The sequence below is a fragment of the Cellulosimicrobium funkei genome (genome assembly GCF_004519295.1).
Taxonomy (GTDB): Bacteria; Actinomycetota; Actinomycetes; order Actinomycetales; family Cellulomonadaceae; genus Cellulosimicrobium; species Cellulosimicrobium funkei.
The window spans coordinates 168,208-602,402 of sequence record NZ_SOZH01000004.1; the positions used below are offsets into that span (position 1 = coordinate 168,208).

A 434,195-nucleotide genomic window follows, 5' to 3' on the forward strand; every position below is an offset into this window, starting at 1 on the left:
GCCTCATGCTCAAGCTCGTCTTCTCGGTGTGGCTCGGCTGGCTGCCCGTGTCCGGGCGCGCGTCCACCGACGCGGAGATCGAGCTGCAGTTCCTCGACGACCCGACCGGCTTCTACCTGATCGACGCGATCCGGACGGGGGACCCGGCGATCGTCGGCGACGTCCTCCAGCACGCCGTCCTCCCGGCGCTCGCGCTCGGGCTGCTCACGGCGGGCGTGTTCCTGCGGCTCGTGCGCACCAACGTCATCGGGACGCTCTCGACCGACTACGTGGTCGCGGCGCGGTCGCGCGGCGTGCGCGAGTCCCGGCTCGTGCGCGCGCACGCGTGGCGCCCCGCGCTCATCCCCATCATCACCGTCATCGGGCTCCAGGTCGCGATGCTCCTCGCGGGCGCCGTGCTCACCGAGACGACGTTCGAGTGGAAGGGGCTCGGCTTCCAGCTCGCCGAGTACCTCCAGGCGCGCGACTTCGTCGCCGTGCAGGGGATCGTCGTGCTCATGGCCGTGATCGTCGCGGTCACGAACTTCCTCGTCGACATCATCGCGGCGCTCATCGACCCGAGGGTGAGGTACTGACATGGTCGCGGAGACCGTCGTCCCGGCCGGTCCGGGCACCGGGGGCCCCGTCCCCGTCGTCGTCCCCGAGCGCGGGCGCGTCGCGTGGTGGAAGCGTCTGCCCGTCGTCCACCAGCTCCGGCAGAGCGTCGGGCTGCAGCGCGGCATGCTCGTCACGGGCCTCGTCATCACGGGCCTCTTCCTGCTCACCGCCGCCCTCGCGCCCGTGCTCGCCCCCTACGGGTACAGCCAGCTCCGCACGGCGGACGGGCCGTTCGGCGCGCAGCAGCCGCCGTCGGCCGAGCACCTGCTCGGCACGACCGTCGGCGGTTACGACGTCCTGTCGCGCGTCATCTGGGGCGCGCAGACGGCGCTCCTCGTCATCGTCGTGGCGATCCTCGCCTCGATCGTCGTCGGGGTGCTGCTCGGGCTCGTCTCCGGGTACTTCGGCGGCTGGGCCGACCGCCTGCTCGTCGTGGTCTGCGACGCGATCTACGCGTTCCCGTCCCTGCTCCTCGCGATCCTCATGGCGATCGTCATCTCCGGCGGCCAGTCGAGCATGTGGGGCGGCATCCTCGCCGCGGCCTTCTCGATCACCGTGGTGTTCGTGCCGCAGTACTTCCGCGTCACGCGCGCGGAGGTCGTGCGGATCAAGGGCGAGGCGTTCGTCGACTCGGCGCGCGTGCTCGGCACGCCGCACCGGCGCATCATGGTGCGCCACGTCCTGCGGAACTCGACCCGCACGCTGCCGCTCATCGTCACGCTCAACGCGTCCGAGGCGATCCTCACGCTCGCCGGGCTCGGGTTCCTCGGGTTCGGCATCGAGCCGACGGCGGCCGCCGAGTGGGGCTACGACCTCAACAAGGCCGTGTCCGACGTGACGAGCGGCATCTGGTGGACCGCGCTCTTCCCGGGGCTCGCGATCGTGCTCGTGGTGCTCGGCATCACGCTTGTCGGCGAGAGCCTCAACGACCTCGCCGACCCGCGGCTGCGCTCCCGCCGCGCGTCCGCCGAGGTGTCGGGCGACGTCGCGGAGACGTCGGTCGTGCCGGGCGGGACGCTCACCGCCGGCCCCGGCGGCCTCGACGCGATCGAGGGCGCGGGCTCGCGCTCCGACGAGCTCGCGGCCACCCCCGGGCAGCGCGACCCCGACGCCGTCGGGCTCGACGGGCGGGCCGGCAGCACCCCGGACGACGGCGGCCCTGCGACAGGTCCGGCGACGGGCCCCGCGGCCGGTCCTGCGGCTGCTCCGGCGGACGCACCCCACGACGAGACGGAGGACCGGCGATGAGCGCCGTGACCGAGACGACCCGCCGCGAGAGCGGTGACGCCGCACGCCCCGTCGTGACGATCCGCGACCTCGCGGTGTCGTTCGCGACCGACGCCGGGGCCGTGCGCGCCGTCGACGGCGTCGACCTGGAGGTCGCGCCCGGAGAGGTGCTGGCCGTCGTCGGCGAGTCCGGGTCCGGCAAGACGGTGACCGCGAAGACGATCCTCGGCCTGCTGCCGTCGACCGCGACGGCGCGCGGCGCCGTCGTGCTGACGAACAAGGCCGGGACGGCCGACCACGACGTCGTCACGCTCGGCGGGGAGCGGCTGCGTCAGGTCCGCGGGACCGACGTCGCGATGGTCTTCCAGGAGCCGTCCGCCGCGCTCAACCCGGTGTACACGGTGGGCTGGCAGATCGTCGAGGGCATCCGCGCGCACACGAAGGTGTCGCGGCGCGAGGCGCGCCGGCGCGCGGTCGACGTGCTGCGGCGCGTCGGCATCCCCGACCCGGAGACGCGCGTCGACCACTACCCGCACCAGTTCTCCGGCGGGCAGAAGCAGCGCATCGTCATCGCCATGGCCCTCGTGCTCGACCCGGGGCTCATCGTCGCCGACGAGCCCACGACCGCGCTCGACGTGACCGTCCAGGCCGAGATCCTCGACCTCCTGCGCCGGTGCCGCGACGAGTTCGGCACGGCCATCGTGCTCATCACGCACAACATGGGCGTCGTCGCGGACCTCGCCGACCGGGTCGCGGTCATGTACCAGGGGAAGGTCGTCGAGCAGGCGCCCGCGCGCGAGCTCTTCGCCGCCCCGCAGGCCGCGTACACGCGCGCGCTGCTCGACTCCGTGCCGCGCGTCGGCGAGGGGACCGCGCGGGCCGAGGCCCGCGCGTCGGCCCGCGACGTCGGATGGGCGGACGCGGAGCCCGTGGTGGCGGCGCAGGGACTGACCGTCACCTACCCGGGCCGCCTGCGCCGCCCCGGCTTCACCGCGGTCGACGACGTCTCGCTCACCATCCGGCCCGGCGAGGTGCTCGGCCTCGTGGGCGAGTCCGGCTCCGGCAAGACGACGTTCGCGCGCGCCGTCGCCGGTCTCACCCGGGTGACGGGCGGGTCGCTGCGCGTGCTCGGCGTCGAGATGAACGGCGTGAGGGAACGCGAGCTGCGCCCCGTGCGGCCGCGCATCGGGTTCGTGTTCCAGGACCCCGCGACGAGCTTCAACCCGCTGCTCACGATCGCGGACTGCGTCGCGGAGCCGCTCGTCGTGCACGGGCGCGCGGAGTCGCCCCAGGCGGCGCGCGGGCGCGTCGACGAGCTCCTGGAGGCCGTGCAGCTCCCGCGGTCGTACGGCGACCGGTTCCCGCACGAGCTCTCCGGCGGGCAGCGCCAGCGCGCGTCGCTCGCCCGGGCCCTCGCGCTCGACCCGGAGCTGCTCGTGGCCGACGAGCCGACGTCGGCGCTCGACGTCTCCGTGCAGGCGCGCGTGCTGGAGCTGTTCGCCGAGCTCCAGCGCGAGCTGGGCTTCGCGAGCCTGTTCGTGTCGCACGACCTCGCCGTCGTGGACCTGCTGTCCGACCGCATCGCGGTGCTCTACCGCGGGCGGCTGGTCGAGGAGGGCACGGGCGCCGAGGTGCTGGGCAGCCCGCGCGAGGAGTACACGCAGCGACTCCTCGCGTCCCTGCCCGTCCCGGACCCGGTCCTCCAGGCGGAGCGCCGCGAGCAGCTCCGCGCCCTCCGCGGGGCTTGACCCTCCGGCCCGCCGAGGGAGAGCCCTGGTCCGCCGAGGCAGAGCCCTGGTCCCCTGAGGTAGACCCCTGGTCCGCCGAGGTAGAGCCGTGGTCCCGTGAGGTAGAGCCGTGGTGGTGCGGGACAGGCCGGGGCTCTGCTCCGGACGACCACGGCTCTCCCTCGGCGGGCGTCAGGCGAGGCCGAGGGACTGCTTCCACTCCAGGGGGAGGAGCGCGTACCCGACGAACGCGACGACGTCGAGCAGGGTGTGCGCGATCACGAGCGGCATGACGCGGTGCCGTCCCCAGCGGGACGTGTAGAACCACGAGAACACGACGCCCATGACGACGTTCCCGAGGAACGGCCCGAAGCCCTGGTACAGGTGGTACGACCCGCGCAGGAGCGAGCTCCACACGACGAACTTCACGCGTCCCCAGCCGAGGTCGCGCGTGCGCTCGAACAGGTACCCGACCGCGATGACCTCCTCGAGCAGACCGTTCTGCAGCGCGGCGAGGATGAGCACGGGCACCGTCCACCACGCGGCGTTGAGCGCCGACGCCTGCACCTCGACCGTGATGCCGAGGACGCGGCCGAGCGCGTAGAACCCGAGGCCGGGGATGCCGATGGCCGCAGCGAGGGCGAAGCCCCAGCCGACGTCGCGCAGGGGCCGGGCGCCGTCGAGCCCGATGGCGCGGACGGCCGACCGGCCGCGCGCGCTCAGCAGGTAGAGCGCGAGCGCGACGGGCAGCACGGCGAAGAAGATCCCGACGAGCTGGTAGGTGAGGTCGAGGTACGGCCGGGCCGACCGGCTCACGTTGAGGCTCGCGGACTGCTCGCCGAGCGGGGTCCCGGCGGTGAGCCGCGCGACGATGTTGATGACCGCGTAGACCGCGGACTTGCCGAGGCTGAGCCCGAGCACGATCCAGATCTCCGCGCCGATGCGACGGCGCGTGGCACGGTCCGGGCGCGCGGGAGCGCCGTCGGCGGTCCCGGGGACGACGGCGGCCGTCGGGCCCGGCACGGGCGCGGCGGGGGAGCCGGGAGCGGTCAGGTCGGACACCGTCCGGTTATAGCACCGCTCACCGGAACCCACCTCGGTGCCCCCTGGACGGAACCTGCTCGCCGACCACGGGCGGAGCGCCCCGCGAGCACGCGATCCGCGACCGGATCGGGACGAGAGCGGTCGCGGACCCCGTGCTCGGCGGGTGGGGGGCTATTGGCGGGGTGGGCGGCCCGGGCGGCGGGGTGGGCGGACGTCGCGGGGGAGGCGGCCCGCGTCGTCGAGCGCGCGGCGCAGGAGCATCTCGATCTGCGCGTTGACGCTGCGCAGGTCGTCGCCGGCCCAGCGGGCGAGGGCGTCGTGCACGGCGGGGTCGAGGCGCAGGAGGACCGACTTGCGCTGCGGGCGCTGCGCTCGGCCCGTGCCCGCGCTCGTGCCCGGATCACCCGCGGGCACGCCGCGGCCCGACGACGGCTGGTCGCCGTCGTCGGGCGCGTCGCGCTTCTCGGGCGGCGTGGGCCCGACGGACGTCACTGGTACAGGGACCCCGTGTTGACGACGGGCGTCACGCGGCTGTCGCCGCAGAGCACCACGAGGAGGTTGGAGACCATCGTCGCGCGGCGCTCGTCGTCGAGCGTGACGATGTCCTCGGCCTCGAGGCGGGACAGGGCGTCCTCGACCATGGACACCGCGCCCTCGACGATGCGCGAGCGTGCCGCGATGATCGCCCCGGCCTGCTGGCGCTGGAGCATCGCCTGCGCGATCTCGGGCGCATAGGCGAGGTTGGAGATGCGGGCCTCGATGACCTCGACTCCCGCCACGACGACGCGCTCCGCGACCTCCGCCGCGATCTCGGCCGAGACGACCTCCGTCGCGCCGCGCAGCGACTCCTCGCCGGCCTCGGCGTCGTCGTAGGGGTGGGACATCGCGACGTGGCGCAGCGCGGACTCGGCCTGGACCACGACGAAGTCGTCGTAGTCCTCGACCGCGAACGACGCCTTGGCGGTGTCGGCGACCTGCCAGACGACGATCGCGGCGATGTTGATGGGGTTGCCGTCGGCGTCGTTGACCTTGAGCTCGCTCGTCTCGAAGTTCCGGACGCGCACGGACACGCGGCGGCGGGTGCTGAGCGGCACCGTCGCGACGAGGCCCGTGGTGCGGACGGTGCCGAGGTAGCGGCCGAAGAACTGGACGACGACCGTCTCGCCGGGGTTGATGACGGCGACGCCGGTCGGGACGAGCACGCCCGCGAGGAACGCCAGGACGCCGAGCGTGATGAGCACGGCGGGGTTGCCGGCCTCCGCCGCGGCGGCCACGACGAGCCCTGTGCCGCCGAGGAGCAGGACGATGCTCAGCGCGATGACGGCGGCCGCGCCGCCCGCTCCGAGGGACCAGGCGGGCCGCTCGGTGACGTCGACGCGCGTGCCGTCGTGACCGACGGGGCGGCCGGTCGGTTCGCCGCCGACGGACTCCTGCGGGGGTGCTGCGCTCTCGGTCACGGTGGTCGTCCTCTCCTGCGGCGGGGCCGCGTCGTGTATAGCAAAGTGATATCACATTTCTGAGCTGTGCCGCCATCCGTCCCGCGGGGCCTTGCGCGAGGGCGTTCGCGTGTGGGAATCTACAAACAGGTTTGCAGTGCAAAGTAGTTTCCGGAACGACCCGCACCACCGAGAGGCCACCATGACGACCGACCACGGCGACGCCGTCCACGACGGAGCCGTCGGCGAGCCCGACGAGCCGTCCCTCGGCGCCGCCGAGACGCTCCGCCTCATCCGCGAGCAGCAGGAGCGCGCGCGCCAGGCGACCGAGCCCGACTCCCGGCTGCTGTTCCTCGCGTGGGGCGTCGCGTGGCTCGTCGGCTACCTGTGCCTGTGGACGAGCGCGGTCCGGGTCGCGGACGGGACCGCGACGGTCCGCGTCACGAGCGGCGCCGGCCAGGTCATGGGCGCCCAGCCCGAGCCGTGGGCCTTCTGGGTCTTCTTCAGCCTCATCGCGGCCGCCGTCGCGTTCACGATCGTCCACAGCGTCACGCGCACCGCCGGGACGCGCGGCGTGAGCGCCCGCACCGGGGCGATGTACGGGTGGTCGTGGATGCTCGGGTTCCTGTGCTTCGGCCTCGTCCTCGGCGGGCTGGCCCGCGCCGGGGCGTCCGAGGAGGTCATGGCGCTCGCGAGCAACGCCTTCGCGTGCGTCGTCGTGGGCCTCCTCTACCTCGGCGGCGCGGCCGCGTTCGGCGACCGCGGGCTGTTCGTCCTCGGCGTGTGGATCCTCCTCACCGCGGCCGTCGCGACGTTCGCCGGGCTGCCGCTCACCTACCTCGTCATGGCGCTCGCGGGCGGCGGCGGCTTCCTCGTCATGGCCGCGATCGAGCAGGTCGTGCGCGTCCGACGACGGCGTCGCGCGTCCCGCCCCGTGCCCGCCCGGCCGGCGGAGGGTGCGGCCGATGCCTGAGACCGAGCTCGACCCCGTCATCCACGCGCCCGCGCGGCTGCGCGTGGTCGCGACGCTCGCCACCCTCCCGACGGGCGACGAGCTGTCCTTCCCCAAGCTCCAGAAGCTCCTCGACATGACCGCGGGCAACCTCTCGACGCACCTGCGCAAGCTCGAGGACGCCGGCTACGTGACCGTCACCAAGACGCACGAGGGCCGTACGCCCGCCACCTACCTGTCCCTCACCGCCCGCGGTCGTGTCGCCTTCGAGGACTACACGACCGCCCTCGACGCCCTCCTGAAGGGAGCCCGACCATGAGCGACGAGCGCACCGAGCGCGCCCCGCGCACCGGCCCGGTCCGGACCGCCCGAGCCGAGCCCGCGCCGTCGGGCACGGGCCGCACCCCGTCCGTGGTCGCCGTCGACCGCGTGACGCGTCGCTTCGGCGCGGTCGTCGCGCTCGACGACGTCTCCCTCACCGTCGGGGGCGGCGAGCTCGTCGGGCTGCTCGGCCCGAACGGCGCCGGGAAGTCGACCCTGCTGTCCCTGGTCAGCGGGCAGCGACGGCCCGACTCCGGGACGGTGCGGCTCCTCGGGGGCGACCCGCGCGACGCGCGCAGCCGCGTCGGCCTCGGCCTCACGCCGCAGGAGACGGGCCTGCCCGCGACGCTCAAGGTGCGGGAGGTCGTGGACTTCGTCGGCGGCCACTACCCCGACCCGGTCCCGACGGCGGAGCTGCTCGAGCAGTTCGGCCTCACCGAGCTCGCGGGCCGCCAGACGGGCGCGATGTCCGGCGGGCAGAAGCGCCGCCTCGCCGTCGCGCTCTCGCTCGTGGGCCGCCCGCGCGTCGTGCTGCTCGACGAGCCGACGACGGGCCTCGACGTCGGCGCGCGGCAGGCGCTGTGGGACGCGATCCGCGCGTACCACGCGGGCGGCGGGACGGTGCTGCTCACGAGCCACTACCTCGAGGAGGTGCAGGCGCTCGCGCAGCGCGTCGTCGTCATCGACCAGGGCGTCGTGAAGGCCGACGACTCGCTCGACGCGATCCTGCGGCGCGTGTCCCTGCGGCGCGTCGTCGTCGGGTCTGCCGTCGACCTGCGCGACCGTCCGGGCGTCGTGCGGGCCGATCGCCTCGGCGACGGCCGCCAGGAGCTGTACACGCCCGACGCCGACGCGCTCGTGCGCGAGCTCGTCACCTCGGGCGTCGACTTCCACGACCTCGAGATCCGGGGGGCGAGCCTCGAGGAGGCGTTCGAGCAGATGGTCGCGCGCGGCGCGGCCCCGACGACGGAGGCACGGGCCCGATGACCACCACGACCACCACCCCGCGGACGGCGACGCTGCCCGGGCCGCTGCGCCTCACGTGGCTGCACCTCAAGTACCAGTTCCTCGAGACCGTGCGCGTGCCCGTCGCGGTGCTCGGCAACCTGCTGTTCCCGGCGCTCGCGATGTTCTTCTTCGTCGTGCCGCAGAAGGCCGTGGCGCAGGACCCGGTGGCGGCGACCATGGCCGTCGCCTCGCTCGGGCTGTTCGCGATCTGCTCGGCGAGCCTGTTCACGTACGGGCTCGGCGTGGCGGAGGACCGGCAGCTGCCGTTCGACCCGTTCGTCCGCACGCTGCCCGCGGGGCCCGCGCCGCGCATGGCGGCGCGCGTGCTCAACGGCGGGATCTTCTCGCTGTTCGGCCTCGTGCCGCTCATCCTCATCGGCTGGCTGTTCACCGACGCGAGCGTCACCGCGACCCAGCTGCTCGCGGGCGTCGGGACGGTGCTGCTCGTGTCCGTGCCGTTCGTGCTGCTCGGCATGGCCATCGGCTACTCGCTGTCGGCGAAGGCGGCGCTCCCGGTGGTCCAGGTGATCCTCTTCCCGCTCGCGTTCGCGGGCGGCCTGTTCCTGCCGCCGTTCCTCTTCCCCGACTGGCTCGACGCGATCTCGAAGGCCACCCCGACCCGCGCGGGCCGCGACCTGCTCGTCCAGGCCCTCACGGGCGAGCCGGCGTACGGCGCGGCGTGGTTCGTGCTCCTCGGCTGGACGGTGCTGTTCGCCGTCCTCGCGGTCGGCGCCTACCGCCGCGACGAGGGCCGCCGCTTCCGCTGACCCTGGGACTCCGTCCACCCCTCCCACCGAGCACGGGATCGGCGACCAGATCTGAGCGATTCCGGTCGCGGATCCCGTGCTCGCCGGGCGATCCCGTCGACGAGTGTCAGGCAGCGCGGCGGAGGCGGAGGGAGTTGCCGACGACGAGCACCGAGCTCGCGGCCATCGCCGCGCCCGCGATCATCGGGTTGAGCAGGCCGGCCGCGGCGAGCGGGATCGCCGCCACGTTGTAGGCGAAGGCCCAGAAGAGGTTCTGCTGGATGACGCGCAGCGTGCGGCGCGACAGCCGGATCGCGGTCGCCGCGCTGCGCAGGTCGCCGCGGACGAGCGTGAGGTCGCTCGCCTCGATCGCGACGTCCGTGCCGGTCCCCATCGCGAGCCCGAGGTCAGCCGTCGCGAGCGCGGCGGCGTCGTTCACGCCGTCCCCGACCATCGCGACGACGCGGCCCTCGCGCTGGAGCCGGGCCACGACGCCGACCTTCTCGTCGGGGAGGACGCGCGCGACGACGTCCGTCTCCGCGATGCCGACGGCGCGCGCCGCCTCGAGGGCCGCGCCCTCGCCGTCGCCCGTGAGCAGGTACGGCCGCAGGCCGAGCTCCCGAAGCTCGCGCACGGCCTCGGCCGACGTGGCCTTCACCGGGTCGCGCAGCACGAGCACCGCGCGCGCCCGGCCGTCCCACGCGACGACGACGGCGCTCGCCCCCGACGCCTCGGCCGCCGCGAACGCGTCGTCGAGGGCCGGCTCCGGGGTCACGCCCTCGCGCGCGAGCCACGCGGGCTGCCCGACGAGCACCCGGCGCGCGGTGAGCCCCGCGGCCCCGGCGCCCCGCGAGAGGCCCGAGTGCGCGGTCCGGACGACGGCCTCGACCCCGCCGCCCGGGGCGCTGCGGAAGTCGAACGCCTGCAGCGATCCCACCGCGACGCCGTCGGCCCCGACCCGGGGGCCGTCGTCCGACGCCGGGGCGCCCGCGGGCAGGTCGCGCGCGGCCGCGGTGATCGCGCGGGCGATCGGGTGCTCGCTCAGGGCCTCGACCGCGCCCGCGTGGCGCAGGGCGTCGCGCGCGTCCGCAGCCGCGGGGCCGTCGGCCACGAGCCGGTCGAGCGGCGCGCGGCCCGACGGCGTGACGACCGCCTCGAGCGCCATCGCGCCCTGGGTGACCGTGCCCGTCTTGTCGAGCACCACCGTGTCGACGCGGCGCGTCGACTCGAGGATCTCCGGGCCCTTGATGAGGACGCCGAGCTGCGCGCCCCGGCCCGTGCCGACGAGCAGGGCCGTCGGCGTCGCGAGCCCCAGCGCGCACGGGCACGCGATGATGAGGACCGCGACCGCGGCGGTGAACGCGAGCTGCGTCCCGGCGCCCGCGAGGAGCCACGCGGCCAGGGTCCCCACCGCGAGCACGAGCACGACCGGCACGAACACCGCGGAGATACGGTCCGCGAGCCGCTGCACCGGCGCCTTGCCCGCCTGGGCCTGCGTGACGAGGCGGCCGATCTGCGCGAGCGTCGTCTCCTCGCCCACGCGCGTCGCCCGCACCAGCAGCGCGCCCGCCGCGTTCACCGTCGCGCCGGTCACGGCGTCGCCGGGTCCGACGTCGACCGGCACCGGCTCGCCCGTGAGCAGCGACGTGTCGACGGCGCTCGACCCCTCGAGCACGACGCCGTCCGTCGCGACCTTGTCGCCCGGCCGCACGAGGAACACGTCGCCCACCGCGAGGTCGGCGACGGGCACGCGCTCGGTGACGCGCGCGCCGTCGGGCCCGGTGCGCGGGGTGCCGTCGGGGGCGAGCAGCACGCGCTCCGCGTCCTTCGCGCCCAGCGCGAGCAGCGACCGCAGCGCGTCGCCCGCGCGCCGCTTCGAGCGGTGCTCGGCGTACCGGCCCGCGAGCAGGAACGTCGTGACGACGGCCGCGACCTCGAAGTAGAGCTCGGGCGCGGCGCCCGCGTGGCCGCGCGACGGGACGAGCGTCGGCTCCATGCGCATCCCGAGCGCGCCTGCGCCGCCCAGCAGCAGCGCCCACAGCGACCAGAGCGTCGCGGCGACCACGCCGAGCGACACGAGCGTGTCCATCGTCGACGCGCCGTGCCGGGCCGCGCGGAACGCCGCCGCGTGGAACGGCCACGCGGCCCACGTGACGACGGGCAGCGAGAGCGCCGCGACGACCCACTGCCAGCCGGTGAACTGCAGCGCCGGGACCATCGACAGCGCGACGACCGGCACGGTGAGCACCGCCGCGACGCGCAGGCGCTGCGCCAGCACGGCGCCGCGGTCGGTCGGGACGGCGCCGTCGTCGGGTGCGGCGGTGGCGCGGTCAGGCCCGGCGGCGCGGTCGGGCCCGATGGCGGGGCCCGGCTCGGTGGCGGGGTCGGCGGGGGTGCGCGGGCCCGGCTCCGGGGCCTCCGGCCGCGCCGCCTCCTCGGCGGTCGTCTCGCCCTGGTCCGCCGGGGGAGTGCCCCGGTCGGCCGCGGCGGCTGCGCGGCGGGTCGTGACGCGGGCCGTGTAGCCGGCCTTCTCGACGGCCTCGACGAGGTCGGCGTCGGTGACGTCGGCCGCGAGGACGACGTGCGCGGTCTCCAGCGGGAGGTTGACCGTCGCGGTGACGCCCTCGACGCGGTTGAGGCGCTTCTCGACGCGCGCGACGCACGACGCGCACGTCATGCCGCCGATCGCGAGGTCGACCTCGGCGACGGGCCGGGCCTCCGCGGCTCCGCCGGGTGCGGCGGTCGGCGTGGGCGCGGGCTGTGCGGTCATCGGTGGGGCTCCTCGACGGGGTGCGGGGCGAGGTCGCCGCGGTGGTCCGGCGTGGTGGCCGTCGCGGCGTGCGCGGCGCTGCTCGTGCGCGCGGGGGGTCGGGGGTCGCGGTGGCGACCGGGACCCGGGGTGCCCGACGACGGTCGCGGCCTCGTGCGGTCGAGGCGCGTCCCGCCGTCGGGCACCGGGGAGGTGCGGACCGGGGACGGTCAGGCGCGGGGCGGGACCTGGAGGTCGTACGTCTTCGTCGCGGGGGCGGCGTCGGCGGCGGGCTCGGTGCCGCAGCCGCACGCGCAGTCGTGCGCCTCCTGCTTGTCGGCCGCCTGCTCGGCGTACTGGGCGGCGAGCGCGTCCTGCTGGACCTCGACCGACGCGACCTCGTACCCGGCCTCGTCGACGGCCTCGCGCAGCGCGGCCTCGTCGAGCGGGTCGTCGGAGAAGACCGTGACCTCGGACGTGCTGCCGACGCGGAGCTCGACGCTCACGTTCTCGACGCCGGCGACGGCCTCGAGGTCCTTCGTGACGTGGGCGACGCAGTTGCCGCAGGTCATGCCGGTGACGCCCAGGGTCGTGACGGTGCTCATGGTGCTCCTCGGGTGGTGGGGTGGTCAGCTGCGGACGAGGCGGGCGATGGCGTCGGCGGCCTCCTTGACCTTGGCCGCGCCCTCCGCCTCCGACTGGCGGGCCGCGTCCACGACGCAGTGGCCCAGGTGGTCCTCGACGAGGCCGATGCTCACGGCCTGGAGCGCCTTGGTGACGGCGGAGACCTGCGTGAGGATGTCGATGCAGTAGACGTCCTCGTCGATCATGCGGGCGATGCCGCGCACCTGGCCCTCGATGCGGCGCATGCGCTTGAGGTACGCCTCCTTGTCGGACGCGTAGCCGTGCGGACCGGTGTGGACCGCCTGCTCCTGCTCGACGGCCGTCGCCTCGGTCGTGTCGCTCATGCTCTCCTCCTCGTCCAGGACGCGGTAGCGCGCCCGCCGCGCGGGTGGTGCGGCGGTGATACCCCGTCAGGGTACGCCCCATCATACCCCCGTGAGGTATCCGTCGGGAGGTTCGACGATCCCCTCCGAGCGCATGACACGTGTCATGCCCGTCGGGTGAGGACTCCACCCCGTCCGGTGACGGGCCGCACTGCCGCAGACGCCGTGCCGCCGCGAGGCTGGAGGCACCACCAACGAGAGGCGCACCATGACCGACATCGTCACCGGGCTCCAGGACCTCACGCAGGGCCTGCCGCCCTTCCTGCGCTGGGTCGGGGTCCTGCTCGCCGGCGCGATCCCCTACGTCGAGGCCGAGGGCGCGGCGGTCCTCGGGGTCGTCGCGGGCGTCAACCCGTTCGTCGCCATCCCGGTCGCGATCGTCGGCAACGCGATCGCGCTCGCCCTGGTCGTCTGGGTCATCGGCGCCGCACGCACCGGGATCACGCGCGGACGGACCGTCGAGACCACGCCCAAGCGCCAGCGGATGCGGCAGGTGTTCGACCGCTACGGCGTGCCCGGCGTCAGCCTCCTCGGGCCGCTGCTCCTGCCGAGCCACGTCACCGCCGCGGCGATGGTCGGGTTCGGGGCTCCGCGTGCCCGCGTCTTCGCGTGGGGAGTCGTGGCGGTCGCCGCCTGGGCGCTCGTGCTGGGCGTCGTCGTGCACCTCGGGGTGAGCGCCGCCGTCGGCTGACGGCCGATCACGACGCCGTCACGACGGGATCACGATTCGTCGCCCGCCGCGCGGTGCCCCGGGTGCGCACCTACCCTCCCAAGCATGGGCACGGGAGCCGGAGCACGACGCGCGTTGCGCGTGACGGTGGTGTCGGTCGCGCTCGCGGGAACCGGCGTGGTCGCGGCGCCGCCGGCGGGCGCGTGCGCGTGCGGCGGCCTCGTCGACGGGCCCGCGTACGACACGGCGGTCTCCCACGAGACCGCGGTCCTCCAGTGGGACGGGACCACCGAGACGATGCTCGTCGAGCTCTCCACGCTGTCGAACGCGCCCGAGGTCGGTCTCCTGCTGCCCACACCCGCACCCGCGGAGGTCGCGCTCGCCGACCCGCAGGTGTTCCGCGAGCTCGACGAGCTCACCCGGCCGCGCGCCGTCGTCTCCGACACCCGGTGGTGGCCCGAGCTCGGGTTCGGGAGCGGGGCCGACGCTGCGGCGGGCGCGGGCGTCACGGTGCTCGACGAGGTCCGGCTCGGGTCGCTCGACGTCACGACGCTCGGCGCGAGCGACGCGGGCGCGCTCGACGCCTGGCTCACCGAGCGCGGGTTCCAGCTCCCCGAGACGATCCGGACGGCCCTCGCCCCCTACGTCGGCGAGGGCTGGTCGTTCGTCGCGGCCCGGCTCGCGCCCGAGGAGGCGGCCGCGTTCGACGGCACGCTCCAGCCGCTCCGGGTCACGTTCCCGAGCGGCTCGCTCGTCTACCCCATGCGCATGTCCGCCGTCGCGGAGGACACCCAGAGCACGCGCACATACGTCCTGGCCGACCACCGCGTCGACCGCGTCGACGCGACCGCCGAGGCGCAGGAGCCGACCGTGCGCTTCGCCGGGCGCCTCGACCCGGCGCACGTCGTGTCGCAGGAGCTCGCCGCGCTGCTCGCCGGCGGCGGCTTCGTCACGGCCCACGAGCAGGTGTTCACCGCGCCGGCGACGCAGATCGTCTCCGACTTCTCCTTCGCCCCCGCCGCCGCGGACGTCGCCTTCACCCCGACGTACGCCGTGGTCGCCGAGAAGCGGATCGGGCCGTTCTTCGCCGGGCCAGTCCTCGCGTTCGCCGGCGTGCTCGCGCTCGCGGCGCTCGTCGTCTGGAGAGGCCGACGACGCCGCGCGCCCTCGCCGGCCCTCGCCCCGCACCCCGCGCGCGCCTGAGCGGCACGACCCGGCCCGCTGCCCGGGTCACCCCGGACGGGCGAGACGCGCGGTTCGCCGCGACACGCGGCACCGCCGGGTGTTCCATGGAGGCGAAGCGGGAGGCGCCCGGGCCCAGGCCGTCGGGAGCCGGCCCGTCACCTCGGCAGGGGAGTGACCATGACGATCCAGGACCCGATCCTCACCGCCTTCTCGCGCACCGCGAAGCAGGTCTGGTACTGGCCGGTGATCCGCGGCGTGCTCGCCATCCTCTTCGGCATCATCGCGCTCGCGTGGCCGGACAAGACGGCGGCCGTCGTCATCTGGGTGATCGGCATCTTCGCCGTCGTCGACGGCATCGTCGAGATCGTCGAGGGCGTCCGGCGCCGCGGCACGGGCAGCGGCACCGCGTTGCTCGTGACGATGGGCGTCCTGAGCCTCGCGGTCGGCGTCGTGCTGCTCGTGTGGCCGGGCAAGACCGCGATCGTGCTCACCTGGATCGTCGGGTTCTGGGCCGTGGTCTACGGCCTGTTCCAGACGGTCGCGAGCCTCGACCTGCGCAAGGTGCCCGGGAGCGGGTGGGGCTGGGGCGTCGTCGCCGGCCTGCTCGGCATCGTCTTCGGTCTGCTCGTGCTGTTCAACGTCAACGCCGGCCTGGTGTCCATCGTGTGGCTGCTCGCGCTCTTCGCGATCGTCTGGGGCGTCATGCTCATCGCGTTCGGCATCCAGATCCGCTCGCTCGGCCGACAGGCCGGACGCGCGGCCACACCCGGCACGTACTGACCCGACCGGCTCGCGACGAGGCAGGCGCGCTCCGGTCGAGCGGGCGTCGTGGCGGCAAGAGCGACCGCGTGTCTCACGACCGCTGCGCCGGTCGTCGCGATCGGGCGGCTTCCCGCGGGTGAGCGCGCCGGGTGGCTCGCCGTCGGCAGGCCTGCTGACGCGCTCGCGTCGACCGGATCAGGCGCGATCGCAGAGACTCTCGTCCTGCGGAGGCGGGGTGGAGGGCCGTATCGCGAGCGACTGTCCGTGCCGGGAGACAACAAGGCCCCGGGGGGTCTCTCACCGAAGTGAGTCGCCATGATTCCCGGGGCTCTCTGTTGGCTACAGTCTAGCGACTCGCACGCACGTCGCTCAACAGGGGGCCCACGGATGTCGATGTACCCGCCCGTCCAACGCACGATGGTCGGGCTGCTGTCACGACCACGGATGTCCACGTACGAGCAGGCGTCGGGGGGCGACGTGCCGGCCGCGGTCGACCTGTACAGGTGGAATCTGGACATCTCGATGGCGCTGTTCGAGGCGATCCACTACCTGGAGGTCGCGGTCCGCAACCGGATCGACGACGCGCTGACGCAGCGTGCAGGAGCCGGGGTGGACTGGCTCGACTCACCGCCCACCGTGCCGCTCAACGGGGGGACGAGGGCGAGGATCGCCAGGGCGCGGGAGTTCGCGTCCCGGAACGGCAGGGTGCCCACGCACGGTCACGTCATCGCGGAGATCACGTTCGGCTTCTGGCCGTACCTGTTCGCCGACAACTACAACCGCACGCTGTGGCAGCCCGCGCTGAAGAGAGCATTTCCGACGGCGCAGCGGACCGCGCTCCACGCGCAGCTCACGGCCGTGAGCGACCTGCGCAACCGGATCGCGCACCACGAGCCGCTGCTCGGCCTGGACATCCCTCGCGAGTACCAGGGGATCATCTCGCTCGCGGAGCTCGTCGAGCCGCGGCTGGGGTGGTGGATCGACACGACGTCGCGCGTCGACGCGGTGCGTCGCGCCGATCCCCGCCTCTGACGCGGCGACAGGCGGTCTCAGACGTCGCCACCGCCCCGCCGACCACGGGGTTGCTGTCGTTCTGAGCGTCAGAACGACGGCAACCCCGTGGTCGGCGGTGGGACGCTCCGGCCGGGCGCCGTCAGGCGGGGCGGGCCTCGGCGGCCGCGCGGGCGGCGGCGGGGAACGCGTCGAGGATGCGTGCGACGGCGGTGTCGTCGTGGGCGGCCGAGACGAACCACGCCTCGAACACCGACGGCGGCAGGCTGACCCCGGCGTCGAGCATCGCGTGGAAGAACGCGCGGTACCGGAACGACTCCTGCGCCTGGGCCTGCGCGTAGTCGCGCACGCCCGCGGTCGCGGCGAGCTCGCCGAACATCACGGAGAAGAGCGAGCCCGCGCGCTGCACGCGGTGCGGCACGCCCGCGGCGTCGAGCGCGGAGCTCACCGCCGCCGACAGCACGCCCGCGACCTCGTCCACGCGCGCGTACACCGTCTCGTCGGCCAGCCGCAGCGTCGCCAGGCCCGCGGCGACCGCGACGGGGTTCCCCGAGAGCGTGCCCGCCTGGTAGACGGGTCCGAGGGGCGCGAGCTGGTCCATGACGCTCGCCGGTCCGCCGACCGCGGCGACGGGCATCCCGCCGCCCACGACCTTGCCGAAGGTGAACAGGTCGGGCGTGTAGCCGTCCGCGCCCTGGCCGCGCAGCACCGCGTTCTCGAGACCCCACCAGCCGCTCGGCCCGACGCGGAAGCCCGTGAGCACCTCGTCGAGGATCAGCAGCGCGCCGTGCGCCGCCGTGATGCGGCGCAGGCCCTCGTTGAAGCCCTCCGCGGGCGGGACGACGCCCATGTTCGCGGGCGACGCCTCGGTGATGACGGCCGCGATCTCGGAGCCGCGCTCCGCGAACGCCGCCTCGACGGCCGCGAGGTCGTTGTACGGGAGCACGAGCGTCTCGGCCGCCGTCGCCTCGGTGACCCCGGCCGAGCCGGGCAGGGCGAGCGTCGCGACGCCGGACCCCGCCTCGGCGAGCAGCGCGTCCACGTGCCCGTGGTAGCAGCCGGCGAACTTCACGACGACGTCGCGCCCGGTCACGCCGCGCGCGAGCCGGATCGCGGTCATCGTGGCCTCCGTGCCCGTGGACACGAGGCGCACGCGCTCCGCGGCGGGCACCCGGCGGCGGATCTCCTCCCCGAGCTCGACCTCGCCGAGCGTCGGCGCGCCGAACGACAGCCCGCGGGCCGCCGCCTCCTGGACCGCGGCGACGACGTCGGGGTGCGCGTGCCCGAGCAGGGCCGGGCCCCACGAGCACACGAGGTCGACGTACTCGCGGCCCGCGACGTCGGTCACGTACGGGCCGCGCGCCGAGGCGAGGAACCGCGGGTCGCCGCCCACGGACCCGTAGGCGCGCACGGGCGAGCTGACGCCGCCCGGGAGCACGCCCTGCGCGCGCACGAACGCGGCGTGGTTGTCCGCCCCGCCCGCGCCCGGCGCGCCGAACAGCGCCGCGTCCTGCGCCTGCACGGCCTCCGCCGTCCCGAAACCGCCCGTGTCCGTCATGCCCGCGTCCTTCCGTCGTTCTCGTCCAGCCAGCCCGCGAGCTCCGTCGCCCAGTAGGTGAGGATCACGTCCGCGCCGGCGCGCTTGATGCCGAGCACCGACTCCGTGACGGCGGCGCGCCGGTCGATCCAGCCGTTCGCCGCGGCCGCCTCGATCATCGCGTACTCGCCCGACACCTGGTACGCCGCGACGGGCACCGCCGACATCTCCGCGACCGCCGCGAGCACGTCGAGGTACGACCCGGCGGGCTTCACCATGACCATGTCCGCACCCTCGGCGAGGTCGAGGTTGGCCTCGCGCAGGCCCTCGCGGGCGTTGCCCGCGTCCATCTGGTAGGTGCGGCGGTCGCCTTGGAGCGCCGAGTCCACGGCCTCCCGGAACGGCCCGTAGAACGCGCTCGCGTACTTCGCGGAGTACGCGAGGATGCCGACGTCGTCGAACCCGGCGGCGTCGAGCGCCTCGCGGATCACGGCGACCTGGCCGTCCATCATGCCCGACGGCGCGACGACGTCCGCGCCCGCCCGCGCCTGCGCGACGGCCATCGAGGCGTAGCGGTCGAGCGTCGCGTCGTTGTCGACGACGACGCCCCCGTCCCGGCCCTCGGCCAGCACGCCGCAGTGCCCGTGGTCGGTGAACTCGTCGAGGCACGTGTCCGCCATGACGACCGGCCCGCCGTTCGTGTGCTCGCGCGCCGCCTCGACCGCGACCCGGATGCCGCGCTGCAGGATGCCGTCCTCGGCGTCCGCCTGGGTGCCGGTCGCGTCGCGCTCGGCCGGGATGCCGAAGAGCATGACGCCGCCGACCCCGGCGCGCGCGGCGTCGCGCACGGCGTCCGCGAGCGTCGCCTCGGTGTGCTGCACGACGCCCGGCATCGACGAGATGGGGCGCGGCGCGTCGAGGCCCTCCTTGACGAACAGGGGGAGCACGAGGTCGGACGCGTGCACGCGCGTCTCGCTGACGAGCCGTCGCACGCGCGGGCTCGTGCGCAGGCGGCGCGGCCGGTGGTGCCCGACGGGGAGCTGGTGGGTCACGAGGGGTCTCCTTCGGGAGTCGGGTCGACGCCGGTCGTGCCGGCGGCCGGGGGAGCGGCCGGGTCGTCGGGCAGGGCGGCGGAGCCGGCGGTGGTGCGGGTGGCGGCGAGCGCGCCGACGAGCGCGGCGGCCAGCGCGGCGTCGGTCGGGCGCTCCGCGACGGCATCGAGCCGCAGCCCGACGTCGCGCGCGGCCCGGGCGGTCGGGTCGCCGATCGCGACGCCCACGACGTCGTCGCGCGGGCCGAGCTGCCGCGCGACCTCGCGCGCGACGCTCCCCGAGGTGAGCACGACGGCGTCCACCGCGCCCGCGCGCCACGCCGCGACGACGTCCGGCGCGAGCGTGTGCGTGACGGTGCGGTAGACGGTGACGACGTGCGGGACGTACCCGAGGTCGTGCAGGCCGTCGTGCATCGTCGGCGCGGCGAGGTCCCCCTGCGGCAGCAGGACCACACCTCTACCTCGCGAGGTAGAGCCCTGGTCCCCCGAGGTAGAGGCCTGGTCCGACGGAGGGAGGGCGGCGAACGCGGCGACGAGGCCGCGGGCGGAGTTCTCGTCGGGCTCGAGCTCGACGGTGACGCCGACCGCCTCCAGGGCGCGGCGCGTCGCGGGCCCGACGGCGGCCCAGCGGGCCCGGCGCGCGGCGTCGCCGAGGTCGACGCCCTGGCGGGCGGCGCTCGCGAGGAGCTCGTCGATCGCGTTGACGCTCGTCACGACGACCCACGCGAAGTCGCCGTGGACCAGGCGGGCGAGGGCACCGTCGACGGGCGCGGTGTCCTCGACGGGCGCGCGCTCGATCGCCGGGCTGACGAGGACGTGGGCGCCCGCGTCGCGGAGCGTCGCCGCGAGGCCCGCGGCGCGCTCGGGCGCACGCGGGACCAGGACGGTCCGACCGGCGAGCGCGTCGGCCCGGCGGGCCGCGTCCAGGTCGTCCACCGGCCCCACGGCGTCCACGGGGTACCCAGCGTCCACCGGGGCACCAGGGTCCACCGCGCCCGCCGTGCCACGCGCCGGGAGCGGGGGCACCACGGGCGCGGGCCCCCGCGACGGGTCGCGCAGCGGTCCGGGGCTCATTCCGCCGCGCCGCGGTAGCCGCCGTCGCGGAGCTGCTCGCGGGCAGCCTCCACGGCGCGGTCGGTCGCCGGGGCCTCCGCGGCCGGGGCGTCGAGGACAGGGGTGCCCGCCCCGGTCTCGCGCAGCGGCGCGAGGCGCGCGGCGCCGTCGGCGAGGAGCGCGTCGGCGACGCGGGCACCCAGCCCGCGCGCGACGTCGTCCCGGGCGGTCGCGGCCGCGGCGAGCGATCCGGCGCTCGGGGGGAGCGCGGCGCGCGCGGAGTGCGTGAGCTGCTCGGCGCCGTCGACCCGCGCGACGACGGCCGTCAGCGCCACGTCGCCGTCCTCCACGACGGCGTGCGCGCCGACGGGGGCCGCGCACCCGGCCTCGAGCCGGCCGAGGAGCGCGCGCTCGGCGAGCACGGCGAGGCGCGTGGGCTCGTGGTCGAGGTCGTGCAGGGCGCGGGCGAGGACCGGGTCGTCGAGCGACGACGTGCGCACCTCGACGGCGAGCGCGCCCTGCCCGGCGGCGGGCGCCATGATCGCGGTGTCGATCACCTCGGACACGGCCTCGAGCCGGCCGAGGCGGGCGAGCCCTGCGTACGCGAGCACGACGGCGTCGAGGTCCGCCTCCTCACCGAGCGCCCGAGCGAGGCGCGTGTCGACGTTGCCGCGGATGTCGACGACGTCGAGGTCGGGCCGGACGGACCGGAGCTGCGCGGCGCGCCGCGGCGACCCGGTGCCGACGCGCGCGCCGCGCCGGAGCGTCGTGATGGTCAGGCCGCCGCGCGCGCACAGGACGTCGCGCGGGTTCTCGCGCTCGGGCGTGATGACGGTGAGCCCCGGTGCGGGCTCGGTCGGGAGGTCCTTGAGGGAGTGCACCGCGACGTCGCACCGGCCGTCGAGCAGCGCCTCGCGGAGCGCGGTCACGAAGACGCCCGTGCCGCCCATCTGGGCGAGCGAGCCGGTGAGCACGTCGCCGTCGGTGCGGATGCGCACGATCTCGACGTCGCGGCCGGTCAGCTCTTCGAGGCGGCGGGCGACGTGGCCGGTCTGGGTCGTCGCGAGGGCGCTGCCGCGCGTGCCCACGCGGAGGGGCGTCGTACCTGCAGGACTCACGGAACCAGTCTCTCCCCACTTCGGCATTCCACGAAAATGTGCACGTCACGGCGCGGGAATGATGCGGGGAGTGACGTGGTCCTGACGCCCGGTCAGGAACTTGCGGACAATGTGTCAGGTCATTTCGCGCGGAATTCTCGGGACTATTCCGGCGCGCAATCCGGTGAGGATTCCCTCAACCCGCGGCCGCGAGGCCGCGGGCACATTCCTGCGCGTGGCCGACGATCGACGCGAGCCCCGTCCCGGCGATCCAGCCGCCGGTCACGGCCAGCCCGGGCACGGCGTCCACGCGCGCGACGAACGCCGCGACCTCGCGCCGGAACGCGGGCGTGGGCGGGGGCAGCGCGCCGTTCCACCGCGTGACGACGTGGCCGAGGACGCGCCCGTGCAGGTCGACGCCGAAGAGGCGCGACGCGTCCAGGACGACGCGGTCGAGGTCCGGCTCCGTCGTCGCGCCGATGCGCCCGTAGCTGAGGCGCACCACGTGGTGCCCCGGCCCGGCGGCGGCGCGGACGCGGTCGCGCAGCCAGGGCCACTTGGCGGTCGAGTGCGTGAGCGCCTTGGCCTCGACGTCCGACGGCGGCGCCGCGCGCCCGGCGTCGCGGTGCGGCGGGGCGACGAGCAGGCCGGTCCCGCGCGGGGCGTCGTCGAGCTCGGGCGCGCGCAGCAGGAGCGTCACGAGCCGCACGTCCGCGCCGGGCTCCGGGTCCGGCAGGAGGTCGGCCGCCGTCCCGACGAGCGGGCCGAGCGCGTCGACGAGCGCCGGGGTCGTCACGACGAGGCGCGGCGCGGCGAGGTCGACCGAGCCGCTCGGGGTCTCGGCGCGCACGAGCCAGGTCCCGGGGCCGCCGTCCGGGGCCGCGGCGCGCGAGATCCCCGTGACCTCGTGGCGCAGCCGGAGGTCGGCACCCGCGGCGAGCCCCTCGACGAGCCGGTGCATGCCGCCGTCGATGCCGCGCACGGCCGACCCGGCCGGGGCGAGGGCGCGCATCGACGCGACGGCGCGCGCGAGCGACCCCTCGCGCTCGAACGCCTCGCGGAGCCCGGGCGCGACCGCCGCGACGTCCAGCCGGTCGAGGGGGGCGGAGTGCACGCCGGAGGCGACCGGCGCGACGAGCCGCTCGGTCACGCGCGCCCCCATGCGGGACCGCGCGAACGTCTCGAGCGTCCGCAGGTCGGTGAACCGGCGGGGCAGCACCCGGTCGAGGCTCGCGCGCAGCGACCCGCCGAGGCCGACGGCGCGGCGCACGTCGCGCGACCACGGGTCCGCGGGGATGCCGAGGACGCCCGCGCGCGGCAGGGGGTACGCGTGCCCGGCGGCGTAGCCCCACGCGCCCGCGCCCGACGGCTCGACGACGTCGAGCCCCAGCTCGCGCACGAGGTCGCCGACGGCGGTGCCCCGGGCTGCGAACGACTCGGCCCCGAGGTCGACGCGCACGCCGTCGAGGCCGGGGAGGTCCCCGCCGCGGACGGGCCCGCCGGGCACCTCGGCGGCATCCAGCACGACGACGCGCAGCCCCTGCGCGCGCAGCGTCCGCGCGGCGGTGAGCCCGGCGACGCCCGCGCCGACGACGATCGCGTCCGCGGTCTCGACCCCCTCCGGTGCGGCGGGTCCGGACGGACGGGGCGTCGTCGGCTCGGTGCTCACCGTCGGGTCGCCTCCTCGGTGGCGGTGTCGGCGGCGCTGCCGGGAGCGTCGTCCGCGAGCGCGTGGACGAGCGCGACGACGCGCGTCAGCACGTCGGGGTCGGTGTCCGGCGGGACGCCGTGGCCGAGGTTGACCACGTGCCCCGGGGCCGTGCGCCCGCGGCGCACGACGTCCCGGACGTGCGCCTCGAGCACGTCCCACGGCGCGGCGAGCAGCGCGGGGTCGATGTTGCCCTGCACCGGCACGGGGGCGTGGCCCTCGCCGAGGAGCCGGGCGGCGTCGTCGAGCGGCGTGCGGTAGTCGACGCCCACGGCGACGTCCTGCACCCCGGCTGCGGTCACGGCGTCGCGCATCGCGGGGAGCAGGTGGCCCGTGCCCGTGCCGAAGTGGACGACGGGCACGCCGAGGTCCGCGACGTGGGTGAGCGCGCGCGTGCTCGCGGGGGCGGCGCCGGCCGCGTAGTCCGCGAGCGAGAGCGAGCCGGCCCACGAGTCGAAGAGCTGCGCCGCGCTCGCGCCCGCCTCGACCTGCGTCCGCAGGAACGTGCCGGTGAGGTCGGCCGCCCAGTCGACGAGGCGCTGCCACGTCTCCGGGTCGCCGCGCAGCAGGGCGCGCGCCGCGAGGTGGTCGCGCGACGGCCGGCCCTCCACGAGGTAGGCGGCGAGGGTGAACGGCGCCCCGGCGAACCCGATGAGGGGCGTCGTGCCCAGCGCGTCGACGGTCAGCGCGACGGCCTCGCGGATCGGGGCGAGCGCGTCCTCGGTGAGCTCGCTCTCCACGAGCCGGGCGACGTCGTCGGGCGTGCGGTACGCCTGGCCCATGACGGGGCCGACCCCCGGCGCGATCTCCACCTCGACGCCCGCGAGCCGCAGCGGGACCACGATGTCCGAGAAGAAGATGCCCGCGTCCACGCGGTGCCGGCGCACCGGCTGGAGCGTGATCTCGGACGCGAGGTCGGGGCGCAGGCAGGAGTCGAGCATGCTCACGCCCTCGCGCGCGGCGCGGTACTCCGGCAGCGAGCGGCCGGCCTGGCGCATGAACCACACGGGTGTGATTTCCGGGCGCTTTCCGGTCGTGCCCGCGCGCAGGGCCTGCACGAGCGGGGAACGGTCCGTGCGGCCGTCGGTCAGGGGATGGCCCGGGGAAAGGGCGACAGGAATCACAGCTACCGATTCTGCCTCTCTCCCGGGGGAATGATTAAATCGGAGGCACTGTGGCTCTTCTCTCCCTCACGGCCAGCCACCACGAGCTGGACCTCGACGCCCTGGAACGACTCTCCACCGGGGCCCACTCGATCGGCGGCTCCGCGGTCGCGGCGTGCGACGTGATCACCGGTGCGGTCGTCCTCGCGACGTGCAACCGGTTCGAGCTGTACCTCGACGTGGACGCCCCCCTCGACGGCACCGGCGTGCAGCACGCGACCGAGCACGTCGCGCGCATGGTCGCCGAGGCGTCGGGCGTGGAGGTGGCCGAGGCGCTCGCGTCGTTCCGCACGCGCGCCGGGACCGAGGTCGCCGAGCACCTGTTCGCCGTCGCGTCGGGCCTGGACTCGATGGTCGTGGGGGAGCGCGAGATCGCCGGCCAGGTGAAGCGGGCGCTGGAGACCGCGCACGCCGACGGTGTCACGTCCTCGACGCTCGAGCTCCTCTTCCAGACGGCGTCGCGCACCTCCAAGAAGGTCAGCACGCAGACGACGCTCGGCGGGGCCGGTCGCTCCGTCGTCGCGCTCGGGCTCGACCTCGCCGCCGCCGAGCTGCCGCCGTGGCCGCAGGTCCGCGCCGTCCTCATCGGCACCGGGTCGTACGCGGGCGCGAGCCTCGCCGCGCTGCGGGCGCTCGGGTGCGACGACGTGCGGGTCTACTCGCAGTCCGGCCGCGCCGAGGAGTTCGCCGCCGCGCGCGGCGTGGAGGCCGTGGCTGACCTCGTCGCGGCGCTCGAGGACGCGGACCTCGTGGTGTCGTGCAGCGGCGCGCGCGGGCGGGCGCTCGCGGCGGACGCCGCGCGCCCGGGCGCGGAGCGGCGCGAGCAGGCGATCGAGCACGTGCTCGACGCCGCCGCGGTGGTGCGCGCGCGCGAGCGGGCCGCGGTGCGGGCGGGCGAGGAGCCCGTCGCGCGCCCCACGGTCGTGCTCGACCTCGCGCTGCACCGCGACGTCGACCCGCGCGTGGCCGACGTCGAGGGCGTGCTCCTGTACGACCTCGCGACGCTCGCGGCGCACTCGCCGTCGATCGCGTCCGAGCTCGTGACCCAGGCCCGCGCGATCGTCGACGAGGCCACGCGGGCGTTCGAGGAGACGCGCCTCGGCCGGGCGGCGGACACCGCGGTCGTCGCCCTGCTGGCCGACGCCGAGCGGCGCGTCGCGCTCGAGGTGGCCGACGTCGTCGCGCTGCGCGAGGCGGACGGCGACCCGGTGGAGCCGGACGAGGCCGACGAGATCGCGCGCGGCGTGCGGCGCCGCGTGCACGCCGACCTGCACCGCGCGATCGTCGCGGCCCGTGCGGAGGCCGTCGCGGCGGCGCAGGCCGAGGAGCGCGCGGTCGTCGCGGACGCCCAGGCGCTCGTCCACGAGGCCGCCGGCGTGCGCTGACCCCCGTCCGCTCGACGGACCCGCTGCCTCGGGCATCCGATTGACAGCGCAGTCATAGCCGGGAGAGGGTGGCCGACGGACGCCCGTCGTCGACCAGGAGCACCGTCGCCCCGCCACGAGCGGCCCGGGCGGCACCTGACCGACGGCCCCGGGGCGCCCCGGGCGACGACGCCCGGTCGCACGTCGAAGAGGACATGGCATGAGACGACCACGACTCGCCCTGCTCGCCGCGGGGCTCGCGCTCGCCGTCGCGCCGGGCACGCTGCTGCCCGCCGCCGCGGGCGCCGCCCCCGCCGACGAGGGCACCGTCACCGCCGCCGCGAGCGACGACCTCACGCTCGAGGTCAACCCGTTCGTCGGCACCGAGAGCGAGGGCAACGCCTACCCGGGCGCGACCGTCCCGTTCGGCATGGTCCAGCTCAGCCCGGACAACACCAACTCCTACGCCTCGACGTCGTACAGCACGAACGCCGGGCGCGTGTGGGGCTTCAGCCACCGGCACGTGAACAGCGCGGGCTGCCCCGCAGCGGGCGAGCTGCTCGTCACGCCGGACACGAGCACCACCCCGCGCACGTCGCGCTCCTTCATCGCGATCAAGGACCAGAAGAGCACCGAGCGCGCGTCGGCCGGGTTCTACGAGGTGACGCTCGCGAACGACGTGCACGCCGAGCTCACCGCGACCACGCGCGTCGGCGCGCACCGCTACACGTTCCCCGCGTCGACGACGTCGCACCTGTCGTTCAACGTGGGCCAGACCCTGCGCGACGCGGGCGCGAGCTCGGTGACGTGGGTCGACGACCGCACGCTCCAAGGCTGGGTCGACAACGGCGGCTTCTGCGGCGGCACGCCCGACAAGCAGCGGTACTTCTTCAGCGCGACGTTCGACCGCCCGGTCGCGTCGAGCGGCACGTGGGGCACCGACGCGCGCTACGTCGCGGGCTCCACGACGAGCGAGGTCGCGGGCGGGAACAACGGCGCCGTCGCGGTGTTCGACACCACGACCGACCGCGACGTCGAGGTGAGCGTGGGCGTGTCGTTCGTGAGCGTCGACGGCGCGCGCGCCAACCGCGAGGCCGAGGCCACCGACGAGGGCGGGCAGGTCGCGTTCGACACCGTGCGCGAGGAGGCCCGCGACGCGTGGAACGCCGAGCTGGGCCGTGCCGCGATCGACGCGTCGCCCGACCAGCGCCGGATCTTCTACACCCAGCTCTACAAGACCCTGCTGTCCCCGACGATCGGCAGCGACGTCGACGGCCGGTACCGGGGCATGGACCTCGAGGTCCACCAGGCCGACGGCTGGGACTACTACCAGAACTTCTCGCTCTGGGACACGTACCGCACGCAGGCGACGCTGCACGCCCTCCTGCTGCCCGAGCGCGCGCAGGACATCGTGCGTTCGATGTACCAGCACCGCGTCGAGGGCGGCTGGCTGCCGCGCTGGTCTCTCGGCGCGCTGGAGACCAACATCATGGCGGGCGACCCGGTCACGCCGTGGCTCGCGGAGAACTTCGCGCTCGGCACCGTCCCCGACGACATCACCGACGAGCTGTGGGACTACCTCGTGGAGAACGCCACGACGACCCCGCCGGACGACGTCGCGTCCGTCGGGCGGCGCAGCACCGAGTTCTACGCCGAGCACGGCCACGTGCCGTTCTACCCCGAGAACGAGGGCGGCCTCGGCGGCCAGTTCGAGGAGTACCGCCACGGCGGCTCGGCGACGCTCGAGCTCGCGCTCGCCGACGCGAGCCTCGGCGCCGCGGCCGAGCGCACGGGCCGCGAGGGCGGCCAGGCGTTCCTCGACAAGGGTCGCAACTGGCGCAACCTCTGGAACCCGGACGTCCAGCTCTCCGGCGGCTTCCAGGGCATGGTCAACGCGAAGCGCCCGACGGGCGAGTTCGTCACCCTGCCCGAGCTGACGGACGTCACGCGCTCCGGCTTCCACGAGGGCGTGCCGTGGCAGTACCAGTGGATGGTGCCGCAGGACGTCACGGGCCTCCAGGAGGTCATGGGCGGCGAGGACGGCTTCGTCGAGCGTCTCGACTACTACTTCGACCAGCCGGCGCTCGCCGCGAACCCCGGCGTCTCGCCGAGCACGTGGGCCAAGGGCGGCAGCTCGTACTACACGACCATCCGCTACAACCCGGGCAACGAGCCGACGATCATGAACGCGTGGCTCTACGGCTACGTGGGCCAGCCGTGGAAGACGAACGACGTCCTCGCCGCGAACCTCAACCGCTTCCCGGACACCCCGGGCGGCGGCGTCGGGAACGACGACCTCGGCACGCTCGCCGCCTGGTACGTCATGGCGTCGCTCGGGTTCGAGCCCGTCATGCCGGGCTCCGGGATCCTCGCGCTCAACGCGCCCAAGGTGCAGGCCGCGACGGTCACGACCGACGCCGGGGCGACGCTGCGCATCGACGCGGCGGGCGCGAACGAGAAGCTCCCGAGCTACGTCGCCGGGCTGGAGGTCGACGGCGTCGCGCACACCGCCGCGTGGCTGGACGTCGCGGCGCTCCAGGACGGCGGCACGCTCGACTTCGACCTCTCCGACACGAGCGCGGGCCTCACGTGGGGCACGGGGGCGGCCGACCGCATCCCGTCGGTCTCCGCCGTCGTGCCGCCCGCGCCGGTCGAGGTCGAGGCGAGCGCGCGCTGCCTCGGCGGCCGGGCGTTCGTCGCGGTCCGCGCGACCAGCACGGCCGACGCGCCGGTGGACGTGACCCTCACGACGCCGTTCGGCGAGCGGACGGTCCGGCACGTGCAGCCGGGCAGGAGCGCCTACCAGTCGTTCACGACGCGCGCGACGTCCGTCGAGGCCGGGACGGCGACCGTCACGGTCGTCGCCGCGGACGGCACGACCACGACGGTCGACGCGGCGTACGACGCGCTGGCCTGCGGCTGACCGCCGCGTCACCGCGGGTGCGCGCCGCGCACCGGACGAGGGCCGTCGTCGGGCAGGACGCCCGACGGCGGCCCTCGCCGCGCCGCTAGGCTCGCCGCGTGAGCACCACTACGCGCCTCGGCGTCCTCGACATCGGCTCGAACACCGTGCACCTCGCCGTCGTCGACGCCGCGTACGCGGCGCGTCCCGTGCAGGCCGCGGGGGCGCGCACGGTCGTGCGCATCATGCGCTACCTCCGGCCCGACGGGTCGCTGTCCCCGGAAGGGGTCGCGGCGATGCTGGCCGCCGTCGACGACGCGATGGCTCTCGCGCGCGAGTCGGCCGTCGACGAGATGCTGCCCATGGCGACGTCGGCGCTGCGGGACGCGACCAACGGGCCCGAGGTGCTCGCCGCGATCGGCGAGCGCGTCGGGCAGCCGGTGAAGGTGCTCTCCGGCGAGGACGAGTCGCGCCTGACGTTCCTCGCCGCGCGCCGCTGGCACGGCTGGGCCGCGGGCCGGCTGCTGGTCCTCGACATCGGGGGCGGGTCGCTCGAGATCGCGTCGGGCGTCGACGAGGAGCCCGACCTCGCCGTGTCCCTCCCGCTCGGCGCGGGGCGCATGACCATGGCCTTCCTGCCCGACGACCCGCCCGCACCCGAGCACGTCGAGGCGCTGCGGGAGCACGTGCGCACGACGCTCGCGCCCGCCGTCGCGCGGTTCGCCCGGCTCCCGCGCCCGGACCACGTCGTCGCGACGTCCAAGACCTTTCGCTCGCTCGCGCGGCTCGCGGGCATGCAGACCGAGGCGGTCGGCCCCGACGACCGGTGGCGGATGCGGCGCGCGCAGCTCGCGGACTGGGTGCCGCGGCTCGCGCGCATCACGGCCGAGGGCCGCACCGCGCTGCCGGGGATCACGCCGGAGCGCACGTTCCAGATCGTCGCGGGCGGGGTGGTCGCGGTCGAGACGATGCGCGCGCTCGGCGTGGACGAGGTCGAGATCTGCCCGTGGGCGCTGCGCGAGGGCGCGATCCTGCGCCGCCTCGACCACGCCTGACGCCCGGAGAGCAGCTCAGCCGTCGGCTCCGCGCGCGCCGGGCGGGGTCGCCCACCGCGGCGCGTCCGCACCCCACGGCCGGGCCGGCGCGGGGTAGTCGTCGACGGGCTCGCCCGCGAGGCGGTCGAGCGCGGGCCGCGTCGTCGTCGCCTCGACGTCCCGGCCGTCGAGGCGCACCCGGTGCCCGACGACGCACCGCGCCCCCGGCGTCCGCGGCGGCCCGTGCGCGGGGTCGCGCCCGGGCGCGGCGAGCAGCGCGTTCGCGGTGCGGGCGAGCGCGCCGTCCACGTCGCGCCCGCGGCCGTCGGCCGCGCGGTCGGCGAGGGCGTCCACGACGGCCGCGGCCAGGAGGTAGCCCGTCGCGTGGTCGAGCGCCTGGGCGGGCAGGGCGCCGGGCGCGGACGTCGAGGCGTCGCCCACGGTCCCGTCCCGGGTGCCCTCCACGAGCGCGATCCCGCTGGCCGCCTGCACGATCGAGTCGAAGCCGCGGCGGCGGGCCCACGGACCGTCGTCGCCCCACGCGCTGACGCGGGCGCGCACCGCGCCGCCCGGCAGGCGCAGGCCGAACGCCTCGACCGCGCCCGGACGGTAGCCCGTCACGAGCACGTCGGCGGCGTCGAGCAGCTCCTGGGCCCGGGCCCGGCCGTCGGGGGTCGCGAGGTCGAGCAGCGCGGACCGCTTGCCCTGCCCCGTGTCGAGGTGCTGGACCTCGATCTCGGGCAGGCCCGGCGGGTCGACGCGCAGGACGTCCGCGCCGAGCAGCGCGAGCGTCCGCGTCGCGACGGGCCCGGCGATGACGCGGGTCAGGTCCAGGACCCGGAGGCCGGCGAGCGGCCGGGGGCCGGGGGCGAGCGGGCGCGGGGGAGCGGCGTCGTCGCGCACCGCGGTCCGCACGCCAGGGCCCGACGCCGCGGCCCGGCCCGGCGCGGACGCGCGCCACTCGTCCGCAGAGCGCACGCGCACGGCGATCGCGCCGACCGAGGCCGCGAGGTCCTCGACCTCCTGGGCGGACCGCGCGGCGAGCGCCGTCGCGACGTCGTCCCGGGACGGGTGGTCCGCGACCGTGGCGGGCAGGTCGAGGAGCGCGAGCAGCCGCGCGCGGTGGTGCGGGTAGTTCGCGTGCGTGCGGACCCAGCCGTCCGCCGCGCGGAAGAAGCCGGACAGCGGCGCGAACCCGTCCACCGGAGCGCCGTCGACCCGCAGCAGCCGGTCGCTCGCGAACGCCGCCGCGACGCGCTCGGGGTCCGGGGCCGGTCCGGGGTCGAACCCGCCCGCCCGCGCCGCGGCGTCGCGCACCGCGGCGACCGACGCGATCGCCAGGCCCCGGACGGGCAGCGTCGCGGCGAGGAAGTCGTGGCCCACGCCTCCCGTCCCGGCGGTCATGACACGACGGTACGCCCTGGTGCGTCGGGGCCCTGGGTCATGTTGGACGGTCGTCCATCTGGCGGTCCGCGCGGACGGGACTTAGCGTTCCTGAGGCGTGTCAACCCGACACGCCGGGCATGTCGGATCTCTTCAGGGGGCAGCAGATGGTTCGGAACGCGAGGCGCTGGTCGGGCGTGGCGGGCGTGGCGATGGCGACGGCGCTCGCCACGGGGCTCGGCGGTCTGCTCGTCGCTCCGAGCGCGAGCGCGGCGGGCGCCGTCGTGGCGCCGCTGGGCGCGCGCACCTACTCGGTCTCCTCCTACTACGGCCCGCGCTGCATGCCCGTCGCCGGTGCGTCGGCGTGGCACCTCGGGCAGGACCTCGGCGCGGCCTCCGGCACCCGGATCAACGCCATCGCCGACGGCACCGTCCTGCGCGCGGGCAGCGTCACCGGGTTCGGGCAGTGGGTCGTCCTGCGGCACACCATCGGCGGGAGGACGGTCTCGAGCGTGTACGGGCACGTCATCGACGGCGACAAGTACGTCAAGGCCGGGCAGACGGTCAAGGCCGGGCAGCGCATCGCCGACGTCGGGTCCAGCGGCTTGTCCACGTCCCCCCACCTGCACCTCGAGGTCTGGAACGGCACCTACGGATCGGGCGCGTCGCACACCGACCCGCTCGCCTACCTGACGGGCCAGGGCGTCGACCTCGGGCGCGACGCGACACGGGTGGCCGCCAGGTCGACCGCGACGTCGTGCACCTACTACACGAACGCCGTCGTCGACCTCCGGGCCGGGGCGGCCACCGGCTCCGCCGTCGTCGCCCGGATCCCGCACGGGGCGACCGTCGTCGGCGCCCCCGGGGACGAGAGCGGTTCGTGGCGCCGGGTCACGTCGGGGCAGGCGACGGGCTGGGTCCCTGCGGCGAGCATCGGGCCGACCAGGCCCGCGCCGATCGGCACACCCCCGGCACCCCAGCCGCCCGCATCCCAGCCCCCGGCGCCCCAGCCGTCGGCACTTCAGCAGGCGACCCGGTACGTCACGGCCGCGTCGCTCAACCTCCGGGCGTCGGCGACGAGGGCCTCGGCCGTGGTCGCACGGCTCCCGAAGGGCACGACGCTCTCCGTCGTGACCACGTCGGGCGGCTGGCTCAAGGTCACCGCGAACGGCCGGACCGGCTGGGTGTCCGCCCAGTACACCTCGACGGGCGCCCCGTCGGCGCCCGCGACGCCGACCCCTGCCCCGGTGACGCCCCAGGCCGGGACGTCGTACGTCACCGCCTCGAGCCTCAATCTGCGGGCGTCGGCGTCGACCTCGTCCAAGGTCGTCGCGCGGCTCGGGCGCGGCACCGTGGTGACGCACGTGGGCACCGCCTCGAAGGGGTGGCTCAAGGTGACCGCCGGGGGCAGGACGGGCTTCGTCTCCACCGCGTACCTCTCGGCGCAGAAGCCCCGCTGAGCCGATCTCCGCGCCGCGCCCCTCCGGAGGCGCGGCGTCAGTTCCCCAGCGTCACCGTGCCGGGGAACCGGGCGGCGGACCGGTCGGTGACCGAGCCGTCGCCCGCGGCGTTGATCTCGCTGATCATCATGACGAGGTCCAGGTCGGAGTCGGCCGCCCGGGCGAGGCTCGTGGCGAGCTGGTACGGGTCCGAGAGCGGCTTCATGTCGTAGTCGGTGACGATCGCCCGCGTCTGCATGCCGAGGGCGTCGTTCTCGACGGCGGTCCGCACGCTGTCGGCCAGGCGGTTCATCTGCGACTCGGTGAGCGTCATCGTCACCTGCTGGCCGGGTGACACCTCGCCGGACGGCGAGAAGCCGGAGAAGTCGCGCGTGTTGAAGTACTGCGACGACATGTCGTCGGCCGTGACGTCGAACGAGTACGTGCGCGCCGACAGGTCCTCCGTGCCGGACGCGTCGAACGACTGCGACAGGCGGAAGTCGCCCCGGTCGCCGTACGTCGCGGTCATGAGCTGCTCGGTGCTGCCGTCGGGGTAGGTCGTCGCGACGAGCGAGCCCGTGTTCTGGCCGAGCTGCCACTCGGCCCCGCCGACGGGCGTGTCGAAGCCGACGGTCGACGTCGAGTCGTAGTTGACGCGCTCGATGGTCGTCGTGCCGGAGATCCCGGTCGACGGGTCGCCGGGGATCTCGCCGGTGACGAGGTAGGTGTCGTAGGCGGCCTGGCCCTCGGGCGTGGACAGATCGAACTCGGCGCTGCGCAGGGACGCGCCGTCGAGCGACGTCGTGTTGCCGAGCATGACCTTGACCGCGTCGAAGTCGAGGCCGAGGCCCGCATGGTTCGCGATCGCCTCCGTCGGGCCCGCGGTGACGCGGACCGTGTCGTCGCCCGTGCGCTCGATGAGGCTGCTCACGCCCTCGGAGTCCTTGACGGACGACTCCAGCGCGATGTGCCGGAACGCGGCGTCGAGCTCGGTCTTGGAGTAGCTCCCGCCGTCCATCGTCACGGACGAGCCGACCGGCATGCTCCGCGGGTCGAACGGGTTGACGGACCCGGGGTCGACGTCGGTGCCGTCGGGCATCTTCAGGGTGTACTCGGACGTGACGCCGGTCGTGTACCCGCCGCTGACGCCCGTGCCGCCCTTCGAGACGCCGCCCTCGACGCCGATCGAGACGTCCGACTTCGACGTGTAGGTGGTGAAGCCGTCCTCCGACTTCTCCCCGACCGTGTACTCGGCGCCGCCGTTGACGCCGAACGAGACCTTGGAGCCGTCGGTCGTCTTGAACCAGTCGGCGAGCGACCCGCTGCCGGAGTACGTCGTCTCGCCGCTGTCCGGGTCGTGGGAGACGCCGAAGCCGACCTTCGACTCCGTGCCCTCCGTCGCGGGGCTCCCGAGGCCGCCGTTGTCGGAGCCGCCGCTCTGGCTGCCCTTCACCGAGACCGTCGGGCCGCCGGGGCCGTCGCCGCTCTCGCCCGAGCCGCCGTCGCCCGACCCTCCGGAGCCCGAGCCGCCGGACCCCGACCCGGACCCGCCCGACCCGCCGGCATCCCCGCCGGCGCCACCGCCCGTGCCGTCGGAGCTGGCGCTCTCCTGCTGGTCGGCGTTCGTGCGCACCTTGTCGGCCGCGTCGCGCAGCGTCGCCGCGGCCGCGGCGAGCGCGGGGCCGAGCTCGGAGGTCCAGCGGCCGCGCAGCTCGTCGCCGTCGGGCCCGGCCCAGCGGGCCCCGCTGACGGTGGACTGGAGGCCGCCGCGCGTCGTCTCGAGCGACTCCGACGCCGTCGTCAGGCTCTGCGCGAGCCTGCGCAGCTCGCCGATGTCGGCACCGTAGAACCCCATGGTCGTCCCTCTGTCGCGGCGGATCGTGCTTCCGGAGCGTACGTGGACGGGCGCCCCCGCGTCTCGGGGTGCCCATGGGGCGAGGTCCCCATACCACGTCCGAGCGGCCTGCCTGCGGGCGCGCGGTCAGGCCGAGAGCACGTCCGCGAGGCGTTCGAGGACGATGCGGCCGGCGGGCGGGACGCGGTCCGCGTCCGCCGGCGTGAGCCACGCGAGCTCGGCGATCTCGGCGTTCGGTGCCGGCTCGGGGGACCCGGGCAGCGGCTCGGCGTACAGGCAGTGCATCCGCACGACGCGCCCGCCCAGCCCGTGCCCCGGGGCCTCGGCGACGAACGCGGGCCGGACCGTCTCCGGGTCCAGGCGCACGCCGAGCTCCTCGTGGATCTCGCGCACCAGCGCCTCGGTGTCCGTCTCGCCGGGCTCGACCTTGCCGCCCGGCATGAAGAAGCGGTCCTTCCCGGTCGTCCGCACCGCGAGCAGGCGTCCGTCACGGACGTTCACCCAGCCGACGGTGCGCAGGGGCGGGAGGTCGGACGGCGGGGCCGACGCTCCGGCGGTCGAGGGGCCGGCGGGGCGCAGGTCGGGCGTGCTCACGCGTCCCACTGTGCCACCCGGCACCCACGTCGGGGCGGACGGAAAACCCCGACGGCGCGTGGCGCACCCAGCGAACCACGCGCCGTCGGGCCTGCCCCTCGCGCGGCCCCAGTTCCGGCGAAGGGCGATCGTGCCGGGCCGAGGCCCGGCACGACGATCGTCACACCGACCAGCGGACCCTGCTCGGTGCGGACTCGTTCCAGACGCGGTCGAGCGCGGTCACGGCGTACGTGTACCGGCGCCCGCGGACGGCGGTCGGGTCGAGGAAGTCCTGGACCACCCGGCCCTCGGCCCGCTGCGTCGCGACGAGGTTCGCCGGGTTCTCGGTGTCCACGTGCTGCACCCACCCGTCGGCACGGTAGATCGCGAACGACGTCGCCGCGAACCGGCGGCCGCCGGCGTCGGTCCAGTGCACGCGGACGCCGTCGTCGCGCCAGCCGGCCCACGCGAGCACGGGCGTGCGGACCTTCGTGCCCGGGAGGTGCGGCATGGCCGGGACGAGCGCCGGGTTCCGGTAGTGGTCGTCGCGCACGCGCGTCATCGAGCCCTGCGGGTCGGCCGGGACGTGCTTGGCCGAGAAGTAGACGTTGCCGTGCACCGGGTGCTCCTGCTCCTGGCAGAACGTCAGGTGGTTCGACAGCTCGGCCGGGTCGGTGAAGACGCCCGACGTCACCTTGTACAGCGCCTCCCCGATGTACAGGTGCGTGCCGGACTGTGCGGCGACGTCGGCCCACCACGGGACGAGCTTCGCGTAGTCCGCGACGGCGAGCCCCAGCTGCCAGTAGATCTGCGGGTTGATGTAGTCGAGCCAGCCCTCGAGGACCCACTTGCGCGTGTCGGCGAACTGCATGTCGTACGACTGCGAGCCGCCCGTCTGCGAGCCGCGCGGGTCCGTGGAGGCGTTGCGCCAGATGCCGAACGGGCTGATGCCGAACTTGACCCACGGCTTCGCCTGCTTGATGCGCTGCGAGATGGACTGCACGAACGTGTCGACGTTGTGGCGCCGCCAGTCCTCGACCCGGTCGAAGCCGGCGCCGTGGGTCGCGAAGGTCGCGGCGTCCGGGATCGTCTCGCCCGCGACGGCGTAGGGGTAGAAGTAGTCGTCGAAGTGCACGCCGTCGATGTCGTAGTTCTCGACGCTGTGCAGGATCGCGTTCTTGATGTGCTCCTGCGCCGCGGGCAGGCCGGGGTCGAAGTAGAGCTTTCCCCCGTAGGCCCACACCCACTCCGGGTGCTGCCGCGCGGGGTGCTCGGGGACGAGCCGCGCCGGGTCGGCCTGCATCGACACGCGGTACGGGTTGTACCAGGCGTGGATCTCCAGGTTGCGCCGGTGGCACTCCTCGACGACGAACGCGAGGGGGTCGTAGCCGGGGTCCCGGCCCTGCACACCCGTGAGGTACTGCGACCACGGCTCGTAGGGGCTGGGCCAGAACGCGTCGGCCGTCGGGCGGACCTGGACGAACACGGCGTTGAGACGGAAGTCGCGCGCGACGTCGAGCCAGCCGAGGAGCTCGGCCTGCTGCTGCTCCGCCGAGAGCCCGGACGCCGACGGCCAGTCGATGTTCACGACGCTCGAGATCCACATCGCGCGCAGCTCGCGCTTGCGGGGCGCCGGGGCCGCGGTCGGTGCGGCGTGGGTCGCGCCGGGCGCGGTGAGCGCGGCGGCCGGGGTGAGCGAGCCGACCGTCACGGTGAGCGTGCTCGCCGCGACGCCCGCCGTGGCGAGGGTGAGGAACTGTCGTCGTCCGACGCCGGCCGGAGCCGGGGCGGGAGACGTGGGGGAGCCGTCGAGCGTCATTGCTGATCCTCCGGGTCGTCGAGTATGTGGCAGATAGTTTCACAGAACATCGTGTCTGTGAAGGTTTGCGCCACGCGTTCCTGGCGGAGGGGCCGAGAGTGGGGTCGTCGGCGTTCCGGGACTCGACGAGCTCGCCGAGGTGCGCGCGTCGCACCGTGCCCAGCTCGCGGCCACGGGTGGGATGCCGGGCCGGGGCGGCCCCCACCCGGGCGAGCCGACCGCCGTCTGACCCGGGCGCCGTCGAGCACGACGCGGGGTGCGGACGAGAACGGGGTCGGCGACCGAGATCCCGAGGATTCGGTCGCCGACCCCGTGCTCGGCACCGGCCGGTCAGTCCAGGTAGGTCTCGACCAGGCGGGAGGCGAGGCCCGTGTACGTCGCGGGGGTGAGGTCCGCGAGGCGCTGCGCGACGTCGTCGGGCAGGCCGAGGCCCGCGACGAACTCGCGGAGCCGCGCCGCGTCGACGCGCTGGCCGCGCGTGAGGTCCTTGAGGCGCTCGTACGGGTTCTCCATGCCGGGGACGCCCGCGACCGACGCCGCGCGCATCGCCGACTGGATGGGCTCGCCGAGCACCTCCCAGTTCTCGTCGAGGTCCGCCGCCATGAGGTCGGCGTTCGCGGCGAGGGCCTTCAGGCCGCGGCGCACGTTGTCGATCGCGAGGAGCGAGTGGCCGAACGCGGGGCCGACGTTGCGCTGCGTCGTCGAGTCCGTGAGGTCGCGCTGGAGGCGCGACGTCACGAGCGTCGCGCCGAGCGTGTCGAGCAGCGCGGACGAGATCTCGAGGTTCGCCTCGGCGTTCTCGAACCGGATCGGGTTGACCTTGTGCGGCATGGTCGACGACCCGGTCGCGCCCGGCACGGGGATCTGCGTGAAGAACCCGAGCGAGATGTACGTCCACACGTCGGTCGCGAGGTTGTGGAGGATCCGGTTGAACCGCGCGACGTCCGCGTACAGCTCGGCCTGCCAGTCGTGCGACTCGATCTGCGTCGTCAGCGGGTTCCACGTGAGACCGAGACCCTCGACGAAGTGCTTCGAGACCGACGGCCAGTTCACGCCCGGGACGGCGACGGAGTGCGCGCCGTACGTGCCCGTCGCACCGTTGAGCTTGCCCAGGTACTCGGCCGCACCGACGCGGCGGAGCTGCCGGCGCAGCCGGTGCGCGAGGACGGCGAGCTCCTTGCCGAGCGTCGTCGGCGTCGCGGGCTGGCCGTGCGTGCGGGAGAGCATCGGCACGTCGGCGTGCTCGCGCGCCATCTCCGCGAGCTGGTCGGCGAGCGCCGTCGCGGCGGGCAGCCACACGTGCTCGACGGCGCCGCGCACCATGAGCGCGTAGGACAGGTTGTTGACGTCCTCGCTCGTGCACGCGAAGTGCACGAGCTCGCCGACGCCGGGCAGCACCGTGTCGGGGCCCAGCGTGTCGGGCGCTGCGGCGAGGCGCCGCTTGACGAAGTACTCGACCGCCTTGACGTCGTGCACCGTCTCGCGCTCGATCGCGGCGAGCTCGGCGATCTCGTCGCCACCGAACGTCGCGGGGATGCGGCGCAGGTAGGCGACCTCGGCGTCGGAGAGCTGGGGCGCGCCGGGCACGACCGGGCGGACCGCGTTCTCGTCGACCGCCTGGACGCCGTTGCACAGCGTGATGAGCCACTCGACCTCGACGTGGATGCGCTCGCGGTTGAGCGCGGCCTCGCTGAGGTGGTCGACGAGCGGGGCGACCGCGGCGCGGTAGCGGCCGTCGAGCGGGCCGAGCGCGATCGGCGGGGTCACCTCGGCGAGGCTCACGCGGGCAGGGGCGGCTGCGGCAGGGTTCTCGGGCACGCCCCTGATTCTCCCACGCGTGCCCGACGGCGGTCGGTGCCGCCCGCAGTCCGGGCAACGGAGCCGTCGCGCGGCCCGTGGCCGTCCCCAGCGTCCGGGCGCGAGGGTTCGGTCCACAGCCTGGCGACCTGCCGCGCCGTCGGCCGGCGGGGCTCCGTACGGTCGCCGCCATGCCGACCCCGCCACCACCGCCGTGCCTCGCCGCACCCTTCGGGATCACCCGTGCCCGCGACAAGGTCCGCACGGCGACCGACGACGCCGCGCGCGCCGGCGCCGCCCTGGAGACCCCCGACCTCCCGTGGGCCGGGCAGGCGCGGCACGCGTACGACGACGCGACGGCGGAGGGTCGGGCAGCCCTGCTCCGACTCGACGAGACGCTCGGCACGTGCCTCGTGCGGCTGGACGCGCTCACCGTGCTCGCGGAGGCCGACGTCACGAGCCTGCGGGCGGGGCTGGCCGCGGGGCTCGCCGCGGGAGGTGGCTGATGAGCGGGTCGCCGCCCGGTCCGTCCGTCGTGATCCGTGGCGGGACGGAGCCGACGGTCGTCGAGACGGCGGGGGTCGTCGCGCAGGCCGCGGTGCTCGCGGCCCGGGCGGACCTCCTTGCGGGAGCGGCAGGGGCGCTGCGGGACGCGCGGCACGCGGTGGAGGTCACGACGGCCACGCCGACGGCGTACGCCGGGCGGCTCGTCCCGGCCGAGCCGCTCGGGTCGGCCGCAGGCGCGAACCTGACGACGACGCCGTTCTGGTCGGCGGAGGTCCGGGCCGCGCGCGCGGCTCTCCTCGACGACCTCGACGCGGCGGCCCTGCTCACCGGGCAGGAGGAGCAGCGGTTGCGCGGGCTCGCCGGGCGGCTGCACCAGGCGGTCCGGGTGTACGACGACGCGGACGCCGCGGCCGCCGCCGGGTGGTCCGACACCGCGCTGGTCGTGGCGGGACGGCACTACGGGCTGGCGGGGGCGGGCGCCGCCGGGCTCGGGATGATCGTCACGCAGGGCCTCGCCGGGCTCGCGCAGTCCCTGCTGCACGGAGGACCCGCTCTCGGCCGGCTCGTCACGACGGGCGAGGCGCTGCACCCCGCGACCGTCCGCGCGCTGGGTCGCACGATCGGCATGCTCGACCCGGACCGCGCCTGGTACGCCGTGCCGACGGTCGGGAACGCGGCGGCGGTGCTGCGGGCGTCCGTCCAGCCGCTGCGCGACCGGTTCCTGCCCGACCCGGAGGTGCGGCGGGTCGACGCTGCGCCCTACGACCTGCCGACCCCCACGGACACGCGGTCCGCACTCGGCGCCGTGGCGGCGCTCGGGAGCACGGACTCGGTGCTGAGCGTCCAGCGCATCGTCAAGGACGGCGGGACGCCGACGTGGGTCGTCGCGATCCCGGGCACCCAGCCCGGCAACCTCCGGACGGTGTGGAACATGACGTCCAACTACGACCTGATGTCCGACGACGAGTCCCAGCGCGCGCGGGCGGACAGCGCGCGGGCGGTGCTCGACGCGATGGGCCAGTCGGGCATCGAGCCCGAGGACGACGTCGTGCTCGTCGGGCACAGCCAGGGCGGCATGGTCGCCGCCACGATCGCGGCGGCGACGGTCGGGACCTACCAGGTGCGCCACGTCGTCACCGCCGGGTCACCGGTCGGGGGGCACGGCCTCCCGCCCGGCGTGCGCGCCACGCACCTCGAGACGAGCGGGGAGGGGGTCTCCGGCCTCGACGGGAAGCCGAACCCGGCGACGCCTGAACGCGTGACGGTGACCGGTACCGTCTTCGCGCCCGGCGGCGGGCCGCCGCTCGACGTGCCGCACTCCGTCGGCTACCACCAGGACGTGCTCGACGCCGCGGTCGAGGTGGGCGACCGCGGCCTCGAGGAGCACCTCGCCGACGTGGAGCACTGGCTCGACGGGGAGGCGGAGGACCCGCTCGTCTACGAGGCACGTCTCGTCCCGGACCCCGAGACGACGTTCTGCGTCGGCGAGCTCGCGGTGCCGAGGCCGCCGTGGCCCCCGTGGCAGGCACCGGACGGCGTCGTGACGGCGCCGGGCCCGTCCCTCGGCACGCCGGGGACGTCCGGGACGGCCGGCGGCTCCGGCGCGACGGCCGGGTCCGGGACGACGGGCGGCTCCGGCACGCTCGGCGGCACGGGGACGTTCGGGGGCGCCGGGACGGGTGGTGGCGAGGACGATGCGCGGTGACGGCCCGGCGCCGTCCCCCGGTGGGCCGGTCGGGAGCACGGGCGGCGGCGCGCGCGGCGGAGCGCTCGGGTCAGCGGTCCTGGGCCTTCGGCACGACGGCCGAGACGAGGAAGTTGATCACGGCGATGATGAGGGCCGCGAGCAGCGCCCACCAGAACCCGCCGATGATGCGGATGCCCCAGTCCGTCTGCTCGGTGATCCACGCGGTGAGCATGAGCATGAGCGCGTTGACGACGAGCGAGAACAGCCCCAGCGTGAGGATGTAGAGCGGGATCGAGAGGACCTGCACGATCGGCTTGATCACCGCGTTCACGAGCGAGTAGAGCAGCGCCACGACGAGGACGATCACGACCTTGCCGCCGGCCGTGTCGGAGCCGACGATCTGGAAGTGCTCGTCCATGAACAGGCTCGTGAGCCAGATCGCGAGACCGGTGATGAGGACGCGGACGACGAAGCTCATACCCGGCATCCTGCCATCCGGGCGGTCGTGCGGCACGGGCGCCGCGCGTGGCGCGCCGTCGTCCGCCACGGACCGCGGTGCACGGGTGGCATGATCGAGGACCGTGGCCCACGAACCCCGCGTCCCCCTGCGTCCTGCCGTCGCCGCCCTGCCGGCCTACGTCCCGGGGGCGCGCGTCGCCCCGGGTGCGGCGGCGTTCAAGCTCTCCTCGAACGAGAACCCGTACCCGCCCCTGCCCTCGGTCGTGGCGGCGATCGCCGACGCCGCGGCGGACGCGAACCGCTACCCGGACATGTACGCGACCGAGCTCACCGAGGCGCTCGCGGCGGACCTCGGGGTGGGGGCCGACGAGGTCGTCGTGGGCAACGGCTCGGTCGCGGTGCTCGCGCACGTCCTCCAGGCGGTCGTCGAGCCGGGCGACGAGGTCGTCTACCCGTGGCGCTCGTTCGAGGCGTACCCCATCGCGGTCGCGGTCGCGGGCGGCACGTCGGTGCGGGTCCCGCTCCTGACGGGGGAGCACCGTGGGCGCCTCGACCTGCCCGCGATGGCTGCGGCGGTCACCGAGCGCACGCGCGTCGTCATGGTGTGCACGCCCAACAACCCGACCGGTCCGGCCGTGCACCGCGACGAGCTCGAGACGTTCCTCGCGGCGGTGCCGTCGGACGTGCTCGTGGTGCTCGACGAGGCGTACCTCGAGTTCGTGCGCGACCCGGAGGCCCCCGACGGCCTCGCGGTGTACGCGCAGCACCCGAACGTCGTGCTGCTGCGCACGTTCTCCAAGGCGTACGGCCTCGCCGGCCTGCGCGTCGGGTACGCCGTCGGGCGTCCGCGCCTCGCGGCGGGCATCCGTGCCGTCTCCACGCCGTTCGGGGTCTCGCACGTCGCGCAGCGGGCCGCGATCGCGTCGCTCGGGGCGCGGGACGAGCTCCTGCAGCGGGTCGAGCAACTCGTGGCGGACCGCACCCGCCTCGTCGAAGGGCTGCGCGACCAGGGCTGGTCCCTGCCGGAGTCGCAGGCGAACTTCGTGTGGTTCGACCTGGGGGACCGCACGGCGCAGCGCGCCGAGGAGGCGCGTGCCGCCGGCGCGATCGTGCGCCCGTTCGCGGGCGAGGGCCTGCGCGTGAGCGTGGGCGAGCCCGAGGCGACCGACCTCTTCCTGCGCGTCAGCGCGACCTGGCTGTAGCCCCTCCTCGACGCTCCCCGGCGTTCCGGCAACAGAACTTCCCCAGATCGTCCCAGCCCCTGGTGCTCGCGTCTCCGGATTGCTACTTTTACGTAGCAATCACTTCCGAAGGGGGAGATATGAAGTTTGGTCGAGTACTGACGACGGCGATGGTCGCCGGTGTCCTGGCTCTGACGCCCGCAGCGGCGTTCGCCGGCTCGCAGCTCGTGGGCGGCGGGATCTGGAACTACGGGACCAGCTCCGGGGCGATCTACTCGCACTACCTGCACAACACCCAGTGCCACGGGGCGTCGGTGCACAACGGGAAGCTCTACCGGGTGACCAACATCAAGCCCGGGGTCTGGGCGAAGGTGCACGCCAAGGACTGGCCCATGCGCGTGGACCACGCCTACTGGCACACGTGCGCGTAGCACGGACGCAGGGCAGGGGCGGCGCCGTGCCGCCCCTGCTCGGTCCGGCGCGGAGCCTCCATGCCGAACAGAAGCCTCAGCCTGGCCTACGCCCTTGCGGTGGTCGTCAGCCTCTTCCTCGCCTTCTTCACGGTGCAGGCGTACAGCGAGTTCGCGGTCCGCGGGTTCGACGCCCAGCTCCGCGTCGACTCCCTCGGCACGACCGCGTCGAGCGCCGAGGTGTACGGCACGATCGCGACCTTCGCGACCTCCCGCGACTGCACCGTCGCCAAGGTGACCTTCGACCTCACCGACGTCTCGACGCGGCACCTCTCGGTCCTCGGTGACGGCTCGGCCGACCCAGGCGGGCGGTGGCTCGACCACGGCGTCGCCGACTTCAGCCGCGGCGTCACCACGCAGGTGCACCCCGGTGCCGAGCTCGGGGCCACGAGCCCGGTGGGCTCCTACGGGCTCTCGTGCGGCACGGCGGAGGCCGAGGCGCTGGCCGCCGCGCTGCGGGAGGCCGGGGTGACGGCGTCGGCCGACTCCTACCCGACGATCCTCTCGTGGCACCGCTACCTCGCGGGCACGCCGATCCCGGCGGGCTACGCCATCGCGGCGGTCGCCGTCGTGCTCCTCGCGGGGTGCGGCGCGCTCCTCAACGCCCGGGCGTACGCGGTCCAGCGCCTCCAGGGCGCGCCGTTCTCCAGCATCCTGCGGCGCGACCTCGCCCCGATCGGCCGACGCCTCGCCCTCCACCTGGGTGGTGCTGCCGTCGTGTGCGCGATCGTGCTCGGCGCCTACAACGGGTTCGCGCAGGCGACGACGTTCCTCGGCCTGGCCGGCGCCGTCCTCGCCGGGCTGCTGCTCGTCACCGTGACCGCCCACGCCGTCTCGACGGCCGCCGCGCAGCGCATCCCGCTCGCGGCCGCGATCAAGGGCGAGTCCGTCGGGGCCTGGGTCGTCCCCGCCGCGTTCGGCGTGCGGTTCTGCGCCCTCGTCATCCTCGTCGCGTCGATCTTCTCCGCCGTGCACGCGGGCCAGCTCATCGCGGGCCAGCAGGCCGCCCGCTCCGCCTGGCAGAGCGCGGGCGGCGCGAGCTCCGTGGGCGTGGGCGGCGACGACCAGGCCCGGGCGGGCGAGTTCGCGCAGCGCCTCGGCGAGGTCGTCGTGCGGGCCCTCGACGACCGCGAGGCGGTGCTCGCCGCGCGGCAGCCCGTCTCGGCGTTCGGCACGGTGACCGTCGCCCCCGAGGACCAGCCGGTCCTCCTCGTCAGCCCCTCGTACCTGAAGGAGCAGGACGTCCGCGACGCGGCCGGGTCGCGGCTCGCCTCGGCGCCGGGGTCGTGCCTCACGATCCATCTGCCCGCCACGCTGCGGGCGGACCAGCAGGACGACGTCGTGGCCGCCGTCGGCTCGTGGGCGGACTACTTCGGTGCGACGTGCGCCGTCGAGCGCGGTGCGCCGCTCGCCGAGGGCAGCACGCTGTTCGACTACGGCAACGCGGCGGACCCGAGCGCGTCGCCGCTCGTGGACGAGCCGGTCGTGCTCGTCGTGGACCCGGCCTCGGAGGTCGTGAGCGCCGACGGGTACGGCGCGTACACCTCGACGGGGGACGTCGTCTTCCTCGACCCGGCGTACGTGCTGGAGGAGAGCCGCGCGGCGGGCATCCGCGACTACGTCCTGTCGGTCACGCCGATCGCCGACGCCGCGGCCGAGGAGTACCAGAAGCTCGTCCGGAGCTTCCGGCTCGGGCTCGCGAACATCGCGGCGGCGGCCGGCGTCGTGCTCCTCACCGCGGTCGTGGTGTCGAGCGCGTACACGCGGCGGTACGCGCAGAGCGTGTTCGTCCGCTACATCGCGGGGTGGTCGTTCGCCGCGCGGTACCGCGCGGCGTTCCTCGCCGAGGCCGCCTCGGCGGTGCTGCTCGTCGCGTACGTGGCGGCGAACCCGCCGCGCACGCCGCCGGCCCTCGGCGCCGTCGTCGCGGCCGCCGCACCGCGGCTGCTCGGGGGAGCGGAGCCGCTCGTCGCGGTGGCGGTGTGCCTCGTGTCGTCCGCCCTGCTGGTGACCGCGCTCGCGGTGGCCCAGCGCCGGCTCCTGCGGACGCGATCCAGTGACAGCTGAACGAAGGGGGATGGCGATGATCGAGGTCGTGGGTGCGGCCAAGTTCTACGGGGCGCGGACGGTCTGGACGGGCCTCACGCTGAGCGTGGAGGCGGGCTCGATGGCGGGCCTCGTGGGGTCGAGCGGCTCGGGGAAGACGACGCTGCTCAACTGCGTGGGCCTGCTCGACCGGCTGGACGCGGGGACGCTGTTCGTGGACGGCCGCGACGTCACCGCGCTGAGCCCGCACGGGCGACGCCTGTTCCGACGGGACGAGCTCGGGTACCTGTTCCAGAACTACGCGCTCATCGACAACGCGACGGTCGCGGCGAACCTCGACGTCGCGTTCGTGAGCCGGGGCGTCCGGCGGGCGGACCGCGCGCGCCGGCGCGAGGAGGTGCTCGAGCGCGTGGGGCTCGGCGGCTACGAGCGCGCGGCCGTCTACGAGCTGTCGGGCGGCGAGCAGCAGCGCGTCGCCGTGGCGCGGCTGCTCCTCAAGCGGCCGCGCGTCGTGCTCGCCGACGAGCCCACGGGGGCGCTCGACGAGGGGAACGCCGACGCGATCGTCGGCCTCCTGCGCGAGCTCGCGGACGAGGGGCGTGCCGTGGTCGTCGCGACGCACAACCCGCGCGTCGAGCAGGCCTGCGACACCGTCCTCGAACTCGGCGTCTCGACCCAGCACGTGGCCCGCGCGCTCGTCGGCGCGGACGACGACGGCACGCCGTAGCGGGCGGGCGACGGCGGCGCGGTTGCCGGGCCCTGGTCACGCGAGAAGACTCGCGGCATGGACAACCAGGAGTACGACCAGTTCGTCGACGACTACGGCTGGCTCTTCGGGGGCGCGGCCCTGGTCGTCTACATCGCGGTGGCGGTGATCTTCTTCATCGCCTACGTCCGGATCATCCAGAAGGCCGGCTACTCCGGCTGGTGGGTGCTCGTGGGCCTCGTGCCGATCCTCAACGTCGTCATGTTCCTCGTGTTCGCGTTCTCGCGCTGGCCGGTCCTGCGCGAGCGCGACGCGCTGCGCTCGGGCGGCGTCTACCCGCGGTAGGGGCAGCCCTCCTGGTACCGGGGGTGCGCCGGTGGAGATTGGAGGTTCTCTACAGCCGGTCGTGACGGACGTTGGGCGACACGTCGGAGGCGCTACCTACGGGGTCGTAGCCTACGCTTGCGTAGGCTACGGAGACGTAGGTTCCGACGGCGCCCTCTATCGGGCGCCTCCTGCCCCCGAGCGGGCCGGCCGCACGGTCGGGCCGCACCGAAGGAGAGTCGCGTGACCGAGAACGACGCGAGAACCGGCGTGCGGGACGCTGCGAGCACGCACCCCGACCTCCCCGACGTCGCGGGCGGTCCCGACGACGCACCCCTGCTCCAGCTCGTGACACCTGCGGGCGCCCGCGTCACGACCCCGGAGACCGACGGCTACCGCGAGCGCGTCGCCCACCTCGACGCCGCGGCGCTGCGCGGGCTCTACCGCGACATGGTGCTCACGCGCCGCTTCGACGACGAGGCGACGTCGCTCCAGCGCCAGGGCGAGCTCGGCCTGTTCGCGCAGGCGAAGGGCCAGGAGGCCGCGCAGATCGGCTCGGGCCGCGCGCTCGCCCCCCAGGACTACGTCTTCCCGTCGTACCGCGAGCACGGCGTCTCGCACGTGCGCGGCATCGACCCGACGGCGCGCCTGCGCCTCTTCCGCGGCGTGGACCACGGCGGGTGGGACCCGACGGCGCACAACGTCCACCTGTACACGCTCGTCATCGGGTCGCACGCGCTGCACGCGACGGGGTACGCCATGGGCGTCCAGCGTGACGGCCTCGTCGGGTCGGGCGACCCGGAGCGCGACGCGGCCGTCGTCACGTACTTCGGCGACGGCGCGACGTCGCAGGGCGACGTGAACGAGGCGCTCGTCTTCGCGGCCGTGAACAACGCGCCGGTCGTCTTCTTCTGCCAGAACAACCAGTGGGCGATCTCGGAGCCGACGACCCGGCAGACCCGCGTGCCGCTCTACCGCCGCGGCGGCGGGTTCGGCATCCCCAGCGTGCGGGTCGACGGCAACGACGTGCTCGCGTGCTACGCCGTGACCGCGGAGGCGCTCGAGCGCGCCCGCTCCGGCGGCGGCCCGACGTTCGTCGAGGCGTTCACCTACCGCATGGGCGCGCACACGACGTCCGACGACCCGACGAAGTACCGGTCGCGCGCCCAGGAGGACTACTGGCGCCGCCGGGACCCGATCGACCGGCTCGAGAACCTGCTCCGCGCCGAGGACGCGTGGGACGACGCGTTCGCCGCCGACCTGGCCGCCGAGGCCGACGCGCTGGGCGAGCGGCTGCGCGAGGAGGTCCGCGCGCTCGCCGCACCGGACCCGGCGAGCATGTTCGACCACGTCTACGCGACCCCGAACGCCGTGGTCGAGCGCGAGAAGGCGTGGTTCGCCGACTACCAGCAGTCCTTCGAGGAGCCGACCGCGGAGGTGGCGCGATGAGCGACAGCAAGACCCTGACCCTGGCCCGCGCCATCAACGAGGGGCTGCGCCGGTCGCTGGAGAGCGACCCCAAGGTCCTGCTCATGGGCGAGGACATCGGCGCGCTCGGCGGCGTCTTCCGCGTGACGGACGGCCTGCAGAAGGACTTCGGCGAGGACCGCGTCGTCGACACGCCGCTCGCGGAGTCCGGCATCCTCGGCACCGCGATCGGTCTCGCGCTGCGCGGCTACCGGCCGGTGTGCGAGATCCAGTTCGACGGGTTCATCTTCCCCGCGTACGACCAGATCACGACGCAGCTCGCGAAGATGGGCTACCGCTCGGGCGGGAAGCTCCAGGTGCCCGTCGTGATCCGCGTGCCGTACGGCGGCGGGATCGGGGCGGTCGAGCACCACAGCGAGAGCCCCGAGGCGCTGTTCGCGCACACGGCCGGCCTGCGCGTCGTGTCGCCGTCCACGCCGCAGGACGCGTACACGATGATCCAGGAGGCCGTCGCCTCGCCGGACCCGGTGCTCTTCTTCGAGCCCAAGGGCCGCTACTGGGAGAAGGGGCCGGTCGACGTCGCGGGCCGCGGCGAGGGCGCGACCGTGCTCGACCGGGCGCGCGTCGTCCGCCCCGGCACGGACCTCACGCTCGTCGCCTACGGGCCGACCGTAGCGACCGCGCTCCGCGTCGCCGCGGCGGCCGAGCAGGAGGGCCGCAGCATCGAGGTCGTGGACCTGCGCAGCATCTCGCCGCTCGACACCGCGACCGTCGTCGAGTCCGTCCGCCGGACGGGACGCTGCGTCGTCGTGCACGAGGCCCCGACCTACCTCGGCTCGGGCGCCGAGGTCGCGGCCCGCGTGACCGAGGAGTGCTTCTACTCGCTCGAGGCGCCCGTGCTGCGCGTCGGCGGCTTCCACACGCCGTACCCCGTCGCGAAGATCGAGCACGACTACCTGCCGAGCCTCGACCGCGTGCTCGACGCCGTCGACCGCGCGTTCGCGTTCTGACGCGCGTCCGCCGCGACCTCGACAGCGCCGACCGGGACCACCAGGAGGACCACGCAGTGCCCACTTTCGAGAAGTTCAACCTCCCCGACGCGGGCGAGGGCCTCACCGAGGCCGAGATCGTGCACTGGCACGTCGCCGTCGGCGACGCCGTCACGGTCAACCAGACGATCGTCGAGATCGAGACGGCGAAGTCGCTCGTCGAGCTGCCGTCGCCGTACACGGGCGTCGTCACGGAGATCCTCACGCCCGAGGGCACGACGGTCGAGGTCGGCGTGCCGATCATCGTCGTGGACACGGACCCGGGCGGCACCGCCCCGGCGCCGACCGCACCGGCCGGCGTCGTGCCCGACGGCGCGGACGCGCCCGCAGCGGCCGCGTCGCCGCAGGCCGGCACCGGTGACGCGACGCCCGCTGCGAGCGAGGGCTCCGGCTCGGTGCTCGTCGGGTACGGCACCGTCGAGCCGGGTACGGCCCGACGGCGCCGCCGCGCGGCCGAGCCCGCCGCCGCAGCGCCCGCGGCCGAGCCCACCGCCGCAGCACCCGCGACCGACCGCCCCGGCCCGGCGGCCCCGGACCGGACGGCCCCGGCGGCGAGCATCGCGGCGTCGGCCCCGGCGCCCACCCCCGCCCCGCGGGCGAGCGCGCCGGCCGCCGTCGGGCACGCGACCCTGCCGGTGCTGGCCAAGCCGCCGGTGCGCAAGCTCGCGAAGGACCTGGGCGTCGACCTGGCGAGCGTCGCGGGCACCGGCCCAGGCGGGATCGTCACGCGCGAGGACGTGCAGGCCTACCACGAGCAGGCGAAGGCGCAGCCGCTCGCGACGTACGCCGACGACGACCAGCCGTGGCTCGCGACGGGCGCCGTCACGGCCGACGGCCGCCAGACGCGCGTGCCCGTGAAGTCGGTGCGCAAGCGCACGGCCGAGGCGATGGTCACGAGCGCGTTCACCGCCCCCCACGTGACGGTCTTCCACACGGTCGACGTCACGCGCACCATGAAGCTCGTCCGCACCCTGCGGGAGGACCGCGAGTTCGCGGACGTGCGCGTCACGCCCCTGCTCGTCACCGCCAAGGCGCTGCTCCTCGCGGTGCGCCGCCACCCGGAGATCAACGCGAGCTGGGACGACGCCGCGCAGGAGATCGTCTACAAGCACTACGTGAACCTGGGGATCGCGGCGGCGACGCCGCGCGGGCTCGTCGTGCCGAACATCAAGGACGCGCACCGCCTCGACCTGCACGGCCTCGCCGGCGGGATCGCGGACCTCACCGCGACCGCGCGGGCCGGGCGCACGTCGCCCACCGACATGTCCGACGGCACGATCACGATCACCAACGTCGGGGTGTTCGGCATCGACACGGGCACGCCCATCCTCAACCCCGGCGAGGCCGCGATCCTCGCGTTCGGCGCGATCCGCGAGCAGCCCTGGGTCCACAAGGGGAAGATCCGCAAGCGCTGGGTCACGCAGCTCGCGCTGAGCTTCGACCACCGCCTCGTCGACGGCGAGCTCGGCGCGCGCGTGCTGGCCGACGTCGCGCGGATCCTCGAGGACCCGGCGCGCGGTCTCGTCTGGGGCTGAGCCCACCCGTCGGCGCGCGGGACGCGCGTCGGCACTCGTTGCGCCGCTCGGCACCTCGAGGTGCCGAGCGGGCGCGCCCCGTGCCGAACCGTGCCTGGGCCACTGCTTGCGAGCGCACCCAGAACCGCGAGCATGAGGCTCAGCGCCGGCGACACGGTCGGCGTGGCGTCGCCACGGGAGGGTCGTGTGCTCGGGAGTGCTGGTCGGCGGTCACGGACGGGTCCGGGCGTCGGGCTCGCGGCCCTCGCGCTCGTGACCGCCACGCTCGCGGGGTGCGCGGGACCCGGCGCGGCGGAGGCGCGGGACGTCGTCGAGGACCTCGCGGGCGCGCTCGCCACGGGGGACGGTGACGCGGCGTGCGCCCTGATCCTGCCCGACGCCGCCGACGCGCTCGCCGCCGACGAGGGCGAGCCGTGCGCGGACGTCGTCACCGCGCCGGACGGCCCGCTCGCCGGGCTGGCCGCGGCCGGACCCGCCGTCGTCGTCGAGGACGTCCACGTCGCGGGACGTCAGGCGCAGGTCGTGACGGCGACCGACACCGTCTTCCTCGCGCTCTCCGGTGACGCGTGGGTGGTCACCGCGGCGGGCTGCACGCCCCGCGACGACCGCCCCTACGACTGCGAGGTGGAGGCATGAGGGTCCCACGGCTGATGTTCTGGGCCACGCTCGTGCTCGTCGTCGCGGGCCTCGCGGTCACGTTCGTGCTGGCGGCGGTGCACCGATGAGCGCCGGCAGCGGGACGGGCGGCGTCCTCGGTGGCCTGCGCGCGAGCTCGCTGAGCCTCTTCTTCGCGCTCGCGTTCCTCGCGTCGCTCGTCGCGCAGGCCGTGAGCGGCGTCGCCGTCTTCAACACCGACCAGCGGGCGGCGGGCCTCGACCCGGTGACGTTCGGCCAGTACGTGCTGTCGTCGGCGTTCTGGGTCGACGTCACGGAGAACTGGCAGTCCGAGTACCTGCAGTTCCTCCTCTTCATCACCGCGACGGTGTGGTTCGTGCAGCGGGGCTCGCCCGAGTCGAAGAGGCTCGACCAGGCGGGCCGCGAGTCCGACGAGGACCAGAAGGTCGGCGAGCACGCGACCGCCGACTCCCCGGCGTGGGCCCGCGCCCGGGGCTGGCGGCTCGCCGTCTACTCGCGCTCCCTGTCGCTCGTCATGGGCGCGATCTTCCTCGGGTCGTGGGCCGCGCAGTCGGCGGCGGGTGCGGTCGCGTTCAGCGAGGAGCAGCTGCGCGACCTCCAGGACCCCGTGCCGTGGACGGAGTACCTGTCCATGCCGGACTTCTGGAGCCGCACGTTCCAGAACTGGCAGTCCGAGATGCTGGCCGTCCTCAGCATGGTCGTGCTCGCGATCTACCTGCGCGAGCGCGGGTCGCCCGAGTCCAAGCCGGTGGGCTCGTCCCACGAGGCGACCGGCGTCGAGGGCTGACGGCGACCGCACGGACGGCCGCTCACAGCGCCCGCCGAGCGGGTGTGCGGAAGACCTCACACGGCCTTAACGGGGGTCGCGCGCGGGGGAAACACGGCGTTCCTAGCGTCCTGGTCACTGACCGGGACCTGCTGAAGGAGCCGCCATGTCCGCGCCCACGAGCCCCACCACCCACGAGGGTGAGCAGTCCGCAGCCCGCCCGTCCGGCGTCGTGCCCGCGACGCCGCCCGCCCCGGGACTCGCCCCGGCACCACCGAGGGCGCCGCACCGCCGCTCCGGGCGGTGGATCGACCGCTGGGACCCGGAGGACCCGACGTTCTGGCGCGACGGCGGCCGCCGGGTCGCTTCCCGCAACCTGGGGATCTCGGTGTTCGCGGAGTTTCTCGGCTTCGCGGTCTGGGCGCTGTGGTCGATCGTCGTGCCGCAGCTCCCCGCCGCCGGGTTCACCTTCACCGTGGACCAGCAGTTCTGGCTCATCGCCGTGCCGAGCCTCGTCGGCGCGACGCTGCGCATCCCCTACACGTTCGCCGTGCCCCTGTTCGGCGGGCGCAACTGGACGGTCGTGTCCGCCCTCCTCCTGCTGCTCCCGACGGCGGCGCTCGCGGTCGTCGTGCAGGACCCCGGCACGTCGTTCGGCGTGATGCTGGCCGTCGCGGCGCTCGCCGGCTTCGGCGGCGGCAACTTCGCGTCCTCGATGGCGAACATCTCGTTCTTCTACCCGGAGCGGGAGAAGGGCAAGGCGCTGGGCCTCAACGCCGCGGGCGGCAACCTGGGGACGGCGGTCGTGCAGCTCGCGGTGCCGCTCGTCATCGTCGCCGGGGCGGGTGTCGCGCTCGAGCGTGCGGGCCTCATGATGATCCCGTTCATCCTGCTCGCGGCGTTCCTCGCGTGGCGGTTCATGGACAACCTCGCCACGGCGAAGGCGGACCCGCGGTCGTTCGCCGTCGCGACGCGGAACCGGCACACGTGGATCATCTCGTTCCTCTACATCGGGACGTTCGGGTCGTTCATCGGCTACGCCGGTGCGTTCCCGACGCTCCTCGCGGGCCAGTTCCCCGAGGTCACGCTCTCGATCGCGTTCCTCGGCGCGCTGGTCGGCTCGGTGTCCCGGCCGCTGGGCGGCATCGTCGCGGACCGCCTGGGCGGCGCGCGCGTGACGATCGCGTCGTACGGGGTCATGGCGCTCGGCGCGGTCGGAGCGATCCGGGCGCTGGAGACGCACAGCTTCGGCCTCTTCTTCGCGTCGTTCCTCGTCCTGTTCGTCGCGACGGGCGTCGGGAACGGGTCGACCTACCGGATGATCCCGGCCGTCTTCCAGGCGAGCGCGGCCCACGACCTCGACGGCCCGACGGCGAGCGACCCCGCGGCTCTGGCCGCAGCCCCGGTCCGCGCCCGCCAGGCCGCGGCCGGGTGCATCGGGATCGCGGGCGCCGTCGGCGCGTTCGGCGGGTTCCTCATCCCGCGCGGGTTCGCCGCGTCGACGAGCCTCTCGGGCTCGCTCGTCCCCGCCCTGTGGACGTTCGTGGGGATGTACGCGGTGATGGCGGTCGTCGCGTGGGCGGTCTACCTGCGCAAGGGCTCGGCCCTCGCGGCGGCCGGGATCTGAGCGTGGACACCCACTGCCCCTACTGCGCGCTCCAGTGCGGCATGACGCTCACCCCCGCGCGCGGCCCGCTGCCGGTCGCGGTCGCCCCGCGCGACTTCCCGACCAACCGGGGTGGGCTGTGCCAGAAGGGCTGGACGAGCGCCACGGTCCTGCGCGCACCCGACCGGTTGACGAGCCCGCTCCTGCGCGGGCCCGACGGCGAGCTCCGCCCCGCCCCGTGGGACGAGGCCCTCGACGTGGTCGCGGCCGGGATCGAGCGGGTCCAGGCCGCGCACGGCCGCGACGCCGTCGCGGTGTTCGGGGGCGGCGGCCTGACGAACGAGAAGGCGTACGCGCTCGGGAAGTTCGCGCGCACGGTGCTGCGGACCGCGAACATCGACTACAACGGGCGGTTCTGCATGGCGTCCGCCGCGGCGGGGGCGAACCGCGCGTTCGGCGCCGACCGCGGGCTCCCGTTCCCGCTCGCCGACCTCGGCGGCGCGGACGCCGTGCTGCTGCTCGGGTCGAACGTCGCCGAGACGATGCCGCCGTCCGTCCAGCACCTCGCCGGCGTGCGGGCACGGGGCGGGCTCGTCGTCGTGGACCCGCGCCGCAGCGCGACGGCGGCGCTCACGGGGGAGGCGGGGGACGCCGTCGGGCAGGGGGTGCACCTGCAGCCGGTCCCGGGCACCGACCTCGTGGTGCTGCTCGCGCTGCTGCACGTCGTGGTCGCGGAGGGGCTCGCGGACACGGCCTACCTCGACGCGCGCACGACCGGGTTCGACGACGTCCGCCGGTCCGTCGCCGGGTGGTGGCCCGAGCGCGCGGAGACGGTGTGCGGGGTGCCGGCGGGACGGCTGCGGCACGTCGCCCGGCTGCTCGCGGCGGCGTCGCCCGTCCACGGGGGTGCGGGTGCGTACGTGCTCACGGGCCGCGGCGTCGAGCAGTCCGCGCAGGGTACGGCGACCGTGACCGCGGCGATCGACCTCGCGCTCGCCCTCGGCCTGCCCGGCCGGGTGGGGTCGGGGTACGGCGCGATCACCGGCCAGGGGAACGGGCAGGGCGGACGCGAGCACGGGCAGAAGGCGGACCAGCTCCCCGGGTACCGCAGGATCGACGACCCAGGGGCCCGCGCGCACGTCGCCGCGGTGTGGGGCGTCGACCCGGCGACGCTCCCCGGTCCTGGGATGCCCGCCGTCGAGCTCCTGCGGTCTCTCGGCGCGCGGCCCGGACCGGGCGGTGCGACCACGACCTACGCCGAGGACGGGCGCCCGCGCGCCTTGCTCGTGCACGGGTCGAACGTCGTGGTCAGCGCCCCGGACGCGGACCGGGTCGCGGCGAACCTGCGCGCGCTCGACCTGCTCGTCGTGTGCGACCTCGTGCCGTCGGAGACGGCGCTGCTCGCGGACGTCGTGCTGCCCGTGACGCAGTGGGCCGAGGAGGAGGGCACCATGACGTCGCTCGAGGGACGCGTGATCCGACGGCGCCGCGCGGTCGACGCGCCGGGCGACGCACGGTCGGAGCTGTGGATCCTGGCGGAGCTCGCGCGTCGGCTGGGATCGCCGGTCTCCTTCCCGACCGACCCGGCCGTCGTCTTCGACGAGCTCGCGCGCGCGTCCGCGGGCGGCGTCGCGGACTACGCCGGGCTCAGCCACGCGCGCCTCGACGCGGACGAGGCGGACGGCGGCCCGGGCCTGCACTGGCCGGTGCCGTCCCCCGACCACCCGGGCACCCCGCGGATGTTCCTCGACCGGTTCCCGACGCCGGACGGTCGTGCCCGCCTGGTCGCGGTCGACCACACGGGCCCGAGCGACGACGTGCGGCCCGACGCGCCGCTCTACCTCGTCACGGGCCGCGTGCTCCAGCACTACCAGTCGGGCGCGCAGACCCGGCGCGTGCCGGAGCTCGACCGACTCGTCCCGGAGCCGTTCGTCGAGGTCCACCCGGTCCTGGGCACGCGCCTCGGCATCGACGACGGAGACCGGGCGCGCCTCACGACCGCGCGCGGCGCGATCGAGGCGGTCGTGCGGTGGACGGACCGCGTCCGGCCGGACACGGTCTTCATGCCCTTCCACTGGGGCGGCGAGGGCAGCGTCAACCGCGTGACGACCGACGCGACCGACCCCGTCTCCGGGATGCCGGAGTTCAAGGTCTGCGCCGTGGACGTGCGACGCGCCCCCGCGCTCCAGGAGGTCGGGGGATGACGCGCGTCGTCGTGGTCGGTCACGGCATGGTCGGGTCGCGGTTCGCGGGCGACCTCGCGGCACGGTGCGGGGGGTCCGCCGACGTCGAGGTCACCGTGCTCGGCGCGGAGGAGCACGAGCCGTACAACCGCGTGCTGCTCAGCGAGGTCGTCGCGGGCCGGGCCGACGTCGCGACGATCGCCCTGCCCGCCACGGACGACCCTCGCGTGACGGTCCGGCGCGGTACCGAGGCCCTCGCGGTCGACCGGGCGGCGCGCCGAGTCGTCACGGGCGAGGGCACCTACCCGTACGACGTCGTCGTGCTCGCGACGGGCGCCGCCGCGCGCGTCCCCGAGGTGCCCGGCCTCACCGGCCTGCCCGGCGGCCTGCCGCGCGGCGCACACGTCCTGCGGACGCTCGACGACGCACGCGCGATCGTCGCGAGGTCGCTCGACGCGCGGCACGCCGTCGTCGTGGGGGCGGGCGTCCTCGGCCTCGAGGTCGCGTGCGGGCTCGCGCGTCGCGGCGTCGCCGTGAGCCTCGTGCACGGCGGCGCGAGCGTGATGGACCGCCAGCTCGACCGTGCGGCGGGCGGCGTCGTCGCGCGCGGTCTCGCCGGCCTCGGGGTGCGCGCCTGGACCTCAGCCCGGACCGAGCGCGTGGTCGTGGCCGGCGGCAGCGTGCGGGGCGTGACGCTCCGCGTGCCCGACGGCGGCCCGCACGACCCCGCGGCGGGCGGCCCGGGCGCGGCCCGGGGAGCGCCGGACGGCGTGCGTCGCGTCGACCTCGACGCCGACCTCGTCGTGCTCGCGTGCGGCACCGTGCCCGAGGCCGGGCTCGCGCGGGCGGCGGGGCTCACGGTCGACCGGGGGGTCGTCGTCGGGCCCGACCTCGCCAGCCCGGACGACGCGCGCGTGTTCGCGATCGGCGACTGCGCCCAGCCGCCCGAGGGTGGTACCGGGCTGATCGCCCAGGGGTGGGACCAGGCGCGCCGGCTCGCGCAGCACCTCGCGGAGCGGCTCGCCGCCGGGGCCGACGGCGCAGGGAGGCCGGGCGCCGCGCAGTGGGCCGCGCCCGACCGGCGGCGTGCGCGCCGAGGACCGGCCGCCGGCCGGCCGAGCGTGGCGCTGCGGCTCGCCACGGACGTCGTCGCGCGACCGCTCGAGCCGACGGGCGACCCCCGGGTCGGCACGCGCGCGACCGCCGGGACCGACGTCGTGCGGGTCAAGGCGGCGGGGCTCGAGATCGTGACGATGGGCGTGTGCGGCGAGCGTCGCGCGCCCGACGCGGCGCACCGCTCCGTGACGCTGAGCGACCCGGCGGCGGGGCGGCACGTCGAGGTCGTCGTCGCGGACGGGCTGCTCGTCGGCGCGACGTGCGTCGGCGCGCCCGAGGTGGGCGCCGACCTCGCCGCCGCGTACACGCGCCGCGTCCCCGTGCCCGCCGACCCGGCCCACCTGCTGCTGCGCCCGGTCGCGCAGGCGCCCGCCCCGGCGTCGTCCCCGACGCTCATGCCCGACCGCACGACCGTGTGCACGTGCAACGGCGTGACCAAGGGCGACGTCGTGGGCTGCTGGCACGACGGCGCCCGGAGCGTCGACGACGTCGCACGGGCGACGCGCGCGACGACGGGCTGCGGCGGGTGCAAGGACGTCGTGTGCGGCCTGGTCGACTGGCTCGCGCAGACCGACCCGGAGCAGCCGCAGGCCGACGGCGCACGGGCGAGCGTCGGCCTCGGCGCGTGAGGTCGGCAAGCCCTGCCGAGATCGGCAGTCACGATCGCCGATCTGGACACGACCTGCCGGTCTCGCACCGCTCCGCCGACCTCACACGGCGGCGTCCGGCCGGGTGAGAACACCGTTACGGACGGGCAACGGGCGGGGCACGGTCGCGAAACCGCCCGTCCGTAGCGTCGTCAGCACCATCCCCGGGGGCCTCTCCTCGCTCTCGTCGGACCCCGCGGACGGTGACCGATCCGCCCCGACGCCCCCAGGAGCCCGCCGTGACCGGACCTGAGACCGATCCCGCCCCCGCCCCGGCCCCCGGTGCGCCCCGGCACCTCGTCGTCGTCGGCGGCGGCATGGTGGCGCAGCGGCTCGTCGAGGCGTTGCGCGCGCGCGACGCCGACGGCACGTGGCGCGTCTCGCTCTTCGCCGAGGAGCCGCGCAAGCCGTACGACCGCGTCGCCCTGACGAGCTACTTCTCGGCGCGCGACGCCGAGGAGCTCACGCTCGGCGACCCTGCCCTGTGGGACGACCCGCTGGTCACGCTGCACCGTGACTGCGCGGTGACGTCGATCGACCGCGAGGCGCAGACCGTCACCGACCGGCTCGGGCGCGTGCACGCCTACGACGAGCTCGTCCTCGCGACCGGTTCGAACGCCGCGCGCCCCCCGATCCCCGGCAACGAGCTGCCCGGCGTGTTCGTCTACCGCACGATCGACGACGTCGCGGCCCTGCGCGGCTGGGTCGAGGAGAAGCGGCGCAGCGCCACGACCGAGGGTGGCTGGGAACGCCCGGTGCGCGGTGCCGTCATCGGCGGCGGACTCCTGGGCCTCGAGGCCGCGGGCGCGCTCAAGGCCCTCGGCGCGCAGGCCACGGTCGTCCAGTTCGGCACGCACCTGATGGACGCGCAGATCGACCTGGGCGGCGGCGAGGCCCTCAAGCGCCTCATCAACGGCATGGGCATCGCGGTCCGGTGCGACACCGGGACCAAGGAGCTGAGGGTCTCCCGCAAGACCGGGCACGTGGGCCGGCTCGACTTCGCCGACGGCGGCCGGCTCGACGTCGACGTCGTGGTCCTCGCGACGGGCGTGCGGCCGCGCGACGAGCTCGCGCGCGCGGCGGGGCTCGCGGTCGGGGAGCGCGGTGGCGCCGTCGTGGACCTCGCGTGCCGCACCGAGGACGAGCACGTGTGGGCGGTCGGCGAGGTCGCGTGCCTCGAGGGCCGGTGCCTCGGCCTGGTCGCGCCGGGCTACGCGATGGCGGAGGTCGTCGTGGACCGCCTGCTCGGCGGCGAGGCGACGTTCCCCGGCGCGGACACGGCGACCAAGCTCAAGCTCCAGGGGGTCGACGTCGCGAGCTTCGGCGACGCGCACGGCCGCACCGAGGGCGCGATGGAGCTCGTCTGGGCCGACCCGGTCGCGGGCGTCTACAAGAAGCTCGTCCTGTCCGACGACGCGCGCACCCTCCTGGGCGGGGTGTTCGTGGGCGACGCCGCGCCGTACGCGTCGCTGCGGCCGATGCTCGGCACGGAGCTTCCGGGCGACCCGGGGCTGTTCCTCCTTCCCGAGGGGTCCGGCGGCGGGGTGCCGAGCCTCGAGCTCCCCGACGACGCCACGGTCTGCTCGTGCAACAACGTCAGCGCGGGCACGATCCGGAGCGCGGTCACCGAGCACGCCTGCACCGACCTCGCGGGCGTCAAGGCGTGCACGCGCGCGGGGACGAGCTGCGGATCGTGCCTGCCGCTCGTCAAGAAGATCACGACGACCGAGCTCGCCCGGGCCGGCGTCGAGGTCTCGAACGCGCTGTGCGAGCACTTCGACCTCTCGCGCGCGCAGCTCTTCGACGCGGTGCGCGTCGCGGACCTGCACACGTTCAGCGAGATCGTCCGGCGGTTCGGCCGGGGTGTCACTGCGCCGGTGGACGAGAGCGCAGCCACGCAGGGTGCCGTGCTGGTGCGCGACGCCGGGCGCGGCTGCGACATCTGCAAGCCCACGATCGCGTCGATCCTCGCGTCGCTCGGCAACGGTCACGTCCTCGACGGCGAGCAGGCGACGCTGCAGGACACGAACGACCACGTCCTGGCGAACATGCAGAAGGACGGCACGTACTCCGTCGTCCCGCGCATCCCCGGGGGCGAGATCACGCCCGACGGGCTGCTCGTCATCGGGCAGGTCGCCAAGGACTTCGGGCTCTACACGAAGATCACGGGCGGCCAGCGCATCGACATGTTCGGGGCGCGCATCGAGCAGCTCCCGCACATCTGGCGCCGGCTCGTGGAGCACGGGTTCGAGTCCGGCCACGCGTACGGCAAGTCGCTGCGCACGGTGAAGTCGTGCGTCGGGTCCACGTGGTGCCGGTTCGGCGTACAGGACTCGGTGGGCATGGCCGTCGAGCTCGAGCTCCGGTACCGCGGCCTGCGCTCGCCGCACAAGATCAAGCTCGGCGTCTCGGGGTGCGCGCGCGAGTGCGCCGAGGCGCGCGGCAAGGACGTCGGCGTCATCGCGACGGACAAGGGCTGGAACGTGTACGTCGGCGGCAACGGCGGGTTCACGCCCCGGCACGCGCAGCTCCTCGCCGAGGACCTGGACGACGAGGCGCTCGTCCGCACCGTCGACCGCTTCCTCATGTACTACGTGCGGACGGCCGACCGCCTGCAGCGCACGGCCGCGTGGGTCGAGGACCACGAAGGCGGTCTCGACGCGATCCGCGAGGTGGTCGTCGAGGACTCGCTCGGCATCGGTGCCGACCTCGACGCCGCGATGGCCCGCCACGTCGGCGACTACGAGGACGAGTGGCGCGCGGTCCTCGAGGACCCGGAGAAGCTGCGCCGCTTCGGCTCGTTCGTCAACGCGCCCGCCGAGCCCGACCCCGACCTCGCGTACGTCACCGAGCGCGGCCAGATCCGGCCCGCCAGGGCGGACGAGCGGGCCGCCCTCGAGGAGGCCCGCGCCGCGGGTCTCGCCACCGTCCCCGCCGGCCCCGTGGTGATCGCCGGCACGACCCTGGAGGTCCGTCGATGAGCGTCGTGCCAGCAGAGCAGGCCGCGTACCCCGTGGAGACGCCGACGTCGGACGCGGCGGGGTGGGAGCGCGTGTGCCTCCTGCGCGACCTCCTCGTCGAACGCGGCGCCGCCGCCCTCGTCGGCGGGGTGCAGGTCGCGCTGTTCCGCCTCCCCGACGACACGGTCCGCGTCGTGCAGCAGCGCGACCCGTTCTCCGGTGCGAACGTCCTGTCGCGCGGCATCGTCGGCACGCGCGGGGGCGTGCCGACGGTCGCCGGCCCCATGTACAAGCAGGTCTTCGACCTCACGACCGGCCGGTGCCTCGAGGCCGCCGGGTACGTGCCCGTCCAAGGCCTCGCGCCGGACCTGGCGACGTGGCCCGCCGAGGTGCGCGACGGCGTCGTGCACGTGGGCCTGCGCCCCCACGCCGCCGGGCCCGCGGACGGTGCGTCGTGACGACGCTCCTCGGGATCGACCTCGCCGGGCGCACGGTGCTCGTCGCGGGCGGCGGCCCCGTCGCGGCCCGCCGCGCGCGGGCCATGGCCGACGACGGCGCGCACGTCCGCGTCGTCGCGCCCCACGTCTGCGAGGACCTGCGCGATCTCGTCGCCGCCTCGCTGCGCGCCCCGCTCCGGGCACCCTCACCCGCCGGGCTGCGGGCCGACGGCGAGGTCGCGCCGGGTGGTCGTGTCACCTGGGCGCCGCGCGACGTCCGCGAGTCCGACCTCGAGGACGTGTGGCTCGTGCTCGCGGCGACGGACGACTCGGGAACCAACCGGGACGTCGCTGCATGGGCCGCCGCGCGCCGCACCTGGTGCGTCCACGCCGGGGCCGCGCACGAGGGCACCGCGCGCACGCCCGCGACGACCCGCAGCGGCGACGTCCTCGTCGGGGTCGTCACGGACGCCCCCGCGGTCGGCGTGCCGGCGGACGTCCGGGAACGACGAGCGGCTGACGCCGCGGCCGAGCGGCGCGGTCCGGACCCGCGGCGGGCCCGCGCGGTGCGCGACGCGATCGCCGAGCACCTGCGCTCCGGCGGGGCCGACCAGCGGCGCCACCGCCCGGCGTCCGGCGGTCTCGGGAGCGTGACGCTCGTGGGCGGAGGGCCCGGCGCGGTCGACCTGCTCACGGTCCGGGGCCGCCGGGCGCTCGCGGAGGCGGACGTCGTCGTCGCGGACCGGCTCGGACCGGTCGACGTGCTCGACGAGCTCGCGCCCGGCGTCGAGGTGATCGACGTCGGCAAGACGCCCGGCCACCACCCCGTGCCGCAGCACGAGATCAACGCCCTCCTCGTGGAGCACGCGCAGCGCGGGCGGCGCGTCGTGCGGCTCAAGGGCGGCGACCCGTTCGTCTACGGGCGCGGCGGCGAGGAGGTGCTCGCGTGCCGCGCGGCGGGCGTGCCGGTCGACGTCGTGCCGGGCGTGTCGAGCGCGCTGAGCGTCCCGGCGCTCGCGGGCATCCCGCTCACGCACCGGGGCACGGTCGCCGCGTTCCACGTGGTCAGCGGTCACGACGGGCTCGACGCCGCCGCGCTCACCGGCGTGCGCGACCGCACGGCTACGCTGGTGGTCCTCATGGGTGTCTCGCAGCTCGCGCACATCACGGCCCAGGCCCTCGACGCCGGGGCCGACCCTGCGCTGCCCGTCGCGATCGTGGAGAACGGGTCGACGCCCCGCCAGCGCGTGACGCGCGCCCCGCTCGGCGAGGTCGTGGAGCGCGCCGCCCAGGTCGGGGTCCGGGCCCCCGCGATCATCGTGGTGGGGGACGTCGCCGCCGCGGGACGGCTCGACCCGGACCCGGCGACGGTCGCGTGAGCGACTCCGGCCCCGACGGGGAGCGCCCCGCCCTCGGCCAGGTCATGGCGGGCTGCACCGTGCTCGTCACGGCCGACCGCCGCAAGAGCGAGCTCGCCGCCGCCCTCCAGCGCCGGGGCGCCGAGGTCCGTCACGCACCCGCGCTGAGCATGATCCCGCACGCCGACGACGAGCAGCTCCTCGCCGGGACGCGTGACCTCGTCGAGCGGCCGCCGGACGTCGTCGTCGTGACGACCGGCATCGGCTTCCGGTCCTGGGTCGAGGCCGCGGACGCGCACGGCCTCGCCGACCGCCTGCTCGAGGTGCTCGCCGACGCGCGGATCGTCGCGCGCGGACCCAAGGCGCGCGGCGCGATCCAGGCCGCCGGGCTCACCGCCGACTGGGTCGCCGAGTCCGAGACGTCGGCCGAGATCGCCGACGTGCTGCTCGGCGAGGGCGTCGCCGGGCTGCGGATCGCCGTCCAGCACCACGGCGCCGGGGCCGACGGCCTCGACGTCGTGTTCGCCGAGGCGGGCGCCGAGGTCGCGAGCCTCGTCGTCTACCGCTGGGGGCCGCCGCCCGACCCCGAGGCGCTGCGCGCGTCGGTCGAGGCCGCGGCCGTCGGGGAGATCGACGCCGTCGTGTTCACCTCCGCCCCCGGCGCCGAGGCGTGGCTGAGCGCCGCCGAGGAGCACGGCGTGGGGCGGCTCGTCGTGTCCCGGTTCCAGGACCGGTCGATGGTCGCGGCTGCCGTCGGTCCCGTCACCGCGCGGCCGCTCGAGCACCGCGGCGTCACGCCGCTGCAGCCCGAGCGCGGACGCCTCGGCGCGCTCGTGCGGACGCTCGTCGCGCACTACGAGCAGGCCGAGACCGTGGCCCTCGCGACCGTCGCCGGGACGCTCCAGATCCGCTCGCGCGTCGCCGTGCTCGACGGCGAGGTGCTGCCCCTGTCGCCCAGCAGCCTCGAGGTGCTGCGCCTCCTCGCCGCGCGCCGCGGCGAGGTCGTCACGCGCGACGACGTGCTCGACGTCCTGCCCGGCGACTCGCGCGACCCGCACGCGGCCGAGGTCGCGGTCGCGCGCCTGCGCGAGGCCACCGGCCGCCGGGACCTCGTCAAGACCGTCGTCAAGCGCGGATACCGATTGGAGCTCGCATGAGCCCGGACAGCCCCACCTCCCTCGACGCCGTTGCCGATGCTCCGGCCGGCCCGCGCGCCGCGGCGCCGGTGCTCGTCGGCTGCTCCCACGGCACGGACGACCTCGCGGGCCGCGCGGTGGTCCGCGCCCTCCTGGACGACGTGCGCGCCGCCCGCCCCGACCTCGACGTGCGCGAGGCGTTCGTGGACGTGCAGCAGCCCGAGGTGGCGGACGTCGTGACGGCCGTCGTCGCGCCGTCCGACGGCGGGGCGCCCGGCGACGCCGTGGTGGTGCCCCTCTTGCTCTCCGCCGGGTTCCACGTGAGCGTGGACGTCGCCGCGGCCGTCGAGGACCGCGGCCCCGGCACCGGGGCCGCTGCCGCGTCGGGGCCGCTCGGTCCCGACCCGCGCCTCGTGGACCTGCTCGCCGAGCGGCTCGCGGAGGCCGGGCTGCGCGACGGCGACGCCGTCGTGATCGCCGCCGCGGGGTCGAGCCGCCCGGGTGCCGCGCGCGACGTCGAGACGCTCGCCGCCGGGCTCCGCGAGCGCGTCCCCGGCCCGGTCTCCGTCGGCTACGGCGCCATGGCGACGCCCACGGTGCCCGACGCCGTCGCCGCCGCCCGCGCGGGCCTCGCCCCGGGCGGGCGGGTCGTCGTCGCGGCCTACCTCCTCGCGCCCGGCTTCTTCTACGACCGGGTGCTGGAGGCGGGCGCCGACGTCGTGACCGGCCCGCTCGCGCCCGACCCGCGGCTCACCGCGATCGTGCTCGACCGGTACGCCGACGCCGCCGCCGGGCTGCGCGCTACGCCCTGAGGACCGGGCGCGTGCGCGGTGCGAGGAGGGCGACGCCCGCCGCGAGCAGCACCGTGACCCCGAAGCACACGACGTACGACGCCAGGCCGAGCGTGGGGTGCAGGGCCCACAGGAGCGACCCGGTGACGGCGAGCGCGGTCGCGGCGGCGACGGCGTCGGACACCTGGAGCGCGGACGAGTTCGCGCCCTGCTCGGCGACGGGCGAGAGCTCGAGCGTGAGCACGGACAGCGTCGGGTGCGTCATGCCCATGCCGAGCCCGGCAAGGGTCCACGCGACCATCCCGACCACGGGCGGCACGGCCGTCCAGGCGAGCAGCGCGGCGCCGCCGATCCCGAGCGCGACGAGCGTCCCGCCGAGGCGCACGTAGCCCGCGTGCTGGAGCCCCCAGGTCGCCCGGCCGCGGAGCCACGACCCCGTCGACCAGCCGACGGCGCCGAACGTGAGCACGGCGCCCGCGAGCGACGGCGAGAGGCCGCGCTCGTGCGACAGCAGGAGCGGGAGCAGCACCTCGGCGCCGGTGAACGCGGCCGCGACGAGGCCGCGGATCGCGATGACGCTCGGCAGGCCGCGGGCCGCGCGGGTCGTGCCGCGGGGGAGCAGTCGGGGGACGGCGAGCGCGACGGCGGCGAGCGACGCGACGAGCAGGGCCGCGAGCCCGACCCCGCGCAGCTGGCCCGCGTAGTTGAGCGCCCCGATGCCGACGGCGGCGACGACGGCCCAGGTGAGCGACGCCTGGCGCGCGGTCCGGTCGAGCGGCGGCTCGGCGTCGTCGGGCCGGTCCCCGGACAGCGGGGTGGACGCCGGGGCGGGCTCGGGGGCCGAGCCGCGGGCGGCACGCATCCCCGGGCGCATGAGCAACAGCGCGGGCACCGCGAGGACCGGGACGGCGAGGAACACCCAGCGCCACCCGACGTGCTCGACCACGAGCCCCGCGATGGCGGGCCCGACGATCGACGGGATCACCCAGGCCGCCGCGAACGCCGCGAAGACCTTCGGGCGCCGGTCGGTGGGGAAGACGCGCGCGACGAGCACGTACAGCGCGACGATGTACAGCCCCGTCCCGACGCCCTGGAGCACGCGGCCCGCGACGAGCACGAGCATGTCCTGCGCGAGCCCGGCGACGAGCAGCCCGGCGAGGAAGAGCCCGATGCCGGTCCACAGCGGGGTGGTCGGGCCGGCGCGGTCGCTCCAGCGGCCGGACGCCACCATGCCGACGACGCTCGACGCGAGCGACGCGGCGAACGCCAGCGTGTACAGCGTGAGCCCGTCGAGCTCGACGGCGACCGTCGGCATGGCGGTCGCGACGGCGAGCGCCTCGAACGCGCCGAGGAACACGAACGCGACCATGCCGAACAGCACCGTGCGCTGCGTCCCGGGCGAGAGCGTGCCCGCCTCGGTCGGGCCGGTCGCGGGGGCGGTCGTGGGTACGCCGACGTCTCCCGTGCCGGCCTCGCCCGCGCCGGGCGCGGGGGAGCCGTACGCCGGTGCGTCGGCGTCGGTGCGGGGGTCCGCCGTCATACGAGAACGACCTTTCCGGTGGTGGCGCGCGCTTCGAGCTCGCGGTGGGCGCGCGCGGCCTCCGCGAGGGGGATCTGGTGCGTGACGACCCGCCACGTCCCGTCCGCCGCGAGCGCGAGCGCGCGCTCCTGCAGCGCGGACAGGTCTCCCCAGGGTCGGGCCCGGGGTCCCACCGCCCACCGTACGTCCGGCGTGCCGCCGTCGGCCCCCGTTTTCCCGTCCGGGTGGTCGACGTCACCGGCCCGGTTCGGCGCCCCCGACGCCCAGCCGTAGAGCACGAGGCGACCGGTCGGCGCGACGAGGCTCGCGGCGTTGGTGCCCGCGTCGCCGCCGACGCCGTCGAGGAGCACGGTCGCGCCCTCCGGGGCGTGCTGCCCGACGGCGGTCCGCGCCTCGTCGAGCCAGCCGTCGGCCCGGTAGTCGACGGCGGCGAGGCGGTCCTTTTGCGCCGCTCCGGCGAGCGACCGCACGAGGGCGATCTTCTCCGGGCTGCCGGCGAGCGCGACGACGCGCGTTCCCACCGCGAGCGCGCTCTGCACGAGCAGCGTGCCGAGCCCGCCGGCCGCGGCGGTGACGACGACGGTGTCCGTCGCGGCGAGCCCCGCGAGGTCGAGGATGCCGACGGCGGTCCGCCCGGTGCCGATCATGGCCAGCGCGTCGGGCGCGGTGACGTGGTCGGGGATCCGGTGCAGCGCCTCGACGGGCACGAGCGCCAGGCGCGCGTACCCGCCGCCGTCGGGCGTGGCGCCGAGGTGGGCCGCGACGCGTCGCCCGCGCCACGCGGCGTCGACGCCCGGCCCGACGACGTCCACCACCCCGGCGACCTCGCGCCCGGGGACCGTGGGCAGGGCGGGAAGGGGGAGCGGTCCCGCGACCTCGCCCCGGCGCAGCGTCGTGTCGAGCAGGTGGACGCCGTGCGCGCGCACGGCGACGCGTACCTGGCCGGGGCCGGGGACCGGGTCGGGGAGCTGGTCCAGCACGAGGTTCTCGGGTGGTCCGAACGCGTGCAGGCGGATGGCGTCCACGGGTGCTCCTCGGGGTCGGGATCGGGGTCGTGCGGCCTCGCGGTCGCGCCGCCCTGCTAGTCTCGAACCTCAACAATTGTTCAGGTCAAGTACCCGTGCCGACGGGCGGCCGGCCGTGCCCGCCGCGTCGCCGCTGCACCCGTCCGCGTGGAGGAACCGCCATGCCCGACGCCGCCCCGTCCCCGAGCGACGAGCTCACCGTCGGCCAGCTCGCGGCGCGCAGCGGCGTCGCCGTGTCCGCGCTGCACTTCTACGAGCGCGAGGGGCTCATCACGAGCCGTCGGACGCCCGGCAACCAGCGGCGCTTCACGCGCGAGACGCTGCGCCGCGTCGCGTTCGTGCGCGCGTCGCAGCGCGTCGGCATCCCGCTCGCCCGCATCCGCGCCGCACTCGCGACGCTCCCCGGCGACCGCACGCCCACGGCCAAGGACTGGCACCGGCTCTCGGCCGGGTGGCACGCCGACCTCGACGCGCGCATCGAGCAGCTCACGCGCCTGCGCGACCACCTCACGGACTGCATCGGCTGCGGGTGCCTCTCGCTGCGCCGGTGCGTCCTCGTCAACCCCGACGACGCGCTCGCCGACGAGGGCCCCGGCCCCCGCACGCTGCTCGTCGAGGGGATCGAGGACTGAGCCACACGGCGCCGAGCGTCCGATCGGCCGCGGGGCCGCGTGGCAGGAGCGTGGGGCGGGTCCGGCGACGAGGCCGTCAGCCCGGCGCGCGCAGCGAGCCGAACGTCGGACGGTGGCGCAGGGCGAACCCGAGCCGCTCGTAGACGCCGATCGCGCCGACGTTCTGCGCCGCGGCGTGCAGGAACGCGCGGTCGCCCCGCTCCTGGACGTGGAACGCGACGTGGCGCACCAGACGCGAGGCGAGGCCGCGCCCGCGGTGGTCGGGGTCGGTCGTCACGGCGCTGATCTCGGTCCACCCCGCGGGCCGCAGGCGCTCGCCCGCCATGGCGACGAGGCGGCCGTCGTCGTCGCGGAACCCGACGTACCGGCCGAGGAGGTAGGTCCGGGCCTCGAAAGGACCCGGTCGGCTGCGCTCGACGAGCGCGAGCATCTCCGGGACGTCGTCCGCGCCGAGCACGACCGCCTCCGGGTCGGGTCGGGTGACGAGGTGCTCGGTCTCGACGAGCTGGACGCCCTCGACGCGGGCCTCGACCGTCCAGCCGTGCGGCGGCTCGACCCCGACCGGCGGCGCCGAGAAGTGCCCGCCCGGGCCGACGAGCGCGGCGATCGCGTCCCACACGCCCGGGTCGGTCCACGAGCGCACGCCCGTGATCGGGGAGACGTCGGCCGGGTAGCGTCGCGCCAGGTCGCCGCCCTCGGCGAGGTGCGCGTGCGCGCCGGTGAGCGCGCTCCACGACGGGTTGTCCAGGGCCGGGTCGTCGACGCCGGTGGCGCCGGGCCCCGTGCTCGTCGCGGTCATGCTGCTCCTCCTCGCCCGGTCGCCCGGGTGCCGTGCCGTCGTCGCGGCCGTCCGGCCGTGCGTCTCCTCCGTGGCGAACGCGTCCGGGCGGTCGCCTCTTCCCGGCGCGCTCAGCCGTGCCACCGGTCCCGGTGCACGACCTCCGCGAGCGGGCGCCGCCGCGGCTCGGACCAGCGGCTCCGGGTCGGGTACCCGAGGGGGAGCAGGCCCATCGTCAGCGCGTCGTCGGGCAGGCCGAGCAGCGCGGCGACGTCGCCCTCGCGGACGGTGCGGAAGGTCGTGAGCGTCGTCCCGATCCCGTAGGCCCGGGCCGCGAGGACGAGGTTCTGCACCGCGCCGTAGATCGAGGCCCCGAGCCGGGGGTCGGTCGAGCGCGCCGCGTCCCGCAGCACTGGCACGACCCACACCGGAGCCTCCTCCAGGTGCAGCGCCAGGTGCTCGACGGCGCGGAAGCCCGCCTCGCTCACGCCGGCGTGCGTGGTCGCGGCACCGAGGACGGCGTCCCGGCGGTCCCCGTACGCCGCGCGCCACCCCTCGCGGTACCAGGCGGCGATCTGCGCCTTCGTCGCGGGGTCCCGCACGACGACCCACGCCCACCGCTGCCGGTTGCCCCCGCTCGGTCCGCGGACCGCGGCGTCGAGGATCGCGTCGAGCACGTCGTCGGGCACCGGGTCGGGCGAGAGGTAGCGGCGCGACGGCGTCGAGTGGAGCGCGCGCAGGACGGGCAGGTCCTCGGGTGTGGTCACGGTCGCCGAGGGTACGGGCGAGCCGCTGGCGCGTCCTCGGGTCGTGCCCGTCGTCTCGCAGGCTGGGCAACCCTGCGACGGGTCCCGCTCCACCGGCCGACCAGGAGAGCAGGCGGTCGCCGGAGCGGCCGGCGGACGACGGCGGATCGGCCGCGGCGCAGCCGGCGCTCACCAGTTCTTGGTGCCGCCCCCGCTGCTGTCGCCCGGGTCGCTGCCGGTGCCCGGCTGGTCCCCGTAGAGGTCGCGGTACTCCTGCTCGAGGCGCTCCTGCTCGTCGCGCGCCTCGGAGCCCTGCTGCTCGAGCTGCTCCTGGCGCTGCTGCTCCTCGCGCTCGGCCTGGCTCTGCTGGTCCTCGCCCTGCGCGCCGTCCCCGCCCGAGGCGTCCGACTGCTCGTCGCCCTCGGAGCCGTCGCCCTCGCCCTCCGAGGTGTCGCCACCGTCCTGGTTCTCCGGCTGCGCGTCCTGCGCCTCCTGCTGCTTGTCCTGGAGGCGCTGCTGCGCGGCCGCGTCCTGCTCCTGCTGCTCGGGGGTCTGCTCGGACTCCCCGCAGTCGGGCCAGCCGCGGATCTGCTCGGCCGTCGCGTACTCCTGCTCGGCGTACTCGTACCAGTCCTGGACGTCCTGGCGCAGCTCCGCCGGGTCGGGCTCGGTACCGTCGCCGTACGGGTCGAGGACCCCCTCGTCGTACGGCAGGCCCGCGTCGCGGGCGGCGATCGCCTCCTCGACGAGGGCGAGCTCCGCCGCCTTGCGGTCGGCGTAGGCCATGTCGCCGTCGCCCTGGATCTCGTACGTCAGCGAGAGGTTCGTCTGGATCATGCACCGTTCCTCGGGAGACGCGTTCTCCGCGAGGTCGTAGGCGCGGTCGAGGGACCGGATCGCGTCGTACAGCGACCACGAGTCCTCGGTCCGCGCGAGCGCCGTCCCGTGGTTGTAGTGGGCCTTCCACGGCTCGACGAGGTTGAGCGTCCGCTGGAGGCCGTACGTGCTCGCCGCGCCCTCGGTGTCGCCGGCGTCGTAGCGGTCCTTCGCGAGCGAGGCGACCGGGGCGCGCAGGGCGAGCGTGACCCCCAGCACGAGGAGCACGAGCACGACGGGCAGGGTCCCGAGGAGCCACCACCGGCGCCGGCGCAGCCGCGCCGCACGCAGGGCGGCGGCGCCCGTGGGCCGGGGCGCGCGGGCGCCGGGCGGGGGTGCCGGGGGAGGGGTCCAGGTCATCGGCGCACCTCCGCCCGGTCGGGCGCCGTCGGGCGGACGAGCGAGCGGCTCGCCGAGCGCGCCCAGAACCACGCCTCGACGCCGAGCAGCGTCACGAGCGCGAGGGCGAACGGCCACACGACCGGCCGGTACGCCGTGACGTCGCGGCGTCCGTCCGCTGCCACCTGCTGCGGGTCGACGCCCGCGACGAGCGACGCCGTCTCCGACGGCTCCTGCCGGTGCACGTACGGCACGCCGAGCTGGTCGGCGAGCGCGGTGAGCGTCGCCTCGTCCAGCACGGACAGCGCCTCGACGGGCTCGCCGCCGTCGCTCGGCTTCGACCAGTCGACGAGGTACTCCGCGTCCTCGGGGTCCACGTCCGGGTCGTACTCCTTCATGCGGCCTCCCTCGGCGGTCCCGTAGCCCAGCACCGCGCCGCCGTCGACGAGCGGCGCGAGGTCGGCGAACGACCGCGGCTCGCCCTCCGCCGTCTGCTCGCCGTCGGTGAGGAAGAAGACGAGCCGCACGTTGGCCGGGTGCTGCTCCGCCGAGCCCTCGAGCGCCGACCGCAGCTCGTCGAGCGGCCGGTCCGTGAGGGAGCCCTGCGAGTACCGCGTGATCTCGCGGTGGAACGTGTCGGCCCAGGAGGTGATCGCGCGCGCGTCCGTCGTCAGCGGGAGCTGGCGCGACGCCTGCGAGTCGAACGAGATGATCGAGTACCGCGCCCCGGGGATCGCCTCGGTGAGGCTCGTGATGTCGTGCCGCACGCCGTCGAGGCGCTCCTGGCCACCCTCGGGCCCGTAGTCCTCGGCCGCCATCGACCCCGTGCGGTCGACGACGAAGAACATGTCGACGTTCGCGACCGACGTGTCGCGGTCCGTCGATGCGACCGACGGCGCGATCCCGATGATCCCGAGCAGCGCGACCGCCCCGGCCCGTCGCACCCAGGCCGCTCGCGGGGCGCCGGGGCGGGGGGCGCCGTCGGGCCCCGGGCGCCCGGCCACGACCGCCTGCCACCCGGCGAGGCCGAGCAGCGGCAGCACGAGCAGCGCCAGCGCCCACAGGGGCACGAGCGGCTGGAACGTGAGTCCGGCGAGGTTCATCGGCGCGTCACTCCTTCACCCGCCACGCGACGACGAGCAGCAGCGCGACGCCGAGGACCGCGACGAGGAACCAGCCCGCGGGCCGGTCCGTGACGACCACCTCGGGGGACGCGTCGAGCTCGACGGCCTGCTGCGCGACGACGTCGTCGACCATGCCCTGCACCGCGGCCGGGTCGTCCGCGAGGAAGTACAGGCCGCCGCCCGACTCGACGGTCTCGCGGTACTCGGTCTCCTCGGGCGTGCCCTCGTAGCGCTGGGACCCGCCGAAGATGCCGTGCAGCGTGATGTCGCGCGACGCGACGAGGTCAGCCGCCTGCGGGAGCGTGTAGATCGGCTCGCCGGAGACGTAGTTGTCCGTGGCCAGGATGATCGAGCGCGAGCGCTCGGTGTCCTCCGCGTCGAACTGGAGCGCGCAGCTCGCGAGCCCGTCGCCGATGAGGCTCGCGCCCGAGAGGTTCGCGGTCGTGCCCGCCGTGAACTGCGCGTACTCGAGGATCTCCGCGTCGTCGGTGCCGCCCGTGTAGTCGAACGTCGCCGGGTCCTGGTCGAGCGCGGCGATCCCGGCCTGGAGCTCCTCCTGGACGAGCGTGTAGTCGTCCGTGAGCGGGAAGACCGTGCGCGACGACGAGTTGAAGATCGACAGCGCGATCCGCTCGCCCTCGAAGTTGTCGACGAGCTCCTGGAACACCTTGAGCACCGCGCCGTCGTACTCGATCATCGAGCCCGACACGTCGAGGCACAGCACGATGTCGCGCGTGCCGAGGCGGTCGACGACGACGTCCGTCTCCACCGGGCGGGCCGCTACCGCGCCCGCCCCGACGACCGCCACGAGCAGCCCCGCCGCGGTGAGGCCCTGCAGCACGCGGTAGCGGCGCACCCACGCGGCGAACGCCGGGACGCGCGCGAGGTAGTCGGAGTTCGCGACCCAGAGCACGCCCGCGTCAGCGTCGCGCGCCCGGCGCCGCCGCGCGAGCCACCACGCCACCGCCGCCGCCGCGAGCACCGCGACGACGAGGACGACCCACAGCCACGGCCACAGGATCGACGGGCCCTGCGGCCCCGGGACGACGGCGGTGCTCGCCGCGACGGAGCGATTCACCATCCGCGCACCACCGCCCGGGCACGGTCGATCGAGTCCTCGCCGTCCGTCGAGCGCGCCGCCGGGTCGTTGTCGTGGTCCGCGAACGACGGCCGGTAGTAGCGCGCGATGAGCTGCGTGAGGCGGCCCGCCTCGGCGAGCTGCTGGATCTCCGAGAGCGTCATGGACGACGCGTCCTGGCCGAGCCGTCCGGTCGCGAAGCCGCGCATCTCCGCCGAGAGGGCGAGGTGCAGGGTGCGCTCGTCGAGCTCGCCCGCGCGGAACCGCTCGGCGACGGCGTCGAGGCGCCGCTCGTACTCCGCCCGCAGCGACGCGTACGGGTCGTGCGGGCCCGTGGGGAGCAGCGGGGCGGGGCGCGGGGCGTTCTTCTCCTCCGCGCTCGCACGCGTCAGCCAGATCACGAGGAACACGACCGCGGCGGCCGCGAGGACCAGGACGATTCCCAGGGCCGTCCACCACCCCGAGTAGCCGACGGGGTCGACGAGCTCATCGACGGGCACGCTTCTGCCTCCCCAGGAGCTCGACGAACCGCTGCAGCACGTCGTCGGACCCCTCGACGAGCACGGCCTCGACCTGCAGGGCGCGCAGCCTGTCGGCCACCTCGGCACGCCGCGCGGCCAGCGCCTCGGCGGCAGGCGCCGCGAGCGCGGCCCGGCCCTGCAGGAACGGCGGCAGGCGCAGCGTGCCGTCGACGTCGGCCACCTCCCCGACCCCGGCGCCCACCGGCGAGAGGTCCGCGACCTGCACGACCATCACCTCGTGGCGCACGCGCAGCGAGCGCAGGAGCTGCTCGTGCTCGGCGGCGGGGCGGGCCTCGTCGGTCACGACGACCACGAGCGAGCGACGCCGGAAGGCCGTCTGCGCGCGGTCGAGCGGCCGGGACAGGTCGCTCCCGGGGGCGTCTGGGCGCCACAGCCCCTCCACGGTGCGCAGCAGCACCTCGAGGTCGCGCGTGCTCGCGCGCGGCGGGAGCTGCACGAGGCGCTCGGCGTCTCCCGCGACGAGCGCGACGCGGTCGCCCCGGTCGCGGGCGAGGTAGGCGACGAGCGCGCAGCAGAAGCTCGCGATCTCCGCCTTCGTCTCCCCGCTCGGCGCCGTCGCGCCCATGGTGCGCCCCGTGTCCACGACGAGCACGAGGTTGAGGTTCGACTCGCGCACGAACCGGCGGATGATCGGCAGCCCGGCGCGCGCCGAGGACTTCCAGTCGATGTCGCCGACGTCCTCGCCCGGCGCGTACAGGTGCAGGTCGTCGAAGTCCTGCCCGTGCCCCTTGAACACCGAGCGGTGCCGGCCCTCGAGCAGGCCGGACGCCCGGCGCGCGACCGGCAGGTCGAGCCGGGCCCGGACCTGGGCGAGACGGGAGACGTCGGGCACGTGGTGCTCTCTCGGGACGGTGGGCGGACCGGTCAGGGCGTGGGGACGGCGTCGAACACCGCGTCCACGAGCTGCTCCGGCGGCACGTTGTTGGCGAGCGCGTCGAACGTGCGCACGAGGCGGTGGCGCAGCACCGAGTACCGCACCGCCTTGATGTCGTCCGGGATGACGTACGCCCGGCCCGCGAGGATCGCGAGCGCCTGGCCCACGCGCATGAGCGCGATGCCGCCGCGCGGCGACGCACCCACGCGCACGTGGCGGTCCAGGCCCGGCACCGGGCGCGGGCCCGAGAACCGCGTCGTGTTGATGAGGTCGACGACGTAGCGCTTGATCGAGTCGTCCACGTACACGTCGTCGACGAGGCCGCGCAGGAAGCGCACGTCGTCGAGCGAGATCGGCTGCGCCGTGAGGGGGCGCGTCATCTGCCCGGTCGCGATGCGCTGGAGGATCTCGAGCTCCTGCGGCGGCGTCGGGTACGTGAGCACCTCCTTCATGAGGAAGCGGTCCATCTGGGCCTCGGGGAGCACGTACGTGCCCTCCTCCTCGATGGGGTTCTGCGTCGCGAGCACCATGAACGGGTCGGGGAGCGCGTAGTTCTCGCCACCGATCGACGTCTGCTTCTCCTGCATCGCCTCGAGCATCGCCGACTGCGTCTTGGCCGACGAGCGGTTGATCTCGTCGAGCAGGACGACGTTCGCGTGCACCGGGCCGAGCTGGGTCGTGAACTGGCCGGTCGCGTAGTTGAAGATCTGCGTGCCGACGATGTCGTTCGGCATGAGGTCCGGCGTGCACTGGATGCGGTGGAACGAGCCGTCGACCGCCGCGGCGAGCGTCTGCGCCGCGGTCGTCTTGGCGAGGCCCGGGACCGACTCGAGCAGGATGTGCCCGCCCGCGAGCAGCGTGCTCACGAGCGCGGTGCGCAGGGCCTCCTGCCCGACGACGCGCTGGTCGAAGACCTGGCCGACGCGCTTGAGCAGGTGGCTCGCGCGGTCGAGGTCCTGCGTCGAGATGCTGCCGTGCCCTGCGGCCATCGGTCGTCCTCCGGGTGGTGCGGGTGGTGTGGTCCCGTGCGCGGCCGGAGGGCGGACGGAGCCTCGCGAGCCCCCGGCGAACCCGGCCCAGTATGCCAGCGCGGACCCCGCCGGACCGGGCGTCGTCCACAGGTCCGGGTGGGGAGAGGTCCCCACCGTGCGGTGCGCCGGGAATGCCCCGGAGGGCCACGACGGTTGGCCCGGCATGAGCACCGACGCCCTCGACGCCTCTCGTGACACCGACCGCGACGTCCCCGACCGCGCGCCCCGCGCCGCGCTCGGCGAGCCCGCGCTCCTCGACCTGGTCGCCGCACGCCGCCAGGGCGTCCTCGCGACCGTGAAGAAGGACGGGCGGCCCCAGCTCTCCAACGTGCTCTACGTCTGGGATCCGGAGGACGGGCTCGCGCGCGTCTCCGTCACCGCCGACCGCGCGAAGACCCGCAACGCGGCGCGCGACCCGCGCGTCTCGCTCCATGTGAGCGCGGAGGACTTCGCGGGCTACGCCGTCGTCGAGGGCGACGCCGAGCTGAGCGCCGTCGCGCTCGACCCCCACGACGATGCCGCCGACGAGCTCGTCGCGACCTACCGCGCGGCCACCGGGGGCGAGCACCCGGACTGGGAGGAGTTCCGGCGCGCCATGGTCGCGGACCGCCGCCAGGTGCTGCGCGTGCGCGCGACGAAGGTCTACGGGATGGCCCGCCTGTCCCGGCCCTGAGCCGTGACCGGAGGGGCCCGCGCGGTCGATACCCTGGTGGGGTGACCACCACTGCCCTGCGCCGCGCGCCCTCGGACGCCCGACCCGCGAACCCGTGGTGGCTCGTCGTCGCCGGGCCGTTCGCCGTCGTCGTCGCGGTCGTCGCCGTGCTCGCCGCCGGCGCGTTCTCGGCCGCGTTCACCGTCCCCGCCGGCTTCCCGGACCCGGGCGCCCTGGCGCGCCTCGGCACCCCGGTCGTCACGGTGCTCACCGAGCTCGCCGTCGCGCTGACGCTCGGCTCGCTCGTCCTCGCGGCGTGCGTGCTGCCCGCCGGGACGCCCGTGCGCAAGGCGCTCGGCGTCGCGGGGGCGGCGTCGGCCACGTGGGCGGTGCTCACCGTCCTGCAGGTCGTGCTGCGCTACTCCTCCATCTCGAGCACGCCGGTCACCAACCCGACGTTCGGCGACCAGCTCGGCCTCTTCGTCTCGCAGGTCAGCCTCGGCCGGAACTACCTCGCGATCGTCGTCGTCGCGGCCCTGACGTCCGCCGTCGCGCTCGCCGTGCGCAGCGCGACCGGGGCGATGTGGACCGCGGCCCTCGCCCTCGTCGCCCTCGCGATGCAGGCCAACACCGGCCACGCGGCCGGCGCGGTGAGCCACGAGCTCGCCGTCTCCTCGATGTTCCTGCACCTGGCCGGCGCCGCGCTGTGGGTCGGCGGGCTCGGGACGCTCGCCGTCGTGCGCGTGCGCGGCGGCCTGGGCCGCGCGGACTTCGCGTCGTCCGTCGCGCGGTACTCCGCGATCGCGCTGTGGTGCTACGTCGCCGTCGCCGTCTCGGGCGTCGCGAACGCGAGCATCCGGGTCGACTCCCTCGCCGGCCTGACCACCGACTACGGCATCCTCCTGCTCACCAAGCTCGCGCTCCTGCTCGTCCTCGGCGCGGTCGGCTTCGCGCACCGCGAGCTCGTCGTGCGTCGCCTCGCCGGCCCGACGGCGGCCCCTCGCCCGGCCGGGGACGGCGCCCCGGCGAGCGGTGCCGGGACGGGCGGGACGTCGTCGTCCACGAGCGCACGGGCCGCGGCAGCCGAGGGGACGCGCTGGCTGTTCTGGCGCCTCGTCGCGGTCGAGCTCGCGATCATGGGCGCCGTGTCCGGCGTCGCGGTCGCGCTCGGGTCCACCGCCCCGCCCGTACCGCAGGAGGAGCCGCTCGACACCTCCGCCGCGTACCAGGTGACGGGGCACGCGCTCCCGCCCGAGCCGACGCTCGCCCGCTGGTTCACCGAGTGGCGCTGGGACCTGCTGCCCGCGTTCGCGTGCGTCGCGGCGATCGTCGTGTACCTGCGCTGGGTGCGCCGCCTCGCGCGGCGCGGGGACTCGTGGTCGGTGGGGCGCACCGTCTCCTGGTGCCTGGGGATCCTCGTCCTGTTCTGGGTCACGTCCGGCGGCCCGGCGATGTACGGCCACGTGCTGTTCAGCGCGCACATGGTCCAGCACATGATCCTCGCGATGGTCGTGCCGATCTTCCTCGTGCTCGCCGCCCCCGTCACGCTCCTGGTGCGCGCGGTGCCGCCGCGCAAGGACGGGTCGCGGGGACCGCGCGAGTGGGTGCTCGCCCTCGTCACGTCGCGCGTGGGCCAGTTCTTCGCGAACCCGGTCGTCGCGGCGGTGAACTTCGCCGGCTCGATGATCGTCTTCTACTACACGCCCGCCTTCGAGTACGCGCTCACGACGTACGCCGGCCACCTCGTCATGCTGGTGCACTTCACGCTCGCGGGGTACCTGTTCGCGAACGCGCTCGTCGGGATCGACCCCGGCCCGCACCGCCCGCCCTACCCGCAGCGTCTGCTCCTGCTGTTCGCGACCATGGCGTTCCATGCGTTCTTCGGCGTCGCGCTCACGTCGGGCGAGGAGCTGCTCGTGCCCGAGTGGTTCGGCCTCCTCGGCCGCGAGTGGGGCCCGAGCGCCATCGCCGACCAGCAGCGCGGCGGCGCCGTCGCGTGGGGCATCGGCGAGCTGCCGACGCTCATCCTCGCGATCGTCGTCGCCGTGATGTGGACGCGCTCCGACGAGCGCGAGGCCAAGCGCCGCGACCGCCAGGCCGACCGCGACGGCGACGCCGAGCTCCAGGAGTACAACGACATGCTCGCGGAAATGTCGAAGCGGAACGACTGACCGAGCCCCCCGTTCCGCCGCCCCCTCCCGCCCCCGCCCCCCGTCTCCGCCGAACACGGGGTTGGAGACCGAGAATCCGGGATTTCGGTCGCTGATCGCGTGCTCGCGGGTGGTGATGGTGGTCAGGGCCGACTCTTTGTGGTTTTGCACAGGGTCGGGTTTGGGCGGGGTGTTCACAGGGGCGGAGCCTGCGTGCCGCAGTGGACTGGGCGTCGTGCTGCCATGCCGACCATGGCGTTCTCACCGGAGCTGGACCGGCTCGTCGCTGCGCAGGCCGGGCTCGTGTCGATCGACCAGCTGCTCGCCGCAGGGGTCTCCTCGCGCGTCGCTCGTCGTCGCGTCGACTCGGGTGCCTGGGCGCGCGTCACGCGTGGTGTCTACGACCTCTGGCCGCCGGCCGGTCAGCGCTGGGACTGGGACCATCGACGGCGGAGATCGGCGTGGGCGGGCCTGCTCGCGTTCGGCCCGGAGGCCATCGCCGTCGGGACGACGGCGCTCGTGCTGCACGGCGTCCAGGGGATCCCCGTCGGGGTCGCCCCGGAGGTCGCCCTGCCCCGTGCGAGCGACCGCACCACGCGTGACGGCATCCGCCTGCGGCAGTTCGACGACGGGATGACGACCGTCCAGATCGGTGGGCGAGCCGTCGCGACCGTCGAACGCGCCCTCGCCCAGGCGGTGCCCGAGCTGCCTCGCGCGCACGCGCTGGCCGACCTGGACTCCGCGCTGCACCGGCGGTCGACCGACCCCGACGGGCTCGCGAGGGCGCACGACCTGGCACGAGGGCGTCGTGGCGTCGCCGCCACGCACGCGCTCTGGGGAATGGCGGACGGCCGCGCAGAGTCGCCGTTGGAGTCCTTCGGGCGGCTCGACTGCGTGGATGCGGGCGTGCCGCCCGACGTCCTCCAGCTGCCGGTGCTCGACGCGGACGGTCGCGTCGTCGCGCGGGGAGACATGGGTTGGCGCCTCGGTGGCGGGCGGTGGCTGGTGGCGGAGATGGACGGAGCGGACGTGCACTCCGACCCCCAGGCCGTGTACGCCGACCGCACGCGCCAGAACCGTCTCGCCGCCTGGGGCACGATCGAGCTCCTCCGGTTCACGGGTCGTGACGTGCCGGGCGGCGTCGGCCCCGCGGTACGAACGTTCCTCGGGCACCGCGGCGCCCTCCCCGCGGCCAGACCGCCCGAACACGGGAGAGGCGACCGTCGAGCACGGGGTTGAAGACCCGAATCGGCGGATTCCGGTCTCTGACCCCGTGTTCGGCGGGAGCCGGTTTCCGGGGAGGGGCGTGATAGGACGTACGGGTGAGCAATCTGGCTGGCACGCCCGGTACACCCGACCCGACCGTGGGACCGTTCCACGATCTCGACCGATATCTCGCGATCCCGCGCGTCGGGGGCCTCGCGCTCTCGCCCGACGGGACGCGCCTCGTCACGACCGTCCAGACGCTCGACCCGCAGCGCACCGGGTACCGGGCGGCGCTGTGGGAGGTCGACCCGGCGGGGGAGGCGCCCGCGCGTCGGCTGACGCGTAGCACGAAGGGCGAGTCGAGCGCGACGTTCACGGGCGCGGGCGACGTGCTGTTCACGTCGGCGCGGCCCGACCCGGACGGCGGCTCCGACGACGACGCGACGTCGGCGCTGTGGCTGCTGCCGGCGTCGGGCGGGGAGGCACGCGTGGTCGCCACGGCGCCCGCGGGCGTGAGCGGGCCGCTCGCGGCGACGGACGCGCCGGTCGTGTCGGTCGCGGCGTCGGTGCTGCCGAGCGCGCGCGACCTCGCGCATGACGCCGAGCTCCGGTCGGCGCGCAAGGACGCGAAGGTCGCGGCGATCCTGCACAGCGCCTACCCCGTGCGGCAGTGGGACCACGACCGCGGCCCCGACGAGGCGCACCGGTTCGTCGGCGACCTCACGACGCTGGTCGACGCGCCCGCGCAGCCCCTCCCCGCCCCGGCCGCCCCGACCGACGCGCCCGCGCCCTCGGGCAGCGCCGCGCCGCTCGCCGCCGCGCCGCTCGCCGCGGGAGCGCAGGGCACCGCCGCGGAGCACGCCGCCGAGCACGCCGCAGCCGAGCACGACGCGCGGCTGCTCGACCTGCGCGACGTGAGCCGCGGCGTCGGGCACGACGGCACGGCGCCCGGGCGCGCGCTGCACGAGCACTCGGCGGACCTGTCCGCCGACGGCACGACGCTCGTCACGACGTGGCAGGTGCCGGGTCCCGGCCCGCAGGTGCGCAGCACGCTCGTCGCGATCGACACGGCGACGGGCGCGCGCCGCACGCTCGTCGACGAGCCGCGCGCCGAGGCGCACTCGCCCCGCATCTCGCCCGACGGCGCGTGGGTCGCGTTCGTGCGCGAGACGATCTCGACGCCGCACCAGGCGCCGGAGGAGAGCCTCGCCGTCGTGCCGCTGCACGGGCCGGACGGGCCCGCCGGGACCGCGGAGGGCCACGACGACTCGGCGACGACGCGCGCCGAGAACCACGCGTCGCCGCGCACGCTCGTGCCGCACTGGGACCGCTGGCCGACGTCGCTGCGCTGGCTGCCCGACGGCTCGGGCCTGCTCGTCACCGCGGACGACGACGGCCGCGGCCCGGTCTTCCTCGTCCCCTTCGACCCCGCGGGCAACGGCGCGGCCGAGCACGGCACGGCGGAGCGCGTGACGAGCGACGACGCGACGTTCACGGACGTGCAGGTCGCGCCCGACGGCCGGACGCTCTACGCGCTGCGGACGAGCTACCTGGAGCCCGCGCACCCGGTGCGCGTCGACCTCGGCGCGTTCCTCGACTCCGGCATGGCGGGTGGCCGCACGCCGGTGCCCGCGACGCCGCTGCGCGGCCCGGTCGCGACGCCCGACCTGCCGGGCACGCTCGTCGACGTCGAGACGGCGGCGGGGGACGACGTGCGCGTGCGGGGCTGGCTCGCGCTGCCGCACGGCGCGTCCGCGGAGGACCCGGCACCGCTGCTGCTGTGGATCCACGGCGGCCCGCTCGGGTCGTGGAACGCGTGGAGCTGGCGCTGGAACCCGTGGCTGATGGTCGCGCAGGGGTACGCGGTGCTGCTGCCGGACCCGGCGCTGTCGACCGGGTACGGGCAGGACTTCGTGCAGCGCGGGTGGGGCGCGTGGGGCAAGGCCCCGTACACGGACCTGCTCGCGATCACGGACGCCGTGGAGGCGCGCCCGGAGATCGACGCGACCCGGACGGCCGCGATGGGCGGGTCCTTCGGCGGGTACATGGCGAACTGGGTCGCGGGCCACACGGACCGCTTCCGCGCGATCGTCACGCACGCGAGCCTGTGGGCGCTGGACCAGTTCGGCCCGACGACCGACCACGCGTACTACTGGGCGCGCGAGATGACGGACGAGATGGCGCTGGAGAACAGCCCGCACCGGTTCGTCCAGGACATCGTGACGCCGATGCTCGTCATCCACGGCGACAAGGACTATCGCGTGCCGATCGGCGAGGGCCTGCGGCTCTGGTACGAGCTGCTCGCGTCGTCCGGGCTGCCCGCCGGCCCGGACGGCGACACGGTGCACCGGTTCCTCTTCTACCCGGACGAGAACCACTGGATCCTCCAGCCGCAGCACGCGAAGGTCTGGTACCAGGTGGTGCTGGCCTTCCTCGCGGAGCACGTGCTGGGGGCCGCCCCGGGCGAGGGCGACGCCGCGTTGCCGACGACGCTCGGCTGACCTGTGGGCCGCCGCCCGCGGGCGGCGGCCCGCAGGGCTCCCCCCCGACGGCCAGCGTCAGGCGACCGCCGTCAGGCGACGGTCGACGGGAGCCCCGCGGCCGCCGCGCGCCAGCGCCGCACGAGGCGCCGGTCGGCGGCGCCGCGCGCGGCCGCCCACAGGCAGTGCTGGGTCGTCTCGCGGTGCTCGAGGAGCGCGTCGCGGTCGTTCTCGAGCGCCCAGAGCAGGGCGGTGCGCACCTCGGTGCGCGAGGGGGCGGAGGGCAGGGTGTCGTGCATGGTCCGTCTCGTCGTCCGTCGTTCTGCGGCGGCCGGTCGGCCGTCCACACGAGGAGAAGGCAGAAGTCTCCGTCTGTGACGCGACTTCGGGGACTTTTTTTCCGGAACGCGCACGATGTCTCACCCGGAGGTCAGGAGACGGCGTCGACGATCACGGCCGCGAGGTCCCGCGGGCGGGAGAACATCGGCCAGTGGCCGGTCGGGAGGTCGACGTAGGTGACGTCCTCGACCTCGCCCAGCTCGGTGTGCAGGGGCGGCCCCGGGTGCGCCATCTCGGCGAGGACGGCGGACGGGATCGACGAGCAGACGGCGGTCGCGGGCACCTTCAGGCGGCCCGGGTCCGACACCCGCACCGCCCCCCGCGCGACGGGCCCGGGGGTGGGCACCGCCCGCTCGCGGAACCGCGCCAGCGCGGCCTCGTCCAGCCCGTCGAGGCTCGACCCGGCCTCGGCGAGCTCCTCCCACGTCGGGAGCGGGACCTCCGCGGCGTCGGCCGGGAGGCCCGGCGACAGCGCCGCGCCGTCGACGAGCGGGCCCGTGTCGACGTAGACGACGCGCTCGATGCGCGCGGGGCCCCGGTCGAGGGCCTCCTGCACGACCGGCCCGCCGCCGCTGTGCCCCACGAGCACGACGCGGCCGTCGAGCCCGTCCACGAGTTCCGTGACCGCGGCGACGTGGTCCGCGCGCGTGACGTGCGCGCGGTCGGCGGCGGTCGCGCCGGGCTCCAGGCCCGGCAGGGTCACCGGGTGCGGGACGAGGCCGGCGGCCTCGAGGTGGGGGACGACGTCGTCCCAGGCCCACGCGCCGAGCCAGAAGCCGGGGACGAGGACGACGTGGACGGGCTGCTCGGGTGTTCCGTGGGTGCTCATGCAGCCACCCTCGCAGGGTGTCGGTGACACCTGTCTGTCACCATTCTGGGGTGAACAGGACGGAGCGCCTCTACGCGCTCGCGGAGGAGCTGCGCCGCGCGGGCCGGACGGGCACGACGGGGCCGCGTCTCGCCGCGGCGCTCGAGGTGAGCGAACGGACGATCAAGCGCGACGTCGCCGCGCTCCAGCAGGCCGGGCTCACGATCTGGGCCCAGGCGGGGCCCGGGGGCGGGTACGTGCTCGACCCGAGCGCGTCGCTGCCACCCGTGAACTTCACGCCCGGCCAGGCCGTCGCCGTGGCCGTCGCGCTCGCGACGCTCCCGCCCGGCAGCCCGTTCGCGGTCGACGCCCTCGCCGCCCGCGGCAAGGTGTGGGACGCGCTCGGCGCGGGCGACCGCGCACGGGCCGAGGCGCTCGCCGCGCGCGTGTGGGTCCGCCACGCCGTGCCGGACCCGGACCGGCCCGACGCCGTCCCGCCCGCGAGCCCGCCCGACGCCGTCCCGCCCGCAGCAGGCCCGCCCGCCGCCCCGGCCGACGCCGTCCCGTCCGACGCCGTCCCTTCCGACGCCGTCCCGCCCGCCGCCGTCCACCCGGGAGAGCCGTACGGCGACACGACCGCGCCGGGCCGGGGCGACGTCGTCGGGCGTGCGCGGACCCACCTCGGGGTGCTGCGCGCGGTCGAGCAGTCGATCGCGGGCGGGCGCGTGCTGGCGATCCGCTACCGGGACGGGCGCGGGTCGACGTCGGCGCGTCGCGTCGAGCCCGTGCTGCTCGCGCACACCGACGGCCGCTGGTACCTCGTCGCGTGGTGCCGCACGCGCGAGGCGATCCGCTGGTTCCGGCTCTCGCGCGTCGAGCGCGCGGACCTCACCGCGGAGGCGTACGACCCGCGCCCCGTCGCGGACGTGGGGGAGCCGCCCCCGGGCTCGGCCGCGGTGTACCGCCCCGGCCCCGCCTGACGCGGAGGGGTCAGTCGGCGCGCAGGACGCAGAACTCGTTGCCCTCGACGTCCGCCAGGACGACGAACGTCTCGTGCTCGCCCTGCCCGACGTCGACGCGTCGCGCGCCGAGCCCTTCGAGCCGTGCGACGTCGGCGGCCTGCGTCGACGACGAGAAGTCGAGGTGGAGGCGGTTCTTCACCGTCTTGCCCTCGGGGACGCGCTGGAAGACGAGGCTCGGCGGCCCGAGGATCGTCTCGCCGTCGCGCGGGAAGAGCACGGCCTCGCTGTGCGGCCCGGTCTCGCGCCCCGTCCACCCGAGCGCGGCCTGCCAGAAGTCCGCCACGGCGGCGGGGTCGGCGCAGTCGACCACGGCGCCGCTGAAGGTGAGTGTCATGGCGCCAGTGTGACGTGCGCCACCCACACCGGGGGCGGTTCTCAGTCCGCGGCGGGCAGCGGCTCGACGAGCCGGCCGACGAGCGCCGGGAGCCAGTCCGCGCTCCGGGCGCGCTGCACGGCGTCGTCGCCCGCGGGGCTGAGGAACGCGTCGCGCGCCGCGCACGTGTACGCGCTGATGAGCACGCGCGTCGCGGCCGCCGGGTCGATCGCGAACCGCATGCCGACCTCGGTGAGCACGCGGGTGAGGATGCCCGCGAGCTCGGCGCGGAACGACTCCTCCTGGTCCGCGAACCGCGCCGCGACCTGCGGGTCGCGCAGCGCGAGCAGCTCGAGCTCCGCGCTCATGAGGCACCAGCGGCGCTCGTCGCGCGGGTCGGCCATGACGGCCGCGACGATCGCGGCGATCGTGTCGGGCGCGATGACGCCGTCGCGGACCGGGTCGTCGGGCAGGTGCTCGACGGCGGCCTCGAGGTTGCGCATGCGCGTCCGGATCTCGCGCTCCGTGAGGGCGAGGAACAGCGACTCCTTCGACTCGAAGTTCGAGTAGAACGCGCCGCGGGTGAAGCCCGCGGCCTCGCACACCGCCTCGATCGAGGTGCCGTTGATGCCGTGCTCGGCGAAGAGGCCGTAGGCGGCGTCGAGCAGGCGCTCGCGCGTGCGCTCGCGGCGCCGCGAGAGCGGCGCGTCGTTCTCCGCGCGGTCGACTCGGGTCGGGTCGAGGTCCGTCGTCACGCCGGACATGCTCCCACTGTCGGACGGCGCCGCCCGAACCGGGCGGCCTTGCGATGCACGAGTGTATCCGATACGTTCGCGCATCGGATACAGCGGCGTATCCTCAAATCCGTCTGCACTCTCCCCGGGAGGCCGCCCGTGTCCTCAGCGCTGTACTCGCTCGGCCGGTGGGCGGTCGGGGCGCGCCGGCTCGTCCTCGTGGCCTGGATCGGCATCCTCGTGCTGGCCGGAGGGCTCGCCGGGCTCGTCGGCCAGGGCCTCGACGACGAGGTGACCATCCCCGGCACCGAGTCGCAGGCCGCGCTCGACCGTCTCGCCGCCACGTTCCCGCAGGTCAGCGGGGCGTCCGCGCAGGTCGTCGTCGTCGCTCCCGACGGCTCGACCATCGAGGACGACGCGGTCCGCGGCCCCGTGGAGGACGCCGTCACCGCGCTCGGCGACGTCGACGGCGTCGCCGCCGTCACCTCCCCCTACGACGACACCATGCCCGCGTCGGTCAGCGACGACGACGTCGCGACCCTCATGACCGTCCAGCTCGACGAGGGCCAGAGCGAGGTCACCGACGCCACGAAGGACGCGCTCGGCGACGTCGTCGACGACCTCGCCGCGGCCCTGCCCGACGGCGCGCAGGCCGCCCTCGGCGGCCAGCTCTTCAGCACCGAGTTCCCGACCCTCACCGTCACCGAGGCGCTCGGCCTCCTCGTCGCGCTCGTCGTGCTCGTGCTCACGTTCGGCTCGTTCGTCGCGGCCGGGCTGCCGCTCCTCAACGCCGTCGTCGGGGTCGGCGTGAGCATGGGGCTCCTGTTCGCCGCGACCGCCGTCGCGCAGATCAACTCCACGACCCCGATGCTCGCCGTCATGCTCGGCCTCGCCGTCGGCATCGACTACGCGCTGTTCATCGTGTCCCGGCAGCGCGACGAGCTCGCGACCGGCCTCAGCGTCGAGGAGGCCACGGCGCGGGCCGTCGCGACCGCCGGCTCGGCCGTCATCTTCGCGGGCCTCACCGTCATGATCGCGCTCGTCGGCCTCGGCGTCGCCGGCATCCCGTTCCTCACCGTCATGGGCGTCGCCGCCGCCGTCGGGGTCGGGCTCGCCGTCCTCGTCTCGATCACGCTGCTGCCTGCCATGCTGGGCTTCGCGGGCGAGCGCCTCCGCCCGAAGGCACCGCGCCGTCGTGGGCGCGGGCGACGGCGTGCGGCCGCGGGAGCGGACGGCGGAGGGCCGGCCGGGGCGACCGGGTCGCCCGGGCGACGGACCGGACGAGCGGTGGGGGCGGCCTCGGATGCGAGAGGGCGTCAAGCCGCGCTCGTGAACCCCCGCCCGGACGACCCGGGTGACGGCGCGGCAGCCCCGAGCACCGAGGGCGCCCCCACCGCGGACCCGACCAGGGACCTCTCCGACCCGACCAGGGACCTCTCCGACCCGACCAGGGACCTCTCCGACCCGACCACGACCGAGCACCGCAACCGGTTCTTCGCGGGGTGGGTGCGTGCCGTCACGCGGATCCCGCTGCTGACCATCGGGCTCGTCGTCGCCGCGATCGTGCTGCTCACGCTGCCGGCGCGCGACCTGCAGCTCGCGCTTCCCGACGCGGGGACGCTGCCCGAGGACAACCAGGCGCGCGTCACGTACGACCTCGTGTCGGAGCACTTCGGCCCGGGCTTCAACGGGCCTCTCATCGTCACGGGCACGATCGTCACGTCCACGGACCCCGTCGGTCTCATGAACGACCTGGGCGACGAGATCGCGGACCTCCCGGGCGTGGCGGACGTGCCCCTCGCGACGCCGAACCTCACGGCGGACACGGGCATCGTGCAGGTCGTCCCGACCGGCGCGCCGGACTCGGAGGAGACGAAGGACCTCGTCACGGAGATCCGCGCGCAGCACGACCACTTCCTCGACGAGTACGGCGTCGACCTCGCGGTCACGGGGTTCACGGCGGTCGGGATCGACGTCTCGGCGAAGCTCGGGGCGGCGCTGCTGCCGTTCGCGTTCGTCGTCGTCGGCCTGTCGCTCGTGCTGCTGACGATGGTGTTCCGGTCGGTCGCGGTGCCGATCAAGGCGACGCTCGGCTACCTGTTCTCGGTCGGCGCGGCGTTCGGCGTCGTGACGCTCGTGTTCGAGCACGGGTTCCTCGCGGACGCGCTGCACGTGACACGGCTCGGGCCGGTCATCTCGTTCATGCCGATCGTCCTCATGGGCGTGCTGTTCGGCCTCGCGATGGACTACGAGGTGTTCCTCGTGGCGCGCATCCGCGAGGACTACGTGCACTCGGGCCAGGCCCGGCGGTCGATCTTCACGGGGTTCCAGGCGTCGGCGAAGGTCGTCACCGCGGCCGCGGTCATCATGTTCGCCGTGTTCGTGGCGTTCGTGCCCGAGGGCGACATGAGCCTCAAACCCATCGCGCTCGGCCTCGCGGTCGGCGTGCTCGTCGACGCGTTCGTCGTGCGCATGACGCTCGTCCCGGCCGTGCTCGCCCTGCTCGGCGACAAGGCGTGGTGGATGCCGCGCTGGCTCGACCGGGTGCTGCCGTCGTTCGACGTCGAGGGCGAGGGGCTGTCGAAGGAGCTCGCGCTCGCGGACTGGCCGGAGCCGGGCAGCACGGACGCGGTCGTCGCACACGACCTCGTCGTCGCCGGCGCGCGCGGCCCGCTGGCCGAGCCGGTCACGGTCCGGGTGCCCGACGGCGGGTCGCTCGTCGTGCACGGGGAGTCGCCCGCGGCGGTGTCCGGGGTCGTGCTCGCGCTCGCGGGGCGCCTGCGCCCGACGAGCGGGGCGCTCAAGGTCACGGGCCTGGTGCTGCCGGAGCGTGCGCTGACCGTGCGGCGCCGCGTCGCGCTCGTGGACCTCGCGGCGGACGTCGCCGCGCTCCCCGGCGACGCCCCGGCGCCCGCGGCGCACCGCGTGCCGGCGGCGGCGAGCGTCGCCGAGGTCCTGCGCGAGCGGCCCCGGCTCCTGGCGGTCGTCGGGACCGACGCCGTCACGTCGCCCGCCGAGCGGGCCGCGCTGGCCGAGGTGCTCGCCGACGCGGCGGGGCGCGGCACGGCGGTGGTGCTCGGCGCCGTCGGCCCGGCACCGACGGACCTCGCCCCGCCCGGGACGCCCGTCCTCGACCTGCACGACCCGCACCACCCCGACCGCACCGTCCCCGCCGCGCCCGTCGTCGGCCCGCGCACCGAGGAGGTGCCCGCATGAGCGTCTTCCCGCCCGAGCCGGTCCCGACCGACCCGACCGCCGACCCGACGTCCCCAGGGGCGCCGACCGGCGGGGCGCGCCCCCGCCGCGTCGACGCCCGGCGCGCGTGGACCGTGGCCGCCGCCGTCGCGCTGCCCCTCGCCGTCCTCGGCCTGCTCCTGTGGGCGCTGTGGAACCCGCAGGAGCGGCTGGACACGGTCAAGGCCGCGGTCGTGAACCTCGACGAGCCGGTCGAGGTGGACGGCCAGACCGTCCCGCTCGGCCGTCAGCTCACCGCCGGGCTCGTCAGCGGGGGCGCAGCCTCGTCCGACACCGGCGCGGTCGCCGTGCAGCCCGACCCGGGGACGACGAACTACGACTGGGTCATCACCGACGCGGACGACGCCGCGGCCGGTCTCGCCGACGGCACGTACGCGGCCGTCGTGACGATCCCGGAGAACTTCTCCGCGGCGGCCACGTCGTTCGGCGGCGACCCGTCGGCCGCGACGCAGGCCACGCTGTCCGTCGAGACGACGCCCGGCGGGCGGGTCGTCGACGAGGCGCTCGCGCGCATCGTCACCACGACCGCGACGTCGGTGCTCGGCACGACGCTCACCGAGAACTACGTGGACGGCGTCCTCACCGGCTTCACGACGCTCCACGACCAGCTCGGCGAGGCGGCCGACGGCGCGGACCAGCTCGCCGACGGCGCCGCCCAGGCGAGCGACGGGGCGACGCAGCTCGCGTCGGGCGCGGGCGAGGTCGCCACCGGGGCGGGCGCGCTCGCGTCCGGCGTCGGCGAGCTCGGCACGGGCGCCGACGGCCTGGCCGCCGGGGTCGGGGAGCTCGGCAGCGGCGCGGACCAGCTCGCGTCGGGCGCGCAGGGCGTCGCGAGCGGCGCCCAGGGTCTCGCCGCGGGGTCGCGGCAGGTGGCCGACGGCGTCGACCAGAGCGCCGCGGGCGCGGGGCAGCTGGCCTCCGGGGCGCAGAGCCTCGCGGGCGGCGTGGGTGCGCTGTCCACCGGGGCGTCGGACCTCGCGAGCGGGCTCGGCGCGCTCGACGCCTCGATCGCGGACGTGCGGCTGCCCGACGGCACGTCGACCGGCCGGTCGCTCCCGGAGACCGCGACCGCGCTCGCGACGGGCTCGCGCGACGTGGCGGGCGGCCTCGTCCAGGTCGTGGCCGGTCTCGAGCAGCAGCGGGTCGCGGCGGGGTGCGTCGACGGGTCGACGGACCCCACGTGCGGGGTGCTCGACCAGCAGCTCGAGGTACTGAGCCCGCTCGCCGCCGACGCGGCGGGCGTCGCCGCGGGGAACGCGGCCCTGGCGGGCTCGCCGTCGGGCCAGGGTGGTGCCCCGACCGGTCTGTACGCGCTCGCGGCGGGCGTCGACCGGCTCGCCACGGGCGCCGACGACCTGTCCGCAGGCGCGGCGCAGGCGTCGACCGGGGCCGCCGGCGTGGCCCAGGGCGCGGCCGCGCTCTCCGCCGGGCTCGGGCAGCTCGCGCCCGGGGCGGACCAGGTCGCGGACGGCGCGGCGCAGCTCTCCGGCGGCGCGGGCCAGCTGTCCACCGGGGCCGACGGCCTGGCCGCCGGGGTCGGGGCGCTCGGCAGCGGCGCGGACCGGCTCGCCGACGGCGTCGGCGCCCTCGGGACCGGCGCGGACCAGCTCGCGACCGGCACCCAGGAGCTGGCGACGGGCGCGGGCGACCTCGCGGGCGGCGTCGGACAGCTCGCGGGCGGCACGTCCGACCTCGCCGACGGTCTGGACGAGGCGACCGGGCAGATCCCCTCGTACACCGACGCGGAGCGCGAGAACCTCGCGAGCGTCGTGGCCGACCCCGTGGCCGCGCCCGGCGTCGACGACCTCGGGACCGGCTCGACCGGCCCGCTGTTCGCGGTGCTCGCGCTGTGGCTGGGCGCGCTCGCGATCTTCGTCGCGTTCCCGCCGGTCCCGGCGCGGCTCCTGGGGTCGACGCGCGGCCCCGGCCGGCTCGCGCTCGCGGCCCTCGCGCTCCCGGCCGGGATCGCCGCGGCGACCGGTCTCGTGGTCGGCGGCGTCCTCGCCGCGGTCGAGGGGGCGAGCGTGGGCGGCTGGATCGGTCTGCTCGCGTCCGGGGCGCTCGCGTCGGTCGTGTTCGTCGCGCTCAACCAGGCGCTCGCCGCGCTCCTCGGGAACGTGGGGCGCGCGATCGGCCTGCTCGTCGCGGTGCTGCTCGTCGCGACCGGCATCGTCGCGACCGTCCCGGCCGCGCTCACGAGCCTGCGCGACGTCCTGCCGGTGGGCTCGGCGCTCCGCCTGCTCACGTCGATCGTCGACCCCGGCGCGGCCGGGGGAGCGGGCGACGCCGTGGCGCTGGTCCTGTGGGGCCTCGTGTCCGTCGCGGTGACGACGCTCGTCGTCGCGCGCCGCCGGTCCGTCCGGGTGGAGCAGCTCCTGCGCGCCTGACGCGGGTGCGGCGCGCCGCGGTGCGCGTGTGGGCGGCTGCCGCCAGACTCGCTCGGCAGGACGCGGGCGGCGGGAGCCGTCCGCCGGGCGAGGGGACGGTGCACCGATGGACCAGCAGAAGGCACGGGAGATCAAGTCGCAGCTCGCGGACTACGCGCGCGAGCTCGCCGAGCGGTCGGGCCTGGCGGGCCGGTCGGACACGGCGATCGAGGCTCGCGACGTGCCCGACGCCGCGGAGGTCGTGCGCGCCCCCACGCTCGCGATCGGGCTCGCCCCGCACGACGACGGCGGGTACGCGATCGCGGTCCGGTACCGCCTCGGGGTGCCCACCGCGCGCAGCATCGCGCGCAAGGTCGCCTCGGAGGCGGGCGACACGGTGGACGTGCGGCGCACGGGACGCATCCGTCCGCTCGCCGCCGCGCCGGGCGCCGGGCGTGCCCGCGGCGACGGCCCGGGCGTGCGCCCGCCCGTCGTCACCGCGTACGCGACCGGCGAGACCGGCCGCGTCCGGCCGCTGCGGCCCGGGGTCTCCGTCGCGCACGTCGACGTCACCGCGGGGACGCTCGGGGCGTTCGTGCGCGTCGCGCCGCCAGCGGTCGACGGCGCCGACGAGGCCTCGGTCTACGCGCTGTCCAACTGGCACGTGCTCGTCGGCTCGCCGGCCGCCCGGGTGGGGGACGTCGTCGTGCAGCCCGGCCCGGCCGACGGCGGTCGCGCGCCCGACGACCGCGTGGGCACCCTCGCCGGGCTGGTCCCGCTCGAGGCCGGGATCACGCAGACCGTGGACGCCGCGGTCGCGCTGCTCGACGACCCGGACGTCGACCCGGAGTACCCGGTCGGCAGGATCACGACGACGGCGGTCGCGCTGGGCGGCGAGGTCGTGGGCAAGTCGGGCCGAACCACGGGGGTGACCGCGGGGCGGGTCACGGCGATCGAGCTCGACGACGTCGTCGTCGGGTACGGCGACGGGCTCGGCGCGCTGCGCTTCGACGACCAGATCGAGGTCGAGTCCACGGGAGACGGGCCCTTCTCGCGCGGCGGCGACTCCGGGTCGCTCGTGTACCGCGAGGACGGCGTGGCGCTGGGGCTGCTGTTCGCGGGGTCGGAGACCGGGGGTGCGAACGGCACCGGGCTCACGTACTGCAACCCCATCGGGACCGTGCTCGATCGGCTGGGTGCGACGCTGCTCGGCTGAGCCTGGCGAGACGTCGATCTGGCCGTCCGGAGGGACCCGCTCGCCCGCCCCCCTGGAGGGAGGGACGGTCGGCCCTGCCTTCCGGCCGCCGTCGGGCGCACAATGGGTGCGGGAGGTGGTTGCCGTGGCGACCCTCGAACGAGCCCGGGAGGCCAAGGCCGCGCTGCGCGACGAGCTCGCGGGCCTCGACGGCGTGACCGGCGTCGGCATCGCGCGCGCCGACCTGACCGGCGCCCCGGTGCGCGGGGCCGGGACGTCCGGCCTCGGCGACGACTGGCTGCTGCGCGTGAACGTGACGTCCGACGACGTCGCGGTCCCCGAGACCGTGGACGGCGTGGACGTGGAGGTGCGCGTCGTCGGCGACGTGACGGCGTCGCGCGCCTGAGCCTCTGCCGCACGACCCGTCCGTCGCACGACGCGTGCCCGGCACCGCACCGGGAGGGTGCGGCACCGGGCACGAGGGCGCCGGGACGACGCGGCCGGTGATCCGTGCGGTCAGGCGGCGCGCGCGTACCGGGCCGGGTCGGCGTCGAACAGCGGCCCGCACGACGAGCAGCACAGCCAGTAGCGCACGCCCTCGTGGTCGCGCACGAGCCCGGCCGCCTCGGCGTGGGCCTTCGCGACCATGCTCCCGTGCATCACGGGGCACTCGGCGAGGTCGTCGTCCGCCGCCTCACTCGTCGCTGGCGCGATCCCCGCGGCGGTCGCGGGCGCGTGGTGGTGCGCCGCGTCGTGCGCACCGTGGTGCCCGCCGTCGTGCGGGTGGTCGTCGTGGCCGGGGTGCGTGTCGTCGTGGTGCTGGCACATGCGGGGTCCTCCTGGAGGGTCGTCAGTCGGGGTCGGGGTCGGGGTCAGACGCCGGCGAGCCGGGCCTTCGGCGCGGTCGCGGCGGGCGTGCCGGGGTGCGCGCCGGTCGCGCGGCTGGAGAACGAGCGCAGCCGCAGGCTGTTGCCCACCACGAAGACGCTCGAGAACGCCATCGCGGCACCGGCGAGCATGGGGTTGAGCAGGCCGAGCGCGGCGAGCGGGATCGCGGCGACGTTGTAGGCGAAGGCCCAGAAGAGGTTCACCTTGATCGTCCCGAGCGTCCGACGCGCGAGCCGGATCGCGTCGGCCGCGGAGCGGAGGTCGCCCCGCACGAGCGTGATGTCGGCGGCCTCGATCGCGACGTCCGTGCCCGTCCCCATGGCGAGGCCCAGGTCCGCCTGGGCGAGCGCGGCGGCGTCGTTCACGCCGTCGCCGACCATCGCGACGACCTTGCCCTCGCCCTGGAGCCGGCTGACGACGTCGACCTTGTCGCGCGGCATGACCTCCGCGATGACCTCGTCGATGCCGACCTCGGCCGCGATCCGTCGGGCGACGGTCGCGTTGTCCCCGGTGAGGAGCACCGGGGTGAGGCCGAGCGCGCGGAGCTGGCGGATCGCCTCGGCGCTCGTGGGCTTGACCGCGTCGGCCACCACGAGGATGCCGCGGGCCTGCCCGTCCCAGCCGACGACGACGGCCGTGCCGCCCTGCTCCTCGGCGCGCGCCTTGGCGTCGGCGAGCTCGCGCGGGAGGTGCTGCGCCCACTCGGCGAGGAGCGACTCGCGGCCGACGAGCACGGCGTGCCCGTCCACGACGCCCTGCACGCCCTTGCCCTCGACGTTGGTGAACTCCGTGGGCACGGGCAGCGGGCCGACCTCCTGGACCGCGCCGCGGGCGATCGCCCGGGCGACGGGGTGCTCGGAGGCGTCCTCGAGCGCGCCCGCGAGGCGCAGGAGCTCCGCGCGGTCGGTGCCCGTCCCGGTGACGACCTCGGTGAGCGTCATGACGCCCGTCGTCACGGTGCCCGTCTTGTCGAGCACGACGGTGTCCACGGAGCGCGTCGACTCCAGGACCTCCGGCCCCTTGATGAGGACGCCCATCTGCGCGCCGCGTCCCGTCCCGACGAGCAGCGCCGTCGGGGTCGCGAGGCCCAGGGCGCACGGGCACGCGATGATGAGGACCGCGACGGCGGCGGTGAACGCCGCCGAGGCCGGGGCGCCCGCCCCGAGCCACGCGCCCAGCGCGCCGACGGCGATCGCGATGGCGATGGGGACGAAGATCGCGGAGACCCGGTCGGCGAGGCGCTGGACCTGCGCCTTGCCGGACTGCGCGTCCTCGACGAGGCGCGCCATCTGCGCGAGCTGGGTGTCGCCGCCGACGCGCGTCGCACGCACGACGAGCCGCCCGCCGGCGTTGACGGTCGCCCCGGTGACGGCGTCGCCCTCCCCGACCTCGACGGGCACGGACTCGCCCGTGAGCATCGAGGCGTCGACGGCGGACGTGCCGGCCACGACCGTCCCGTCCGTCGCGATCTTCTCGCCCGGGCGCACGACGAACTCGTCGCCCACGGCGAGGTCGGTGATCGGGATGCGGGTCTCCGCGCCGTCGCGCAGCACCGCGACGTCCTTCGCGCCGAGCTCGAGCAGGGCGCGCAGCGCGGCGCCCGCCTGCCGCTTGGACCGCTTCTCGAAGTAGCGGCCCGCGAGGATGAACGTCGTGACGCCCGCGGCGACCTCGAGGTAGATGTTCGCCGCGCCGTCGGCCCGGGCGACCGAGAGCGTGAACGGGTGCGTCATGCCCGGCTCCCCGGCCGTGCCGAGGAAGAGCGCGTACAGCGACCAGAGGAACGCGGCGCTGGTCCCGACGGAGATCAGGGTGTCCATGGTGGCCGCGCCGTGCCGCAGGTTCGTCCACGCGGCGCGGTGGAACGGCCACGCCGCCCACACCACGACGGGCGCGGTGAGCACGAGGCTCGCCCACTGCCAGTACGTGAACTGGAGCGCGGGGACCATCGCCATGGCGATGACCGGGACCGACAGCACGACGGCGCCGATCAGCCGGTGCCGCAGCGCGGTGAGCTCGGGGTCGTCCGCGTCCGTGCCCGCGTCCTCGTCGGCGGTGGGGGCCTCGGCGCGCGGGACCTGCGCCGTGTAACCCGTCTTCTCGACCTCCGCGATGAGCGTGGCCGCGTCGACGCCGTCCGGGACGGTGACCCTCGCCTTCTCGGTCGCGTAGTTCACGGTCGCGGTGACGCCGTCGAGCCGGTTGAGCTTCTTCTCGATCCGCATGGCGCACGAGGCGCAGGTCATCCCCCCGATCTCGAGCTCGACGAACGTCCCCGGCGACGGGGCGGCCGATGCCGTCATGAGGTTCTCCTTCCGGCCGGGCAGCGGGCTGCCCGGTGCAGGGTGGTCAGTGGTCGTCGTGCGCGGCGGGGTCGTCGTCGGCCGGGGCGTCGGCCGGGGCCTCGTCCGGGGTCACCGTGGCGCCGGTGGCCTCGACGGTGAAGGCCGCGGTGCGCACCTGGCCCTCGACCTGGAAGTCGAGGTACAGGAGGTACCGGCCCGCGGTGGGTGCCTCGACGGCGAACGCCACGGTCGGGCCCGAGACCTCGCCGGGCGCGGCCTCCGCGCCCTCGGGGTGGGCGTGCAGGTAGGCGAGGTCGCCGTCGCGGAGCGCGACGAGGTGGCCGAACGCGCCGAGATACGGCTCGAGCGTCGTGACCGGCTTGCCGTCCCGCGTGACCTCGAGCGTCAGCCTCCAGGCCGTGCCGACCTGGAGGCTCCCGTCGAGCGTGACGTCGTACCCGTCGACGGACGCCGTGGTCGTGGGGGCTCCCGCCCGGACGGGCACGACGTCGCCCGCGACCTCGACGGTGCGGCTCAGGGTGATCGGGTCGCCGCCGGTGGGGACGGCGTCGGCGTACACGCGGTAGGTGCCCGCGGCGTCCCACGTCCAGGGCACCGACCAGCGGCCGACGTCGTCCAGCTCGGGGTGGGCGTGGCGGTAGTGCGCCCCGTCGGAGCGCACGACGACGAGGTGCAGGCGCTGCTCGTGCGCGACGGCGAAGTCGGTCACCGGCGCGCCCGTCGGATCGGTCAGGGTGAAGGCGAGCTCGCCGGGCGTGCCGGGCGACTGCGGCGCCTCGATCTCGCCGAGCGTGTAGCCGCCCTGCTCCAGGGACAGTCCGCCGACCATCTCCGCTCCTCTCGTGGTCTCCTGCGGGGGGTCGTCGCTCGTGGCGGCGTGCTGCTCCGGCGCGTGCGCGGCGGGCGGCTCCGCCAGCGCGCCCTCGGGGACGACGGCGCCCGCGACGGCGGCCGAGGCCACGAACACGACCCCGAGCCCGGCGACGTAGAGCGCGATCCGGGCGGGGGCTCTCATCGCGTCCGCTCCGCCGTGTAGCCGGCCTCGTCGACGGCGGCGAGGACCGCGGCGTCGTCGAGGGGCTGGTCGGCCGTGACGACCAGCCGACCGGTGGTCGCGCTCACGTCGATCGCGGTGACGCCGGGCACCTGCCCGACCTCCTCGCGCACCGACATCTCGCAGTGGCCGCACGTCATCCCGGTCACCTGGTACTCGATCTCGACGATGCTCACGACGTTCCTCCTCCGTGCTGATACCCCCATGGGGTATGGCTGGGATGGCGAATATACCCACAGGGGGTATCTAGGTCAAGGAGGAGAGATGGGCGACGTGGACAGGCCGGACGTGGTGGTGGTCGGCGGCGGAGCCGCCGGGCGCGCCGCCGTGACGACGCTGCGCGGCGAGGGGTTCGACGGTCGCGTCGTCCTCGTGCACGGCGAGGAGGGGGAGCCCTACCTGCGCACCCTCGTCGACAAGGCGATCCTCCAAGGCCTGCTCACCGCGGAGCAGGCCGCCCTGCCGGTGCCGCTCGACGTCGAGCTCGTGCGGGCGCGCGCGACCGGGCTGGACCCCGCGCGGCGGGCCGTCGTCCTCGCGGACGGGCGCGAGCTCACCGCCGCCGCCGTCGTCCTCGCGACCGGCGCGGTGCCTCGCCCCGGGCCGGCCGTGGACCGCGTCCCGGCGCTCGCGGGCGCCGACGGCGGGGAGCCCCGCGTGGTGCACCTGCACACCGCGCGGGACGCCGAGCGGCTGCGTGCCCTGCTCGGCCCCGATCCCGCGCGGCGCACGGTCACCGTGCTCGGCGCCGGGTTCGTCGGTTCCGAGACCGCCGCCTGGCTCGCCGAGGTCGGCGCGACCGTCCACCTCGTCGCCCGCTCGCGGCTCCCGCTCGCGGGGGCGCTCGGGACCGCGGTCGCACGCGCCGTCGCCCTGCGTCACGAGGAGCACCTCGACGCCCACCTCGGCCGCCGGGTCGAGGCGGTGACCGAGCACCCGGGCGGCGTCACCGTGCGCCTCGCGGGCGGACGGTCCTGGAGTCCGACCTCGCCGTCGTCGCGCACGGCACCGCGCCCGCCGCACCCGGCACCGGCGGCGGCGTCGACGTCGACGACCGCCTCGCCGTCCCCGCCGCGCCCGGCCTGTTCGCCGCCGGGGCGGTCGCCGTCCACCGGGACCGGCACGGACGACGGTTCCGGACCGACCACTGGGACGCCGCCGTCGCGCAGGGCGCCCACGCGGCGCGCGCCGCCCTGCGCCGTCTCGTCGGCGGCCCGGACCCCGGCCCGTACGTGCCCGACGCCGGTTTCTCCCTCGTGCTGCACGGCGCCCAGGTCGCCGGGTTCGGCGTCGCCGTGCCCGGCGCGACCCCGGAGCACCGCACGCTCGACGGCGGCGGGCTGCTCACCGAGCTGCGTGTCGGGGGCGACCTGGTCGCCGTGGTCGGCCTCGGCGCGACGCGGGAGCTCCACGCGCTGCGCCGAGACCTGCGCCGCCCCTGAGGCGTCGTCGGTCCACAGCGCGCCGGCGCGCGAGAATGGCCGCGTGACCACCGAGCGACTTCCCCGTGTCCGCGCGTCCGAGCTCGTCGGGCGCGGCTGGCTCAACACCGGCGGCCGCGACCTGACCCTCGCCGACCTGCGCGGCAAGATCGTCCTGGTCGACTTCTGGACCTTCTGCTGCGTCAACTGCCTGCACGTCCTCGACGAGCTGCGCGAGCTCGAGGAGCGGCACCGAGACGTGCTGGTCGTCGTCGGCGTGCACTCGCCGAAGTTCGAGCACGAGGCGGACCCGGCGGCGCTCGCGGCCGCGGTCGAGCGGTACGAGGTCCACCATCCCGTGCTCGACGACCCGGAGCTCGTCACCTGGTCCGCGTACGCGGCGCGCGCCTGGCCGACGCTCGTGGTCGTCGACCCCGAGGGCTACGTCGTCGCGCAGATGGCGGGGGAGGGGCACGCGTCCGCGATCGCCGCGCTCGTCGAGGAGCTCGTCTCGGAGCACGACGCGAAGGGCACGCTGCACCGGGGCGACGGCCCGTACGTGGCGCCCGAGCCGTCGTCGGGCACGCTGCGCTTCCCCGCGAAGGCGATCGAGCTGCCCGGTGGCAACATCCTCGTCGCGGACGCCGGGCACCACGCGCTCGCCGAGCTCCTGCCCGACGGCGAGACCCTCGTCCGGCGCATCGGGTCCGGCGAGCGCGGGCTCGCCGACGGCGGCCCCGAGGACGCGCGGTTCGCCGAGCCGAACGGGCTGTGCCTGGTCCCGGTCGAGCTCCGGCCGTGGCTCGGGTACGACGTCGTCGTCGCGGACACGGCCAACCACGTCCTGCGCGGGGTCCGCCTCGAGGACGGCCACGTGACCACCGTCGCGGGGACGGGCGAGCAGTTCATGGTCGGCGGGGTCGAGAACGTCGTGCTGCGGGAGGGACGGGGCGCCGACGTCACGGGCCACGGTCCTGCCGAGGCGGGCGGGCAGTACGCGCCGCTCGACGTGCGCCTCTCGTCGCCGTGGGACGTGGCCTGGTCGCAGGACCTCGCGGCGTTCGTCGTCGCGATGGCCGGGAACCACACGCTGTGGGCGTTCGACGGCGAGCAGGGCTCGATGACGCACCTCGCCGGGACCATGAACGAGGGTCTGGAGGACGGGCCGGGAGCGTCGGCCTGGTTCGCCCAGCCGTCCGGGCTGGCCGTCGCACCCGACGGCGCCGTCTGGGTCGCCGACGCCGAGACCTCGGCGCTGCGCCGCGTGACCGCGGTCACCGGCGAAGGTGTGGAGGTGCGGACCGCCGTCGGGCAAGGGCTGTTCGACTTCGGCCACCGCGACGGCCCGGCCGAGCAGGCGCTGATGCAGCACCCGCTCGGGGTCGCGACGCTGCCCGACGGGAGCGTCGTCGTCGCCGACACCTACGACGGCGCGCTGCGCCGGTTCGCGCCCGCGGCCGGTGACGCCGGGAGCGTCGGGGACGACACCTCCGGAACCCGCCTCGCCGGCGAGGTCACGACCCTGGCGACGGGCCTCGCGGAGCCGAGCGGCGTCGTCGTGCAGGTGGGCGAGGGGCCGGACGGCGAGCCGCAGGTCCACCTGCTCGTCGTGGAGTCCGCGGCGCACCGCCTGACGCGCGTCGCGCTCCCGGCGTCGCTCGCGGGCGAGGTGCTCGACGGCGGCGCGCACCGCACGCAGCGCCCCGTCACCGACATCGGGGCCGGGCCGCTGTGGCTCGACGTGCCGTTCGTCCCGGCGCCGGGGCAGAAGCTCGACGACCGGTTCGGCCCGTCGACGGAGCTGCGCGTGAGCGCGACGCCGCCCGAGCTCCTGCTGTCCGGGGAGGGCGTCGGCGTCGAGCTCGGCCGCGACCTGGTCATCAACCCCGCGGTCGGGGAGGGCGTGCTGCACGTGACGGCCCGGGCAGCGTCGTGCGACGTCGTCCCGCTCGGCCCGGACGGCGAGCCCGACCCGGACGTGTTCCCCGCGTGCCACCTCGCGCAGCAGGACTGGGGCGTGCCGGTCCGCGTGGTCGACCGCGGCGAGCCGGGGGACGTCCCGTCCCTCACGCTCCCGCTGCGCGGCTGACGAGGTCGTCCGGCTCGCCGTCGTCGAGCTCGTCGTCGAACCGGCGCTGGGCCGCCTCGACCTCGCGGCGGTGCGCGTCGACCCAGGCGAGCAGCGCGTCGACGGGCTCGCGGAGCGTCTTGCCGAGCGGGGTGATGCGGTACTCGACCGCGACAGGCCGGGTGCGGACCACGCGACGGTCGACGATGCCGTGGCGCTCGAGGCGCCGCAGCGTCGTCACGAGCGACTTCTGCGTCACGGCAGGGATCGCGCGCCGGAGCTCGTTGAACCGTGCGGGGCCGTCGCAGAGGGCCTCGAGGACGTGGACGGACCACGTGTCGAGCACCTGGTTCAGCAGGCGCCGGTGGTCGTCGCCGATCTTCAGGCGGTGCGACTCGGGTGGTGGGGCGGTATCGGGCACGACACCTCGTCTCGTTGAAGTGCGTTCGGGCGATCAAGTATCCATGGGATACCCCATCGAGAGGAAGGTCCCCATGGCCGTCCAGCGCCTCACCCCCGAGGGCATGCTCCAGCCCGCCCCCTACCACCACGTCGCGGTCGCGACGGGGAGCCGCCAGGTGCACGTCGCCGGCCAGGTCGGCGGAGACCCCGACCGCGACGACCTCACGCGTCAGGTCGCTGCGGCCCTCCGCAGCACCGCCCGGGGGCTCGCGGCCGCGGGTGCCACGTTCGACGACGTCGTGCGCCTCACGTTCTTCGTCGTCGGGTGGGAGCCGACCGCGATGGCGGACTTCCTGGCCGGCATCGAGAGCGTCTCGGACGAGCTCGCGATGCCGCGGCCGCTCCCGCCTGCCTCGCTGATCGGTGTCCAGGCGCTCTTCGCGCCGGGGGTGCTCGTCGAGGTCGAGGCGACCGCCGTGCTCGACTGACACGCGGCGCCCCGCCCGGCCCCGCCGGGTCGCGCCGGCAGGGCGGGCCGGGCGTCAGCCCCAGGTGAGCAGCTCCTCGCCGTGGGCGGCCCACGCACCGACCTCGGCGAGCGAGGTCACGTCGTCGGGCGCCGCCTCGAGCGCGACCACGGGGCACACGGCCGAGCGGCCGCCGGCGCGCACGGCCTTCGGGTCCCACGTGACGAGCACCGTGCCGCGCTGGACGTGGTCGCCCTGCGCGACGTGCGTCGTGAAGCCCTCGCCGCCGAGCTGGACGGTGTTGATGCCGAGGTGCACGAGGACCGCGCGGCCGTCGTCGTGCTGGACGACGAACGCGTGCGGGTGCAGCTTGACGACCGTGCCCGTGATGGGCGCGACGGCCTCGCCGCCCTGCGCGTCGTCGGGCTCGACCGCGAGCCCGGGGCCGACGAGCCCGGCGGAGAAGACGGGGTCGTCGACGTCGCCGACGTCCACGACCGTGCCCGTGACGGGGACGAGCACCGTGAGCGGCGCCGCCATCAGCGGAGGTCCTCGATGTCGGAGGCGATGTTGTCGGCCTCGGGGCCGACGATGACCTGGATCGCGGCGCCCGACCGCACGACGGCGATCGCCCCGGCCGCGGTCAGCGTGGCGTCGTCGACGAGCGCCGGGTCCTCGACCTCGACGCGCAGGCGCGTGATGCACGCCTCCAGGTCGAGGACGTTCGCGTCGCCGCCGAGGCCTCGGAGGATCTGCTCTGCCTTGCTCACGGGTGCTCCTCGTGGTCGGGGTCCGGCCGGGGCCGGGTCGGGGGCCCGGCCGGCAGCCGTGCCGGTCGGGGTGCGCGGGGTGCGCTGGAGAAGGGCGGTGGCCCGGGTCGCGCGCGGGCCGGGTTCCTCACATGAGGTCGGCGAGGTCGGACGCGATGGTGTCGACCTGCGGGCCGACCACCACCTGCACGACCCGCCCGTTCACCATGACGCCGAACGCGCCGGCGCGGCGCAGGAGCGCGGCGTCGACGAGCGCGGGGTCCTTGACGAGCGACCGGAGCCGCGTGGTGCACGGGTCGATCTCCTCGATGTTCCCCACCCCGCCGAGGCCGGCGAGGATCGTCGCGGCGCGTTCCGCGTCGGACTGTGTCATCGGTCGTTCCCTTCGGTCGCCCGTGCCGGCACCGGCACGGGGGCGAGCTGGTCGGTCGGCGCGTCGTCGGTGACGGCGCCCCCGTCCGCGGCGGCGGCGTCGTCGGCGGTGGTGCTGCGCGGCACGAGCGTCGGGCGCGCCTCGCGCAGCGGGACGAAGACGCTGTACCGGTCGCCGCGGTAGCTGGACCGGGAGTACATGAGGGGCGAGTCGCCCGCGAACGTGCGTCGCACGGTGCGCATGACGGCTCGCGAGGCGCGGAGCCCGAGCAGCTTCTGCTCCTGGACGGTGGCGTCGGACGCGGTGATCGTGTCCTCGCCCCACGTCGGCGCGAGGCCGCGCTCGCGCAGGGCGCCGTACAGGCTCTCGGGCACGCCGTCGTCGAGCAGGTCGGGGGCGAGGTCCACGGGGATCCAGGCCTCCTCGACGCTCATGGGCGACCCGTCCGCGCTGCGCAGGCGCACGACGTGGTGCATCGGGTCGCCGGTCGCGCGGCCGAGCGACTCGGCGACGGACGCGGGCGCGGGGGCGGTCCCCACCTCCAGCACCTCGGTGCCCGGCTCCATGCCGCGCCGTCGTGCCTCCTCGCCGAACGTCGTGAGGCGCATCTCGAAGTCGGCGCGCGGCGGAGCGACGAAGGTGCCCCGCCCCTGCGCGCGCTCCAGCACGCCCTCCGTGACGAGCGCGTCGACGGCCTGGCGCACGGTCATGCGCGAGACGCCGAACTTCTCGGTGAGGCTGCGCTCGGACGGCACCGCGTCGCCGACGGAGAGCTCGCTCGCCACGAGGTCGGCGAGGTAGGCGCGCACCGTGAGGTACTTGTGCTCGCTCGCCTGCGATCGTGACCTGCTCATCGTCGTGCCGCGTCCTCGTCCTCGTGCCGTCCCTGGTCCCGGTCGTCGCCGACCGTCCTGCTCCGGTGCCGCGTTCTCCACGGCTGCATTCTCGTTGCCCGGCCGTGGTGCGACCTGCGGCGACGCGCCCCGCGGGGCCTGCCGTGTGTCCCGGGTCACCCTCGGGGGTTGACACATCATGAGGTCTAGACCACTCTTCCTGCAAGTGGTCCAGACAACCTGGACCGACAGCCCGGGCACGACGACCCCAGGTCTTCTCGTCGCGCCCCGGAACCGGCAACGACGCCGCTCGACGTCGCGCCACAGCCGCCGCACGACGCACCTCGCCTGCGCCCCAGGCCTGCCCAGGAGGAGAAGGACATGACGACCGTCGCCGAACCGACGAGGACCAAGAGGGGGGTGCCCGGCTTCGCGCAGCTCCAGCGCGTCGGGCGCTCGCTCATGCTGCCCATCGCGTCGCTGCCCGCCGCCGCGCTGCTGCTGCGCCTCGGCCAGCCGGACATGCTCGGGGCCGACGGCGTCGCCGGCACCTTCGCGTGGATGCAGCCCGTCGCCGACGTCCTCGGCGCCGCCGGGAACGCGCTGTTCAGCAACCTCCCGATCATCTTCGCCCTCGGCGTCGCGGTCGGGTACGCGAAGAAGTCGGACGGCACGACGGGGCTCGCCGCCCTCATCGGCTACCTCGTCTTCAAGGGCGTCAGCGACTCGCTCTCGCCCTACGTGCTCGGCGAGGCGGCGGAGGGCGAGACGCAGGCGCTCATCAACTACGGCGTGCTCGGCGGCATCGTCATCGGCCTGACGGCCGCGCTCCTGTACCAGAAGTACTACCGGATCAAGCTGCCGCAGTACCTCGCGTTCTTCGGCGGTCGGCGGTTCGTGCCGATCGTCACGGCGGGCGTCTCGGTGCTCATCGCCGTGGTGGGCGCGCTGATCTACCCCGCGTTCGACTGGCTCATCAACGAGCAGATCGGCGGGTTCGTCACGGGCTCGACCATCCTCGGCGCGTTCGTCTTCGGCACGCTCAACCGCCTCCTCGTGCCCATCGGCCTGCACCACCTGCTCAACTCGCTGCCGTGGTTCCAGTTCGGCGAGTACACCGCCGCCGACGGCACGGTCGCGCAGGGCGACATCTTCCGGTTCCTCGCGGGCGACCCCACCGCGGGCACCTTCCTCACCGGGTTCTTCCCCATCATGATGTTCGCGCTCCCGGCCGCCGCGCTCGCGATCGTCCACACCGCCAAGCCGGCGCAGCGCAAGGTCGTCGCGGGCATCATGGGCTCGGCCGCGCTCGTCTCGTTCGTCACGGGCGTCACCGAGCCGCTCGAGTTCGCGTTCGTGTTCGTCGCCTACCCGCTGTACGTCATCCACGCGGTGCTCACCGGCACGTCGATGGCGCTCGTCAACGCGCTCGGCATCCGCGACGGGTTCGGCTTCTCCGCGGGCGCGATCGACTACCTGCTGAACTTCCGGATCGCCGAGATGCCGCTGCTTCTCATCCCCATCGGGCTCGGGTACGCGGTGCTCTACTACGTCCTCTTCCGCTTCGTCATCACCCGCTGGAACCTGCGGACGCCGGGTCGTGAGGACGACGACGCGGAGGGCGCCGTCCAGGCGACGGGCGCCGTGGACACCACCGACGACGCCCGGCCGGACGCCTCGGCGGCCGAGGCCGCGTCGGTGCGGCGCGCGGCCGCTGACACCGCGGAGGCAGGCACCCCGAGCCGGACGGGCGCGTCCGGCGGCGGGGGCACGGCGTGACGCTCGCCGACGACGTGACGCGCGCCCCGGCGCGGGCCGCCGACCCGGGGCTGACCGGCGTGCCGGTCAGCCCCGGGCGGGGGGCGGGGCCGGTGGCCCGGATGCCCGGCTCGGTCGCGGAGCCGGACCCGGCTCCGCTGTCCGCCGCCGCGTCGGGCGCCGACGTCGACCTCGCGGTGACGCAGGTCCTCGCGGCGGTGACGACGGTCCAGGAAGACCTCACGGCCCGCGCAGCGCGGGCCGAGGGCACCGCGGCGGAGGTCCTGGGCGTGACCGCCGCGATGGCGGCCGACCCCGCCCTGGCGCGCGACGCCGTCGGGCGGGTGCGCGAGCAGCGGGCCACCCCGGCCCGGGCCGTGTGGGACGCGGCGGGGGTCGTCGTCGGGCGGCTCGAGGCGCTGGGCGGCCTCCTCGCCGAGCGGGCGCGCGACGTGCGGGACGTGCGCGACCGGATCGTCGCGACCCTGCTCGGCCTCCCCGTACCCGGCGTGCCCGATCCGGGCCACCCGTTCGTGCTCGTGGCCGACGACCTCGCGCCCGCGGACACGGCACAGCTCGATCCCGAGCGCGTGCTCGCGGTCGTCACGCGCGGTGGTGGGCCGACGTCGCACACCGCGATCCTCGCGCGCGCCCTGGGCATCCCGGCCGTCGTCGCGGTCGAGGGCGCGCTCGCGCTGCGCGACGGCGAGACCGTGCTCGTGGACGGCGGCCTCGGCACGGTGGAGCGCGACCCGTCGGAGCACGACGTGGCGGCGGTCGTCGCGGCCCGGGGCGCGCGCCGCGCCCGTCGGCGCCTCGACGGCCCGGGGCGGACGGCGGACGGCCGGCGCGTGGAGCTGCTCGCCAACGTCGCGGACGGCGCGGACGCGCGCGCCGCCGCCGAGGCGGGCGCGGAGGGCGTCGGGCTGTTCCGCACCGAGGTCTGCTTCCTCGGCCGGACCGTCGAGCCGACGGTCGACGAGCAGGTCGCGGCCTATCGGGAGGTGCTCGCCGCGTTCCCGGGCCGCAAGGTCGTCGTGCGCACGCTCGACGCGGGCGCCGACAAGCCGCTCCCGTTCGTCACGCCCGACGCCGAGCCGAACCCCGCGCTCGGGGTGCGCGGCCTGCGGACCGCGCGCCGCCACCCCGAGGTGCTCGACCGTCAGCTCACGGCCGTCGCGCGCGCGGCGGAGGCGGAGGCGGCGGACGTGTGGGTCATGGCGCCGATGATCGCGACGCCGGACGAGGCGGAGTCGTTCGTCGCGCTGTGCGCGGACCACGGCCTCGCGACGGCGGGCGTGATGATCGAGGTGCCGGCCGCGGCCCTCGGCGCGCGCTGGGTGCTGGCCAGGGCGGCGTTCGCGAGCATCGGCACGAACGACCTCACGCAGTACACGATGGCGGCCGACCGCGAGGTCTCCGACCTCGCGCGCCTGTCCACCGCGTGGCAGCCGACGGTCCTCGCGCTCGTCGGGGCCACGGGCTCGGGGGCGGCGCTCAACGGGCGACCGCTCGGCGTGTGCGGGGAGGCGGCGGCCGACCCGGTGCTCGCCCCGGTGCTCGTCGGGCTCGGCGTGACGTCGTTGTCCATGACGCCGCGCGCGCTCCCGGACGTCGCCGCGGTGCTGGCGGCCACGACGTCGGGGGAGTGCGAGGAGCTCGCGTTCCTCGCGCTGCAGCAGCCCACGCCCGACGCCGCGCGCGCGGCAGTGCGCGCCCGGCTCCCCGTGCTCGACGAGCTGGGTCTGTGACGAGCGCCGTGCCCGGCCCCGCGCCCGCGGGGCCGGGCACCGCGTCAGGCGACCTCGGTCTGCTCCAGGAAGGCGACGAGCGCGTCGATCGACGCGCTCGCTTCGTCGCCGTCGGCGTCGGTGGAGAGCACGACCTCGTCCCCGGCCGAGACGCCGAGCGTCATGACCCCGAGGATGCTCGCCGCCTCGACGGCGTCGCCGCCGGGCTTGGCGATGCGCACGGGCGCGGGCTGGGCGGCGGCGGTCTTGACGAAGAGCGCGGCCGGGCGGGCGTGCAGGCCCTCGGTGATCGCGACGACGACGGCACGGTCCATGGTGTTCCTCCGGCAGACAAGTGGTCTGGACCAGTGCATCCTAGGCGATCCGGCCCGGAAAGGGGAGGGTCGGAAGCCCTTCGCGCGGCGCGGCGTCGTCGGCGCCGCCCGTCCGCTGGTGTGGGCCACAGCGGACGGGTCTAGGGTGACCGGCATGTCAGACGCGACGACGCCGCGAGAGGCCCCCCGGTCACCGGGGGAGCAGCCGCGCATCCACGTCACGCTGTCCACGGCGAGCGTCTACCCGCGCAAGGCCCAGTACGCCTTCGAGGCGGCGGCCGACCTCGGGTACGACGGCGTCGAGGTCATGGTGTGGTCCGACGAGACGACGCAGGACGCCGCGGCGCTGCGCCGGCTCTCCGCCGAGCACGACGTGCCGATCCGCAGCATCCACGCGCCCACGCTCCTCGTGAGCCAGCGCGTGTGGGGACGGTCGCCCGGCCCCAAGCTGCGGCGCAGCGTCGAGCTGGCGCAGGAGGTCGGGGCGAGCACCGTCGTCGTGCACCCGCCGTTCCGCTGGCAGTACCGGTACGCGCGCGAGTTCGAGGACCTCGTCGGCGAGCTCGACGAGACCGAGGGCGTCACCATCGCGGTCGAGAACATGTACCCGTGGCGCAGCCGCAAGCGCGAGATGCAGGCGTACCTGCCCGGCTGGGACCCGTCCGAGCACGGCTACGAGCACGTCACGCTCGACCTGTCGCACGCCGCCGTCGCGCAGCAGGACGCGCTCGCGCTGCTCGACGTGTTCGACGGTCGTCTCGCGCACGTGCACCTCGCGGACGGGTCGTCGTCCATCACGGACGAGCACCTCGTCCCCGGGCGCGGCGACCAGCCGTGCGACCTCGTCCTCGCCGAGCTCGTGCGCCGCGGCTGGGAGGGGGACGTCGTCGTCGAGATCTCGACGCGGCGCGCCCGCACCGCGGCCGAGCGGCGCGAGGACCTCGCCGCCTCCCTGTTCTTCGCGCGCACCTACCTCACGCCCGGGCCGCACCCCGGGTACTCGCCACCGCCCGGACCTCCGCACCGCCACGTCGACGCGTGGGGCGAGGCGGAGGCGCGCGAGATAGCGGCGGCGGAGGACGCCGCGGGCAGCGCCGGCACCGGCTGACGGCGGAGCGTCAGAACCGTAGCGAGCCGAGGATCCCGCGCAGCGTCTCGAGCCCCGCGTCGTCACCGGGCAGCGAGATCATCAGCATGAGGTTCTCTCCGCCGTCCGCGCCGTGGACCCGGACGTCCGCGCTGAGCGCCGAGATCCGGTCGTCCGCCCAGAACGGCCCCTGGTGCAGGAGCACCTCGGCGAAGTCGGCGCCCGGGACCTCGATCCGCTGCCCGTGCCACCCCTCGCCGGAGTAGTCGAACGCGCGCGCCCCGGAGCCGCCTCGCTGGACGAACATGTTCCAGTGCACGTCGGGGGACGTGCCGTCCTGGACAGGCCCGGGGTTCGTGGCGAACGGGCCCGTCCACTCCACGCCGGGACCGTAGTTGCCCTCGACGTCGGCGACGGTCCAGCCCGGCGGCACGGCGTAGGAGAGGGTGCCCGTCGTGGCCGTCTGCCACCCGGCGGGCGTGCCCGTGGTGAGCGGGCCGATCTCCGGGTACGTGTACGTCGGGCTGAACCACTCCGGCGCGCCCTCGGCCGCGAACCACAGGTTGCCGAGGAAGTCGCGGGCGAGCTCGTCGCCCACGGCGTCGTCCGTGAAGTCGAGGCGGATCGTCCAGCCCGTTCCGCCGTACCGGACCCGGGCCTCCCAGCGGGCGAGGTCCGGGTCGTCGGCCGGGCCCCGCGTCACCACGACGAAGTCCGAGCCGGGGACCTCGACCGTCCAGGCCCCGGAGTCCCGGGCCGGCACGACCCACGACGCGGCCCCGGGGTCGACGTCGATGCTCACCGTGGCGCCGGAGTCGACCATGGGCGGCGGGACCGCGTCCGCGGGGATCTCCGACCCCGGAGGGGCCCAGTGCTCCGGGCCCTTCCAGCGGACCGACGCGGGCTCGCCGGACGCCTCGCCCTCGACCTCCCACCCCCCGGGGGGCAGCGTGTACGTGAGCCCGCCCTGCACGGTGTAGTCCCCGTGGTGCGTGCCGACGACGCCGTGCTCGACACCCGGCAGCTCCGGCAGCTCGCCGTCGCCCACCGGCAGGTAGCGTGCGGGCTCCTGCGGTGGCGCCGCGGGAGCGGGGGCCGCTCCCTCCGACGCCGGTGCGGTGGTCCGCGCGGGGGCCGCCGCGAGCGCGGGCGGCGGCGCCGACCCGCGGGACAGGGCCCCGGGGAGGAGCGCCGCGACCGCGACCAGCGCCGCCACGGCGACGGCCGACCCGCTCGCGGCGACCACGCGCCGTCGTGCCCGCACGCGCCGGACCGCGCGGCGCGCCAGAGAGTCCGGGTCCAGCGTGGGCGGCACCTCGACGGCGGTCTGCGCGGCGCGCACCCGCTCCACGAGGTCCTCGTCGTCCGGGGTCCTGCGTTCCGGCGTCGTGCTCATCGCTCGGTCTCCGTCCCGTGCTCGGGTGCGATCAGGGTGCGCAGGCGGGCCAGGGCCCGGGACCCGGTCGACTTCACGGTGCCGACCGCGATCCCGAGCTCTGCGGCGGTCTCGGCCTCGGACCGGTCGAGGACGTAGCGCAGCAGGACGACCCGCCGCTGCTTGACGGGGAGGGCGAGCAGGGCCCGCACGACCCGGTCCCGGTCCTCGATCCCGGACGAGTCGCCCGTCGCCGGGACGTCGAGACCCACGAGGGTGTCGTGCTCCACGGAGACCTCCCTCCGGGTGCGCCGCCACGAGTCGATGCGAGCCGTCACCACGACGCGGCGCGCGTAGGCGAACGGCTGCCCGTCGCCCACGCGCGTCCACGCGCGGAACGTCCGTTCGAGCGCGAGCTGCACCAGGTCGTGCGCCCGGTGCGCGTCCCCGCACAGCAGGTACGCGTACCGGTACAGGTCGGCGGAGCTCGTCCGGGCGAACTCGGTGAAGCGCTCCTCGGCGGTCAGGCCGACGCGCACGACCTGCACCTCGGGCGCGCCGCCCCACCGCTCGGTCGTGACGTCCGTCATGGCCGACCGCCCCCCTGCTGCGGTCGGCGCCTCGGCCGACGTCGGTTCCTCACGACTGCTAGACGCAGCGGAGGGTGCCACGGGTTCCACCTTTCTCCGGGAGCTCGCAGGGATCGCCCAGGATGCCACCGTCGACTCCCGGGCGTCCCGCGCCCGGCCGGCCCGCGCGGCCGGTCTGCCCGCGCGGCCTGCGGGCTGACGTAGGCTCGGCGGTCGTGGCTCGAGTCAACGGTCTTCTCGCCGACACGACCCCGCTGCGCATCTCCCCGCCGTTCCGCCGCCTGTGGTGGGGGCTCGGCATCTCCAACCTCGGCTCGCAGCTCACGGTCGTCGCCGTCGGCCTGCAGGTGTACGCGCTCACGGGCTCGTCGCTCGCGGTCGGCGTGCTCGGCCTCTGCGCGCTCGTCCCGCTGGTGGTGCTCGGGCTCTACGGCGGCGCGCTCGTCGACGCGTACGACCGCCGCAAGGTCGCGCTCGCGGCCTCGACGGCGCTGTGGGTGGTCACCGCGCTCATCGCCGTCCAGGCGTGGCTGCACCTGAACTCGGTCGGGGTGCTCTACGCGCTCGTCGCGGCGCAGTCCGCGGCGTTCGCGATCAACAACCCGGCGCGCTCCGCGATCATCCCGCGCCTCGTCGAGCCGCGGCTCCTGCCCGCGGCGAACGCGCTCCAGACGATCGCGTGGAACGTCGCGCTCACCGTCGGCCCGCTGGGCGGCGCGCTCCTCGTCGCGCTGTGGGGCTACCAGGTCGCGTACACGATCGACGCCGTCCTGTTCACGGCCGCGCTGTGGGCCGTGTGGCGGCTCCCCGACATCCCGCCTCTGCCCGCCGGGCCCGGCGCCCCGGCCGCGGTCGCCGCCGCCCCCGCGGGGCGCCGGCGCCGCGTCGTGGGGTGGCGGTCCGTCGTCGACGGCCTGCGGTACCTCGCGACCCAGCCCAACGTCCGCACGACGTTCCTCGTCGACCTCGCCGCGATGGTGCTCGCCTCGCCGCGCGTGCTCCTGCCCGCCGCCGGGGTCGTGTTCCTCGGGGGCGGCGAGGCGACGACGGGCGTCCTCACCGCGGCGTTCGCCGTCGGGGCGGTGCTCGCGGGCGTGTTCTCCGGGGGCCTGTCGCGCGTGCGGTGGCAGGGCCGCGTCATCGTGTGGGCGATCACGGCCTACGGGCTGTCGATCGTGCTGTTCGGCGTCGTGCTCCTCGGCGTGGGCGCGACCACCCCGACGACCGTCCTCGTGGGCGGCGTCGTCGCGGCGAGCGTCGCGCTGGCGCTCGCGGGCGCGTCCGACGCCGTGAGCGCGGTGTTCCGCCAGACGATCCTCCAGACCGCGACGCCCGACGACATGCGCGGCCGCCTCCAGGGCGTGTTCATCGTCGTCGTCGCGGGCGGGCCCCGCCTCGGCGAGCTCGTCCTCGGCGCGCAGGCCACCTGGGTGGGGGAGGCGTGGGCCGCCGTCGCGGGCGGTGTCGCGTGCGTCGTCGTGCTGTGGCTCGTCGTGCGGGCCCAGCGCCGGTTCTGGCGCTACGACGCCCTGCACCCGGAGCCCTGAGGCCCCGGCTCAGCCGAGGCGTGCGGCGCCGATCCGCTCGATGCGGTCACGACCCCAGTCCCCGAGGGACTCGAGCGCCGCGTTGAGCGTGCTGCCGTGCTCGGTGAGGGAGTACTCGACGCGCGGCGGCACCTCCGGGAACACCTCGCGCACGAGCAAGCCGTCCGCCTCCATCTCGCGGAGCTGCTGCGCGAGCACCTTGTCGCTCACCCCGGGCAGGCTGCGCTTGAGCGCGGCGTACCGGCGCACGCCGTGGTCCTCGAGCTCCCAGAGGATGAGCGACTTCCACTTCCCGCTCACGACGTCCATCGCGGCGTCGAGCCCGCAGACGTAGGGCCCGCGCCGCGCGGTGCCGGTGGACGTGCCGGTGGGCGTCCCCGTGCCGGGGGAGGTGCGGACCGTCGTCGTCATCGTTCGCTCCTTCGTCGCAGACCCGTTCCGTTCCGGGGGACGCCCTGACCTGCACGCTCACCCAGAGGTGAGAACCCCACCTCGAAGTGCGTTCTTCCCGGGGGACCGCACGCCGGGGAGGGTGGACCGCGAGGGCACGCCGCGCCGCCGGCCGCCCCAGGACCCACGACCCGACCCGACCCGGAGGAACGATGCCCGACCAGTCACCCGCCCCAGCAGCCGCCACGCGGCCCGTCACCGTGCTCGGCCTCGGGGCGATGGGCCGCGCCCTCGCCGCCGGGACCGTCGCCGTCGGTCACCCCACCACGGTGTGGAACCGCACGCCCGGACGTGCGGACGTGCTCGTCGCGGCCGGCGCGCGCGAGGCGGCGTCGGTGCGCGACGCCGTCACCGCCTCGCCGCTCGTCGTCGCGGTCCTCCTCGACCACGCGTCGGTGCACCAGACGCTGGACCCGGTGGCGGAGGAGCTCGCGGGCCGGACGCTCGTCAACCTCGTGACGACGACGCCCGAGGAGTCGCGCGAGCTCGCCGCGTGGGCGGGCTCCCACGGGGCGGCCTACCTGGACGGCGGCATCATGGCCGTCCCCGGCATGATCGGCGGGGCGGGGGCCGAGATCCTGTACAGCGGGTCGCGCGCGGCGTTCGACGACTCCCGCCCCGTGCTCGACACGTGGGGCGCGAGCACGTGGTTCGGCGAGGACCCGGGCCTCGCGCCGCTCTACGACCTGGCGCTGCTCGCGGGCATGTACGCGATGTTCGCGGGCTTCTTCCACGGCGTCGCGATGGTGGGGACGGCGGGTGTGAGCGCGCGCGACTTCGCACGCCGTGCCGCGCCCTGGATCGCGGCGATGACGTCGGAGCTCGCCGGCTACGCCGACGTCATCGACCGCCGTGACTACGCGGGCCCCGGCCAGCAGAGCCTCGAGTTCTCGGACCTGTCCGACATGGTCCGGGCGAGCGCGGAGGCCGGGCTCGCGACCGACGTCGTCGCGGCCGTCCAGGCGCTGGTCCGCCGTCAGATCGAGGCAGGCCACGGTGCCGACGGCTTCGCGCGCGCCGTCGAGAGCCTCCGAGAACCGGTCCGCACCCCCGTCGGCACCGCCCTCGCAGGAGGAGCACGATGAGCACACCCGCCCCCGTCACCCTGATCGGCCTGGGCCCGATGGGCCAGGCGATGGTCCGCACGCTGCTCGCCGCGGGCCACCCCGTCACCGTGTGGAACCGGACGCCGGCGCGCGCCGACGCGCTCGTGGCCGAAGGCGCGGTCCTCGCCACGACGGCGGCCCAGGCCGTCGCGGCGAGCGACCTCGTCCTGCTGAGCCTGACGGACTACGCCGCGATGCACGACGTCCTGGACGCCGCGACGGAGGTCCTGCGCGGTCGGACGGTCGTCAACCTCGGCTCGGGCACCCCCGGAGAGACCCGCACCGCGGCCCGGTGGGCGGACGAGCACGGCGCGACGCTCGTCACGGGCGGCGTCATGACGCCCCCACCAGGTGTCGGGGGCGCCGACGCGTACGTGTACTACAGCGGTCCGGAGGCGGCGTTCCGTGCGCACGAGACCACGCTCGCGCTGCTGGGCGCACCCCGCTACCTCGGCGATGACCCGGGGCTCGCGCAGCTCCTGTACCAGGCGCAGCTCGACGTGTTCCTCACCGCGCTGTCGGGCGTCGCGCACGCGGCCGCGCTCGCGCAGGCGGCCGGGGTCGCACCCACGAACTTCGTCCCGGAGGCGCTGCGGACGCTCGTCGAGACGCCCGCGATGATCGCGGGCGACGGCCCGCCGGGCGCGGAGTTCGAGACCGGCGTCCACCCGGGCCACCTCAGCACCGCGACGATGATGGGCGCGACCGCGGCGCACGTCCTCGGAGCGAGCGAGGAGCTGGGAGTCGACGACGTGCTGCCGCGCGCCGTGCTGTCGCACTACGAGCGCACGCTCGCCGCCGGGCACGGGCGGGACGGCTGGACGGCGATCTTCGAGGTCGTCAAGGCGCGGACGCCCGCGGCGCAGAGCGTCGGTGGAGAGTCCTAGGCTCGGGGCGTGCCCCCGAAGAAGCCGACGACCGAGCCACCCGCGATCGACCCGGTCGTCCTGGACGACCTCCAGCCCGGTGACGCCTACGACCTCGAGGCGGAGGCCGACCTCGAGGGGTTCGAGATCACGGACCTCCGTCTCGACCGGCTCGACCTGCACGGCGCGACCGTGTTCTCCACGCGGCTCGACCAGGTGCGCGCCGACGAGGCCGACCTGGGGGCGGTGAGGCTCACGGAGGTCGTGCTGGGGCGCCTCGACGTCCCGGTGGTGCGCGGGACGCGCGGCCGGTGGCGCGAGGTCGAGGTGCGGGGCGCGCGCCTCGGGTCCGCCGAGCTCTACGAGTCGTCGTGGGCCGGGGTGCGGTTCGTCGGGTGCAAGCTCGGGTTCGTCAACCTGCGCGGCGCGTCGCTGCGCGACGTGGTGTTCACCGACTGCACGATCGACGAGCTCGACCTCGTCGCGTCCGACGCGCTGCGCGTCGCGTTCGAGGGCACGCGCGTGCGCCGGCTCGACGTGCAGGGCGCCACGCTCGCCCACGTGGACCTGCGCGGTGCCGAGATCGACGAGCTCGGCGGCATCGAGTCGCTGCGCGGCTCGACCATCGACTCGATGCAGCTCGCCCGCCTGGCCGCGACGTTCGCCCACAGCCTCGGCATCACGGTGACGGACTGATGGCGGCCCCGCAGGCCGAGGTCCTCGTGGCCGGGCCGGCGTCGTGGAACCTCCTCGTCCAGCTCGACGAGCTGCCCGCTCCCACGCCCCACACCGTGTTCGCGCGGTCGCACCGGCACACGGTCGGCGGCACGTCCGCGGGCAAGGCGCTCAACCTCGCGCGCCTCGGCCGGTCGGTGCTCCTGCGCACCGTGCTCGGGGCGGACGACGACGGCGCGCGCGTCCGGTCCCTTCTCGAGAGCGCGGGCGTGCGGGTGCTCGCGGAGCCCTCGCCCGACGGCCGCACCGAGAGCCACCTCAACCTCATGGACGACGGCGGCGGCCGCGTCTCGGTCTACCTGCGCGCACCGGGCGAGGTCCCGGCCCAGGGCGAGGCGTGGGACGCCACGGTCGCCGCGCTCGACGTGGCGCGGGCCGTCGTCGTCGACCTGGCACTGCCCGCCCTCCCGGTGCTCGACCTCGCGGTGGCCCGAGGCCGCGACGTCTGGGTCGACCTGCACGACTACGACGGCGAGTCCGCCTTCCACCGGCCCTGGGTCGACGCGGGCACGCACGTGTTCCTCAGCGGGGACCGGCTCGACGACTGGCGCGGTTTCATGGCCGCCCGGGTCGCGGCGGGCGCGCGCCTGGTGGTCTGCACGCACGGCTCGCGCGGCGCGGTCGCGCTCACGCCGGAGGGCGGCTTCGTCGAGGTCCCGGCACAGCCCGTGCCGCACGTCGTCGACACGAACGGCGCCGGCGACGGCTTCTTCGCCGGGTTCCTCGACGCGCACCTGCGCGGTGCAGGCGTCGAGGAGGCGATGCGGGCGGGCGCCCGGCACGCCGCCCTCGTCGTGCAGAGCCCGGACCTCGCCCCGGCCTGACCAGTCCTGACGACCCGACCCCTCGCCTGCCCCGCCCCGGCGCCGACCCCGGCCCGCCGCCCACGCCCCGCCCCCGCCCACCCGGCGAGCACGGGGTCGGCGACCGGATCGGGCGGGTTCCGGTCGGTAACCCCGTGCTCGGGCGGGCGTCGGGCGCGTGGTCGGCGGTCGGGTGCAAGGGGCGGTCAGGCGAGGCCGGAGTCCCGCGCGACGATCGCCGCCTGCATGCGGGTCGCGACGCCCAGCTTCGCGAGCACGCGTGAGACGTGCGTCTTGGCCGTGGCCTCGGTGATGTAGAGGTCGGTCGCGATGCCCTGGTTGGACAGGCCGCGGCCGAGCGCCGCGAGCACGTCGACCTCGCGCGGCGTGAGGTCGGCGAGCCGCGGGTCGGGCCGGTCGTCGACGACGCCCCCGCCGCCCGACGCCGCGGGGTCCCCGGGGCCGTCCGCGCCGCCCGGGCGCGATCCCGAGTGGGGCCGGGGGGCGGCGTCGGGCACGGGGTCGCGCGCGAACGCGGCGAGGAGCCGGCGGGTGACCTCGGGTGCGAGGACGCCGTCTCCGTCGGCGACGCGCCGCACGGCGTCGATGAGCGCGGCGGGCTCGGCGGACTTGAGCAGGAACCCCGCGGCCCCGGCGCGCAGCGCCCCGTCCACGTACTCGTCGAGGTCGAACGTCGTGAGCACGAGGACCTCGGCGAGGCGCTCGCCGGTGATGACACGCGTCGCCTCGATGCCGTCGACGCCCGGCATCCGCAGGTCCATGAGCACGACGTCGGGCCGGAGCGCCCGGGCGTTCGTGACCGCGGCGGTGCCGTCCGCGGCCTCGCCGACCACCTCGACGTCGGGCGCGGCGTCGAGCAGGAGGCGCAGGCCCGCCCGGATGGCGGCGTGGTCGTCGGCGAGGAGCACCCGGACCGGTCGTCGCGTCACGCGTCCTGCCTCTCGACGGGCAGCCCGGCCACGGGGATCTCGGCGCGCACGGACCACCCGCCCGCGGGCAGCGGGCCGGCGCTGCACGTGCCGCCGAGACCGTCGGCGCGCTCACGCATCGTGAGCAGGCCGGTGCCGGCGCTCAGCGGCGCCTCGACCGTCCCGGAGCCGGGGGCGCCGTCGTCGCGCACCTCCAGCACGACGGCCGCCCCGTGCCGGGAGAGCTCGACGACGACCGGGGCGCCGGGCGCGTGCTTGAGCGCGTTCGTCACGGCCTCCTGCGCGATGCGGAACAGCGCCTGGTCCGCCGCCGCGGGCAGGGGCGACGCGGCGACACCGTCCGGGTCGTGGAGCGTGACGGTCGTCGTCGCGCGTGCGGCGGCGAGGAGCGTGTCGAGTCCGGCGAGGCGGCCGGGGGCGACGACGGCGTCGGACGCACCGCCGTCCTCGCGTCGCCCCTCCGTGCGCAGCAGCAGGATCATGGACCGCATCTCGTCGAGCGACGCGACGGCGCTCGCGCGCACCTGCTCGAGCGCGGCGCGGTCCTTCGCGGCGTCGGGCGGGAGGGCGAGCGCGGCGCCGGAGTGGATGGCGATGGTCGACAGGTGCGACGCGATGACGTCGTGCAGGTCGCGCGCCATCGCGGCCCGCTCCGCGCGGACGGCCTCGTGCCGGTCGAGCTGCGCGATGCGCTCGAGGTCGCTCGCGCGCTGGCGCTCCAGGTCGGCCGTGCGGGCCGACGCCTCGGCCTCGCGCGCGGCGAGGTCGGCGCGCTCGCTCGCGACCTCGGCGAGCTCGCTCGTGGTGCGCACGTTGGTGGCCCACCACATCGGCACGAGGAGCAGCGCGCTGAGCTGGAGCCCCATGTACACGAACTCCCGCACGTCCCGCGTGGCCTCGCCCGCCCCGACGGCGCCCACCGCCACGACCGTCGCCGCGACGCCCCAGAGCCACGCGCGCGCCCGGGGCCGCGACCAGAGCGCCGCGGCGTAGAGCAGGTCCCACAGGACGAGCATGAGGGCGAGGCTCCCGCCCCACCGCAGGTCGACGGCGGTGACGACGACCCCGCCGAGGAGCGCGAGGATCGGGTGCGCGCGCTTGACGAGGATGAGGAGGCACCCGACGCCGAGCAGCGCGACGCGCCACCAGGCGTGCGGGGGTTCCACGACGAACGACGCGCGGACGATGCCGACGAGCCCGACCTCGAGCAGCACCCACCCGAGGACGAACGTCGTCACGGCGGAGAACAGGTCGTTGCGCCGGTCCTCGATGCGCCACACTCCGCGGAGGGAACCGGTCAGCGCGCGCCAGCGCCCCGCCCGCCCGGGCGCGGTGGCGCGCGCGTCCTGCGTCCCGCCGTCGTGCGTGCTCACGCCCCCATCCCAGCACAGCCCGCCGGGCAGCGGATCGGTCGAACGGTGTACGACGCCCGCGCCCGCTCCCCGGAACTGCGCCCGTCTCGCTCCTCCGCGGCCCGCGGTGCGGCGCGCGGGTCGGTCGTTCGCCGGACGACGCGCGCGCGCCCGGACGGGAGGCTCGGGCCATGGACCTCCCCCTCGACCTCGACGCCGTCGGCGGTCCGGGCCTCGGCCTGGCCGCGATGGCCGGCGTGCTCGTCGTGCTGGCGCTCATCGACTCCACGAGCTTCGGCACGCTGCTCATCCCCGTGTGGCTCCTGCTCGCGCCCGGGCGGCTACGTGCGGGGCGCGTGCTCGTGTACCTCGGCACGGTGGCGGGGTTCTACCTCGCCGTCGGGATCGTCGTGCTGCTCGGCGCGGGCGCGTTCCTCGACCGGTTCGGCGACGCGCTCGACACGCGAGCCGCCGCGATCGTGCAGCTGCTCCTGGGCATCGGGCTCTTCGCGCTGAGCTTCCGGTTCGACAGCAAGCGCGCGGCGCGCAAGGCCGCGCAGTCCGACGCCGCCCCGTTCGGTGCCACCCCGTCCGCCGCCGGCCGGGCCGACGCCGTGGGGGCCAGCCCGTGGACCGGTGCCGGTGCCGGTGCCGAGACTGCCGGGCCGGGGGCGCCGTCGTCGCCCCCGCGCCCGGGGAGGCTCTCGCGGTGGCGCGAGCGTGCGCTCGGGATCGAGGCGGACGCCGTCGGGACCGGGGTGGTCCGGACGCGCTCGTCGGTGCTGCCGCTCATGGGGCTGGCCCTCGGGGCCGTCGCGATCGAGGTGGGGACGATGCTGCCGTACCTCGCCGCGATCGGGATCGTCACGACGTCGGACGTCGGCTGGCCCGGGAACGCTGCGATCCTCGCCGCGTACTGCGTCGTCATGGTCGCGCCCGCGCTCCTGCTGCTGCTCGGCCGGCTCGTCGCGGCGCGTGCGGTCGACCCGGTGCTGCACCGTCTCGACCGGTGGCTCACGAAGAACGCGACGGACATGACGGGCTGGGTGCTCGGGGCGCTGGGCGTGCTGCTCGCGCTCAACGCGTTCGGGCGCCTCGGCTGGGCCTGACCGGCCCCGGTTCTGTCGGCCGGCTCGCCGACCATGCGGCTGTGGCCCGCCCGGAGGTCCGGACGGGCCACGGCCGCATGGTCGGCGGGGTGGGTCAGTGCGACGTGCCGTTGGTCGGCGCGTCGCCCGAGCCCGCGAGCTGCGTGCCCGCGAGGTTGGCGATGAGCTGGTTGATGTCGACGCCGGTGAGCTGCTTGATGACGCCCTGGCCCTCGCCTAGGACGGACGCGACGTTCTTCGTGAGCGCGGACGCGCCGTCGGTCGAGACGACGGTCATGCCCTGGATGTTGCCGATCGGCTCGGCCGCGGCGCGCACGATCTCGGGCAGGCGCTCGATGAGCTCCTGGACGAGCGCCGCCTCGCCGTACTTCTGGAGCGCGTCGGCCTTGGCGTCGGTCGCCGCCGCCTCGGCGCGACCCTCGGCCTCGATCGCCGCGGCGCGGGCCTCACCCTCGGCCCGGATACCGGCCGCGAGGGCGACCTGGCGGTCGCGCTCGGCCTCACCGGCACGACGCACGGCCTGCGCGGACGCCTCGGCGTCCTGGATGGCCGCGGTCTTGTTCGCCTCGGCGATGACGGTGCGCTTGTACGCGTCGGCCTCGGTGGCGGCGTTCGCGGCGTCACGACGCGCGTTGGCCTCCTGGACCTCCGCGTACGCCTTGGCCTCGGCGGGCTTGCGGACCTCGATGTCGAGGCGCTCCTGCGTCACGCGCGCCTGCTCGGCGAGCGCCTCGCGCTCCTGCTGCGCGACGAGGCGGTCCTGCTCGGCGCGCGCGAGCTGGCCCGAGGCCTCGGCCTCGGCGTTGGCGCGGTCGGTGTCGGCCTTGATCGCGGCGCGCTTGAGGTCGAGGGCCTTCTGGCGCTCGGCGATCTGCTCGGCCGCCTCGATGACGGCGAACTCCGACGCGCGCTGGGCCTCGGCCTCGGAGACCTCGGCGACCTGGCGGGCGCGGGCCGACTCGGCGCGCCCGAGGTTCGCGAGGTAGTCCGACCCGGGCGTCGAGATGTCGGAGATGTTGAGCAGGTCGACCTGGAGGCCCTGCTCCGAGAGGTCGGCCTTCGTGGACTCGACGACGCGGTCGGACAGGCCCTTGCGGTCGGAGATGATCTGCTCGATCGTCATGTCGCCGACGATGGAGCGCAGCGAGCCCTCGAGGGACTCCTTGATGATCTCGGTGAGGGTGCCCTGCTGGGAGAGGAAGCGCTGGGCCGCGCGGCGCACGCCCTCCTCGTCGCCCCGCACCTTGAAGTTGATCGACGCCTTGATGGCGATCTTGATGCGGTTCTTGTCCACGCCCTCGACCGTGATGCCGATCTGGCGCTGCTCGAGCGAGATGGAGAAGCCCTGCTGGAGGATCGGCCAGACGAACGTGCGGCCGCCGACGACGACCTTCTGCCCGCTGCCCCCGGCCTCCTTGCGGCCCGCGCCGCGGCCGACGATGACCAGGGCCTCGTTCGGCGGGACGCGGCGGATGCGCTTGCTGATGAAGATGACCACCGCGAAGAACGCGATGACCAGGGCGACGATCGCCAGGGTCGTGATGAGGTTCGTGTCGTCGAACATGGTCCGCGCCGGGGCGCGTCTCCTTCCGTGGGTGCGGGCAGGTCAGGACGTGCGGCAGTCGTGCGGGTGCGCGGCACCCACGGGACGACGCGCGGGGCGTCGTGGTCGGTCCGTCGGACCTCAGTCGTTGGGGTAGTGCCGCTGGACGCGCACGCGGCTCCCGGACTGCTCGAGCACGACGACGCGCGCGCCCTCCGGGATCGGTTCGTCGGACCACGCGAGGCGGCGCTCGAGCTCGTGCGCCGCGTCGAGCGAGACCTCGCCGCGCGCGGGGTCGATCGCGGTGGTCGCGGTGCCCTGGACGCCCACGAGGGACACGGGGACGCCGTCCTCCGACGCGCGCAGGTTCTTGACCAGCAGCTGGACGAGGACCATGACGACGAGCGCCACGACGAGGGACCCGACGTACGCGAGCCAGGTCGGCAGGTCGTTGGAGGCCACGATCACGCCGACGGCGCCGAACACCACGCCACCGACGCCGAGCGTCGTCCCGGACACCGCGCCGTCACCCAGGTCGACGATCTCGCCGACGAGCAGCGAGAGGAGCAGGAGGGCGAGTCCGGCGATGCCGATGACGATGAACGCGATCATGCGAGGTCCCCTCGGACGGGTGGCCACGGCGCGGGAGTGGCGTGTGGAGTTGTCGTGAACGTACGCACACCTTACCGTGACCCGACCGTGCCGTGGGGCGATCCGGGGGTACGTCACATGGGGAGGACTCCCCACGGGGGAGTCTCAGACGCCCAGCTCGTCCAGCATCCGCAGCAGGTTGGCGCGGGCCGTGCCGGCGTACCCCTCGACCCAGTCGCCCTCGTAGCCCCGCGGCACCACCTCGACCGCGAGGAGGCACGACAGGTAGGTGCGGTACAGGCGCAGGCGCGTCCACGCGGCGGGGTCGCCGCTGCCGGGCGTGCCGTCGCCGAGGCCCAGGTCGCCGCCCTCGGCGGCGTAGCCCGCGAGGAGGTCCGCGTCGACGGGCCCGGCACCGAGCTGGTCGGCGCCCGCGAGCTCGAACAGCGGGTCGCCCCAGAGCGACCGCTCGGCGTCGAGCACGCCGACGATCCGCGGGGTGTCCGGCGCGAGCAGCACGTTCCCCGGCCACAGGTCCGCGTGCACGAGCCGGGGGACCTCGACGCGGGCGAGGACCTCGCGGTGCCGGGCGACGGCGTCGCGCACCCGGGCCTCCGGGAGCTCGACCCCCCACGTGCGCGCGTCGTCGAGCACGGCGTCGACCATGCGCACGACCGCGTCGGGCCAGGTCGCCGCGGCGAGGTCCGACGCGGGGGCCGGGTAGCCGAACCGGTCGCCCGCGATCCGGTGCAGCCGCGCCATGAAGGACCCGAGCCCGCGGCGGACGGCGGCGGACTCCGCCGCGTCGGCCTCGCGCGCGCTCCACAGGGTCCCGTCGAGGAACGTCACGACGAGCGCGTCGCCGTCCACGTGCTCGCGCGTCAGGTCGGCGTGCAGCACCTGCGGGACGGGCAGGCCCGCGGCGTGGGCGGCCCGGTAGGCCGCCGCCTCGGTGCCGGGGATGCCGTGCTCGTAGCGCAGGAGCCGGGACGTGTCGGCGCCCGTGACCTTGACGACGACGCGGCCCGGGACGTCGTCGGGCGTCGCGCCGGGCCGCGGGGCGAGGTCGACCGCGAAGACGCTCGCGAACATCCCGCCGCTCAGCGGCTCGGACCGCAGCGCCTCGCCGAGCGGCGCCACGAGCGCCGCGAGCTGGTCGTCCGTGACCGTCGTCCTGGTGAGCACGCGGCGATGCTACCGGCCGGGGCGGCGGCGCCGGACGCGCGCCCGCGACGGCCACCGGCGGGGTCAGGACGCCGTGAGCAGGCCCTGGTCCGTCACCGCGTCGAGGCTCAGGGTCCGGTACCCGTGCGTCTCGAAGAGCACGGTCACGCGGTCGTCGCCCTCGTAGCCCATGACGGTCCCCTCGCCGAACTCCGGGTGCCGCACCGTCGTGCCCGTCGACCACGGCGCGGACGCGTCGTCGGCGGCCCTCTCCTCCGCGGTGCCGGCCCAGCAGGTGTCGCAGCGCCCGCACGGCTCGGGCAGCTCCTCGCCGAGGTAGGCGAGCAGGAACTGGCGCCGGCACTGCGGGGTCTCGGCGTACGCGCGCATCATCTGCAGGCGCGAGTCGTCGACCCGGCGGCGGGCCTCCGCGAGCTCGTGCGCGACGTCGGCCACCGCACCCGGGCGCGCGTCCTCGCCGGCGAGCGCCCGCGCGTCCTCCACGAGCGCGCGCAGGCGCGCGAGGCGCCGGGGCAGCCGCGCCCGCCCTCCCGGCGACGACGAGCCCGACGCCGGACCGCCCCGGCCCAGGGCGCGCGCGACCTCGCGGAGGTCGTCGCGGTCGGGCACGCCGACGGCGAAGTAGCGCTGGAGGCCCAGGTCCTCCGGCCGGTAGAACAGCACCGCGACGGCGGGCTCGCCGTCGCGGCCCGCGCGGCCGACCTCCTGGTAGTAGGAGTCCGGGGAACCGGGGACGTCGGCGTGCACGACGAACCGCACGTCCGGCTTGTCGATGCCCATGCCGAACGCGGACGTCGCGACGACGACGTCCACCTCGTCGTCCGTGAACCGCCGCTGGGCCTCGTCGCGCTCGGCCCGCCGCAGCCCGCCGTGGTAGGCCGCGGTGCGCAGGCCCGCCTCCGCGAGCGCGTCGGCGACCTCGGCCGTGCGGCGTCGCGTGCCGACGTAGACGATCCCGACGCCGTGCTCGGCCTCCGCGCGGACGCGTTCGACGACCGCGCGGTCCTTGTCCGCCGCCTCGACGGTGCGCACGACCTCCAGCGCGATCCCCGGGCGGGCGAACCCGCGGACGATCACCGCGGCGTCGCGCAGGTGCAGGCGCTCGGCGACGTCCTCGCGCACGGGCGGGGACGCCGTCGCGGTGAGCGCGAGCACGGGCGGTCGCGGGTCGAGCGTGTCGAGGCGCTCGCCCACCCGGAGGTACTCGGGCCGGAAGTCGTGCCCCCAGGTCGAGACGCAGTGCGCCTCGTCGACCGCGACGAGGCTGGGCCGGGCCGCGCGGACGGCGTCGAGCACCTCCTCGTTGGCGAGCTGCTCGGGCGAGAGGAAGAGAAACTCCAGCTCGCCCGCCGCGGCGGCCTCGAGCGCGGCGCGGCGCTCGGCCGCGGGCACGGCCGAGCTCACGGCGGCGGCCCGCGCGTCGTCGTCGCCGAGCTCGAGGAGGGAGCGCACCTGGTCCTGCTGGAGCGCGATGAGCGGCGAGACGACGAGCGTCGGCCCGGGCAGCTCGAGACCGGGGAGCTGGTAGACCGCGGACTTGCCGGCCCCCGTGGGCAGCACGAGCAGGACGTCGCGGCCGTCGAGGAGCGCGGTGATCGCCTCGCGCTGCCCGGGGCGCAGGTCGCGGTAGCCGAAGACCTCCCGGGCGGTGTCGCGGACGTCGGCGAGGGTGGGCTCGTCGGTCACGGGCGGGGCACGTTGCGCAGGTTGGCGCGGGCCATCGAGACGACCTCGCCCATGCCGCCGCCGAGGACCTCCTTGCTCATCGCGACCGCGAACCCGCGGACCTGGCCCGCGGTGATGTTCGGCGGGATCGAGAGTGCGCGGGGGTCGGTGACGACGTCGACGAGCGCCGGTCCCGGCCGGTTCAGCGCCTCCTGGAGGGCGCGGCGCAGGTCCTTCGGCTTCTCGACGCGCACCGCCGGGATGCCGATCGCGTTCGCGACCGCGGCGTAGTCCACGGGCGGCGACTCGGTGCCGAACATCGGCAGGCCGTCGACGAGCATCTCGAGGCGCACCATGCCGAGGCTCGCGTTGTCGAACAGGACGACCTTGACCGGCAGGTCGTAGTGCTTGAGCGTCACGAGCTCGCCGAGCAGCATCGAGAGGCCGCCGTCGCCGGCCATGGCGACGACCTGGCGTTCGCGGCCCCCTGCACGCCCGGCGGCCGCGGCGCCGATGGCGTGGGGGAGCGCGTTGGCCATCGAGCCGTGGATGAACGACCCGATGACGCGGCGCTTCCCGTTGGGCGTGATGTACCGCGCGGCCCACACGTTGCACATGCCCGTGTCGACGGTGAACACCGCGTCGTCGGCGGCGACCTGGTCGAGCGTGTCCGCGACGAACTCGGGGTGGATCGGCGTCGTGCGCTCGACCTTCTTCGTGTACGCCCCGACGACGCCGGTCATCGCCTTCTCGTGCTTGGCGACCATCGAGTCGAGGAACTTGCGCGACCGCGCCTTCTTCACGAGCGGCAGGAGCGCGCGCACCGTCTCGCCGACGTCACCCACGACGGCGAGGTCGAGGCGCGTGCGCCGGCCGAGGTGGGTCGGGTCGACGTCGACCTGCGCCGTACGGACCGACTCCGGGAGGAACTGGTCGTACGGGAAGTCGGTGCCGAGCAGCACCAGGAGGTCGCAGTCGTGCATGGCGTCGAACGCGGCGCCGTAGCCGAGGAGGCCGGACATGCCGACGTCGAACGGGTTGTCGTACTGGATGAACTCCTTGCCGCGCAGCGAGTGGCCCACGGGCGCGGCGATCTTGTCGGCGAGCGCGATCACGTCGTCGTGCGCGCCGCGCACCCCCGCGCCGGCGAAGATCGTGACCTTCTTCGCGGCGTCGATCGCGTCCGCGAGCTGCTGGACGGCGGTCGCGTCGGGGACGACGCGCGGGGGCGCGGGCCGGCACGCGACGTCGGGCACGGCGGCCGGGGCGTCGAGGTCGGCGACGTCGCCCGGGAGCGTGAGGACGGAGACGCCGCGGGCGCCGTACGCGTGGTGGATCGCGGAGTTGATGACGCGCGGCGCCTGCTCGGCGCTCGAGATCATCTCCGAGTAGACGGAGCACTCGGTGAACAGGCGGTCGGGGTGGGTCTCCTGGAAGAACCCGGTGCCGATCTGCTTGCTCGGGATGTGGCTCGCGATGGCGAGCACCGGCACGCGCGACCGGTTGGCGTCGTACAGGCCGTTGATGAGGTGGAGGTTCCCCGGCCCGCACGACCCCGCGCACACCGCGAGGCTGCCCGTGACCTCGGCCTCGGCAGCCGCGGCGAACGCGGCGGCCTCCTCGTGGCGCACGTGGATCCACTCGATCCCCTTGCCCGCGTTCTCGCCCGCGTTGGACCGGTGCACGGCGTCGACCACGGGGTTGAGGCTGTCGCCGACGATGCCGTAGATCCGGCGCACCCCCGCCTCGATGAGCTGCGCGACGAGCAGGTCGGCGACCGTGCGGTTGCGCTTGTCCTGCGGGGACCGACCGATTCCGAACGGCATGACGTACCTCCACGGTGGGCTGGGGTCGTCCTCCATCGTGCGACGGGCCGCCCGGCCGCGCAGCGCGAGCGGGCGTCTCGTGCGTCACCCTCCGCGCGGCCGGGCCCGCGGTCGCCCCCCGACCGCGGGCCCGGCCCGGTGCCTCGGGCCGCCGCCTCAGACCGCGGGCTCGGCGTGCGTCGCGAACGGCGTCCGGCGTCGTGCGACGGCCGCCGCGTCGGCCTGCGCGAACTCCCCGTGGATCCCCGCGCCGGCCATGACCCCGGCCGCCGCCGACGCGCCGACCTGCGCCATGAGGTCGCTCGAGTTGCCCGCGGCCCACACGCCCGGCACGGCGGTCGCGCCGCGCGGGTCGGCGGGCACGAACCGGCCCGCCGGGTGCTCCTCGAGCGTCCCGCCGAGCTGCTCGAACAGCTCGCCGCGCGCGACGAACCGCGGCCCGACGACGACCGCGTCCACCGGGAACGACGTCCCGTCGGCGAGCACGACCGACCGCACCGACCGGCCGTCGACGTCGAGCCGCGCGACCTCGCCCTCGACCACGCGCACGCCGAGCGCCGAGAGCTGTTCCCACGTGGCGTCGTCGGGCTCGGGGGCGGTGTGCTGGAACAGCGTGACGTGCGGGGTGAGCTGGCGGAACAGCAGCACCTGGTGCGCCGCCGCGGGCCCGGTCGCGAGCACCGCGATCCGCTGCCCGCGGACCTCCCACCCGTGGCAGAACGGGCAGTGCAGCACGCTCGACCCCCAGCCCTCGCGGACCCCGGGGACGTCGGGCAGCTCGTCGACGAGGCCGGTCGCGAGCAGCACGCGGCGCGCGCGGACCGTCCCGCCGTCGTCGAGCGTGAGCGTGAAGCCGGACCCGGCGTCGCCGTCGGCGCGGGCGACGCGCGCGTCGCGGACCTCGGCGCCGTAACCCTCGGCCTCGGCGCGGCCGGTGGCGAGCAGCTCGCGCGGCGGCACGCCCTCGCGCCCGAGCAGGTTGTGCGCGCCCTCCGCGGGCGCGTTGCGGGGCTCGCCGGCGTCGAGCACGACGACGGACCGCAGCGACCGCGCGAGCGTCACCGCCGCGCTCAGCCCGGCGGGCCCGCCGCCGACGATCGCGACGTCGTAGGGGGCGTTCTTCTCGGTGGTGGTATCCATGACTCTCCTCGGCAGGGGACGGGGGTCCACCGCTGAGTGCGTGAAACAGTCGCGGGGATCGGCCCGGACGGCGACTGTTCGATGCACTCAGCGGGGGCGGCGGGCGGCCCAGACGACGCGGCCGCCCCGGGCGCGGACGGTGTGGTCGGTGGTGCCGGGCGCGGTCGCGGCGAGCACGGCGTCGAGCGCGGCGAGGTCGGCGGGCTCCAGCCGGTCCGCCAGGTGCTCGCGCTGGCGCAGCGCGGTGGCGTGCGCCCAGCGGGACGTGTCCGGCCCCGGCGGCACGACGGCGCTTGGCTCGCGCCGGTCCACCACCTCCAGCCCGGCGTCGGTCAGGTACGGGGTCCAGTCGGGGTAGCGGTTCCAGCCGGCGTGCGCCATGGCGCTCTCGAGGTGCGCGGCGAGGTCGGTGTGGTCCGCGCCGTCGGGCAGGACGGGCGACGTCGCGGTCATCTCCACGACGACGAGCAGGCCGCCCGGGGCGAGCGCGTCGCGGGCGTCGTGCAGGACGCGCGCCGGGTCGGCGACGTGGTGCAGCGAGGCCGACGCCCACACGACGTCCGCGACGCCGACGGGCGGCCACCCGGCGTCGAGGTCGGCCTCGACGGTGTGCACGCGGTCCGCGAGACCGGTCCCGGCGAGCCGGGCGCGCAGGCGGTCGAGCATCGCGGCGTCCGCGTCGACGGCGGCGACCTCGGCCTCCGGGAACGCCCGCGCGAGCGCCCGGGTGCCGGTGCCGGTCCCCGCACCGAGGTCGACCACGGCGCGCGTCGGGTCCGGGGCGTGCCCGACGGCGACCGCCACGGCCTCGTCGAGGAGGTCCCCGAACACGAGCGCGTCGAGCTCGAGCAGCTCGGCCAGCCCGGCACCGTCGTGCGGGCCGTGGCCGCCGTGGCCGTGGCCGTGGGAGTGGCCGAGCTCAGCGGAGTGCCCCGGGGCGTGACCGTCGCGGTGCGGGGAGACCGCGGCGGCGGCGTCGGGGGCGGGCGCGGGGCGCCCGGCGGCGGGGAGGTCCATGGCTCCACCGTAGAACGGCCGTGCGCGCTGAGCATAGGATCTTGCTCATGACGCAAGAACCGGACCTCGACGCCGTCGTGCGGCAGCGCATCCGCGGGCTGCGGCTCGCGCGCGGCTGGACGCTCGACGCGCTCGCCGCGCGCTGCTTCCTCAGCCCGTCCACGCTCAGCCGGATCGAGACCGGGCACCGGCGCATCGCTCTCGACCAGCTCGTGCCGATCGCCCGCGCGCTCGGCACGACCCTCGACCAGCTCGTCGAGCCCGTCGACGACGAGGACGTCGTGATCCGGCCCGAGCCGCAGCGCCGCCCGGGGGAGACCACGTGGCTGCTGTCGCGCGAGCGGACCGGGACGATGGTCGCGAAGATGCGCCTCACGCCCGAGCGCGCCGTCGGGCCGGAGCACCAGCGCGTCCACCCGGGGCACGAGTGGTTCACCGTGCTGTCCGGGACGGCCGTCGTCTACCTCGCGGACCGCCGGATCCTCGTCCAGGAGGGCCAGGCGGCGGAGTTCTCGACGATGGTGCCGCACTCGTTCGGCGCGCACGACGGCCCGGTCGAGATCCTCACGATCTTCGACCAGGAGGGCGAGCGGGCCCACCTCTCGGGCGCCGACCCGGCCTGAGCGTCACGCCGGCCGCGGCCGGACCGATATCCGGTCGATGCTCCCCGGGCGCGATCCGGCGCCCCGTCAGTGGGCCGGCGTGCCGTCCGTGACGTCCTCGCGGTCGGCGCTGCGTCGCAGCGACCGCAGGGCCACGAGCACCAGCACGACGGCGAGCGCGGCCGCCGCGACGACGACCTCGAACCCGGCGTGCGCGCCGCCCGCGTCGATGCGCGACCCGGCGACGGACGACCCGATCGACACCCCGACGCCGAGCGACGTCCCGACCCACGCGAGGCCCTCGGTGAGCTGGGTCGGGGCCACGAGGTTCTGCACGAGGTTGTTGCCGTTGATGAGCGTCGGCGCGATGGCGAACCCGGTGACGAACATGACCGCCGCGAGGACGGGGATCGACGTGACGAAGAAGAACAGCGAGACGCCCGCGGCGAGCGCGACGATCCCGATGACGAACCGGCGCCACAGCGGGGACACCCAGTGGCGGGCGCCGTAGACGAGGCCGGAGATGAGCGAGCCCAGGGCGAACACGGCGAGGATGACGCCGGCGGCGCCCTTCTGGCCCTCCTCCTCGGCGAACGCGATGGTCGAGACGTCGGTCGCGCCGAACACGATGCCCATCGCCACGAAGATCACGGCGAGCACGACCATCCCCGTCGACCGCATGGCCGAGCGCTGCTTGACGCCGGCCTCGGGCACGACGACGGGCGGCTCGGTCGCGCGCTGGGACAGGAACCACAGCCCGCCCACGACGGCCGCGACCAGGGGGACGACCAGACCGGCCGACGGCGACACGCTCGTGGCGAGCACGGTCGCGAGCACGGGCCCGACGACGAACACGAGCTCGTCGAGCGCGGACTCGAGCGAGTACGCGGTGTGCAGGCGCCGCGCGTCGGGCACGACGTGCGTCCAGCGCGCGCGGACCATCGAGCCGTACGACCCCTGCGTCGCGCCGGAGACGGCGGCGAACACGTAGAGCGTCCACTCGGGCGCGCGGAGCACGGCGCACAGGATGAGCCCGCCGAGCCCGAGCGTCGCGGCGGCGAGCAGCGGCAGCATGACGACGCGCTGCCCCGTGCGGTCCACGAGGCGCGCGATCTGGGGCGACACGACCGCCTGCGCCACGACGAGCGCGGCCGCGACGCGTCCCGCGAGCGCGTACTCGCCGTAGATGCCCTGGATCATGAGGATCGTGCCGATGCCGACCATGGACATCGGCAGGCGCGCGACGAGCGCCGCGGCGGAGAACCGCCACGCGCCGGGCAGCGTGAGCACGGCGCGGTAGGGGTTGCGGGAGGCCCGGACCTCGGCGTCGGGCGCGGTGCCCGACGTCGTCCCCTCGGTCGTCAGGTCGTCCCGCCGGTGCTCGGGGTTCTCGGGGTCGTCAGCGCGCGACGGGGAATCCTGGACCACCGTCCCAGTGTCGCACCCGGAAGCCGTCCGGCCGGTAGCGAATCCGTGTCGCCACGCCCGACGTGACCGCCGTCTCCGGGGTCGCGCCGTGGTTGTCCGGGGGCGCCGGGCCGACGACGATGGCGGCATGACCGACAGCCCCGCACCCCGCACGCCCACCGTCACCGTCACCGACGAGGGCGACCGCTTCGAGGCCCGCACCGACGACGGCGTCGTCGCCGGCTTCGCCGCCTACGTGCGGGAGCCGGGCGCGGTGATCTTCACGCACACCGAGGTCGACCCCGCGTTCGAGGGGCGCGGCGTCGGGTCCGCGCTCGCCGCCGGCGCGCTCGACAGCGTGCGGGAGTCGGGTGAGCGCGTCGTCGCGCTGTGCCCCTTCATCCGCGCGTACGTCGAGCGGCACCCGGAGTACGAGGACCTGACCCGGCGCTGAGCGCACGAGAGCCCCGGTCCGTCGGGACCGGGGCTCTCGCGGCAGGCGCGGGCGGCGTCAGGAGATCGTGCCGGTGCCCTCGCCCTCGATGCGCTCGTCGTGCAGGAGCTCGCCCTCCGCGTCCACGGGCGTGATCACGGCGTCGAACGTGATCGGCGAGCCGGGCTGGTAGCGGAAGTTCGTCGCGTACGAGTACGACTGGCCCGTCGCGAACGGGTACACCGACGGCTCGCGGTACGCCTGGTTGTGCATCGCGTCGTCGTGCACGCCCTGCGCCTCGTACAGTGCGTCGTCGACGATCGTGTCCATGCCCTGCATGTACGGCCAGTCGTCGTAGCGCTCGTCGATGCTCACGAGGCTCGAGCCGAGGTCGATCGGGTCGCCCTCGTTCGTGATGACGTAGTTGATGAAGACGATGTCGTCGCCCGCGGCGATGAGCGGCTGGTTGGTGTCCGGGTCGACGAACAGGCCGTCCTTCGAGGCCTGCGTGACGCCCACCTGGTAGACGTCGACGCGCACGTCGCCGACGTTGAACGTCGAGATCTGCTCGCCCGGCGTCGCGACGGGGTTGGCCCAGTCGGGGAGCTCGCCGTCGGAGCCGGTCTCCGCCGCCGCGTCGTCGGTCTCCTCGGCGTCCTCGGCGGGCGCGGACTCCTCCGTCGTCGTCTCCTCGGGGGCGGACGTCTTCGGGGCGTCCCCGCCGTCGACGGCGACGGTGCACGCGGTGAGGCCGAGCGCGAGCGCGGCGGCGACGGTCAGGCGGGCGGCGGTACGGGCGGGACGCATGAGTGCTCCGGTGGTTCGGGGAGGGGTTCCGCACGGACCTTACCCACAGACGGGCCGCGGGCTCGATGGGGAGCGGTGCCCATGGGGCCCCGGACCGGGACCTTCGCCTGTTGCGCTGCCCCGGCGGCGCGGGGACCCTTCCCCTATGCCTCGGCACGCTCTCCCCCCGCTCCGCCCTGCACGCCCCGGACCGGCCGGCCTCTCCCGCACGCCCCGAGGACGCCGGTGACCGCGCTGCGCGTCGAGCGCGCCGACGTGGTCGTGGTCGGGGGCGGCGCCGCAGGGCTGAGCGCGGCGCTCGCCGTCGCCGAGGCAGCGGCCCGCGACGTCGGTCGCGCCCCCGTGGTCGCGCTCGTGTCGAAGGTGTACCCGATGCGCTCGCACACGGTCGCCGCCGAGGGCGGCGCGGCGGGCGTCGTGGGGGACGACGACTCGCTCGAGCAGCACGTCGCCGACACGCTCGCGGGCGGCGCGGGGCTGTGCGAGGACGACGCCGTCCGGTTCGTCGTGGAGCGCGCGGCCGGCGAGCTCTACCGGCTCGAGCGGTGGGGGCTGCCGTGGTCACGCACCGACGCCGGCGACGTGGCCGTCCGCCGGTTCGGCGGCATGAGCCGCGCGCGCACCTGGTTCGCCGCCGACAAGACCGGCTTCCACCTCCTGCACACCCTGTTCCAGACGTCGCTGCGGCACTCCGGCGCCGACGGTCCCGTCCGCCGGTACGACGAGCACCACGTGCTCGACCTCGTGGTCGACGACCCGGGCGGCCCGGACGCCCGGGTGCGCGGCGTCGTCGTGCACGACCAGCACCGCGGCGAGCCGCTGCTCCTGGAGGCGCCCGCCGTGGTCCTCGCGACGGGTGGCTCGGCGCGCGCGTGGGGGACCAGCACGAACGCGGGCATCTGCACGGGCGACGGCACCGCGATGGCGCTGCGGGCGGGCGTGCCGCTGCGCGACATGGAGTTCCTCCAGTTCCACCCGACCGGCCTCCCGGGCAGCGGCATCCTCCTCACCGAGGCCGCGCGCGGCGAGGGCGGGGTGCTGCTCGACGCCGACGGCCGCCGCTACCTCGCCGACTACGGCCTCGGGCCCGAGTCGCCCGTCGGGGCGCCCGTGCCGCGCACCATGGAGCTCGGGCCGCGCGACCGCCTGTCGCAGGCGTTCTGGCACGCCGACCGCGACGGCCGCACGATCCCCACGTCCGACGGCGGCGTCGTCCTGCTCGACCTGCGGCACCTCGGCAAGGAACGGCTCGCCGAGCGGCTGCCGCTCGTGACCGGCCTCGCCAAGCAGTTCGCGGGCGTCGACCCGGCGGACGAGCCCGTCCCCGTCCGCCCGACGGCGCACTACACGATGGGCGGCATCCGCACCGACGCGCGCGGCACGACCGGCGTCGCCGGGCTGTTCGCCGCGGGGGAGTGCGCCTCCACCGGCCTGCACGGCGCCAACCGGCTCGGGTCCAACTCGCTCGTCGAGACGCTCGTCGTCGGGCGCGCGGCGGGCGAGGCGGCGCTCGCGTGGTCGCGGGAGGTCGGTCAGCCCGGGGCCGACGGCGGGCCCTCGGCCCTCCCGACGGGTCCCGCGGTCGTGGACCGGGCCGCCGAGATCGCCGACGGCTACCTCGCGATGCGCGGCCGGGGGACCGAGCCGCCCGCCGCGATCCGGGCCGAGCTCGGGCGCGTCCTCGACGCCGACGCCGGGATCTACCGCGACGCCGACGGCCTGCGGCGGGCGCTCGGGGCCGTCGAGGACCTGCGGGCCCGGTACGACGACGTGCGCGTCGCCGACACGAGCGCCGTGCTCAACACCGACTGGGCGACGACCGTCGAGCTCGGCGCGACGCTGCTCGTCGCGCACGCGACCGTCGCCGCCGCGCTCGCGCGGGAGGAGTCGCGCGGCGCCCACCAGCGGCTGGACTTCCCGGCGCCGGACGCGGTGGCGCGCCACTCCGAGGTCCGCCTCGGCGCGGGCGGCACCATCGAGGTGGCGCACGTCCCGGTGGGCGCCGGGACCCCCGCCGAGCACGGGGTTGCTGTCGGGAAGAGCTCGGAGACGACGACAACGTCGTTCTCGGCGAAGGAGGGAGAGGGCGCGTGAGCGAGCAGACGGTGCGGCTGGAGGTCGCGCGCACGTCGCCCGACGGCGCGAGCACCGGCCGGCGGGACGTGTTCGACGTGCCCTACGACGACCGCACGTCCGTGCTCGACGCGCTCCAGTGGGTCAAGGACCACGCCGACCCCACGCTGACGTTCCGGTGGTCGTGCAAGATGGCGGTCTGCGGGAGCTGCGGCGTCATGGTCAACGGACGCCCGGTGCTCGGGTGCGAGACGTTCGTGCGCGGCTACCGCACGTCCGGCCTCGTCGTCGAGCCGCTCGCGCACGCCGAGGTGCTGCGCGACCTCGTCGTCGACACCGACACGTTCCTCGGCAAGCTCGCCACCGTGCAGCCCTGGCTCGTGCCCGACGGCGCCACGCGCCTCCCGCTCGTCGACCCGCCCTCGGCCGGGGTCGGGGCGGGGGCCGGGGCCAGGACCGGGGCCGGCGCCGGGGTCGAGGTGGGCGAGGACGTCGACGGCTCGCGGACGCCGGACGGCGGCGACGTGCTGCGGGCGGTCGGGCCGGCGTCGGGCCACCGGCAGACGCCGGGCGAGCTCGCCGCGTTCAAGGGTTTCGCCGAGTGCATCGACTGCATGCTCTGCTACGCGGCGTGCCCGCAGCTCGACGTCGCGCCCGACTTCCTCGGCCCGGCCGTCGTCGCGACGGCGCGCCGCTGGGACGAGGACTCGCGCGACGCGGGCGAGCTCGACCGCGCCGACGTCCTCGACACCGAGCTCGGCGCCTGGCCGTGCATCCAGATCGGTGCGTGCACGCAGGTCTGCCCGAAGGGCGTCGACCCGGCCCGCGCGCTCCGCGACGCCCAGCGCGTCGCGACGGACACGTGGGACGCTCGCGAGCGCCGTCGGACGACGTAGCCCCTCTCTCGCGGGGGAGAGCCCCGGTCCCGCGAGGTAGAGGCGTGGTCCCGCGAGGTAGAGCCCCGGTTTCGCGAGGTAGAGGCGTGGTCGTGACCACGCCTCTACCTCGGCGGGGTCGTCAGCTCCCGAGGGCCGCGGAGACGACGTCCTTCGCCTCGGCCTGGACCTGGGTCAGGTGCTCGGCGGAGACGAACGACTCGGCGTAGATCTTGTAGACGTTCTCCGTGCCCGACGGCCGGGCCGCGAACCACGCGTTCTCGGTCGTCACCTTGAGCCCGCCGATCGGGGCGTCGTTGCCGGGGGCGTTCGTGAGCTTCGCGGTGATCGGCTCGCCCGCGAGCTCGGTCGCCGTGACCTGCTCGGGCGAGAGCTTGCCGAGCGTCGCCTTCTCCTCGAGGGTCGCCTGCGCGTCGACGCGCGCGTACCAGGACTCGCCGTAGCGCTCGACGAGGTCGCGGTGGTGCTCGGAGGGCGTGCGGCCCGTCGTCGCGATGATCTCCGACGCGAGCAGCGCGAGGAGCAGGCCGTCCTTGTCCGTGGACCAGACGCGGCCGTCCTTGCGGAGGAACGACGCCCCCGCGGACTCCTCGCCGCCGAACCCGACCGAGCCGTCGAGCAGGCCGGGAACGAACCACTTGAACCCGACGGGGACCTCGACGAGCCGACGGCCGAGCCCGCCCGCGACGCGGTCGATGAGCGCGGACGACACGAGCGTCTTGCCGATCGCGGCGTCGTCGCGCCAGCCCTCGCGCGCGCCGCCGTAGAGGTACTGGATCGCGACGGCCAGGTAGTGGTTGGGGTTCATGAGCCCGGCGTCGGGCGTGACGATCCCGTGGCGGTCGGAGTCGGCGTCGTTCCCGGTGGCGACGTCGAACGGTGCGCCACCCTCGGCGTTCCCGGACTCCCCGGTCATGCCCGCGACGAGGGACGCCATCGCGTACGGCGAGGAGCAGTCCATGCGGATCTTGCCGTCCCAGTCGAGGGTCATGAACGCCCAGCGGGGGTCGACCTGCGGGTTGACGACCGTGAGGTCGAGCCCGTACCGCTCGCCGATCTCGCCCCAGTACTCGACCGACGCGCCACCCAGCGGATCGGCGCCGATCCGCACGCCGGAGTCGCGGATCGCGTCGAGGTCGAGGACGTTCGCCAGGTCGTCGACGTACGTGGTGAGGAAGTCGTGCTTGTGCACGTGCTCGGACGTGAGCGCCTGGGTCAGCGGCACGCGCGGCACGCTGCCGACGCCGGTGCGCAGGATCTCGTTCGCGCGGTCCGCGATCCAGCCGGTCGCCTCGGACCCGGCGGGGCCGCCGTGCGGCGGGTTGTACTTGAAGCCGCCGTCGCGCGGGGGGTTGTGCGAGGGCGTGACGACGATCCCGTCGGCGAGGCCGGGGCCGGTGGTGCGGACGCCGTCGACCGTCGTCGCCTCGTTGTGCAGGAGGATCGACTGCGAGACGGCGGGGGTCGGGGTGAACGAGTCGCGCGCGTCGACGTACGTCTGGACGCCCGCCGCGACGAGGACCTCGAGCGCGGTCTGCCACGCCGGGAGCGACAGCGCGTGCGTGTCGCGCCCGATGAACAGCGGCCCGTCGGTGCCCTGCGAGCGCCGGTACTCGACGATCGCGGCCGTGATCGCGATGATGTGCGCCTCGTTGAACGCGTGGTCCAGGCTCGACCCCCGGTGGCCCGACGTGCCGAACACGACCTTCTGGGCGGGGTCGTCGACGTCGGGCGCGAGGTCGTAGTAGGCGCCGACCACGGCGTCGACGTCGATGAGGTCGCTGGGCTGGGCGGGCGTGCCGGCGCGGGGATCCATGGGTCGATCCTGCCAGGGGTGGCGCCCGCACGTCAGCCGGGACGGACGTCGTGGCGCGGGACCTTCGGCACGACCTCCCTAGCCTGCGGGGTCGGGTTCCTCCGGCGCGGCGGCGGGGTCGTCGGACCGGTCGGCGCTCGCGCTGTCGATGGCCAGCTCGACGGCGTCGAGCAGGCGGTCGAGGCTCGCGTCGAAGGGCCCCTGCGGCGCGTCGAAGCCGCCCGCGACGTAGACGCGCGTCATGACGGGGTAGCGCTCGACGTCGAACCAGTCCTCCCAGAAGCTGCCGAGGGTCGTCCAGTACTCGTCGTTGCCCACGCCGGTCGCGTCGCGCTCGGTCCGCTCGGCGATCGTGGCGCGCGCGAGGCCCTGGACGTAGTTGTCGACGAGGCCGAGCGTGTCGACGACCTGGAGCTCGGAGAGACCGGTGTCGACGATGGTCCGCAGCCCGGCCTCCTGGGCGTCGAGCACGTGCGGCGCGAGCGGGGCGCGCCACATGTTGGTCTGGAGGATCCACGGGTGGCGCAGGTAGAGGTTCCACAGCTCGTGCGCGTACTGCGCGAGCGCGGGCCGCCACGGGGCTCCCGCAGCGGGCAGGTCGAGCTCGGCGTACGCGCGGTCGATCATGAGGTCGACGAGCTCGGTGCGGCCGGGCACGTAGGTGTAGAGCGACATCGCCCCGACGCCGAGCTCGGTCGCGACGCGGCGCATGGACAGCGCGTCGAGCCCGCCCTCCTGCGCGACGGCGATCCCCGCCCGCACGACGTCGTCGAGCGTGAGGCGCGGCTTGCGGCCGCGCGTCGCGGGGGCCGGCGGGTCCCACAGGAGCGCGAGGCGGCGCGTGATCTCGGGGGTGCGGACGATCTCGGTGAACTGGGCGCGCGCGTGCTCGGCCGCCTGCACCGCGGAGGCGACCCCGGCGTCCGCGGCGGCCGCGACGCCGCGCGGACGCACGGCGTCGTCGTTGCCCGCGGCGTCCTCGGGGTCCGGGGTCGCGGGCGGGGTCGGCGCGGTGGCCGACGGCGCACGGTCGGCCGCGCGGGCGTCGGTCGGGTCGGTCGTCACGTGCGTATCCTCCCCGACTTCCCGCGGGATCTCGCCTCCGGTGCCGTCTCGCGACGAAGGCTTGCCTTTTCCCGTACACCGTATGCTAGCGTGGTCGCTCCATTTCGGTACGGCGTACGAGAGGGTGGCTCCGGTGATCCGAGCCCGCGGCCTGACCAAGACCTTCCACCGCAAGAAAGAGACCGTCGAGGCCGTCAAGGGCATCGACGTCGACGTCCGGGAGGGCGAGCTCGTCGCCTTCCTCGGCCCGAACGGGGCCGGCAAGTCCACGACCCTGAGGATGCTGACGAGCCTCCTCGCACCGACCGCCGGGACCGCGGAGGTCGCCGGGTACGACGTCGCGCGCGATCCCGCCCGGGTCCGCTCGCGCATCGGCTTCATCGGCCAGGGCAACGGCGGCGGGTTCTCCTACCGCGTGCTCGACGAGCTCCACAACCAGGGCCGCTTCTACGGGCTGCCGCCCACCGAGTACACGCGGCGCGCCGCCGAGCTCCTCGACGCCCTCGACCTCGGCGGGCTCGAGAAGCGGACCGTGCAGTCGCTGTCCGGCGGCCAGCGCCGCCGCCTCGACGTCGCGCTGGGGCTGATGAACCACCCGCCGCTGCTCTTCCTCGACGAGCCGACGACGGGCCTCGACCCCCACGCCCGCGCGAACCTCTGGGAGCACATCGCGGCGATGCGCGAGCGCTACGGCATGACGATCGTGCTCACGACCCACTACCTCGACGAGGCCGACAGCATGGCGGAGCGCGTCGTCGTCATCGACCACGGGGAGATCATCGCCGACGCCACCCCGGACTCCCTCAAGCACGACCACGCGGACGACGTCATCACGCTCGCCGTGGTCCCGGCGCCCGGTGGCGGCGCCCCGGGAGAGGCGTCGCCGGGAACGGTGCCCGACGTCGTCGGCCGCGTCCGCGCGTCCCTCGCCGAGGACGCGGGCGAGGTCGCGACCACGAACGGCCCGGACGGCGTCGTGACGGTCCGCATCTCGACGACGCACGGCGCCGACCGTCTCCCGGAGGCCATCGAGGCGCTGCGCGTCGCGGGGCTGGCCGTGCGCTCGGCGGAGCTGAAGCAGGCGAGCCTCGACGACGTCTTCCTCAACCTCACCGGCCGCAGCCTGCGAGAGGAGGCCGCATGAGCACGCGGACCGACCTGGCGGGCGCGCGCGTCGGGGCGCCGACCGTCGGTGCCGACGCGGCGATGCGGACCGGCGTCGCGAAGTTCCTCGGCGACACGTGGGCCGTCTTCACGCGCGAGATCCTGCTCGTGCTGCGCGACCCGTTCACGCTGATCTTCTCGCTGCTGCAGCCGCTGATCTTCCTCGGTCTGTTCGGCCCGCTCCTCACGGGCGCGGTCGGCGGGTTCGGCGGCGGCGCGCCCGGTGGCGGCGGGTCGACGGCCGAGACGCTGCAGTGGTTCGTCCCGGGCGTGATCGTCATGATCTCGCTGTTCGGCACGTCCATGAGCGGGTCGAACCTGCTCTACGAGATGATGACCGGCTCCTACGAGCGTGTGCTCGCGACCCCCCTCGACCGCTCCGCGATCCTCGTCGGGCGCTCGCTCAAGGAGTTCGCGCCGCTCGTCGTGCAGGGGCTGCTCATCGCGCTCGTGTGCGTCCCGTTCGGCTTCACGCTCTACCCGCTGCACCTGCTCGTCGGGCTGCTGCTGCTCGGGCTGTTCGGCATCGGGGTGGGCGCGCTGTCGATCGCGCTCGCGCTCGCCGCGAAGAACCGCGAGTGGCTGTTCTGGGGAGTGCAGCAGTCGCTGCTGTTCCCGCTGCTCATCCTCTCCGGCATGATGCTGCCGCTCGAGGCCGGGCCGGCGTGGATGCGCACCGCGGCGCTCTTCAACCCGCTGACCTACATCGTCGACGCCGAGCGCGCGCTGCTCGCCGGGTCGTTCGCCGACCCCGACGTGCTGTGGGGATTCGTCGCCGCGGCGGTGACGTGCGCCGTCGGGCTGTGGGTCGGCATCCGCCGCACCCGCAAGACGGTCTGACGACTCACGCGGCGCGGCTGCGCGGGGTGAAGGTGTTTCCGGCGGGCGTGGTCGCCGTCCGTGGTGGGTGGGGGTCGTCCATGAGATCGTCGAGCGCAACCGACCACCAGGAGGACGACATGTCGTGGACCACGCCGGCGAAGAAGGCGGTCTCCGGGCTCGTGCTCGCGGTGATCGCCTGCGTGATCTTCTTCAGTGCCGCCGCCGTGGGTTCCTTCCTCACCGCCGTCGTCGTCGCCCCGGACGCTCCCGACGTCACCACACCTGTCCCGCGCGGCGCGCTCACCGCCCTCTACTTCTGCGGGTTCGTCCTCTTCCTCTGGGGAACCTTCCGGATGACGACGGCGACGTGGGAGATGATCGGGAGCATCCGCCGCCCGGCCGAGCCCGACCCCGCTCCCCGGCGCCGCGCGTCCCGGTGATCCGGCGGCCCCGGGGCTGCCGTCGTCAGGCGCTCGTCGTCGCGCGGTCCGACACCCACGGGACGGCGCGCCCCGTCGCGAGCGAGGCCCGCGCGTCGAGCACGCGCTGGTTGGTGCTGCCGCGGAACGCGAGCGTGAGGTCGCGGCGCGCGAGCTCGAACCGACCGTCGACCAGCACGTCGACCTCGGCGAGGAGCGCGCGCTGGTCCGCGGTCCCCGCGCGCAGCTCCTCGAACGTGTAGCCCGTCCAGCACCACACGTCCCGGCGGTCGCCGTGCTCGGCGCGCAGGCGGCGCACGAGCCGCAGGCACACGCCCGTGTTGAGGAACGGCTCGCCGCCGAGCAGGGACAGGCCCTGCACGGCGGGGTGCGCGAGGTCGGCGAGGACGCGGTCCTCCAGGGAGTCGTCGTACGGGCGCCCGTAGCGGAAGCTCCACGCGGCCTCGTTGAAGCAGCCCTCGCACGCGAAGAGGCACCCGCTCACGTACAACGAGCAGCGCACGCCCTCGCCGTCGACCATGACGAACGGCTTGTAGTCCGCGACGTACCCCTGGCTGACGCGGTCCGAGCGCCAGCCGGGGCCGGGGGTGCGCGCCACGGTCACGCCGACGCCGGGTCCGGCAGGTGCTTCACACGCGCGGAGATCTCCGCGTGGCGGCCGTGCACCATGGGGCGCTGCTGCGGGTTGCCGAGGTACCCGCACGTGCGCTTCACGACGTCGCACGTGCGCGGGTCGGCGTTGCCGCAGGACGGGCACGCGAAGCCGCGCGCGGTCGGGTCGAAGTCGCCGGTGAACCCGCACGCGTAGCAGCGGTCGATGGGCGTGTTCGTGCCGAGGTAGCCCACGCGGTCGTACGCGTAGTCCCACACGGCCTCCAGCGCCCGCGGGTTCTGCTGGAGCACGGGGTACTCGCAGTAGTGGATGAACCCGCCCGACGTGTACCTCGCGTACTCGGCCTCGAAGTCGAGCTTCTCGAAGGGCGTCGGGCTCTTGCGGACGTCGTAGTGGAAGCTGTTCGTGTAGTAGTCCTTGTCGGTGATGTCGGGCACCGCGCCGAACCGCTCCCGGTCGAGGCGGCAGAACCGGTCGGTCAGGCTCTCGCTCGGCGTCGCGTAGACGCTGATCCGGTAGCCGAGCCGCGCCGTCCACCCGGCGGCGTGCGCGTGCAGGGACCGCAGCACGTCGAGCGTGAGCTCCTTGGCCCGCGGGTCGTGCTCCCAGGCGCCGCCGAAGAACGCGGCGGCGACCTCGTACAGCCCGATGTACCCGAGCGACACCGTGGCGCGGCCGTCGCGGAAGAGCCGGTCGACGTCGTCGCCGGGAGCGAGGCGCTCCCCGAACGCCCCGTGGACGTAGAGGATCGGCGCGTTGCCCGGCGTCGCCTCCTTGCAGCGCTCGATGCGGAAGACGAGCGCGTCGTGCACGGTCTCCAGGCGCTCGTCGAGCAGGCGCCAGAACGCGTCGAGGTCGCCGTCCGCCTCGAGCGCGATGCGCGGCAGGTTGAGCGTCACGACGCCCAGGTTCATACGGCCCTCGGAGACGTCCTGGCCGTGCTCGTCCTGCCAGCCCTGGAGGAACGACCGGCAGCCCATGGGCACCTTGAACGACCCGGTGAGCTCGACGATCTTGTCGTACGACAGCACGTCCGGGTACATGCGCTTCGTCGCGCACTCGACCGCGAGCTGCTTGAGGTCGTGGTTGGGGTCGCCGGGGTCGAGGTTCAGCCCGCGGCGCAGCGTGAAGATGAGCTTGGGGAAGATCGCGGTGCGACCCTCGCTGCCGAGACCGCGGATGCGGATCTGGAGGATCGCGCGCTGGATCTCGCGCTCCAGCCAGCCCGTGCCGAGCCCGAACCCGACCGACGTGAACGGCGTCTGCCCGTTCGACGTGAACAGGGTGTTGATCTCGTACTCCAGCGACTGCATCGCGTCGTAGATGTCCTTGCGCGTCTTCTCGCGCGCGTACTCCTCGTGCGCAGAGGCGTCGGCGATCCAGCGGCGCGCGTCCGCGAGGTGCTTCTCCAGGTTGCGCTCGGCGTACGGGGCGAGGAGCTCGTCGATGCGGTTGACCGAGCACCCGCCGTACTGGCTGGAGGACACGTTCGCGATGATCTGGCTGATCTGCGCCGTCGCGGTCTGGATCGAGCGCGGCGGCTCCACCTGCGCGTTCCCGATCCGGAAGCCGCTCGACAGCATCGACCGGAAGTCGATGAGGCAGCAGTTCGTCATGGGCGCGTAGGGGTGGTAGTCGAGGTCGTGGTAGTGCAGGTCGCCCTTCTGGTGCGCGTTCGCGACGTGCGGCGGCAGCATCCGGAGCCCGATCGCCTTGCCCACGGTCCCGGCCGTGAGGTCGCGCTGGGTGTTGAAGACCTCGCTGTCCTTGTTCGCGTTCTCGTTGACGACCGTCGAGTCCTTGTCCAGCAGCCGCACGATCGAGTGGTTGAGGTCCGTCGCCCGGCTGCGCGCGAAGTCGCGCTGCACGCGGTAGTCGATGTAGGCGCGTGCGACGTCGTACTCGTGCGACTCGAGGAGCACGTGCTCGACGACGCCCTGGATCTCGTAGATCTTCACGGTCGCGTCGAACCGCGCGGCGATCTCCGCGTCGACCCGGTCGACGACCTCCGCAACGCGGCGGCGGTGCGTCGCCGTGAGGTCGCCGTGCACCTCCGCGAACGCCTTCGTCACGGCGGCGCGGATGCGGGCGTCGTCGAACGGCCGTCGCCGGCCGTCGCGCTTGAGGACCTCCAGCGTGGCGGTCGTGCGGTGCGGTGCTGCCTGGTCGAGCTCGATGGCGGTCATCGCTCGTCCCCTCTGCCCACCGGGTTCTCGCCGGCGCGCAGGGGTTGCGCGACGGACCGTACCCCAACATGTGGGGTGTGAATCACGGCTGCGCCACCATATCTAGTCCGACGACCGCGCGTGACGGCGGACGACGGCGCGCCGCGGGACGCCGTCGAAGGTCAGGACGAAGGTCCCGCGCGGCCGGGACGTGCGCCCGCGCGCACGGGGGACTCCGCGCGGCCGGAGCCGGCCGCCGCGGCGCTAGCCTCGGGAGGTGGCCCGACGTCCGCCCGGCTGGGTGCCGAACCAGCACGGCGCGTGGCCCATGCTCCTGCTGCCGTTCGTGGTCGGCACGGTGCGCGGCGTGCAGGACGCCGGGTTCCGTCCGGTGACCCTCGCGCTCGGCGCGCTCTGGCTCGTCGGGTACCTCGCCTACTCCGCGACCGGGCTGTGGCTGAAGTCCCGCCGCCGGCCCCGCTACCGGCGCCCGATGCTCACGTACGGCGCGGCGGCGGCCGTGCTCGGGACGGTCGTGCTCCTGCTCGACCCGGCGCTCGCGGCCTGGGCGCCCGCGTTCGTGCCGTTCCTCGCGCTCGGGCTGTGGGCGTCGGCGCGACGCACCGAGCGGTCCGTCGCCGCGGGCGGCGCCCTGACGGTCGCGGCGTCGCTCATGACGGTCGTCGCCTACGCAGCGTGCCGGCCCGCGGGTGCGTCCGTGCTCGCCGTCCCGGCCGTCGTCTGGCTGGTCGCCGCGCTGCTCCTCGCGTACCTGTTCGGCACGGTGCTCTACGTCAAGACGATGATCCGCGAGCGCGGCGTGCGGTCGTACGTCGTCGCCTCGGTCGCGTACCACGCGGCGGTCACCGTCGCGGCAGGCGTCGTCGCCGCCGTGCACGACCCCACGTGGTGGTGGGCGACGGCGTTCCTCGCGGCCGCGACCGCCCGGGCGGCGGTGCTGCCGGGCCGACGGCTGAGCCCGCGGGCCGTCGGGGTCGGGGAGATCGTCGCGACGGTGCTGCTGCTCGTCGTCGCGCTCGTCGTGCGGTAGGTCCGCTGTTCGGTAGGTCATGCGGGGATCGGCACCTCGTGCTGCCGAGTGCGGACGGTGGGTGCCGAACGGTCGGGGGTGCCAGATGGTTCACTGGCGCGATGGACGACGACGCGCCCCTCACCCTGCCCGCGCTCGGCGAGCGCGTCGAGGCGGTGTCGGCGCTGTACGCGCGCAAGTTCGGCGTCGACCGCGACCCGGACTGGTTCATGCTCAAGCTCACCGAGGAGGTCGGCGAGCTGACCCAGGCGTTCCTCGCCGCGACCGGCCGCACCCGCCCGCGCGGGGGTCCGGAGACGTCGGTGCCCGACGGCGAGGTGGTGCCCGACGGCGCAGCGTCGCCGCTCGCGGACGAGGTCGCCGACGTCCTGGCGCACCTGCTGCTGCTCGCGCGCTCCCAGGGCGTCGACGTCGAGGCGGCGGTGCGGCGCAAGTGGCTCGCGTGGGAGGCGGACCTGCCCTGAGCGGGCGCACCGGCGCGGTCGCTAGGGTGGCGCCGTGACCGACCACCGCACCGACCCGCCCGTCGCCGCCGACGAGGTGACCACGCTGCGCGGGTTCCTCGACTTCCACCGCGACACGCTGCGCTGGAAGACGGCCGGGCTCGATGCCACGGAGCTCGCGCACCGGCTGCGGCCGTCGTCGATGACGCTGGGCGGGCTGCTGAAGCACCTCGCGTTCGTCGAGTCGCAGTGGTTCTCGCAGGTGCTCCTGGGCGAGGAGCTCATGCCCCCGTTCGACACGGCGGACTGGGCCGACGACCGCGACTGGGACTGGACCTCCGCGGCGGGCGACTCGCCGGAGGAGCTGCGCATGCTGTTCGACCGCGCGGTCGCGGCGTCGGACGCGGTGCTCGACGCGGCGCTCGCGGACGGCGGGCTCGACCGGCTGAGCGCCCGCGCCGACCGGCACACGGGCGAGCGCTGGACGCTGCGCTGGATCCTCGTGCACCTGGTCGAGGAGTACGCGCGGCACAACGGTCACGCCGACCTGCTGCGCGAGGCGATCGACGGGACCGTGGGGGAGTAGCCCCGGCGTCGGTTGCCGCGGGCGCAGCCGCCCGGGACGATGGCGGACGTGACCGCCCCCGAGCAGCCCGCGCCCCGTCCGGTCCGTCCGCGCGGCGCCGCCGTCGTCCTGGTGGCGCTCGTCGTGCTGGGGGTGGGACTGCTGCTCGCCGCGCTCTGGGTCGCAAGCCGCCCGACGTCGTTCGGCTGGTTCGCGTACGCGCCGGTCTCCGGGACGACGTTCGTCCCCGTGGGCGCGTACCCGCCGGGTGCCGCGGCGCTTCTCGCGGGAGCCGGAGCCCTGCTGGTGGGCGGGGCGGTCGGGTTCGTCCTCGGACGGCGCCGCGCCGCCCCGTCGCAGGAGACCTCGGCGCCCTCGCCGGCACCGTCCGACGGCCCCGGCCCCGGCCCCGGCTCCGCCCCGTCCGACGGCGGGACGGCACCGACCGCCTGACGCGCCACCTCCGACGCCCGGTCCCGCACGCCGCGGGGGCCGGGCGTCGTCGTGTACCCACCGCCCGACGGCCGGGCACTCCTCCGCAGCCCCCGCGTGCTCACCCGGCGTCCGGGGCGGTGCTCCACCGCGTCCGGGGCCCGGATGGGTACCGGCCCGTGCGACGGACGGTGGAACCACCGACGACGACAGGAGGTGGATCGTGTACCAGCTCGGTACGACTCAGGCAGGGACCGTGCTCGCGACGACGGGAGCGATCGCGGGCTTCTACGTGGTGGGAGCCTGGACGCTCGTCGTGGCGGGGCTCGCGCTCGTCATGACGGCGCGCGTCCTGCGCAAGCGGCTCGCGGAGCACCGATGAGCGCGGCGACGCTCCCACGGGTGGTGGTCGTGGTCCCGGCGCACGACGAGGCCGCAGCCCTGCCGACGACGCTCGCGTCGGTCCGGGCGCAGACGCGTCCGGTCGACCGGGTCGTCGTCGTGTCCGACCGCAGCACCGACGCGACGGTCGAGACCGCGCGCCGCCTGGGCGCCGACGTCGTCGAGACGGTCGGCAACACCGGCCGCAAGGCCGGGGCGCTGAACCAGGCGCTGCGCGGGGTGGAGGCGGAGAACGTCCTCGTGCTCGACGCGGACACGACCATCGCCCCGACGTTCGTCGAGGACGGCCTCGACCTGCTCGACGCGCGCCCGGAGCTCGGCGCGGTCGGTGGCGTCTTCCGCGGCACACCGCCGCGCTCGGTGCTGGAGCAGCTCCAGTCCGACGAGTACGAGCGGTACGGCGTGCAGATCGACGTGACCGGGCGGACGTCCGTCCTCACGGGCACGGCCGCGCTCGTGCGGACCGAGGCGCTGCGGGCGGTCGCCGCCGCGCGCGGGGACCGGCTCCCGGGGCGGCGCGGCGACGTGTACGACGTCGGCGCCATCACCGAGGACTCCGAGCTCACCCTCGCGCTGCGCACGCTCGGCTACGAGCTCGCGTCGCCGGTGCGGATGTCCTGTACGACGGAGCTCATGCCGACGTGCCGCGACCTGCACCGCCAGCGCGTGCGCTGGTACAAGGGGATGCTCGACAACCTGCGCGCGTACGGGTTCACGCGGGTCACCGCCCGGTACGTCGGGCAGCAGGCGATGCTCGTGCTGAGCACGCTCATGCTCGCGAGCCTCCTCGTGCTCACGGCGCTGACCGTCGTCGCGGGCACGTTCCGGGTGGTCCCGGCGTGGCTCGCCGTAGGCGGGGTCCTCGTGCTCGAACGGCTGGTCACGGTGTGGCGGAACGGGCCCCGGGGTCGGCTGCTCGCCGTGCTCGTGCTGCCCGAGCTCCTCTACGACCTGTTCCTCCAGGTGGCGTTCGTCCGGGCGTGCTTCCTCGCCGCGACGTCGCGCGACGCCGGGTGGCACCACGTGGCGCACGCGACCGTCTCCGGGAGCGCGACCGAGGACGCCCCCGAGACCGGCCCCGCGAGCAGCATCGAGAACACGAGGGGCCCGAAGCAATTGACCTTGACGTGACGTCAACTTCTACCGTGGTCCCGGTGCCGCACGAGAGCACCACACCGACGCACGGGAGGAGCGGGAGATGAGCACGACGGGCGCCCGCACGGCCGACTGGTCCATCCAGGAGGTCGCGCGCCTGGCCGGGACGACGAGCCGGACGCTGCGTCACTACGACGCGGTCGGGCTCCTGCCCCCGAGCCGGGTCGCGGCGAACGGCTACCGCCACTACGACGCCGACGCGCTCGTCCGGCTCCAGCGGATCCTGCTCCTGCGCGACCTGGGTCTCGGCCTCCCCGCGATCCGCGAGGCGCTCGACGGCCCGACCGTCCGGCAGGGTGACGGGCCGCCGTCGGACAGTGCCCGGCGGGAGGCCCAGGTGCGGGCGCTGCGCGGCCACCTCGGGTGGCTGCGGGCGGAGCGGCAGCGGCTGGCGCGGCAGATCGCGTCGGTCGAACGGACGATCACCACGATGGAAGGAGGTGGCGAGCTCATGGCGGACGACATGTTCGACGGGTTCGACCACACGCAGCACCGCGACGAGGTCGAGGCCCGCTGGGGGAAGGACGCGTACGCGCGGAGCGACACCTGGTGGCGCGGGATGTCCGACGACGACCGCGCCGCCTGGCAGGACCGCACGCGCGCGCTCGGAGAGGACTGGGCCGCGGCGGCCGCCCGGGGCGTCGACCCGGCGTCCGACGAGGCGCAACAGCTCGCACGCCGCCACGTCGAGTGGCTCGGCGGCATCCCCGGCACCCCGGGTGCCGGCGCGGCGCCGGTCAAGGAGTACGTCGTCGGCCTCGGCGAGATGTACGTCGCGGACGAGCGGTTCGCGAAGAACTACGGCGGCGTCGAGGGTGCGACGCTCGTGCGCGACGCCCTGCGCGTCTACGCGGACCCCGTGCCCGGGCCGGGACCTCCGGCCCGGGCACGATCCGTTCGACGTCACTAGCCTGGAACCCCGGCGGGACACGGCGCCCCGCCGCCGCCAGGAGGCAGCCATGGCCACGACGTCGACGTCCACCGGCCCGGCCACGACCCGCAACGTCGCCCTCGTCGGGCACAGCGGCTCGGGCAAGACCACGCTCGCCGAGGCGTTCCTCCACCGTGCGGGCGCCGTCCCGCGCCCGGGCTCCGTCGCGGAGGGCACGACCGTGTGCGACCACGAGCCCGAGGAGGTCGCGCGCGGCATCTCCGTGAGCCTCGGCGTCGCGCACCTCGACTGGCGCGCGCCCGACGGCACGACCTACCAGGTCACGCTGCTCGACACCCCCGGCTCGCCCGACTTCGCGGGGTCCGTGGACGCGGCGCTCGCGGTGGCGGACCTCGCGGTCGTGGTGGTGAGCGCCGTCGACGGGGTGCAGTCGGGCACGGAGGAGGTCTGGCGGCGGTGCGACGAGGCGGGGATCCCCCGCCTCGTCGTCGTCTCCCAGGAGGACCGCGCGCGGGCGAGCTTCCGCGCCGTCCTCGCCGCGCTCCGGGCCGCGTTCGACGCGCCGTTCGCGCCGCTCGAGCTGCCGCTCGGGGAGGAGCAGACGCTGCACGGCGTGGCCGACGTCCTCACCGAGCGCGCCCGCGAGTACGGCGGCGGGGCGCAGGGGGTCTGGCAGGGCCACGACGAGGAGGTCCCCGCCGACGTCCGCGACGAGGAGCACGCGCTGCACGACGAGGTCGTCGAGGAGATCGTCACGCACGACGACGACCAGCTCGAGGCCTACCTCGGGGGCGACGAGCCGGGCCCGGCCGACCTGGAGCGCACGCTCGCGCACGAGGTGCTGACGGGCGAGGCCGTGCCGGTGCTGCTCGCGTCCGCCGTCACCGGCGTCGGGGTGGACCGCGTCCTCGACCTCGTGTGCGAGCTCGGGCCGTCGCCCGCGGACCGCCCGGCCGTCGTCGCGCTGCCCGACGCCGCCGGGTCGGGCGAGGCCGTGACGTCCGAGGTCGTGGCCGACCCCGCGGGCGACGCGCTCGTCCACGTCTTCCGGACCGTCGTCGACCCGTTCGTCGGGCAGGTGTCCGTGTTCAAGGTGCTGTCCGGGACCGTCGCGACGGGCGACCGGCTCGTGAGCACGGCGACCGGCGCGGACGACCGCGTCCACGGGCTCTTCCGGCTGCGCGGCCGCGAGCACCTGGCCGTGGACCGGGTCGTCGCGGGCGACGTCGCCGCCGTCGCGAAGCTCTCCGCCGCGTCGACCGGCACGCTCCTCGCGGGCCGCCGGATGCCCGTCGCGGCGCGGGACCTGCCACCCCGGCCACCGGTGTACGCGCTCGCGCTGCGGCCCGTGTCGCAGTCCGACGACGACAAGCTGTCCGCCGCGCTCACCCGGCTGCGCGCCGAGGACGCGACGCTGCACGTCGACCTCACGGGCTCCCAGGCGGTCCTCGGCGGCCTCGGTGACACGCACCTCGCGGTCGCCGTCGAACGGCTCGAACGGTCCTTCGGTGTCCGCGTCACGACCGAGCCCGTCCAGGTCGCCTACCGGGAGACGATCACGCGCGCCGTCGAGGTCGAGGGCCGCGTGAAGAAGCAGTCCGGCGGGCACGGGCAGTTCGCCGTGGTGCGGCTGCGCGTCTCCCCGCTCCCGCGCGGCGAGGGGTTCGCGTTCGTGAGCTCCGTCGTCGGCGGGTCGGTGCCGCGCCAGTACCTGCCCGCGGTCGAGCGCGGCGCGCGCGAGGCCATGGAGAGCGGCGGGCCGCACGGCTACCCCGTCGTGGACCTGCGCGTCGAGGTCCTCGACGGCAAGGCGCACTCCGTCGACTCGTCCGACATGGCGTTCCGCACCGCGGGCGGCGTGGGGGTGCGCGAGGCGCTCGCCACGGCCGGGACGGTCGTGCTCGAGCCCGTCTCCGCGGTGACCGTGACCGTCCCGCCCGACGCGCAGGGCGACGTCATGGGCGACCTCTCCGCGCGGCGCGGCCACATCACCTCGACCGACTCCCTGCCCGACGGCCGCGTGCGCATCGACGCGCTCGTGCCCGAGGCCGAGCTGACCCGCTACGTCCTCGACCTGCGCTCGATCACCGGCGGGCGAGGGTCGTTCACGGCCGCGCCCGACCGCTACGAGGTGCTCCCCGGCGGCGTCGGGGCGAGTCGCTAGGGACGGCCTTCTCGACGGGTGGTGCTCACGGCAGCGAGGTGGTGCGACCAGAACGGGTCGGAGCGCCAGCCCTGCGGGATGCCCATACCTGCGAGCGGCACGTCGGGGTGCTGGTCGAGGAGGAGGCCCAACCGCCGAGCCCACGAGGAGCGGGGTGACACCACCGCCAGAACGCTCTGGAGCGAGGCCAGTACCGGATAGAGGCGTTTGCGGCGATCAGACGACGAGAGGACCTCCTCGTCGGTGAGCCACCGAACCGAGGGCGAGGTCGGGATCGCGGGGTAGACGCCGAGGCCGACGTTCCAGAGCCGCCCGTGATGAGCGCAGACGTTCCGCACCCGTACGTACGTGCGCAGCCAGGACAGCAGCAATGGGCCGGGAAGGCCCAGCGGGCGCGCCACCCGGCCGACGTCGGAGGCGCGACGCAAGTTGCCGACGAGGCCAGACAGCTGGCCCAAGGTGAGCGTCTCGACCATCAGCCACGACGGCGGCAGAGCTGGTTCGCCGTAGGTCGTCAGGTAGTGCTCCAGCGCAGAGGCGTGAGCGAGGTCGCCCCCAGCGCTCTCGGGTGCGCTCGCCAGCCGGTCCTCACAGGTCTTCCGGACCATCTCCAAGAACCGCTGATGCCGACGCTCGTCCCTGAAGTGCTCCGGCTCGCAGTACCACGAAGGACCACCGCGGTGCACGGACATGTGGTCGGTGAGACTGGACCGGACCGCGACCTCGATGCGCTCCAGGGCGTCCATGACGAGCAGACGGAGCTTGCGGTCGAAGATGTACAGGTCGAGCACCTGGTCGAACGTCGTTCCGCCGCGCAGCGCCTCGGCGCCCGGTTCCTTGCGGAAAGGGATGAGGTACGGCGAGAACCGGTAGTAGCCCACGTGGCGGACGTACCGGGCGGCGCGCTCCGGCTCCGGGACGACGAGCCCGCGCTCGATCATCCTCGCCACCAGCTCGTCGTGCGTGGAGCGCTGGCTTGGCGTAGCGGTGCGGCCCCCGAGGTCGCGTCGGTCGTGCTGGCATCTGCTCTCTTCGCCCCCCGCGCAGAGAAAATCCCCCGGGTTGCGCATCGTTGAGAGGCGTGGGGGATGTCGTGATCCCGACCCTATCGTCCTCGAGGACGGCGGACAAGGGCGGCGGTCGCCGGCGCCTCACCACGCGCTGCCGGGGGCCGACCGCCCGCGCTCAGCGGCGCGGCACGACGATCGGCGCGCCGCCGCCGGGGTGGTCGACGACCTCGACGGGGTAGTCGTAGACGCCGCTCAGCAGCTCGGCGGTGAGGACGTCGCGCGGACCGCCGTCGGCGACGACGCGCCCGCCCGCGAGGACGGTGACCTGGTCGGCGTACGCGGCCGCGAGCGAGAGGTCGTGCACGACGACGACCACCGCACCGCCGGCGGCGGCGTGCGCCCGGGCGAGCTGGAGCACGAGCTCCTGGTGCTTGAGGTCGAGCGCGGCGGTCGGCTCGTCGAGCATGAGGAGCGCGGTGCGCTGGGCGAGCACGCGCGCGAGCGCGACGCGGGCCTTCTCCCCGCCGGACAGCGACGTGAAGTGCCGGTCGGCGAGGTGCTCCACGTCGGTCGCGGCGAGCGCCTCGGCGACCGCGGCGTCGTCGTCGTCCTCGAACGGGGTGCCGCGCCACGGCGAGCGGCCCATGCGCACGACGTCCACGGCGGTGAACGGGAAGCTCAGCGAGACCTGCTGGAGCATGACCGACCGGCGCAGGGCGAGCTCGGTCGGGGTCCACGCGGCGAGCGGGCGGCCGTCCACGGTGACGTCCCCGGCCTCGGGGCGCAGGTCGCCGGTGAGGACGCCCAGCAGCGACGACTTCCCGGCCCCGTTCGGGCCGAGCAGCGCGCGGACCTCGCCCGCGCGCACGTCGACCGACACGTCGCGCAGGATCGGCGCCTCGCCGAGGGTGAGGGACACGCCCTGCGCGGCGGTGACCACGTCGCCGGGCGCGGCACGCCCCGGGAGCCGGGGCCGCCGTCGGGCACCGGTGACGGCGGTGCGCAGCGCGCCGAGGACCGACGAGCCCTCGTGGCGCAGGTCGCTCATGCCCAGCCTCCCTGGCGCGAGCGCGTGCGGCGCAGGAGGTAGAAGAAGAACGGCCCGCCGACGAGCGACGTGATCATGCCGAGCGGCAGCTCGACGTTCGCGACGGCGCTGCGCGCGAGGAGGTCGGCGGCGAGCAGCACGACGGCGCCGCCCAGCACGGACGCGGGGACGAGCGTGCGGTGGCTCGGCCCGCACACCATGCGCACGAGGTGCGGCACGACGAGCCCGACGAACGCGATGATCCCCGTGAACGCGACCCCGGCGGAGACGAGCAGCGCGACGAGGACGATGACGAGCTGGCGCAGCCGCTCGACGTCGACCCCGAGGTGCTGCGCGGCGCGCTCGCCGAGCGCGAGCAGGTCCATCCTGCGGCGCACGAGCATCGCGCCGGTGACGCCGACGACCGCGATCGGCAGGACGACCGCGACGGACTGCCACGTCGCGCCGCCGAGCGACCCGAGCTGCCAGAAGACGATCTGCTCGCGCGCGGCCGGGTCGGCCACGAACGTGAAGAACGCGAGCATCCCGCCCGCGAACGCGTTGACCGCGATGCCGGTGAGCACGAGCGTCACGACCTCGGTGCGACCACCCGCGCGCGCGAGCGCGTAGACGACGAACGTGGTCACGAGCCCGCCGACGAACGCCGCCGCGGCGACCCACGTGCCGGGCACGAGCGCGCCCGCGGTGACGATGACCGCGCACGCGCCCACGGCCGCGCCCGAGGACACCCCGATGACGCCGGGCTCGGCGAGCGGGTTGCCGAACACGCCCTGCATGAGGGCGCCCGAGCACGCGAGCGCCGCGCCCACGACGATCGCCAGGACGACGCGTGGGAACCGCACGACCCACAGCGCGTTCTCGCCCTGCGGGTGCGACGGCATGGGCCCCCAGTCGAGCCCGACGTGGTGCGCGAGCGAGCCGAGCACCTCCGCGGGCGACACGGGCACCTGCCCCGTCATGCCGGACACGACGGTGAGCACCGCGAGCGCCACGCCCAGCCCGACCATCAGCCACCGGGCGGCGTGGCGGCGCTGCTGCCCGACCGCGGGCCCCACCCGGGCGGGCCGACCACCGGGGCGCGGGGCGCCGTCGGGCGCGGCGACGCCCTCGGGACCGGGCGCGTCCTCCGGAGTGCCGAGGGGACGGGTGGCGGGCGCGCTCACGACGCCGGGAGCTCCGGCGCGGGCACGCCGTAGAAGGCCTCGACGAGCGACGCGATGGTGGAGCCGGTGCGGGGGCCGAACGTGAGCAGGCGCGAGCCGTCCATGTCGACGACGCGGCGCGCCTCGCCCGCGGGCGTCTGCGCGAGGCCGGGGATCGCCATCATGGCGTCGAGGCCGCCCATCGACTCGAGCCCGTCGGTCATGACGAGGTAGGCGTCGGGCGCGGCGCTGATGATCGCCTCGCTCGTGACCGGCGCGTACTGCTGCGTGAGGCCGATGGCGGTCCCGGCGTCCTCGCCGCCGATCTCGCGGATCAGGTCGTCGGCGCCGGAGCCGGGCCCGAACAGCATCTTGATGTTCGCCCCGCGCAGGTAGAGGAACGCGACGCGGGGCGTCCCGGTGTCCTGCGGCACCGCGGCAAGGGCTGCGCAGATCTGCCGGTCCGTGCGCTCGACGAGCGCCTCGCCCTGCTCGGGCACGCCCAGCGCGGTGGCGACCGCGCGGATCCGGTCGTCGACCCCGTCGAGCGTGCGAGCCTCGTCGAAGTACACGACGGGGATGCCCGAGCTCTCGAGCTGGCCGCGCACGTCGTCGGTGAGGATCGTCGCGTCGGTGAGGATCACGGAGGGGTTCAGCCCGAGGATCGCCTCGACGTCGAGCGCGTGGCCGGCGCCCGTGACGACGGGGACGTCCGCGGCCTCGGGGAAGCCGGTCGGCAGGTCGCGGCCCACGACGTTCGCACCCAGCCCCAGGCTGTAGACGATCTCGCCGAGCGTCCCGTACAGGTCGACGGGGATGATGCGGCTCACGTCCGTGATCTCGACCTGGCGCCCGTCGACCGACCCGACCGTCACCGGGAGCTGCGGGGCGGGCGCCTCGGCGACCGGGTGGATCGCGTCGTCGGTGAACGTCGCGCTCGTGGGCCCGGTGGGGAACGACGCGGGGTCGACGTCGGAGCCGCCGCCCGCGGCCCGGGACTCCTCGAGCGTCGTGCAGGCGGCCTCGGTGCCCGGGGTCTCGGCCGGGGTCGCCTCGACGGGTGCGGCGTCCTGGCTCGCCGCGGCCGACGGCGTCGCGGGCGCCTCGTAGGGGAGCGGCGAGCACGCGGCGACCAGGCCCAGCAGGACGACGGCGCCCGCCCCGGCCAGCGCGGTCACGGTCCGGCGTGCGCGGCGGGGTGCGGCACCCGGCGTGCCGGCGGGCGACGTCGGGCGGCGCGGCGACGAGCCGGGGTGCGGCGCAGGGCGGGCAGCGTGAGGCATGGGGAGTTCTCCAGGAAGCGGTCCGAGGGCGCGGCCGCCACGGCCGCCGCCACCAGGTAAGACGAGCCTAACCTGACCCGCGGACGTTTCTCGACCGCCGTGGAGGTAACTCACCTCACGAACGCCCCCCGGCGCGCGGCCGAGCATGGCGACGCGGCCCGTCGGCTGGGTGGGACGGGCCGCAGCCGCATGGTCGGCGGCGGCGGGGGTGGGTTGGGGGTGGGGCAGGTCAGGGGTGGGCGGCGCCGAGGTCGGCGAAGAGGTCGCTGTTGAGGCGGAAGGCGTGCTTGGCCTCGGCGACGGTCTCGTCGAGCTGCTCGGGGGTGAGGACCAGGGCGTCGAGGCGCTCGCGGTAGACGTCCTTGAACGGCTTGGACTTGGGGATCTCGACGAACGTGTAGAAGGCGAGGCCGTCGCCCGAGAGCCCGTAGTGGCGCTCGAGCATGCGCTTGATGATCTGCCCACCCGAGAGGTCGCCGAGGTAGCGCGTGTAGGCGTGCGCCGCGTATGCCGGCAGCGACCCGCCGACCGTGCGCAGGCGGGCGACGTAGCGCTCGGTCGCGGGGTGGATCGTCACGCGCTCGGCCCAGTCGGCGCCCACGAGGAACGTGAGGTCCTTCTCGATCTCGGGCGTGCGCGTGAGCTCGTCGAACACGAGGCTCGCGCCCTGGGCGTCGTCGCGCATCGCGGCGCTCGCGTCCTCGAGCGCGCCGTAGACGGCCCACTGCTGGGCGGCGAGGTCGGCGTACGCGGCGACGTCGAGGCGCCCGGACATGAGCCGCTCGACGAACCCGGAGCCCTCGGCCTGCTCGTGCTCGGGGCGCGTGCCCTCGCGCAGCCGCTGCGACAGCGGGACGGACTCGTCGGCGCGGTGGAGGTCGTGGGTGAGGGCAGTCACGGGGTGGCTCCTGCGGGTGCGTCGGGGCGGGACAGCACGTCCTGACGCCGTGTCATGACGATGCGTCAGGAACTGTAACCCACGGAGGTGAGGCTTGCCTATCCTCTGTCCGTCATCCGGCCCGGCCGAGCGGGCAGGGCGTCAGCCCGCGAGCGCGGGCGAGGTCGCGTCGGCCCCCACGGCGCGCAGCACGAACGCCTCCGTCGCCTCGATCGCCTGCTCGCGTGCGACCGGGTCGTCGGGCACGAGCCGCCCGGACAGGCACGCGTTGACGAGCTGGACGGTCGTGTCGATGTCCTGCGCGGGGAACTCGCCCGCCTCGATCCCCGACCGGACGATGCGGCGCAGGATCGCCTCGACGAGCTCGGCGTGCTCGCGCAGCCGCTGGCGCGTGGTGCGCGAGAGCACGGTGCGCAGGTCCGGCCCCGGGGCGAGGTGGAAGATGCGCTTGAGCTGCGCCTGCTGGCGGATGTACGTGCGCAGCTGCTCGACCGGGTCGTCCACGTGCTCCAGCGCGCGCTCCAGCGTTCCGACGTACTGCTCCGTCTCGTGGGTGATGAACCCGAGGAGCAGGGCCTCCTTGTCGGGGAAGTGGTTGTACACCGCGGTGCGGCCGACCCCGGCGGCGGCGGCGATGTCCGCGAGCGAGATGGCGTCGAAGCCCCGGTCCATCATGAGGGTCGAGAGCGCCGCGAAGAGCTTCTGCCGGGTCTGGGCGCGGTGCTCGTGGAGGGACCCTCCGATGATCTTGGGCATGCTGACATCATAGGCAGTTCGTGTCAGAACGCTAATCCCGGGCGACCGGCCCGCGGAGGGCGCTGCGCCGTCTGGCACACTGCCGCCATGGACACGACCGCGTCGCCCGAGGGCGTCCCCGCCGCCCCGGACCCGGAGTTCCCGCCCGTCCCCGCGGACACCAAGGACTGGACGTGGGTCATGGAGCGGCCGTGCCCCGCGTGCGGGTTCGTCGCAGGCGAGGTCACGCCCGACCGCGTGGGCGCCGTCGTGCGCGACGCCGTCCCGCGCTACGTCGCGGCCCTGGGTCGGCCCGACGCGCGGACCCGCCCCGACCCGACGACCTGGTCGGTGCTCGAGTACGCCGCGCACGTCCGCGACGTCTTCTCCGTGTTCGACGTGCGCGTGCAGTCCATGGTCGAGGGCGACGACCCGCGGTTCGCCAACTGGGACCAGGACGCGACCGCGGTCGCGGAGGACTACGCGCACCAGGACCCGGCCGTGGTCGCGCGCGAGCTCCGGATCGCGGGCGACCGCGTCGCGGGCCGCTTCGACGCGCTCGTCCCCGACCAGTGGGAGCGCCCCGGCCGGCGCTCGAACGGCTCGGTCTTCACCGTCCGGACGCTGGGGCAGTACTTCGTGCACGACGTCGTCCACCACCTCCGCGACGTCGGCGCCTGACGTCCGCGGGGTCCCCGTGAGCGGACCCACGCTCGTGACACCGCCGTAACACCGTCGCCTCCGGGGCGCTCTACGTTCCGGTCATGGACGCCCCCGTCGCCGGCCTGGTGCCGGACGCGCACGCCGGTGCGCACCTGCTCGCGACGCCCCGCTCGCGCGGCGCGGCCCGCACGCCCGTGGACGCGCTCGCGCGCGCCTGGTTCGTCGGCGCGGCCTGGACGACCCCGCCGGGCGGCGGGGGAGCGGCGCGCCCCATGGCCGGTGCGCGGTTCCGTGGCGTGGTGCCCGACGGCGTCGTCGCACCGGGCGAGCTGCGCCTCGCCGAGGGGGCGCGCGTCGTCGGGCCCTTCGCGCTCACGCCGCCGCAGACGCAGGCGCTCGGCCTCGCGGGCGGGGGCGCCGAGGCGTTCGCGCTGCACGTCGACCACCCCGACGCGCGGCTCGCGCCCGTCGCGCGGACCGGCGCCTGGGCCGACACGTCGACCGGCACGTCGACCGGCACGTCGACCGGCTCGGTGACCGACGACCGCGACGGGCTGGTGCGCGCGTTCCCGGCAGGGCTGCCGCAGGGGCTCGAGCTCCGCGTGCTGGGCTGGGCCGTCGCCGCGGCCCGGCGCGTCGGCGGCGCGGTCGTCGCGGACGGCCGGACCGTGCTCACGCCCGACCCGGCGTCGGGCGTCGACCTCACGCTCTACAGCGCCCACGTGCTCGGGCCCGACGACGCGCTCGGCGTCCTGCGCACGACGGTCCCCGGCGCGGGGGTCGTCGTGGTGCGGCCGGGCGCGGACGGCCTCGCGGAGTACGTGCTGTCGGGCGAGACCCCGTACGACGGCGCGGTGCGGCTCGAGGCCCGACGCGTCGCGCGGGTCCCGCTCGCGCTCGACGGCCTCGACTGGCGCGAGCACGGGCCGCACGCCTACCGCCTCACGTGGGTGCCGACCGAGCCGGACGAGCTCGCGGTCGAGCGGCCCTCGGGGCTGCACGTCATCGCGCGCTCGCGAGCCCGGGTGCTGCTCGCCCGGCTCGCGGCGATGCTCCAGGGCCGGCTCGCGGGGACGCTCGTCGACGACGGCGGGTTCGTCGTGCGCGACCTCGACCTCGACGAGCGGCTCTCCCCGGCGGCGGCACCGTCGGCGCGGTTCTGGGTCTGAGGGCGTGCGCACGGGCCGCGCCGCGGGGTCGGACGGGCCTGGCCCGCGGCGAGGCCTGTCCACAGAATTCATCCACAGGCCTGTGGGCGGCGTGGGAACGGCGCGGGCCGTCCTGTGGACGAACCTGTGGTCATCCGGCCGGCCCAAATGACAACGGTGGGAACTCTTGCAGACCCCCGGGCCGAGGACTACAAACGTCCGTAACGGCCCGGACGGGCGCACACGGACGACGGGGTTCCGGCACGCATCACGCAGGGGTCTGACGGCCCCGCCAGGACCGCACGACGTCTCGCCGCGCACGCGAGGGCACGGCCGACCGGAGAACGGTGGACGACCCGCCACCCCCTGCTGCGGGGCTGCGCGCGACGGCGCAGGTTCCTACCGGACCCGGAAGGCCGACCGCGATCGGCGTCACCGCACCTGCCCGGGCACCCGGGCGGACGCGAGGGCGCCGGGCCGCCACGTCGCGAGCGGCGCCCCGACGGGCCACCCGGCCCGACCGCCCCGGGGTCGCGCGGACACGGCGAGGCCCCTCGGAATCCTGCTCCGAGGGGCCTCGTCCCCATTCTCCCGCGGGCACGGCCCGACGCGAAGACCGCCCCCAGACGCAGGACGGCGCCGCCCCGCGCGCCTACGCTCGTGCCATGAGCAACCTCGAGACCCGGCCCGAGGAGCGCGTCTGCTCGGCGGGCGCGCCCCACGACGACGGCGGACGCGCCGCGGTCGAGATCCTCGAGCACCGGGACGTCCCGCTCGGGGGCACCCGGGCGATGCGGGTGCGGCGCACGATCCCGCAGCGCGCGCGGTCGCTCGTCGGCGCGTGGTGCTTCCTCGACCACTACGGGCCCGACCCGCTGCCCGCGATCGGCGACGGCACCGACGGCATGCAGGTGCCGCCGCACCCCCACACCGGGCTCCAGACGGTCACGTGGCTGTTCGCGGGGGAGATCTTGCACCGCGACGCCGTCGGGTCGCTCCAGACGGTGCGGCCCGGCGAGCTCAACCTCATGACCGCGGGCCGCGGCATCTCGCACTCGGAGGAGTCGCCGCGCGGCGAGCGCCCCCCGGTCCTGCACGGCGTCCAGCTCTGGGTCGCGCTCCCGGGCGACCGCCTCGCGGACCCGCCCGCGTTCGAGCACCACGCCGACCTCCCCGTCGCCACGGTCGACGGCGCGCGCGTGCAGGTCTTCCTCGGCGCGCTCCGCGTGGGCGGCGCCGCCCTGCGCTCGCCCGCCACGACGTACACGCCGATCGTCGGGGCGCAGCTCGACCTCGCGCCCGGCGCGCGCGTCACGCTCGACGTGGACCCGACGTTCGAGCACGGCCTGCTCGTCGACGAGGGCGTCGTGCGGCTGGAGGGCTCGCCGGTGCCGCCGTCGTCGCTGGGGTACGTCGAGCCCGGCCGCACGACGCTCGTCGTCGAGGCGGGGCCGGACGCCCCGGCGCGGGCCGTGCTCGTGGGGGGCGAGCCGTTCGGCGAGGACATCGTCATGTGGTGGAACTTCGTGGGCCGCACGCACGACGACGTCGCGCGCGCCCGCGCGGACTGGCAGGCCCAGCTCGTCGTCACGGGGGACCAGGGTCCGAACCGCGGCGGCACCCGGTACGCCGACGGCGCGCGCGAGCGCCGCTACGGCGAGGTCGTCGGGTACGACGGCGGACCCCTGCCCGCGCCCGCGCTGCCCGACGTCCGCCTGCGCCCGCGCACCCGGCCCGCCGCGCCGCCCCGCCCGTAGGCCGCGCCAGTAGACTGCCGCGCATGGCCAAGAACACCACGCCCGACTTCGTGCTGCGCCCGTTCGAGGGGCTCCCCGGCGAGACCGACTGGGTCGCGATGCGCGAGGTCGTCCCCTCGGCCACCGCGACCGCGCGCACGACCGCCGAGCACGGGGCGCGCGACGTCCTCGTCGTGACGGTCCTGCCCGCCGGCTGGGCCGCGCTGCACCGCCAGGACGGCGCGATCCTCCTCGCCGTCCAGACCCTCGCCGGCTCGGGCGACACGAGCCGCGACCTCGCCGCCGCGCTCCTCGAGGCGATCGACGCCGAGCCCGGCACGTCCATCGAGACGAGCGCCCTGCCCGACGCCGGCCCGCGCCTGCAGGACGTGCTCGACCTCTCCGTCCCGTTCGACGTCACCGTGCACGAGGACTTCGCGTTCTGGCTCGACCCGTCGGCGGAGATCACGCCCGACCTGCGCGCCTCGCTCGACCAGGCGGCCGAGTCGATGGTGCCCACCGTCAAGCTCGACGCGGTCGAGTCGGCGTACTGGTGCCGCATGTCGCGCGAGTTCCTGCGCTGGGCCCGCCCCGAGCCGGAGGACGCCCTCATCGACGCGATCTCGCGCCTGCACGCGAAGCGCGAGTCCGGCCTCGCGGGCGGCAAGTTCGTCGGCGCCTTCCGGTCGAGCGGCCTGCTCGTCCCCGTCTGGGAGCTGCCCCGCGGCACGGAGGCGGACGAGCTCGAGGGCCCGGTCGCGGAGCTCGACGCGCGGCTCACCGAGGCGCTCGCGGTCACGGAGCCGCTCGACGCGAACGAGCGCCGTGCGCGCGCGGGCATCGTGTCCCGGCAGGTCACGCTCCGCTGACCCCGCGCACGCTCTGCTGATCCAGAGCCCCCGCGCGAGCACACGACGCGGGAGCGCGACCACGCCGAGAGCCCGCCGACGCCCCTGTCGGCGGGCTCTCGCGTCGAGTAGGATCCGGGAGACCTGGGAACGCAGCCCGGTCGTCCTGCGGAGATCCCGAGCGGATCCGCTGGTGGAACGACGACACATCTGCGGCCAACTCTTTGCACTACTAGGCTGGACGGCGTGAACGCGGACCATCGGTCGACCGATACGGGGAAGAACACGGGGAGTGCCCCCACGAGCACGGCGAGCACGCCGCCGACGTACCTGTCGGCGTCCGGCACGCGGGCGCGCACGCCGCGCCCCGTGGCCGGTGACGGGCGCACGGGCCGCGCCGTCCGCCAGCGCGTCGCGGTGATCATCCCCGCGAAGGACGAGTCCCGCCGCATCGCCGCCACCGTGCGCGCCGCGAAGGCCATCCCGCACGTCGACCTCGTGCTCGTCGTCGACGACGGGAGTGAGGACGACACCCAGCACGTCGCGCGCGAGGCGGGCGCCGTCGTCGTGCGGCACTCCCACAACCGCGGGAAGGCTGCGGCCATGGAGACGGGCGCCGCCGTCGTCGCGATGCGCGACGCGGCCGACCGCCCGCCGCGCCTCCTGCTCTTCATCGACGGCGACCTCGGCGAGACCGCGGTGAACACCGCGCCGCTCGTCGCGCCCGTGCTCGACGGGTACGCCGACGTCGCCATCGCGCTGCTCCCGCCGCAGCCGGGCGCGGGCGGCCGGGGGATCGTCGTGGGGGCCGCGCGCCGCGCGATCCAGTCCCTCACGGGGTGGACCCCGACGCAGCCCCTCTCCGGGATGCGGTGCCTCACGCGCGAGGCGTTCGAGGCCGCGACGCCGCTCGCGCGCGGGTGGGGCGTCGAGACGGGCATGACGATCGACCTGCTCCGCAAGGGGTACGTGGCGGTCGAGGTGCCGTGCGACCTGCGCCACCGCGCGTCGTCGAACGACCTCAAGGGCCAGCTCCACCGCGCCGCCCAGTACCGCGACGTGCTGCTGGCGGTGAACGCGCGCAAGATGCGCTCCGCCGTCGACCGCGTGCGCGCGGGCGACCACTGACCGAGGCGGCGCTCAGGGCGTCGGCGTGCGGACCATGCCGTGCACGACGGGACCGTCGTGCACCTGCGTGGTCGCGGTGCGCACGAAGCCCAGCCGCTCGTAGAAGGTGACGTTGCGCGCGTCGGAGGTCTCGAGCGCGACGGGCGCGTCCCCGAGGGCGGGGTCGCGCAGGGCGGCCCGGCACACCGCGCTGCCGAGCCCGGTGCCCTGGAGCGACGGCAGGACCCCCACCGTCGCGAGCGTCCACGCGTCCGGCGGGGACGGCGGGAGCTCGGCGGCGGCCACGGCCTGCAGGCGCGGGCCGTGCAGCGCGGCGACGCGCTCCTGGACGTCATCGGGGGGAGCGGGGGCGTCGGGCGGCATGAGCGCGACGACGGCGTCCGCCGGGTCGTGGACGACCACGATCCCGTGCGCGAGGGCGTGCTCGAGGTAGATCTCCTGGAGCGCGGCGAGGCGCTCGGGGTAGCCGTCCTCCGGGACGGCCCAGCGGGTCCAGGGGTAGTCGTGGAACGCGGCGGCGAGGGTGCGGGCCGCGGCGGGGACGTCGGCGGCGGTGGCTCGACGGAACGTCGGCGTCATGGTGCGGTGCCTCTCGGGGTCGGGTCGGGCTGGGGCTCGATCGCGCCGGTGCGGGCGATCTGCTCGAGCGTGCGCACGTGCTGCCGGAACGCGTCGAGCCCGCGGTCGCTGATGCGGACCCACGTGCGCGTCCGGCGTCCGGCGGCCTCCTTGCGGATCTCCACAAGACCCGCGTCGGAGAGCGCGGTGAGGGCCTGGGAGAGGGACGAGTCGCTCAGCTCGACCAGGTCGGCCAGGAAGCGGAAGTCCGCGCTCTCGACGTTCGCCAGGGCGGCGAGGATCGAGAAGCGCACGGGCGAGTGGATGAGCGCGTCCAGGCCCTTGCGCGGGTGGCTCACCGGCGTGCGCTCGCGAACGCGCACGCCGCGAACGGGGACGCGGCGACGACGCCGGCGACGACCCACCAGGCGGGCGACGTCGCGCCGACGAGCTGGAGCGCCGGGTCGAGCATCACGAAGTACAGCACCGCCCAGGTGATGAGGGCGATGCCCATGTCGCGCACCCAGTGCCGGGGCGCCGTCCGGTGGTGCCGCGCGACGGCGGACCACAGCAGCGCGAGGACGACCACGAGCACCGTGGTGGCGGGCCACCACGGTGCGTCGAGGGCGTCGATCGCGATCGTGTACGCGAGGGCGGCGACGGCGTGCCCGACGCTGAGCCAGGGGTACCAGCGGGTCGCGCGGTGGGCCTGGGCGGCGACCTCCTCCGCCTGGCCGAGCTGACGACGGGCCTGCTCCGGGGTGATGGAGTTCTGGATCATGCAATCACTTTAACACTCCTAAAGTGATTGCTGTCCACCCGACGCGGTGTCCTCCCGCATCTCCTCGAGCGGGCGGTTCGCCGTCTCGGGCAGCGCGCGGAGCACGAGCACGAACGACGCTGCCGCGAACACCGCGTAGAGGGCGTAGCTGCCGGGAAGCGACAGGTCCCGGAGCGAGGGGAACGTGAGATTGACGGCGATGCCCGCCGCCCAGTTGGCGGCGGCGGCGAGCGACGCGGCGCGGGCGCGCAGCAGGTTGGGGAACATCTCCCCGACGAGGATCCACACCACCGGGCCCCACGAGACGGCGAAGGCCACGACGAAGACGTTCGCCGCGACCAGGGTCACGACGCCCCAGGCGTCGACGAACACGACGCCGTCCGCCGTCTGCCGCGCCTGGGCGAACCCGGTCGCCATGACGGCCAGGGCGACCGTCATGCCCACCGACCCCACGAGCAGCAGGCGACGCCGACCCACGCGGTCGACGAGGAAGATCGCGACGACGGTCGCCGCGACGTTGACGAGCGACGTGAGGGCCGAGAGCCAGAAGGCCTGCTGCTCGCCGAAGCCCACCTGCGCCCAGAGCGACGTCGAGTAGTAGAAGATGACGTCGATGCCGACCAGCGCCTGGAGCGCGGCGAGCGCGATCCCCAGCCAGACGATGGGCTTGAGGCGGCCCGGGCCGGAGAACAGGTGGGACCACGCGGGCCGCGCCTCGTGGAGCGTTCCCTCGATGGTCGCGACGCCCAGCAGCGCGTCGCCCTCCGGGACGCGGTGGAGGCGCCGCAGCGTGCGGGCGGCGCCGTCCCGGTCGCCGCGCATCACCAGGTACCGCGGCGACTCGGGCAGCAGGACCGCCGCGACCACGTACGCCACCGACGGCACGACCGCGACGAGGAACATCCACCGCCAGGCGGGCAGGCCGAGGGCCAGTTCCGCCTCGGCCCCGCCCGCGGCGCGGACGAGGAACGCGTTCGAGACGAGCGCGGCGAAGATGCCCAGGACGATCGACATCTGCTGCGCCGTCGCGAGCCGCCCGCGCAGCCGGGCGGGGGCGATCTCGGCGATGTAGAGCGGGGCGACGACGGACGCCATCCCCACCCCCACGCCACCCAGGAAGCGCCACAGCGCGAGGGTCGGGCCGTCGTGCGCGACGGCGCACAGCACCGACGTGGTGACGAACAGGGTCCCGGCGACCATCATGAGGCGCCGTCGCCCGAAGCGGTCCGCGATCGTGCCCGCGGAGAAGGCGCCCACGGCCGCGCCGAGCAGCGCGCTCGCGACGATCACCCCGACGAGCGCGCTCCCGACGCCGAGCTCGGCCTTGAGAGCGTCGACGGCGCCGTTGACCACGGCCGTGTCGAAGCCGAACATGAACCCGCCCAGCGCCGCCCCGACGGTCGACGCGACGACGAGCGGGGTGAGGGCACCGTGGCCGAGCCGGCCCGTCGCGGCGTTCACGGCGTGCCCCGGCGGGGGGTCGTCGGGGTGGAGGTCTGCGTCATCGGAGGTCCTCTCGGAAGGTGTCGACGGGGTGGGCGATCGTGCTGAACAGGGCGTTGGCGGCCTGCCGCGAGTCGAGCCGCGTGTGCTGGACGACGACGGGCGCCGACGCGACGACGACGGCCGAGTAGTCGGTGCCGCGGGGCACGGGCTCGGGGTCGTCGAGGTCGTTGAGCGTCACGTGGCGCACCCGCTCGGCGGGCACCACCACGACGTAGGGACCGGCCGGCGGGCGGTCCGCGAAGTAGAGCCGGATCTCGACGCGCGCGTCGTCGGGACCGGCGTTGAGCAGGCACAGGCTCTCGTGGCTCGCGAGGGTCGGGTCGTCGCCCGTGCCGTACGGCGGGATCCAGCCGTCGCCGATCGCCCAGCACGTCGCCCCGACCCGGGGGCGACGTGCCGGGGCGTCCGGCGCGCTCATACGCTGATCGACGACTTGGCGAGGACGCCGCCGTCGCACCCGACGAGCGACCCGGTCGTGTACGACGAGCGGTCCGACAGCAGCCAGAGCACGGGCTCGGCGATCTCCTCGGGCCGCGCGAGCCGACCCAGCGGGACCTCGTGCTCGATCTGCGCGCGCGTGGCCGCGACCTCGTCGGCGGGCACGTTGGCCCACATGAGGGGGGTCTCCGTCGGGCCGGGGACGATCGCGTTCACCCGGACCCCGTGGCGCGCGTAGTCGACCGCGAGGGTGCGGACCATGGACGACACCGCGCCCTTCGAGGCGCCGTAGGCCGTCGCGCCCCCGGCCGCGAAGCCGACCGTCGCGGCGGGCGAGCCGCACAGAACGACGCTCCCGCCGTCGCCGTCGATCATCGCGCGCAGCACCTCGCGCACGACGAGGAACGTGCCCGTCACGTTGACGTCGAGCACGCGGCGCCACGTGGCCGGGTCGAGCTCGTGCGCCGCCCCGCCCACGTCGATCCCGGCGCCCGCGAAGAGGCCGCGCAGCGGCGGTCCGGATTCCACGGCCGTGCCGACCGCCGCCGCGACGGCGGCGGCGTCGGTCACGTCGAGCACGTGCGCGCGCCCGTCCCCGCCCGCCTGCCGGGCGAGGTCCACGGTGGCCGCGGCGCCGTCGGGGTCGAGGTCGAGCACGTGCACGAACCAGCCGTCGCGCGCCGCGCCCACGGCGACCGCGCGGCCGATCCCCGACGCCGCGCCCGTCACGACGAGCGACCGCGGGCTCACGACGCGCTCCCGAGCAGCGCGTCGACGTCGCAGTAGCGCGCGAGGCGGTCGCGGTCGAGCGTGATGCCGAGGCCCGGGCCGTCCGGGATCGGGAGCATCCCGTCCGCGTCGAGCGTCCAGCGGTCGGTCGTCAGGTCGTCGATGTAGGGCGAGCCGGTGACGTACTCGACGAGGTCCGTGTCCGGCAGGGCGGAGGCGAGCTGGAGGTCGGTGGCGAGCCCGACGGCGGTGTTCCACCCGTGCGGCACGAGCTTGACGCCGTGGTCGTGCGCGGACCACGCGATGCGCCGCAGCTCGCTCGTCCCGCCGACCTTCGTGACGTCGGGCTGCACGATGTCGAGGGCGCCGCCCTCGATCCACGGCTGGAACGCCTGCCGACGCGTGAGCACCTCGCCGCCCGAGATCGGCACGGGCGAGCGCCGGCGCAGGTGCGTGTAGTCCTCGATCGCGTCCGGCGGGAGCGGCTCCTCGAACCACGCGACGCCGTACGCGTCGAGCATGCGCGCGGTGCGCAGGGCCCACTTGTAGCCCTGGCTCCACGCGCTGTCGCTGCCACCGGCGTCGACCATGAGCATCGCGTCGGGGCCGACGGCGTCGCGCGCCGCGGCGACGATGCGCTCGTCGAGCCGCTCGTCGACCCGGCCGAAGGGACCCCAGCCGATCTTGAACGCGGTCCACCCCTCGGCGCGCAGCGCGGTGAGGTGGTCGCGCAGCGCGTCGGGCTGGTCCATGAGCAGGGACGCGTACGGGCGCACCCGGTCGCGGTACCGCCCGCCGAGCAGGCGCCCGACGGGCTGGCCCGTCGCCTGGCCGAGGAGGTCCCACAGCGCGGTGTCGACGCCGCTGATCGCGTGCGTGATCGACCCGCCGCGGCCCATCCAGAACGTCGTGCGGTGCAGCCGCTCGCTCGTGCGCTCCGGCTCCAGCGCGTTCGCCCCCAGGAGCAGGGGCCGCAGGACGTCGAGCGCTCCGCGCACGAGGTCCTCGGTGGTGAACACGCTGCCGACGCCGACGAGACCCTCGTCGGTGTGGACGGCGACGAGGGTGTGCACGACGTCGTCCTGCCGCAGCTCCTCCTGCCAGCCGCCCTCGGGGGTGGCGCCGCGCAGCCCGGCGGCGGTGATGGCGGTGATCCTCATGGGTGTCCTCTCGTCGGTGCCGTGGACCGCGACTCTAGGTCGCTCGATGGTAGATGGTCAACCATCGGCCACCCACTAGGGTGGAGCCCTCCCGAGTGAGAGGTCGCCGTCGTGCCCGTCCTGCCCGCATCGCCGCCCGAGTCCCGGCGCGACTGGGTCCTGCGCCACCTGCGCGAACGCATCGCCTCCGGCGACCTGGCCGCCGGGGACCGCCTCGTCGAGCGCGACCTCTCCGCCGCCTACGGCATCAGCCGCGGCCCGGTGCGCGAGGCGATCATGGTGCTCGAGCAGGAAGGGCTCGTCGTCTCCCACCCGTACCGCGGCGCCGTCGTGGTGGACATCTCCCAGGAGGAGATCGCCGAGATCCTCGTCCCGGTGCGGACCGTCATCGAGAAGGTCGCGTTCCGCTCGGCGGCGCGTGCGCAGGACCCCGCGCTCCTGGACGCGCTCGACCGCACGGTGGCGGCGATGGAGCGCGCGGCGGACCCGCTCGACGCCCGTCGCCTCGCCGACCTCGACCTCGAGTTCCACGAGGCGGTGATCGCCGCCGCGAGCCACACGCAGTCGCTGCAGATCTGGCGGCTCATCCAGCCGCGCGTCCGCGCGTACTTCGTCCGCGACGCGCCGCACCACGAGGACCCGCACGCCGTCGTCGAGCAGCACCGGGACCTGCTCGCGGCGCTGCGGTCGGCCGACCCGGACCGCGCGGAGCGCGCGGTCGAGGAGCACATCGCCGTCTACCTGCAGCCCTGAGGCGCGCCCCTGCCGGTGGCCCCATCCGGAGCCCGGACGCACCATGGGAGGACGGGGCACGACGTCGTGACCCGGCGGCGCGCGGTCCCGCGTGCCGTGCCGACGACGACGGGGGCAGCGCGATGTGCACAGGGATCAGGTTCTCGGACGACCAGGGCAGCGTGTACCTGGCACGCAACCTCGACTGGACGAGCGGCTACGGGCAGCAGGTCGTGGTGACGCCCACGGGCTACGCGCCGCGCTCGCCGTTCGGCGCCGTGCGCTCGATCGAGCACGCGGTCATCGGCATGGGCATCGTGGAGGAGGACACCCCGCTCTACTTCGACTGCGGCAACGACGCGGGCCTGGCCGTCGCGGGGCTCAACTTCCCGGGCTACGCGGCCTACGCGCCCGGGCCGGTCGACGGCGCGGTCAACGTCGCCGCGTTCGAGCTCCCGCTGTGGGTGTGCGCGCAGTTCGCGAGCGTGGACGAGGTCGAGGCAGCCCTCGCGGACGTGGTGGTCGTCGACCGTCCCATCAACGAGAAGTACCCCAGCTCGATGCTGCACTGGATCGTCGCCGACGCGCAGCGCGCGATCGTGCTGGAGCACACGGCGGACGGCCTGCACGTGTTCCAGGACGACGTCGACGTGCTCACGAACCAGCCCGGGTTCGACTGGCACCACGAGAACCTGCGCAACTACCTCAACGTCTCGCCGGACTTCCCCGAGGACACGGTCGTGGGCCGGGCCCACCTCGCCCCGTTCGGCTCGGGCTCGCACATGCGCGGCGTCCCCGGCGACTACTACTCGCCGTCCCGGTTCGTCCGGGCCGCGTACGTCAACTCCCACTACCCGACGAAGGGGACCGAGGAGGAGAACGTCAGCCGCGCCTTCCACACGCTGCAGCAGGTCGCGATGGTCGACGGCTGCGCCGCGATGGGGTCGGGCGAGTTCGAGATCACGGTGTACACCGGGCTCTTCTCGTCCCGCACCTCGACGTACTACTGGAACACCTACGAGGACCCGGCGATCCGGAGCGTCGCCCTCGGTGACCACGCCACGGGCGGCACGGAGCTCGTGCTCGTCTAGCGCGTCACGGCGCCACGCTCCCGACGCCCGTCGTGGAGCCCGCCTCGGTGCGCTCGTCCGGGTCCTCGCCCTCGCCCTCGGCCGTGCCGTCGGCGTCGTCCGCCGCATGGAGCGCGGCGACGGTGAGCAGCGGCACCGCCGGGATGAGCGCGACGAGCGCGATCCGCACGCCGAAGTCGTTGACGAGGGAGCCCGCGACGGCCACGATCCACAGGGCGAGCAGGGTCGGGCGCACGAGCGGCCACGCGGCCTCCGTGCGTGCGAACCAGCGCGGCGTGAAGCGCCGGGGCCAGAAGAGCAGCAGCGCGGTCGCGACGAGCACGGCGATGGTCAGCCACACGGGCACCCCGCCCAGCACGGACCGCGCGGCGTAGCCCGCCTTGCGGAGCAGCGTCTCCCACGCCGACCCGTCGACCACCTGCTCGACGAACCGCCCGAGGTGCGAGCGCTCGTCGGCCGGGCGCAGCCAGTCGAGCACGCCGACGGCGGCGACGAGCGCGACGCCCGCCGTGGCGACGAGCAGGAAGCGGCGCCACGTGACGCGCGCGCCCGAGGCGGCGAGGCCCAGCACCGCGAACGCGGGCACGACGACGAGACCGCCGCCGAGGTCGGCGCCGAGCGTCGGCCACACGTCCACGACCATCGTCACGAGGCCGATGACCCCCACCGTCGCGGCGGCGACGTAGCGGTGGCCGCGCGCGACGAGCCACTGCGCGAGCGCCGCGGCGACGACGAGCGCCGCGACCGCGTACACGGAGAACGTCGGGTTCCCGAACCCGTAGAACCGGGCGCCGAACGTCGGTGCCGAGCCGAGCGGGCTCGCCCGGTTGAGCGGGGTGCCGACGAGCGCGTCGAGCGTGAGCACGGCGAACGTGATGCCAGCGACGATCCCGGGCCCGAGCCACACCGGCCGACGCGGGGCGAGCGCGCCCAGGCCGGCGACGGCCGCCGTCGCGAGGACCGTGGAGACGACGATCGCGAGGGTCTGGTTCCCGAACCGCCACCAGCCCGTGAGCGACACCAGGAAGGCGGCGGTGGGCACGGCGGCGACGACGAGCGCGGAACCCCGGGCCCAGTGCGCCGCCCGGGCCCAGCGGGCGCGCGCACGGTCGCCCGTCGCTCGCCTGGCGCGCGGCGCGAGCAGGAGGCAGAGCCCGGCGATCGCGAGCCCCGCGTAGAGCGGCACGTCGACGAACGCGGTGTAGACGGCGCGGCGCACGTGGTCGCGGGTCGTGAGGTCGGCGAGGGCGTCGGCGGTCGACGTCGCGTCGGCCGGGCGCGGCGAGCCCCAGGCCAGCGGGGTGTCCTGGATCCGCGCCGGGGTGGCGGCGCCCGCGGCGTCGAGCACCGTCGCGGGGACGTCGAGCACGCGCGCGACGCCGTCGGTCCGGGTGGCGGCGCTCGTCAGGTAGCGCGACTGGTCGGGGCCGTCGGACGACGGGCGCACGAGCGCCGTGCCGAGCGCCGGGCGCGTGCCGGGCGTCCCGGCGACGTCCACGACGAGCACGGTCGTGCCGCTCGGGGCCGCGTCGAGCACGGCGCCGACGGTCGCGTCGACCGCGGTGAGGCGGTCGGCGCGCAGGGTGCTGCGCAGCGTGGCGCGCTCGTCCGCCGGGAGGCCGGGGTCAACGACCGGCGGGGTCGCGTCGCCCGCGTCGACGACGGTCACGGGGCACGCGAACGCGTCGGAGCCGGGTGCGGTCGTGTCCGCGAGGTCGCGGTAGCGCGCGACCTGGCCCGCGGAGTCCGCGAGCGCGACCGCCGCACCGGGGCCCACCGCCGTCGCGCACACCGCGCCGTCGGCGCCGGCTGCGGCGAGCGCGTCGCCGAGGACGCCGAGGCGCGCCTGGTAGCCCGAGCCGCGCTGGAGCGCGACCAGGTCGTCCCACCCCTCGACCCGCGCACCGTCCGCGCCGTCGGGGGCGGGCTGTACCGTCGGGCACGCCCACGCGCCGTCGGGCGCGCGCTCGGTCGTGACCTCGGCGAGCTGCCCGGCGGAGAGCGCGAGCCAGCCGCCGACGGTGCAGCGGCTCGCCGCGCCCGTGGGCTGGGAGACGCCGCCGGCGCCCGCGCCGTCGGTGAGCAGGGCGTGGAGGTTCGGGGTGGCGGACGACGTGACGTCGCTCCACGTGACGCCCGTGGTCCCGACGACGACGACCGGCCGGTCCGTCGCGATCGCGTCGGAACGGGTCACCGACGCCTCGCCGCCCGCCGGGGCGGCGCTGGCCGCCGGTCGGAGCCCCGTCGAGGCGAGCACCGTGGCGGCGAGCAGGACGACGAGCAGGAGCCCGCCTCCCACCGTCGCGAGCATCGTCGGCATGCGCCGGATCCCCGGCTCGGGGACGGCTCCCGCGGTCTGCCGGGGCGCGGGGCGCGCGAGGAACCCCGGGACGATCATCGCGGTCGCGACCACCACGACCATGACGGCGATGATGACGCCCGAGTCGTTGAGGACGGAGCCGACACCCGCGACGACGACGAGCGCGACGACGAGCGGGCGCAGCACCGGCCAGGTCTCGTAGGCCCGCGCGACCTCCGGGAGGCGGAAGCGCTCGGGGCGCAGCACGGCGACGGCCACGAGGACCACGAGCACCGCGGCGACCGCGCCGAGCGGGTTCGCGAGGGTCGCCCACGCGCCGAGCGCCTTGCGGCCGATCACGTCGAGCGCGGCGCCGTCCACGACGGTCTGGACGAACCCGCCGAGGTGGGACCGCCCACCCGGCAGCAGCCAGTCGACGACCGCGACGACCACGACCACGAGCACCGTCGCGAGCGCGACGACGAGCGCGCGCAGCCACGTGATGCGGATGCGGCCCACGAGGAGCGCGAGGACGGCGAACGCGGGGACGAGGGCGAGGATGCCGCCGAAGTCGGCGCCGAAGGCTGGCCAGCCGTCGATGACGACCGTGACCACCCCGACGGCGACGACGGACCAGGCCGCGAGCCGACGCAGTCCGCGGGCGGTCGCGGCCGACGCGAGGCCGCCCGCGAGCACGAGGCCGGCGACGGCGTACACGGCGAAGGTCACGTTGTTGAAGCCGTAGAAGCGCGTGAAGCCCACGACGGCGGACGTCCCGAGCAGGGACGCCTGCTGGAGCGTCGTGCCGGTCGCGCCGTCGACGGTGAGCACGAGCCACGTCACCCCCGCGAGGGCCGACGGCAGCGCCCAGGGGCGCCGCGGGAGGAGACGTGAGACGACCCACGCGACGAGGGCGACGACGACCGCGCTCACCGCGAGCGCCAGCGTGAGCGCCGGGGCGGGCGCGCTCCACACCCACCAGCGGGACAGGCTCGCGAGCGACGCCGCGACGGGAGCCGCCGCGACCACCATGAGCACGGCGGAGAGCACGCGCAGGCCGCGCGGCCCCGGGCCGGGCTCGCGGCCGCGGCGGACGGCGGCGCGGCGCGCCCACAGGACGCCGCCGAGCGCGAGGACCAGGGTGGCGACGAGGAGGCCCACGAGCACGGGGTAGAGCGTGGGGATGGTGCTCGTGAGGACGTTGAGGTACTGCCGGTTCTCGACCGTCCGGGCCACGTCCATGCGACGGACCTCGCCCTGCTCCAGGGCGGCGCCCTCAAGGCCTTCGGTGCTGCCGCCCGCCGACTCCACGACGGTCGCCGTCAGGTCGGTGAGCTGGACGATGCCGTCCTTCTGCGTGCTCGGCGAGTGGAGCCACCGGCTCGTCGGCTGCCCCTTGCGCCAGTCGACGACGACCTGGAGCCCCGTCTCGCCGACCGGTCCGGCGGACACGCCGGCCACGACGACGCGCGTGCCCCGATCGACCTCGTCCATGATCCGGGCGAGGGCCTCGTCGAGCTCGTCGAGGCTCTCCCCGCGCCCGGTGGCCGAGTCGACGATCTCGCCCTGGTCGACGACCGTCACGTCGCACGCGTCGAGGCCGCCGGCGGGGAGGGCGGCGAGCGAGGGCGTGTACCGCTCGACGTGACCGACGGCGTCCGCGAGCATCACCGCGGCACCCGGCCCGACGGCGGTCGTGCAGACGCCCGTCCCGGCGATCCGGGCTGCGGCGGTCCCGGGGTCGTGCCGTGCCGCCTGCGCGGGCGTCTCCTCCGTGGCAGGCGCCGTGAGGACGGCCCAGCCGGGGACGTCCGCGGGGCGTGCGTCGGGCGTGGTCGTGCCGGTCGTCGCGACGGCGGGCACGGGCACGGGGAGGCAGCCGCTCGCCGGCTCCTCGGCGTCGGCGGGGAGCGGCTCCGCGGGCTGCTCCGCCGTCTGGGCCGAGACCATGCGCCCCGCCGACAGCGTGAGCCACGCGTCGGTCGTGCACACCGTGCGCCCGAGGTTGAGCGACGCGACGGACCCCGTCCGGATCATCGACCACAGCGTGGGCGTCGCGGTGGGGGAGACGTCGCTCCAGTACAGGCCGGCCACCGCGACCAGGACGACGGGCCGCGGGTCGTGCGTCGGCGCGGCGGCGAGCGGGCTCGCGGTCTCGGCGACGCCGGCCGCTGTGCCCGGGCCTCCCGACGCGACCGCCGGGGGCGCCCCGGTCGTCGCCGCCGCGGTGGTCGCCGTTGCCGGGCCCGCCGTCGCGAGGAGCGTCAGCAGCAGCGCGACGGCGGTGGCGAGCGCCGCCGTCCGCCGCCCGAGGCCCCGGTCCCGGCGGACGGGCTGGGTGCGGGCAGGGGGGAGCGCGGCGGCCGGGAACGTCACCGGACCAGCCTACGGGGGCGCGACGCGCCGCCCCCGACCGCCCCGGCCGCGTCCGCGCAGGTCCGCGCGCGACGCTCACGCGGCCTCCACGGGGGCTGCGCGCAATCTTCTGGACGGGCAGACTTGGGAACGTGTACAAATTGTATCCATGTACAAGTTGAAGGAGCGACGGTGCGTGCGCTGACCCGCGCCGAGGCGCGGTCCGCGATCGTCAACGTCGACCCGGCGGAGGGGAAGGTCCGCCTGCCCGGCCACTTCGACGCGCTGCGCTGGGAGGAGCTCGACTACCTCGGGTGGCGCGACCCGCGCGCGCCCTCCCGCGCGTTCCTCGTCGCGGACGTCGACGGGCGCGCGGTCGGGGCGCTCCTGCGCCAGAGCCCGAGCCACGCCGAGGCCGGGTCGCGCGCCGTGATGTGCGCCCTGTGCCGCTTCTCGCGGCGCTTCAACGAGGTCGCGCTGTTCGCGGCGCACCGGCCGTCGCGCGACCCGCGGAAGCGGCTCAGCAGCGTGGGCCTCCTGCTGTGCACCGACCTCGACTGCCATCGCAACGTCGGGACCGTCCGGTCCGGCGGTCCGCTCGACCCCCCTCCCGACGAGGTCGTGCGGACTCGTCGGGAGGGCCTGCGGGCGCGTACCGTCGCGTTCCTGCACACCCTGACCGACGGCGCCCCGACGGCGCGGACGAGGAGTCGTTGATGGCCTACCTGCCGCGCGCGGAGCGTCGGGACTCCATCGTCGCGGCAGCGGCGGCCGTCGTGCGCCGCGACGGGCTCGGCGCCGTCACCGCGCGCGTCGTCGCCGACGAGCTCGGCGGGTCGCCGGGGCAGATCCACCACCACTTCGCGTCGACGGACGAGCTCGTCGCCGAGGCGTGGCGGCGGTACGCCGACGTCGAGATCGGCGCCTTCGAGGAGGCGGCCCGCGGCCGCTCCGCCCGTGCCGCGCTCGAGCTCTTCTTCGAGGACCTGCTCGGGCCCGGCGGTGACGGCCAGGCGCTCGCCCGGTGGGCGGAGGCCGGGGCGCACGCGCAGCTGCGGCCCGCCGTCGCGCGGGCGTACGTGGAGACGCTCGGGCTCCTGACCGACGTCCTGGCGGACGTCCTCGGCGACCGCGGCGACGCGCGACGTCGGGAGGCGGCGGGACGCCTGCTCATGGTCGGCGTCGGTCTCGCGGGCCTCACTCGCGTCGGTGGGGAGCGGGTCGTCCCGCCGGCGGCGGTCATGCGGTCGGCGATCGACGCGGAGACGGCCCGCGCGGACTGACCGCGTGGACCGACCGCGTGGACCGACCGCGCGGCGCCGACCGCGGGCCGGCCGTGCCCGTGGCCCGCCGCCGCGCGTCAGGCCGTGCGGACCACCAGCGCACCCGGGTCGACGCGCGTCTCGATCTCGACGGCGAGGCCCAGCACGTCGCCGTCGACCTGCGCCTGCTCGCCCTCCTCGACGCGCACCCGGACCCGCCGGGCGCGCGCGTGGTCGATGCGCCCGATCTTGGCGGGCAGGTCGTTCCGCACGCCGAGGCCCTGCATGACGACCTCGCCGAAGAGCTGCGCCCACCCCACGACGCCGCCGCGCGTGTCGACCGCGGCGACGTCGAGCACGCCGTCGTCGATCACGGCGTCGGGCAGGAGCGTGATGCCGCCGGGGAGCCGCCCGCAGTTGCCGATCATGAGGGAGCGCAGCCGCGCGTCGACGGGCGGCGAGTCGTCGAGCTGGATGCGGGCCCGCATGCGCCGGCCGTGCAGGTGGCGGATCCCGGCGACGAAGTACGCGACCCACCCGACCTTGGCCTTGAGCTCGTCGTCGGCGTCGGCGACCATCGCGGCGTCGAACCCGAGGCCCGCGATGACGAGGAAGATGTGCTCCTTGCCGGGCTCCCGGACGGGGTCGAGGGTCGTGCCCTCCACGTCCCCGGGACCCGCGGGGTCCGCGTACCGCAGGACCGTGACCCAGCCGACGTCGATCGGGCGGTCCGACCCCGCGATCACGACGGCGAGCGCCGCGCGGGCGTCGCCCACGGGCAGGTCGAGGTTGCGCGCGAGGAGGTTGCCGGTGCCGACGGGCACGAGGCCCATCGTTCGGCCGCTGCCGACCATGCCCTCCGCGACCGCCCGCACCGTGCCGTCCCCGCCCACGGCGACGACGACGTCCGCCCCCTGGGCGAGCGCGGCGCGGGTCTGCCCGACGCCCGGGTCGGCGACCGTCGTCTCGAACCACAGCGGGTCCGGGAGCGCGGCGTCGGCGAAGGCGCGGCGCACCACGGCCTCCAGCCCGACGACGTCGGGCTTCGACGGGTTGGCGACGAACGCGACGAGCTCGCGCGGGTCGTCGTCGAGGGGCGTCTCCTCGACGGGGAGGTCCGCGCCGTGCGCGCGCCGCAGGCGCGACTGCTGGGCGCGCAGCCCCAGCGCGACGACGAGGGCCACGACGGCGACGGCGAGCGCCGCGATCGCGACCCAGAGGGTCCAGGCCATGGCGACACCGTAGCGGGGTCGTGGCTGTGGAGGACCACGACCGCTGCGCCGCCGGGTTCGTTAGGCTGCTGGCGTGATCGACCTCCGCCTCCTGCGCGACAACCCCGACATCGTCCGTGCCAGCCAGGTCACCCGTGGTGACGACCCCGCGCTGGTGGACGCCGCCCTCGACGCCGACGCGCGCCACCGCGCCGCGCTGAGCGAGTTCGAGAGCCTGCGCGCCGAGCAGAAGTCCCTCGGCAAGCAGGTCGCGCAGGCGCAGGGGGAGGAGAAGCAGGAGCTGCTCGCGCGCACCAAGCAGCTCGCCGCCGACGTCAAGGCGCGCCAGGCCGACGCGGACGCCGCGGCGGAGGAGCTGCGCGGGCTGCTGTTCCGCATCTCCAACGTCGTCGAGGGGGCGCCTCCCGGGGGCGAGGACGACTACGTCGTGCTGCGCGAGGAGGGCACGATCCGCGACTTCGCGGCCGAGGGGTTCACGCCGCGCGACCACCTGGAGCTGGGCGAGGGCCTGCGCGCGATCGACACCGAGCGCGGTGCGAAGGTCTCGGGCGCCCGGTTCTACTACCTCACGGGCGTGGGTGCGCGCCTCGAGCTCGCGCTGCTCAACGCGGCGATGGACACGGCGGTCGCGGCGGGCTTCACGCCCGTCATCACGCCGACCCTCGTGCGGCCCGAGGTCATGCAGGGCACCGGGTTCCTCGGCGCGCACGCGGACGAGATCTACCGCCTGGAGAAGGACGACCTCTACCTCGTCGGCACGAGCGAGGTCGCGCTCGCGGGCTACCACGCGAACGAGATCGTCGACCTGTCGGGCGGCCCGCTCCGGTACGCCGGGTGGAGCGCGTGCTACCGCCGCGAGGCCGGCTCGCACGGCAAGGACGTGCGCGGCATCATCCGCGTGCACCAGTTCCACAAGGTCGAGATGTTCTCCTACTGCGACCCGGCCGACGCCGCCGCGGAGCACCAGCGCCTGCTCGGCTGGGAGGAGCAGATGCTGCGCCTCGTCGACCTGCCGTACCGCGTCATCGACACCGCGGCGGGCGACCTCGGGTCGAGCGCCGCGCGCAAGTTCGACTGCGAGGCGTGGCTGCCCACCCAGCAGCGCTACCTGGAGCTCACGTCGACGTCGAACTGCACGACGTTCCAGGCGCGCCGCCTCAACGTGCGCGAGCGGGTCGAGACGGACGGCAAGACGGAGACGCGGACCGTCGCCACGCTGAACGGCACCCTCGGCACGACGCGCTGGATCGTCGCGATCCTCGAGAACCACCAGCAGCCCGACGGGTCGGTCCGCGTGCCCGAGGGGCTGCGGCCGTACCTCGGCGGCCTCGAGGTCCTCGAGCCGGTGGTGGCGTGACGGACCCCCGGGAGACCACCGATGCGGCCGAGCCGCTGCTCGTCGCGCTCGACATCGACGGCACGCTCATGTCCTACGACCAGGAGCTGTCGGACGACGTGCGCGACGCCGTCGCGGACCTGCGCGCCGCGGGGCACCACGTGGTGCTCGCGTCGGGACGGTCGCTCATCGCGATGACGCCCGTCGCGGAGATCCTCGGGATCGACCGCGGCTGGGTCGTCGCGTCCAACGGCGCCGTGACCGCGCGGCTGGACCCCGACGAGCCCGACGGGTACGTCCTCGAGGACGTCGTGACGTTCGACCCGGGCCCGGCCCTGCGGCTCCTGCGCGAGCACCTGCCCGACGCGCGGTACGCCGTCGAGGACGTCGGCGTCGGGTTCCGCATGAACGAGCTCTTCCCCGACGGCGAGCTCGACGGCGTGCACCGCGTGGTCGAGTTCGACGAGCTGTGGTCCGGCGAGGTGACGCGCGTCGTCGTGCGGGCGCCGGGGTCGACGAGCGAGCAGTTCCACGAGCTCGTGGAGCGGCTCGGCCTCGACGACGTCACGTACGCCGTGGGCTGGACGGCGTGGATGGACCTCGCGCCCCTCGGCGTCACGAAGGCGACCGGCCTGGAGCTCGTGCGTCGCACCCTGCACGTCCAGCCGCACCGGACCGTCGCGGTCGGCGACGGCCGCAACGACGTCGAGATGCTCCGCTGGGCGTCGCGCGGCGTCGCGATGGGCCACGCGGACGACGTCGTGCAGGCGGCGGCCGACGAGGTGACCGGCACCATCGAGGACGACGGCGCGGCGCGCGTCCTGCAGAGCCTCCTACCCGCGCGGTAGAGCTGCGGTACCCCGAGGTAGAGACGCGGTCATCTCCGGGCTCCCACCGGGGGCAGGACGGCGGGCCGGTCCGCACCCGACCGGGCGTACGCCTCAGGGCCGTGTGAAGGTGACCTTTCCCGCCGCGTCGCGCGAGACGGTCCCGGTGTACGAGGCGCGCACCTCGGCGGGCAGGTCGCCGTTGTCCCAGAGCAGGACGGTGTACTCCGCCGTGGCCTGGTACGCCCCCTCGACGTACCGGATCTCTGGCCCGGGTTCGGCGAACCACTCCGTGCGGGAGGTCTCGCGTGCGTTCTCGACGAGCTCCGACGGGCACGACGGACCGGTGAGACCCTCGTCCTCGCAGGCGGCCCGCAGACCCTCGATCGCCTCCTCCACCCCCGGCTCGACGTCGGGCCGCAAGGTCGGGGTGAACGCGAAGCCCTCGGCCACGACCCCGTCCTCCCGAACGACGTCGGGCACGTAGGCCGTGAACGACGAGCCCCGGCGCAACCCTTCGAGGAGACCGGTCGGGTCGATGTACTCGACGGCATAGGCACCGGGGAGCAACGTGACGGGGGTGAGCTCTGCCGCCGGGTACTCGACCTGGCCGTTGACCGTCAGCGTGCCGGACACCGGCTGACCCGCACCGATCGTGTCGGCGGTGCCCAGGTCGCTGATCGTCGTGCGGTCGCCGTCGCGGGTCGTCCGGACCTCCAGGCTCACGGGGCCGTCGACGCCGTCGAGGGTGAACTCGACCGTCACGCTCGCGCCGGCCGACGAGCCGGAGGACGCCACCACGCGCGCGTCGGTGGGCCGAGCCACGGAAGCACGGTAGAAGTCGTCGTCGACGAGATCCTCGTCGAGGTCGATCGTGGTGAGCGCCGCCGCGTCGCTCGCCCTCCCGGCCTCCAGGCTCGCGAAGAAGTCCTCGACCACCGCGACGCTCTCGGTCGTGTCGGTGTCGACCGTGCCCGGCGCGCACCCGGCGAGCACGACGGCGACGGCGAGACCGCCGGTGAGGCGGGCCGCGGCTCGCCGCCGCCGAGCGTCGCGGGGGCAGTCGGCCACCCTGGTTCGCGCGTCCCCGGAGCCTCGGTCGAGGTCGCGTCCGTGAGGGTCGTGCGTCATCCCTACATCCTCTTCGATCGACGACGAGAGCGTGGCGCCACGCGTCACGCGCGCCCGGACGGTGCGGCCGAGGGGGCGGGTAGCGACGTCTGACGGTGCTCGGACGTCGCTCGGCGCCCGCTGCGACGACAGCCGCCGGCCCGGGTACCGCGGCTCTACCTCGGCGGACCGGGGCTCTACCTCGCGGTACCGGGGCTCTACCTCGGGACGGTCAGTCGCGGGGCTCGCGCGCGGTGAGCACGACGGGGCCGTCCTCGGTGATCGCGACGGTGTGCTCGCTGTGCGCGCCGCGCGACCCGTCGGCGGAGCGGAGGGTCCAGCCGTCGGGGTCGGTGTAGATCTCGTCGGTGGTCTCGAGGAACCAGGGCTCGATCGCGATGACGAGGCCCGGCTTGAGCGGGAACCCGCGCTTGCGGCGGCCGTCGTTCGGGATGTGGGGCTCGCCGTGCATGGTGCGGCCGACGCCGTGCCCGCCGAAGTCGGTGTTCACCGAGTAGCCCGCGGCGTGCGCGACGTCGGCGATGGCGGCGGAGATGTCGCCGACCTTCTTGCCCGGCTGCGCGGCGGCGATGCCCGCCTCGAGCGCGCGCTCGGTCGTCTGGATGAGCCGGGCGTCCGCCTCGCCGAGCGCGCCCGCGCGCGGCGTGCCGACGACGAACGACAGCGCCGAGTCCGCGACCCACCCGTCGACCGAGGCGGCGAAGTCGATGCTCAGCAGGTCGCCGTCGCGCAGCGCGTAGTCGTGGGGGAGGCCGTGCAGCACGGCGTCGTTCACGGACGTGCAGATCACCTTGCCGAACGGGCTCGCGCCGAACGACGGGTGGTAGTCGATGTAGCAGGACTCGGCCCCGCGGTCGCGGATCATCCGGTGCGCGACCTCGTCGAGCTCGAGCAGGTTCGTCCCGACCTTCGTGGCGGCGCGCACCGTGGTGAGGACGTCGGCGACGAACCGTCCGGCGGGCCGCATCTGCTCGATCTCCCGCGGGGTCCTCAGCTCGATCATCGTGGTCCTTCCGGTTCGCAGGTGGTGGTGCCCGACGACGGCACGGCGGGCTCGTACGTACCGAGCGGTGCCGAGGGGCGGGCCCGACCACGATATCGGTCCCGGCGAGGGCAAGCGCTTGCATCGATCTGCTCACGATGCGGCACGGCGCCTCGCCAGGGTCCGTCCCGGCGTGGCAGCATCACCCGTCGTGGCAGGTATCGACGACGTCGCCCAGGCCGCCGGGGTGTCCACGGCGACCGTCTCGCGCGCCCTGCGCGGCCTGCCGAACGTCTCCGAGGCGACGCGCCTGCGGGTGCTCGCGGAGGCGGCGCGGCTCGGGTACGTGCCCACGCCGTCGGCGTCGTCCCTGGCCACGGGGCGGACCCGGACGATCGGCGTGCTGACCCCGTGGGTGAACCGGTGGTTCTTCGCCAACGTGATCGAGGGCGCCGAGCGCGCCCTGCGCGACCTCGGCTACGACGTGCTGCTCTACACGTTCGACGTCCGGCGCACGTCGTCGCGCCGCCGGGTCGACCCGAGCGTGCTGCGCCACCGCGTGGACGGGACGCTCGTCGTCGGGCTGCCGCTGGACGACGACGAGGTGCGCTCGCTCGTCGGGCTGGCGCGCCCGCTGGCGTTCGTGGGGTCCGGGCCGGCGGAGCAGGTGACGGTGCGGCTCGACGACGTCGCGACCGGGCGCGCGGCGACGCGCCACCTGCTCGACCTCGGGCACCGGGTGATCGGGCACGTGACCGGGGTGCCGGACCTCGTGTCGTCGTGGTCCCCGCCCGTGGAGCGCGCGCGGGGGTACGTGCGCGCGCTCGAGGAGGCGGGCGTCGTCGTGCAGCCGGACCTGGAGGTGAACGGCGACTTCGACGTCGCGGGCGGCCGCGAGTCGACCGCGGAGCTGCTGCGCCGCCGCCCGGACGTGACCGCGGTGTTCGCGGCGTCGGACGAGATGGCGATGGGCGCGATCCTCGCGGCGCGCGACCTCGGCCGGCGGGTGCCGGAGGACCTGTCCGTCGTGGGCGTGGACGGCCACGACCTCGGCGAGCTCGTCGGCCTGACCACGATCGCGCAGGACGCCTACCAGCAGGGCTTCGACGCGGCGCTCCTGCTGCTCGACATGATCAACGGTGCCCCGGTGCCCGAGAGCCTGACGTACCCGACGGAGCTCATCCGGCGCGGTTCGACGGCGCCGCTCCCCCCGGGCGCGTAGGGCCGGCCGCGACCCCTGCCCACACCGGGACGCCCTGCGGGCGCACGGTGTGGGAGCGCGGCCAGCCTTCCGGGCCCCGAGAGAGCGCGCACCCGCCGCGCGTGACGGAATCGTTACGCAAACTCACCTCCGCTGTGCTTGCACCCCGGGGATGCAACCGCTTGCATGGTGGGAGGGCGAGAGCGCACCCGCGCTCGCGACGTCGCGATGCGCCCGGTCCTCACCGGACCGGGGTGACGGCGTCCGGACCCACGACGAGGTGGAGGCTGAGATGACCAGGACCACGAGGACCAGCGCGGCGCGTCGCCGCACGCTGGCGGTCGCCGCCGGCGGCGCGAGCCTCGCGCTCGTGCTCGGGGCGTGCAGCAGCGGGGGCGGCGGCGGGGGCGACGACGAGTCGCCCAGCGCCGAGGTGGACTGCGCCGACTTCGAGCAGTACGGCGACCTGTCCGGCAAGACCGTCACGGTCTACTCGACGATCGTCGACACCGAGGCCGAGCAGCAGCAGGCGTCGTACGAGCCGTTCGAGGAGTGCACCGGCGCGACGATCGAGTACGAGGGCTCCAAGGAGTTCGAGGCCCAGCTCCCCGTCCGCATCCAGTCGGGCAGCGCGCCCGACATCGCGTACCTGCCGCAGCCCGGCCTCCTGCGCCGCATCGTCGCGGACTTCCCCGACGCGATCCAGCCGGTCGGCGACCAGGCCGCGGCCAACGTCGACCAGTACTACACGGAGTCCTGGAAGGAGTACGGCACCGTCGACGGCACGCTGTACGCGACGCCGCTCGGCGCGAACGTGAAGTCGTTCGTCTGGTACTCGCCGTCCATGTTCGAGGAGGCGGGCTACGAGGTCCCGACGACGTGGGACGAGCTCATGGAGCTCTCCGACCAGATCGTCGCCGACAACCCGGAGGGCGACGTCAAGCCCTGGTGCGCCGGCATCGCGTCCGGCGAGGCGACCGGCTGGCCGGCCACCGACTGGATGGAGGACGTCGTCCTGCGCACGGCGGGCCCCGAGGTCTACGACCAGTGGGTCAACCACGAGATCCCGTTCAACGACCCGCAGATCGCCACGGCCCTCGCCACGGTCGGCGACGTGCTGAAGAACGAGGACTACGTCAACGGCGGCCTGGGCGACGTGAGCAGCATCGCGACGACCGAGTTCACCGAGGGCGGGTACCCGATCATCGACGGCCTGTGCTACATGCACCGCCAGGCCACGTTCTACCAGGCGAACTGGACGACCCTCGACCCCGACCTCGAGGTCGCCGAGGACGGCGACGTGTGGGCGTTCTACCTGCCGGGCGAGTCGGCCGACGACAAGCCGCTGCTCGGCGGCGGCGAGTTCGTCGCGGCGTTCAACGACCGTCCCGAGGTCCAGGCCTTCCACGCGTACCTGTCGAGCCCCGAGTGGTCCAACGCCAAGGCGAGCGTGACCCCGCAGGGTTGGATCAGCGCCAACAACGGCCTCGACCCCGAGCTGCTGCAGTCGCCGATGGACCAGCAGGCGTACGAGCTGCTCACGGACGAGAGCTACACGTTCCGCTTCGACGGCTCGGACATGATGCCCGCCGCCGTCGGCGCCGGCTCGTTCTGGTCCGAGATGACCGAGTGGATCGCGAGCGACAAGTCCGACCAGGCCGTGCTCGACGCCATCGAGGCGTCCTGGCCGACGTCCTGACCCGCGAGCGGCCCGGGGGCTGACGGCGCGGCGCGAGCCACGTCGTCGGGCCCCGGGCCCGCGCGTCGACCCGGGGGCGGGTCGCCCCTGGCAGGACCCGGGCGGCCCGCCCTCGCCGACCGTCCCTCGTCGTCCACCTCGTCCTCCCGGCCGCCGCCGGCCACCTCAGGAGCCTCACATGGACTGGTTGCTCGAACCCTCCGGGACGGGGGGCAAGCTCGCGGTGATGGTCGTCGCGATCCTGCTCTTCGTCGTCGTCATGGGTCTGATCCTCTTCCTCGTCGACCGGCCGAAGCGCGTGCCCGGCTGGGTCGTCGCGATCGCGTTCGCCGGGCCCGCGGTCGTCATGCTCGCGTTCGGCCTGCTGTACCCAGGGCTGCGCACCATCCGCGACTCGTTCTACAACCGCACGGGCTCCGCGTTCGTCGGGCTCGACAACTACGTCACCGCGTTCACGCGGGACGAGTTCCAGATCGTCCTGCGCAACACGGCGATCTGGGTCATCGTCGTCCCGCTCGTCTCGACGTTCCTCGGGCTGGTGTACGCGGTCGTCGTCGACCGGTCCCGCTTCGAGAAGCTCGCGAAGACCCTGATCTTCCTGCCCATGGCGATCTCCATGGTCGGCGCGGGCATCATCTGGAAGTTCATGTACGAGTACAAGCCGGCCAGCCAGCCGCAGATCGGCCTGTTCAACCAGGTCCTCGTGTGGCTCGGGCTGGAGCCGCAGCAGTTCCTGCTCAGCGCGCCGGCGAACACGTTCTTCCTCATCCTCGTGATGATCTGGATCCAGGCCGGGTTCGCCATGACGATCCTCGCCGCCGCGATCCGCGCCATCCCGGACGACATCGTCGAGGCGGCCCGGCTCGACGGCGTCGGCGGCATGCGGATGTTCCGCTACATCACCGTGCCGAGCATCCGCCCGGCCCTCGTGGTCGTCCTCACGACGATCGCCATCGGCACGCTCAAGGTCTTCGACATCGTCCGCACGATGACGGGCGGCCGGTTCGAGACGTCGGTCGTGGCGAACGAGTTCTACACGCAGGCGCTGCGCCAGGGCGAGCAGGGCCTGGGCGCCGCGCTCGCCGTCATCCTCTTCGTGCTCGTCATCCCGATCATCGTGTACAACGTGCGGCAGCTGAAGCAGGCGGAGGAGATCCGATGAGCACCCCACTGTCCGCCTCCGTGCCCGACGCCCCGCTCGTCGACGAGACCGTCGAGGAGGGCAGCGGCAAGGGCGTCGTCGCCGGCCTGGACGCGCGCGCCGACAAGGTGCGCCGCAAGGTCTCGTCCCGGCCGGCGTCGATCATCGCGATCGTGCTCGCCGTCCTGTGGACGATCCCGACGTTCGGGCTCCTCGTCACGTCGTTCCGGCCGCCGCGCGAGATCCGCCGGTCGGGGTGGTGGGAGGCGTTCGCGAACCCCGAGTTCACGGTCGACAACTACACGGACGCGCTGTTCGGCGGCTCGACGAGCTTCGCGACCTACTTCGTCAACTCCCTCGTCATCACGCTGCCCGCGGTGATCATCCCGATCACGCTCGCGTCGCTCGCCGCGTACGCGTTCGCGTGGGTGAACTTCAAGGGCCGCAACCTGCTGTTCGTCGCGGTCTTCGCGCTCCAGATCGTGCCCATCCAGGTCACGCTCGTCCCGCTGCTCACGCAGTACGTGGACTGGGGGATCGACGGCTCGTTCTGGCCCGTGTGGCTGTCGCACTCGATCTTCGCGCTGCCGCTCGCGATCTTCCTGCTGCACAACTTCATGAAGGACATCCCGCGCGAGCTCGTCGAGGCCGCCCGGGTCGACGGTGCGGGGCACGTGAAGATCTTCTTCCAGGTCCTCATGCCGCTCCTCGTCCCCGCCATCGCGGCGTTCGGCATCTTCCAGTTCCTCTGGGTATGGAACGACCTGCTCGTCGCGCTGACGTTCGCGTCCGGCCAGGACACCGCACCGATCACGGTGCGGCTCGCCGAGCTGTCCGGCTCGCGCGGCGCGAGCTGGCACCTGCTCCCGGCGGGCGCGTTCATCTCCATGGTCGTGCCCGTGGTCGTGTTCCTCGCGCTCCAGCGGTACTTCGTGCGCGGCCTGCTCGCCGGCTCGGTCAAGGGCTGACGCCGGCCGCGGCGAGACGGTGGCGGCGGCCCGTCCCGCAGGCGGGCGGGCCGCCGTCGCACGACCGGCGTGCGACGTCTCCGGGCGGGCGCGGTCGTAGAGTCGGTCGGTGCCCACCCGAACCGCCGCCCTCGACCGCGTCCCGGCACCGGCCCTGTTCGTCGTCTCGGGCCTCACGCAGTACCTGGGCGCGGCGATCGCCGTCGGGCTGTTCGCCGTCGCCGGGGCGGTCGAGGTGGGCTGGCTGCGCATCGCGGCCTCCGCGCTGCTCCTGGTGGCCTGGCGCCGCCCGTGGCGGCGGCGCTGGACGCGGCACGACCTCGCGTGGGCCGCGGTCTTCGGGGTCGCGCTCGCGGCGATGAACCTCGCGTTCTACGTCGCGATCGACCACCTCCCGCTCGGCACCGCCGTCGCGATCGAGTTCCTCGGCCCGGTCGCGGTCGCGGCGGTCACGGGCAGCGGCTGGCGCGAGCGCGGCGCCATCGCGGTCGCGGCGGCCGGGGTCGTGCTGCTCGCCGGCGTGACGGTCGGGTCCGACCTCCCGCACGACGACGCCGTGCTCGGCCTCGCGGCGATCGCCGTCGCCGCCGCGTGCTGGGCCGCGTACATCGTGCTCGGCCGCCGGGTCGCCGTCGGGGGCTCGGGCGTCACGTCGCTCGCGGTCGGGATGGCCGTGGGCGCGCTCGCGTTCGCGCCGTTCCTCGCGCCGGACGCCGTCCCGGTGCTCGGCGACTGGCGGCACGCCCTGGCAGTCGCGGGGATCGCGCTGTTCTCGTCCGCCGTGCCCTACGCGCTCGAGCAGGTGATCCTGCGCCGCGTCAGCGCGGCGACGTTCTCGGTGCTCCTCGCGCTGCTCCCGGCGACGGCGGCCGTCGTGGGCGCCGTCGTGCTCCGGCAGGTCCCGAGCCCCCTGGAGCTGGTCGGCCTCGTGCTCGTCTCCGGGGCGATCGCCATGACCGCCGCGCGCCCGGGCGCGAGCGGGCGCGGAGAGCCGGACGACGTGCTGCCGACCGACCCCCCGCCCGCCTGAGCGGACCGGGGCCTCAGAGGTACTGGCCGGGCGAGGGGCGTCCGTCGTGCTCGTCCGGGCGCGGCTGCTGCCCCGGCATCCCGCCGGGCGCACCGTGGCCCATGGGCGGCAGCGAGCCGGGCGGCAGAGCCCGGCGCATCTGCGAGAGCTGCGCCTGCGCGGCCATCTGCTGCGCGACGAGCGCCGTCTGGATGCCGTGGAACAGCCCCTCGAGCCAGCCCACGAGCTGCGCCTGCGCGACCCGGAGCTCCGCGTCCGTCGGGACGCTGTCGTCCGAGAACGGCAGCGTGATGCGGTGCAGCTCGTCGACGAGGTCTGGCGAGAGGCCCTCCTCGAGCTCCGTGAGGGACCGCTCGTGGATCTCCGCGAGCCGCGAGCGCGCCGCCTCGTCGAGCGGGGCGTCGCGCACCTCGTCGAGGAGCTTCTTGATCATGCCGCCGATGCGCATGACCTTGGCCGGCTCCTCGATGACGGTCGCCGGGTTGCGGTCGGGGTCGGTCGAGTCGTCGCTCTCGACGACGCTCACCCCCGTGCCGTCAGGCATGACCACGGTGGAACGGCCGGGCTCGTCGTCGCCCTGCGCGGTCGCCGCAGGGTCGGGAGCGGTGGGCTCGTCGGGACGGGGGTCGCGCGGTTCGTCAGCCATGGGTCCAGTCTTGCGCGTGCCACCCCCGCGCGCACCGACGAGCGCGACCCGCCGTCACGGGACGAGCAGCACCTTGCCGAACACCTCGCCCGAGTCGAGCAGCTCGTGCGCGCGCGCCGCCTCGTCGAGCGGCAGGCGCGCGTGCACGACCGGCCGCACCCGCCCGTCTTCCACCAGCGGCCAGACGTGCGTCAGCACCTCGTGCACGATGCGCGCCTTCTCCTGCGGCGGGCGGGCCCGCAGCGTCGTGCCGGCCACCGTGGCACGCCGGGCGAGGAGGAGGCCGAGGTCGAGCTCCGCGCGTCGTCCCTTCTGCATGCCGATGACGACGAGGCGACCGCCCGTGGCGAGGACCTCGAGGTTGCGCGGCAGGTAGGCGGCCCCGACGACGTCCAGCACCACGTCCGCGCCGTGGCCGCCCGACGCGTCCCGCACCGCGGCGACGAAGTCCTCCTCGCGGTGGTCGACGGCGAGGCTCGCCCCGAGCGCCAGGCACCGGTCGGCGCGGCCGCGACCGCCCGCGGTCACCGCGACGTGCGCCCCCAGCGCCGCGCCCAGCTGGACGCCCACCGTCCCGACGCCGCCCGAGCCGCCGTGCACGAGCAGCCACTCGCCGGGCGCCAGGCGGCCCACGTCGACCACGTTGCTCCAGACCGTGCACACCGCCTCGGGGAGGGCGGCCGCGTCCACGAGGTCGACCCCCTCGGGGACGGGGAGCACCTGCGTCGCGCGCACCCGCACCTGCTCCGCGTAGCCGCCGCCGTCGAGCAGCGCGACCACCCGGTCGCCGACCGACCAGCCCGACACAGCGTCCCCGACGCGGGCCACCGTGCCCGAGACCTCGAGGCCCGGCCAGTCGGGTGCGCCGGGCGGGGGAGGGTAGGATCCAGCGCGTTGTAGCAGGTCAGCACGGTTCACGCCAGCGGAAGCGACGTCGACCACGAGCTCGTCCGGCCCAGGGGTCTGGTCAGGGAGCGTGGAAACCGTTAGTTTCTCAGGGCCACCGGGGCCCGATATCGTGACGCCTCGCATCTCGCCGAGACTACGCGGACGGCCCCGGAGGCGCCGGATCACCGACGGGGGCACCGCGTGACGAGGGCGATTGTTCGTGCTCCTCGCGGATTAGGTGTCCGGGGGAAGTGCACCGATAGTTAGTACGCACGACCGGGGAGCGAGCCCGGGAGGCGCCGCTGCCACGCGCGTCGACCATGCCGCCGAACGGGTGGACCAGGTGATGGAGGCAGGTTCGTATGCTCCGCAGGTTGAGCGTCCGCGGGAAGATCCTTGCGGCACTCGCGGTGCCCGTCCTCGTCCTCTTCGCCGCCGCGGCGATCATCTCGGCCCAGGCCATCGGGACCGCGCGCGACGCGAGCCAGACGAGCGCGCTCGTCGCGGCGCTCGCGGCGCAGGACGCGGCCGGGACGGAGATCGCGGCCGAGCGCACGTACTCGTTCCTCGACGCCAACAGCACGCGCGACACGGCCGAGGAGGCCGAGGCGCAGATGATGGCGCAGCGCGAGAAGACCGACCGCGCGCTCGACGCGCGCGACCGCGCGTACGAGCGGCTCAACACCTCCGCGCTCGACCCCCGCGTGCGCAAGGCCGTGGCCGACACGATCGGTGACCGGTCTGAGCTCGTGGGTGTCCGCCAGGCGATCGACCGGTCCGGTCTCGGCCAGCTGCAGCGCAACTCGATGTACAGCGACCTCATCGACGCGGCGCTGGACGTGCCGCGCACGCTCGCGGACACCACTCCCGACCGCAGCCTCGCGCAGTACCTCGACACCTACGTGCTCCTCGACGAGCTGCTCGCCCAGCAGGCGCTCGAGCAGCCGCTGGCTGGAGCGGTGCTGCAGGCCGCGCAGGCGGGCCAGCAGAACACCGTCACCAACCAGCAGGCCGCCGTCCTCGTCACCACCGGAGACACGCTCGCCGCCCGCGCGCGCGCCGCGGTCCGCCAGCTGCCCGGGGAGTTCCGCCTCGAGACGCCGACGGCGACCTACAACCAGATCCGGCAGAACCTCATCGGGTCGCGCCCGGCAGCCACCCCGCCCAGCCAGGCGGCGCAGTGGCCGACGCTCTCGCAGGAGGACCGCGACCAGACCGCCCCCGTGCGCGACGCGGTGCGCACCGAGACCGCGGAGAAGGCCTCGGACCTCGCGGGGGCCGCCACGACGCGCGCCGTAATCACCATCCTCGTGACGCTCGCCGCGGTCGTCGCCTCGATCCTCGTGGCCGGCCTCATCGCGCGTGCGATCGTCAACCCGCTGCGGCGCCTCACCGACGCCGCCGAGGACGTCCGTGACCAGCTCCCCAAGCTCGTCGAGCAGGTCGCCGTGCCTGGCCAGGGTCCGGGCATCGACCTCGCGCCGATCACCGTCGAGTCCAGCGACGAGGTCGGCCAGCTCGCCACCGCGTTCAACGACGTGAACCAGACGACGATCAAGGTCGCCCGCGAGCAGGCCGCGCTGCGTGGCTCGATCGCCGAGATGTTCGTCAACGTGGCCCGCCGCGACCAGGTGCTCCTCAACCGCCAGCTCGCGTTCCTCGACGACCTCGAGCGCTCCGAGGAGGACGCGGGCACGCTGTCCAACCTCTTCCGCCTCGACCACCTCGCGACCCGGATGCGCCGCAACGCAGAGTCGCTGCTCGTGCTCGCCGGCATCGACTCGGGCCGTCGGGTGCGCCAGCCGATGCCGGCCTCCGACGTGATCCGTACCGCGTCCTCCGAGATCGAGCTGTACGACCGCGTGCGCCTCAACCTCGTCGTCGACCCGCTCATGCTGGGGCACAACGCGCTCAACGCGGCGCACCTGCTCGCCGAGCTCCTCGAGAACGCCACGATGTTCTCCGAGCCGCACACGCCCGTCGAGGTCACCACCGGCCGCGACGCGGACTTCGTGCACATCACCGTCCGGGACCACGGTCTGGGCATGACGGCCGAGGAGATCGCGGAGGCGAACCGGAAGGTCGCGACGCACGCGGCCTCGGACGTCGTCGGCGCCCAGCGCCTGGGCCTGTTCGTGGTCGGCCGCCTCTCGGAGCGGCTCGGAGCCAAGGTCCGCTTCAGCGCCGGTGGCGACGAGCAGGGCACCGAGGTCGTCGTGTCCTTCCCGGCCGTCCTCTTCGTGCCCGACTCGAACGTCCCGCTCCCGCAGCCGACGGACCCGTTGGAGACGAGCACCCAGGCCGCCGCGCAGCAGCTCACGAGCACGGGCGTGATGCCGGCCCTCCCCGCCGAGCCCGCCGCTCCCGCACCCGTCCCGACGGCGTCCGTCGCGGCCGTGGAGCCCGAGGCGCCCGCCGCCGTGCCGGTCGACCTCGACGCGCTCACCGACGGCACCACGCAGACGGGCATGCCGCGCCGTCGCTCCCGCACGGTCGACCCGGCGGCGGCCGCGCCCAGCGCGTCGTTCGCGTCGGGCCCGCAGACGGGCGCCATCGTGCTCCCGCCGCTCGCGACCCCGGCCCTGCCGGACGAGCTGCCCGCCGCGGACGAGGCCTGGACTCCGCCCGCGGAGGTGGCTCCCGCCGCGTCCGCGCTCCCGAGCCGGTCGCGTGCCGCCGCGACCCCGGTCGAGCCCGTCTCGGCCGAGATCCCGGTGCTCGATGTCAGCACCCGCAGCGCGCTCTTCTCGAGCTTCCGTCCCGTGGGCGAGCGGCCGGTCACCGAGAACCCGGTCGAGCTGCCGGTCGCGCCGGACGTCACGGCGACCGACATCCCGCTGGTGAGCGACGTGCCGACGGCCGAGGCCGCCGTCCACCACGAGGTCGTCTGGACCCCGCCGGAGGTCGCGGAGCAGCCGGCCGCCCCGAGCGCGGCCACGGGCACGGAGCAGGCCTGGGCACCCGAGCAGGGCTGGGCCCCGGAGCAGCCCGCCGAGCAGACGTGGACCCCGGAGCAGCCCGCCGAGCAGACGTGGACCCCGGAGCAGCCCGCCGAGCAGGCCTGGGAGCCCGAGCCTGCGCAGGAGACCGCGTCCGCGGGCTGGGCGCCGTCGTCGTTCGCCGAGGAGCCGCTCGACGCGACCCGCGTCGTCCCGCCCGTGGCGGCGCAGCCGGAGCAGCCCGCGGCCGAGCGCGCGCCGCTCGCCGACCGGAGCCGGGCCGCGGCCGACGCGACCGAGGTCCGGCCCGTGGCGCCCTCCGCCCCGGAGCAGACGGACGTCCCGGTCGTGGCCGAGGGACGTGCCGCGGACGGCGCCGAGGAGATCCCCGCCGAGCTCTCGTTCGAGGCGCTTCCCCGCTTCGAGGAGCTCATGGCCGACCTCCCGACGCGCCGCTCGCTGCGCGAGAGCCAGGCGCGCAAGCGCGGTCTCTTCGGGCGTCGTCCGCGGACGACCGCCACGCCGCAGGCGACGCGACCCGCCGGCCCCTCGGCCGAGGCGCTCGCCTCGCGCCCGGCCGCGTCGACGCCGGCACCGGCGGCGGCCGCACCCGCGGCGTCGAACCCGGTGGCACCTGCGCCCGCGGCGCCCGCCCCGGTCCAGGCGGCCCCGGCCGCGCGGCAGGGGCCGGGCGCGCCGGCGCGCACGTCCGCGTTCGCGCCGCGCGCCGACCTCCCTGCTGCGCCCACGCCGTCCTTCGCCCCCGAGGCGCCGGCGGCCCCGGTGCAGGAGACGCGGAGCCTCCCCCCGGTCCAGGACGACCCGTACCCCGCGGCCCGGCCGTCCGTGCCCGAGCCGGCGGACTCCGCCGCCGCGTGGGACGCCGCTCCCGCCAGGGACGCGGCGTCGGGCTACGGTCCGCCGAGCCCGCTCGCCCGACGCCCGGTCGCGGAGTCCCTCGAGCCGCTGGACGCGGGCTACGTCTCCGACTCGGTCGAGGCGCGGTCGGACTGGATGGCGTCGGCGGTGCTGTACGAGGAGATGTCCACCCTGCTGCAGGGCAGCACCGATTTCCAGGAAGCGACCTTGGCGGACCCGAACGACGGCATCTACCAGCCGCTCAAGGTCGACGCCGCGGCGTCGGGCCTCGCGCGACGCTCGCGCGGCGAGGAGCGCGACGGGTACGTCGACCGCTTCACGGCGCGGATCGACCGCGACCCGGAGCAGCTGCGGGCGCGTCTGTCGGCGTTCCAGTCGGCGACCGCCCGCGGGCGCGTCGAGGGGCAGGACGAGACGAGTTCGACGTGGAACCCCGAGGCCATGGATTATGTCCCTGATTCAGCGCCGCAGGCGCGGTGACGACATGCCGTCTGCGGCAACTGACGAGGAGGAACAGTGAACGCGCTCAGCACCGAGGCCACGAACTTCGGGTGGCTGCTCGACAACTTCGTGCGGACCGTACCGGGCAGCCGGCACACGCTCGTGGTGTCGGCGGACGGCCTGCTCATGGCGATGTCCGACCAGCTCGACCGGACGAGCGGTGACCAGCTCGCCGCGATCGTCTCGGGCATGTCGAGCCTGACCCGCGGTGCGGCCCGCCAGCTCAACGGCGGGAACGTCCGGCAGGCCATCATCGAGATGGACAACGGGTTCCTGTTCCTCATGAACGTGTCGAACGGCTCCGTCCTGGGCGTGGTGGCCGAGGCGAACTGCGACATCGGCCTCATCGGCTACGAGATGGCGCTCCTCGTCTCGCGCACGGAGGCGACCCTGACGCCGCAGCTCATCTCGGAGATGCGGGGTAGCCTTCCGGTCGACGGTGCGACCCGAACCCCGGTGGGATGAGGACTGATCGATGACGAACGTACCTTTCGGCAGCATGGGAGCCCACGACGGGTACGAGGCGGCGACCGTCCGCCCGTACGCGGTGACGGGTGGTCGCGTGCGGTCCGCCACGTCCGACCTCCCGCTCGAGGCGCTCGTCGAGGTCATGCCGGGTGCCGTGAACAGCTTCGGGCTGCCGCCCGAGAAGCGCTCGATCCTCCAGCACGCCGCGCACACGTACGTCTCGATCGCCGAGCTCTCCGCGCTCCTGCGCCTGCCGCTCGGCGTGACGAAGGTGCTCGTCGCGGACCTGCAGGAGGACAACTACATCACCGTCCACACGTCGACCCCGCTCAACGTCCACACGGGTCACGGCAGCAACCACTCGGGTCTGTCCCTGAGCGTCTTGGAGAGTGTTCTCAATGGCATTTCCACCCTCTGACGGCTCGGGGAGCGGGCCGCAGGCAGGGCAGCCGTCCGGGGCGAGCGGGGGTGCGCCCGGCGGTCAGCCGGCGCTGCGCCAGACGGCGTGGGCTCCGGTGAGCGCACCCGTCGGCGTGCCGACCCAGGCGGCTCCGGCGACGCCCGGCCAGCCCGCGGCACCGCAGCAGCCGGCCGCCGCCCAGCCCGTCGCTCCGGCGGCACCGCAGCCCGCCGCGCCGGTGGCCACGCAGCCCGCGACGGCTCCGGCCGCACCGCAGCCGGTCGCTCCGGCTGCCGCGCAGCCGTCCCCGGCCGCCGCGCAGCCTGCGTCGGCTCCCGTCGCGCAGGCCGCGGCCCAGCCGCGCACCGCGCCGCAGCCCCTGGCCGCCGCGCAGCCCGTGGCTCCCGCCCAGCAGGCGCCCGCTCAGCCGGTCGCCCCGGTGCAGCAGGCGGCCCCCGCGCGCCCGGTCGCGGCAGCGCCCGCGGCTCCGCCCGCTGCGGCGGCGCAGCCCGGTGGTGCCGCAGCGGCGTCCCGGACCGCGCCGACGGTCGTGAAGATCGTCGTCGCGGGCGGCTTCGCCGTCGGCAAGACGACGTTCATCGGCTCGATCTCGGACGTGGAGCCGCTCAACACCGAGGCCGCCATGACGGAGCACTCGGTGGGCGTCGACGACGCGGGCGGCGTGTCCGACCGCAAGACGACGACGACCGTCGCGATGGACTTCGGCCGCGTCTCGCTGCCGGGCAACCTGTGGCTCTACCTGTTCGGCACGCCGGGCCAGGACCGCTTCCTCTTCATGTGGGACGACCTGGTCCGCGGCGCGATCGGCGCCGTCGTGCTCGTCGACACCGACCGCCTGGAGCAGTGCTTCCCGGCGATCGACTACTTCGAGTCGCGCAACATCCCGTTCGTCGTGGGCGTCAACTGCTTCGACGGCGTCGCCAAGCACAAGCTCGAGGACGTCCGCGAGGCGCTGCAGATCCCGCCGCACGTGCCGATGCTCTACACGGACGCGCGCTCGCGCGCGGCGACGAAGCAGACGCTCATCGCGCTCGTCCAGCTCGCGATGCGCCAGCTCCGCGGCGCGGCCTGACCGCTCCCGCACCCCGCGCCACGCACGACGGCGGGCCGCCCTCCACGGGTCGGCCCGCCGTCGTCGTGCAGGGGCGGGGCGTGCCACAATGGCTCGCCGGGAGGGCTGACAGAGCGGCCTAATGTGACGGTCTTGAAAACCGTTGTGCGGCAACGCACCGGGGGTTCGAATCCCTCGCCCTCCGCCAGTCGTGCCGTCAGGCCGGGTCGGGAGCCGTGCTCCGTCCCGGCCTGACGCGCGCCGGGCGCAGGGCCGCCGGGGCGTGCGCCGGGACCAGCGGGTGCCGCGGTGCGACCGGGCCCAGCACCGCGTACGCAGCGCCGAGCGGCGGGCGCACGTCCTTCTCGCCCGCGTTGGGCCAGAGCGCACAGGCCCGTTCCGCGAGCGCCGTGATCGTGAGCGACGGGTTCACCCCGAGGTTCGCGCTCACCGCGGACCCGTCCATGACGTGCAGGCCGGGCTGACCGTGGACACGGTGGTACGGGTCGATCACGCCCGTCCGCGGCGAGGTGCCGATCGCGCACCCGCCGAGGATGTGGGCCGTCATCGGGACGTCGAAGGGCTCGCCGACGGTCCCTCCGGGCATGCCGCCCATGCGCTGGGCCATGCGCCGTGCGGTGTCGTTCCCGGCCGGGATCCAGGTCGGGTTGGGCGCGCCGTGCCCCTGGCGGGACGTGAGGACCTTGCGGCCGAGGAACCCGCGCCGCAGCGAGGTGGTGAGCGAGTTGTCGTGGCTCTGCATGACGAGCGCGATGATCGTCCGCGACGACCAGCCGCGCAGGTCGGCCATCGCCGGCAGGTCCCGACGTCGGCGCCACAGCTCGCGCAGCCAGGTGCGCCACCGGCTCGGACCACCGTCCGTGAGGACCGTCTGGAGCAGCCCCATGGCGCCCGACCCCTTCCCGTACCGCACGGGCTCGACGTGGGTCCGGGCGTCCGGGTAGAACGACGACGTGATCGCGACGCCGCGCGAGTAGTCGGGCGCGTCGGGCCGTCGCTGGTGGTCGCGACGCCGGACCGTGGCGCCGAGCAGGGCCTCGGAGTTGGTGCGCGTGAGGTGTCCCAGTCGCTCGGAGACCCCCGGCAGGCGTCCCGAGTCCCGCATGGCGTGGAGGAGTCTCTGCGTGCCCAGCGCCCCCGCGGAGAGCACGACGTGGCGTGCCGTGTAGCGCTGCCGTCCTGCCCAGGGGCGCCCCGAGCGGTGGGCGAGGACCTCGTGCAGGACGCCGCCCGCGCCGTCGGGCACGGGCCGCACCTCGGTGACGGTCGTGAGCGGCAGGACCTGGGCGCCGCCGCGCTCGGCGAGGTAGAGGTAGTTCTTCACGAGCGTGTTCTTCGCACCGACACGGCACCCCGTCATGCACGCGCCGCACTCGGTGCAGCCGCGCCGCTCGGGCCCGGCCCCGCCGAAGTAGGGGTCGGGGGCGGTGCCCCCCGGCTCCCGCGTCCCGCCTCGGCCGAAGAACACACCGACCGGCGCCTTCACGAAGGTGTCGCCCACCCCGGTCTCGCGGGCCACGTCCTCCAGGACGTCGTCCGCGGGGGTGCGCCCGGCGTAGGTGGTGACGCCGAGCATCCGGCGCGCCTGGTCGTACCAGGGCGCCAGCTCGGTCCGCCAGTCGGCGACGTCGGCCCAGGCGGGGTCCGTGAAGAAGTCGTCGAGCGGCTCGTACAGCGTGTTCGCGTACACGAGGCTGCCGCCGCCGACACCGGCGCCGGCGAGGACGAGCACGTCGCGGAGGCGGTGGATGCGCTGGATCCCGAAGCATCCGAGGGCGGGTGCCCACAGGAACGACCGGAGACGCCACGACGTGCGGGGGAGCTCCTCGTCGGTGAAGCGGCGGCCCGCCTCGAGGACGCCGACGCGATAGCCCTTCTCAGTGAGGCGCAGGGCGGTGACGCTCCCGCCGAACCCCGAGCCGACCACCAGCACGTCGAAGTCGGTCGGGACGCGCGGGCCACCGCGCCCGGGTACGTCGGCGGGGGCGGTGCGGGGGACGTCGGCGGCCATGGGCAGACGGTACGTCACGACGGCGCGGGGCTCTGGCCGGGAGGTCCGGGACCTTCGGCGAGTGCCGGGCGCGGGGCGGTGCGGGATCATGGCGTCGTGACGCCTGAGCCCTCCCCGGCCGACGAAGCCGGTCTCGAGCCCGTCGACCTCATCCGCCGGTCGGGCACCGTGCTGCGGATCGGTCGGCTCGCGCTGTCGGCGGGCACCGGCAGCTACCGCGTGAAGTCGCACATGACGCGCGCGGCCCGGGCGCTGGGCCTGGACCGCATCGCGGCGCACGTGACGCTGACGGAGATCACCGCGACGTCGTACCGCGGGCCGATCTTCCGCACGGAGCTCACCGAGGTGCGCTCCATCGGGATCAACGCGGACCGGCTCGCGCAGCTCGAGCGCTTCTCGGCCACGCTGCCGGCGGGGGCCGACCTCGACGAGGTCGACGCGGAGCTCGACCGGATCGCGCGCCGACCGCCGCTCTACGGGGCGTTCCTCAACGCCCTGTGGGCAGGGATCGCGTGCGCCGCGTTCGCGTTCCTCAACCACGGCGGCCTCGTCGAGTGCGGCGCCGTGCTCGTCGCGGCGGCGCTGGGGCAGGGTGTCCGGCGCGCGATGCTGCACCGGGGCATCAACCAGTTCGGCGTGACGATGCTCGCGGCCGCGGTCGCGAGCGTCGCGTACCTGGGGCTCGTGCTGGGGCTCTCCGCGCTGGCCGGGGTCGAGGGCGGCCACGAGGCGGGGTACGTCTCGGCGGTGCTGTTCCTCGTGCCCGGGTTCGCGCTCGTGACGGGCGCGCTCGACCTCGCGAAGCTCGACTTCTCGGCGGGCGTCGCGCGCGTGACGTACGCGCTGATGATCCTCGCGTCCGCGGCGCTGGCGGTGTGGGGCGTCTCCGCCGCCGCGGGCCTCGCCCCGGACCCGGTGCCCGCCCCGGTTCTCGCGGAGCCGCTGCTGTTCGGCCTGCGCGCGGTCGCGAGCTTCCTCGGGGTGCTGGGGTTCGCGCTGATGTTCAACAGCCCCTGGGCGATGGCGCTCGGGGCGGCCTCGATCGGCATGGTGGCGAACGTGGGGCGCCTGCTCCTCGTCGACGCCGACGTCGTCCCGCAGGCGGCCGCCGCGGCGGCGGCGCTGCTCGTGGGCCTGCTCGCGGCGACGGTCGCGCCCGCGCTGCAGGTCCCGCGCATCACGGTGTCCGTCCCGGCTGTGGTCATCATGGTCCCCGGCGTCACGGCGTACCGGGCGGTGTACGAGTTCAACACCGGCGCGACGGCGCAGGCCCTCGCCTACGCCGTCGAGGCCGGCCTCGTGATCGTCGCGCTCGCGATCGGGCTCGCCGTCGCGCGCATGCTCACCGACCGGGAGTGGACCTTCGAGCGGTAGGAGGGGACGCCGTCGGGTCGGCGGTTTGGTCTGGTGGCGACGCCCTTGTACCCTGGGCGACGCAGGCTCTTCGCGGAGTCCTGCGAGGAGACGTCGCATAGTCAGGTCTAGTGCGCCACCCTGCTAAGGTGGTAACGGGGCAACCCGTTCGAGGGTTCAAATCCCTCCGTCTCCGCTCAGGAAGGTCTCGGTGTGCACGCACCCGGGGCCTTTTCTGTTGCCCGGGATCGTGCGGCCTGCACCGCCCGACGCGCGGGCGGGGCGGCCGGGCTCGTGGCCGAGCCCCTGCCGCCCCGGCGCCGACACCGGCGCTGCGTGACAGCCCGACGTCGGGCCTGCTCCGTGGGCCGTGCCCTACGCCGTGCCGGTCGTCGCGAGCGCCGACCGCACGACGAACCGCGACGCGCCCGCCCCGGCGAGCACGAGCGCGGACGCCCCCAGGACGCACAGCAGGAACTGCAGGGCGACGCTCGCGTTCGTGAAGGCGTTGATGCCGAGGACGGGCACCATGAACAGCAGCACGGCCGCGGTCGCGACGCCTACGCTCACGACGAGCGGCACGAGCGTCTCGCGGAAGCGCGCCCGGTCGAGCGTCCGCAGGTCGGTGCCCGCGAGGACGAGCGTGCGGTACTCGCCGCGCTGGTCGATGACCCGGCCCGCCTGCATGACGCCCGTCGAGACGGCGGCCAGGACGCCCGCGATGGCGAGGGTGAGGAAGCCGCCCGTCTTGATGTCGACGAGGAACTGGGCCTCCGCCGGGTCGGACGCCATGCCCGGGTCGAAGAGCGCGAAGATGCTCGCGAGGCCCGCGATGAACGTCGCGAGCGCGACCCCGCCCACGGACCGCCACGCGGTCTTCGGGTTGTCCACGATCCGCCGTCCGGCGAGCAGCGTGGGCACGCGGCGCGCGGAGCCGGCGGTGATCCTGCCGACGACCCAGATGACGAACGGCCCGACGAGGTTGAGCGTCGCGAAGCCGATCAGCAGGATGACGACGACGACGGTGATCCCCACCGCGGCCGAGCCGAACGACAGGTTGGTCGCGACGATCATCGCGACGGCCGCGAGCCCGGTCGCGAGCAGGCGCACCGCCTTGAGGCCCGGGGGAGTGACGCGCGCGGCGACGCCGAGCGGCGTGATCGCGACGCGCCGGAGGCTGACGAGCGCGGACACGAGCGCGACCGCGACCACGAGCACGACGGCGCCCAGCAGGGCGGGCACGCCGACCCACAGCTCGGCGACGTCGAACGTGCGGCCCTGGAAGCGCAGCTGCGCGACGAGCGGCAGGAGGGCGCCGTAGCCGACCAGCCCGACGAGCGCCCCCGTGACGGCCTGGGCGGCGGCGTCGAGCACCGTGAGGGACGTGACCTGGCCGGTCGTGGCCCCCGCGAGCCGGAGCGCCGCGAGGCGCGCGTCGCGGCGCGCGACGGCGAGCCGCGCGGCCGCCCCGCCGAGCGTCACGAGCGGGATGAGCAGCAGGAGCGAGGCGATGCCCGCGAAGATCGGGTACTGCGTGTCGTACGACGTCACGGCCGCGTCCACGCCCTCCTGCATGCCCTCGATCCCGCCCGCACGGCCGAGGAACGCGCCGAACCCGCCCACGACGACGAGCAGGATCGCGGTGGTCGTGGCGAACGCGATGACGGCGAGCACGTTGGTCAGGCCCTGCGGGTCGCGCTCGTCGGCGCTGCGGCGGCGCAGGAGCCACCAGAGGTCGACGGTCCTCATCGGACGTTCTCCTGACCGGGGACGGCCGGGGCGGCCACGTCGTGGCCGGGCGCGAAGAACTCGCCGGAGATGACCCCGTCGCGCATCGTCACCGTGCGCGAGCAGTGCCGCGCGACCCCGGCGTCGTGCGTCACGACGACGAGCGCGGCACCCGAGTCGCGGGTCGCGCGCGTCAGGACGTCGAGCACCTCGGCGCCGGTCGACTGGTCGAGGGCGCCCGTCGGCTCGTCGGCGAACACGACGCCCGGCGACCCGACGAGGGCACGCGCGATCGCGACGCGCTGCGCCTGCCCGCCGGAGAGCTCGCCCGGCCGGCGCTGCTCCATCCCGGCGAGGCCGAGGTGGGCGAGCCAGCGGGCGGCGACCGCGGTGGCCTCCGCGCGGGCCGTGCCGGCGAGCATGAGCGGCAGCGCCGCGTTCTCGACGGCGGGCAGCTCGGGCAGGAGCTGGCCCGACTGGAAGACGAAGCCGAAGTCCTGGCGGCGCAGGATCGTGCGCCGCGCCTCCGAGAGCGTCGCGACGTCCTCGCCGCGCCACGACACCGACCCGGACGTCGGCGTGATGATGCCCGCGAGGCAGTGCAGGAGCGTCGTCTTGCCGGACCCGGACGGGCCCATGATCGCGAGCGACTCCCCGGGGCGGACCGTGAGGCTCACCCCCGCGAGGGCGTGCGTCGCGGTCTGCGCGGAGCCGTAGACCTTGGTGAGCGCGCTCGCGACGAGGGGCGAGCCGCCGGGGACGGGAGTGGGGCCGGTGAACGTCATGCGTCGATCGTCCGCCGGGGAGCGGTGCCGCCGCGTCGGGCTGGGGACGGGACGTCGTCCGGCGCGGGTCCGACCGTGGGGGGACCGTGCGGCGTCGTTCGTGCGGCGACGGTCGGACGGCGTGGCGTCCGTCACGCTGCGGCCTCCGGGCCCGGATCCGGTTTGGGATCAGGGCGAGGACGCGGTAGTGTTCTCGACGGCCGGTGAGCGATCAACGGCCAGCACGACCAGCGCCCGTAGCTCAACGGATAGAGCATCTGACTACGGATCAGAAGGTTGGGGGTTCGAATCCCTCCGGGCGCACAGCGGAACGGCCCCACCCGACGGGTGGGGCCGTTCGTCGTTTCCCGCGCGTCTCGTGACCCCGCGTCCGGGCGACCGGCCCTCCCGGTTTCCGCACGATCGTGCTACGTTCGCCGGGTGACCAAGGGCGACGACACGCGGCAGGCGATCCTGCACCGCGGCGTGGAGGCCGCGTACCGCGTCGGCCTGGCGGGCCTGACGATCGGTGAGCTCGCGCGTGCCACGGGCATGTCGAAGAGCGGGCTCTACGCGCACTTCCGCTCCAAGGAGTCGCTCCAGCTCGCGGTGCTCGACCAGGCCCGCGCGGAGTTCGTCGACACGGTCGTGGCGCCCGCGCTGCGCACGCCCCGCGGCGAGCGCCGCCTGCGCGAGCTGTTCGAGCGCTGGCTCGTGTGCGACCTGCGGCAGCAGCCCGGCGGCTGCCTGTTCGTCAAGGCGGCGACCGAGCTCGCCGCCCAGGAGGGGCCGGTCCGCGACCAGCTCGTGCGCGACCACCAGGACCTGTACGACGCCGTCGCGCAGGTCTACCGGACGTGCGTCGCGGAGAGCGGCTTCCGCGACGACGTAGACCCCCAGCAGTTCGCGTCGGAGCTGTACGGGGTGATGCTCGCGCTGCACCACGCGCACGTCTTCATGGCCGACCCGCTGGCCGAGGACCGGGCGCGTCGCGCGTTCGAGGCGCTCCTCGACGGGTCGCGCGCACCCGTGCCCGTCGCCTGAGCACCTGCCCCGCACCCGACCCACCCCGACGGAGAGGATCCTCGTGACCACCTCGCGAGCCGAGAAAAGCACGACCGTTCGGCTGGAACGACGGCGCGCCGCGCGCCGTCGGAAGGCCGCGGCTCGACTCGCCCTCGTGCGCGCTCGGTTCGCGGTGCTCCAGACGGTGTCGCCCCGGCGGGCCGCCCGGCTCGCCCTCGACCTGTGGTGCACCCCGCCCGACGGCGCAGGTCGTCGCCGCGACGACCGCGCCGTCGCCGGTGCGCTGAGCACCGTGACGACGTCGTCCGGCGCGCGGGTCGTCGTCGAGACGTGGGACCCGCACGCCTCCGCGGACGACGCGCCCGACGGGACCGCGGGACACGGGGCGGGGGCCGGCGTCGTCTACCTCGCGCACGGGTGGGGCGGGCGGCGCGGCCAGCTCGGCGCGTTCGTCGAGCCCCTGCGTGCCGCGGGCCACCGCGTCGTCGCGTTCGACGCGCCGAGCCACGGGGACTCCGGGCCCGGCCGCCTCGGTCCGCGGCGCAGCACGATGCCCGAGCTCGCGGACGCCCTCGCCGCGGTCGTGCGCGAGCACGGGGAGGCGACGGCCGTCGTCGCACACTCGCTCGGCACGGCGACGACCGTGCTCGCGGTGCGCGACGGCCTGCCCGCGGGGCGCCTCGTGCTCGTCGCGGCGATCGCCGACGTCCTCGGCCAGCTCCACGGGTTCGCCGACCTGCTGGGCCTGTCGCGCCCGACGCGCGAGCTCCTCCAGAGCCGGCTCTCCGACCTGGCCGGGCGCCCGTTGCCCGAGCTCGACGTGCGCGAGACGCTGCGCACCCACCCGGTGCCGCCGGCGCTCGTCGTGCACGACCGCGCCGACAAGGAGGTCCCGTACCCCGTGGGTGCCGCGCTCGCGGCGGCCTGGCCCGAGGGCGAGCTGCTCACGACCGACGGGCTCGGGCACCACCGGCTGCTGCGCGACCCCGACGTCGTGCGGGCGGTCGTCGACTACGTGCGCTCTCCCGCCGCCCGGCCCGACCCGGAGCCCGTCGTCAGGCCGGCGGCCGGTAGCCGGTGACCTGCGTGAGCGCCCGTGCCCGGTTCGAGCGCGCGAGCATCACGCACCCCGGGACGAACGCCCCGAGCAGGAGCGGCCCGACGACGAGCATCGCGGCCCACATCATCAGGGCGAGGTAACCGGCGGCCGAGTTGCTCGACGGGTCGCTGTCCGCGTAGGCGAGCAGGCCGATGCTCAGCGCGCCCGCGGCGACCATGAGGACGACCGGCACCCAGATGAGCACCCAGGCGGTGCGTCGGTACCTCGGTGTGAAGGCGGCCGCCGGCGGCGGGGGCGTCGGTGCGTACCCCGGCGGCGGGTACCCGGGACGCGGCGGGTAGGTGGGCTGCGGGGGATAGGCGGGCTGCGGCGGGTGCGCGCGGTACGGCGGGCCCGGCGAGAAGCCGCCGTACGGGGAACCACGCCGCGGGTCGTGCGGGGGGTGGGGCGGCGGGGAGGTCATCCCTCCTGGATACCAGCCGGACGAGGATCGTGCGCGGACGTCCGGCGGCGTGCTCGGGTGTCGGGGGACCCCGGTAGCGTCGGGCCATGCCGTCGGACAAGGTCGACCTCAAGGCGTCCCACCGCGAGCTCTACGCACCGCCCCGCGGCCGGTTCGTCGAGGTCGACGTGCCGACCCTGGCCTACCTCGCCGTCGACGGCGAGGGCGACCCCAACACGGCGCCGGCCTACGGGCAGGCGGTCGAAGCGCTGTTCTCGCTGTCCTACGCCGTGAAGTTCGCGAGCAAGCGCGCGGGGCGGGACTACGTCGTCGGGCCGCTCGAGGGGCTGTGGACGGCCGACGACCCGGGGACGTTCGTGCGCCGCGAGAAGGGCGCGTGGCGGTGGACCCTCCTCGTCCTCCAGCCCGACTGGGTCGACGAGGACACGGTGGTCGCCGCCGCGGAGACGCTCCGGGCGAAGAAGGAGCCCCCGGTCGCGCTCGACCTCGTGCGCCGCACGAGCCTCACGGAGGGGTGGTCGGTGCAGACGCTGCACGTCGGCCCGTACGACGACGAGGGCCCGGTGCTCGCCGAGCTGCACGACGTCTACCTGCCCGAGCACGGGCTCACGTTCGCCGGGCCGCACCACGAGATCTACCTGAGCGACGTCCGGCGCACCGACCCCGCGAGGCTGCGCACCGTGCTCCGCCAGCCGGTTCGCCCGGTCTGACGCGCGGGCCCGCCCGGCGCCAGGACGCTCGATCGGGCCGCGAGTGCGGGGCCGACCCCGCCCACCCGCGGCGCGACGTCAGGCGGCGACCCGCCGTCGCGCCCAGGCGAGGTCGGTCGCGTCGAGCACGTCGGTGAGGCGGCGGCCCGCGAGGCCGCGCGCCCAGGCGGGGGACGCGCCGTCGGGCACGGCCTCCTGGAGCACCCACTCGCGCACGCCGAGACGGCGCAGGTGCGTCCCGAGGGCGAGGAGCTCGGTGCGCGAGTGCACGCTCGGGTCGACGGTCGTGCGCACCTCGTGGTCGACGCCCGAGCGCAGGATCACGGCCAGCGCCTCGAACGCGCGGCGTCCCGACGGGATCGTGCCCGTCACGACGGGGTAGCGGGACGGCAGGTGCTTGATGTCGAGGCCGACCCAGTCGACGAACGGCAGGAGCCGGGCGAGCCGCGCCGGCCACGGGCCGGCCGTGTGGAGCCCGACGTCGAGGCCGAGGCCCCGCACGTCGTCGATCGCGCCGAGCAGCCCGGGGTGCAGGGTCGGCTCGCCGCCCGAGAACACGACGCCGTCGAGCAGGCGACGGCGCGGCGCGAGGAACGCGACGACCTCGGACCAGGGGACCGTGTCCTGCGGCGGCGGGCCGCCGAGCGCGGCGACCGCGCACAGCCCCGGGTGGTGGCAGTAGCCGCAGCGCCACGGGCAGCCCTGGGTGAGGACCGTCGCGACCCGACGGCCGGGCCAGTCCGTGACGGACAGCCGGTCCAGTCCGGCGACCACGAGGCCGGGGCGGGTCATCGGCGGCTCCTTCGGACCACGACGGCCCGGCGGTCCGGACCTCCCGGCGGCGGTGCCGTCAGGACCTCGAACGTATCCTCGCGGGCCCCCGCGCCGGACCGGCCGAAGGTCCCGACCTGGCGGGCCCGATCCGGGCCCGGTCCAGGCCTGACGCAGGCCCAGCGGGACGCGCGCGCCGGACGCGACGGACCCGGGGCCGCGCGCCACGGCGGGCGCACGACCCCGGGTCCGGGGGAGCGGCACGGTCAGCCGCAGGCGGGCTGCCCGTGCTCCGGTGTCGCGACGGTCTCGCGCTCGTCGGCGTCGTCGGACGGCGTGGCCGTCGTGGTCACGGGGCCGGTCGTGGCCCCGCGGACGGCGAACGACTGGTACGCGTTCTTCCCCGGGGCGACCGCGGGGAAGCTCTTCGCGCCCCACGGGGTGGCGACCTCGACGTCGAGCGGGACGTCGTCGTCGTTCACGACGCGCACCGCCACGTACGCCTTGCCCGCGAGGCACCGCACCTCGGCCGTCGCCGTCACGGCGACCCCGGGGTGGGCCGCGGGGTCCGCGGCGCCGGGCGCGAGCACGCGCAGCGCCGTGAGGCCCGGGTCGCCGTCGCGCCACGACGTGCTCAGCGCGACGTACCGGGCCGTGCGGTCCACGGCGAGCGCGCCGCGCACGTCGCCGGTGCCGATCGTCCCGACGTCGGTGAACGTCAGGCCGTCGTCGCTCACCGAGACGACCGACTCCGGCGCGCCGCCGCGCTCCCACGCGGCGACGACGGTGCCGATCTTGCGCGGCGCGCCCAGGTCGGTGACCATGCGGCCGTCCGGTCCGGGCACCCACGACGTCGCGGCGTCGCCGTCCACGGCGAGCGACGGCGACGTCATGCCGGCGGGCAGCACGGACGCGGGGAACGTGAGCGTGCTGAGCGCGTGGTCCGCGACCGGGAACGGGGTCGCGTCCCGGAGGGTGACGCGCGTGCCCGACGGCGTCGCCCCGACGGTGCGCGTCGCGCCCGTCTCGGCGTGGTGCAGCACGACCGGCGCCCCGTCGCCGCTGACGCGGAACGAGCGGGCGTCGTCGACGGCGACCGTGACCCCGGAGGGGGTCTGCCCGGCGGGCGTGGCGACCGTCGCGCGCGGGGCGAGGACGACGGCGTCGCCCGCGGGGACCGTGACCGCGAGCGTCGAGGCGTCCGACCCCACGGCCTGGGTGCCGGCGTAGACCGGGACGGCCCCGCCGTCGTGCGGGACGGTGAGGGTCGTCGCGACGTCGGCGCCCGTGAGGTTGAACGCGACGACGTACCCGTCGACCGCGCTCACGAGCACGCCCGCCGCGTCGGCCGTGGGCACGCGAGCCCCGGCCTGTGCGGCCGTGGCCGCGGCGTCGCCCGGGACCATCTCGACGAGCCGGGGCCCGGTCGCGCCGTCGGTGAGCCGCACGACGTGGCGCGTGTCCGTCGCGCGCGAGACGGTCACGGGGGCGTCCGAGCCGCGCACGACGAACCCGGCCTCGCCCTCGACGTTGAGCCAGTCGCCCTCGCTGCTCAGCACCTGGTCGCCCGTGTACCGGAACGACGCGGCGTCGTGCCACGTCTGCCCGTCGAGCGACGTCTGCACGCGGTACTCCTGGCCCGCGGCGACCTCCCAGCCGAGCTGGACCTGGCTCACCGCGGTGGGCACGCCGAGGTCGACCTGGACCCAGGAGTCGGGCCGCGTGCGGTCCGCGACCGCGACGGCCCAGCGGGTCGTGGCGGAGCCGTCGGTGACGGCGCTCGCAGGGTTGGACCCGTTGGCGCTCGACGCCGTGGCCGCCTTGCCCGCGGCGACGTCGGTCCCCGTGGGCGAGAACGCGCGCAGGTGGTAGAGCGAGTAGCCGTAGGCCGCGTCGCCGCGCACGCCCTGCATGCGGACGTAGCGCGTCGTGACGGGGCCGGGCTCGTCGGCGCCCGCGGGCGTGAGGTCGACGGTGTCGAGCCGCGCGACGTTCACGTCCGCCGGGGCCTTGCCGTAGGCGGTCGCGGTGGTCCAGGTCTCGCCGTCGGTCGACGTCTGGACGAGGTAGCGCGCGCCCGCGCTCGCCTCCCACGCGAACCGCACGCCGCCCACGGTGGTCTCCTCGCCGAGGTCGACCTGGATCCACGAGTCGGGGCGCGTGCGCTCGCCGACCGCGACGGCCCAGCGGGTCGACGGGTTGCCGTCGGTCACGCGCGCCGCGGTGCGGCCGCCCGCCGTGTCCTGGCTGGACGCGGTCGCGACCTTCCCGGCGGCGAGGTCGGTCGTCGACCCCTCGTCGCCGTAGGCGTGGAACGCGAACATCGAGTAGCCGTACTGCGGGTGGCCCTGCTGCCCGAGGAGCCGGACGTACCGCGCCGTGACGGGCGCGAACGACAGGTCGTCGACGCGCGCGGCCTTCGCGTCCGCGGGGTCGGCCGGACGCGTCACGGGGAGCGTCGCGGTGGTCTCGCCCTCGGCGGTCGTGTAGGTGCGCGACCCGTCGAGGCCCGAGTAGCCGTTCATGGCGAGGTTGCGGACCGACAGGCTGGCGTCCTCCGTGCCCGCCCCGGTCGACGCGTAGACGGCCGCGCCGGTCGGGAGCGTGACCTGACCCGCGTAGCCGCTGCCGACCCGGAACACCGACGACGTGCCCTCGAAGCCGTCGCGCGGCCCGGTGTACGTCCGCACGTGCCGGTCGTCGACCGTCGCGCCCGTGGTCGGGTAGAGGAACGGGGTCGAGCCGGAGACGTGGAACAACCACGAGTCGTGCGCGGGGACCCAGGGGAACTTGACGAAGCCCTTGCGGCTCGACGCCGCGGCCCACGCGTCCGCCGTCTGCTGGACGGTCAGGCCGGGCCCGGCGCCGAAGTCGCGCACGCCGGCGAGGCGCTCGAAGAACTCGTCCTGCGGCGTCGGCTCGACGGGGCCCTCGGGCGACTCGGCGGCCTCGACGTGCAGGAGGTAGGAGATCGCGATCTCGGCCCGCGCCTCGGGCTCGTACTTGGGCTCGCCCGAGAACTTCGCGAGCCGGTAGACCGGCGCGTACGACTGGTAGTCCTCGAGCGCGGCGGCGAGGTTCGCCTCGGCGCGCGCGGCGTCGGGGTCGCGCAGGACCTGGCCGAGGAACGCCATCGGGATGGCGTCGCGGCCGTAGAGGAACTCGCGGTCGGCGACCATGGGCATGAACGGCTCGCCCGCGTCGGACATGACGAGCTTGATCGACTCCCACAGCTCCGCCGAGTTGGGCTGGTGCGTGAGGATCTCCGGCAGCGGCTCGTCGCGCAGGAGGAAGTGGATCGCGTTGCGCCCGCCTGACCGCCAGATGTCGGACTGGTAGTGCGGGCCGAACGACCCGTGGTTCTCCACGAGGTACGTGTCGTGGATGGTCTGCATGGTGTTCGTCGACACGGGCCTGCCCGCGACGACGGCCGGGTTGTTCCGGTCGGCCGTCGGCTGGCCCGCCGCGTTGCGGCCCCAGTCGCCGAGCTGCTCGGCCCAGCGCGCGGCGTCGGGGTCGTCGGGCGCCCACGCGAGGCCGGGCGCGAGGGCCTGCGTGTAGACGCCGACCTCCTCCTGCGCGGTGTCGCCCTCGTGCTTGCCCGTCGGCCAGTCCGCGGTCCACGAACCCGAGAGCGGGTCCTTGCCGAAGTCGAGGTCGGCCGTGTACTTCGACTGGCCCGTCGCGATCGTCGTGAGGTTGGCCTGCGTCGTGGCGTCGAGCTCGTCCCACAGCAGCGTCCCGGCCGCGAGGAAGTAGGACTGGAACGTCGAGTCCCAGAACAGCTTCTTGCCCCACGCGCCCGCCGGGTCCACGAACCGGTTGGTCGCTGCGTAGTGCCGGATCGTCGCGAGCGTGCGGGCACGCAGCGTCTCCTCCGGGACCCCCGCGAGCTCGGCGTCGTACTCGCCGTGGGTCAGGAGCACGGCGTTGCCCAGCACGACGGCGAAGTTGAAGTCCTTGAGCTGGTACACCCCGGCGGACTCGTCCCAGACGGTCTCGACCCAGCGCGTGTGCCGCAGCAGCGCGCCGTAGTAGTCGGCGGCGGTCGCGTCGGGGGCGCCGTACGCCGGAGCGGCGTCGACCGTGGTCGACGCCGGGGCCGCGGGCGGGGAGGCCGGCGCGCCCTGGGCGGTCGCGGGGGCCAGAAGGAGGGAGCCGGCCGTCGCGAGCGCGAGGGCGGCGGTCGTCGTGCGGCGCCGAGCGCGGCGCACGGCAGGGGGCGGGGCGGGCGATCGGGTCATGGTGCGTGTCTCTCGTCGGCGTCGTCGGGAGCGGGTCCGCCGGGGACGGCGGTGCGGCGCGGGTGGTTGCCGAGGGGCCAGGGGTGCGGAGCGCCGGTGCTCGCCATCCTGACAGCGCTGTCTGGCTGTGTCCAGGGGTTCCGGAGAACTGCTGCGGGTGATCCTCGGCGGTGCGGGACGAGCGGAGGCCCGCCGGGGAACGTGGTGCGACCACGCTCCCCGACGGGCCTCCGGGCGGCGGACGACGCCCGGTCGGGGCTCAGCCCTTGACCGAGCCCGACATCAGCCCCCCGACGAAGTACTTGCCGAGGACGATGTACACGAGCAGCGTCGGGAGCGACGCGAAGAGCGCGCCGGCCATGGAGACGCCGTAGTTCTGCAGCAGCGCGCCGTTCGCGAGGTTGTTCAGCGCGAGCGTCACGGGGCCGTTCTGGCTGGAGGAGAAGAACACCGCGAAGAGGAAGTCGTTCCACGCGGACGTGAACTGCCAGATGAGCACGACCACGAAGCTCGGGATCGAGATCGGCAGGATGATCGACCAGTAGGTGCGCAGCATCCCGGCGCCGTCGACGCGCGCGGCCTCGACGAGCTCGTGCGGCACGGTCATGTAGTAGTTGCGGAAGATGAGCGTCGTGATCGGGATGCCGTAGATGACGTGCAGCAGGATCAGGGACGGCACGCCGCTCGGGATGCCCAGGCCCAGCACGAGCTGGTTGAGCGGGATCATGACGGCCTGGTACGGGATGAACATCCCGAAGAGGATCAGCGTGAAGACGATGTTCGCGCCCTTGAACGACCAGCGGGAGAGCACGAACCCGTTGAGCGACCCGAGGAAGGCCGCGATGATCGCCGACGGCACGACCATCTGCACCGTGCGCCAGATGGCGGGGGACAGCGCGGTCCACGCCGTCTGCCAGTTCTCCGTCGTCCACGTCTGCGGGAGCGACCACGCGCGCGCCGGCGACGCGTCGCCCGCGCCCTTGAAGCTCGTCACGAAGAGCACGTAGACGGGGATGAGGACGATGACGAGGAACAGCACGAGCGCCGCGTACTTGAGCGTGCGGCCGACCGAGAAGCGTTCGCGCGGCGTGCGGCGCGCCGGCTGGTGCGGCGTGCCGACGACTTCGGGGGCGGGGACGGCCGGCGTCGAGGTGGTCGTCATCGCTTCTCCTGACGGTTGGTGCGGATCAGGTAGGGCACGATGACGACGGCCACGATGATCAGCAGGATCGAGCCGACGGCTGCCGCGTTGGCGTAGTCGAAGCTCGACTTGAAGACGTACATGTCGACGGCCGGAACCTTGGTCTGGTAGTTCGCGGGCTTCGAGATCGACATGATGAGGTCGAACGCCTTGAGCGACATGTGCCCGATGATGATGAGCGCCGAGAGCGCGATGGGCGAGAGCTGCGGGAACAGCACGTGGCGGTACAGCTTCCACTCGCTCGCGCCGTCCATGCGGGCGGCCTCGCGCAGCTCGTCGGGGATGCCGCGGAACCCGGCGAGGAACAGCGCCATGACGTACCCGGAGAGCTGCCAGATCGCGGGGATCGCGATGGCCGTGATGCCCCACGTGACGTTGTTCCACCAGTTGTTCTGCAGGAAGTCGAGCCCGACGATCTGGAACAGCCGGTTGAGGCCGCTCGCCTGCTCGCCCTGGTTGGAGTTGAGCAGCCAGCGCCACACGACACCGGACGCGACGAACGACACGGCCATGGGGAACAGGTAGACGGAACGGAAGATCCCCTCGCCCTTGACCGGCTTGTCGAGCATCCACGCCCACAGGAAGCCCATGAGCATCGTGCCGGCGAGGAAGACCACCGTGTAGAGCACGAGGTTCTTCAGCGAGTGCTGGAACGCCTCGCTGCCGAGGAGGGCCGTGTAGTTCTCGAACCACACGACGACCGACGGCTTCTGGCCCGTGGCCTGTGCCGCGGTGTGGTTGTCCGTGATCGACGTCTGGAAGTTGGCGCCGATCAGGCCGTAGACGAACACGCCGACGAGGATCAGCGAGGGCGCGAGCAGCAGCAGCGCTGGGCCGGCGCGTCGCAGTGACTTGAGCATGGTGGGTCTTCCCGGTCGTGGGGGCGTGGGCCGCGGCGCTGGGGAGCGCGGGCGTCCCGGGGACGTGTTCCGGCCGCGCGGGTCCGCCGCGCGCCGTCGGGACGTGCCCGACGACGCGCGGCGGCTCCGGCGGAGCGGTGTCAGCCCTGCGCGGTGGCGGCGGCGAGCTCGGACTGGTAGGTCGCGAGGTCGGACCCGCCCGACGTGAACTTGCTCGTCGCGTCGGAGATCGCGTTGAGCGTCGCGACCGGGGCGGCGGCGCCGTGCGCGAGCGAGGAGACGATCGTGTCGTTGCCGAACGACTCGATCGCCGTCTGCTGGTACTCCGAGAACTCGGCCGGGTCGGCGTCGGTGCGAGCCGGGATGGATCCCTTGGCCTTGTTGAACGCGACCTGGCCCTCGAGCGAGCCCACGGTCTCGAGCCACGCCTTGGCGCCGTCGGGGTGCGGGGCGCCCACCGGGAGGGTGAACGAGTCGGCGAGGAAGTCGAACACGCCGTCGGTACCCGGGACCGGGAACGCGGTGAAGTCGGTGCCGAGCGTCTTGCCCTGCTCCTCGAACGCCGCGACGGCCCAGTCGCCCATGACGTTGAACGCGGCGTTGCCGTCGATCACCATCTGGGTCGCCTCGGGCCAGTCGAGCCCGTCACGGTCGGTGTTGGTGTAGCTCATGAGCTTCTCGAAGTCCTCGAGGGCGGCCGTGACCTCGGCGCCCTCCCAGTCGGTCGAGCCGTCCCACAGGCCGTTGTAGCCCTCGGCCCCGAGGTCCGCGAGGAGCACGGTCTCCAGGAGGTTGACCTGGGTCCAGGTCGTCGCGACCGACAGCGGCGTGACGCCCGCGGCCTTGAGCTTGTCGAGGTCCGCCATCCAGGCGTCGAGGTCCGCGTAGGTCGCGGCCGGGTCGACGCCGTTGGCCTCGAGGACCGTCGGGTTCGCCCAGACCACGTTCGCGCGGTGGATGTTCGACGGGATCGAGTAGATCGCGCCGTCGTCGGACTTGAGGCGGTCGACGAGGTCGGCCGGGAAGACGTCGGTGAGGCCGAACTCGTCGTAGAGCGAGGAGACGTCCTCGATCTGCGCGGCGTCGATGTAGTCCTGGAGCTCGGCACCGGCGTGCGCCTGGAACGTGTCCGGCGGGTCCTGGGCCTGGAGGCGGGACTGGAGGAGGTCCTTGGCGGCCGAGCCGGCGCCGCCGGCCACCGCGCCGTTGATGAACTCCACGTCGGGGTGCTGCTCCTCGAACACGCCGACCAGCGCGTCGAGACCGGCCTTCTCGGAGCCGGCGGCCCACCAGGTGAAGACCTCGACCTCGTCGCCGCCCCCCGAAGCGCCCCCGTCACCGGTGCCCCCGTCACCGGAACCACCGCCGCTGCACGCGGCGAGTGCGAGACCCACGAGGGCGGCCGTCGCCACCGTCGCGCTCGTCCTGCGATCGATTCGCATCGTGATATCCCTACGCCTTCTTCGGTCGTGGGGGACCGGCGGGACGACCACGTCGCACCGGCCGGGCGCACCGGCGCGCCCTCGAACCCGAGGCCCATACAACGGCGCCCGACCCTTGATGTCAAGAAATGAACGCAAGCGTCGCTGAATCGTGATGTACGCGTCAGGAGATGGATCCAAACCCCGCGGCCGTGCGGCGACCATCATTCTGACAGCGCTGTCCGATCCTTGTCGAGCCGTCCGTCCCCACCTGCACGGCGAGGCGTCCCACCAGGACCGGCGCGTCCCGGCGGTATCCTGACCGACGTGCGCGCTGACCGGGTGACACCGGGCTCGCAGACTTCACTGCGTGAGGCCAACCGAGCCCGGATCGTGAGCGCCGTCCAGCAGCGTGGCTCCCTCACGCAGATCGAGCTGGCCGGCGTCACCGGGCTGTCCCCGGCCACCGTCTCCAACATCGTCAAGGAGCTCACCGGCGCGGGCGTCCTGCACACCTCGCCGTCCACGCGCAGCGGGCGCCGCGCCCTCCAGGTCACCCTCGCGCGCAACCTCGGGCTCGTCGCGGGGGTGCACTTCGGCACCCGCTCGATGCGCGTCGCGCTCGCGGACGCGTCCATGCGCGTGCTCGCCGACCAGCGCATGCCGCTCGCCCCGGACCACCGCGCGGACACCGGCCTGCAGCGCGCCGCGCTGCTCGTCGGGGAGATGGTCGCGTCGGTCGACGCGTCCCCCGAGGAGCTGCTCGCCGTCGGTGTCGGGGTGCCCGCCCCCGTGGACGTGCGCGCCGGGCGCATCGCGACGGTCGGCATGATGCGGGGCTGGGACGGCGTCGTCGTCCCCGAGCTGCTCGAGGCCGAGCTCGGCGCGCCCGTGACGGTCGACAACGACGCCAACCTCGGCGCCCTCGCCGAGACCCGGTTCGGGGCGGCCGTCGGGCACGACGCCGTCGCCTACCTGCGCGTGTCCCACGGCGTGGGCGGCGGGCTCGTCCTGGGCGGGCGCGTCGTGCACGGCCGCGCGGGCGTCGCGGGCGAGATCGGGCACGTGACGATCGACGAGAACGGCCCCGTGTGCCGCTGCGGCAACCGCGGGTGCCTCGAGATGTACGTCGGCGCGGGCGTGCTGCTGTCCATGCTCTCCGAGAGCCGCGGCCACCTCACGCTGCGCGACGTCATCGCGCGCGCCCAGGAGGGCGACCCCGGCTGCCGCCGCGTCCTGTTCGACGCCGGGCAGCACCTCGGCGTCGCGGCCGCGAACCTGTGCAACCTCGTCGACCCGGAGATCGTCGTCGTCGGCGGGCAGCTCGCCGAGGCGGGCGAGGCCCTGCTCGGTCCGCTCCGCACCGCGCTCGAGCAGCGCACGGTCCCCAGCACGGCGGGCCCGGTCGAGGTCGTCGCGTCCGAGCTGGGGTCGGCCGCCGAGGTGCGCGGCGCGCTCGCCGTCGCGCTCGACCTCGCGCGCGTGAGCGGTTCCCTGGGGGTGAGCGCATGACGGGGGCCCTCGTCCGGGCCGGGGGCGCCCGCCGTCGCGCGCGGGGCGCGGTGACGGCGGCTGTCACGGCGGTCGTGCTCGCCCTCCTGGCGCTCGCGGGCTGCGCGCCGTCGGAGGAGCCCGCCGGGCCCTCGGAGGGGACCATCGGGCTCCTGCTACCCGAGGCCAAGACCGCCCGGTACGAGACGACCGACCGCCCGACCTTCGTCGGGGTGGTCGAGCGGCGCTGCCCGTCGTGCGAGGTGCTGTACGCGAACGCCGCCCAGGACGCCGCGAACCAGCAGCAGCAGGCCGAGTCGATGCTCGCGCGCGGCGCGGACGTCCTCGTGCTCGACGCGGTCGACGCCGTCGCCGCGGTGAGCGTCGTCGCCGAGGCCCAGCGCCTCGGCGTGCCCGTCATCGCCTACGATCGCTTCGTCGACGGCGCGAACTACTACGTCTCGTTCGACAACGAGCTCATCGGGTACCTCATGGGGGAGGCGCTCGTCGGCGCGGTCCTCGACCGCGCGGAGCAGGACCCGCCGGCGCAGGGCCGGCGGCCGGGTGTCCTGCTCGTGCAGGGCTCGCCGACCGACCCGAACGCCGCGGAGCTCGCCGCCGGCGCCCACCGTGCGCTCGAGGGAGAGGACATCGACGTGCTCGCCGAGTACGACACGCCCGACTGGAGCCCCGACAAGGCGACCGAGTGGGTCGAGGGGCAGCTCACGCAGTACCCGGGTCGCGTCGACGGCGTCTTCGCGGCGAGCGACGGCATCGCGGGCGGTGCCATCGCCGCGATGAAGGCCGCCGGCCTCGACCCGGTGCCGCCCACCACGGGCCAGGACGGCGAGCTCGCGGCCGTCCAGCGCGTCGTCTCGGGCGACCAGTACATGACCGTCTACAAGGCCACGACGCAGCAGGCGCGCACGGCCGCCGAGCTCGCCGTACGGGTGCTGCGCGGCGAGGACCCCCGCGCGACCGTGGTGATCGACGGCGTCCCGAGCCTCCTGCTCGCGCCGCGCGCGGTCGGCGTCGACGACGTCCGGCGCGTCCTCGTCGACGGCGGCGTCCACACGGTCGACGAGATCTGCACCCCGTCGTACGTCGACGCGTGCGTCGACGCGGGTCTCCTGGAGGCGGCACCGTGAGCGCCCCCGTCCTGACCCTGCGCGGGGTCTCCAAGAGCTTCGGCGGCGTCCGGGCGCTCGTCGACGTCGACGTCGAGGTGCGCGAGCACGAGGTCCTCGCCGTCGTGGGCGACAACGGCGCCGGCAAGTCGACGCTCGCGGGCGTCGTCGCGGGCGCGTTCCGCCCCGACGCGGGCGAGGTGCTGCTCGACGGCGCGCCCGTCGTGCTCGACTCGCCGGCGGCCGCGCGCCAGCACGGGATCGCGGCGGTGTTCCAGCAGCTCGCGCTCGTCGACGACCTCGACGTCGTCGAGAACGTGTTCCTCGGGCAGGAGGTCCTCCACGGGCCGTTCCTCGACGAGATCGCGATGGAGCGCGAGGCGTGGGGCCTGCTCGACCAGCTCGCCGCGACCGTCCCGTCCGTGCGGCAGCCGGTGCGCACGCTCTCGGGCGGCCAGCGGCAGGTCGTGGCGGTCGCACGCGCCCTCCTGGGGTCGCCGCGCGTGCTCGTCCTCGACGAGCCGACGGCGGCGCTCGGCGTCCGGCAGACCGCCGAGGTGCTCAACCTCATCGAGAAGCTGCGCGAGCGCGGGCACGCCGTCGTCCTCATCAGCCACCAGGCGGGCGACCTCCAGGCCGTCGCCGACCGCATCCTCGTGCTGCGGCTCGGCCGCGTGCACGGCGAGTTCCCGGGCGACACGTCCTACGAGGACCTGCTCGCCGCGATGACCGGCGCCGTGCGCCCGGCGCGCCCGGGCGGACCGATCGGGAGCGCGGGCGGGACCGAGCACGAGCGGCGCACGGGCGGCACCGGGGCGGTGCACCGATGAGCGTCCCCGGCCGCACCTCGGGCGCGGCGCTCGACCGGCCCCTGACGGGCGCGCTGTCCGGGTCCGTCGTGCAGCAGCTGCGCGGCGCGCACCTCGGCATGCTGCCGATCGTCGCCGCGCTCGTGCTCATCTGGGTCGTGCTCGGCGCGATCAACCCCGCGTTCCTCTCCGCGGAGAACCTCGTCAACCTCACGCTCCAGAGCGCCCCCACGGGGATCATCGCGCTCGGCGTCGTGCTCGTGCTGCTCGTCGGCCAGATCGACCTGTCGGTCGGTTCGGTGAGCGGGCTCGCCGCGGCGGTGCTCGCCGTCGGGACGGTCGGGCTGGGCTGGCCGGTCGGGATCGCGATCGTCGCGGCGCTGTCCGTCGGGGTGGTCGTCGGGCTCGGGTACGGGCTGCTGTCCACGCGCCTCGGGCTCGCGTCGTTCGTCTTCACGCTCGCGGGCCTGCTGATCCTCGCGGGCGTGCAGCTGCGCGTCCTCGGTCCGAAGGGCTCGATCAACCTGCCGTTCGAGTCGTGGCTCGTGCGCACGGTCCAGCAGGGCTTCCTCGCCCCCGCGGTCGCGTGGGGCCTCGTGGTCGTGGTCGTGGCGGGGTACGCCGCGCTGCGCGTGACCGACCACGTGCGCCGCGTGCGGGCGGAGCTCCCGAGCCCGGGCCTGGCCCGCGTCGCGGTCCGGACGGCGGTCCTCGCGGCGGTGCTCGTCGCGACGGTCGCGTACCTCGGGACGGCGCGCGGGATCGGCTACACCGTGGTGCTCTTCGTGGCGCTCGTGGTCGTGGTCGACGTGCTGCTGCGCCGCACGCGGTGGGGACGCTCCGTGCGCGCCGTCGGGGGCAACCGGCGCTCCGCGCTCCTCGCGGGCGTCGCGGTGCGCCGCACGGTCGTCTCGTGCTTCGTCGCGTGCTCGACGTTCGCGGCGCTCGGCGGCGTCCTCGCCGCGGGGCGGCTCGCGGCGGCGAACCAGGGGACCGGCGCGGCGGACACCTACCTGACGGCGATCGCGGCCGCGGTCATCGGCGGCACGAGCCTGTTCGGCGGGCGCGGGAGCGCGTGGTCGGCGCTGCTCGGCGTGCTCGTGCTCCAGTCCATCGCGAACGGGCTCACGCTGCTCAACCTCGACACGGCCACGCGGTACATCGTGACCGGAGCGGTCCTGCTGCTCGCTATCGTCGTCGACATGCTGATTCGTGGTCGACGGGAGGTCTGAGATGGTGATGCAGGGGGAGAGCGCGGGGACGGTCCCGCCGGGCGAGGTCGGGGTCGTGGTCCCCGACATCCCGACGGGGGCGGCCGTGGCGCGTCCGCACGGCGGACGCGGAGGCCGGCGCCCGACGCTCGCCTCCGTCGCGGAGGTCGCCGGCGTGAGCCTCAAGACGGCGTCGCGCGTCCTCAACGAAGAGCCGAACGTCGCGCCGCAGACGCGCGCCAAGGTCCAGGAGGCCGCGCAGCGGCTCGGCTTCCGGCGCAACGCCGTGGCCGCCGACCTCGCGCGCGGCGGCTCGTCGCGGCTCGTCGGCTTCGTCACCGGCGACCTCGCGAACCCGTTCTACTCCGCGCTGGCCAGCGGCATCGAGCGTGAGCTCCGCCACCACGGCCTCCAGCTGATCACCACGAGCTCGGACGAGGAGCCGGAGCGCGAGCGGTCGCTCACCGAGGCGCTCGTCGAGCGCCGCGTCGGCGCGCTCGTCGTCACCCCGACGTCGACGGACCACTCGGGCCTGCGCCGCGAGCTCGAGGACGGCCTGCCGGTCGTGTTCATCGACCGCCCCGCGCGCGGCGTCGAGGCGGACACGGTCGTCATCGACAACCGCGGGGGAGTGCGCGACGCCGTGACGCACCTCCTCGCGCACGGGCACCGCCGGATCGCGCTCGTGGGCGACGTGTCGCGCCTGTGGACGTTCCAGGAGCGTCGTGACGAGTTCGTCGCGACGCTGCGGGCCGCGGGCGTCGAGGACCCGGGCCGGTACGTGCGGGACGGCGCGCACGACGCCGACCTCGCGCGCGTGTTCGTCGCGGACCTCCTCGCCCTGCCCGAGCCCCCGACGGCGTTCGTCACGGCGAACAACAAGATCACGGTCGGCGCGCTCCACGCCCTGCGCGACCGCGAGTCGTCGGGCGGGGCGGCGGACGTCGCGCTCGTCGGCTTCGACGACTTCGAGCTCGCGGACCTCCTGCACGTGACGGTCGTGGGGTACGACGTCGTCGAGATGGGCCGGCAGGCGGCGGCGCTCGCGGTGTCCCGCGCCGAGAACCCGGAGCTCGCCCCGCGGCTCGTCGTGGTGCCGACGCGGCTCGTCGTCCGCGGCACGGGGGAGGTCCCCGGCCCCGCGGCCTAGGCGTGGCCGCGGTGCCCGTGCGCGTGTCGGTGCGAGCGCGGTCGTGCTGACGGCGTACGACCTCCTCCGCGGTCGAGCGGGTGGCGCGAAAGTCACACTGAGCGTGACTTTTGCGCCAGGGGGTCCTCTTGTCGGCGCCCTGTCGGCAGAGCCCTGACCGCGTTGACAAAGCCCGGAGCCGACGCATAGGTTCAGGTCGCCCCTGACAACGCTTCCCCCTGCGCGTTGTCAGGGGCACCCCTGCAGCCTGACAGCGCTGTCAGACGATCGAAGGAGATCGCGGCATGACCAGACCACTCCCGTCCGGACGCGCGGTCGCGCGGTCCGGCAGCGGCCGCGCCCGGCCTCTCGGCCTCGTGCTCGCCGCCGCACTCGCCGTCCCGCTCGGGGTGCCTCTCGCGGCCCCCGCGGGAGCCCTCGCCGCCGCCCCCGCCGCGGCCGCCGAGCCGGGCGACTTCTCATCGTCGTTCGAGTCCGGCGACCCGGCGGCGCTGCCCACCACGGTGGCCGAGCGCGACGGCGCGCCCTGGCAGGCGAACGTCGGCTCGTTCACGGCCGGCCTGCCCGGGAGCGTCCTCGGGCAGCTGAAGGGCGTCACGGCGAGCGCGCAGAACCTGCCCAACGAGGGCGCGGCGAACCTCGCCGACGGCAGCTCGGGCACCAAGTGGCTCGCGTTCGCGTCGACCGGCTGGGTCCGGTACGAGTTCACCGAGCCCGTCTCGTTCGTCGCGTACACGATGACCTCCGGCGACGACGCCGCCGGTCGCGACCCGAAGACCTGGACGGTCGAGGGGTCGAACGACGGGTCCACGTGGACCGCGCTCGACCGGCGGACGGACGAGGACTTCCCGAACCGCCAGCAGACGCGCACGTTCGAGCTCGAGGCGCCTACCGCGGCGTACACCTACCTGCGCCTCAACGTCACGGCGAACTCGGGCGACTCCATCGTCCAGCTCGCCGGGTGGGACCTCTCGGCCGACCTGAGCGCCGGCCCGTCCGCGGCCCCCATGACGACGAAGGTCGGCACCGGGCCGCGCGTCAGCTTCACCAACAAGGCGGGCGTCGGTTTCTCCGGCCTGCACTCGCTCCGGTACGACGGCTCGCACCTCGCCGACGGCGAGACCTACGCGACGAACGTGCTCTACGACGACGTGGACGTCGTCGTCGGCGAGGACACGCGCCTGAGCTACACGATCTTCCCCGAGCTGCTCGACGACCTGCAGTACCCGTCGACGTACGCGGCGGTGGACGTCCTGTTCACCGACGGGACCTACCTGTCCGACCTCGGCGCGCGCGACGCGCACGAGACGGTCGCGACCGCGCAGGCGCAGGGCGAGGGCAAGATCCTCTACGCGGACCAGTGGAACTCCGTGCGGGTCGACCTCGGCGACGTCGCCGCGGGCAAGACCGTGGACCAGGTGCTGCTCGGGTACGACAACCCCGGCGGCCACGCCGGGACGAAGTTCGCGGGCTGGCTCGACGACGTCGCGATCACGGCGGAGCCGGCCACGATCGACGGGTCGAGCCTCGCCAACTACGTGGACACGCGCCGCGGCACGCTCGCGTCGGGCAGCTTCTCGCGCGGGAACAACATCCCCGCGACGGCGACGCCCAACGGGTTCAACTTCTGGACGCCGTACACGAACGCCTCCTCGCAGAGCTGGCTGTACGAGTACCACAAGGCCAACAACGCCAACAACAAGCCCGTCCTCCAGGGCTTCGGGATCTCGCACGAGCCGAGCCCGTGGATGGGCGACCGCAACCAGCTGACGTTCCTCCCGTCGACGGCGTCGGGGACGCCCGACGCCACGCTCTCGACGCGCGGCCTCGAGTTCGACCACGCCGACGAGACGGCGCGGCCCGACTACTACGGGGTCACGTTCACCAACGGGTCCGCGATCGAGGCGACGCCCACCGACCACGGCGCGGTGCTCCGCTTCAGCTACCCCGGAGCCAAGGGCCACGTGCTCGTGGACAAGGTGGACGGCTCCTCCAGGCTCACGTACGACCAGGCCACGGGCACGATCTCCGGCTGGGTCGAGAACGGCTCGGGCCTGTCCGTGGGCCGCACGCGGATGTTCGTCGCCGGCACCTTCGACCGTAGTCCGACGGCGGTCGGGACGGCGGCGGGCAACCGTGCGGACGCGCGCTTCGCGACGTTCGACACGTCGTCCGACAAGACGGTCGAGCTGCGCGTCGCGACGTCGTTCATCAGCCTCGACCAGGCGCGCAAGAACCTCGACCTGGAGGTGACCGGCAAGACCTTCACGGAGGTCAAGGCCGCCGCCGCGCAGGCGTGGAACGACCGCCTGGGGGTCATCGAGGTCGAGGGCGCGAGCGAGGACCAGCTCGTCACGCTGTACTCGAACCTCTACCGCCTCAACCTGTACCCGAACTCGCAGTTCGAGAACACGGGCACGGCGCAGGAGCCGGTGTACAGGTACGCGAGCCCGGTCTCCGCGACCACGGGCTCCGCGACGGACACGCAGACCAACGCGAAGGTCGTCGACGGCAAGATCTACGTGAACAACGGGTTCTGGGACACGTACCGCACGGCCTGGCCGGCGTACTCGCTCCTCTACCCGGAGCTCGCGGCCGAGCTGGTCGACGGGTTCGTCCAGCAGTACCGCGACGGCGGCTGGATCGCGCGCTGGTCCTCGCCGGGCTACGCCGACCTCATGACGGGCACGAGCTCCGACGTGGCGTTCGCGGACGCGTACCTCAAGGGCTCGCTCCCCACGGGCACGGCGCTCGAGGCGTACGACGCCGCGCTGCGCAACGCGACCGTCGCGCCGCCGAGCAACGCCGTGGGCCGCAAGGGCCTGCAGACCTCGCCGTTCCTCGGGTTCACGCCGGAGTCCACGCACGAGTCCGTGTCGTGGGGCCTGGAGGGCCTGGTCAACGACTTCGGCATCGGCAACATGGCCGCCGCCCTCGCGGAGGACCCGGCGACGCCGGAGGAGCGCCGCGAGACGCTGCGCGAGGAGTCCGCGTACTTCCTCGAGCGGGCCACGCACTACGTCGAGCTGTTCGACCCCGAGGTCGACTTCTTCGTGCCGCGGCACGAGGACGGCACGTGGGCCGTCGACCCCGAGACGTACGACCCGGAGGCCTGGGGCGGCGGGTACACCGAGACGAACGGCTGGAACTTCGCGTTCCACGCCCCGCAGGACGGCCAGGGCCTCGCCAACCTCTACGGCGGCAAGCAGGGCCTCGAGGACAAGCTCGACGAGTTCTTCTCCACGCCTGAGAAGGGCGCTGGCAACGGCGGCATCCACGAGCAGCGCGAGGCGCGCGACGTCCGTATGGGCCAGTGGGGCATGAGCAACCAGGTGTCGCACCACATCCCGTGGCTCTACGACGCCGCGGGCGCGCCGTCGAAGGTGCAGGAGAAGGTCCGCGAGGTCACCCGCCGCCTGTTCGTGGGCAGCGAGATCGGCCAGGGCTACCCGGGCGACGAGGACAACGGCGAGATGTCGTCGTGGTGGATCTTCGCCTCGCTCGGCTTCTACCCGCTCCAGGTCGGCTCGGACCAGTACGCGGTCGGCTCGCCGCTGTTCGACAAGGCGACCGTGCACCTGCCGGACGGCGACCTCGTCGTCAACGCCGAGAACAACTCGGTCGACAACGTCTACGTGCAGTCCCTCGCGGTGGACGGCGAGGCCCGCACCTCGACGTCACTCTCCCAGGCGGACCTCTCGGGCGGCACGACGCTGGACTTCGTCATGGGTCCGGAGCCGTCGGACTGGGGCACGGGCGAGGACGACGCGCCGCCGTCGCTCACCGAGGGCGACGAGCCCCCGGCGCCGGTGCAGGACGCGACGACCGCGGGTCTCGGCACGACGACCGTCGCCGACGGCGACGCCACCACGAGCGCCGCGGCGCTCACGGACAACACGTCCGGGACGCGCACGACGTTCGCCACCACGACGCCGTCGATCACGTGGGCGGGCAACGGCATCCGCCCGACCGTCGGGTCGTACACGCTGACCTCCGGGGCGAGCGGGACGGCGTCGCCGTCCGCGTGGACCCTCGAGGGCTCCGACGACGGCGAGACGTGGACGACGCTCGACGAGCGGTCCGGCGAGCAGTTCCGCTGGGCCCTGCAGACGCGGCCGTTCACGGTCGCGGAGCCGACGGCGTTCGCGCGGTACCGGGTCACGGTCACCGCGACGTCGGGCTCCGGCGCGCTGTCGCTCGCCGAGGTCGAGCTCCTCGCCGACCCGAAGGAGTCCGGGGCCGAGGAGCTCACCCTCTCGGCCGCACCGGACCGTGACGGCGTCACGGGCCGCGAGGTCTCGGGCTCGTTCGCGACCCTCACCGGGGTCGAGGGCGACGTCGCGGCGCTCGACGTGCAGGTCGCGTTCGGCGACGGCTCCGACCCGGTCGCCGGGTCGCTGCGGGCGGGCGCGTTCGGCGGGTACGCGGTGGACGCCGCGCACACGTGGACCGCACCCGGCGTCTACCCCGTGACCGTCACGGTCTCGGGCGAGGGGATCGAGACCGTCTCGGCCTCCTCGTACGTCAGCGTCTCGCTCCTGCGCGAGGGCTCGCTGCTCGCCGCGTACGACAACGTCTGCATCGGCGACGCCGGGACGACGGTCGGCTCGTGCGACGGCCAGGGCGTGTTCTTCGACCGGGCGCAGCTCGCGGCGAAGGGCTTCGTCCAGGGCGAGCGCGCGACGGTGCCGGGCACGGACCTCGCGTTCGACGTCCCGGCGGTCCCCGCCGGGCAGCCGGACAACGCCACGGGCGACGGGCAGACCATCGAGCTCGACGTCCCCGCGGACGCGGAGCAGCTCTCCGTGATCGGCACGGGCACGGAGAAGAACCAGCAGGCCACCGGCACGCTGACCTTCGACGACGGCTCGACCCAGCCGATCGACCTGAGCTTCGGCGACTGGTCGGGCGCGGCCCGCAACCCCGTGTTCGGGAACATCCCCGTCGCGGTGACGGACAGCCGCCTCCGCGGTGGCAGCCCGCAGACCGGCACCCCCGCCGCGTTCTTCGCGACGGCGCCGATCACCCTCCCCGAGGGCAAGCGGCCCGTGAGCCTCACGCTCCCGGACCAGCCGGGCGAGCTCTCGCGCGACGGCCGCATCCACGTGGTCGCGGTCGCGCACGACGGCACGTTCGCCGAGCACCCCGCGCTCGAGGTCACGGCCGCGGAGGGCGTGACGCTCGCCGTCGGGCAGACCTCGGACGTGGCGCTCGCCCAGGTGGCGGGCGGCCGCGAGGGCGCCGACCTCCGGGCGGCGGTCACGTGGGGCGACGGCTCCGACGTCGCGGCCGGCACGGTGGCCGACGGATCGGTCTCCGGCTCGCACGCCTACACGGCGGCCGGGACGTACACGGCGTACGTCGTGGTCGACGACGGCTGGACCAGCCGGGTGGTCGAGGTCCCCGTGACCGTGACCGAGGCGGAGCCGGCCCTCGCCGTCGACGTCACGGTGAGCACCCGCTGCCTCGCCGGCAAGGCGTACGTCGCGGTTCGCGCCGAGAACGGCGAGGACGTGCCGCTCGCGATCCGGCTCGTCACGCCGTTCGGCACCAAGGAGGTCGCGGCCGTCGCGCCGGGCGCCAACGCCTACCAGTCGTTCGCGACGCGGGCCACGGCGGTCGAGGCCGGCACCGTCACCGTCGAGGCGACGCGCGGCACCGGCGACGAGGAGGTGACGGCGTCGATCCAGGCCGACTACGCCGCCGTGACCTGCGGCTGAACCCCTGAGCCCGCCCCGCCCCGCGTCCGACCGGGGTGAGGCAGGCATGCACCACCGGCGGTGCCCCGGGATGATCGTCCCGGGGCACCGCGCCGTACGGGCGCCGCGCCCGGTGCGGCGCCACGCACCCAGCACGAGAAGGACCGAGAGATGACCGAGCACCCGACCGAGCAGCCCACGCCAGCGACCGACCTGCGGCGCTGGCGTCGCGAGCAGCTCGCCGACCTGCTGCGCTTCGGCGAGGCGTCGCTGCGCGCGGACGGCGCCGCGCAGTGGCTCGACGACGACGGGCGCCCCGACCTGTCGCAGCCGGTGCACACGTGGATCACGTCGCGCATGGCGCACGTGTACGCGTTCGCGTCGCTCCTCGGCGTGCCGGGGGCGGGGGAGCGGGCCGACGCCGCGCTGCACGGGCTGCGGGCGGTGCTCGTCGACGCCGAGAACGGCGGCTGGGTCTCGTCGCGCGGCCCCGCGCGGCGCCCGGGCGACGGCCACGACCCGGCGGCGGGCGAGGCCGTCCCGGTGGACGGGACGAAGAGCGCCTACGCGCACGCGTTCGTGGTGCTCGCCGCGGCGTCGGGCACGATCGCGGGCCGCGAGGGTGCGCGCGAGCTGCTCGACGCGGCGCTCGCCGTGCTCGACGAGCGGTTCTGGGAGCCCGGGCCGCGCATGCACGCCGACGAGTGGTCGCGCGACTGGACCGTGCTCGACGAGTACCGCGGCGTCAACGCGAACATGCACTCCGTCGAGGCGCTCCTCGCCGCGCACGACGCGACGGGCGACCCCGAGTGGCTCGCGCGCGCGGCGTCGGTCGCGGACCGCGTCGTGGGGTGGGCGCGCGAGAACGACTGGCGCATCCCCGAGCACTTCGACGCCGGCTGGACCCCCCTGCCGGACTACAACGCGGACCGCCCCCGCGACCCCTTCAAGCCCTACGGGTCGACGCCGGGCCACGGCCTGGAGTGGGCACGCCTGCTGCTCCAGGTCGACGTCGCGGCCGGGACCCCCGGCGCCCGCACCGACGCGGCGGTCGCCCTCTTCGACCGGGCCGTCGCGGACGGCTGGGACGGCGAGCACGGCGGCGGCTTCGTGTACACGGTCGACTGGTCGGGCACGCCGGTCGAGCCCCGGCGCTACCACTGGGTCGCGGCGGAGGCCGTCGCGGCCGCCGACGTGCTGGGCCGCGTCACGGGCGACCCCCGGTTCGCCGAGGCCGCCGCGGGCTGGTGGGCGTGGATCGACGAGCACCTCGTCGACCACGAGCGCGGGTCGTGGCACCACGAGCTCGACACCGCCAACCGGCCCGACGGCGTCACGTGGGTCGGCAAGCCCGACGTCTACCACGCGGCCCAGGCCGTGATCCTGCCCGACCTGCCGCTCACCGGCTCCCTCGCCGCCTCGGCCAAGGCCGCGGGCAGCATCCTGGGCTGACGCCCGGGCCTCGGACCGCCGAGGCCGGGGTCGCGCGCCACGTCACCGTCGCCGTGGCGCGCGACCTCGGGCTCGGCGACGACACCCCCATCAAGAATCGTTTTCTTGATGGGGGTTCCGTGTTCGTCGGGAGCGTCCGATGGCACGCCCGCACGCTCTTCGCCGCGCGTGACGTCGCCACCGAGGGCGATCTGCGCCTGTCCCGGGTGTGGACGGCAGACGATCTGCTGGCGGCGTGGCCGTGACGAAGCGCGTCCGGCCTGAGGCCCACGACGACGAGAGCCCCGCACCGGACCGGTGCGGGGCTCTCGCAGGCTGAGCGGGTGACGGGAATCGAACCCGCGCTATCAGCTTGGGAAGCTGAAGTTCTACCATTGAACTACACCCGCGCGGCGCCGGTGGCGTCCGCCCCGGGCCCTCTGGGAGGATCCTCGGCGAACCAGCGCGCGACCCGATCATAGCGGACGACGCCGGTGATGCCAGAACCGCCCGCACCACGACCAGTCCCGCGCCGACGAGCGGCGCGCCGCCCGAGGAGCCGCCTTGTCCGAGAACCCGTACCAGCAGCAGCCCGACCCGTCGCAGGGGAGCCCCGCCCCCGGCGACCCGGTCTACGGCGGCCCCGCCACGCCGTCGGGCCCGACGCCGGGTTCCGGCCAGCAGCCCGGGGCCGGTGACGCGTACGGCCAGCAGGCGTACGGGACGCCGGGTGCTCCGGGCTACGGACAGCCGACGCCCGACCAGGGCTACGGCTCCGCCCCGCAGCCGGGCTACGCCCAGCAGGGATACGGCCAGCAGCCGGGCTACGCGCAGCCCGGCGCCTACGGTCAGCCCGGCGCGTACGGCCAGCCCGGCTACGACCCGGCGTACGACCCCCAGGCGAAGTCGCGCCTCGCCGCGGGCCTGCTGGGCATCCTCGTCGGCAGCCTCGGCATCCACCGCTTCTACCTCGGGTACACCGGCATCGGCCTGACGATGCTGCTCGTGTCGGTGCTGTCCTTCGGGTTCGCGGCGCCGGTCATCGCGATCTGGGGCCTGGTCGAGGGCATCCTCTACCTGACCTCGAAGACGGGCTACTACTCCGTGGACTCGACGGGCCGCCCGCTGCGCGCCTGACCTCCCGTCCGCGGGCGGGGGCCGCGCCGCCTCGACGACGAGCCGGCGCGGCCCCGCGCCCGACGGCGCTCGGCCCGCGCTGACCCAGGGCGCCGGTCGGGGGTGCCGATCCAGGGCGCCGATCCACGGTGCGGAGCCCGGTCCGGGCACGCTCCGGCGTCGGCTAGCGTGGGCCCGTGCTGCTCTCCGACCGCGACATCCGGGCCGAGCTCGACGCCGGCCGCGTCCAGCTCGAGCCGTACGACCCGGCGATGCTCCAGCCGTCGAGCATCGACGTGCGCCTCGACCGGTTCTTCCGGCTGTTCGACAACCACAAGTACCCCTTCATCGACCCGTCGCAGGACCAGCCCGACCTCACGCGGCTCGTCGAGGTCGACCCGGCCGAGCCGTTCGTGCTCCACCCCGGGGAGTTCGTGCTCGGGTCCACGTTCGAGACGGTCACGCTGCCCGACGACGTGGCGGCGCGCCTCGAGGGCAAGTCGAGCCTGGGCCGTCTGGGCCTCCTCACGCACTCCACGGCGGGGTTCATCGACCCGGGCTTCTCCGGGCACGTGACGCTCGAGCTGAGCAACGTGGCGACGCTGCCGATCACCCTGTGGCCGGGCATGAAGATCGGCCAGCTGTGCTTCTTCCGGCTGTCCTCGCCCGCCGACAACCCGTACGGCTCCAGCGTCTACGGCTCTCGCTACCAGGGCCAGCGCGGCCCGACGGCCTCCCGCTCGTGGCAGAACTTCCACCGCACCGACGTCTGAGCGCGGCCCGCCGCGTCGGACGCCGCTCGACCCCGCAGGACCCGAGGACCGGAGGACCGCACCGCATGAGCCCGCTCCCGCCGCTGCCGCACCCCGCCGGGCCCGGCGCCGCGCAGTCCTACCAGGCGCGGCACGTGCTGGGGCTGCCCGCCGACGTCCACGTGGACGAGGTCGAGACGCTCGCGCTCTCGCGGTTCGCGGGCGCGCGCTGGGACGTCGCGCCGGAGGGCACCGAGCCCCTCGTGCCGCCCGCGCGCACCGCGCGGCCGGGCGAGCCGGGGGTCCTGCGCACGTCGCGCCACACGACGCTCACCGGCCCGTACGCGGGCCCCGGCTCGGGCGTGCCGGGCACCGCGCTCGTGTTCGACGTCGTCTGCCCCCGCGAGCGCGGGGACGTCCCCTACCCGGGCGGCGGGGACCGGGACGGCGTCGGGCGCGCGTTCCCCGGCGGCCTGCCGGTCCGGGAGGAGGAGCGCGTGGTCGCGTTCCTCGTCGCGGCGGCGCGCCGCCTCGGCGGGTCGGTCCGGACCGACGTCGGCAACCCGGCGGGGGCGGGCGTCGTCCTCACGCCGGACCCGGGCGTCGCCGTCGACATGACGCTGTACTCGGACGTGTGGCTCGACCCGCACGCCGCGCTCGCGCTCGTCGGCCGGCTCCACCCCCGCACGCGGCTCGCGACGGAGGGCAAGCCGTACGAGGGGCCGCCGAAGGGCATCGCGGAGCTGCCGCTCTACCCGGGCGAGAAGATGGACCCCGAGCTGCGGCGCGCGCTGCACGCCGCGGCGGACGACGTCGACATCAAGGCGCTGACCGCCGGTGCGGTGCTCGACGGGTACGGCCTCCTCGTCGACCTGGGCATGGACGGGCTCGTCGCGGTCGAGGTCGGCGGCGAGGAGGCGCTGCCCCTCCTGCTGCGCGGGCTGCCGTGGACCGTGGGGGGCGCGGTGAGCTACCGCGTGCGCTGGGAGCCGCAGGACCTCGCGGAGTCCCAGCGGGAGCAGCCGTCGCTCGACCACCAGATCGCGCGCAAGCGCGCCGCGGAGGTGGTCACGCAGGTCACGCGGACGCTGCACCAGGCGGTCGGCGGGGAGATCGCGGACGAGGCGGAGTTCCTCGTGGACCCCGAGGATCTGTGACGGCCGACTGAGGAATCGGTCACGGACGGGGCTACGGGCGCCCCGCACGGCTGAGGAGTCGGTAAAATGGTTCTCGGCCCGGCCTCGTCGGCGCCGTGAACTGTCGTGCCCTGCGGCTTCTCCCCGCCCGGGCGCGGCGATGACAAGTCCAGCAAGAACTTCGCCCACCCGCCCCCGACCCGGACGGAGCGGCCCGTGCTCTACGTGCTCCTTGCCCATCTCGTGATGGCACTGGGCGCGCCTGCACTCGTCTCGTTCCTCGGCCGCCGGGCGTTCCTCGTCATGGCGCTCGCGCCGGCGTCCGCGGCGGCCTACGCGCTCGCCTGGACCGACCGCGTGATGTCGGGGGAGCACCCGACGCAGGTCATCGAGTGGGTGCCCGGGCTGGGGCTCGAGCTCGCCTTCCGCATGGACACGCTGTCGTGGCTCATGCTGCTGCTCGTCGGCGGCGTGGGCGCCCTCGTCCTCGTCTACTGCTCGGCCTACTTCTCGCCCACCGCGCAGGGCCTGCGGCGGTTCGGCGGCGTCCTCACCGCGTTCGCGGGGGCGATGGTCGGGCTCGTCACCGCGGACGACATGCTGCTCCTGTTCGTGTTCTGGGAGCTCACGACGGTCTTCTCGTACCTGCTGATCGGCCACTACGCCGACCGCAAGGCGAGCCGTCGCGCCGCCATGCAGGCGATCATCCTCACCACCGCGGGCGGCCTCGCCATGCTCGTGGGGGTCGTGATCCTCGGTGTCCAGGGCGGGACGTTCCGCATGTCCGAGATCATCGCGGACCCCCCGACGGGCGGCGCCGTGACCGCCGCGATCGTCTGCCTCCTCGTGGGCGCGGCGAGCAAGTCCGCGCTCATCCCGCTGCACTTCTGGCTCCCCGCCGCGATGGCGGCGCCCACGCCGGTGAGCGCGTATCTGCACGCGGCCGCGATGGTCAAGGCCGGTGTCTACCTCGTCGCGCGCTTCGCGCCCGCCTACTCGGACACGACGGTCTGGCGCACGCTCGTCGTCGTGCTCGGCGCGGGCACCCTGCTCGTGGGCGGCTACCGCGCGCTGCGGCAGTACGACCTCAAGCTCGTCCTCGCGTTCGGCACCGTGAGCCAGCTCGGCCTCATCATCCTGCTCGTGGGCCTCGGGACGCGCGGGGCCGCGCTCGCCGGGCTCGCGATGATCGGCGCGCACGCGATGTTCAAGGCCTCGCTGTTCCTCGTCGTCGGCGTGGTCGACGCCGCGGCCGGCACGCGCGACCTGCGCCGCCTCACGGGCGTGGGCAAGGCCCTGCCGTGGACCGCGGTCGCGGGCGGGCTCGCCACCGCGTCGATGATCGGGCTGCCGCCGTTCGCCGGGTACGTCGCGAAGGAGGCGGCGCTCGAGTCGCTCCTGCACGGCGAGGGGCCGGTGTGGGTCGACACGGTCGTGCTGTGGTCGGTCGTCGTCGGCTCGATGTTCACGGTCGCGTACGGCCTGCGCTTCTGGTGGGGCGCGTTCGCGTCCAAGCCGCACCTCGGCCGGTCGCCCGCGCGCGCCAACGCGCACGAGAAGGCGTGGGGCGCCGGCGCCGGTACCGGCACCGCGCGCCGCCCGGTCGTCGAGGCCGAGGAGCCGCCGATCGACCCGGCGCGTATCCACCGCCAGCCGTTCCTGCTCGTGGGCCCGGCCGTCGTGCTCGCGGTCCTCGGCCTCGCGACGGCGCTCGTGCCGCACTTCGGCGAGGACCTCCTCGCCCCGTACGCGGACACGTACCCCGTCGGCGAGCCCGGGCACCTCGTCCTGTGGGCCGGCTTCACGCCCGCGCTCGCCCTGACGGTCCTCGTGCTCGCGGTCGGCGTCGTGCTGTTCTGGCAGCGGTCGCGCGTCGAGCGGTTCCAGGCGTCGCTGTGGACGGGGCCCGAGGCCGACGTCACGTACCGCAAGGTCATGCGCAAGCTCGATGACCTGGCCGCCGACATCACGGCCGTCACGCAGCGTGGTTCGCTCCCGTTCTACCTCGGCGCCATCCTCGTGGTCCTCGTGCTCGGCCCGGGCGTCGTCATGGTCGCGCAGACCGCGTGGCCCGAGCAGCTCCGGGCCTGGGACCGTCCCGCGCAGCTCGTCGCCGTCGCCGCGATCTGCATCGCCTCGGTGCTCGCCGCGCGCTCGCGCCGCCGGCTCAAGGCCGTGATCCTCGTCGGGATCGCGGGGTACGGCAACGCCGTCCTCTTCCTCCTGCACGGCGCGCCCGACCTCGCGCTCACGCAGGTCCTCGTCGAGACGATCACGCTCGTCGTCATGGTGCTCGTGCTGCGGCGCCTGCCCGCGTACTTCTCGAACCGGCCGCTCGCGGCGAGCCGGTGGGTCCGCCTGGGCATCGGCCTCGCGGTGGCCGTGGTCATGATGGGCTTCGCGCTCGTCGCGCCGCTCGCGCGCGTCGCGACGCCCGTCTCGGTGGACTTCCCGGCCGAGGCCTACGAGTTCGGGCACGGCAAGAACATCGTCAACGTGACCCTCGTGGACATCCGCGCGTGGGACACGATGGGCGAGATCTCCGTCCTCCTGGCCGCCGCGACGGGCGTCGCGTCGCTCGTGTTCCTGCGCTCGCGCAGCGGCGAGATCCTGCGCGCGTCGGGGGCCCGGCCCGCGACCACGGCCACCGGCTCCGGCGTCTGGAGCGACACCGACGACCCGGGTGCCGCGCTGCGCCGCCGCGGGGTCACGGAGAAGGACCAGCCGCGCATGCTCGTGTGGCTGAGCGCCGGCCGCACCCTCGCGCCGCAACGGCGCTCGGTGATCTTCGAGGTCGTCACGCGCGTGCTGTTCCACGCCATGATCGTCTTCGCGCTCTTCCTGCTGTTCTCGGGCCACAACGCGCCGGGCGGCGGGTTCGCGGCGGGGCTCGTCGTGGGCATCGCGCTCATCGTGCGCTACCTCGCGGGCGGGCGGTACGAGCTCGGCGAGGCCGCGCCCGTCCACCCGGGTCTGCTCCTCGGGACGGGGCTGTTCCTGTCCGCGGGCGTGGGGCTCGTCGCGTTCCTGCTCACCGGCAACGTGCTCGGCAGCGAGGCCTACGACCTCGCGCTCCCGCTCGTCGGGGAGATCCACCTCGTGACGTCGCTGTTCTTCGACGTCGGCGTGTTCCTCGTCGTCGTGGGTCTCGTCCTCGACATCCTGCGCACGCTCGGCGCCGAGATCGACCGGCACGCGGAACGCGCCGCGGCGGGCCGCGAGCCCGGCGAGGACACGGGGCCGTTCGAGGCCATGGAGCCCGACTCGATCGGAGGTGGCCGCCGGTGAACGTCATCGACATGACGCCCAGCGTCGTCCTCGTCCTCGCGATCGGCGTGCTCTTCGCCGCGGGCGTCTACCTGCTCCTCGAGCGGAGCCTGACGCGCGTCCTGCTCGGGTTCATCCTCATGGGGAACGGCGCCAACCTGCTCTTCCTCGTCGCCGGCGGGCGCGCCGGGGGCGCGCCGCTCATCGGCACGACGCCCGAGGAGGACATGAGCGACCCGCTCGTCCAGGCGATGGTCCTCACGGCCATCGTCATCACGCTCGGCATCACGGCGTTCGTGCTCGCGATGGCCTACCGCTCGTGGCAGCTCCACGGCCACGACGAGGTGCAGGACGACCTCGAGGACCGCCGCGTCGCGCGGCACGCCGCGCGCAACGCGCCCGCGTTCGAGGACGCGGACACGGAGGAGAGCGGCGCCACCCTGGACGACGAGGCCGCCCAGGTCCGCGACGAGACCGACGGCGACGGCGACGGCGTCACGGACGGCGAGGAACCGCCGTCGGGCCCGGCCGGGCAGGACGCCGGGGACGCCACGGACGGCCGCACCGGCGGCTCCGACGCCCGGGACGACGACGCACGACCTGACGACCGACGGACCGACGGGAAGGAGCCGCGATGAGCCTCACCGCGGCGGCCCTCGTCCCGCTCCCCGTCGTCCTGCCGCTCGTCGCGGCCGGCCTCGCGCTCGCGCTCTGGCGCCACCCGCGCGCCCAGCGCATCATCACCGTCGCCGCGCTCGCGCTCGTCCTCGCGGCGTCCGTCGGCCTCCTGGTCGCGGCCGACTCGGGGCCGATCGTCGTCGACGTCGGCGGCTGGGCGGCGCCGGTCGGGATCGACCTCGTCGCAGACCGGCTCTCGTCGCTCATGCTCGTGGTGTCGAGCTTCGTCATGCTGTGCGTCCTGCTGTACTCGCTCGCGCAGGGCGTGGCGGACGGCGACGAGGAGGCGCCGGTCGCCATCTACCACCCGACGTTCATGGTGCTCGCGGCGGGCGTGTTCAACGCGTTCCTCTCGGGCGACCTGTTCAACCTCTACGTCGGGTTCGAGATCTTCCTCGCCGCGAGCTACGTGCTCCTCACGCTCGGCGGCACGGGCGAGCGCATCCGCGCCGGGTCGATCTACGTGGTCGTGGCGCTGCTCTCCTCGATCGTCTTCCTCGTCGCGATCGCGCTCACTTACGCCGCAACCGGCACGGTCAACCTCGCCCAGCTCTCGGAGCGGTACGCGGAGATCGACCCCGGGACGGCGCTCGCGATCCAGCTCCTGCTGCTGCTCGCGTTCGGCATCAAGGCGGCGATCTTCCCGCTGTCCGCATGGCTGCCCGACTCCTACCCGACGGCGCCCGCGCCCGTCACCGCGGTCTTCGCGGGCCTGCTCACCAAGGTGGGCGTCTACGCGATCATCCGCACGCAGACGCTGCTCTTCCCCGAGGACAGCGTCGTCGACGACGTCCTCATGTGGCTCGCGCTGCTGACCATGGTCGTGGGCATCCTCGGCGCCGTCGCGCAGAACGACATCAAGCGACTGCTGTCGTTCACGCTCGTGAGCCACATCGGCTACATGATCTTCGGCATCGCGCTCGCGTCCGAGCCGGGCATGGCGGCCGCGATCTTCTACGTGGTGCACCACATCACGGTGCAGACGACGCTGTTCCTCGTCGTCGGCCTCGTGGAACGCCGCGGTGGGTCGACGTCGCTCGACCGGCTCGGCGGGCTCGCCAAGCTCGCGCCCGGGCTGGCCATCCTGTTCTTCATCCCGGCGATGAACCTCGCGGGCATCCCGCCGCTGTCGGGCTTCCTCGGCAAGGTCGGCCTCCTCGAGGAGGGCGTCGCGCAGGGCACGCCGCTCACGTGGGCGCTCGTCGTGGGGTCCGTCGTGACGTCGCTGCTCACGCTGTACGCGATCGTCAAGGCGTGGAACAAGGCCTTCTGGCAGACGGCGCCCGTCGAGATCCCCGCGGACGCGCGCCTGCCGCGCGGCATGGTGGGCCCGGCGACGGCGCTCGTCGCGTTCGGCCTCGCGCTCACCGTGGTCGCGGGCCCGCTCTACTCGTACACCGAGCGCGCCGCCGCGACGCTGCTCGACGGCCACACGTACGTCGACGCCGTGTTCCCCGGCGACTCCGACCGGGGCCAGGGCGAGTCGAACGAGGTCGCGACGGGCGAGAGCGACGGCACGGAACCTGCCGGCACCGAACCGGCGGGCACGGACGGGGGTGCGGACGGATGAGCCTGCACCGCCGCCGCCGCGCGCTCGCCTCCGGCTGGTTCGCCCGCGTCACCACGCAGTGGCGCACCGTCCTGTGGCTGACGATCGTCTGGGTCATGCTCTGGGGCGACCTGTCCGTGGGCAACGTGCTCGCGGGCGTCCTCATCGGGTTCGCCGTCATCACGTTCTTCCCGCTGCCGTCGATCGCGGCGCGCGGGAAGTTCCGGCCGTGGCCGTTCCTCGTGCTTGTGGCACGCTTCGTCTCCGACCTCGTCGTCGCGTCGTTCCAGGTGAGCCTCCTCGCGCTGAACCCGCGGCACACGCCGCGCGGAGCCGTCGTGGGCGTGCGGCTGCGGAACCCGTCCGACATCTACCTGACCATCACGGCCGAGCTGTCGTCGCTCGTGCCCGGCTCGATCGTCGTCGAGGCGCACCGCCTCACCGGGATGCTCTACCTGCACGTGCTCGACGTCGAGACCGCGGGCGGCGTGGAGAAGGTCCGCGAGGACACGCTCGCGCTCGAGGCGCGCGTGCTGCACGCGTTCGCGTCGAACGACGAGCTGCGGGCCGCCGGCCTGTACGACGTCCCGTCCGCGCGAGAGGTGGCCGAGGCATGAGCGACACCGTCTACCTCGTGATCGTCGTGGTGAGCGCCGTGCTGCTCGCCGCGGGGGCCAGCCTCGCCGTCGCGCGCGCCGAGCGCGGGCCGTCGATGCTCGACCGGACGATCGCGCTCGACGTCTTCACGACGACGCTCGTCGGGGCGATCGCGCTCGAGGCCGCGTTCTCCCGGCGCACGGACACGATCCCGATCCTCGTCGTGCTCTCGCTCGTCGGGTTCGTGGGCTCGGTGACGATCGCGCGGTTCGCGTCGGTCGAGCCCGAGGACGAGGGTCGCATCCGCACGGCCGAGGAGATCGCCGCCGAGGACGCCGCCCGCCGCGAGGCGGAGGAGTCCGACCGGGACTCGGCGGTCGACGCCGAGCACCACGGCGGCGCGCCCGACGGGGAGGTGCGCTGATGGACCCGACCACCGGCCTGTGGGACACGATCGCCGACGTCGTGTCCGCGGTCTTCCTCCTGTGCGGCGCGTTCCTCGCGTTCGCCGCGGGCGTGGGCGTCGTGCGGTTCCCCGACCTGCTGGCGCGCATGCACGCGGCGACCAAGCCCCAGGTGCTCGGGCTGATCCTCGTGCTCGCGGGCCTGAGCCTGCGGCTGCGCTCGTGGGGAGCCGTCGCGACGCTGTTCCTCGTCGTCGTGTTCCAGCTCCTCACGTCGCCCGTCGCGGCGCACATGGTCGGCCGTGCGGGCTACCGCACGGGCAAGGTGCGCACGGACCTGCTCGTCGTCGACGAGCTCACGCGCGACCAGGAGGCGGCCGAGCGCGAGGACACGGGCGAGCACGACGACGCCGACCCGCATGGCGAGCCGGGCGCCACCGGCGGCGTCGAGCTCGCCGACACGGGCGACCCCGGGCCCGACGGCGCGGGACGCCCTGCCGACGCGGAGGGCTCGTCGCGCTGACACCGCCGCGCGCCCGGTCCCGCGCGCGGGTCCCGCACGCGGCTGGTAGACCGGCAGCATGCCCGACGCCACCACGCCCGCCCCGCCGCAGCCGGAGTCGCGCAACCCGCGCGTCGCGCGACCGGAGGGTGGCGGCGACAGCACCGTCACGGTGATCGTCGCGTTCCTCGCGAACGCGCTCATCGCGGGCGCGAAGACGGTCGCCGCGACGGTGACCGGCTCGGCGTCGATGCTCGCGGAGGCCGTCCACTCGTGGGCGGACACGGGCAACGAGATCTTCCTCCTCGTCGCCGACCGGCGCTCGCGCCGCCCGGCGGACACCGAGCACCCCCTCGGGTTCGGCCGCGAGGCGTACGTGTGGTCGATGTTCGCGGCGATCGGGCTGTTCGCGGTCGGCGCGGGGGTGTCGATCACGCACGGCATCCAGGAGCTGGTGCACCCGCAGCCGGCGGACGACTTCGTGGTCGCCTACGCGGTCCTCGCCCTGGCGTTCGTGCTCGAGGGGGTGTCGTTCCTGCGCGCCCGGCGGCAGGCGCGGGCCGAGGCGCGGGCGGCGGACCGCGACACCTTGCACCACGTGCTCGTCACGTCGGACCCGACGCTGCGCGCGGTGTTCGCGGAGGACGCCGCCGCGCTGATCGGCCTCGTGGTCGCGTTCGGGGGCGTCCTGGCCCACCAGCTCACCGGGTCGCCCGTGCCCGACGCCGTCGGGTCGATCGTCGTCGGCCTCGTCCTCGCTGTGGTGTCCGTCGTGCTCATCGACCGCAACCGGCGGTTCCTCGTGGGGGAGGCGGCGATGCCGGCGACGCGCGCCGCGGTGCTCGCGGGCATCCGCGACCTGCCGGAGGTCGAGCGCGTCACGTACCTGCGGCTCGAGTACGTCGGGCCGCGCGCGCTGTACCTCGTGGCGAGCGTGGACCTGCGCGGCGACGAGTCCGAGACGTCCGTCGCCCGCCGGCTCGACGAGCTCGAGCGCCGGGTGACGTCCGTGCCGCTCATCGCGGGCGCGGTGTTCACGGTCTCCGCCCCGGAGGAGCCGTCGATCGTCTGACCTGGCGGCCGACCCCCCGTCGAACGGGCGCAGAACGGACGAAGCGGTACACATCCATGTTCCTGATGGGTAGGGTCGAGCGATGGTCTCGCAGCGCACGCCCCGGCACCGTTCGGCGGGGGCGGCGCCCGCACCGTTTTCCGAGTCGTCTCCTGTGCCCGCGTCTTCCGCCGCGCCCGCACGCCGGCGCGGCGGCCCGTTCGCCCGGCACCTGCGGTCCGGTCCGCGCGTCGCGGTGACGTCGGGCGTCGCCGCCGCCCTGCTCCTCGGCCCTCCGCTCGGCCTCACGGCCGCGACGGTGACGGGCGAGATCCGGCCCGAGCACGTGGGCCCGCTCGGCCCCGTCGTCGCGGCGCTCCCGTGGCAGGGGAGCGCGCCGCAGGAGTGGCTCGCGGGGCGCGACCCGCGCGACGACCGCGCGTCGCGCACCCTGGCCGACGCGCGGGACGACCAACCCGCGGACGCCCCGACGGCGCCCGGTGCGCCCGGGGCCGACGACGCGCCGCCCGCGGAGACTGCGCCCGCGCCCGCGGCGACCGAGGAGCCTCCCGCCGAGCCGGTGCCGACGCCCACGCCGGAGGACGTGCCGCCCGCCGAGGGCGTGGCGGACCCGGCCGGCCCGGACGGCGCGACCGCGTCGGGCCCGACGCCCGGCAGCGGAACGGCCGACGGCGCCGCGCCGGCTGCCGGGACCGCCTCGGCCGCCGGGGCGGCGGCGCCGGGCGGAGCCGGTCCCGGGGCGCTCACGGCGGAGGGCGCGGCGGTCGTCGAGCTGACGAACGCGGAGCGGGCCGCCGCCGGGTGCGAGCCGCTCGCCGTCGACGACCGGCTCACCGCCGCGGCGCAGCTCCACAGCGAGGACATGGACGCGCAGGGGTACATGGACCACACGAGCCTCGACGGCCGCTCGCCGTGGGACCGGGCGCACGCGCAGGGCTACCCGAACCCGGGCGCCGAGAACGTGGCGAAGGGCTACCGGACCGCCCAGGACGTGGTGCGCGGGTGGATGGACTCGCCGGGCCACCGCGCGAACATCCTCAACTGCGGCCTGCGGGAGATCGGCGTCGGGCACGCGAACGGGGCGTGGACGCAGGTCTTCGGCTGGGGCTGAGCCCCGGCCCCTCTCGGCGGCGGGCGCACCGCCCGTCCCGCGTCTCGCGGGAGCAGCCCCACGCGCGGTGAATATCGCAGGTCCGCTATCTTATCGCCGGAAAGTGGAACGCTACTGCTCGACGAGGAGTTCAGAATGGCCCCCACCGGACCCGCCGCACCGACCCCGTCCACCCTCGCCCCCGCTGCGGAGGGGCCGCGGCGCGCCGCGGCCCGGCGGCTCCGCGAGGGGCTCTGCGAGCGCCTCGCCGCCTGGTCCGTGCCGGCCCTGCGGGTCGCCCTCGGCCTCGTCTTCCTCGTCTTCGGGGTGCTCAAGTTCTTCCCGGGCGCGAGCCCGGCGGAGCAGATCGTGCGCCGCACGGTCGAGGCGCTGACCTTCGGCCTCGTCGACGGCACCGCCGCCGTGGTCCTCACGGCGGTCGTCGAGACGGCGGTCGGGCTCGCGCTCCTCACCGGTCGTGCGCTGCGGGCCGGGCTCGTCGTGCTCGCCATCACGCTGGCCGGCGTCCTCTCCCCGGTCGCGCTCTTCCCGGGCGACCTGTTCGGCGACGGCATGACCCTCATGGGTCAGTACGTGCTCAAGGACGTCGTGCTCGTCGCCGCCGCCGGGGTGGTGGCGGCGACGCTCGGGGCCCGGTTCACGCTCGCGGAGCCGGCGCGCGCTCCGGCGGCGTGATGCCGGGCCGGTCCGTCCGCGCCGGGCTCAGCGCGCCGGTGCAGAGACGGTCGCCCGGGCCTCGCGGTCGAGGAGGCTGCGCTTGACGTCCAGTCCGTAGCGGAAGCCGCCGAGGCTGCCGTCCGTGCGCAGGACGCGGTGGCAGGGCACGAACAGGGCCGCCGCGTTCATCGCGCAGGCGCCCGCGGCGGCGCGCACGGCGGCGGGCCGCCCCGACAGCTCGGCGTACCGGGTGTAGGTCACCGGGTCGCCGGGCTCGACCGTGCGCAGCACGTCCCACGCGTGCGCGCGGTAGGCGCCCGAGGCCTGCCGCACCGGCACGGCGTCGATCGCGCGCACGTCGCCCGCGTAGTAGGCCCGGACGGCGGCGACGGCGGTCGCGACGGCGGGGTCGCCGTCGGGCACGGGGGAGACCGTCGCCGGGCGCAGGCCGGGGTGCACGAGCGCGACGAGGTCCGCGGGCTCGTCCGTCCAGCCGGACGCGAGGACCGCGCCGGCGGCGTCGACGACGACCGTGAACGGGCCGTCGGGCGTGGTGAGCGTCGTGGTGGCGGCCGGGCTCGTGCCTGCCGTCGCGGTGGTGGTGGTCGGGGCGGGTGCGGTGGTCACGGGGTCTCCTTCGCAGGGGTCGGGGTGGGCGCGGAGGCGCGCCAGAGGTGCATCGCGGCGTACGAGCGCCACGGCGCCCAGAGCTCGGCGCGGGCGGCGAGCGCGCGGCGGTCGTCGGGCAGGCCGAGCGCGGCGGCGCCGACGCGGAGCGCGAGGTCGCCGTCGAGCAGGACGTCGGGGTCGTGCAGCACGCGCATCGCCACGTACCCGGAGGTCCACGGCCCGACGCCGGGCATCGCCTCGAGCGCCGCGCGCTGGGCCGCGGGGTCGTCGGCCGGGGAGAGGGCGAGCGACCCGTCGGCGAGGGCGTGCGCGACGCCGAGCACCGCGGCCGTGCGCCGGGCGGGACCGCGCAGGTGGTCCGCGCCCCCGGCGGCGAGCTGCGCGGGCGTCGGGAACAGGCGCGTCGGCCCGAACCGCGACGCGAAGGGCGTCCCGAGCGCGACGGCGAGCCGCGACAGGTGCGTCCGCGCGGCCGCGACCGAGATCTGCTGCCCGACGAGCGCGCGCACGAGGATCTCGGCGGGGTCCACCGCCCCCGGGACGCGGATACCCGGCACCGCGCGCACCGAGGCGGCGAGCGCGGGGTCCGCCGCGAGGGCCGCGTCCACGGCGGCCGGGTCGGCGTCGAGGTCGAACAGCCGCCGGACGCGCGCGATCGCGGCCGGGAGGTCGGCCACGGACGTCAGCTCGAGCTCTACGTGGAAGCGCGGTGCGCGCCGTCGGCTCCCGGGCGGCGGCCCGTAGGTGGCCCGGAACGCGCCCGGCCCGTGCGGCAGCGCGAGCGTCCGCGCGTAGGAGAGCAGCGGGCCGTCGAGGTCGACGACCTCGACGCCGTCGACGGCGCGCGCCGCGAGGAACGCGAACACGCCGCGCGCGTCGAACGGCTCGCGCAGGGGAAGGGTGAGGTCGAGCGCGGCGGTGGCGCCGCCGTCGTCCGCGGTGGACCCGGCGGGAGCTGCGGCGGGCGGGCGGCGCGGGTCGCCGGTCGACGGCGCCCGGTCCGGTCGGGCCCGACGCCGCAGCTCACCCGGCGTCGTGTCGAAGACCTCGGTGATCGTGTCGTTGAACTGCCGCACGCTCCCGAAGCCGGCGGCGAACGCGACGTCGGCGAGCCGCAGGTCGGTCCCGGTGAGCAGCGCCCGCGCCGTCTGGGCGCGCAGCGCGCGGGCGAGCGCGACCGGGCCGGCGCCGAGCTCCGCGACGAGCACGCGGTGCACGTGCCGGGCCGAGTACCCGAGGCGGGCGGCGAGGCCGTCGACGCCCTCGCGGTCCACGACGCCGTCCGCGACGAGCCGCATGGCCCGGGCGGAGAGGTCGTGCCCGAGGTCCCAGCTCGGCGTGCCCGGCACCGCCTCCGGGAGGCAGCGCTTGCACGCGCGGTAGCCGGCCTCGTGGGCGGCGGCCGAGGTGAGGTAGAAGGTGACGTTCTCGGGCTTCGGGGTGCGCGCCGGGCACGACGGCCGGCAGTAGATGCCGGTGCTGCTCACGGCGGTGATGAACTGCCCGTCGAAGCGGCGGTCGCGCGACGCGATGGCGCGGTAGCGCTCGGCGAACACGGGGTCCGTGGTCGCCGGGGGCGTCGCGAGGGTCGTCGTCATGACTCGATCCTCACTCGCCGGACCACGCCCTGGCTAGCGGGATTCGGACACGACGCTGTGGTCGTCGTCGGGCAGAGCGCGGCGGAGCAGGGGCTTGTTCACCCGCTCGGTGAAGAAGTCGATGAGCGGACCGGCGAAGAACGCGGTCATGACCGTCCCGACACCGACCGGCCCGCCCAGCGCGACGGCCAGACCGAGGAAACCGAGGTCCTGCGCGACTCGGACGACGCGGTACCGCGCGCGCGTGCGGTCGACGACGATCGGTGCGACAGCGTCGTACGGCGCGGTCCCCACGCCCGCCGTCATGTACGCGGACGCGCCCGCGGTGAACAGGACGATCCCCACGACGAACAGCCCGGTCTGGACGAGGTGGCTCGGAGGGTCCGGGACGAGCGGGGCGAGGAGCGCGGAGAACCACTGGACGAAGAATCCCGTCATGACCATGTTGATGATCGTCCCGACACCGATGTAGGTCCGCCCCCACACCACGACGGGGACGAGCAGCACCGCGTTGACCGCGAGCTGGTAGACGCCGAGGTCGATCCCGAGCAGCGTGCTCGCACCGATGTTCGCGGCGGTGAACGGATCCACGCCGACCTGTGCGGACAGCAGCACCGCCGACCCCAGGCCGAGCACCGCCACACCGACGAGCGCCCAGGCCGCGCGCAGCACGACGTGGGAAGGGCGGGTCCGAGGTGCGCGCGTGGTCACACGGCGACGCTAGGGGCGCGTCCCCGCGGGCGCGACCGCGGAGACCGGGGTGAGCAGACCGTCGCGGCTCAGACGCGCGCGTCGAGCCAGTCGAGGACCTCGCGCAGGTACGCCGACCGGGCGGGCTCGGGGGAGAGCGCCAGGTCGTGCGCGCCGCCCTCGACCGTGACGACGGTGACGTCGTCGCCCAGCCGCTCGGCGCGCGACGTGATGTGCCCGACGTCGAGCACGCTGTCCGTCGTGAGCAGGGCGTCGTGCCAGCCCGACGCCGGGCCGCTGCGCGCGGACGCGAGCACGAGCACCGGGCAGTCGACGTGCAGCCCGCGCGCGACGCGGGCGTGGCCCCGGCGCACCGCCCGCAGGAACCCGGCGCGCACCGGGAACCCCTCGATCGGCTTCCACGCGAGGTCGAAGTCCCACTCGCCGCCGGTGCTCGCGTGCAACGCCTTCGCCCAGTGCGGGTCGAGCGCGCCCACGACGAGCCGCGGCGCGACCCGCCCGACGACGTCGACCACCCACGTCACCGGGCCGCGGAACACCCACGGCTTGTTGAGGTCGAACCACGGGCTGTTGAGCACGAGCGCCGCGAGCCGGCCGGGCCGCGCGTCGGCCCACAGGCTCGCGAGGAGACCGCCGGTCGAGTGCCCGAGCACCACGAGCCGGTCGTGCCCCTCGGCGCGCACCGCGCGCGCCGCCGCGTCGAGGTCCTGCGCGTAGACGGCGAGGTCGGTGACGAAGTTCGGGTCGTCGTCGGGCCGCGACGGCGCGCCCGAGCCGCGGCCGATCGAGCGCCCGTAGCCGCGCAGGTCGACGGCGTAGAACCGGTACCCGCGCGCCTCGACCGCCTCCGCGACGTGCGTCTGGAAGAAGTAGTCGATGAACCCGTGCACGTACAGCACCGCGGGCCGGTCGCCCGCGGGCGCCGCGGCGTCGCGCCGCACCAGGGTCGCCACCGCGCCGTCCGGGAGGTCGAGGTCGCGCGCGACCCAGTCCCCGCCCAGCACGTCGGGCCGCCAGGTCCCGTCCGTCCGCGTCGCCTCGTCCACCGCCGCCTCCTCGCTGCCGCCGGCACCGCCGGCCCGACCCCTCTGCCGTGCCAGGGTCCCACGTCGTGCGCACCCGCGGCCGCCGACGGGCGGTAGCGTGACGCGGATGACGAGCGAGATCCTCGCCCGCGTCGACGACGGCGTCGGGCACCTCACCCTGGACCGGCCCCGCGCGCTCAACGCGCTCGGGTACTCGATGCTCGGCGAGATCGCCGACGTGCTGGGCGAGTGGCGCGTCGACCCGACCGTGCGGCTCGTGCTGCTCGACGGCGCGGGCGACCGCGGCCTGTGCGCGGGCGGCGACATCCGCGAGCTGCACGCGTCGGTCGTCGCCGGGCGGCAGGCCGACGCGCGCCGGTACTTCCGGCGCGAGTACGCGGTCGACGCGGCGCTCGCGGAGCTGCCCGTGCCCGTCGTGACGATCATGGACGGCATCACCATGGGCGGCGGCGTCGGCCTCGCGGCCCACGCGCCGGTCCGCGTCGTCACCGAGCGCTCGCGCGTCGCGATGCCCGAGACGCGGATCGGCTTCACGCCCGACGTCGGCGGGTCGTGGCTCCTCGCCCGCACGCCCGGGCGGCTGGGGGAGATGCTCGCGCTCGGCGCGGTGACGATGGACGCCGCCGACGCGATCCACGCCGGGTTCGCCGACCACTACGTGCCGAGCGAGCGGCTGCCCGTGCTCGGCGCGGACCTCGCCGCGCTCGCGAGCGCGGGCGTCGACCCGCTCGACGTCGAGGCCGTGCGCGACGTCGTGCGGCGGCACGCCCTCCCGGCGCCGGTGTCCGGGCTCGTCGCGCGCCGCGCCGCGATCGACGCCGCGTACGCGGCGGACACGGTGCCGGAGATCGTGGCGCGCCTGCGCGCGGCCGCCGCCGACGGCGACGAGCGCGCGGGTGCGGAGGCGGACGAGCTCGAACGGCTGTCGCCCACGGCGGTCACCGTCGCGCTCGCGGCCGTCCGCAGCGCGCGCGACCTGCCCGACCTCCGCGCGGCGCTCGCCCAGGAGTACGGGCTCGTCTGCTGGTTCGTCGACACGCAGCCCGACCTCGTCGAGGGGATCCGCGCGCAGGTGGTCGACAAGGACCGCGACCCGTCGTGGCGCCCCGCGACGCTCGCGGAGGTCGACCCCGCGCTCGGCGCCGAGGCGCTCGCCTACGTGCCCGCGGAGGCGCTGTGGGACGACGCCCTCGGCCCGCGGCTCGCGCGCCGCGCGGTCGAGGCCGTCGTGCGCCGCTTCAGCGAGGGGGATCCGACGCCCGACGAGCTCGCCGCGGCGCACGACGACCTCGTCGTCGAGCTCGTGGAGCGGCACGAGGACGGGAGCGTCGTCGTGCACCTCGCCGACACGTGCGGCGAGCACTTCCTCGACGGCTACTGGCCCGCGGTGCGGCTCGACGCCGTCGGCGACGTCGTCGAGGTCACCGTCGAGTCCTGAGCGGTCCCGGACGCACGACGGCCCGCCCCGGTCTCCCGGGGCGGGCCGTCGTGTCGTGCGGGGTGCGGACCGCTCAGTCGGTCGGCGGGCGCAGGCGCGTCGCGTCGTCGATCTCGTCGTCGGGACCGGCCTGCGCGCCCGGGCCGTCCTGGCCCGCGGGGCCCGGCTGCGGCGGGAGCGGCTGGGTCGGTGCCGGCGGCTGGTGCGGCGGGAGCGGCTGGGTCGCTCCCGGCGGGACGGGCGGCTGGGCGGGCAGCGGCGTCGTCGGGGACGACTGCGGGTGCGGCGCGCCGGGGGGCGCGAACGGCGCGGCGCCCGGGTAGCCGCCCTGCTGCTGCGGCGGCGCCGGCGGCTGGCCGCCGTACGGGCCGCCCTGCTGGCCCGGGCCGGACGGCGTCCCGTAGCCCTGCGGCTGGCCGGGCTGGCCCGGGTGCTGGCCCTGCTGGCCGGGGTACTGGCCCGGCTGACCCGGGTACTGACCCTGCTGGCCGGGGTGCTGGCCGGGCTGACCGGGGTACTGGCCCTGCTGGCCGGGGTGCGCGCCGGGCTGGCCGTACTGGCCCGGGTACTGGCCCTGCTGGCCCTGCCCGGGGTACTGGCCCTGCTGGCCCGGGTACGGCTGCTGGCCGGGGTACTGACCCTGCTGGCCGGGCTGGCCCGGGTACTGACCCGGCGCGCCGTAGACGCCCTGCTGGCCGGGCTGGCCCGGCTGGCCGGGGTACCCGCCCTGCGGGAAGCCCGTGCCCTGGCCGTCCTGCGTGCCGGGCTTCGAGCGGAGCACGAGCCACAGCACGAGGCCGATGATGCCGAGCAGCACGAGGCCGCCGACCAGGAACCAGATCCACGCCGACGAGCCGGACCCGTCGGAGCTCTCGGCGTCGGGCGCGGTCGCGCCGTCGTCGGTGCCCGCGTCCGTGCCCTCGTCCGTCCCCGAGCCCGCGGAGCCGCCGGGCACGGCCGAGCCGCGCGCCGTCATCTCGTTGACCTCGCCGACCACCGGGGTCCACGTCACGGTGTTGCCGTCGACCTCGCCGTTGGACTCCGCCACCTCGCCGGGGAACGTGATGGCGATCTTGATGTCGAGGCCCTCCATCATCTGCCGCGACATCTCGTCGGTCGCCGCGTCGCCCGTGTCCGGGTTGAACTCCTCACCCGTCATGTCCATCGAGCCGCTCACGACGTACTCGTCGCCCTCTCGGGTGACGGAGATCGAGTCGGCGGCGCCGGTGTCGAGCTGCGCGATCGGCTGGTCGGCGTAGGTGATCTTGGTGCCGGTGTAGCCGTCCTGCGCGTACGGCTCCTGCGTCGCGCCCTCCGGCATCTCGGACTCCATCTCGGAGCCCATCTGGTCCCAGAGCTCCTGGGGGTCCGAGCCCATCGACTCGGCGACCTCGTCCGAGAACGCCATGACGACGCTGCCGTCGAACGTGTCGTCCTCGTTGAGGGTGATGGCCATGTCCATCCTCATGCACCCCGCGAGGAACAGTGCGAGGGTGGCGAAGAGGGCGCCGAGGCCGAGTCGTCTGCGCAAGGGTGAGGAGTTCACCCGCCCAGCATGTCTCGGATCGTCGCCCGGGGCGAGGGTCGATGCCGATTTGAGACGGAATGCGGCCGGACTTCATCCGCTCCGAGGGCGTGCGAGGACGGCGAGCGGTCGTCCGGGAGTGCCGAACGAAGTTGAGCGGAATACACTCAACTTAGGAGTCGTTCCACTGGCCAGACCAGATTTTCGAGGCATCACATCGGAGCACCTATGGAAACGAAGTTCACCACGATGTCGCAGCAGGCGATCGGCGAGGCGATCCAGACCGCGTCGGCCGCCGGCAACCCGCAGCTCGAGCCGACCCACCTCCTGGCCGCGCTGCTCACGCAGGAGGGCGGTGTCGCCGTCGGGCTCCTGGACGCCGTCGGCGCGGACAAGCAGGCCGTCGGGCAGAAGGTGCGCGCGGCGCTCGTCGCGCTGCCCACCGCGAGCGGCTCGGCCGTCGCGCAGCCGACGCCGTCGCGCGCCACGTCCGCGGCCCTCGACGCCGCCGCGAAGGAGGCCCAGGCGCTCGGCGACGAGTACGTCTCGACGGAGCACCTGCTCCTCGGCATCGCGGCCGGGTCGTCGCAGGCCGCGACGATCCTCCAGCAGGCCGGCGCGACCGCCGAGGCCTTGCGCTCCGCGCTGCCCGCCGTCCGCGGGAGCGCGCGCGTGACGAGCCCCAACCCGGAGGGCACCTACAAGGCGCTGGAGCAGTACGGGACCGACCTCACGGCGCGCGCCGCCGAGGGCAAGCTCGACCCCGTCATCGGTCGCGACTCCGAGATCCGGCGCGTCGTGCAGGTGCTCAGCCGCCGCACCAAGAACAACCCGGTGCTCATCGGCGAGCCGGGCGTCGGCAAGACCGCCGTCGTCGAGGGTCTCGCCCAGCGCATCGTCGCGGGCGACGTCCCGACCTCGCTCCAGGGGAAGCGCCTCGTGTCGCTCGACCTCGCGAGCATGGTCGCGGGCGCGAAGTACCGCGGCGAGTTCGAGGAGCGCCTCAAGGCCGTCCTGGAGGAGATCAAGTCCTCCGACGGCGAGGTCGTCACGTTCATCGACGAGCTGCACACGGTCGTCGGGGCGGGCGCGGGCGGCGAGGGCGCCATGGACGCGGGCAACATGCTCAAGCCGATGCTCGCGCGCGGCGAGCTGCGCCTCGTCGGCGCGACCACGCTCGACGAGTACCGCGAGTACATCGAGAAGGACCCGGCGCTCGAGCGCCGGTTCCAGCAGGTGTTCGTCGGCGAGCCCTCGGTGGAGGACACCGTCGCGATCCTGCGCGGGCTCAAGGAGCGGTACGAGGCGCACCACAAGGTGACGATCGCCGACTCCGCGCTCGTCGCCGCGGCGTCGCTCTCCGACCGGTACATCACCGGGCGCCAGCTCCCGGACAAGGCGATCGACCTCGTCGACGAGGCGGCGTCGCGCCTGCGCATGGAGCTCGACTCCTCGCCGATCGAGATCGACGAGCTGCAGCGCGCCGTCACGCGGCTCGAGATGGAGGAGGTCGTGCTGTCCGAGTCGACGGACCCCGCGTCGCTCGAACGGCTCGAGAAGCTGCGCGCCGACCTCGCGGACCGTCGCGAGGAGCTCGCCGCGCTCACCGCGCGGTGGGAGGCCGAGAAGGCGGGCCACAACCGCGTCGGCGAGCTGCGCGCGAAGCTCGACGAGCTGCGCGTCCAGGTCGAGCGCGCGATCCGCGAGGGCGACCTCGAGACCGCGGGCCGGCTGCAGTACGGCGAGATCCCGCAGGTGCAGCGCGAGCTCGACGAGGCCGAGGCGGCCGAGCAGGCCGACGACGCGTTCGCCGCGTCCGGCCCCGAGGCAGCTCCGATGATCGCGGACAAGGTCGGCGCCGACGAGATCGCGGAGGTCGTGTCCGCGTGGACGGGCATCCCCGCCGGCCGCATGCTCCAGGGCGAGAGCGAGAAGCTCCTGCACATGGAGGAGGCCATCGGGGAGCGCCTCATCGGCCAGCAGGCCGCCGTCCGCTCCGTGTCCGACGCCGTCCGCCGCTCGCGCGCGGGCGTCGCCGACCCGGACCGCCCCACGGGCTCGTTCCTCTTCCTCGGCCCCACGGGCGTCGGCAAGACGGAGCTCGCGAAGTCGCTCGCCGACTTCCTCTTCGACGACGAGCGCGCCATGGTGCGCATCGACATGTCCGAGTACTCCGAGAAGCACTCGGTCGCCCGGCTCGTCGGCGCGCCCCCCGGGTACGTCGGCTACGAGGAGGGCGGCCAGCTCACCGAGGCCGTCCGGCGTCGGCCGTACTCGGTCGTGCTGCTCGACGAGGTCGAGAAGGCGCACCCCGAGGTCTTCGACATCCTGCTGCAGGTGCTCGACGACGGCCGTCTCACCGACGGCCAGGGCCGCACGGTCGACTTCCGCAACGTCATCCTCGTGCTGACGTCGAACCTCGGCTCGCAGTTCCTCGTCGACCCGATGCTCGACGACGCGGAGAAGCGCGAGGCCGTCATGAGCACGGTGCGGGCGTCCTTCAAGCCCGAGTTCCTCAACCGGCTCGACGACGTCATCGTGTTCGAGCCGCTGACGATCGAGGAGCTCGGCCGGATCGTCGACATCCAGGTCGCCGCGCTCGGCCGGCGCCTCGCGGACCGGCGCATCACGCTCGACGTGACGACGGCCGCCCGCGAGTGGCTCGCGCTCGAGGGCTTCGACCCGGCGTACGGGGCGCGCCCGCTGCGCCGCCTCGTGCAGCGCGAGATCGGCGACCGCCTCGCGCGGATGCTGCTCTCGGGCGACGTCGCCGACGGCGACGTCGTGCGGGTCGACCGCGACCCCGAGGGCGACGGCCTCGTCCTCAGCACGGAGATCCTCACGGCCTGATATCCCGCTCGGCTGCCCCGCGCCACGTGCCGTCGTCGAACGGCTGGCACGTGGCCTGGGGCGGGGTCGTGCCCTGCCCGCCCTGCGGCAAGGGCGGCGCTCTCGAGCCTTGAGGAGCGGGTGCGGCCGGGTGCCCGGGACGACGTCCGTAGCCCCCCGGACCGGCGCCGGGAGGCATCCTGATCCTCGATTCGCGCGTTCACGCGGACCTTTGCGCACCCGGTCCGTCATCACGGTCACGATGCGTCACGTCCATGGCTCGCCAGAGGCGACCCCCGGGGAGTCGCGCCGTCCCAGGTAACGCTGCCCGTCCGCGTCCCCGGCGGCTCTTTGTTAGCACCTCAGATTTAGGTCTTGTGGCGCGCGCACTGGCGTGCAATCCTCGTGCCAGCCGCCCAGGGGGGGGGCGCCAAGACAGGGGAAATCGCGATGACGCGAAGATTGGTCTCAGCCATTGCGGCGTCAGCTCGTGATCGGTGCGGTGGTGGCAGTGCCTGTCACAGCTGCGGCGACACCCGGGATCAACGGCTGCCACTTCCAGATCTACGACTGGGCGACATACACCGAGACCTTTCGTGGAAACTGTGGACTGACACGTGCGCGGTTCGACTCTCGCACCACCAACGGTGGGGTGTTCCAGGACATCGCCTACTGGCACACATTGTCCGAGACGAGTCGTTACTCGTCGTCCTGGAGAGTCGCGAACTACGGCCAGGTGTGGGACCGCAATCAAACCAGCGGGTGGAAGGTGCCGTGATCGTATGACGGTGCCGGGACGATGGTTGTCGACCGTCGTCGCTGCGGTTGCTCTCCTGTCCGGCTGTTCCCAGAACGCCGGGCAGGAGGGCCCGTACGCAGCAGAGTTCGATGCTGCATACGAGGCATCGACGTCCGATTTCGAACGGGGCGTGCTGCGCGACGGAACCATCTCGGACGCGGAGATGGTCGAGGCTCGGAGCCGACTCGTCGCGTGCTTGGAAGACCGTGGCGTCCCGGTGGAAGCTCTCGGTGACCGGTATCGGCTCGGACCGTTCGAGGACGAAGCGGAGTCCCGAGGCGCGGACTCGATCCTCGCAGAGTGCGAGACCGGGACGACAGCGCTCATCGAGCCCCTCTATGCGGCTGTCCTCGGGAATCCTCAGGACGAGGACGTGACCACCGCCGCCGCGGAGTGCATGATCCGGCATGGCGTGCGAGGGGCCGACTACTCTGCCGACGACGTCGTCCGTGAGATCGATGAGGGGGCTTTCGACGGGCTTGAGCCGGATGCATGGGAAGTGCGCTGCATGAGGAATCCGGACTCGTGAGAAGAGGTGCCCGCCGTGCCGCGGTATCGCTGCTCGTCGCCTGTGCCGTCGCGTTCGCGGGGGCGTGCACGCCCCGTCCGACCGTCCCTCCGCTGACTCTCGAGGAGAGCCGTGAGCTCGCGGACGCAGCAGATGTTCGGACAGTCGTGCTGCCCGAGGGTTTTGCGTCTGACGGGGTGGTCCGAGATCGGGCGATCGACGAGTCGCTCAACGATGTCCCGATCGGTTTCTCCCGCGAGTGGGGGCAGGCCCTGGGGAGGCCCGTGTTCGTCGTCTACGAGTTTGTCGGATCGTGCGGGGGCGAGCCGGAGCGCGGATGGACGTACGTCTTCGACGCCGACTCGGAACCGGAGTGCATCATCGAGCCGACGTCCGATGAAGCGCTCGAGAGGGTCGTGGATCTTGCCGATCGCTCGGTCGGCTCGCGTGGTCCCGTCGTCGTGGTGATGGACCGCGACCGCTCGCTGGTCGTCGATCTCGCGAAGGACTGATCCAGGCAGGAACCTCTCGGAGTGCCTGGGTTCGAAGAAATGCAGGGGTGATGACGGTGAGCAAGCGTGACGGGCCCGGGGTCACGGTGGCCACGATCATGCTGGGCGTGGTGACGCTTCTTGCGGGTGGCGTGGCCGCAGGTGTGGTTCTGGCGCCGGATCGTGTGCCGCAGAGCGTACGGTCGCCGGAGGCGGTGGCTACGGCGCCGGTCTCGTCGCAGGCATTCGACGACATGCGGCGGGTGAAGGTGACGCCGCAGGTCGCGCAGGATACGCCGCTGTCGTTGGCGGGCTCGGGTCGGGTGACGGCGTCGTCGTGCGTGCCGGGTGGGGTGATCGAGTCGGGATCGAGCCCCGTGACGATCGACGACCGGCCGGTTCTGGCGCTGGCGACGTCGATCCCGCTGTGGCGTGACCTCGCCCCGGGCGCGGAGGGTGACGACGTGCGTGCGCTCCAGGCCGAGCTCGCGCGGATCGGGTTCCCTGTTCGTGCGGACGGGGAGTATGGGGACGCGACGAAGACGGCGGTGGCGCGTCTGTTCGAGGAAGCGGGGGCTGCAGAGCCGTCGGATGACCTTCCGGCGGCGTCCGTGCTGTGGTTGCCGGCGCCGTCGGTGGCGGTGGCGGAGTGCGGGGCGCCGTTGGGCACGGTCGCGGGCGACGAGTCGTTCATGACCGTTGCAGGCGGGCTGTCGTCGTTGCAGCTCGCTGACTCGGTCAGGGACGGCGCCCCGGGTGCGCGGGTGGTGCGGTACGGAGAGCTGACCGCGCCGGTGGGCGAGGGCGGCGTGGTGACGGACCCGACGTTCCTGGAGGAGGTGCAACGAGGCCCGGAGCTCGAGGCGTGGCAGCGTTCGGAGGGCTCGGAGCCGGTGACGCTGGAGTACGTGCTGGCCGAGCCGCTGGACGTGGCGGTGGTGCCCCCGGGCGCGTTGTTCGCGCTTTCGGGCAGTTCGGGGTGTGTCGTGGGAGACGGTAGCCCCCGGCCGGTGACGGTGGTGTCGTCGTCCTTGGGGCAGACGTTGGTGACGTTCGACGGCGCTGCGCCGTCCGTCGTCGACCTCACGCCGCAACAGGGGCAGTCATCGTGCGCATGAGGCCGCGCAGAGCGGGCCGAGGGAGCCCAGACGCAGGAGCGCCGAAAGCCAAGTACGTGCGCACGTCCGGTTTGTCTCACGCGTTCGACGGGACGCGCACCCTGTTTACAGGCTTGGACATGGTGCTGCGACCAGGTGAGGTCGTGGGACTGGTCGGCCCGTCGGGCTCGGGCAAGTCCACGCTGCTCAGCCTGCTCGCAGGCTGGGTGACGCCTCGGGCGGGCACGATCGAGCGGGTCGGGGTCGATCACACGGGCTGGGTGTTCCAGAATCCGCACGGGGTGGCAGGGCGGGCGGCCCTGGACCACGTGGTGCTGCCGTTGCTGGCACGGGGGGCCCGACGCCGCGACGCGGAGACCCAGGCGCTGGAGGTCCTGGACCGGTTCGCGCTCGCGCCGGTCGCGGGCCGGCCCTTCCGCGCGCTGTCGGGCGGAGAGGCGCAGCGGCTCATGCTCGCGCGTGCGGTCGCGATCGCTCCGGACCTGCTGCTCGTGGACGAACCGACCGCGCAGCTCGATCTCGCGACCGCCGGGACCGTGAACGATGTCCTCGAGGGGATCGCGCAGCAGTCCTCGATCGTCGTCGTCGCGACGCACGACCCGAACACGCGCGACGCGTGCACGCGCATCGTCGATCTCGCGGACCACCAGGAGGAGACGTCCCGCCTCGCGGCGCAGCGGGACGGAGGGGCGGGATGACCACCACCCCGCCCGCAGCGACGGCTCCGCCCACGAACGTGCCTGCCTCCACGCCCGCTGGGATACCCGACCAGACCCCGCCGCGCGGTCGTCGGTCGATGCGGGCTGCGTCGACGATGTCCGAAGCGTGGCGCAACGTCCTGACCGGCACCACACGCGCGGCGCCGTACGCCGTCGTACTGCTGCTCGCCGTCGGCGTGCTCGCCGCGGTGGATGCGCGTGCGGTGGTCGACGTAGTGCGCGGCGCGCAGGACTTCCGCGACGCCGGCGCGAGCGTGCAGGTGCTCGAGTCGCCCGAACACGTGGACGCGGCGCGATGCGAGGCGCTGACCCAGATCGCCGGGGTGCGCGCCGCCGGAGCGCTGCGTGCGGGCGAGCCGGTTCGTGCTCTGAACCTCCCGGGGTCAGAACTCTCCACCTACGAGATCACTCCCGGCCTGGCGCGCGTGCTCGACCCGTCGGCCACGACCGCCTCCGGCGTGTGGCTGGCGAGCGATCTCGCAGAGGCGCTCGGCATCCGCGCTGGCGACCAGATCGCGACCAGTACGGGGACGGCCGTCGTCGCGGGCGTTTATCCCTACCCCGACGACGGCCGGGTCCGCACGCTCGGCTACACCTTGCTCGCCCCGGTACCGGCCACCGGGTCCTTCGACGCGTGCTGGGCCGAGATCTGGCCCGCCGATGCGACCACGGCCGCCTACCTACGCACCGCTCTCGTGCCCGACCCGTCCGGTGAGACCAGGCCCACCCAGAGCCAGCTCAACGCTCGCCTCGGCACCAGCTATGACGCGCCGGCCCTGCTCGCCGAGCGCCTGACCCGGCATGCCCCGGTCGCCGCGCTCGCCGTCGGGATCGCCTTGGGCTACACCGCGATCCGCTCCCGTCGCCTCGAGCTCGCCGCCGCCCTGCACGCCCGCGTCCCGCGACCTGCACTCGCCTGGCAGGCCCTGCTCGAGACGCTCGCGTGGACACTCGCCGCCACCACCGTCGCCGCCACCGCACTGTGGTGGGTCGCCGCCTGGGAGAACCCTGACCTCGGCATCGAGACCTGGGCCACGGGCGCGCGGTCCCTGGCCGCCGGCGCGGTCGGCACCTTCCTCGGCGCCCAGACCGCCGTCCTCACCACGCGAGAGAAGCACCTCTTCCGCTATTTCAAGGAGCGATAGGCCGCAGCCCGTCCCACCACCCGGCTCCCGTTCGTCAACGAGCAGTCTCGGCCGGAGCCCGGGCGGACAGCGCGCCGCCAGGACATACTCGGTCCGTGCCGACCGACGAGACGACCTCTTCCGCGACCACCTCCGCGCAGCGGCGGCCCGACGACGTCCCGCGCCGCTCCGCGGTCATCGTCAACCCGAACCGCGTCGAGGGGCTCGACGCGCTGCGCGAGCTCATCGTCGCGCGCCTCACGGACGCCGGGTGGCCCGAGCCCGCGTGGCTCGAGACGACGGCCGAGGACCCGGGGACGGGACAGGCGCGCCAGGCCGTCGAGGACGGCGCCGAGGTGGTCTTCGTGAGCGGCGGCGACGGCACGGTCCGCGCCGTCGTCGAGGGGCTCGCGGGCACCGACGCCGCGCTGGCGATCCTGCCGGGCGGCACGGGGAACCTGCTCGCCGCCAACCTCGGGGTCCCGTCGGACGCCGAGGAGGGGATCCGGCTCGTGCTGCGGGGCGGCCGGCGCACGATCGACGTCGGGGTGGCCGACGGGCAGACGTTCGCGATCATGGCGGGCATGGGCCTCGACGCCGCGATGATGCAGGACGCGCCGACGGCGCTCAAGGCCCGCGCGGGCTCGATCGCGTACGTCTTCTCCGCGCTCAAGCACCTCGCCGACGACGAGATGCACGTCGAGGTCACCGTCGACGGGCGGACGCGTCGGCGCCGGGCACGCACCGTGGTCATCGGGAACGTCGGGCGGCTCCAGGCCGGGACGAACCTCCTCCCGGACGCGGAACCCGACAACGGCCAGCTCGAGGTCGCGATCTTCGCGCCCCGGAACCTCAAGCACTGGGTCCAGCTCCTGTGGGGCGTGGTGCGCGGCAAGAGCCGGGTGCCGAGCCGCGAGGTCGTGCGGGGGTGTGAGGTGTCGGTCGTGTCCGACCGGCCGCAGCCCCGCCAGCTCGACGGCGACGTCATCGATCCGGACGAGCGCCTCGACGTCAGCGTGCGGCCGGACGCCCTGCACGTGTGCGTCTACCACCCCGAGGAGTCCGAGGACCTCACGCGCGGCGCTCCCGGCAACCGCTGAGCGAACGGACTGCTCCGCGGCCCGCCGACGCCCCTGTCGCGGGTGCCGTCCCTCGGGCACGATGTGCGCATGAGCGCTCCCCAGCCCGGCCCCGAGACCTGGTCGCCGCCCGCCGCGTACGGCACCTCGTCCCCTCCTCCCGCACGGCGCTCGCCGTCGGCCGTCACCGCGTTCGTCGCCGGTGTCGTCACCGTGCTGGCCGGCGGGCTCGCGTCGCTGGCGCTCCCGCTCGTGCTGTCGTCGGGGTACGACCCCACGGCGGTGGGCCTGCTCCAGCTCGTGCGGGGCGCGCTGACGGGCGTGCTCGCGCTCGTCGCGACCGTCACCGGCACCGTCGCGCTCGTGCGACGCCAGCCGGGCACCGCGCTCGCGGCAGCCGGCACGGCGCTCGGCGCGTCCGCGCTCTTCGGCATCGTGGGCGGGCTCGTCCAGGGTGCGCTGTACCAGGTGCTCTGACCGGTGCGCTGACCTCGTGCGAGGGTGGGCGCGGGGGAGCACCGTAGGGCCATGAGCCCACGACCGCCCGAGCGTCCGGTCGTGCCCGTACCCGGTGCGTCGCCGCACCCGACACCGCGGGTCGTGGTGAACGCCCAGCGCTGGGAGGACCTGACGTTCCTGCACTGGCCCGTCGACCCGGCCGTCGTGCAGGGCTGGCTCCCGCCCGGCCTCACCGTGCAGCAGGCGGGTGGGACGACGTGGCTCGGGGTGGTCCCGTTCCGCATGGCGGGCGTCCGGGTCCCGCCGCTGCCGCCGCTGGGCGCGTGGTCGACGTTCCCCGAGCTCAACGTCCGCGTGTACGTGCGCGACCGTGCGGGCGCCGAGGGCGTGTGGTTCCTCGGCCTGTGGGCGACGTCGCGCGCGTTCGTCGCCGCGACGCGCGCGGCCGGCGTCCCGTACCACCCGACCCGCGCGGCGGTGCACGCGCGCGGCGACCGGGCCGGGGCACCGTCCGCGGTGCGCTACCGGTTCCGGTCCGACGGCCGCGGGCCCCTGCGCGTGCCGCACGAGCACCCGGGGCTGCGCGACCTCTCCCTGCACGCCGAGGTGCGCGCGCACGAGGAGGTGGACGCGTCGTCGGGCCTCGTGCGGTGGCTCACGGCACGGTGGTCCGCGTACGGCGCGCGGGCCGGGCGGCTGTGGCGGTTCCCCGTCGTGCACGAGCCGTGGACCCTGCGACGCGGAACCCTCGACGTCCTCGACACCGACCTGCTCGACCGCCTCGGGCTGCCCCCCGCGGACCCGCCGCTCGTGCACGTCGCCGCGCCGGTGCACGCCCGGTTCGCGGTCCCGCGGCCGGTGGGCTGAGGTCAGGCGGCCGGGTCGACGATCCCGTGCCGGAACGCCCAGACGACGAGCTGCACGCGGTCGCGCGCGCCCGTCTTCGTCATGGCCCGGCTCAGGTGCGACTTCACGGTGCTCGGCTCGAGGAACAGCGCCGTCGCGATCTCCGCGTTCGACGACCCCCGGCACAGCAGCGTCACGATGTCGAGCTCGCGCGGCGTGAGGAGCGCGGCCGCGTCGTCGTCCCGCGACACCGGGGCACGACGCCGCGCGAACTCGCCGAGCACGCGGCGCGTGAGCGACTGGTCCACGAGGCCGTCGCCCGACGCGACGCGGCGGACGGCGTCCACGAGCACCTCCGGCTCCGCGTCCTTGAGCAGGAACCCGCTCGCCCCGGCCTCCAGCGCCCCGAACACGTAGTCGTCGAGGTCGAACGTGCTCACCACGAGGACGGGCACCGGGTCCGTGACGTCGGGCCCGGCGAGCGCGCGCGTCGCCGTGATGCCGTCGCCGCCGGGCATGCGCACGTCCATGCACACGACGTCGGGGCGCTCGCGGCGCGCGACCCGCACGGCGTCCGCGCCGTTCGACGCCTCGCCGACGACCTCCAGGCCCTCGCTCTCGAGGATGACGGTGAAACCGGCGCGGACGACGGCCTGGTCGTCCACCAGCACGACGCGTGTCACGAGGCCTCCTGGGCGGGGGTGCGGGGGTCGCGCGCGGGCGCGCGGGGGACGGTCAGCCGGACGAGCCACGCGCCGTCGGGCGTGCGCCGCGCGTCGAGCGTGCCGCCGAGCACGGCCGCGCGCTCGCGCATCCCGACGAGGCCGTGGCCCGGTCGCGCGTCCTGCGGGGGAGCGACGCGACCGGCGGGGTTGCGCACGGTGACGACGACGGCCGCCGGGCTCCACGCGAGCCGCACCGCGACCGGTCGCCCGGGTGCGTGCCGCCGCGCGTTGGCGAGCGCCTCCTGCAGCACGCGGTAGACGGCGATCTGCGCGGTGGGCGCGGGCTCCCAGGGCTCGCCCTCGGTCTCGACGGTGACCGTCGTGCCCGCCGCGCGCGCCGTCTCGAGGAGCGCGGGGAGGTCGGCGAGCGTCGGCTGCGGGGCCTCGCGCTCGTCGCCCTCGTCGTCGCGCCCGCGCAGGATGCCGACCACGAGGCGCAGGTCGTCGAGGGTCTCGCGGCCCTGCGACCGGATCCAGCGCACCGACTCCTTGGCGCGCTCCGGGTCGGCGTCGACGAGCCGTTCCGCCGCGGACGCCTGCACGACGATGCCCGAGAGGTGGTGGGCCGCGACGTCGTGCAGCTCGCGCGCCATGCGGGCACGCTCCTCGAGCACCGCCTGCGCGGCGAGCGCCTCGCGCTCGCGCTCGGCGCGCACCACGCGGTCGCGCAGCTCGGCGACGAGCTCGCGCCGCGTCGCGACGTACGAGCCGACGAGCGCCGCGCCCACGAACGTGAGGACTGCCGAGAGCAGCGAGCCCCCCACCTGGAGCGCGTGCTGCGCGGGCCCGGCCCCGGCGGGGACACCGAACCCGCCGAGCGCGAAGACGAGCAGGACCTGCGCGAGCGCCGCGAGCGCCGGCGCCCCGAGGCGCGCGCGGCGGGGCGCGTAGGCCCCGGCGGAGTAGGCGGCGACGAGCGTCGCCGGGGCCTGGAACCCGACGTACGGCGGCAGGAGGGCGGTGATCGCCACCTGCGCGACGACGGTCAGCGCGAGGCAGACCAGCGGCGCCCGACGGCGGAGCACGAGCGCCGCGGCCTGGCCGACGACGAGCGCGAGCACGGTCGCGCGCACGCCCGGACTGATCAGGCTCTCCCCCGGCGCGCCGAACGTGGCCCCGACCTCCGTCGCGAGGACGCGCTCGATGCCGAGGAACAGCACGACGGTCGCGAGGGCGACCACACCGGCCAGCACGGCGTCGCGGCCGGTGTCGGTGCGGACGCCGACCCGGTCGAGCGCGCGGCGCAGGGTCTCGGTCACGGTCCTCCTCCAACGGGCGACGGGTGCGGGGACGGGGTGCGCCGTCGGGCCCGCCCACCCTACGGGGCGGGCGGGCCGACGGCGCCGTGCGGCTCCCGGCCTGTGGACGACCGGGTCGTCGCGTCGGGAGCCGGACGGGCTGTGGTCAGACGAGGTCGCGCCGGCGCAGGCTCACGGCGCCCCCGCCGAGCAGGACCGCGGCCCAGGCCGCGAGCCCGGTGAGGGCGGCGAGCGCGCCGAGCGAGGCCGCGCCGCCGAGGAGCGTCGCGGCGGACCCGCCGGTCGACGCGAGCGCGCCCAGCCCGAGCGGGAGCCACTCGGCCGCGGCCGAGTCGCCGCCGGACAGGAGCGTCACCGCGCCGCGGACGATCGGCTCGGCGAGCGCGAGCGCGGCGACCGTGACGACGCCCGCGACCTGGCCGCGCACGAGGGTGCCGATGCCGAGCCCGAGCCACGCGAGCAGGACGAGCACCGCGAGCCCGCGGGCCCAGACGCCGAGGACGTCGCCCGGGCCGAGCGCGAGGCCCGCGCCCGGCGTCGTGACGATCGCGACGAGCAGGCCCAGGGCGCCCAGGAGGGCGAGGACGACGCCCACGCCGAGCGCGACGGTCGCGGTCGCGCCCGCCTTCGCGCCGAGGATGCGCAGCCGCGACGGCTGGACGAGCGCCGTGGGCACGATGCCGCCCGTGCGGAAGTCGGTCGTCACGGCGAGCACGCCGAGCAGGAGCATGCACACGGTCGCGACGCCGACGGAGCCGGAGCCGCCGAGGCCGGTGCCGAGGAGGTCGAGCATCGAGCGCTGGAACGCGGGCTGCGAGACGTCGGCGAGCGCGCCGAGGTCCGGCGCGAGCTCGGCCACCATCTCGGGCGGGGCCTGGAGCCCGACGGTCGTGCCGCCGCCGACCGCGTCGGCGCTGCGCAGGATCGTGGGGAGGAGCAGGGTGAAGGCCTGGACGACGAGCATCCCGGCGACGGCGACGGCCGCGACGACCCACGTCGCGCGGGTCGTGCGGAGCTTGAGCATCTCGGCGCGGTACATCAGCGCACCCCTTCGGTCGTGGCGGTCAGGTCGAGGTAGAAGTCCTCGAGGGACTCCCCGTGCAGCAGCTCGTCGAGCGGCCCCTCCGCGACGACGCGTCCCTGCCCGACGACGACGAGGTCGTCCGCGACCTGCCGCACCTCGGACAGCACGTGGCTCGCGAGGAGCACGGTGCCGCCGTCGTCGGCGAACGCGCGGACGAGGTCGCGCAGCCAGCGCATCCCGGCGGGGTCGAGACCGTTGGCGGGCTCGTCGAGGACGAGGACCTCCGGGTCGCCGAGCAGCGCGGCCGCGATCCCGACGCGCTGCCGCATCCCCAGCGAGTACGTCCGGACACGGCGGTCTGCGGCGGGGGTCATGCCGACGAGCGCGAGCACCTCGTCGACGCGACGCGCCGGGATCCGGCCGGCGGACGCGAGCACGCGCAGGTGGTCGCGGCCCGTGCGTCCCGGGTGCAGGCCGCCCGCGTCGAGCAGCGCGCCGACGGTGCGGGCCGGGTGCGCCAGGTCCGCGAACGTGCGGCCGTCGAACGTCGCGGTGCCCGCGGTCGGGGCCGCGAGCCCGAGCAGGACGTGGAGCGTGGTCGTCTTGCCGGCGCCGTTCGGGCCGAGCAGCCCGACGACGCGGCCCGGCGCGGCGGTGAACGTCACGTCGTGCACGGCGTCGAACGCCCCGTACGCCTTGCGCAGCCCGGAGACGTGGATGGTGGTCATGCCGGTCCCTCCCTCGTGCGTCCCGCACGGGCCTCCCGTGCGGTGCCCCACCAGGCTGTCGCGCGGGCCCCCGCCGGGTCTTGCGGCGCAGGGCGGAACCTGCGTTGCGACCTCCGTCGGAGGCGTGGCGCCGCACCGCTGGACCGGGGGAGCCCTGGTGGGCATCGCCGCAGGTGAGGGCGTCGGGCGTGACACACGAGCCGGGATGGGGCAGGGTGGACGTCCACCCGATCGCCCTGGTGGGCAGCGTGTCGCGCCGTCCGCCCCCACGACAGCCCCGGAAGGAGGCGACGTGCGCCGACGCCACGACCGGTCCGGACCCGCCGAGCGGGACCGCACCGCCCCCCTCCAGCGGCCCGCGCGCCGCACCGCCACGCCGTGGGTCACGGTTGCCGCCGGCGCCGGGGCGGTGACGCTCGTCGTCGCCGTCGCGGGCATGGTCGGTGCCGCGACGGGCGGTGGCGAGGCGGTCGTCGTCGGCGGGGTCTCCGCCGAGGGCGGCGCGAACGGCGAGGACGCGGTCCCCGCGGTCACGCCGCGCCCCGACACCCCCCGCCCCGAGGTGACCCGCATCCCTCCGCCCGACGCGGCGGACGGCACGTCCGACGACGCGCGCCCGGCCCCGTCCCCGCGCCCGTCCGCGAGCGGCCCGGGAGAGCAGGCCGCGCCCGGCGCGCCCTCGCCCACCACCGAGCCCGCGCCCGCTCCCACCGCGTCCGAGCCGACCCCGGGACCGACCGCGCCCACCCCCACGCCCTCCCCGACGACCGACCCCGGCACGGCGTCCGTCTCGTGGGTCCAGGAGCGGCTCCGCGTGCACGGTGCCGACGTCGCCGTCACGGGGACGATGGACGACGCCACGCGCACCGCGCTGCGGTCGTTCCAGAAGGCGCACGGCCTCACGCCCGACGGCACCGTCACCGCGGCGACCGCCGAAGCCCTGCGGGCCGCGCCGCCCGACGTCGAGGACCCCACCGGACCTGGCCCGACGCCCCCGGCCGAGCCTGCGCCGACGCCCTCCGCCGACCGGCCGTCGGTCGCGGTGCCCGGGCCGTCGTCGAGCGCAGACGAGCCCGCCCCGACGCTCGCCCCCGCACCCTGAACCTCCTCCGCCCGGGCGCGGGCACCCCGCCGGGCCGCACCGCGGTCGGTAGGGTGTGCCCTCGTCGGACGACGGACGGAGCAGTGCCATGACGAGCGCGGCCATCGGCGCCGGGCAGGACCCCACGGGCTCCCGCCGCGCCGCGGCGCCCGACCCCGCCCGCGGGTACGCGAAGGGACGCGCCAAGCGTGAGGAGATCCTCCAGGCGGCCGTCGTGCTCTTCGGCGAGGTCGGCTTCCACGCCGCGTCGCTGCGCGAGCTCGCGTCCCGCGTCGGCATGTCCCACCCCGGGCTGCTCCACCACTTCCCGACGAAGGCGGCGCTCCTCGAGGCGGTGCTCGACCACCGGGAGACCGTCGACCGCGCCGACCTCGAGGAGGACCTCGCGCGCGGGACCGACTTCTTCGACGCGCTCGTGCGGCTCGTCGAGCGCAACGCCCTGCGCAGGCCCATCGTCGAGCTGTTCACGGCGCTCGCGGCCGAGGCGACGTCGCCCGACCACCCGGCGCACGCGTACTTCGTCGAGCGCTACGAGTCCACCGTCGCGCGCATCGGCGAGCAGCTGTCCCGGCGCGCCCGGTCGGGCGGCCTGCGCGACGGCGTCGAGCCGGAGGTCGCGGCCCGCCAGCTCGTCGCGCTCATGGACGGTCTGCAGGTCCAGTGGCTGCTGTCCCTCGACCGCCCGCGGCCCGAGCGCGTCGACATGGCCGCGGACCTGCGCGCGTACCTGCGCCTCGTGCTGTCCGACGCCGAACGCTGACGGCGCGGTCCGCCCGGGACGTCAACCGATCAGGTCCGCCGGGAGCGGGGCCTCGCTGCTCGCCAGGCACAGCCCGGTGCGGTCGCCGCCGCGCCACGACGCCTCGGTCGGTGCCCACACCACGAGCCGCACGTCCTCCGGGGCATCCGGACCGAGGGTCTCGGGCGTGCACACGCGCGCCACGCGGCGGTCCACGGCGTCCTGGCCGGGCCAGACCTCGTCCGCGCCCATGTCGGTGCGCCCGACGACCTGCGCACGGTGCTCGTCGGCGCACGGGACGGCGCGCACGCGCGACACCTCGCCGTCGGGCGGGAGCTCGTCGAGGCACGTCCCCAGCACGAGCTGCACCGCGCTCACCGTGCGGGGTGCGTCCACGTCGCCCGCGAGCGGCGTGCGCGCCTGCTCGCCCTGCCACCAGGCGATCCCGCCCACCACCCATCCGAGCGTCGCGACGGCGCCGAGCACCATCCCGGTCACGGCCAGGCCGCGTCCGCGGGTGCCGCGGGAGCGGACGCGCGACAGGGCCGCGGCGCCGAGGCCGACCCCGACCGGCCCGAGCACCACGCCCGCGGGCACGCTCGCGACGGCGAGCGGCTCGACGCCGGGCGTTGCGGGCTGCCACCCGGGCGCGTAGTACGTCTCGGGGGCGAAGCCGGGCCGGTCCCCGGGCCCGGGCGGCGGCACGGGTGCCGTCGCACCGGAGGGGCCGTGCGGCGTCGGGCCGGGCCGGGGCGCGCCGGCTTCCGCGGCGCGAGGCTCCGCGGCCCCGGGCGCTCCCGAGGGGGGCGGGACGGGCAGGCGTCCCGAGGGCCCGGACGCGGCGTCGCCGGGCGGGGCGAAGAGGTCGTCGTCGCTCACGGTGCCGAGTCCCCGAGCGTGCCGGCGAGGACCACGAGCATCGCGAACGCCGTGCCGACCGCGCCGACGACGATCCCGGTCACCGCGAAACCGCGCCCGCGCGTGCCGTCGCGCATGACCTGGTTGAGCGCCACGATGCCCAGCACGAGGCCGACGAGGCCGGGGAAGCCCGCGCAGAGCACGAGGCTCGCGATCGACACGATCATGGACGCGAGCGCGAGCCCGTTGGTCCGCGGCGGGGGCGCGTAGGGCGCGCCGTACGGCGGCGGGTAGCCCCCGTAGCCCGGTGTCGGGTACGCCGCGGGTCCGGGCGGCGCCGCGTACCCGGGCGTCCCGCCGTACGACGGCGTCGCCCCAGGGGCGTAGGGGGAGCCGGGGCCGTAGGGGGACCCGGCGGGCGCGGCCGGCGCGCCGTACGGGGCGCCGGCGCCCGACGTGCTCCCGTACCCGCTCCCGCCGCCCGGCGTGCTCCCGTACCCGCCCCCGGCGCCCGACGGAGCGACGAACCCGCCGTCGTCCGGCGCGGCGGGGGCGTCCTCGGTGGGCGGGTGGTACGGCGTGAGCGGCGGCTGGTGCGGACGCCGCGGGGCGTACGGGTCGGCGGGCTCGTCGGGGGACCCGTACGGAGGGACGGGTGGCGTCGTCATGGACACACCGTAGCGAGGAGACGCGCCCTGCCCGGCCCAAACCCGCGGCTCGGACCCGCGGCCCGAGCCCGACGGCGGACGCCCCGGAGGTCAGCCCGCCAGGTCGACGACGACCGGCACGTGGTCCGACGCGCCCTTGCCCTTGCGCTCGTCGCGGTCGATCGTCACGCCCGTGACGCGCGCGCGGGCGGCGGGCGACAGGTACGCGAAGTCGATGCGCATGCCCTCGTTCCGCGGGAACCGCAGCCGCTGGTAGTCCCAGTAGGTGTAGGTGCGCTCGGCGGGGATCGCCTCGCGCGTGACCTCGGTGTACCCGGCGGCGCCGAACGCGGCGAAGGCGTCCCGCTCGGCGGGGGTGACGTGCGTCTTCCCGGCGAAGTACGCGACGTCCCACACGTCGGTGTCGAGCGGCGCGACGTTCCAGTCCCCGACGAGCGCGACCTGCGCCGCCGGGTCGGCGGCGAGCCAGCCCGCGGCCTGCGCGCGCAGCTCGTCGAGCCAGCGCAGCTTGTAGGCGTAGTGCGGGTCGCCGACCTCGCGCCCGTGCGGCACGTAGAGGCTCCACACGCGCACGCCCCCGCACGTCGCGCCGAGCGCGCGCGCCTCGACCTTGTCGCCGAACGCGGGCTGCCCGGGGAACGACGTCTCGACGTCGTCGAGGCCCACGCGCGAGACGACGGCGACGCCGTTCCACTGGTTCACGCCGACGTGCGCGACCTCGTACCCGGCCGCCTCGAACGGCGCGACGGGGAACTGCGCGTCCGTGCACTTGGTCTCCTGGAGCGCGAGGACGTCGGTCCCCGTCCGCTCGAGGAACGCGACCGCCCGGTCGACGCGGGCACGGACGGAGTTGATGTTCCAGGTCGCGAGGCGCACGGGCCCCACCGTACGGCGTCGCGGGCGCGACCCGCAGCGACCCGCAGCGGTCCCGCCGGTCAGGCGGGCCGGTAGCCGTTCTCCGGTCGCCCGGCCGCGCCGTACCGGGGCGCGACGTCGGCACGCCCCGTGGCGACGAGGTGCTCGAGGTAGCGGCGCGCGCTCACGCGCGACATCCCGGTCCGCGCGGCGACCTCGCCCGCCGACGCGTCGCCCGCGTCGGCGCACGCCGCCGCGAGCGCCTCGACGACGAGCCGCAGGCTGCGCTCGGACAGCCCCTTCGGCAGCGCCGCGGCCTCCGGCGTCCCGCGCCGCACGAGGCGGTCGACGGCGTCCTGGTCGAGCTCGTCGCCCGCGGTGCGCAGCGAGTCGCGCAGACGGGCGACCTCGTCGAGCCGGCCGCGCAGCGCCGCGGCCGTGAACGGCTTGACGAGGTAGTGCTGCACGCCGCCCGCCATGGCCTGGCGGACGCTCTCCAGCTCGCGCGCGGCGGTCGTCGCGACGACGTCGACGGGCGGGGACGGCCGGCGCCGGATCTGGCGCAGCACGTGCAGCCCGGTCGCGTCCGGCAGGTAGATGTCGAGCAGCACGACGTCCGGGTCGAGCACGGCGAACGCGCGCAGCGCCTCGGCCGCCGTGCGCGCCTCGCCCACGACGACGAAGCGCGGGTGCGACTCGACGAAGCCGCGGTGCAGGCGCGCGATCGTCGGGTCGTCCTCGACGACGAGGACGCGGAGCCGGTCGCCCGGCGGCGCCGTGGGCGCGCCGGTGGGGGCGGGGGAGCGGCCGGCGGGGATCACGACGCCGTCTCCGGCGTCCGGGCCCGGGCGCCCGCGGCGGCGTCGACGGGCTGCGCGGGGAGGGCCACCGCGACGCGCGCCCCGCCGAGCACGGAGGTGGTCACCTCCACCGTCCCGCCGCGGCGCGCGGCGACGCGCCGTACGAGGGCGAGGCCGATCCCGCGCCCGGGCGGGCCCGCCTTGGTGGTGTACCCGGCGGCGAAGACGTCGGCGCGCGAGCCCGCGGGGATGCCGGGCCCGTCGTCCTCGACGACGACGACCACCCGGTCGCCCGGCGTCGGGCCCGTGCCGTCGGGCGCGCGGTCGGTCACGAGCACGCGGACGCGGCCCCCGGCCCCGACGGCGTCGACCGCGTTGTCGACGAGGTTGCCGAGCACGGTGAGGGCGTCGCCGTGCAGGGCGGCGTCGTCGGGCCCCGCGGGCGCGGCGAGGTGCGCGGACGGCGACACCTCGAGGCGCGAGCCGCGCTCGCGCGTCGTCGTGGCCTTGACCAGGAGCAGCGCCGCGACCTCGGGGGAGTGGACGCCGGGCGCGACGCCCGACGCGGTGAGCAGCCCGCCGTGCCCGGCGCGCTCGATGAACGCGACGGCCTCGTCGGCCTGCCCGAGCTCCAGCAGGCCCGAGACGACGTGGAGCTTGTTGGCGAACTCGTGGGACTGCGCGCGCAGCGCGTCGGTGAGGCCGCGCGCGCCGTCCAGGTCGCGCAGGAGCGCGTGCAGCTCGGTGTGGTCGCGCAGGAGCAGCACGGTCCCGACGGCGCGCCCGTCGACGCGGGCCCGGTCGGCGCGCGCGAGCAGCACGCGCTCGCCCGCGAGGACGAGCGCGCCGCCCTCCTCGGGCCCGGCGGCGGGCACGTCGGGGTCGTCGGCCGTCTCCGCGGTGTCGGGCACGAGCGCGAGGAGCTGCGGGTCGAGGACGTCGTGCGCGGGCCGCCCGACGGCGTCGGCCGCCGCGACCCCGAGCAGGCGCTGCGCCTCGTCGTTGACGAGCACGACCGTCCCGTCGCGGTCGAGCGCGACGACGCCCTCGGAGATGCCGTGGAGCATCGCGTCGCGCGTCTCGAGCAGCCGGCCGATCTCCTCGGGCTCGAGCCGGAAGATGCGGCGGCGCACGGCACGCGTCACGAACGCCGCGCACACCACGCCGAGCGCCGCCGCGACGCTGAGGGCCGCGAGCAGCCACCCGAGGTCGTCGGCGAGGTCGTCGGCCAGGTCGGACTCGAGGATGCCGACGCTCGCCGTCCCGACGACGTCGCCCTCGGGCCCGAACACCGGGACCTTGACGCGCCACGACTCGCCCAGCGTGCCGGTCTGCGTGCCCGTCCACACCTCGCCGGAGAGCGGGACCGACGGGTCCGTCGAGACCCTCTCGCCGATGCGGGTCGGGTCCGGGTGGGAGTACCGCACGCCCTCGTCGTCCGTGACGACGACGTACGTGACGTCGGAGGCCTCGCGGATGACCTCCGCGATCGGCTGGATCGTCGCGGCGGGGTCGTCGTCGTCGAACGCGTCGATGATCGCGGGCAGGCGCGCGACGGAGAACGCGACCGCGGTCATGCGGTCGAGGTAGGCGTCGCGGAGCTGGCGGTGCTGCAGGGTCGAGGCGACGGCCCCCGCCGACGCCACGACAAGGAGCACGATGGCGACCTGCAGCACGAGGAGCTGCACCCGGAGCGACACTGCTCGACCCACCGCACCAGTGTGCCCCAGGTCCGCCGCACCCGGGCCTCGGCCGTGACCACAACGACCGCAACCACCGGATCGACCACAACGTCCAGTACGACCGCAGCCCTCGCCGTGCCGCCCCGCGCTCCTAGGCTCCCCGGATCAGGTCGTGAGGCCCGCGCCGTTGCGGGTCCCGCTCAAGGAGGAGACATGCGATCCGTCGTCCGCCCGCGCTCCGGGCACACCGTCAGCCCGCGGCACGCTCTCACCGCGACGCTCGCCGCAGGACTCGTCCTCGGTCTCGCCGCGTGCTCGGGCCTCGAGCCCGGCGCCCCCACGACGGGCGGCTCCGGCGACGCGTCCGGCGAGGCCGCCGCGTCGGTCGACGAGCTCGCGATCGTCGTCCCGGCCGACCCCGGCGGGGGCTGGGACCAGACCGGCCGCGCGATGCAGCAGGACCTCCAGGGTTCCGGGCTCGTGCGCACCGCGACCGTCACGAACGTCGGCGGCGCCGGCGGCACGGTCGGTCTCGCGTCGCTCGCCAACACCACCGACCCCCACACGCTGCTCGTCATGGGCCTCGTCATGGTCGGCGCGGTCGAGACCAACGAGTCGCAGGCCCGCATCGAGGACACCACCCCGATCGCGCGCCTCACCGAGGAGCCCCTCGTCGTCGTCGTGCCCGCGTCGTCGCCGTACCAGACGCTCGAGGACCTCGTCGACGACGTCGTGGCGAACGGCAAGTCCGTCTCCATCACCGGCGGCTCCGCCGGCGGGGCCGACCACATCCTCGCGGGGATGCTCCTCCAGGCGGCCGACGTGCCGTCGGCCGAGGTGGGCGGGCTCCTCAACTACGTCGCCTACTCGGGCGGCGGCGAGTCGCTCGCCGCGCTGCTCGGCAACAAGGTCAGCGCCGGGATCTCGGGCGTCGGCGAGTACGCGGAGCAGGTCAAGGCCGGGACCGTCCGGGCGCTCGCGGTCTCGGGCGCCGAGCGCACGGACCTGCTGCCCGACGTGCCGACCATGACCGAGGCCGGGTACGACGTCGAGCTCACGAACTGGCGCGGCGTCGTCGCGCCGGGCGACCTCTCCGACGAGGACCGCGCCGCCCTCGAGCTGCTCGTCAGCGAGATGGTCGCGTCCGACGAGTGGCAGGCGACGCTCGAGGAGAAGGGCTGGGACGACGCGTTCCTCGTGGGCGAGGAGTTCGACGGCTTCCTCACGGAGAACATCGCCGACATCAAGATGACGCTCACCGACGTCGGCCTGGTCGCGCCGTGACCAGGCGTCGCGCCTCGCGCGACGCGCCACCCGACGCGTCGCGCGAGCCGGGGTCGTCGGAGGGTCCGTCCGCGGGGTCGTCCGCCGCGGCTCCCGAGCCAGGACCGTCCGACGCCGAGCCCCGCCCCGGGCCGGCGCCGGCGACGGCCGTCGGCGACCCCGCCGACGGCCAGGCCGCCGGGGACCCCGCAGGCGCCACCCCCGCCGCGGGTCCCCGGCGGCGACCCGGCGAGCTCGTCGTCGCCGGGGTCACCGCCGCCCTCGGGGTGTTCGTGCTCCTCGACGCGGGGACGATCGTCGTGCCGGGCTCGTCGAACACGCTCGGTCCCCGCGCGTTCCCCTACCTCGTGGGCGCGCTGCTGCTCGCCACCGGCCTCGTGCTGCTCGTCGCCGTCTGGCGGGGGCACGGCGGCCAGGAGGAGGACAGCGAGGACGTCGACCCCGACGCCCGCACCGACTGGCTGACCGTCGGTCTCCTCGGCGCGGTGCTGTTCGTGCACGTCTACGCGATCAACCTCGTCGGGTGGCCGCTCGCCGCGACGCTCCTGTTCGCCGGGGCCGCGATCGTCCTCGGCGCTCGCCCGTGGTGGCGCGCCGCCGTGCTCGGCCTCGTCCTGGCCCTGGTGATCCAGGTCCTGTTCGGGGGCGTGCTCGGGCTGTCGCTCCCGCCCGGCCCGCTCCTGGAGGGGGTGACCTGGTTCCGTGGATAACCTCACCGCGCTGCTCGACGGGTTCGCGACCGTCGTCCAGCCCGTCTACCTGCTCTACGCGCTGTTCGGCGTGTTCGTCGGGACCGCGGTCGGGGTGCTCCCCGGCATCGGCCCCGCGATGACGATCGCGCTGCTCCTGCCGCTCACGTACTCGCTCGACGCGACGGCCGCCATCATCGTGTTCGCCGGCATCTACTACGGCGGCATGTACGGCGGGTCGACGACGTCGATCCTGCTCAACACGCCCGGCGAGTCGTCGTCGATCGTCACGGCGCTCGAGGGCAACAGGATGGCCCGCATGGGCCGCGGGGCGGCCGCGCTCGCGACCGCCGCGATCGGCTCGTTCGTCGCGGGCACCATCGCGACCGTCGCCCTGACGTTCGTCGCGCCGTACGTCGCGCGCTGGGCCGTGCAGCTCGGCGAGCCCGACTACTTCGCGCTCATGGTCGTCGCGTTCGTGACCGTCGGCGCGCTGCTCGGGTCGTCGGTGCCGCGCGGCATGGCGTCCCTGTCGCTCGGCCTGTTCCTCGGGCTCATGGGCACCGACACGCTCACCGGCCAGCAGCGGTTCACGTTCGGCGTCCCGACGCTCGCCGACGGGATCGACGTCGTCATCGTCGCCGTCGGCCTCTTCGCGGTGGGCGAGGCGCTGTACGTCGGGTCGCGCCTGCGGCACGGTCCCGTGCACGTCATCCCCGTCGAGAAGGGGTGGCGCTCCTGGATGAAGCGCGAGGACTGGCGGCGCTCGTGGAAGCCGTGGCTGCGCGGGACGGCGATCGGGTTCCCCGTCGGCACCATCCCGGCGGGCGGCGCCGACGTCGCGACCTTCCTGTCGTACGCCGCCGAGCGCAGGTCCGCCGGGAAGCACAAGGACGAGTTCGGCAAGGGCGCGATCGAGGGTGTCGCGGGCCCGGAGGCGGCGAACAACGCCGCGGCGTCCGGCGTCCTCGTGCCGCTCCTCACGCTCGGCCTCCCGACGACGGCGACCGCCGCGATCATCATCGTCGCGTTCCAGTCGTACGGCATCCAGCCGGGCCCGCTGCTCTTCGAGAGCCAGTCCGCGCTCGTGTGGGCGCTCGTCGCGAGCCTCTACGTGGGCAACCTCATGCTCATCGTGCTCAACCTGCCCCTCGTGGGCATGTGGGTGAAGGTGCTCCAGATCCCGCGGCACTACCTCTACGCGGGCATCCTGCTGTTCGGCGCGCTCGGCTCGTACGCGCTGAACTTCTCCCCGGTCGACGTGCTCATCCTGCTCGTCATCGGCGCGATCGGGTTCTTCATGCGGCGCTACGGCTACCCCGTCGCGCCCATGGTCGTCGGCATGATCCTCGGGCCCATGGCCGAGGACCGCCTGCGCCGCTCGCTCGCGATCAGCCAGGGCGACCTGACGACGCTCGTCACCAGCCCGTTCGCCGCGACGGCCTACGCCCTCGTCGCCGTCGTGGTCCTCGCGGGCCTCTGGCTGCGCCGGCGCGAGCGCCGCACCGGCGCCGAGCTCGCGGCGCTCGCGGAGGACGTCCGCGTCGAGGCCCAGGACCAGGAGGTGCGCTGATGACCGTCGTCCTCGCCTACGCGCCCGGCGAGCTCGGGACCGCCGCGACGCGGGCCGCGGCCCGGGCGGCCGTCCTGCTCGGCGCCGGCGTCGTCGTGGTCAACACGACGCGCGGCGACCGGCTCGTCGACCCGCGCTGGGCCGACCACGACCAGCTCGTCGAGGTCGGCACGATCCTCGAGGAGGCGGGCGTCGAGCACGAGGTGCGGCACCTGCAGTCCTCCGCGCTGCCCGCGGAGGTCGTGCTCGGTGTCGCGGCCGAGGTCGACGCCGACCTCGTCGTCGTGGGGGTGCGGCACCGCACGCCCGTGGGGAAGCTCGTGCTCGGTTCCACCGCCCAGCAGATCCTGCTGGGCGCCGCGTGCCCCGTGCTCGCCGTGAAGCCGCCGGCCCGGTGACACGACTCCACCCCGCCTGCGGGCGCCCGGGTCACCCGGGCGCCCGTAGGCTGTGACCATGGCGACAGCACTCATCACCGGCGCGAGCGCCGGCCTGGGTTTGGAGTTCGCGTGGCAGCTCGCCACGGCGCGGCACGACCTCGTCCTCGTGGCGCGCGACGAGGCGCGCCTCGAGGAGACCGCACGGCAGATCCGCGCCGCGGCCGGGGTGCGCGTCCAGGTGCTGCGCGCCGACCTCTCCGTGCCCGACGACGTCGCGCGCGTCGCGGAGCGCCTCGCCACGACCGGCGGCCCGGACGAGCGCCCGGTCGGCCTGCTCGTCAACAACGCGGGCTTCGCGACGCACCAGCACTTCGTCGGGGGCGACCTCGACGTCGAGCTCGAGGCGCTCGACGTCATGGTCCGCGCCGTCATGGTGCTGTCGCACGCGGCGGCGGGCCAGATGACGGAGCGCGGGCGCGGCGCGATCCTCAACGTCGCGTCGGTCGCGGCCCTCACCGCGGGCGGCACGTACGCGGCGGCGAAGGCGTGGGTGCGGTCCTTCACGGAGGGGCTCGCCGTCGAGCTGCACGGCACGGGCGTCACGGCGACCGTGCTGTGCCCCGGCTTCACGCACACCGAGTTCCACGACCGCGCGGGCATCGACAAGTCGGTGCTCCCCGACCTCGCGTGGCTCGACGCCGACCGGGTCGTCGCGGAGGCGCTCGCGGACGTCCGGCGGGGCGTCGTCATCTCCACGCCGTCGGTGCGGTACCGGGTCGCGTCGGCGGCCCTGCGCGCGATGCCGCGCTCTGCCGTCCGCGCGATCGGCAAGTACCGCTAGGCACCGGGCGGGCCCGATACCCTGGCGGTCGTGACTACCGACCCCGCCTCGACGCTCGCCTCGACCCCCCGCGAGCAGCTGCTCGGCCTCATCCGTGAGCTCGCCGTCGTGCACGGCCGCGTAACGCTCTCCTCGGGCAAGGAGGCGGACTACTACGTGGACCTGCGCCGCGTGACGCTGCACCACCGCGCGGCGCCGCTCATCGGCCACCAGCTCCTCGACCTCCTCGAGGAGCAGGGGCTCGGCACGGCGGAGATCGACGCCGTCGGCGGCCTGACGCTGGGTGCCGACCCCATCGCGACCGCCCTCCTGCACGCCGCCGCGTCCCGTGGTCAGGACCTCGACGCGTTCGTGGTGCGCAAGGCGGCGAAGGCGCACGGGATGCAGCGCCAGATCGAGGGCCCCGACGTCGCGGGCCGGCGCGTCGTCGTGGTCGAGGACACCACGACGACGGGCGGCTCGCCGATCACGGCGATCGAGGCCGTGCGCGCGGCCGGGGGCGAGGTCGCGGGCGTCGCGACGATCGTCGACCGTGCCACGGGTGCGGGCGCGAAGATCGAGGCGCTCGGCGTGCCGTACCACTACCTGTTCAGCCTGGAGGACCTCGGCCTCGCCTGAGCCCCTCCCGCTCCGTCTCCCGCCGCTCGACGCGGCGCACCGCCCCGCGGCCTCCTGGGTCGCGGGGCGTCGTCGTGGCGGGAGGAGGCGCGCGTCACATGTCGATAGGTCAGGCTTACCTTGCTTTGGTGAGGCGACCCTTATATGGTCCGTCTCGGCGGAGCGTGAGCACGCTCCCTTCTCGGTCCCGCTCCCCGCCGGGACCTCGCCCGGACCAGCACGGGAGACCTTGTGCGCACTTCATCGCCGAGACGCGTTCGACGCGCCCTCGCCTCGTTCCTCGCCGCGGCGCTCGCCGCCGGCCTCACCGTCGCCGGCACCGGCGCCCCGGCCCAGGCGGCCGCGGCCGACGTGACCGGCGGGTCGGCTACCTGGAACTTCGTCGACTCGTGGACGTCGTACGTCACGGGCGGCATCGCCCAGGGCACGATCACCCCGCCGCTCCAGGGCGGCCAGGCGTCCTACGGCCCCGCGTCCGGCAGCTACGACGCCGCGTCCGGGACGGGCTCCGTCCGTCTCGGCGGCTCGACCCGGTACGAGGGCCACCACGGCGCGCTCGACGTGACGATCTCCGACGTGCGGCTCGACCTCACCGGCCCGACGACGGGCGCGGTCTACGCGGACTTCGCGGGCACGGTGAACCCCGGCGCGGGGGACGACGTGAAGGTCGCCGACGTCACGGTGTCCACGACGCGGGTCGGCGACGAGGTCACGTTCGTGGCCGACGGGACCGTCGTCGGGACGCTCGGGAACGTCTCGCCGTACTTCGCGTCGTACGCGGGCAAGCCCCTGTCGACCCTGACCGCCCGCGTCGTGTCGCCCGAGTCGGTGGCGCCCGCGCAGGCGACGACGACCACGCTCGCCGCAGCGCCCGCGGGCACGTCCGCGGCCGGGGCGAGCGTGACGCTCACCGCGACCGTCGCGCCCGCCGCCGCGGGCACGGTCGAGTTCCGCGACGGCGGCACCGCCCTCGGCACCGCTCCCGTGGCCGACGGCGTCGCGCGCCTCGAGACCGCGGCCCTCGCCCCGGGCAGCCACCAGCTGAGCGCCGCCTTCGCGCCCGCCGACCCGGCCGCGTTCGTCGCCTCGGCCTCCGCGGCCGTCGCGCACACGGTGACCGTTCCGGAGCCCGAGCCCGAGCCGGAGCCCGAGCCGGAGCCCGCCGTCGACCCCGCGGTCACGGTGTCGCCGTCGGCGCCCGTCGACCCGGCGGTGGAGAACACGTTTACGATCCAGGGCACCGGGTTCGTCGGCGCGGGCGCCGCGAACGGCGCGTACGTGCTCCTCGGCGACGCCTCGATCTGGGACGGCAGCGGCCCTCTCGTCGCGAGCGGCTGGCTCGCCCAGGGCTGGGTCATGCCGCAGCAGGTGCGCGACGGCGCGTTCACGACGACGCTGACCGTCCCGGCAGGAAAGCTCGACCCGGCGAAGCAGTACGTGGTGGCGACGTCCGCCGCGCACGGCCTCTCGGCGACCGACCGCAGCCTCGACACGTTCACGCCCGTCGCGGTCCAGGGCGGCACGACGCCCGAGCCGGTCTGGGAGCCGCGGATCACCCTCTACGCCGCCGACGGCACGACGCCGCTCGGGGACGCGCCCGTCCGCCCGGACGACAGGATCGTCGTCAAGGGCTCGGGCTTCGACCCGGCCGCGAACGTCGCGCCGGCGGGCAACCGCCCGCCGATCTCCGGCGGCATCCCCGCCGGCACCTACGTGGTCTTCGGCAGCTTCGCGGCCGACTGGCGCCCGTCGGAGGGTGCCCCGTCGAGCGCGCGCACGGCCGGCTCGCAGCGGTGGGCACTCTCGTCCGCGGCGCTCGACCAGGTGGACCCGCGCTACCAGTCCGCGATCCGCGGGCAGTGGGCCGAGCTCGCGCCGGACGGCACGTTCACCGCCGAGCTCGTCGCGAGCGAGCTCGAGCGTGAGGGCGGCCGCTACGGCGTCTACACGTACGCCGCGGGCGGCACGGTCAACGCCGCGCAGGAGCTGTACGCGCCCGTCGCGTTCACGACGGAGCCCGAGGCGCCCGTGTGGGAGCCCGAGATCTCGGTGCTCGCCGCGGACGGCACGACGCCCCTCGGCGACACCCCGGTCGCGGTGGGCGACACGATCGTCGTCCGGGGCACCGGCTTCGACCCGGCGGCGAACGTCGGCGGGCGCGGCGTCCCGATCCCGGCGACGCTCCCGCAGGGCACCTACGTCGTGTTCGGGAGCTTCGCCGAGCAGTGGCGGCCGTCCGAGGGCGCCGCGGCGTCGACCCGCAAGGTCGGCTCGCAGGTGTGGGCCCTCGCCGAGCCCGTGCTCGACCAGGTCCCCGCGCAGTACCAGTCGGTGGTCCGGGCGCAGTGGGCGGACATCACGCCGGACGGCACGTTCGAGGCGCGTCTCGTCGTGAAGAACCCCGCCGCGCTCGAGGGCGGTCGCTACGGCGTCGCCACCTACGGCGCGGGCGGCGTGAGCAACGCCGCGCAGGAGCTCTTCGTCCCCGTCGCGTACGACGCGCCGGGCACGCTCACGGTCACGCCCGCGTCCACCACGGTGGAGGCCGGCTCGACGATCCGCCTCGCCGTGCGCGGCCTCGCTGCGGACGACGCGGTCAAGGCCGTGACGTTCGGCGGCGCCCCGGCGTCGTACTCCCGCGACGGCGCGACGCTCGTGCTCACGGTCCCCGCCGGCACCCCCGCCGGGCCCGTCCCCGTGGTCGTCACGTCGGAGCTCGGCCTGACCGGCAGCACCACGCTGACCGTGACCGCCCCGGTCCCCGGGGGCGAGGCGAAGTCGACCACGACGACGCTCGCGTCGTCGGCGACGTCGGTCGTCGAGGGCGCGGCGGTGACGCTCACCGCGACGGTCGCGCCGAAGGCGGCCGGCACGGTCCGGTTCGTCGCGGGCGGCACGACCCTGGGCACCGCGGCCGTCACGGACGGTGTCGCGACGTTCCGGACGGGCCCGCTCGCCGTCGGGTCGCACGCCCTGAGCGCGACGTTCGTCCCCACGGACGCCACCGCCTACCGCGGCTCGACGTCCGCGCCGGTGACCGTCGCGGTGACCGCCACGCCGGTGACCCCGGCGCCGACGACGGCCGGCAGCCTCACGTGGGGCGTCAAGGAGTCGTTCCGCAGCTACATCGTGGGCCCGGTCGCGAAGGGCGGCGCGACGGCGACGAGCGGCGCGAGCGTCGTCGACGGCGTCTTCCGCTTCGGCCAGGCCGACGGCGGCACGTGGACCGCGTCGAGCGGCCGGGGGACGGCCCGGTACGCCGGGACGGTCCGCTTCACCGGCCACGCGGGCGCGCTCGACCTCACCCTGTCGAACCCGGTGGTCGAGATCACCGGCCCGGGCACGGGTCGCCTGCTCGCGGACGCGCGCTCCACGGGGCTGGACGGCTCGACGTTCGACCGCACGGGCGTCGCCGTCGCGACCCTGGCGCTCGGTGCGCCGACGACGAGCGCGGACGGGGCCGTGACGTTCCGCGACGCGGCCGCGACGCTCACCGCGGACGGCTCGCTCGCGTTCGTCGGCTTCTACCCGGCCGGGACCGCGCTCGACCCCGTGACGTTCACGGTCGGCGCGAAGGCGACCGCGCCCGGGGGCGGCGGCACCATCGGCGCCCCGGGCGACGGCTCGACCGGCGGGTCCGTGGACCCGGCGAAGGCGACGCTCTCGGTGGCGCAGGCTCGCCCGGGCGACGAGGTGACGATCAGCGGCGTCGGGTTCGGCGCGCGCGAGTCCGGCATCCGCACGGAGCTCCGCTCCACGCCGCGCACGCTCGCGACGGGCACGACCGCGAACGCCGGTGGCGCCGCGAGCTCGACCGTGACGATCCCGAAGGACGTCGCCCCGGGCGAGCACACGCTCCTCCTCGTCGGTGCGGACCACACCGCGTCCGCGCCCATCACGATCGTGGGCGCCGGCACGACCGGCACCGGCTCCGGTTCCGGCAGCGCGACGGAGCAGTGCTTCGCGCAGGGCGTCAACGGCGCGACCCTCTCGTGGGGTGTGAGCGACCGGTTCCGGTCGTACGTCACCGGCCCGATCGCGAAGGGTTCGGTCTCGACGGACGGCGTGCGGGACGGCGGCTCGGCGTTCACGTGGAGCGGCGGCAAGGGCTCGTTCAACACGGACCTCGGCAAGGGCCGCGCGAGCTTCGGCGGGTCGGTGTCGTTCTCCGGGCACGAGGGCATCCTCGACCTGCGGATCAGCAACCCGCGGGTGGTCGTGGACGGGTCGTCGGGCACGCTCGTGGTCGACGTGCAGAGCAGCGACATGGAGGGCAACAAGTCCTCGTCGACCGGCGTCGCGTTCGCGAGCCTGGACCTGTCGGGGAAGAAGGCGACGTCGGGCTCCACGATCACGTGGAGCGGCGTCCCCGCGACCCTCACGGCCGCCGGCGCGAAGGCGTTCGCCGGGTTCTACGAGGCCGGGACCGCGCTCTCGCCGGTGACGGTGAGCTTCCCCGTCGGCGGCGACGTCGAGTGCGACGCCTACTCGGGCGCGCTCGCCACCACCGGCTCCGACGCCGGGAGCCTCGCGCTCCTGGCCGGGACGCTGCTGCTCACCGGTGCGGCCCTCCTGGCGGTGCGCCGCCGTCGCGCGGGTCGCGTGGAGGTGGCCGCGGCCGGCTGACCCCGGTCCCCGGCACGACGACGCCCGGTCACCTCGCGGTGACCGGGCGTCGTCGTGCGTGCGGGGTTCCCCGGGGAGCTGGAACGGCCGGACCGGCCCGGCGTGCCCTCAGACGAGGTCGACGAGGTCCGCGACGGAGTCGACGACCTTGCTCGGCCGGAACGGGTAGCGGTCGACGTCGGACATCGTCGTGGAGCCCGTCATGACGAGGTAGGTGTACAGGCCCGCCTCGATGCCCGCGACGACGTCGGTGTCCATCCGGTCGCCGATCATCGCGGTCGTCTCGGAGTGGGCGTCGATGCGGTTGAGCGCGGAGCGGAACATCATCGGGTTGGGCTTGCCGACGAAGTACGGCTTGCGGCCCGTCGCCGAGGTGATCATCGCCGCGACGGCGCCCGTGGCGGGCAACGGTCCCTCCTGCGAGGGTCCGGTCGTGTCGGGGTTGGTGCAGATGAACCGCGACCCGCCCAGCACGAGGCGGATCGCCTTGGTGATCGCCTCGAACGAGTACGTCCGCGTCTCGCCCAGCACCACGTAGTCCGGGTCGGACTCGGTGAGCGTGTAGCCGGCCTCGTAGAGCGCCGTCGTCAGCCCGGCCTCGCCCACGGCGTACGCGCTGCCCTGGGGGATCTGGTCGGTGAGGAACTGCGCCGTCGCGAGCGCCGACGTCCAGATCGACTCCTCCGGCACGTCGATGCCTGACGTCGCGAGCCGCGCCCGCAGGTCGCGTGCCGTGAAGATCGAGTTGTTCGTGAGGATGAGGAACGGCCGGCCCTTGTCGCGCAGCGCGCGCACGAACTCCGGTGCGCCGGGGATCGCGTGGCCCTCGTGGACGAGCACGCCGTCCATGTCGGTGAGCCAGCTCGTGATCTCTCGGGTCATGTCAGGCGTCCTTCCCGTCCGTGTCGGCCTGGCCGACGGCGGTCGCGTCCTCCGCGACCCCGGTCCTCTGCTGGGCGTCGGCCGCGATCTGCGCCTCGAGCGCCGCCGCCCGCTTCTCCGCCCGCCGCCCGCGCCAGACCTCGACGACCATGGGCAGCACGGACAGGAAGACGATGAGGAGGACGAGCGCCTCGATGTTCTCCTTGACGAACGTGATGTTCCCCAGGAGGTAGCCGAGCCACGTGAGGCCGACGGCCCAGAGCAGCGCGCCGAGCGCGTTGAACCCGACGAAGTGCCGGTAGTGCATCTTGCCGACACCCGCGGCGACGGGGGCGTACGTGCGCACGATGGGCACGAACCGCGCGATGACGATCGTCCGGCCGCCGTACTTCTCGAAGTAGGCGTTCGTCTGGTCGATGTACTTGCGCTTGAAGAACCGGGAGTCGGGCCGGTCGAACACCTTGGGCCCGACGGTGCGTCCGATGAGGTACGCCGTCTGGTCGCCGAGGAACGCCGCGGCGAACAGCAGGACGAGCAGCACGGGCAGGCTGATCTGCAGCGACTCCTGCGCGACGAGCGCGCCCGCGGTGAACAGCAGCGAGTCGCCCGGCAGGATCGGGAAGAGCAGGCCCGTCTCGATGAAGATGACGACGACGATCCCGACGAGCGCGGCGTCGCCGAAGCGCTCGATGAGCGTCATCGGGTCCATCCAGTCGGGGCCCAGGGCGGCGACCGGTCCGGCGGCGCCGAGGCTCGCGGCGTGCGCGGCTCCCGGGAGGGCGGAGGCGAGCTCGGCGAGGGTGGTCACGGGTCACCAGCGTAGCCGGGCGCGGCCGCGTGGCCCGGCGGTCGGTGTGGACCCGCCGTGGAGGTCCGGCGACGACGGACCTGCGGGTCCCGGCAGAATGTGCGCCATGGCGAGCAGCGCGGGCGAGCGGGAGGCGGACGAGCGCGAGGTCGGCGTCGGCCCGTGGCCGGGCGGCCCGGAGGCGTGGCCCCGCGTCCCGGACCCCGCCGGACCGCCCGGAGCGACGCGGCTCGACCCTCGGTACGACCCCGAGCTGCTCGCGCACGGCGACCGCCGCAACGTCGTCGACGCCTACCGGTACTGGACGGTCGAGGCCGTCGTCGCCGACCTCGACGCGCGCCGCGACCCGGCCCGCCGGCTCCACGTCGCGATCGAGAACTGGGCGCACGACCTGAACATCGGCTCCGTCGTCCGCACCGCCAACGCGTTCAACGCGGCCGGGGTGCACGTCGTGGGGCGACGGCGGTGGAACCGCCGCGGCGCCATGGTCACCGACCGCTACCTGCACGTCCACCACCATGCGTCGGTGGCGGACCTCGCGGTCTGGGCGGCGGGGGAGGGGCTGCCGCTCCTCGGGGTCGACAACGTCCCGGGGTCGGTGCCGATCGAGGGCTACGCGCTGCCCGCGTCGTGCGTGCTGCTCCTCGGCCAGGAGTCGGCCGGGCTGACGCCCGAGGCGGTCGAGGCGTGCCGCGCGGTGCTCCACATCACGCAGCACGGGTCGACCCGGTCGATCAACGCCGGCGCCGCCGGCGCGATCGCCCTGCACGCGTGGGCGGCGCAGCACCTGGGGCCGACGGGGTCGCCGAGGTAGAGGCGTGGTCATCCGGGGACCACAGGTCGAACGGCCCTGACCTCGCGCTGTCATCCATGCCAGACTTTGACCTGACAGTCCACCCCGCACGACTCCACAGGAGCTCCGCATGCCCATCGCAACCCCCGAGGTCTACGCCGAGATGATCGACCGGGCGAAGGCAGGCTCGTTCGCCTACCCGGCCGTCAACATCACCTCGTCGCAGACCATCACCGCCGCGCTCCAGGGCTTTGCCGAGGCCGAGTCCGACGGCATCATCCAGGTCTCCGTGGGCGGCGCCGAGTACGGCTCGGGTTCGACGGTCAAGGACCGCATCGCCGGTTCGCTCGCGCTCGCGGCGTACGCGCGCGAGGTCGCGAAGAACTACCCGGTGCAGATCGCGATCCACACCGACCACTGCGTCAAGAAGAACCTCGACTCCTGGGTCCGCCCGCTCCTGGCCATCGAGGCCGAGCAGGTGAAGAACGGCGGCCTGCCGACGTTCCAGTCGCACATGTACGACGGCTCGGACGTCCCCCTGGACGAGAACCTCACCATCGCGGCCGAGCTGCTCGAGCTCTCGCAGGCGGCGCGCACGATCCTCGAGATCGAGGTCGGCGTCGTCGGCGGCGAGGAGGACGGCCACGAGGCCGAGATCAACGAGAAGCTCTACACGACGGTCGAGGACGGCCTCGCGACGATCGAGGCGCTCGGCACGGGCGAGAAGGGCCGCTACCTGACGGCCCTCACGTTCGGCAACGTGCACGGCGTGTACAAGCCGGGTGCGGTCAAGCTCCGCCCGGAGATCCTCAAGGAGATCCAGGAGGCCGTCGGCGCGAAGGTCGGCAAGGAGAACCCGTTCGACCTGGTCTTCCACGGCGGCTCCGGCTCCACGGCCGAGGAGATCTCGGCGGCGGTGGACTTCGGCGTCATCAAGATGAACATCGACACCGACACGCAGTACGCGTTCACGCGCCCCGTCGTCGGGCACATGTTCTCGAACTACGACGGCGTCCTGAAGATCGACGGCGAGGTCGGCAACAAGAAGGCCTACGACCCGCGCGCCTGGGGCAAGCTGGCCGAGGCCGGCATGGCCGCGCGCATCATCGAGGCGTCGCAGCAGCTGCGCTCCGCGGGCAACAAGATCCGCTGACGCCGCACGGCCCGGCGTCCGCTCCGGGCCCGCGTCGCACGAAGGCCCCCGGTCCGTGAGGACCGGGGGCCTTCGTCGTGCTGCGGCGGCGGGCGCGCCCGACGACGGGCGTCAGGCGGCCACGGGAATCAGTCGGTGGTGCCCGCGCCGCTGCCGGGAGGCTCGTCGAGGTCGAAGCCGGGGTCCACGTCGACGATGTCGAGCAGCTCGCCGATGCGGGTCACCTCGAGCAGGAACCGGACCGTGGGCGGGGCGCGGAGGACGCGCACGCGGTGCGGGCCGCGCGACGCGAGACGTGCGAGGAACGCCACACCGGACGAGTCCATGAAGGTCACGTGGTGGGCGTCGATCTCGACGGGCAGGCCGGAGTCCTCCGCCGCGGCGGTCGCCTCCTGGAGGTCGGCGCCGAGGTCGGCGTCGATCTCGCCCGAGAGCACGATGCGGGCTCGCGTCGTACCCACGATGACGTGCACGCTCGCGGGGTCGCCCGCTCCTGCGGGGTCGCCGGCGACGCCGACCGGGCGGTCTGCGGCCGGGGGTGTACCTTCGCGCACCGGCGCTCCTCTCTGGCGTGGTCCGGACCGGTTCCGGTCTCGGGAAGCACCAATCTACGGTTGAATGTCCAGTCGGGACAGTAACGCGACCGTGGCGTCCGTTTCCAGACGATCGACGCTCGGACCGTCGGAGGTGACGATGGGCAGCTCGCCGGGGCTCGGCACCGACCTGCCCGCGCACGTCCAGGAACTGTGCACACGCGCGATGGACGCCACCGGGGTCGCGATGTTCGTCACGGGCCCGCGGTCGGCGGAGATGCCGATCGTCTGGGTCAACCGCGCGTTCGAGCGGCAGACCGGGTTCACCGCCGCCGAGGTGCTCGGCCGCAGCCCCCAGGTCCTCGAGTCGCTCCTCGCGAACCCCGTCGACGCCCAGCAGCTCCGCGCCGCCGTGGCCGACGAGCGCGAGCTCACCTACACCGTGCGCACCTTCCGGCGCGACGGGGTCGCGGTGTGGACGCAGCTCTCGCTCGCGCCCCTCACCGGCCCGGACGGCACGGTGACCCACTGGGTCGGTGCGCAGGTCGACGTCTCCGAGCACCTCGACCGGTACGCGGCCCAGGTCGCGTCGCTCGCGCTCGAGCGGCGCGAGCGCGCGGTGCTCGACGTCGTCTCCCGAAGCTCCGACCTCCTCGCCGACCTCGACCAGCCGTACGCGTTGCGCGACATCACGGCGCTGCTCGCGGGGTACGTCGTCGACTGGGCGGGCTTCTACCTCAACGACGACGGGCTGCGGTACGCGGAGGGCGTCGACACGGCGGCGCCCCCGAGCGGGCGCGGCCAGCGGCACGGCCGCTACACGCCCGGCGTCCTGCCCCTGGCCCCGGGCGTGCACGCGACCGACGCGCTCGGCGACTCGGCCTCCGTCACCGGCTCGGTGCCGCGCGTCCGCGTGGACGTGCCCGACCGCGTCCAGGACGTGCTCGACGGGCGCATCGAGGGGCCGGTGACGCTCGACCTCTCCGCCACGTACCCGCAGTGGTCCGCCTCGGGCTGGCTCCAGCGCGACCTCCACCACCGGCTCTCCGGGCTGCCCCGGCGACCGGGGTCCGTGACGGTGTCCGCCGTCCCGGGGCGCCGGCGCATCCTCGGCCTGCTCGTCACGGGAGACCTGCCCGACACGCCGCCGCAGGGGTTCGGCACCGACGCGGAGGCCCGCGAGGGCGTGCGCACGCTGCTGCAGGTCATCGCCCGCCGCGCCGGCACCGCGATCGACAACGTGCGCCTGTACGCGCGCGAGCACCGCCTCGCCGAGACGCTCCAGCGCGCGATGCTCCCCGAGCAGGCCGACGTCACGGGCCTCGACGTGTGGACGTACTACGCGCCGAACTCCGAGCACGCCCAGGTGGGCGGCGACTGGTACGACGTCCTGCAGATCGCGCCGGACGTCGTCGGCCTCGTCATCGGCGACGTCGTGGGGCACGACGTCGAGGCCGCGGCCGCGATGGGCCAGCTGCGCTCGGTGGTGCGCTCGTACGCGTACGAGCTCACGACGCCCGGCCCCGTGCTCGAGCGCGTCGACCAGCTCGTCCAGGGCATGCGCATCCCGCGCTCCGCGAGCCTCGTGTACGCGGCGCTCACGCAGCCGGACGCCGCGCAGCCCGAGGACACGTGGCGGATCGAGTACTCGCGCGCCGGTCACCTGCCGCCGCTCCTGCTGCGCGACGGCACCGTGACGCAGCTCGACGACGCCGGGGGAGCGCTCGTCGGCTTCGGCGGCCGCAGCCGCTCGACGGGCGTCGCGACGCTCCTGCCGGGCGACACGCTCGTCTTCTACACCGACGGCCTCATCGAGCGCCGCGACCGCGCCCTGCGGGTCGGGCTCGAGGCGCTCGTCGCGGCGTCCGAGGCGGTCACGGCCGTCGACGCCGCGGGCGTGGGCGAGGAGCTGCTGTCGCGCCTGGCCGACGCCCCCGAGGACGACGTCGCGCTCGTCGTCGTGCGCATCCCCGACCCGCAGCGGGACGCGTCCGCCGTCGTGCTCAGCCCGCGCAGCCGCCGCTGGCTCCTGCCGAGCGAGCCGGCGTCGATCGGGCGTGCGCGGCACGCCGTCGTGCGCACGTGCCAGGCGTGGGGCGTGCGGGAGAGCGCCAACGCGGAGCTCGTCGTCTCGGAGCTCGTCGCGAACGGCGTGCTGCACGGGTGGGGCCACCTCGCGCTGCGCCTGTTCGACACGGGCGACGGCATCCGCGTCGAGGTCGAGGACTCCAACCCGGCGCCCCCCGTCCCCACGGACGGGCACCCGAACCGCATGGGCGGCTTCGGCATGCAGATCGTCGAGCGGCTCGCCGACTGGGGGTGGCGCCCGACGGCGTCGGGCAAGCTCGTGTGGGCAACCCTGCGACCCTCGGGGCGCTAGGACGCCCCGCGGGCGTCAGGCCGGGGGCTCGACCTTGGCGAAGCCGGACGGGGGCGTCGCGGGCTCGCAGCGGTGGTCGTTGTCGATGCGGAACAGCTCGAGCGCGCCGCACACCTCGAGCACGAACAGGTCCCGGTCGTCGCAGCCGCGCAGCACCGTCGCACCGCCGCGCTTGCGACCGGCGTCGGCGAGCGAGATGAGGAACGCCGCGCCGGTGGAGTCCATGAACGTCACGCGGCACATGTCGATGACGAGGAGCTGACGGCGCAGCCCGACGACGCGTGCAGCGATCTCCGGGAACTGGTCGCGCTCGGCGAGATCGAGGTCTCCGGCGATGACGAGGGTCGTCGTCGCGGGGGACGTGGCGATCTCGATCATGCCCACGACTCTAGACGCCGCCCGGGTGCGTCGCGCGCCCACCCGGTGGTCGCCGGGCGGACGCGCGGCCGGTCAGCGCAGCGCGCGCACCTCGTCGGCCGAGGTGCCGGAGTCGCGCAGGAACTGCTCGCAGCGCTCCGCCTCCTCGACCTCGCCGAGGTACGCGGCGCACTCGGCGAGGGCCAGGAGCGCGCGCAGGAAGCCCTGGTTCGGCACGTGGTCGGCCGGGATCGGGCCCTGGCCGCGCCAGCCGGCGCGCCGCAGGGAGTCCAGCCCGCGGTGGTAGCCGGTGCGCGCGAACGCGTAGGCCGTCACCGCGCCGCGCGAGCCGTTCTCGTGGAGGAAGTCCTCGGCGAGGTAGGCCCACGCGAGCGAGCTCGCGGGCGAGCGGCCGGCGATCTCGTACGGGTCGCCGTCGGCCGCGATGGCGTCGCGGACGTGCGCGTAGTCGTCGGGGAGGCGGACGGGTGCGGGGCCGTCGAGGAGGTTCGGGTGGGTGTCGCTCATGAGGCCATTCTGCCCATCCCGGGCGTGACGCGGTCGATAGCCGCCTCGAAGGTCAATTTCCGTCATCCGACCGGTAAACTCGGCGCCGGTCCCCGGGTCTCTGCCGCCCGGGTGACGCCTCGGGCCCGCGGGCCCGGCGCCGTCGGGCACGCCGTGCCCGCTCCGCTCCGGACGCCGGTGCGCGCCCACGACCATGACCGGCCCGAGGAACAGGCAGCGCGAAAGTGGGGATTCCATGCCAGGCGTGGTGCTCGTCGGTGCCCAGTGGGGCGATGAGGGCAAGGGCAAGGCGACCGACCTCCTCGGGTCCCGGGTCGACTACGTGGTCAAGTTCAACGGCGGCAACAACGCCGGCCACACGGTCGTCATCGGGGACGAGAAGTACGCGCTCCACCTGCTGCCGTCGGGCATCCTGTCCCCGGGGGTCACGCCGGTCATCGCGAACGGTGTCGTCGTCGACATCGAGGTGCTGTTCCAGGAGCTCGACGACCTGATCTCGCGCGGCGTCGACGTCTCGCGCCTGCTCGTCTCGGGCTCCGCGCACGTCATCGCCGGCTACCACCGCACGATCGACAAGGTGAGCGAGCGGTTCCTCGGCAAGCGTCGCATCGGCACGACGGGCCGCGGCATCGGGCCGGCGTACGCGGACAAGATCAACCGCGTCGGCATCCGCATCTGGGACCTGTTCGACGAGAAGATCCTCGCGGAGAAGATCGAGGGCTCGCTCGACCAGAAGAACCACCTGCTGGTGAAGGTCTACAACCGCCGCGCCATCACGGTGGACGAGACCGTGGCCGAGCTGCTGCAGTACGCCGACCGGCTCAAGCCGATGGTCGCGGACACGGCGCTCGAGCTGAACAAGGCGCTCGACGCGGGCAAGAACGTCCTCTTCGAGGGCGGGCAGGCCACGATGCTCGACGTCGACCACGGGACGTACCCGTTCGTCACGTCGTCCAACGCGACCGCGGGCGGCGCGCTCACGGGCTCGGGCGTCGGGCCGACGCGCATCAGCTCCGTGATCGGCGTCATCAAGGCGTACACGACGCGCGTGGGCGAGGGCCCGTTCCCGACCGAGCTGTTCGACGCGAACGGCGAGTACCTGCTCAAGCAGGGCGGCGAGTACGGCGTCACGACGGGTCGCGCGCGCCGCTGCGGCTGGTACGACTCGGTCATCGCTCGCTACGCGACCCGCGTCAACGGCATCACCGACATGGTGCTCACCAAGCTCGACATCCTCACCGGCTTCGAGAAGGTGCCGGTCTGCGTCGCGTACGACGTCGACGGCGTCCGGTACGACGAGATGCCGCTCGACCAGACGGCGTTCCACCACGCGAAGCCGATCTACGAGGAGCTCGACGGCTGGTGGGAGGACATCTCCGGCGCCCGCACGTTCGACGACCTGCCGGTCAACGCGCAGCGCTACGTGCACGCGCTGGAGGAGATGTCGGGCACGCGGATCTCCGCGATCGGCGTCGGCCCGAGCCGCGACGCGATCATCCCGCGCCACGACCTCATCCACTGAGCCGACGACGCCCGCCGACCACGGCCCGGACGCCCCGCGGGGCGTCCGGGCCGTCTCGGTAGACTCGGCGCCCGTGAAGATCCTCGTCGTCGGGACCGGTGCCCGCGAGCACGCCATCGTCCACGCCCTCGCGCACGAGGCCGACCGCCCGGGCGCGGAGCGCCACGAGCTGCACGCCGCCCCGGGGAACCCGGGCATCGGGGACCTCGCGACGCTGCACGCGGTGGACCAGAACGACGGCGCCGCGGTGGCCGCGCTCGCGACGGACCTGGGCGTCGAACTCGTCGTCGTCGGCCCGGAGGCGCCGCTCGTCGCCGGCGTCGGGGACGCGGTGCGCGAGGCCGGCGTCCCCGTGTTCGGGCCGAGCGCCGAGGCCGCGCGGCTCGAGGGGTCCAAGGCGTTCGCGAAGGACGTCATGGCCGCCGCGTCGGTCCCCACGGCGCTCGCGCACGTGTGCACCGACGTCGACGAGGTCGCGGCCGCCGTCGACGCGTTCGGCGCGCCCTACGTCATCAAGGACGACGGCCTGGCCGCGGGCAAGGGCGTCGTCGTCACGGAGGACCGCCAGGCCGCGCTCGAGCACGCCGCCGCGTGCTTCGCGACGCCCCGCCGCGCGGCGGACGGCACGCCCGAGGACCCGTGCGTCGTCGTCGAGGAGTACCTCGACGGTCCCGAGGTCTCCCTCTTCTGCGTGAGCGACGGCGCGACGGTGGTGCCGCTCGCGCCCGCCCAGGACTTCAAGCGCGCGTTCGACGCCGACGCGGGCCCGAACACGGGCGGCATGGGCGCCTACAGCCCGCTGCCGTGGGCGCCCGAGGGCCTGGTGGAGGAGGTCGTCACGCGCGTCGCGCAGCCGACGATCGACGAGATGGCGCGCCGCGGCACCCCGTTCGTCGGCGTGCTCTACGTGGGCCTCGCGCTGACGAGCCGCGGCACGCGCGTCGTCGAGTTCAACGCGCGCTTCGGCGACCCCGAGACGCAGTCCGTGCTCACGCGCCTCGCGACGCCGCTGTCCGCGGTCATGCTCGCGGCGGCCCAGGGGCGGCTCGCCGAGGTCGGCCCGCTGCGCTGGCACGACGACGCGTCGGTCACCGTCGTCGTCGCGGCGCACGGCTACCCGGGCGCCGACCGCGGCGGCGACCCCATCACGGGGATCGACGCGGCGGAGGGCGTGGAGGGCGTGCACGTGCTGCACGCGGGCACGTCGCGCGCGGACGACGGCGGCCTGGTCGCCTCGGGCGGCCGCGTGCTGTCGGTCGTGGCGCGCGGCGCGGACCTGGCCGAGGCGCGCCGCCGTGCGTACGCGGCGGTCGACCGCATCGTGCTCCCGGGATCGCACCACCGCACCGACATCGCGGCGAGGGCCGCCGCGGGCGAGGTCACGCTCGCGCGCTGACACTCCGCCGTCGAGCACGGCACGGCGGTCGTTCTCCGCGGGGAGCGACCGCCGTGCCGTGCGCAGCACCTCAGGGGCGAGGCGTCAGGCGCGGCGCCACTTCTGGGCCGCGGTGCCGTTGCACGTCCAGATCTGCAGCTTGGTGCCGTCGGCGCTGTTGCTGCTCGGCACGTCGACGCACTTGTTCGCCAGCACCGACACGAGGTCGCCCGCGCCGCTGAGCACGAACTTCTGGGCCGCGTTGCCGCTGCAGTTCGCGAGCTGGAGCGCCGTGCCGTCGGCCGTGGCCGCCCACGCGACGTCCATGCACCTGCCGCCCGCGCGGACGGTGCCGTCGGCCTCGAACGTCCAGCGCTGCGCGCTCGACCCGTTGCACGTCCACAGCTGGAGGCGCTTGCCGTCGCTGAAGTCGGACCCGGGGACGTCGATGCACTTGCCCGCGAGCCCGACGAGCGCGCTGCCCGACCCGCCGCCCGTGGTCACGAGCGATAGTCCGTAGGCCGACAGGATGGGGTTGACGGGCTGGTAGATGAACTTGCCGCCGTTCGAGCAGTCGTTGATGCGGCCCGACGTGACGCCCTGCGCCTGGTTGCCGGAGATCACCGACCCGCCCGAGTCGCCGCCCTCCGCGCACGCGCTGCCGCGCACGAGGCCGGGAATGTCGCCGTTGCCGTAGTTGACGGTGATGTTCTTCTGCTCGATGACGCCGCAGCGCCAGCCGGTCGTGGCGCCCGAGCGGCACACCGACGCACCCACGGGCGCCTCGGCCGAGCCGGCGACGTCGACGGTGCCGCCCGCGTAGTTGTTCACCCGGGGGACGGGGGAGAACCCGGCGTCGACGCGCACCCACGCGTAGTCGTGGCCGGGGAACGACGCCGCCTGGACCGTACCCATGCGCGCCCAGCTCGCGGTGAGCACCTCCTTGCCCGCCGCGCCGCAGTGCCCCGCCGTGACGAAGCCGCCCTGCACGGCGAAGCCGATCGAGCAGGCCGAGCCCGACGACGCGCCCGGGTCCCGGGTGATGTAGCGGTCGCCGCCGCGCACGTCGGCCGTGAGCTCGTACGGCGCCGCGAGGACCTCGGTGCGCACCGCGGCGGCGTCGACCCCGGACGCGGCGACGAACGCCTGCGCTGCCGCGGGGTCGAGCGACTCGACGACCACCTCGTTCGTGGTGACGTCGACGTACCAGGCCTGCACGGCGTCGGGGGTGGTGGTCGCGTCGAGCCGGGCGGCGACGTCGTCGAGCTCGGCCAGGCCGTGCTCCACGACGACGGCCGTGGCCCCGGCCGCCTCGACGTCGGCGACGGCCGCCGGGTCGGTCACGGCGACGACGGGGGCGCCCGCCGCGGCGTCGACCCACGTGCCGGCGTACGCCGTCCCGAGGCCGTCGCTCAGTGCGCGCTCGACGGTGGCCGTCGCTGCGTCGAGCGCGAGCCGGTCGGCGACGCCCGCGGCATCGAGCCCCAGGTCGCGCTCGAGAGCGCGGAGCTGCCCGTCAGACAGGTCGTCGGGGGCGGGGGCGGCGGGGCTCGCGGTCGTCGGTGACGGGCTCGGGCTCGGTGCGGACAGGGGCGCGCCCGCGGGACCGAGAGCGCCCGCGTGCGCGGTCGTCGCGAGGCCCACGCTCGCGACGACCACCCCCATTCCGGCCGCTAGCGCTGTCAGGCGATGGTGCATCGTGCGGTGGTGCATCGTTGCCTCCTCCGTGCGGATGGGGCCCGCCGCCGTCGGCAGGCCCGGACAGCAGCGCACGCGCCCCCGCAGGAGTCGCGCCGGTGCGGCCCCCTGACGGCGGGAGAGCGCTCCCACGGCCGTCCTGGCCAGCAGACTAGCGGCACGCCGGTCGATCGGCACGCGCGGGAGTACTGGCGCGAGACCGACCTCCCCCGTGCGGCGAGCGCCCGGTGCGGCGCTCCGTCAGGGCTCGAGCGACCCGTCGTCGAGGAGGTCCGGCGACGAGCCGAGCAGCGAGCGCGTGATGCGCTCGGCGTCGGCGGTCATCTCGTGCACGGCCGACCGGAGATCCTCGTCGCCCACGTCGTGCCCGGCCTCGACCGCGCGCAGCACGGCTCGTCGGACGACCTCCTTGACGAAGGAGGCGGTCACGCCGTCCGTGCGATCGGCGGCGTCGGCGAGCGCTCCGGAGGTGAACGGCAGGTCGCCGCGGTAGAGCTCGAACAGCCGTAGCCGCGCCGACGCGTCCGGCAGCGGGATCTCGACCGCGAGGTCGACCCGGCCGGGCCGCTGCGCGAGCGCCCGCTCCAGGAGGTCGGCCCGGTTCGTCGTCAGGACGAACGCGACGTCGGAGTCGCTGCCGAGGCCGTCCATCGCGTCCAGCACCTCGAACAGCAGTGGCTGCGGGCCGTCGTGGAACGAGCGGTCCTCGGCGATGAGGTCGCAGTCCTCGAGCACGATGATCGCGGGCTGCAGCGCGCGAGCCGTCTCGGCGGCGAGCCGGACGAGCCGCAGCGCACCGCCCGCGAGGACGATCACCGTCGTGCCCGGGCTCTCGCCGACCAGGTGGCGGACGGTGTGCGTCTTGCCGGTCCCGGGCGGGCCGTAGAGCAGGACGCCGCGCTTGAGGTGCTGGCCTGCCGCGAGGAGCTCCGTGCGGTGCCGCGCGACGCCGAGCACCTGACGCTCGATCCTGCTCAGCGTGCCGTCCGGGAGCACCACGTCGGTCGCCGGGACCCGGTCCCGCCGCAGGAACGTCATGCCGCCGGCCTGCGCGCCGTAGTCCGACGCCGTGAACGTCACGACCTGGCCGCGCAGCACGCTGTGCTCGACCATGGCCGCCCGGAGCTCGGCGAGGAGCGACAGGGCGGCGTCCTCCTGGGGGCACATGACCTCGACGCTGCCCTCGTCGCCGTGCCGCGGGTTCGCCGCGCGCTGCAGGAGCGCGACGGGCGTGCCCGCGTACGCGAAGAGGTGCAGACCGAAGGAGACGGTGCGGCGCTCGCTCTCGGGGCCCGTCGCCGCGCGCGCGTAGTCCACCGCGCCGACGGGAAACTGGCGCCACAGGGCGGAGTGCTCGACGATCTCGGAGAGGGACGTGTGCATCCGCTGCTCGCCGCCACCGACGCCGACGACGCGGCCACCGCCGTGACAGGCGACGACGGCCTCGATCGCGACGTCCGCGTCGACGCTGCGCAGAGCGGACACCGTCTCAGTGACGACCGCGATCGAGCGCGGGTCGGTGCCGAGGTGCTCGCGCAGCACGTCCGCGACGGACGGCCCGGCGTCGGTCCGCTGCCGCTGGGCCTGCTCGTTGGCGGTCTCCATGAAGGCCGAGAAGGTCGCGAGGAAGTCGCGCACCGCCGGGTCGTGCGTCGCGCGCCCGGCGTCCTCGCCCTGGTCGGGCGTGCCGCCGAGCGCGCCGCCGGGGGCGGCTCCCGAGGTGGACGAGGGGCCGGGTTCGAATCGCATGGTGCGACACTAGGGGCCGTGACCCACACCCCGCAGGACCCCGGCTCGGCTCTCTCGCTCGGCGAGGCCGACGCCCTCGACACGGCCGCGCTCGACCTGCCCGGCTGGACGCACGCGTACTCCGGCAAGGTGCGCGACCTGTACACGCCGGACCTGCCGGCCGTCGGAGGCGTGCACCCCCTGGGCGACGTCGTGCTCGTCGTCGCGAGCGACCGGGTGAGCGCCTACGACCACGTGCTGTCGCCCGGTATCCCCGACAAGGGTGTCGTGCTCACGCAGCTCAGCCTGTGGTGGTTCGAGCAGCTCGCCGACCTCGTGCCGAACCACGTCGTCTCGACCGCCGTCTCGGCGGTGCCGGGCGACGGCCTCGTGCCGGACGTCGTCGCCGGGCGCGCGATGATCTGCCGCCGCCTCGACATGTTCCCGGTCGAGTGCGTGGCCCGCGGGTACCTGACGGGCTCCGGCCTCGTGGAGTACCGCGCGGGCGGCGAGGTGTGCGGCGTGCCGCTGCCCGACGGCCTCGTCGACGGGTCGCGCCTGCCCGAGCCGATCTTCACGCCGGCGACGAAGGCGGCCGTGGGCGAGCACGACGAGAACGTCTCCTTCGACGTCGTGGCCGAGCAGATCGGCCTCGACGACGCCACGCGCCTGCGCGACCTCACGCTCGCCGTCTACGCGCGCGCCGAGGAGATCGCGCGCGATCGCGGCGTGATCCTCGCGGACACCAAGCTCGAGTTCGGCGTGGACCCGGCGACGGGGGAGACGGTGCTCGGCGACGAGGTGCTCACGCCCGACTCGTCGCGCTTCTGGCCCGCGGACCAGTGGGAGCCGGGCCGCGCGCAGCCGAGCTTCGACAAGCAGTTCGTGCGCGACTGGCTCGCGTCGCCCGCGTCGGGCTGGGACCGCGCCGCGGACACCCCGCCGCCGTCGATCCCGGCCGACGTCGTCGCACGTACCCGCGCGCGCTACCTCGAGGCGTACGAGCGGCTCACCGGGTCGACGCTCGCCTGACGCCTGACGCCTGACGCCTGACGCTTCTCTCCTGACGCCTCTCCCCACCCTCACGCGGTCCGGAGGGTGCCGGGCCGGAGGTAGGTGTGCCCGCTCGGCGCGGTCCACCGGACCGACCCGTCGGCGAGCAGCGCCGGGCGCCAGCCGTCGCGTGCGCGGACGACCCGGTGGTGGCGGCACAGTGCGACGAGGTTGTCGGCCCCGTGCGTGGACTCCGCGTCGTCGTCCGTGCCTGTGCTCGTGCCCGGCCGCGGGGCGACCAGGTGGTCGAGGTCGCAGCGGAACGCCGGTACGCGGCAGCCCGGGAAGACGCACGTCCCGTCGCGCGCGAGGACGCGGGCCACGGTGGCCGGCGCGGGTCGTGAACGGCCGCGGTCGATCGTCGGGACGGGTGCTGCCGGTGCGTCCATGGGGAGCCTCCGTGCGTCGTCGGGCGAGGTGTCGTGCGAGGGCGGGGAAGGGGCAGGACCCCGCCCTCGCACCGTGCTCGAGCGTGCGTCTCGAACACGTGTTCGAGACTAGCCCCACCCTCCGACACGCGCCGAGCACTTGCGCACATAGGTCGCCGGGCGATATATATCGACCATGGTCACCTCAGCCCCGTTCCGCATGACGGAGCAGGCGTACCTCGTGCTCCTCGCGCTCAGCGGGGAGCCGCTCCACGGCTACGCCGTCATCCGGTCGGTGAGCGATCTCTCCGACGGCCGTACCCGCCTCGGCGCGGGCACCCTCTACGGGAACCTCGACCGTCTCGTCGCGGCCGGTCTCGTGGAGCCGACGGGCGAGGAGGTCGTCGACGGCCGGCTGCGTCGCTACTACCGCGCGACCGACGACGGGCGCCGCGCAGCGCGCGCCGAGACCCTGCGCCTCGCCGAGCTCGCGGAGCGCGCGCGCCGGTCGCTCTCCCGCGGTGCCGGTCGGGGTGCCGCCGACGGTCTCGCCGGGAGCGGCGCGTGACCGGGCGACGGGCCGCCGCCGACGGCGCGCAGCCCGGCCGCCCTGCCCGCGGGGCGCGCGGCGCAGACCGGTACGAGCGGTCCGCGCGGTTCTGGCTGCGCGCCTACCCCCGGCGCTGGCGCGACCTGCACGGGGACGAGGCGCTCGCCGTCCTGCTCGACCTGGCGCCCGAGCCGGACGCCGGCGCCGCTCCGCGCGGCATCGGCGCCCGCGAGGCGTGGGGCCTCGTGCGCGCGGGGTGGGCGCTGCGGTGGCGCGAGCACCCGCCGCTCGGGCGCTGGCTGCTCTACCGGTCGCTCGACCTGCGGCTCCCCGCGCGGTACTGGTGGTGGGTCGCCGACGACATCCACGGGGCGCTCTATCCGTGGCGCGTCACCCTGGGCAGCCTGGGGACCGCGCTGGCGGTGTTCTACGGGTGGCCCGTCCTGGGCCATGCGCTGTTCTCGTACGACGTCACTCGGCCGGACCTGTGGATGGGTGCGCTGTGGTGCGCGGCTGCACTCGTGAGCGGGTTCCTGTTCCGGCGGTCCCACGTCGACCGGGCCTGGCGCAAGCACGTGCTCGACGGCAACATCCCGGTCGACACCCCGGACCAGCGCCGCACCGCGGGCGGCTGAGCACGCCCGCTCACCGTGCGGACGCCCGACCGGGCGGGTGCGCGCGCCCGCTAGACTGAGCGCGGAATCCCGCCGTCGGCTCCCGCTCGTCCCGTCCTCCCGGGCGTCCTCGACGCCCGTGACGTGGCCGGGATCCCGGAGCCCCGGCCCTCCCAACACTCTCGCCAAGGAGCCCCCGTGGGACGCGTCGTCGTCGAGGTCATGCCCAAGCCCGAGATCCTGGACCCGCAGGGCAAGGCCGTCGTCGGGGCGCTGCCGCGCCTCGGCTTCACCCAGTTCACCTCCGTCCGCCAGGGCAAGCGGTTCGAGCTCGAGGTCGAGGGCCCGGTGACGCCGGAGGTCCTTGCCGCCGCCGAGGAGGCCGCGGTGAAGCTCCTGTCGAACCCCGTCATCGAGGACGTCGTGCGCGTCGCCGACATCGAGACGGACGCCGCCGCGACGATCACGTCGCAGGGTCTCGCCTGATGACCGCCTCGGCTCTCGCGACGGCCACGGTCGGCGTCGTCACCTTCCCCGGCACGCTCGACGACCGCGACGCCGCGCGCGCGGTGCGTCTCGCGGGCGGCGAGGCGGTGTCGCTCTGGCACGCCGACGCCGACCTCCACGGCGTGGACGCGGTCGTCCTGCCCGGCGGCTTCTCCTACGGCGACTACCTGCGCGCGGGCGCGATCAGCCGCTTCGCGCCGGTCATGGAGTCGATCGTGGACGCCGCGAAGGGCGGCATGCCCGTGCTCGGCATCTGCAACGGCTTCCAGATCCTCACCGAGGCCCACCTGCTCCCGGGGTCGATGGTCAAGAACGACCACCTGCACTTCGTGTGCCGCGAGCAGGTCCTCGTGGTCGAGAACGCCGACACCGCCTGGACGCGCGACTACACGGCCGGCCAGCGCATCACGATCCCGCTGAAGAACCAGGACGGGCAGTTCGTCGCCGACGAGCGGACGCTCGACGAGCTCGAGGCCGAGGGGCGCGTCGTCTTCCGCTACGACGGGTGGAACCCGAACGGGTCGCGCCGCGGCATCGCGGGCATCTCGAACGCGGCGGGCAACGTCGTCGGCCTCATGCCCCACCCGGAGCACGCCGTCGAGCCCGGCTTCGGCCCGGCGGCCGAGGCCGGCCCGCGCGCCGGCACCGACGGTCTCGGGTTCTTCACGTCCGTCCTGGGCGCGCTCGTCCGCGCGTGACGCTCCCGCGCGTCCTGCCCGACGCCGTCGGGCGCCCCGGGACCGGGGTCGTCACCGTGGCGACGGTCCCGGCGGACGACGCCGCGGCCGAGCGGCTGCGGTCGCGGCAGCAGGCGGAGCTCGCGGTGCGCTACGGCGAGCCCGACGCCGGCACGTTCGCCCCCGAGGCGGCGCTCGCGAACGTCGTGGTCCGGGAGGACGGCGAGCCGGTCGCGTTCGTCGCGCTGCGCGACGTCTCCGGCACGCCGGACGGACGCGGCGGCACGCACCCCGCGCGGACCGGCGAGGTGAAGCGCCTGTACGTCGAGCCCGCCCACCGGGGTCGCGGGCACGCACGCACCGCGATGCGCGCGCTGCACGAGCGCGCGGTCGCCGCGGGCCTCGACCGGCTCGTGCTCGAGACGGGCACGCTCCAGCCGGAGTCCATCGACCTCTACCTCTCGCTCGGGTACGTGCCGATCGAGTCGTACGGCCACTACGCCGGGCAGCCGCTCTCGCGCTGCTTCGCGCTCGACCTGCGCGTGTCGCCCGCCGCTGCGTCGGATGCCGCCGGAGCGCGGACCGCCGCGCCGGATGCCACCGGACCACGGGGCGCTGCGCTGGACGGCACGAGGTCGGGGTCCGGCGCCGCGGCGGGCGGCCTGGTCGTCGGGGGTGCGGCGGTCGAGCTCCGAGCCGTCCCGTGGGACGACCCCGACGCGGCAGCGCTGCGCCGCGAGATGCACGAGACGTCGTCGGCCGTCCTGTACCCCGAGCTCTTCAGCGGCCTCGACTCCGCCGGGGGCTTCGAGGCCGTGGACGCGCGCCTGGGAGCGGACGTCGTGGTCACCCTCGTCGCGTACCGGGACGGCGAGGCGCTCGGGTGCGCGTCGCTGCGACGGCCCGAGCCCGGCGCGCCGCAGGACGCGCTCGAGGTGAAGAAGGTGTTCGTGCGCGAAAGCGCGCGCCGCACGGGGACCGCGCGCCGGCTCCTCGACGGGCTGGAGACGGCGGCGCGTGAGCGCGGGGTCTCCACGCTCCTGCTCGAGACGGGCATCCGCCAGCCCGGCGCCATCGCGCTCTACCGCTCGCTCGGCTTCCGTGCCGTCGCGCACTTCCCGCCCTACGACGGCGACAACCACGTCGCGCTGTGCTTCGCCAAGCCGCTGACCTGAGGCGATACCCCGCCGTGCCGCATATGACCGCGCTGTCCGGTTCCGCTAGGGTGGACCGGTGATCCCCCTCGCGTCCGGCGCCCACTCCGTGGCCTCCGTCGTCCTCGAGCTGCTCGGGTGGGTCTCCGCAGCCGTGACGCGGGTGCCCGGACGGATCGGTGCGCTCGCGGCGGAAGTGCGCGAGACCGCGGCGGGCTCGGGCCTCCCGGTCGGCGAGGTGACCGACCTCTATGCCGACTTCCCCGTCCGCCTCGCGCTCGCCGTCGGCGCCGTCGCGCTGGTGTGCGCGGTGGTCGCCCTCGTCCACGGCCTGCGGCAGCGGCCCGGCGCCGCGGGCACCGAGGGCGACACCGGGCGCGTCACCGGGAGCTGAGCAGCGGCGCGACCTCTCGCCCGAGGAAGCGCACGAACGCCTCGACGTCGGGCTCGTCCGCGGTCGGCTGGACCGCCACGGCCGTCGCGCCCGCCTCCGCGAGAGCCAGGACGCCCGCCGCGACCGCCTGCGCGTCGCCCGCGGCGCCGATGCCCCGACCGGGCTCCGCGCCCCACACCGGCAGCTCGCGGTCGACCCGCGCCTGCGCGTCCGGGCCCGTCGCGGCGATGAGCGTCGCGTGGACGTCGAACCCGGGGCCCGCACCGCCCTCGCGCGCGACGGCCGCCGCGCCCCGCACGTCCTCGGGGGTCAGCGCGTTCGTGAGGATGAGACCGTCGCCGAGCTCGCCGGCCAGCGCGAGCGTCCGCGGCCCCGACCCGCCCAGCCACAGCGGGACGGGACCCGTGGGCGGCCAGTCGAGCCGGACGGCGTCGAGCGTGACGTACCGGCCGTCCGTCGTGACCTCCTCGCCCGCGAGCAGGCTGCGCAGCGCCGTCGCGTGCTCGCGCAGGAGCGTCAGGGGAGACGCGACGCGCACCCCCGCCTGCCCCATCCACTCCTGGACGCCGTGCCCGAACCCCGCGACGAGGCGACCGGGGAACATCCGCGCGAGCGTCGCCACCTCCATCGCCGTGATCGCCGTGCTGCGCAGCGGGGCGGGCATGAGCCCGATGCCGACGCGCACGCGCTCGGTCCACGCCAGGGCAGCGGCCGCCGAGGCGAGTCCGGACTGCTTGAAGCAGTCCTCCCACACCCAGAGGTCGTCGAGGCCGGCGTCCTCCGCCGTCGTCGCGAGCCGCCGCAGGCTCTCGGGTGCGTGGGTGGGCACGAACGCGATACCGAGCCGTGGTGTCGTCATCCCGTCATCGTGCACCGTGGCACCGACAGTCAGCCGTCGCGGCTCGGGGCGCCGGGGGTGTCGTCGGCCGCGTCAGCTCCGATGTCGGCGATCGTTCTGGTTCTGGTTCTGGTGCTGGTGCTGGTGCTGGTGCCGGTGCCCGCGTCGGTGTCTGGGCCGGCGAGGAACGCGAGCTGCGCGGCGACGGACTGCCGGGCGGCTCCTCGCACCGCGGGGTCGACGTCGGCGTAGACCCGCGCGACCACCTCGTCGACCGCGCCCGGCGCGTCCGGGGCAAGGCCGAGCGCGACCAGCGCGGCCCGCACCTGGGCGAGGCGCTCGTGACGGTGCTCCCGGTACGCGCGCACGCGCGCCGCGAGGTCGTCGACGACCGGTCCGTGGCCCGGGAGGCCGGCCACCGGTCCCAGGCCGCCCGAGACGGCCTCGATCGCGTCGAGGCTCGCGAGGTAGGCGCCGAGGGACCCGTCGGGCGCCGCGATCACCGTCGTCCCCGCCCCGAGCACCGTGTCGCCCGTGAGGATCGTCGTGCCCGACGGCGCCCGCGCGCCCTCGTCCGCCGCGGTCCCGGAGCCCGCGGCGACGGGGCCCGCGGTGCCGGAGCCCGCCGGGCCCGGGTCCGCCGTGCGGCGGGCGCGGTCGTCGGTCGAGGCGACCGGGCCGTCGTCGGGCAGGACGAGGCAGATCGAGTCGGCGGTGTGGCCGGGCGTGGCGAGGACCGCGACCCGCAGGCCTGCGGCCTCGATCACCTCGCCGTCGCGCAGCGGCGCGCCGCCGTGGCAGTGGTCCGGGTCGGCGGCCCGCACGGGTGCGCCGGTGCGCGCGCGCAGCCCGGGGGACCCGGCCGTGTGGTCGGCGTGCCGGTGGGTCACGAGCACGAGCTCGACCGGCCCGGCGGCGGCGAGCGCGTCGAGGTGGGTCGCGTCGTCGGGCCCCGGGTCCACGACGACGCACGACGCCGAGCCCGGCGCGCGCAGCGCGTACGAGCGCGTGCCGTCGAGCGTCATGGGGCCGGGGTTGTCGGCGCGGAGGACGGCGGCGAGGCGCGTGACGGGCGTCGGGGCGCTCATGTCACGCGCGGTGCCGCAGGACCGCCGGGCGGCCCTCGTCGTCCCACTGGGCGAACCGCGCGTCGATCAGCGGCGCGACGAGCTCGTACGTCTCCCACGTGTCCGGGACGCGGTACACGTCCTCGGGCTCCCCGTCGCCGGGGCTCACGGCGTCCACGTAGTCCTCGAGGTAGAGGCCGGCGTCGCCCTCGTCCTCGTCGTCGCCCGCGTAGTAGGCGCTCGCGAACGCGGTGCCGACGTCGTCGAGGTCGTGGTCGACGAGCTTGCCGTCGCACGAGTCGTGCACGAACGCGCCCGGCGTGACGGTGCGCTCGCGCAGCGCCGCGAGCTCGTCCTCGGAGTCCTCCTCGAGCTCCGGGGACGCGTGCCCCGCGAGCACCGCCCACGCGAGGAACATGCCGATGTGCGTCGCCCCCGCCTCGGGACCGGCCTCGGGCGGGTAGCCCTCGCCGCCCGAGTGCCAGGACGCGTCGTCGTACTTCGTGGTCATGCGCGCGACGCTACCGCCTCCCACCGACGCCGCCGCGCCCCCGCCACGACGCCGCCGCCGACCACGACGCCGCTCCCCGTCGAGCACGACCTTGCTGTCGTGACGGGCGCTATGGCGACAGCAACGTCGTGCTCGGCGGGGAGGGTCAGACGGCGAGCTCTCCCGCGAGGAGCTCGAGCGTGCGCGCGCGGCCCGGCGTCGCGTCGAGCGCCTCGTCCGCACGGGACGCGGCGACGGGCACGACCATGACCTCGTCCACGCCGTGGCGCTCGGCGAGCCGACGGACCTCGGCCGCCGCAGCGTCGGGCGTCCCGACGGCCCAGCGGCGCAGGCTGTCCTCGACCATCTGCCCGGCCGCGCCGTCGAGCGGCGCGGCCTGCGCCTCCTCGACGGTCTCGAGCGCGGTGAGCGCCTGCCCGGTGCGCAGGCGCGCCATCATGCGGGCCTGGGGGAGGGCCCGGGCGCGCGCCTCGTCGTCGGTCTCCGCGACGACGGCGTTGAGGGTGAGGAACGTGCGGGGCTCGGGGAACGCCTCGCTCGGGCGGTAGCCCTCGCGGTACAGGGCGAGGATCTCGTCGATGCCCTGGCCCGAAAAGTGGTTCGCGAACACGTACGGCAGGCCGAGCTCGGCCGCGAGGCGCGCGGAGTAGTCGCTCGACCCGAGCAGCCAGACCGTCGGGGTGCCGTCCGCGGCGGGCGTCGCGTGCACGTCGTAGACCTGCCCGCTCGTGAGGCGCAGCGTCGCGCCCTGCGGGCTCATGAGCGCGAGGATGTCCGTCACGTGCTGGGGGAAGCGGTCGACGTCGGCCGTGGGGCCGGTGATGCGCAGCAGCTGGGTGACCACCGGGTCCGAGCCGGGCGCACGGCCCAGGCCGAGGTCGACCCGTCCGGGGGCGATCGCCTCGAGCGCGGCGAACTGCTCGGCCACGACGAGCGGCGCGTGGTTGGGCAGCATGACGCCGCCCGAGCCGACGCGGATCCGGTCCGTCACCGACGCCGCCGCGGCGATCATGACGGGCGGGGTCGAGGCCGCGACCGCGGGCATGTTGTGGTGCTCGGCGAACCAGTAGCGCTCGAAGCCGAGCCGGTCGGCGAGGCGGACCAGGTCGAGCGACGCTCGCACCGCCTGGGTGCTGGACTGGCCCGAGCGGACGGGCACGAGGTCGAGGACGGACAGGCGGGGGGTCTGGGTGCTCACCCTGGTGCCAACCGGCCACCCCCGTGCCTCATTCCCCGGGGCGACTGCGCACGCCTGCCAGGATGGTCGTCATGGACGTCCCCTCGCTGATCATGGGCGCCGCCGTCGCGTCCGTCGCCTGGATCGTGCTCGTGCCCTGGGGCCGACTCAAGGAGCTGCGCGAGCGCGATCAGGCGGAGCGCACCGAGGACTGACCGCCGGGCAGCGGAGTCCGCAGCCCGCTCGCCCGGTGGACCGGGCTCGTCACCGCGGTGCGCACGGCGTCCTCGGAGCCGACGACGCGCACGAACGACTGCGCGCGCGTCACCGCCGTGTACAGCAGCTCGCGCGTGAGCAGCGGCGAGGTCGCGGGCGGCAGGACGAGCGTGACGCGGTCGAACTGGCTGCCCTGCGCGCGGTGGACCGTCATGGCGTGCACGGTCTCCACGGGCGGCAGCCGGTGCGTGCGCACGCGCAGCGGCGCGCGCGGGTCCCCGAACACGGCGACGACCCCGCCCGAGGGCTCCGCGACGAGCACGCCGGTGTCGCCGTTGTAGAGGCCGACCTCGGCGTCGTTCGTCGTGACGAGCAGGGGCCGCCCGGCGACCCACGGGGAGTCGGTCGTGTGGTGGCCGGTCGCCTCCTCGACCCACGCCTCGACCTGCGCCGCCCACCGGCCGCGCCCCGCGGGCCCGCGCCGGTGCGCCACCATGACGCGGTGCCGCGCGAGCGCGTCGAGCGCGGCGGCGGCGTCCCCGGCGCGCGCGGCCTCGACGAGCAGGGTCCCCGCCGCGACGGCGTCCGCGCGGACCGCAGCCAGCACCGCGTCGTCCGGCTCGTCGTCGGGCGTCTCGAGGAACTCCACGGACCCGTGCCCCGCGCGCAGCAGGGCGAGCGTCGCCTCTGCGTCCTCGGCCCGGATCGCGGCAGCGAGCGGCAGGATCTCCGAGTCGCGGTCCTGACGGTGGACGGTGCGCAGCCGGACGACGCCGTTGCCGAGCACCGCCCGGTCGTCGACCTCGCCGTCGGCGGGCGGCGGCGCGTCGGCCAGCGCGGTCTCGGCCGCCGCGAGCACGACCGGTGCGGTGGCCGGGGGCGTGACGGGCTCGCGGTGCACGAGGTCGCCGAGCACGGCACCGGCCTCCACCGAGGCGAGCTGGTCCGGGTCCCCGACGAGCACGAGCCGCGCGTCGGGCCGCAGCGCCTCGAGCAGCCGCGCCATGAGCGGCAGCGCGACCATCGACGTCTCGTCGACGACGACGACGTCGTGCGGCAGGTGGTGGTGCGCGTCGTGGCGGAACCGCGTGCTGCTGCCCGGCCGGTACCCGAGCAGGCGGTGCAGCGTCGTCGCGACGGGCGTCCCGACGCGCGCGCGGTCGGCGGCGTCGCCGAACCCGGCGACGACCTCGCGCACCGCCTCCTGGAGCCGTGCGGCCGCCTTCCCGGTCGGGGCGGCGAGCGCGACGCGCAGCGCCGTGCCCTGGTCGGCCGGGACGTTCGCCCCCGCGCGCGACGGAGCGGGCGCCGCCGCGGTCGCGGGGCGGGCAGCGTCGTGCGGGACGGCGTCGTGCAGGACGGCGAGCAGCCGCGCGACCGTCGTCGTCTTGCCCGTGCCGGGGCCACCCGTGAGGACGGTGAGCCGGCGCGTGGCGGCGTGCGCGGCGGCGAGCCGCTGCCGCGTGTCCTCCGCCGCGGGGAAGAGGCGGGCCAGCGCGACGTCGAGGCGGTCGGCGTCGACCGGCAGGTCGGGCGCCGCGAGCCGACCGTCGACGTCGTGCCGGACCGCGAGCTCGTCGCGCCAGTAGCGGTCGAGGTACAGCGCGCCCCCGACCCAGCGCGCGGGCCTGTCGGGCGCGCCGTCGACCCCGACGGCGACCAGCGGGCTGCGCGCGACCGCGCCGGCCCACGCGGCGCGGTCCGGCCACGGCAGGTCCGCGGCGTCGGTCCGGGCGGCCTCCTCGTCCTCGGGCAGCGCCAGGGAGCCGAGGTCGTCGAGGCGCACGCACACGGAGCCGCTGCGCACGGCACGGACGGCGAGCGCGACGGCGAGCAGCACCTGGTCGTCGTGCTCGCCCGTGAGCCGGCCGAGCCGCAGCGCGACGCGCACGTCGGCGGCCGAGACCACGCGCGCGACGTTGAACGGCGCCAGGCCCGCCGGCACGCCGACGGCGAGCCGCGGGTCGCCCTCGTCGACCACGTCGCCCGCAGGAGGAGCGGTGGGCCGGAGCGCCGACCCGGGAGTGGTCGTGGTCATGCGCGACCTCCGTCGAGCAGGGCGGACAGGGCGACGACGAGCCCGGGCGGCGGGCTCCAGGCGACGACGCCGTACGGGGTGCCGTCGGGGCCGCGGGGCGTGTCCGGGCCGGCCATGCCGCGCACGAAGAGGTACGCCCCACCGGCGAGGTCGCGGTCCGGGTCGTAGTCGCGCACGCGCCACCGCAGGTAGCGGTGGAGCGCGACGAGGTAGAGCACGAGCTGCAGCGGGTAGTGCGAGGCGAGCATCGCGTCGCGCATGGCGTCGGGGTGGTAGTCGCCCACGGCGAGCGGGACCCCGGGCGGCCCGACGCGGTTCGTCTTGTAGTCGACGACCAGGTACCGGTGGCGGCCGCCCGGATCCCCGTCCGGAGCGCCGTCGGGACCCGGGGCGGGCACGCGCAGCACGGCGTCGATCGAGCCCGTGAGGTAGCCGCGCAGCGGGACGCCGCCGGTGCTCGTGCCCGTCTCGGACTCGTCGGCCAGCGCCGCCAGGAGGTCGGGGTATCGGGCGAACGCGTCGTCGGCGGGCAGGTGCGCCCGCAGGACGTCCGCGAGGTCGCGCAGCGTCGCGGGACGCACGCCCTCCGTCTCGTCGCCCCCGGCGAGCGGGAGCTCGAACTCGAGCTCGGGCAGCCGGTCCCGCGGGTCGACGTCGGCGAGCGTGAGCCCGCCCGCGATCGGGCCGAGCGGCGTGCGCAGCGACAGGCCGAGCGCCGTCGCGAGCGCGACGGGCTCGACGCCCGGCACGCGGACCGTCGCCGCCTGCGCACAGCGGGCGCGCACCTCGGCGTCGAGGTCGTCGGCCGCGGTGTCGACGTACTCGAGGATCTCGTGCACGAGCGTGCCGAACGCGGTGCCGCCCGGCTGCCCCTCGTACGGGGACGGCACGTCCGCGCCGGGGCGTGGGGTCGAGGCCGGGGCCGAGGGCGCGGCGGTGTCGTCGTCGGTGGTCTCCTCCGGCTCGTCCTGCACGCCCGGGTCCTCGGGCTCGCTCTCGATCCCGCCGACCGGGCCGTGGTGCGCGGCCGCGGTCAGGGCCGAGTACGACGCCCGCCGCCAGTCGCGGTCCGGGAGGTGGACCGCGGTCGCGAGCGCGAGGTCCGTGCCCGACCGGGTGCCGGGCGACCAGGGCTCGCCCTTCGGCCGGGCGTCGACCTGCTCGACGACGACCGTCCCGCCCGACCGCGCCGCGACCGCCTCGAACGCGGACCGGACGGCGTCGTCGCGCATCGCGTCGGGCCGTGCGTGGCGCCCGGGCTCGCCGCCGAGCATCCGGTCGGCGAGCAGGAGGCGGGTGAGCGGTCCCGATCCCGTGCTGCGCTTCGTGGGGGTCCAGTGCACGACGACCTGGTGCCGAGCCCGGGTGAGCGCCACGTACAGCAGGCGCAGGTCCTCGCCGAGCTCTTCGTCGCGCCAGCGCGCCTTGGCGTCCACGAACCCGGGGGAGCCGACCCCGCCGAGGTGCAGCACGCGCTGCCCGTGGTCGTCGTGGAACGCGAACAGCTCCTGGTCGTCGGGCTCGAACCGCTCCCACCCGAACGGGACGTAGACGACGCCGAACTCCAGACCCTTCGCGGCGTGCACGGTGACGACCTGCACGGCGGCGGCGTCGGTCTCGAGACGGCGGGTGCGCTCGTCGGTGAAGACCGTCCCGACCTCGGCGATCCGGGTCCGGAGCCAGGCCGTGAGCGCGGCCGTGCCGAGCCCCTCGGTCGTCGCGGCCTCGTGCAGCGCATGCGTGACGTGGCGCAGGTCGGTGAGGTAGCGCTCGCCGTCGGCGCGCGCCATGACACGGGCCGTCGCCCCGCGCCGTGCGGCGACCTCCGCGACCGCGGCCACGCCCCGGTCGGCGAGCAGGTGCGCCCAGGCCCGGACCGTGTCGCCGAGCTCGTCGTGGTCCGCGTCGTCCGCCGTCGCGAGGCGCTGCGCGTCCCAGCCGACGAACGGGGTGAGGGCGAGCGCCGTCGCGCGCCGGTGGAGGCCCGGCTGCTCCAGCGCCGCGAGGAGCGTGAGCCAGTCCTGCGCCGCGGCCGACCCGAACACGCTCGACGGCCCGGAGACGACCGCGGGCACGCCCAGCGCGACGAGCGCCGAGCGCACCGCCTCGGCCTGCGCGTTCGTGCGCGTCAGCACGGCGACGTCGCGCGGCTCGAGCGGGCGCCAGCGCGCCGCGTCGCTCGCCGCCCCGCCGGCGTCGTCGCGCACGCGGTCGCCCCCGCCGGACGCGGTGCCGAGACGGCTCGCGACGTCGGCCGCGACGTCCTTCGCGAGCAGGCCGCGCGCGTCCGGGGCCGACGGCGCCGACGAGGCGCCCAGCCGGTAGGCGCGGCGCGTCACCTGCCGCAGCCGCACCGGCGCGCCGCCGGAGAACCGTGCCTCGGGGTGCGCCGCGTCGACCGGACGCACGACGATGCGCGGGTCGCCGAGCGCCGTCTCGCCGAGCAGCGCGTGCAGGCCCGCGAGGAGCGGGCCGTCGCTGCGCCAGCTCGTGCTGAGCGTCGCGGTGTCCGTCGCGTCCTCGACGGCCTGCAGGTACGTCACGACGTCCGCGCCGCGGAACGCGTAGATCGCCTGCTTGGGGTCCCCGATGAGGACGAGCGCGCTGCTCTCGTCGGGCCGCCCGTGGAACGCGGTGCGCAGGATCGCCCACTGCTCGGGGTCCGTGTCCTGGAACTCGTCCACCATGACGACGCGGAACCTCGACCGGACGCGCTGCGTCGCCGTCGCACCGTGCTCCGGGTCGGTGAGGGCGCGTCGCAGCAGGACGAGGAGGTCGTCGTAGTCGAGCAGGTGCATCGCCCGCTTGCGCGCCTCCACCTCGCGGCGGGCGGCGACGGCGACCTCGTACCGCGCCGCGGCCACCGAGCCCTCGGCCGCGTCCGACGGCGCGACCACCGCCCCGTGGTCGCTCACCGCCGCGCGGGCGACCGCGCGCACGTCGCGCGGCGAGAGGATCGGCTCGCTCTGGTCGGCGAACCGCCGCACGTACAGGTCGTCCGTGACCTCCTCGACGAGGTCGGCCACGTCGGGCAGGAAGCTCGTCGCGAGGTCGACGTCGGCCGCCGTCCCGAGCGCGGTGAGCATCTGCTGGCAGAACCCGTGCGTCGTCGTGATCGTCGCGGCGTCGAGCTGGGACAGCGCGACGCGCAGGCGCTCGCGACGGCGGGCGAGCTCGTCGGCGTCGACCGCGGCGAGGAACGTGACGAGCTCGTCGGCGCTGTGCGCCGGGTCGTGGCCGCGCAGCGCGCGCTCGGTCGCGACGAGGCGCTCGCGCACGCGGTCGCGCAGCTCCGACGTCGCGGCCCGGCCGAACGTCACGAGCATGATCTCGGGCAGCGCCGCCACGCCCTCGGCGACGTAGCGCGTGGTGAGGGTCGCGATGGTGTGCGTCTTGCCCGTGCCGGCGCTCGCCTCGAGCACGACCGTCCCGCGCGGCAGGTCGCCGAACGGGTCGAAGCGCCGCGGGCTCCCCGCGACGGGTCCGGGCACCGCGGGTCCGGACGCCGCGGCGGGCGTGGCGGGTGCGGACGTCGGGCCGCTCATCGCGCACCTCGCAGCTCGTGCTCCAGCAGGGGGTCCCACACGCGGCGCGCGAGCGCGCCGAGGCGGGTCGGGTCGTCGGGGAAGCGGCCCAGGTCGGCGGTCGTCGCGTGGCCCGCGAGGTCGGGGAGCGCCGGGTCCTGGCCCCACGCGAGCACGACGTACGGGTCCTTGCGCTCGAAGCCCTTGTTCCACGCCCACCCGGCGCGCATCAGGGCGTCGCGCGCGTCGGTGGTGCGCCGCTCCTCGGCGTAGCGGAGCGCGACCTCGGGCAGCAGCGGCAGGGGCTCGCGGGCGGCCTCGTCGCGCAGGGCCACGAGGTCGGCCAGCACGGCGGCCGCCGTGTCGCGGTCGGGCGGCGTGAGCGTCGACCACGCGACCCCCGGGCCGCGGGGCGATCGGCCGATCGCGACGGCGTCCCACGGGCGGTCCGGGTCGCTCACGCGCAGCGCGAGCGCCTGCACCCAGGCGCGCAGCCGGTGCTTCGGCCCGAGCCGCGAGTACTCCGTACGCACCACGCGCGCGCCGTGCACGCCCGGCACGCTGCCGACGAGCGTGCCGCCGTCCGGGAGGGTCGCTCGCACGTCGACCGTCTCGGCGGAGCTCAGCACGTCCTGGCTCACGGGACGACCGGCCGCGACGTCGGCCTCGCGCGCGGCCTCGACGGACGCGACCCGGAGCGGCCCCACGGCCCGGACGACCTCCTGGAGCGCCGACCGGCCGAGCTCGCGCGGCGGGACCTGGCCGCGGCGCCACTCGGCCTGCATCGCGCGGTTCGGGTCGACGCCCGCGAGCGCGGCCCGCAGCACGCGGTCGCCCACGCCCCAGCCCGCGAGCCCCGTGAGGGAGAGGGGCAGCCGGTCCTCGACGTCCTCCTCCTCCAGCACGAGACCCACGTCGAGCGTGTGCTGCGCGAACCAGCGGGGCGCGTTCTCGAGCAGGCGGACCAGGTCGTCGAGCTCGACGTCCACGCGGCCCCCGGTCGCCGTGGGCGACCCCGGTCCTTCGATGGAGCCGACGGCGGCACCGGTCGGCAGCGAGAGCGGTGCGCCGACGAGGGCCCCGACCGGCTCACGCTTCTGGCGCGCCTGGCGGGCCCCGGCGAACGCGGCGTCGTCGTGGCTGAACGGTCCGGGGACGCCGAGCGCGCCCGGCGTGAAGTTCCGCTCGTCGACCGTCTGGAGCGGGTGCTGCACGACGACCTGCTCCCGCGCGGGGCGCCCGTCGGCCGTGGTGGCCACCCGGTCCAGCGCGTCGAGCAGCTCCGCCACGGGCACCGCGGGCGGGCGCGGCGCCCCGGTGCGCTCGTCGGCCCCCGTGTGCACGACGACGAGGTGGTCGCCCGCCGCGGCGACGGCGTCGAGGAAGATCTGCCGGTCCTCGCTGCGCGCGTCGCGCTCGCCGATCTCGGGGTGCCGGGCGAGCAGGTCGTCACCCGCGGGCGCGGCGGTGCGGGGGAACACGCCGTCGTCGAGCCCGAGGAGGCAGACCACCCGGTGCGGCACGGAGCGCATCGGCTCGAGCGAGCACACGGTGAGCGCGCCCGTGCGGAACCCGGCGCGCGTGGGGCGCCCGGCGAGGCGGTCGTCGAGCAGCGCCCGCACGTCCGCGAGCCGCAGCGCGACGCCGCCGTGCGCGGCACCCGCCGCCCGGACGTCGCCCAGCACGCGGCGCGCGGAGCCGATCTGCCACGCCTCCGTCGGCGGCGCCTCCGCCAGGAGCGTGAGCGCGCGGTCGAGGGTGTCGAGCCAGTGCGCGAGCGGGTGCACGCCGTCGAGGCCGCGCAGGATCTCCGTGAGCCGCGCAACGAGCTCCGCGAGCCGGCCCGCGAGGTCCACGTCCGTCGAGCCGATGTCGTCCAGCGGGAGCGCAGGCCCGACGAACCGGGCGTCCTCGTCGGCCATCGCGGCGCCGAGCAGGATGCGGTCGAGCGCCGCGTCCCACGTGCCCTGCCGCACGTGCTCGTCGATCCCGAAGCGGGCACGCCGCTCGCCGTCCTCGCCCCAGTGGACCCCCGCCTCGACGGCCCACTGCCGCAGGCGGTCGACGTCGTCGTCGGAGAAGCGGAACCGGCGGCGGACCGGGCCGCTCGCCGCGAGGTCGAGCACCTCGGACGCCGTGACGCGGCCGTCCGCGAGGCGCAGCAGCGTGGCGAGCAGCGCGAGCACGGGGTTGGTGGTCCCGGCGCCGCGGTCCGCGAGGCTGACCCGCAGCCGCTGGCCGGGGTGCGCGTCGTCGCCCAGCTCAGGGACGGCGCCGAAGGTCGCGGTGACGAGCGGCGCGAACGTCTCGACGTCGGGGCACAGCACGATGACGTCGCGCGCCTGGAGCGTCGGGTCGGCGGAGAACAGGCCGACGAGCGTCTCGCGCAGCACCTCGACCTGCCGGGCGCGGCCGTGGCACGCGAGCACCTGCACGGAGCGGTCCGTCGGGTCCAGCGCGTGGGTGCCGTCCGGTGCGTCGGCCCGCAGCGCGGACTGCAGCGCGCCGAGCAGGGTCGGTGGCGGGGGCGCCGCCTCGTGGTGGGTCTCGCGCGCCTCGCCCGCGGCGAGCCGCAGCTGCAGCTCGACCGTGTCCCGGCCGGTGGACGCGAGGAACGGGTGGCGCGCGAACGTCGGCAGGTCCGCGCGACGCCGGACGGGCGCGCCCGCGCGGTCCGAGCCCGGGTCCGCGTCGCCCTTGGAGGGGTCGCCGGCGGACGCGGCGACCGTCGCCCACAGCGCCGGCGAGGGGTGCACGAGCCACAGGTGGACGTCGCGGTGCGCGGCGAGCGCGCGCAGGACCCGGAGCTCGTCCTCGGGGAGCCGCGTCGGTCCGAACACGGACAGCCGCGGCGGCAGGTCGACGGCCGCTGGGTCCGCGCGCAGCGCCGCGACCGCCTCCGTCACGCGCCGCGCCGGGTCCGTCGCCGGGACGCGCTCCACCAGGCGGCGCCACAGCTCGGGCTGCCACGCGAGGTCGTCCGGCGCGACGGCGGTCCCCGCGACCGGGGCCGACCACGCGAGCACGACCTCGGGCCGCTGGCGGGCGTAGTCGACCAGGAGGTCCGCGAGCCGTCGCGCGAGCGTGAGCCGCCGGCCCCGCCGCACCTCGTCGCTCGGGTCGCCGACGTAGCGCGCGAGCGGCGCCGCCCAGGGCTCGGCGAGGTGCGCGTCGAGCACCTCGAGCACCGACCACGCGAGCCGCTCGGGCCGCCACGGGTCGTCGTCGGGGTCGAGGTCCGTGAGGTCGGCCACGACCTGCTCGACGAGCCGCCGCGGGCCCCGGAAATCCACGTTCGCGCAGATCCCCGCCGTCTCGCCCGCGCCCAGGTGGTGCGAGAGCCGCTGCGCGAGCCACCGCTCCACCCCGCGCGTCGGGACCGCCACGACGTCCGGCGTGAACGGGTCCGCCGGGACCTCCGCGAGCACGGCGGCGAGCGGCGCCACGAGCGCCTCGGCACGCTCGGAGCGGTGCACGTGCAGCAAGAGGACCCCTGTCGATGGTGGTGGCGTGATCATGTGCCCGGCCCGTGGCCGTGCGCTACGAGGAATCTACGAGGTGCGACCCACACCGTCGAACCGCCCTCCACAGGTTGATCGTGCCCGTGACCGAGCACCCAGCGCCCGCGTCGGAACCGGTCGGCGTTCTCTCAGCCGCGCCGTGCGACGAACACCCACTCGCGACCCGGGCGGTCGGGCGCGTCCCGGACGTCCACGACCTCGAACCCGCACGCCACGAGCGACGTCTCGACCTCCTCGCGCTCCCGGAAGCGCAGCGTCGAGTCGGAGTGGAGCGTGGTGCCGTCGGGCAGCACGGTCGTGTCGTGGAAGGACACGAAGGGGAGCGACACGTCGGTGAGGTCGGTCCACGACTCGACCGGGCCGACGTCGGGCACGTCCACGCGCGTGGTCGTCGCCTCGCGGACCCACCCCTCCCAGGCCCGACGGGCGGGCACGCGCGTCTCGAGCACCAGCCACCCGCCCGGCGCGAGCGCGTCGTGGACGCCCCGCAGCGTCGCGGCCCACGCGTCGTCGGTGAGGAACACCTGCGCGACGTTCGCCGTCATCGTCGCGAGGTCGACCTGGAGCGGGGGGAGGGCCGTCGCGTCGCCGTGCAGCCAGCGCACGCGCTCGGCGCCCGGCTTCGTGCGGGCGACGTCGAGCGACGCACCCGCCGGGTCGAGGCCGACCACCTCGACGCCGCGCTGCGCGAGCAGGCACGCGAACGTCCCGGTGCCGCACCCGACGTCGAGCACTCGGCGCGCGCCCAGCTCGTCGACGATCGCGACGTAGGCGTCGAGGTCGGACCGGTCCGGGTCGAGCGGGTCGTAGAGGGCGGCGAGGCGGGGGTCGTCGAAGAGGGCGTCGGGCACCCGACGACGCTACGAAAGCTCACGTGACCGGTCCACCCGATCCGGGGAAGCCCCCGGTGCCGACCAGGCCCCTGCTGCCCGCTGAACAGGTGGTTGTGGCCCGTCCCGACGTCGGGACGGGCCACAACCGCCTGCTCGGCGGGAGGCGGGGGGGTCAGGAGTTCAGGGCTTGCTCGACGTCCTCGATGATGTCTTGCGGGTCTTCCAGGCCCACCGACAGGCGCACGGTCGTCTCCGCGATCCCGACGGCGGCGCGGCCCTCGGGGCCGAGCTTGCGGTGGGTCGTGGTGGCCGGGTGCGTGACGAGGGACTTCGCGTCGCCGAGGTTGTTCGAGATGTCGACGACCTGGAGCGCGTCGAGGAACGTGAACGCGCGCTTCTTCGCCGTCTCGGGGTCGGTGCCCTCGGGCACGGCGAGGTCGAACGTCACGACGGTCCCGCCGCCGCTCTGCTGCGACCGCGCGAGCTCGCGCTGCGGGTGCGACGCGAGGAACGGGTAGCGCACGCGGCCGATCCCGGGGAGCTGCTCCAGCGCCTCCGCGACCTGCGCCGCCGCGGCGTTCTGAGCGGCGACGCGCACGGGCAGCGTCTCGAGGCCCTTGAGCAGCACCCACGCGTTGAACGCCGAGAGCGACGGCCCGGTGTTGCGGATGAAGGTCTGCACCGGGCCGGTGACGTACTCCTCCGTCCCGAGGATCGCGCCGCCGAGCACGCGGCCCTGCCCGTCGATGTGCTTGGTCGCCGAGTAGACGACGACGTCGGCCCCGAGCTCGAGCGGCCGCTGCAGCAACGGCGTCGCGAACACGTTGTCGAGCACGACGACCGCGCCGGCGGCGTGCGCGAGCTCGCTCACGCGCCGCGCGTCGACGATGTCCTGCATGGGGTTGGACGGCGTCTCGAAGAACACGACGTCCGCGGGGGTGGACAGCGCCTCCTCCCACTGCGACAGCACGTGGCCGTCGACGTAGTCCGTCCGCACGCCCCACTTCGCGAAGATCTCGTCGAAGATGACGAGGCTCGACCCGAACAGCGCGCGCGCCGCGACGATGCGCGACCCGGACCGCACCAGCGCGGCGAGCGCAGTGAACACGGCGGACATGCCGGACGCCGTCGCGTAGCACGCCTCCGCACCCTCCAGGAGGCGCAGGCGCTCCTCGAACGTGTGCACGGTCGGGTTGCCGTAGCGTGAGTAGACGAACCGGTCGAGCTCTCCCTTGAACGCCGCCTCGGCGTCCGCCGCACGGTCGTACGTGTAGCCCTGCGTGAGGAACAGTGCCTCGGAGGTCTCCTGGAACTCGGTGCGCGCGTGGCCGCCGCGCACGGCGAGCGTCGCGGGACGGGCGCTCACGGGCAGGGGCTTGCGGCCGGAGCCGCCGGGCGCGACCGCGCTCACCGGGCGGCCTCGTCGAACGTCGTGGTGGGCAGCCCGCGGACCTTCCAGCCCTCGACGTCCCGCAGGCCCGAGAACCCCTGGGCGCCCTCGAAGCCCTCGAGCACGTTGTACGACGGCCCGAGCCCGGCAGCCGTGGCCGCGCGCGCCGCGCCGATCGACCGCTGGCCCGAGCGGCACAGGAACACGACGGGACGCTCGTCGCCGGGCGTCAGACCTGCCTCGACGAGCCGGTCGAGGAACCGCGGGTTGGGGCCCGCCGGGGTCACCCACTCGTCGAACAGGACGTCGCGGCCGAGCTCCGTGGCGTCGGGCACGCCGATGGTGCGCCACTCGCCCTCGGTACGGACGTCCACGAGCACGGCGCGCTCGTCGCGCGCGAGCAGGTCCCACGCCTGCTGCGGGGTGAGGTCGCCGGCGTAGCCGACGGCGGGACGCGCCTCGGGGGGTGCCGGCCGGGGTGCCGACGCCTGCTGGGACTGGTCGCTCATGAGAGTCCTCCTCCATCGATCGTGGCAGTAGCACCCTGCGCCCGGCCGCCGAGGCGGTCCGGGGGGTTGCTGCGGCGTCGACGTGCCACGTCACTCGGCCGCTCCGGATGGTTGGCTCGGATCGTACGCCACGCGTCCGACGTGCGGAACGCCCGTCTCGGGGAGCGGCCCGTGAGGGGTGCCCGACGCCGCGCGGCTCCGCTAGCGTGGCCGCGCGGCCGGGCGGGGGTCCCGGCGGGCGGGGGGAGTCGATGCAGACGGGACGAGCACGCGCTGCGGGCGCGGGCGTGGCGGCGGTCGTCGTCGCGGCGGGCGCTTGGTGGTGGGCCGCGTCCGGCGGGGAGGAGCCCCCGCAGGGTGTCGTGAGCGTGGGGCCCGTCGGGGACGATGCCGCGCGGACGCCCGGGGAGCGGCCGTCCGTCCACCCGGTTCGCCCCGAGGGCGAGCGACCCGACGACGAGCGGCCCGACGGCGAGCGGCTCGACCCGCCCCCGCCGTCGTCGGACGGGGCCGCGGCGCACCGGGGCGAGCCGGTCGACCTGGCCGATCACACGGTCGGCGGGTACGAGGGCTGGTGGAGCTCCGACGGGAACGGCGCGGCGTGCGACGCCTACGCCGACGCGCACCCGGAGGTCGTGCTCGCGAGCACCCGCACGGGCGCGGTGATCGAGGCCCACACGCGCGGTGTGCGCCTCCAGCGCCCGCCGGCGACACCGCCGGGCGACCCGGCGCGGTGGCCGGCCGACTCGGTCGTCGTGCTCGACGCCGGCACGGGGGAGGTGCTCGAGTCGTTCGCGGTCGACGAGTCGGGGTGGCGCCTTGAGACGCCCGTGGGCTGCGTCCCGCCATCCGAGACGCCTTGACCACCGGTTGACACGCCGCCGTCCGCGCGGACATCCTGGTCCGCAGGTCATGAGTGCCAGCGCGAAACCCCGGTTTGCTGGCCGGCAACCCTCCTCTCGCGGCGGGGTGCCCCGGGTGACGACCAGGCCGCACGCCGACCGGCGGGCGGCAAGCGCGGGGAGGTTCTCCCCGGACGACCCTGGAGGACTGTGCCATGACTGCTCTCGCGGACGTCTCGTGTCCCACCGACGCCCCGGCCCCTGACCTCGCGGCGCTCGCCGACGCGCCCGCGCTCCTGCCCGTCGTCGGCGGGGACACGCTCGTCCCGCTCGTCGACGGCCGCAGCGTGCCGTACGCGAACCTCGACGTCGCGGCCTCGGCCCCGGCGCTGCGCTCGGTCGCGGACCGCGTGACCGAGGTGCTGCCGCTCTACGCGAGCGTGCACCGCGGCGCGGGCTACCTCTCGCAGGTCTCCACGGCGCTCTACGAGGCGTCGCGCCGCACGATCGGTGCGTTCGTCGGCGCACGCGAGGACGACGTCACGGTCGTCACGCGCAACACGACCGACTCGCTCAACCTGCTCGCGGGCTGCGTCCCGGCGAACGCGGACGGCACGCCCGGGCGCGTGCTCGTCCTCGACGTCGAGCACCACGCGAACCTGCTGCCGTGGCAGCGCGCCGGCGGCGCGACGGTCCTCGCGGGCGGCGCGTCCGTCGCGGAGACGCTCTCGGGCCTGCGCACCGAGCTCGCGCGCTTCCCGTACGCGCTCGTCGCCGCGACCGGCGCCTCCAACGTCACGGGCGAGTCCCTGCCCGTCGCCGAGGTCGTCCGCGCCGCGCACGACGCCGGGGCGCGCGTCGTGCTCGACGGCGCGCAGCTCGTCCCGCACCGCGGGTTCTCGCTCGCCGCGTCGGGCGTCGACTACGTCGCGTTCTCGGGGCACAAGACCTACGCGCCGTTCGGCGCGGGGGCGCTCGTCGGGCGGCGCGACTGGCTCGACGCGGGCACCCCCTACCTCGCGGGCGGCGGCGCCGTGCGCCAGGTCGCGGTGACCGGGACCCAGTGGCAGACGGCGCCCGCACGCCACGAGGCCGGCTCGCCGAACGTGGTGGGCGCCGCGGCGCTCGCGGCGGCGTGCGACGCGCTCGCCGCGCTCGACCCGACCGACCTGCACGCGCACGAGGCGGCGCTCCGCGCGGCCCTCGTCGCGGGCCTGGAGGCGGTCCCGGGTGTCCGGGTCGTGCGCGTGTGGGACGACGCCGTCGACCCGGTCGGCGTCGTGACGTTCGCCGTCGAGGGCCACGACCCGGGCCTCGTCGCCGCCTACCTCTCGGCCGAGCACGGCATCGGCGTGCGCGACGGCCGGTTCTGCGCGCACCCGCTGCTCGCGCGCCTCGGCTACGACGCGGGCGCGATCCGCGCCTCGGTGGGCGTCGGGACGACCGGTGCGGACGTCGTGCGTCTCGTCGAGGCCGTGCGCGCGTACGTCGAGCAGGGCCCGACGACCCGGTACGAGGTCGTCGACGGCTGCTGGGCCGTCGTGGACGACCCCCGCCCGGTCCCCGTGGGGTCCGGCCTGGAGGGGCTCTTCGCGACCGCGGCGGCGGGCTTCCTCGCCGACGCGGCGGGCTGCGGGCCGGCCGTCTGACCGGCGTCGGCGGCCGACGGCGGAGCCCGTTCACCGGACCGTCGCCGAGCGTTGTCCACCGCGTCGCCGGACCCTCTTGGCGCGGTGTTCCGCGTGTGCTCTGATATGCGCTGTGCTGCACGACGTCGTCCTCTCGGGGCACGGTTTCCGGCTGGAACCGCTGGCCCTGGAGCACGCTGAGACGCTGGCCGGCCTCGTCGACGAGGCGATGTGGTCAGGGATGAGCATCCCCCTGCCCTACGGGGTCGCGGGGATGGCCGATCTCGTGGCCGCGACCCGTGCGGCCCCGGACCTCACGGGCTTCGTCGTGCGCGCCGTCGGCCCCGACGGCGCGCCCGGCGCCGTGCTCGGCAGCACCGCGTTCCGCGACCTGTCGCTCGTCGACCGCCGCGTCGAGGTGGGCCGCACGTTCTACGCGCGCTCCACGTGGGGGAGCCTCGTCAACCCTGTGGCGAAGTGGCTGCTGCTGCGCCACGCGTTCGAGACGTGGGACGTGCACCGGGTCGGCTTCCGCGTCGACACGCGCAACGCGCGCTCGCTCGGGGCCATGCGCCGTCTCGGCGCCCACGAGGAGGGCGTCATGCGCGGCCACCGCACCGCGCCCGACGGGACGCGCGCCGACTCCGTGCTGTTCTCGATCCTCGCGCCCGAGTGGCCCGGGGTCGAGGTGGGTCTCCTCGCGCGGATCACGGCCCCGCGCGTCGTGCCGGTGCTCGCCCCGGCGCCGTCGGCCGACGTCCGGCCGCTCGCCGCGTCCTGACCGTCGCGGCTCCCAGTCGTCGCGTCCGTCGCGTCCCGGGCGTCGCATCCCGGGCGAACGGCCCCGGAGACGCCACGAGGGCCCCGCCGGAGCGGAGCCCTCGTGAGCAGAACGGTGGAGCACGTCAGCGGTCGAACGCGTCCTTGACGTCGTCGCCCGCCTGCTTGACGTTGGCCTTGGCCTGGTCGCCCTGGCCCTCGGCCTCGAGCCGCTCGTTGTCCGTGAGCTTGCCCGCGCCTTCCTTGAGCTTGCCACCCGCCTCTTCGGCGGCGTGCTTGGCCTTGTCTCCGAGTCCCATGGGTGCTCCTCTCGTCGGTACCTCTCGACCGTAACCACGGTCGGCCGGGTTCGCACGCGGTCGAGCCACCGGGGTGTGGTGGGATGTGCGGGTGCAGCACGACACCGTCCTCGAAGGCTTCGGCGTCCGTCTCGAACCGCTCGCCGCGACCCACGCGCCGGCGCTCGGCGCCCTCGTCGACGACGGCATCTGGGCGGGCATGTCCAGCGCCGTCCCGCGCGGCACGGAGGCGATGGAGGGCTACGTGCGCGACGCGGTCGCCGCGCCGGGCCGGCTCGCGTTCGCGGTCCTGGGCGCCTCCAGCGCTCCCGGTGCGGACGGCGCGACCGCCGACGCCGTGGTCCGCGGCTCGACGTCGCTCTACGAGTGGGTGCCGTCGCAGGGCCGGGTCGAGCTCGGGTCCACGTTCTACGCGCGCGAGTGGTGGGGTGGGACGACGAACCCGGCCTGCAAGTACCTCCTGCTGCGGCACGCGTTCGAGGACCTCGGGGTCGCGCGTGTCGCGCTCCGCGCCGACGCCCGCAACAGCCGGTCCATCGGGGCGATCCGGCGCCTGGGCGCGGTGCCGGAGGGCGTCCTGCGCAGCCACCGCGTGGCGCCCGACGGCTCCCGCCAGGACACCGCCTACTTCTCGGTCCTCCGCGACGAGTGGCCGACCGTCCGCGCCGGCCTGCTCGCCCGCCTCCCCTGACGGGGCTGTCCCGCCGAGCACGAGCCTGCGCGGCGTCGAGCACGGGGTAGGTGTCGTCATGCGCTCGAGAACGACAAGAACCCCGTGCTCGGCGGCGAGGTCAGGGGCGCGGCGTGACGCGGCCCGCGAGGTGGAGTCGGCCCTTGCCGTCCCACGCCTGGTAGGCGACGCCCGTGCCCGGGTCGCCCGCGCCGTCGGGCACGGCCGCCGCGACCTGCCCGACGGCGTCCCGCACCTCGGCGCGCACGTCGCCCGCCGGGCGCAGCGCGACGTCGACCGTGCCGGGCAGCAGCACCGGCTTGGCGAACGTGACGGTCCAGTCGTAGGCGTCGCCGCGACCGGGGCCCGCCTCGGCGAGCGCCCGCGCCGCGGTGTACATGCCGTGCGCGATGGCCCGCGGGAACCCGAACGCCTTGGCGCCCAGCGCCGAGGTGTGGATCGGGTTGCGGTCGCCCGACACCGCCGCGTACGCGCGGCCCGTCCCCGCCCCGAGCGTCCACCGCGCGGTGGGCAGGGGCGGGACGAACGCGGCGGGGCCGTCGGCGTCGGCCGGGGCGGGGCCGCCCGGGAGGGACGCGCCCTTCGCGAGGTACGTCGAGACGCCCCGGTAGGCGAGCGTCGTCGCGGCCAGCCCGCTCCCCGCGGCGCGCTCGTCGTCCGTGCGCAGCACCGAGACCTCGGTGACGAGGTCCACCTGGACCCCGCGACGGTGCGGGCGCAGGTCCTGCGCCCACGCGCGGACCTCGAGCGCGTCCCCGAGCCGCACCGGGCGCAGCACGGACACCGAGTTCGCGAGGTGCACCATGCCGAGCAGCGGGAGCGGGAAGTCGGCCCGCACCATGACGGCCGTCGCGAGCGGGAACCCCAGCACGTGCAGGTACCCGGCGGGCAGGACGTCCGACGGCGCCTCGCCCACGAGCCGCGCGTACCGCGCGAGGTGCGCGGCGCTGCCGACGTGGCCCGGCGCCGCGTCGTCGCCCGTCGGGACGGCCGCGACCCGGTAGGTGACGTCCGGGAGCGTGAGCTCCGTCCGGTCGCCCCGGACGGGCAGCCGGTGCGCCGCCGCGATCCGGCCCGACGCCGCGAGCCCGCGCACGTACAGGCCGCCCAGACCCGGGACGGCGGGCAGCGTCTCGACGCGCGCCGCGGCGCCCGCGGGCGCCGTCACCGGCCCACCACGTTCTGCCCGCACACGCGCAGCACCTGCCCGTTGACGCCCCCGGCCGCGGGCGACGCGAGGAACGCGATCGCCTCGGCCACGTCCACGGGCTGGCCGCCCTGCTGGAGCGACGCGACGCGGCGCGCGACCTCGCGCTGCACGAACGGGATCGACGCCGTCATGTCCGTCTCGATGAAGCCCGGCGCGACGGCGTTCGCCGTCCCGCCCGGACCGCCCGGCGCCGCGAGCAGGCGGGCGAACGCGCGCGTGTGCCCGATGACGCCCGCCTTCGAGAACGCGTAGTTCGCCTGGCCGCGGTTGCCCGCGATCCCGCTCGTCGAGGCGAGCGAGACGACGCGCGGCGCGGAGGAGAACCCGTTCGCGCCGAGCAGGTACTCCGTGATCCGCAGCTGCGCGGCGAGGTTCACCGCGACCACCGCGTCCCACTTGTCGGGCGACATGTTGGCGAGCAGCTTGTCGCGCAGGATGCCGGCGTTGTGCACGAGGACGTCGAGCCCGCCGTGCCGCGCGCGGGCGTGCTCGAGGATCCGGGCACCCGCGTCGTCGGCGGTCACGTCGAGCTGCAGCGCCGTGCCCTTGATCTCGTTCGCGACCCGGGCGAGCGCCTCGCCCGCCGCGGGCACGTCGACCACGACGACCTTCGCGCCGTCGCGCGCGAGCGTCCGGGCGACCTGCGCCCCGATGCCGCGGGCCGCGCCCGTGACGACGGCGACCTTGCCGGCGAGCGGCTGGTCGAGGTCGGCGGAGGTGCCCGCCGCGCCGTCGGTCGCGCTCGGGCCCACCCGGAGGAGCTGGCCGTCGACGAACGCGGACTTGGCGGACAGGAAGAAGCGGAGGGTCGCGAGGACGCTCGGGCTGTCGACAGGGGCGTCGTCGGTCACCTGGATGCCGTTGGCGGTCGCGCCGTAGCGCAGCTCCTTGGCGACGGACCGCAGGAACCCGTCGACGCCCTCGCGGGCGGCGGCGAGCTCGGGGGAGTCGGTGTCGGCGGGGGCCCGGGAGATCGTCACGACGCGGCCGTTCGGCGCGAGACGTCGGAGCGTCGCCGAGAGCGCCATGACGGGCGCGGACGCGTCCTGCGGCCGCTCGATCCCGCTGAGCACGACGACGACCGCGCCCCAGCGGGTCGTGTCGTCCGGGGTCTGGCGGACGTCGAGGTCCCAGCCGAGCAGGGCCTCGGCGACGAGGTCGGCGTCGTCGCGCACGCCGGGCGTGCCGCCGAGCACGAGCACGGGCCCGACGGTGAGCGGGTCGCCCGCGCGGAAGCGGCGCAGGACCGCGGGGCGCGGGAGGCCGAGCTTCTTGGCGAGCGTCTTCGTGAAGCCGGAGTTGACGGCCTGGACGTAGGAGTCGGTCACGGTGTTCCTCTCGGTCGTCGGGGCGTCAGGCGGCGTCGGTCGCGGGGACGGACTCGAGGATCGCGGCGACGCCGAGGCCCCCCGCGGCGCACACGGAGATCAGCGCACGCGCGGGCGCCCCGGTCTCGGCGGTGCGCTGCGCGAGGAGCTTGGCCGCCGTCGCGACGATGCGCCCGCCGGTCGCGGCGAACGGGTGGCCCGCGGCGAGCGAGGAGCCGTTGACGTTGAGCCGCGAGCGGTCGATCGAGCCGAGCGCGCCGTCGAGCCCGAGCTCGGTGCGGCAGTACTCGTCGTCCTCCCAGGCCTTGAGCGTCGTGAGCACGGTCGACGCGAACGCCTCGTGGATCTCGTAGAGGTCGAAGTCGCCGAGCGTGAGCCCGTTGCGGGCGAGCAGGCGGGGGACCGCGTGCGCGGGGGCCATGAGCAGGCCCTCGTGGCCGTGCACGAAGTCGACGGCGGCGGTCTCCGCGTCGACGACGCGCGCGAGGAGCGGCAGGTCGCGCTCGCGCGCCCACTCGGCCGAGGCGAGGAGGACGGTCGACGCGCCGTCGGTGAGCGGGGTCGAGTTGCCCGCCGTCATGGTCGGGGTGACGCCTTCCAGGCGCTTGCCGTACACCGGCTTGAGCGCGGCGAGCTTCTCGAGCGACGAGTCGGCGCGCAGGTTGTCGTCGCGCACGAGCCCGCGGAACGGGGTGACGAGGTCGTCGAAGAACCCGGCGTCCCACGCGGCCGCGAGGTGCTCGTGGCTCGCGAGCGCGAGCTCGTCCTGCGCCTCGCGCGAGATGTCCCAGCGGGCCGTCGTGATCGCCTGGTGCTCGCCCATCGACAGGCCGGTGCGCGGCTCGTCGGTCGCGGGCGTGAGGGGCGCGAGGTCGGCGGGGCGGACCTTCGCGAACGCCTTGACGCGCTGGCCGAACGTCTTGGCGTGGCTCGCCTCGAGCAGCGCCCGACGCAGGCCCTCGCTCACGGCGATGGGGGCGTCGGACACGGTGTCGGAGCCGCCCGCGACGCCCGACTCGACCTGGCCGAGACGGATCTTGTTCGCGACGGCGATGGTCGCCTCCAGGCCGGTCGCGCACGCCTGCTGGAGGTCGTAGGCCGGGGTCTGCGGGGAGAGCGACGACCCGAGCACCGACTCGCGCACGAGGTTGAAGTCGCGGGAGTGCTTGAGCACGGCGCCGCCGACGACCTCCCCGAGCCGCTCGCCCTGGAGGCCGAAGCGCGCGACGAGCCCCTCGAGCGCGGCGGTGAACATCTCCTGGTTGCTCGCGGACGCGTACTTCTTGCCGGCGCGGGCGAACGGGATGCGGTTCCCGCCCACGACCCACGCGTCGCGGGGAGCGCCCGCAGGGGCGTCTTCCCGGGGGGACTGCTCGGGGGTCGGGCGGGGGCTGGTGCTGGTGGCCACTGTGCCTCACTTCCTGTCCGTGCTCGCTGCGCTGCGTTCGGTGCCGGCCCGGGAGAGCGCCTCGGCACGGCGTGCGCGAGGCGGGGGAGAGGACCGGTTGGTGTCCAATACCAAGAGTACCTGATACTCTCGGTTTCGTGAGTCGGGTCACAGGGCTGTGCCCTGCCCCGGCGCGGCACCCGTGACGAGGTGCCGACGACATCGAGGTCGGGCGCAACGGAGGACGACGTGAACGCAGGTGCCGACGCGCGACCGGTCACCCGAGGGCGGGTGCAGCCGGCCGCGGTGGTCGACGGTCGGTCGACCCGCTGGGACGAGCACCGGGCGGCGCGCCGCGCGGAGCTCATCCGGGCGGCGAGCAAGGCGGTGCACCGGGGAGGCCCCGGGGTCTCCATGGACGAGATCGCGGCGGCGTCGGGCACGTCGAAGTCGATCATCTACCGCTACTTCGACGACAAGACCGGGCTCCAGGTCGCCCTGGGCTCCGCCGTCGTGGGGCAGATGCACGACGCCCTGACCCAGGCGGCCGAGGCCGCCGAGACGCCCAAGCGCGCGCTGCGCGCGATGGTCGGCGTGTACCTCGAGATGATCGAGAGCTCGCCCAACGTGTACTACTTCGTCACCCGGACGAGCGCCGTCGCGGGGACGGAGGAGCCCGCCGCCCAGCTCGCGGCGAGCGGCCTCACCCAGGGCGCGGGCGGCGCCGACCGCGCCCCGCTCGCCGCCTTCCTCGACTCGGTGATCGAGCTCGTCGCCGAGCCGTTCGCCCGGGTCACCGACGTCTCCCCGGCCGACGCCGCGGCGTGGGCCGCGGGCGCCGTCGGCTTCGTCCGGGGCGCCGGCGAGTGGTGGCTCGCCCACCGCGAGCGCGCCGACGTCCCCGACCGCGAGCAGCTCACCGAGCGCGTCGCCGCGTGGCTGTGGGCCGGCCCCGTCGGCGTCCTCTCCCACAACCCGGGCACGACCCGCTCGGACGCCGTCCGCCCTCCGCACCCGGCGACCGCCTCAGACCCCAAGGAGAAGCCATGACCGCCACGTCCGACCGTCCCGCGCTCGCACCGCGCACGACGAGCGCCGGCGACGCGGGCCCGACGTCGCAGGGCGACGCCCGCGTCGACGTCGCCGCGCTCGAGAAGATCCTGCTCGGCCGCTGGGCCGACCTGCGCGCGACGGCGCGCGCGACCGCGGGCGAGGAGGCGTTCCAGCGCATCGAGGGCCTGAGCCTGCGTGAGCACCGCGAGCGCGTGCTGGAGCAGATGCACCTGCTCGTGGGCAAGGGCCAGGTGTGGCGCGGGTACCCGGAGCGCCTCGGCGGCGCGGACGACGCGGGCGGCAACCTCGCCGGGTTCGAGGAGCTCGTCGCGGCCGACCCGTCGCTGCAGATCAAGGCGGGCGTGCAGTGGGGGCTGTTCGGCTCGGCCATCCTGCACCTGGGCACGCCCGAGCAGCAGGACCGCCTCCTGCCGGGCGCCATGGACCTCTCGGTGCCGGGTGCGTTCGCGATGACGGAGATCGGCCACGGGTCCGACGTCGCGAGCATCGCCACCACGGCGACGTACGACCCGGAGACCGAGGAGTTCGTCATCCACACCCCGTTCCGCGGGGCGTGGAAGGACTACCTCGGCAACGCGGGCGTGCACGGCGTGGCCGCCGTCGTGTTCGCGCAGCTGATCACGAAGAACGTCAACCACGGCGTGCACGCGTTCTACGTGCCCATCCGCGACACCGCGGGCGAGCGCGACGAGCTCGGCCGGCTGCCCTTCCTGCCCGGCGTGGGCGGCGAGGACGACGGCCAGAAGGGCGGGCTCAACGGCATCGACAACGGGCGCCTGCACTTCGACCACGTGCGGGTCCCGCGCACCGACCTGCTCGCCCGCTACGGCTCGGTGGACGCCGACGGCACGTACTCCAGCCCCATCGACAGCCCCGGGCGCCGCTTCTTCACGATGCTCGGCTCGCTCGTCCAGGGTCGCGTGTCGCTCGACGGCGCCGCGGTGACCGCGGCGAAGCTCGGCCTCGCGATCGCGGTGCGGTACGCGAACGAGCGCCGCCAGTTCACGGGCGCGACGCCGACGGAGGAGGTCGTGCTCCTCGACTACGGCACGCACAAGCGTCGCCTGATCGTCCCCATCGCGGAGACCTACGCGGCGCACTTCGCGCACGACCGCCTGCTCGACCTGTTCCACTCGGTGTTCTCCGGTGAGGAGGACACCCCGGAGCAGCGCGAGGACCTCGAGACGACGGCGGCCGCGCTCAAGGCCACGAGCACGCGGTTCGCGCTCGACGTGCTCCAGGAGACGCGCGAGGCGTGCGGCGGGGCCGGGTTCCTCACGACCAACCGCATCACGAGCCTGCGCGCCGACCTCGACGTGTACGCGACGTTCGAGGGCGACAACACCGTGCTGCTCCAGCTCGTCGCGAAGCGCCTGCTCGCCGACTACGGCAAGCAGTTCAAGGGCATCACCCCCGGCCAGATGGCGCGCGTCGTCGTCGAGCGTGCGGGCGACATGGCGCTGCACCGCACGCCGCTCAAGCGGGCCGCCCAGGCGCTCGCGGACGTCGGCGACCCGCGCCGCGCGGCCGGCCACCTGCGCGACCCCGAGACGCAGCGCGCGCTGCTCACCGACCGGGTCGAGACGATGGTCGCGGACGTCGCGCAGGCGCTGCGCCCCGCGCAGAAGGCCGACCCGGAGACGGCGACGAACCTGTTCAACGCCCACCAGGTCGAGCTCGTCGAGGCGGCCCGCGCCCACGCGGAGCTGCTGCGCTGGGAGGCGTTCACGCAGGCGCTCGACACGATCGAGGACGCGGGCACGCGCGAGGTCCTCACCACGGTGCGCGACCTGTTCGGCCTGAGCCTCGTCGAGCGGCACCTCGCCTGGTACCTGCTCAACGGGCGCCTCTCGACGCAGCGCGCGCGCACGGTGACGAGCTACCTGGACCGCCTCATCGACCGGCTGCGTCCGCACGCGCAGGACCTCGTGGACGCCTGGGGCTACGGCCCCGAGCACCTGCGCGCGACGATCGCGACGGGCATCGAGAAGGAGCGCCAGGACGAGGCGCGCGACTACTACCGGCGCCTGCGCGCGAGCGGCGACGAGCCGCGGAGCGAGAAGTCGCTGCGCAAGGCCGCGAAGGGCGGCCCGCAGGCCCGCTGACCACCCCGGCGCCGTCCTCGGCGCCACCCCGGAACGTCCTCGGCGTCGCAGGCGGAGCGGTACCGCTGCCGAGGGTCAGGCCCGGGCGGCACGACGTCCACCAGCCGTCGTGCCGCCCGGGCCGTTGCCGTCTCGGTCTCGTTCTCCGTCTCGGTCGCCGAGCACGAGGTTCCTCTCGTTCCGAGGCACATGCCGACAGGAACCTCGTGCTCGACGGGGAGGGACGTCGTGCTCGGCGGCCGAGCCGGTGCGCGGGCCGCAGTCGGGACGACGGCGGCGGTCAGGCGGGGTTGCAGCGCGCGGACATCGTGGCGAGGAGCCCGACGTCGGGCCGCCAGGGCTCGAGGTTCCACGTCGCCTTGTCCAGGGCGCCGACGGCGTGGCACACGAGCTGGTCGTGCATCGTCGGGGTGTCGGCCTCCGGCTCGGCGGCGACGACCTGCGCCCACACGAGCTCCTGGCCCGCCTGCCCCGCGGCGCGGGCCCACGCGGTCGGGTCGACGGCGAGCGAAAGGCCGCCCTCGCGCTCGCCCCAGTCGGTGCTCCGCACCGCGCGCGTGCCGAGCGGGACGACGACCTCCCACGCCCCGGCGTCGTCGGTCGTCGCGGTCCCGTCCGGGTCCCCGTCGGGAGCGCCCGCCGCGTCGCCCCCGCCCGGCGCCGTCCCCGCCGTCCCCACGAGCGTCACCTCCGCGCGGTGGGCGTCGACGAGCGCGACCCGGACGCGCGGGGTCCCGGGTGCGGGGGTGCCCGCCGCGGGGCCGGCGTCCGTGCCGTCGGCCGTCCCGCCCTCTGCCCCGCTCGCCCCGTTCGCACCGTCGGCGCCGTCCGCGCCGGGCGTGCCCGGCGCGCCGTGCCGGCCCACGACGCGCGGGGCGCCGAGCCCGCCGACGGGTGTGCCGCCGTCGTCCAGGACGGTGAGCGTGCCGTCCGGGTGGCGCACGAGCGAGCCGCCCTCCACCGAGACCACGGCTGGGGCACCCGCAAGGGCGAGCGTGACGTCGGACGCGCCCTCGGCGTCGGCCGTGACCCGGGGGGGTGCCGCCCCGCCCGACGCCGGCGGGGGCACGGCGATCTCGACCGTCGCCGTCCCGACGGGGAACCGCAGGGACGCGAGCTCGGCGTCGCCGCTCCGGTCGCCGTCCGGGTCGTCCGCGGCGCGGCCGTCCTCCGTGGTGGCGCCAGGGCCGGGGGACGGGACCCGCGCCGGTGCGGACGTCACCACGTCCGGGTCCGGCGGCGGGGTGCCGGGCGTGCACGCGGCGAGCGCGACCGGGACCAGGACGCCGACGGCGAGCGCGCCCAGCACCGTCGTCCCGGGCCGCCCGTCGGCGACCCGGCGCGGGCGGGTCACGACGGCACGGGGAGCAGGCCGGCCCAGCGGCGGGCCACGTCGACCAGGCCGACGCGGTCCAGCGCGTCGACCTCGTCGGGCGTGAACCAGCCGACGTCGTCGGTCGACTCGTCCTCCTCGACGCGCAGCTCTCCGCCTACCACGTGGGCCCGGTAGACGATGCGGATCGCGTGCAGCGACCGGTCGCGGTCCTCGGGCCGGATCCGGTCGGCGGCGTCGATCACGAGGCTGTCGACGCCGAGCAGGCCGTCGAGCTCGACGTCGTAGCCGGTCTCCTCGCGCACCTCGCGGACGGCCGCGGCGGCGGGGTCCTCGCCCGGGTCGATGCCGCCGCCGGGCAGCGTCCAGCCGCCGCGGTCCCCCTCGCTCCAGTGGGGGAGGAGCATCCGGCCGTCCTCGCGGACGACCACGGCGTAGGCGGCGACGCGGATCTGCATGGACCCATCATGCGCGACGGGTTCCCTCCGTCCGGCGCGGTGCGTCGGTCCCTCGGCTCCCCGGGGGCCAGCTCGGGGCGCTGGTCGGTGACGGAGCCCGCCGCTCGCCCCGGGAGGCGACGTCGTCGACGGACGTCCGTGTCAGCATGTGGAAGGTCCCCCCGAGCACGCGGGCGGGAGAGGACGATCCTCCCGTTCGTCCCAGGGGGGCGTCAGGAAGGGGACATCGCGATGAGGCGAAAGATCATGGCTACCGTGACCGCGGCGGCACTGGCCCTCGGAGGGGCCGTGCTCGTCCAGGGGTCGGCGGAGGCCGCGCTGTGGGCGAACTGCTCGGGGCAGATCCTGAGGAACGGCGCCGGTCAGAGCGCACCGCGGATCTCGTGCACGACCGTCGGTCCTCGGACCGAGGCGCGCGGGAAGCTGGACTGCACGGCTGCGCCCGACACGGCCACCGCCTGGGTTCGCGCGTACCAGAGCTCGACCGGGGGCTTCTGCCTGTTCGGCGCCCGCGGCTACTCCTACGAGGTCCGCGGGTACTAGCGACCACGGCGTCGTAGGGAGCAGAGCATGACCACGGTCGAGTTCCGGGATGCGACGCTCGTGGTGGGGAGGGGGCGCGTGGCGCGCCCCCTCTTCCGCGGGTTCTCACGGGTGTTCCGCGCAGGGTGCGTGACGGCCGTCGTCGGCCCGTCGGGGAGCGGCAAGACCAGTCTCCTGCGGGCCGTCCTCGGAGAGGTGCCGCTGTCGGCCGGGTCGGTGCACGTGGCGGGGCGAGACGTCGGTCGGCTCCGGGACAAGTCTGCGCTTCGACGGACCTCGGTCACGACGATCGCGCAGGACCTCAACCTCGTCGACACCCTCACGGCCGAGGAGAACGTCCTGTTCGGGCTCAGGGTGGCAGGGGTCCGCGGTGCCGAGGCCCAGGTCGAGGGCTGGTTCGAGCGGCTCGGCATCGCCGACGTCCGTACCATGCTGCCGACGACGCTCTCGGGCGGCGAGCGGCAGCGGGTCGCGATCGCGCGTTCCCTGGCGTCACCACATCCCGTCGTGCTCGCCGACGAGCCGACGGGAGCGCTCGACGAGGAGAACACCCGCATCGTCGTCGAACAGCTCAAGTACTTCTCGTCCGAGGGAAAGTGCTGCATCGTCGTCACGCACGACCCCGTCGTGGCCGCGGGTGCCGACGAGGTCGTGGCGTTCCACGAGGGCTTCGTGGGATGAGAGCCGTCACCCCCGCGGGCCTGGGCGTGCGCAACCTGCGGGGGCTGTGGCGGCACTCCGCGTTGCTGGCGGTCGTCGTCGCGGTCGTCGTCGCGGGGACGTTCGCGGTGTTCTCGGTGCGCGGCAGCGCCCAGTACTCCGGTGAGGAGCTCGCGCGCATCGCCATGGGCGAGGCGGACCTCCAGGCACGCTTCGCGGGGGGCGACGTCGCGTCCGTGCCCGAGGTCGAGCCCGGGCCCGGGACCGGAATCGCTCGCGTGCTCACCGACACCGACCTGCGCACGACGCTCGTCGCGGGCACCGCGTCGCAGATGCTCGACGGGCGGGTCGTCGCCTACGAGGACCCGATGACGACGGGGATCGTCACCTTCGCCCGCGACGTCTCCGGCTCTCCCGAGCTCGCGCTGTCCCCGGCAGCGGCCGACCGCCTCGGGGTCGTCCTCGGAGACACGGTCGGCGTCCGGACTGCCGGGTCGACCGTGACGCTGACCTTCACCGACGAGGTGCGGTACGCCGGCGCCACCGACGCCGCGTTCTTCCTGATCTCCCCGGCCGGGGCCGACGCAGCGCAGCTCGAGCAGATCGTGGACGGCGCGTCGAGCTCCTTGACTCCCCGATGGCTGGTCGAGAGCACGGACCCGCTCGTGACAGGCCAGCGTCTGCGCGACCTGGGGCTCACGGTGGCGACACGAGGCGGCTTCACGGCTCAGCCACCGACGGACCTGGTCGACGTCGATCTCGTGCTGGGCGGTGTCGGGCTGGTAGCCGCCGGCGTCCTCGGCGCCACGACGGCCTCGCTGGCGCAGGCGCGCGGGCGCCAGGACGCGATCCTGCGCGCGCTGGGTGCGACGAGGCGCGAGCGGCGGACGGTGTGGTCGGTCCACGCGGGCGCGGCAGCGGGAGGTGGTGCGGCGGTCGGCCTCGTGCTCGGGGCAGTCGTGACGCACGTGGGCGTCGCGCTGCTCTCGGGCGTCGTCCACCAGGACTGGGGCGGCATCGACTACGCGTGGCTCCCGGGGATCCTCGCCGCTGCGCTCGCGAGCGCTGCCGTGCTCGTGGTCGTCGTCGGCGGTGTCCGTGAGCCTGCCGCGGCAGGGGAGCCGGCTCGTGGGAGGGGACCCGCGTGGACGCGCCGCGGTGGCTACACGGTGCGCGTGGCCGCACGCCTCGCGACCCGATCCCGGGGACTTCGGAGGGTCGGGGTGGTCGTCGTCGGCTCGGCGGTCGCCGTGAGCTGCGCGGGTCTGGCGACGGTGGAGGCCGCCCGGGAGAGGGCGGTCACGGCCTACGTCGCGGCGGTGCCCGTCGGCGATGCGGAGCTCCGGACGGGCCGAGCGCTGACCGACGCCGAGCGGTCGGCGATCGAGGTGAGCGGCAACCTCCGGGTGATCGACGACGCACGGGCGTCGTTCACGGTCGACTCGGCGGGCACGGACGTCCCGGTCGTCCTCGAGAGCGACTTCACCCGGTGCGCGCGCGCCGGGGCCGTCGACGACTGCCTCGACCGAGCAACCCTGCAGGACGACCGGTCGGTGCTCCTGGTGGACGGCGCCGACGAGGCTGCGGCGCTCCTCGGTCGAGACGTCACGGCCGAGGAGAGGAGCGCGCTCGACGAGGGGGACGGGCTCCTCCTGGTCGAGCCGGACGACGACGTGGTGCTCGTGCCGCCACCCGGCTACAGCGAGTCCGAGACGGACTTCCGCCGGGCGCTCGATCCGGTCGCCGTCGACGGGTACGCGACGTTCGGCAGGCTTCCGGCTCTGATCGTCTCCGCGGAGCGCGGGGTGGAGCTGGGGCTCTTCGAGGAGAGGAGCGGGCTGGGGTTCTCCTTCCTCGTCCCTCAGACCGGGGCGATCGACGAGAGCGTCGTCCGGACCGCGCTGCCGGCAGACGTCTCCGGCACCGCCGAGCTCGTCGTCGAGGCCGGGCCGCCTCTCGTCGGGATCCTCGACACGATCGCCCGCACCACGCTCCTCGTCGGCAGCGGGCTCGTCGTCCTCGTCGTCCTCCTCCTGGTCGCGGCCTGGGCAGAGGACAGCGCGCCTCAGCTGCGCGCCCTGGCCGCCGTGGGAGCACGTCCGCGGATGCTGCGCGGGGTCCTCGTGCTGCGCAGCCTGGTGTCGGTCCTCCCCGCGGTGCTGCTGGGCCTCGGGACCGCCGCGGTCCTCGCGGGCGCGTTCGCGCTGGTCGCCGGAGCCCGTCCCTCCGGGGCGGGAGACGCGTGGTGGCTACCGGTGCTCGTCGCGGTGCTGGGGTCGGGCGCCGCCGCGTGGCTCCTGGCTCCCGTGCCGCGGCAGTCTCTCGCGCGGCGCTGAGGCGGGTGGCGCGGCCGATCGTCGGTCCCGCGGTGCCCACGCGCCTCCCGCCGAACGGCGGGTCGTCGGTCACTCGTCGTCGATGCCGTCCTCCAGGCGGGACACGTCGGAGAACGCGATCCGGCGGTGGCGCACCGAGCGGTTGTAGAGCCACGTGACGAACGAGAGCACGACCCCGAGGGCCACGAGCGCGCCCGCGATGACGTACTGCTCCTGCTGCTCGGCGCTGCGGGCCCACGGCCCGGCGAGGTACGCGCACGTGAGGGCGCCGAGCACCGCGAGCCAGGTGCGGGTGCGGAAGTGCTCGTGGTCGACGCGGTCGCGGCGCAGCACGAGGAGCGCGATGTTGACGATCGTGAAGACGACGAGCAGGAGCAGCGACGTCGTCCCGCCCAGCAGGGCGACCGCGTTGGTGCCCTCCGCGGTCCCGGACTGCCGCACGACGTACACGATGAGCGCGAACGCGATGGCCGTCGTCACGAGGATCGCGACCCACGGCGTGCGGCGGAACGGGTGCACCTGGCCGAACGCACGCGGCAGCACGCCCTGGTTCGCCATCCCGTAGAGCAGGCGGGACGCCATGAGCATGTTGATGAGCGCCGAGTTCGCGACGGCGAACATCCCGATGAACGGGAAGATCGTGTCGAAGGGCAGGTTCGGCGCGCCCGCCGCGACGACCTGCGTGAGCGCCGACCCCTTGGCGTCGTCCGTGAGGTCGCCCACGGGGACGAGCGCGACGGCGGTGATCGCGACGAGCACGTAGATCGCGCCCGTGATCGAGAGCCCCGTGAGCATCATGCGCGGGAAGTCCCGCACGGGGTTCTTGCACTCCTCCGCCATGTTCACGGAGTCCTCGAACCCGACCATGGCGAAGAACGCGAGCGTCGTCGCGGCGGTGACGGCGAGGAACACGCTCTTGTCGTCGGCGCTCTCGAACACGACGACGCGCGAGAAGTCGGCGCGACCCTGCGTCGTCGCCCACAGCCCCACGAAGACGACGAGCAGGAGGCCGGACAGCTCGACGAGCGACAGCACGACGTTCGCCTTGACGCTCTCACCGACCCCGCGCAGGTTGACGAGCGCGACGAGGGCCATGAAGGCGAGGGCGATGAGCAGGCGGCCGTCGCCGCCCGTCGGCAGCCCGAGCCCGAACCCGTCGGAGACGAACCCCGCGAACGCGTTGGACGCCGTGGAGGCCGAGGTGATCCCGGAGCTCATGACCATGAACGCGACGACGAACGTCAGCAGGTGGATGCCGAACGCCTTGTGCGTGTAGAGCGCGGCGCCGGCGGCGCTCGGGTACTTCGTGACGAGCTCGAGGTAGGAGAACGCGGTGATCGTCGCGACGACGAACGCGAGCAGGAACGGCAGCCACGCCGCCCCGCCGACCTCGCCCGCGACCTGGCCGGTGAGCGCGTACACGCCCGTGCCCAGGATGTCCCCGACGATGAACAGCAGGAGCAGCTTGGGCCCCATGACGCGCTTGAGCTCCGGTTGCTGCCGTTCCTGCGTGCGGCCCGCGGTCTCGCTCATGAGAGGCTCCTTCGCGTCTCGGACGTCCCGGACTCCCATGGAACCCCCGCGCGGGCGTCCTGTCAGCGCGAACGCGCGCGTGTCGCGGTCGGACCGTCGGTCGCGGTCGCGTCGGGGCGCCCGGGAGCGGGCGCAGAGGGCGGGCCTGCCGCGAGGGAGGACGGCACCGCGACGGAGGGCGCCCCCGCGCCAGGCACGACCGCCGTGCCGGGCGGGCGCCGTCGCCCCAGGACGCCCGTCGTCGTCGCGACGCCCAGCAGGAGCACGGCACCGCCCACCACCTCGGCCGCGTTCGGCACCTCGTCGAGCACGAGCCACGCGGCGAGCATCCCGACCGGCGGCACGAGCATCGTGAACGGCACGACCGCCGACGCCGGGTACCGCGCGAGGAGCGTGTTCCAGATCCCGTACCCCACGAGGCTCGCGAGCCAGGCGGTGTAGAGGGTCGACAGGACCGGCGCGAGCGTGAGGTGGGTGAGCGCGTGCCCGACGGCGTCCGGCCCGTCGAGCGCGAGCGACAGCCCGAGCATGGGGACCGGCACCACGAGCGCCGACCACACCGTCATCGACAGCCCCTCCAGCCCCGGCCGCGGGGAAGAGCCCCGCCCCGCCGAGGCAGACCCCTGGTCGCCCGAGGTAGAGCCCTGGGTGCGCGAGGTAGAGCCGTGGTCACGGCGGCTCCCGGCGCGTCGGGCGACGACGTTCCCGACCGCCCACGACGCCGCGGCGGCGAGCGTCACGACGAACGCGAGGGCCGGCGTCGAGGCGCTGCGGCCCACGCCGACGACGACCAGCCCGGCGGCGCCGACCAGCACGCCCACGAGCTGCACGCGCGTCGGGACCTCGCGCAGCGCCGGGGCGGCGAACAGCACGGTGAGCCCGACCTGGGCCTGCAGCACGAGCGACGCCAGCCCGGCGGGCATGCCGAGCGCGAGCGCGGTGTACAGCAGGCCGAACTGGCCGAGGCTCATGAACGCGCCGACGAGCAGCACGTCCCGCCACCGCGCGCGGGGCCGCGGCACGAGGAACACCGCCGGGACCAGGACGACGAGGAAGCGCAGGGCGACGAACAGCGTCGGCGGCACGTCGCCGAGCCCGAGGTCGATGACGACGAAGTTCACACCCCAGACGACGGCGACGAGGACGGCGAGGAGGGACGGGCGCAGCGGCATGGCATCGAGGGTGCGCCCGCGGCATCGTGCACGTCCAGCGCACAGTCGTGCACAGTTCCCGGTAGCCAGGCTTCCGGATAGCATCGGCTGCATGATCGACCTCGCCGCCGTGGACGCCCTGCTCGCCGTCGAGCGCACCGGCACCGTGCACGCGGCGGCACGCGACCTCGGGTACACGCCGTCCGCCGTCTCGCAGCAGGTGAAGCGCCTGGAGCGCGACCTCGGCGCGCGCCTGCTCGACCGCGAGGGCCGCGGCGTCGTGCTCACGGCCGCGGGGCGGCGCGTCGTCGAGGAGGGTCGCGCGCTGCGCGAGCAGGTCGAGTCGCTGCGGGCCCGCCTGCACGACGCCGGCGCCCGCCCCACGGGGACCGTGCGCCTCGGGTCGTTCTCGACGGCCGTGCGCGGCGTCGTCGCACCGCTCCTCGCGCAGGTGCGGGACGACGTGCCGGACCTGCGCCTCGTCGTCGAGGAGACCGAGCCGTGGGACGCCGTCGCGGCCGTCGCGGCGGGCACCCTGGACCTCGCGCTCGTGCACCACTGGGAGGGCGTCGGCCTCGCGCTGCCCCCGAGCCTGCGCGCCGAGGAGCTGTTCCGCGACGAGGCCGACGTGCTCGTGCACGCGTCGAGCGCGCTCGCGGGGCGGGAGGCGCTCACGCCGTCGGACCTGCTCGACGAGACGTGGGTCTGCACGCCCGACGGCACCATCTGCTACGAGTGGTTCTGCCACATGTTCGCGCGCGAGCCGCGCGTCCCGCGCATCGACTTCCGGTGCCTCGAGTTCGCGTCGCAGGTCGAGGTCGTGGCCCAGGGCCTCGCCGTCGCGCTCGTGCCGCGCCTCGGGCGCGGCCCGCTGCCGGCCGACGTCGTCGCCGTGCCCGTGCGCGAGCCCGTCCCGACCCGCCCGGTCACGGTCGTGTGGCGCGCGACCATGACCGACGCGCCCGCGGTGCGCTACCTGCGCGAACGCCTGCGCGCCGCAGGAACCCGGCACGGTCGCGGGCCGTTAGGAACCCCGAGCACACCTGCCGACGAAGGGGCACGATGACCGAGCACGCGCCGACCCGACGGGTCGCCGACCCGCGCACCGTGGCGATCGCAGGGCTGTCCACCGTGGCGTGGTACGCCGTGCCCGACGTCGTCCGCCCGCGCTGGGCGCGCGCGCTCGTCAAGACCGCCGTCGCGACGGCCGCCGTCGTGCTGACGTTCACCTCGACGACCGAGGGGACCGAGGCGCGCGAGGGCCTGCGCTCCCTGCGCGACGCGGCCCGCGAGGCGGACGCGGACGAGACCGACGCGGAACCCGAGATCGCGACGGCCGACGGCGCCCCGCGCGAGGACAACACCTGGGCGACCGACGACGACGCCACGCCGGTGCCGGCGGGCGTCGCCGTCGCGGGCGCGACGGCCGGGCTCGCGCTCGCGACGACCCTCGTCGTCGCGGGCGAGAAGTGGGTCTACCGGCGCGGGGAGCGGCTGCGCGAGCGCGGCGTGCGGCTGCCGCACACGCGCGTCGGGCTCGTGGTCGGCGCGCTGGCCGTGGCGCTCGCGGCGGCCGAGCCGCTCCTGTGGAACGCTGAGGAGCGCTGAGGCAGCGACACCCGGTCGGTACGCCGGGGTCTGCGCACCGTGCGGCCTCGCGGACCGGGAGGGACCGACGATGATCGGGTTCGGGCTGGCGCTCGCGGGGGTCGCCGCGGCGATCCACGTGTACATCTTCGTCATGGAGTCGCTCACGTGGACGAGCGACCGCACGCGCGCCACGTTCGGCACGTCGCCGCAGGAGGCGGCGGCCACGCGCGAGATGGCCTTCAACCAGGGGTTCTACAACCTGTTCCTCGCGGTGCTCGTCGTGCTCGGCATCGTCCTGTACGCGGCGGACCGGCAGGACGTCGGCCTGACGCTCGTGGTCGCGGGGGCCGGTTCCATGGTCGCGGCGGGGCTCGTGCTCCTCGTCTCGTCGCCGTCGAAGGCGCGGGCGGCGCTCGTCCAGCTCGTCCCGCCCGCGCTCGGCGTACTGGGGGTCGTGCTGGGGCTGACGCTCTGAGCCGTCCCGCGTGCCGCGGTGGCCGCGCTCGGAGTCGCGGCCGGGAGCCTGGTCAGCAGGACGCGGCGACGCGCATGGCGCTGAGCATCTCGAGGCGCGACAGGATGCGCTCGCGCTCGGTCTCGAGCTCGTCCCGGTAGCGGCCCTCCGCCGGTTCGACGGTCTCGACGGCCCCGTGGCCCACGTAGGAGCCCGTGCGCCGGGAGTAGCCGTTGAGCTGGCGCTCGACGAGCGTGAGCTCGTGGCCGAGCCGCTCCAGGTGCGGGTCGAGGAGGTCGCTGGTCCTGCTGCGGTCGGTGCCGGACGTCGGTTCGAGAAGGGTGGTCACCCTTCCATCGGAACCCGGAAACCGGGTTTCCGCACGGCGAGACGCTCGTCTCACTTCTCGGCCGCCCGCGACGCGAGACGCGAGGACGGCCTCTCCGCGGGCGCCGGTAGACTGGCCGCGCGCCGTCGTGCGCTCCCGCTCAGCGCCCACCCGAGGGAAACGATGACCGCCCCCGCACCCCAGGCTTCCGCACGCTCCGAGGCTCGTCCCGCCGCGTCGACGCTCGACACCGTCGAGCACGCCGCCGCCACGCCCGACGAGGTCCAGCCGTTCGCCGAGCTCGGCCTCAAGCCGGACGAGTACCAGCGCATCCGCGACATCCTGGGGCGCCGCCCCACGGCCGCGGAGCTCGCGATGTACTCCGTCATGTGGTCCGAGCACTGCTCGTACAAGTCCTCCAAGGTCCACCTGTCGAAGTTCGGCGCCGCCACCACGGACGAGATGAAGAAGCACCTGCTCGTCGGCATCGGCGAGAACGCGGGCGTCGTCGACATCGGTGACGGCTGGGCCGTGACGTTCAAGGTCGAGTCGCACAACCACCCGTCGTTCGTCGAGCCCTACCAGGGCGCCGCGACGGGTGTCGGCGGCATCGTGCGCGACATCATCTCCATGGGCGCGCGCCCCGTCGCCGTCATGGACCAGCTCCGCTTCGGCGCCGTCGACCACCCGGACACGGCGCGCGTCGTGCACGGCGTCGTGAGCGGCGTCGGCGGGTACGGCAACAGCCTCGGCCTGCCGAACATCGGCGGCGAGCTCGTCTTCGACTCGTCGTACCAGGGCAACCCGCTCGTCAACGCGCTGTGCCTCGGCGTGCTGCGCCACGAGGACATCCACCTCGCCAACGCCTCGGGCGTCGGCAACAAGGTCGTGCTGTTCGGCGCCCGCACGGGCGGCGACGGCATCGGCGGCGCCTCGATCCTCGCGTCGGAGACGTTCGAGGACGGCGTGCCCGCCAAGCGTCCGAGCGTCCAGGTGGGCGACCCCTTCATGGAGAAGGTCCTCATCGAGTGCTGCCTCGAGCTCTACGCGGCGCAGGTCGTGGAGGGCATCCAGGACCTCGGTGCCGCCGGCATCTCGTGCGCGACGTCGGAGCTCGCCTCCAACGGCGACGGCGGCATGCACGTGTGGCTCGACGACGTCCTGCTGCGCGACCCGACGCTCAACGCGGGCGAGATCCTCATGTCGGAGTCGCAGGAGCGCATGATGGCGGTCGTCGCGCCGGAGAAGCTCGACGAGTTCCTCGCCATCACCGCCAAGTGGGACGTCGAGACCGCCGTCATCGGCGAGGTCAACGACTCCGGCCGCCTGACGATCGACCACCACGGCGAGCGCATCGTCGACGTCGACCCGCGGACCGTCGCGCACGAGGGCCCGGTGTACCACCGCCCGTACGCGCGCCCGTCGTGGCAGGACGGGCTCAACGCCCGCACCGTGGCCGCCGACGCTCTCGCCCGACCCGAGAGCGGCGACGAGCTCCGCGCGACGGCGCTGCGCCTCCTCGCGTCGCCGAACCTCGCGTCCAAGGAGTGGGTGACGAACCAGTACGACCGGTTCGTCCAGGGCAACACCGCGCTCGCGCAGCCCGACGACTCGGGCGTGGTCCGCGTCGACGAGAGCACGGGTCTCGGCGTCGCGCTCGCGACGGACGCGAACGGCCGCTACGGCAAGCTCGACCCGCGCACGGGCGCCCGCCTCGCGCTCGCCGAGGCGTACCGCAACGTCGCGACGACGGGCGCCCGCCCGCTCGCCGTGACCGACTGCCTCAACTTCGGCTCGCCCGAGGACCCCGACTCGATGTGGCAGCTCGTCGAGGCGATCGAGGGCCTCGCGGACGCGTGCCGCGAGCTCGGCGTCCCCGTGACGGGCGGCAACGTGTCGCTCTACAACGGGACCGGCGAGCCGGGGCAGATCGACTCGTCGATCCACCCGACCCCGGTCGTGGGCGTGCTCGGCGTGCTCGACGACGTCGCGCACGCCACGCCGTCGGGCTGGCGCGAGACGGGGGAGAGCATCTACCTCCTCGGCACCACGCGTGCGGAGCTCGACGGCTCGGCGTGGGCCGACGTCGAGCACGGCCACCTGGGCGGCGTGCCCCCGCGGGTCGACCTCGCGGCTGAGAAGGCGCTCGCCGGCGTCCTCGTCAACGCGAGCCGCGACGACCTCGTGTCGGCCGCGCACGACCTCTCCGAGGGTGGGCTCGCGCAGGCGCTCCTCGAGGCGTCGCTGCGCTTCGGCGTCGGGGCCACCGTGTCGCTCGACGCGCTGACCGAGCGCGACGGCGTCACGCCGTTCGAGGCGCTGTTCTCCGAGTCGACGGCCCGCGCGCTCGTCGCGGTGCCCCGCGGCGAGGAGTCCAAGCTCGTCGACGCGTGCGTCGCGCGCGGCGTCCCCGTCCTGAAGATCGGCGAGACGGGCACCGAGCCCGGCGCCGTCGCCGAGTCGGGCGAGGCGCTCGAGGTCGCGGGCCTGTTCACCGTCCCGCTCAGCGAGGCGGACGCGGCCTTCCGCGGCACGCTGCCGGCCATCTTCGGCTGACACCCGCTCCACCGACGCCCCGGTCACCACGTGGTGACCGGGGCGTCGTCGTCCGGTCCCGGTCCAGCCCTCGGTCGAGCACGAGGTTGGCGTCGGGACGGACCCCGGAACGACGGCAACCTCGTGCTCGGTGGACGGAGGGGACGGGCGGGTGGGCGGGTTCGGTGGAGATCACCGGGCGGGCCGGTGGGGCGGGTCGCGGCGGCGGGGCGGCGCTGCGAGAGTCCGGGCATGACCTCGGCCACCACGCGCCTCCCGCCCGCGCGCGTCACGACGCGGCGCCGACCGGGCGGCCGACCCCTCACGGTCGTCCTCGCCACGGGCGTCGTCGCGGTGCTCCTCCTCACGCTCGTGCGCATGCTGCCCGACGACGCGTGGACGCCCGTCGCGCAGCTCGTCGGGTTCACGCCGTTCGTCGCCCTGGGCGCCGCCGTCGGGCTCGTGCTCACGCTGCTCGCGCGCCGGTGGCTGCTCGCGGCGCTGCTCGCCGTCTGCGTCACCGTGCAGGCGGTGTGGCTCGTGCCCGCGTTCGTGCCCGGCCCCGCGCCGCCCGACGACGCGGTGACGCTGCGCGTCATGGGTGCCAACACCTGGTACGGCGCGGCGGACGCGGAGGCGCTCGTCGACCTCGTCCGCACCGAGGACGTGCAGGTGCTCGCCGTGCTGGAGCTCACGACGGACCTGCGCGAGCGGCTCGTCGCGGCGGGGATCGAGGACGTGCTGCCGTACAGCGCCGACGGCAAGGTCGGGCGCGGCGCCATGGGCAGCGGGCTGTGGAGCGCGCTGCCGCTCCGCGACGTGGACGTCGAGCCGTTCTCGAACGACGCGATGCCGTCGGCGACGGTGGAGGTCGACGGCGTCCCGGTGCGGGTCACCGCGGTGCACCCGATCCCGCCGATCCCGGAGTACGTGGACATCTGGCACGAGGAGACGGACGCGCTCGCCGAGCGCGCGCACGGCGACCCGCTGCCCCAGGTGCTCGTCGGCGACTTCAACTCCACCCACGACCACGCGACGTTCCGCCGGCTGCTGGGCGACCGGTTCCACGACGCGTCGCGCGCCTCGGGCGGCGGGCTCGACCTGTCGTGGTCGCCGCGCCCCGGCGTCGTGCCGCCGGTGCTCAACCTCGACCACGTGGTGACCGACCGTGAGAACGTCGTGACCGACGTCGGCTCCCTGCACGTCGTGGGCAGCGACCACCGCGCGATCGTCGCGACGGTGCACGTGCCCCGCCCCTGACGACGACGGACCCGGCACCACCGGCCGACGAGCGGGCTCGCTCGTCGACCGGTGGCACCGGGTCCGGTGCGGGGCTCCGCGGCCTCAGCCGCGCGCGGTCTCCGGCTCGGTCGCGTCCGGGCCGGTCGTGCCCGGCTCGGTGCCGTCGTCGGGCGCGACGCCCTGAGCCGCCGGGTCGGTCGACCCGTCGAGGTGGTGCGGGTGCCGGCGCTCGAGCGCGGCGCCCTCCACGTCGACGTCGGGCAGGATGCGGTCGAGCCAGCGGGGGAGCCACCACGCCTTGTCGCCCACGAGGTGCATGAGCGCCGGGACGAGCAGCATCCGCACGACGAACGCGTCGACCAGCACACCGAACGCGAGCGCGAACCCGATGGGCCGGATCATCGCGCTGTGCGAGAAGACGAACCCGCCGAAGACGGAGATCATGATGATCGCCGCGGCCGTCACCACGGCCCGGCCCGCGCGGACGCCCTGCACGATCGCGACGCGCGCGGGGGCGCCGTGCGCGTACGCCTCGCGCATCCCCGAGCCGAGGAAGAGCTGGTAGTCCATCGCGAGGCCGAACAGGATGCCGACGAGGATAGTGGGCAGGAAGTTGAGGATCGGGCCCGGCGTCTCGACGCCGAACACCCCCGCGAGCCAGCCCCACTGGTAGATCGCGACGACCCCGCCGAGCGCGGCGAAGTACGACAGGATGAACCCGAGCGTCGCGACGACCGGCACGAAGATCGACCGGAACACGAGCACGAGGATGACGAGCGACAGCCCGACGACGACCGCGAGGTAGATCGGCAGGGCCTGCGCGAGCTTCTCCGAGATGTCGATGTTGCCGCTGGCCGAGCCCGCGACGCCGAGCGTGACCTCGCCGTCGAGCGGCTCGAGGGCGCGCAGCGCGTGCACGAGCTCCTCGGTGGACTCGCTCGTCGGACCCTCGGCCGGGATCACCTGGAACGCCGCGACCGTGCGGTCCTCGGACGTCCCGATCGGGGCGACCGCCACGACGTCGTCCTGCGCGAACAGCTCCTCGGCCACGCCGACCTGGTACTCGAGCGCCTCGGCCTCGGTGGGCTCGCCCGGCAGGTCGGCGACGACGAGCAGCGGCCCGTTCGTGCCCTCGCCGAACTCCTCGGCGACGGTCGAGTACGCGCGGTACTGCGTGGAGTCGTGCGCCTCGGACGAGCCGTCGGGCAGGTTGGTCCGCAGGTCGAGCGCGGGCAGGGCGATCACGCCGAGCGCGACGACGGAGAGCAGGGCCGTCCCCACCGCGCGGACGGTCGACATGGGGCGCACGGGCTCCGCGGCGGGCAGGCCGCCCGCGGCGCCCGGCTCCGACGACGCGGTCCCGGCCGACGCGCCCGTCGAGGCGCCCGTCGACGCGGCGGGCCCGGCGAGCGCGGCGCGCTCGCGGCGGCTGAGGATCCGCGGGCCGATCATGCCGAGCAGGGCCGGCGTGAGCGTGACGGCGATGAGCACGGCGATCGCGACGCACAGCGCACCGACCGTGCCCATGAGGCCGAGGAACGGGATGCCGGTGACGTTGAGCGCGAGCAGCGCGATGAGCACCGTCGCCCCGGCGAACACGACCGCGTTGCCCGACGTGCCGTTCGCGAGCGCGATCGACTCGTGCAGCTCGTCGCCCTGCTTGAGCTGGCGCCGGTGCCGGTTGACGATGAACAGCGAGTAGTCGATCCCGACGGCGAGCCCCAGCATGAGGCCGAGCACCGGCGTCACCGACGACATCTCCACGACCCCGGACAGCGACATCGCGGCGAGCGCGCCGATCCCGACCCCGATGAGTGCCGTGAGGATCGGCAGGCCGGCGCCCACGAGCGTCCCGAGCATGACGACGAGCACGATCGCCGCGACGACCAGGCCGACGGCCTCGCCCACGCCGAACACCTGCGGCACGCCCTGGGCGATGTCGGACGAGAAGTCGGTCTGGACGCCGTCGACCGGGTCGTCGGCGAAGACGGCCACGAGGTCGTCCTTCGTCTGCTGGTCGATGCTCATGTTCGGCTCGGTGAACGTCACGTTCGCGACCGCCGCGCTCCCGTCCGTGGACACGAGGCGGATGTCGGACGCCATGTCGAGCAGGGGAGCGGAGAGCTCGAGCTGCGCGGACTGCTCCTCGAGCGTCGCGCTCTGGTCCTCCAGCGCGGTGACCTGCTGGTCGAGCGTCGTGGCCTGCGACTCGAGCGTGGCGCGGCCCGCGTCGATCTCGGCCTGCTGCGCGTCGAGCTGCGGCGCCGCCTGCTCCAGCGCGCCCGCGGCCTCCGCCTGGGCACGTGCGGCGTCGAGCTCGGCCTGGCCCGCGTCGAGCTGGGCGCGCGCGGCGTCGACCTGCTCCTGCGCGGCGGCGAGCTGCGCGCGGCCGTCCTCGATCTGCTCGCGTCCCGCGGCGATCTGGGTGCGGCCGTCGTCGATCTGCTTCCGCTGGTCGGCGAGCTCCTCCTGCGTCGCGAACGGGTCGACGACCGACGCGACGCCGTCGACCTCCTCCGCCGCGGCGAAGCGGTCCGCGATCGCCGCCTCCTGCTCGGGCGTGAACGGCGCGCCGTCCTCCGTCGCGAGGACGATCGTGCCGCTCCCGCCCGACGCCTCGGGCAGCGCGGTCTGGAGCCGCTCGGTGACGTCCGCGGTGGGGGTGCCGGGGATCGAGAAGCTGCTGGCGAGCGTGCCGCCGAACGCGACGAACGCCGCCCCGGCGAGCACGAGCACCGCGAGCCACGCGGCGAGGACGGTCCGCGCGCGGCGCGCGCACGCGCGGCCGAGGCGGTAGAGGAGTTCAGCCATGAGGATCCTTCGGTGGGAGTCCGGTCCGGGTCCGGCGGGTGTGCCCGGGGTGGCGGGTGCGGTGCTGCGGGAGAGGTGGTCGCGAGGCGGGACAGGGCGGGGAGGGTGCGGGTCGTGTCAGACGGGGTCCGCCCAGCCGGCGCGGATCCGTTCGACGAGGCGGTCGAGCAGGCCGGACCACACCGCGCGCGACGCGTCGTCGTCGGCGGCGCCGGTCTCGGCCCACCAGCGCCGCTGGATGACGAGGACCCCGGCCATGAGCGCGCCCACGAGCATCTCGATCTCGAGCGGGTCGACGTCCGGGTGCCGGCGCGTGGTCGCCGCGACGAGGCGCTCGGCGAGGTGGGTGAAGGTGCGCACGACCATCGTCGTGACGCGCGGCGTGGGCTCGGTCGCGGTACCGCCGAGGGCGCGCGTGAGGTAGGCCATGGGGCCGACGAGGTCCGTGCCGCGCAGCGCCGCGGTGACGTCGTCGAGGGGCGTGGGGCGGTCGGTGCCCGGCTCGGCCGCGCTCGCCCCGAGCGTCTCGACGACCGAGCCCAGCACGTCCTCGCAGACCTCGACCACGACGTCGTCGAGCGACGCGAAGTGGTTGAAGATCGTGCGGCGCGCGACGTCGGCCCGGGCCGCGAGCTCGTCGACGGTGAAGCGCGCGCCGCCCTTCTCCTCCATGAGCGTCGCGGCGGCGGCGACGATCGCACGGCGGTGGCGTGCGCGCAGGGCCGCGCGACGGTCCGGAGCCGCGGCGTCCGGGCCGGGGACGTCCGCGCTCGGCGCGTCCGGGGTCACGGCGTCCGTCGCGGGCGCGGTCGGGCGCTCGGGTCCGGGGAGGAGAGACACCTCTTGACACTAGGTGCATCGATGCACTCGGTGCAAACGAGGGCCTCTGCTGCTCAAAGTTGACCGATCGAGTCCAGTATGTGGGAAGGTCCCGGCGGTGCGTTGACACCCTCTCCGACCGCTCGTAGGTTCCCGGCAACCGAGGTCCACGGACCCCGGCACAGGACATGGTCATGAGCTCCGACGCGAAGCCCCGGCTCGTCGGACGGCAACCCTCCCGCGCGGCGGGGTGCCCCGGGTGAGGACCAGGTCCCGCGTCGCGCGACCTGCGCGGTGCGGGGCAACACGCGGCGCCCGGAGACGGGCACGAAGGAGACGGACGATGGACCGGCGAGAGTCGAGCACCGCGGTGAGCACCCCGCACGCGCCGACGTGCCCCTGTCCGGTCCGCGGTGCGGCCGTCGTCCCCTGTCCGGTCGGCGCCCCCGTGCGCGTCACCTGTTGTCGCTGACGACGCCCCGCTCCTGACGCCGCGCGCTCCCGCGCGCACGCCCTGACGGGCCTCCCTCCGGCCTCCCCGGCCCCGCCCTGCCGTCCCGCGGCGGGACGACCCTGCCCACCCCCGGCACCCCGCCGCGCCCTGAGCGCGCCGCCGGCGCCTGTCCCAGAACGGATCCTCGCGATGCCCGACCCCCGCCCCGCCCGCACCGTCCACCTGGGCGTCGACCTCACCGACGCCGGTGCGCACCCCGCCGCCTGGCGGACCGTGGGCTCCCAGGCCCAGCGCCTGTTCGACGCCAAGCGCCTCGTCGAGCTCGTGGCCACGGCCCAGCGCGGCCTGCTCGACCTCGTCACGCTCGACGACGCGTTCACCCTCCAGCCGGGCCGCAACGGGTCCGTGCGCGGCCGGCTCGACGCCGCGCTCGTCGCGTCCCGGCTCGCGCCGCGCAGCGCGGGCATCGGCCTCGTCCCGACCGTCACCACCACGCACACCGAGCCGTTCCACGTCTCCAAGGCGGTCGCGACGATCGACCACGTGAGCTCCGGGCGCGCGGGATGGCAGGTCGGGTGGTCCACGACCCCGGCCGAGGCCGCGGCCTTCGGGCGCAAGGGCGCCCAGGACGAGCCCGACGCCGTCGCCGAGGCCGACGAGGCGGTCGAGGTCGTCACGCGGCTCTGGGACTCGTGGGAGGACGACGCCGAGATCCGCGACGTCGCGACGGGCCGGTTCGTGGACCGCGAGAAGCTGCACTACGTCGACCACGAGGGCATCCGGTTCGCCGTCAAGGGACCGTCGATCACGCCGCGCCCGCCGCAGGGCCAGCCGCCCGTCGTCGTCCGGGCGAGCGCGCCGGCGTCGCTCGACCTCGCGGCCCGGCGGGCCGACGTCGTGCGGGTCCGCGCGGCGACGCGGGACGAGGCGGTCGCGCTGCGGGCGCAGGTGCGCGACGCCGCCGCCGATGCCGGGCGCGACCCCGACGGGCTGCGGGTCCTCGTGGACGCGTACGTCGTCGTCGGGGACACGCGGGCGAGCGCCCAGGCGCGCCTCGACCTGCTCGAGGACCTCGAGGGCGTCTCGTGGGACACCGACTCGCTGACGCACGTCGGCACGGCGCGCGACCTCGCGGCGACGGTCGAGGAGTGGGCGCACGCCGGTGCCGCCGACGGCTTCCTGCTGCGGCCGTCGTCGCTGAGCACGGACCTCGACGCGATCGTCGACGGGGTCGTGCCGCTGCTCCAGGGCGTGGGGCTGTTCCGCACCGCGTACCCGGGCACGACGCTGCGCGACACGCTCGGCCTCCCGCACCCCGCGAACCGCTACGCGGCGATCGCCTGAGCCCGGACGGAACGACATGAGCACCCGACCCCGCAAGCAGATCCACCTCGGCGCCCACTTCCCAGGCGTCAACAACACCACCGTGTGGAGCGACCCCCGCTCGCGCAGCCAGATCGACTTCGCGTCGTTCGAGCACCTCGCGCGCCGCGCCGAGGAGGCGAGGCTCGACTTCTTCTTCCTCGCCGAGGGCCTGCGCCTGCGCGAGCACAAGGGCCGCATCCACGACCTCGACGTCGTCGGCCGCCCCGACACGCTGCCCGTCCTCGCCGCGCTCGCCGCCGTCACCGAGCGGCTCGGCCTCGCGGGCACGATCAACACGACGTTCAACGAGCCGTGGGAGCTCGCGAAGCAGTTCGCGACGCTCGACCTGCTCTCCGAGGGCCGCGCGGCGTGGAACCTCGTGACGAGCCCCGACGCCTTCACGGGCGCCAACTTCCGCCGCGGCGGGTACCTGCTTTACCCCGAGCGGTACGCGCGGGCGGCCGAGGTCGTCGAGGTCGCGCGCGCCCTGTGGGACTCGTGGGACGACGACGCGGTGCTGGCCGACCGGATCGCGGGCGAGTTCCTGCGGCCCGGGGCGGTGCGGCCGGTCGCGCACCACGGGACGTACGCGGACGTCGTCGGGCTGTTCGAGACGCCGCGCGGCCCGCAGGGCCACCCCGTCCTGTTCCAGGCGGGCGACTCGGCCGACGGGCGCGAGTTCGCCGCCGCGACCGCCGACGTCGTGTTCTCCGCGCACTCGACGTTCGACGCCGGGCGCGCGTTCTACGAGGACGTCAAGGGGCGGCTCGCGGCGCACGGGCGCGAGCGCGACTCCCTGAAGATCCTGCCCGCGACCGTCGTCGTGCTGGGCGACACGCCCGCCGAGGCGGAGGAGCGCGCCCGGGAGATCCGGCTCCAGCAGGTGTCGGGCCCGACGGCGATCGCGTTCCTCGAGCAGGTCTGGGGCCGCGACCTCGAGGCGTACGACCCCGAGGGCCCGCTGCCCGACGTCGACCCCGACACCGAGAACCTGTCGATCACGCGCGGCCGGGTGCGGCACGCGAAGGACCCGGCGGCGGTCGCCGCGGCGTGGCGCGAGCAGGCCGAGGCGAACGGGTGGTCGATCCGCGAGCTCGTCATCCAGGTGACGTCGCGCGGCGGGTTCGTCGGCACGCCGCAGCAGGTCGCGGACGACATCGACCGCCACGTGCAGGAGGACGCCTCCGACGGCTTCATCCTCGTGCCCCACCTCACGCCGGGCGGGCTCGACGACGTCTTCGACCAGGTCGTCCCGCTGCTCCAGGAGCGCGGCTCGTTCCGCACGGAGTACGCGGGCACGACCCTGCGCGAGCACCTCGGCCTCGCCCGCCCCGGCACGACGCGAGGCGACGGCGAGCCCACGACGGCGCACCCCGCCGAGCTCGTCGGCTGACCGCCGCCGGCACCGCGGCGACCACCGCACCGACCACCCGCACCGACCTCGGAGGACCCATGAGCACGAGCACGCCGACCGCCACGGGCGCCGTGGCCACCGCACCCGCCGACCCCGTCGCGTCCGCGTCGCCCGACGCGGCGGCGTGGGCCGCCTGGCACGCCGAGCGCGAGGACGGGCTGCGCCCGCCGCACGGCTGGCTGAGCCTCGTCGCGTACCACGCGCTCCCGGCCGAGCCCGCCGCCCTCCCGGGTGTCCCCGGGCTCTGGTGGGCCGACGCCGACGGCGCGCACCACCGCGCGAACGCGGGCGGCGCCGTCCGGACGACGACGGGCGGCGCCGTCGGGACCGTCGTCGTCGCGGAGGGCGGGTCGACGGTCGCCGGCACGTTCCTGCCGCACGACCGGGACGCGGGCGACCCGGCGGACGGGGGCGAGACGCGCGAGGTCGCGGTGGAGGTCGTGCGCCGCACGGGCCGCTACGCCGTCCGCGTACGCGACCCGCTCGCCCCGGCCCGGACGGCGTTCGACGGCGTCCCGACGTTCGCCTACGACCCCGCCTGGGTCGTCGACGCGCCGGTGCGCTGGTACGACGCGCCGCGGCCCGTCGTCGTCGTCGGCGCCGCCCGGCCCGGCCTCGTGCACCACGTGCGCACGGTCGGCGAGGTCGACCTCGTCGTCGAGCGCGACGGCGCCCGGCGCGGCGCGACGCTCGCCCTCACCGGCGCGCCGGGCGGTGCGGTGACGCTGCTCTTCAGCGACGAGGCGGACGGCGTCGCCCCCTGGCGCGTCCTGCGCGTGGACGCCGACGCGGAGCCCGGCACCGCGGGGAGCGTGCGCCTCGACCTCAACCGGGCCGTCAACCTGCCGTACGCGTTCAGCGACTTCGGCACGTGCCCGGCGCCGGTCGAGGGCAACCACGTGCCGTTCGCCGTCACCGCGGGCGAGAGGGCACCCCGGTGACCGCGGTCGCTGCGCGTCCCGCCACGGTGAGCGGGGCGCGCGAGGTCCGGTCCGTCGCGATGCACGACCCGCTCGTGCGGCCGCTCCTCGACGAGCTCTCCCACGAGTACTGGACGCGGTACCAGCGCGTGCTCACCGCCGAGGAGCTCCGGGCCGAGATGGAGCACTACCCCGCGCAGGACTTCGCGCCGCCGCACGGCGAGCTCGTGCTGGTGCTGGAGGACGGCGAGCCCGTCGCGGGCGGCGCGTTCCGCCGTCGGACCGAGCCGGAGCTCGGCGACCCGGCGCGCCTCGCCCGGCCGGCCGCGCGCCGCGCCGACGGGACGCCCGCCGTGCGCACCGCCGAGCTCAAGCGGATCTGGACGCACTCGGCGCACCGGCGCCGCGGGCTGGCGCGCCTCGTGCTCGCCGAGCTCGAGCGTCGGGCCGTCGAGCGCGGCTACCGGCGCGTGTACCTCACGACGGGCCCGCGCCAGCCCGAGGCCGCCGGCCTGTACCTCGCGACGGGCTACACGCCCCTGTTCGACACCGGGACCGATCCCGAGGAGATCGGCCCGCTCGCCTTCGAGAAGTGGTTGGAGGTCGCGCCATGAGCACCGTGTCGCTCCCGCAGGACGAGTCCCGGCAGCTCGCGCCGCCGCCGGGCCGGCATCCCGCCGACCCGCGCGGCGGTGTCGAGGACGCGCTGCCGCTCGAGAGCCTGCGCATCGTCCCCGCCCGGCACCCGGGCCGCTGGGCCGCGACGGCCGGCGTGGCCGTGCTGCTCGCCATGGTCGTCAGCTCGCTCGTGACGAACGACCGCTGGGAGTGGGGCGTCGTCGCGCAGTACCTCACGTGGCCCTCGATCCTCGAGGGCGCGTGGGCGACGATCCGGCTCACGCTCGTCGCGTCGGTCGTCGGGTTCGCGCTCGGCACCGTGCTCGCGCTCATGCGGCTGTCGCGCTCGCCGCTCCTGCAGTCGGTCTCGTGGACGTACACGTGGGTGTTCCGGTCCGTGCCGCTGCTGCTGCAGCTGTTGCTCTGGTACAACCTCGCCTACCTGTACCCGTACCTGAGCGTCGGCATCCCCTTCGGGCCGGAGTTCCTGTACTTCGACACGCTGTCCGTGATCGACAAGTTCTGGGCCGCGATCCTCGGGCTCGGGCTCTCGCAGGCCGCGTACTCGGCCGAGATCGTGCGGGCCGGGATCCTCTCGGTCGACCAGGGGCAGCAGGAGGCCGCCGCGTCGCTCGGCATCCCCAAGCGCCGCCAGGTGAGCCGCATCATCCTGCCGCAGGCGATGCGCTCCATCATCCCGACGGCCGTCAACGAGGTGATCGGGCTCCTCAAGGGCACGTCGATCGTCTACGTGCTGGCGTACGGCGAGCTGTTCTACATCGTCAGCGTCATCTACGGCCGCAACGGGCGCGTCGTGCCGCTGCTCATCGTCGCGTCGATCTGGTACCTCGTGCTCACGACGCTCATCACCGTCGTGCAGTACTACGTCGAGCGGCACTACGCGAAGGGCGCGGTGCGCACGCTGCCCCCGACCCCGCTGCAGAAGGCGCGGTGGACCGTGCTCGTCTGGGCGTCGCGGCTCTCCGGCCGCCCCGTGCCCGACGCCGTCCCGCCCGCGTACGCGGCCCGCGCCCGGGTGGGCGTGCTGACCCGCACCGCGCGCACGTCGGGAGGTGCGGCATGAGCGCCGACGTCGCGACCGCCGGGCTCGTCGAGATCCACGGCGTCCACAAGAGCTTCGGCACCCTCGAGGTGCTGCGCGACGTGTCGCTCACCGTGCCGCCCGGGTCCGTGACGGTCGTGCTCGGCCCGTCCGGCTCCGGGAAGTCGACGCTGCTGCGCGCGATCAACCACCTGGAGAAGGTCGACAAGGGGTTCATCTCGCTCGACGGCGAGCTCATCGGGTACCGCCGCAAGGGCAGCACCCTGCGCGAGCTCAAGGAGCGCGAGATCCTCGGCCAGCGCACCCAGATCGGTTTCGTCTTCCAGAGCTTCAACCTCTTCCCGCACCTCACCGCGCTCGAGAACGTCGTCGAGGCGCCGGTCTCGGCGCAGCGCCGCCGCCGCGAGGACGTCGAGCCCGAGGCCCGCGCGCTGCTCGAGCGCGTCGGGCTCGCGGACAAGGCCGACGCCCGGCCGCGCCAGCTCTCCGGCGGGCAGCAGCAGCGCGTCGCCATCGCCCGTGCGCTCGCGCTGCGGCCCAAGGTGCTCCTGTTCGACGAGCCCACCTCGGCGCTCGACCCCGAGCTCGTCGGGGAGGTGCTCGAGGTCATCAAGGACGTCGCGAGCACCGGCACGACGCTCGTCGTCGTCACGCACGAGATCGGCTTCGCCCGCGAGGTCGCCGACACCGTCGTGTTCATGGACGACGGCGTCGTCGTGGAGCAGGGCACGCCCGCCGAGGTGCTCGACCACCCGCGCCACGACCGCACCCGGGCCTTCCTCCAGAAGGTCCTCTGAACCACCGACTCCACCAATGCCCACCGTCGTGACCCGCGACCGGCCGCCCGGCCGTCCCGCACACCCGCACACCCTGCGTCATCCCGACGCACCACCCGAGAGGTAGGACACCCGTGACCGCAACGACCACCCGCGCCCGCGCCCCCCGCGCGCTCGCCGCCCTCGCCGTCGTGCCCCTGCTGGCGCTCGCGGCCTGCTCCGGGGTGAGCACCGACGCCCCGGCCGCCGCGGACGAGGGCGCGGCGACCGACGAGAGCACGACGTCCGTCTCGGACGCCCTCGACGTGAGCACGAGCCCGGACCAGGACCGCATCCGCACCACCGAGTCGGCCGAGGCCGTCGCGCTCCTCCCGGACGCCTGGAAGGACAAGGACGAGCTCGTCGTCGCGATCTCCGCGGGCGCGGCGCCGCCGCTCGGCTTCCTCGCCGACGACGACGAGACGCCCATCGGCAACGAGACCGACATCGCGCAGCTCGTCGCCGACGCGCTCGGCAAGGACCTGCGCCTCGAGGTCAAGGCCTGGGCCGACTGGCCGCTCGCGCTCGGCTCGGGCGACGTCGACGCCGTGATCTCCAACGTCACGGTGACCGAGGAGCGCAAGGAGACCATCGACTTCTCCACGTACCGGAACGACGAGCTCGGCTGGCTCGTGGGCGCCGACTCCGACATCACGTCGATCACGAAGCGCGAGGACATCGCGGGCAAGGTCGTCGCCGTCGGCTCCGGGACGAACCAGGAGAAGATCGTGCTCGAGTGGGACCGCCTCAACCAGGAGGACGGCCTCGAGCCCATCCAGGGCCCCGAGTACTACGAGCAGTTCTCCGACGTCCTGCTCGCGCTCCAGTCCGGGCGCATCGAGACGTACGTCGGCCCCAACGCGTCGCTCGCGTACCAGGCGGCGATCTCCCCGCAGGACTTCAAGGTCGTGGGCACGCTCAACGGCGGCTGGCCCGACACGGCGCAGATCGCCGTCGCCACGAAGAAGGGCAACGAGGCGGCCCCGGCCATCACGGCCGCGATCAACCACGCCATCGAGGACGGCACCTACCTCGAGGTGCTCCAGCGGTGGGGCCTGGAGTCCGAGGCCGTCGAGGAGTCGCAGACCAACCCGCCCGGCCTGCCGAAGACGGAGTGACCCGCGCATGACCACCAGCACCCAGCACGTCGACCACCTCGTGGTCGGGGGCGGCGTCATGGGCTCGGCCGCGGCGTGGCAGCTCGCCCGGCGTGGGCGCGACGTCGTGCTGCTCGAGCGCTTCGCGCCCGGGCACGCGCACGGCGCCTCGCACGGGACGTCGCGCATCTACCGCACGACGTACGCCGAGCCCGAGTACCTCGACCTCGCGCAGGAGGCGCTACGCCAGTGGCGCGAGGTCGAGGACGAGACCGGGACCGAGCTCCTCGACGTGACCGGCGGCGTGAGCCACGGGCGTCGTGACGGCGCGGCCGAGCGCCGCGTCGACGCGATCGGCGCCGCGTTCGCGGTCCGGGGGATCGAGCACGAGTGGCTCGACCCCGCGGCCGCGGCCGAGCGCTGGCCGGGGCTGCGGTTCGAGGGCCGGGTGCTGCACGAGGTCGCGACGGCCGGCCGGCTCCACGCCGACCGGGCCGTCGCGGCCCTCCAGGGGGCCGCGGCCGCGCGGGGCGCCGACGTGCGGCACGAGGTCGCCGTCCGGCACGTCGAGCGCGTCCCCGAGGGCGTGCGCGTCGTCACCGACGGCGCCGACGTCGTCGCGCGGGTCGTCGTCGTGACCGTCGGGGCGTGGAGCGCGGGTCTGCTGGGTTCCCCGGCGGGCGGCCTGCTCGGGCAGGAGCTCCCGCTCGTCGTCACGCAGGAGCAGCCCGCCCACTTCGCGCTCGCCCCCGGCACGTCGCCCGCGGGGTGGCCCGCGTTCACGCACGACGTCGGTCCCGGCACCGCGTGGCCGAGCGGCGTCTACGGGCTCGCGACCCCGGGCGAGGGCGTCAAGGTCGGCTTCCACGGCGTCGGCCCCGTCGTCGACCCCGACCGGCGCTCCTACCGGCCGGAGCCGGGCCAGCTCGCCGCGCTGCGCGACTACGTGCGCACCTGGCTGCCCGGCCTCGACCCCGACGCGTACGTCCCCGTGAGCTGCACGTACACCACGACGCCGGACCACGACTTCGTGCTCGACCGGCGCGGCCCGGTCGTCGTCGGCGCCGGGTTCTCCGGCCACGGCTTCAAGTTCGCCCCGGCCGTCGGGCGCGTGCTCGCCGACCTCGCGACCGCCCCCGGCGCCCTGCCCGACGGCGGCACCGCCGCCGAGCGGTTCGCGCTCGCCCGCCTCGCTGCACTCCCCGAGAGGACCGCCTCATGACGATCGCTCCCGCACCCACCGCCGGGGACGCTCCGGCCCCGGCCGCGGACCCCGGGACGCTCCCCGCGCCGTCCCGCGACACCGACGGCGCCCGCGCCGCGCTCGCGGCGCGGTACGGCGTCGACCCCGCCGGGGTCGAGGACGTCGCGCCCGGCGCGGCCGCGGTCCTGGCGCCCGCCGCGGACCGTCCCGGGACCGTCCTCGCGACGCAGCTGGGCCACCGGACGGTGCGCCGCTACCGCACCGACCCGCTGGCCCACCACGTCGTGCCGACGCTCGTCGCCGCCGCACAGTCCGCCCCGACGTCGTCGAACCTCCAGCTCTGGAGCGTCGTCGCCGTCACCGACCCCGTGCGCAAGGCGCGGCTCGCGGCGCTCGCGGGCGACCAGGAGCACGTGCGCACCGCGCCGCTGCTGCTCGTCTGGCTCGCCGACGTCGCGCGGGCCCGCGCTCTCGGCGAGCGCGAGGGCGTCCGGCTCGAGGCGACCGACTACCTCGAGACGACGGTCGTCGCGTTCCTCGACGCCGCGCTCGCCGCGCAGAACGCCGTCGTGGCGGCGGAGTCGCTCGGTCTGGGCACCGTGTACATCGGCGCGCTGCGCAACCACCCCGCCCAGGTCGCGGCCGAGCTCGGCCTGCCCGAGGGCGTCGTCGCGGTCGTGGGGCTCGTCGTCGGGCACCCCGACCCCGCGGGCGGCGAACGGGTCAAGCCGCGGCTGCCGCAGGCCGCCGTCCTGCACGCCGAGCGCTACCGCGCCGCCGGCCAGGAGGAGCACGTCGCGGCGTACGAGGAGCGCATCGCGCCCTTCTACCGCGAGGAAGGGCTCGACGGCGGCTGGCGCGACCGCGTCGTCGACCGCCTGCGCGTCCCCGGCGCCCTGCGCGGGCGCGCCCACCTGCGCACCACGCTCGCCGCGCTCGGGTTCCCGTCCAAGTAGCCCGGCGACCGCGTCGCCCCGAGCCACCGCACCCCACCAGAGGAAGCCATGTCCCACCAGCACCCGCACCCGACCGCCACCCCCGGCGGGCCGCGACCGGCGTCCGGCCGCGTCCCGCTGTCCGTGCTCGACCTCGCGATCGTCCCCGAGGGGGCGACGGGCCAGGACGCGGTGCGCCGCGCCGTCGGGCTCGCGCGCGACCTCGACCGGCTCGGCTACCACCGCGTCTGGTACGCCGAGCACCACCTGTCGCCCGGCGTCGGCTCGGCGTCGCCCGCCGTGCTCGCCGCCGCCGTCGCGGCCCGGACCGAGCGCATCCGCGTCGGCAGCGGTGCCGTGCTGCTCAGCACGACGAGCCCGCTCGTCGCCGCCGAGCAGTTCGGGACGATCGCCGCGCTCCACCCGGGCCGCGTCGACCTCGGGCTCGGCCGGGCGTTCACGCCGCCGCCGGGGGAGAAGGGGGCCGGGGCTCCGCGGCGGGCCCGGCCGGCCACCGGGCCGCGGGTCGTCGACGGGCTGTACGTGCCCGGCGCGCCGCCGGCGGACGTCAACGACTCCGTGCTGCGCGAGCGGATCCTCGCGCAGAAGCGGATCGTCGGGGCGTCGCGCACCCCGGCGAGCTTCCGCGACGAGCTCGAGCTCGTGCTCGGGCTGCGCGCGGGGACCTACCGCGACGAGCGCGGGACGTCGTACGTGAGCCCGCCCGTCGAGGGCGCCGACTGGGACCTGTGGGTCCTCGCGTCGAGCGCGGGCGAGAGCGCGCGCGTCGCGGGCGAGCTCGGGCTGCCGCTCGCCGCGAACTACCACGTGGCGCCGTCGGCGACGCTCGACACCGTCGCCGCGTACCGCGAGGCGTTCCGGCCGGGCGTGCTCGACGAGCCCTACGTCGTCGTGTCCGCCGACGTGCTCGTCGCCGACACCGTCGAGCGGGCCCGCGAGCTCGCGACGCCGTTCGCGGACTGGGTGCTCTCCATCCGCAGCGGCGCCGACGGCGCGATCGCCTACCCCGCGCCGGGCACGTCGCCCGCGTGGGAGGACCGCCCGGAGGCGGAGCGCGCGCTCGTCGCCGACCGCGTCGACACGCGCATCGTCGGCGACCCCGAGACCGTCGTGCGGCGGCTCGAGACTCTGCGCCGCGCGACCGGCGCGGACGAGCTGCTCGTCACCACCGCGACCCACGACGCCGACGACGCCCGACGCTCGTTCGCGCTGCTCGCCGAGCACTGGTTCGCGGGCGCCCCGGCCGTCGGCGACACGACGACCGCCACCCCCGCCGTCGCACCCGCGCTCGCCACCACCCGCTGACGCCACCACCCCGCGAAGGAGACACCCATGACCACGACCCCGCCCCTGCGGGCCGCGACCGACGCCGCCGCCCAGGTCGCCGACGGCGCGCTGCTGATCGACGTTCGCTCGGCCGGCGGTCGCGCCGCGCACGGCGAGATCCCCGGCGCCACGCTCGCCGACCGCGACGACCTCGACGCGCTGTTCGGCCCCGCCGACGCCCCGGTGATCTCGCTCGACACGCCCGTCGTCGTCGTGTGCGGGTCGCCCAACGGCTCCGGGCCGGTGGCCGAGGCGCTCGCACGCCGCGGGTACACGCACGTGTCCCACGTCGACGGCGGCTTCCCCGCGTGGAAGGAGGCCGGCCTCCCGGCGTCCGACCCGGTCGACGGGCCCGCTCCGTCCTCCGAGCCGACGTCGTCCGCGGATCCGTCGGTGCCCTCGAAGCAGACGGCGCCCGCCGCCCCCTGAGCCGACACCCGTGCGCCGTCGCGCACGTCCGGTCCGCGAACCCGCACCCCGAACCACCCGCACCGACACCACGGAGACCCTCATGCCCGTCGAGTTCCTCGGCATCGCCACGACCAACGACGCCTCGGAGACCACCGAGCGCACGACCGCCGCGTTCGACCCCGCCTACCTCGAGCGCCTCGTGCGTGCGCACGAGGACAACGGCTGGACGCGCGTCCTCTTCGCGTACGGCTCCTCCGGCCCCGAGCCCGCCGCGCTCGCCGCCTACACCGCCGCGCGCCTGCAGTCGATCGAGCTGCTGCTCGCGCACCGGCCCAACGTGTCCTACCCGACGTACGCCGCCAAGACGTTCGCGACGCTCGACCAGCTCTCCGGCGGGCGGCTCTCCGTGCACTTCATCACCGGCGGCAACGACCACGAGCAGGGCCGCGAGGGCGACACGCTGACCAAGGACGAGCGGTACGCGCGCACCCACGAGTACATCCAGATCGTCAAGCAGGCCTGGTCGAGCGCCGAGCCGTTCGACCACCACGGCCCGTTCTACGACTTCGACGACTTCGTGCTCGACGCCAAGCCGTTCGAGGGCCGCACCCCGACCATCTCGTTCGGCGGGTCGTCGGACGCCGCGTTCCGCGTCGGCGCGGCCGAGGCCGACATCTACGCCGTCTGGGGCGAGCCGCTCGACCGCACCGCCGAGCAGATCGCGCGCGTGCACGCCGAGGCAGCTGCTGCGGGCCGCGCGACGCCGCCGCGCATCCACGCCGCGTTCCGGCCGATCGTCGCGCCGACCGAGGAGCTCGCCTGGGAGAAGGCGCACCGCATCCTCGACCGGATCGAGGCGCGCAAGGCCGCCGCCGGGGGGCAGCTCAGCCGTCGGCACCCGATCGACAAGCCCGAGAACGCGGGTTCCCAGCGCCTGCTCGAGATCGCCGCCCAGGGCGAGCGCTTCGACACCGCGCTGTGGACCGCGACCGCGAAGGCCACCGGCGGCGCCGGCAACTCCAACGCGCTCGTCGGCACGCCCGAGCAGGTCGCCGAGGCGCTCCTCGCCTACTACGACCTCGGCGTCCGCGTCATCTCCGCGCGCGGCTACGACCTGCTGGACGACGCGGTCGACTTCGGTCGCTACGTCATCCCGCTCGTCCGCGAGGAGGTCGCGAAGCGCGACGCCGTCGCCGCCGAGGCTGCCGCGGCCTGACAGATCGGCGACCCCGCCCCGCTTCGGCAGCTCCGGTCGGGTTCGGCACCTGCGCGTGCCGATCACGACCGGAGCTGCCGAACGCGCGGGTACCGGGGCCCCGGACGACGACACCGACAGCAAGGAGCAGGACCGTGCGGTTCCAGGTACTCGACATCGTGTTCAACCCGCCCCACCCCGTGACCGGGGAGGCGGTCGCGCCGTCCGACCGGTTGAACCGGGTCGTCGAGACGGCGGTGCTGGCGGAGGAGCTCAGGTTCGACTCGTTCGCGGTGGGGGAGCGGCACGCGGGAGAGGTGCTGTCGTCGGCGCCGACGGTGATCCTCGGCGCAGTCGCGGCGCGGACGTCGCGCATCCTGCTGAGCACGGGCGTCACCGTGCTGTCGCTGCTCGACCCGATCCGTGTCGCCGAGGACCTGGCGACGGTCGACCAGCTGAGCCGCGGGCGGCTGGAGATCGTCATCGGCAAGGGCAACGAGGTGCTGCAGTACCCGCTGCTCGGGCTGGACCTCGACAAGCAGTACGAGTACCTCCAGGAGAACTACGAGCTGCTGCGGCTGCTGCTGTCCGAGGAGGACGTGAGCTGGACCGGGCGGCACCGGCACGCGCTGGAGCACGCGACGACGCTGCCACGGCCGTTCGCCGGGCCGTTCCGGATCTGGCACGGGTCGGCGACGTCGCGCTTCGCGGTCGACCTCGCGGCCCGGTACGGGGACCCGATCGTCAGCGCCAACGCGTTGCAGCCGCGCGAGAACTACCAGGTGCTCATCGACCGCTACCGCGAGCAGTACGCGGCGCACGGGCACGACCCGGCGTACGGGTTCGTCGGGTCGGGCTCGGGCGGGCTGTTCCTCGCCGACACGACGGAGGAGGCGATCGAGCAGTACCGCCCGATCTACGAGGGCCAGGTCGCGGCGGCGGCGCGCCGGGGGTACGGGCCGGACGCCGTCGGGAAGGCGCCGAGCTTCCGGACGGTCGAGGACGCCGTCGAGCGCGGGCCCGCGCTCGTGGGGTCGCCGGAGCGCGTGGCCGAGAAGATCCTCGACTACCACGCCTCGTACCGGCACGACCTGCAGTCCGTCTCGGTGAACCACCTGATCCCCGCGGCGCAGCAGGAGGACGTGCTGCGCCGGTTCGCGGAGGAGGTCGTGCCCGTCGTGCAGGCCGAGGTGAAGACGGACCTGTGGAGCCCGGCCGACACCCGCCGCGCGGCGGGCTTCACCGCGACCTGACGAGGCATCGGCGCCCCGATCTGTGGCACCGGGTGTCAGGTACCGAAGAGATCGAGCGCCCTCCTTGCAAAATCCCGCAGACCTCGTTACCTTTCACACACCACCGCTGGCTGTGTGTTCGCTGAGTGCAGCGCTGGGGTCGAGCCCACAGGGGGTGTTCGGCTTCGGACTGTCGCTCGACGCTGCTGTCGGGCGCCCTCGTTGGAGGAGCGGTGGCCTTGGCTCATCGTCGTCTGCCTGCCCATCTCTTCGATGCGCGCCGCGTCGCCATCGCGTCGTGCCTCGCTCTCGTCGCATCGACCATGACCAGCGGTGCTGTCGCCCTGGCCGAGGAGACCGCCGACGTCGAGGCTGCGCGAGCCTGCGTGGGCTCAGCACCCACCGCGCAGGACGCTGCGGCGTTGGCCAGGTCGTGCGACCAGGACGTGGAGATCGTCTCCGAGCGCACCGAGTGGGAGACGACCTATGCGACCCCCGAGGGGGCGACGAGGCTCGACATCTCCTCGACGGCTGTTCGTACGACGGTGAATGGTTCGTGGGAGGCGATTGACACCTCTGTGACCTCCGTGGGGGGAGAGCTGCGCGTGGTCGCCCCTGCGTTCGAGATGACGTTCTCGGACGGGTCAGGCAGCGAGCCGTTGGCGCGGATCGTCAAGGACGGTCACGAGCTGACCTTCGACGCTCCCTTCGAGCTGACGCCACCGGTGGTCGAGGGCTCTCGCGTGACCTATCCGGGGGTGCTCGAGGGCGTGGACCTGGTGGTGTCCGTCCATGAGGACGGCACCGGCTTCTCCGAGGTGCTGCGGGTCGAGTCTCCGGAGGCGGCGGCGAACCCCGCGCTGGCCGAGCTGTCGTTCCCCGTGGCGACCAGCGAGGAGCTCGCCGTCTCGCAGTCCGGGGGCGGCTTCCAGGCTGTTGACGGGTCCGGGGAGCGGGTGTTCTCCTCGCCGGTGCCGTTGATGTGGGACTCCGCCACCGCCACGCCGAACGAAGCGCCGGGTGGGGCCGCGGCCCGTCCGAGCGCGTCGTCGCGCATCGCGGCGAGCGGGGACGTCGCGGGGGACGCATCGAGCGCCGACCGGGTCGCCGGGCCGCTGGACGGAGACGTGGTCGTCGCGATGCCAGCCCAGGTGGAGGAAGGCGCGGTGACCATCGTCCCGGACACGCGGATGATCGATGATCCCGGGACGCAGTGGCCGGTGTTCATCGACCCGAGCGTCAGCGGAGGGCTCCACGAGCGGACCCTGATCCGGTCGGGAAACCCCGACATCGTGGCCGGGTACAACTGGTCCGGCAACGCGGGCCTCGGACTGTGCGACCCAGGTACGGATTCGGCGTGCTCCAAGTGGAACGACGTCCACCGACTCATCTACGAGTACAACGGTCTGTCGACGATCGGTTCGATGGCGGGGTCCGACGTGATCTCGGCGACGTTCTCCGTGTTCGGCGCTCACTCGTTCGGATGCACGCCCACGGGTGTCGAGGCGCACTGGGTCACAGGAATCTCCGCCGGCACCACCTGGAACAACTACGGAAACAACTTCTCCGGTCTCCTCCAGGCTCAGTCCGTCGCGCACAAGCCCGCCTGCTCGAACGCACGTCAGATCGAGTTCGACGTGACCCGGCTGCTCAGGGGGACCGCGGACGGCGGCTACTCGACGGCGGCGATCGGGCTGCGGGCGTCGAACGAGGGCTCGATGGCTGGTGGCTGGAAGCGGTACGGGGGCGACGCGACGTTGTCCGTGACGTACAACCGTGCTCCCGCGGTGCCGACGGGCCTGGCGACCGTGAACCCGGACACGGTCTGCAAGGCGGGGGCTGATCACCCGTTCATCCGCTCTGCCACGCCGTCGCTCCGGGCGAAGGTCTCCGACCCGGACCCGGGGCAGACGGTACGAGCAAACTTTGAGATCCGCAGGTACTCGGACCACGCGCTGGTGTGGTCCACGAGCACCGGTTACGCCGCGAGCGGGACCACGCTCGGCGCCACTGTCCCCTCGGGCAAGCTCGCGGACGGGACGCGGTACCGGTGGTGGGCCTCCTTCACGGACAACGAGGGGCGATCCGGTCCCGCGAACGCGACCGGTTGCGAGTTCACGGTCGACACGACGCGACCGGCCACGCCCCCCGTGGTGAAGCCGGTGGAGGGGCAACCGCCTCTGTACCAGAAGGACACGGTCTCTGGTGCGATCGGGAAGACCGGACGCTTCGCGTTCGAGACGGGTGGCGTCTCGGACGTCGTCTCCTACAAGTACTCCTTCGGGACGGACAGCCTGGACACGCCGATCGCGGCGGGGCCAGGGGCGGTTGTGGCGTTCACGCCGACGCGCACGGGGTCGCACTCGCTGTGGGTGCAGTCCGTGGACCGCGCCGGGAACGTGAGCGACGTGGAGCACTACCGGTTCAGCGTGACCAAGACGCCTTCGAACGGTCTGTGGCCCATGGACGAAGGCGCGGGAACGACGGCCGCGGACCTCGAGGCAGGGAACTCCCTGACCCTCAGCGGCGGTGCGGGTTGGGCGGCGGGCCCGTTGTCGTACCTCGATCCGGCAGATCGGGCCCTGGCGTTCGACTCTGCGGATGACGGCGCACGCACCGCCGGACCGGTCGTCACCACGAACCAGAGCTACTCCGTCATGGCCTTCGTGAAGCTCGACCCTGCTGCGACCGGTGGTGCCGCTGCCGCGGTGAGCCAGGGCGGGCAGTTCACGACCGCTTTCGGGCTAGGCCACAAGAAGGGTTCGACCTGCCCGACGGGTGACGGGAGCTGCTGGGCGTTCTGGACGTACGGGAAGGACGCGCCGAGCCCAGGATGGTCCACGCCCGTGATGTCCTCGGTGCCTGTCGAGGCGAACGAGTGGGTGCATCTGACGGGTGTCTACGACGACGTCGCTGGCATGATCACGCTCTATGTCTGCCCGGCGGGTGGTGCGCCCCAGGCTGCAGCCTCTGTCCCCTTCACCGCGACATGGAGCGCGGGCGGCGCACTGGAAGTCGGGCGAGCCTTTTCCAACGGGACCGCCGTGGACGAGTGGGTCGGCGCGGTCGACCATCTCCGGGTCTACGCGCGCGTCGTGAGCGGGGAAGAGATCCGGAGAGACTGCTCGAAGGCAGTCGGTCCCGAGTCGGGCGTCTGATGGGCCGCGGTCGGGTCGCCCCCCTCGCTGCGGTGGTCGCCGGAGCCTCGATCATCTCGCTGGCCGGGGGTGCGGCCGTTGCCTCACCGCCCGAGGGCGCACTGCCCGCCGTGGTGGCGGAAGCATGCGGGCCCCGTGCTCTTCGTGCCGCCGACGCTGCGGAGACGGCAGTGCGTTGTGGCACGGAGGTCGAGGTCGTTGCCGAGCGGACGCCGTGGGACACGACGTTCGCGACCCCCGAGGGTATGACCCGGGTGGAATCCTCGGCGAGTGCGGTGCGGACCGACGTCAACGGGGTGTGGGAGCCGATCGACACCGCGGTCGTCGAGGGTGAGGGCGGGCTGCGTGTGGTGGCGCCGGCGTTCGAGATGGTGTTCTCGGACGGGACGGCCGGCACGCCGTTGGCACGGATCGTCAAAGACGGTCATGAGCTGACGTTCGATGCGCCGTTCGAGCTGACCGATCCTGTGGTGGACGAGTCGCAGGTGACCTATCCACAGGTGCTCGAGGGCGTCGACCTGGTGGTGTCGGTGCACGACGACGGCACCGGCTTCTCCGAGGTCCTGCGGGTCGGGTCGCCCGAGGCTGCGGCCAACCCCGCGCTCGCCGAGCTCTCGTTCCCGATCACCACGAGCGAGGACCTGTCCGTCGCCCAGGCCGACGGCGGCTTCGAAGCGGTCGACGGTTCCGGAGCGCTGGTGTTCTCCGCCCCCGCGCCGTTGATGTGGGACTCGGCCGGGTCGCTCGCCGGCTCAGGCTCCGTCCCGAGTGAGAGCGCGACCACGGGATTTGTCGCCTCGGCCCCGCCGGGGGGAGAGAAGGCCGGGCCGGCGGACCTCACGAGAGCGGCGACCGACGAGAACGAACGAGCCGCCGATCCTGTGGGAGGAGACCGGGTCGAGGCGATGCCGACGACCGTGGTGGACGACTCGGTGACGGTCGAGCCGGTCCAGGAGTTCATGCGCGACCCTGGCACCGTGTGGCCGGTGTACGTCGACCCGAAGGTGTCTGGCAGCCGCAACTCCTGGGCGCTGATTCGTTCGGCGGTGCCGGGCGTCTCGGAGTACATGTTCTCGGGCAACGTCGGACTCGGGCTGTGCGACCCGGGGACCACCTCAGAGTGCAACCGACAGAACGACGTGCATCGGCCGATCTGGCACTTCACCGGGCTTCCCGGGCTTGCCGCAGCCGAGTCGGCTGACGTCATCGCGGCGCAGTTCACCGCGTTCGGGCAGCACTCCTACGGGTGTACGCCATCGGGGGTGCAGGCGTACGCCGTCGGCCCGGTGACGAGCGGCACCACGTGGAACAACCACGTCGGGACCTGGCTGTTCCCCCAACAGGCCCTCTCGGTGGCGCACTCGAAGAACTGTGGTGGTCAGCGTCCGATCGAGTTCGACGTCACGGATGGTGCCCGCCGGGTCGCTGACTCCGACTCGTCGACCTTGACGATCGGGCTGCGCGCGGTCAACGAGTCCAGCATGGCCATCGGGTGGAAGCGGTATGCCTGGGACACCACGCTGTCGGTGACGTACTCGCGCGTACCAGCAGCGGCGACCGCGATGACGACCGACCCCGCGACGCCGTGCGTCATCGGGGCGAGCCGACCCTTTCTCCGGACGACCACGCCGACGCTGTCGTACCGGGTTGCCGACCCCGACGGGGGTTCGGTGACCGGCAACCTCGACGTTCTCGACATGGCGACGTGGTCGATCGTCTGGGACGCGGCGTACGACACGACGCTGCCGAGCGGTTCGACGTTCACGAAGGCCGTGCCGCCGGGACGGTTGCAGAACGGGAAGTCGTACGAGTGGCGCGCCGGCGGCAGAGACGTCGAGTCGGGCCGATTCGGGCCGATGTCCAAGTGCCAGTTCACGGTCGACACGGTCCGTCCCGACAAGGTGCCGGGAGTCGCGCCGGTGGCGGGGCAGGTGGGCGTGTATCCCGAGGACGCCGTCTCCGGCGGTGTGGGCATGGACGGGAAGTTCCAGCTGTCCAACGGTGGTGTGAGCGACGTCGTGTCCTACAACTACTCGTTCAACAGCGACGGTCTGGCTTCGTGGAAGGCCGTGACTGTCGCCCAGGGTGGCGTGATCGACTTCGCCGCGACCTCTGCGGGCTCGCAGCGCCTCTACGTCCAGTCCGTGGACCGCGCCGGCAACACCTCGGACGTCCGCCTCTACCGCTTCAGCGTGAGCTTCCCGAGCGAACGTGCGCACTGGCAGTTCGATGAAGGGACCGGTTCGGTGGCGAGCGACGTGCGCGGTGGCCACCCGGCGGCCCTGACCGGTGGCGCCTCATGGGTCTCGGGCCCGCTCGCAGACCTGGGCATTCAGCCGGCGGACAAGGCGCTGCGGCTCGTCGGCACGGGGCAGTTCGCGAGCACCTCGGGGCCCGTGGTCAACACAGCACAGGACTACACCGTCATGGCGCAGGTCAAGGTCGAGGACATGACCACCGTGCGGGTCGCGGTCAGCCAGGACGGGCAACGGTTCGGCGCCTTCAAGCTGGGCCTCCTGAGTCAGGGCTACTGCCAGAACCAGCAGCCGTGCTGGGGCTTCTGGACCTCGGCGGACGACGTGACGGGAACTCCCGTCATGGCCCGTTCGCAGATGCCGGTCACGCCGGGGTCGTGGGTTCACCTCACCGGTGTCCACGACGCAGGAGCCCAGACGATCCAGCTCTATGTGTGCGAGCTCGGCTCACCCGACAACCCGGGTGACGGCAACCCCGTCCTCGCTGCGAGCGTGCCGTTCGGGTCCTCCGGGAGCTGGACCGGTGGCGCGAGCGTCCAGATCGGCCGCTCCCTCGTGGACGGTCTCTATCGCGAGCAGTGGATCGGATCGATCGACGACGTTCGGCTCTACGACGCGGCGGTCGACATCGGCGAGATCCGGCGTGCCTGCGTGTCGACGCCCACGAGGATGACGGAGTCCGGATCGTGAGCCGCGCACTCACCCTGCTCGCGGTTTCTGGGCTCCTCGCCCCGCTCAGCGTCGTCAGCACGCCGTCGGCAGGTACCGTCGAGGCGGTGGCCTGCCACACTGAGGCATTCTCGGGGGCGGACGCGTCTCGGCTGGCTACCGAGTGCGGGCACGAGGTCGCGATCACCGGTGCGCAGACGCCCTGGGACACGGTCTACGCGACGCCCGAGGGATTCACCCGCGTCGAGACCTCCGCCACCGCGGTCCGCACCGACGTCAACGGTTCGTGGGAACCGATCGACACCACCGTCATCGCCGGTGAGCGCGGGCTGGAGGTCGTCGCACCTGCGCTGGAGATGGAGTTCTCGGACGGTACGGGTACGAGCCCGTTGGCCCGGATCGTGCGTGACGGTCACGAGCTGACGTTCGACGTGCCGTTCGACCTCACTCCTGCTGTGGTGCAGGGCTCGCGGATCACCTACCCGCAGGTGCTCGAGGGCGTGGACCTGGTGGTGTCCGTCGACGAGGACGGGACCGGCTTCAGCGAGGTGCTGCGCGTGGAGTCGCCTGAAGCCGCGGCCAACCCAGCACTTGCCGAGCTGTCGTTCCCCGTGACGACGACCCAGGGCCTCGGCATCTCCGCCGCAGGGGTGGCTTCGAGGCGGTCGACGAGTCTGGCGAGCGCGTGTTCACCTCCCCGACTCCGCTGATGTGGGACTCCTCCTCATCGCTCGCTGACACGGCGGCGAGCCGACTCACGGCGCGTACCGCCGTCAGCTCAGCGGCGCTTGGCGCCGTGGCCGAGAGCGGGGGCCTCGAGGATCGTGCGGCGGCACCGTTGAGCGGGGATCGTGTCGCGGAGATGCCGGCGGACCTCGGTGCAGGCGTGGTCACCATCGTGCCCGACCCGGACATGCTCGCAGACCCGCAGACGCGGTGGCCGATCTATATCGACCCGGGGGTTTCCGGCAACCGGAACGAATGGACCCTGATCCGTTCGGCTGTCCCCAACACGGTCGCCGGTTACGGGTTCTCGTCCCCGGCGGGAATGGGCTTGTGCGATCCGGGCGCGACGGCAGAGTGTTCCCGGTCGAACGACGTGCACCGTCTCATCTGGGAGTTCAACGGCCTGCAGGCCGTCGGTACGCTCGCCTCGACTCACGTGCTGTCGGCAACCTTCAGCGTGTACGGGGCGCACTCCTGGAGTTGCGCTCCCACAGGTGTCGAGGCGTATCGAGTGAACGAGATCTCGTCGGGGACGACGTGGTCGAACCACATCGGAACCTGGGGTGCTTTCCAGTCCTCGCGGGCCCTCTCCCACAGCAAGGCCTGCGGAAATCAGGGTCGCTTCGAGTTCGACGTGACCGAGAGTGCCCGGGTCATGGCAGATTTCGATACCGGGTCGGTCGCGATCGGTCTCAAGGCGGCGAACGAGTCGAGCATGCAGATCGGGTGGAAGCGCTACGGGTACGACGCGACGTACTCGGTGACGTACAACCGTCCCCCGAACGTTCCAACAGGGCTGCGGACCACCTTCCCCGACACGGCGTGCGCGACAGGATCCGGTCGCCCGTTCATACGCTCGACGACTCCGTCGTTGTGGGCGACATTTTCGGACCCCGACGGCGACAACGTCTCTGCCGCGTTCTTCATCTATCGCGACGACGGCTTCCTCGTCTGGAATCCAGGACCGGGGTTCGCGTTCAGTTCGGGTTTGCAGTTCGCGATCGCTGTGCCGTCAGGTCTTCTCAAGAATGGTGAGACCTACAAGTGGTGCGCACAAGCTCGTGACGTGAGCGGGGTGTACGGCGTCTCGACCTTCTGCGAGTTCACCGTCGATGTGACCCGCCCGGACGCATTGCCGGAAGTCGTTGCGGTGCAGGGGCAGCCCGGCGTGTATGGCGAGGACACGGTCGGCGGTGGTGTCGGCCAGGCGGGTCAGTTCCAGCTCGGCACCGGTGGCGTCTCGGACGTGGTGTCGTACAAGTACTCGTTCAACTCGGACGCCCTGGACCGTGCGGTGACCGTCGCGGCGGGTGGCAAGGTCGCGTTCACACCCTCCGCTGCGGGGACGCAGCGACTGTCCGTGCAGTCGGTCGACCGTGCCGGGAACACCAGCGACGTGCGCACGTACCGGTTCAGCGTCGACCACCCCGGCTCATCGAGCCGGTGGCCGACCGATGACGGAGCCGGCCCGGCCGCCGCGAACACGGTGCGTCCAGAAGCGCCACTCGTGCTCAGCGGGCCTGCGCAGTGGGTGGCGGGGCCGCTGGCCGAGGCTGGTCTGTCCACGAGCGACCGCGCCCTGAGATTCTCGGCGGGCGCGACGGCGAGCACGTCCGGACCCATCGTCAACGTCGCTCGGGACTACGCGGTGCTCGCCAACGTGCGTCTCGATCAGGTGACAGGGACGGCGACCGCCGTGAGCCAGGACGGACAGAGCGTGAGCGGTTTCAAGGTAGGGGTGCGACAGGATCCACAGTGCCCCACCGGCGATGGGCTGTGCTGGGGCGCCTCCACGTCCAGCTCTGACGACGCGGGTGCCCCGGTGGTCACGACCCTCTCGGGTGTACCGGTGACGACGGGTGCCTGGGTCATGCTCGCCGTGGTCCACGACACCTCGAGCGCGCAGCTGCGCCTGTACGTGTGTGACCTCGGTGGCCGCGAGCAACCTGCGGCGCCGGCATCGACTCTCGGCATGACTCGGTGGACAGCCGCGGGCGCCTTCCGGATCGGGCGAGGGCAGGCCGCTGGCCTGCCCGCCGAGGCATGGAACGGCGCGATCGACAACATCCGCGTGTTCGACTCCGCCGTCGACGTCCGGGAGATCCGGCAGCAGTGCTCACCGACGAGCTGAGCATGCGCCCCCCTACCAACCCCAGTTTTCGTTTCGTCGCGCTTTCGAGAGAAGAGGACGCCATGGGCGGTCAGCGCCTGGCACGTACTGCTATCGCTGGCACTGTCAGTGCTGCGCTGTTGTTCACCCTGCTCGGCGCTGCGCCGGCGACAGCGGTGGCCGAGCCGTCTGCAGCCGAGCGGTCGTCATGGAGCGAGGAGGAGCGGCGGGCGCACGGGCGCGAACTGTGGCCGGAGGCCGATGTCGAACAGGTCGTCGCTTCGACGAAGGACGTTCCGGCGGCTGGCATCGCCCCTGAGCGGTCCGGTGCCCCGGCCCCCGCCGGAGGCGCAGCGCCTACGTGGCCTGAGGAGGGCCGTACGAGGCTCGACATCGTTCCCGAGGAAGACGCGGCGTCGGCGGACGGACCGATCGCGCTCGTCACCCCCGACGAGGCGGCCAACGGCTCCGGCGCGTATGACGTCGTCGTGGCGGATCGGGAGACGACCGCGAGGGCCGGGGTGGACGGCGTTCTCCTCGAGATCGCGCCGCCCGGAGAGTCGGAGGGCCCCGTCGAGGTCAGCGTCGACTACTCGAAGTTCGCTGGGGCGTACGGCGGCGACTGGGCGCAGCGTCTGCGCCTGGTCGAGGTGCCGGCCTGTGACGTCGAGGACAGCACGGCGAACTGCGCGGTGCTGGACCCCGTAGAGGTCGAGTCGGTCAACGATGCGCAGTCCGCCACGGTCAGCGCGATCGTCGAGCCCGCCGGTGCGACGACGTTCGCTGTGACGGCGGCGGCGTCTGGTTCGACGGGGGACTGGTCGGCGACGCCGTTGGCGGCGTCGGCGTCGTGGCAGGTGTCGGAGCAGACGGGTGACTTCGCGTGGTCGTATCCGGTGCGGGTGCCGCCGGCTGCGGGCGGGTTGGAGCCTGAGGTCGGGTTGAACTATTCCTCGGGGTCGATCGACGGTCGTGTCGCGTCGACGAACAACCAGACGTCGTGGGTCGGGGACGGGTGGGACCTGACGTCGGGGTACGTGGAGCGCAAGTACGTGGCGTGCGCGGACGACCGGGAAGGGTCGGCGAACAATGCGACCCGGGAGACCGGGGATCTGTGCTGGAAGTCCGATAACGCGACCCTGGTGTTCAACGGGTCGGCGACCGAGCTCGTCAAGGATGCGACGTCGGGGGTGTGGAAGCCGAAGTCGGACGATGGGACGAAGGTCGAGAAGCTGACCGGGGCGTGGAACGCGGGTCAGTCCGGTGAGCACTGGAAGGTCACCACGACCGATGGCACGCAGTACTTCTTCGGCCGGGACAAGCGGTCGGCCACTGACACGCTCGCCTTGAACTCTGCGTGGACGGTGCCGGTGTTCGGCAACCACCCGGGCGAGCCGTGCTACAACGCGGCGTTCGCGTCGGCGTCGTGCAACCAGGTGTGGCGGTGGAACCTGGACTATGTCGTGGACCCGTCGGGGAACTCGTTGACCTACGTGTATGCGAAGGAGACGAACAACTACGGGCGCAACCTGGGCACCGCGGTGTCCTCGTACGTGCGGGGTGGGTACCTGGCGCGGATCGACTATGGGCAGCGCGCCGGGGAGGAGACCGCGAGCTCGCCTGCGCGGGTCGAGTTCACGGTGGGGGAGCGGTGCCTGCCGTCGGGTGCGGTGACGTGTGACCCGGCGCAGCTGACGTCGGCGAACGCGTCGAAGTGGCCGGACGTGCCGTTCGACCTGATCTGCTCGTCGGCGACGTCGTGCCCGAACCAGTTCTCTCCGGCGTTCTTCACTCGCAAGCGGTTGACCACGGTCACGACGAAGGTCCTGAGCGGGTCCACGTATCGCGACGTCGACTCCTGGACCTTGGGCCACCAGTTCCCTGACCCCGGTGACGGGACCGACCCGGTGCTGTGGCTGGCGTCGATCGAGCACAAGGGCCTGGCGGCCTCGAGCGCGATCACGCTGCCCAAGACGACGTTCATCGGGGCGCAGATGGCGAACCGGGTCGACAAGCTCGGTGACCTCGGGCCGGCGATGAACCGGTATCGCATCACCGGCATCAACACCGAGTCCGGTGGCACGACCGCTGTCAACTACACGCCGGTCGACTGCACGACGTCGAACCTGCCTGCCGCGGCCGAGTCGAACTCGCGGCGCTGCTTCCCGGTGTACTGGGATCCGGAGGGTTCGATCGGCCTCACGCAGGAGTACTTCCACAAGTACCTGGTGTCGTCCATCGTCGACACGGGGCGCGACAGCCAGTCCGAGCCGGTGCTCACGAGGTACTCCTACGTCGGTGGTGCGGCGTGGCACTACGACGACAACGAGCTCGTGCAGCCGAAGTACCGCACGTGGGGGCAGTTCCGCGGGTACGCCACGGTCGACGTCGTGACCGGTGCGAGCGGGAACCCGGACTACCCGCAGCTCAAGACCCGGTACCGGTTCTTCCGTGGCATGCACGGTGACCGGGCAGCGCCCGCGGGTGGGACGAAGACGGTCGCCGTGGACGGGATCACCGACCACGACCACTTCAACGGGTTCACCCGTGAGGAGATCACCTACAACGGCGCCGCCGAGGTGTCCGGCACGCTGACAACCCCCTGGGCGTCGAACCCGACCGCGACGGGCGCGAACGGGATCGCGGCCCGGCACTCCGGTGTCGGGACGAGCGAGACCCGCACCACGGCACCGGCACTGCCGGGCGGAAAGCGCACCACCCGCACCGTGACGACCTATGGCGACTACGGCATGCCGGTCCAGGTCGACGACCAGGGCGACACGGCGACCACGGTCGACGACCGGTGCACCCGCATCGAGTACGCGCGCAACACCACCAAGCACATCCTGGGCACGGTGTCGCGCACCGAGACCGTCGCCAAGGCCTGCGCCACCACGCCGGCACGACCCGGCGACGTGATCAGCGACGCCCGCACGGCCTACGACGGTCTTGCGGTCGGCGCCGCACCCACGCGAGGGCTGGTGACTCAGTCCCAGGAGCTCAAGGCGTACTCGGGGACCACCGCGCAGTACGTCACGACGGCGACGAACACCTATGACGCGCTCGGGCGCGTGACGAAGGTGACCGACGCGCTCGGGCGTGCGACGACGACTGCCTACACCCCAGCCGGGGCGGGACCCGTCACGAAGACGGTGCTGACCGGGCCGGACCCCGACGGCACCGGCCCGTTGACGGCGCACGTCACCACGACGGACCTCGACCCGGCGTGGGGGACACCGACCAAGACGACGGACGCGAACGGAAAGATCACCTCCGGTTCGTATGACGCGCTCGGGCGCCTGACCGGCGTGTGGAAGCCGGGGCGGGTGCAGGGCACCGACTCCGCGCACTCGACGTTCGCGTACACGATCAGTGCGACCGGGCAGAACGCCGTCACCACGAAGAGCCTGATCCACGACGGCACCTACACCACATCCGTGGCTCTCTACGACGGCTTGCTGCGACAGCGCCAGACCCAAGCCCCCACCGGTGACCGCGAAACCGCGGGCCGCGTCGTGACCGACCAGGCCTTCGACTCCCGCGGGCTCCTGACCCGCACGAACAGCCCGTGGTACACCACCGGAGACCCCGCCACCACGCCCGTCGTGCCGACCACGGCGCTGCCCGGGCGCACCCTGACGTCCTACGACGGCGCCGGGCGGCCGGTCGCGGAGATCTTCCAGGTCGCCGAGCAAGAACGCTGGCGCACCACCACCACCTACGGCGGCGACCGCGTCAGCGTCGACCCGCCCACCGGCGGCACACCGACCACCACCATCACCGACGCCCGCGGGCAGACCACCCAGCTCCTGCAGTACACCGGGCCCGCGCCCACCGGTGCCCACCAGGCCACGACCTACACCTGGGACAAGGCCGGGCGCCTCGCCTCCATGACCGACCCCGCCGGCAACAAGTGGACCTACACCTACGACCTGAGAGGCCGCCAGACCGGCGCCACCGACCCGGACAAGGGCGCCAGCGCCTCGACGTACGACGACGCGGGACAGCTCCTGACGTCCACCGACGCACGGGGGATCACGCTCGCGACCACCTATGACCTCCTCGGGCGCAAGACTCAGCTGCGGGAGGGATCCGCCACCGGGACCGTGCGCGCGTCGTGGGCCTACGACACCCTCGCCAAGGGACAGCTCACCTCCTCCACCCGCAACGACGGCGGCGCCGCCTACGTCACGGCGATCACCGGCTACGACAACGGGTACCGCCCGCTCGGCACGTCCGTCACGCTCCCGTCGGCGACCGGAGCACTGGCAGGGACGTACACCACCAACTACACCTACACGCTCGACGGGCAGCTCAGCACCACGAGATACCCCGCCGCCGGAGGAATGGCCTCCGAGACCGTGACCACCTACCACGACAGCCGGTCCGTCCCCGAGTGGATGGGTGGGGGCCTCGGGTGGGGTGTCTACGTCGCCGGGACCCGATACTCCGTGTACGGAGAGCCGCTGCTGGTCGACATGGGAGCCAACTTCTCCCAGATGCTCAACTACTCCTACGAGCACGGCACCCGCCGCCCCGACAAGACGTGGCTCCAGCGTGAGGGTCAGGCGTCCTACGACCTCGACGTCCAGTACACGTATGACGACGCCGGGAACATCACCTCCATCGCGGACACCCCCGGGACCCGTGCCAAGGACGTCCAGTGCTTCACCTACGACGGCCTGCGCCGTCTTACCGAGGCGTGGACGCCCACCACGACCGACTGCGCCCCGAGCGGACGCACCACGGCGAATCTCGGCGGCGCCGCCGCCTACTGGACCAGCTACACCTTCGACACCGTCGGCAACCGGACCAGCACCATCGACCACGCGACCGCGGGGAACACCACCAGCACCTACAGCTACCCCGCCCCGGGCACCGAGCGACCCCACGCCGTCTCCGGCGTCGTGGACACCGGCGCCACCACAGGTACCGATACCTACGCCTACGACGCGGCCGGCAACACCACGACTCGCAGCATCGCGGGCAAGCCCGCTCAGACGCTGACCTGGGACGCCGAAGGCAAGCTCGACACGCTCTCCGAGGCCAGCACCGTCCAGGGCGACTACACCTACACCGCCGATGGCGACCGGCTCGTTCGCAAGGAGGGCAACACCACCACCGCCTATCTCCCGGGCTTCGAGCTCAGCGCCAAGGGCACCACGGTCACGGCGACCCGCTACTACAGCTTCGCGGGCAAGACCATCGCCACCCGGAGCACGCTCGACCAGAGCGGCGTGAACACCCTGGTCGCCGACCACCACAACACTGCGGAGATCGCGGTCAACGGCGGAACCAACCAAGCGATCCGCCGCTACCACGACCCCTACGGCAACCCGCGCAGCACCGGCGGCGCCTGGGTCGACGACAAGGGCTTCCTCGGCAAGCCCACCGACACCACGGGTCTGACCCATATCGGCGCGCGGTACTACGACCCCCAGATCGGTCGATTCATCACCGTCGACCCGATCATGGACCTCACCGACCCCCAGCAGTGGCAGGCCTACGCCTACGCCAACAACACCCCCGTCACCATGTCCGATCCCACCGGACTCATCGGTATGCGACCCGATGGCGATTTCTCCAGGCCTGGGCCATCAAGGAAGCAACCCCCGCCTCCTACGCCCCCTACTCCGCAAGCGTCCGCACCAGCTAAGCCAAAGACGACGAACAGCACGAGAACCGCGCGTACGTGGAGCACCGTAAAGCAGGCGGCGAACCAAACAAATGCCAAGATCGGGACCGGCCTCAAGGCAATTGGAAACTGGTTCTCCGACAACCGTGGCACCATCGCAACGGTTGCGGCGATCGGCGGATGTCTCATTCCAGCAGTCGGGCAGGTGGCCTGTGTTGGGCTCCAAGCAGCCGCCTTTGGGGTCCGCACGCAACAGACGGTTTCAGTGGAGGGGTGGAATCGTCAAACCGCCCTTACCGTCGCAGGTGACGCCGTTCTGACCGGGACCGGGCTAGGTCTTGCGGGCGGCGTTGCGTCAGGTGCGGGGCGCGTCGGCGCACTCACTGCCCAAAGAACCTCTGGCATGGCAGACGACGCGCTCAGATTCACAGCAAAGTCCGCAGACGACATCCCGTCCGCTCCGGCCGTCAATTGGGGCCAACAAGAGAAGCACTTCCCAGGACACCCGAACTTCGTCCCAGGGCGCAGTCCGATGACTTCGGATCCTCGGGTGCTAGCTCAACAAGCTGGCACCGGTCAGCAAGTCGGGAGAATCCCTGTGGGCCAGGCCGGTTCTAAGGAGCGAGTTAACTTTGGAGAATTCATCGGTGAATATTCCGAGCGGGGTGCAGGTCTTAGCCGCACGACGGTGGGACTGATCCACTATGGAAACAAGGGTGTCCACATCGTCCCCGGCCGCCCGCTAGGATGAGACCATGGATTTTCGAGTGCGCGCGCTTCTGTCAATTCAACGAGCAATCTGGGAACTGGTGACGCCTAACCTGCGGGGAATTGCTATCGCCTGCAGTTACCCTGCAATCTCAGCGCGTTTCTTATTCGAGAACCGCCCCACAGAAGAAGACTGTGAGAACGTTTCGCTTGCAGAGACATATAGCATTGCGGATTTCGGCGACGAGGTGGTGATCGAGTTTGCTCCCGTCTGGCTGCCGTGTTCTATGAGCCGTGCGCTGGAACCGGGTGAAGAGTGGGTCTACTTACGCAAAGAGCCGTAGAAGAGCCGCTTTTTTGTGCTCACCCGCCCGCCGCAGACTGCGACACCTGTGAACACGGGGGCTTCTGAGCGCAAACTGGTGGGCACGCGCCCAGTGCGTCGTTCCCGAAGTTGCCGATCGAGTCCTGCGCGCTCAGCCTGGGCTGCGTGCCCGCAGTTCTTGCGGGCCTTCGGGCTGCGGCTCGGGGCTTGGCCGCCACGGCTTCGGTCGCCGGTCGGGCCCGCCTGACGTCGGCGCATCCGGGTGTCATCGAGGTCGCTGGCGATGCCCTTGGCGCGCAGGTCGCTCGCAGTGTGCGACGCGGCGTTTGGCGGTGTCGTACGGAGCGCGCCCGTGTTCGGGCGCCGAACGCGTCATGCTGGGCTGCTCCGGAGGCCGCACGGGCGCGAGGGTCAGGGTCCAGCTCGTACTCGCCGGCGCTCCGCGCTTGGTCCGCCAGCCGGTGCTCGCGGTCGGCCTGCTGCATGAGCGGCTGGGCCTCGGCGTGCTGCACGGTGGTGTGGTGGCGCTCCTTCTCGGCGGTCGCGTGAGCCACGAGCTTCGGCTAGTCCAGGAGGTGCGAGGACTTCGACGCCATCGCGAGATCTACGTCGGGCCCCTTGCGCTTCCACACCCGCACGTCGCGTAGGCCGCCGCGCCCCATTGGCCCAAGGTTGGCATCCGCCGGCACGTGGTTGCTCGCCGCTAGCACGTCGTCCTTTGTGAGTGAGCGGATCGACTGTGAGCCGTCGAGCTCGTCGCGGGCCTCGAACCGCGGTCCGGGCATGCGGGCGTGGAGTTCGGACTGCGCCCTCTCCGCGAAGCCGTCTGGGTCGAGTCCGTAGCGCGTGCGCCCCTCGGTGCGCATGTGCTTCTCACCGCGTCTGGGACCTCACGGGCCCACGATCTGCCGACCTGATACGAACGGTCTACCTGTTCCGCGTGGCACGGTCCCACCAGTCCGACCTCAACACGTTCTCGATCTCGACGGGTGTGACGCGCCGCTCTGCCAGGAGTCGGGTCTGCGGTTTGCGAGGCTGATACGTGCGTGCCTGCCGCCGCGCGCCGCAGCGCCTCTCGCGCGCGCACGCAGTGCGCACCTCTGCCCTTCGAGGGACGCTCAGCACCCCGGGCGGGCCAGGAGTTCCACCGCGCGCCACCTGAGTCGCCCGTCCCAGTGCGGTGACACGTGACGCAGCCGCAGCCCACGCCGTCTCAACCGAAACAACCGTCCGCCTGGCGGGACGCGCGTCTCGATACTTGACTTACCCGGTCGAGATTGTCTTTCCTGCTCCCAGGTGACGAGCGTCAGCACGCAGGCCCGGCTCGCTGACCAGCAACCCTTCGACGTGACGGGGTGCTCCGGGAACGACCTGACCGCGTGGCTCCCGCCGCGCGGTAAGCACGGCACCCCGGTGGGTTCCCCCGCCGCGACGGCCCTGAGCCCGGCGCGGTCGACCACCGGCGCCGGACGACCGCCGGTCCTCAGCCGGCACACGAGGAGAGCAGCACGACATGATCCCCACACCTCACCGACGCCGGTCCCTGACCGTCGCCGCGGCGGCCGCCGCGACGGGCCTCCTGCTCAGCGCGTGCGCGGGCGGCGGCTCCGGCGCGTCCGACGGCGACGGGTCGCCCAGCCCGTCCGGCGAGCCCGAGGCGGGCGGCGACCTGACGTTCGCCCTTACGGTCGACTCGCACTGCATCGACCCGCAGCAGGTCGGCAACAACGACGCCATCGCGGCGGCCCGCCAGACGGTCGCGTCGCTCACGGCGCAGGACCCGGAGTCGGGCGAGATCCTGCCGTGGCTCGCGGAGAGCTGGGAGGTGAACGACGACGCGTCGAGCTACACGTTCCACCTGCGCGACGACGCGACGTACGCCGACGGCACGCCGATCGACGCCGAGTCGGTGAAGACGAACTTCGACGCGATCGTCGCGCTCGGCGCGACGGCGTCGCTCGGGTCGCAGTACCTCGTCGGCTACGAGGGCACGACCGTCACCGACCCGCAGACCCTCACGGTGGACTTCGCGGAGCCGAGCGCGCAGTTCCTCCAGGCGACGTCGACGTTCTCGCTCGGCCTCCTCGCCCCGTCCTCGGCCGACCTGAGCGTCGAGGACCGCTGCGCCGGGAAGTTCGTCGGCTCCGGCCCGTTCTCCGTGAAGTCGTACACGCAGGACCAGGAGATCGTGCTCGAGAAGGTCGCGGGCTACGCGTGGGGCTCGGAGGCGAGCGACCACCAGGGCGAGGCCTACCTCGACACGGTGACGTTCAAGGTCATCCCCGAGGCGAGCGTGCGCAGCGGCAGCCTGCAGTCCGGGCAGATCGACGCCACGGCCGCGATCTCGACCGTCGACCTGCCGCAGTTCGACGGGAACGGGTTCTGGCTCGAGTACCGCGCCAACCCGGGAGTCGTGTTCAACCTCTTCCCCAACGAGTCGAGCCCGCTCGCGGGCGACGAGGCCGTGCGGACGGCGATCCTCCAGGGCATCGACCGCGAGCAGATCGCGGACACCGTGCTCAGCGCCCAGGACGAGCCGGCCACGAGCGTCCTGTCGCACTCGACGCCGCTCTACGAGAGCGTCGCGGACGAGCTCGCCTACGACCCCGAGGGCGCGAAGAAGATCCTCGACGACGCGGGCTGGGTCGAGGGCGCCGACGGCGTGCGGGAGAAGGACGGCCAGAAGCTCTCCACGACCGTGACGTTCTGGCAGGTGCCGGAGCCGCTCGAGCTGGTCCAGCAGCAGCTCGCGCAGATCGGCGTGGACCTCCAGCTCCAGCACGTGACCGTCGCCGAGTCGCAGGCGATCAAGGAGAGCGGCGACTTCGACTTCGACTACTACAACCTCACGCGCTCCGACCCGGACGTGCTGCGGACGATCTTCTCGGCGAACGCGCGCAACATCAACCAGCGGGACGCGGAGGAGGTCGACGACCTGCTCGACGCGTCGGCCGCGGCGACCGACCCGGCCGAGCGCCAGGAGCTCGTCACGGAGGCGTCGCGCCTGCTCGTGCAGAAGGGGCACGCGATCCCGGTCTACGAGCTCTCGACGACCATCGCGGCCGCCGACACGGTCCACGGCCTGACGTTCGAGGCGTCGTCGCGCCTCGACTTCTACGACGCCTGGGTCACCCAGGGCTGACCCGCCGGGCCCGCCTGCCCGACGCCGCGGCGTCGGGCAGGCGGGCATCCCCCACGGAAGGAGGCCGACCATGGGCCGGTACGTCCTGCGTCGCGCCGGGCAGGGCCTGTTCGTGCTCTGGGCGGCGTTCACCATCTCGTTCTTCGTCCTCTACCTGCTGCCCAGCGACCCGGCCGCGCTCATGGCGAGCGGCGGTGGCGAGGCGGACCAGGTGGACCCCGCGCTGCTCGACGCCCTGCGCGCCCAGTACGGCCTCGACCGGCCCGTGCTCGTGCAGTACGCCGACGCGCTGTGGCACGCGCTGCGGCTCGACTTCGGGACGTCGTACGCGTCCGGGGCGCCCGCGACGCAGCTCGTGCTCCAGGCGCTCCCGGAGACGCTCCGGCTCACGGCCGCGGCGCTCGTCCTCGCCGTCGTGGCGGGCGCCGGCATCGCGATCGCGAGCACGTTCCCGCGCGCGGCCTGGCTGCGCCACGCGCTCGCGTCGCTCCCTCCGCTCGGCGTTGCCCTGCCGCCGTTCTGGCTGGGCCTCCTCCTGCTGCAGTGGTTCTCCTTCCAGCTCCCGCTGTTCCCCGCGATCGGCAACCAGGGCGCGATCAGCCTCGTGCTGCCGGCGATCACGCTCGCCGTGCCGGCGAGCGCCGCGCTCGCCCAGGTGCTCGCGCGGAGCCTGCGCGGGACGCTCGGCGAGCCGTACGTGGAGACGGCGCGCGCCAAGGGCGCGAGCCGCGCGCGCGTGCACTTCCGTCACGCGCTGCGCAACGCCGCGATCCCCGCGCTGACCGTGCTGGGGGTCGTCGTGGGCGGGCTGCTCGGCGGCACGGTCGTCACCGAGACGGTGTTCTCGCGCGCGGGCCTGGGACGGCTCACGGTGACGTCGGTGGACGCGCAGGACATCCCCGTGGTGCAGGCGGTCGTCGTCCTCTCGGCGCTCGTGTTCGTGGTCGTCACGCTCGTGGTCGACCTGCTCTACCCCCTGCTCGACCCCCGGATCGACGCACGACAGAAGGCGGTGGCCGCATGAGCACCAGGCCGGGAGTGCGCATCGTGCTCCGGGACGAGGCCCGGGTCGCGGACCGTGCCGCGGTGGCGGACGTGCCGCCGGCGGGCGCGCTCGCCCCCGACGCCCCGCCCGCCGACGCGCCCAAGGGGCGCACGCCTGCGGAGATCGAGGTCGAGGACCGCGAGGACGCGCGCGCGATCCTGCGGCACGGCCGCGTGCGGACCCGGGGCACGGCGAGCCGGTGGCGGCGCGGGGCGCGGTACGCCGTGCGGCGGCCCGGGCTGGTCGTCGCCGTGCTCGTCGTCCTGCTCGTCACGGCGTGGGCGGTCGTCCCGCAGCTCTTCACGGCGTACGACCCGCTGACGGGCGTGCCCGCGGACCGGCTGCAGCCGCCGTCGGGCGCGCACCTGTTCGGCACCGACCACCTGGGGCGGGACGTGTACGCGCGCGTCGTCCACGGCGCGTCGGCCTCGCTCGGCGCGACCGTCGTCGCGGTCGCGGTCGGGCTCGTCGCCGGGTCGCTGCTCGGCCTGCTCGCGGGATTCGTGCGCGGGTGGGTGGACGACGTCGTCGGCCGGTTCGTCGACGTGCTGCTCGCGATCCCCAGCATCCTGCTCTCGCTCGCGATCATCACGGCGCTCGGGTTCGGGACGGTCAAGGTCGCGATCGCCGTCGGCATCACGAGCGTCGCGACGTTCGCGCGCGTCATGCGGGCCGAGGTCCTGCGCACCTCGACGTCGGTGTACGTCGAGGCGGCCCGCGCGTCGGGGGTGCGCTGGTACGGCGTGCTGGGGCGCCACGTGCTGCCCAACTCGACGGGACCGGTGCTCGCGCTCGTCGCGCTCGAGCTCGGCACGGCCGTGCTCGCCATCTCGGCCCTGAGCTTCCTCGGCTACGGGACGCCGCCGCCCGCGCCGGAGTGGGGGTCGCTCGTCTCGGGCGGGCGCGACTACCTGGCCACCGCGTGGTGGCTCACGACCATGCCGGGCCTCGTGATCGTCGCCGTCGTGCTGTCGGCGAACCGCATCGCGCGGGCCCTGGAACGGACCGGAGGGGACGCATGACCGCCACGACGCCGACCACCCAGGAGCGTCCCGGCCCGACGTCGGGCGAGGCGCCCGCGCTCGAGATCCGCGGTCTGGAGGTCGCCTACCGCACGCGCGACGGCGGCTCGTACGCGGCCGTGCGCGGCGTCGACCTCACGGTCGGGGCGGGCGAGGTCGTCGCGCTCGTGGGCGAGTCCGGGTCGGGCAAGAGCACGACGGCGCACGCGGCCCTGCACCTGCTCGCGCGCGGGGGCGAGGTGACGGCAGGGACCATCCGCCTCGGCGGCCGCGAGGTCGGACGGCTCTCCGAGAAGGAGTGGCAGCAGGTGCGGGGCCGCGACGTCGGGCTCGTGCCGCAGGACCCGACGGTCTCGCTCAACCCCGTCACGCGCGTGGGCGACCAGGTCGCGGAGGTGCTCGTCATCCACGGGCTCGCGCGGCGCAAGGAGGCGCGCGAGCGTGCGGTCGAGCTGCTGCGCCAGGCCGGGATCGACGACCCGGAGGCCCGCGCGCGGCAGTTCCCGTCGCAGCTCTCCGGCGGGATGCGCCAGCGCGTGCTCATCGCGATCGCCGTCGCGGCCCGGCCGCGCCTCGTCGTCGCGGACGAGCCCACGAGCGCGCTCGACGTGACGGTCCAGCGCCGCATCCTCGACCACCTCGACGGACTCGTGCGCGACCTCGGCACCGCCGTCCTGCTCATCACGCACGACCTCGGCGTCGCGGCGGACCGCGCCGACCGGATCGTCGTTCTCGAGCACGGGGTCGTCGTCGAGGAGGGCACCGCCGAGCAGGTGCTGCACGACCCACGCCACCCGTACACCCAGCAGCTCATCGCGGCGGCGCCGAGCCTCGCGAGCTCGCGCCTCGTCGCAGGCGGCACCCCGGAGACGGCGCCGAACGACGGCGTCGTCCCGCGCGCCGACGCGAGCCGCGCCGCGGTCGCGAGCCGCGCCGTCGGTCAGGGGATCGCGGTGCCCGACGCCGCCGGCCCGGACACCGCGGGTACGCCCGTCCTCGCGGTGCGGGACCTGCGCAAGGAGTTCACGCTGCCGCGCGGGTCGGCGCACCGGACGCTCGTCGCGGTGGACGGCGTGAGCCTCGCGGTCGGGCGCGGCGAGACGTACGCGCTCGTGGGGGAGTCGGGGTCGGGCAAGAGCACGACGGCGCGCCTCGCCCTCCGGCTCGAGCGGCCCACCGCGGGCACGGTGGAGTTCGCCGGCGAGGACATCACGACGGCGCGCGGCGAGCGGCTGCGGTCGCTGCGCCGCGGCTTCCAGGTGGTCTACCAGTCCCCGTACGCGTCGCTCGACCCGCGGTTCACCGTCGAGCAGATCGTCACCGAGCCGCTCCGGGCGTACCGGGTCGGGTCGCCGTCCGAGCGCGCCGACCGGGCGCGTGCGCTCGTCGAGGACGTCGCGCTCCCGCCCGACGTGCTCCGCCGGGGGCCGCGCGAGCTCTCGGGCGGGCAGCGCCAGCGCGTCGCCATCGCGCGGGCGCTCGCCCTGAACCCGGCGCTCGTCGTGCTCGACGAGCCCGTCTCGGCGCTCGACGTGTCCGTGCAGGCGCAGATCCTCGAGCTGCTCGTGCGGCTCCAGGCGGAGCACGGGCTCGCGTACCTGTTCATCTCGCACGACCTCGCCGTCGTGCGGCAGGTGTCCGACCACGTCGGCGTCATGCACCGCGGGCGCGTCGTCGAGCAGGGGGCGGCCGAGCAGATCCTGCTCGACCCGCAGGAGGAGTACACGCGTGAGCTCGTCGCGGCCATCCCCGGCCGCCGCGCGCACCAGGGGCGCACGGCGAGGTAGGACGGCCCGTCGCGAGGTAGCACACGGCGTGCTCTACCTCGCGACGGGCCGTTCTACCTCGCGGCGGCGGGCCGGGTCAGGCCTCGCGGTTCTCCGAGGAGAGGAACCAGGCCTGCTTCTCCAGGTCCGCGATGATCTCGTGCAGGATGTCGGCGCTCGTCGGGTCCTCGGCGTCGACGTCGTCGTGCACGGCGCGGACGACCTCGACCGTCTGCGCGATGCGCTCGACGACCGCGTCGACGGTGTCGCCGACCGACACGAGGCCGGCCGGGTACGGCGAGAGGTCCGTCGTCGTCGCGACGGTCTCGGTGCGGCCGTCGGGCACGACCTGGAGCGCGCGCATGCGCTCGGCGACGGTGTCGCTGTGCTCGCGCGCGGCGTCCACGACGTCGTCGAGCTGGAGGTGCAGGTCGCGGAACCCGCGGCCCGTGACGTTCCAGTGGGCCTGCTTGCCCTGGACGTGCAGGTCGACGAGCGCGACGAGCACGCGCTGCAGGTGGGCGCGGAGCTTCTCCGACGCCTCGAAGCGGGCCGTCGTGCGGTGGATGGTGGGTGCGGACATGGTGCTCCTCGCTCTCTCGGGGGTCGCCCGGAATCGTGCGGCGGTCACCCGGCTTCCGTCGGTGCCGTTCACTTGAACGATTCCAGACTAGGTGGCATTCCGCGCGTCCGCCAGCAAGGAGAGGCGTGCCTGACCTGCGGCGGGGCTCGTCGCGCGCCGAGCCGCAGCGTGGCGCGTCACGTCCTCTCGCCAGGTGAGAGGACGGCGTCCGCCCTTGCCCCGGGCAGCGGACGGTGGTCCGCTGGGGCCATGACCGACACCACCCGGACCCCCGCCCCCGGCACCCTCCCGTCGCGCACGCTCGGCACCGGCGGGGCGGCGCTCGCCGTCTCCGCCGTCGGGTTCGGCGGGATGTCCGTCACCGACGCCTACGGCCCCGCGGACGCCGCGGAGGCGGAGGCCGTGCTGCGCCGCGCGCTCGAGCTCGGCGTGACGCTCTTCGACACGGCCGACGTCTACGGCCACGGCCGCAACGAGGAGCTGTTCGGCCGGGTCCTCGGGCCGCACCGGGACGAGATCGTCCTCGCGTCGAAGTTCGGGCTCCCGCCCGCGGGCGGCCACCCCGACGGGCGTCCTGTCGACGGCCGCCCCGAGTACGTCCGTGCCGCGGTCGACGCGAGCCTGCGCCGCCTCGGCACCGACCGCCTCGACCTGTACTACCTGCACCGCGTCGACCCCCAGGTGCCGATCGAGGAGACGGTCGGCGCGCTCGCCGAGCTCGTGGAGGCAGGGAAGGTCCGCGGCATCGGTCTCTCGGAGCCGTCCGCCGCGACCGTGCGCCGCGCGCACGCCGTGCACTCCGTGACGGCCGTGCAGAGCGAGTACTCGCTGTGGACGCGCGACCCGGAGGACGAGGTGCTGCCGACGCTGCGCGAGCTCGGGGTCGGCTTCGTGCCCTTCTCGCCGCTCGGCCGGGGCATCCTCACCGGGACCGTGGACGCCACCGACGGCTTCGCGGAGGACGACGTGCGCCGCGCCCACGCCCGGTACGCCGGCGAGGCGTTCGAGCACAACCGCGGCCTCGTGCGCTCCCTGGAGCAGCTCGCCGCGGAGCACGGCGTCACGACGGCGCAGCTCGCGCTCGCGTGGCTCCTCGCGCAGGGCGACGACGTCGTCCCGATCCCGGGGACGAAGCGCGTCGCGTACCTGGAGCAGAACGTCGCGGCGGCCGCGGTCGAGCTCACGCCGGACGACGTCGCGACGATCGGCGCGGCGATCCCGCGCGCGGCCGTCCAGGGCGTGCGGCACCCGCAGCCGGACCTCCTCGACGGCTGACCCGCCGCGCGGGCCGGCGGCGAGGACAGGGGGCCGCTCGCCCTGCCCCGCGGGGCCGGGGAGACCTAGACTGGAGAGGTCCTGTGGGTCTCCCCGCGCAGAGGTCGGCTCCGATGTCGTGGCTGCTCATGATCTGGTGCGCGACGGCGTGCACGGCCGCCGCCGCGTGGTGGGTGCTGCGCCGGGCCGGGCGGCCTCCGAGCCACCGGACGGGCGGGCGCCGTCGTGCCGCCGCGGCACCGGACCCGCTCACGACGCTCGCGCTCCAGGTGCGGCTCACCGCGCTCGCCGCGGAGCTCCGGCGCATCGAGGCCGACCCGGACGTCTACGCGCGCGCCCACCACTACCTCGCGGTCCAGGGCGCCTACGACGCGCTGCTGCGCGAGGCCTGTCGGCTCACGGGGCTCCCGGTCGCGGACGCGCCCCTGCGCGCGGGCTTCCGCACCGGCGACGACGAGCGGTTCCGCGAGGAGCTCGAGCTCAGCGCGCGCGGCTGGAGCTGGTGACGGACCACCCGTGAGGGGCGGCACGGGACGGGCGAGGGGCCCGACGGCGGGACCTCCGCCGTCGGGCCCCTCGCCCGTCCGTGTGCTCAGAGCGCGGAGTGGTCGCCGATCCGGTGGTAGGTGCGGTCGTGGTAGACGAGCGGCGACGCCGCCGCCTCCCCCGACGCCCTGGGCGCGGCGCCGACGCTCGACGCGAGCGCGCGCAGCGAGACGAGGTAGGAGTCGCCCACCGGCGTGCGCTGGACGACCCTCCCGCGCACCCACGACAGCGCGCCGTCGATCACGGGCTCGCCCGTCGACAGGCGCGACCAGCCGCCGTCCGCGAACCGGTCGATGCCGCTCGTCGCGAACCGGGCCGAGACGTCGTCCTGGTGGTCCGCGAGGAAGCTCACGGTCAGCGTGCGCGCGGTCGAGACCCCGGGCCACGACGACGACGTGGACGCGAGCGAGAACGCGAGGAGCGGGGGCGCGGCCGAGACGGAGATGACCGACGTCGCGGTGAAGCCGACGAGGCGGTCGCCGTGCTCGAGCGCGACGACGGCGACGCCCGCGGGGTGGCCGCGGAACACGGCCTTGTACTCGTCGGGGGAGAGCTGGGGCTCGTCCTGCTCGGCCAGGAGGGCCTCCAGGTGGGTGAGCTCGGCGGTCATCGGGCCACCCCCGCGAACGCGTCGGCGACAGCCTCGTCGGTGCGGGCCGCCGGGCGGTCCTCCGCCGGGGGGAGCGGTGCCGTGGCGCGGCGCAGGGCGTCGCCCTCGCGCGCGAGCCACGCGTCCACGACCGGTCCCAGGTCCGCGAGCTGCGGCTCGGTGACCGTGAGCGACCGGGTCGGGACGACGGCACCGAGCTCGACGAGCACGGGCCGCAGGTGCACCTCCCCGACGAGCGCGTGCGCCGGGTTCCCGGACACGACGAGCGGGACCACGACGACGCCCGCGAGCCCGTCGGGGCCGTAGAGGTCGAGGAAGGCCTTGAGCAGCCCGGTGTACGACGCCTTGTAGACCGGCGTCGCCACGACGGCGACGGTCGCCCGCGCGAGCTGCTCACGGGCGGCGTCGGCCGCCGGGTGGTCGGCGGCGAGCACCTCGCCGGCGAGCGACGCCAGGTCGATGGTGGCGACGTCGGCCGTGCCGAGGAGGTCGGCGACGCGGCGCGCGACCGTCTCGGCGGCGCCGAGCGTCCGCGAGCCGGGCCGCGGGTTGCCCGAGACGGCGAGCACCGTCGGGTGGGTGGGGTGGTGGGTCATGTGCACCTCGCAGTAGTCGTCGATCACGCTTGCCGTGCGGGCCGTCCTCGCCGGTGGCGAGGCAGGCCGGGCTCGGCCTGGTCATCTCCCGGAGCACCCCGCCGTGACAGGGGGTTGCCGGCCAGCGAGCCGGGGCTTCGCGCTGGCGCTCGTGACCTGGGGACGGGTATAGCAACCGCCCCGTGAAACCGCACCGGATCGGTAGGGTTTCTCAGTGGGTGGACGGATGTGTCGTCGTCGGCGACTCCTGTGCCGCCCCGTGCGGTCGCTCCTGCCCTGCGGCCGCCCGTCCCGGTGCGCGCGGAGTGAGACGGTGTGACGGGAGCTTCTGGCACAGGCGTACCGTCAGCAGGAGTTCCGCCCGCGTCAGACGAGGAGTACCCATGGACAGCCGACTGCAGTCCGTCTACGACGAGGTCCTGCGTCGCAACCCCGGCGAGGCCGAGTTCCACCAGGCCGTGCGCGAGGTCTTCGACTCGCTCGGCCCCGTGCTGCGCAAGCACCCGCGCTACGTCGAGGCCGCCGTCCTCGAGCGCGTGTGCGAGCCGGAGCGCCAGATCATCTTCCGGGTCCCGTGGGTGGACGACACCGGGCGCGTGCAGATCAACCGCGGCTTCCGCGTCGAGTTCAACTCCGCGCTCGGCCCGTACAAGGGCGGCCTGCGGTTCCACCCGTCGGTCTACCTCGGCATCGTGAAGTTCCTCGGCTTCGAGCAGATCTTCAAGAACTCGCTCACGGGCATGCCCATCGGCGGCGGCAAGGGCGGTTCCGACTTCGACCCGCGCGGGCGGTCCGACGGCGAGGTCATGCGGTTCTGCCAGTCGTTCATGACGGAGCTCTACCGGCACATCGGCGAGAACACGGACGTCCCCGCGGGCGACATCGGCGTGGGCGGCCGCGAGATCGGCTACCTCTTCGGGCAGTACAAGCGCATCACCAACCGGTACGAGTCCGGCGTCCTCACGGGCAAGGGCATCTCGTGGGGCGGCTCGCTCGTCCGCACGGAGGCCACGGGCTACGGCACGGTCCTCTTCGCGCAGAACATGCTGGAGACGCGCGGGCAGGAGCTCGACGGGCGCCGCGTCGTCGTCTCGGGCTCGGGCAACGTCGCGATCTACGCGACGGCCAAGGCGCAGCAGCTCGGCGCGAACGTGGTCGCGTTCTCCGACTCGTCGGGCTACGTCGTCGACGAGGCCGGGGTCGACCTCGAGCTCCTGCGCCAGATCAAGGAGGTCGAGCGCGGGCGCGTCGCCGACTACGCCGCGCGCCGCCCCGGGGCCCGCGTCGTCACCGACGGGTCCATCTGGGACGTGCCGTGCGACGTCGCGCTCCCGTGCGCGACGCAGAACGAGCTCGACGAGGCGGCGGCCAAGCAGCTCGTCGCGAACGGCGTCGTCGCGGTCGCGGAGGGCGCCAACATGCCCACGACGCCGAGCGCCGTCGCGCTGCTCCAGGAGGCGGGCGTCCTCTTCGCGCCGGGCAAGGCCGCCAACGCGGGCGGCGTCGCGACGTCGGCCCTCGAGATGCAGCAGAACGCGTCGCGCGACGCGTGGTCCTTCGAGTACACCGAGGACCGCCTCGCGCAGATCATGGCGGGCATCCACGACCGCTGCGTCGAGACGGCCGACGAGTACGGCACGCCCGGCAACTACGTGCTCGGCGCCAACATCGCGGGCTTCACCAAGGTCGCCGACGCGATCCTCGCGCTCGGCGTCATCTGACCCGAGCCGCACGACGACGGCCGTCGGTGCCCCGCGCAGAGCGGTGGCATCGGCGGCCGTCGTGCGCCCGTGAAAAGCCCTCCGGCCGAGAAGGGTCGGGCGCCTAGGGTGGCCGGATGGCGACGGTCAGGCAGGTCCAGGTCACGTTCGACTGCGCGCAGCCACGGCGCGTCGCCCGGTTCTGGTGCGAGGTGCTGGGCTACGTCCCGGCGCCGCCCCCGGAGGGCTTCAGCACCTGGGACGACGCCGAGGCCTCCCTCCCGGCCACAGAGCGGGACGCGTGGTCCGCGTGCAGCGACCCCACCGGGGCCGGTCCGCGCCTGTACTTCCAGCGTGTCCCCGAGGGCAAGGTCGTCAAGAACCGCGTGCACCTCGACGTGCGTGCCGGCACCGGGCTCGTGGGTGCCGAGCGTCTCGCCGCGCTCGAGGCCGAGCGCGACCGGCTCGTCGCGCTCGACGCGACGTGCGTGCGCGTGATGGTCGCCGACGAGGAGAACGAGTCCTGCATCGTCATGCAGGACGTCGAGGGCAACGAGTTCTGCCTGGACTGACCGCCGGGCCGACCCGCGGACCGCTCCGCCAGCCGGCCCCGGCGGTCGTGCCGAGGGGTGCCCTACGCGACCGTCGTGCGGACGGTGACCGGGATGTTGCCCCGGGTCGCGAGCGAGTACGGGCAGACGGCGTGCGCGGCCTCCGCGAGCTCCTCGGCGACGTCCTGGGTGACGCCGCCCCCGAGCTCGACGTGCAGCGTCGCGCCGAGCGAGAAGCCGCCGTCGCCGGTCGGGACGAGGTCGACCTCGGCGACGACGGCCGAGTCGGCCACGGGGACCTCGCGCTGCGCCGCGACCATCTTCAGCGCCGAGTGGAAGCATGACGACCACCCGGCTGCGAACAGCTGCTCCGGGTTCGTCCCGCCACCGGGGCCGCCCATCTGGCGCGGGACGGCGAGCGTGACGTCGAGCTGGCCGTCGTCGGACACGGCGCGGCCTCCGGCGCGACCGTCGCCGGTCGCGGTGGCCACGGCGGTGTAGAGGGTGTCAGCCATGAGGTGCCTCTCGAGAGTGGGATCGAAGTAGAGTTACTAGTACGTCTACATCGGAGAACCTAGACTGGCGGCCGACCGCGCGCAAGGGCGGAGACAAGGAGGGGGCATGGTCGACGACTCGCCGACGCCCGGGGCGACGGGCCGCGGCACCGCGGCCGACACGCGCCGCCGCATCCTCGAGGCAGCCTCGGCGCTCTTCTACGCCCAGGGCATCCGAGCGACGAGCGCCGACCGCGTCATCGAGCAGGTCGGCATCACCAAGGTGACGTTCTACCGCCACTTCCGCACGAAGTCCGACCTCGTCGTCGCCTACCTCGAGGCGCAGGCCGCACGCGACCGCGCCGTCGTCGACGAGTCGCTCCGCGACGCCGAGCCGCTCGACGCCCTGAGCGCCCTCGCGGGCGCCATCGGCGCCGTGAGCTGCGTGCCGGGCTTCCGCGGCTGCCCGTTCATCAACGCCGCGGCGGAGACACCCGACCCGCAGGACCCGGTGCGCGTCGTCGTGGACCGCCACCGGCGCTGGACGCGGGACGTGTTCGCCCGCCTCGCCGCCGCGGTCGGCGTCACGGACGCCGACGCGACCGCGGCGCAGCTCATGATGCTGCGCGACGGCGCCATGGTCGCGGGCTACCTCGGCGACCCCGACGAGGTGGCCGCGACCCTGCGGTCCGCGTGCCTCGCCGCCGTCGCCACGGGACGGCCGACGCCGGCCTGAGCTCCCGCGCCCGGCCCGCGCCCGGAGTCGTCTACCCTGGCCGACGGCCGCCGTCGTGCGGGTCGCGCGACGCGACGGCCGCCGGACCGGACGACGGGAGAGCGCCATGACGACCACCCACCCCGAGGGGGGCGCGGCGCCCGCGGCCCGCGACGTGGCCCTCGAGCTCGCGGTCCAGGACCCCGACGGCGTCCGCGTGGCCGCGGCCGTGCGTGCGCACCGGGTCGAGCTGTGCGTCGGGCTCGGCGCGACGGGCGGGCTCACGCCCAGCGCCGGGCTCGTCGAGGCCGCGGTCGCCGCCGCGGCGGAGGCCGACGGTCCGGGGCCGCGCGTCGAGGTGCACGTGCTCGTGCGCCCGCGCCCGGGCGGCTTCGTCCTCACGCCCACCGACCTCGACGTCCAGGTGCGCGACGTCCGGGCCGCGGTGGCGGCCGGGGCGCGCGGCGTCGTCGTGGGTGCGCTCACCCCGGACGGCCTGGTCGACGTCGGCGCCGTCCGCGCCCTCGTGGACGCCGCCGACGGGCGCGAGGTCACGTTCCACCGCGCCGTCGACGTCGTCGCCGACCCGCTCGCCGCGCTCGACGCGCTCTCCGGGGCCGGGGTCGTGCGCGTGCTCACGTCGGGCGGTGCGTCGCGCAGCATCGACGGCACCGACCGGCTGCGCGCCATGGCGGCGCACGCGCGCGACGCGCTCGGCGGGCGTGTGCAGGTCATGGCCGGCGGGGGAGTGCGGCCGCAGGACGTCGGAGCCCTGGTGGCCGCGGGCGTCGACGCCGTGCACCTCTCGGCCAAGCGCGTCGTCGCGGACGACGCCGGGCCGGGGGGCGGCGGCGACGCCGGCTACGAGGTCACCGACCCCGAGGTCGCGCGGGCCGCGCGTGCCGCGCTGGACGCCGCTCGCTGACCCTGCCCCTCCGGCCCGCCGGCGGCGCTGCCGCCGTCCCGCCGCCGGCCCCGTCCGGCCGCTCCCGCCCGCATCGCCTGCTGCGCCGGGACCGGCTGCGAACCGTCCACTCCTGACCGTCCTCGGCACCTCGGCCGGGCCCCGCTCCGCGGGGTCCGGCCGACCCTGTTCGGGCGCGATCCTGGTATCGATGTCTCAGTTAGGTAACTTTCCTGTCGTATTCGTAGGAGGGTCGGTGGCTATTAGTTAGTGTTCCTGCCACACGCCTGCGGGCGCCGAAGAACGACGTGAGGACGCGTCGTCCATGCGAAAGGACCGAAGATGATTCGAAGCACGGCGCGCAAGCGTCTGCTCACGGCCGCGGCACTCGTGACGGGCGTCTCGCTGCTCGCGGGCGCCTGCACCGGCGGGGGCGATGGCGAGGGTGAGGGCAACGGCGGTGAGGCCCGTGTCCTCAACGTCTGGGCCGGCACCCAGACGCCCATGGTCGCGAACTTCAACCCGTACGCGCCCAACCCGCTGCACGTGACGAACGGTGGCATCTACGAGCCGCTGTTCTTCTACAACCGCGCCGAGGCCGGCGACCCGACGCCCCGCCTGGGCGAGTCCTACGAGTGGAGCGAGGACGGCACCGAGCTGACCGTCAAGATCCGCGAGGGCGTGAAGTGGTCCGACGGCGAGGACTTCACGGTCGAGGACGTCATCTTCTCGTACACCAACGACGCGGCGAAGCGCGACTACCTGAACACGATCGAGAAGGTCGACGAGTCGACCGTCAAGTTCACGTTCAACGGCGCGCAGTTCACGAGCGCCGTGCAGATCCTCGGCACCACGCTCATGGTCCCCGAGCACCTCTTCAAGGAGGTGTCGGACCTCATCACGTTCACGAACGACGAGCCGGTGGGCACCGGGCCGTTCACGCTCGACACCATCACGAACGCGACCTACACCGTCGTCCCGAACGAGGACTACTGGGGCGGCGAGCCGAGCCTCGGGAAGGTCCGCTTCCTCGCGCTCGACAAGAACCAGAGCGCCCAGGACCTCCTCGCCACCGGCAAGATCGACTGGACCACGATGTTCATCGCGGACCCGGAGGCGGTCACCGGCGGCGGCCAGGTCTCGCTGCTCAACACCCCGCAGGACCCGACCACGATCATGTCGTGCTCGAACGCGGCGCTCGGCTGCGCGGGCCCGCAGACGGACCTCGCCGTCCGCCAGGCGGTCAACCTGCTCGTCGACCGCGGCGAGATCAACGAGAAGGCGTTCTCGGGCCACGCGGCCGTCGCGTCGCCGTCGCTCGCGCTCGTCGGTCGTGACGACCGCTGGATCTCCTCCGAGATCGAGAAGGAGAGCCCGCAGGAGAGCGACCCGGCCGAGGCGGCCAAGGTCCTCGAGGCGGCCGGCTACACCAAGGGTGCCGACGGCATCTTCGAGAAGGACGGCCAGAAGCTCTCGGTCGACCTCATCTCGGTCGACGGCTGGAGCGACCACAACGCGGCGGGTGACCTCATCGCGCAGCAGGCGCTCGAGGCGGGCGTGCAGATCAACCACGTGAAGATCACGCAGCAGGAGATGTCCGACGCCCGGACCAGCGGCAACTACCAGATGATGATCAGTGGCATCACGGGCACGTCGCTCGACGACCCGTTCGCCATCTACCGCCAGTGGCTCACGACCGAGTACACGACGCCGGTGGGCGAGACCATCGAGGCCGGCCGCTTCAACTTCCCGCGCTACTCGAACCCGCTCGTCGACGAGGCCGTGGCCACCGCCGCCGGCACCAACGACGAGGACACGAAGAAGGCCGCGTACGCCGCGGTGCAGAAGGAGATCGCCCGCGACCTCCCCTACATCGCCCTCGTCGTGAACCCGACCATGTCGTTCGTCAACACGAAGGACTACACCGGCTGGCCGTCGGAGGACGACATGTACGCCTTCCCGCCGTCGTGGGCCACGATCAGCAACGGCGTGATCCTCTCCCAGCTCAAGCCCGCGAGCTGATGTCGCACTGCCGAAGAGGAGCTCGGGTGAACGAGGAGTCGGTTCAATGAGGTACTACGCACGGCGGATCGCGTTCTACGTGGTCACCTTCTGGGCCGCCGTCTCGCTCAACTTCCTTCTCCCGCGGGCCATCCCCGGTGATCCCAAGCAGATCTACCTCGACACCCTGCTCCGGAAGAACGGTGAGCTGACTCCGGGCCTCATCCAGAGTGTCGACATCCTCTTCGGCAGTGACGACGCCTCGCTGTGGGAGCAGTACCTCACGTACTGGAAGAACATCTTCACAGGTGATCTCGGTACGTCGGTCCTGTACTTCCCGGCACCCGTCAGCCAGCTGCTCGGCGAGGCCCTCCCCTGGACGGTGGGCCTCGTCGGGCTGGCGACGATCATCGCGTTCCTCCTCGGCGTCGGCCTCGGCGCATGGGTCGGGTGGAAGCGCGGTACGTGGGTCGACCACATCATCCCCGCGTCGACCTTCCTCCAGGCGGTGCCGTACTTCTGGCTCGCCCTGGTCCTCATCTCGATCTTCTCGGTGTCGCTCGGCTGGTTCCCCATCGTGGGCGCGTACGACATCTTCGAGTTCGACAGCGGTCCCGAGTGGTCGTGGGACTTCGTGGGCAGCGTGATCTACCACGGCACGCTCCCGGCCGTGACGATCATCCTGTCGGCGATGGGCGGCTGGCTCCTCGGGATGCGCAACATGATGGTCTCGACGATCGCCGAGGACTACGTCACGACGGCCGAGGCCAAGGGCCTGCGCCCCTTCCGGGTCGCGCTGACGTACGCGACGCGGAACGCGGTCCTGCCGTCCGTCACGGGCTTCGGCATCGCGCTCGGCTTCGTCGTCGCCGGGTCGGTGGTCATGGAGCAGGCCTTCAGCTACCCCGGCATCGGCAAGCTGCTCTTCACCGCGGTCCAGGCGAAGGACTACGCGCTCATGCAGGGCGCCTTCCTCGTGATCACCGTCGTGGTGCTCGCGGCGAACTTCCTCATGGACCTGATCAACGGCATCATCGACCCGAGGACGCGGAACAATGGCTGACCCCACCCGTGACGCCGAGACCGTGACTCCCGCGGCCGACGCCGCTCCTGCCGCCTCCGTGGTGGTGGACGGCCTGCCGCCCGAGAACCGGACCGCCGGCATCGTGCCGGACGTGCCCATCGCCCCGCCCGAGGCCGTCGTCGCGGGCGAGCCCGTCCCACAGAGCACCGCGCCGAAGCGCGGCATCCGGGCGATGCTCCCGCGCCGTTCGGGCAAGCTCGTCGTCGGCCTCGTGCTGACGCTCGGGATCGTGCTCTTCTCCGTCGTGGCGCCGCTGTTCAGCCAGAGCCCGCGGGCGACGTCGAACCCGGCGTACCTGCCGCCGAGCACCGAGCACCTGCTCGGCACGAACAACATCGGCGTCGACATCTTCGCCCAGGTCGCGCACGGCGGCCTCGGCTCCCTCACGGTGGGACTGCTCGCGGGCGTGATCGCGATGGTCCTCTCGCTCCTGTTCGGCATCATCGCCGGCTACGTCGGGGGCTGGACCAACGAGATCCTGTCCTTCGTCACGAACATCATGCTCGTGATCCCCGGGCTCCCCCTGATCATCGTGATCTCCGCCTACCTCGAGTCCCGCTCGCTCTTCCTCGTCGCCCTGATCCTCGGCATCACCGGGTGGGCGGGGGCGGCGATCGTGCTACGGGCACAGGCCCGGTCCCTGCGCAGCCGCGACTACGTCTACGCGGCCAACGTCGCGGGCGAGAAGGCGCCGCGCATCGTCCTCGTCGAGATCCTGCCGAACCTCCTGCCGCTGCTCACCGCGAACTTCCTGGGCGCCGTGCTCCTCGCGATCCTCAGCGAGGCCGGCCTCTCGTACCTCGGCCTCGGGCCGTCCGGGTCGGTGACGTGGGGCACCATCCTCAACGAGGCCAGCACGCAGAACGCGATGGCGTACGGGCGCTGGTGGTGGTTCGTCCCGCCGGGCCTCCTCATCGCGCTGTTCGGCTGCGGGCTCGCCCTCATCAACTTCAGCATCGACGAGATCATCAACCCCAAGCTGCGGACGGCCCCTGCCGCGGTCAAGAACGTCCGCCTCGCGCGCAAGCAGCGTGCGAAGCTCCAGGCGGCGATCGCGCCGAGCACCGCCACGGCCGGCACGGCGGGCACCGCGGCCGACACCCCCGCCCGCGACGACGAGAAGGTCCAGTCATGAGCGCACCGACCCTCACCGCGAAGCCTGCGGGCGACTTCGGGGCCCCGCCCGGTGCGGTCCCCGTGCTCACGGCGCGGAACGTCTCGATCGAGTACCAGGTGAACCCGGTCGTGCAGGCCGTGAAGGACGTGTCCCTGACCCTGCACCGAGGCGAGATCCTCGGCCTCGCGGGCGAGTCCGGCTGCGGCAAGACGACCCTCGCGTACGGGCTCAACCAGCTCCTCAAACCGCCGGCGCTGCGCACGAGCGGGGAGATCGTCCTCCACGACAAGGACGGCGACGACATCGACGTCGCCGCCCTGTCCGGGGACTCGCTGCGGGCGTTCCGCTGGGACAAGGTCTCGATGGTCTTCCAGGGGGCGATGAACTCCCTCAATCCCGTGATCAGCATCAAGGCCCAGCTGTTCGACGTCTTCGCGACGCACCGCCCGGGGATGTCCGCGAAGGCCAAGCTCGAGCGCAGCCGTGAGCTGCTGGAGCTCGTCGGGGTCGACCCGAACCGGCTCGACAGCTACGCGCACGAGCTCTCCGGCGGCATGCGCCAGCGCGTCATGATCGCGATGGCCCTCGCGCTCCAGCCGCAGGTCATGATCATGGACGAGCCGACGACGGCGCTCGACGTCGTCGTCCAGCGCGGCATCCTGCGCGAGATCATGCGGCTCCGCGAGCAGTTCGACTTCGCCGTCGTCTTCATCACGCACGACCTGCCGCTGCTGCTGGAGATCAGCGACCGGATCGCGGTCATGCTCCGCGGCGAGATCGTCGAGCTCAACACGGCCGAGGAGATCTACAACGCGCCCGCGCACGAGTACACGCGCCGCCTGCTCGGGTCGTTCCCGAGCCTGACGGGCGACCGTGGCGGGTTCGTCCGGTCCGGCGAGGACACCGCCGACAGCACGGGAGGGGTGGCCTGATGGGCACGCTCGAGATCCGGAACCTCACCAAAGACTTCGTCATCCGCAACGGGTGGAAGCGGTCGCGGCTGCGTGCGGTGAACGACGTGTCGTTCACGCTCGAGCCGGGCAAGACGATCGCCATCGTCGGTGAGTCGGGTTCCGGGAAGTCGACCGTCGCGCGGATGATCGCGAAGCTCGAGACGCCGACGTCCGGCGACATCCTGCTCGACGGCGTCCCGTCCGCCCGGCGTGGCCGTGGCCTGGCCGAGTACCGGCACGACGTCCAGATGGTGTTCCAGGACCCGTTCGCGTCGCTCAACCCGTTCCACTCGATCCGTCACCACCTGGAGCGGCCGCTGCGGATCCACGGGCGCGCGAAGACGGCCGCCGAGCTCGACGCAGCCGTCGACGAGCTCCTCACGCGCGTGAACCTCACGCCCCCGGGGACGTTCGCGGAGAAGCGTCCGCACGAGATGTCCGGAGGTCAGCGGCAGCGCGTCGCGATCGCCCGCGCGCTCGCCCCCGGCTCCCGGTTCCTCGTCGCGGACGAGCCCGTGTCGATGCTCGACGTGTCGATCCGGCTCGGGGTGCTCAACCTGCTGGCGCGCCTGCAGCGCGAGGAGAACCTCGGCGTCCTCTACATCACGCACGACCTCGCGACGGCGCGGCACTTCAGCGACGAGATCCTCGTGATGTTCCGCGGGAACGTCGTCGAGCGCGGGCCGTCGGACCAGGTCATCCTCGACCCGCAGCACGAGTACACGAAGCTGCTCCTCGGGGCGGCGCCGGAGCCGCAGAACCACGGCCGCCTCCGCGAGGAGGTGCGCCGCGAGCTCGCCGCGGCCGCGGCGGGCGAGGGCGACGCCGTCGCCCGCGACCGCTTCGGCACGCGCGGCATGTGAGACGGGCGTCGCCCGTCCCCTCTTCGTCCGGGCAGCGGGGGTTGCCCGGCGGCACGCGTCGGTAGTGACGCGTGCGCGTCGCGCGGGCCAGGTCAGTCGGACGCCCTGGCCCGCGCGCTCGCCCCGTCCGTCGTCGTTCGTCCTGCCACGCAGGACGTCCCCGGCGACGGGTGGGTAGGGTCGGGCTCGTGCCCGCCCGTCACCTGCGCCTCGCGCGACCCGAGCCCTCCGCCCCGAGCACCGCCGCGCTGGTCACCGACGCGCTCGCGGCGCTGCGCCGCGAGATGGAGGTACCGGAGAGCTTCCCGGACGGGGTGCTCGCCGAGGCCGAGGAGGTCGTGCGCGAGGACCGCGCGGTGCCCGGTCCGGGGCGCGTCGACCTGCGCGACGTCCCGTTCGTCACGATCGACCCGCCGGGCTCGATGGACCTCGACCAGGCGCTGCACCTCGAGCGGGCCGGGGGAGCGCCGGGCGACCCGGCGGGCGCCGCGTTCGTCGTGCGCTACGCGATCGCCGACGTCGGCGCGTTCGTCGTGCCGGGCGGCGCGATCGACGCCGAGGTCCACGAGCGCGGCACGACCCTCTACGCGCCCGACGGCCGCACCCCGCTGCACCCGGCCGTGCTGTCCGAGGGCGCGGCGAGCCTCCTGCCGGGCGAGGACCGCCCGGCCGCGGCCTGGCGCGTCGTGCTCGACGCCCGCGGCGAGATCCTCGACGCGAGGGTGCGGCGCGCCGTCGTGCGCTCGACGCAGCGCCTCACCTACGGCGAGGCGCAGGCCCGGATCGACGCTCGTCCCGCCGGGGACGACACCGGCGACCCCCTCCTGCTGCTCCGCGAGGTGGGCGAGCTGCGGCTCGCGCGCGAGCGCGAGCGCGGCGGTGTGTCGCTCGAGGTCCCGGAGCAGGAGATCGTCACGCGCGACGACGGCTCGTTCGGCCTCGAGTTCCGCTCGACCCTCCCGGCGGAGGCCTGGAACGCGCAGGTGTCGCTGCTCACGGGCATCGCGGCGGCGCGGATCATGCGCGCGGGGGGTGTCGGCGTCTTCCGCGCGCTGCCGGAGGCCGACCCGCGCGACCTCGCGCGCCTGCGCCGCACGGCCCGCGCGCTCGGCATCGGCTGGCCGCGCGAGACGCCGTACGCCGAGCTCGTCCCGACGCTCGACTCGCGCGTCCCGCGCCATGCCGCGTTCCTCAACGAGGCGACGTCGCTGTTCCGGGGCGCGTCGTACGAGGCGTTCGGCGGCACGGGCCAGGAGCCCGGCGTGCCCGACGACGCGGCGCACGCCGCGATCGGCGCGGAGTACGCGCACGTCACCGCGCCCCTGCGCCGGCTCGTGGACCGCTACGGCACCGAGGTGTGCCTCGCGCTGTGCACGGGGGAGGACGTGCCGCAGTGGGTGCTCGACGCCCTGCCCGGTCTCCCGCGCACCATGGCCCGCACGGGCCAGCGCGCGAGCGCGTACGAGCGCGCGATCGTCGACGTCGTCGAGGCCGCGCTGCTCACCGGCCGCGAGGGCGAGGAGTTCGACGGCGTCGTGGTCGACGTCGAGGACGACCGCGAGCGCGCCCGCCGTCTCGAGCGCGAGGACGCCGACGAGGCGGGCGGGGCACGGCGCGGCCAGGTGGTCCTCGCCGACCCCGCGGTGCGCGCCCCCGTCGAGGGGGCGGACCTCCCGCTCGGCAAACCGGTGCGCGCCACGCTGCGCGAGGCGTCGGTGCCCGGGCGCCGGGTCCGGTTCACCGTCGGCTGACGCCGGGCCGCGCGGCCTAGGCTGGTCCTCGTGCCTGCCCGACGCCGTACCGACCCCGCCGCCGGCCGCCTCGCCCTGGCGACGTGGCGCGACGACCCCACCGACCGCCGCGCCGTGACGACGGCCGTGCGGTTCACGCTCGAGGAGCTCGCCGACGTCGCGCCCGGGCACACGGTCGAGGTGCGCGTACCGCCCGCGGGGGCCGTCCAGGCGGTCGAGGGCCCGCGGCACACGCGCGGGACGCCGCCGAACGTCGTCGAGACGGACCCGCAGACGTGGCTGGGCCTCGTCACGGGGGCCGTCGCCTGGGCCGACGCCGTCGCGGACGGGCGCGTCCGCGCGTCGGGCGAGCGCTCCGACATCTCCTTCCTGCTGCCGCTCCAGGCGGCCCGGCCGCGCTGACCCCTCCGGCGGGGCCTCGGCATCCGCTCGCGGGCGGCGAGCGTGTTACCGGTGGGTAACGTTCTGGGGGCCGGTCTGGCGGAGCGCCGGACGGGGGACTAGCGTCCCAGGATGACCGGCCGCCGTCCGCGCGGGCGCTCGCGGCACGACGACGTGCGCTGGCGTTCTCGTGACGGTGACACGGCAGCAACCGCACGTTCATCCAGGTGGGGTGCGATGTCCCGGGGAGGCAGGGCGTCGCCCCGTCCGAGGGACGTCCCCGACCCACGGGAACGCGCGAGCTGCTGCCCGGCCGTCCGCACGAGATGAAGGAGTCAGCGTGACCGACCACCAGCACCTGCGGCGACGGAGGGTGGTGGCGGGCACGTTGACCGTGGCCCTCGCCGTGCCGTTCTCCGTCGCGGCGGCCACCGCCGCGAGCGCGGCGCCCGACGGGTCGGGCCTCGTCATCAACGAGGCCTACCTGAGCGGCGGCAGCGCCAACGCCCCGTACACCCACAAGTTCGTCGAGCTGTACAACCCCACGCAGGCGGCGATCGACCTCTCCGGGATGTCGCTGCAGTACCGCTCCGCGACGAGCACGGGCGCCTTCACGGGCGTGACCGCGCTGACCGGCTCGGTCGCCCCCGGGGGCTACTACCTGGTGCAGGGCGGGTCGAACGGCTCGAACGGCGCCGAGCTGCCCACGCCCGACGCGACGGGCGGTCTCAACCCGTCGGGCACGACGGGCACCCTCGCGCTCGTGCGGTCGACCTCCCCGGTGACGCTGCCGGCGGGGAACGCCGCGGGCGCCGCGAACGTCGTCGACCTCATCGGGTACGGCACCTCGAACACGTTCGAGACGGCCGTGGGCCCCGCGCCGTCGGCCAACAACGTGCCCGCGTCGATCAACCGGACCGGGTACGCCGACTCGGACGACAACAGCAAGGACCTCACGCTCTCCAGCACCGTTACGCCGCAGAACAGCGGTGACGACGGCGGCGGCCCGGGCCCCGAGCCGGGCGAGGTCGTCCCGATCGCGGAGATCCAGGGCACGGGCGCGGCGAGCCCGCTCGTCGGGCAGACGGTCACCACGCGCGGCGTCGTCACCGCGACGTACCCCACGGGCGGCTACGACGGCTTCTACCTGCAGACCGAGGGCACCGGCGGCGACCTCGACGCGTCGCACACGGCGTCGGACGCGATCTTCGTCTACTCGAAGGCGGGCGCGGCCGCGGTGGCGGTCGGCGACCACGTCGAGGTGACGGGCGCGGTGTCCGAGTACTTCACGCTCACCCAGATCACGCCCGCGGCGGGCGGCTGGACCGTGCTCGACGAGGCGGCGCAGGACGTCAAGCCCGCGAACGTCGCGTTCCCGGCGACCGACGCCGAGCGCGAGGTCCTCGAGGGCATGCTCGTGCAGCCGGCGGGCGACTACGTCGTCGCGGACAACTACGACACGAACTACTACGGGTCGTTCGTGCTCGCGGCGGGGACGGACCCGTTCGTCCAGCCGACGTCGGCCGGGCGGCCGGGCAGCGCGGAGGCGGCGGCCGCCGTCGCGGACCGTGCCGCGCGGGCCGTGGTGCTCGACGACGGCGCCACGACGAACTTCAACAACACCGCGAACAAGGGCGTCCCGCTCCCGTACCTCACGGGCGGGGCACCGGCGCGCGTGGGTGCGGCCGTGTCGTTCACGACGCCGGTCATCCTCGACTACCGGTTCGACGCCTGGACGTTCCAGCCGCGCACGCAGCTCACCGCGGGCGACGGCGGCAACGCCGCCACGGTGCAGCCGGTCACGTTCGAGAACACGCGGGAGGACGCTCCGGCCGAGGTCGGGGGCGACCTCTCCGTCGCGACCTTCAACGTCCTCAACTACTTCACGACCACGGGCGACCAGGTCGCGGGCTGCCAGTTCTACACGGACCGCGCGGGGAACCCGATCACGGTCCGCACGGGCTGCGACGCGCGCGGCGCGGCGGACGCCGCGAACCTCGAGCGGCAGCAGACGAAGATCGTCGCCGCGATCGACGCCCTCGACGCGGACGTCGTCGCGCTCATGGAGATCGAGAACTCCGAGCCGTTCGGCAAGGACCGCGACCAGGCGCTGTCGGACCTCGTGGACGCGCTCAACGCGGCCGCGGGCGCGGAGGAGTGGGCGTTCGTCCCGTCCCCGGCCGCCGTGCCGACGGACGAGGACGTCATCCGCCTCGCGTACATCTACCAGGTGGCCGAGGCCGAGCCGGTCGGCGACTCCGTGATCCTGCTCGACGACCCGGCGTTCTCGAACGCGCGCGAGCCCCTCGCCCAGGTCTTCCAGCCCGCGGGCGGGATCACCGAGGGTGACGACGCGGCGAGCGACGACGTGCTCGTCGTCGCGAACCACCTCAAGTCGAAGGGCGGCAGCGACTCCGCGCCCGCCGACCAGAAGGACACCGGCGACGGCCAGGGCGCGTACAACAAGGCGCGCGTGGGCCAGGCGACGGCGCTCGTCGCCTTCGCCGAGGACGTCGCGGCCGACGCCGGGACGGACAAGGTCCTGCTCGCGGGCGACTTCAACTCCTACGAGCAGGAGGACCCGCTGCAGGTGCTCAAGGACGCCGGCTACACCGACCTCGGTGCGTCGACGGGCGAGCACACCTACCTGTTCGACGGGTACGTCGGGTCGCTCGACCACGTGTTCGCGTCGCCGGCCGCGGCGGACGCCGTCACCGGCACCGACGTGTGGAACATCAACTCGGTCGAGCCGATCGCCAACGAGTACAGCCGGTACAACTACAACGCGTCGATCCTCTACGACACGACGCCGTTCCGGTCGTCCGACCACGACCCCGTCCTCGTGGGCCTCCAGCTCGGCGCCGCCGAGCCCGGCACCACGCAGCTGGACCTGCTGGCGATCAACGACTTCCACGGTCGCATCGACGCCAACACGGTGAAGTTCGCGGGCACGATCGAGCAGCTGCGCGCGGCGAACCCCGACGGGACGGCCTTCGTCTCGGCGGGCGACAACATCGGCGCCTCGCTGTTCGCGTCGGCGCTCCAGGAGGACCAGCCGACGATCGACGTGCTGAACGCGCTCGACCTCGCGGCGTCCGCGGTGGGCAACCACGAGTTCGACCAGGGCATGGACGACCTCACGGGTCGTGTCACCGACGAGGCCGACTGGGCCTACCTGGGCGCGAACGTCTACGACAAGGGCACGACGAACCCGGCGCTGCCGGAGTACCAGGTCGTCGAGATCGACGGCCTCGACGTCGGCTTCGTCGGCGTCGTGACGGAGGAGACCCCGACGCTCGTCACGCCGTCGGGCATCGCCGACGTCGAGTTCGGCGACCCCGTCGAGGCGCTCAACCGCGTCACCGCCCAGCTCCAGGACGGCGACCCGGCGAACGGTGAGGCGGACGTCGTCGTGGGTCTCGTCCACGAGGGCGCGTCCGCGGGCACGCCCGACGGCGCGACGCTCGAGGAGGAGGTCGCCGCGGGCGGCGCCTTCGCGGACATCGTCGACGGGACCGACGCGCGCGTCGCGGCGATCTTCACGGGCCACACCCACAAGCAGTACGCGTGGGACGCGCCCGTCCCGGGCGCCCCGGGCAAGACCCGCCCGATCGTCCAGACCGGCAACTACGGCGAGTTCATCGGGCACGTGTCGCTCACCGTGGACACCGCGACCCACGAGGTCACGGCGTACACGGCGCAGAACGTGGCCCGCACGAAGGCGGAGGACGCGACCCTGGTCGCGACGTACCCGCGCGTCGCGGAGGTCAAGACGATCGTCGACGCGGCGCTCCAGCAGGCCGAGATCATCGGCGCGACTCCGATCGGCGAGGTCACCGCGGACATCACGACCGCGTTCGCGGGCGGCTCGTACACCGGTCCCGGCGGGACGTACGTGGGCTCCGGCCCGAACCCGACCTCCGGGCGTGACGACCGCGCCTCGGAGTCGACGCTCGGCAACCTCGTCGCCGACTCGCTCCTCGCGACGCTCTCCGACCCGGCGCGCGGCGCTGCGGACATCGGTGTCGTCAACCCCGGCGGGCTGCGCAGCGAGCTGTTCCACGACGGTGACGGCGTCATCACCTACGCCGAGGCCAACGCGGTGCTGCCGTTCGTCAACAACCTGTGGACCGTGACCCTGACGGGCGAGCAGGTCGTCGAGATGCTCGAGCAGCAGTGGCAGACGGACGCGAACGGCAACCGTCCGTCGCGCCCGTACCTCGCCCTGGGCCTCTCGGACAACGTGTCGTGGACGGCGAGCACCGCCGACCCGAACGCGGCGCCGGGGAGCAACGTCTCGTCCGTGACGATCGACGGCGAGCCGATCGACCCCGCCGGGGAGTACCGCGTCGCGACGTTCTCGTTCCTGGCCACCGGGGGCGACAACTTCCGCGTGTTCACGGACGGCACCGACCCGCGCGACTCCGGTCTGGTCGACCGGGACGCGTGGATCGCGTACCTGCAGCAGAGCTCGCCGGTGTCGCCGTCGTTCGACCGCTCGCGCGTGGTCGTCGACGAGCTGCCCGGCACCGTGACGGCGGGCTCCGACGTGAGCGTGGGGCTCTCGGGCCTGAACCTCACGTCGCTCGGGTCGCCGACGAACACGTCGGTGGACGGGTACCTCGTCGCCGCGGACGCCACGTTCGACCCGGCGAACCCGGGCACCGCGGCGGGCACCGCCACGGTGACGGGCGGGGCGGCGACCCTGACGGCGACGGTCCCGGCCGACGCCGCGGCGGGCGAGTACGACCTGTGGGTCGTCGCGTCGCCGAGCGGCACGACGGCGCGCATCCCCGTCACGGTCGAGGCCGCCGCCCCGACGGTGGAGCTCGTGAACCTCGAGGCCACCGCGCGCTGCACGGGCAAGTTCGTCCACCTCGCGGTCCGCGCCACCAACGGCGAGGACGCGCCGGTCGAGGTCGTCCTCCAGACGCCCTACGGTTCCAAGCGGTTCCCGAACCTCCAGCCGGGCAAGAACGCCTACCAGTCGTTCAACACCCGGGCCACGTCGATCGAGGGCGGGACGGTCACCGTGACCGCGACGCTCGACGGCGTGACGCAGGAGTACGAGATCCCCTTCGAGGGTCAGACCTGCGGCTGACGCCTGCCTGACGCCGTGCGGCACCGCCGAGGAGGCGACGCCACGTCCCGCGACCCGGGTCCCGTCCGACGGGCCCGGGTCGCGGTGCGTCCGGGGCGAGGGCTCTGCGGGGAGTCCCAGGAAGCGCGGGTAGGGTCGTGCTCGTGAGCTCCGAGCAGTCCCGCGTGCCCGACGGCACGACCCCAGACCCGTCCGCCGCGCCCGACGCCGTGGTGCCCGACGCCGCGCGCCCCGAGGCCGGGTCCGAGGCCGCCGAGCCCGGGGGCGCTGAGCCCGAGGCCGCCGGGCCGGGGACGAGGGCGGACGAGACGCCGGGCGCGGCGTCCGACGACGCCGCCTCCGCCGGTGGCGAGGAGGTCGAGATCGAGTCCGTGGTCGACCCGGCGACGGTCCGCCGCGCCCCCCGCTACCGTGCGTTCTTCACGGTCGGCATCCTCCTGGGCACGGTCCTCGGCCTGGGCATCGGTGGTGCGTGGCTCCAGTCGCCCGCCGCGGCGCCGGTCTTCAAGCCCGGCGTCTACTTCACCGTCATCCTCGTGACGTGCGCGGCGCTCGGCGCCGCGGTCGCGGGGGTGTGGGCCGTCGTCGCCGACCGCCGCAGCCTGCGCGGGCGCCGCTGACCGCTCAGCCGACGAGCGGCTCGGCCACGCGCCGGTCCGCCGGCTCGGACGCCGTACCGGTCGGGGCGCCGGCGGCGGGGGAGAGCCGCACCGCCACGCCGGGCGCCAGGCCCAGCGTCCGCGCTTCCGCGCGGGTCACGACGACGGACACCACCTCGTCGCCCGCGGTCACCTCCGCGCGCACCTCGAACCCCACGCGCGTCGTGCGCGTGACGACGCCGGTCACGCCCGCCGCGTCCGCCGTGTCCCCGATCGCGACACCCCGGTGCGCCGACGGGTCGAGGCTCGCCCCGCCGTCGGGCAGCACCTCGACGTGGACGTCGTGCGGGCGGACGAGCACGCCGCCGAGGCGCGTCACCGGCCCGAGGAAGCCCATGACGAAGTCGTTCGCGGGGCGGTCGTAGAGGTCGTCGGGCGTGCCGACCTGCTCGATGCGGCCCTCGTTGACGACGACGATCTCGTCCGCGACCTCGAGCGCCTCCTCCTGGTCGTGCGTGACGAACACGGTGGTCACAGGGATCTCGTCGTGCAGGCGGCGCAGCCAGTCGCGCAGCTCCTTGCGGACCTTCGCGTCCAGCGCGCCGAACGGCTCGTCGAGCAGGAGGACGCTCGGGCGGATCGCGAGCGCGCGGGCGAGCGCCATGCGCTGGCGCTGCCCGCCGGAGAGCTGCGACGGCAGCCGGTGGGCGAAGCTCTCGAGGTGCACGAGCCGCAGCAGCTCGTCGACGCGCTCGGCGATCTCGGCCTTCGGCGTGCGGCGGATCTCGAGCCCGAACGCGACGTTCCGCGCGACGGTCAGGTGCTTGAAGGCCGCGTAGTGCTGGAAGACGAAGACGTTGCGGCGGCGCGCGGGCAGGTTCGTGGCGTCACGGCCCTCGATCTCGACCTGGCCGGAGTCCGGCACCTCGAGCCCGGCGACGACGCGCAGCAGCGTGGACTTGCCTCCGCCGCTCGGGCCGAGCAGCGCCGTGAGGCGGCCGGTCGGCACCGAGACGGAGACGTCGTCGAGCGCGACGAAGTCGCCGAAGGTCTTGCGGACGTTGCGGATCTCGATGCTCATGCGTCGGCCTCCGTGGGGGCGGCGGTGCGGGTGGACCTGACGGTGCGGGGGGAGCGGCGGGGGCGGGGGCCGGCGGCGTCGTCGGAGCGCAGGAACGTCACGGCGACGATGCACGCGACGGACACCGACGCGAGGAGGAACGCGACGGCGTAGGCGGTGCCCTGCTCGAAGTCCTGGTACCGCTGCTCGACGAGCAGCGTGGACGTCTGCGTGCGGCCCTCGAAGTTGCCGGAGACGACCTTGACCGCGCCGAACTCGCCGAGGGCGCGCGCGAGCGTGAGCACGACGCCGTAGACGACGGCCCACCGGATCGCCGGCAGGGTGATGCGCCGGAACGTCTGGAGGCGGCTCGCCCCGAGGCTCGTCGCGGCGAGCTCCTCGTCGGTGCCGAGCTCCGTGAGGACCGGCACGACCTCGCGGATGACGAGCGGGAGGCACACGAACGCGGTGGCGAGGACGATGCCCGGCGGCGCGAAGATCACCTGGAGCCCGGCGTCCTCGAGAGCGCCGCCGAACCAGCCGTTCTTCCCGTACACGAGGACGAGCGAGAGCCCGACGACGATCGGCGAGACGGACAGCGGGAGGTCGAGCAGGGCGTTGAGGAGCGCCTTGCCCGGGAAGTCGTACCGGACGATGAGCATCGAGATGCCGACGCCGAACACTGTGTTGATCAGCACGACCTGCACCGCGACGGCGGCGGTGAGCTGGAGCGCGAAGACGACGGACGGGTCGGCGAGGGCCCGCTGGAACGTCTCGAGCCCGTCCGCGAACGCGCCGCGCACGACGAGCGAGACCGGCCACCCCACCAGCAGCACGAGGTACACGACCACGACGGCGCGCAGCGTGCGGCGCACCCAGGGGGAGCTATCCACGGCGGGCCACCCTGCGCTGGAGGAGCTGGATCGTCGCGATGACGAGCAGCGAGACGAGGAGGAGCACCGACGCGACGGCCGCCGCCTGCTCCGGCTGGCCGTTCTCCAGGTAGCTGAGGATGCGCACGGAGCCCACCTCGGTGCGCATGGGCAGGTTCCCGGAGAGCAGCACGAGCGCGCCGTACTCGCTGATCGCGCGCGCGAACGACAGCGCGGCGCCCGCGGTGATCGCGGGCGCGAGGGCCGGGAGGACGACGCGGCGGAAGGTCGTGGCCCGCGTCGCGCCGAGCGACGCGGCGGCCTCCTCGACGTCCCGGTCGAGCTCGGCGAGCACGGGCTGCACGCTGCGCACCACGAAGGGCAGCGTGACGAAGAGGAACGCGAGGAAGACGGCGGCGCGCGTGTTCGCGACGTCGACCCCCAGCGGCCCCGACGGCCCGTACAGCGCGAGCAGCACGAGGCCGGCGACGATCGTGGGGAGCGCGAACGGGATGTCGATGAGCACCTCGAGGAGCCGCTTGCCGGGGAACCGGTCGCGCACGAGGACCCACGCGATGAGCGTGCCCATGACGACGTTGACGGCAGTCACGGCGAGCGCCTGCGTGACCGTGAGTGTCAGCGCCGCGGCGGTCTGCGGCTGCGTCACAGCGGCGACGAAGGCCGGCCAGCCGCCGACGGACGTCTCGACGAGCACCGCGATCAGCGGGACGAGGGCGAGGGCCGAGAACCACACGAGCGCGACGCCGAGCCCGAGGCCGGAGGTCGCCGTGAGCCGGTAGGGGCCGTTGGGCGCCCGACGGCGCGTGCGGCCGGGAGGCGCGGCCGAGGCCGGGCGGCGCTCGCGCGCCGCCCGGCCCGGTCGTTCAGCGAGGGTCGAGGACACGGGTCACTGCTTCCCGGTCTCGGCCTGGATCTTGGTCACGAGGCCCTCGTCGCCGAAGAACTTGTCGTTCGTGGCCGACCAGCCGCCGAAGTCGTCGGCGATGGTGAGGAGCGTCGGGACGGTGGGGAACGGGTCGCTCGGGTCGTTGGCGCCCTCGACCTCGAAGTCGACGTCCCCGGTCAGGGGGCGGAAGCCCACGTGCGCGAACGCCTCCTGGCCCTCGGGCGTGAGGACGAAGTCGAGGTAGCTCTGCGCCTTGGGGTCGGCGTCGACCGTCACTGCGGCGGGGTTCTCGATGAGGAGCGTCTGGTCGGGGACCACGTAGTCGAACGTCTCGCCGTTCTGCCGCGCGAGGATCGCCTCGTTCTCGTAGGACAGCAGGACGTCGCCGGTGCCGGACGTGAAGGCGGTGGTCGCGTCGCGGCCGCTGCCGGGGAGGGCGACGGCGTTGGTGAAGAACTTCCGCAGGTACTCGGTCGCGTCCTCCTCCGAGCCGCCGTTCGCGATGACGCTGCCCCACCCGGCGAGGATGTTCCAGCGGGCCGAGCCCGACGAGCCGGGGTTCGGGGTGACGATTTCGACGCCGGGCTGGACGATGTCCTCCCAGCTCTGGATGTTCTTCGGGTTGCCCTCGCGCACCACGAGCACGACGACGGACTGGCTGACGATGCCCTGGTTCTCGCCCGCGTTCCAGTCCTCGGCGACGAGGCCCGCGTCGACGAGGCGCGTCACGTCGCCCTCGAGCGAGAAGTGCACGTAGTCGGCCTCCAGCCCGTCGGCGACCGCGCGGCTCTGGTCGCCGGACGCGCCGTACGACGTGTCCCACGTCACGCCCTGGCCGTCCTCGGTCTCGCCCCACAGCTCCTGCGCCGCGTCGTTGCCCGCCTTCGGCACGGCGAAGCCGACGAGCGAGAGCGTCGTGGGCTCGACGTCGGAGCCACCGTCGCCGCTCGCGTCGCCCCCGCCCGACCCGTCGACGGCGGTCGGCGCGCAGGCGGTGAGGACCAGGGCGGTGGCTGCCGCGGCAGCCGCGAGGGTGATCGTCGTCCGGAGGCGTCGCATGGTGTCGTCCTTCGTCGGGGTCCCAGGGAGCGGGAGCGGTGGTGGAACGGGCCCGGCGCGGCGGCCATACTGGACTCCCGCGGTCGGGTAAGTCGAGATTCAAGCGCGGTGTTCCTACGCAGCGAAACCCCCGACCGACAGGTGGGACGACGTAACGCCACCGTGAACGGTGCTGCTGAGCCACACAGCCAGACGATCAGTGTCGGTGCGCCTGAGTACGGTCACGGTTCATGGGGGCAGGAGTCTGCGCACGCTGCGGATCGCACGATCGTTCGAGAGAGGTGCGGAGCCGAATGGGGCTCTGCATCGCGCTCTGCGCCGCGTGTCAAGGGAGAGAAGTGCGGGAGTCGGGGCCTCGGCTCCGTGATTACGCCCGGGTTGCGCTCGCCGCAACGGGGATCGTGTTCGCGCTGGGTGTCGGCTCGCTCTTGCCGGGTGGGCCGAGGTCTGACGTGGACCCGTTGGCGATGGTCGGTTCCGGCGTCGGCGGGTATTTCGCGACGGGGCCGGCCGCGCACGCTGTCCTGTTGGGCATCATCTCGACGGTAGCCATCGCTGTCGCGTTCTCACTGGAGTCCTCTGCGGCCCGCGGGGACGCGATAGCTGACGAGGCGCGGGCGTCCGAGACTCCGGATCTCGCACTTCAAGCGCGAGCGTTCCGCCTGGAACGCGTCGCGACGGTGCAGTACGTGGTCACGCTAGGGTTCACCGGCCTTGCGGCGGTGGTCGCGCTCGACACCATGACCGACCGCGAGGGACCGTGGCAGGTGCTGAGCACGGTCGCCTGGCTCCTCGTGGTGTGGCTGGCGAACGAAGCCGTGCGGCTGGGCTCGGTCATCGAGGTGACGGATCAGGTGCGGGACCAGCTCCGGGCTGACGACAGGCGTCGCACGCTTCTGCGCCGTCGCGCTGCGCGCTCGTTCCCTCTGCGGAGTGCAGCGTTGGCGGGCCTGGTCTTCGTGATCACCTGGGTTGTGCTGTGCATCGTCGCTGTCTCGTCGAGCGACGTCCTCGATGTCCCTCCCCTCTCCGTCTGGGGCCGGATCGTGGCGGTAGGTGTCCTCACCCTCGTAGCGCTCGTGTGGATCGCTGCGATGTGGCAATCGCTACCCGGTGTCGTGGTGCCCGCGTCTCTAGCGATCCTCACGACGGTCTCGGTGCTGACCGCAGCAGTCGGTTACCTCGCGCGGATCGCTGGCGAGCGGGGGACGGCGGCCTCAGTGTTCGTGATCGCCGTCCTTCTGCTCGTCGGGCTCCTGGGCGTCGCCGCGTGTGGAGCTTTTGGGCGCGGGTGGATGCGGTCGTTGAGCCGACCTGGCGCGTGGTTGTCCGCGCCGGCGGCGCGTCTCGACGACTGGGAGGAGCGCACGCGGACTGCGTCCGTCGCTGTATCGCGCCGATGACGGCCCCGTCGAGACGTGCGCCGTCCGCATGACCGCGCGCTTCGGTCCCGACGCGCACGCTGTGGGACACTGAGGTACGTGGCCCCCCGCGGAGATGGACTTCTCAACCACGACCTCATGCCCGGCGAGAAAGGCCCCCAGGACGCCTGCGGCGTCTTCGGTGTCTGGGCGCCCGGCGAGGAGGTCGCCAAGCTCGCCTACTTCGGGCTCTACGCGCTGCAGCACCGCGGCCAGGAGTCGGCGGGCATCGCGACGAGCAACGGCGAGCAGATCCTCGTCTACAAGGACATGGGCCTCGTCTCCCAGGTCTTCGACGAGACGGCCCTCAACGCCCTGACGGGGCACATCGCCGTCGGGCACTGCCGGTACTCGACCACGGGCGGCGTGACGTGGGAGAACGCGCAGCCGACGCTCGGCGCCACCGCGTCCGGGACCGTGGCCCTCGGGCACAACGGCAACCTCACGAACTCCGCCGAGCTCGTCAACCTCGTCGCCGAGCGCTACGGGAGCCAGCGCCGCGGCGAGCTCGCGCGCGGCAACACGACGGACACCGCGCTCGTCACCGCGCTCCTCGCGGGCGACGCCGACCACACGCTGGAGGCGACGGCGCTCGAGGTGCTCCCGCGCTTGCGCGGCGCGTTCTCGCTCGTCTTCATGGACGAGCGCACGCTGTACGCCGCGCGCGACCCGCAGGGCGTGCGCCCGCTCGTGCTCGGCCGCCTCGAGCGCGGCTGGGTCGTCGCGAGCGAGACGCCGGCTCTGGACATCGTGGGCGCGTCCTTCGTGCGCGAGGTCGAGCCCGGCGAGCTCATCGCGATCGACGCGGAGGGCCTGCGCTCGCAGCGCTTCGCGCCCATCGAGCGCGCGGGCTGCGTCTTCGAGTACGTCTACCTGGCCCGCCCGGACACGAGCATCAACGGCCGCTCGGTGCACGCGGCGCGCGTCGAGATGGGCCGCCAGCTCGCCCGCGAGCACCCCGTCGAGGCGGACCTCGTCATCCCGGTCCCCGAGTCCGGCACCCCCGCCGCGGTGGGCTACGCCGCCGAGTCGGGCATCCCGTTCGGCCAGGGGCTCACGAAGAACGCCTACGTGGGCCGCACGTTCATCCAGCCGTCGGACACGCTGCGCCAGCTCGGCATCCGGCTCAAGCTCAACCCGCTGCGCGACGTGATCCGCGGCAAGCGGCTCGTCGTCGTCGACGACTCGATCGTGCGCGGCAACACGCAGCGCGCGCTCGTGCGCATGCTGCGCGAGGCCGGCGCGGCGGAGGTGCACGTGCGCATCAGCTCGCCCCCCGTGAAGTGGCCGTGCTTCTACGGCATTGACTTCGCGTCGCGCGCCGAGCTCATCGCGAACGGCCTCTCGCCGCACGAGATCGGTCAGTCGCTCGGTGCCGACAGCCTCGGCTACATCTCGACCGAGGGCATGATCTCGGCGACCGAGCAGCCGTCGTCCCAGCTCTGCACGGCGTGCTTCACGGGCAAGTACCCCATCGAGCTGCCGCCGGACGACCAGCTCGGCAAGCACCTCCTCGAGCAGGCCGAGCTCCCGCTCGGGGCGCCCGAGGACGGGCTGCGCAGCCTCTCGGTGACCGCCGGCGGCGCCGGCGCCCTCCAGCACCCCTGACCCGCACCCTCCGCACCACCGGCGCGCGCGCCGCGAGACACCTTTGGAGCCGACACCATGACTGCCGACTCGCCCCGCACGGGCCTCACCTACGCCGCCGCGGGGGTCGACACCGAGGCCGGTGACAAGGCCGTCGAGCTCATGAAGGACGCCGTGCGACGCACCCACGGGCCGCAGGTCCTCGGTGGCGTCGGCGGGTTCGCCGGGCTCTACGACTTCTCCGAGGTCGCGACGTACCGCCGTCCGCTGCTCGCGACGTCGACCGACGGCGTCGGCACCAAGGTCGCGATCGCCCAGGCGCTCGACGTGCACGACACGATCGGCTTCGACCTCGTCGGCATGGTCGTCGACGACATCGTGGTGGTGGGCGCCAAGCCGCTGTTCATGACCGACTACATCGCGTGCGGCAAGGTCGTGCCCGAGCGCATCGCGGGCATCGTGCGGGGCATCGCCGCCGCCTGCGAGGTCGCCGGCACCGCGCTCGTCGGCGGCGAGACGGCCGAGCACCCGGGCCTCCTCGGCGAGGACGAGTACGACGTCGCGGGCGCGGCCACGGGCGTCGTCGAGGCGGACGCGCTGCTCGGCCCGGAGCGCGTGCGCGAGGGCGACGTGCTCGTCGCCATGGCGTCGTCGGGCCTCCACTCGAACGGCTACTCGCTCGTGCGCGCCGTGCTGAAGCACGCGGGCTGGGGCCTCGAGCGGCACGTGGACGAGCTCGGCCGCACCGTCGGCGAGGAGCTGCTCACCCCCACGCGCGTCTACGCGAGCGACTGTCTCGCCCTGGCCGCCGACGACGCGGCTCAGGTCCACGCGTTCACGCACGTCACGGGCGGCGGCCTGGCCGCGAACCTCGCGCGTGTCCTCCCGGCCGGGCTCGTCGGGGTCGTGGACCGGGGGAGCTGGGACGTCCCGCCCGTCTTCCGCCTCGTGCGCGAGCTGGGCGGGGTGCCGCGCGGCGACCTCGAGAACACCCTCAACCTCGGCGTCGGGATGGTCGCGGTCGTGAGCGCGGACGGCGTCGACGCCGCCCTGGCGCGGTGCGCCGCGCTCGGCGTGCCCGCGTGGGTGCTCGGCACGGTCGAGGCGTTCGACCCGGACGCGGCCCGTGACCTCGCCGACGGCGACCTGGTCGCCGGCACCAAGGGCGTCCAGGCGGGCGCGGTGCGGCTCGTCGGGGACTACAGCTCCTGATCACCGCCCGGTCGGGTCGGCGCGCGGACCGTGGCGTCGGCCCGGCCAGGGCTGCTTTCCCGCGGGCGTGACGGGTCGATCCGTCAAGGATGTCGCGGTGGGGTGATCCGCCGCGGACGCACGACGACGGCGCCACCGCCTGCGGGCAGGCGGCGGCGCCGTCGAGGTCAGGTGCGTCCGTGCGAGACGGCGGAGGGGGTGTCGCGGACGACCGTCAGCGGTCGTCGGACCAGTCGTTGTAGCGCTGGTCGTAGCGCTCGAGGTCGTCCGGCTCGGCGCCGAAGCGCGAGTCCGTCACGACATCCGTACGGCTGTGACCCGTGAGCTCCTGCTCGAGCGCACTGTAGTTCGTCTCGGGGCTGTAGTACTTCAGCGCGCGAGCGACCTTGGTCTGCTTTGCCTTCTGACGGCCGCGGCCCATGGCTCCGACCCCCTCAACGTAGAAGCGGGGCGGCAACGTACTCAGACGTGCGGCCCCGGGGTGTAGTTTCGTCTGTTCAGGGTCCAACGGTACATGCTCAGGGCCTATTCCATCCACTCAGAGACCCTGGCCGAGCCGTGGACGTGCCTACCGTCACACAGTCTCCACCGCGCGGCCCCGCCCGGACCGGGTCGGGCGGTGCGGAGGGCCCCTGCGGACCACCTGCGGCAACGCTCTCGTATGCCGCAGGAGCGCCTATCCGGCCGATCCGACCATAGAGCGCCTAATTCACCCGTCCGTCAAGTCGCCCGAAATCCGCATGCTGCGACAATGGAAGGTACTGGCGTCGTGCTGTCGTCGTGATCCGGGGTATCTGCCGGACCAGCGCGTACCAGGAGGAGGTGTCGTGATGTCCATGCACGGGGAGTCCGAAGTTCTGCTCACGCCCGCCGAGGTCGCCAGCCTTTTCCGCGTCGACCCCAAGACCGTCACCCGCTGGGCGAAGGCGGGCAAGCTGTCGTCGATCCGCACCCTCGGTGGCCACCGGCGCTACCGCGAGTCCGAGGTCCGGGCCCTGCTCGGCGCCGCGAGCGAGCCCGCGGACGGTACCGACAAGTCCTGACCCGGGGTCGCGCCCGGCCCACGGCCCACGGCACGCCGACGTGGCGGCGCGCACCCGAACGGACGCCGGCACGACGCACGTTCTCGGTCGGCGCCGGCCTTGCCACCCAGCCCTGCGCGCGTGCGACGCTCCCGCACGCCGGATGGCCCGCGTCCCCGAACCCTCCCCGCGTGCCGGACGCCCCGCGCGTCGCCGAACCCTCCCGCACGCCGGAACGCCGCCGACCCCGCGTCCGGTGGAGCACCGGCGCGGGATCGACGGCGTTCGTCGACGGGGTCGCTACGAGCGGCGGCGGAGGATCGCCGCGGCCACCAGCGCGACGCCGACCACGGCGGCGCCCAGCAGCAGCTTGACGTTGCGGGACCGGTCCGGGTCCTCCTCGGGCAGCCCGTTGCCGGAGAGGAACGCCCCGGTGTCGCTCGCCGCCTGCTTCGCCTGCTGCGCGGCGGCCTTGGCCTGGACGCGCGGGTCGAGCCGCGTCGTGAGCTCGTCGATCGTCCCCGCGAGCTCCTTGCGGGTGCGCGCGATCTCGTCCTCGAGCTGGGACGGGGAGAGCTGGGGGTCGGGGGTCTCGCCGGTTCCGCTCACGGGCGCAGTCCTTCCTTGATGGTCGCGACGTCTTCCTTGATGCTCTCGACCGCACCGGTCGGCGTCGGCGGCACGCCCCGCTGGAGCTGCTTGACGCCGACGAACGCGAGCGTACCGGCGACCAGCACGAGGACGCCGCCGACGATCAGCGCCGCGAGCCACAGCGGCATGGCGGTCGCGAGGCCCTCCATGGCGGAGTGCAGCAGGAAGCCCAGGCCGTACAGCACGAGCACGCCGCCGACGACGAGCAGGCCGATGCCGATGCCGGCGTGCTTCGCCTTCGTCGTGAGCTCGGCCTTCGCGAGGGCGATCTCCGAGCGGACGAGGCGGGTCGCCTGCTCGGACAAGCGCTCCACGAGCTGTCCGACCGTCGGCTTCTGCTCCTCGGGCGGGATGCGCCCGTCGATCCAGTCGCTCATCTCTCAGCCTTTCCGCAGGTGATCCCCCACCACTCAACCGGCACCGGGGTCAGCGCGCAACTTCCCCGGGGGTGCTCGCGGTGCCCCGGGGGCGAGGAGGGTCGCGCGAGGGACGCCGCGCCGGCTCGGGACGCAGAAGACCCCCGTCCGGAATCCCGGGCGGGGGTCTCTCGGTGGCTCCGACCGGCGTCGATCCGGTGACCTTTCGATTTTCAGTCGAACGCTCTACCAACTGAGCTACAGAGCCATGGGGGAAGAGCCCGGCCGGCCGATGCCGACCGGGCTCTTCGCCTCACGCGACCCTGACGGGACTTGAACCCGCGACCTCCGCCGTGACAGGGCGGCGCGCTAACCAACTGCGCTACAGGGCCTTGCTGTTCTTCGCGAGACACACCTTAGCACCAGCGAACCCGGTGGTTTTCACCAGTGATCCTGGCGGTGTGGTGGCCCGCATTCGAACCGAGAGGATCGTACCGTACCGGTGAGCCGATCCGTAAATCCGCCGGTGACCACCGGTCCCGACGCGATCTCGCGTACCCCCAACGGGATTCGAACCCGTGCTACCGCCGTGAAAGGGCGGGGTCCTAGGCCGCTAGACGATGGGGGCTCAGGAACGTCGGCCAGTGTACAGCGGCACCGCCCGGGGCTCCTCGTCGGATCCGCCGCCCGCGCGGGGGAGGATGGGCGGGTGGTGGAGATGACGCGGGCCGAGTTCGAGGACGCCGTGCGCGACGGGCTGGACCTCGTGCCCGAGGACCTGGCGGCGCAGATGGACAACGTCGTGGTGCTCGTCGAGGACGACGCGCCCGACGACGACCCTGAGCTGCTCGGGCTCTACGAGGGGGTCCCGCTCACGGAGCGGGACCACATGTGGGCGGCGGGCGCGCTGCCCGACCGCATCACGATCTTCCGCAACCCGACGCTCGCCATCTGCGAGACGCGCGAGGACGTGGTCGAGGAGGTGGCGGTGACCGTCGTCCACGAGATCGCGCACCACTTCGGCATCGACGACGACCGGCTGCACGAGCTCGGCTGGGGCTGAGCCCGGGCGGTCCGGGGTCGCCGATCGCTAGGATCGGCGGGTGACGACGAGCGCCGCGAGCGACCCCCGGCACGACGGCGCGCACGACCACGAGGCGGTCGCGCGCCTGCTCCACGCGCTCGCCGAGCCGCGCCGCCTCGCGATCGTGCACCTGCTCACGGGCTCGGAGCGCCGGGTCGTCGACCTCACGCGTGAGCTCGGGCTGGCCCAGTCGACCGTCTCGGAGCACCTCACCACGCTGCGCGAGGTCGGGGTCGTCGCGGTGCGGCGGGAGGGCCGGTCGTCCTGGTACCGCCTCGTGCGCCCGGAGGTCGCGCACCTCCTCGCGGACGCGGAGCACGTCGCCCTCGCCCCCTGACCCCTGCTCGTGACGCGTGTCACGGCGCGCCCCGCCTAGAAAACATCGGTGTTCATCGATATCATCGGTACTGACCGATGAATGGAGGATCGATGGGAGCGGGTCACGACCACGGCGCAGGTGGCCTCGACGCGCCCGACCACCGCAGGCGGCTGGCCGTCGCGTTCGGCATCACCGCGACGATCCTCGCGGCCCAGGCCGTCGGCGCGGTGCTCACGGGGAGCCTGGCGCTCCTCACGGACACGGCGCACATGCTCACCGACGCGACCGGGCTGGCCGTCGCGCTGGTCGCGGCGTCGCTCGCGCTGCGCCCGGCGACCAAGCACCGCACGTGGGGCTTCCGCCGCGTCGAGGTGCTCGCGGCGCTCGCGCAGGCGGCCCTGCTCCTGGCGGTCGGCGCGTACGCCGCGGTCGAGGGCGTCCGGCGCCTGCTCGAGCCGCCGGAGGTGCCCTCCTCCGAGCTGCTCGTGTTCGGGATCGTCGGTCTCGTGGGGAACCTCGTCGCCATCGCGGTCCTCGCGTCGGGGCGACGCGCGAACCTCAACCTGCGCGCCGCGTTCCTCGAGGTGGTCAACGACGCGCTGGGCTCCGTCGGGGTCATCGTGGCCGCCGTCGTGATCGCCACGACGGGCTACCAGCGGGCTGACGCCATCGCCGGCCTGCTCATCGCCGTCCTCATCGTGCCGCGCGCGTTCCGCCTCCTGCGCGAGGCGACGGCCGTCCTCATGGAGTTCACGCCCGAGGGCCTGGACCTCGACGACGTCCGGCGGCACATCCTCTCGCTCGACCACGTCGAGGACGTCCACGACCTGCACGCCTCCACGGTCGCGACAGGGCTCCCGACGATCTCGGCGCACGTCGTCGTGGACGACGCGTGCTTCCGGGACGGTCACGCGCTGGAGATCGTCGAGCGCGTGCGCACGTGCGTCGCCCACCACTTCCCGGTCTCCGTCGAGCACTCGACCTTCCAGCTCGAGACGGCCGCCCTGCGCGACCGCGAGGCGCACGGCCACGCCTGAGGACGCCGTCGGGCCTCCCTGCGGCGCGCGACCGGACGCCCTGGGGACGACCCGTCGCCGTGCGGGGCGCGCCCACTAGGGTGGTGCCATGACGATCCTCGTGACCGGCGGAGCCGGGTACATCGGCGCGCACGTGGTGCGCCTCCTGCAGGAGCGCGGCGAGAAGGTGGTGGTGGTCGACGACCTGAGCACGGGCCGCGCGGACCGGGTCGGTGACGCGGTGCTGGTCGAGGTCGACGTCGCGTCGCCCGAGGCCGTGGACGTGCTCACGCGCGCGATGGCCGAGCACGACGTGCGCGCGGTGGTCCACTTCGCGGCGCGCAAGCAGGTGGGGGAGTCGGTCGAGAAGCCGGCCTGGTACTACCAGCAGAACGTCGGTGGCTTCACGAACCTCGTCACCGCGATGCAGGCGGCCGGTGTCGACCGCCTGGTCTTCTCCTCGTCGGCGGCGACGTACGGCATGCCGTCGGTGTCCCTGGTCGAGGAGAAGCTGCACGCCGAGCCGATCAACCCCTACGGCGAGACGAAGCTCGTCGGGGAGTGGCTCGGCCGGGCCGCGACCCGCGCGTGGGGCCTGCGGTTCGTCGCGCTGCGCTACTTCAACGTCGCCGGCGCGGGCTGGCCGGACCTCGGCGACCCTGCGGTGCTCAACCTCGTGCCCATGGTGCTCGACCGTCTGGAGCGCGGCGAGCGGCCCAAGATCTTCGGGGACGACTACCCGACGCCGGACGGCACGTGCATCCGGGACTACATCCACGTCCTCGACCTCGCGCAGGCCCACCTCGCCGCGCTCGAGTACCTCGACGTGGACGAGCGCCCGTTCGACGTCTTCAACGTGGGCACGGGCGAGGGCTCCTCGGTGCGCGAGGTGATCGACGAGATCGGGCGCGTGAGCGGGCTCGACGTCACGCCGGAGGTCCTGCCCCGTCGCGCGGGCGACCCGCCGCAGCTCGTCGGGAACCCGCGACGGATCAACGAGCTCTTCGGCTGGCACGCCACCAACGGGCTGCCGGAGATCATCTCGTCGGCGTGGGAGGCCTGGCAGTCCGGGCCTCGCCGCATCGACACGACGCGCGAGGCCGCCTCCGAGGTGTGAAATCCGGCGTCTCGTGCGACCCTACATCCCTCAGCATGCTGAGGATTGACCGGGGAGGTGCCCCGGCGACGGAAGGCGGGACGACGACGTGGGTGACGAGAGCGACCCGGCACGGCTGTACGACCTGACCGCCGCACGCACGAGCCGGGTCGTGCTGGCGGCGTACTCGACCTCGTTCGGGCTGGGCGCACGCCTGCTCGACGCGCCGACCCGCGACGGGATCGACGCGGTGTACGGGCTCGTGCGGATCGCGGACGAGGTCGTGGACACGCGCCGGGGCGACGGTGCGGCGGACCTCCTCGACGAGCTCGAGGCGGAGACGGCGCGGGCGCTCGACCGCGGCTGGTCGACGAACCTCGTCGTCCACTCGTTCGCGCGCGCCGCGCGCCGCTGCGGCTTCGGGCACGACGAGGTCGACCCGTTCTTCGCCTCGATGCGCACCGACCTCACGGTCCGCGTGCACGACCGGGAGAGCTACGAGCGGTACGTCTACGGCTCGGCGGAGGTCGTCGGCCTCATGTGCCTCGCGGTGTTCCTCAACGCGCGCCGCCGACCGGGAGAGCCGCTGCGCGTCCCGGACCCGGTGCTCGTCCGGGGCGCCCGCGCGCTCGGCGCGGCGTTCCAGAAGATCAACTTCCTGCGCGACCTGCGCACCGACCACGACGAGCTCGGGCGCGCGTACCTGCCCGGCGTCGTCCCCGGCCGCCTGCGCCGCCGGGACGTCGAGGCGTTCTGCCGCGAGGTGGAGGGCGACCTCGCCGCGGCCCGCGCCGCGCTGCCCGGCCTCCCGGTGCGCCCGCGCATCGCCGTGGCCGCGACCGTCGCCGTCTACGAGCGGCTCCTCGCGCGTCTCGCCGCGACGCCGCCGGAGGACATCCTGCGTGCGCGCGTGCGCATCCCGGACACGATGAAGGTCGCGCTCGCGGCGCGCGCCGCCGGCGGCCAGCTCCTCGGCCAGGTGGCGTCCGCCCGGTCCCCGCGCCCGCGGAAGGTGCTCGCGTGAGGGCTCCGCGCGTCGTCGTCGTCGGAGGGGGGATCGCGGGGCTCGCCACCGCCGCCCTGCTCGCGCGCGGCGGCGCCCGCGTCACCCTGCTCGAGCGGCACGACGAGGTGGGCGGTCGCGCGGGCACGCTCGAGGTGGACGGCTTCCGCTTCGACACCGGCCCGTCCTGGTACTTCATGCCCGAGGTGTTCGAGCACTTCTTCGGGCTGCTCGGCGCGCGCGTCGAGGACCACCTCGACCTCGTCCCGCTCGACCCGGCGTACCGGGTGTTCTTCGAGCCGGGCGCGGACGGCGCGGCGTCGACGTTCGAGCTGTCCGGCAACGCCGGGGTCAACCGGTCGCGGCTCGACGCGATCGAGCCGGGAGCCGGGGGCCGGATCGCCGCGTACGCCGAGGACGCGAGCGAGGCGTACGGGCTGGCGCTCGACCACTTCCTCTACACGACGTTCGAGCGCCCCGACCGGGCGCTCTCGCCCGCGGTGCTGCGTCGGCTGCCGCGCCTGGCCGGTCTCCTGCGCGAGTCGCTCGCCGACCGCGCCGCGCGAGCCGTGGAGGACCCTCGGCTCCAGCAGCTCCTCGGGTACCACGCGGTGTTCCTCGGGTCGTCGCCCTACCGCGCGCCCGCGCTCTACTCGCTCATGAGCCACCTCGACCTCGTCGACGGCGTCCAGTACCCCCGCGGGGGCATGTACACGCTCATCGAGGCCGTCGAGCGGCTCGCGCGCGACGCGGGCGCCGAGGTGCGCACCGGCGCCGACGTCGCCGGGATCGAGGTCGTGCCCGGCGCCGGTCGCCGCGGGCGGGTCGCCGGCGTGCGCCTCGCGTCGGGCGAGCTCGTCGAGGCGGACGTCGTCGTCTCGGCCGCCGACCGGCACCACACGGAGACGGCGCTCCTCGAGCCGCGCTGGGCCGACCTCCCTGCCGCGGCGTGGGAGGACAAGGGCCCCGGCATCTCCGCGCTGCTCGTCCTCGCGGGCGTCCGCGGCGAGCTGCCCGAGCTCGCGCACCACTCGCTGTTCTTCACGAAGGACTGGCCCGCCAACTTCGACGCGGTGCTGGGCCCGGACCGTCGCAGCGACCCTCGCGGCCTGCGCGTGCCGGAGCCCGCCTCGCTCTACGTGTCGCGCACGAGCGCGACGGACGGGCCGACGTCGGCCGCCCCCGCGGCGCCGCCCGGCCACGAGAACCTGTTCCTCCTCGTGCCGTTCCCCGCCGACCCGACGCTCGGCGGCGACGAGCCGTCGCAGCGCACGCTCGAAGGGCTGGCCGACCGCTACCTCGCCCAGGTGGGGCGCTGGGCGGGGGTCGAGGATCTCCCGGGGCGCGTCGTCACGCGACGCGTGCTCGGGCCGGCGCACTTCGCGACCGAGCTCTCGGCGTGGCGCGGCGGCGCGCTCGGCATGGAGCACACCCTGCGGCAGTCCGCGCTGTGGCGCCCGGGGAACGCGTCCCGCCGTGTCGACGGGCTCTACCACGCCGGAGGTGGCACGATCCCGGGCGTGGGACTGCCGATGTGCCTGATCAGCGCCGAGCTCGTCGCCAAGCGGCTGCTCGGCGAGACGTCCGCGCGCCCGCTGCCCGAGCCGCTGCGCGAGGGCTTCCTCGCCGCGAGCCGCCGGCCCGAACGGCTCCGGCCGGCGGACCGGCCGGTGGCGGTCCGCCGGTGACGGGCCTCGCCTACCTCGGTGCGCTCGCGGTCTCGCTCGGCGGCCTCGCCGTGCTCGACCGCCGGTTCCGGCTCGCGTTCTGGTCCGACCCCCGGCGCGCCGCGCTCACGGTCGGTCTCGGCGTCGTCGGGTTCCTCGCCTGGGACGTCGCGGGCCTCGCGCTCGGGATCTTCGCGCGCGGGGAGAGCCCGTGGATGACCGGGCTGCTGCTCGCGCCCGACCTCCCCGTCGAGGAGGCGGTGTTCCTGACGCTCCTGTGCTACAACGCGCTGCTCGTCTGGCGGGGCGCCGAGCGCGTGCTCGCGGCCCGCCGCGCCGGGGAGGACGACGCGTGACGAACATCGTGCTCAACGTCATCGTCCTCGCGGTGCTCGTCGCGGTGTCGTGGCGCGTGCTGCGCCGGCTGCGACCCGGGCCGCTCGTGTGGACGGCCGTCGTGATGTGCGTGCTCACCCTCGTGTTCGACACGCTGATGATCGCGGCCGACCTGTACGTCTACCACCCGGACAAGATCCTCGGCGTCTACCTGTGGGGGGCGCCGCTCGAGGACTTCGCGTACGCGCTCGCCGCCGCGCTCGGGATGCCGGTGCTGTGGACGGTGCTCGGCGCCCGCGGTCGCGACCGCACCGCCGGCCGCGGGTCCGGGCGCGGGCGTGCCACGGAGGACGACCGGTGAAGGACGTCCTCGCCGCGTCGCGGCCCTTCTCCTGGATCAACACCGCGTACCCCTTCGCCGCGGGGTACCTCGTGGCGACCGGCGGGCGCGTCGACCTCGCGCTCGTCGTCGGGACGCTGTACTTCCTCGTGCCGTACAACCTGCTCATGTACGGCGTGAACGACGTCTTCGACTACGCGAGCGACCTGCGGAACCCGCGCAAGGGCGGCATCGAGGGCGCGCTGGCGGACCCGGCGACCGCGCGCGTCACGCACCGGCGCATCCTGCGCGCGTGCGTCGCGACCAACGTGCCGTTCCTCGTCGCGCTCCTGCTCCTCGGCGACCCGCTCGCGGGCGCGGTCCTCGCGCTCGTGGTGTTCGGCGTCGTCGCCTACTCGGCGCCCCGGCTGCGGTTCAAGGAGCGCCCGTTCCTCGACTCGTTCACCTCGGCGATGCACTTCGCCGGGCCGCTGCTGTACGCGCTCGTGCTCGTCGACGCGGACCTGTCCGCGCGCGCCGTCTGGCCCGTGCTCGTCGGCTTCGTGCTCTGGGGCATGGCGTCGCACGCGTTCGGCGCGGTGCAGGACGTGCGCGCGGACCGCGAGGGCGGCATCGCGTCCGTCGCGACGGCGATCGGCGCGCACGCGACCGTGCTCGCCGCGGCGGCGGCGTACGTCGGGGCGGCCGTCGTGCTCGCGGTGCTCCCGTGGCCCGGCGTCCTCGCCGCTCTGCTCCCGCTGCCGTACGCCGTCAACGTGCTGCGGTTCCGCGACGTGCGCGACGACGACTGCGAGCGCGCCAACGCCGGGTGGCGGGCGTTCCTGTGGCTCAACCTCGTCACCGGGTTCCTCGTGACGATGCTGCTCCTCGCGGACGCCCTCACCTGACGCGCCCCGCGTCGCCGGGCACGGACGACGACGGCCCCGGTCCCGCGAGGTCGTCGCGGTGCCGGGGCCGTCGTCGTGGGGGAGCGGCCCGTCAGGAGATGTCGCCGTACTCCCAGTGCCAGGGCTCGTTCTTCGAGCCGCCGGCGCGGGCCCACTCGGGGTTCTCCCACCCGTAGGCCGGCGCGTTGGCGCGCATCCACTCGTACTGCGCGGTGCCGTAGCTCTGGATGCCGCCGCCGAGGTCGAGCGCGAGCGCCCAACCGTGGTTCGACATGCCGGGCGGCGCCGCGAAGTAGCCGCGGGACGCCTTCACGGCGACCTGGGACGCGTACGAGCGGTACGAGTCCGTGACGGACAGGTTCGCGCCGAACGCCTCGCGGTACTTCTCGTTGAGGGCCTCGATCTGGTGGGCGGCGTCGCAGCGGAGCTGCTCGCCGGGCGCGAACGACAGCTCGCACAGCGCGCTCGCCGGGATCTGGCCGTTGCCGTAGCCCGCGGTGGACGTGGCCCATTGGTCGAGCTGGGCGGCGACCTCCTCGGCCGACGGCGGTCCGGGCACGACCTGGACGGTCACGCCCGAGCCGGCGGCGTCGAGCAGGGTCGTGAGCTCCGCCGTCAGCGCGGCGATCTCCTCCGTGCCGGCGGGAGCCGCCGGGTCCGCGGGTGCCTCGGCGTCTGCGGCCGGGGCACCGGCGGTCGCGTCCGCCGTACCGGTGGTGAGGTCGGGCGCGTCGGTCGCGGTGTCCGCGGCCGCCGCGTCCTCCTCGGGCGACTCGGTCGCCGCGTCGGCGCCGGCCGACGGCGCGGCGGCGTCCGTCCCGGGCGTGGCGTCGTCGGGCGCCGTGGCCAGGCCCGGCGTCGCGGTGCCGAGCATCGGGACCGCGGCCTCGAGCTCGTCGAGCGGCGTGCGGGCCGAGGACCGGCTCGCACGGTCGTCGGCGCGGCCGTCGAGCGCGGGCACGCTCGCGCCGAGCGTCTCGGCGGCGGTGAGCGTGTCGTCGGTCGCGGGCTCCTCGGTGGCCTCGGCGGTCGCCGTGGCGCCGTCGTCCGGGCTCGCGAGCCCGGACCCCGCGGGGGAGCCGAGGAGCGTGGTGGCATCCTCGGACGGGGACGCCTCGGACACGGCCTCGCTGAGCCGCGTGCGCGCGTCCTCGATCTGGGCGACCTGCTCGGGCGTGAGCGCCGCGGCGCCCTCCCCGGTGAGGAACTGGGCCCGGACGAGCACGTCGCCCGCGGCGTCGACGGTCGCCGGGTCGGCCGTCGCCGGGGCGGCGGACGTCCCGAGGGACACGGGGGCGACCGCGGTGCCGGGGGTCGGCGCGCCGGCGGGCGCCGCCTCGGTCGCGTCGGTCGCCGCGGACGGCACCGCGCCGTTGGCGAAGGCCGCCGCGGCGGTGCTCGCGGTGAGCGCGACGGCCGCGACGGCGGCGCCGGTCCCGAGCGTGCGGCGGCGCCGGGGCGCGGCAGAGCCGGTCCCGTGCGTGCCACGGCGGGCAGCGGAGACGAGTGCGGCGGGGAACGAGGCCCGGCGCGCGGTGTGGCGGCCCATCTAGCGCGCCTCGCCGCGGACGGCGGGGTACGCGCCGGTGGTGCCGGTCGGGGTGGACGTGAGGTGCTGTGCAGTGGTCAAGCGGACGATCCGATCATCGGGTCGTGGTCGCGGGCATCGAGCGCGGCGCGCTCCGGTCCCTGGGCACCTGCGCAGGGGAGCGCGGGGTGACCACGACGGCGTGCGGTCGGGCGGGACGCGAGCGCGCCCTCTCACCACGACGCCGACAGGCACGGTCTCGGGGTGGACCGCGGAGGCCTGTCGGCTGTTCCATCTTCAACTAGACGGACGTCCAGAGGGGTGGGCTCACGAGGGGAAGCCCCGGGAATGGCGTGGGGACCGTGTGCTCAGGACGTGAAGAGGGTACGTGTCACGCGTCCTGCGTCGCGCGTGACCGCCGAGCCGACGAGCGTCCCGAGCGCGATCCCGAACACGGCGACGACCGCGTTCGCGATCTCCTGCGCGGCCTCCGGGCCCCCGTTCACGAGGTCGGAGAGACCCAGGAGGCTCAGGGCACCGGGCACGAGGAGCCAGAACGCGGGCAGCGTCGTGACGGCCGCCGGCGGCCCGTGCCGCGAGCGCTCGACGAGCGCGGCGAGCGGGGCGATGACGAGCGCCCCGAAGAACCCGGCGAGGGGCGCCGCGGCGAGCGACCCCAGGAGCTGGGCCGCGTAGGCGCCCAGCAGCACGAGCAGGACCCAGGGGAGCGACCCGCGCGGGGACGACGCGAAGAGCATCTGCCCCAGCCCGACGGCGAGGATCCCGACCCACGGCGCCCACCACCCGAGGTGGTCGCCCTGCGGTGCCGCGACGAGCGGGCCCCCGACGGCGGCGCCGGCGACGACGCCGAACACGAGGAGCAGGAGCTGCGCGACGCCGTAGACGAGCCGGCTCGCCCCCGCGACGATCTGGTTGCTCGTCAGCTCGATCGCCGCGACGGTGAGCACCGACCCGGGCAGGAACGACACGAGCGGCGGGACGAGCACGCTCAGCGGGTCGTCGCCCAGCCACGGGTGCACCACGTCCACGGCGAGGAGCGTGACGACGAACGCCGCGACGACGGGCAGGGCGGTCGCGAGCGTGGGCCACCGCGTGCCGAGCCAGCGCAGCGCCCCGACGAGCAGCCCGAGCGCGAGGTAGACGGGCAGGAGCGGGCCCGTCGGGTTGAGCACGAGGCCGAACCCGACGGTGAGCAGCCCGTGCCCGACGACGGTGAGCACGGGCCCGAACCGGGGCGGGCGGGCGACGATCGCGCGCAGCTGGGCCCGCGCGTCGGCGAGCGGGACGTCCGACGTGCGCAGGCGGCGCACGAGCGTCATGAGCGCCCCGATCTGGTCGAGGTTGAGACCGCTCGCCTCCGCGGCCGAGAAGTCCGCGACCGCGCCGCTCTCGGTGCTCACCCGGACGAAGACGCCCGTCGGCAGGACGAGGGTGCCGACGGTCGAGGCGCCCGACCGCCGGGCGACCGCCTCGAGGTCGTCCTCGACGTCGGTGACCGAGCGGCCGGAGTCGAGGAGCGCCGTCCCGAGCTCGCGCAGGAGGGGCACGAGGTCGGGCGAGACCTCGGGCGGCTCGGGCTCGGCAGCGAGCGGCGGTTCGTCGCCCAGCGCGCGCAGCACCCGGCGCACGACGCCCGGGGCACGCCGGACGTCGTCGAGCCAGGTCGCGTGCCGGCGGCGGGTCAGGGCGGGCCCTCCGTGCTCACGGCGACGAGCGCGAGCAGGGCGTCCGCGTAGGCGTCGGCCGCGTCGGCGGCGCGGTGCTCGGCCGCCTCGCCGAGGACCTCGGTGCGCACGACGTACCCGTCGGCGGTCCGTTCGAGCGCGCGGAACGTGCCGCCGAGCAGCTCGCGGAGCTGGCCCTCCAGCGGGTGCCACAGCGCGTCCTCGAGCGCGACGGAGTCGAGCGCCCACTCCGTCGTGCCGTTGAAGCCGAGCACGACGCCGGTGTCGAACTCGTGCGGCTCGATGGTCATGTCGCTCACGGTGAAGACGTCGCCGTCGGCGCCGGTGGTGAGGAGGCGGAAGCGGTCGCCCGAGGCGGGGGACCACCGCACGCCCGCGTCGCGCAGGGCGAGCGCGAGCTCCCACGAGATCATGCCTGCCACGGTAGGCCCGGCCCGGCCGCCGCGCGCGTCGGCCCGCGTCCCGACCCGCGGGACGATCCGTCCCGCGCCGGCGCGCGTTCACGACCCGGAAACACTCGCCGCGTTCACTCGTCCCATGACCCACGACGTCCCCGGGGACGCGCGGCGGACCGGCGGCGACCCCGCCCGCGCCGTGCCCCCGAACCCGCCCGCCCGACCCCGCTCCGGCCCGGCCCTCGCCGGCGCCGGTCCTGTGACCGTCGCGATCGAGCGCCGCGTCCGGCCCGAGAACGTCCCCGCCGTCACGCGCTGGGTGCAGGACGGGGTCAACCTCGCCAACCGCTACCCGGGCTTCCTCGGCTCCGGCTGGGTGCGCGCGTCCGCCGGGTCGCACGACTGGCACATGCTCTACCGGTTCGCGGACGCCGCGACGCTCGACGCGTGGGAGACCTCGCCCGACCGGGTGGGCTGGCTCGCGCGGGGGCGGGACCTCGTCGAGGAGACGCGGGTCGAGCGCCGCACGGGCATCGAGGGCTGGTTCGACACCCCGACGTCTCCCGCGCCGTCGAGCGCGTCGGTCGTCGCGGCGCCGCCCCGCTGGAAGCAGTCCGTGAGCATCTGGCTCGGGTTCTTCCCGGTGAACCTCGCGTTCACCGTGCTCGTCGGGAGCCTGGTCCCGGCGTGGGACGAGGTGCCGGTCGTCCCGCGCGTGCTCGCCACGACGCTCGTCCTCACGCCCGTCATGACCTACCTCGTGCTGCCGCGCGTGACGCAGGTGCTCGCGCCGTGGCTGGCCCACCCTCCGCGGTCCCGGGCGCCCCGCGTCCGACGCGCGGCCCGGAGGTGACGGTCTCGCACCCTGCCTAGCCTGGGGGGATGGACACCGAGCTCGAGAACACGACCGACGTCCTGCTCACCCTCGGTGCGGTCGCGGCGGGCGTGGTCCTGGCGTTCGTGCTGGGGACGGTGATCTCCGCCGTCGTGCGGCGGGCCGGGCGGCGCAGCGAGCTGGCCCGGGACCTGTCGCGACGGCTCCGGCGGCCGGACCGCGCGGTCCTCACCGTCGTCGCCGTCTGGATCGCCGTGCGCGTCACCACCGACGCCGGGACGCCGTGGCGGCCCGCCGTCGAGCACCTGCTGCTCATCGCGCTCATCGTGGTCGGGGCGTGGTGGGTGGGCGCGATCGCGTTCGTGCTCGAGGACTCCGCGCTCCAGCGCTACCGTATGGACACCGCGGACAACCGGCACGCGCGCCGCGTCCGGACGCAGATCACGGTGCTGCGGCGGCTCACCGTCGCGGTGATCGTCGTGTGCGCGGTCGCGGGCATCCTGCTGACGTTCCCCGCAGCGCGCGCGGCGGGGGCGAGCCTCCTCGCGTCGGCCGGGCTCATCTCGATCGTCGCGGGGCTCGCGGCGCAGACGTCGCTCGCCAACGTGTTCGCGGGCATGCAGATCGCGTTCACCGACGCGATTCGCGTCGACGACGTCGTGGTGCTCGAGGGCGAGTGGGGGCGCATCGAGGAGATCACGATGACGTACGTCGTCGTGCACCTGTGGGACGACCGTCGGCTCATCATGCCGTCGACCTACTTCACGACGACGCCGTTCCAGAACTGGACGCGGCGCGCGGCCGACCTGCTGGGCACGGTCGAGCTCGACCTCGACTTCGAGGTGCCGGTCGGCCCGATGCGGGCCGAGCTGCGGCGGCTGCTGAGGCTCACGGACCTGTGGGACGAGCGCGTCGGCATCCTCCAGGTGACCGACGCCGTCGGGGGCCTCGTGCGCGTGCGGGCTCTCGTCAGCGCGCACGACGCCCCGACGCTGTTCGACCTGCGGTGCTTCGTGCGCGAGGGACTCGTCGACTGGTTGCAGCGCGCCGCGCCCCAGGGCCTGCCGCGCACGCGGCTCGAGCGCGCGGTGGACGCCCTGGACCTCGACGGACCGGACGAGCGCGACGGGCTCGGCGCGCCGGACGGGTCCGACGCGTCCGGTGGCCCCGGCCGCGACGCCACGGACGACGGCGGTCCCGTCGCCCCGGCGCGGCCGCCCCGGCTCCCCGCCGAGCGCGGTGCGCGCCGCGCCGACGCGCCCGTCGTCCTCGGCACGATCCGGCGCGCGGGCCGGGGCGCGGGCGCCGCGCCGAGCGAGGACCCGACGCGGCTCGTCGGGGTCGTGCCGGGCCCGGACGACGGCGCAGGTCGTCCCGGCCCCACCGGGCCGACCGCGGCGGACGGGGGCGTCGACGCCGAGGCGCCGGGCGGCACCCGGCCGCTGCCCGCCGTCGGGCACGACGACGACCTGCCCGAGGCCGCGGAGTCCGCCTTCTTCAGCGGGACGCCCGAGGGCGAGGAGCGCTCGCGGGCGTTCGCCGGGCCCGGCCAGGACGTCATCGAGGAGCGCGAGCGCACCGCCGAGCACGAGACGGTGCCGGACGAGACCCCCGACCACGACACCGGCGACGGTCGAGCACGTGGTTGACGACCGGATCGGCCGCGACGCGGTCGCGGATCCCGTGCTGGACGGCGAGGGTCGTCAGGCCAGGGGCGGGAGGGTGGGGATGTCGATGCTGGCGTCCGCGTAGGGGGCGACGAGGAGCGTCGCGGTGGCCCAGCCGCGCGTGAGCAGGCCGGTGTCGGAGTCGGGCTCGGAGTGCCGCTCGGTGCCCGAGTACTGGAGCACGAGGTGCCGGTCGCCGTCCTCGTGGATGTTCGCCTGGACGAGGCCGAACGACGCGAGGGGCGCCTGCCGCAGCCCGCGCAGGCGGTCGGGGGCGACGTCGGGCACGTTGACGTTGAGCGTGCGCCGGTCGAGCGGGACGTCGGTGGCGCTCCTGTCCATCCAGGCGAGCACGTGGTCGGTGACGAGCCGCGCGGTGTCCCAGTGCCGCGGCTCGGCGGCGTCGACCGAGACGGCGAGCGACCGGATGCCGTGCGTCATCGCGGACAGCGCCGCGCCGACGGTGCCCGAGTGCAGGATCGCGTTGCCCGTGTTCGCGCCCTTGTTGGCGCCCGAGAGCACGAGGTCGGGCCGCGGGCCGAACCCGCCGTACGCGGCGACGAACGCGATGAGCGCGGGGGCGGCGCGCACGGCGTAGGAGGTGACGTCGTCGGGCAGGCCGGGCGCGCGGCGCGGCTCGACGGCGAGCCGGCCGTCGCGCTCGGCGCCCAGCAGCGCGGCGCTCGCCCCGGACGACTCCCGGGCGGGCGCCGCGACGACGACCTCGTACCCGGCGTCGAGCGCCGCCCCGGCGAGCACCGCCAGGCCGGGGGAGTCGATCCCGTCGTCGTTGGTCACGAGTGCGCGCACGCGGTCCTCCTGAGGGTTCGGGTTCGGGTCCGGGTTCTGGTGCGGGGCCACGCTCCGCGGGCCCGCGTCAGGTCACGTCCTCGACCGTGACGCTGCGCGCGAAGCGCTCGATCTGGTCGCGGCGGCCCGTCCCGAGGCCCCGCCGCGTGACGTTGAGCGCCCCGGCCGCGGCGCCGAGCCGGACGGCGTCGGGCAGGCCGAGCCCGCGCCCCAGCCCGACGGCGATCCCCGCCGTCATCGAGTCGCCCGCGCCGCGGTGGTCGACGGTCGTGACGCGGGGCGTCGTGACCCGGTACGTGTGCTCGCGCGTGACGAGCAGCGAGGGGTCGTGCGCGCGGGACACGACGAGCGCGCGCGGGCCGGCGTCGACCATGGCGCGCGCGGACCGCAGGAGCGACTCCTCGGACTCGTCGTCGCTGAAGCCGCCCTCGACGAGCTCCTCGTGGCTCATCTTGAGCACGACCCCCGGCGCGTCGGCGACGGCCCGCGCCTGGTCGGCGGAGAGGTCCGCGACGACCTGGCGGTCCGAGGCGTGCAGGTCGTGGGCGAGGCGCCGGAAGAACGACGCGGGGACCCCGACGCCGGTCTCCGAGCCGGTGAGGATCGTGACGGCCGCGTCGAGCGCGCTGACCAGGACGGTGCTGTAGAGGTCGTCGACCTCGTGCCGGTTCAGGGGGTAGGGGTCCATCGTCACGAGCTCGGTGCGCTGCCCGCTGCGCCGGTCGTGGACGAACGCCCCGTTGCCGCCGGTGCCGACCGTGCGCAGCTCGAGGTTCTCGGTGCGGGCGAGGTGCGCCGCGACGCTGCCCGTCTCGCCGCCGAACGGCCCGCAGACCACGACGTGGGCCCCGAGCGAATAGGCCATGCGGGCGAGCCACAGGCCCTGCCCGCCAGGGTGGACGTGCACCTCGGGCGACGTCTCGGTCGGCCCGGCGGGCTCGATCTCGATCGCGAGCAGCGGGGTCAGGGCGAGCACGCACACCGCGGGCGACCGGGGCGCGCCGCCGGTCGCGGCAGGGCTCGTCGCGGTGCCGGGCGGGTGCGCGCCCGGGGGCGTCGGCGGGGTCGTCGCGCTCATCCGTCGAGGCTAGGGCGACGCGGCGAGGTCCACCTCTCGGGCGCCCGCGTGCGCGGCGGGGCCGAGCCGCGCGTCGAGCCAGCCGACGAGGCGGTCGGGTCGGTCGGTCATGATGCCGTCGACGCCCTGGACCAGGAGGTCGTCCCACTCGTCCGGCGTGTCCGCGGTCCAGACGTGCACGCGCAGGCCCGCGTCGCGCAGCGTCTCCACGAGGCCCGGCTCGTGCGCGAGGAGCGCGACCTCCGGGTGGCACCCCACGACCCCGAGGTCCGCGCACACCGCGACCAGCTCGTCCAGGCTGTCCGGGTGCAGCGCGAGCAGCAGCGCCCGGTCGAGGTGCGGCGCGGCGTCGCGCAGCGCGGCGACCGTGGGCGGCCAGAACGACTGGACGACCACCCGGTCCCCGATCCCGGCGGCGTCCACGACCCCCGTCACGAGCGCCGCGTCGTCCGCTGACCACACGCCCTTGAGCTCGACGAGCAGCTCCAGCCCGGGCCGCTCCGCGACGAACCGCGCCGCCTCCTCGAACGTGGGGACGCGCTGGCCCGCGAACGCCCGCGCGAACGACGACCCGGCGTCCAGCGCGCGGACCTGCGCCAGCGTCAGTCCGTCCACGCGGCCGGTGCCGTCCGTCGTCTCGTCCACGACGTCGTCGTGCAGCACCACGACGTGCCGGTCGGCCGTGAGGTGCACGTCGAGCTCGATCGCGTCCGCGCCCGCGCGCCACGCCGCCTCGAACGCCGCGAGCGTGTTCTGCGGAGCGACGGACGAGTTGCCCCGGTGCCCGACGACGAGCGGCCGGCCCGCGCGGTCGGCGGCCGGTTCGAGGAGCCGGGCGCGACCCGGTGCGCCGGGCGGCTCCGCCGGCGTCCGGGGTGCGGTGCGGTCGAGCGGCATGGGGCCAGTCTCGCGCGCGGCGCGCCCGGCCGTCCTGTGCAGGACGCCGCGTGCCGGACGTTTCCGCCGACGTTCACCCGGTCGTCGTGCGGCGCCGGTCAGCGCGCCCGGCCGGTGAGCGCGAGGAGGCGCGTGAGGTCGTCGGCGCCGTCGTCGACGTCGAGGGGACCGCGGAAGAGCGGGCCGGGCTCGAGGAACGTCGAGCGCGCCTCGGCGTAGCGCAGCGCCCACGCGACGAGCGCCGGGTCGACCTCCTCGTCCCCGCCCGTCGCCCGGGCCAGGTCCCACGCGTGCACCACGAGGTCGAACGTCATCTGCGCGCAGTACTCCGCGCCCGACTCGTCGCCGTACGAGAGATGCACGCGACGGTCGAGGGCGTCCGGCGCGAGGAACGCCTCGCGCGCCTGGACGGACGCGTCGACCCAGCGGTCGACGGGGTCGTCGCCCAGCACGTCCCCGTCGAACACGCCGCCGACGTCCTCGATCCAGCGGCCCGCGAGGAGCTCCGGGGCCCAGAGCTGCTCGGCCGTGACGTGGTTGACGAGGTCGCGCACGGTCCAGTCCGCGTCGGGCGTGGGGAGCGGCCAGCGGTCGTCGCGCAGCGGGCGCACGAGCGCGTCGAACGCGCCGATCGCGTCGCCGTGGGCGGCGAGGACGTCCATGCGGGCCTCCCGGGGCGGGGTGCTGCGGTGCTCCTCCACCGTGGCACGCCCCGCCGCGGCCCGCAGGTCGAGCAGCGCGGCCCGCGGCCCCCGGGGACGGTGGGCGCCGCGGGCCGCCGTCTCACACCGACACGACGATCTTCACGTGGTCGTCCTTGTGGTCGATGAGCTCTCGGTACCCCTTCTCCACGACGTCCTCGACGGCGATGCGGCTCGTCACGAACGGGGCGAGGTCGACCTTGCCCTCCTGCACGAGCCGGATCACGGCCGGGTGGTCGTCCGCGTACCCGATCGCGCCCTTGATGGTCAGCTCGCGGAGCAGGACCGTCATGACGTCGAGCGTCGGCGGCTCGGAGAACAGCGCCACGATCTGGAGCGTGCCGCCCGCCTTGAGCGCGCGGGTCAGCGTGTCGAGCACGGGCTGCGCGCCCGAGCACTCGATCGCGACGTCCGCGCCGCGGCCGTCCGTGAGCTCGAGGACGCGCGCGGCGACGTCGACCTCGCGCGGGTCGAGGACGTCGTCGGCCACCCCGGTCTCCAGCGCCTTGGCCTTGCGCGCCCCGCTCACCTCCGTGACGATCGCGCGCGCCCCGATCGCGTGCAGCACGGCGCACGTGAGCAGGCCGATCGGACCTGCGCCGCCGACGAGGACCGTGTCGCCCGCCTGCGCCCCGGAGAGGCGGACGCCGTGGTACGCGACGGCCAGCGGCTCGATGAGCGCCGCCTGGTCCAGCGGGACGTCGCCCACCGGGTGCACCCACCGCCGCTCGACCACGACGTGCTCCGCCAGCCCGCCGCCGCGGCCGGAGATGCCGATGAAGCCCATCTTCACGCACGCGTTGTAGAGCCCGTCACGGCACGGCGGGCACTCGCCGCACACCATGAACGGCTCGACGACGACCGCGTCCCCGACCGCGAGGCCCTCGACGCCCTCGCCGAGCTCCTCGACCACGCCGGAGAACTCGTGCCCGAACACGACGGGCAGCGTCTCGCCCGACAGGGGGTGCGGCTGCGTCTCCGACGGCGCCGGCGGGAACGGGCCCTCGAGGTAGAGGTGCAGGTCCGAGCCGCAGATCCCCGTCCACGCGGGCCGGATCTTCACGGTCCCCGGCCGGGTCTCGGGCTCCGGGACGTCCTCGATCCGGAGGTCTTCCTTGCCGTGGTACCGCGCCGCCTTCATCGTGCTCACCTCGTCCGTCGTGCCGCGCGCACCGGTCGGTGCGCGGCGGCCGGTCCCGGACCGGTCCTCGGTGCACCCGCGGCGACCCGTGGTTCCCGACCGCACCTCCACGGTAGGCCCGAGGCCCCGCCCCGGGCCGCGCCGAAGGTCCCGCCGGACGGGGCCGGTCGTCGTCGGCCGCGATACTGGGGCCCGTGACGCCGAACCCGACCCCGGTCCCGACCGTGACGCGCGCCGCGCACCGTCCCGCGCAGGGCGGAGCCCGCGCGTGACCGACCGGTGGACGTGGCCCGCGTACGTCGGCCTGCTCGGGGGCGCCCTGCTCTTCGCCGCCTTCCTCGTGCCCGCGCTCGCGTGGCAGTACCGGCGGTACGGCCGCCGGAGCGGCCGGCGTCTGCTCGGGGCGGCCGCCGTCGCGGTCTACGGGGTCGCGCTCGTCGCCTACACGCTCCTGCCGCTCCCGAGCGGCGACCTCGCGCGGTGGTGCGCGCAGTACGGCGTCGCGGGCGCCGAGCTCGTGCCGTTCCACTCGCTCGCGGACGTCCGACGGGACACGGCCGGGCTCGGGCTCGGCGCGACCCTGCGCAGCACGGCCGTGCTCCAGGTGGTCTTCAACGTCGTCCTGTTCGTCCCCTGGGGCGTGCTCGTGCGGCGCTACCTCGGCCGCGGGGTGCTCGTCACGACGCTGTCCGGCCTGCTCGTGTCGCTCCTCGTCGAGACCACGCAGTACACCGGGATCTTCGGCATCATCCCGTGCTCGTACCGGGTCGCCGACGTCGACGACGTGCTGACCAACACGCTCGGCGCGCTCCTCGGGGCGCTCGCGGCGCCCCTCCTGCTGCGCTGGATGCCGCGCGCGGGAGAGCTCGAGGCACGCCGCGAGGAGGCCCGGCCGGTGACCGTCTGGCGGCGGTGGCTCGGGATGCTGCTCGACGCGCTGCTCGTCACGGCGCTGGGCGTCGTGCTGCAGGTCGTGTACCGCACGGTGCTCTACGCGCTCGGGCGCCCGCTGCCCGACGGCGCGGACTGGGCCCAGTGGCTGCTCGGCACGCTCGTGCCGTTCGTGGTCGTGTTCGTGGTGCCGACGTTCCTCGGCAGCGGCGCCTCGTGGGGCCAGCGGACGGTGTGGCTCGCCCCGCGCTGGGCCGGCCGGCGCGGCACGACGGCGCAGCGCGTCGCGCGGGCGGCCGCGGGCGGCGCGCTGTGGGGAGCGCTCGGTCTGCTGAGCGACCTGCCGGTCGGTGTGCCCGCGGCGGTGGGGGTGGCCGCCTCGGTCGCGGCGCCGCTCGCGGCCCTGTTCGCGGTGGTGTCGGTGGTCGCGGTCCCGTTCACCCGCGGGCGCCGCGGGCTCTCGGGTGCGGTGAGCGGGGCAGAGCTCGTGGACGCGCGGGAGGTGTCGGTCAGCCCTCGGTGAGCAGGCCGACGAGCAGGGCCACGGCGCCCCACACGAGGAGGCCGCCGCCGACCGCGATCGCGATGCCGCTCGCACCCGTCGACCCGGCGCGGCGCGCGCCGCGGACGGCCGTCGCGGCGATCGCGAGGCCGGACACGACGAGCACAGCCCCTGCCACGATCCAGAACATCGCCCATACCGTCGCATACGGCGCGCCCTGCTGCATCGTGGACGGCCGTCCAGGTCTGGCGTGTCGCGTCGTGCGAACACGTGCCCGGACCCGCACAACCGCACCGTTCCGCGCCTCGTGAGCGCCCGTGCCCCGGACGCGGGCCCTGCGGGTGCTGCGTCCGGCCGCCCGAGACGTGAGACGGGTGGCGCCCAGGGCTGCGGCTGTCGGCCCGAGAGGTGAGACGGGTTGCGCCCGGGTGCCGGCTGGCCGCACCGTGTGCGGGTGCCCCTCCCCACCGACGGCCCGCCCGTGCGCCGCATCCTCTTCCCCGGCCGCCACCACGTCGTCACGCGATACCAGGTCGACTACCTCCGGGCGCTGCGCGCCGGTCTCGTGCACGACCTCGACGGTCGGCGCGTGCGCTGCACCCCCGACGTCGAGGTCGTCTGGGTCGTGACGTCCGCCAACCACGCCGGAACCCGCCGCAACCCGCTGCCCGGGCACCGGCGCGAGGCGCTCGTCGAGAACGTCACGACCCGGGAGGGCCTCGCGTCCGTCGTCGTGCCCGTGCCCGACGTCGCGCCCGACGACCGCTTCGCCCACCTCGTCGTGACGAGCGTCGCGACCGCGACCGGCGTCGCGCCGGACCCCGCGGACACCGTCGTCGCGTGCTCGACGCCGGCGCTCGTCGACGCCTACCGCGCGCTCGGCTACCGGGTCGCGGGGGTCGAGCTCGACGCCGCCGAGCCGGGCGGCGACCTCCCCGCGCGGCCGTGGGACGTCGTCGAGCAGATCGCCGCGGGGGACGAGCGCTGGCGCGACGTCGCGCACCCCGCCGTGCCGGAGTTCTTCGCGCGCTACCGGTTCGTCGAGGACGTCCGGCGGATCTTCGCCGACCCGGTCGTGTCCGGCGACGGCGACCTCACCTCGACGCGCGACTACCGCACGTACGCCGCCGCGTTCGAGGACGCGTCGGCGCGCAAGTGGGCCCAGGTCGCCCCGCACGTGCGGCCCGGGCGGATCGTCGACATCGGGTGCGCGACGGGCGGCCTCCTGGAGCACGTGGCGCGCGAGCCGCGCCTGCACGAGTCGGACCTGTTCGGCGTCGACGTCGCGCGGCACCTCGTCGCGGAGGCCGAGCACAAGAAGGCGCAGGGCGTGTTCGCGAACCCGCACGTGTGGTTCGTGCAGGCCAACATCCTCGACCGGTCCGTGATGCCCGACGCCTCCGTCGACACGACCCTCACCGTCGCGCTCACGCACGAGGTGTCGTCGTACGGGGACGGCGTGCGCGACGTCGAGACGTTCGCGCGCCGCGTCCACGCGCACACGCGGCCCGGCGGCGTGTGGATCAACTCGGACGTGTGCGGCCCCGCGGAGCCGGACCGGGTCGTCGTGCTCACGCTGCGGACCGACGACGGCGCCCCCGCGACCGGCGACGGGCCCGGCGGCGCCCGCACCGACCTCGACGACCTCGCGCGCGAGGACGTCGCGGCGTGGGTCGGGGCGCTCTCGACCGACGCCCGGCTCGTCCAGTTCGCGTACGACTTCCCCCGCCTCTCCGGCGCCGACTTCCGGCCCGAGCGCGTGCGCCCCGGGTCGTGGCGGATCACGCTGCGCGAGGCGATGGAGTTCCTCACGCGCAAGGACTACGTCGACAACTGGTTGTCCGAGAGCCACGAGCGCTTCTGCGACCTCACCGGCCCCCGATGGGCCGACCTCCTCACCGCCGCCGGGTTCGAGCTCGAGCCGGCCAGCGGGGCGTGGCGCAACGAGTGGGTCGTCGAGCACGCGTTCGCGCCCGTCGCCGCCCTGCACGACGCCACGACAGGCGAGCCCGTCGACTGGCCCGACACCCACGTCCTCACCGTCGCCCGCCGCCCCGAGCTCGCCTGACCTGCCCGCCCTGCCGAGGCCGAGCCGCAGTCGCGCGGGCTCGCGCGAGGTAGAGCCCCGGTGGGCCGAGGTAGAGCCCTGGTCGCGCGAGGTAGAGCCCAGGTGGGCCGAGGTAGAGCCCAGGTCGTGACCTCGGCTCTACCTCACCGGACGGGCTCTCCCTCGGGAGGGCGTGGCGGCGTGGTCGTAGGCTCGGAGCGTGCTCCTCGACGCCCGCACGCTGCGCGGCCTCCAGGACGGGACGGTGACGCTGGCGTTCCGCCGCTGGACGACGCCGCGCGTGCGCGTCGGGACGCTCCAGCGCACGCAGGTGGGCGTCGTCGAGGTGACGTCGGTCGAGCGCGTGCCCGTCGGTCCGGACGGCGAGCCCGTCGTGTCCGACGACGAGGCCCGCCTCGCGGGGATGACCTCGCCCGAGCGCGTGCTCGCTCGGGGCGCCGGGCGCGAGGGGGACCTCTACCGCGTGGGCCTGCGGCTCGCCGGCCCGGACCCGCGCGTCGCGCTGCGCGAGGACGCGGACCTCGACGAGGACGCCGTCGAGCAGCTCCGCACCGCGCTGGCGCGGAAGGACCGGGCCGCCGCGGAGCCGTGGACCCGCCGGTACCTCGAGCTGATCGGCACGCACGAGGGTGTCGTCGCGCGCGAGCTCGCGGCCGGGCTCGGGATGGCCCGCGACGACTTCAAGGTGCGCGTGCGCCGGCTCAAGGAGCTCGGCCTCACCGAGAGCCTCGACGTCGGGTACCGCCTCTCGCCGCGCGGGAGGGCCTACCTCGCCGCGACGGCGGACGAGCGGCCCGCCTCGTGAGGTCGAGCTCCCTCGCGGGGCCAGGCCTCTACTCCGCGCGACCAGGCCTCTACCTCGCGAGACCCCGCCTCTACCTCGCGAGACCCCGCCTCTACCTCGCGGACCTGGGCTCTACCTCGCGAGACCCCGCCTCTACCTCGCAGAACCGGGCCTCTACCTCGGCGAGGTAGAGGCCTGGTAGTGCCTGGCGGCGAGACGTGCGCGCGGGCGTGCGCCGCGGGCTCTCGGGTGCGCACGCACCGAGGAACCCGGCGTCATGAGGCGTCAGCGCCCGAGGGCTTCGCGTGGCGTCGTGGTCTCCACGGTGTGCGAGCCGTCGCCGATCGCCGGGAGGCCGTCGATGCTCGTGGTGTTCTTCGTGACGCGGTAGGCCTCGAGCTGCTCCGGGGTCTTGCGGTCGGCCCAGCGGTCGAGCAGGTCCCGGTCCTCGACGAGGGCCATGCGCGGCACGGAGAACCCGCGCGAGTCGGAGACCCGCGTCACGTCGACGACCACGACGCCGCGCTGGCCCGCCGTCTCGCGCTTGGGGAAGCGGGTGCGCAGCGTGTCGAACTCCGGGGTGCCGGCCTCGACGTACCGGCCGGTCCCGTGGAAGCGGACGATGTTGGGCGGACCCTCGAACGCGCAGAACATCACGACGATCCGGCCGTTCTCGCGCAAGTGCGCCGGCGTCTCGGCGCCCGAGCCGGTGTAGTCCAGGTAGGCGACGCGGTGCGGCCCGAGCACCGCGAACGTCCCGGCCATGCCCTTGGGCGCGACGTTCACATGACCGTCCGCGGCGAGCGGCGCGGTGCCGACGAAGAACACCGGCTGCGCGAGGACGAACGCCGCCAGCCGGTCGGTGATCTCTGCGTGCACGGTCGCCATGAGGGGAGTCTGGCACTGGCGTGGGAGGGCGTCGGTAGCGTCCGGTGGATGAGCACGAGGACGGCACCGGACCACGACCCCAAGGCGACGCTGCTGCGGTACCTGAGCCGGGAGCGCGACGCGCTGCTCGCCAAGGCGGAGGGGCTGAGCGAGTACGACGTCCGCCGTCCGCTCACGCGCACCGGCACGAACGTCCTGGGCCTGGTGAAGCACGTGGGCAGCGTGCAGCTCGGCTACCTGCACGAGGCGTTCGGCGGCACGCACGACCTGGACATGCCCTGGTTCGCCGACGACGCGGAGGTGAACGCCGACATGTGGGCCTCGGCGGACGAGAGCCGGGAGGAGATCCTGGAGCTCTTCCGCCGGTCGTCGGAGCTGTGCGACACGACCGTGGCGTCGCTCGACCTCGACGCGCCCGGGCACGTCCCGTGGTGGCGCCCGGGGAACCGGGACGTCACGCTCCACCAGGTGCTCGTGCACGTCCTCGCGGAGGTGGCGCACCACGCCGGCCACGCCGACATCGTGCGCGAGCTCGTCGACGGCGCGGCGGGTGACGGGCGGGGCAACCTGCCCGCGCTGGACGACGACGAGTGGGCCGCCTACCGGGCGCGCGTCGAGTCCGCGGCCGTCGAGGCGTCCCGACGCGCGGGGGAGCGCCCCTGAGCCGCGCGGCGCTCGCGGACGCCGGGCGAGGTCAGGCGCGCTCGAGCAGGACCGCGACCTCGTAGTGCGACGTCTGCGGGAACATGTCGAGCACGCGCGCCTCGCGCGGTCGGAGCGACGGCATGAAGGCCAGGTCGCGCGCGAGCGTCGTCGCGTTGCAGCTCGAGTAGACGACGTGCCCGACGCCGGACCGCTCCAGCCAGGTGCTGAGCGTCTCCCCGATGCCGCGCCGCGGGGGGTTCACGACGACGAGGTCCGGCACGTCCTGCCGTGAGAGGGCGAACGCGGTCGCGTCCTCGGCGAGGAAGGTCGTGCGGTCGAGCCCGGCGTCGCGCGCGGTGAGCCGTGCGCTCGCGACGGCCTCGGCGCTCGTCTCGACGCCGACGACGTCGCGACAGGGCCCCGCGACGTGCAGCGCGAACCCGCCCACGCCGCAGTAGAGGTCCCAGACCGTGGCGGGTGCGGCGTCCTCCACCCAGGCCCGGCCCTGGCGGTAGAGGGCCGCGGCGACGTCGGTGTTGGTCTGGAAGAAGCTCTGCGGGCGCAGGTGGAGGTCGATCCCGTTGACGTGCATGCGCAGCGTCTCGGCCTCGGTGAGCACGATCTCGGTCTCGCCCTCGACGACGGCCTTGTGCTCGGGGTGCAGGTTCACGGACACGACGCGCAGCGACGGGAGAGCGTCGAGGAGGGCCGGCAGGTGCTTGCGGACCCGTGGCACGGACTCGGTGGACCGCAGGACGAACCGCGTCATGAGGTCGCCGTCGGGGGAGAGGGTGACGAGGACGTACTTGAGCTCGCCACGCCGGGTGCGGACGTCGTAGGGGACGAGCCGCGCGCGCGTGACGAACGCCGCGAGCGCGGGGAACGACGCCTGGAGCGCGGGCGGGTAGAGCGGGCAGTCGGTGAGGTCGACGCCGCCGCCCTCCGCGAGGATCCCGAGCACCGGGGCGTCGGTGGTGCCGGTGACGACCATCTTCGCCTTGTTGCGGAAGCCGGAGTCGGCGGACTCGACCGTCGGCAGCCAGGCGAGGTCCGGCGCGAGCGGGGCGAGGAGCTCGGCGCAGTGCTCCTGCTTGCCGGTGACCTGCGCGGGGTACGCGAGGTCGAGGAGGGTGCACGACCGGCACCGGCCGGCGTCGTAGTGGTGGCACTGCACTCGTTCGAGTCTACGGGCGACCGGCTCCCTCCCGGGGGGCCGCGCGCGGAGGGAGCGCCGCGGCGTCGATCCATGGCCCCCAAGCACGCCGCACCGGACGCGGGGGAGCGCTCCCTGGCGTCGCGGGCCGCTGTCCGTTACGGTCGTGGCAGCGCTTCCACACCTCCTGTGGCAACGCTGTCGCCGGAACGGTCCGGCGACCGGTTTCGACGGAGCAACCGAACAGGAGCAGATCCCGTATGCCTCACGACAGGAAGAACAGCAGCAGACGAGCGTGGGCCGCGCTGTGCGCCGCGGTCCTCGCGGTGAGCGGGGCGCTGGTCGGCGTGGCGGCGCCCGCGAGCGCGGTCCCCGCGACCATCCCGCTGACGATCACCAACGACTCGGGCAGGGGGCCGATCTACCTGTACGTCCTCGGCGAGCGCGACGGCGTCGCCGGCTGGGCGGACGCGGGCGGCACGTTCCACCCGTGGCCCGGCGGGGTCGGGCCCGTGCCCGTCCCGGCACCCGACGCGTCGATCGCCGGACCCGGCCCCGGCCAGTCCGTGACGATCCGGCTCCCGAAGCTGTCCGGGCGCGTCTACTACTCGTACGGCCAGAAGATGACGTTCCAGATCGTGCTCGACGGGCGGCTCGTCCAGCCCGCCGTCCAGAACGACTCCGACCCCAACCGGAACATCCTCTTCAACTGGACCGAGTACACGCTCAACGACGGCGGCCTGTGGATCAACAGCACGCAGGTGGACCACTGGTCCGCGCCGTACCAGGTGGGCGTCCAGCGCGCCGACGGGCAGGTCCTCAGCACGGGCATGCTCAAGCCGAACGGCTACGAGGCGTTCTACACGGCCCTCGAGAGCGCGGGGTGGGGCGGGCTCGTGCAGCGCGCGCCCGACGGGAGCCGCCTGCGCGCGCTCAACCCGTCGCACGGGATCGACGTCGGGAAGATCTCGTCGGCCTCGATCGACTCCTACGTCACCGAGGTGTGGAACTCGTACCGCACGCGCGACATGGTCGTCACGCCGTTCTCCCACGAGCCCGGCACGCAGTTCCGCGGCCGGGTCGACGGCGACTGGTTCCGCTTCAGGAACGGGTCCGGGCAGGAGGTCGCCGCGTTCAAGAAGCCCGACGCGTCGAGCGTGTACGGGTGCCACAAGGACCTCCAGGCGCCCAACGACCACGTCGTCGGGCCGATCGCCCGCACCCTGTGCGCGGCGCTCGTCCGCACCACGGCGCTGACGAACCCGAACCAGCCGGACGCGAGCAACGCCGGCTTCTACCAGGACGCCCGCACCAACGTCTACGCGAAGCTCGCGCACCAGCAGATGGCGAACGGCAAGGCGTACGCGTTCGCGTTCGACGACGTCGGCGCGCACGAGTCGCTCGTCCACGACGGCAACCCCCAGGCCGCGTACATCAAGCTCGACCCGTTCACCGGCACGGCCACGCCCCTCGGGAACGGCGGCAGCACCGAGCAGCCGGGCACCCCCGGTGGTCTGCCCGCCGGGACGGGTGCGCTCCGCATCGGGAGCACGCTGTGCCTCGACGTCCCGTGGGCCGACCCGACCGACACCAACCAGGTCCAGCTCGCCACCTGCAGCGGCAACGCGGCGCAGCAGTGGACGCGCGGCACCGACGGGACCGTGAGAGCCCTCGGCAAGTGCCTCGACGTCGCGCGCAGCGGGACGGCCGACGGCACCGCCGTGTGGATCTACACGTGCAACGGCACGGGCGCGCAGAAGTGGACGTACGACTCCGCGACCAAGGCCCTGCGCAACCCGCAGTCCGGCAAGTGCCTCGACGCCCAGGGCGGCGCACCGCTGCGTGACGGCCAGAAGGTCCAGCTCTGGACCTGCAACCAGACCGACGCCCAGCGCTGGACGCTCTGACCGCGCCCGTCGCCTGAGCCGCCCCGCACCCCGGTGCCCGACGACGCCCGCTCCCGGGACGTCGTCGGGCACCGGCGTGCGGGCCGAGGGAGGGCCGCGCCGGGCCCGCCGGGTGTCAGGCCGGCCGGGTCGCCTTGCCGTCGAGCCACAGCGTGTCGGAGTCGTCGCGGTGCGAGCCGTCGGACCCCACGTGCTTCGACGAGATCTGCGGGCCCTTCGTGATGACGTGGACCATCGCCATGCCGTGCCCGCGGCCCAGGCCGTAGTCGTCCCGGAGCCACTCGAGGATCGGGGTTGCCTTCGTCGTCTCGTCGAACCCGCGCTCGTGCGCGAGGTCGACCAGCTGGCGCGGGGTCAGACCGGTCTTGTCCTCGACCGCGTCGAGATAGGCCTGGAAGGACATGCGAGCTCCTCGTCGTCGGGGCAGGTCGGTCGACCCGCCGCGAACGTACCGACGACCGCCCACACCCGGACTCATCGGTCGGGGCGCACGCTCCCGCGGGGCGGCCGGTGCGCCCGCTCGCCCGAGCGCAGCACGTCCATCACCGCGTTCTCCACCAGCACCGGCACGAAGTCGCGCACGTGCGCGGCCTGGTACCGGCCCAGCTCCGCGAGCACCTGCTCGCGGACGTCGTCCACCGGCACGTCCGGGAAGCGCGTGCTGACCCGCTCCACCACGACGTCGATCTCGCGGTCCTCGTCCTCGATCGCCATGGTCCGACGGTCCGGCCGCGCCCGTCCCGCGCGCAACCAACGGGGGATGAACGGGCGGTGTCGGGCCGCCGACCGCCGCTGACCGGCCCGGTCCCGGTGGCCGTGCCGGCGGGCCCTGGCGAGCCGGGCGGGACGGGGTGCGGGCCGGGGGTTCGCGTGTCAGGGTGGCCGCTCCGCTCCTTCAAGCCGCTGGAGGTACCCCCGCGTGGACGACCAGACCCTGATCGACGTCCCCCTCGACGACGCCGACCTCATCACGTCGATGCCGCCCGAGGAGTACCAGCTCGTGGAGGAGTGGGTGCTCTCCACGACGGAGGAGCTCTCCGCGCTGCGCGCCGGCCTCGTGGCGACGCTCGAGAGCCAGGGCGTCGCGTCGACCGGTCGGCTCTCGTCCACGCCGGACAAGCTCGTCCTCATCGCCTCGGAGCTCGCGACCAACGCTCTGCGCCACGGCCTGCCCCCGACGATCGTGCGCCTCGCCCGCAGCGGCGACCGGTTCCTCCTCGAGGTCGCCGACCACGACGTGTCCACCGAGCCCGTCTACGCCGGGCGCCGCATCCCCGGCGCAGGCGGCGTCGGCCTGCACATGGCCCGCCAGCTCTCGCTCGACGTCGGCTGGTACCGGACCGACGACGTCAAGACCGTCTGGGCGACGTTCACCGCCTGAGCGTCTGCTGACCCGACCCGACCCGACCCTTGCGCGCGCCGCTGACCGGCGCCGACGGGGGTGTGGCCGTCCGCCGAGCCGCGCCGTGAAAGAGTGCGCGCGTGCTCGTCGACGTCTTGCTGCTGCTCGCCCTGGTCACGGGGCTGCTCGCCGCAGTGCTCCTGCGCTCGGCCTACGTGGTGACGCAGGACCCGCGGCTGCGTCGTTCGGTCGCCGGCTGGGGCTGGCCTCTCGCCTTGGCGGCGGTGGTCCTCGGGCTCGTCGTCGCGGCGCTCGACGGCGCCTGACGGTGCCGGGGCGTCCACAGGTCAGCAGTGGGCCCCGTGGGGTTCGAACCCACAACCTACGGATTAAAAGTCCGCAGCTCTGCCGATTGAGCTAGAGGCCCGGGTCGTGCGGGAGTTGGCCTGAACAGCCCTTGGTGAAGACAAGGCGAGAAGTTCCAGCGCCTGGTCGATCGCGCGCGTCCAGTCGCAGCCTACCGGTGATGGCGGACCTAAAGGGGCACCGCACTAGGGATGTCAGGGCATGGCGAGGACGTCTGTTGGCGTTGCTCGTCTGTCAGCCCTGATCGCCCCACCGTTCGGCATCGGCATCGGCATCGGCATCGGCATCGGCCTCGGCGTCGTCGAAGGCGGCCTCGCCCTTGTAGTGGTCTGAGATCTCGCGCAGGACGTGCGCGGTGCGCGGCCACCGGGTCGCGATACGCGAGGCCGTATCACGGTAGTCATCCTCGACCCCGCGCTCCCGATCCCCGCCGTCGTAGACGCCACGGGACGTGACGCTGCGTTGGTCGGCTCGCCCGAGTCGGGGCTGCTCGCTTCGATCCTCGTGTTCGCGAGGTCCTGATATGCGTCTCGAACCTTCTCGGCTGGCCACACGTCGTCTCGGCCAGTGGGCTCGAGACCAGCACCTGGCCGATCAACTCAAGCCCGATTGCGACGCGGCCAACTTCTGCCAGTGCGCGACGGGCACCGAGGACCCAGCCGGCGAGGTGCTGGCCGTCGGTCGTGCCGTCCGGGCGCAGCCCGGGCAGCTTGGACCACTCGTGAAGCACACTCCAAGCCAGACCGGCGAATCTGATCGCTCTCTGCCAGCGTTCTCTAGGATTTGTCCTTTTCACAGAACGCGAACTTGACCAGGTGTGCAATTGGTCCGGGTCGGCGCCGAGCATGCGGTACGGCAGGGTGTGCCCGTGGTACTTGGGGCTGCTGCATGATTCCGTGACAGTTGGTTAGGCAGCTTGGTCGGCGGCCTGGCTCATGATGATCTCGAACTCGA

At 74.8% G+C, this 434,195-nt stretch carries 377 protein-coding genes, 8 tRNA genes, 2 pseudogenes and 4 riboswitches (1 of these 391 running past the window's edge); of the genes and pseudogenes, 227 read left to right on the forward strand and 160 right to left on the reverse strand.

Annotation, left to right across the window (positions count from 1 at the left end; all coding sequences use genetic code 11):
• The 3 genes and pseudogenes from E1O70_RS06680 to E1O70_RS06690 all read left to right on the forward strand — a co-directional run.
• A protein-coding gene (locus E1O70_RS06680) for an ABC transporter permease (RefSeq protein WP_081600020.1) crosses the window boundary here: on the forward strand, window positions 1-575 show its 3' portion. Its footprint begins 547 nt before the window's first position; only the last 575 of its 1,122 coding nucleotides appear in the window; its start codon lies off the left edge, out of view; its stop codon occupies window positions 573-575.
• 145 nt (window positions 576-720) lie between these two features.
• A pseudogene (locus tag E1O70_RS06685) lies at window positions 721-1,576 on the forward strand (ABC transporter permease); the annotation flags it as partial.
• A 265-nt stretch (window positions 1,577-1,841) separates the two neighbouring features.
• Window positions 1,842-3,572 (forward strand): dipeptide ABC transporter ATP-binding protein, encoded by a 1,731-nt coding sequence (locus E1O70_RS06690; protein WP_051028173.1) that lies wholly within the window; start codon window positions 1,842-1,844, stop codon window positions 3,570-3,572.
• Between the two features lie 171 nt (window positions 3,573-3,743).
• Here the strand turns inward: E1O70_RS06690 and E1O70_RS06695 are convergent, their stop codons facing one another.
• From E1O70_RS06695 to E1O70_RS06705, 3 genes are all read right to left on the reverse strand, one after another.
• Window positions 3,744-4,604, reverse strand: coding sequence for a CPBP family intramembrane glutamic endopeptidase (locus E1O70_RS06695; protein ID WP_370670905.1), 861 nt, complete (start codon window positions 4,602-4,604; stop codon window positions 3,744-3,746).
• Between the two features lie 162 nt (window positions 4,605-4,766).
• A complete protein-coding gene (locus tag E1O70_RS06700; RefSeq protein WP_240696628.1) occupies window positions 4,767-5,087 on the reverse strand; it encodes a type II toxin-antitoxin system antitoxin in 321 nt (106 codons plus the stop codon).
• Window positions 5,084-6,052, reverse strand: a complete 969-nt coding sequence (locus E1O70_RS06705; protein ID WP_021482834.1) for an SPFH domain-containing protein — start codon at window positions 6,050-6,052, stop codon at window positions 5,084-5,086. Before E1O70_RS06705 ends, E1O70_RS06700 begins: the two co-directional genes overlap by 4 nt.
• Window positions 6,053-6,233: 181 nt before the next feature.
• On the opposite strand from E1O70_RS06705, the gene E1O70_RS06710 reads away from it, so the two are divergent.
• The 4 genes from E1O70_RS06710 to E1O70_RS06725 are packed head-to-tail and all read left to right on the forward strand — an operon-like array spanning window position 6,234 to window position 9,079.
• Window positions 6,234-7,004: a hypothetical protein gene (locus E1O70_RS06710; protein ID WP_061267066.1), complete on the forward strand. Its 771-nt coding sequence runs from the start codon at window positions 6,234-6,236 to the stop codon at window positions 7,002-7,004.
• The gene (locus tag E1O70_RS06715; RefSeq protein ID WP_021482836.1) at window positions 6,997-7,302 is read left to right on the forward strand and encodes a transcriptional regulator; all 306 of its coding nucleotides are present in this window, start codon (window positions 6,997-6,999) and stop codon (window positions 7,300-7,302) included. Before E1O70_RS06710 ends, E1O70_RS06715 begins: the two co-directional genes overlap by 8 nt.
• Window positions 7,299-8,291 (forward strand): ABC transporter ATP-binding protein, encoded by a 993-nt coding sequence (locus tag E1O70_RS06720; RefSeq protein WP_082774299.1) that lies wholly within the window; start codon window positions 7,299-7,301, stop codon window positions 8,289-8,291. The genes E1O70_RS06715 and E1O70_RS06720 overlap by 4 nt, the downstream gene beginning before the upstream one ends.
• Window positions 8,288-9,079 carry an ABC transporter permease gene (locus E1O70_RS06725; protein ID WP_061267065.1) on the forward strand — a complete coding sequence of 264 codons (792 nt, stop codon included), beginning with the start codon at window positions 8,288-8,290 and terminating at the stop codon, window positions 9,077-9,079. Before E1O70_RS06720 ends, E1O70_RS06725 begins: the two co-directional genes overlap by 4 nt.
• 106 nt (window positions 9,080-9,185) lie before the next feature.
• Here E1O70_RS06725 and E1O70_RS06730 read toward each other — a convergent pair whose 3' ends face one another.
• The 3 genes from E1O70_RS06730 to E1O70_RS06740 all read right to left on the reverse strand — a co-directional run bounded on the left by E1O70_RS06730 (window position 9,186) and on the right by E1O70_RS06740 (window position 12,775).
• Window positions 9,186-11,828, reverse strand: coding sequence for a heavy metal translocating P-type ATPase (locus E1O70_RS06730; RefSeq protein WP_061267064.1), 2,643 nt, complete (start codon window positions 11,826-11,828; stop codon window positions 9,186-9,188).
• 209 nt (window positions 11,829-12,037) lie between these two features.
• The gene (locus tag E1O70_RS06735) at window positions 12,038-12,412 is read right to left on the reverse strand and encodes a heavy-metal-associated domain-containing protein (protein ID WP_021483343.1); all 375 of its coding nucleotides are present in this window, start codon (window positions 12,410-12,412) and stop codon (window positions 12,038-12,040) included.
• A 24-nt stretch (window positions 12,413-12,436) separates the two neighbouring features.
• Entirely contained in the window at window positions 12,437-12,775 is a 339-nt protein-coding gene (locus E1O70_RS06740; protein WP_061267062.1) for a metal-sensitive transcriptional regulator, read from the reverse strand.
• Window positions 12,776-13,022: 247 nt separating this feature from the next.
• Here E1O70_RS06740 and E1O70_RS06745 point away from each other — a divergent pair, with 247 nt between their 5' ends.
• From E1O70_RS06745 to E1O70_RS06760, 4 genes are all read left to right on the forward strand, one after another.
• Window positions 13,023-13,505 carry a hypothetical protein gene (locus E1O70_RS06745; protein ID WP_061267061.1) on the forward strand — a complete coding sequence of 161 codons (483 nt, stop codon included), beginning with the start codon at window positions 13,023-13,025 and terminating at the stop codon, window positions 13,503-13,505.
• Window positions 13,506-13,589: 84 nt separating this feature from the next.
• Entirely contained in the window at window positions 13,590-14,687 is a 1,098-nt protein-coding gene (locus E1O70_RS06750) for a DUF2330 domain-containing protein (RefSeq protein WP_082774298.1), read from the forward strand.
• A gap of 159 nt (window positions 14,688-14,846) precedes the next feature.
• Window positions 14,847-15,449, forward strand: coding sequence for an HdeD family acid-resistance protein (locus tag E1O70_RS06755; protein ID WP_061267059.1), 603 nt, complete (start codon window positions 14,847-14,849; stop codon window positions 15,447-15,449).
• A 426-nt stretch (window positions 15,450-15,875) separates the two neighbouring features.
• Window positions 15,876-16,463: an Abi family protein gene (locus tag E1O70_RS06760; RefSeq protein WP_061267058.1), complete on the forward strand. Its 588-nt coding sequence runs from the start codon at window positions 15,876-15,878 to the stop codon at window positions 16,461-16,463.
• Between the two features lie 121 nt (window positions 16,464-16,584).
• Here the strand turns inward: E1O70_RS06760 and hemL are convergent, their stop codons facing one another.
• The 6 genes from hemL to hemE all read right to left on the reverse strand — a co-directional run bounded on the left by hemL (window position 16,585) and on the right by hemE (window position 24,012).
• Complete coding sequence (gene hemL, locus E1O70_RS06765) at window positions 16,585-18,000, reverse strand: glutamate-1-semialdehyde 2,1-aminomutase (protein WP_081600255.1); 1,416 nt, start codon at window positions 17,998-18,000, stop codon at window positions 16,585-16,587.
• On the reverse strand, window positions 17,997-19,031 hold the full coding sequence (gene hemB, locus E1O70_RS06770) for a porphobilinogen synthase (protein ID WP_061267057.1): 1,035 nt from the start codon (window positions 19,029-19,031) through the stop codon (window positions 17,997-17,999). Before hemB ends, hemL begins: the two co-directional genes overlap by 4 nt.
• The gene (locus E1O70_RS06775) at window positions 19,028-20,002 is read right to left on the reverse strand and encodes a uroporphyrinogen-III synthase (RefSeq protein WP_167496855.1); all 975 of its coding nucleotides are present in this window, start codon (window positions 20,000-20,002) and stop codon (window positions 19,028-19,030) included. Before E1O70_RS06775 ends, hemB begins: the two co-directional genes overlap by 4 nt.
• Before the next feature lie 98 nt (window positions 20,003-20,100).
• A complete protein-coding gene (gene hemC, locus E1O70_RS06780; RefSeq protein ID WP_082774295.1) occupies window positions 20,101-21,228 on the reverse strand; it encodes a hydroxymethylbilane synthase in 1,128 nt (375 codons plus the stop codon).
• A gap of 148 nt (window positions 21,229-21,376) precedes the next feature.
• Window positions 21,377-22,849 carry a protoporphyrinogen/coproporphyrinogen oxidase gene (locus E1O70_RS06785; RefSeq protein ID WP_082774294.1) on the reverse strand — a complete coding sequence of 491 codons (1,473 nt, stop codon included), beginning with the start codon at window positions 22,847-22,849 and terminating at the stop codon, window positions 21,377-21,379.
• On the reverse strand, window positions 22,846-24,012 hold the full coding sequence (gene hemE, locus E1O70_RS06790; protein ID WP_082774293.1) for a uroporphyrinogen decarboxylase: 1,167 nt from the start codon (window positions 24,010-24,012) through the stop codon (window positions 22,846-22,848). The genes E1O70_RS06785 and hemE overlap by 4 nt, the downstream gene beginning before the upstream one ends.
• Before the next feature lie 50 nt (window positions 24,013-24,062).
• On the opposite strand from hemE, the gene E1O70_RS06795 reads away from it, so the two are divergent.
• The 3 genes from E1O70_RS06795 (at window position 24,063) to E1O70_RS06805 (ending at window position 29,372) form a co-directional block, all read left to right on the forward strand.
• A complete protein-coding gene (locus E1O70_RS06795; protein WP_061267055.1) occupies window positions 24,063-25,436 on the forward strand; it encodes a glutamyl-tRNA reductase in 1,374 nt (457 codons plus the stop codon).
• A 199-nt stretch (window positions 25,437-25,635) separates the two neighbouring features.
• Complete coding sequence (locus E1O70_RS06800) at window positions 25,636-28,338, forward strand: GH92 family glycosyl hydrolase (protein WP_061267054.1); 2,703 nt, start codon at window positions 25,636-25,638, stop codon at window positions 28,336-28,338.
• A gap of 98 nt (window positions 28,339-28,436) precedes the next feature.
• Complete coding sequence (locus tag E1O70_RS06805; RefSeq protein ID WP_061267053.1) at window positions 28,437-29,372, forward strand: Ppx/GppA phosphatase family protein; 936 nt, start codon at window positions 28,437-28,439, stop codon at window positions 29,370-29,372.
• A 15-nt stretch (window positions 29,373-29,387) separates the two neighbouring features.
• Here the strand turns inward: E1O70_RS06805 and E1O70_RS06810 are convergent, their stop codons facing one another.
• Window positions 29,388-30,755 carry a CoA transferase gene (locus E1O70_RS06810; RefSeq protein ID WP_061267052.1) on the reverse strand — a complete coding sequence of 456 codons (1,368 nt, stop codon included), beginning with the start codon at window positions 30,753-30,755 and terminating at the stop codon, window positions 29,388-29,390.
• 146 nt (window positions 30,756-30,901) lie between these two features.
• On the opposite strand from E1O70_RS06810, the gene E1O70_RS06815 reads away from it, so the two are divergent.
• The gene (locus E1O70_RS06815; RefSeq protein ID WP_167496854.1) at window positions 30,902-32,194 is read left to right on the forward strand and encodes an SH3 domain-containing protein; all 1,293 of its coding nucleotides are present in this window, start codon (window positions 30,902-30,904) and stop codon (window positions 32,192-32,194) included.
• A gap of 37 nt (window positions 32,195-32,231) precedes the next feature.
• Here the strand turns inward: E1O70_RS06815 and E1O70_RS06820 are convergent, their stop codons facing one another.
• The 4 genes from E1O70_RS06820 to purB all read right to left on the reverse strand — a co-directional run bounded on the left by E1O70_RS06820 (window position 32,232) and on the right by purB (window position 38,238).
• Window positions 32,232-34,028: a hypothetical protein gene (locus E1O70_RS06820; protein WP_061267050.1), complete on the reverse strand. Its 1,797-nt coding sequence runs from the start codon at window positions 34,026-34,028 to the stop codon at window positions 32,232-32,234.
• A gap of 126 nt (window positions 34,029-34,154) precedes the next feature.
• Window positions 34,155-34,622, reverse strand: coding sequence for an NUDIX hydrolase (locus tag E1O70_RS06825; RefSeq protein ID WP_218004289.1), 468 nt, complete (start codon window positions 34,620-34,622; stop codon window positions 34,155-34,157).
• 160 nt (window positions 34,623-34,782) lie between these two features.
• Window positions 34,783-36,420 carry a glycoside hydrolase family 10-like protein gene (locus tag E1O70_RS06830; protein WP_061267049.1) on the reverse strand — a complete coding sequence of 546 codons (1,638 nt, stop codon included), beginning with the start codon at window positions 36,418-36,420 and terminating at the stop codon, window positions 34,783-34,785.
• A 330-nt stretch (window positions 36,421-36,750) separates the two neighbouring features.
• Complete coding sequence (purB, locus tag E1O70_RS06835; RefSeq protein ID WP_061267048.1) at window positions 36,751-38,238, reverse strand: adenylosuccinate lyase; 1,488 nt, start codon at window positions 38,236-38,238, stop codon at window positions 36,751-36,753.
• 170 nt (window positions 38,239-38,408) lie between these two features.
• On the opposite strand from purB, the gene E1O70_RS06840 reads away from it, so the two are divergent.
• Together E1O70_RS06840 and E1O70_RS06845 are read left to right on the forward strand one after the other, a co-directional pair.
• A complete protein-coding gene (locus E1O70_RS06840; RefSeq protein ID WP_061267047.1) occupies window positions 38,409-38,723 on the forward strand; it encodes a hypothetical protein in 315 nt (104 codons plus the stop codon).
• Window positions 38,723-40,429 carry a PGAP1-like alpha/beta domain-containing protein gene (locus E1O70_RS06845; RefSeq protein WP_061267046.1) on the forward strand — a complete coding sequence of 569 codons (1,707 nt, stop codon included), beginning with the start codon at window positions 38,723-38,725 and terminating at the stop codon, window positions 40,427-40,429. Before E1O70_RS06840 ends, E1O70_RS06845 begins: the two co-directional genes overlap by 1 nt.
• 70 nt (window positions 40,430-40,499) lie before the next feature.
• Here E1O70_RS06845 and E1O70_RS06850 read toward each other — a convergent pair whose 3' ends face one another.
• Complete coding sequence (locus E1O70_RS06850; protein ID WP_021483630.1) at window positions 40,500-40,889, reverse strand: phage holin family protein; 390 nt, start codon at window positions 40,887-40,889, stop codon at window positions 40,500-40,502.
• Between the two features lie 103 nt (window positions 40,890-40,992).
• Between E1O70_RS06850 and hisC the strand changes: the two genes are divergently transcribed.
• The 18 genes from hisC to E1O70_RS06940 all read left to right on the forward strand — a co-directional run bounded on the left by hisC (window position 40,993) and on the right by E1O70_RS06940 (window position 63,266).
• Window positions 40,993-42,072, forward strand: coding sequence for a histidinol-phosphate transaminase (gene hisC, locus E1O70_RS06855; protein ID WP_061267045.1), 1,080 nt, complete (start codon window positions 40,993-40,995; stop codon window positions 42,070-42,072).
• A gap of 119 nt (window positions 42,073-42,191) precedes the next feature.
• Window positions 42,192-42,482: a lactococcin 972 family bacteriocin gene (locus E1O70_RS06860; protein ID WP_082774291.1), complete on the forward strand. Its 291-nt coding sequence runs from the start codon at window positions 42,192-42,194 to the stop codon at window positions 42,480-42,482.
• A gap of 60 nt (window positions 42,483-42,542) precedes the next feature.
• Window positions 42,543-44,588, forward strand: coding sequence for a hypothetical protein (locus E1O70_RS06865; protein WP_128957645.1), 2,046 nt, complete (start codon window positions 42,543-42,545; stop codon window positions 44,586-44,588).
• A gap of 10 nt (window positions 44,589-44,598) precedes the next feature.
• Complete coding sequence (locus E1O70_RS06870) at window positions 44,599-45,294, forward strand: ABC transporter ATP-binding protein (protein ID WP_240696630.1); 696 nt, start codon at window positions 44,599-44,601, stop codon at window positions 45,292-45,294.
• A gap of 57 nt (window positions 45,295-45,351) precedes the next feature.
• The gene (locus E1O70_RS06875; protein ID WP_021482356.1) at window positions 45,352-45,618 is read left to right on the forward strand and encodes a DUF805 domain-containing protein; all 267 of its coding nucleotides are present in this window, start codon (window positions 45,352-45,354) and stop codon (window positions 45,616-45,618) included.
• 249 nt (window positions 45,619-45,867) lie between these two features.
• A complete protein-coding gene (gene pdhA, locus E1O70_RS06880; RefSeq protein ID WP_205688631.1) occupies window positions 45,868-47,046 on the forward strand; it encodes a pyruvate dehydrogenase (acetyl-transferring) E1 component subunit alpha in 1,179 nt (392 codons plus the stop codon).
• On the forward strand, window positions 47,043-48,035 hold the full coding sequence (locus E1O70_RS06885; protein WP_061267042.1) for an alpha-ketoacid dehydrogenase subunit beta: 993 nt from the start codon (window positions 47,043-47,045) through the stop codon (window positions 48,033-48,035). The genes pdhA and E1O70_RS06885 overlap by 4 nt, the downstream gene beginning before the upstream one ends.
• A 56-nt stretch (window positions 48,036-48,091) precedes the next feature.
• Window positions 48,092-49,609 (forward strand): dihydrolipoamide acetyltransferase family protein, encoded by a 1,518-nt coding sequence (locus tag E1O70_RS06890; protein WP_061267041.1) that lies wholly within the window; start codon window positions 48,092-48,094, stop codon window positions 49,607-49,609.
• Between the two features lie 132 nt (window positions 49,610-49,741).
• Entirely contained in the window at window positions 49,742-50,245 is a 504-nt protein-coding gene (locus E1O70_RS06895; RefSeq protein ID WP_128957644.1) for a hypothetical protein, read from the forward strand.
• Window positions 50,246-50,330: 85 nt separating this feature from the next.
• Entirely contained in the window at window positions 50,331-51,032 is a 702-nt protein-coding gene (locus E1O70_RS06900; protein WP_061267039.1) for a DUF6766 family protein, read from the forward strand.
• Between the two features lie 145 nt (window positions 51,033-51,177).
• Window positions 51,178-52,638: an MFS transporter gene (locus E1O70_RS06905; protein WP_082774290.1), complete on the forward strand. Its 1,461-nt coding sequence runs from the start codon at window positions 51,178-51,180 to the stop codon at window positions 52,636-52,638.
• A 2-nt stretch (window positions 52,639-52,640) separates the two neighbouring features.
• A complete protein-coding gene (locus E1O70_RS06910) occupies window positions 52,641-54,821 on the forward strand; it encodes a molybdopterin oxidoreductase family protein (protein WP_255218737.1) in 2,181 nt (726 codons plus the stop codon).
• On the forward strand, window positions 54,818-56,545 hold the full coding sequence (locus E1O70_RS06915; protein ID WP_061267037.1) for an FAD-dependent oxidoreductase: 1,728 nt from the start codon (window positions 54,818-54,820) through the stop codon (window positions 56,543-56,545). The genes E1O70_RS06910 and E1O70_RS06915 overlap by 4 nt, the downstream gene beginning before the upstream one ends.
• A gap of 335 nt (window positions 56,546-56,880) precedes the next feature.
• The gene (nirB, locus tag E1O70_RS06920) at window positions 56,881-59,544 is read left to right on the forward strand and encodes a nitrite reductase large subunit NirB (RefSeq protein WP_061267096.1); all 2,664 of its coding nucleotides are present in this window, start codon (window positions 56,881-56,883) and stop codon (window positions 59,542-59,544) included.
• Window positions 59,541-59,981: a nitrite reductase small subunit NirD gene (gene nirD, locus E1O70_RS06925; RefSeq protein WP_082774289.1), complete on the forward strand. Its 441-nt coding sequence runs from the start codon at window positions 59,541-59,543 to the stop codon at window positions 59,979-59,981. The genes nirB and nirD overlap by 4 nt, the downstream gene beginning before the upstream one ends.
• Entirely contained in the window at window positions 59,978-61,339 is a 1,362-nt protein-coding gene (gene cobA, locus E1O70_RS06930; RefSeq protein WP_061267036.1) for a uroporphyrinogen-III C-methyltransferase, read from the forward strand. Before nirD ends, cobA begins: the two co-directional genes overlap by 4 nt.
• A 44-nt stretch (window positions 61,340-61,383) precedes the next feature.
• Window positions 61,384-62,475 (forward strand): uroporphyrinogen-III synthase, encoded by a 1,092-nt coding sequence (locus E1O70_RS06935; RefSeq protein ID WP_061267095.1) that lies wholly within the window; start codon window positions 61,384-61,386, stop codon window positions 62,473-62,475.
• Window positions 62,472-63,266, forward strand: coding sequence for a sirohydrochlorin chelatase (locus tag E1O70_RS06940; RefSeq protein ID WP_082774288.1), 795 nt, complete (start codon window positions 62,472-62,474; stop codon window positions 63,264-63,266). Before E1O70_RS06935 ends, E1O70_RS06940 begins: the two co-directional genes overlap by 4 nt.
• Here E1O70_RS06940 and E1O70_RS06945 read toward each other — a convergent pair.
• A complete protein-coding gene (locus E1O70_RS06945; protein WP_082774287.1) occupies window positions 63,256-64,785 on the reverse strand; it encodes an MFS transporter in 1,530 nt (509 codons plus the stop codon). The genes E1O70_RS06940 and E1O70_RS06945 overlap by 11 nt on opposite strands.
• Complete coding sequence (locus E1O70_RS06950; protein WP_061267034.1) at window positions 64,782-65,810, reverse strand: alcohol dehydrogenase catalytic domain-containing protein; 1,029 nt, start codon at window positions 65,808-65,810, stop codon at window positions 64,782-64,784. The genes E1O70_RS06945 and E1O70_RS06950 overlap by 4 nt, the downstream gene beginning before the upstream one ends.
• 161 nt (window positions 65,811-65,971) lie before the next feature.
• Here E1O70_RS06950 and soxR point away from each other — a divergent pair, with 161 nt between their 5' ends.
• Complete coding sequence (gene soxR / locus E1O70_RS06955) at window positions 65,972-66,442, forward strand: redox-sensitive transcriptional activator SoxR (protein ID WP_043659223.1); 471 nt, start codon at window positions 65,972-65,974, stop codon at window positions 66,440-66,442.
• Between the two features lie 76 nt (window positions 66,443-66,518).
• On the opposite strand, the gene E1O70_RS06960 is transcribed toward soxR, so the two are convergent.
• The 8 genes from E1O70_RS06960 to E1O70_RS06995 all read right to left on the reverse strand — a co-directional run bounded on the left by E1O70_RS06960 (window position 66,519) and on the right by E1O70_RS06995 (window position 73,788).
• The gene (locus tag E1O70_RS06960; protein WP_061267094.1) at window positions 66,519-67,241 is read right to left on the reverse strand and encodes a GNAT family N-acetyltransferase; all 723 of its coding nucleotides are present in this window, start codon (window positions 67,239-67,241) and stop codon (window positions 66,519-66,521) included.
• Window positions 67,242-67,351: 110 nt separating this feature from the next.
• Window positions 67,352-67,987 (reverse strand): nitroreductase family protein, encoded by a 636-nt coding sequence (locus E1O70_RS06965; RefSeq protein ID WP_061267033.1) that lies wholly within the window; start codon window positions 67,985-67,987, stop codon window positions 67,352-67,354.
• A 168-nt stretch (window positions 67,988-68,155) separates the two neighbouring features.
• Entirely contained in the window at window positions 68,156-69,202 is a 1,047-nt protein-coding gene (locus E1O70_RS06970; protein ID WP_128957643.1) for a hypothetical protein, read from the reverse strand.
• A complete protein-coding gene (locus tag E1O70_RS06975; RefSeq protein ID WP_061267031.1) occupies window positions 69,199-70,284 on the reverse strand; it encodes a vWA domain-containing protein in 1,086 nt (361 codons plus the stop codon). Before E1O70_RS06975 ends, E1O70_RS06970 begins: the two co-directional genes overlap by 4 nt.
• A gap of 7 nt (window positions 70,285-70,291) precedes the next feature.
• Window positions 70,292-71,386 carry a vWA domain-containing protein gene (locus tag E1O70_RS06980; protein ID WP_061267030.1) on the reverse strand — a complete coding sequence of 365 codons (1,095 nt, stop codon included), beginning with the start codon at window positions 71,384-71,386 and terminating at the stop codon, window positions 70,292-70,294.
• Window positions 71,380-71,883, reverse strand: coding sequence for a hypothetical protein (locus tag E1O70_RS06985; RefSeq protein WP_034654434.1), 504 nt, complete (start codon window positions 71,881-71,883; stop codon window positions 71,380-71,382). The genes E1O70_RS06980 and E1O70_RS06985 overlap by 7 nt, the downstream gene beginning before the upstream one ends.
• The gene (locus E1O70_RS06990; protein WP_061267029.1) at window positions 71,870-72,757 is read right to left on the reverse strand and encodes a DUF58 domain-containing protein; all 888 of its coding nucleotides are present in this window, start codon (window positions 72,755-72,757) and stop codon (window positions 71,870-71,872) included. Before E1O70_RS06990 ends, E1O70_RS06985 begins: the two co-directional genes overlap by 14 nt.
• 32 nt (window positions 72,758-72,789) lie before the next feature.
• On the reverse strand, window positions 72,790-73,788 hold the full coding sequence (locus E1O70_RS06995) for an AAA family ATPase (protein ID WP_021483297.1): 999 nt from the start codon (window positions 73,786-73,788) through the stop codon (window positions 72,790-72,792).
• A 205-nt stretch (window positions 73,789-73,993) separates the two neighbouring features.
• On the opposite strand from E1O70_RS06995, the gene E1O70_RS07000 reads away from it, so the two are divergent.
• From E1O70_RS07000 to E1O70_RS07015, 4 genes are all read left to right on the forward strand, one after another.
• Window positions 73,994-74,503, forward strand: a complete 510-nt coding sequence (locus E1O70_RS07000) for a PPOX class F420-dependent oxidoreductase (protein ID WP_082774286.1) — start codon at window positions 73,994-73,996, stop codon at window positions 74,501-74,503.
• Window positions 74,504-74,544: 41 nt separating this feature from the next.
• A complete protein-coding gene (locus E1O70_RS07005) occupies window positions 74,545-76,653 on the forward strand; it encodes a bifunctional copper resistance protein CopD/cytochrome c oxidase assembly protein (protein ID WP_082774285.1) in 2,109 nt (702 codons plus the stop codon).
• A gap of 231 nt (window positions 76,654-76,884) precedes the next feature.
• Window positions 76,885-77,871 (forward strand): type IV toxin-antitoxin system AbiEi family antitoxin domain-containing protein, encoded by a 987-nt coding sequence (locus E1O70_RS07010; protein ID WP_061267028.1) that lies wholly within the window; start codon window positions 76,885-76,887, stop codon window positions 77,869-77,871.
• A 92-nt stretch (window positions 77,872-77,963) separates the two neighbouring features.
• Entirely contained in the window at window positions 77,964-80,339 is a 2,376-nt protein-coding gene (locus E1O70_RS07015; protein ID WP_061267091.1) for a S9 family peptidase, read from the forward strand.
• A 71-nt stretch (window positions 80,340-80,410) separates the two neighbouring features.
• Here the strand turns inward: E1O70_RS07015 and E1O70_RS19865 are convergent, their stop codons facing one another.
• Both E1O70_RS19865 and E1O70_RS07025 read right to left on the reverse strand, forming a co-directional pair.
• A complete protein-coding gene (locus E1O70_RS19865; protein WP_061267027.1) occupies window positions 80,411-80,617 on the reverse strand; it encodes a hypothetical protein in 207 nt (68 codons plus the stop codon).
• 131 nt (window positions 80,618-80,748) lie between these two features.
• Complete coding sequence (locus E1O70_RS07025) at window positions 80,749-81,486, reverse strand: alpha/beta fold hydrolase (protein ID WP_061267026.1); 738 nt, start codon at window positions 81,484-81,486, stop codon at window positions 80,749-80,751.
• Window positions 81,487-81,536: 50 nt separating this feature from the next.
• Here E1O70_RS07025 and E1O70_RS20100 point away from each other — a divergent pair, with 50 nt between their 5' ends.
• Complete coding sequence (locus E1O70_RS20100; protein ID WP_061267025.1) at window positions 81,537-82,445, forward strand: helix-turn-helix transcriptional regulator; 909 nt, start codon at window positions 81,537-81,539, stop codon at window positions 82,443-82,445.
• 10 nt (window positions 82,446-82,455) lie between these two features.
• Here E1O70_RS20100 and E1O70_RS07040 read toward each other — a convergent pair whose 3' ends face one another.
• Together E1O70_RS07040 and E1O70_RS07045 are read right to left on the reverse strand one after the other, a co-directional pair.
• Window positions 82,456-82,821, reverse strand: a complete 366-nt coding sequence (locus E1O70_RS07040) for a VOC family protein (RefSeq protein ID WP_061267024.1) — start codon at window positions 82,819-82,821, stop codon at window positions 82,456-82,458.
• A 41-nt stretch (window positions 82,822-82,862) separates the two neighbouring features.
• A complete protein-coding gene (locus tag E1O70_RS07045; RefSeq protein ID WP_061267023.1) occupies window positions 82,863-83,564 on the reverse strand; it encodes a TetR/AcrR family transcriptional regulator in 702 nt (233 codons plus the stop codon).
• Window positions 83,565-83,693: 129 nt separating this feature from the next.
• Between E1O70_RS07045 and E1O70_RS07050 the strand changes: the two genes are divergently transcribed.
• The 4 genes from E1O70_RS07050 (at window position 83,694) to E1O70_RS07065 (ending at window position 90,756) form a co-directional block, all read left to right on the forward strand.
• A complete protein-coding gene (locus tag E1O70_RS07050) occupies window positions 83,694-86,750 on the forward strand; it encodes an MMPL family transporter (RefSeq protein WP_082774282.1) in 3,057 nt (1,018 codons plus the stop codon).
• A complete protein-coding gene (locus E1O70_RS07055; RefSeq protein ID WP_061267022.1) occupies window positions 86,747-89,176 on the forward strand; it encodes a YhgE/Pip domain-containing protein in 2,430 nt (809 codons plus the stop codon). Before E1O70_RS07050 ends, E1O70_RS07055 begins: the two co-directional genes overlap by 4 nt.
• Window positions 89,177-89,282: 106 nt before the next feature.
• Entirely contained in the window at window positions 89,283-90,371 is a 1,089-nt protein-coding gene (locus E1O70_RS07060; RefSeq protein ID WP_061267021.1) for a chymotrypsin family serine protease, read from the forward strand.
• A 124-nt stretch (window positions 90,372-90,495) separates the two neighbouring features.
• Entirely contained in the window at window positions 90,496-90,756 is a 261-nt protein-coding gene (locus E1O70_RS07065) for a hypothetical protein (RefSeq protein ID WP_061267020.1), read from the forward strand.
• A 110-nt stretch (window positions 90,757-90,866) separates the two neighbouring features.
• On the opposite strand, the gene E1O70_RS20660 is transcribed toward E1O70_RS07065, so the two are convergent.
• Genes E1O70_RS20660 through E1O70_RS07085 form a run of 4 tightly spaced genes read right to left on the reverse strand, consistent with a single transcriptional unit; the run spans window position 90,867 to window position 94,768 of the window.
• A complete protein-coding gene (locus tag E1O70_RS20660; protein WP_082774280.1) occupies window positions 90,867-91,178 on the reverse strand; it encodes a hypothetical protein in 312 nt (103 codons plus the stop codon).
• Between the two features lie 44 nt (window positions 91,179-91,222).
• A complete protein-coding gene (locus E1O70_RS07075) occupies window positions 91,223-93,541 on the reverse strand; it encodes a heavy metal translocating P-type ATPase (protein ID WP_061267019.1) in 2,319 nt (772 codons plus the stop codon).
• Window positions 93,542-93,587: 46 nt separating this feature from the next.
• Window positions 93,588-94,559, reverse strand: a complete 972-nt coding sequence (locus E1O70_RS07080) for a hypothetical protein (RefSeq protein WP_061267018.1) — start codon at window positions 94,557-94,559, stop codon at window positions 93,588-93,590.
• The gene (locus tag E1O70_RS07085; RefSeq protein WP_085951370.1) at window positions 94,556-94,768 is read right to left on the reverse strand and encodes a heavy-metal-associated domain-containing protein; all 213 of its coding nucleotides are present in this window, start codon (window positions 94,766-94,768) and stop codon (window positions 94,556-94,558) included. The genes E1O70_RS07080 and E1O70_RS07085 overlap by 4 nt, the downstream gene beginning before the upstream one ends.
• Before the next feature lie 94 nt (window positions 94,769-94,862).
• On the opposite strand from E1O70_RS07085, the pseudogene E1O70_RS20700 reads away from it, so the two are divergent.
• From E1O70_RS20700 to E1O70_RS20400, 3 genes and pseudogenes are all read left to right on the forward strand, one after another.
• A pseudogene (locus tag E1O70_RS20700) lies at window positions 94,863-95,510 on the forward strand (FAD-dependent oxidoreductase); the annotation flags it as partial.
• Window positions 95,511-95,830: 320 nt separating this feature from the next.
• Entirely contained in the window at window positions 95,831-96,040 is a 210-nt protein-coding gene (locus tag E1O70_RS20395) for a hypothetical protein (protein ID WP_194216839.1), read from the forward strand.
• A 43-nt stretch (window positions 96,041-96,083) separates the two neighbouring features.
• Window positions 96,084-98,108, forward strand: coding sequence for an NHL domain-containing thioredoxin family protein (locus E1O70_RS20400; protein ID WP_061267014.1), 2,025 nt, complete (start codon window positions 96,084-96,086; stop codon window positions 98,106-98,108).
• Here the strand turns inward: E1O70_RS20400 and E1O70_RS07095 are convergent.
• On the reverse strand, window positions 98,086-98,508 hold the full coding sequence (locus tag E1O70_RS07095; RefSeq protein WP_061267013.1) for a winged helix-turn-helix transcriptional regulator: 423 nt from the start codon (window positions 98,506-98,508) through the stop codon (window positions 98,086-98,088). The genes E1O70_RS20400 and E1O70_RS07095 overlap by 23 nt on opposite strands.
• Before the next feature lie 43 nt (window positions 98,509-98,551).
• Between E1O70_RS07095 and E1O70_RS07100 the strand changes: the two genes are divergently transcribed.
• A complete protein-coding gene (locus E1O70_RS07100) occupies window positions 98,552-98,977 on the forward strand; it encodes a RidA family protein (protein WP_240696632.1) in 426 nt (141 codons plus the stop codon).
• Between the two features lie 54 nt (window positions 98,978-99,031).
• Here E1O70_RS07100 and E1O70_RS07105 read toward each other — a convergent pair whose 3' ends face one another.
• The 4 genes from E1O70_RS07105 to E1O70_RS07120 all read right to left on the reverse strand — a co-directional run bounded on the left by E1O70_RS07105 (window position 99,032) and on the right by E1O70_RS07120 (window position 100,953).
• Window positions 99,032-99,496, reverse strand: a complete 465-nt coding sequence (locus E1O70_RS07105) for a PTS sugar transporter subunit IIA (RefSeq protein WP_061267011.1) — start codon at window positions 99,494-99,496, stop codon at window positions 99,032-99,034.
• Window positions 99,496-99,726: a PTS sugar transporter subunit IIB gene (locus tag E1O70_RS07110; RefSeq protein ID WP_061267010.1), complete on the reverse strand. Its 231-nt coding sequence runs from the start codon at window positions 99,724-99,726 to the stop codon at window positions 99,496-99,498. Before E1O70_RS07110 ends, E1O70_RS07105 begins: the two co-directional genes overlap by 1 nt.
• 127 nt (window positions 99,727-99,853) lie before the next feature.
• Window positions 99,854-100,099: a PTS sugar transporter subunit IIB gene (locus E1O70_RS07115; RefSeq protein WP_021482555.1), complete on the reverse strand. Its 246-nt coding sequence runs from the start codon at window positions 100,097-100,099 to the stop codon at window positions 99,854-99,856.
• On the reverse strand, window positions 100,096-100,953 hold the full coding sequence (locus E1O70_RS07120) for a GntR family transcriptional regulator (RefSeq protein ID WP_061267009.1): 858 nt from the start codon (window positions 100,951-100,953) through the stop codon (window positions 100,096-100,098). Before E1O70_RS07120 ends, E1O70_RS07115 begins: the two co-directional genes overlap by 4 nt.
• A gap of 360 nt (window positions 100,954-101,313) precedes the next feature.
• Between E1O70_RS07120 and E1O70_RS07125 the strand changes: the two genes are divergently transcribed.
• Both E1O70_RS07125 and ptsP read left to right on the forward strand, forming a co-directional pair.
• The gene (locus tag E1O70_RS07125; protein ID WP_082774278.1) at window positions 101,314-102,711 is read left to right on the forward strand and encodes a PTS transporter subunit EIIC; all 1,398 of its coding nucleotides are present in this window, start codon (window positions 101,314-101,316) and stop codon (window positions 102,709-102,711) included.
• A 50-nt stretch (window positions 102,712-102,761) separates the two neighbouring features.
• Window positions 102,762-104,441 (forward strand): phosphoenolpyruvate--protein phosphotransferase, encoded by a 1,680-nt coding sequence (gene ptsP, locus E1O70_RS07130; protein WP_128957669.1) that lies wholly within the window; start codon window positions 102,762-102,764, stop codon window positions 104,439-104,441.
• Between the two features lie 44 nt (window positions 104,442-104,485).
• Here ptsP and E1O70_RS07135 read toward each other — a convergent pair whose 3' ends face one another.
• Entirely contained in the window at window positions 104,486-104,755 is a 270-nt protein-coding gene (locus E1O70_RS07135) for an HPr family phosphocarrier protein (protein ID WP_061267008.1), read from the reverse strand.
• Window positions 104,756-104,909: 154 nt separating this feature from the next.
• Here E1O70_RS07135 and E1O70_RS07140 point away from each other — a divergent pair, with 154 nt between their 5' ends.
• Window positions 104,910-105,863, forward strand: a complete 954-nt coding sequence (locus tag E1O70_RS07140; protein WP_081600354.1) for a sugar phosphate isomerase/epimerase family protein — start codon at window positions 104,910-104,912, stop codon at window positions 105,861-105,863.
• Window positions 105,864-105,873: 10 nt separating this feature from the next.
• Here the strand turns inward: E1O70_RS07140 and E1O70_RS07145 are convergent, their stop codons facing one another.
• Both E1O70_RS07145 and E1O70_RS07150 read right to left on the reverse strand, forming a co-directional pair.
• Window positions 105,874-107,238 carry a hypothetical protein gene (locus tag E1O70_RS07145; RefSeq protein ID WP_061267007.1) on the reverse strand — a complete coding sequence of 455 codons (1,365 nt, stop codon included), beginning with the start codon at window positions 107,236-107,238 and terminating at the stop codon, window positions 105,874-105,876.
• Window positions 107,235-107,807, reverse strand: a complete 573-nt coding sequence (locus tag E1O70_RS07150) for a SigE family RNA polymerase sigma factor (RefSeq protein WP_061267006.1) — start codon at window positions 107,805-107,807, stop codon at window positions 107,235-107,237. The genes E1O70_RS07145 and E1O70_RS07150 overlap by 4 nt, the downstream gene beginning before the upstream one ends.
• Before the next feature lie 215 nt (window positions 107,808-108,022).
• On the opposite strand from E1O70_RS07150, the gene E1O70_RS07155 reads away from it, so the two are divergent.
• The gene (locus tag E1O70_RS07155; RefSeq protein WP_061267005.1) at window positions 108,023-109,354 is read left to right on the forward strand and encodes an MFS transporter; all 1,332 of its coding nucleotides are present in this window, start codon (window positions 108,023-108,025) and stop codon (window positions 109,352-109,354) included.
• A gap of 9 nt (window positions 109,355-109,363) precedes the next feature.
• Here the strand turns inward: E1O70_RS07155 and E1O70_RS07160 are convergent, their stop codons facing one another.
• On the reverse strand, window positions 109,364-109,765 hold the full coding sequence (locus E1O70_RS07160; RefSeq protein WP_082774275.1) for a winged helix-turn-helix transcriptional regulator: 402 nt from the start codon (window positions 109,763-109,765) through the stop codon (window positions 109,364-109,366).
• Between the two features lie 191 nt (window positions 109,766-109,956).
• On the opposite strand from E1O70_RS07160, the gene E1O70_RS07165 reads away from it, so the two are divergent.
• From E1O70_RS07165 to E1O70_RS07180, 4 genes are read left to right on the forward strand one after another with little or no spacing between them, the layout of a single operon-like run.
• Window positions 109,957-110,889 carry an NAD(P)-dependent oxidoreductase gene (locus E1O70_RS07165; protein WP_061267004.1) on the forward strand — a complete coding sequence of 311 codons (933 nt, stop codon included), beginning with the start codon at window positions 109,957-109,959 and terminating at the stop codon, window positions 110,887-110,889.
• A complete protein-coding gene (locus E1O70_RS07170) occupies window positions 110,886-111,797 on the forward strand; it encodes an NAD(P)-dependent oxidoreductase (RefSeq protein ID WP_061267003.1) in 912 nt (303 codons plus the stop codon). The genes E1O70_RS07165 and E1O70_RS07170 overlap by 4 nt, the downstream gene beginning before the upstream one ends.
• Window positions 111,798-111,806: 9 nt before the next feature.
• Window positions 111,807-112,472, forward strand: coding sequence for a pentapeptide repeat-containing protein (locus E1O70_RS07175; RefSeq protein WP_061267002.1), 666 nt, complete (start codon window positions 111,807-111,809; stop codon window positions 112,470-112,472).
• Window positions 112,472-113,335: a carbohydrate kinase family protein gene (locus E1O70_RS07180; RefSeq protein ID WP_061267001.1), complete on the forward strand. Its 864-nt coding sequence runs from the start codon at window positions 112,472-112,474 to the stop codon at window positions 113,333-113,335. The genes E1O70_RS07175 and E1O70_RS07180 overlap by 1 nt, the downstream gene beginning before the upstream one ends.
• Window positions 113,336-113,520: 185 nt before the next feature.
• Here the strand turns inward: E1O70_RS07180 and E1O70_RS07185 are convergent, their stop codons facing one another.
• Window positions 113,521-114,264: a response regulator gene (locus E1O70_RS07185; RefSeq protein ID WP_061267000.1), complete on the reverse strand. Its 744-nt coding sequence runs from the start codon at window positions 114,262-114,264 to the stop codon at window positions 113,521-113,523.
• A complete protein-coding gene (locus tag E1O70_RS07190) occupies window positions 114,261-115,637 on the reverse strand; it encodes a sensor histidine kinase (protein ID WP_061266999.1) in 1,377 nt (458 codons plus the stop codon). The genes E1O70_RS07185 and E1O70_RS07190 overlap by 4 nt, the downstream gene beginning before the upstream one ends.
• A 170-nt stretch (window positions 115,638-115,807) precedes the next feature.
• Between E1O70_RS07190 and E1O70_RS07195 the strand changes: the two genes are divergently transcribed.
• Window positions 115,808-116,725, forward strand: coding sequence for a GAP family protein (locus E1O70_RS07195; RefSeq protein WP_061266998.1), 918 nt, complete (start codon window positions 115,808-115,810; stop codon window positions 116,723-116,725).
• Between the two features lie 94 nt (window positions 116,726-116,819).
• Here the strand turns inward: E1O70_RS07195 and E1O70_RS07200 are convergent, their stop codons facing one another.
• The 7 genes from E1O70_RS07200 to E1O70_RS07230 all read right to left on the reverse strand — a co-directional run bounded on the left by E1O70_RS07200 (window position 116,820) and on the right by E1O70_RS07230 (window position 125,692).
• Window positions 116,820-118,289, reverse strand: a complete 1,470-nt coding sequence (locus E1O70_RS07200; RefSeq protein WP_021482496.1) for a flotillin family protein — start codon at window positions 118,287-118,289, stop codon at window positions 116,820-116,822.
• A gap of 120 nt (window positions 118,290-118,409) precedes the next feature.
• Window positions 118,410-118,880: an NfeD family protein gene (locus E1O70_RS07205; protein ID WP_021482495.1), complete on the reverse strand. Its 471-nt coding sequence runs from the start codon at window positions 118,878-118,880 to the stop codon at window positions 118,410-118,412.
• Window positions 118,881-119,024: 144 nt separating this feature from the next.
• Window positions 119,025-120,044, reverse strand: coding sequence for a phosphotransferase family protein (locus E1O70_RS07210; RefSeq protein WP_061266997.1), 1,020 nt, complete (start codon window positions 120,042-120,044; stop codon window positions 119,025-119,027).
• 63 nt (window positions 120,045-120,107) lie between these two features.
• Entirely contained in the window at window positions 120,108-121,730 is a 1,623-nt protein-coding gene (locus tag E1O70_RS07215; RefSeq protein WP_061266996.1) for a RecQ family ATP-dependent DNA helicase, read from the reverse strand.
• The gene (locus tag E1O70_RS07220) at window positions 121,727-123,535 is read right to left on the reverse strand and encodes a pyruvate dehydrogenase (protein ID WP_051028717.1); all 1,809 of its coding nucleotides are present in this window, start codon (window positions 123,533-123,535) and stop codon (window positions 121,727-121,729) included. The genes E1O70_RS07215 and E1O70_RS07220 overlap by 4 nt, the downstream gene beginning before the upstream one ends.
• Before the next feature lie 156 nt (window positions 123,536-123,691).
• Window positions 123,692-124,675 carry an NAD(P)/FAD-dependent oxidoreductase gene (locus E1O70_RS07225; RefSeq protein ID WP_061266995.1) on the reverse strand — a complete coding sequence of 328 codons (984 nt, stop codon included), beginning with the start codon at window positions 124,673-124,675 and terminating at the stop codon, window positions 123,692-123,694.
• Between the two features lie 87 nt (window positions 124,676-124,762).
• A complete protein-coding gene (locus tag E1O70_RS07230; protein ID WP_082774273.1) occupies window positions 124,763-125,692 on the reverse strand; it encodes a class I SAM-dependent methyltransferase in 930 nt (309 codons plus the stop codon).
• A 47-nt stretch (window positions 125,693-125,739) separates the two neighbouring features.
• Between E1O70_RS07230 and E1O70_RS07235 the strand changes: the two genes are divergently transcribed.
• Complete coding sequence (locus E1O70_RS07235; protein WP_009861301.1) at window positions 125,740-126,315, forward strand: helix-turn-helix domain-containing protein; 576 nt, start codon at window positions 125,740-125,742, stop codon at window positions 126,313-126,315.
• Window positions 126,316-126,381: 66 nt separating this feature from the next.
• Here the strand turns inward: E1O70_RS07235 and E1O70_RS07240 are convergent, their stop codons facing one another.
• Entirely contained in the window at window positions 126,382-127,722 is a 1,341-nt protein-coding gene (locus E1O70_RS07240) for an MFS transporter (protein WP_370670904.1), read from the reverse strand.
• Window positions 127,723-127,849: 127 nt separating this feature from the next.
• Here E1O70_RS07240 and E1O70_RS07245 point away from each other — a divergent pair, with 127 nt between their 5' ends.
• The gene (locus tag E1O70_RS07245) at window positions 127,850-128,155 is read left to right on the forward strand and encodes a GNAT family N-acetyltransferase (protein ID WP_061266992.1); all 306 of its coding nucleotides are present in this window, start codon (window positions 127,850-127,852) and stop codon (window positions 128,153-128,155) included.
• Window positions 128,156-128,212: 57 nt separating this feature from the next.
• Here the strand turns inward: E1O70_RS07245 and E1O70_RS07250 are convergent, their stop codons facing one another.
• On the reverse strand, window positions 128,213-128,941 hold the full coding sequence (locus tag E1O70_RS07250; RefSeq protein ID WP_061266991.1) for a hypothetical protein: 729 nt from the start codon (window positions 128,939-128,941) through the stop codon (window positions 128,213-128,215).
• Window positions 128,942-129,166: 225 nt separating this feature from the next.
• On the opposite strand from E1O70_RS07250, the gene E1O70_RS07255 reads away from it, so the two are divergent.
• Both E1O70_RS07255 and E1O70_RS19875 read left to right on the forward strand, forming a co-directional pair.
• On the forward strand, window positions 129,167-131,035 hold the full coding sequence (locus E1O70_RS07255; RefSeq protein ID WP_205688622.1) for an FAD-binding protein: 1,869 nt from the start codon (window positions 129,167-129,169) through the stop codon (window positions 131,033-131,035).
• Window positions 131,032-131,910, forward strand: a complete 879-nt coding sequence (locus E1O70_RS19875) for a 2Fe-2S iron-sulfur cluster-binding protein (RefSeq protein WP_061266990.1) — start codon at window positions 131,032-131,034, stop codon at window positions 131,908-131,910. The genes E1O70_RS07255 and E1O70_RS19875 overlap by 4 nt, the downstream gene beginning before the upstream one ends.
• Window positions 131,911-132,031: 121 nt before the next feature.
• Here E1O70_RS19875 and pgm read toward each other — a convergent pair whose 3' ends face one another.
• Entirely contained in the window at window positions 132,032-133,726 is a 1,695-nt protein-coding gene (gene pgm, locus E1O70_RS07270) for a phosphoglucomutase (alpha-D-glucose-1,6-bisphosphate-dependent) (protein ID WP_061266989.1), read from the reverse strand.
• A gap of 78 nt (window positions 133,727-133,804) precedes the next feature.
• Complete coding sequence (locus tag E1O70_RS07275; RefSeq protein WP_061266988.1) at window positions 133,805-134,791, reverse strand: TetR/AcrR family transcriptional regulator; 987 nt, start codon at window positions 134,789-134,791, stop codon at window positions 133,805-133,807.
• A 133-nt stretch (window positions 134,792-134,924) separates the two neighbouring features.
• Here E1O70_RS07275 and E1O70_RS07280 point away from each other — a divergent pair, with 133 nt between their 5' ends.
• The 3 genes from E1O70_RS07280 to E1O70_RS07290 all read left to right on the forward strand — a co-directional run bounded on the left by E1O70_RS07280 (window position 134,925) and on the right by E1O70_RS07290 (window position 137,217).
• Complete coding sequence (locus E1O70_RS07280) at window positions 134,925-135,935, forward strand: ABC transporter ATP-binding protein (protein ID WP_061266987.1); 1,011 nt, start codon at window positions 134,925-134,927, stop codon at window positions 135,933-135,935.
• Window positions 135,932-136,795 (forward strand): ABC transporter permease, encoded by an 864-nt coding sequence (locus E1O70_RS07285; protein WP_082774270.1) that lies wholly within the window; start codon window positions 135,932-135,934, stop codon window positions 136,793-136,795. The genes E1O70_RS07280 and E1O70_RS07285 overlap by 4 nt, the downstream gene beginning before the upstream one ends.
• A gap of 119 nt (window positions 136,796-136,914) precedes the next feature.
• On the forward strand, window positions 136,915-137,217 hold the full coding sequence (locus E1O70_RS07290) for a hypothetical protein (protein ID WP_128957638.1): 303 nt from the start codon (window positions 136,915-136,917) through the stop codon (window positions 137,215-137,217).
• A gap of 25 nt (window positions 137,218-137,242) precedes the next feature.
• Here E1O70_RS07290 and nrdG read toward each other — a convergent pair whose 3' ends face one another.
• Window positions 137,243-137,815, reverse strand: coding sequence for an anaerobic ribonucleoside-triphosphate reductase activating protein (gene nrdG / locus E1O70_RS07295; RefSeq protein WP_128957637.1), 573 nt, complete (start codon window positions 137,813-137,815; stop codon window positions 137,243-137,245).
• Between the two features lie 2 nt (window positions 137,816-137,817).
• Entirely contained in the window at window positions 137,818-140,016 is a 2,199-nt protein-coding gene (gene nrdD, locus E1O70_RS07300) for an anaerobic ribonucleoside-triphosphate reductase (protein WP_061269386.1), read from the reverse strand.
• A 256-nt stretch (window positions 140,017-140,272) separates the two neighbouring features.
• Between nrdD and E1O70_RS07305 the strand changes: the two genes are divergently transcribed.
• From E1O70_RS07305 to E1O70_RS07335, 8 genes are all read left to right on the forward strand, one after another.
• Entirely contained in the window at window positions 140,273-141,046 is a 774-nt protein-coding gene (locus tag E1O70_RS07305) for a YwiC-like family protein (protein ID WP_128957636.1), read from the forward strand.
• Between the two features lie 101 nt (window positions 141,047-141,147).
• Window positions 141,148-141,510 (forward strand): MazG nucleotide pyrophosphohydrolase domain-containing protein, encoded by a 363-nt coding sequence (locus E1O70_RS07310; protein ID WP_061269388.1) that lies wholly within the window; start codon window positions 141,148-141,150, stop codon window positions 141,508-141,510.
• Between the two features lie 34 nt (window positions 141,511-141,544).
• The gene (locus tag E1O70_RS07315) at window positions 141,545-142,075 is read left to right on the forward strand and encodes a DinB family protein (protein WP_061269389.1); all 531 of its coding nucleotides are present in this window, start codon (window positions 141,545-141,547) and stop codon (window positions 142,073-142,075) included.
• 48 nt (window positions 142,076-142,123) lie between these two features.
• Complete coding sequence (locus E1O70_RS07320; RefSeq protein ID WP_061269390.1) at window positions 142,124-142,507, forward strand: hypothetical protein; 384 nt, start codon at window positions 142,124-142,126, stop codon at window positions 142,505-142,507.
• Between the two features lie 202 nt (window positions 142,508-142,709).
• The gene (locus E1O70_RS19880; protein ID WP_009861736.1) at window positions 142,710-142,868 is read left to right on the forward strand and encodes a hypothetical protein; all 159 of its coding nucleotides are present in this window, start codon (window positions 142,710-142,712) and stop codon (window positions 142,866-142,868) included.
• Complete coding sequence (locus E1O70_RS07325) at window positions 142,865-144,019, forward strand: glycosyltransferase family 2 protein (protein WP_061269391.1); 1,155 nt, start codon at window positions 142,865-142,867, stop codon at window positions 144,017-144,019. The genes E1O70_RS19880 and E1O70_RS07325 overlap by 4 nt, the downstream gene beginning before the upstream one ends.
• 67 nt (window positions 144,020-144,086) lie before the next feature.
• On the forward strand, window positions 144,087-144,953 hold the full coding sequence (locus E1O70_RS07330) for a MerR family transcriptional regulator (protein ID WP_061269392.1): 867 nt from the start codon (window positions 144,087-144,089) through the stop codon (window positions 144,951-144,953).
• Window positions 144,954-145,002: 49 nt separating this feature from the next.
• Entirely contained in the window at window positions 145,003-147,099 is a 2,097-nt protein-coding gene (locus tag E1O70_RS07335) for an elongation factor G (protein ID WP_061269393.1), read from the forward strand.
• On the opposite strand, the gene E1O70_RS07340 is transcribed toward E1O70_RS07335, so the two are convergent.
• From E1O70_RS07340 to E1O70_RS07365, 6 genes are all read right to left on the reverse strand, one after another.
• Window positions 147,096-148,040 (reverse strand): Abi family protein, encoded by a 945-nt coding sequence (locus E1O70_RS07340; RefSeq protein WP_082774845.1) that lies wholly within the window; start codon window positions 148,038-148,040, stop codon window positions 147,096-147,098. The two genes, E1O70_RS07335 and E1O70_RS07340, sit on opposite strands and share 4 nt — an antisense overlap.
• A 244-nt stretch (window positions 148,041-148,284) precedes the next feature.
• The gene (locus tag E1O70_RS07345) at window positions 148,285-149,157 is read right to left on the reverse strand and encodes a heme ABC transporter ATP-binding protein (protein WP_061269394.1); all 873 of its coding nucleotides are present in this window, start codon (window positions 149,155-149,157) and stop codon (window positions 148,285-148,287) included.
• Window positions 149,154-150,164, reverse strand: coding sequence for a FecCD family ABC transporter permease (locus E1O70_RS07350; protein WP_061269396.1), 1,011 nt, complete (start codon window positions 150,162-150,164; stop codon window positions 149,154-149,156). Before E1O70_RS07350 ends, E1O70_RS07345 begins: the two co-directional genes overlap by 4 nt.
• A 152-nt stretch (window positions 150,165-150,316) precedes the next feature.
• Window positions 150,317-151,582: a heme/hemin ABC transporter substrate-binding protein gene (locus E1O70_RS07355; RefSeq protein ID WP_205688624.1), complete on the reverse strand. Its 1,266-nt coding sequence runs from the start codon at window positions 151,580-151,582 to the stop codon at window positions 150,317-150,319.
• Between the two features lie 229 nt (window positions 151,583-151,811).
• Window positions 151,812-152,480 (reverse strand): biliverdin-producing heme oxygenase, encoded by a 669-nt coding sequence (locus tag E1O70_RS07360; RefSeq protein WP_061267223.1) that lies wholly within the window; start codon window positions 152,478-152,480, stop codon window positions 151,812-151,814.
• Between the two features lie 141 nt (window positions 152,481-152,621).
• Window positions 152,622-153,236 carry a TetR/AcrR family transcriptional regulator gene (locus tag E1O70_RS07365; protein ID WP_021483301.1) on the reverse strand — a complete coding sequence of 205 codons (615 nt, stop codon included), beginning with the start codon at window positions 153,234-153,236 and terminating at the stop codon, window positions 152,622-152,624.
• Window positions 153,237-153,323: 87 nt separating this feature from the next.
• On the opposite strand from E1O70_RS07365, the gene E1O70_RS07370 reads away from it, so the two are divergent.
• The 5 genes from E1O70_RS07370 (at window position 153,324) to E1O70_RS07390 (ending at window position 158,738) form a co-directional block, all read left to right on the forward strand.
• On the forward strand, window positions 153,324-153,896 hold the full coding sequence (locus tag E1O70_RS07370) for a DinB family protein (RefSeq protein WP_061267222.1): 573 nt from the start codon (window positions 153,324-153,326) through the stop codon (window positions 153,894-153,896).
• A gap of 83 nt (window positions 153,897-153,979) precedes the next feature.
• Window positions 153,980-155,047, forward strand: coding sequence for a hypothetical protein (locus tag E1O70_RS07375; protein ID WP_061267221.1), 1,068 nt, complete (start codon window positions 153,980-153,982; stop codon window positions 155,045-155,047).
• Between the two features lie 644 nt (window positions 155,048-155,691).
• A complete protein-coding gene (locus E1O70_RS07380; protein WP_061267220.1) occupies window positions 155,692-156,783 on the forward strand; it encodes a pirin family protein in 1,092 nt (363 codons plus the stop codon).
• A gap of 23 nt (window positions 156,784-156,806) precedes the next feature.
• The gene (locus E1O70_RS07385) at window positions 156,807-157,631 is read left to right on the forward strand and encodes a DUF5926 family protein (protein WP_061267219.1); all 825 of its coding nucleotides are present in this window, start codon (window positions 156,807-156,809) and stop codon (window positions 157,629-157,631) included.
• A 225-nt stretch (window positions 157,632-157,856) separates the two neighbouring features.
• Window positions 157,857-158,738, forward strand: a complete 882-nt coding sequence (locus tag E1O70_RS07390) for a glycosyltransferase family 2 protein (RefSeq protein ID WP_082774333.1) — start codon at window positions 157,857-157,859, stop codon at window positions 158,736-158,738.
• Between the two features lie 12 nt (window positions 158,739-158,750).
• Here the strand turns inward: E1O70_RS07390 and E1O70_RS07395 are convergent, their stop codons facing one another.
• From E1O70_RS07395 to E1O70_RS07425, 7 genes are read right to left on the reverse strand one after another with little or no spacing between them, the layout of a single operon-like run.
• A complete protein-coding gene (locus E1O70_RS07395) occupies window positions 158,751-159,317 on the reverse strand; it encodes a GNAT family N-acetyltransferase (RefSeq protein ID WP_061267218.1) in 567 nt (188 codons plus the stop codon).
• Window positions 159,314-159,655, reverse strand: a complete 342-nt coding sequence (locus E1O70_RS07400; protein ID WP_021482310.1) for a transcriptional regulator — start codon at window positions 159,653-159,655, stop codon at window positions 159,314-159,316. Before E1O70_RS07400 ends, E1O70_RS07395 begins: the two co-directional genes overlap by 4 nt.
• Window positions 159,652-160,077 (reverse strand): hypothetical protein, encoded by a 426-nt coding sequence (locus tag E1O70_RS07405; protein WP_021482309.1) that lies wholly within the window; start codon window positions 160,075-160,077, stop codon window positions 159,652-159,654. Before E1O70_RS07405 ends, E1O70_RS07400 begins: the two co-directional genes overlap by 4 nt.
• An 18-nt stretch (window positions 160,078-160,095) precedes the next feature.
• On the reverse strand, window positions 160,096-161,538 hold the full coding sequence (locus tag E1O70_RS07410; protein ID WP_061267217.1) for a sugar porter family MFS transporter: 1,443 nt from the start codon (window positions 161,536-161,538) through the stop codon (window positions 160,096-160,098).
• Window positions 161,539-161,578: 40 nt separating this feature from the next.
• Window positions 161,579-162,001: a sensory rhodopsin transducer gene (locus tag E1O70_RS07415; protein WP_021482307.1), complete on the reverse strand. Its 423-nt coding sequence runs from the start codon at window positions 161,999-162,001 to the stop codon at window positions 161,579-161,581.
• Window positions 161,998-162,771, reverse strand: a complete 774-nt coding sequence (locus tag E1O70_RS07420; protein WP_061267216.1) for an SDR family NAD(P)-dependent oxidoreductase — start codon at window positions 162,769-162,771, stop codon at window positions 161,998-162,000. Before E1O70_RS07420 ends, E1O70_RS07415 begins: the two co-directional genes overlap by 4 nt.
• Window positions 162,768-163,910 carry a mandelate racemase/muconate lactonizing enzyme family protein gene (locus E1O70_RS07425; RefSeq protein WP_061267215.1) on the reverse strand — a complete coding sequence of 381 codons (1,143 nt, stop codon included), beginning with the start codon at window positions 163,908-163,910 and terminating at the stop codon, window positions 162,768-162,770. Before E1O70_RS07425 ends, E1O70_RS07420 begins: the two co-directional genes overlap by 4 nt.
• A gap of 111 nt (window positions 163,911-164,021) precedes the next feature.
• Here E1O70_RS07425 and E1O70_RS07430 point away from each other — a divergent pair, with 111 nt between their 5' ends.
• Both E1O70_RS07430 and bsh read left to right on the forward strand, forming a co-directional pair.
• A complete protein-coding gene (locus tag E1O70_RS07430; protein ID WP_021482493.1) occupies window positions 164,022-164,663 on the forward strand; it encodes a GntR family transcriptional regulator in 642 nt (213 codons plus the stop codon).
• 122 nt (window positions 164,664-164,785) lie between these two features.
• A complete protein-coding gene (gene bsh / locus E1O70_RS07435; RefSeq protein WP_043656753.1) occupies window positions 164,786-165,733 on the forward strand; it encodes a choloylglycine hydrolase in 948 nt (315 codons plus the stop codon).
• Window positions 165,734-165,737: 4 nt separating this feature from the next.
• On the opposite strand, the gene E1O70_RS07440 is transcribed toward bsh, so the two are convergent.
• Window positions 165,738-170,408, reverse strand: coding sequence for a RodZ family helix-turn-helix domain-containing protein (locus E1O70_RS07440; RefSeq protein ID WP_061267214.1), 4,671 nt, complete (start codon window positions 170,406-170,408; stop codon window positions 165,738-165,740).
• A 171-nt stretch (window positions 170,409-170,579) separates the two neighbouring features.
• Between E1O70_RS07440 and E1O70_RS07445 the strand changes: the two genes are divergently transcribed.
• Together E1O70_RS07445 and E1O70_RS07450 are read left to right on the forward strand one after the other, a co-directional pair.
• A complete protein-coding gene (locus tag E1O70_RS07445) occupies window positions 170,580-171,104 on the forward strand; it encodes an FBP domain-containing protein (RefSeq protein ID WP_061267213.1) in 525 nt (174 codons plus the stop codon).
• Window positions 171,104-171,670, forward strand: coding sequence for a TetR/AcrR family transcriptional regulator (locus E1O70_RS07450; protein ID WP_205688625.1), 567 nt, complete (start codon window positions 171,104-171,106; stop codon window positions 171,668-171,670). The genes E1O70_RS07445 and E1O70_RS07450 overlap by 1 nt, the downstream gene beginning before the upstream one ends.
• A 77-nt stretch (window positions 171,671-171,747) precedes the next feature.
• Here E1O70_RS07450 and E1O70_RS07455 read toward each other — a convergent pair whose 3' ends face one another.
• Window positions 171,748-172,881: a diacylglycerol/lipid kinase family protein gene (locus E1O70_RS07455; protein ID WP_061267211.1), complete on the reverse strand. Its 1,134-nt coding sequence runs from the start codon at window positions 172,879-172,881 to the stop codon at window positions 171,748-171,750.
• Between the two features lie 73 nt (window positions 172,882-172,954).
• On the opposite strand from E1O70_RS07455, the gene serS reads away from it, so the two are divergent.
• Both serS and E1O70_RS07465 read left to right on the forward strand, forming a co-directional pair.
• Window positions 172,955-174,238, forward strand: a complete 1,284-nt coding sequence (gene serS, locus E1O70_RS07460) for a serine--tRNA ligase (RefSeq protein WP_061267210.1) — start codon at window positions 172,955-172,957, stop codon at window positions 174,236-174,238.
• On the forward strand, window positions 174,235-175,065 hold the full coding sequence (locus tag E1O70_RS07465) for an HAD family hydrolase (protein WP_255218741.1): 831 nt from the start codon (window positions 174,235-174,237) through the stop codon (window positions 175,063-175,065). The genes serS and E1O70_RS07465 overlap by 4 nt, the downstream gene beginning before the upstream one ends.
• Window positions 175,066-175,158: 93 nt before the next feature.
• Here the strand turns inward: E1O70_RS07465 and E1O70_RS07470 are convergent, their stop codons facing one another.
• Entirely contained in the window at window positions 175,159-176,175 is a 1,017-nt protein-coding gene (locus tag E1O70_RS07470; protein ID WP_061267209.1) for a hypothetical protein, read from the reverse strand.
• A gap of 211 nt (window positions 176,176-176,386) precedes the next feature.
• Window positions 176,387-177,178 carry a type I methionyl aminopeptidase gene (gene map, locus E1O70_RS07475; RefSeq protein WP_021482979.1) on the reverse strand — a complete coding sequence of 264 codons (792 nt, stop codon included), beginning with the start codon at window positions 177,176-177,178 and terminating at the stop codon, window positions 176,387-176,389.
• A 172-nt stretch (window positions 177,179-177,350) separates the two neighbouring features.
• Here map and E1O70_RS07480 point away from each other — a divergent pair, with 172 nt between their 5' ends.
• The 5 genes from E1O70_RS07480 to E1O70_RS07500 all read left to right on the forward strand — a co-directional run bounded on the left by E1O70_RS07480 (window position 177,351) and on the right by E1O70_RS07500 (window position 183,196).
• Window positions 177,351-178,379: a LacI family DNA-binding transcriptional regulator gene (locus E1O70_RS07480; RefSeq protein WP_240696633.1), complete on the forward strand. Its 1,029-nt coding sequence runs from the start codon at window positions 177,351-177,353 to the stop codon at window positions 178,377-178,379.
• 271 nt (window positions 178,380-178,650) lie between these two features.
• Window positions 178,651-180,057, forward strand: coding sequence for an ABC transporter substrate-binding protein (locus tag E1O70_RS07485; RefSeq protein ID WP_061267207.1), 1,407 nt, complete (start codon window positions 178,651-178,653; stop codon window positions 180,055-180,057).
• A 178-nt stretch (window positions 180,058-180,235) separates the two neighbouring features.
• Entirely contained in the window at window positions 180,236-181,219 is a 984-nt protein-coding gene (locus E1O70_RS07490) for a carbohydrate ABC transporter permease (RefSeq protein ID WP_034652574.1), read from the forward strand.
• Window positions 181,216-182,166, forward strand: a complete 951-nt coding sequence (locus E1O70_RS07495; RefSeq protein WP_021483010.1) for a carbohydrate ABC transporter permease — start codon at window positions 181,216-181,218, stop codon at window positions 182,164-182,166. Before E1O70_RS07490 ends, E1O70_RS07495 begins: the two co-directional genes overlap by 4 nt.
• A gap of 109 nt (window positions 182,167-182,275) precedes the next feature.
• Entirely contained in the window at window positions 182,276-183,196 is a 921-nt protein-coding gene (locus E1O70_RS07500; RefSeq protein WP_061267206.1) for an EamA family transporter, read from the forward strand.
• A gap of 13 nt (window positions 183,197-183,209) precedes the next feature.
• On the opposite strand, the gene E1O70_RS07505 is transcribed toward E1O70_RS07500, so the two are convergent.
• Together E1O70_RS07505 and E1O70_RS07510 are read right to left on the reverse strand one after the other, a co-directional pair.
• A complete protein-coding gene (locus E1O70_RS07505) occupies window positions 183,210-183,842 on the reverse strand; it encodes a bacterial proteasome activator family protein (protein WP_034652579.1) in 633 nt (210 codons plus the stop codon).
• Window positions 183,843-183,896: 54 nt separating this feature from the next.
• On the reverse strand, window positions 183,897-184,874 hold the full coding sequence (locus E1O70_RS07510; protein WP_128957634.1) for an NAD(P)H-quinone oxidoreductase: 978 nt from the start codon (window positions 184,872-184,874) through the stop codon (window positions 183,897-183,899).
• 230 nt (window positions 184,875-185,104) lie between these two features.
• Here E1O70_RS07510 and E1O70_RS07515 point away from each other — a divergent pair, with 230 nt between their 5' ends.
• The 5 genes from E1O70_RS07515 to E1O70_RS07535 all read left to right on the forward strand — a co-directional run bounded on the left by E1O70_RS07515 (window position 185,105) and on the right by E1O70_RS07535 (window position 191,197).
• Window positions 185,105-189,028, forward strand: a complete 3,924-nt coding sequence (locus E1O70_RS07515) for a sensor histidine kinase (RefSeq protein ID WP_167496851.1) — start codon at window positions 185,105-185,107, stop codon at window positions 189,026-189,028.
• Window positions 189,029-189,064: 36 nt separating this feature from the next.
• On the forward strand, window positions 189,065-189,514 hold the full coding sequence (locus tag E1O70_RS07520; protein WP_021483502.1) for a roadblock/LC7 domain-containing protein: 450 nt from the start codon (window positions 189,065-189,067) through the stop codon (window positions 189,512-189,514).
• Between the two features lie 10 nt (window positions 189,515-189,524).
• The gene (locus E1O70_RS07525) at window positions 189,525-189,935 is read left to right on the forward strand and encodes a DUF742 domain-containing protein (protein WP_021483501.1); all 411 of its coding nucleotides are present in this window, start codon (window positions 189,525-189,527) and stop codon (window positions 189,933-189,935) included.
• Between the two features lie 421 nt (window positions 189,936-190,356).
• Entirely contained in the window at window positions 190,357-191,010 is a 654-nt protein-coding gene (locus E1O70_RS07530) for a GTP-binding protein (protein WP_061267205.1), read from the forward strand.
• 99 nt (window positions 191,011-191,109) lie between these two features.
• Window positions 191,110-191,197, forward strand: a tRNA-Ser gene (locus E1O70_RS07535).
• Between the two features lie 9 nt (window positions 191,198-191,206).
• Here E1O70_RS07535 and E1O70_RS07540 read toward each other — a convergent pair.
• Entirely contained in the window at window positions 191,207-193,021 is a 1,815-nt protein-coding gene (locus tag E1O70_RS07540) for a GMC oxidoreductase (protein ID WP_082774323.1), read from the reverse strand.
• A gap of 96 nt (window positions 193,022-193,117) precedes the next feature.
• Here E1O70_RS07540 and E1O70_RS07545 point away from each other — a divergent pair, with 96 nt between their 5' ends.
• Complete coding sequence (locus tag E1O70_RS07545) at window positions 193,118-194,395, forward strand: threonine/serine exporter family protein (RefSeq protein WP_061267188.1); 1,278 nt, start codon at window positions 193,118-193,120, stop codon at window positions 194,393-194,395.
• A gap of 86 nt (window positions 194,396-194,481) precedes the next feature.
• A tRNA-Ser gene (locus E1O70_RS07550) sits at window positions 194,482-194,570 on the forward strand.
• 179 nt (window positions 194,571-194,749) lie between these two features.
• Here E1O70_RS07550 and E1O70_RS07555 read toward each other — a convergent pair.
• Window positions 194,750-196,123: a hypothetical protein gene (locus tag E1O70_RS07555; protein WP_061267187.1), complete on the reverse strand. Its 1,374-nt coding sequence runs from the start codon at window positions 196,121-196,123 to the stop codon at window positions 194,750-194,752.
• Window positions 196,120-196,887 (reverse strand): ABC transporter ATP-binding protein, encoded by a 768-nt coding sequence (locus E1O70_RS07560; protein WP_061267186.1) that lies wholly within the window; start codon window positions 196,885-196,887, stop codon window positions 196,120-196,122. Before E1O70_RS07560 ends, E1O70_RS07555 begins: the two co-directional genes overlap by 4 nt.
• Before the next feature lie 230 nt (window positions 196,888-197,117).
• Between E1O70_RS07560 and E1O70_RS07565 the strand changes: the two genes are divergently transcribed.
• The 3 genes from E1O70_RS07565 (at window position 197,118) to E1O70_RS07575 (ending at window position 198,973) form a co-directional block, all read left to right on the forward strand.
• Window positions 197,118-197,190 (forward strand) — tRNA-Arg (locus E1O70_RS07565).
• Window positions 197,191-197,307: 117 nt separating this feature from the next.
• On the forward strand, window positions 197,308-197,910 hold the full coding sequence (locus E1O70_RS07570; protein WP_031316900.1) for a TetR/AcrR family transcriptional regulator: 603 nt from the start codon (window positions 197,308-197,310) through the stop codon (window positions 197,908-197,910).
• 136 nt (window positions 197,911-198,046) lie between these two features.
• Window positions 198,047-198,973 (forward strand): alpha/beta fold hydrolase, encoded by a 927-nt coding sequence (locus tag E1O70_RS07575; RefSeq protein ID WP_061267185.1) that lies wholly within the window; start codon window positions 198,047-198,049, stop codon window positions 198,971-198,973.
• Here the strand turns inward: E1O70_RS07575 and E1O70_RS07580 are convergent.
• On the reverse strand, window positions 198,948-199,415 hold the full coding sequence (locus E1O70_RS07580) for a hypothetical protein (RefSeq protein WP_128957632.1): 468 nt from the start codon (window positions 199,413-199,415) through the stop codon (window positions 198,948-198,950). The two genes, E1O70_RS07575 and E1O70_RS07580, sit on opposite strands and share 26 nt — an antisense overlap.
• Window positions 199,416-199,501: 86 nt before the next feature.
• On the opposite strand from E1O70_RS07580, the gene E1O70_RS07585 reads away from it, so the two are divergent.
• Complete coding sequence (locus tag E1O70_RS07585; protein ID WP_061267183.1) at window positions 199,502-200,125, forward strand: GyrI-like domain-containing protein; 624 nt, start codon at window positions 199,502-199,504, stop codon at window positions 200,123-200,125.
• 78 nt (window positions 200,126-200,203) lie between these two features.
• Here E1O70_RS07585 and E1O70_RS07590 read toward each other — a convergent pair whose 3' ends face one another.
• From E1O70_RS07590 to E1O70_RS07610, 5 genes are all read right to left on the reverse strand, one after another.
• Window positions 200,204-200,917 (reverse strand): anaerobic ribonucleoside-triphosphate reductase activating protein, encoded by a 714-nt coding sequence (locus E1O70_RS07590; RefSeq protein WP_043657556.1) that lies wholly within the window; start codon window positions 200,915-200,917, stop codon window positions 200,204-200,206.
• A 245-nt stretch (window positions 200,918-201,162) separates the two neighbouring features.
• The gene (locus E1O70_RS07595) at window positions 201,163-205,140 is read right to left on the reverse strand and encodes a discoidin domain-containing protein (RefSeq protein ID WP_128957631.1); all 3,978 of its coding nucleotides are present in this window, start codon (window positions 205,138-205,140) and stop codon (window positions 201,163-201,165) included.
• A 259-nt stretch (window positions 205,141-205,399) separates the two neighbouring features.
• Window positions 205,400-206,302 carry a carbohydrate ABC transporter permease gene (locus E1O70_RS07600; protein WP_061267181.1) on the reverse strand — a complete coding sequence of 301 codons (903 nt, stop codon included), beginning with the start codon at window positions 206,300-206,302 and terminating at the stop codon, window positions 205,400-205,402.
• The gene (locus tag E1O70_RS07605) at window positions 206,299-207,201 is read right to left on the reverse strand and encodes a carbohydrate ABC transporter permease (RefSeq protein ID WP_061267180.1); all 903 of its coding nucleotides are present in this window, start codon (window positions 207,199-207,201) and stop codon (window positions 206,299-206,301) included. Before E1O70_RS07605 ends, E1O70_RS07600 begins: the two co-directional genes overlap by 4 nt.
• A gap of 140 nt (window positions 207,202-207,341) precedes the next feature.
• Complete coding sequence (locus E1O70_RS07610; RefSeq protein WP_061267179.1) at window positions 207,342-208,643, reverse strand: ABC transporter substrate-binding protein; 1,302 nt, start codon at window positions 208,641-208,643, stop codon at window positions 207,342-207,344.
• Window positions 208,644-209,015: 372 nt separating this feature from the next.
• Here E1O70_RS07610 and E1O70_RS07615 point away from each other — a divergent pair, with 372 nt between their 5' ends.
• The 8 genes from E1O70_RS07615 (at window position 209,016) to E1O70_RS07650 (ending at window position 221,806) form a co-directional block, all read left to right on the forward strand.
• The gene (locus tag E1O70_RS07615) at window positions 209,016-210,134 is read left to right on the forward strand and encodes an ROK family transcriptional regulator (RefSeq protein ID WP_081599862.1); all 1,119 of its coding nucleotides are present in this window, start codon (window positions 209,016-209,018) and stop codon (window positions 210,132-210,134) included.
• Entirely contained in the window at window positions 210,131-211,261 is a 1,131-nt protein-coding gene (locus E1O70_RS07620; protein ID WP_061267178.1) for a substrate-binding domain-containing protein, read from the forward strand. The genes E1O70_RS07615 and E1O70_RS07620 overlap by 4 nt, the downstream gene beginning before the upstream one ends.
• Window positions 211,258-212,070: an ATP-binding cassette domain-containing protein gene (locus E1O70_RS07625; RefSeq protein WP_082774322.1), complete on the forward strand. Its 813-nt coding sequence runs from the start codon at window positions 211,258-211,260 to the stop codon at window positions 212,068-212,070. Before E1O70_RS07620 ends, E1O70_RS07625 begins: the two co-directional genes overlap by 4 nt.
• Window positions 212,067-213,281, forward strand: a complete 1,215-nt coding sequence (locus E1O70_RS07630; protein ID WP_061267177.1) for a sugar ABC transporter permease — start codon at window positions 212,067-212,069, stop codon at window positions 213,279-213,281. The genes E1O70_RS07625 and E1O70_RS07630 overlap by 4 nt, the downstream gene beginning before the upstream one ends.
• Window position 213,282: 1 nt before the next feature.
• The gene (locus tag E1O70_RS07635; RefSeq protein WP_205688626.1) at window positions 213,283-214,410 is read left to right on the forward strand and encodes a LacI family DNA-binding transcriptional regulator; all 1,128 of its coding nucleotides are present in this window, start codon (window positions 213,283-213,285) and stop codon (window positions 214,408-214,410) included.
• A gap of 284 nt (window positions 214,411-214,694) precedes the next feature.
• Complete coding sequence (locus E1O70_RS07640; RefSeq protein ID WP_082774321.1) at window positions 214,695-220,130, forward strand: GH92 family glycosyl hydrolase; 5,436 nt, start codon at window positions 214,695-214,697, stop codon at window positions 220,128-220,130.
• Between the two features lie 150 nt (window positions 220,131-220,280).
• The gene (locus E1O70_RS07645) at window positions 220,281-221,561 is read left to right on the forward strand and encodes an AGE family epimerase/isomerase (protein WP_061267176.1); all 1,281 of its coding nucleotides are present in this window, start codon (window positions 220,281-220,283) and stop codon (window positions 221,559-221,561) included.
• Window positions 221,562-221,614: 53 nt separating this feature from the next.
• Window positions 221,615-221,806 carry a hypothetical protein gene (locus E1O70_RS07650; protein WP_061267175.1) on the forward strand — a complete coding sequence of 64 codons (192 nt, stop codon included), beginning with the start codon at window positions 221,615-221,617 and terminating at the stop codon, window positions 221,804-221,806.
• A 73-nt stretch (window positions 221,807-221,879) separates the two neighbouring features.
• Here the strand turns inward: E1O70_RS07650 and E1O70_RS07655 are convergent.
• A tRNA-Gly gene (locus E1O70_RS07655) sits at window positions 221,880-221,950 on the reverse strand.
• Between the two features lie 154 nt (window positions 221,951-222,104).
• Between E1O70_RS07655 and E1O70_RS07660 the strand changes: the two genes are divergently transcribed.
• The 12 genes from E1O70_RS07660 to E1O70_RS07715 all read left to right on the forward strand — a co-directional run bounded on the left by E1O70_RS07660 (window position 222,105) and on the right by E1O70_RS07715 (window position 234,399).
• Window positions 222,105-222,677: a TM2 domain-containing protein gene (locus tag E1O70_RS07660; RefSeq protein WP_061267174.1), complete on the forward strand. Its 573-nt coding sequence runs from the start codon at window positions 222,105-222,107 to the stop codon at window positions 222,675-222,677.
• A gap of 176 nt (window positions 222,678-222,853) precedes the next feature.
• Window positions 222,854-223,429 (forward strand): dCTP deaminase, encoded by a 576-nt coding sequence (gene dcd / locus E1O70_RS07665; RefSeq protein WP_034652708.1) that lies wholly within the window; start codon window positions 222,854-222,856, stop codon window positions 223,427-223,429.
• Between the two features lie 65 nt (window positions 223,430-223,494).
• Window positions 223,495-224,565, forward strand: coding sequence for a hypothetical protein (locus E1O70_RS07670; RefSeq protein ID WP_043653002.1), 1,071 nt, complete (start codon window positions 223,495-223,497; stop codon window positions 224,563-224,565).
• A gap of 195 nt (window positions 224,566-224,760) precedes the next feature.
• The gene (locus tag E1O70_RS07675; RefSeq protein ID WP_061267173.1) at window positions 224,761-227,832 is read left to right on the forward strand and encodes a Na+/H+ antiporter subunit A; all 3,072 of its coding nucleotides are present in this window, start codon (window positions 224,761-224,763) and stop codon (window positions 227,830-227,832) included.
• Window positions 227,829-228,449, forward strand: coding sequence for a Na(+)/H(+) antiporter subunit C (locus E1O70_RS07680; protein ID WP_128082744.1), 621 nt, complete (start codon window positions 227,829-227,831; stop codon window positions 228,447-228,449). Before E1O70_RS07675 ends, E1O70_RS07680 begins: the two co-directional genes overlap by 4 nt.
• A complete protein-coding gene (locus tag E1O70_RS07685; protein WP_061267172.1) occupies window positions 228,446-230,059 on the forward strand; it encodes a Na+/H+ antiporter subunit D in 1,614 nt (537 codons plus the stop codon). Before E1O70_RS07680 ends, E1O70_RS07685 begins: the two co-directional genes overlap by 4 nt.
• A complete protein-coding gene (locus E1O70_RS07690; RefSeq protein ID WP_061267171.1) occupies window positions 230,056-230,655 on the forward strand; it encodes a Na+/H+ antiporter subunit E in 600 nt (199 codons plus the stop codon). Before E1O70_RS07685 ends, E1O70_RS07690 begins: the two co-directional genes overlap by 4 nt.
• On the forward strand, window positions 230,652-231,059 hold the full coding sequence (locus tag E1O70_RS07695; protein WP_061267170.1) for an MrpF/PhaF family protein: 408 nt from the start codon (window positions 230,652-230,654) through the stop codon (window positions 231,057-231,059). Before E1O70_RS07690 ends, E1O70_RS07695 begins: the two co-directional genes overlap by 4 nt.
• Window positions 231,059-231,562 (forward strand): monovalent cation/H(+) antiporter subunit G, encoded by a 504-nt coding sequence (gene mnhG, locus E1O70_RS07700; RefSeq protein WP_082774320.1) that lies wholly within the window; start codon window positions 231,059-231,061, stop codon window positions 231,560-231,562. The genes E1O70_RS07695 and mnhG overlap by 1 nt, the downstream gene beginning before the upstream one ends.
• Before the next feature lie 58 nt (window positions 231,563-231,620).
• Window positions 231,621-232,613, forward strand: a complete 993-nt coding sequence (locus E1O70_RS07705) for a cation diffusion facilitator family transporter (protein ID WP_082774319.1) — start codon at window positions 231,621-231,623, stop codon at window positions 232,611-232,613.
• 154 nt (window positions 232,614-232,767) lie between these two features.
• Window positions 232,768-233,724, forward strand: a complete 957-nt coding sequence (locus E1O70_RS07710; protein WP_205688627.1) for a CAP domain-containing protein — start codon at window positions 232,768-232,770, stop codon at window positions 233,722-233,724.
• A gap of 135 nt (window positions 233,725-233,859) precedes the next feature.
• Window positions 233,860-234,399, forward strand: coding sequence for a DoxX family protein (locus E1O70_RS07715; protein ID WP_061267169.1), 540 nt, complete (start codon window positions 233,860-233,862; stop codon window positions 234,397-234,399).
• A 27-nt stretch (window positions 234,400-234,426) separates the two neighbouring features.
• Here the strand turns inward: E1O70_RS07715 and E1O70_RS07720 are convergent, their stop codons facing one another.
• The 4 genes from E1O70_RS07720 to E1O70_RS07735 form a co-directional block, all read right to left on the reverse strand.
• Window positions 234,427-235,008, reverse strand: a complete 582-nt coding sequence (locus E1O70_RS07720; protein ID WP_061267168.1) for a methylated-DNA--[protein]-cysteine S-methyltransferase — start codon at window positions 235,006-235,008, stop codon at window positions 234,427-234,429.
• Window positions 235,005-236,609, reverse strand: a complete 1,605-nt coding sequence (locus E1O70_RS07725) for an AlkA N-terminal domain-containing protein (protein ID WP_061267167.1) — start codon at window positions 236,607-236,609, stop codon at window positions 235,005-235,007. Before E1O70_RS07725 ends, E1O70_RS07720 begins: the two co-directional genes overlap by 4 nt.
• Window positions 236,610-236,642: 33 nt before the next feature.
• Window positions 236,643-237,320 carry a YczE/YyaS/YitT family protein gene (locus tag E1O70_RS07730; protein ID WP_076403682.1) on the reverse strand — a complete coding sequence of 226 codons (678 nt, stop codon included), beginning with the start codon at window positions 237,318-237,320 and terminating at the stop codon, window positions 236,643-236,645.
• 68 nt (window positions 237,321-237,388) lie between these two features.
• Window positions 237,389-238,366: an alpha/beta hydrolase gene (locus E1O70_RS07735; RefSeq protein WP_061267165.1), complete on the reverse strand. Its 978-nt coding sequence runs from the start codon at window positions 238,364-238,366 to the stop codon at window positions 237,389-237,391.
• 106 nt (window positions 238,367-238,472) lie between these two features.
• On the opposite strand from E1O70_RS07735, the gene E1O70_RS07740 reads away from it, so the two are divergent.
• On the forward strand, window positions 238,473-239,804 hold the full coding sequence (locus E1O70_RS07740; protein WP_128957629.1) for an enoyl-CoA hydratase/isomerase family protein: 1,332 nt from the start codon (window positions 238,473-238,475) through the stop codon (window positions 239,802-239,804).
• A 73-nt stretch (window positions 239,805-239,877) separates the two neighbouring features.
• On the opposite strand, the gene E1O70_RS07745 is transcribed toward E1O70_RS07740, so the two are convergent.
• Window positions 239,878-241,260 carry an LppM family (lipo)protein gene (locus E1O70_RS07745; RefSeq protein ID WP_061267164.1) on the reverse strand — a complete coding sequence of 461 codons (1,383 nt, stop codon included), beginning with the start codon at window positions 241,258-241,260 and terminating at the stop codon, window positions 239,878-239,880.
• Window positions 241,261-241,557: 297 nt separating this feature from the next.
• Here E1O70_RS07745 and clpB point away from each other — a divergent pair, with 297 nt between their 5' ends.
• The 9 genes from clpB (at window position 241,558) to E1O70_RS07790 (ending at window position 251,322) form a co-directional block, all read left to right on the forward strand.
• Window positions 241,558-244,179 (forward strand): ATP-dependent chaperone ClpB, encoded by a 2,622-nt coding sequence (gene clpB, locus E1O70_RS07750; protein ID WP_061267163.1) that lies wholly within the window; start codon window positions 241,558-241,560, stop codon window positions 244,177-244,179.
• Window positions 244,180-244,961: 782 nt separating this feature from the next.
• Window positions 244,962-245,486: a hypothetical protein gene (locus tag E1O70_RS07755; protein ID WP_128957628.1), complete on the forward strand. Its 525-nt coding sequence runs from the start codon at window positions 244,962-244,964 to the stop codon at window positions 245,484-245,486.
• Window positions 245,483-245,977 (forward strand): hypothetical protein, encoded by a 495-nt coding sequence (locus E1O70_RS07760; protein ID WP_128957627.1) that lies wholly within the window; start codon window positions 245,483-245,485, stop codon window positions 245,975-245,977. The genes E1O70_RS07755 and E1O70_RS07760 overlap by 4 nt, the downstream gene beginning before the upstream one ends.
• Before the next feature lie 56 nt (window positions 245,978-246,033).
• On the forward strand, window positions 246,034-247,074 hold the full coding sequence (locus E1O70_RS07765) for a peptidoglycan-binding protein (RefSeq protein ID WP_128957626.1): 1,041 nt from the start codon (window positions 246,034-246,036) through the stop codon (window positions 247,072-247,074).
• Window positions 247,075-247,193: 119 nt separating this feature from the next.
• Window positions 247,194-247,772, forward strand: a complete 579-nt coding sequence (locus E1O70_RS07770) for an ATP-binding cassette domain-containing protein (RefSeq protein ID WP_240696634.1) — start codon at window positions 247,194-247,196, stop codon at window positions 247,770-247,772.
• Entirely contained in the window at window positions 247,769-248,938 is a 1,170-nt protein-coding gene (locus E1O70_RS07775; protein ID WP_128957625.1) for a hypothetical protein, read from the forward strand. The genes E1O70_RS07770 and E1O70_RS07775 overlap by 4 nt, the downstream gene beginning before the upstream one ends.
• A gap of 95 nt (window positions 248,939-249,033) precedes the next feature.
• Window positions 249,034-250,017 carry a diacylglycerol/lipid kinase family protein gene (locus tag E1O70_RS07780; protein ID WP_061267158.1) on the forward strand — a complete coding sequence of 328 codons (984 nt, stop codon included), beginning with the start codon at window positions 249,034-249,036 and terminating at the stop codon, window positions 250,015-250,017.
• Window positions 250,018-250,086: 69 nt separating this feature from the next.
• Complete coding sequence (locus E1O70_RS07785) at window positions 250,087-250,473, forward strand: hypothetical protein (RefSeq protein ID WP_061267157.1); 387 nt, start codon at window positions 250,087-250,089, stop codon at window positions 250,471-250,473.
• Window positions 250,474-250,524: 51 nt separating this feature from the next.
• A complete protein-coding gene (locus E1O70_RS07790; protein ID WP_082774318.1) occupies window positions 250,525-251,322 on the forward strand; it encodes a YqjF family protein in 798 nt (265 codons plus the stop codon).
• Between the two features lie 2 nt (window positions 251,323-251,324).
• On the opposite strand, the gene E1O70_RS07795 is transcribed toward E1O70_RS07790, so the two are convergent.
• From E1O70_RS07795 to E1O70_RS07810, 4 genes are all read right to left on the reverse strand, one after another.
• Window positions 251,325-251,984, reverse strand: coding sequence for a response regulator (locus E1O70_RS07795; protein ID WP_061267155.1), 660 nt, complete (start codon window positions 251,982-251,984; stop codon window positions 251,325-251,327).
• Window positions 251,981-253,285, reverse strand: a complete 1,305-nt coding sequence (locus E1O70_RS07800; protein ID WP_061267154.1) for a sensor histidine kinase — start codon at window positions 253,283-253,285, stop codon at window positions 251,981-251,983. Before E1O70_RS07800 ends, E1O70_RS07795 begins: the two co-directional genes overlap by 4 nt.
• Window positions 253,286-253,430: 145 nt before the next feature.
• Entirely contained in the window at window positions 253,431-254,324 is an 894-nt protein-coding gene (locus E1O70_RS07805) for a hypothetical protein (RefSeq protein WP_061267153.1), read from the reverse strand.
• Entirely contained in the window at window positions 254,324-255,037 is a 714-nt protein-coding gene (locus tag E1O70_RS07810; protein ID WP_061267152.1) for an ABC transporter ATP-binding protein, read from the reverse strand. Before E1O70_RS07810 ends, E1O70_RS07805 begins: the two co-directional genes overlap by 1 nt.
• Before the next feature lie 292 nt (window positions 255,038-255,329).
• On the opposite strand from E1O70_RS07810, the gene E1O70_RS07815 reads away from it, so the two are divergent.
• Window positions 255,330-256,139, forward strand: coding sequence for a peptidoglycan-binding domain-containing protein (locus tag E1O70_RS07815; RefSeq protein ID WP_061267151.1), 810 nt, complete (start codon window positions 255,330-255,332; stop codon window positions 256,137-256,139).
• An 88-nt stretch (window positions 256,140-256,227) separates the two neighbouring features.
• Window positions 256,228-256,899, forward strand: a complete 672-nt coding sequence (locus E1O70_RS07820; protein WP_082774317.1) for a TetR/AcrR family transcriptional regulator — start codon at window positions 256,228-256,230, stop codon at window positions 256,897-256,899.
• 21 nt (window positions 256,900-256,920) lie between these two features.
• On the opposite strand, the gene E1O70_RS07825 is transcribed toward E1O70_RS07820, so the two are convergent.
• The 5 genes from E1O70_RS07825 to E1O70_RS07845 all read right to left on the reverse strand — a co-directional run bounded on the left by E1O70_RS07825 (window position 256,921) and on the right by E1O70_RS07845 (window position 261,771).
• The gene (locus E1O70_RS07825) at window positions 256,921-257,757 is read right to left on the reverse strand and encodes a DUF4190 domain-containing protein (RefSeq protein WP_240696635.1); all 837 of its coding nucleotides are present in this window, start codon (window positions 257,755-257,757) and stop codon (window positions 256,921-256,923) included.
• A complete protein-coding gene (locus E1O70_RS07830; protein WP_061267150.1) occupies window positions 257,754-258,404 on the reverse strand; it encodes a DUF4190 domain-containing protein in 651 nt (216 codons plus the stop codon). Before E1O70_RS07830 ends, E1O70_RS07825 begins: the two co-directional genes overlap by 4 nt.
• Before the next feature lie 90 nt (window positions 258,405-258,494).
• On the reverse strand, window positions 258,495-259,280 hold the full coding sequence (locus E1O70_RS07835; RefSeq protein ID WP_061267149.1) for an exodeoxyribonuclease III: 786 nt from the start codon (window positions 259,278-259,280) through the stop codon (window positions 258,495-258,497).
• Window positions 259,281-259,339: 59 nt separating this feature from the next.
• Complete coding sequence (locus E1O70_RS07840) at window positions 259,340-260,080, reverse strand: response regulator (RefSeq protein WP_240696636.1); 741 nt, start codon at window positions 260,078-260,080, stop codon at window positions 259,340-259,342.
• Window positions 260,077-261,771 carry an ATP-binding protein gene (locus tag E1O70_RS07845; protein ID WP_240696637.1) on the reverse strand — a complete coding sequence of 565 codons (1,695 nt, stop codon included), beginning with the start codon at window positions 261,769-261,771 and terminating at the stop codon, window positions 260,077-260,079. Before E1O70_RS07845 ends, E1O70_RS07840 begins: the two co-directional genes overlap by 4 nt.
• 183 nt (window positions 261,772-261,954) lie before the next feature.
• Here E1O70_RS07845 and E1O70_RS07850 point away from each other — a divergent pair, with 183 nt between their 5' ends.
• The 7 genes from E1O70_RS07850 (at window position 261,955) to E1O70_RS07880 (ending at window position 271,752) form a co-directional block, all read left to right on the forward strand.
• Window positions 261,955-263,025, forward strand: a complete 1,071-nt coding sequence (locus E1O70_RS07850) for a Bug family tripartite tricarboxylate transporter substrate binding protein (RefSeq protein ID WP_061267147.1) — start codon at window positions 261,955-261,957, stop codon at window positions 263,023-263,025.
• Window positions 263,022-263,735, forward strand: coding sequence for a tripartite tricarboxylate transporter TctB family protein (locus E1O70_RS20405; RefSeq protein ID WP_128957623.1), 714 nt, complete (start codon window positions 263,022-263,024; stop codon window positions 263,733-263,735). The genes E1O70_RS07850 and E1O70_RS20405 overlap by 4 nt, the downstream gene beginning before the upstream one ends.
• Complete coding sequence (locus tag E1O70_RS07860; RefSeq protein WP_043653871.1) at window positions 263,728-265,287, forward strand: tripartite tricarboxylate transporter permease; 1,560 nt, start codon at window positions 263,728-263,730, stop codon at window positions 265,285-265,287. Before E1O70_RS20405 ends, E1O70_RS07860 begins: the two co-directional genes overlap by 8 nt.
• Window positions 265,287-265,685 carry a universal stress protein gene (locus E1O70_RS07865; protein WP_061267146.1) on the forward strand — a complete coding sequence of 133 codons (399 nt, stop codon included), beginning with the start codon at window positions 265,287-265,289 and terminating at the stop codon, window positions 265,683-265,685. The genes E1O70_RS07860 and E1O70_RS07865 overlap by 1 nt, the downstream gene beginning before the upstream one ends.
• Before the next feature lie 58 nt (window positions 265,686-265,743).
• Entirely contained in the window at window positions 265,744-266,508 is a 765-nt protein-coding gene (locus tag E1O70_RS07870; RefSeq protein ID WP_061267145.1) for an SDR family NAD(P)-dependent oxidoreductase, read from the forward strand.
• A 30-nt stretch (window positions 266,509-266,538) separates the two neighbouring features.
• Window positions 266,539-267,126, forward strand: a complete 588-nt coding sequence (gene pyrE, locus E1O70_RS07875) for an orotate phosphoribosyltransferase (RefSeq protein WP_021483023.1) — start codon at window positions 266,539-266,541, stop codon at window positions 267,124-267,126.
• A gap of 231 nt (window positions 267,127-267,357) precedes the next feature.
• A complete protein-coding gene (locus E1O70_RS07880; RefSeq protein ID WP_061267144.1) occupies window positions 267,358-271,752 on the forward strand; it encodes an HtaA domain-containing protein in 4,395 nt (1,464 codons plus the stop codon).
• Window positions 271,753-271,860: 108 nt separating this feature from the next.
• On the opposite strand, the gene E1O70_RS07885 is transcribed toward E1O70_RS07880, so the two are convergent.
• Window positions 271,861-272,634, reverse strand: a complete 774-nt coding sequence (locus tag E1O70_RS07885; protein WP_021482670.1) for an HAD-IIA family hydrolase — start codon at window positions 272,632-272,634, stop codon at window positions 271,861-271,863.
• A gap of 1 nt (window position 272,635) precedes the next feature.
• Window positions 272,636-273,343: a VTT domain-containing protein gene (locus E1O70_RS07890; protein WP_082774328.1), complete on the reverse strand. Its 708-nt coding sequence runs from the start codon at window positions 273,341-273,343 to the stop codon at window positions 272,636-272,638.
• 205 nt (window positions 273,344-273,548) lie between these two features.
• Between E1O70_RS07890 and E1O70_RS07895 the strand changes: the two genes are divergently transcribed.
• Window positions 273,549-274,256, forward strand: a complete 708-nt coding sequence (locus tag E1O70_RS07895) for a TrmH family RNA methyltransferase (RefSeq protein ID WP_128957622.1) — start codon at window positions 273,549-273,551, stop codon at window positions 274,254-274,256.
• Window positions 274,257-274,365: 109 nt separating this feature from the next.
• Window positions 274,366-275,388 carry a class II fructose-bisphosphate aldolase gene (gene fbaA, locus E1O70_RS07900; RefSeq protein WP_021482032.1) on the forward strand — a complete coding sequence of 341 codons (1,023 nt, stop codon included), beginning with the start codon at window positions 274,366-274,368 and terminating at the stop codon, window positions 275,386-275,388.
• A gap of 128 nt (window positions 275,389-275,516) precedes the next feature.
• Here the strand turns inward: fbaA and E1O70_RS07905 are convergent, their stop codons facing one another.
• A complete protein-coding gene (locus E1O70_RS07905; RefSeq protein ID WP_061267142.1) occupies window positions 275,517-275,942 on the reverse strand; it encodes an STAS domain-containing protein in 426 nt (141 codons plus the stop codon).
• A gap of 139 nt (window positions 275,943-276,081) precedes the next feature.
• On the opposite strand from E1O70_RS07905, the gene E1O70_RS07910 reads away from it, so the two are divergent.
• Entirely contained in the window at window positions 276,082-278,301 is a 2,220-nt protein-coding gene (locus E1O70_RS07910; protein ID WP_061267141.1) for a SpoIIE family protein phosphatase, read from the forward strand.
• A 15-nt stretch (window positions 278,302-278,316) separates the two neighbouring features.
• On the opposite strand, the gene E1O70_RS07915 is transcribed toward E1O70_RS07910, so the two are convergent.
• Both E1O70_RS07915 and E1O70_RS07920 read right to left on the reverse strand, forming a co-directional pair.
• Window positions 278,317-278,679, reverse strand: a complete 363-nt coding sequence (locus tag E1O70_RS07915; protein ID WP_043653881.1) for an STAS domain-containing protein — start codon at window positions 278,677-278,679, stop codon at window positions 278,317-278,319.
• Between the two features lie 72 nt (window positions 278,680-278,751).
• A complete protein-coding gene (locus tag E1O70_RS07920) occupies window positions 278,752-279,186 on the reverse strand; it encodes a DUF3151 domain-containing protein (RefSeq protein ID WP_043653884.1) in 435 nt (144 codons plus the stop codon).
• 235 nt (window positions 279,187-279,421) lie between these two features.
• Here E1O70_RS07920 and E1O70_RS07925 point away from each other — a divergent pair, with 235 nt between their 5' ends.
• Together E1O70_RS07925 and purD are read left to right on the forward strand one after the other, a co-directional pair.
• Window positions 279,422-280,708 carry an adenylosuccinate synthase gene (locus tag E1O70_RS07925; RefSeq protein WP_021482868.1) on the forward strand — a complete coding sequence of 429 codons (1,287 nt, stop codon included), beginning with the start codon at window positions 279,422-279,424 and terminating at the stop codon, window positions 280,706-280,708.
• Between the two features lie 73 nt (window positions 280,709-280,781).
• Window positions 280,782-282,104 (forward strand): phosphoribosylamine--glycine ligase, encoded by a 1,323-nt coding sequence (gene purD, locus E1O70_RS07930; RefSeq protein WP_061267140.1) that lies wholly within the window; start codon window positions 280,782-280,784, stop codon window positions 282,102-282,104.
• Window positions 282,105-282,188: 84 nt separating this feature from the next.
• Here the strand turns inward: purD and E1O70_RS07935 are convergent, their stop codons facing one another.
• Together E1O70_RS07935 and E1O70_RS07940 are read right to left on the reverse strand one after the other, a co-directional pair.
• Window positions 282,189-283,748, reverse strand: a complete 1,560-nt coding sequence (locus tag E1O70_RS07935; RefSeq protein WP_205688628.1) for a ricin-type beta-trefoil lectin domain protein — start codon at window positions 283,746-283,748, stop codon at window positions 282,189-282,191.
• Window positions 283,749-284,021: 273 nt separating this feature from the next.
• Entirely contained in the window at window positions 284,022-285,530 is a 1,509-nt protein-coding gene (locus E1O70_RS07940; RefSeq protein WP_082774316.1) for an AAA family ATPase, read from the reverse strand.
• 96 nt (window positions 285,531-285,626) lie between these two features.
• On the opposite strand from E1O70_RS07940, the gene E1O70_RS07945 reads away from it, so the two are divergent.
• A complete protein-coding gene (locus E1O70_RS07945; RefSeq protein WP_061267194.1) occupies window positions 285,627-286,541 on the forward strand; it encodes a phosphoribosylaminoimidazolesuccinocarboxamide synthase in 915 nt (304 codons plus the stop codon).
• Between the two features lie 50 nt (window positions 286,542-286,591).
• Here the strand turns inward: E1O70_RS07945 and E1O70_RS07950 are convergent, their stop codons facing one another.
• Window positions 286,592-286,951 (reverse strand): HNH endonuclease, encoded by a 360-nt coding sequence (locus E1O70_RS07950; protein ID WP_061267139.1) that lies wholly within the window; start codon window positions 286,949-286,951, stop codon window positions 286,592-286,594.
• 175 nt (window positions 286,952-287,126) lie between these two features.
• On the opposite strand from E1O70_RS07950, the gene E1O70_RS07955 reads away from it, so the two are divergent.
• The 6 genes from E1O70_RS07955 to E1O70_RS07980 all read left to right on the forward strand — a co-directional run bounded on the left by E1O70_RS07955 (window position 287,127) and on the right by E1O70_RS07980 (window position 290,826).
• A complete protein-coding gene (locus tag E1O70_RS07955; RefSeq protein WP_240696638.1) occupies window positions 287,127-287,498 on the forward strand; it encodes a PadR family transcriptional regulator in 372 nt (123 codons plus the stop codon).
• Complete coding sequence (locus E1O70_RS07960; protein ID WP_061267137.1) at window positions 287,495-288,115, forward strand: hypothetical protein; 621 nt, start codon at window positions 287,495-287,497, stop codon at window positions 288,113-288,115. The genes E1O70_RS07955 and E1O70_RS07960 overlap by 4 nt, the downstream gene beginning before the upstream one ends.
• 177 nt (window positions 288,116-288,292) lie before the next feature.
• A complete protein-coding gene (gene purS / locus E1O70_RS07965) occupies window positions 288,293-288,580 on the forward strand; it encodes a phosphoribosylformylglycinamidine synthase subunit PurS (protein ID WP_021483374.1) in 288 nt (95 codons plus the stop codon).
• Entirely contained in the window at window positions 288,580-289,299 is a 720-nt protein-coding gene (gene purQ, locus E1O70_RS07970) for a phosphoribosylformylglycinamidine synthase subunit PurQ (RefSeq protein ID WP_034654359.1), read from the forward strand. The genes purS and purQ overlap by 1 nt, the downstream gene beginning before the upstream one ends.
• A complete protein-coding gene (locus E1O70_RS07975; protein WP_061267136.1) occupies window positions 289,296-290,453 on the forward strand; it encodes a GNAT family N-acetyltransferase in 1,158 nt (385 codons plus the stop codon). The genes purQ and E1O70_RS07975 overlap by 4 nt, the downstream gene beginning before the upstream one ends.
• 58 nt (window positions 290,454-290,511) lie before the next feature.
• Window positions 290,512-290,826, forward strand: coding sequence for a hypothetical protein (locus E1O70_RS07980; RefSeq protein WP_061267135.1), 315 nt, complete (start codon window positions 290,512-290,514; stop codon window positions 290,824-290,826).
• Here the strand turns inward: E1O70_RS07980 and E1O70_RS07985 are convergent.
• The 4 genes from E1O70_RS07985 to E1O70_RS08000 form a co-directional block, all read right to left on the reverse strand.
• The gene (locus E1O70_RS07985) at window positions 290,813-291,685 is read right to left on the reverse strand and encodes an LLM class flavin-dependent oxidoreductase (protein WP_061267134.1); all 873 of its coding nucleotides are present in this window, start codon (window positions 291,683-291,685) and stop codon (window positions 290,813-290,815) included. The two genes, E1O70_RS07980 and E1O70_RS07985, sit on opposite strands and share 14 nt — an antisense overlap.
• A gap of 29 nt (window positions 291,686-291,714) precedes the next feature.
• Window positions 291,715-292,752, reverse strand: a complete 1,038-nt coding sequence (locus tag E1O70_RS07990; protein ID WP_082774314.1) for an MBL fold metallo-hydrolase — start codon at window positions 292,750-292,752, stop codon at window positions 291,715-291,717.
• A 1-nt stretch (window position 292,753) separates the two neighbouring features.
• Window positions 292,754-293,242, reverse strand: a complete 489-nt coding sequence (locus E1O70_RS07995) for a DUF7832 domain-containing protein (RefSeq protein WP_061267133.1) — start codon at window positions 293,240-293,242, stop codon at window positions 292,754-292,756.
• A 145-nt stretch (window positions 293,243-293,387) separates the two neighbouring features.
• Entirely contained in the window at window positions 293,388-294,440 is a 1,053-nt protein-coding gene (locus tag E1O70_RS08000) for an LLM class flavin-dependent oxidoreductase (RefSeq protein ID WP_061267132.1), read from the reverse strand.
• A 71-nt stretch (window positions 294,441-294,511) separates the two neighbouring features.
• On the opposite strand from E1O70_RS08000, the gene E1O70_RS20565 reads away from it, so the two are divergent.
• On the forward strand, window positions 294,512-294,634 hold the full coding sequence (locus E1O70_RS20565) for a hypothetical protein (RefSeq protein WP_255218739.1): 123 nt from the start codon (window positions 294,512-294,514) through the stop codon (window positions 294,632-294,634).
• Here the strand turns inward: E1O70_RS20565 and recD are convergent.
• From recD to E1O70_RS08030, 6 genes are all read right to left on the reverse strand, one after another.
• Window positions 294,610-296,673, reverse strand: a complete 2,064-nt coding sequence (recD, locus tag E1O70_RS08005) for an exodeoxyribonuclease V subunit alpha (protein ID WP_082774313.1) — start codon at window positions 296,671-296,673, stop codon at window positions 294,610-294,612. The two genes, E1O70_RS20565 and recD, sit on opposite strands and share 25 nt — an antisense overlap.
• On the reverse strand, window positions 296,670-300,218 hold the full coding sequence (locus E1O70_RS08010) for a UvrD-helicase domain-containing protein (RefSeq protein WP_082774312.1): 3,549 nt from the start codon (window positions 300,216-300,218) through the stop codon (window positions 296,670-296,672). Before E1O70_RS08010 ends, recD begins: the two co-directional genes overlap by 4 nt.
• Entirely contained in the window at window positions 300,215-303,673 is a 3,459-nt protein-coding gene (recC, locus tag E1O70_RS08015; RefSeq protein ID WP_240696646.1) for an exodeoxyribonuclease V subunit gamma, read from the reverse strand. The genes E1O70_RS08010 and recC overlap by 4 nt, the downstream gene beginning before the upstream one ends.
• Window positions 303,674-303,846: 173 nt before the next feature.
• Window positions 303,847-304,569, reverse strand: a complete 723-nt coding sequence (locus E1O70_RS08020) for a class I SAM-dependent methyltransferase (protein ID WP_061267129.1) — start codon at window positions 304,567-304,569, stop codon at window positions 303,847-303,849.
• 154 nt (window positions 304,570-304,723) lie between these two features.
• Window positions 304,724-305,962, reverse strand: a complete 1,239-nt coding sequence (locus tag E1O70_RS08025; protein ID WP_061267128.1) for an O-succinylhomoserine sulfhydrylase — start codon at window positions 305,960-305,962, stop codon at window positions 304,724-304,726.
• A complete protein-coding gene (locus E1O70_RS08030) occupies window positions 305,959-306,450 on the reverse strand; it encodes a rhodanese-like domain-containing protein (RefSeq protein ID WP_082774311.1) in 492 nt (163 codons plus the stop codon). The genes E1O70_RS08025 and E1O70_RS08030 overlap by 4 nt, the downstream gene beginning before the upstream one ends.
• Window positions 306,451-306,701: 251 nt before the next feature.
• On the opposite strand from E1O70_RS08030, the gene E1O70_RS08035 reads away from it, so the two are divergent.
• The 3 genes from E1O70_RS08035 to E1O70_RS08045 all read left to right on the forward strand — a co-directional run bounded on the left by E1O70_RS08035 (window position 306,702) and on the right by E1O70_RS08045 (window position 309,701).
• Window positions 306,702-307,313, forward strand: coding sequence for a hypothetical protein (locus E1O70_RS08035; RefSeq protein WP_128957621.1), 612 nt, complete (start codon window positions 306,702-306,704; stop codon window positions 307,311-307,313).
• A gap of 45 nt (window positions 307,314-307,358) precedes the next feature.
• A riboswitch (SAM riboswitch) is annotated at window positions 307,359-307,474 on the forward strand.
• A 33-nt stretch (window positions 307,475-307,507) separates the two neighbouring features.
• Window positions 307,508-308,941 carry an aminotransferase class V-fold PLP-dependent enzyme gene (locus E1O70_RS08040; RefSeq protein WP_061267126.1) on the forward strand — a complete coding sequence of 478 codons (1,434 nt, stop codon included), beginning with the start codon at window positions 307,508-307,510 and terminating at the stop codon, window positions 308,939-308,941.
• A gap of 112 nt (window positions 308,942-309,053) precedes the next feature.
• A complete protein-coding gene (locus E1O70_RS08045; RefSeq protein ID WP_082774310.1) occupies window positions 309,054-309,701 on the forward strand; it encodes a GNAT family N-acetyltransferase in 648 nt (215 codons plus the stop codon).
• 124 nt (window positions 309,702-309,825) lie between these two features.
• Here the strand turns inward: E1O70_RS08045 and E1O70_RS08050 are convergent, their stop codons facing one another.
• Window positions 309,826-309,999 carry a CsbD family protein gene (locus tag E1O70_RS08050; protein ID WP_034652831.1) on the reverse strand — a complete coding sequence of 58 codons (174 nt, stop codon included), beginning with the start codon at window positions 309,997-309,999 and terminating at the stop codon, window positions 309,826-309,828.
• Window positions 310,000-310,090: 91 nt separating this feature from the next.
• Between E1O70_RS08050 and E1O70_RS08055 the strand changes: the two genes are divergently transcribed.
• On the forward strand, window positions 310,091-310,690 hold the full coding sequence (locus E1O70_RS08055) for a GNAT family N-acetyltransferase (RefSeq protein ID WP_061267191.1): 600 nt from the start codon (window positions 310,091-310,093) through the stop codon (window positions 310,688-310,690).
• Window positions 310,691-310,790: 100 nt separating this feature from the next.
• Here E1O70_RS08055 and E1O70_RS08060 read toward each other — a convergent pair whose 3' ends face one another.
• The 3 genes from E1O70_RS08060 to E1O70_RS08070 are packed head-to-tail and all read right to left on the reverse strand — an operon-like array spanning window position 310,791 to window position 314,636.
• Window positions 310,791-311,858, reverse strand: a complete 1,068-nt coding sequence (locus E1O70_RS08060) for a MaoC family dehydratase (RefSeq protein ID WP_061267125.1) — start codon at window positions 311,856-311,858, stop codon at window positions 310,791-310,793.
• The gene (locus E1O70_RS08065) at window positions 311,855-313,228 is read right to left on the reverse strand and encodes a 3-oxoacyl-ACP reductase (protein WP_061267124.1); all 1,374 of its coding nucleotides are present in this window, start codon (window positions 313,226-313,228) and stop codon (window positions 311,855-311,857) included. Before E1O70_RS08065 ends, E1O70_RS08060 begins: the two co-directional genes overlap by 4 nt.
• A 25-nt stretch (window positions 313,229-313,253) precedes the next feature.
• A complete protein-coding gene (locus E1O70_RS08070) occupies window positions 313,254-314,636 on the reverse strand; it encodes an acetyl-CoA C-acetyltransferase (RefSeq protein WP_061267123.1) in 1,383 nt (460 codons plus the stop codon).
• Window positions 314,637-314,921: 285 nt separating this feature from the next.
• Between E1O70_RS08070 and E1O70_RS08075 the strand changes: the two genes are divergently transcribed.
• Entirely contained in the window at window positions 314,922-315,665 is a 744-nt protein-coding gene (locus tag E1O70_RS08075) for a TetR/AcrR family transcriptional regulator (protein WP_240696639.1), read from the forward strand.
• A complete protein-coding gene (locus E1O70_RS08080) occupies window positions 315,662-317,794 on the forward strand; it encodes an acyl-CoA dehydrogenase family protein (RefSeq protein WP_061267122.1) in 2,133 nt (710 codons plus the stop codon). Before E1O70_RS08075 ends, E1O70_RS08080 begins: the two co-directional genes overlap by 4 nt.
• 280 nt (window positions 317,795-318,074) lie before the next feature.
• On the opposite strand, the gene E1O70_RS20110 is transcribed toward E1O70_RS08080, so the two are convergent.
• A complete protein-coding gene (locus E1O70_RS20110; protein ID WP_061267121.1) occupies window positions 318,075-319,148 on the reverse strand; it encodes a DUF2599 domain-containing protein in 1,074 nt (357 codons plus the stop codon).
• Window positions 319,145-319,585, reverse strand: a complete 441-nt coding sequence (locus E1O70_RS08095) for an NUDIX hydrolase (protein ID WP_061267120.1) — start codon at window positions 319,583-319,585, stop codon at window positions 319,145-319,147. Before E1O70_RS08095 ends, E1O70_RS20110 begins: the two co-directional genes overlap by 4 nt.
• 246 nt (window positions 319,586-319,831) lie before the next feature.
• On the opposite strand from E1O70_RS08095, the gene E1O70_RS08100 reads away from it, so the two are divergent.
• Genes E1O70_RS08100 through E1O70_RS08110 form a run of 3 tightly spaced genes read left to right on the forward strand, consistent with a single transcriptional unit; the run spans window position 319,832 to window position 323,124 of the window.
• The gene (locus tag E1O70_RS08100) at window positions 319,832-320,128 is read left to right on the forward strand and encodes a hypothetical protein (RefSeq protein WP_128957619.1); all 297 of its coding nucleotides are present in this window, start codon (window positions 319,832-319,834) and stop codon (window positions 320,126-320,128) included.
• 27 nt (window positions 320,129-320,155) lie between these two features.
• On the forward strand, window positions 320,156-320,809 hold the full coding sequence (locus tag E1O70_RS08105; RefSeq protein WP_076403599.1) for an ABC transporter ATP-binding protein: 654 nt from the start codon (window positions 320,156-320,158) through the stop codon (window positions 320,807-320,809).
• The gene (locus E1O70_RS08110) at window positions 320,806-323,124 is read left to right on the forward strand and encodes an FtsX-like permease family protein (RefSeq protein ID WP_061267118.1); all 2,319 of its coding nucleotides are present in this window, start codon (window positions 320,806-320,808) and stop codon (window positions 323,122-323,124) included. The genes E1O70_RS08105 and E1O70_RS08110 overlap by 4 nt, the downstream gene beginning before the upstream one ends.
• 69 nt (window positions 323,125-323,193) lie before the next feature.
• On the opposite strand, the gene E1O70_RS08115 is transcribed toward E1O70_RS08110, so the two are convergent.
• Together E1O70_RS08115 and E1O70_RS08120 are read right to left on the reverse strand one after the other, a co-directional pair.
• Window positions 323,194-324,657 carry an APC family permease gene (locus E1O70_RS08115; protein ID WP_061267117.1) on the reverse strand — a complete coding sequence of 488 codons (1,464 nt, stop codon included), beginning with the start codon at window positions 324,655-324,657 and terminating at the stop codon, window positions 323,194-323,196.
• A gap of 62 nt (window positions 324,658-324,719) precedes the next feature.
• On the reverse strand, window positions 324,720-325,829 hold the full coding sequence (locus tag E1O70_RS08120; RefSeq protein ID WP_082774309.1) for an EamA family transporter: 1,110 nt from the start codon (window positions 325,827-325,829) through the stop codon (window positions 324,720-324,722).
• A gap of 91 nt (window positions 325,830-325,920) precedes the next feature.
• Here E1O70_RS08120 and E1O70_RS08125 point away from each other — a divergent pair, with 91 nt between their 5' ends.
• The 3 genes from E1O70_RS08125 to E1O70_RS08135 all read left to right on the forward strand — a co-directional run bounded on the left by E1O70_RS08125 (window position 325,921) and on the right by E1O70_RS08135 (window position 327,873).
• Window positions 325,921-326,874, forward strand: a complete 954-nt coding sequence (locus E1O70_RS08125; RefSeq protein ID WP_061267116.1) for a LysR family transcriptional regulator — start codon at window positions 325,921-325,923, stop codon at window positions 326,872-326,874.
• On the forward strand, window positions 326,871-327,416 hold the full coding sequence (locus E1O70_RS08130; RefSeq protein WP_061267115.1) for a hypothetical protein: 546 nt from the start codon (window positions 326,871-326,873) through the stop codon (window positions 327,414-327,416). Before E1O70_RS08125 ends, E1O70_RS08130 begins: the two co-directional genes overlap by 4 nt.
• A 70-nt stretch (window positions 327,417-327,486) precedes the next feature.
• Window positions 327,487-327,873, forward strand: a complete 387-nt coding sequence (locus tag E1O70_RS08135; protein ID WP_061267114.1) for a DUF1304 domain-containing protein — start codon at window positions 327,487-327,489, stop codon at window positions 327,871-327,873.
• A gap of 52 nt (window positions 327,874-327,925) precedes the next feature.
• Here E1O70_RS08135 and E1O70_RS08140 read toward each other — a convergent pair whose 3' ends face one another.
• The gene (locus tag E1O70_RS08140; protein ID WP_061267113.1) at window positions 327,926-328,201 is read right to left on the reverse strand and encodes a hypothetical protein; all 276 of its coding nucleotides are present in this window, start codon (window positions 328,199-328,201) and stop codon (window positions 327,926-327,928) included.
• Window positions 328,202-328,363: 162 nt separating this feature from the next.
• Here E1O70_RS08140 and purL point away from each other — a divergent pair, with 162 nt between their 5' ends.
• Together purL and E1O70_RS08150 are read left to right on the forward strand one after the other, a co-directional pair.
• The gene (gene purL, locus E1O70_RS08145) at window positions 328,364-330,736 is read left to right on the forward strand and encodes a phosphoribosylformylglycinamidine synthase subunit PurL (protein ID WP_061267112.1); all 2,373 of its coding nucleotides are present in this window, start codon (window positions 328,364-328,366) and stop codon (window positions 330,734-330,736) included.
• 231 nt (window positions 330,737-330,967) lie between these two features.
• Window positions 330,968-331,975, forward strand: a complete 1,008-nt coding sequence (locus tag E1O70_RS08150; RefSeq protein ID WP_061268349.1) for an endonuclease/exonuclease/phosphatase family protein — start codon at window positions 330,968-330,970, stop codon at window positions 331,973-331,975.
• An 84-nt stretch (window positions 331,976-332,059) separates the two neighbouring features.
• Here E1O70_RS08150 and E1O70_RS08155 read toward each other — a convergent pair whose 3' ends face one another.
• Window positions 332,060-334,768, reverse strand: a complete 2,709-nt coding sequence (locus E1O70_RS08155) for an MMPL family transporter (RefSeq protein WP_061268348.1) — start codon at window positions 334,766-334,768, stop codon at window positions 332,060-332,062.
• A gap of 117 nt (window positions 334,769-334,885) precedes the next feature.
• Window positions 334,886-335,608, reverse strand: a complete 723-nt coding sequence (locus E1O70_RS08160; RefSeq protein WP_240696640.1) for a TetR/AcrR family transcriptional regulator — start codon at window positions 335,606-335,608, stop codon at window positions 334,886-334,888.
• A gap of 169 nt (window positions 335,609-335,777) precedes the next feature.
• A riboswitch (SAM riboswitch) is annotated at window positions 335,778-335,885 on the forward strand.
• Window positions 335,886-336,230: 345 nt separating this feature from the next.
• Here E1O70_RS08160 and E1O70_RS08165 point away from each other — a divergent pair.
• The 23 genes from E1O70_RS08165 to E1O70_RS08275 all read left to right on the forward strand — a co-directional run bounded on the left by E1O70_RS08165 (window position 336,231) and on the right by E1O70_RS08275 (window position 372,239).
• Window positions 336,231-337,385 (forward strand): LLM class flavin-dependent oxidoreductase, encoded by a 1,155-nt coding sequence (locus tag E1O70_RS08165; protein WP_061268347.1) that lies wholly within the window; start codon window positions 336,231-336,233, stop codon window positions 337,383-337,385.
• 16 nt (window positions 337,386-337,401) lie between these two features.
• Window positions 337,402-338,799, forward strand: coding sequence for an NtaA/DmoA family FMN-dependent monooxygenase (locus E1O70_RS08170; protein WP_061268346.1), 1,398 nt, complete (start codon window positions 337,402-337,404; stop codon window positions 338,797-338,799).
• A gap of 59 nt (window positions 338,800-338,858) precedes the next feature.
• On the forward strand, window positions 338,859-339,761 hold the full coding sequence (locus E1O70_RS08175; protein WP_061268345.1) for a DUF1684 domain-containing protein: 903 nt from the start codon (window positions 338,859-338,861) through the stop codon (window positions 339,759-339,761).
• Window positions 339,758-340,354, forward strand: coding sequence for a GNAT family N-acetyltransferase (locus E1O70_RS08180; protein ID WP_240696641.1), 597 nt, complete (start codon window positions 339,758-339,760; stop codon window positions 340,352-340,354). Before E1O70_RS08175 ends, E1O70_RS08180 begins: the two co-directional genes overlap by 4 nt.
• Window positions 340,351-341,442 (forward strand): amino acid ABC transporter permease, encoded by a 1,092-nt coding sequence (locus tag E1O70_RS08185; protein WP_061268344.1) that lies wholly within the window; start codon window positions 340,351-340,353, stop codon window positions 341,440-341,442. Before E1O70_RS08180 ends, E1O70_RS08185 begins: the two co-directional genes overlap by 4 nt.
• Window positions 341,439-342,218 (forward strand): amino acid ABC transporter ATP-binding protein, encoded by a 780-nt coding sequence (locus tag E1O70_RS08190; RefSeq protein ID WP_021482208.1) that lies wholly within the window; start codon window positions 341,439-341,441, stop codon window positions 342,216-342,218. The genes E1O70_RS08185 and E1O70_RS08190 overlap by 4 nt, the downstream gene beginning before the upstream one ends.
• Window positions 342,219-342,331: 113 nt before the next feature.
• Window positions 342,332-343,354 carry an ABC transporter substrate-binding protein gene (locus tag E1O70_RS08195; protein ID WP_043657600.1) on the forward strand — a complete coding sequence of 341 codons (1,023 nt, stop codon included), beginning with the start codon at window positions 342,332-342,334 and terminating at the stop codon, window positions 343,352-343,354.
• Window positions 343,355-343,361: 7 nt separating this feature from the next.
• The gene (locus tag E1O70_RS08200; RefSeq protein WP_061268343.1) at window positions 343,362-344,555 is read left to right on the forward strand and encodes an FAD-dependent oxidoreductase; all 1,194 of its coding nucleotides are present in this window, start codon (window positions 343,362-343,364) and stop codon (window positions 344,553-344,555) included.
• The gene (locus tag E1O70_RS08205; RefSeq protein WP_082774609.1) at window positions 344,552-345,493 is read left to right on the forward strand and encodes an NADPH-dependent oxidoreductase; all 942 of its coding nucleotides are present in this window, start codon (window positions 344,552-344,554) and stop codon (window positions 345,491-345,493) included. Before E1O70_RS08200 ends, E1O70_RS08205 begins: the two co-directional genes overlap by 4 nt.
• A gap of 48 nt (window positions 345,494-345,541) precedes the next feature.
• Window positions 345,542-346,798 carry an LLM class flavin-dependent oxidoreductase gene (locus tag E1O70_RS08210; RefSeq protein ID WP_061268342.1) on the forward strand — a complete coding sequence of 419 codons (1,257 nt, stop codon included), beginning with the start codon at window positions 345,542-345,544 and terminating at the stop codon, window positions 346,796-346,798.
• 27 nt (window positions 346,799-346,825) lie between these two features.
• On the forward strand, window positions 346,826-347,248 hold the full coding sequence (locus E1O70_RS08215; protein WP_061268341.1) for a rhodanese-like domain-containing protein: 423 nt from the start codon (window positions 346,826-346,828) through the stop codon (window positions 347,246-347,248).
• An 82-nt stretch (window positions 347,249-347,330) separates the two neighbouring features.
• Window positions 347,331-348,446 carry an LLM class flavin-dependent oxidoreductase gene (locus tag E1O70_RS08220; RefSeq protein ID WP_061268340.1) on the forward strand — a complete coding sequence of 372 codons (1,116 nt, stop codon included), beginning with the start codon at window positions 347,331-347,333 and terminating at the stop codon, window positions 348,444-348,446.
• Window positions 348,447-348,580: 134 nt separating this feature from the next.
• Entirely contained in the window at window positions 348,581-349,678 is a 1,098-nt protein-coding gene (locus E1O70_RS08225) for an LLM class flavin-dependent oxidoreductase (RefSeq protein ID WP_061268339.1), read from the forward strand.
• A gap of 302 nt (window positions 349,679-349,980) precedes the next feature.
• Window positions 349,981-352,815 carry a LamG-like jellyroll fold domain-containing protein gene (locus tag E1O70_RS08230; RefSeq protein WP_128957618.1) on the forward strand — a complete coding sequence of 945 codons (2,835 nt, stop codon included), beginning with the start codon at window positions 349,981-349,983 and terminating at the stop codon, window positions 352,813-352,815.
• Window positions 352,816-352,847: 32 nt separating this feature from the next.
• On the forward strand, window positions 352,848-355,760 hold the full coding sequence (locus tag E1O70_RS08235) for a LamG domain-containing protein (protein ID WP_128957617.1): 2,913 nt from the start codon (window positions 352,848-352,850) through the stop codon (window positions 355,758-355,760).
• Window positions 355,757-356,449 (forward strand): hypothetical protein, encoded by a 693-nt coding sequence (locus E1O70_RS08240; protein ID WP_061268336.1) that lies wholly within the window; start codon window positions 355,757-355,759, stop codon window positions 356,447-356,449. Before E1O70_RS08235 ends, E1O70_RS08240 begins: the two co-directional genes overlap by 4 nt.
• Window positions 356,450-356,625: 176 nt before the next feature.
• Window positions 356,626-358,596, forward strand: a complete 1,971-nt coding sequence (locus tag E1O70_RS08245; RefSeq protein WP_167496850.1) for a LamG domain-containing protein — start codon at window positions 356,626-356,628, stop codon at window positions 358,594-358,596.
• Window positions 358,578-364,961 carry an RHS repeat-associated core domain-containing protein gene (locus E1O70_RS08250; RefSeq protein ID WP_061268334.1) on the forward strand — a complete coding sequence of 2,128 codons (6,384 nt, stop codon included), beginning with the start codon at window positions 358,578-358,580 and terminating at the stop codon, window positions 364,959-364,961. Before E1O70_RS08245 ends, E1O70_RS08250 begins: the two co-directional genes overlap by 19 nt.
• A gap of 4 nt (window positions 364,962-364,965) precedes the next feature.
• The gene (locus tag E1O70_RS08255) at window positions 364,966-365,262 is read left to right on the forward strand and encodes a MafI2 family immunity protein (RefSeq protein ID WP_128957616.1); all 297 of its coding nucleotides are present in this window, start codon (window positions 364,966-364,968) and stop codon (window positions 365,260-365,262) included.
• A 1,276-nt stretch (window positions 365,263-366,538) separates the two neighbouring features.
• Window positions 366,539-366,652, forward strand: a riboswitch (SAM riboswitch).
• A 104-nt stretch (window positions 366,653-366,756) separates the two neighbouring features.
• Entirely contained in the window at window positions 366,757-368,385 is a 1,629-nt protein-coding gene (locus tag E1O70_RS08260) for an ABC transporter substrate-binding protein (RefSeq protein ID WP_061268332.1), read from the forward strand.
• A gap of 70 nt (window positions 368,386-368,455) precedes the next feature.
• Window positions 368,456-369,409: an ABC transporter permease gene (locus E1O70_RS08265; RefSeq protein WP_061268331.1), complete on the forward strand. Its 954-nt coding sequence runs from the start codon at window positions 368,456-368,458 to the stop codon at window positions 369,407-369,409.
• Window positions 369,406-370,452 (forward strand): ABC transporter permease, encoded by a 1,047-nt coding sequence (locus E1O70_RS08270; RefSeq protein ID WP_082774606.1) that lies wholly within the window; start codon window positions 369,406-369,408, stop codon window positions 370,450-370,452. Before E1O70_RS08265 ends, E1O70_RS08270 begins: the two co-directional genes overlap by 4 nt.
• On the forward strand, window positions 370,449-372,239 hold the full coding sequence (locus E1O70_RS08275; protein WP_061268330.1) for a dipeptide ABC transporter ATP-binding protein: 1,791 nt from the start codon (window positions 370,449-370,451) through the stop codon (window positions 372,237-372,239). The genes E1O70_RS08270 and E1O70_RS08275 overlap by 4 nt, the downstream gene beginning before the upstream one ends.
• A gap of 76 nt (window positions 372,240-372,315) precedes the next feature.
• On the opposite strand, the gene E1O70_RS08280 is transcribed toward E1O70_RS08275, so the two are convergent.
• The gene (locus E1O70_RS08280; protein WP_051028364.1) at window positions 372,316-372,801 is read right to left on the reverse strand and encodes a Dps family protein; all 486 of its coding nucleotides are present in this window, start codon (window positions 372,799-372,801) and stop codon (window positions 372,316-372,318) included.
• A gap of 249 nt (window positions 372,802-373,050) precedes the next feature.
• Here E1O70_RS08280 and E1O70_RS08285 point away from each other — a divergent pair, with 249 nt between their 5' ends.
• A complete protein-coding gene (locus tag E1O70_RS08285) occupies window positions 373,051-374,076 on the forward strand; it encodes an aldo/keto reductase (RefSeq protein WP_061268329.1) in 1,026 nt (341 codons plus the stop codon).
• Between the two features lie 113 nt (window positions 374,077-374,189).
• The gene (locus tag E1O70_RS08290; RefSeq protein WP_228086558.1) at window positions 374,190-374,582 is read left to right on the forward strand and encodes a hypothetical protein; all 393 of its coding nucleotides are present in this window, start codon (window positions 374,190-374,192) and stop codon (window positions 374,580-374,582) included.
• Between the two features lie 86 nt (window positions 374,583-374,668).
• Here the strand turns inward: E1O70_RS08290 and E1O70_RS08295 are convergent, their stop codons facing one another.
• Together E1O70_RS08295 and E1O70_RS08300 are read right to left on the reverse strand one after the other, a co-directional pair.
• Window positions 374,669-375,232: a flavin reductase family protein gene (locus tag E1O70_RS08295; protein WP_061268328.1), complete on the reverse strand. Its 564-nt coding sequence runs from the start codon at window positions 375,230-375,232 to the stop codon at window positions 374,669-374,671.
• Window positions 375,229-375,828, reverse strand: coding sequence for an NADPH-dependent FMN reductase (locus E1O70_RS08300; RefSeq protein ID WP_082774612.1), 600 nt, complete (start codon window positions 375,826-375,828; stop codon window positions 375,229-375,231). Before E1O70_RS08300 ends, E1O70_RS08295 begins: the two co-directional genes overlap by 4 nt.
• A 54-nt stretch (window positions 375,829-375,882) precedes the next feature.
• Window positions 375,883-375,985, reverse strand: a riboswitch (SAM riboswitch).
• Window positions 375,986-376,211: 226 nt separating this feature from the next.
• Between E1O70_RS08300 and gdhA the strand changes: the two genes are divergently transcribed.
• Both gdhA and E1O70_RS08310 read left to right on the forward strand, forming a co-directional pair.
• The gene (gdhA, locus tag E1O70_RS08305; protein WP_021482903.1) at window positions 376,212-377,549 is read left to right on the forward strand and encodes an NADP-specific glutamate dehydrogenase; all 1,338 of its coding nucleotides are present in this window, start codon (window positions 376,212-376,214) and stop codon (window positions 377,547-377,549) included.
• Window positions 377,550-377,665: 116 nt separating this feature from the next.
• Window positions 377,666-378,100, forward strand: coding sequence for a VOC family protein (locus tag E1O70_RS08310; protein WP_061268327.1), 435 nt, complete (start codon window positions 377,666-377,668; stop codon window positions 378,098-378,100).
• A gap of 62 nt (window positions 378,101-378,162) precedes the next feature.
• Here E1O70_RS08310 and E1O70_RS08315 read toward each other — a convergent pair whose 3' ends face one another.
• Window positions 378,163-378,594, reverse strand: a complete 432-nt coding sequence (locus E1O70_RS08315; protein WP_061268326.1) for an organic hydroperoxide resistance protein — start codon at window positions 378,592-378,594, stop codon at window positions 378,163-378,165.
• A 106-nt stretch (window positions 378,595-378,700) separates the two neighbouring features.
• Here E1O70_RS08315 and E1O70_RS08320 point away from each other — a divergent pair, with 106 nt between their 5' ends.
• The 11 genes from E1O70_RS08320 (at window position 378,701) to E1O70_RS08370 (ending at window position 394,063) form a co-directional block, all read left to right on the forward strand.
• Entirely contained in the window at window positions 378,701-379,309 is a 609-nt protein-coding gene (locus tag E1O70_RS08320; RefSeq protein ID WP_082774605.1) for a TetR/AcrR family transcriptional regulator, read from the forward strand.
• A 106-nt stretch (window positions 379,310-379,415) separates the two neighbouring features.
• Entirely contained in the window at window positions 379,416-380,213 is a 798-nt protein-coding gene (locus tag E1O70_RS08325; protein ID WP_061268325.1) for a copper homeostasis protein CutC, read from the forward strand.
• Between the two features lie 321 nt (window positions 380,214-380,534).
• Window positions 380,535-382,214 (forward strand): ABC transporter substrate-binding protein, encoded by a 1,680-nt coding sequence (locus E1O70_RS08330; protein WP_061268324.1) that lies wholly within the window; start codon window positions 380,535-380,537, stop codon window positions 382,212-382,214.
• A 46-nt stretch (window positions 382,215-382,260) separates the two neighbouring features.
• Entirely contained in the window at window positions 382,261-383,256 is a 996-nt protein-coding gene (locus E1O70_RS08335; protein WP_061268323.1) for an ABC transporter permease, read from the forward strand.
• Window positions 383,249-384,412: an ABC transporter permease gene (locus E1O70_RS08340; protein ID WP_082774604.1), complete on the forward strand. Its 1,164-nt coding sequence runs from the start codon at window positions 383,249-383,251 to the stop codon at window positions 384,410-384,412. Before E1O70_RS08335 ends, E1O70_RS08340 begins: the two co-directional genes overlap by 8 nt.
• Window positions 384,409-385,326 (forward strand): ABC transporter ATP-binding protein, encoded by a 918-nt coding sequence (locus E1O70_RS08345; protein ID WP_082774603.1) that lies wholly within the window; start codon window positions 384,409-384,411, stop codon window positions 385,324-385,326. The genes E1O70_RS08340 and E1O70_RS08345 overlap by 4 nt, the downstream gene beginning before the upstream one ends.
• Window positions 385,326-386,210, forward strand: a complete 885-nt coding sequence (locus E1O70_RS08350) for an ABC transporter ATP-binding protein (RefSeq protein WP_061268322.1) — start codon at window positions 385,326-385,328, stop codon at window positions 386,208-386,210. The genes E1O70_RS08345 and E1O70_RS08350 overlap by 1 nt, the downstream gene beginning before the upstream one ends.
• Window positions 386,211-386,398: 188 nt before the next feature.
• A complete protein-coding gene (locus E1O70_RS08355; protein WP_061268321.1) occupies window positions 386,399-387,961 on the forward strand; it encodes an RNB domain-containing ribonuclease in 1,563 nt (520 codons plus the stop codon).
• Window positions 387,962-387,991: 30 nt separating this feature from the next.
• Window positions 387,992-388,363, forward strand: coding sequence for a sterol carrier family protein (locus tag E1O70_RS08360; RefSeq protein WP_043656540.1), 372 nt, complete (start codon window positions 387,992-387,994; stop codon window positions 388,361-388,363).
• Window positions 388,364-388,682: 319 nt separating this feature from the next.
• Window positions 388,683-393,443: an ExeM/NucH family extracellular endonuclease gene (locus E1O70_RS08365; RefSeq protein WP_061268320.1), complete on the forward strand. Its 4,761-nt coding sequence runs from the start codon at window positions 388,683-388,685 to the stop codon at window positions 393,441-393,443.
• A gap of 143 nt (window positions 393,444-393,586) precedes the next feature.
• Window positions 393,587-394,063, forward strand: coding sequence for a hypothetical protein (locus E1O70_RS08370; protein ID WP_128957615.1), 477 nt, complete (start codon window positions 393,587-393,589; stop codon window positions 394,061-394,063).
• A gap of 4 nt (window positions 394,064-394,067) precedes the next feature.
• Here E1O70_RS08370 and E1O70_RS08375 read toward each other — a convergent pair whose 3' ends face one another.
• Genes E1O70_RS08375 through E1O70_RS08390 form a run of 4 tightly spaced genes read right to left on the reverse strand, consistent with a single transcriptional unit; the run spans window position 394,068 to window position 397,940 of the window.
• Window positions 394,068-395,123: a sulfate/molybdate ABC transporter ATP-binding protein gene (locus E1O70_RS08375; protein WP_061268318.1), complete on the reverse strand. Its 1,056-nt coding sequence runs from the start codon at window positions 395,121-395,123 to the stop codon at window positions 394,068-394,070.
• Window positions 395,120-395,995: a sulfate ABC transporter permease gene (locus E1O70_RS08380; RefSeq protein WP_114552656.1), complete on the reverse strand. Its 876-nt coding sequence runs from the start codon at window positions 395,993-395,995 to the stop codon at window positions 395,120-395,122. The genes E1O70_RS08375 and E1O70_RS08380 overlap by 4 nt, the downstream gene beginning before the upstream one ends.
• On the reverse strand, window positions 395,988-396,878 hold the full coding sequence (gene cysT / locus E1O70_RS08385; RefSeq protein WP_061268316.1) for a sulfate ABC transporter permease subunit CysT: 891 nt from the start codon (window positions 396,876-396,878) through the stop codon (window positions 395,988-395,990). Before cysT ends, E1O70_RS08380 begins: the two co-directional genes overlap by 8 nt.
• 3 nt (window positions 396,879-396,881) lie before the next feature.
• Entirely contained in the window at window positions 396,882-397,940 is a 1,059-nt protein-coding gene (locus E1O70_RS08390) for a sulfate ABC transporter substrate-binding protein (RefSeq protein ID WP_061268315.1), read from the reverse strand.
• 293 nt (window positions 397,941-398,233) lie between these two features.
• Between E1O70_RS08390 and E1O70_RS08395 the strand changes: the two genes are divergently transcribed.
• The 3 genes from E1O70_RS08395 to purM all read left to right on the forward strand — a co-directional run bounded on the left by E1O70_RS08395 (window position 398,234) and on the right by purM (window position 402,160).
• Window positions 398,234-399,343 carry a hypothetical protein gene (locus E1O70_RS08395; RefSeq protein ID WP_061268314.1) on the forward strand — a complete coding sequence of 370 codons (1,110 nt, stop codon included), beginning with the start codon at window positions 398,234-398,236 and terminating at the stop codon, window positions 399,341-399,343.
• Window positions 399,344-399,421: 78 nt separating this feature from the next.
• Complete coding sequence (gene purF / locus E1O70_RS08400) at window positions 399,422-400,969, forward strand: amidophosphoribosyltransferase (RefSeq protein ID WP_031315107.1); 1,548 nt, start codon at window positions 399,422-399,424, stop codon at window positions 400,967-400,969.
• A gap of 57 nt (window positions 400,970-401,026) precedes the next feature.
• Entirely contained in the window at window positions 401,027-402,160 is a 1,134-nt protein-coding gene (gene purM, locus E1O70_RS08405; protein ID WP_061268313.1) for a phosphoribosylformylglycinamidine cyclo-ligase, read from the forward strand.
• Between the two features lie 214 nt (window positions 402,161-402,374).
• On the opposite strand, the gene E1O70_RS08410 is transcribed toward purM, so the two are convergent.
• Window positions 402,375-402,581: a DUF3073 domain-containing protein gene (locus E1O70_RS08410; RefSeq protein ID WP_021482112.1), complete on the reverse strand. Its 207-nt coding sequence runs from the start codon at window positions 402,579-402,581 to the stop codon at window positions 402,375-402,377.
• Window positions 402,582-402,990: 409 nt separating this feature from the next.
• On the opposite strand from E1O70_RS08410, the gene E1O70_RS08415 reads away from it, so the two are divergent.
• Window positions 402,991-403,203, forward strand: coding sequence for a BldC family transcriptional regulator (locus E1O70_RS08415; protein ID WP_021482113.1), 213 nt, complete (start codon window positions 402,991-402,993; stop codon window positions 403,201-403,203).
• A gap of 279 nt (window positions 403,204-403,482) precedes the next feature.
• Here the strand turns inward: E1O70_RS08415 and E1O70_RS08420 are convergent, their stop codons facing one another.
• The 5 genes from E1O70_RS08420 to E1O70_RS08440 all read right to left on the reverse strand — a co-directional run bounded on the left by E1O70_RS08420 (window position 403,483) and on the right by E1O70_RS08440 (window position 404,817).
• Window positions 403,483-403,791 carry a DUF3618 domain-containing protein gene (locus tag E1O70_RS08420; protein ID WP_021481598.1) on the reverse strand — a complete coding sequence of 103 codons (309 nt, stop codon included), beginning with the start codon at window positions 403,789-403,791 and terminating at the stop codon, window positions 403,483-403,485.
• A complete protein-coding gene (locus E1O70_RS08425; protein WP_021481597.1) occupies window positions 403,788-404,210 on the reverse strand; it encodes a phage holin family protein in 423 nt (140 codons plus the stop codon). Before E1O70_RS08425 ends, E1O70_RS08420 begins: the two co-directional genes overlap by 4 nt.
• A 174-nt stretch (window positions 404,211-404,384) precedes the next feature.
• Window positions 404,385-404,457 (reverse strand) — tRNA-Phe (locus tag E1O70_RS08430).
• Window positions 404,458-404,507: 50 nt separating this feature from the next.
• Window positions 404,508-404,581 (reverse strand) — tRNA-Asp (locus E1O70_RS08435).
• Between the two features lie 163 nt (window positions 404,582-404,744).
• Window positions 404,745-404,817 (reverse strand) — tRNA-Glu (locus tag E1O70_RS08440).
• Window positions 404,818-404,907: 90 nt separating this feature from the next.
• Between E1O70_RS08440 and E1O70_RS08445 the strand changes: the two genes are divergently transcribed.
• The 9 genes from E1O70_RS08445 (at window position 404,908) to E1O70_RS08485 (ending at window position 411,937) form a co-directional block, all read left to right on the forward strand.
• Window positions 404,908-405,252, forward strand: coding sequence for a metallopeptidase family protein (locus E1O70_RS08445; protein ID WP_074805895.1), 345 nt, complete (start codon window positions 404,908-404,910; stop codon window positions 405,250-405,252).
• Between the two features lie 40 nt (window positions 405,253-405,292).
• Window positions 405,293-405,610, forward strand: coding sequence for an ArsR/SmtB family transcription factor (locus tag E1O70_RS08450; RefSeq protein ID WP_021481595.1), 318 nt, complete (start codon window positions 405,293-405,295; stop codon window positions 405,608-405,610).
• A gap of 92 nt (window positions 405,611-405,702) precedes the next feature.
• A complete protein-coding gene (locus tag E1O70_RS08455) occupies window positions 405,703-406,629 on the forward strand; it encodes a cation diffusion facilitator family transporter (RefSeq protein WP_061268311.1) in 927 nt (308 codons plus the stop codon).
• A gap of 88 nt (window positions 406,630-406,717) precedes the next feature.
• Window positions 406,718-407,725, forward strand: a complete 1,008-nt coding sequence (gene galE / locus E1O70_RS08460; RefSeq protein ID WP_043655432.1) for a UDP-glucose 4-epimerase GalE — start codon at window positions 406,718-406,720, stop codon at window positions 407,723-407,725.
• Window positions 407,726-407,813: 88 nt separating this feature from the next.
• On the forward strand, window positions 407,814-408,728 hold the full coding sequence (locus tag E1O70_RS08465) for a phytoene/squalene synthase family protein (RefSeq protein ID WP_061268310.1): 915 nt from the start codon (window positions 407,814-407,816) through the stop codon (window positions 408,726-408,728).
• Window positions 408,725-410,395, forward strand: coding sequence for a phytoene desaturase family protein (crtI, locus tag E1O70_RS08470; RefSeq protein ID WP_061268309.1), 1,671 nt, complete (start codon window positions 408,725-408,727; stop codon window positions 410,393-410,395). The genes E1O70_RS08465 and crtI overlap by 4 nt, the downstream gene beginning before the upstream one ends.
• The gene (locus E1O70_RS08475; protein WP_031317163.1) at window positions 410,392-410,730 is read left to right on the forward strand and encodes a lycopene cyclase domain-containing protein; all 339 of its coding nucleotides are present in this window, start codon (window positions 410,392-410,394) and stop codon (window positions 410,728-410,730) included. Before crtI ends, E1O70_RS08475 begins: the two co-directional genes overlap by 4 nt.
• Window positions 410,727-411,071, forward strand: coding sequence for a lycopene cyclase domain-containing protein (locus E1O70_RS08480; protein ID WP_043655437.1), 345 nt, complete (start codon window positions 410,727-410,729; stop codon window positions 411,069-411,071). Before E1O70_RS08475 ends, E1O70_RS08480 begins: the two co-directional genes overlap by 4 nt.
• Window positions 411,068-411,937 carry a prenyltransferase gene (locus tag E1O70_RS08485; protein WP_043655443.1) on the forward strand — a complete coding sequence of 290 codons (870 nt, stop codon included), beginning with the start codon at window positions 411,068-411,070 and terminating at the stop codon, window positions 411,935-411,937. The genes E1O70_RS08480 and E1O70_RS08485 overlap by 4 nt, the downstream gene beginning before the upstream one ends.
• A gap of 91 nt (window positions 411,938-412,028) precedes the next feature.
• Here the strand turns inward: E1O70_RS08485 and E1O70_RS08490 are convergent, their stop codons facing one another.
• The 3 genes from E1O70_RS08490 to E1O70_RS08500 form a co-directional block, all read right to left on the reverse strand.
• Entirely contained in the window at window positions 412,029-413,486 is a 1,458-nt protein-coding gene (locus tag E1O70_RS08490; protein WP_061268308.1) for a M15 family metallopeptidase, read from the reverse strand.
• Between the two features lie 347 nt (window positions 413,487-413,833).
• A complete protein-coding gene (locus tag E1O70_RS08495) occupies window positions 413,834-415,105 on the reverse strand; it encodes a threonine/serine exporter family protein (RefSeq protein ID WP_061268307.1) in 1,272 nt (423 codons plus the stop codon).
• Window positions 415,106-415,167: 62 nt separating this feature from the next.
• Window positions 415,168-415,584: a hypothetical protein gene (locus E1O70_RS08500; protein ID WP_061268306.1), complete on the reverse strand. Its 417-nt coding sequence runs from the start codon at window positions 415,582-415,584 to the stop codon at window positions 415,168-415,170.
• A 124-nt stretch (window positions 415,585-415,708) separates the two neighbouring features.
• Between E1O70_RS08500 and E1O70_RS08505 the strand changes: the two genes are divergently transcribed.
• The gene (locus E1O70_RS08505; protein WP_082774601.1) at window positions 415,709-416,419 is read left to right on the forward strand and encodes an antibiotic biosynthesis monooxygenase; all 711 of its coding nucleotides are present in this window, start codon (window positions 415,709-415,711) and stop codon (window positions 416,417-416,419) included.
• Window positions 416,420-416,448: 29 nt separating this feature from the next.
• Window positions 416,449-418,050, forward strand: coding sequence for a mechanosensitive ion channel domain-containing protein (locus E1O70_RS08510; protein ID WP_128957614.1), 1,602 nt, complete (start codon window positions 416,449-416,451; stop codon window positions 418,048-418,050).
• Window positions 418,051-418,104: 54 nt separating this feature from the next.
• On the opposite strand, the gene surE is transcribed toward E1O70_RS08510, so the two are convergent.
• The 5 genes from surE to E1O70_RS08535 form a co-directional block, all read right to left on the reverse strand.
• Window positions 418,105-418,878, reverse strand: a complete 774-nt coding sequence (gene surE / locus E1O70_RS08515) for a 5'/3'-nucleotidase SurE (RefSeq protein WP_061269355.1) — start codon at window positions 418,876-418,878, stop codon at window positions 418,105-418,107.
• Between the two features lie 67 nt (window positions 418,879-418,945).
• Window positions 418,946-419,956, reverse strand: a complete 1,011-nt coding sequence (locus tag E1O70_RS08520) for a 1-phosphofructokinase family hexose kinase (RefSeq protein WP_082774835.1) — start codon at window positions 419,954-419,956, stop codon at window positions 418,946-418,948.
• Between the two features lie 9 nt (window positions 419,957-419,965).
• The gene (locus tag E1O70_RS08525) at window positions 419,966-420,853 is read right to left on the reverse strand and encodes a glycerophosphodiester phosphodiesterase (RefSeq protein ID WP_082774834.1); all 888 of its coding nucleotides are present in this window, start codon (window positions 420,851-420,853) and stop codon (window positions 419,966-419,968) included.
• Between the two features lie 98 nt (window positions 420,854-420,951).
• Window positions 420,952-421,515 carry a TIGR03086 family metal-binding protein gene (locus E1O70_RS08530; RefSeq protein ID WP_061269353.1) on the reverse strand — a complete coding sequence of 188 codons (564 nt, stop codon included), beginning with the start codon at window positions 421,513-421,515 and terminating at the stop codon, window positions 420,952-420,954.
• A gap of 121 nt (window positions 421,516-421,636) precedes the next feature.
• Window positions 421,637-422,695, reverse strand: a complete 1,059-nt coding sequence (locus E1O70_RS08535; protein ID WP_021483082.1) for a 2,3-butanediol dehydrogenase — start codon at window positions 422,693-422,695, stop codon at window positions 421,637-421,639.
• A 268-nt stretch (window positions 422,696-422,963) separates the two neighbouring features.
• Between E1O70_RS08535 and E1O70_RS08540 the strand changes: the two genes are divergently transcribed.
• The gene (locus tag E1O70_RS08540; RefSeq protein WP_061269352.1) at window positions 422,964-424,109 is read left to right on the forward strand and encodes a VanZ family protein; all 1,146 of its coding nucleotides are present in this window, start codon (window positions 422,964-422,966) and stop codon (window positions 424,107-424,109) included.
• Here the strand turns inward: E1O70_RS08540 and E1O70_RS08545 are convergent.
• Complete coding sequence (locus E1O70_RS08545; RefSeq protein WP_043655062.1) at window positions 424,096-424,278, reverse strand: hypothetical protein; 183 nt, start codon at window positions 424,276-424,278, stop codon at window positions 424,096-424,098. The genes E1O70_RS08540 and E1O70_RS08545 overlap by 14 nt on opposite strands.
• Window positions 424,279-424,542: 264 nt before the next feature.
• On the opposite strand from E1O70_RS08545, the gene E1O70_RS08550 reads away from it, so the two are divergent.
• Window positions 424,543-426,156 (forward strand): class I SAM-dependent methyltransferase, encoded by a 1,614-nt coding sequence (locus E1O70_RS08550; protein ID WP_061269351.1) that lies wholly within the window; start codon window positions 424,543-424,545, stop codon window positions 426,154-426,156.
• A 199-nt stretch (window positions 426,157-426,355) separates the two neighbouring features.
• Window positions 426,356-426,961, forward strand: a complete 606-nt coding sequence (locus E1O70_RS08555) for a hypothetical protein (protein WP_061269350.1) — start codon at window positions 426,356-426,358, stop codon at window positions 426,959-426,961.
• A gap of 264 nt (window positions 426,962-427,225) precedes the next feature.
• Here the strand turns inward: E1O70_RS08555 and E1O70_RS08560 are convergent, their stop codons facing one another.
• Complete coding sequence (locus E1O70_RS08560; protein ID WP_061269349.1) at window positions 427,226-427,828, reverse strand: pyridoxamine 5'-phosphate oxidase family protein; 603 nt, start codon at window positions 427,826-427,828, stop codon at window positions 427,226-427,228.
• A gap of 48 nt (window positions 427,829-427,876) precedes the next feature.
• Between E1O70_RS08560 and E1O70_RS08565 the strand changes: the two genes are divergently transcribed.
• Complete coding sequence (locus tag E1O70_RS08565; protein ID WP_061269348.1) at window positions 427,877-428,491, forward strand: DinB family protein; 615 nt, start codon at window positions 427,877-427,879, stop codon at window positions 428,489-428,491.
• Window positions 428,492-428,522: 31 nt separating this feature from the next.
• Here E1O70_RS08565 and rlmC read toward each other — a convergent pair whose 3' ends face one another.
• Window positions 428,523-429,647 (reverse strand): 23S rRNA (uracil(747)-C(5))-methyltransferase RlmC, encoded by a 1,125-nt coding sequence (gene rlmC / locus E1O70_RS08570; RefSeq protein ID WP_061269347.1) that lies wholly within the window; start codon window positions 429,645-429,647, stop codon window positions 428,523-428,525.
• A 239-nt stretch (window positions 429,648-429,886) separates the two neighbouring features.
• Here rlmC and E1O70_RS08575 point away from each other — a divergent pair, with 239 nt between their 5' ends.
• A complete protein-coding gene (locus tag E1O70_RS08575; RefSeq protein WP_061269346.1) occupies window positions 429,887-431,533 on the forward strand; it encodes a glucan endo-1,3-beta-glucosidase in 1,647 nt (548 codons plus the stop codon).
• Window positions 431,534-431,648: 115 nt separating this feature from the next.
• Here E1O70_RS08575 and E1O70_RS08580 read toward each other — a convergent pair whose 3' ends face one another.
• Together E1O70_RS08580 and E1O70_RS08585 are read right to left on the reverse strand one after the other, a co-directional pair.
• A complete protein-coding gene (locus E1O70_RS08580) occupies window positions 431,649-431,936 on the reverse strand; it encodes a DUF4287 domain-containing protein (protein ID WP_034651273.1) in 288 nt (95 codons plus the stop codon).
• A gap of 71 nt (window positions 431,937-432,007) precedes the next feature.
• A complete protein-coding gene (locus tag E1O70_RS08585) occupies window positions 432,008-432,247 on the reverse strand; it encodes a three-helix bundle dimerization domain-containing protein (RefSeq protein WP_043655044.1) in 240 nt (79 codons plus the stop codon).
• A 205-nt stretch (window positions 432,248-432,452) separates the two neighbouring features.
• Between E1O70_RS08585 and E1O70_RS08590 the strand changes: the two genes are divergently transcribed.
• Window positions 432,453-432,914 carry an ATP-binding protein gene (locus E1O70_RS08590; protein WP_021479821.1) on the forward strand — a complete coding sequence of 154 codons (462 nt, stop codon included), beginning with the start codon at window positions 432,453-432,455 and terminating at the stop codon, window positions 432,912-432,914.
• Window positions 432,915-433,015: 101 nt separating this feature from the next.
• On the forward strand, window positions 433,016-433,201 hold the full coding sequence (locus tag E1O70_RS08595; protein WP_061269345.1) for a hypothetical protein: 186 nt from the start codon (window positions 433,016-433,018) through the stop codon (window positions 433,199-433,201).
• Between the two features lie 28 nt (window positions 433,202-433,229).
• On the opposite strand, the gene E1O70_RS08600 is transcribed toward E1O70_RS08595, so the two are convergent.
• A tRNA-Lys gene (locus E1O70_RS08600) sits at window positions 433,230-433,302 on the reverse strand.
• Between the two features lie 140 nt (window positions 433,303-433,442).
• Here E1O70_RS08600 and E1O70_RS20570 point away from each other — a divergent pair.
• Window positions 433,443-433,574, forward strand: coding sequence for a hypothetical protein (locus tag E1O70_RS20570; RefSeq protein WP_255218761.1), 132 nt, complete (start codon window positions 433,443-433,445; stop codon window positions 433,572-433,574).
• Window positions 433,575-434,195 lie beyond the last annotated feature (621 nt).

Excerpts from the sequence above, each read along its gene's own strand:
- E1O70_RS07580 (WP_128957632.1), bottom strand. The coding sequence starts at position 199,415 with ATGACCTCCCCGCCGCCCCACCCCCCGCACGACCCGCGGCGTGGTTCC.
- E1O70_RS08105 (WP_076403599.1), top strand. The coding sequence starts at position 320,156 with ATGACCACGGTCGAGTTCCGGGATGCGACGCTCGTGGTGGGGAGGGGG.
- E1O70_RS07370 (WP_061267222.1), top strand. The coding sequence starts at position 153,324 with ATGGACACGACCGCGTCGCCCGAGGGCGTCCCCGCCGCCCCGGACCCG.
- E1O70_RS07285 (WP_082774270.1), top strand. The coding sequence starts at position 135,932 with ATGAGCACGCGGACCGACCTGGCGGGCGCGCGCGTCGGGGCGCCGACC.
- E1O70_RS08560 (WP_061269349.1), bottom strand. The coding sequence starts at position 427,828 with ATGGCGACCGTGCACGCAGAGATCACCGACCGGCTGGCGGCGTTCGTC.
- E1O70_RS06725 (WP_061267065.1), top strand. The coding sequence starts at position 8,288 with ATGACCACCACGACCACCACCCCGCGGACGGCGACGCTGCCCGGGCCG.
- E1O70_RS07290 (WP_128957638.1), top strand. The coding sequence starts at position 136,915 with ATGTCGTGGACCACGCCGGCGAAGAAGGCGGTCTCCGGGCTCGTGCTC.
- clpB (WP_061267163.1), top strand. The coding sequence starts at position 241,558 with ATGGAAACGAAGTTCACCACGATGTCGCAGCAGGCGATCGGCGAGGCG.
- E1O70_RS07100 (WP_240696632.1), top strand. The coding sequence starts at position 98,552 with ATGGGATACCCCATCGAGAGGAAGGTCCCCATGGCCGTCCAGCGCCTC.
- E1O70_RS08295 (WP_061268328.1), bottom strand. The coding sequence starts at position 375,232 with ATGACCGCCGAGCTCACCCACCTGGAGGCCCTCCTGGCCGAGCAGGAC.
- E1O70_RS08535 (WP_021483082.1), bottom strand. The coding sequence starts at position 422,695 with ATGAAGGCGGCGCGGTACCACGGCAAGGAAGACCTCCGGATCGAGGAC.
- nirB (WP_061267096.1), top strand. The coding sequence starts at position 56,881 with ATGGTGGCGCAGCGGCTCGTCGAGGCGTTGCGCGCGCGCGACGCCGAC.
- E1O70_RS07610 (WP_061267179.1), bottom strand. The coding sequence starts at position 208,643 with ATGCGAATCGATCGCAGGACGAGCGCGACGGTGGCGACGGCCGCCCTC.
- E1O70_RS08285 (WP_061268329.1), top strand. The coding sequence starts at position 373,051 with ATGACCGACACCACCCGGACCCCCGCCCCCGGCACCCTCCCGTCGCGC.
- E1O70_RS07115 (WP_021482555.1), bottom strand. The coding sequence starts at position 100,099 with ATGACACAGTCCGACGCGGAACGCGCCGCGACGATCCTCGCCGGCCTC.
- soxR (WP_043659223.1), top strand. The coding sequence starts at position 65,972 with ATGCCCGACGCCGCCCCGTCCCCGAGCGACGAGCTCACCGTCGGCCAG.
- E1O70_RS06755 (WP_061267059.1), top strand. The coding sequence starts at position 14,847 with ATGACGATCCAGGACCCGATCCTCACCGCCTTCTCGCGCACCGCGAAG.
- E1O70_RS07505 (WP_034652579.1), bottom strand. The coding sequence starts at position 183,842 with ATGGCTGACGAACCGCGCGACCCCCGTCCCGACGAGCCCACCGCTCCC.
- E1O70_RS07335 (WP_061269393.1), top strand. The coding sequence starts at position 145,003 with ATGGCCACGACGTCGACGTCCACCGGCCCGGCCACGACCCGCAACGTC.
- E1O70_RS07125 (WP_082774278.1), top strand. The coding sequence starts at position 101,314 with ATGACGACCGTCGCCGAACCGACGAGGACCAAGAGGGGGGTGCCCGGC.
- E1O70_RS07925 (WP_021482868.1), top strand. The coding sequence starts at position 279,422 with ATGCCAGGCGTGGTGCTCGTCGGTGCCCAGTGGGGCGATGAGGGCAAG.
- E1O70_RS07870 (WP_061267145.1), top strand. The coding sequence starts at position 265,744 with ATGGCGACAGCACTCATCACCGGCGCGAGCGCCGGCCTGGGTTTGGAG.
- E1O70_RS06815 (WP_167496854.1), top strand. The coding sequence starts at position 30,902 with ATGGTTCGGAACGCGAGGCGCTGGTCGGGCGTGGCGGGCGTGGCGATG.
- E1O70_RS08280 (WP_051028364.1), bottom strand. The coding sequence starts at position 372,801 with ATGTCCGCACCCACCATCCACCGCACGACGGCCCGCTTCGAGGCGTCG.
- E1O70_RS07830 (WP_061267150.1), bottom strand. The coding sequence starts at position 258,404 with ATGACGACGCCACCCGTCCCTCCGTACGGGTCCCCCGACGAGCCCGCC.
- E1O70_RS08490 (WP_061268308.1), bottom strand. The coding sequence starts at position 413,486 with ATGGGCCGCCACACCGCGCGCCGGGCCTCGTTCCCCGCCGCACTCGTC.
- nirD (WP_082774289.1), top strand. The coding sequence starts at position 59,541 with ATGAGCGTCGTGCCAGCAGAGCAGGCCGCGTACCCCGTGGAGACGCCG.
- E1O70_RS07885 (WP_021482670.1), bottom strand. The coding sequence starts at position 272,634 with ATGACCCGAGAGATCACGAGCTGGCTCACCGACATGGACGGCGTGCTC.
- mnhG (WP_082774320.1), top strand. The coding sequence starts at position 231,059 with ATGGACCCGACCACCGGCCTGTGGGACACGATCGCCGACGTCGTGTCC.
- E1O70_RS07685 (WP_061267172.1), top strand. The coding sequence starts at position 228,446 with ATGAGCCTCACCGCGGCGGCCCTCGTCCCGCTCCCCGTCGTCCTGCCG.
- E1O70_RS07715 (WP_061267169.1), top strand. The coding sequence starts at position 233,860 with ATGGCCCCCACCGGACCCGCCGCACCGACCCCGTCCACCCTCGCCCCC.
- E1O70_RS07690 (WP_061267171.1), top strand. The coding sequence starts at position 230,056 with ATGAGCCTGCACCGCCGCCGCCGCGCGCTCGCCTCCGGCTGGTTCGCC.
- E1O70_RS08165 (WP_061268347.1), top strand. The coding sequence starts at position 336,231 with ATGCCCGACCCCCGCCCCGCCCGCACCGTCCACCTGGGCGTCGACCTC.
- E1O70_RS07555 (WP_061267187.1), bottom strand. The coding sequence starts at position 196,123 with ATGAGGACCGTCGACCTCTGGTGGCTCCTGCGCCGCCGCAGCGCCGAC.
- E1O70_RS07635 (WP_205688626.1), top strand. The coding sequence starts at position 213,283 with ATGGTGATGCAGGGGGAGAGCGCGGGGACGGTCCCGCCGGGCGAGGTC.
- E1O70_RS07790 (WP_082774318.1), top strand. The coding sequence starts at position 250,525 with ATGAGCCCACGACCGCCCGAGCGTCCGGTCGTGCCCGTACCCGGTGCG.
- E1O70_RS08585 (WP_043655044.1), bottom strand. The coding sequence starts at position 432,247 with ATGGCGATCGAGGACGAGGACCGCGAGATCGACGTCGTGGTGGAGCGG.
- E1O70_RS08255 (WP_128957616.1), top strand. The coding sequence starts at position 364,966 with ATGGATTTTCGAGTGCGCGCGCTTCTGTCAATTCAACGAGCAATCTGG.
- E1O70_RS07895 (WP_128957622.1), top strand. The coding sequence starts at position 273,549 with ATGGCGAGCAGCGCGGGCGAGCGGGAGGCGGACGAGCGCGAGGTCGGC.
- E1O70_RS07310 (WP_061269388.1), top strand. The coding sequence starts at position 141,148 with ATGGACGACGACGCGCCCCTCACCCTGCCCGCGCTCGGCGAGCGCGTC.
- E1O70_RS07405 (WP_021482309.1), bottom strand. The coding sequence starts at position 160,077 with ATGATCCAGAACTCCATCACCCCGGAGCAGGCCCGTCGTCAGCTCGGC.
- E1O70_RS06915 (WP_061267037.1), top strand. The coding sequence starts at position 54,818 with ATGACGCGCGTCGTCGTGGTCGGTCACGGCATGGTCGGGTCGCGGTTC.
- nrdD (WP_061269386.1), bottom strand. The coding sequence starts at position 140,016 with ATGACCGCCATCGAGCTCGACCAGGCAGCACCGCACCGCACGACCGCC.
- E1O70_RS07590 (WP_043657556.1), bottom strand. The coding sequence starts at position 200,917 with ATGACCCGCCCCGGCCTCGTGGTCGCCGGACTGGACCGGCTGTCCGTC.
- E1O70_RS06810 (WP_061267052.1), bottom strand. The coding sequence starts at position 30,755 with ATGACCGCCGGGACGGGAGGCGTGGGCCACGACTTCCTCGCCGCGACG.
- E1O70_RS07025 (WP_061267026.1), bottom strand. The coding sequence starts at position 81,486 with ATGAGCACCCACGGAACACCCGAGCAGCCCGTCCACGTCGTCCTCGTC.
- E1O70_RS07075 (WP_061267019.1), bottom strand. The coding sequence starts at position 93,541 with ATGACGGCATCGGCCGCCCCGTCGCCGGGGACGTTCGTCGAGCTCGAG.
- E1O70_RS08505 (WP_082774601.1), top strand. The coding sequence starts at position 415,709 with ATGACCCACGACGTCCCCGGGGACGCGCGGCGGACCGGCGGCGACCCC.
- E1O70_RS06830 (WP_061267049.1), bottom strand. The coding sequence starts at position 36,420 with ATGACGCTCGACGGCTCCCCCACGTCTCCCGCCCCGGCTCCGGCCGGC.
- E1O70_RS08210 (WP_061268342.1), top strand. The coding sequence starts at position 345,542 with ATGTCCCACCAGCACCCGCACCCGACCGCCACCCCCGGCGGGCCGCGA.
- E1O70_RS07105 (WP_061267011.1), bottom strand. The coding sequence starts at position 99,496 with ATGGCGGCGCCGCTCACGGTGCTCGTCCCCGTCACGGGCACGGTCGTG.
- E1O70_RS07605 (WP_061267180.1), bottom strand. The coding sequence starts at position 207,201 with ATGCTCAAGTCACTGCGACGCGCCGGCCCAGCGCTGCTGCTGCTCGCG.
- E1O70_RS06975 (WP_061267031.1), bottom strand. The coding sequence starts at position 70,284 with ATGAACCTCGCCGGACTCACGTTCCAGCCGCTCGTGCCCCTGTGGGCG.
- E1O70_RS08500 (WP_061268306.1), bottom strand. The coding sequence starts at position 415,584 with ATGATCTCGTGGGAGCTCGCGCTCGCCCTGCGCGACGCGGGCGTGCGG.
- E1O70_RS07865 (WP_061267146.1), top strand. The coding sequence starts at position 265,287 with ATGACCGTCGTCCTCGCCTACGCGCCCGGCGAGCTCGGGACCGCCGCG.
- E1O70_RS07225 (WP_061266995.1), bottom strand. The coding sequence starts at position 124,675 with ATGGATACCACCACCGAGAAGAACGCCCCCTACGACGTCGCGATCGTC.
- E1O70_RS08115 (WP_061267117.1), bottom strand. The coding sequence starts at position 324,657 with ATGAGCGAGACCGCGGGCCGCACGCAGGAACGGCAGCAACCGGAGCTC.
- E1O70_RS08190 (WP_021482208.1), top strand. The coding sequence starts at position 341,439 with ATGAGCGCCGACGTCGCGACCGCCGGGCTCGTCGAGATCCACGGCGTC.
- E1O70_RS07540 (WP_082774323.1), bottom strand. The coding sequence starts at position 193,021 with ATGGCCGCCGACGTCCCCCGCACCGCCCCCGCCGACGTACCCGGGCGC.
- E1O70_RS07000 (WP_082774286.1), top strand. The coding sequence starts at position 73,994 with ATGAGCACCGACGCCCTCGACGCCTCTCGTGACACCGACCGCGACGTC.
- E1O70_RS07455 (WP_061267211.1), bottom strand. The coding sequence starts at position 172,881 with ATGGCCTGGACCCTCTGGGTCGCGATCGCGGCGCTCGCCGTCGCCGTC.
- E1O70_RS07940 (WP_082774316.1), bottom strand. The coding sequence starts at position 285,530 with ATGCGATTCGAACCCGGCCCCTCGTCCACCTCGGGAGCCGCCCCCGGC.
- E1O70_RS08205 (WP_082774609.1), top strand. The coding sequence starts at position 344,552 with ATGACGATCGCTCCCGCACCCACCGCCGGGGACGCTCCGGCCCCGGCC.
- E1O70_RS08340 (WP_082774604.1), top strand. The coding sequence starts at position 383,249 with ATGGCTGACCCCACCCGTGACGCCGAGACCGTGACTCCCGCGGCCGAC.
- E1O70_RS07170 (WP_061267003.1), top strand. The coding sequence starts at position 110,886 with ATGAGCACACCCGCCCCCGTCACCCTGATCGGCCTGGGCCCGATGGGC.
- E1O70_RS07560 (WP_061267186.1), bottom strand. The coding sequence starts at position 196,887 with ATGACGTTCACCGGCCCCACTCCCGTCCCCGGCGGCTCGCCCCTCGTC.
- E1O70_RS08315 (WP_061268326.1), bottom strand. The coding sequence starts at position 378,594 with ATGGCTGACACCCTCTACACCGCCGTGGCCACCGCGACCGGCGACGGT.
- E1O70_RS08035 (WP_128957621.1), top strand. The coding sequence starts at position 306,702 with ATGCAGACGGGACGAGCACGCGCTGCGGGCGCGGGCGTGGCGGCGGTC.
- E1O70_RS08155 (WP_061268348.1), bottom strand. The coding sequence starts at position 334,768 with ATGGCTGAACTCCTCTACCGCCTCGGCCGCGCGTGCGCGCGCCGCGCG.
- E1O70_RS06870 (WP_240696630.1), top strand. The coding sequence starts at position 44,599 with ATGGCGATGATCGAGGTCGTGGGTGCGGCCAAGTTCTACGGGGCGCGG.
- E1O70_RS08425 (WP_021481597.1), bottom strand. The coding sequence starts at position 404,210 with ATGAGCGACTGGATCGACGGGCGCATCCCGCCCGAGGAGCAGAAGCCG.
- E1O70_RS07950 (WP_061267139.1), bottom strand. The coding sequence starts at position 286,951 with ATGGACGCACCGGCAGCACCCGTCCCGACGATCGACCGCGGCCGTTCA.
- E1O70_RS08395 (WP_061268314.1), top strand. The coding sequence starts at position 398,234 with ATGGGGCTCTGCATCGCGCTCTGCGCCGCGTGTCAAGGGAGAGAAGTG.
- E1O70_RS08175 (WP_061268345.1), top strand. The coding sequence starts at position 338,859 with ATGAGCACGAGCACGCCGACCGCCACGGGCGCCGTGGCCACCGCACCC.
- E1O70_RS07470 (WP_061267209.1), bottom strand. The coding sequence starts at position 176,175 with ATGACGCACGACCCTCACGGACGCGACCTCGACCGAGGCTCCGGGGAC.
- E1O70_RS07910 (WP_061267141.1), top strand. The coding sequence starts at position 276,082 with ATGGGCAGCTCGCCGGGGCTCGGCACCGACCTGCCCGCGCACGTCCAG.
- E1O70_RS07725 (WP_061267167.1), bottom strand. The coding sequence starts at position 236,609 with ATGACGACGACCCTCGCGACGCCCCCGGCGACCACGGACCCCGTGTTC.
- E1O70_RS08100 (WP_128957619.1), top strand. The coding sequence starts at position 319,832 with ATGGCTACCGTGACCGCGGCGGCACTGGCCCTCGGAGGGGCCGTGCTC.
- E1O70_RS06730 (WP_061267064.1), bottom strand. The coding sequence starts at position 11,828 with ATGACCGCACAGCCCGCGCCCACGCCGACCGCCGCACCCGGCGGAGCC.
- E1O70_RS07805 (WP_061267153.1), bottom strand. The coding sequence starts at position 254,324 with ATGTACCGCGCCGAGATGCTCAAGCTCCGCACGACCCGCGCGACGTGG.
- E1O70_RS07135 (WP_061267008.1), bottom strand. The coding sequence starts at position 104,755 with ATGGACCGTGCCGTCGTCGTCGCGATCACCGAGGGCCTGCACGCCCGC.
- E1O70_RS08200 (WP_061268343.1), top strand. The coding sequence starts at position 343,362 with ATGACCACCAGCACCCAGCACGTCGACCACCTCGTGGTCGGGGGCGGC.
- E1O70_RS06885 (WP_061267042.1), top strand. The coding sequence starts at position 47,043 with ATGAGCGACAGCAAGACCCTGACCCTGGCCCGCGCCATCAACGAGGGG.
- hemL (WP_081600255.1), bottom strand. The coding sequence starts at position 18,000 with ATGACGGACACGGGCGGTTTCGGGACGGCGGAGGCCGTGCAGGCGCAG.
- E1O70_RS06900 (WP_061267039.1), top strand. The coding sequence starts at position 50,331 with ATGAGCGCCGGCAGCGGGACGGGCGGCGTCCTCGGTGGCCTGCGCGCG.
- E1O70_RS07630 (WP_061267177.1), top strand. The coding sequence starts at position 212,067 with ATGAGCGTCCCCGGCCGCACCTCGGGCGCGGCGCTCGACCGGCCCCTG.
- E1O70_RS08215 (WP_061268341.1), top strand. The coding sequence starts at position 346,826 with ATGACCACGACCCCGCCCCTGCGGGCCGCGACCGACGCCGCCGCCCAG.
- E1O70_RS07045 (WP_061267023.1), bottom strand. The coding sequence starts at position 83,564 with ATGTCCGGCGTGACGACGGACCTCGACCCGACCCGAGTCGACCGCGCG.
- purL (WP_061267112.1), top strand. The coding sequence starts at position 328,364 with ATGACCGCCCCCGCACCCCAGGCTTCCGCACGCTCCGAGGCTCGTCCC.
- E1O70_RS08455 (WP_061268311.1), top strand. The coding sequence starts at position 405,703 with ATGGGAGCGGGTCACGACCACGGCGCAGGTGGCCTCGACGCGCCCGAC.
- E1O70_RS07820 (WP_082774317.1), top strand. The coding sequence starts at position 256,228 with ATGACGAGCGCGGCCATCGGCGCCGGGCAGGACCCCACGGGCTCCCGC.
- E1O70_RS08040 (WP_061267126.1), top strand. The coding sequence starts at position 307,508 with ATGACTGCTCTCGCGGACGTCTCGTGTCCCACCGACGCCCCGGCCCCT.
- E1O70_RS08110 (WP_061267118.1), top strand. The coding sequence starts at position 320,806 with ATGAGAGCCGTCACCCCCGCGGGCCTGGGCGTGCGCAACCTGCGGGGG.
- E1O70_RS08125 (WP_061267116.1), top strand. The coding sequence starts at position 325,921 with ATGATCGACCTCGCCGCCGTGGACGCCCTGCTCGCCGTCGAGCGCACC.
- E1O70_RS07380 (WP_061267220.1), top strand. The coding sequence starts at position 155,692 with ATGAGCAACCTCGAGACCCGGCCCGAGGAGCGCGTCTGCTCGGCGGGC.
- E1O70_RS08415 (WP_021482113.1), top strand. The coding sequence starts at position 402,991 with ATGTCCATGCACGGGGAGTCCGAAGTTCTGCTCACGCCCGCCGAGGTC.
- E1O70_RS07785 (WP_061267157.1), top strand. The coding sequence starts at position 250,087 with ATGAGCGCTCCCCAGCCCGGCCCCGAGACCTGGTCGCCGCCCGCCGCG.
- E1O70_RS07040 (WP_061267024.1), bottom strand. The coding sequence starts at position 82,821 with ATGACACTCACCTTCAGCGGCGCCGTGGTCGACTGCGCCGACCCCGCC.
- E1O70_RS07235 (WP_009861301.1), top strand. The coding sequence starts at position 125,740 with ATGACGCAAGAACCGGACCTCGACGCCGTCGTGCGGCAGCGCATCCGC.
- E1O70_RS07325 (WP_061269391.1), top strand. The coding sequence starts at position 142,865 with ATGAGCGCGGCGACGCTCCCACGGGTGGTGGTCGTGGTCCCGGCGCAC.
- E1O70_RS08390 (WP_061268315.1), bottom strand. The coding sequence starts at position 397,940 with ATGCGACGCCTCCGGACGACGATCACCCTCGCGGCTGCCGCGGCAGCC.
- E1O70_RS07395 (WP_061267218.1), bottom strand. The coding sequence starts at position 159,317 with ATGACGCCGACGTTCCGTCGAGCCACCGCCGCCGACGTCCCCGCCGCG.
- hemC (WP_082774295.1), bottom strand. The coding sequence starts at position 21,228 with ATGCCGAAGTGGGGAGAGACTGGTTCCGTGAGTCCTGCAGGTACGACG.
- E1O70_RS06735 (WP_021483343.1), bottom strand. The coding sequence starts at position 12,412 with ATGAGCACCGTCACGACCCTGGGCGTCACCGGCATGACCTGCGGCAAC.
- E1O70_RS08265 (WP_061268331.1), top strand. The coding sequence starts at position 368,456 with ATGGGCCGGTACGTCCTGCGTCGCGCCGGGCAGGGCCTGTTCGTGCTC.
- E1O70_RS08445 (WP_074805895.1), top strand. The coding sequence starts at position 404,908 with ATGACGCGGGCCGAGTTCGAGGACGCCGTGCGCGACGGGCTGGACCTC.
- E1O70_RS07920 (WP_043653884.1), bottom strand. The coding sequence starts at position 279,186 with ATGAGCGACACCCACCCGAACCTCCTCGACGGCCCCGCACCCGTCCGC.
- E1O70_RS07250 (WP_061266991.1), bottom strand. The coding sequence starts at position 128,941 with ATGCGTCCCGCCCGTACCGCCGCCCGCCTGACCGTCGCCGCCGCGCTC.
- E1O70_RS08525 (WP_082774834.1), bottom strand. The coding sequence starts at position 420,853 with ATGCCGCTCGACCGCACCGCACCCCGGACGCCGGCGGAGCCGCCCGGC.
- E1O70_RS08130 (WP_061267115.1), top strand. The coding sequence starts at position 326,871 with ATGACCGAGCACGCGCCGACCCGACGGGTCGCCGACCCGCGCACCGTG.
- E1O70_RS07490 (WP_034652574.1), top strand. The coding sequence starts at position 180,236 with ATGGACTGGTTGCTCGAACCCTCCGGGACGGGGGGCAAGCTCGCGGTG.
- gdhA (WP_021482903.1), top strand. The coding sequence starts at position 376,212 with ATGGACAGCCGACTGCAGTCCGTCTACGACGAGGTCCTGCGTCGCAAC.
- E1O70_RS07510 (WP_128957634.1), bottom strand. The coding sequence starts at position 184,874 with ATGCGAGGCGTCACGATATCGGGCCCCGGTGGCCCTGAGAAACTAACG.
- E1O70_RS07230 (WP_082774273.1), bottom strand. The coding sequence starts at position 125,692 with ATGGACCTCCCCGCCGCCGGGCGCCCCGCGCCCGCCCCCGACGCCGCC.
- E1O70_RS06715 (WP_021482836.1), top strand. The coding sequence starts at position 6,997 with ATGCCTGAGACCGAGCTCGACCCCGTCATCCACGCGCCCGCGCGGCTG.
- E1O70_RS19865 (WP_061267027.1), bottom strand. The coding sequence starts at position 80,617 with ATGCACGACACCCTGCCCTCCGCCCCCTCGCGCACCGAGGTGCGCACC.
- E1O70_RS07010 (WP_061267028.1), top strand. The coding sequence starts at position 76,885 with ATGGCGTTCTCACCGGAGCTGGACCGGCTCGTCGCTGCGCAGGCCGGG.
- E1O70_RS07525 (WP_021483501.1), top strand. The coding sequence starts at position 189,525 with ATGACGAACGTACCTTTCGGCAGCATGGGAGCCCACGACGGGTACGAG.
- E1O70_RS07775 (WP_128957625.1), top strand. The coding sequence starts at position 247,769 with ATGACCACCACCCCGCCCGCAGCGACGGCTCCGCCCACGAACGTGCCT.
- E1O70_RS06690 (WP_051028173.1), top strand. The coding sequence starts at position 1,842 with ATGAGCGCCGTGACCGAGACGACCCGCCGCGAGAGCGGTGACGCCGCA.
- E1O70_RS07365 (WP_021483301.1), bottom strand. The coding sequence starts at position 153,236 with ATGCCCAAGATCATCGGAGGGTCCCTCCACGAGCACCGCGCCCAGACC.
- E1O70_RS08325 (WP_061268325.1), top strand. The coding sequence starts at position 379,416 with ATGACGACCACCCACCCCGAGGGGGGCGCGGCGCCCGCGGCCCGCGAC.
- galE (WP_043655432.1), top strand. The coding sequence starts at position 406,718 with ATGACGATCCTCGTGACCGGCGGAGCCGGGTACATCGGCGCGCACGTG.
- E1O70_RS08220 (WP_061268340.1), top strand. The coding sequence starts at position 347,331 with ATGCCCGTCGAGTTCCTCGGCATCGCCACGACCAACGACGCCTCGGAG.
- E1O70_RS08275 (WP_061268330.1), top strand. The coding sequence starts at position 370,449 with ATGACCGCCACGACGCCGACCACCCAGGAGCGTCCCGGCCCGACGTCG.
- E1O70_RS07705 (WP_082774319.1), top strand. The coding sequence starts at position 231,621 with ATGCCCGACGCCACCACGCCCGCCCCGCCGCAGCCGGAGTCGCGCAAC.
- E1O70_RS08185 (WP_061268344.1), top strand. The coding sequence starts at position 340,351 with ATGAGCACCGTGTCGCTCCCGCAGGACGAGTCCCGGCAGCTCGCGCCG.
- E1O70_RS08010 (WP_082774312.1), bottom strand. The coding sequence starts at position 300,218 with ATGAGCGGCCCGACGTCCGCACCCGCCACGCCCGCCGCGGCGTCCGGA.
- E1O70_RS08170 (WP_061268346.1), top strand. The coding sequence starts at position 337,402 with ATGAGCACCCGACCCCGCAAGCAGATCCACCTCGGCGCCCACTTCCCA.
- E1O70_RS07055 (WP_061267022.1), top strand. The coding sequence starts at position 86,747 with ATGAGCGTCTTCCCGCCCGAGCCGGTCCCGACCGACCCGACCGCCGAC.
- E1O70_RS07935 (WP_205688628.1), bottom strand. The coding sequence starts at position 283,748 with ATGGGGGTGGTCGTCGCGAGCGTGGGCCTCGCGACGACCGCGCACGCG.
- E1O70_RS08310 (WP_061268327.1), top strand. The coding sequence starts at position 377,666 with ATGGCGACGGTCAGGCAGGTCCAGGTCACGTTCGACTGCGCGCAGCCA.
- E1O70_RS07220 (WP_051028717.1), bottom strand. The coding sequence starts at position 123,535 with ATGCCGTTCGGAATCGGTCGGTCCCCGCAGGACAAGCGCAACCGCACG.
- E1O70_RS08580 (WP_034651273.1), bottom strand. The coding sequence starts at position 431,936 with ATGTCCTTCCAGGCCTATCTCGACGCGGTCGAGGACAAGACCGGTCTG.
- E1O70_RS07150 (WP_061267006.1), bottom strand. The coding sequence starts at position 107,807 with ATGACGGACGTCACGACCGAGCGGTGGGGCGGCGCGCCCGAGGTGCAG.
- E1O70_RS06970 (WP_128957643.1), bottom strand. The coding sequence starts at position 69,202 with ATGACCTGGACCCCTCCCCCGGCACCCCCGCCCGGCGCCCGCGCGCCC.
- E1O70_RS06740 (WP_061267062.1), bottom strand. The coding sequence starts at position 12,775 with ATGAGCGACACGACCGAGGCGACGGCCGTCGAGCAGGAGCAGGCGGTC.
- E1O70_RS07060 (WP_061267021.1), top strand. The coding sequence starts at position 89,283 with ATGGACCAGCAGAAGGCACGGGAGATCAAGTCGCAGCTCGCGGACTAC.
- E1O70_RS06860 (WP_082774291.1), top strand. The coding sequence starts at position 42,192 with ATGAAGTTTGGTCGAGTACTGACGACGGCGATGGTCGCCGGTGTCCTG.
- E1O70_RS08335 (WP_061268323.1), top strand. The coding sequence starts at position 382,261 with ATGAGGTACTACGCACGGCGGATCGCGTTCTACGTGGTCACCTTCTGG.
- E1O70_RS20565 (WP_255218739.1), top strand. The coding sequence starts at position 294,512 with ATGGACGTCCCCTCGCTGATCATGGGCGCCGCCGTCGCGTCCGTCGCC.
- E1O70_RS06710 (WP_061267066.1), top strand. The coding sequence starts at position 6,234 with ATGACGACCGACCACGGCGACGCCGTCCACGACGGAGCCGTCGGCGAG.
- E1O70_RS06865 (WP_128957645.1), top strand. The coding sequence starts at position 42,543 with ATGCCGAACAGAAGCCTCAGCCTGGCCTACGCCCTTGCGGTGGTCGTC.
- E1O70_RS08520 (WP_082774835.1), bottom strand. The coding sequence starts at position 419,956 with ATGAGCGCGACGACCCCGCCGACGCCCCCGGGCGCGCACCCGCCCGGC.
- E1O70_RS07985 (WP_061267134.1), bottom strand. The coding sequence starts at position 291,685 with ATGACGACACCACGGCTCGGTATCGCGTTCGTGCCCACCCACGCACCC.
- E1O70_RS08120 (WP_082774309.1), bottom strand. The coding sequence starts at position 325,829 with ATGCCGCTGCGCCCGTCCCTCCTCGCCGTCCTCGTCGCCGTCGTCTGG.
- E1O70_RS07995 (WP_061267133.1), bottom strand. The coding sequence starts at position 293,242 with ATGACCACGAAGTACGACGACGCGTCCTGGCACTCGGGCGGCGAGGGC.
- E1O70_RS08575 (WP_061269346.1), top strand. The coding sequence starts at position 429,887 with ATGCCTCACGACAGGAAGAACAGCAGCAGACGAGCGTGGGCCGCGCTG.
- purM (WP_061268313.1), top strand. The coding sequence starts at position 401,027 with ATGACTGCCGACTCGCCCCGCACGGGCCTCACCTACGCCGCCGCGGGG.
- E1O70_RS07670 (WP_043653002.1), top strand. The coding sequence starts at position 223,495 with ATGAGCCCGCTCCCGCCGCTGCCGCACCCCGCCGGGCCCGGCGCCGCG.
- E1O70_RS07745 (WP_061267164.1), bottom strand. The coding sequence starts at position 241,260 with ATGGCCATCACCCTCAACGAGGACGACACGTTCGACGGCAGCGTCGTC.
- E1O70_RS07890 (WP_082774328.1), bottom strand. The coding sequence starts at position 273,343 with ATGGACCCGATGACGCTCATCGAGCGCTTCGGCGACGCCGCGCTCGTC.
- E1O70_RS07350 (WP_061269396.1), bottom strand. The coding sequence starts at position 150,164 with ATGGTCGGGCTGGGCGTGGCGCTCGCGGTGCTCACCGTCGTGTCCGGC.
- E1O70_RS07145 (WP_061267007.1), bottom strand. The coding sequence starts at position 107,238 with ATGAGCACGACGCCGGAACGCAGGACCCCGGACGACGAGGACCTCGTG.
- E1O70_RS06875 (WP_021482356.1), top strand. The coding sequence starts at position 45,352 with ATGGACAACCAGGAGTACGACCAGTTCGTCGACGACTACGGCTGGCTC.
- fbaA (WP_021482032.1), top strand. The coding sequence starts at position 274,366 with ATGCCCATCGCAACCCCCGAGGTCTACGCCGAGATGATCGACCGGGCG.
- E1O70_RS08080 (WP_061267122.1), top strand. The coding sequence starts at position 315,662 with ATGACCGCCACGTCCGACCGTCCCGCGCTCGCACCGCGCACGACGAGC.
- E1O70_RS08095 (WP_061267120.1), bottom strand. The coding sequence starts at position 319,585 with ATGCAGATCCGCGTCGCCGCCTACGCCGTGGTCGTCCGCGAGGACGGC.
- E1O70_RS06720 (WP_082774299.1), top strand. The coding sequence starts at position 7,299 with ATGAGCGACGAGCGCACCGAGCGCGCCCCGCGCACCGGCCCGGTCCGG.
- purQ (WP_034654359.1), top strand. The coding sequence starts at position 288,580 with ATGACCGCCTCGGCTCTCGCGACGGCCACGGTCGGCGTCGTCACCTTC.
- E1O70_RS07595 (WP_128957631.1), bottom strand. The coding sequence starts at position 205,140 with ATGACCCGATCGCCCGCCCCGCCCCCTGCCGTGCGCCGCGCTCGGCGC.
- E1O70_RS08410 (WP_021482112.1), bottom strand. The coding sequence starts at position 402,581 with ATGGGCCGCGGCCGTCAGAAGGCAAAGCAGACCAAGGTCGCTCGCGCG.
- E1O70_RS06945 (WP_082774287.1), bottom strand. The coding sequence starts at position 64,785 with ATGACGGCGGACCCCCGCACCGACGCCGACGCACCGGCGTACGGCTCC.
- E1O70_RS07195 (WP_061266998.1), top strand. The coding sequence starts at position 115,808 with ATGGACCTCCCCCTCGACCTCGACGCCGTCGGCGGTCCGGGCCTCGGC.
- E1O70_RS07585 (WP_061267183.1), top strand. The coding sequence starts at position 199,502 with ATGCCGTCGGACAAGGTCGACCTCAAGGCGTCCCACCGCGAGCTCTAC.
- E1O70_RS06935 (WP_061267095.1), top strand. The coding sequence starts at position 61,384 with ATGGCGGGCTGCACCGTGCTCGTCACGGCCGACCGCCGCAAGAGCGAG.
- E1O70_RS06995 (WP_021483297.1), bottom strand. The coding sequence starts at position 73,788 with ATGGCCGCAGGGCACGGCAGCATCTCGACGCAGGACCTCGACCGCGCG.
- E1O70_RS06750 (WP_082774298.1), top strand. The coding sequence starts at position 13,590 with ATGGGCACGGGAGCCGGAGCACGACGCGCGTTGCGCGTGACGGTGGTG.
- E1O70_RS06980 (WP_061267030.1), bottom strand. The coding sequence starts at position 71,386 with ATGGTGAATCGCTCCGTCGCGGCGAGCACCGCCGTCGTCCCGGGGCCG.
- E1O70_RS07740 (WP_128957629.1), top strand. The coding sequence starts at position 238,473 with ATGACGAGCGAGATCCTCGCCCGCGTCGACGACGGCGTCGGGCACCTC.
- E1O70_RS07770 (WP_240696634.1), top strand. The coding sequence starts at position 247,194 with ATGGTGCTGCGACCAGGTGAGGTCGTGGGACTGGTCGGCCCGTCGGGC.
- E1O70_RS06895 (WP_128957644.1), top strand. The coding sequence starts at position 49,742 with ATGAGGCTCAGCGCCGGCGACACGGTCGGCGTGGCGTCGCCACGGGAG.
- bsh (WP_043656753.1), top strand. The coding sequence starts at position 164,786 with ATGTGCACAGGGATCAGGTTCTCGGACGACCAGGGCAGCGTGTACCTG.
- E1O70_RS07140 (WP_081600354.1), top strand. The coding sequence starts at position 104,910 with ATGTCAGACGCGACGACGCCGCGAGAGGCCCCCCGGTCACCGGGGGAG.
- E1O70_RS07695 (WP_061267170.1), top strand. The coding sequence starts at position 230,652 with ATGAGCGACACCGTCTACCTCGTGATCGTCGTGGTGAGCGCCGTGCTG.
- E1O70_RS06940 (WP_082774288.1), top strand. The coding sequence starts at position 62,472 with ATGAGCCCGGACAGCCCCACCTCCCTCGACGCCGTTGCCGATGCTCCG.
- E1O70_RS06800 (WP_061267054.1), top strand. The coding sequence starts at position 25,636 with ATGAGACGACCACGACTCGCCCTGCTCGCCGCGGGGCTCGCGCTCGCC.
- E1O70_RS07120 (WP_061267009.1), bottom strand. The coding sequence starts at position 100,953 with ATGAGCAGGTCACGATCGCAGGCGAGCGAGCACAAGTACCTCACGGTG.
- E1O70_RS07425 (WP_061267215.1), bottom strand. The coding sequence starts at position 163,910 with ATGAGGATCACCGCCATCACCGCCGCCGGGCTGCGCGGCGCCACCCCC.
- E1O70_RS08260 (WP_061268332.1), top strand. The coding sequence starts at position 366,757 with ATGATCCCCACACCTCACCGACGCCGGTCCCTGACCGTCGCCGCGGCG.
- E1O70_RS07080 (WP_061267018.1), bottom strand. The coding sequence starts at position 94,559 with ATGAGAGCCCCCGCCCGGATCGCGCTCTACGTCGCCGGGCTCGGGGTC.
- E1O70_RS07245 (WP_061266992.1), top strand. The coding sequence starts at position 127,850 with ATGACCGACAGCCCCGCACCCCGCACGCCCACCGTCACCGTCACCGAC.
- E1O70_RS08565 (WP_061269348.1), top strand. The coding sequence starts at position 427,877 with ATGAGCACGAGGACGGCACCGGACCACGACCCCAAGGCGACGCTGCTG.
- E1O70_RS07915 (WP_043653881.1), bottom strand. The coding sequence starts at position 278,679 with ATGATCGAGATCGCCACGTCCCCCGCGACGACGACCCTCGTCATCGCC.
- E1O70_RS08530 (WP_061269353.1), bottom strand. The coding sequence starts at position 421,515 with ATGGACGTCCTCGCCGCCCACGGCGACGCGATCGGCGCGTTCGACGCG.
- E1O70_RS07375 (WP_061267221.1), top strand. The coding sequence starts at position 153,980 with ATGGACGCCCCCGTCGCCGGCCTGGTGCCGGACGCGCACGCCGGTGCG.
- E1O70_RS07330 (WP_061269392.1), top strand. The coding sequence starts at position 144,087 with ATGAGCACGACGGGCGCCCGCACGGCCGACTGGTCCATCCAGGAGGTC.
- E1O70_RS08330 (WP_061268324.1), top strand. The coding sequence starts at position 380,535 with ATGATTCGAAGCACGGCGCGCAAGCGTCTGCTCACGGCCGCGGCACTC.
- E1O70_RS08270 (WP_082774606.1), top strand. The coding sequence starts at position 369,406 with ATGAGCACCAGGCCGGGAGTGCGCATCGTGCTCCGGGACGAGGCCCGG.
- E1O70_RS06840 (WP_061267047.1), top strand. The coding sequence starts at position 38,409 with ATGCCGACCCCGCCACCACCGCCGTGCCTCGCCGCACCCTTCGGGATC.
- E1O70_RS08350 (WP_061268322.1), top strand. The coding sequence starts at position 385,326 with ATGGGCACGCTCGAGATCCGGAACCTCACCAAAGACTTCGTCATCCGC.
- E1O70_RS08320 (WP_082774605.1), top strand. The coding sequence starts at position 378,701 with ATGGTCGACGACTCGCCGACGCCCGGGGCGACGGGCCGCGGCACCGCG.
- E1O70_RS08545 (WP_043655062.1), bottom strand. The coding sequence starts at position 424,278 with ATGTTCTGGATCGTGGCAGGGGCTGTGCTCGTCGTGTCCGGCCTCGCG.
- E1O70_RS07205 (WP_021482495.1), bottom strand. The coding sequence starts at position 118,880 with ATGATCGCGTTCATCGTCATCGGCATCGCCGGACTCGCCCTCCTGCTC.
- E1O70_RS07345 (WP_061269394.1), bottom strand. The coding sequence starts at position 149,157 with ATGAGCGACCTGCGCCACGAGGGCTCGTCGGTCCTCGGCGCGCTGCGC.
- E1O70_RS08290 (WP_228086558.1), top strand. The coding sequence starts at position 374,190 with ATGTCGTGGCTGCTCATGATCTGGTGCGCGACGGCGTGCACGGCCGCC.
- E1O70_RS07850 (WP_061267147.1), top strand. The coding sequence starts at position 261,955 with ATGCGATCCGTCGTCCGCCCGCGCTCCGGGCACACCGTCAGCCCGCGG.
- E1O70_RS07200 (WP_021482496.1), bottom strand. The coding sequence starts at position 118,289 with ATGTTCGACGACACGAACCTCATCACGACCCTGGCGATCGTCGCCCTG.
- E1O70_RS08230 (WP_128957618.1), top strand. The coding sequence starts at position 349,981 with ATGACCAGCGGTGCTGTCGCCCTGGCCGAGGAGACCGCCGACGTCGAG.
- E1O70_RS08345 (WP_082774603.1), top strand. The coding sequence starts at position 384,409 with ATGAGCGCACCGACCCTCACCGCGAAGCCTGCGGGCGACTTCGGGGCC.
- map (WP_021482979.1), bottom strand. The coding sequence starts at position 177,178 with ATGATCGAGCTGAGGACCCCGCGGGAGATCGAGCAGATGCGGCCCGCC.
- E1O70_RS08300 (WP_082774612.1), bottom strand. The coding sequence starts at position 375,828 with ATGACCCACCACCCCACCCACCCGACGGTGCTCGCCGTCTCGGGCAAC.
- E1O70_RS06905 (WP_082774290.1), top strand. The coding sequence starts at position 51,178 with ATGTCCGCGCCCACGAGCCCCACCACCCACGAGGGTGAGCAGTCCGCA.
- E1O70_RS07355 (WP_205688624.1), bottom strand. The coding sequence starts at position 151,582 with ATGCCTCACGCTGCCCGCCCTGCGCCGCACCCCGGCTCGTCGCCGCGC.
- E1O70_RS07450 (WP_205688625.1), top strand. The coding sequence starts at position 171,104 with ATGGCCTACCTGCCGCGCGCGGAGCGTCGGGACTCCATCGTCGCGGCA.
- E1O70_RS06760 (WP_061267058.1), top strand. The coding sequence starts at position 15,876 with ATGTCCACGTACGAGCAGGCGTCGGGGGGCGACGTGCCGGCCGCGGTC.
- E1O70_RS07645 (WP_061267176.1), top strand. The coding sequence starts at position 220,281 with ATGACCGAGCACCCGACCGAGCAGCCCACGCCAGCGACCGACCTGCGG.
- E1O70_RS07495 (WP_021483010.1), top strand. The coding sequence starts at position 181,216 with ATGAGCACCCCACTGTCCGCCTCCGTGCCCGACGCCCCGCTCGTCGAC.
- E1O70_RS07415 (WP_021482307.1), bottom strand. The coding sequence starts at position 162,001 with ATGAGCGCGCCGGACGCCCCGGCACGTCGCCCCCGGGTCGGGGCGACG.
- E1O70_RS06745 (WP_061267061.1), top strand. The coding sequence starts at position 13,023 with ATGACCGACATCGTCACCGGGCTCCAGGACCTCACGCAGGGCCTGCCG.
- pgm (WP_061266989.1), bottom strand. The coding sequence starts at position 133,726 with ATGGATCCCCGCGCCGGCACGCCCGCCCAGCCCAGCGACCTCATCGAC.
- E1O70_RS08510 (WP_128957614.1), top strand. The coding sequence starts at position 416,449 with ATGGACACCGAGCTCGAGAACACGACCGACGTCCTGCTCACCCTCGGT.
- E1O70_RS08135 (WP_061267114.1), top strand. The coding sequence starts at position 327,487 with ATGATCGGGTTCGGGCTGGCGCTCGCGGGGGTCGCCGCGGCGATCCAC.
- E1O70_RS06845 (WP_061267046.1), top strand. The coding sequence starts at position 38,723 with ATGAGCGGGTCGCCGCCCGGTCCGTCCGTCGTGATCCGTGGCGGGACG.
- E1O70_RS07165 (WP_061267004.1), top strand. The coding sequence starts at position 109,957 with ATGCCCGACCAGTCACCCGCCCCAGCAGCCGCCACGCGGCCCGTCACC.
- E1O70_RS07810 (WP_061267152.1), bottom strand. The coding sequence starts at position 255,037 with ATGACCACCATCCACGTCTCCGGGCTGCGCAAGGCGTACGGGGCGTTC.
- E1O70_RS06850 (WP_021483630.1), bottom strand. The coding sequence starts at position 40,889 with ATGAGCTTCGTCGTCCGCGTCCTCATCACCGGTCTCGCGATCTGGCTC.
- E1O70_RS07955 (WP_240696638.1), top strand. The coding sequence starts at position 287,127 with ATGGTCACCTCAGCCCCGTTCCGCATGACGGAGCAGGCGTACCTCGTG.
- E1O70_RS07340 (WP_082774845.1), bottom strand. The coding sequence starts at position 148,040 with ATGATCGAGCGCGGGCTCGTCGTCCCGGAGCCGGAGCGCGCCGCCCGG.
- E1O70_RS06960 (WP_061267094.1), bottom strand. The coding sequence starts at position 67,241 with ATGACCGCGACGAGCACGGGGCCCGGCGCCACCGGCGTCGACGACCCG.
- E1O70_RS07620 (WP_061267178.1), top strand. The coding sequence starts at position 210,131 with ATGACGGGGGCCCTCGTCCGGGCCGGGGGCGCCCGCCGTCGCGCGCGG.
- E1O70_RS08030 (WP_082774311.1), bottom strand. The coding sequence starts at position 306,450 with ATGAGCGACCAGTCCCAGCAGGCGTCGGCACCCCGGCCGGCACCCCCC.
- E1O70_RS07640 (WP_082774321.1), top strand. The coding sequence starts at position 214,695 with ATGACCAGACCACTCCCGTCCGGACGCGCGGTCGCGCGGTCCGGCAGC.
- E1O70_RS08150 (WP_061268349.1), top strand. The coding sequence starts at position 330,968 with ATGACCTCGGCCACCACGCGCCTCCCGCCCGCGCGCGTCACGACGCGG.
- E1O70_RS20570 (WP_255218761.1), top strand. The coding sequence starts at position 433,443 with ATGGCGAGGACGTCTGTTGGCGTTGCTCGTCTGTCAGCCCTGATCGCC.
- recD (WP_082774313.1), bottom strand. The coding sequence starts at position 296,673 with ATGACCACGACCACTCCCGGGTCGGCGCTCCGGCCCACCGCTCCTCCT.
- E1O70_RS07990 (WP_082774314.1), bottom strand. The coding sequence starts at position 292,752 with ATGAGCGCCCCGACGCCCGTCACGCGCCTCGCCGCCGTCCTCCGCGCC.
- E1O70_RS07180 (WP_061267001.1), top strand. The coding sequence starts at position 112,472 with ATGGCGGCCCCGCAGGCCGAGGTCCTCGTGGCCGGGCCGGCGTCGTGG.
- E1O70_RS08050 (WP_034652831.1), bottom strand. The coding sequence starts at position 309,999 with ATGGGACTCGGAGACAAGGCCAAGCACGCCGCCGAAGAGGCGGGTGGC.
- E1O70_RS07485 (WP_061267207.1), top strand. The coding sequence starts at position 178,651 with ATGACCAGGACCACGAGGACCAGCGCGGCGCGTCGCCGCACGCTGGCG.
- E1O70_RS07385 (WP_061267219.1), top strand. The coding sequence starts at position 156,807 with ATGGCCAAGAACACCACGCCCGACTTCGTGCTGCGCCCGTTCGAGGGG.
- E1O70_RS06820 (WP_061267050.1), bottom strand. The coding sequence starts at position 34,028 with ATGGGGTTCTACGGTGCCGACATCGGCGAGCTGCGCAGGCTCGCGCAG.
- E1O70_RS07160 (WP_082774275.1), bottom strand. The coding sequence starts at position 109,765 with ATGACGACGACGGTCCGCACCTCCCCCGGCACGGGGACGCCCACCGGC.
- E1O70_RS07600 (WP_061267181.1), bottom strand. The coding sequence starts at position 206,302 with ATGACGACCACCTCGACGCCGGCCGTCCCCGCCCCCGAAGTCGTCGGC.
- E1O70_RS20660 (WP_082774280.1), bottom strand. The coding sequence starts at position 91,178 with ATGTGCCAGCACCACGACGACACGCACCCCGGCCACGACGACCACCCG.
- E1O70_RS08375 (WP_061268318.1), bottom strand. The coding sequence starts at position 395,123 with ATGAGCATCGAGATCCGCAACGTCCGCAAGACCTTCGGCGACTTCGTC.